The sequence below is a fragment of the Paenibacillus crassostreae genome (assembly GCF_001857945.1).
Classification (GTDB): Bacteria; Bacillota; Bacilli; order Paenibacillales; family Paenibacillaceae; genus Paenibacillus_AQ; species Paenibacillus_AQ crassostreae.
Map to the genome: position 1 here is coordinate 2,710,564 of NZ_CP017770.1, position 461,373 is coordinate 3,171,936.

The 461,373-nt window shown below is 40.7% G+C and carries 371 protein-coding genes, 3 pseudogenes and 2 riboswitches (2 of these 376 cut by a window edge); of the genes and pseudogenes, 288 read left to right on the forward strand and 86 right to left on the reverse strand.

What is annotated here, in order from left to right:
- The 5 genes from LPB68_RS12630 to LPB68_RS12650 all read left to right on the forward strand — a co-directional run.
- Positions 1-258: the 3' end of an ABC transporter ATP-binding protein gene (locus LPB68_RS12630; protein WP_068660656.1), read on the forward strand. It extends 675 nt beyond the left edge of the window; 258 of the gene's 933 nt are visible here — the last part of the coding sequence; the start codon falls outside the window, past its left edge; its stop codon occupies positions 256-258.
- A gap of 11 nt (positions 259-269) precedes the next feature.
- A complete protein-coding gene (locus tag LPB68_RS12635; protein WP_068660654.1) occupies positions 270-1,445 on the forward strand; it encodes an ABC transporter permease in 1,176 nt (391 codons plus the stop codon).
- Complete coding sequence (locus tag LPB68_RS12640; protein ID WP_068660653.1) at positions 1,445-2,545, forward strand: ABC transporter permease; 1,101 nt, start codon at positions 1,445-1,447, stop codon at positions 2,543-2,545. The genes LPB68_RS12635 and LPB68_RS12640 overlap by 1 nt, the downstream gene beginning before the upstream one ends.
- 324 nt (positions 2,546-2,869) lie before the next feature.
- Positions 2,870-4,369 (forward strand): malate dehydrogenase (quinone), encoded by a 1,500-nt coding sequence (gene mqo, locus LPB68_RS12645; protein ID WP_068660979.1) that lies wholly within the window; start codon positions 2,870-2,872, stop codon positions 4,367-4,369.
- Positions 4,370-4,645: 276 nt separating this feature from the next.
- Positions 4,646-5,098, forward strand: a complete 453-nt coding sequence (locus LPB68_RS12650; RefSeq protein WP_068660651.1) for a helix-turn-helix domain-containing protein — start codon at positions 4,646-4,648, stop codon at positions 5,096-5,098.
- A 141-nt stretch (positions 5,099-5,239) separates the two neighbouring features.
- Here LPB68_RS12650 and LPB68_RS12655 read toward each other — a convergent pair whose 3' ends face one another.
- Complete coding sequence (locus LPB68_RS12655) at positions 5,240-6,430, reverse strand: coenzyme F420-0:L-glutamate ligase (RefSeq protein ID WP_068660649.1); 1,191 nt, start codon at positions 6,428-6,430, stop codon at positions 5,240-5,242.
- Between the two features lie 123 nt (positions 6,431-6,553).
- On the opposite strand from LPB68_RS12655, the gene LPB68_RS12660 reads away from it, so the two are divergent.
- The 6 genes from LPB68_RS12660 to LPB68_RS12680 all read left to right on the forward strand — a co-directional run bounded on the left by LPB68_RS12660 (position 6,554) and on the right by LPB68_RS12680 (position 12,915).
- Positions 6,554-7,432 carry a LysR family transcriptional regulator gene (locus LPB68_RS12660; protein ID WP_068660647.1) on the forward strand — a complete coding sequence of 293 codons (879 nt, stop codon included), beginning with the start codon at positions 6,554-6,556 and terminating at the stop codon, positions 7,430-7,432.
- Between the two features lie 93 nt (positions 7,433-7,525).
- Positions 7,526-7,810 carry an alpha/beta-type small acid-soluble spore protein gene (locus LPB68_RS12665; protein WP_068660645.1) on the forward strand — a complete coding sequence of 95 codons (285 nt, stop codon included), beginning with the start codon at positions 7,526-7,528 and terminating at the stop codon, positions 7,808-7,810.
- A 230-nt stretch (positions 7,811-8,040) separates the two neighbouring features.
- Positions 8,041-10,032 carry a beta propeller repeat protein gene (locus LPB68_RS12670; RefSeq protein WP_068660643.1) on the forward strand — a complete coding sequence of 664 codons (1,992 nt, stop codon included), beginning with the start codon at positions 8,041-8,043 and terminating at the stop codon, positions 10,030-10,032.
- 26 nt (positions 10,033-10,058) lie between these two features.
- Positions 10,059-10,187: a stalk domain-containing protein gene (locus LPB68_RS23895; RefSeq protein ID WP_157756228.1), complete on the forward strand. Its 129-nt coding sequence runs from the start codon at positions 10,059-10,061 to the stop codon at positions 10,185-10,187.
- 273 nt (positions 10,188-10,460) lie between these two features.
- Positions 10,461-11,759: a GntP family permease gene (locus LPB68_RS12675; protein WP_068660641.1), complete on the forward strand. Its 1,299-nt coding sequence runs from the start codon at positions 10,461-10,463 to the stop codon at positions 11,757-11,759.
- Positions 11,760-11,778: 19 nt separating this feature from the next.
- On the forward strand, positions 11,779-12,915 hold the full coding sequence (locus LPB68_RS12680; protein ID WP_068660639.1) for a glycerate kinase family protein: 1,137 nt from the start codon (positions 11,779-11,781) through the stop codon (positions 12,913-12,915).
- Positions 12,916-12,956: 41 nt separating this feature from the next.
- Here the strand turns inward: LPB68_RS12680 and LPB68_RS12685 are convergent, their stop codons facing one another.
- Positions 12,957-13,988: a CdaR family transcriptional regulator gene (locus LPB68_RS12685; protein WP_068660637.1), complete on the reverse strand. Its 1,032-nt coding sequence runs from the start codon at positions 13,986-13,988 to the stop codon at positions 12,957-12,959.
- 225 nt (positions 13,989-14,213) lie between these two features.
- Here LPB68_RS12685 and LPB68_RS12690 point away from each other — a divergent pair, with 225 nt between their 5' ends.
- Together LPB68_RS12690 and LPB68_RS23425 are read left to right on the forward strand one after the other, a co-directional pair.
- A complete protein-coding gene (locus LPB68_RS12690) occupies positions 14,214-15,689 on the forward strand; it encodes a protein adenylyltransferase SelO (RefSeq protein WP_068660635.1) in 1,476 nt (491 codons plus the stop codon).
- A gap of 161 nt (positions 15,690-15,850) precedes the next feature.
- Complete coding sequence (locus tag LPB68_RS23425) at positions 15,851-16,966, forward strand: C40 family peptidase (protein WP_068660633.1); 1,116 nt, start codon at positions 15,851-15,853, stop codon at positions 16,964-16,966.
- Between the two features lie 106 nt (positions 16,967-17,072).
- Here LPB68_RS23425 and LPB68_RS12700 read toward each other — a convergent pair whose 3' ends face one another.
- Positions 17,073-17,537 carry a hypothetical protein gene (locus LPB68_RS12700; protein ID WP_068660631.1) on the reverse strand — a complete coding sequence of 155 codons (465 nt, stop codon included), beginning with the start codon at positions 17,535-17,537 and terminating at the stop codon, positions 17,073-17,075.
- Between the two features lie 257 nt (positions 17,538-17,794).
- Here LPB68_RS12700 and LPB68_RS12705 point away from each other — a divergent pair, with 257 nt between their 5' ends.
- Together LPB68_RS12705 and LPB68_RS12710 are read left to right on the forward strand one after the other, a co-directional pair.
- Entirely contained in the window at positions 17,795-18,541 is a 747-nt protein-coding gene (locus LPB68_RS12705; protein WP_068660629.1) for an ABC transporter ATP-binding protein, read from the forward strand.
- Positions 18,538-20,502, forward strand: a complete 1,965-nt coding sequence (locus tag LPB68_RS12710) for an ABC transporter permease (RefSeq protein WP_068660627.1) — start codon at positions 18,538-18,540, stop codon at positions 20,500-20,502. The genes LPB68_RS12705 and LPB68_RS12710 overlap by 4 nt, the downstream gene beginning before the upstream one ends.
- 207 nt (positions 20,503-20,709) lie before the next feature.
- Here LPB68_RS12710 and LPB68_RS12715 read toward each other — a convergent pair whose 3' ends face one another.
- The 3 genes from LPB68_RS12715 to LPB68_RS12725 all read right to left on the reverse strand — a co-directional run bounded on the left by LPB68_RS12715 (position 20,710) and on the right by LPB68_RS12725 (position 23,390).
- Positions 20,710-21,717 carry a sensor histidine kinase gene (locus tag LPB68_RS12715; protein ID WP_068660625.1) on the reverse strand — a complete coding sequence of 336 codons (1,008 nt, stop codon included), beginning with the start codon at positions 21,715-21,717 and terminating at the stop codon, positions 20,710-20,712.
- Positions 21,714-22,385, reverse strand: a complete 672-nt coding sequence (locus LPB68_RS12720) for a response regulator transcription factor (protein WP_068660623.1) — start codon at positions 22,383-22,385, stop codon at positions 21,714-21,716. The genes LPB68_RS12715 and LPB68_RS12720 overlap by 4 nt, the downstream gene beginning before the upstream one ends.
- A 90-nt stretch (positions 22,386-22,475) precedes the next feature.
- On the reverse strand, positions 22,476-23,390 hold the full coding sequence (locus tag LPB68_RS12725; protein WP_068660620.1) for a phosphatidate cytidylyltransferase: 915 nt from the start codon (positions 23,388-23,390) through the stop codon (positions 22,476-22,478).
- A 98-nt stretch (positions 23,391-23,488) separates the two neighbouring features.
- Here LPB68_RS12725 and LPB68_RS12730 point away from each other — a divergent pair, with 98 nt between their 5' ends.
- A complete protein-coding gene (locus tag LPB68_RS12730; protein ID WP_068660618.1) occupies positions 23,489-24,031 on the forward strand; it encodes a hypothetical protein in 543 nt (180 codons plus the stop codon).
- Positions 24,032-24,094: 63 nt separating this feature from the next.
- Here the strand turns inward: LPB68_RS12730 and LPB68_RS12735 are convergent, their stop codons facing one another.
- Together LPB68_RS12735 and LPB68_RS12740 are read right to left on the reverse strand one after the other, a co-directional pair.
- A complete protein-coding gene (locus LPB68_RS12735) occupies positions 24,095-25,375 on the reverse strand; it encodes a sensor histidine kinase (protein WP_068660616.1) in 1,281 nt (426 codons plus the stop codon).
- Positions 25,375-26,052, reverse strand: coding sequence for a response regulator transcription factor (locus tag LPB68_RS12740; protein ID WP_068660614.1), 678 nt, complete (start codon positions 26,050-26,052; stop codon positions 25,375-25,377). Before LPB68_RS12740 ends, LPB68_RS12735 begins: the two co-directional genes overlap by 1 nt.
- A gap of 313 nt (positions 26,053-26,365) precedes the next feature.
- Between LPB68_RS12740 and LPB68_RS12745 the strand changes: the two genes are divergently transcribed.
- From LPB68_RS12745 to LPB68_RS12800, 12 genes are all read left to right on the forward strand, one after another.
- Positions 26,366-27,109: a polyphosphate polymerase domain-containing protein gene (locus LPB68_RS12745; RefSeq protein ID WP_068660612.1), complete on the forward strand. Its 744-nt coding sequence runs from the start codon at positions 26,366-26,368 to the stop codon at positions 27,107-27,109.
- The gene (locus tag LPB68_RS12750) at positions 27,102-27,782 is read left to right on the forward strand and encodes a DUF4956 domain-containing protein (RefSeq protein ID WP_068660609.1); all 681 of its coding nucleotides are present in this window, start codon (positions 27,102-27,104) and stop codon (positions 27,780-27,782) included. The genes LPB68_RS12745 and LPB68_RS12750 overlap by 8 nt, the downstream gene beginning before the upstream one ends.
- Before the next feature lie 23 nt (positions 27,783-27,805).
- The gene (locus LPB68_RS12755) at positions 27,806-29,839 is read left to right on the forward strand and encodes a carbohydrate-binding domain-containing protein (protein WP_068660607.1); all 2,034 of its coding nucleotides are present in this window, start codon (positions 27,806-27,808) and stop codon (positions 29,837-29,839) included.
- 373 nt (positions 29,840-30,212) lie between these two features.
- Positions 30,213-31,769 carry a methyl-accepting chemotaxis protein gene (locus LPB68_RS12760; RefSeq protein ID WP_162274314.1) on the forward strand — a complete coding sequence of 519 codons (1,557 nt, stop codon included), beginning with the start codon at positions 30,213-30,215 and terminating at the stop codon, positions 31,767-31,769.
- Positions 31,770-32,009: 240 nt separating this feature from the next.
- Positions 32,010-32,708, forward strand: a complete 699-nt coding sequence (locus LPB68_RS12765; RefSeq protein ID WP_068660605.1) for a polysaccharide deacetylase family protein — start codon at positions 32,010-32,012, stop codon at positions 32,706-32,708.
- 166 nt (positions 32,709-32,874) lie between these two features.
- Positions 32,875-34,494, forward strand: a complete 1,620-nt coding sequence (locus tag LPB68_RS12770) for a spore germination protein (RefSeq protein WP_068660602.1) — start codon at positions 32,875-32,877, stop codon at positions 34,492-34,494.
- 12 nt (positions 34,495-34,506) lie between these two features.
- Positions 34,507-35,736 (forward strand): Ger(x)C family spore germination protein, encoded by a 1,230-nt coding sequence (locus LPB68_RS12775; protein ID WP_068660600.1) that lies wholly within the window; start codon positions 34,507-34,509, stop codon positions 35,734-35,736.
- A gap of 43 nt (positions 35,737-35,779) precedes the next feature.
- The gene (locus tag LPB68_RS12780) at positions 35,780-36,871 is read left to right on the forward strand and encodes a GerAB/ArcD/ProY family transporter (RefSeq protein ID WP_068660977.1); all 1,092 of its coding nucleotides are present in this window, start codon (positions 35,780-35,782) and stop codon (positions 36,869-36,871) included.
- Between the two features lie 78 nt (positions 36,872-36,949).
- On the forward strand, positions 36,950-37,765 hold the full coding sequence (locus LPB68_RS12785; protein WP_068660598.1) for a MerR family transcriptional regulator: 816 nt from the start codon (positions 36,950-36,952) through the stop codon (positions 37,763-37,765).
- A 273-nt stretch (positions 37,766-38,038) separates the two neighbouring features.
- Positions 38,039-38,380 (forward strand): zinc ribbon domain-containing protein YjdM, encoded by a 342-nt coding sequence (locus LPB68_RS12790; RefSeq protein WP_068660975.1) that lies wholly within the window; start codon positions 38,039-38,041, stop codon positions 38,378-38,380.
- 350 nt (positions 38,381-38,730) lie between these two features.
- Positions 38,731-39,576 carry a VOC family protein gene (locus LPB68_RS12795; protein ID WP_068660596.1) on the forward strand — a complete coding sequence of 282 codons (846 nt, stop codon included), beginning with the start codon at positions 38,731-38,733 and terminating at the stop codon, positions 39,574-39,576.
- A 29-nt stretch (positions 39,577-39,605) separates the two neighbouring features.
- Positions 39,606-40,268, forward strand: coding sequence for a YdeI/OmpD-associated family protein (locus tag LPB68_RS12800; RefSeq protein WP_068660594.1), 663 nt, complete (start codon positions 39,606-39,608; stop codon positions 40,266-40,268).
- Positions 40,269-40,320: 52 nt separating this feature from the next.
- Here LPB68_RS12800 and LPB68_RS12805 read toward each other — a convergent pair whose 3' ends face one another.
- Entirely contained in the window at positions 40,321-41,373 is a 1,053-nt protein-coding gene (locus LPB68_RS12805; protein WP_068660592.1) for a PocR ligand-binding domain-containing protein, read from the reverse strand.
- A gap of 206 nt (positions 41,374-41,579) precedes the next feature.
- On the opposite strand from LPB68_RS12805, the gene LPB68_RS12810 reads away from it, so the two are divergent.
- The 3 genes from LPB68_RS12810 (at position 41,580) to LPB68_RS12820 (ending at position 45,581) form a co-directional block, all read left to right on the forward strand.
- The gene (locus LPB68_RS12810) at positions 41,580-42,713 is read left to right on the forward strand and encodes a glycerol dehydrogenase (RefSeq protein WP_068660590.1); all 1,134 of its coding nucleotides are present in this window, start codon (positions 41,580-41,582) and stop codon (positions 42,711-42,713) included.
- A gap of 5 nt (positions 42,714-42,718) precedes the next feature.
- On the forward strand, positions 42,719-44,479 hold the full coding sequence (dhaK, locus tag LPB68_RS12815; RefSeq protein WP_068660588.1) for a dihydroxyacetone kinase subunit DhaK: 1,761 nt from the start codon (positions 42,719-42,721) through the stop codon (positions 44,477-44,479).
- 379 nt (positions 44,480-44,858) lie between these two features.
- Positions 44,859-45,581 carry a hypothetical protein gene (locus tag LPB68_RS12820; protein WP_068660586.1) on the forward strand — a complete coding sequence of 241 codons (723 nt, stop codon included), beginning with the start codon at positions 44,859-44,861 and terminating at the stop codon, positions 45,579-45,581.
- Between the two features lie 4 nt (positions 45,582-45,585).
- Here the strand turns inward: LPB68_RS12820 and LPB68_RS12825 are convergent, their stop codons facing one another.
- A complete protein-coding gene (locus tag LPB68_RS12825) occupies positions 45,586-47,250 on the reverse strand; it encodes a histidine kinase N-terminal 7TM domain-containing diguanylate cyclase (RefSeq protein ID WP_232510289.1) in 1,665 nt (554 codons plus the stop codon).
- A gap of 157 nt (positions 47,251-47,407) precedes the next feature.
- On the reverse strand, positions 47,408-49,138 hold the full coding sequence (locus LPB68_RS12830) for a putative bifunctional diguanylate cyclase/phosphodiesterase (protein ID WP_068660581.1): 1,731 nt from the start codon (positions 49,136-49,138) through the stop codon (positions 47,408-47,410).
- Positions 49,139-49,614: 476 nt separating this feature from the next.
- Here LPB68_RS12830 and LPB68_RS12835 point away from each other — a divergent pair, with 476 nt between their 5' ends.
- The 4 genes from LPB68_RS12835 (at position 49,615) to LPB68_RS12850 (ending at position 56,063) form a co-directional block, all read left to right on the forward strand.
- Entirely contained in the window at positions 49,615-50,847 is a 1,233-nt protein-coding gene (locus tag LPB68_RS12835; RefSeq protein WP_232510288.1) for a GHKL domain-containing protein, read from the forward strand.
- Between the two features lie 262 nt (positions 50,848-51,109).
- The gene (locus LPB68_RS12840; RefSeq protein ID WP_068660577.1) at positions 51,110-52,087 is read left to right on the forward strand and encodes a ring-cleaving dioxygenase; all 978 of its coding nucleotides are present in this window, start codon (positions 51,110-51,112) and stop codon (positions 52,085-52,087) included.
- 263 nt (positions 52,088-52,350) lie between these two features.
- A complete protein-coding gene (locus LPB68_RS12845) occupies positions 52,351-54,954 on the forward strand; it encodes a family 43 glycosylhydrolase (RefSeq protein WP_068660575.1) in 2,604 nt (867 codons plus the stop codon).
- Between the two features lie 92 nt (positions 54,955-55,046).
- On the forward strand, positions 55,047-56,063 hold the full coding sequence (locus tag LPB68_RS12850) for an SDR family oxidoreductase (RefSeq protein ID WP_068660573.1): 1,017 nt from the start codon (positions 55,047-55,049) through the stop codon (positions 56,061-56,063).
- Positions 56,064-56,255: 192 nt separating this feature from the next.
- Here the strand turns inward: LPB68_RS12850 and LPB68_RS12855 are convergent, their stop codons facing one another.
- The 13 genes from LPB68_RS12855 to LPB68_RS12915 all read right to left on the reverse strand — a co-directional run bounded on the left by LPB68_RS12855 (position 56,256) and on the right by LPB68_RS12915 (position 70,437).
- Complete coding sequence (locus LPB68_RS12855) at positions 56,256-58,628, reverse strand: nitric-oxide reductase large subunit (RefSeq protein WP_068660973.1); 2,373 nt, start codon at positions 58,626-58,628, stop codon at positions 56,256-56,258.
- A gap of 221 nt (positions 58,629-58,849) precedes the next feature.
- Positions 58,850-60,796, reverse strand: a complete 1,947-nt coding sequence (locus LPB68_RS12860; RefSeq protein ID WP_068660571.1) for an FtsX-like permease family protein — start codon at positions 60,794-60,796, stop codon at positions 58,850-58,852.
- Positions 60,786-61,547 carry an ABC transporter ATP-binding protein gene (locus LPB68_RS12865; RefSeq protein WP_068660569.1) on the reverse strand — a complete coding sequence of 254 codons (762 nt, stop codon included), beginning with the start codon at positions 61,545-61,547 and terminating at the stop codon, positions 60,786-60,788. Before LPB68_RS12865 ends, LPB68_RS12860 begins: the two co-directional genes overlap by 11 nt.
- Before the next feature lie 157 nt (positions 61,548-61,704).
- The gene (locus tag LPB68_RS12870; protein ID WP_068660567.1) at positions 61,705-62,457 is read right to left on the reverse strand and encodes an ABC transporter permease; all 753 of its coding nucleotides are present in this window, start codon (positions 62,455-62,457) and stop codon (positions 61,705-61,707) included.
- A 28-nt stretch (positions 62,458-62,485) separates the two neighbouring features.
- Positions 62,486-63,187, reverse strand: a complete 702-nt coding sequence (locus LPB68_RS12875; protein ID WP_198402178.1) for an ABC transporter ATP-binding protein — start codon at positions 63,185-63,187, stop codon at positions 62,486-62,488.
- Between the two features lie 89 nt (positions 63,188-63,276).
- Positions 63,277-63,798: a PadR family transcriptional regulator gene (locus tag LPB68_RS12880; RefSeq protein WP_068660563.1), complete on the reverse strand. Its 522-nt coding sequence runs from the start codon at positions 63,796-63,798 to the stop codon at positions 63,277-63,279.
- Positions 63,799-63,902: 104 nt separating this feature from the next.
- Complete coding sequence (locus LPB68_RS12885; RefSeq protein ID WP_068660561.1) at positions 63,903-64,910, reverse strand: sensor histidine kinase; 1,008 nt, start codon at positions 64,908-64,910, stop codon at positions 63,903-63,905.
- A complete protein-coding gene (locus LPB68_RS12890; protein WP_068660971.1) occupies positions 64,903-65,598 on the reverse strand; it encodes a response regulator transcription factor in 696 nt (231 codons plus the stop codon). Before LPB68_RS12890 ends, LPB68_RS12885 begins: the two co-directional genes overlap by 8 nt.
- Before the next feature lie 74 nt (positions 65,599-65,672).
- Entirely contained in the window at positions 65,673-66,551 is an 879-nt protein-coding gene (gene aguB / locus LPB68_RS12895; RefSeq protein ID WP_068660559.1) for an N-carbamoylputrescine amidase, read from the reverse strand.
- A 38-nt stretch (positions 66,552-66,589) separates the two neighbouring features.
- Entirely contained in the window at positions 66,590-67,612 is a 1,023-nt protein-coding gene (locus tag LPB68_RS12900) for an agmatine deiminase family protein (RefSeq protein WP_068660557.1), read from the reverse strand.
- 249 nt (positions 67,613-67,861) lie between these two features.
- Entirely contained in the window at positions 67,862-68,194 is a 333-nt protein-coding gene (locus tag LPB68_RS12905) for a heme oxygenase (RefSeq protein WP_068660555.1), read from the reverse strand.
- Positions 68,195-68,377: 183 nt separating this feature from the next.
- Positions 68,378-68,971: an NADPH-dependent FMN reductase gene (locus LPB68_RS12910; protein ID WP_068660553.1), complete on the reverse strand. Its 594-nt coding sequence runs from the start codon at positions 68,969-68,971 to the stop codon at positions 68,378-68,380.
- Between the two features lie 467 nt (positions 68,972-69,438).
- Positions 69,439-70,437 carry a DMT family transporter gene (locus LPB68_RS12915; protein WP_068660552.1) on the reverse strand — a complete coding sequence of 333 codons (999 nt, stop codon included), beginning with the start codon at positions 70,435-70,437 and terminating at the stop codon, positions 69,439-69,441.
- A gap of 172 nt (positions 70,438-70,609) precedes the next feature.
- On the opposite strand from LPB68_RS12915, the gene LPB68_RS12920 reads away from it, so the two are divergent.
- The 13 genes from LPB68_RS12920 to LPB68_RS12980 all read left to right on the forward strand — a co-directional run bounded on the left by LPB68_RS12920 (position 70,610) and on the right by LPB68_RS12980 (position 86,198).
- Entirely contained in the window at positions 70,610-71,482 is an 873-nt protein-coding gene (locus tag LPB68_RS12920) for a LysR family transcriptional regulator (RefSeq protein WP_068660550.1), read from the forward strand.
- Positions 71,483-71,503: 21 nt separating this feature from the next.
- Positions 71,504-72,478 (forward strand): aldo/keto reductase, encoded by a 975-nt coding sequence (locus LPB68_RS12925; RefSeq protein ID WP_068660548.1) that lies wholly within the window; start codon positions 71,504-71,506, stop codon positions 72,476-72,478.
- Positions 72,479-72,624: 146 nt separating this feature from the next.
- Positions 72,625-73,326, forward strand: a complete 702-nt coding sequence (locus LPB68_RS12930; RefSeq protein WP_068660545.1) for a histidine phosphatase family protein — start codon at positions 72,625-72,627, stop codon at positions 73,324-73,326.
- A gap of 79 nt (positions 73,327-73,405) precedes the next feature.
- Positions 73,406-74,815 (forward strand): hypothetical protein, encoded by a 1,410-nt coding sequence (locus LPB68_RS12935; protein WP_068660970.1) that lies wholly within the window; start codon positions 73,406-73,408, stop codon positions 74,813-74,815.
- Between the two features lie 86 nt (positions 74,816-74,901).
- On the forward strand, positions 74,902-75,258 hold the full coding sequence (locus LPB68_RS12940; RefSeq protein WP_068660544.1) for a nucleotide excision repair endonuclease: 357 nt from the start codon (positions 74,902-74,904) through the stop codon (positions 75,256-75,258).
- A 267-nt stretch (positions 75,259-75,525) separates the two neighbouring features.
- Positions 75,526-78,441, forward strand: a complete 2,916-nt coding sequence (locus LPB68_RS12945) for a PAS domain S-box protein (RefSeq protein WP_068660542.1) — start codon at positions 75,526-75,528, stop codon at positions 78,439-78,441.
- A gap of 36 nt (positions 78,442-78,477) precedes the next feature.
- On the forward strand, positions 78,478-79,134 hold the full coding sequence (locus LPB68_RS12950; RefSeq protein ID WP_068660540.1) for a response regulator transcription factor: 657 nt from the start codon (positions 78,478-78,480) through the stop codon (positions 79,132-79,134).
- A 258-nt stretch (positions 79,135-79,392) separates the two neighbouring features.
- Positions 79,393-79,755, forward strand: coding sequence for a response regulator (locus LPB68_RS12955; protein WP_068660538.1), 363 nt, complete (start codon positions 79,393-79,395; stop codon positions 79,753-79,755).
- 51 nt (positions 79,756-79,806) lie between these two features.
- Positions 79,807-81,387, forward strand: a complete 1,581-nt coding sequence (locus LPB68_RS12960; protein WP_332455206.1) for a methyl-accepting chemotaxis protein — start codon at positions 79,807-79,809, stop codon at positions 81,385-81,387.
- Between the two features lie 133 nt (positions 81,388-81,520).
- Complete coding sequence (locus tag LPB68_RS12965; protein ID WP_068660534.1) at positions 81,521-81,949, forward strand: chemotaxis protein CheW; 429 nt, start codon at positions 81,521-81,523, stop codon at positions 81,947-81,949.
- A 64-nt stretch (positions 81,950-82,013) separates the two neighbouring features.
- Positions 82,014-84,008, forward strand: coding sequence for a chemotaxis protein CheA (locus tag LPB68_RS12970; protein ID WP_068660532.1), 1,995 nt, complete (start codon positions 82,014-82,016; stop codon positions 84,006-84,008).
- A gap of 13 nt (positions 84,009-84,021) precedes the next feature.
- Positions 84,022-85,110 (forward strand): protein-glutamate methylesterase/protein-glutamine glutaminase, encoded by a 1,089-nt coding sequence (locus LPB68_RS12975; protein ID WP_082865803.1) that lies wholly within the window; start codon positions 84,022-84,024, stop codon positions 85,108-85,110.
- A 35-nt stretch (positions 85,111-85,145) separates the two neighbouring features.
- Positions 85,146-86,198, forward strand: a complete 1,053-nt coding sequence (locus LPB68_RS12980) for an alpha/beta hydrolase (protein WP_068660530.1) — start codon at positions 85,146-85,148, stop codon at positions 86,196-86,198.
- Between the two features lie 203 nt (positions 86,199-86,401).
- On the opposite strand, the gene nagA is transcribed toward LPB68_RS12980, so the two are convergent.
- The 3 genes from nagA to LPB68_RS12995 are packed head-to-tail and all read right to left on the reverse strand — an operon-like array spanning position 86,402 to position 89,179.
- Complete coding sequence (gene nagA, locus LPB68_RS12985; RefSeq protein WP_068660527.1) at positions 86,402-87,577, reverse strand: N-acetylglucosamine-6-phosphate deacetylase; 1,176 nt, start codon at positions 87,575-87,577, stop codon at positions 86,402-86,404.
- A complete protein-coding gene (gene nagB / locus LPB68_RS12990) occupies positions 87,574-88,302 on the reverse strand; it encodes a glucosamine-6-phosphate deaminase (protein WP_068660525.1) in 729 nt (242 codons plus the stop codon). The genes nagA and nagB overlap by 4 nt, the downstream gene beginning before the upstream one ends.
- Position 88,303: 1 nt before the next feature.
- Complete coding sequence (locus LPB68_RS12995; RefSeq protein ID WP_068660523.1) at positions 88,304-89,179, reverse strand: MurR/RpiR family transcriptional regulator; 876 nt, start codon at positions 89,177-89,179, stop codon at positions 88,304-88,306.
- A gap of 258 nt (positions 89,180-89,437) precedes the next feature.
- Between LPB68_RS12995 and LPB68_RS13000 the strand changes: the two genes are divergently transcribed.
- Positions 89,438-90,073: a glycosyltransferase gene (locus LPB68_RS13000; RefSeq protein ID WP_068660968.1), complete on the forward strand. Its 636-nt coding sequence runs from the start codon at positions 89,438-89,440 to the stop codon at positions 90,071-90,073.
- Between the two features lie 73 nt (positions 90,074-90,146).
- Here the strand turns inward: LPB68_RS13000 and LPB68_RS13005 are convergent, their stop codons facing one another.
- Positions 90,147-90,818, reverse strand: a complete 672-nt coding sequence (locus tag LPB68_RS13005) for an S-layer homology domain-containing protein (RefSeq protein ID WP_068660521.1) — start codon at positions 90,816-90,818, stop codon at positions 90,147-90,149.
- A 191-nt stretch (positions 90,819-91,009) separates the two neighbouring features.
- Between LPB68_RS13005 and rlmN the strand changes: the two genes are divergently transcribed.
- Entirely contained in the window at positions 91,010-92,107 is a 1,098-nt protein-coding gene (gene rlmN / locus LPB68_RS13010; RefSeq protein WP_068660520.1) for a dual-specificity RNA methyltransferase RlmN, read from the forward strand.
- Positions 92,108-92,510: 403 nt separating this feature from the next.
- Here rlmN and LPB68_RS13015 read toward each other — a convergent pair whose 3' ends face one another.
- Positions 92,511-94,013: a peptide MFS transporter gene (locus LPB68_RS13015; protein ID WP_068660518.1), complete on the reverse strand. Its 1,503-nt coding sequence runs from the start codon at positions 94,011-94,013 to the stop codon at positions 92,511-92,513.
- 235 nt (positions 94,014-94,248) lie between these two features.
- Here LPB68_RS13015 and LPB68_RS13020 point away from each other — a divergent pair, with 235 nt between their 5' ends.
- The 4 genes from LPB68_RS13020 (at position 94,249) to greA (ending at position 97,911) form a co-directional block, all read left to right on the forward strand.
- The gene (locus tag LPB68_RS13020; protein ID WP_068660517.1) at positions 94,249-95,217 is read left to right on the forward strand and encodes a 2-hydroxyacid dehydrogenase; all 969 of its coding nucleotides are present in this window, start codon (positions 94,249-94,251) and stop codon (positions 95,215-95,217) included.
- A gap of 414 nt (positions 95,218-95,631) precedes the next feature.
- Positions 95,632-96,072 (forward strand): helical membrane plugin domain-containing protein, encoded by a 441-nt coding sequence (locus LPB68_RS13025; RefSeq protein ID WP_068660515.1) that lies wholly within the window; start codon positions 95,632-95,634, stop codon positions 96,070-96,072.
- Positions 96,073-96,113: 41 nt separating this feature from the next.
- The gene (locus LPB68_RS13030; protein WP_068660513.1) at positions 96,114-97,292 is read left to right on the forward strand and encodes an NAD(P)/FAD-dependent oxidoreductase; all 1,179 of its coding nucleotides are present in this window, start codon (positions 96,114-96,116) and stop codon (positions 97,290-97,292) included.
- 139 nt (positions 97,293-97,431) lie between these two features.
- Positions 97,432-97,911 (forward strand): transcription elongation factor GreA, encoded by a 480-nt coding sequence (gene greA, locus LPB68_RS13035; RefSeq protein ID WP_068660512.1) that lies wholly within the window; start codon positions 97,432-97,434, stop codon positions 97,909-97,911.
- A 179-nt stretch (positions 97,912-98,090) separates the two neighbouring features.
- Here the strand turns inward: greA and LPB68_RS13040 are convergent, their stop codons facing one another.
- Positions 98,091-99,248: a glycosyltransferase family 4 protein gene (locus LPB68_RS13040; protein ID WP_068660510.1), complete on the reverse strand. Its 1,158-nt coding sequence runs from the start codon at positions 99,246-99,248 to the stop codon at positions 98,091-98,093.
- 196 nt (positions 99,249-99,444) lie between these two features.
- Entirely contained in the window at positions 99,445-101,127 is a 1,683-nt protein-coding gene (locus LPB68_RS13045; RefSeq protein ID WP_068660508.1) for an ABC transporter substrate-binding protein, read from the reverse strand.
- 163 nt (positions 101,128-101,290) lie between these two features.
- Here LPB68_RS13045 and LPB68_RS13050 point away from each other — a divergent pair, with 163 nt between their 5' ends.
- From LPB68_RS13050 to LPB68_RS13060, 3 genes are all read left to right on the forward strand, one after another.
- Positions 101,291-102,850: a DUF4153 domain-containing protein gene (locus LPB68_RS13050; RefSeq protein ID WP_232510287.1), complete on the forward strand. Its 1,560-nt coding sequence runs from the start codon at positions 101,291-101,293 to the stop codon at positions 102,848-102,850.
- Between the two features lie 361 nt (positions 102,851-103,211).
- The gene (locus LPB68_RS13055) at positions 103,212-104,186 is read left to right on the forward strand and encodes a glycosyl hydrolase (RefSeq protein WP_068660505.1); all 975 of its coding nucleotides are present in this window, start codon (positions 103,212-103,214) and stop codon (positions 104,184-104,186) included.
- Positions 104,187-104,269: 83 nt separating this feature from the next.
- Positions 104,270-106,786, forward strand: coding sequence for a beta-mannosidase (locus tag LPB68_RS13060; protein WP_068660503.1), 2,517 nt, complete (start codon positions 104,270-104,272; stop codon positions 106,784-106,786).
- Positions 106,787-106,857: 71 nt separating this feature from the next.
- Here LPB68_RS13060 and LPB68_RS13065 read toward each other — a convergent pair whose 3' ends face one another.
- Positions 106,858-112,557: a choice-of-anchor I family protein gene (locus LPB68_RS13065; protein WP_082865801.1), complete on the reverse strand. Its 5,700-nt coding sequence runs from the start codon at positions 112,555-112,557 to the stop codon at positions 106,858-106,860.
- A gap of 168 nt (positions 112,558-112,725) precedes the next feature.
- On the opposite strand from LPB68_RS13065, the pseudogene LPB68_RS23945 reads away from it, so the two are divergent.
- From LPB68_RS23945 to LPB68_RS23435, 9 genes and pseudogenes are all read left to right on the forward strand, one after another.
- Positions 112,726-112,929 (forward strand): annotated as a pseudogene (locus LPB68_RS23945) (IS4 family transposase); the annotation flags it as partial.
- A 114-nt stretch (positions 112,930-113,043) separates the two neighbouring features.
- Positions 113,044-114,012: a LacI family DNA-binding transcriptional regulator gene (locus tag LPB68_RS13070; RefSeq protein ID WP_068660501.1), complete on the forward strand. Its 969-nt coding sequence runs from the start codon at positions 113,044-113,046 to the stop codon at positions 114,010-114,012.
- Positions 114,013-114,288: 276 nt separating this feature from the next.
- Entirely contained in the window at positions 114,289-115,206 is a 918-nt protein-coding gene (locus LPB68_RS13075) for an ABC transporter permease (protein WP_418303835.1), read from the forward strand.
- Between the two features lie 13 nt (positions 115,207-115,219).
- On the forward strand, positions 115,220-116,116 hold the full coding sequence (locus LPB68_RS13080; RefSeq protein ID WP_068660500.1) for a carbohydrate ABC transporter permease: 897 nt from the start codon (positions 115,220-115,222) through the stop codon (positions 116,114-116,116).
- A gap of 108 nt (positions 116,117-116,224) precedes the next feature.
- Positions 116,225-117,850 (forward strand): ABC transporter substrate-binding protein, encoded by a 1,626-nt coding sequence (locus LPB68_RS13085; protein ID WP_068660498.1) that lies wholly within the window; start codon positions 116,225-116,227, stop codon positions 117,848-117,850.
- A 28-nt stretch (positions 117,851-117,878) separates the two neighbouring features.
- On the forward strand, positions 117,879-120,347 hold the full coding sequence (locus LPB68_RS22335; protein WP_082865799.1) for a PfkB family carbohydrate kinase: 2,469 nt from the start codon (positions 117,879-117,881) through the stop codon (positions 120,345-120,347).
- Positions 120,344-121,030 (forward strand): LamG domain-containing protein, encoded by a 687-nt coding sequence (locus tag LPB68_RS23430; protein WP_237087892.1) that lies wholly within the window; start codon positions 120,344-120,346, stop codon positions 121,028-121,030. The genes LPB68_RS22335 and LPB68_RS23430 overlap by 4 nt, the downstream gene beginning before the upstream one ends.
- Positions 121,031-121,032: 2 nt before the next feature.
- The gene (locus tag LPB68_RS13095) at positions 121,033-122,622 is read left to right on the forward strand and encodes a glycoside hydrolase family 32 protein (protein WP_232510304.1); all 1,590 of its coding nucleotides are present in this window, start codon (positions 121,033-121,035) and stop codon (positions 122,620-122,622) included.
- 188 nt (positions 122,623-122,810) lie between these two features.
- Entirely contained in the window at positions 122,811-128,447 is a 5,637-nt protein-coding gene (locus tag LPB68_RS23435; RefSeq protein ID WP_082865798.1) for an S-layer homology domain-containing protein, read from the forward strand.
- Positions 128,448-128,544: 97 nt separating this feature from the next.
- On the opposite strand, the gene LPB68_RS13105 is transcribed toward LPB68_RS23435, so the two are convergent.
- Positions 128,545-128,907, reverse strand: coding sequence for a winged helix-turn-helix transcriptional regulator (locus LPB68_RS13105; RefSeq protein ID WP_068660495.1), 363 nt, complete (start codon positions 128,905-128,907; stop codon positions 128,545-128,547).
- Between the two features lie 178 nt (positions 128,908-129,085).
- On the opposite strand from LPB68_RS13105, the gene nfsA reads away from it, so the two are divergent.
- The 3 genes from nfsA to LPB68_RS13120 all read left to right on the forward strand — a co-directional run bounded on the left by nfsA (position 129,086) and on the right by LPB68_RS13120 (position 131,742).
- A complete protein-coding gene (gene nfsA / locus LPB68_RS13110) occupies positions 129,086-129,826 on the forward strand; it encodes an oxygen-insensitive NADPH nitroreductase (RefSeq protein ID WP_068660493.1) in 741 nt (246 codons plus the stop codon).
- An 89-nt stretch (positions 129,827-129,915) separates the two neighbouring features.
- Positions 129,916-130,341: a MarR family winged helix-turn-helix transcriptional regulator gene (locus LPB68_RS13115; RefSeq protein WP_068660491.1), complete on the forward strand. Its 426-nt coding sequence runs from the start codon at positions 129,916-129,918 to the stop codon at positions 130,339-130,341.
- 297 nt (positions 130,342-130,638) lie between these two features.
- The gene (locus LPB68_RS13120; RefSeq protein ID WP_068660489.1) at positions 130,639-131,742 is read left to right on the forward strand and encodes a Gfo/Idh/MocA family protein; all 1,104 of its coding nucleotides are present in this window, start codon (positions 130,639-130,641) and stop codon (positions 131,740-131,742) included.
- Between the two features lie 216 nt (positions 131,743-131,958).
- On the opposite strand, the gene LPB68_RS13125 is transcribed toward LPB68_RS13120, so the two are convergent.
- The gene (locus tag LPB68_RS13125) at positions 131,959-135,534 is read right to left on the reverse strand and encodes a glycosyl hydrolase 115 family protein (RefSeq protein ID WP_068660487.1); all 3,576 of its coding nucleotides are present in this window, start codon (positions 135,532-135,534) and stop codon (positions 131,959-131,961) included.
- A gap of 343 nt (positions 135,535-135,877) precedes the next feature.
- Between LPB68_RS13125 and LPB68_RS13130 the strand changes: the two genes are divergently transcribed.
- The 9 genes from LPB68_RS13130 (at position 135,878) to LPB68_RS13170 (ending at position 149,693) form a co-directional block, all read left to right on the forward strand.
- Positions 135,878-137,470, forward strand: a complete 1,593-nt coding sequence (locus LPB68_RS13130) for a response regulator transcription factor (RefSeq protein ID WP_068660485.1) — start codon at positions 135,878-135,880, stop codon at positions 137,468-137,470.
- A complete protein-coding gene (locus LPB68_RS13135) occupies positions 137,467-139,212 on the forward strand; it encodes a sensor histidine kinase (RefSeq protein WP_068660483.1) in 1,746 nt (581 codons plus the stop codon). Before LPB68_RS13130 ends, LPB68_RS13135 begins: the two co-directional genes overlap by 4 nt.
- Positions 139,213-139,352: 140 nt before the next feature.
- Entirely contained in the window at positions 139,353-141,062 is a 1,710-nt protein-coding gene (locus LPB68_RS13140) for an ABC transporter substrate-binding protein (RefSeq protein WP_068660481.1), read from the forward strand.
- Between the two features lie 312 nt (positions 141,063-141,374).
- Positions 141,375-142,238 (forward strand): ABC transporter permease, encoded by an 864-nt coding sequence (locus LPB68_RS13145; protein ID WP_082865821.1) that lies wholly within the window; start codon positions 141,375-141,377, stop codon positions 142,236-142,238.
- 12 nt (positions 142,239-142,250) lie between these two features.
- The gene (locus tag LPB68_RS13150; protein ID WP_068660479.1) at positions 142,251-143,177 is read left to right on the forward strand and encodes a carbohydrate ABC transporter permease; all 927 of its coding nucleotides are present in this window, start codon (positions 142,251-142,253) and stop codon (positions 143,175-143,177) included.
- A 28-nt stretch (positions 143,178-143,205) separates the two neighbouring features.
- Complete coding sequence (locus tag LPB68_RS13155; protein ID WP_082865797.1) at positions 143,206-144,219, forward strand: endo-1,4-beta-xylanase; 1,014 nt, start codon at positions 143,206-143,208, stop codon at positions 144,217-144,219.
- A 121-nt stretch (positions 144,220-144,340) separates the two neighbouring features.
- Entirely contained in the window at positions 144,341-146,431 is a 2,091-nt protein-coding gene (locus LPB68_RS13160; RefSeq protein ID WP_068660476.1) for an alpha-glucuronidase family glycosyl hydrolase, read from the forward strand.
- 33 nt (positions 146,432-146,464) lie between these two features.
- Positions 146,465-148,069, forward strand: coding sequence for a glycoside hydrolase family 43 protein (locus LPB68_RS13165; protein ID WP_068660474.1), 1,605 nt, complete (start codon positions 146,465-146,467; stop codon positions 148,067-148,069).
- Between the two features lie 175 nt (positions 148,070-148,244).
- The gene (locus LPB68_RS13170) at positions 148,245-149,693 is read left to right on the forward strand and encodes a DEAD/DEAH box helicase (protein WP_068660473.1); all 1,449 of its coding nucleotides are present in this window, start codon (positions 148,245-148,247) and stop codon (positions 149,691-149,693) included.
- Positions 149,694-149,776: 83 nt separating this feature from the next.
- On the opposite strand, the gene LPB68_RS13175 is transcribed toward LPB68_RS13170, so the two are convergent.
- The gene (locus LPB68_RS13175; protein WP_068660471.1) at positions 149,777-150,934 is read right to left on the reverse strand and encodes a serine hydrolase domain-containing protein; all 1,158 of its coding nucleotides are present in this window, start codon (positions 150,932-150,934) and stop codon (positions 149,777-149,779) included.
- Between the two features lie 251 nt (positions 150,935-151,185).
- On the opposite strand from LPB68_RS13175, the gene LPB68_RS13180 reads away from it, so the two are divergent.
- Positions 151,186-152,532 (forward strand): sodium-dependent transporter, encoded by a 1,347-nt coding sequence (locus tag LPB68_RS13180; RefSeq protein WP_068660469.1) that lies wholly within the window; start codon positions 151,186-151,188, stop codon positions 152,530-152,532.
- 139 nt (positions 152,533-152,671) lie between these two features.
- Here the strand turns inward: LPB68_RS13180 and LPB68_RS22340 are convergent.
- From LPB68_RS22340 to LPB68_RS13190, 3 genes and pseudogenes are all read right to left on the reverse strand, one after another.
- A pseudogene (locus LPB68_RS22340) lies at positions 152,672-152,869 on the reverse strand (transposase); the annotation flags it as partial.
- Positions 152,870-153,183: 314 nt separating this feature from the next.
- Positions 153,184-153,750, reverse strand: a complete 567-nt coding sequence (locus LPB68_RS13185) for an NADPH-dependent FMN reductase (protein ID WP_068660467.1) — start codon at positions 153,748-153,750, stop codon at positions 153,184-153,186.
- Between the two features lie 14 nt (positions 153,751-153,764).
- On the reverse strand, positions 153,765-154,820 hold the full coding sequence (locus tag LPB68_RS13190) for an LLM class flavin-dependent oxidoreductase (RefSeq protein WP_068660466.1): 1,056 nt from the start codon (positions 154,818-154,820) through the stop codon (positions 153,765-153,767).
- A 122-nt stretch (positions 154,821-154,942) separates the two neighbouring features.
- Between LPB68_RS13190 and LPB68_RS13195 the strand changes: the two genes are divergently transcribed.
- From LPB68_RS13195 to LPB68_RS13220, 6 genes are all read left to right on the forward strand, one after another.
- Positions 154,943-155,281: a winged helix-turn-helix transcriptional regulator gene (locus LPB68_RS13195; protein ID WP_068660464.1), complete on the forward strand. Its 339-nt coding sequence runs from the start codon at positions 154,943-154,945 to the stop codon at positions 155,279-155,281.
- A 211-nt stretch (positions 155,282-155,492) separates the two neighbouring features.
- A complete protein-coding gene (locus tag LPB68_RS13200) occupies positions 155,493-156,431 on the forward strand; it encodes a ring-cleaving dioxygenase (RefSeq protein ID WP_068660462.1) in 939 nt (312 codons plus the stop codon).
- Between the two features lie 20 nt (positions 156,432-156,451).
- Positions 156,452-157,060 carry a flavin reductase family protein gene (locus LPB68_RS13205; RefSeq protein ID WP_068660460.1) on the forward strand — a complete coding sequence of 203 codons (609 nt, stop codon included), beginning with the start codon at positions 156,452-156,454 and terminating at the stop codon, positions 157,058-157,060.
- A 15-nt stretch (positions 157,061-157,075) separates the two neighbouring features.
- A complete protein-coding gene (locus LPB68_RS13210; protein WP_068660458.1) occupies positions 157,076-157,630 on the forward strand; it encodes a class I SAM-dependent methyltransferase in 555 nt (184 codons plus the stop codon).
- A 189-nt stretch (positions 157,631-157,819) separates the two neighbouring features.
- On the forward strand, positions 157,820-161,143 hold the full coding sequence (locus tag LPB68_RS13215) for an ABC transporter substrate binding protein (protein ID WP_068660457.1): 3,324 nt from the start codon (positions 157,820-157,822) through the stop codon (positions 161,141-161,143).
- Positions 161,144-161,389: 246 nt separating this feature from the next.
- Positions 161,390-162,496 carry an MBL fold metallo-hydrolase gene (locus LPB68_RS13220; protein WP_068660455.1) on the forward strand — a complete coding sequence of 369 codons (1,107 nt, stop codon included), beginning with the start codon at positions 161,390-161,392 and terminating at the stop codon, positions 162,494-162,496.
- Between the two features lie 11 nt (positions 162,497-162,507).
- Here LPB68_RS13220 and LPB68_RS13225 read toward each other — a convergent pair whose 3' ends face one another.
- A complete protein-coding gene (locus tag LPB68_RS13225; RefSeq protein ID WP_232510285.1) occupies positions 162,508-163,461 on the reverse strand; it encodes a TRM11 family SAM-dependent methyltransferase in 954 nt (317 codons plus the stop codon).
- Positions 163,462-163,626: 165 nt separating this feature from the next.
- On the opposite strand from LPB68_RS13225, the gene LPB68_RS13230 reads away from it, so the two are divergent.
- A complete protein-coding gene (locus LPB68_RS13230; protein ID WP_068660453.1) occupies positions 163,627-163,950 on the forward strand; it encodes a hypothetical protein in 324 nt (107 codons plus the stop codon).
- Between the two features lie 127 nt (positions 163,951-164,077).
- Here the strand turns inward: LPB68_RS13230 and LPB68_RS13235 are convergent, their stop codons facing one another.
- Positions 164,078-165,544 (reverse strand): alpha-amylase, encoded by a 1,467-nt coding sequence (locus tag LPB68_RS13235; protein WP_068660451.1) that lies wholly within the window; start codon positions 165,542-165,544, stop codon positions 164,078-164,080.
- Positions 165,545-165,778: 234 nt separating this feature from the next.
- Here LPB68_RS13235 and LPB68_RS13240 point away from each other — a divergent pair, with 234 nt between their 5' ends.
- A complete protein-coding gene (locus LPB68_RS13240; protein ID WP_068660449.1) occupies positions 165,779-166,408 on the forward strand; it encodes a nitroreductase family protein in 630 nt (209 codons plus the stop codon).
- 88 nt (positions 166,409-166,496) lie between these two features.
- On the opposite strand, the gene LPB68_RS13245 is transcribed toward LPB68_RS13240, so the two are convergent.
- The gene (locus LPB68_RS13245; protein WP_068660448.1) at positions 166,497-167,057 is read right to left on the reverse strand and encodes a GbsR/MarR family transcriptional regulator; all 561 of its coding nucleotides are present in this window, start codon (positions 167,055-167,057) and stop codon (positions 166,497-166,499) included.
- 261 nt (positions 167,058-167,318) lie between these two features.
- Here LPB68_RS13245 and LPB68_RS13250 point away from each other — a divergent pair, with 261 nt between their 5' ends.
- The 4 genes from LPB68_RS13250 to LPB68_RS13265 all read left to right on the forward strand — a co-directional run bounded on the left by LPB68_RS13250 (position 167,319) and on the right by LPB68_RS13265 (position 171,210).
- Positions 167,319-168,518: a quaternary amine ABC transporter ATP-binding protein gene (locus LPB68_RS13250; RefSeq protein ID WP_068660446.1), complete on the forward strand. Its 1,200-nt coding sequence runs from the start codon at positions 167,319-167,321 to the stop codon at positions 168,516-168,518.
- On the forward strand, positions 168,515-169,351 hold the full coding sequence (locus tag LPB68_RS13255; RefSeq protein WP_068660444.1) for an ABC transporter permease: 837 nt from the start codon (positions 168,515-168,517) through the stop codon (positions 169,349-169,351). The genes LPB68_RS13250 and LPB68_RS13255 overlap by 4 nt, the downstream gene beginning before the upstream one ends.
- Before the next feature lie 7 nt (positions 169,352-169,358).
- Positions 169,359-170,282 (forward strand): glycine betaine ABC transporter substrate-binding protein, encoded by a 924-nt coding sequence (locus tag LPB68_RS13260; RefSeq protein ID WP_332455205.1) that lies wholly within the window; start codon positions 169,359-169,361, stop codon positions 170,280-170,282.
- Positions 170,283-170,532: 250 nt separating this feature from the next.
- Positions 170,533-171,210 (forward strand): M50 family metallopeptidase, encoded by a 678-nt coding sequence (locus LPB68_RS13265; RefSeq protein WP_068660951.1) that lies wholly within the window; start codon positions 170,533-170,535, stop codon positions 171,208-171,210.
- Positions 171,211-171,309: 99 nt separating this feature from the next.
- Here the strand turns inward: LPB68_RS13265 and LPB68_RS13270 are convergent, their stop codons facing one another.
- On the reverse strand, positions 171,310-172,143 hold the full coding sequence (locus LPB68_RS13270; RefSeq protein ID WP_068660443.1) for a carbohydrate ABC transporter permease: 834 nt from the start codon (positions 172,141-172,143) through the stop codon (positions 171,310-171,312).
- On the reverse strand, positions 172,143-173,030 hold the full coding sequence (locus LPB68_RS13275) for a carbohydrate ABC transporter permease (RefSeq protein ID WP_068660441.1): 888 nt from the start codon (positions 173,028-173,030) through the stop codon (positions 172,143-172,145). Before LPB68_RS13275 ends, LPB68_RS13270 begins: the two co-directional genes overlap by 1 nt.
- A 168-nt stretch (positions 173,031-173,198) precedes the next feature.
- Between LPB68_RS13275 and LPB68_RS13280 the strand changes: the two genes are divergently transcribed.
- The 4 genes from LPB68_RS13280 (at position 173,199) to cysK (ending at position 179,133) form a co-directional block, all read left to right on the forward strand.
- The gene (locus LPB68_RS13280) at positions 173,199-175,022 is read left to right on the forward strand and encodes a cache domain-containing sensor histidine kinase (RefSeq protein WP_068660439.1); all 1,824 of its coding nucleotides are present in this window, start codon (positions 173,199-173,201) and stop codon (positions 175,020-175,022) included.
- Entirely contained in the window at positions 175,015-176,652 is a 1,638-nt protein-coding gene (locus LPB68_RS13285) for a response regulator transcription factor (RefSeq protein ID WP_068660437.1), read from the forward strand. The genes LPB68_RS13280 and LPB68_RS13285 overlap by 8 nt, the downstream gene beginning before the upstream one ends.
- Positions 176,653-176,785: 133 nt before the next feature.
- Positions 176,786-178,099 carry an ABC transporter substrate-binding protein gene (locus LPB68_RS13290; RefSeq protein ID WP_068660435.1) on the forward strand — a complete coding sequence of 438 codons (1,314 nt, stop codon included), beginning with the start codon at positions 176,786-176,788 and terminating at the stop codon, positions 178,097-178,099.
- Between the two features lie 119 nt (positions 178,100-178,218).
- Complete coding sequence (gene cysK / locus LPB68_RS13295) at positions 178,219-179,133, forward strand: cysteine synthase A (RefSeq protein WP_068660434.1); 915 nt, start codon at positions 178,219-178,221, stop codon at positions 179,131-179,133.
- Between the two features lie 79 nt (positions 179,134-179,212).
- Here the strand turns inward: cysK and LPB68_RS13300 are convergent, their stop codons facing one another.
- Positions 179,213-179,464, reverse strand: coding sequence for a YolD-like family protein (locus LPB68_RS13300; protein ID WP_068660432.1), 252 nt, complete (start codon positions 179,462-179,464; stop codon positions 179,213-179,215).
- A gap of 446 nt (positions 179,465-179,910) precedes the next feature.
- Positions 179,911-179,994: riboswitch (cyclic di-GMP riboswitch) on the forward strand.
- Positions 179,995-180,170: 176 nt separating this feature from the next.
- Here LPB68_RS13300 and LPB68_RS13305 point away from each other — a divergent pair.
- Entirely contained in the window at positions 180,171-181,940 is a 1,770-nt protein-coding gene (locus LPB68_RS13305) for a methyl-accepting chemotaxis protein (protein WP_232510284.1), read from the forward strand.
- Between the two features lie 70 nt (positions 181,941-182,010).
- Entirely contained in the window at positions 182,011-185,727 is a 3,717-nt protein-coding gene (locus tag LPB68_RS13310; RefSeq protein WP_068660430.1) for a non-ribosomal peptide synthetase family protein, read from the forward strand.
- A gap of 115 nt (positions 185,728-185,842) precedes the next feature.
- Here LPB68_RS13310 and LPB68_RS13315 read toward each other — a convergent pair whose 3' ends face one another.
- Positions 185,843-186,685, reverse strand: coding sequence for a lipoate--protein ligase family protein (locus tag LPB68_RS13315; RefSeq protein WP_332455203.1), 843 nt, complete (start codon positions 186,683-186,685; stop codon positions 185,843-185,845).
- Between the two features lie 190 nt (positions 186,686-186,875).
- Here LPB68_RS13315 and LPB68_RS13320 point away from each other — a divergent pair, with 190 nt between their 5' ends.
- Positions 186,876-187,877: a glycosyltransferase gene (locus LPB68_RS13320; RefSeq protein WP_068660429.1), complete on the forward strand. Its 1,002-nt coding sequence runs from the start codon at positions 186,876-186,878 to the stop codon at positions 187,875-187,877.
- Here LPB68_RS13320 and LPB68_RS13325 read toward each other — a convergent pair.
- Positions 187,874-190,189, reverse strand: a complete 2,316-nt coding sequence (locus tag LPB68_RS13325; protein WP_068660948.1) for a helix-turn-helix domain-containing protein — start codon at positions 190,187-190,189, stop codon at positions 187,874-187,876. The genes LPB68_RS13320 and LPB68_RS13325 overlap by 4 nt on opposite strands.
- Positions 190,190-190,359: 170 nt before the next feature.
- Between LPB68_RS13325 and LPB68_RS13330 the strand changes: the two genes are divergently transcribed.
- From LPB68_RS13330 to LPB68_RS13355, 6 genes are all read left to right on the forward strand, one after another.
- The gene (locus LPB68_RS13330; protein ID WP_068660427.1) at positions 190,360-191,868 is read left to right on the forward strand and encodes an extracellular solute-binding protein; all 1,509 of its coding nucleotides are present in this window, start codon (positions 190,360-190,362) and stop codon (positions 191,866-191,868) included.
- Between the two features lie 221 nt (positions 191,869-192,089).
- Positions 192,090-193,652: an extracellular solute-binding protein gene (locus LPB68_RS13335; protein ID WP_068660425.1), complete on the forward strand. Its 1,563-nt coding sequence runs from the start codon at positions 192,090-192,092 to the stop codon at positions 193,650-193,652.
- 121 nt (positions 193,653-193,773) lie between these two features.
- Positions 193,774-194,742, forward strand: coding sequence for an ABC transporter permease (locus LPB68_RS13340; protein WP_068660423.1), 969 nt, complete (start codon positions 193,774-193,776; stop codon positions 194,740-194,742).
- A 21-nt stretch (positions 194,743-194,763) separates the two neighbouring features.
- A complete protein-coding gene (locus LPB68_RS13345; RefSeq protein WP_068660422.1) occupies positions 194,764-195,639 on the forward strand; it encodes a carbohydrate ABC transporter permease in 876 nt (291 codons plus the stop codon).
- 78 nt (positions 195,640-195,717) lie between these two features.
- On the forward strand, positions 195,718-196,794 hold the full coding sequence (locus LPB68_RS13350) for a glycoside hydrolase family 88/105 protein (protein WP_418303836.1): 1,077 nt from the start codon (positions 195,718-195,720) through the stop codon (positions 196,792-196,794).
- A gap of 195 nt (positions 196,795-196,989) precedes the next feature.
- Positions 196,990-197,937 carry a 1,4-dihydroxy-2-naphthoate polyprenyltransferase gene (locus tag LPB68_RS13355; RefSeq protein ID WP_068660418.1) on the forward strand — a complete coding sequence of 316 codons (948 nt, stop codon included), beginning with the start codon at positions 196,990-196,992 and terminating at the stop codon, positions 197,935-197,937.
- 88 nt (positions 197,938-198,025) lie between these two features.
- Here the strand turns inward: LPB68_RS13355 and ald are convergent, their stop codons facing one another.
- Positions 198,026-199,153: an alanine dehydrogenase gene (gene ald, locus LPB68_RS13360; RefSeq protein ID WP_068660416.1), complete on the reverse strand. Its 1,128-nt coding sequence runs from the start codon at positions 199,151-199,153 to the stop codon at positions 198,026-198,028.
- A 204-nt stretch (positions 199,154-199,357) separates the two neighbouring features.
- Between ald and LPB68_RS13365 the strand changes: the two genes are divergently transcribed.
- On the forward strand, positions 199,358-199,597 hold the full coding sequence (locus tag LPB68_RS13365) for an aspartyl-phosphate phosphatase Spo0E family protein (RefSeq protein WP_068660414.1): 240 nt from the start codon (positions 199,358-199,360) through the stop codon (positions 199,595-199,597).
- A gap of 92 nt (positions 199,598-199,689) precedes the next feature.
- On the opposite strand, the gene LPB68_RS22345 is transcribed toward LPB68_RS13365, so the two are convergent.
- A complete protein-coding gene (locus LPB68_RS22345; RefSeq protein WP_082865795.1) occupies positions 199,690-199,821 on the reverse strand; it encodes a DUF4023 domain-containing protein in 132 nt (43 codons plus the stop codon).
- A 45-nt stretch (positions 199,822-199,866) separates the two neighbouring features.
- Complete coding sequence (locus LPB68_RS13370) at positions 199,867-200,760, reverse strand: C40 family peptidase (RefSeq protein ID WP_068660412.1); 894 nt, start codon at positions 200,758-200,760, stop codon at positions 199,867-199,869.
- 265 nt (positions 200,761-201,025) lie between these two features.
- Here LPB68_RS13370 and LPB68_RS13375 point away from each other — a divergent pair, with 265 nt between their 5' ends.
- From LPB68_RS13375 to LPB68_RS13390, 4 genes are all read left to right on the forward strand, one after another.
- The gene (locus tag LPB68_RS13375; protein WP_068660410.1) at positions 201,026-201,979 is read left to right on the forward strand and encodes an ABC transporter permease; all 954 of its coding nucleotides are present in this window, start codon (positions 201,026-201,028) and stop codon (positions 201,977-201,979) included.
- Positions 201,976-202,920 carry an iron chelate uptake ABC transporter family permease subunit gene (locus LPB68_RS13380; RefSeq protein WP_068660408.1) on the forward strand — a complete coding sequence of 315 codons (945 nt, stop codon included), beginning with the start codon at positions 201,976-201,978 and terminating at the stop codon, positions 202,918-202,920. Before LPB68_RS13375 ends, LPB68_RS13380 begins: the two co-directional genes overlap by 4 nt.
- The gene (locus LPB68_RS13385) at positions 202,917-203,675 is read left to right on the forward strand and encodes an iron ABC transporter ATP-binding protein (protein ID WP_068660406.1); all 759 of its coding nucleotides are present in this window, start codon (positions 202,917-202,919) and stop codon (positions 203,673-203,675) included. Before LPB68_RS13380 ends, LPB68_RS13385 begins: the two co-directional genes overlap by 4 nt.
- A 156-nt stretch (positions 203,676-203,831) precedes the next feature.
- Positions 203,832-204,839 (forward strand): siderophore ABC transporter substrate-binding protein, encoded by a 1,008-nt coding sequence (locus LPB68_RS13390; RefSeq protein WP_068660404.1) that lies wholly within the window; start codon positions 203,832-203,834, stop codon positions 204,837-204,839.
- A gap of 174 nt (positions 204,840-205,013) precedes the next feature.
- Here the strand turns inward: LPB68_RS13390 and LPB68_RS13395 are convergent, their stop codons facing one another.
- Complete coding sequence (locus LPB68_RS13395; protein ID WP_068660402.1) at positions 205,014-206,111, reverse strand: glycosyltransferase family 4 protein; 1,098 nt, start codon at positions 206,109-206,111, stop codon at positions 205,014-205,016.
- A 196-nt stretch (positions 206,112-206,307) separates the two neighbouring features.
- On the opposite strand from LPB68_RS13395, the gene LPB68_RS13400 reads away from it, so the two are divergent.
- The 3 genes from LPB68_RS13400 to LPB68_RS13410 all read left to right on the forward strand — a co-directional run bounded on the left by LPB68_RS13400 (position 206,308) and on the right by LPB68_RS13410 (position 209,657).
- On the forward strand, positions 206,308-207,048 hold the full coding sequence (locus tag LPB68_RS13400; RefSeq protein ID WP_068660400.1) for a YheC/YheD family protein: 741 nt from the start codon (positions 206,308-206,310) through the stop codon (positions 207,046-207,048).
- Between the two features lie 146 nt (positions 207,049-207,194).
- Positions 207,195-208,820 carry a glycoside hydrolase family 9 protein gene (locus tag LPB68_RS13405; RefSeq protein ID WP_068660398.1) on the forward strand — a complete coding sequence of 542 codons (1,626 nt, stop codon included), beginning with the start codon at positions 207,195-207,197 and terminating at the stop codon, positions 208,818-208,820.
- Between the two features lie 354 nt (positions 208,821-209,174).
- A complete protein-coding gene (locus LPB68_RS13410) occupies positions 209,175-209,657 on the forward strand; it encodes a hypothetical protein (protein WP_068660396.1) in 483 nt (160 codons plus the stop codon).
- Between the two features lie 81 nt (positions 209,658-209,738).
- Here LPB68_RS13410 and LPB68_RS13415 read toward each other — a convergent pair whose 3' ends face one another.
- Complete coding sequence (locus LPB68_RS13415; RefSeq protein ID WP_068660394.1) at positions 209,739-211,433, reverse strand: methyl-accepting chemotaxis protein; 1,695 nt, start codon at positions 211,431-211,433, stop codon at positions 209,739-209,741.
- Positions 211,434-211,740: 307 nt separating this feature from the next.
- Here LPB68_RS13415 and LPB68_RS13420 point away from each other — a divergent pair, with 307 nt between their 5' ends.
- The 4 genes from LPB68_RS13420 to cydC are packed head-to-tail and all read left to right on the forward strand — an operon-like array spanning position 211,741 to position 217,646.
- Positions 211,741-213,141: a cytochrome ubiquinol oxidase subunit I gene (locus LPB68_RS13420; RefSeq protein ID WP_068660392.1), complete on the forward strand. Its 1,401-nt coding sequence runs from the start codon at positions 211,741-211,743 to the stop codon at positions 213,139-213,141.
- Positions 213,128-214,144: a cytochrome d ubiquinol oxidase subunit II gene (cydB, locus tag LPB68_RS13425; RefSeq protein ID WP_068660947.1), complete on the forward strand. Its 1,017-nt coding sequence runs from the start codon at positions 213,128-213,130 to the stop codon at positions 214,142-214,144. The genes LPB68_RS13420 and cydB overlap by 14 nt, the downstream gene beginning before the upstream one ends.
- Entirely contained in the window at positions 214,144-215,874 is a 1,731-nt protein-coding gene (gene cydD / locus LPB68_RS13430) for a thiol reductant ABC exporter subunit CydD (protein ID WP_068660390.1), read from the forward strand. The genes cydB and cydD overlap by 1 nt, the downstream gene beginning before the upstream one ends.
- Positions 215,871-217,646, forward strand: coding sequence for a thiol reductant ABC exporter subunit CydC (cydC, locus tag LPB68_RS13435; RefSeq protein WP_068660388.1), 1,776 nt, complete (start codon positions 215,871-215,873; stop codon positions 217,644-217,646). Before cydD ends, cydC begins: the two co-directional genes overlap by 4 nt.
- Positions 217,647-218,109: 463 nt before the next feature.
- Here the strand turns inward: cydC and fumC are convergent, their stop codons facing one another.
- Complete coding sequence (fumC, locus tag LPB68_RS13440; protein WP_068660386.1) at positions 218,110-219,501, reverse strand: class II fumarate hydratase; 1,392 nt, start codon at positions 219,499-219,501, stop codon at positions 218,110-218,112.
- Positions 219,502-219,821: 320 nt separating this feature from the next.
- Between fumC and LPB68_RS13445 the strand changes: the two genes are divergently transcribed.
- On the forward strand, positions 219,822-220,754 hold the full coding sequence (locus tag LPB68_RS13445) for an alpha/beta hydrolase (protein ID WP_068660384.1): 933 nt from the start codon (positions 219,822-219,824) through the stop codon (positions 220,752-220,754).
- Between the two features lie 84 nt (positions 220,755-220,838).
- Here LPB68_RS13445 and LPB68_RS13450 read toward each other — a convergent pair whose 3' ends face one another.
- From LPB68_RS13450 to LPB68_RS23440, 3 genes are read right to left on the reverse strand one after another with little or no spacing between them, the layout of a single operon-like run.
- Positions 220,839-222,686, reverse strand: a complete 1,848-nt coding sequence (locus LPB68_RS13450) for an ABC transporter ATP-binding protein (RefSeq protein WP_082865794.1) — start codon at positions 222,684-222,686, stop codon at positions 220,839-220,841.
- Positions 222,670-224,427, reverse strand: coding sequence for an ABC transporter ATP-binding protein (locus LPB68_RS13455; protein ID WP_068660382.1), 1,758 nt, complete (start codon positions 224,425-224,427; stop codon positions 222,670-222,672). The genes LPB68_RS13450 and LPB68_RS13455 overlap by 17 nt, the downstream gene beginning before the upstream one ends.
- Complete coding sequence (locus tag LPB68_RS23440) at positions 224,427-224,876, reverse strand: hypothetical protein (RefSeq protein ID WP_232510283.1); 450 nt, start codon at positions 224,874-224,876, stop codon at positions 224,427-224,429. The genes LPB68_RS13455 and LPB68_RS23440 overlap by 1 nt, the downstream gene beginning before the upstream one ends.
- 226 nt (positions 224,877-225,102) lie before the next feature.
- On the opposite strand from LPB68_RS23440, the gene LPB68_RS13465 reads away from it, so the two are divergent.
- Complete coding sequence (locus LPB68_RS13465; RefSeq protein WP_068660380.1) at positions 225,103-226,167, forward strand: LacI family DNA-binding transcriptional regulator; 1,065 nt, start codon at positions 225,103-225,105, stop codon at positions 226,165-226,167.
- Between the two features lie 117 nt (positions 226,168-226,284).
- Here LPB68_RS13465 and LPB68_RS13470 read toward each other — a convergent pair whose 3' ends face one another.
- The 6 genes from LPB68_RS13470 to LPB68_RS13495 form a co-directional block, all read right to left on the reverse strand.
- Positions 226,285-227,037, reverse strand: a complete 753-nt coding sequence (locus tag LPB68_RS13470) for a DUF4184 family protein (protein ID WP_068660378.1) — start codon at positions 227,035-227,037, stop codon at positions 226,285-226,287.
- 182 nt (positions 227,038-227,219) lie between these two features.
- Positions 227,220-228,392 (reverse strand): glycoside hydrolase family 130 protein, encoded by a 1,173-nt coding sequence (locus tag LPB68_RS13475; RefSeq protein WP_068660376.1) that lies wholly within the window; start codon positions 228,390-228,392, stop codon positions 227,220-227,222.
- A 477-nt stretch (positions 228,393-228,869) separates the two neighbouring features.
- On the reverse strand, positions 228,870-230,066 hold the full coding sequence (locus LPB68_RS13480) for an AGE family epimerase/isomerase (RefSeq protein WP_068660374.1): 1,197 nt from the start codon (positions 230,064-230,066) through the stop codon (positions 228,870-228,872).
- A gap of 17 nt (positions 230,067-230,083) precedes the next feature.
- Positions 230,084-231,031: a glycoside hydrolase family 113 gene (locus LPB68_RS13485; protein WP_068660372.1), complete on the reverse strand. Its 948-nt coding sequence runs from the start codon at positions 231,029-231,031 to the stop codon at positions 230,084-230,086.
- Between the two features lie 50 nt (positions 231,032-231,081).
- Positions 231,082-233,547 (reverse strand): beta-mannosidase, encoded by a 2,466-nt coding sequence (locus LPB68_RS13490; RefSeq protein WP_232510282.1) that lies wholly within the window; start codon positions 233,545-233,547, stop codon positions 231,082-231,084.
- A 279-nt stretch (positions 233,548-233,826) separates the two neighbouring features.
- Positions 233,827-235,689, reverse strand: a complete 1,863-nt coding sequence (locus tag LPB68_RS13495) for an LTA synthase family protein (RefSeq protein WP_068660367.1) — start codon at positions 235,687-235,689, stop codon at positions 233,827-233,829.
- A gap of 244 nt (positions 235,690-235,933) precedes the next feature.
- On the opposite strand from LPB68_RS13495, the gene LPB68_RS13500 reads away from it, so the two are divergent.
- Positions 235,934-238,141 carry a methyl-accepting chemotaxis protein gene (locus LPB68_RS13500; RefSeq protein WP_068660365.1) on the forward strand — a complete coding sequence of 736 codons (2,208 nt, stop codon included), beginning with the start codon at positions 235,934-235,936 and terminating at the stop codon, positions 238,139-238,141.
- Between the two features lie 84 nt (positions 238,142-238,225).
- On the opposite strand, the gene gdhA is transcribed toward LPB68_RS13500, so the two are convergent.
- On the reverse strand, positions 238,226-239,605 hold the full coding sequence (gene gdhA, locus LPB68_RS13505) for an NADP-specific glutamate dehydrogenase (RefSeq protein ID WP_068660363.1): 1,380 nt from the start codon (positions 239,603-239,605) through the stop codon (positions 238,226-238,228).
- Positions 239,606-239,886: 281 nt separating this feature from the next.
- Between gdhA and LPB68_RS13510 the strand changes: the two genes are divergently transcribed.
- Positions 239,887-240,867 (forward strand): Gfo/Idh/MocA family protein, encoded by a 981-nt coding sequence (locus LPB68_RS13510; RefSeq protein WP_232510281.1) that lies wholly within the window; start codon positions 239,887-239,889, stop codon positions 240,865-240,867.
- Here LPB68_RS13510 and LPB68_RS13515 read toward each other — a convergent pair.
- Together LPB68_RS13515 and LPB68_RS13520 are read right to left on the reverse strand one after the other, a co-directional pair.
- A complete protein-coding gene (locus tag LPB68_RS13515; RefSeq protein WP_068660939.1) occupies positions 240,864-241,547 on the reverse strand; it encodes a CidB/LrgB family autolysis modulator in 684 nt (227 codons plus the stop codon). The two genes, LPB68_RS13510 and LPB68_RS13515, sit on opposite strands and share 4 nt — an antisense overlap.
- Entirely contained in the window at positions 241,547-241,918 is a 372-nt protein-coding gene (locus LPB68_RS13520) for a CidA/LrgA family protein (protein ID WP_068660361.1), read from the reverse strand. Before LPB68_RS13520 ends, LPB68_RS13515 begins: the two co-directional genes overlap by 1 nt.
- 125 nt (positions 241,919-242,043) lie before the next feature.
- On the opposite strand from LPB68_RS13520, the gene cidR reads away from it, so the two are divergent.
- The 5 genes from cidR (at position 242,044) to LPB68_RS13545 (ending at position 249,102) form a co-directional block, all read left to right on the forward strand.
- Entirely contained in the window at positions 242,044-242,946 is a 903-nt protein-coding gene (gene cidR, locus LPB68_RS13525) for a cidABC operon transcriptional activator CidR (protein ID WP_068660359.1), read from the forward strand.
- Positions 242,947-243,045: 99 nt separating this feature from the next.
- Positions 243,046-243,519: a MarR family winged helix-turn-helix transcriptional regulator gene (locus tag LPB68_RS13530; protein ID WP_068660357.1), complete on the forward strand. Its 474-nt coding sequence runs from the start codon at positions 243,046-243,048 to the stop codon at positions 243,517-243,519.
- A complete protein-coding gene (locus LPB68_RS13535; RefSeq protein ID WP_068660355.1) occupies positions 243,513-245,240 on the forward strand; it encodes an ABC transporter ATP-binding protein in 1,728 nt (575 codons plus the stop codon). Before LPB68_RS13530 ends, LPB68_RS13535 begins: the two co-directional genes overlap by 7 nt.
- On the forward strand, positions 245,237-247,111 hold the full coding sequence (locus LPB68_RS13540) for an ABC transporter ATP-binding protein (protein ID WP_068660353.1): 1,875 nt from the start codon (positions 245,237-245,239) through the stop codon (positions 247,109-247,111). Before LPB68_RS13535 ends, LPB68_RS13540 begins: the two co-directional genes overlap by 4 nt.
- A 269-nt stretch (positions 247,112-247,380) precedes the next feature.
- Positions 247,381-249,102 (forward strand): methyl-accepting chemotaxis protein, encoded by a 1,722-nt coding sequence (locus LPB68_RS13545; protein ID WP_068660351.1) that lies wholly within the window; start codon positions 247,381-247,383, stop codon positions 249,100-249,102.
- Between the two features lie 139 nt (positions 249,103-249,241).
- Here LPB68_RS13545 and LPB68_RS23155 read toward each other — a convergent pair whose 3' ends face one another.
- Both LPB68_RS23155 and LPB68_RS13550 read right to left on the reverse strand, forming a co-directional pair.
- The gene (locus tag LPB68_RS23155) at positions 249,242-249,406 is read right to left on the reverse strand and encodes a hypothetical protein (protein ID WP_198402177.1); all 165 of its coding nucleotides are present in this window, start codon (positions 249,404-249,406) and stop codon (positions 249,242-249,244) included.
- Between the two features lie 197 nt (positions 249,407-249,603).
- Positions 249,604-251,145, reverse strand: coding sequence for an FAD-dependent oxidoreductase (locus tag LPB68_RS13550; protein ID WP_068660349.1), 1,542 nt, complete (start codon positions 251,143-251,145; stop codon positions 249,604-249,606).
- Between the two features lie 246 nt (positions 251,146-251,391).
- On the opposite strand from LPB68_RS13550, the gene LPB68_RS13555 reads away from it, so the two are divergent.
- The 18 genes from LPB68_RS13555 to LPB68_RS13630 all read left to right on the forward strand — a co-directional run bounded on the left by LPB68_RS13555 (position 251,392) and on the right by LPB68_RS13630 (position 269,375).
- The gene (locus LPB68_RS13555) at positions 251,392-252,330 is read left to right on the forward strand and encodes an aldo/keto reductase family protein (RefSeq protein ID WP_068660347.1); all 939 of its coding nucleotides are present in this window, start codon (positions 251,392-251,394) and stop codon (positions 252,328-252,330) included.
- Positions 252,331-252,552: 222 nt separating this feature from the next.
- On the forward strand, positions 252,553-254,370 hold the full coding sequence (locus tag LPB68_RS13560; RefSeq protein WP_068660345.1) for a sensor histidine kinase: 1,818 nt from the start codon (positions 252,553-252,555) through the stop codon (positions 254,368-254,370).
- Complete coding sequence (locus LPB68_RS13565) at positions 254,358-255,491, forward strand: response regulator (RefSeq protein ID WP_068660343.1); 1,134 nt, start codon at positions 254,358-254,360, stop codon at positions 255,489-255,491. The genes LPB68_RS13560 and LPB68_RS13565 overlap by 13 nt, the downstream gene beginning before the upstream one ends.
- 174 nt (positions 255,492-255,665) lie before the next feature.
- Positions 255,666-256,025 carry a response regulator transcription factor gene (locus LPB68_RS13570; protein ID WP_068660341.1) on the forward strand — a complete coding sequence of 120 codons (360 nt, stop codon included), beginning with the start codon at positions 255,666-255,668 and terminating at the stop codon, positions 256,023-256,025.
- Between the two features lie 71 nt (positions 256,026-256,096).
- The gene (locus tag LPB68_RS13575; protein WP_068660339.1) at positions 256,097-256,318 is read left to right on the forward strand and encodes an S-layer homology domain-containing protein; all 222 of its coding nucleotides are present in this window, start codon (positions 256,097-256,099) and stop codon (positions 256,316-256,318) included.
- A gap of 371 nt (positions 256,319-256,689) precedes the next feature.
- Positions 256,690-257,235, forward strand: a complete 546-nt coding sequence (locus LPB68_RS13580; RefSeq protein WP_068660337.1) for a MarR family winged helix-turn-helix transcriptional regulator — start codon at positions 256,690-256,692, stop codon at positions 257,233-257,235.
- Positions 257,236-257,279: 44 nt separating this feature from the next.
- Entirely contained in the window at positions 257,280-258,740 is a 1,461-nt protein-coding gene (locus tag LPB68_RS13585; protein ID WP_068660335.1) for an aryl-sulfate sulfotransferase, read from the forward strand.
- Between the two features lie 52 nt (positions 258,741-258,792).
- Positions 258,793-259,806, forward strand: a complete 1,014-nt coding sequence (locus LPB68_RS13590; protein ID WP_068660333.1) for an ABC transporter substrate-binding protein — start codon at positions 258,793-258,795, stop codon at positions 259,804-259,806.
- Positions 259,807-259,818: 12 nt separating this feature from the next.
- Positions 259,819-260,601 carry an ABC transporter ATP-binding protein gene (locus tag LPB68_RS13595; RefSeq protein ID WP_068660330.1) on the forward strand — a complete coding sequence of 261 codons (783 nt, stop codon included), beginning with the start codon at positions 259,819-259,821 and terminating at the stop codon, positions 260,599-260,601.
- 12 nt (positions 260,602-260,613) lie between these two features.
- A complete protein-coding gene (locus LPB68_RS13600) occupies positions 260,614-261,387 on the forward strand; it encodes an ABC transporter permease (RefSeq protein ID WP_068660328.1) in 774 nt (257 codons plus the stop codon).
- Positions 261,388-261,561: 174 nt separating this feature from the next.
- Entirely contained in the window at positions 261,562-262,536 is a 975-nt protein-coding gene (locus LPB68_RS13605) for a DUF2167 domain-containing protein (RefSeq protein WP_099458714.1), read from the forward strand.
- 249 nt (positions 262,537-262,785) lie between these two features.
- A complete protein-coding gene (locus LPB68_RS13610) occupies positions 262,786-263,637 on the forward strand; it encodes a uroporphyrinogen-III synthase (RefSeq protein ID WP_068660326.1) in 852 nt (283 codons plus the stop codon).
- A 241-nt stretch (positions 263,638-263,878) separates the two neighbouring features.
- Positions 263,879-264,028, forward strand: coding sequence for a hypothetical protein (locus tag LPB68_RS22830; protein WP_157756225.1), 150 nt, complete (start codon positions 263,879-263,881; stop codon positions 264,026-264,028).
- A 74-nt stretch (positions 264,029-264,102) separates the two neighbouring features.
- Positions 264,103-264,252 (forward strand): hypothetical protein, encoded by a 150-nt coding sequence (locus tag LPB68_RS22835; protein WP_157756224.1) that lies wholly within the window; start codon positions 264,103-264,105, stop codon positions 264,250-264,252.
- A 118-nt stretch (positions 264,253-264,370) separates the two neighbouring features.
- Complete coding sequence (locus LPB68_RS13615) at positions 264,371-265,009, forward strand: ThuA domain-containing protein (RefSeq protein WP_068660323.1); 639 nt, start codon at positions 264,371-264,373, stop codon at positions 265,007-265,009.
- 203 nt (positions 265,010-265,212) lie between these two features.
- Positions 265,213-265,530, forward strand: a complete 318-nt coding sequence (locus LPB68_RS13620) for a phasin family protein (RefSeq protein WP_068660321.1) — start codon at positions 265,213-265,215, stop codon at positions 265,528-265,530.
- Positions 265,530-267,200, forward strand: coding sequence for an ABC1 kinase family protein (locus LPB68_RS13625; RefSeq protein WP_068660320.1), 1,671 nt, complete (start codon positions 265,530-265,532; stop codon positions 267,198-267,200). Before LPB68_RS13620 ends, LPB68_RS13625 begins: the two co-directional genes overlap by 1 nt.
- 423 nt (positions 267,201-267,623) lie before the next feature.
- Complete coding sequence (locus LPB68_RS13630) at positions 267,624-269,375, forward strand: DEAD/DEAH box helicase (RefSeq protein WP_071193211.1); 1,752 nt, start codon at positions 267,624-267,626, stop codon at positions 269,373-269,375.
- Positions 269,376-269,748: 373 nt separating this feature from the next.
- Here the strand turns inward: LPB68_RS13630 and LPB68_RS13635 are convergent, their stop codons facing one another.
- Positions 269,749-270,114 (reverse strand): response regulator, encoded by a 366-nt coding sequence (locus LPB68_RS13635; RefSeq protein ID WP_068660316.1) that lies wholly within the window; start codon positions 270,112-270,114, stop codon positions 269,749-269,751.
- A 269-nt stretch (positions 270,115-270,383) separates the two neighbouring features.
- Between LPB68_RS13635 and LPB68_RS13640 the strand changes: the two genes are divergently transcribed.
- Positions 270,384-270,728 (forward strand): DUF3243 family protein, encoded by a 345-nt coding sequence (locus LPB68_RS13640; RefSeq protein WP_068660314.1) that lies wholly within the window; start codon positions 270,384-270,386, stop codon positions 270,726-270,728.
- A gap of 154 nt (positions 270,729-270,882) precedes the next feature.
- On the opposite strand, the gene LPB68_RS13645 is transcribed toward LPB68_RS13640, so the two are convergent.
- Genes LPB68_RS13645 through LPB68_RS13655 form a run of 3 tightly spaced genes read right to left on the reverse strand, consistent with a single transcriptional unit; the run spans position 270,883 to position 274,557 of the window.
- Entirely contained in the window at positions 270,883-271,986 is a 1,104-nt protein-coding gene (locus LPB68_RS13645; protein ID WP_068660312.1) for a Ger(x)C family spore germination protein, read from the reverse strand.
- Positions 271,979-273,058: a GerAB/ArcD/ProY family transporter gene (locus LPB68_RS13650; RefSeq protein ID WP_068660310.1), complete on the reverse strand. Its 1,080-nt coding sequence runs from the start codon at positions 273,056-273,058 to the stop codon at positions 271,979-271,981. Before LPB68_RS13650 ends, LPB68_RS13645 begins: the two co-directional genes overlap by 8 nt.
- Before the next feature lie 11 nt (positions 273,059-273,069).
- Positions 273,070-274,557, reverse strand: coding sequence for a spore germination protein (locus LPB68_RS13655; RefSeq protein ID WP_082865789.1), 1,488 nt, complete (start codon positions 274,555-274,557; stop codon positions 273,070-273,072).
- 215 nt (positions 274,558-274,772) lie between these two features.
- Here LPB68_RS13655 and LPB68_RS13660 point away from each other — a divergent pair, with 215 nt between their 5' ends.
- The 3 genes and pseudogenes from LPB68_RS13660 to LPB68_RS13670 all read left to right on the forward strand — a co-directional run.
- Positions 274,773-275,660, forward strand: a complete 888-nt coding sequence (locus tag LPB68_RS13660; protein WP_068660933.1) for an ABC transporter ATP-binding protein — start codon at positions 274,773-274,775, stop codon at positions 275,658-275,660.
- 173 nt (positions 275,661-275,833) lie between these two features.
- On the forward strand, positions 275,834-276,313 hold the full coding sequence (locus tag LPB68_RS13665; RefSeq protein ID WP_068660308.1) for a glutathione peroxidase: 480 nt from the start codon (positions 275,834-275,836) through the stop codon (positions 276,311-276,313).
- A 182-nt stretch (positions 276,314-276,495) separates the two neighbouring features.
- Positions 276,496-277,793: pseudogene (locus tag LPB68_RS13670) on the forward strand (formate--tetrahydrofolate ligase); the annotation flags it as partial.
- A gap of 46 nt (positions 277,794-277,839) precedes the next feature.
- On the opposite strand, the gene LPB68_RS13675 reads toward LPB68_RS13670, so the two are convergent.
- Both LPB68_RS13675 and LPB68_RS13680 read right to left on the reverse strand, forming a co-directional pair.
- The gene (locus LPB68_RS13675; RefSeq protein ID WP_068660304.1) at positions 277,840-278,382 is read right to left on the reverse strand and encodes a chromate efflux transporter ChrA; all 543 of its coding nucleotides are present in this window, start codon (positions 278,380-278,382) and stop codon (positions 277,840-277,842) included.
- The gene (locus tag LPB68_RS13680) at positions 278,379-278,972 is read right to left on the reverse strand and encodes a chromate efflux transporter ChrB (protein ID WP_257786614.1); all 594 of its coding nucleotides are present in this window, start codon (positions 278,970-278,972) and stop codon (positions 278,379-278,381) included. Before LPB68_RS13680 ends, LPB68_RS13675 begins: the two co-directional genes overlap by 4 nt.
- Before the next feature lie 280 nt (positions 278,973-279,252).
- On the opposite strand from LPB68_RS13680, the gene ggt reads away from it, so the two are divergent.
- From ggt to LPB68_RS13805, 25 genes are all read left to right on the forward strand, one after another.
- Positions 279,253-280,836, forward strand: a complete 1,584-nt coding sequence (gene ggt / locus LPB68_RS13685) for a gamma-glutamyltransferase (RefSeq protein ID WP_068660300.1) — start codon at positions 279,253-279,255, stop codon at positions 280,834-280,836.
- A gap of 60 nt (positions 280,837-280,896) precedes the next feature.
- Positions 280,897-282,117 (forward strand): amidase, encoded by a 1,221-nt coding sequence (locus tag LPB68_RS13690; protein WP_332455210.1) that lies wholly within the window; start codon positions 280,897-280,899, stop codon positions 282,115-282,117.
- 199 nt (positions 282,118-282,316) lie between these two features.
- Positions 282,317-283,891: a PucR family transcriptional regulator gene (locus LPB68_RS13695; protein ID WP_068660298.1), complete on the forward strand. Its 1,575-nt coding sequence runs from the start codon at positions 282,317-282,319 to the stop codon at positions 283,889-283,891.
- An 18-nt stretch (positions 283,892-283,909) separates the two neighbouring features.
- Positions 283,910-284,953: an XdhC family protein gene (locus tag LPB68_RS13700; protein WP_068660296.1), complete on the forward strand. Its 1,044-nt coding sequence runs from the start codon at positions 283,910-283,912 to the stop codon at positions 284,951-284,953.
- The gene (locus tag LPB68_RS13705) at positions 284,889-285,467 is read left to right on the forward strand and encodes an NTP transferase domain-containing protein (RefSeq protein ID WP_082865788.1); all 579 of its coding nucleotides are present in this window, start codon (positions 284,889-284,891) and stop codon (positions 285,465-285,467) included. The genes LPB68_RS13700 and LPB68_RS13705 overlap by 65 nt, the downstream gene beginning before the upstream one ends.
- A 276-nt stretch (positions 285,468-285,743) precedes the next feature.
- Positions 285,744-286,910: a BMP family ABC transporter substrate-binding protein gene (locus tag LPB68_RS13710; RefSeq protein ID WP_068660294.1), complete on the forward strand. Its 1,167-nt coding sequence runs from the start codon at positions 285,744-285,746 to the stop codon at positions 286,908-286,910.
- A 106-nt stretch (positions 286,911-287,016) separates the two neighbouring features.
- On the forward strand, positions 287,017-288,549 hold the full coding sequence (locus LPB68_RS13715; RefSeq protein WP_068660292.1) for an ABC transporter ATP-binding protein: 1,533 nt from the start codon (positions 287,017-287,019) through the stop codon (positions 288,547-288,549).
- Entirely contained in the window at positions 288,546-289,673 is a 1,128-nt protein-coding gene (locus LPB68_RS13720) for an ABC transporter permease (RefSeq protein WP_068660290.1), read from the forward strand. Before LPB68_RS13715 ends, LPB68_RS13720 begins: the two co-directional genes overlap by 4 nt.
- Before the next feature lie 47 nt (positions 289,674-289,720).
- Positions 289,721-290,650: an ABC transporter permease gene (locus LPB68_RS13725; protein ID WP_068660288.1), complete on the forward strand. Its 930-nt coding sequence runs from the start codon at positions 289,721-289,723 to the stop codon at positions 290,648-290,650.
- A 37-nt stretch (positions 290,651-290,687) separates the two neighbouring features.
- Entirely contained in the window at positions 290,688-291,581 is an 894-nt protein-coding gene (locus LPB68_RS13730) for an FAD binding domain-containing protein (protein WP_068660286.1), read from the forward strand.
- A 24-nt stretch (positions 291,582-291,605) separates the two neighbouring features.
- On the forward strand, positions 291,606-293,906 hold the full coding sequence (gene pucD, locus LPB68_RS13735) for a xanthine dehydrogenase subunit D (RefSeq protein WP_068660284.1): 2,301 nt from the start codon (positions 291,606-291,608) through the stop codon (positions 293,904-293,906).
- Positions 293,896-294,399 (forward strand): (2Fe-2S)-binding protein, encoded by a 504-nt coding sequence (locus tag LPB68_RS13740; RefSeq protein WP_068660282.1) that lies wholly within the window; start codon positions 293,896-293,898, stop codon positions 294,397-294,399. Before pucD ends, LPB68_RS13740 begins: the two co-directional genes overlap by 11 nt.
- Positions 294,400-294,405: 6 nt before the next feature.
- A complete protein-coding gene (gene uraD / locus LPB68_RS13745) occupies positions 294,406-294,936 on the forward strand; it encodes a 2-oxo-4-hydroxy-4-carboxy-5-ureidoimidazoline decarboxylase (protein WP_068660280.1) in 531 nt (176 codons plus the stop codon).
- A gap of 41 nt (positions 294,937-294,977) precedes the next feature.
- Positions 294,978-295,937 carry a factor-independent urate hydroxylase gene (gene pucL, locus LPB68_RS13750; RefSeq protein ID WP_068660278.1) on the forward strand — a complete coding sequence of 320 codons (960 nt, stop codon included), beginning with the start codon at positions 294,978-294,980 and terminating at the stop codon, positions 295,935-295,937.
- A complete protein-coding gene (gene uraH / locus LPB68_RS13755; RefSeq protein ID WP_068660276.1) occupies positions 295,934-296,302 on the forward strand; it encodes a hydroxyisourate hydrolase in 369 nt (122 codons plus the stop codon). The genes pucL and uraH overlap by 4 nt, the downstream gene beginning before the upstream one ends.
- Positions 296,303-296,333: 31 nt before the next feature.
- Entirely contained in the window at positions 296,334-297,725 is a 1,392-nt protein-coding gene (gene allB / locus LPB68_RS13760; protein ID WP_068660274.1) for an allantoinase AllB, read from the forward strand.
- The gene (locus LPB68_RS13765; protein ID WP_232510280.1) at positions 297,722-299,038 is read left to right on the forward strand and encodes a M20 family metallo-hydrolase; all 1,317 of its coding nucleotides are present in this window, start codon (positions 297,722-297,724) and stop codon (positions 299,036-299,038) included. The genes allB and LPB68_RS13765 overlap by 4 nt, the downstream gene beginning before the upstream one ends.
- 77 nt (positions 299,039-299,115) lie before the next feature.
- Positions 299,116-300,378 (forward strand): pyridoxal-phosphate-dependent aminotransferase family protein, encoded by a 1,263-nt coding sequence (locus LPB68_RS13770; RefSeq protein WP_068660272.1) that lies wholly within the window; start codon positions 299,116-299,118, stop codon positions 300,376-300,378.
- A 31-nt stretch (positions 300,379-300,409) separates the two neighbouring features.
- Positions 300,410-300,595: a uracil-DNA glycosylase gene (locus LPB68_RS13775; protein ID WP_068660270.1), complete on the forward strand. Its 186-nt coding sequence runs from the start codon at positions 300,410-300,412 to the stop codon at positions 300,593-300,595.
- Between the two features lie 341 nt (positions 300,596-300,936).
- A complete protein-coding gene (locus tag LPB68_RS13780) occupies positions 300,937-302,298 on the forward strand; it encodes an FAD-dependent oxidoreductase (RefSeq protein WP_068660269.1) in 1,362 nt (453 codons plus the stop codon).
- A gap of 343 nt (positions 302,299-302,641) precedes the next feature.
- Positions 302,642-303,502 (forward strand): formate/nitrite transporter family protein, encoded by an 861-nt coding sequence (locus LPB68_RS13785; protein ID WP_068660267.1) that lies wholly within the window; start codon positions 302,642-302,644, stop codon positions 303,500-303,502.
- A gap of 186 nt (positions 303,503-303,688) precedes the next feature.
- Positions 303,689-304,912 carry an MFS transporter gene (locus LPB68_RS13790; protein ID WP_068660265.1) on the forward strand — a complete coding sequence of 408 codons (1,224 nt, stop codon included), beginning with the start codon at positions 303,689-303,691 and terminating at the stop codon, positions 304,910-304,912.
- 35 nt (positions 304,913-304,947) lie between these two features.
- Positions 304,948-305,442 carry a GNAT family N-acetyltransferase gene (locus tag LPB68_RS13795; RefSeq protein WP_068660263.1) on the forward strand — a complete coding sequence of 165 codons (495 nt, stop codon included), beginning with the start codon at positions 304,948-304,950 and terminating at the stop codon, positions 305,440-305,442.
- Between the two features lie 88 nt (positions 305,443-305,530).
- Positions 305,531-306,187, forward strand: coding sequence for an MOSC domain-containing protein (locus LPB68_RS13800; RefSeq protein ID WP_068660261.1), 657 nt, complete (start codon positions 305,531-305,533; stop codon positions 306,185-306,187).
- 89 nt (positions 306,188-306,276) lie between these two features.
- Positions 306,277-307,953 carry a glutamine--tRNA ligase/YqeY domain fusion protein gene (locus LPB68_RS13805; protein WP_068660259.1) on the forward strand — a complete coding sequence of 559 codons (1,677 nt, stop codon included), beginning with the start codon at positions 306,277-306,279 and terminating at the stop codon, positions 307,951-307,953.
- Positions 307,954-308,034: 81 nt separating this feature from the next.
- On the opposite strand, the gene LPB68_RS13810 is transcribed toward LPB68_RS13805, so the two are convergent.
- On the reverse strand, positions 308,035-309,273 hold the full coding sequence (locus tag LPB68_RS13810; RefSeq protein ID WP_099458713.1) for an MFS transporter: 1,239 nt from the start codon (positions 309,271-309,273) through the stop codon (positions 308,035-308,037).
- A gap of 454 nt (positions 309,274-309,727) precedes the next feature.
- Between LPB68_RS13810 and LPB68_RS13815 the strand changes: the two genes are divergently transcribed.
- Complete coding sequence (locus LPB68_RS13815; protein ID WP_068660256.1) at positions 309,728-310,411, forward strand: TorD/DmsD family molecular chaperone; 684 nt, start codon at positions 309,728-309,730, stop codon at positions 310,409-310,411.
- A 67-nt stretch (positions 310,412-310,478) separates the two neighbouring features.
- On the opposite strand, the gene LPB68_RS13820 is transcribed toward LPB68_RS13815, so the two are convergent.
- The 3 genes from LPB68_RS13820 to LPB68_RS13830 all read right to left on the reverse strand — a co-directional run bounded on the left by LPB68_RS13820 (position 310,479) and on the right by LPB68_RS13830 (position 315,673).
- Entirely contained in the window at positions 310,479-311,411 is a 933-nt protein-coding gene (locus LPB68_RS13820) for a 1-phosphofructokinase family hexose kinase (RefSeq protein WP_068660254.1), read from the reverse strand.
- A gap of 227 nt (positions 311,412-311,638) precedes the next feature.
- Positions 311,639-314,707, reverse strand: a complete 3,069-nt coding sequence (locus LPB68_RS13825; RefSeq protein ID WP_068660252.1) for an efflux RND transporter permease subunit — start codon at positions 314,705-314,707, stop codon at positions 311,639-311,641.
- Between the two features lie 57 nt (positions 314,708-314,764).
- Positions 314,765-315,673 carry a TetR/AcrR family transcriptional regulator gene (locus tag LPB68_RS13830; RefSeq protein ID WP_068660250.1) on the reverse strand — a complete coding sequence of 303 codons (909 nt, stop codon included), beginning with the start codon at positions 315,671-315,673 and terminating at the stop codon, positions 314,765-314,767.
- A 210-nt stretch (positions 315,674-315,883) separates the two neighbouring features.
- Between LPB68_RS13830 and cls the strand changes: the two genes are divergently transcribed.
- From cls to LPB68_RS14180, 70 genes are all read left to right on the forward strand, one after another.
- Complete coding sequence (gene cls / locus LPB68_RS13835; RefSeq protein ID WP_068660248.1) at positions 315,884-317,392, forward strand: cardiolipin synthase; 1,509 nt, start codon at positions 315,884-315,886, stop codon at positions 317,390-317,392.
- A 118-nt stretch (positions 317,393-317,510) separates the two neighbouring features.
- Positions 317,511-318,542: a type 2 isopentenyl-diphosphate Delta-isomerase gene (gene fni / locus LPB68_RS13840; RefSeq protein ID WP_082865820.1), complete on the forward strand. Its 1,032-nt coding sequence runs from the start codon at positions 317,511-317,513 to the stop codon at positions 318,540-318,542.
- A 66-nt stretch (positions 318,543-318,608) separates the two neighbouring features.
- Entirely contained in the window at positions 318,609-319,079 is a 471-nt protein-coding gene (locus LPB68_RS13845; protein WP_232510279.1) for a GNAT family N-acetyltransferase, read from the forward strand.
- Between the two features lie 261 nt (positions 319,080-319,340).
- Entirely contained in the window at positions 319,341-319,577 is a 237-nt protein-coding gene (locus tag LPB68_RS13850) for a hypothetical protein (RefSeq protein WP_068660244.1), read from the forward strand.
- 162 nt (positions 319,578-319,739) lie between these two features.
- On the forward strand, positions 319,740-321,596 hold the full coding sequence (locus LPB68_RS13855) for a heparinase II/III domain-containing protein (protein ID WP_068660241.1): 1,857 nt from the start codon (positions 319,740-319,742) through the stop codon (positions 321,594-321,596).
- Positions 321,597-321,728: 132 nt separating this feature from the next.
- On the forward strand, positions 321,729-322,829 hold the full coding sequence (gene ychF, locus LPB68_RS13860; RefSeq protein ID WP_068660240.1) for a redox-regulated ATPase YchF: 1,101 nt from the start codon (positions 321,729-321,731) through the stop codon (positions 322,827-322,829).
- 207 nt (positions 322,830-323,036) lie between these two features.
- On the forward strand, positions 323,037-324,104 hold the full coding sequence (gene prfA / locus LPB68_RS13865) for a peptide chain release factor 1 (protein WP_068660238.1): 1,068 nt from the start codon (positions 323,037-323,039) through the stop codon (positions 324,102-324,104).
- A 25-nt stretch (positions 324,105-324,129) separates the two neighbouring features.
- Positions 324,130-325,005, forward strand: a complete 876-nt coding sequence (prmC, locus tag LPB68_RS13870; protein WP_068660923.1) for a peptide chain release factor N(5)-glutamine methyltransferase — start codon at positions 324,130-324,132, stop codon at positions 325,003-325,005.
- Between the two features lie 177 nt (positions 325,006-325,182).
- The gene (locus LPB68_RS13875; RefSeq protein ID WP_068660236.1) at positions 325,183-326,376 is read left to right on the forward strand and encodes an FtsW/RodA/SpoVE family cell cycle protein; all 1,194 of its coding nucleotides are present in this window, start codon (positions 325,183-325,185) and stop codon (positions 326,374-326,376) included.
- A 170-nt stretch (positions 326,377-326,546) separates the two neighbouring features.
- The gene (spoIIR, locus tag LPB68_RS13880) at positions 326,547-327,224 is read left to right on the forward strand and encodes a stage II sporulation protein R (protein WP_068660921.1); all 678 of its coding nucleotides are present in this window, start codon (positions 326,547-326,549) and stop codon (positions 327,222-327,224) included.
- 175 nt (positions 327,225-327,399) lie between these two features.
- The gene (locus LPB68_RS13885; protein ID WP_068660234.1) at positions 327,400-328,605 is read left to right on the forward strand and encodes an L-threonylcarbamoyladenylate synthase; all 1,206 of its coding nucleotides are present in this window, start codon (positions 327,400-327,402) and stop codon (positions 328,603-328,605) included.
- 69 nt (positions 328,606-328,674) lie between these two features.
- Positions 328,675-329,235, forward strand: coding sequence for a manganese efflux pump MntP (locus tag LPB68_RS13890; RefSeq protein ID WP_068660232.1), 561 nt, complete (start codon positions 328,675-328,677; stop codon positions 329,233-329,235).
- A gap of 536 nt (positions 329,236-329,771) precedes the next feature.
- Complete coding sequence (locus tag LPB68_RS13895) at positions 329,772-330,890, forward strand: NADH-dependent flavin oxidoreductase (RefSeq protein WP_068660230.1); 1,119 nt, start codon at positions 329,772-329,774, stop codon at positions 330,888-330,890.
- 150 nt (positions 330,891-331,040) lie between these two features.
- Entirely contained in the window at positions 331,041-331,622 is a 582-nt protein-coding gene (locus LPB68_RS13900; RefSeq protein ID WP_257786615.1) for a low molecular weight protein arginine phosphatase, read from the forward strand.
- Between the two features lie 53 nt (positions 331,623-331,675).
- A riboswitch (ZMP/ZTP riboswitch) is annotated at positions 331,676-331,757 on the forward strand.
- Between the two features lie 104 nt (positions 331,758-331,861).
- Positions 331,862-332,311, forward strand: a complete 450-nt coding sequence (gene rpiB / locus LPB68_RS13905; protein ID WP_068660228.1) for a ribose 5-phosphate isomerase B — start codon at positions 331,862-331,864, stop codon at positions 332,309-332,311.
- A gap of 19 nt (positions 332,312-332,330) precedes the next feature.
- On the forward strand, positions 332,331-332,939 hold the full coding sequence (locus LPB68_RS13910; protein ID WP_068660226.1) for a TIGR01440 family protein: 609 nt from the start codon (positions 332,331-332,333) through the stop codon (positions 332,937-332,939).
- 110 nt (positions 332,940-333,049) lie between these two features.
- Positions 333,050-334,297 (forward strand): serine hydroxymethyltransferase, encoded by a 1,248-nt coding sequence (locus LPB68_RS13915; RefSeq protein WP_068660224.1) that lies wholly within the window; start codon positions 333,050-333,052, stop codon positions 334,295-334,297.
- 240 nt (positions 334,298-334,537) lie between these two features.
- Positions 334,538-335,173 carry a uracil phosphoribosyltransferase gene (upp, locus tag LPB68_RS13920; protein WP_068660222.1) on the forward strand — a complete coding sequence of 212 codons (636 nt, stop codon included), beginning with the start codon at positions 334,538-334,540 and terminating at the stop codon, positions 335,171-335,173.
- A 19-nt stretch (positions 335,174-335,192) separates the two neighbouring features.
- Complete coding sequence (gene wecB / locus LPB68_RS13925; RefSeq protein ID WP_068660220.1) at positions 335,193-336,350, forward strand: non-hydrolyzing UDP-N-acetylglucosamine 2-epimerase; 1,158 nt, start codon at positions 335,193-335,195, stop codon at positions 336,348-336,350.
- Between the two features lie 171 nt (positions 336,351-336,521).
- A complete protein-coding gene (locus tag LPB68_RS13930; protein WP_068660218.1) occupies positions 336,522-336,755 on the forward strand; it encodes an ATPase F0F1 in 234 nt (77 codons plus the stop codon).
- Entirely contained in the window at positions 336,745-337,125 is a 381-nt protein-coding gene (locus LPB68_RS13935) for an ATP synthase subunit I (RefSeq protein WP_237087893.1), read from the forward strand. Before LPB68_RS13930 ends, LPB68_RS13935 begins: the two co-directional genes overlap by 11 nt.
- Positions 337,126-337,152: 27 nt before the next feature.
- Positions 337,153-337,914, forward strand: coding sequence for a F0F1 ATP synthase subunit A (atpB, locus tag LPB68_RS13940; RefSeq protein WP_068660214.1), 762 nt, complete (start codon positions 337,153-337,155; stop codon positions 337,912-337,914).
- A 98-nt stretch (positions 337,915-338,012) separates the two neighbouring features.
- Positions 338,013-338,225, forward strand: coding sequence for a F0F1 ATP synthase subunit C (atpE, locus tag LPB68_RS13945; protein WP_068660212.1), 213 nt, complete (start codon positions 338,013-338,015; stop codon positions 338,223-338,225).
- Positions 338,226-338,343: 118 nt separating this feature from the next.
- Complete coding sequence (gene atpF, locus LPB68_RS13950) at positions 338,344-338,811, forward strand: F0F1 ATP synthase subunit B (protein WP_418303837.1); 468 nt, start codon at positions 338,344-338,346, stop codon at positions 338,809-338,811.
- Positions 338,808-339,359 carry a F0F1 ATP synthase subunit delta gene (locus tag LPB68_RS13955; protein ID WP_068660207.1) on the forward strand — a complete coding sequence of 184 codons (552 nt, stop codon included), beginning with the start codon at positions 338,808-338,810 and terminating at the stop codon, positions 339,357-339,359. Before atpF ends, LPB68_RS13955 begins: the two co-directional genes overlap by 4 nt.
- An 11-nt stretch (positions 339,360-339,370) precedes the next feature.
- Positions 339,371-340,885: a F0F1 ATP synthase subunit alpha gene (atpA, locus tag LPB68_RS13960; protein ID WP_068660205.1), complete on the forward strand. Its 1,515-nt coding sequence runs from the start codon at positions 339,371-339,373 to the stop codon at positions 340,883-340,885.
- Between the two features lie 132 nt (positions 340,886-341,017).
- Positions 341,018-341,878, forward strand: coding sequence for an ATP synthase F1 subunit gamma (gene atpG, locus LPB68_RS13965; RefSeq protein WP_068660203.1), 861 nt, complete (start codon positions 341,018-341,020; stop codon positions 341,876-341,878).
- Positions 341,879-341,918: 40 nt separating this feature from the next.
- The gene (gene atpD / locus LPB68_RS13970) at positions 341,919-343,319 is read left to right on the forward strand and encodes a F0F1 ATP synthase subunit beta (protein WP_068660201.1); all 1,401 of its coding nucleotides are present in this window, start codon (positions 341,919-341,921) and stop codon (positions 343,317-343,319) included.
- Positions 343,320-343,385: 66 nt separating this feature from the next.
- On the forward strand, positions 343,386-343,802 hold the full coding sequence (locus LPB68_RS13975; RefSeq protein ID WP_068660200.1) for a F0F1 ATP synthase subunit epsilon: 417 nt from the start codon (positions 343,386-343,388) through the stop codon (positions 343,800-343,802).
- Positions 343,803-344,062: 260 nt separating this feature from the next.
- Positions 344,063-344,320: a DUF1146 family protein gene (locus tag LPB68_RS13980; RefSeq protein ID WP_068660198.1), complete on the forward strand. Its 258-nt coding sequence runs from the start codon at positions 344,063-344,065 to the stop codon at positions 344,318-344,320.
- A gap of 369 nt (positions 344,321-344,689) precedes the next feature.
- On the forward strand, positions 344,690-346,042 hold the full coding sequence (murA, locus tag LPB68_RS13985) for a UDP-N-acetylglucosamine 1-carboxyvinyltransferase (RefSeq protein WP_157756237.1): 1,353 nt from the start codon (positions 344,690-344,692) through the stop codon (positions 346,040-346,042).
- Positions 346,043-346,255: 213 nt separating this feature from the next.
- Entirely contained in the window at positions 346,256-347,362 is a 1,107-nt protein-coding gene (gene spoIID / locus LPB68_RS13990) for a stage II sporulation protein D (RefSeq protein ID WP_068660194.1), read from the forward strand.
- Positions 347,363-347,421: 59 nt separating this feature from the next.
- On the forward strand, positions 347,422-348,162 hold the full coding sequence (locus LPB68_RS13995) for a M23 family metallopeptidase (protein WP_068660917.1): 741 nt from the start codon (positions 347,422-347,424) through the stop codon (positions 348,160-348,162).
- 200 nt (positions 348,163-348,362) lie between these two features.
- Positions 348,363-348,650, forward strand: a complete 288-nt coding sequence (gene spoIIID / locus LPB68_RS14000) for a sporulation transcriptional regulator SpoIIID (RefSeq protein ID WP_068660192.1) — start codon at positions 348,363-348,365, stop codon at positions 348,648-348,650.
- Positions 348,651-348,850: 200 nt separating this feature from the next.
- Entirely contained in the window at positions 348,851-349,849 is a 999-nt protein-coding gene (mreB, locus tag LPB68_RS14005) for a rod shape-determining protein (protein WP_068660915.1), read from the forward strand.
- 110 nt (positions 349,850-349,959) lie between these two features.
- The gene (locus LPB68_RS14010) at positions 349,960-350,844 is read left to right on the forward strand and encodes a flagellar hook-basal body protein (RefSeq protein ID WP_068660190.1); all 885 of its coding nucleotides are present in this window, start codon (positions 349,960-349,962) and stop codon (positions 350,842-350,844) included.
- Between the two features lie 136 nt (positions 350,845-350,980).
- Positions 350,981-351,805 (forward strand): flagellar hook-basal body protein, encoded by an 825-nt coding sequence (locus tag LPB68_RS14015; protein ID WP_068658872.1) that lies wholly within the window; start codon positions 350,981-350,983, stop codon positions 351,803-351,805.
- An 11-nt stretch (positions 351,806-351,816) separates the two neighbouring features.
- The gene (locus tag LPB68_RS14020) at positions 351,817-352,020 is read left to right on the forward strand and encodes a DNA-directed RNA polymerase subunit beta (RefSeq protein WP_068658779.1); all 204 of its coding nucleotides are present in this window, start codon (positions 351,817-351,819) and stop codon (positions 352,018-352,020) included.
- A 240-nt stretch (positions 352,021-352,260) separates the two neighbouring features.
- Positions 352,261-352,698, forward strand: coding sequence for a 3-hydroxyacyl-ACP dehydratase FabZ (fabZ, locus tag LPB68_RS14025; RefSeq protein ID WP_068658781.1), 438 nt, complete (start codon positions 352,261-352,263; stop codon positions 352,696-352,698).
- A gap of 63 nt (positions 352,699-352,761) precedes the next feature.
- Positions 352,762-354,480 (forward strand): phospho-sugar mutase, encoded by a 1,719-nt coding sequence (locus LPB68_RS14030; RefSeq protein ID WP_068658783.1) that lies wholly within the window; start codon positions 352,762-352,764, stop codon positions 354,478-354,480.
- A gap of 305 nt (positions 354,481-354,785) precedes the next feature.
- A complete protein-coding gene (locus LPB68_RS14035) occupies positions 354,786-356,798 on the forward strand; it encodes a DUF5693 family protein (protein WP_418303805.1) in 2,013 nt (670 codons plus the stop codon).
- Positions 356,774-357,919: a polysaccharide pyruvyl transferase CsaB gene (csaB, locus tag LPB68_RS14040; protein WP_068658785.1), complete on the forward strand. Its 1,146-nt coding sequence runs from the start codon at positions 356,774-356,776 to the stop codon at positions 357,917-357,919. The genes LPB68_RS14035 and csaB overlap by 25 nt, the downstream gene beginning before the upstream one ends.
- A complete protein-coding gene (locus LPB68_RS14045; protein ID WP_068658787.1) occupies positions 357,912-358,679 on the forward strand; it encodes a WecB/TagA/CpsF family glycosyltransferase in 768 nt (255 codons plus the stop codon). Before csaB ends, LPB68_RS14045 begins: the two co-directional genes overlap by 8 nt.
- A gap of 115 nt (positions 358,680-358,794) precedes the next feature.
- Complete coding sequence (locus tag LPB68_RS14050) at positions 358,795-359,919, forward strand: glycosyltransferase family 4 protein (RefSeq protein WP_068658790.1); 1,125 nt, start codon at positions 358,795-358,797, stop codon at positions 359,917-359,919.
- A gap of 158 nt (positions 359,920-360,077) precedes the next feature.
- Positions 360,078-363,986: an S-layer homology domain-containing protein gene (locus tag LPB68_RS14055; protein WP_068658792.1), complete on the forward strand. Its 3,909-nt coding sequence runs from the start codon at positions 360,078-360,080 to the stop codon at positions 363,984-363,986.
- Positions 363,987-364,123: 137 nt separating this feature from the next.
- Complete coding sequence (locus LPB68_RS14060; RefSeq protein ID WP_068658794.1) at positions 364,124-364,465, forward strand: hypothetical protein; 342 nt, start codon at positions 364,124-364,126, stop codon at positions 364,463-364,465.
- A 412-nt stretch (positions 364,466-364,877) separates the two neighbouring features.
- On the forward strand, positions 364,878-367,742 hold the full coding sequence (locus LPB68_RS14065; RefSeq protein ID WP_068658796.1) for an S-layer homology domain-containing protein: 2,865 nt from the start codon (positions 364,878-364,880) through the stop codon (positions 367,740-367,742).
- A gap of 80 nt (positions 367,743-367,822) precedes the next feature.
- Complete coding sequence (locus LPB68_RS14070; RefSeq protein WP_068658798.1) at positions 367,823-368,353, forward strand: hypothetical protein; 531 nt, start codon at positions 367,823-367,825, stop codon at positions 368,351-368,353.
- A gap of 129 nt (positions 368,354-368,482) precedes the next feature.
- Positions 368,483-368,755, forward strand: a complete 273-nt coding sequence (locus LPB68_RS14075; RefSeq protein ID WP_068658799.1) for an alpha/beta-type small acid-soluble spore protein — start codon at positions 368,483-368,485, stop codon at positions 368,753-368,755.
- Between the two features lie 222 nt (positions 368,756-368,977).
- Complete coding sequence (gene metK, locus LPB68_RS14080) at positions 368,978-370,180, forward strand: methionine adenosyltransferase (protein WP_068658801.1); 1,203 nt, start codon at positions 368,978-368,980, stop codon at positions 370,178-370,180.
- Positions 370,181-370,398: 218 nt separating this feature from the next.
- The gene (locus LPB68_RS14085; protein WP_068658803.1) at positions 370,399-373,116 is read left to right on the forward strand and encodes a stalk domain-containing protein; all 2,718 of its coding nucleotides are present in this window, start codon (positions 370,399-370,401) and stop codon (positions 373,114-373,116) included.
- Positions 373,117-373,172: 56 nt separating this feature from the next.
- A complete protein-coding gene (locus LPB68_RS14090; RefSeq protein ID WP_068658805.1) occupies positions 373,173-374,327 on the forward strand; it encodes a sensor histidine kinase in 1,155 nt (384 codons plus the stop codon).
- A 4-nt stretch (positions 374,328-374,331) separates the two neighbouring features.
- Positions 374,332-375,054 (forward strand): response regulator, encoded by a 723-nt coding sequence (locus LPB68_RS14095; RefSeq protein ID WP_068658807.1) that lies wholly within the window; start codon positions 374,332-374,334, stop codon positions 375,052-375,054.
- A 136-nt stretch (positions 375,055-375,190) separates the two neighbouring features.
- Entirely contained in the window at positions 375,191-375,619 is a 429-nt protein-coding gene (locus LPB68_RS14100) for a glycosyltransferase family 2 protein (protein ID WP_068658808.1), read from the forward strand.
- A 158-nt stretch (positions 375,620-375,777) separates the two neighbouring features.
- Positions 375,778-377,916, forward strand: coding sequence for an ATP-dependent helicase ComFA (locus tag LPB68_RS14105; protein WP_068658810.1), 2,139 nt, complete (start codon positions 375,778-375,780; stop codon positions 377,914-377,916).
- Between the two features lie 492 nt (positions 377,917-378,408).
- Positions 378,409-379,212 carry a ComFC family protein gene (locus tag LPB68_RS14110; protein WP_099458694.1) on the forward strand — a complete coding sequence of 268 codons (804 nt, stop codon included), beginning with the start codon at positions 378,409-378,411 and terminating at the stop codon, positions 379,210-379,212.
- A gap of 323 nt (positions 379,213-379,535) precedes the next feature.
- Positions 379,536-379,943, forward strand: a complete 408-nt coding sequence (locus tag LPB68_RS14115; protein ID WP_068658811.1) for a TIGR03826 family flagellar region protein — start codon at positions 379,536-379,538, stop codon at positions 379,941-379,943.
- Positions 379,944-380,082: 139 nt separating this feature from the next.
- On the forward strand, positions 380,083-380,367 hold the full coding sequence (gene flgM, locus LPB68_RS14120; protein WP_068658812.1) for a flagellar biosynthesis anti-sigma factor FlgM: 285 nt from the start codon (positions 380,083-380,085) through the stop codon (positions 380,365-380,367).
- Positions 380,368-380,376: 9 nt separating this feature from the next.
- The gene (locus LPB68_RS14125) at positions 380,377-380,877 is read left to right on the forward strand and encodes a flagellar protein FlgN (protein ID WP_068658814.1); all 501 of its coding nucleotides are present in this window, start codon (positions 380,377-380,379) and stop codon (positions 380,875-380,877) included.
- Positions 380,878-380,891: 14 nt separating this feature from the next.
- Positions 380,892-382,451, forward strand: a complete 1,560-nt coding sequence (gene flgK / locus LPB68_RS14130) for a flagellar hook-associated protein FlgK (RefSeq protein WP_068658815.1) — start codon at positions 380,892-380,894, stop codon at positions 382,449-382,451.
- 19 nt (positions 382,452-382,470) lie between these two features.
- Positions 382,471-383,379 carry a flagellar hook-associated protein FlgL gene (gene flgL, locus LPB68_RS14135; RefSeq protein ID WP_068658817.1) on the forward strand — a complete coding sequence of 303 codons (909 nt, stop codon included), beginning with the start codon at positions 382,471-382,473 and terminating at the stop codon, positions 383,377-383,379.
- An 85-nt stretch (positions 383,380-383,464) separates the two neighbouring features.
- A complete protein-coding gene (gene fliW / locus LPB68_RS14140) occupies positions 383,465-383,914 on the forward strand; it encodes a flagellar assembly protein FliW (protein WP_068658819.1) in 450 nt (149 codons plus the stop codon).
- Entirely contained in the window at positions 383,914-384,138 is a 225-nt protein-coding gene (csrA, locus tag LPB68_RS14145; protein WP_068658821.1) for a carbon storage regulator CsrA, read from the forward strand. Before fliW ends, csrA begins: the two co-directional genes overlap by 1 nt.
- A 174-nt stretch (positions 384,139-384,312) precedes the next feature.
- A complete protein-coding gene (locus tag LPB68_RS14150; RefSeq protein ID WP_068658823.1) occupies positions 384,313-385,083 on the forward strand; it encodes a flagellin N-terminal helical domain-containing protein in 771 nt (256 codons plus the stop codon).
- Positions 385,084-385,234: 151 nt separating this feature from the next.
- The gene (locus LPB68_RS14155; RefSeq protein WP_082865738.1) at positions 385,235-385,606 is read left to right on the forward strand and encodes a flagellar protein FlaG; all 372 of its coding nucleotides are present in this window, start codon (positions 385,235-385,237) and stop codon (positions 385,604-385,606) included.
- Between the two features lie 15 nt (positions 385,607-385,621).
- Positions 385,622-387,118, forward strand: a complete 1,497-nt coding sequence (gene fliD / locus LPB68_RS14160) for a flagellar filament capping protein FliD (RefSeq protein ID WP_068658825.1) — start codon at positions 385,622-385,624, stop codon at positions 387,116-387,118.
- Between the two features lie 20 nt (positions 387,119-387,138).
- Positions 387,139-387,525 (forward strand): flagellar export chaperone FliS, encoded by a 387-nt coding sequence (fliS, locus tag LPB68_RS14165; RefSeq protein ID WP_068658828.1) that lies wholly within the window; start codon positions 387,139-387,141, stop codon positions 387,523-387,525.
- Complete coding sequence (fliT, locus tag LPB68_RS14170) at positions 387,525-387,863, forward strand: flagellar protein FliT (protein WP_068658830.1); 339 nt, start codon at positions 387,525-387,527, stop codon at positions 387,861-387,863. The genes fliS and fliT overlap by 1 nt, the downstream gene beginning before the upstream one ends.
- 23 nt (positions 387,864-387,886) lie before the next feature.
- Positions 387,887-389,875, forward strand: coding sequence for a glycosyltransferase family 2 protein (locus LPB68_RS14175; protein WP_068658832.1), 1,989 nt, complete (start codon positions 387,887-387,889; stop codon positions 389,873-389,875).
- A complete protein-coding gene (locus LPB68_RS14180) occupies positions 389,872-390,612 on the forward strand; it encodes a glycosyltransferase family 2 protein (RefSeq protein ID WP_068658833.1) in 741 nt (246 codons plus the stop codon). Before LPB68_RS14175 ends, LPB68_RS14180 begins: the two co-directional genes overlap by 4 nt.
- A gap of 144 nt (positions 390,613-390,756) precedes the next feature.
- On the opposite strand, the gene tagD is transcribed toward LPB68_RS14180, so the two are convergent.
- Positions 390,757-391,146, reverse strand: a complete 390-nt coding sequence (tagD, locus tag LPB68_RS14185) for a glycerol-3-phosphate cytidylyltransferase (RefSeq protein WP_068658834.1) — start codon at positions 391,144-391,146, stop codon at positions 390,757-390,759.
- A 12-nt stretch (positions 391,147-391,158) separates the two neighbouring features.
- Positions 391,159-392,658 carry a CDP-glycerol glycerophosphotransferase family protein gene (locus LPB68_RS14190; RefSeq protein ID WP_068658835.1) on the reverse strand — a complete coding sequence of 500 codons (1,500 nt, stop codon included), beginning with the start codon at positions 392,656-392,658 and terminating at the stop codon, positions 391,159-391,161.
- Positions 392,659-392,854: 196 nt separating this feature from the next.
- Here LPB68_RS14190 and LPB68_RS14195 point away from each other — a divergent pair, with 196 nt between their 5' ends.
- From LPB68_RS14195 to argH, 25 genes are all read left to right on the forward strand, one after another.
- Positions 392,855-393,922, forward strand: a complete 1,068-nt coding sequence (locus tag LPB68_RS14195; RefSeq protein WP_082865739.1) for a glycosyltransferase family 2 protein — start codon at positions 392,855-392,857, stop codon at positions 393,920-393,922.
- Between the two features lie 44 nt (positions 393,923-393,966).
- Complete coding sequence (locus tag LPB68_RS14200) at positions 393,967-395,724, forward strand: glycosyltransferase (protein WP_068658837.1); 1,758 nt, start codon at positions 393,967-393,969, stop codon at positions 395,722-395,724.
- Positions 395,725-395,787: 63 nt separating this feature from the next.
- Positions 395,788-397,566 (forward strand): glycosyltransferase, encoded by a 1,779-nt coding sequence (locus LPB68_RS14205; RefSeq protein ID WP_082865740.1) that lies wholly within the window; start codon positions 395,788-395,790, stop codon positions 397,564-397,566.
- Between the two features lie 80 nt (positions 397,567-397,646).
- Positions 397,647-399,752, forward strand: a complete 2,106-nt coding sequence (locus LPB68_RS14210) for a glycosyltransferase (protein ID WP_068658841.1) — start codon at positions 397,647-397,649, stop codon at positions 399,750-399,752.
- 54 nt (positions 399,753-399,806) lie between these two features.
- Positions 399,807-402,629, forward strand: a complete 2,823-nt coding sequence (locus LPB68_RS14215) for a glycosyltransferase (protein ID WP_068658843.1) — start codon at positions 399,807-399,809, stop codon at positions 402,627-402,629.
- Positions 402,626-403,402: a glucose-1-phosphate cytidylyltransferase gene (rfbF, locus tag LPB68_RS14220; protein ID WP_068658845.1), complete on the forward strand. Its 777-nt coding sequence runs from the start codon at positions 402,626-402,628 to the stop codon at positions 403,400-403,402. Before LPB68_RS14215 ends, rfbF begins: the two co-directional genes overlap by 4 nt.
- Positions 403,403-403,436: 34 nt before the next feature.
- Positions 403,437-404,525, forward strand: a complete 1,089-nt coding sequence (locus tag LPB68_RS14225; protein WP_068658847.1) for an NAD-dependent epimerase/dehydratase family protein — start codon at positions 403,437-403,439, stop codon at positions 404,523-404,525.
- Complete coding sequence (locus LPB68_RS14230; RefSeq protein ID WP_068658849.1) at positions 404,519-405,649, forward strand: FkbM family methyltransferase; 1,131 nt, start codon at positions 404,519-404,521, stop codon at positions 405,647-405,649. Before LPB68_RS14225 ends, LPB68_RS14230 begins: the two co-directional genes overlap by 7 nt.
- A 15-nt stretch (positions 405,650-405,664) precedes the next feature.
- A complete protein-coding gene (locus tag LPB68_RS14235) occupies positions 405,665-406,765 on the forward strand; it encodes an FkbM family methyltransferase (RefSeq protein ID WP_068658851.1) in 1,101 nt (366 codons plus the stop codon).
- Between the two features lie 20 nt (positions 406,766-406,785).
- Positions 406,786-407,967 carry a glycosyltransferase gene (locus LPB68_RS14240; protein ID WP_068658852.1) on the forward strand — a complete coding sequence of 394 codons (1,182 nt, stop codon included), beginning with the start codon at positions 406,786-406,788 and terminating at the stop codon, positions 407,965-407,967.
- A 23-nt stretch (positions 407,968-407,990) separates the two neighbouring features.
- Entirely contained in the window at positions 407,991-409,244 is a 1,254-nt protein-coding gene (locus LPB68_RS14245; protein WP_068658853.1) for a UDP-glucose dehydrogenase family protein, read from the forward strand.
- An 11-nt stretch (positions 409,245-409,255) separates the two neighbouring features.
- Positions 409,256-410,551 (forward strand): glycosyltransferase family 2 protein, encoded by a 1,296-nt coding sequence (locus LPB68_RS14250; RefSeq protein ID WP_068658854.1) that lies wholly within the window; start codon positions 409,256-409,258, stop codon positions 410,549-410,551.
- Between the two features lie 44 nt (positions 410,552-410,595).
- On the forward strand, positions 410,596-411,534 hold the full coding sequence (locus LPB68_RS14255; protein WP_232510236.1) for a glycosyltransferase family 2 protein: 939 nt from the start codon (positions 410,596-410,598) through the stop codon (positions 411,532-411,534).
- Between the two features lie 149 nt (positions 411,535-411,683).
- On the forward strand, positions 411,684-411,881 hold the full coding sequence (locus LPB68_RS14260; RefSeq protein ID WP_068658857.1) for a cold shock domain-containing protein: 198 nt from the start codon (positions 411,684-411,686) through the stop codon (positions 411,879-411,881).
- Between the two features lie 222 nt (positions 411,882-412,103).
- Positions 412,104-412,658, forward strand: a complete 555-nt coding sequence (gene hpf / locus LPB68_RS14265; RefSeq protein WP_068658859.1) for a ribosome hibernation-promoting factor, HPF/YfiA family — start codon at positions 412,104-412,106, stop codon at positions 412,656-412,658.
- Positions 412,659-412,974: 316 nt separating this feature from the next.
- Entirely contained in the window at positions 412,975-415,482 is a 2,508-nt protein-coding gene (gene secA, locus LPB68_RS14270) for a preprotein translocase subunit SecA (protein WP_068658861.1), read from the forward strand.
- Positions 415,483-415,675: 193 nt separating this feature from the next.
- Positions 415,676-416,792, forward strand: a protein-coding gene (gene prfB / locus LPB68_RS14275; protein ID WP_232510237.1) for a peptide chain release factor 2 whose coding sequence is annotated in 2 segments (ribosomal slippage) — positions 415,676-415,747 and positions 415,749-416,792 — 1,116 coding nt in all. Because the reading frame shifts where the segments join, the coding sequence is not laid out codon by codon here.
- A gap of 93 nt (positions 416,793-416,885) precedes the next feature.
- Positions 416,886-417,773 (forward strand): YitT family protein, encoded by an 888-nt coding sequence (locus tag LPB68_RS14280; protein WP_068658865.1) that lies wholly within the window; start codon positions 416,886-416,888, stop codon positions 417,771-417,773.
- A gap of 132 nt (positions 417,774-417,905) precedes the next feature.
- Positions 417,906-418,961 carry an N-acetyl-gamma-glutamyl-phosphate reductase gene (argC, locus tag LPB68_RS14285; protein WP_068658867.1) on the forward strand — a complete coding sequence of 352 codons (1,056 nt, stop codon included), beginning with the start codon at positions 417,906-417,908 and terminating at the stop codon, positions 418,959-418,961.
- A gap of 100 nt (positions 418,962-419,061) precedes the next feature.
- On the forward strand, positions 419,062-420,270 hold the full coding sequence (argJ, locus tag LPB68_RS14290; RefSeq protein WP_068658884.1) for a bifunctional glutamate N-acetyltransferase/amino-acid acetyltransferase ArgJ: 1,209 nt from the start codon (positions 419,062-419,064) through the stop codon (positions 420,268-420,270).
- A gap of 83 nt (positions 420,271-420,353) precedes the next feature.
- Entirely contained in the window at positions 420,354-421,175 is an 822-nt protein-coding gene (gene argB, locus LPB68_RS14295; protein WP_068658886.1) for an acetylglutamate kinase, read from the forward strand.
- Between the two features lie 111 nt (positions 421,176-421,286).
- Positions 421,287-422,498, forward strand: coding sequence for an acetylornithine transaminase (locus tag LPB68_RS14300; protein WP_068658870.1), 1,212 nt, complete (start codon positions 421,287-421,289; stop codon positions 422,496-422,498).
- Between the two features lie 396 nt (positions 422,499-422,894).
- A complete protein-coding gene (argF, locus tag LPB68_RS14305) occupies positions 422,895-423,851 on the forward strand; it encodes an ornithine carbamoyltransferase (protein ID WP_068658981.1) in 957 nt (318 codons plus the stop codon).
- An 84-nt stretch (positions 423,852-423,935) separates the two neighbouring features.
- Complete coding sequence (locus tag LPB68_RS14310) at positions 423,936-425,174, forward strand: argininosuccinate synthase (RefSeq protein ID WP_068658983.1); 1,239 nt, start codon at positions 423,936-423,938, stop codon at positions 425,172-425,174.
- Positions 425,175-425,280: 106 nt separating this feature from the next.
- Positions 425,281-426,699 carry an argininosuccinate lyase gene (argH, locus tag LPB68_RS14315; protein ID WP_068658987.1) on the forward strand — a complete coding sequence of 473 codons (1,419 nt, stop codon included), beginning with the start codon at positions 425,281-425,283 and terminating at the stop codon, positions 426,697-426,699.
- Between the two features lie 569 nt (positions 426,700-427,268).
- Here the strand turns inward: argH and LPB68_RS14320 are convergent.
- A complete protein-coding gene (locus LPB68_RS14320) occupies positions 427,269-428,717 on the reverse strand; it encodes a VanW family protein (protein ID WP_068658989.1) in 1,449 nt (482 codons plus the stop codon).
- 215 nt (positions 428,718-428,932) lie between these two features.
- Here LPB68_RS14320 and ftsE point away from each other — a divergent pair, with 215 nt between their 5' ends.
- The 5 genes from ftsE (at position 428,933) to LPB68_RS14345 (ending at position 435,177) form a co-directional block, all read left to right on the forward strand.
- Complete coding sequence (gene ftsE / locus LPB68_RS14325; RefSeq protein ID WP_068658991.1) at positions 428,933-429,619, forward strand: cell division ATP-binding protein FtsE; 687 nt, start codon at positions 428,933-428,935, stop codon at positions 429,617-429,619.
- Positions 429,609-430,523, forward strand: a complete 915-nt coding sequence (gene ftsX, locus LPB68_RS14330; RefSeq protein ID WP_068658993.1) for a permease-like cell division protein FtsX — start codon at positions 429,609-429,611, stop codon at positions 430,521-430,523. Before ftsE ends, ftsX begins: the two co-directional genes overlap by 11 nt.
- 91 nt (positions 430,524-430,614) lie before the next feature.
- Positions 430,615-431,880, forward strand: a complete 1,266-nt coding sequence (locus tag LPB68_RS14335; protein ID WP_068658999.1) for a murein hydrolase activator EnvC family protein — start codon at positions 430,615-430,617, stop codon at positions 431,878-431,880.
- Between the two features lie 119 nt (positions 431,881-431,999).
- Entirely contained in the window at positions 432,000-433,469 is a 1,470-nt protein-coding gene (locus LPB68_RS14340) for a S41 family peptidase (RefSeq protein WP_068658995.1), read from the forward strand.
- 115 nt (positions 433,470-433,584) lie between these two features.
- Complete coding sequence (locus LPB68_RS14345) at positions 433,585-435,177, forward strand: PDZ domain-containing protein (protein WP_068658997.1); 1,593 nt, start codon at positions 433,585-433,587, stop codon at positions 435,175-435,177.
- A 673-nt stretch (positions 435,178-435,850) separates the two neighbouring features.
- Here the strand turns inward: LPB68_RS14345 and LPB68_RS14350 are convergent.
- The 3 genes from LPB68_RS14350 to LPB68_RS14360 form a co-directional block, all read right to left on the reverse strand.
- Positions 435,851-436,330 carry a hypothetical protein gene (locus tag LPB68_RS14350; RefSeq protein WP_232510205.1) on the reverse strand — a complete coding sequence of 160 codons (480 nt, stop codon included), beginning with the start codon at positions 436,328-436,330 and terminating at the stop codon, positions 435,851-435,853.
- Between the two features lie 626 nt (positions 436,331-436,956).
- Positions 436,957-437,646 (reverse strand): response regulator transcription factor, encoded by a 690-nt coding sequence (locus tag LPB68_RS14355; RefSeq protein ID WP_068657522.1) that lies wholly within the window; start codon positions 437,644-437,646, stop codon positions 436,957-436,959.
- 20 nt (positions 437,647-437,666) lie between these two features.
- Positions 437,667-438,824: a sensor histidine kinase gene (locus LPB68_RS14360; protein ID WP_068657520.1), complete on the reverse strand. Its 1,158-nt coding sequence runs from the start codon at positions 438,822-438,824 to the stop codon at positions 437,667-437,669.
- Positions 438,825-439,035: 211 nt separating this feature from the next.
- On the opposite strand from LPB68_RS14360, the gene LPB68_RS14365 reads away from it, so the two are divergent.
- The 3 genes from LPB68_RS14365 to LPB68_RS14375 are packed head-to-tail and all read left to right on the forward strand — an operon-like array spanning position 439,036 to position 442,336.
- The gene (locus tag LPB68_RS14365) at positions 439,036-439,971 is read left to right on the forward strand and encodes an ABC transporter ATP-binding protein (protein ID WP_068657518.1); all 936 of its coding nucleotides are present in this window, start codon (positions 439,036-439,038) and stop codon (positions 439,969-439,971) included.
- A 12-nt stretch (positions 439,972-439,983) separates the two neighbouring features.
- On the forward strand, positions 439,984-441,186 hold the full coding sequence (locus LPB68_RS14370; RefSeq protein ID WP_068657516.1) for an ABC transporter permease: 1,203 nt from the start codon (positions 439,984-439,986) through the stop codon (positions 441,184-441,186).
- A complete protein-coding gene (locus LPB68_RS14375; protein WP_068657514.1) occupies positions 441,179-442,336 on the forward strand; it encodes an ABC transporter permease in 1,158 nt (385 codons plus the stop codon). The genes LPB68_RS14370 and LPB68_RS14375 overlap by 8 nt, the downstream gene beginning before the upstream one ends.
- Before the next feature lie 146 nt (positions 442,337-442,482).
- Here the strand turns inward: LPB68_RS14375 and LPB68_RS14380 are convergent, their stop codons facing one another.
- Entirely contained in the window at positions 442,483-443,310 is an 828-nt protein-coding gene (locus tag LPB68_RS14380) for a flagellar motor protein MotB (RefSeq protein ID WP_068657512.1), read from the reverse strand.
- Complete coding sequence (locus LPB68_RS14385; protein ID WP_068657510.1) at positions 443,294-444,091, reverse strand: flagellar motor protein; 798 nt, start codon at positions 444,089-444,091, stop codon at positions 443,294-443,296. The genes LPB68_RS14380 and LPB68_RS14385 overlap by 17 nt, the downstream gene beginning before the upstream one ends.
- 169 nt (positions 444,092-444,260) lie before the next feature.
- On the opposite strand from LPB68_RS14385, the gene uvrB reads away from it, so the two are divergent.
- The 10 genes from uvrB to LPB68_RS14435 all read left to right on the forward strand — a co-directional run bounded on the left by uvrB (position 444,261) and on the right by LPB68_RS14435 (position 458,356).
- Positions 444,261-446,252, forward strand: coding sequence for an excinuclease ABC subunit UvrB (uvrB, locus tag LPB68_RS14390; protein ID WP_068657508.1), 1,992 nt, complete (start codon positions 444,261-444,263; stop codon positions 446,250-446,252).
- Positions 446,253-446,390: 138 nt separating this feature from the next.
- On the forward strand, positions 446,391-449,252 hold the full coding sequence (uvrA, locus tag LPB68_RS14395; protein ID WP_068657506.1) for an excinuclease ABC subunit UvrA: 2,862 nt from the start codon (positions 446,391-446,393) through the stop codon (positions 449,250-449,252).
- Between the two features lie 286 nt (positions 449,253-449,538).
- On the forward strand, positions 449,539-449,745 hold the full coding sequence (locus tag LPB68_RS14400) for a hypothetical protein (RefSeq protein ID WP_068657504.1): 207 nt from the start codon (positions 449,539-449,541) through the stop codon (positions 449,743-449,745).
- Between the two features lie 278 nt (positions 449,746-450,023).
- Positions 450,024-450,650 carry a helix-turn-helix domain-containing protein gene (locus tag LPB68_RS14405; protein WP_157756184.1) on the forward strand — a complete coding sequence of 209 codons (627 nt, stop codon included), beginning with the start codon at positions 450,024-450,026 and terminating at the stop codon, positions 450,648-450,650.
- Positions 450,640-451,077, forward strand: a complete 438-nt coding sequence (locus tag LPB68_RS14410) for a toxin-antitoxin system TumE family protein (RefSeq protein ID WP_068657502.1) — start codon at positions 450,640-450,642, stop codon at positions 451,075-451,077. The genes LPB68_RS14405 and LPB68_RS14410 overlap by 11 nt, the downstream gene beginning before the upstream one ends.
- Before the next feature lie 201 nt (positions 451,078-451,278).
- On the forward strand, positions 451,279-452,367 hold the full coding sequence (locus LPB68_RS14415; protein WP_068657501.1) for a S1C family serine protease: 1,089 nt from the start codon (positions 451,279-451,281) through the stop codon (positions 452,365-452,367).
- Positions 452,367-454,301 carry a stalk domain-containing protein gene (locus LPB68_RS14420; protein WP_068657500.1) on the forward strand — a complete coding sequence of 645 codons (1,935 nt, stop codon included), beginning with the start codon at positions 452,367-452,369 and terminating at the stop codon, positions 454,299-454,301. The genes LPB68_RS14415 and LPB68_RS14420 overlap by 1 nt, the downstream gene beginning before the upstream one ends.
- A gap of 62 nt (positions 454,302-454,363) precedes the next feature.
- Positions 454,364-454,624 (forward strand): hypothetical protein, encoded by a 261-nt coding sequence (locus LPB68_RS14425; protein WP_157891917.1) that lies wholly within the window; start codon positions 454,364-454,366, stop codon positions 454,622-454,624.
- 699 nt (positions 454,625-455,323) lie between these two features.
- Complete coding sequence (locus LPB68_RS14430; RefSeq protein ID WP_198402147.1) at positions 455,324-457,837, forward strand: U32 family peptidase; 2,514 nt, start codon at positions 455,324-455,326, stop codon at positions 457,835-457,837.
- A gap of 303 nt (positions 457,838-458,140) precedes the next feature.
- Positions 458,141-458,356 (forward strand): hypothetical protein, encoded by a 216-nt coding sequence (locus LPB68_RS14435; protein ID WP_157756183.1) that lies wholly within the window; start codon positions 458,141-458,143, stop codon positions 458,354-458,356.
- Here LPB68_RS14435 and LPB68_RS14440 read toward each other — a convergent pair.
- On the reverse strand, positions 458,353-458,796 hold the full coding sequence (locus tag LPB68_RS14440; RefSeq protein ID WP_068657492.1) for a hypothetical protein: 444 nt from the start codon (positions 458,794-458,796) through the stop codon (positions 458,353-458,355). The two genes, LPB68_RS14435 and LPB68_RS14440, sit on opposite strands and share 4 nt — an antisense overlap.
- A gap of 190 nt (positions 458,797-458,986) precedes the next feature.
- Between LPB68_RS14440 and LPB68_RS14445 the strand changes: the two genes are divergently transcribed.
- Together LPB68_RS14445 and galU are read left to right on the forward strand one after the other, a co-directional pair.
- A complete protein-coding gene (locus LPB68_RS14445; protein WP_068657490.1) occupies positions 458,987-459,244 on the forward strand; it encodes a helix-turn-helix domain-containing protein in 258 nt (85 codons plus the stop codon).
- A gap of 85 nt (positions 459,245-459,329) precedes the next feature.
- Positions 459,330-460,208: a UTP--glucose-1-phosphate uridylyltransferase GalU gene (galU, locus tag LPB68_RS14450; protein WP_068657488.1), complete on the forward strand. Its 879-nt coding sequence runs from the start codon at positions 459,330-459,332 to the stop codon at positions 460,206-460,208.
- 102 nt (positions 460,209-460,310) lie between these two features.
- Here the strand turns inward: galU and LPB68_RS14455 are convergent, their stop codons facing one another.
- A protein-coding gene (locus LPB68_RS14455; RefSeq protein WP_068657485.1) for a Wzy polymerase domain-containing protein crosses the window boundary here: on the reverse strand, positions 460,311-461,373 show its final stretch. 1,403 nt of this gene lie beyond the right edge of the window; only the last 1,063 of its 2,466 coding nucleotides appear in the window; the start codon falls outside the window, past its right edge — the gene reads right to left on this strand; its stop codon occupies positions 460,311-460,313.

The following is a 461,373-nucleotide window of genomic DNA, read 5'->3' on the forward strand; positions in this document are numbered from 1 at the left end:
AGTGAAGATACCATACATGTGCAGCTTAGCAAAACAAGTGATTCATTAATAGAAACTATAAAATCAATGGAATGTGTACGTCGAGTTGATGAGGCTAGTGATGGTATTCGAATCATATCTAAAAAGGGAAGTAACCTCTTAGGTGACTTAGTCCATGCCTCAGAAAAAATAGGCAGCCAGATTACTCACTTCCAAATGGAAGTACCTAGTCTTGAAGATGTATTTCTACATTTGACTGGAAAAACGTTGAGAGATTAGGAGGAATGGGAATGGGTTCTTTTTTCAAAAAAGACGTATTGGTGTTCTGGAGAGATCGTAAAGAGATTCTAATGGCGTTGTTATTACCGATTGTACTTATTGTTGTATTAAACTTTGCCTTTTCTGGTCTATTCAATAAAGATGGAGCTTCTATAAATATAGACGTGGCCATTGTGCAGGAAAATGATGAGTCTATCGGGTTGGAACATAGTCTTGTCCACGATTTGTTTAGTGATCCGGAATTGAAGCAATGGGTTAACGCACAGGAATTAAGTGAAGTGGAAGCAACGGAATTATTGGAGAATGGTGAGTTGGATGCCATCATTAGGGTTCCTGAAGATTTCACGTATGAGAGGCTATCTTCGCAGGTGCTAGGTGAGGAAGCGGGAAGTACATTAACGATTCAAGCAGAGGAGCAATCATTGGAGGTTACTGCACTTCAAGATATCATTGATAATTTCATCAACACCCTTAATTTGCAGTTTGCACTAGGTCAAACAGCTGGGGTTGGAAGAACAGAACCAGAATTGCCGCAAGGGGGAAGAGAAGTCGTAGAAGGGGTTGAGACATATAGTCCTTCACAATATTTTACAATAGCTATTAGTACACTTTTCGCATTGTTTATGGCACAGACGGTGGCGATGAAAACAGTCACAGAGAAGCGAGAACGCGTGTTTAATCGGATTATATTGACGAATAGCCATCCTTTACATTATTTAATGGGAAAAACACTTTCCACCTTTTGGCTGACCTGGGTACAGATGATGATTACATTTACACTTACTCAATTGTTGCTAGATGTGTTTCCTGGGAAATCAGCAGTATTTTGGCTTGGATTAATTCTAATGATCACTGCGTTTGCCTTAACCGTTGCCGGGCTCTCTGCGATATTTACAACAATCACCTTAAACCTAAATGATTTAAATGCAGCAAGTGGACTATTTACACTGATTATTATGGTGTTGGGTGTCCTTGGCGGCAGCTTCTTTCCGATTCAGGGATTTCCGGAGTTGATTCAGAATATTGGAGAATGGATACCGAATGGACTAACACAGACAGCACTGATTGAATGGATTCAGTTCGCTAATCCGCTCGATTTAATTTTACCATGCAGCATCCTTATCGGATATTTCATTGTCTTTATTGTAATGGGTATTTCATTCTTTCCTAGAAGGGGGAGGATCTAATGCTCCCAGTTTTTATGGCACAATGGCTGAAGGATAAGCGGAAACCGTTCACCATTATATTATTTATTGGGCTAAGTATTCTGGCGACGGTTATATTTGGTGATACATCGCAATATACACAGACCTCTGTTGCAATTTTTAGTTCCGGACCCAGCGCTGAGGAAATTGAAGAAAAATGGGTGGATTTATTAAATGATAGTGATGCAATTAAATTTGTGATTACAGAAGAAGGGAAAGCGCGTGAGGAAGTTGCAGAAGGAAGAAGCGATGTGGCAATTCTCTTGTTGGAAAAGGATTATCGCTTAATTACATCATCTAATATGGTTAACATACAACTTGTCGAGCAACAAGTTCATAAAGTATTTGCTCAAGAAGCACAGCTTGCAGCGGCGGCAGGTACAGAGAATACGGCTAAATTAAGAAATGAAGTAGAAATTTATTTGGAAAATCCACCATTAAAGGTTCAAACACAATCACTTAATGGGGGAGAAATTCCGAATCATAATATGGGAATCCAACTCCTATTTGGATTTACTCTATTTATCGTGATGTTTACTATTGGATTTAAAGTGAATGGGATCACTGCGGATAAGGTGAATGGTGTATGGAACCGATTGATCCTCTCACCAGTAAGTAAGACAGCTATGTATGTAGGACATTTGTTTTATAGTTTTTGTGTTGGTTTCTTTCAAATGCTGATTGTTTTTCTCATCTTTGAGTATGTAATGGACTACGACTTAGGTAATTTCCAGATGATACTAACCATAGCTGCTGTGTATACATTAAGTATGGTTAGTTTGGCAATGTTATTTACTGGAATCGCCAAAACACCGGAAAAGTTTAATATGATATTTTCTTCTATTGTTCCGATTATTCCGGTCATCAGTGGAGTATATATGGCGCCAGGTTCAATCAGCAACCCTATCCTTGTGTTTATTGGAGACATTTTCCCATTGTCTCACGCAGTGGATGCGATGTTGGATGTTACTCTGTATAATGCAGGTTGGAGTGACATTGCTTTGTCTTGTTCCATCATGCTATTGATTGGTGTTGTGTGCATGGGTGTAGGAGTCAATTTGGTAGAGCGAAGTAAAAGATGACAATGAAAATAGTAGATCCCGCTTTTGGGGTTCTGCTATTTTCATTTTTTCGGCAATTTCAAGACTTAATTCTAGCAAAAATCTAGATTAAGTCTTGTTTTTTTGTGTTTCCAGGAACTGATGGATGGAGCCCCACTAATTACCGGATTTAAAATTATCAGATAATAGTATATATTTTAATCTATAAGTAATTGTAACGCACCATAATATGGTTATAATTGAGATAGAAAAGGTGTGTTACAGAACGTGCCTTGGCTTGGTGCGATGGCTAATCGGGAGCGCTTACATCCCTTCTGTAAACTTCAGGGTGAGAGGATGGTTATAATGAACAATAGAGAGACTAAATCAGACGTTATCTTAATTGGTGCAGGAATCATGAGTGCGACTTTAGGGACATTTCTGAAAGAATTAGTACCAGAATGGGAAATTAAAGTATTCGAGAAACTTGAAAATGCAGGTGAGGAAAGCACCAACGAATGGAATAATGCAGGAACAGGACATGCGGCATTGTGCGAGCTTAACTACACTGTCGAAAAGCCAGACGGATCTATAGATATTAGCAAAGCTATCCATATTAATGAACAGTTTCAGCTATCCATGCAGTTTTGGTCTTATCTTGTAAACAGCAAACTGATTAGTAATCCACAGGACTTTATTATGCTATTACCTCATATGAGTATGGTACTAGGGGAACAAAATGTAACTTTTTTAAAGAAACGTTTTGAAGCGATGTCAAATAATCCTCTGTTTCAAGGGATGGAATTTTCCGATGATCCTGGGAAACTGATGGAATGGATCCCGCTTATTATACGAGATCGTCTATCGAATGAGCCTATAGCGGCAACAAAAATTAACTCTGGTACGGATGTTAACTTTGGCGCTTTAACGCGATTGTTGTTTGACCACTTAAAGAATAACAATGTTGATATTCATTACAACCATAAAGTTGATAATATGAAACGTAATAGTGATAGTTCGTGGGAATTGAAAATAAGAAACGCCAGCGGTGCCGTCGAACGCCACACTGCTAAATTCGTCTTTATCGGAGGTGGGGGAGGAAGCCTTCATTTACTGCAAAAATCCGGTATCCCTGAAGGGAAACATATTGGTGGATTCCCGGTAAGCGGAATATTTATGGTGTGCAATAATCCAAATGTTGTAGAACAGCATCATGCAAAAGTATATGGCAAAGCTAAGGTGGGAGCACCTCCAATGTCTGTTCCGCATCTTGATACTAGATTTATTGATAATAAAAAATCGTTGCTATTTGGACCGTTTGCCGGCTTCTCACCAAAGTTTCTGAAATCTGGTTCTATGTTTGATTTGATTACTTCTATAAACCCGAGTAATGTTGTAACGATGCTCGCAGGAGGCGCCAAAAACTTGTCTCTGACCAAATACTTGATCGAGCAAGTGATGTTATCGAAAGAGAAGCGCCTAGAAGAGTTACGAGAGTTCATCCCGAGCGCCAAAGGCGAGGATTGGGACTTAGTAGTAGCGGGCCAACGTGTGCAGGTTATCAAAGATACTGAAGCTGGTGGTAAAGGTACACTTCAATTTGGTACGGAAGTTATTTGTGCTGATGATGGCTCGATTGCAGCATTACTTGGTGCTTCTCCAGGTGCTTCTACTGCTGTTCACGTTATGCTTGAGGTACTTGAAAGATGCTTCCCAGAACATATAAAAGAATGGGAACCGAAAATAAAAGAAATGATTCCTTCTTATGGCTTGTCACTTTTGGAGAATCCAGAGCTTCTGCATGAAATTCAAACTTTAATAGCAGAGTCGCTTATGCTAAGTGCAAAAGAATTGGTTTATAGTTAATTCTTTGGATATAGAAAAAATACTAAATGAAAACAATAAAACGTAGAATCTTTGATCTATCTATAGATTGAAGATTCTTTTTTTTTTGAAAAATTGAGCGGGCCAGACAAAGAGATGAGCAAGAAAGGACAGGGCTGGTTTTAGTGGAAATTATCAAATATATGTGGGGAATTTTTAGGTGCAACTAGAGGTTGCACCCTGATGCACTTAGAACTAGCTTTACTTTAACTACATACTTCTTTAATAATGAAATTATATGGAGAGGCGTTGAGAGATATGATTTTTAGTGAACGTTTAAAAAGAGAAAGAGAAAAAAATGGCTGGTCACAAACAGAGCTTGCTGAAAAGATTCATGTTAGTCGCCAGTCAGTTTCCAAATGGGAGACAGGCAAAAACTATCCCAATATTGAGGTAATCATCGATTTGAGTGATTTATTTGGTATTACTATAGATGAACTACTAAGGAGTGATGAAGAGTTGAAAGAGAAAGTAATTCAAGATGGTAAGCAATTAGCATATCCAAAGTGGAAGGTTTTGTTTGATAGTGTGTTTTTATTAGGTACATTTTTATTAGTTTCAAAAATAATCATTATCGCTTTAAATCACTTTGTTGGTACAAATATTCTTATACTAGAAGGTTTACCGAAAGTAGTCACCAATTTTTTACCACTAATTTTAATGGTAATGGGTGGCATTGGCAGTGATCAATTGAAAAATAAATATATTTAATTTTATCTGTAAAATTTTTTGCCTCAATGGAATTCATGGTGTCGATTTTTAAAAGATGTAATTAAAAAGGGATGTCACCTTGATTTAGGAGACATCTCTTTTTGGAATTATAAGAACTTATAAGTTTCACTTGATAAATTTTTATTTCGTATAGTTATCGAAGTAACCTTGGATATAGACAATTGGTGTTCCTTTGTCCCCACTTCCAGAAGTTAAATCTGATAATGAGCCAATGAGGTCCGTTAGTCTACGAGGGGTAGTACCCTGCGCTTCCATTGCACCAACTAGGTCATCACTTTTATTCTGAATATATTGAGAAATGGCTTGTTTCAACTCTTCTCCATCAAGATGAGAGAAGTTGTTATCTGCTAAATATTTCAATTTCACTTCATTAGGTGTACCGTCAAGACCTTGAGTGTAAGCGGGTGATACAACAGGATCCGCAAGCTCCCAAATTTTACCTACTGGATCTTTGAATGCGCCATCGCCATAAATCATGACTTCAACTGTTTTTCCAGTAACTTCTTTAAGTTTTGCTTGAATACCGTCAACTACGGGTTGGCAGTTGTTTGGAAATAATTTTATGCTATCTTCCGTTGCTTTATTGGATCCAAGTAGCCCATAAGCTTCGTTAAAGCCACTACCGTTAATTGACTCTGTAAGGATATCATCGAGTCCGTATACTTTTTCTGCACCATTATTTTTTAGGATCCGTTTTGTACGGAAGCGAGAGTGAATATCACAAGTTAATACATTTTTTGTATAGTCTAAAATTGTTTTAGGATGGTTAGAGAAGACAACCTGGCAAGTTACACCTTCAGCTTCGATTAATTCCTTATAATATCCGATATAGTCAACACCTGTGAATGGATGTTTGATATAACCGAAATGCTCACGGAATTCAGCTTCAGATAAAACATCGGTCCATGGATTTATACCTTTAGCATCCAGTTCATCGATGTCTACAAGGTGGTTACCAACTTCGTCAGAAGGATAACTTAACATTAGGACTACACTCTTTGCCCCTTTGGCAATACCACGTAAGCAATTTGCAAATCGGTTACGACTTAGAATTGGGAAAATAACACCAACTGTTTCATCACCGAATTTTGCCTTTACATCTGATGCAATATCGTCAATTGTCGCATAGTTTCCTTGTGCGCGAGCTACAATTGATTCTGTTACGGTGACAACGTCACGATCCTCGATCGTATAACCTTCATTCTTGGCTGCATTTAATACAGTATTAACAACAATTTCTTCGATGTTATCCCCTTTGTGAATGATTGGACCTCGAAGACCACGAACTACTGTTCCAACTACTCTTTCCAATATAATCGCTCCTATCTATATACAAGTATGAACTAGAAATTAAACACTATAAGTTTACTATACCCCTCTAAAGTGATATAAGTAAAATTAATATTTATAATATCTAATATAAGGAGAGCTTATGTGATTGCGAAATTGGATGTATACCGGATATTTAACATCGTTAGTCAGAATAAAAGTTTTTCTAAAGCTGCACAGGAATTATATATGACACAATCAGCTGTTAGTCAAGCGATCTCGAAGTTGGAGAAAGAATTAGAAATTCAGCTTTTTTATCGAACGCCAAAGGGAATTGTATTAACAAATGAAGGGGAATTGTTAAATGAGCATGTTAACTCTGCCTTAGGGATCATCAATGTTGCGGAAGATAAACTAATAGAAGTAAAAGGATTAAAGACAGGACAATTGCGTATCGGAGTTGGCGATACAATCTCTCGCTATTTTTTATTACCCTATCTGGAAGAGTTTCATCTCAAGTACCCTGGAATTAAATTAAATATACTAAATGGAACAACAACAGAAATCTGTGCTTTTATTAAATCCGGGAAAGCGGATGTTGGGATATGTAATTTACCATTCAATGATGAATATCTTGAAGTCATACCCTGTAAGGAAATTCAAGATATCTTTGTCTGTGGAGAAAAATACAAAACAATAACATCAAAACCAATCAGTTTAGAATCTCTAATGAAAATGCCACTAATATTCCTAGAAAAGAAATCAAATTCACGAATGGTTGTGGAGAATTTCTTGAAAAAGAGAGGTTTACATGTTTCACCTATGTTTGAACTTGGATCACATGATCTACTATTAGAATTTACTAGAATAAACTTAGGTATTTCGTGTGTCATAAAAGAATTCTCGAAAGATTATTTAGAAAGAGGAGATTTATACGAGGTAATGCTAGAAGAGAACATTCCCCCAAGAAGTATTGGGATATGTTATTTAAAAAGTGTTCCGTTATCACGTGCTGCGAAGAAATTTGTAGATAGTATCTATTAAAATGGTAATTAGTGGACCTAACAGTAGGCAGTGGGATGAATATTTGTACCTCTGGGCATGTTATGAAAAAAAACATCAAGGGAGTGCATCAGAATGGCAAGAAGAAAGAGAAGATATGTTGTGCCAGGCGTGGAAGAGGGAATGCAAGCTTTCAAAGCAGATGTAATGAAGCGCGAAGGATATGCCGTTGATCCGAATCGACCTGACGATGTGAAATATGAAGTAGCTAATGAACTTGGCGTACCACTAAAGCAAGGTGACAATGGAGGTCTGACTACTGAATCGGTGGGTCATATCGGCGGTAAAATTGGAGGGACCATGGTTCGGGAAATGATCCGTCTTGCCCAAGAGCAATTAGTGAACAAGGAGCAACCATAAGAATTCTAAGACAGCGAAATCAGCTATCTCATATTCTGCGAACAGTCTAACTAAAGACAAGCGCAACCCTTCAAGGGAGCCCGGTTGTCTCGGTTAGGCTTTTTTGTATTTCCTATTATATGGGTAATATCTTATGCCAATATAATAAAAGCCTTACTTCAGATTGTTACACTAGTGAGATATACTAGGATAGAAATAAGACATCATAAGAAAACAACTAGGAGGACATCATGAAGCTCAAAAAGGCAATAGCAATTATTATTTGTTTTACGTTAGTATGCACTGTTCTAACCGTGCAATCAGAAGTATCTGCGGCATCTTCTTATGAAAGCATTGACTCAATCACATTGAAGGAGTCACCCACCTCTATCGGTGAAGGATGGACGCTAGATTCATCCTATAGTTCCAATCCGCCTTACGCTTATGCAAAAGGGAATGGGGAATATATCGCGGTAGGCCCTTACGGAAGTGTAATGAGGTCAACGGACGGACGGAATTGGAAGGCATTGTCGAAGTTCGGTAATTATCAACTGACAACCATCGCTTGGGATGGAACAAAATATGTTATGTTTGGTGCAAACACGGAGTATGAAAATGCAGCCAATCATGCAACATCGGAGGCTTTTATTTCCACCGATGGGCTACAGTGGAAAAGGGTCAATTTTGACCTGGGTGAAGCGATCCATTATCTTGTCTGGGGCAATAATAAATTTGTTGCTGTAGGTCGAGAACATGTGTTCACATCCAGCGACGGGGAGAATTGGACTCAAACCCTTACACTTGAGGTTCAGTATGGCTCGCATCCGATTCAATATGTGAACGATACATACTTTATTTATGGCTATGAAGAAAAGAAGGTTTACACTTCAAAGGACGGTTTGAAATGGACAGGCAAGGCCCTTGACTCTAAAGCCAGTATCAACGATATGGTATGGGTTAAGGATCATTACTTAGGAGTTGGTAACGGAATTTATACTTCGAAGGATGGGGTAAGTTGGACGAAACAAAGTAAATCACCAGCTAATGTCCGTTTGAGCTCCATTGTAACAAATGGGAAAGTCTATATTACTGTTGGAACTGATGAAAGCAATAAAAATTGGTCTTACACCTCTACCGATGGGGTGACTTGGAAGAAGTATGATCCTTCCAATCTACAAGTGAATATCTATGCTATGTACCCTGTTGATGGCGGATTTGCAGGGATAGGTTCGAATAAGTTGCAAAGCCAAATCGCTGATGGTACTTACGCCATCTATACGAAAGATGGGATTAACTGGAGTTATAAGTTAGCGGGTACATCTATGGGTGGCGACTTCGGTGGGATTGCTACGAATGGTAAAAGAACAGTAGCTGTGGGTCTGCAAGCAAGCATTGTATACACAGACAATGGAGTGAATTGGCATAGTGCTAATCCTTTCACATCTGATGAACGTATAGGTAGAACTAATCTGTTTGATGTTGCATGGGGTGCCAACAAATTTGTAGCCGTTGGTAACGGTGGAGTCTACGTATCCTCTAACGGAATCAGCTGGAAAAAGGCTAAAGTTAGCTTCAGCAGCGAATATGGGAGCTTAAGAGATATATTATGGACAGGGAAGTTTTTTGTTGCATCTGATCAAGTGAATGGAGTATATACTTCTAAGGACGGACTTTCCTGGACTAAAGTAAATAGCGTAAGCGATAATTGGCTTACCTCAATGGTGTGGGATGGAGAACGAGTGATTGCTACATTCCAGGTATATAACAACGGTAATCAGTATACCAAAATTATGCAGACGAAGAATGGAAGAGACTGGTCTATGCTAGCAAAGCTAGATGTAATCGTAGCAGAGCTAGGCTGGAACGGAGAACGTTATATTGCATACTATCCGTATAATTCATCGATAATGTGGATATCGAAGGATGGTAAGCAGTGGAGCAAAGCTAATGTGAATCTAGACGATAACGATAGATTCGAATTTGTTAAGTCTTTTGATGGATACTTCTTTGCTTTCAATGATTCGCTACAAGAGGTGAATGGAGATTATACAACCTATAATGCTTATTACACATCAAAAGATGGCCTTCAGTGGAAGGAGGTTGCTATTCCAGACAAGTATTCAGGCCAAGAAATTTTCGGTAATGAAATGATGTTAGATGGCATTGAAGCATATGGGAAATATATATTCGTAGGTGCATATGGGCAGATAATGTATACAGATGAATTGCAATTAGGGATTTAATTGTTATTCATATAAATGGAGAAGAGTTGACGACTTCGAAGGAACTGGGTAAACCGTATGTACCACTGAAAATTATTGGAGCAGCCCTAGATTACAAAATCGCTTGGGATCCCACAATAAAAAGTGTTACCTTCGCAAAAGAAGGTAATGCTTAAGATATCATATTTGCTACAAAAAAATGCAGCCCCTTGTCAAATTGGGGCTGTATTTTTTACATTTGTTTGTATGCTATTGAACGTATTATGTCAATCATTTTAGCAATATACTTGTGTTAGAAATCCAGTCTTATTTAGTGCATATGCACAATAATATTCATTGAATTATCAATTGTTAAAAGGCCATAATGCAAATATAATGAAAACGTATTCAAGATAAATGGGAGTTGTAAAAATAACAAAACATCATGATCAACCTTAGGAGGGTTTGAAATGGCAGCAATAGAAATTAGCTGGATCGGCGCTTTAGCTGGACTAGCTTTAGCTATCGCATTAATTTTGTTTAAACTGGCACCAACGTATGCATTGATTCTAGGAGCAATTGTCGGTGGATTTATTGGAGGGGCTAATTTCTCAGAGGTAATTAGCATCCTAATTTCCGGAACACAAAGTGTTCAAGGTACCGTTATACGGATTATCGCTGCCGGTGTATTTGCTGGTGTGATGATGGAATCTGGATCAGCGGGAACCATCGCGAAATTTATTGTTGATAAACTCGGTGGAACGAAAGCCATGCTGTCGCTTGCATTGGCTACTATGGTTATCACAGCGGTAGGGGTATTTATTCCAGTAGCCGTATTGATTGTTGCACCAATCGCGTTGTCCGTAGGCCACAAAATGGGATATTCCAAGATTGCCTTGCTGGTGGCTTTATCTGGTGGTGGGAAAGCGGGTAACATCATTTCTCCCAACCCGAATACCATTGCAGCTGCAGGCGGATTTCAACTCGATGTTAACCAAGTGATGATTGGCGGAATGGTTCCTGCTCTTTTCGGATTAGCAGTTGCGGTTATCATTGCATCATTAATTAAGTATAAAGGCACTAAAGTAACGGATCTTGAAGCCGCAGAGTTGGAAAAGAGCAGTATCACGAATCTCCCACCTTTATCTAAAGCTCTAGTAGCTCCGGTAATCGCTATTGTTCTTTTGATGATTAGCCCGGTTGGTTCGATGCTAGGCGTTGATTTCCTCGCAAATCTTAAAATTGACTCTTTGTTTATTCTGCCATTTGCCGGCATAGTTGGCTCCTTGGCATTAGGTAAGACAAAGGAAATAGTGAATTATTGTACAGCCGGTTTAAATCGAATGACACCAACAATTTTGATTATTATTGGTGCAGGTGCCATTGGCGGACTGATTACAGCGTCAACCCTCCCAGCAGAAGTTGTTGCTCTTGTAGAAGCAACAGGCATTTCCGGAGTCTTTCTTGCACCTATAGCTGGCATATTGATGGCAGGAGCGACAGCATCCACTTCAACAGGTGCGATCTTGGCTACGGGCTCATTCTCAACTGCAATATTAAATACAGGGGTTGCCCCACTATCAGCTGCAGTTATGACCCATACCGGTGCTACGGTAATTGACCATTTACCACATGGAACTTACTTCCACGTGACACGTAATGCGATGGGCATGAGCATGAAGGATCGAATGAAGGTTGTCCTGTTTGAAAGTATGGTCGGCATAACGATGGCTATAGTCGCAGTAGTTCTTTTCGGATTTATCTTATAAAAGGAATGGGGAATCATTTATGAGTAAAATATTTATGCTAGCTCCTGATTCGTTTAAAGAAAGCATGACGGCAAAACAAGTATGCGAAGCTATGGAAATGGGTATTAAAAGAGCGATACCAGACGCGGAGTGTATTCATGTCCCTATGGCTGATGGTGGTGAAGGCACCGTCCAGTCATTGATAGATGCAACAGGTGGTACCTTGATACAAAAAGAGGTGACCGGGCCACTTGGCACACCGGTTCTAGCCACCTACGGTATTCTGGGAGATGGCAAAACAGGTGTGATTGAAATGGCATCAGCCAGTGGAATTCATCATGTTACGAAGGAAACCAAAAACCCTTTAATTACGACGACCTTAGGAACGGGTGAATTAATTAAGGATTGTATTGATAGAGGCATTACTGACATCATTCTAGGTATTGGCGGAAGCGCAACGAATGATGGAGGTGCAGGGATGGCTAAAGCGCTGGGGTATAAATTCCTGGATAAACAAGGGAATGAGTTACAACTTGGCGGAGGAAATCTACATGAGTTGGTTAAGATCGATTCTACGGAAGTACTTCCGCAATTAAAAAGTCTTAATATCTTGGTAGCTTCAGATGTAACCAATCCATTGTGTGGAGAACGAGGCGCATCCGTTGTTTTTGGTCCGCAAAAGGGAGCCACTCCTGAGATGGTTACATTGTTGGATGAAAATCTAAGACACTACAGCAATGTTATAAATCAACAGCTTGGAATCGACATTGTGGATGTACCTGGTGCAGGTGGTGCAGGCGGCCTTGGCGGCGGACTAATCGCTTTTACCAACTCTACAATGAAAAAGGGAATTGAAATTGTAATCGAATATACGGGATTGAAAGAAAAACTGCAAAATGTAGATTACTGCTTTACAGGAGAAGGGGGTATCGATTTTCAGACGAAATTCGGTAAAGCACCTTTCGGAGTTGCCCAGGCAGCTAAAAGTGTTAACAGTAATATGAAAGTGATCGCCTTGGCAGGTTATGTGGGCAAAGATATTGAAAGCTTGTACGATGAAGGATTTGATGCGATATTTGGAATTGTTCCCGGAGCAGCAGATATTAATACCCTCCTGGCGCAAGGTAAGGAGAATGTTGCCCGTACATCTGAAAGTATTGCTAGATTGTTAAAATAATCATCAAGAGGGCGTCCCATTAGTCTAATGTGGATGTCCTCTTATTTTATTCGATTAATCAGCATAAAAATGAGTTCTGTGAGCTCTAATATATCTTTGGGATCTTTGCCTGTAATGTTATGAATTTTGTTTAACCTGTAGTTTAAAGTATTCCTGTGGATCATTAGTTTGTTCGCGGTATCATTAGCATTGAGATTACAGTTAAGGTAAAGTTGAAGTGTTTTTATCAATTCCTCATTTTTTTCAAGTAAGAGAGCTAGCCGTTCTAATCTAGTATCATTTTTTAGTAGATTTGCCATATCCACGATGAACTCACATTTCGCATAGTAGATCGTTTTTTCGTTGGAATAAACACCCTTCAGTACACGCATAGCTGATTTGGCCTGTAAAAGTCCGTTAGAAATTGTGTCATTCATATTACTGATGGAGATGAAGGCATCCGGATACTGATTTCCAATGGTTTGTTGCAGGGTCGCTTCAATCTTATCCGTTTCCTGAATGATTATACATAGCGAATATTTGGATATTTTAAAAGAAGATAAGCTATTTGTGAGTTCCTGAGTAATCTCATTAGGAGATTCCACATAAATGACTTGAGATGGCTTAGTTAGCTGAATACCATAGGTTAATGCCTGATTTATTAATTCACTTGTATAGATGGTGTCCGAATTTATAATTAAGTTAAAAAACTCTTGTTTCAAGTTGTTTTTTAAGTTCTCTTTTTCCAATGCGATACTATGATCAATTAATAAAATAACAGCTGACTTTACAAGGTTTCCGAAGGGCCTCGTTTCTCTTACTTCGCCGCTGATTCCGACCACTCCGACAATAATGCCATTCAATTCGATGGGTAAGTTAATACCCTTCTTCACGAACTCCTCATCATTGTTAATCTCTACAGTTTTTCTTTGTTTGATTGCTTTCACCGCACCATGATGTAGCGTACCGATCCTCGTATTATTTCCACTGCCAATAATAATACCTGTGTGATCCATAATATTAATATTATAGGGAATATCCTTCATCATTCTATCAACAATATTTTGGGCCTGATGATGCGTCAACTCATACATAGCTGGATCTCCTTCATAATCATTTCTCAATAGTGTAAGTACCTCAATCAACAGATCACTTGTAAAATTATATCAATAACTATTTTACGGGTCTATGATTATAGCTGAATTGGAGTAGTTATTTATTTCCACCTTTTTGTGTAGTAGGAGTATAATTAGTGAATGAAAGTGTACCCTACAGATAGTAATTATTTTGAATTTAAACAATAAAAGAAAGGATACACGATGACAAACAGAGATGAAATATTAGAAATAGGATGGAATATCGATAATAGTTATGCTCGCCTGCCACAATTGTTCTTTAGTAGTGCTAATCCAACGCCTGTGAAATCACCTAATCTAGTCATATTCAACGAGCAGTTGGCAACATCCATGGGATTGAACGCTAAAGCGCTGCAAAGTGAAGAAGGCGTAGCAGAGTTGGCTGGCAATCGGATTCCCGCTGGGGCCACACCTCTTGCTCAGGCTTATGCAGGTCATCAATTCGCGCATTTCACCATGTTAGGTGATGGTCGAGCTGTACTGTTAGGTGAGCAAATCACTCCTCAAGGTGAGCGGTTTGATGTACAGCTTAAAGGTTCAGGTCCAACGCCATATTCCCGCCGAGGTGATGGCCGAGCAACACTTGGACCGATGTTGCGTGAATACATCATTAGTGAAGCCATGTATGCACTGGGTATTCCGACTACTCGTAGCCTCGCGGTCGTGACAACGGGTGAGTTGGTATTTCGTGAGACTAAATTAGAAGGTGCTGTTCTTACTCGTGTGGCTGCCAGTCATTTGCGGGTAGGTACTTTTGAATATGTCTCACAATGGGGCAGTGAAGAGGATATTCAGGCTTTGGCAGACTATACAATACAACGACATTTTCCAGAACTTATAGAGGTGGAGAATCGTTATCTTTCTCTACTTCATGAAGTCATTAAGCGTCAAGCTATGCTGATTGCTAAATGGCAACTCGTTGGCTTTATTCATGGAGTCATGAATACCGATAATATGGCTATTAGTGGAGAAACGATAGATTATGGTCCTTGTGCATTTATGGATTCATATGATCCTGCAACGGTATTTAGTTCCATTGATCGGGAAGGTCGCTATGCCTATGGAAATCAGCCGTATATTGGTGGTTGGAATCTTGCACGGTTTGCGGATGCTCTAGTGCCATTGCTCCATGAGAATCAACCAGAAGCAGTCGATCTAGCTCAGGGTGCTTTAGAAGAATACGCTAGGCTGTATTATGAAACATGGATGGCGGGGATGAGAGCGAAGCTTGGCATGTATAACGTAGAAGAACAAGATGAGTCTCTTATCAAAGATCTTCTTAGTATAATGCATAAGTATTCTGCGGATTATACCAATACCTTCCTTGCATTAACTTTTAATAAGGTGGAGGATACGGTTCTGTCAGGCACCCCAGAATTCACTTCATGGTATAAGTTATGGCAGGAGAGATTAGACAGACAGCATGAATCAAAAGATACGGTACATCAATTGATGCGAAATAGTAATCCTGCGATTATTCCAAGGAATCATCGGGTAGAAGAAGCGTTAGAAGCCGCTGTAAAAAGTGGAGATTACAGTGTAATGGAGCAGTTACTTGAGGCTCTTGCTAATCCCTATGCTCACTCACCAGAACAGGTTGCTTATGCTACACTACCTGAGGAGTCCGCTTGTTCTTATCGAACTTTTTGTGGAACATGATATAGAATTTATTGGTATTCCATCTGCTATAGGGTATATAACTCTACAGTAGATGGCTTTTTTTTGCACATTAATTTCCAAAGTATATTTCGACCTCATCTTTCTAACTCTATATTGTGGAATCTACAAGATGAGAACTGTATACAAAGGAGAGTAACAATATGAGGGGATTAAGAGTTCGGACTTTAATGGTAGGGCTTATGTGTATTTCGATGTTGGCGTCAGCTTGTGTTAATAATGGAGGACAAGCTGCACAGGAGCAGAACAATCAGAAAACGCAGAAAACACAGAATGCACAGAATAATCAAAATGTGCAGAAATTAAATGTACAACAATCAACTTCTGAGGCAGACACAATCAACAGTGGCTCAGAAACAGCAGCAATACAAATCATAAGTCACAATAAGAATTCTTATGTTCCTTTGGGTGAATTAGTGAACGTGCTTGAATTGAATTCTGAATGGGACGAGGGGACACAAACCTATAGTATTGGTGAGATTGATGTTGTTTACAAAATGAAAGTGAATTCAAAAAATGCGGAAAAAGCAGAAGAAGATGTATTATTAACCCGTGAACCGATCATGGTAAACGATAAACTACTTATTTCATTAGAAGACATTCAGCTGTTCCAAGAATACATGAACTACGATGTTAATGATCAACAACTGATTATTTATCCTAGTTATACTGATGCAAATAAAGATATCAACGATGCCAATCATGATTTAGATTTCAGTGATGACGCTGAGGATCCTGCGGGTGGCAATGATGACTTTGAAGGAAATGCACCGGATATTGAGGGGACAACACCCCAAGATAATGCAGTATGGATTCCTTACACGAATAATGAAAGTGTAACCGTCTTTACTCGTAAGAATGTGAATGCCAATAAATTAATCGCTACAGGAAGAAAATATATGGGAGTAAAATATAAATTTGGTGCGTCGAAATATTCTAAATCGAAAAGGTTCGACTGTTCTTCTTATGTCCAACAACTGTATAGAGCTTATGGAGTTCAATTGCCAAGAACGGCAAGAAATCAAGCGAAGGTTGGAGTTTCTGTAAGCAGAAAAAACCTGAGAAAGGGAGATCTTCTATACTTTTACGTACCAGGAAGATTTAAAACTAATAAAACAGTAGGGCATGTGGGAATTTACATTGGTAATAATAAAATGCTGCATTCCTCACCAAAGCCTAAAAACGGTGTGCAAATTACGAATATTAATAAAGCCTATTGGAAGAGAACATATATAAGTGCAAAACGAGTTATCAAATAAAATGATTTGAAGCGTGAAGGAGTAACACATAAGGATTGCTCCTTCACGTTTTGATTATAAGTGAAATATAGCCTGAATGAATAGAAAAATACATATCACTCTCCAATCACAGCATGAACTTCCATGCCACCACCAGAAGTTTCAGTTGGGCCCAGCAGATCATGACTGACACAGCAATAATGAGAATAAAGAACAGTAGCAATACAAATTTCATTATTCGTATCCGTCTTCCGTCTGGTCGTTGGCGAACTCTACTGGAAGAGTTGGCTGATGGTTTAATCATCAGCCGAATACCAACCACACAGCTGGTAGCTATAATCATAAAAAGCATTAAGGTTGCTACTCGTTCTGCAATAAATGGGATCAAGGCTGTCTCTTCCGGTCCTGGGTTAGTCTCTATAAACCAATCGTAGCTAACAGCAACGGATACAGAAAGAATCAATAACACAAATAATAACTTCCAATACCCGTCGAATAGTTTGAAGTATGGCCCTGGTGGGTTCTTTTTCTGTTCCCGGCGCATACGGCCCGCGGCGTTCCTTCGGTCGATCATCGCTCGTTTGGATTTCATGTCTGCTTGTCTCCTCCCGTCCTGTGTACTTATGAGTACTATCAAGAATAGCACAGTGTGGGCGATCATATCACAAAATCCAAAAATCAATCTATTGTTCAAGTTTAGTAGATAAGATACCTACCGGATTTCCCTCTAGGGAAATGTGGATTGAATCCCGTTAGTGACAAAAATGTCACGTTGTCTCATGTTACTTCTATGGTTGATGATGGAGAATGTGGCTATAGTGGAGTAACAGGAAGGGGTTGGAGAAAGCGATGCAAGCCGTCATTCATACAAAAAATTTATCTAAAAACTATGGCACGACAGCAGTACTGAAGAATATCGATTTGGTGATCCAAGCTGGGGAGCTTACAGCGGTTATGGGACCTTCGGGCTCAGGGAAATCGACACTGATGAATGTGTTGTCTACGATTGACCAATTTTCCAGCGGTGAGGTGTGGCTGGAAGGGAAATCCCTGCTGGATATGAAGAAAAAGTCGCTGCGGCAATTTCGGCAGGAACGTATGGGTTTTATTTTTCAAGACTATAACCTGCTAGATACGTTAACGGTGAAAGAAAATATTCTACTGCCACTTTCATTGCGCAAATTCAAGGTGGAGGAGATGGAAGGGCGACTGCTACCTATTCTGCAGGCGCTCAATATTGAGGATATCCTGCATAAATATCCGAACGAAATATCAGGCGGGCAAAAACAGCGGGCAGCATCGGCGCGGGCCATCATTACGATGCCGGCAATTGTGTTCGCCGATGAGCCGACAGGGGCGCTAGATTCAAGGTCCGCAACGCAATTACTGGAGCAGTTGGTCGGCTTAAACGAAGTCTTCGGTACGACGATTATGCTGGTAACTCATGATATCTATGCCGCGAGCTATTGCCAAAGAGTCATTTTCCTGCGAGATGGGGGTATTGTAAATGAGATCTACGCAGGTGATCAAACCCAAAAGGCGTTCTACGATCGTATTCTAGAAACCCAGAGTCTCATAGGGGGGAAATCGCGATGAGTTTGCTCGATCTAACGATCCGGAACGTAAAGCGTAATTTCCGACTCTATACGATCTATCTCTTCTCTATGATTACGGGTGTCATCATTCAATTTACGTTCTCGTCTCTAATGTATAACCAAGATATCATGGATGCGTTGCAAAATCGTGATATTTTCCAAACGGGTGTGGCCATCGCGTCCGTTGTCGTCTTTATGTTCATCATTTTCTTTATTCTGTATGCCAATTCGTTCTTCATGCGACAACGGAAAAAGGAATTCGGTATGTACCTACTCTACGGATTGAACGAGCGGCAAATTACGATGATGATGTTCTATGAAACAATATTTATAAGCGCGATTTCTCTGGTTACAGGGATACTGCTCGGAGGATTACTGTCCAAGCTTTTCGGAATGCTGCTCATGAATTTAATGCAATATGACCAAGTCATTTCGCTGTCGTTTCCCGCCCAAGCGATGGTTTCCACCGCTGGTTTGTTCCTCTTGCTTGCCATCATCATTAGCGTGCAAAGCTATATTATGGTAAACCGAGTACATCTTACGGAGCTGTTTCATGCGAAGCAAAAGTCAGAAAAGCCTGTAAAGACTTCCGCTTCCATGGCGATTGTTTCTCTGCTTATCCTCGGAATGGCCTTCGCTTTGATCAGCAGTGGGAAGGGTTCGATTTTCTGGCTAGACTATGCAACTTGGAGTATGATTGCTGTGACTATCGGGATTATCGGAGGCACTTTCTTGTTTTTTCGTCAATTCGCAGGTTGGCTTCTACAGTCGGTAAGCCGTCGCAAAAAATACCACGAAGGTAATACTGTGCTTTGGACCTCTTCACTTCGTTTCCAGATCAGGGGTAACACTTTGAATTTAACGTTTATTTCGTTGTTTAGTGCCGCGATTATGATACTGCTGTGCTTCATGACGATTAACTATAAGGTACAGTTCGATGCGGTGGGGAGGAATTTGCCTAATGATATAGCGTTCCAGTCAATGGATAAGGCAACAAACACCCAAATCGATGATTTGATCACACGCTCTAGGCACAAGATTATCTTCCACTTAACGGCAGAGGTTATCGAGGCTTCCCGGGTTACGGACATGCATGTCGCTGTGGATAATCCTGAATATTATACCCCCGGTGTTCTGCTCGTATCGCAGCAAACATACAACGAGCTGATCTCGCATCGGGACGATAAGCAAAACGTGGAATTGCAAGGGAATGAAGCAGTAACCCTTTCACAAGGTTCAGACTTCCCGAAACTGTATGAGCCGGGTGAACAGCCGAGTTTCACGGTTAAGACGGATACTGAAAGGACATTTAAGCTCATCGAGAAAAAGGATTATGCGTATCTGGGCTGGGCTACCGATCCAGCAGAATCAATGATCCTTAAGCCAGCAGTGCTCGCGATTTCAGATGAGGCGTATCAGGAATTGCAGGCTCATGCAAGCCAAAAGTCGTTTGAAATCTATGGGCTTCAGGATGCCAAAAATGCTGAGGTACTTTCGCAGCAGGTGCACGCGATTGTTAAAATGACGCCAGGCGCTTATTATTCTTCGTTCGCCGACGTGTATTCCAAGCAGATCGAAAGCTCGTCACTGATGCTGTTCGCCAGTGGTTTTCTTGCTCTGATCGCGATCTTTGCGCTTGCCAGCGTCATTTACTTTAAGCAATTGCGTGAAGCGACGGATGAAAAGCTGCAATATGCGATTCTGCGCAAAATCGGCGTTGATAATCGGGAAATGAAAAGCGTCATTCGCAAGCAGCTGCTGTTTGTCTTTTTGCCGCCACTAGTGTTGGGAGTATTGCATAGCTGGTTCATTATCAAGTATTACATTCTCGATTCCGTGCAGGACTTCCCCGGGCTTACTGGTGTGGTTTGGGGCATCATGGGCGTTTACTTCTTGATTTACGTGCTGTTCTACATCTCATCTACGAATATTTATTATAAAATCGTAAACGAAAATCATTAGGCGAATATCACTAAAAGTACAACAAAAAGGCAATGATCCATGGTGGTCAATGCCTTTTTTGTTGTCATTTTTTCGAAAAATAAGAAAGTATAAGTTTCACTTGAATCAATTTCATAATCGCAGATGCATCTAAATCGATTTGCGTAATTATGAAATTGATTCTTGATACTCTATTTTTTATATTTCCACAGATACGGAATTCGCCCTTCAAAATGATGGCATTGCCGTTTCTGCTTGCAGCATGCTCAGATAAGGGTCATGGTTCTTTGGAAAGTGGATGGTAAATTCAGTAAAGCTTCCAACTATGGATTTGCAGGAGATGTAGTGCCCCAGCTTCTTCGACAGCTCCTGAGCCAGATATAAACCCATACCTGTGGATTTCATAAATGTGCGCCCGTTGCTACCCGTAAATCCCCGATTGAAAATCCGTGGTAGATCCTTAGAGTCGATGCCGATGCCATTATCGCGTATGATGAGCAGCTTCTCATGCTGTGTGATACGTGTTGCAATTGCTATTCGCCCATGGTCATTTGTATATTTCAAGCTATTCGTCAGCAATTGGTTGACGATAAACAACAGCCATTTGGAATCGCTTTGTACTATGGTGGATTGTACGTCTAATTGAATGCTTATTTTTTTGGAAATGAACGTTTTCGAATGACTTTTGACGACTTCTTTGGCTAGCAGCTCTAAACTGCAGTTCACGATCTCGTAGTCTTGATTAAAGCTGTCGAGCTTAGCGTAGTACAAGGCTTGATCCACATAGTGCTCGATTCGGGTTACCTCTTCCTCCAAGCTTTTGGGATCGACCTCCGTTTGCTGCATTAATCGCAGGATGGCTATGGGCGTCTTAATCTCGTGAAACCAGGAGACGATGAAGTCATAGTAGTCTTTTTGCTTAGCTTGCACTTCGTTCAGAGCACGGATTTGCTGGATCTCCAGCTGTTCAATAGCGTCATGGTAAGCCTCGGCCTCTAGAGACAGTGGCTCGATGTCTTCATCGTGTATGCGGTGGACTGCCTGCACGTTCCTCATATAGCGATGGAGTAAGAAACCTACCAGACAGAGTAAGGCCAGCGTCAGCGCATAGAAGAATGTTCGCCAATGCCACGAGATTTGTGGATCTGTAGCAAACACGGTAATCGTCAGTAGAAATATTAGGGCATACAAGCAAAGGTACGGTCTTTCATACTTGATGAATCGCCAAAATTTCATTCGATAATATACCCCATTCCTTTGCGTGTGACGATGAAATCTTTGAGCCCGAGCAGAGTAACTTTGCGCCGCAGGCGGTTCACGTTGACGGTCAACGTATTGTCATCCATAAATTGCTCGTCATTCCACAACACCTGCATCAGATCGTCCCGGGAAACGATTTTCCCGATATTCCGCATCATAGTTTGTAAAATAATAAATTCGTTCCGAGTCAGCTCTGCCGTCTGCTCGCCATACTGAATGGAAGAATTGGACAGGTGAAAAACAAGCTGCCGGTGGGCGATTTGTAAGCTTTCATCCTGGTAGGTGTAATTACGCCGTAGCAGTGCACTTACTTTGGCCACAAGAACACCCAAGTCGAACGGCTTCTGCACGTAGTCGTCGGCGCCCATATTGATCGCCATGATGACGTCCATATTTTGATTGCGCGAGGACAGGAAAATAATAGGAACCTTGGAAACGGAACGAATCTGCTGGCACCAGTAAAACCCATCGTACATCGGTAAATTCACGTCCATCAGTACCAAGTGTGGCTGAGCTGTTACAAATTCGTCCAATATTTGCTCGAAAGAGAATACCTCGATGACCTCATATTGCCATTTGCGTAACGTATCGGCTACGATTTGTCTAATTTTCTCGTCATCTTCTACGATCATGATTCGAAACAAAGGGATTCCTCCAACTCAAGATGGATTAAGGATAGATTAATTAAACGCAATTCCGCTTTAACTTTTGCCGTTGTATAAGGGAAACATGGCCTACATAAAATCAAAGAAATAACGGATGACGTGGAAAAAGACGGGTGAAGTGTAGGTCAAGCTATCGACCCGGCTTAAGTAACTCATTTTCAAAGCATCGAACTTATCATTATCTCCGATTAACAAATCTCGCTTTAGGACGGAAACCGTCAAGCTACCAAAGAAACCACTTAAGCTAATCAACATGCCGGATAGAAACCCGAAGGTCGGAGTAAGCGGTGTTAAATAGGGATAGATCAGATATGAAACACCTGTAGTGACGACAAAAGCACAAGCGAATCCTTCCCAAGTTAAATGAGGATTTGAGGTGGGGACTATTTTTCTTTTACCGAAATAGAGCGATGCGAGAAAATGTACAACATCATTGAGTTGAGTCAACACTACTAGAAATAACACAAGTTCCGCCCCATACTGAGGCGTAGCAAATTGGAAATAGGCCAGGTGGCTAAGCCCGAAGACCATTAACATCAGCCCCCATTGGGTCGAACTAACACTACGCAGAAATCCACCCGTTCCTTTATTAATCAATCGAGGGAGTGGTAGAAGCAGAAATACATAGACAGGGATAAAAACAATGAACATCCCGTACCACTCGATATAAATCCAGTAAAACTGCAATGGAATAGATAAGTATGCCCACAGAAACAGTCTGCGATCGGCCTTTTTCGTTCTGATCATGGAGAAATACTCCTTCAGTGCGAAAAAGGAGAGGACCATCAGGGAAAGTAGCGAAACGATAGGATTGAAAAGGGTTGCTAAGCAAAAGATGAGGAGCATGCCCCACCAAGTCTTAATTCGGGAACCAAGAGGTGTATAATCTTTATCCGGCTGTACTTTGCCGATTATATAATAAATCAATTGAATGGCTGATAAGCCTGCAAAAATAAGGATCAATGTGAATAGCGAACTGTTCATGATTTAAACACCTACTTATAATAAGATGGAATACCTTTACAGGGATCATATGCTATTATGAAGCAATAGTAAAAACTTGTTAAGGGGAAATTTAGTAAATGAAAGCTGATCAATCGGTCTTTATCTTGTTAACGAATACAGGAACGCTGTTCACGAAGATCATTCAAGGCTACACGAAAGCGCCTTATAATCACGCCTCGATTTCCTTTGACCGGAAACTTTCGGAGATGTATAGCTTCGGAAGAAAGCACCCTAATAACCCTCTGAATGGTGGATTCGTGAAGGAGGATATCAAGACAGGTACGTTCAGCAAATATCCGAATACGACATGCGTCATCTATGAACTTCAAGTAACCGACCGGGAAGTTGAGAAAATGAAGCGGGTCTTGAAGATTTTTATCAGAAGCCGCCAAAAATTCCTCTATAACATCCTCGGTGTAATTGGCATTGCGCTAGAAGAACCGATCGAATTCAGTAACTCCTACTTTTGCTCGCAATTTGTCGCAGACATACTAGAGCGGTCTGGCATTAAGTTATGGAATAAGCTACCTGCACTCGTTACACCTGATGATTTCCGGCAAAGTGACCGGCTACATTTAATCTATGAAGGAAAATTAAGAGAATACCAGCCTGAACTCTGAGTATTCGAAAAGCAGCCCATCCTCTTCATAAGGAATGGGCTGCTTTTGATTCTTGATACTCTCTTATGAAAGGTGAACGTAGAATGTGGTAGACTCTCCGACCACGCTTTTGGCGTAGATTTTCCCTTTATGCTGTTCAATAATGGATTTAGCGATGGCTAGACCCAGGCCGTAACCACCTTGCTTCCGTGCTCTAGAAGTGTCGGTACGGTAGAACCGATCAAAGATTCTTGTTAAATGTTCTGGATCAATGCCTTCACCGGTATTGGTGACCGCTAGCATAATGCCGTTAAGCTGTTTTTTAAGAGAGATAGTGACTGAGCCCTTGGAGTTCGTATACTTCACAGCGTTGTCCACAAGAATCATGACCACCTGTTTGATCTGCTCAAGGTTACCTTGCACACTCAATTGAGGTTCAATGTCATAGTGAAGGGATACATCCTTCTCGAAGATCACGGCTTCCATTGTAAGAATGATATTCTCAACAGCATCGCTCACGTTGAATTCCGTAAAGATCATACGTGCTCTCGAATCATCCATTTGCGTTAAGTATAAAAGATCGTTGGTCAGTCTTGCCATTCTTTCCGTTTCTGATTTGATATAGTGCAGCCACTTGGCTTGCTCTTCTATTGTATCTTGACTATTAGACAAGAGAACATCTGCATTCGTATTAATAATCGTTAGCGGAGTCTTTAATTCATGCGAAGCATCTGCTATAAATTGCTTCTGTTTATCGAAGGCTTCCTTGACGGGTGCGATCGAACGATTAGCGAAGAAACGGCTGATGAAGAATAGAATGATCAACATGACCAATCCTACAACAGTGAATGTATAGATTAAGTTGGTTAGAATATTCTGTTGCGCGGAGATATCAAGGAATACAATCATGTTCCCTAAGTTCGTGTGCTGCATACGAAAGACCCAGTGACTATCATCCAAGCTGAACTGCCCAGAATCCTGATTCATAGATACAGCTTCCTCTAATGCAAGTTCATAGATTTCATCATCCATGGTGAATTGAGAGGTCGTATCTATAAGATTCCACTCTTCATCGGTTAACAACATGAAGGATACGGAACGTTCCATCGGTGCACTTCTGTTATTGCTCATAGGATCATCATTATCCATGAACGGTAAGGGGGATATGCCCTCGTTATCACCTGGTCGATCGAAATATCCTGGCGACTTCTGATAAGATTCCGATATTCTGCGCAGATCCATATCAATATCATTTTGGACATCTCGGTAGGTAATCACATAGATGGAAGCGAAGGCGACAAGCATCATAATCGAGATGGTTACTAGGTTAACAATGAGGAATCGATTCCTAAGCTTATTGAACATTAGGTGGTCACCTCTAATACGTAGCCTACGCCTCTGATCGTGCTAATGCGGACTGTTGAATTTAAGAAGGTCAGTTTTTTTCGTAAAAAAGAAATGTACACTTCCACATTGTTATGTTCAACTTCGGAATCAAATCCCCATAGTTTCTCAATAATCTGCTCTTTAGAGGTTATGGATTGTTTCCTCAATATAAGAAGCTCCAACAATTCACTTTCTTTTAAGTTAATTTTGATTTCCCTTTCACGGACGGAGAGCTTCAAGTTCGCCGTATTCAATTCGATATCCCCGAACTTCAATGCATCCTCAGGAAGAACTTCACCCGTACGTCGTAATGCTGCTCTGATCCTTGCCAACAATATTTCCGATGAAAAAGGTTTGGCGATATAGTCATCGGCTCCATGATCCAGCCCTGTCACCATATCAGGAATCTCCCCCTTAGCTGTAAGTAGGATTACAGGAGTAGACATTCCTTCTTTACGGATTTCCCGCAATACACTGATTCCATCCATTTCCGGCATCATAATGTCGAGCAACAATAGATCATATATACCACTCAGAGCATAATCGAGTCCGGATCTCCCGTCATGGACAGCGTCAACGGAGTAATGATGTTTCTTTAATATCTGGGTTAAAGCTTCAGCTAGGTGAAGTTCATCTTCTACTATTAATATTCTCATAGGAATGCCATCCTCTGCAGTTTGTATATTAGTTACTTAGGTCATTATATCAGGGTTGCCTTTAATGAACCTTAATGAAAGAGAATGGAGATTAGCATTTAAGATTCATTAAAGGTACGGGGATTAAGATACAAATATAAGCAGTCCACATCACATATGAAATATGAGATGAATCAATTTCATAATTACGCAAACCTATTTAGATGTAACTATATATTGACAGAATGAGTCGTTCTGATCAATATACAGTCCTTATTTAAGCTGCATAAGCGATTATGAAATTGATTCAGATTTAGAAAGGATTTGAATCGATATGGCTATTGAAGTATTCAACCGGCACGAGAACAAATACTTACTCGATAGTGAGGCATACCATAAATTATACGACGCATTGCTAGAATATATGGAATTGGACGATCACAATAAGCAGCATGAGTTCTATTCCATAAGTAATCTGTATTATGATACGCCACATCATTCGTTAATTCGAAACAGCCTAGCGAAGCCCAAGTATAAGGAGAAACTTCGCTTGAGAGCTTACGGAGTTCCGAATCAGGATACGAAAGTGTATTTAGAAATTAAGAAAAAAGTGTGCGGTCTGGTCAATAAAAGAAGAACGTCGTTGAAGTTAAATGAGGCTTATGATTTTGTCGCTACTGGAGTAGAGCCGGTATTCAAAGACTATATGAACCAACAGGTCATCCATGAAATTTCCTACTTCCTTAAGCAATATGATTTGGAACCTAAAGTGTATCTATCTTATGAGAGAAAAGCGCTGTTCTGTAAAAATAACCGCGATTTAAGAATCACATTCGATACGAATATTAGATGCAGACGGTATGATCTTAAGCTTGAGAAAGGGGATTATGGCGAACCTCTACTGGAACCCGGCCAATGGTTAATGGAAGTGAAAGCTGAGAATACCATTCCGATGTGGTTATCAAGGATGCTCTCTGAGCACCAACTGTATCGAACAAGCTTCTCCAAGTACGGTAATGAGTATAAAAAAATGCTGAAGAATAACAAAACAGAAAGTGAGCGTGCCTTATATGCTTGATTCTTTATTTTCGACAACGTTAGTGAGTACAGAATTAACTTTTACAACGGCTATTTTAACCATTTTAATCTCAATTATTTTGGGTGCGTTGATTAGTTACACCTATATGAAAACAAATCCAAGTGGATATTCTCAAAGTTTCACATTGACGATGGTATTGTTGCCGGTGATTGTGGCGATTATCATCCTTCTGATCGGTAGCAATGTGGCAAGAGCATTTAGCCTTGCAGGGGCTTTCTCGATCATTCGATTCAGAAGTGCGCCTGGCGATCCGAAAGATATCACCTTCGTCTTGTTTACCATGGCGTCTGGACTTGCTTGTGGAGTTGGTTCGTTCGGTTATGCTGTATTATTCACTATTATTCTATGTGTGCTCATGTTTATCTTGAATCGTACGAACTTCGGCGTAAGGAAAACTGAACAGAAAACACTTAAAGTAACCATCCCAGAGAATTTGGGATACGAGGAAGCCTTTGAAGAAGTATTCACGAAATATAATGTTAAATTCGAGCTTAAAAAGATTCGCACGACTGAGCTCGGTAGCTTATATGAACTGGTCTATGCGGTTACAATCGATCAAGTTACGAATCAAAAGGAACTTCTCGATGCGATTCGCTGTCGTAACGGCAATCTAGATCTCTCTTTAACGATGAGTCCAACCACTGAATATTAAAATGATGAAGGGAATGATAATTTATGAAAGATCTATTAATGGGTAGCAAAGTGGGGTTGGTGCTGTTATGTGCTGTACTTATGTCGGCTTGCAGTACTACATCCACTACAACAACTGCTGTCGAGGATACAGCAACGATATCGACGGTACAGAGTGGGACAGATTCTGGTGCAGAACTAGAGCTAGCTAGTATTAACATATCCGATCTAGTAACATTTGACGAAGAGGATTCCACGAAGGAGTGGAGTACGGACAATTCAACAGCTATTGAACTGAGTGGAAATAATGCGACGATTAGTGGTGCTGGAGCTGAAGCTGTTGATGGATCGGTGAAGATCACAGCAGCAGGAACTTATGTCCTCAGTGGAACGCTTGACGATGGACAAATTGTAGTCAATGTTCAGGATAAAGGGACAGTCCAATTGGTATTGAATGGAGTGAATCTTCATGATAGTGACAGCGCACCCATCTATATCGTAGAAGCAGGCAAAGTAGTTATGACGTTACAAGAAGGCACGGAGAATGTTGTTACGGATGGAGAAACGTATGTGTACGAGGATGCTTCGACAGATGAACCGAATGCGGCTATCTTCAGTAAAGCAGATCTAACAATTAATGGAACGGGTAAACTTTCAGTGACTGCCAACTACAACAATGGAATTACAAGTAAAGATGATCTGAAAATTATGGGTGGAACCATTGAGATTCAGGCTGCGGATGACGGGATGATGGGAAAAGATATGGTTGCTATTCAAGATGGGGAAATAACCATCACTGCTTCTGGAGACGGAATCAAAGCAACCAATGATGAAGATGCCACCAAGGGATTCATTGCTATTACCGCAGGATCATTTGATATTCAAGCAGACAATGATGGTATTCAAGCCGAGACCGCATTACTCATCGATGGTGGTACGTATAACTTAGTGACGGGCGGCGGTAACGCGAACGGTGAAGTGAAGACGGAAAGTATGGGGCAAGGCCCAGGAGGTAGAGGTGGGTTTGAACCCGGTAGTGAGGTGGATCCAACTGCAACAACTATAGAACCTTCTACAGAAACAACAACAGAAACTTCTACAGAAACAGAATCGACTAGTGCGAAAGGCTTGAAAGCTGGAGGAGATATGACAGTTAATAATGGTACCTTTAAGATCGATTCAGCGGATGATGCCATACATGGGAATAGCAATGTGGCTATCAATGGTGGAGATATCGGAATTACTTCTGGCGACGATGGAATTCATGCAGATGCTTTAGTATCGATAGCTGCTGGAAGCATAGATATATCGAAGAGTTATGAAGGGATTGAAGGAGCGAATATTACGATTTCTGACGGCGAAATCCATATTGTCGCCTCTGATGACGGGGTGAATGTAGCGGGTGGTAATGATGGATCCTCTGTGAATGGGTGTCAGGGACAGAATGAGTTCAGTACTTCCGAGAACAACCTACTTACCATCAATGGAGGATATATCACGGTTGATGCGACAGGTGATGGGTTAGATGCGAATGGATCGGTCACGATGAGTGGCGGTACTGTAATTGTGAATGGACCTACTAATAGCGGTAACGGTACCTTGGATTATGATGGTAGCTTCGAGTTGACTGGTGGAACCTTGGTGGCTGCCGGAAGTTCAGGGATGTCTCAAGGACCATCTGACGAATCAAGCCAATACTCTGTTGTTATGAATTTTACAGAGACTCAACAAGCGGGAACGATGGTACAACTGGAAGATAGTGAGGGCAATAACGTCGTGACCTTTGCACCATCCAAGGATTATCAAACGGTTGTGATTAGTTCACCGGATCTGGTGACGGGTGGTTCTTATACCCTCTACTCGGGGGGAACATCAACGGGTAGCGTTGTGGATGGGCTGTATACGGATGGTGAATATGAAGGAGGCACAGAGATTGTTACGTTTGATATTTCAAGTAGTGTAACCTGGTTGAACGAATCAGGTGTAACGACCGGAAATACCAATCAAGGACCAGGTGGAGGTATGAGAGGTACGGGAGGGATGGGTGGAACTAAGCCTGAAGGTGGAAAAGGAGAGTAGTGTTAGTTTGACTTATATCTAGCTGTGATTGCATTAAGGTAAGGGGGATGTATCTCGATGAACATTGAGATGTATCCCCCTTACTTTATTGCTGGACTACAAGATTGAGAACTGGTGAAAAACATATCTCAAAAATAAGAAATAAAAATTATCACCTTTATTTTTACCAAATATATGTTTAAAATTAGATTTGCTTTGCTAACTTCATATTACTAACTAGAAAAAGGTGGTAGTCATCATTAAGAATTTATTCAGATTTAAAAGTATTAGAGGTAGGGTCATATTTGGATTCTCCATTGTCGTAATATTGATGCTTATGTTAGGTGTCTATAACAATATCGAAGTTAATGAGATTAATCAGAATACGGATAATATGAATACTAAAGTGGAATCGATGTTGTTGGATCAAGCTTATGTAGACACAATAGGATATGATCTTATTTTTGGATACCTCGCAGTAGGGGAACCATCATTTATAGAATCTTTTAAAAAATTTACAATTAGTAGCCAAGAACTAAAAGCACAATTTTTGGAGAATACAACGGATGTAGCCATGGTAGAGGATCACTTTGCAAAGGATGCTATATTTAGAACAATCATCATGGAAGACGTCCTTCATGTAGCAGAACAAGGAAACAAAGATTTGGCTATTAAAAATTTGGTTGAAAAGGCAAAACCTATTTCAGATGAGCTTATTGCTACTATGGACCAGTTGGGGCAAAAACATCAAACAGAAGTCTTAGCTCTAGGACAAGATAATATTGCTAAAGGAAATTCAGTAATTATGGCTGGGACTGTTATCACTGTTCTTATGGTCATTCTTAGTATTGTGACATCAGTTATTACCTCAAGCATCATTAGTAAGCCAATTATAAGAGTTATGAAACGTATGAAGTTAGTGGCTGCTGGAGATATCAGTCAGGAGCCGTTGGATGTTCACTCGCAAGATGAAGTGGGTCAACTTATTGTGGCCACAAATGAAATGAACTTTAACATGAAAGATATCTTAACGAAAGTGAATACCGTCTCAGAAACAGTTAGCACTCATAGTGAAGAATTGGCGCAATCTTCTGATGAGGTGAAGAGAGGTTCCGAGCAAGTATCGAAAACGATGCATGAATTAGCTACTGGAGCGGAATCCCAAGCAAGTAGTGCGAGTGATATTTCAGAATTAATGAGTAACTTGATGTCGAAAATTGAAGTCATGAATGAAGATGGTGAACAAGCTAAAGATTCATCATCTGCTGTTTTGGATTTGACTGAAAAAGGTAGCCAATTGATGGATTCGTCAAATAAACAAATGACCAAGATTGATCAAATCGTTCAAGACGCCATTCTGAAAATGCATGGATTGGATGTCCAGTCACAAGAAATATCAAAATTAATACTGGTTATTAAAGAAATTGCGAAACAAACGAATTTATTAGCTTTGAATGCTGCCATTGAAGCAGCTAGAGCTGGTGAACATGGAAGAGGTTTCGGAGTTGTTGCTGGTGAGGTGAAGAAACTCTCTGAACAAGTCGATATTTCTGTTCAAGACATTACGTTCATCGTGGAAAAGATGCAATCGGATACGACTATTGTAGCTGAATCCTTGAAGGGAAGCTACGAAGAAGTGGAAAAAGGAACGAATCAAATTCAAACCACAGTTGAAACATTCGAACAGATTAAAGAATCTGTGAATAACATGGTCCACAATATTAATACGATTTCTATGAATTTAGAAACCATATCTTCAAATAGTGAAGAACTGAATGCGTCCATTACTGAGATTTCAGCGATTACGGAACAGTCTTCTGCCGGAGTTGAAGAAACATCGGCATCCTCTCAACAAATTACTAGTTCGATGGAAGAAGTCGCTCTGAGTTCAAATGAACTTTCTAAGCTTTCCGAACAACTCAATGGGTTAATACGAAGATTTAAAATTTAGCACTAGACTAACTTGTTAACAGACAGTTATCATTTTCTTCACTTATTCTATAGACTGCCCCTAAAGTCATGGCAATGGCTAGGGACAGTCTATTTGTTCAAATATGCATCCTTTAGGTATTCTTTCTGATAAAATCAAGAGGAAAACATGGAAAGTAGGATAACACGATTCATGAAAAAGGGATTGATATATTAGCCTTGAATATGAACTTGAATATGAAATAGTAAAGGAGAGCTTACTATGAGCAAAGCTTACTTAACCATTGATGATGGACCAACAACAATCACACGGCAGATGATCGATTATCTTACTTCTAAGAATATTACACCGATCCTATTTTTCTATGGGCAACAAATGGAGAAACATTTCGAAGAGGGAGTCTATGCCTTACAACAAGGCGCTGTTATTGGTAATCACAGTTATAGCCATCCTTGTTTCAACGATATTACATTTGACGAATGTGTTAGTGAAATTGAACAACAGGAAGAATGGATGACACGGTTACACGAAGTAGCTGGAGTTGAACGCCAATATAAACTATTTCGCTTTCCTTATGGGGCAAAAGGTGGCAAGAACAAAGTATTAATCCAAGACTATTTGCGTGAAAATGGATTTAATCGCATCGATGATCGTGCAGTTGAATTCGACGGGTATAAGAACGAGCAGATGAATCTGGATATTGATGTTTTCTGGACATTTGATTTTGCAGAATATCAACTTCACAACGCTGATGAATTTACATATGAAAGTATTATTGAGCGAATTCACGACTCCAATCCACAGAATGGCGCCGTATTGCTAGAGGAGAATACAAACCACATTATTCTTTTACATGATCATGAGAATACAGAAGCTCTAATCCCTGAATATTATAAAATTCTTATTGATTACGTCATGGAACAAGGCGTTGAATTTGTGAATCCTAAGTTTGTGATATAAGTAGAAATATCCCTTATAAGCCAATGATGACCGCATACGATATTGCGGCAGCATAGGCTTTTTTAAATCGAAAAAATAATAAAATTATACATGAATGTCCTATATTCCATATATTTTCCAGCCAAAAAGTAAATGTTATTGGTTGATCAAGGAAATGAGGGGGGATGTGCTCATGAGTTGGATTAAGAAGGTTATCAAACCCGCAAAAAGTCGTGGACAAGATGCGGTAAGAGCAAAACAATATACGTCAACCGTACCTATAAATATATCATTGTCCCAGACGCTATCTTTCCTGCAATCAAAACTTGGAAACAGCCCGGATTTCATCATACGTGATTTCTCTGAAAAATCTACTGACTCCAATTTTCTTGCTATTTGTTATATTGAAGGGCTGATCGACCAAAAACTCCTCTCGGATCTAATCGAAGCCTTAATTACAGAAATGGATTCTGCAGCTTCCTATATATCTGACGTCCATACAGCAACCGCCTTATTAAAGAAGAAGCTACCTATGGGAAATATACAAATCATCCACTCCGAAGATCAGCTTATTCATGCCATTCTATCCGGAACCGTAATAATTGCCATTGATGGCATCCAATATGCCTTGGCTATCACCATCTCAGGTGGGATCAGACGAGCAATAGAGGAACCCTCATCCCAAACCGTTATTCGAGGTCCTAAAGAGGGATTTACAGAAGAACTTTCAACCAATATTACTCTATTAAGACGGAGGCTAAAGACACCTGACCTAAAGCTGGAGAGTCATATCATCGGTTTACATACGCAAACGAGAGTTACACTGGTCTATATAGAAGGAATTGCGAGACCGGAGGTGATCGCGGAAGTCACGAAGCGACTTCAAGCCATTGATACGGACAGCATCCTCGAAAGTGGGTATATCGAAGAATTTATTCAGGATGAACCCATTACTCCATTTCCGACGATGATTAATACAGAGCGGCCTGATACTGTCGCCGGATGCCTTTTAGATGGACAATTCGCTGTAATGGTTGATGGAACACCTTTTGTTCTCATTGCACCCGTTACCTTTTTTAATTTTTTTCAGTCAAGTGATGATTACTACCAACGATATGATATTTCAACTTTCCTGCGGATGATCCGTATGGTTTCTTTCATAATCGCCCTGTTGCTTCCGTCCATGTATATTGCCGTTACGACTTTTCAACAGGAAATTTTACCCACAACCTTACTTATTACTCTTGCTTCCCAACGGGAAGGGACACCTTTTCCAGCTTTAATGGAAGCTTTAATTATGGAGTTAATCTTTGAAGTTATTCGTGAAGCTGGAGTTCGAATGCCCCGCGTTATCGGTCCAGCCATCTCCATTGTAGGAGCTTTGGTGATTGGTCAAGCAGCAGTGGAAGCTGGTCTAGTCTCGGGTGCGATGGTTATCGTAGTATCCTTCACGGCTATATCGAACTTTGTTATCCCATATTTTAATATGGCATCGGCTGTTCGGCTAATTCGTTTTGCACTTATGCTTCTAGCGGGAACACTCGGTTTATTCGGAATTCTAGCAGGCACCATTCCCATTCTAGTACATCTCGTCTCTCTTAAATCTTTCGGAGTTAATTACATGACACCTTACGCCCCCTTCTATAAATCGAATATGAAGGATTTGCTCATCAGAGCACCGTGGTGGGCGATGAAGACCCGGCCCGATGAAAAATCTGGTACCAACAAGACACGGCAGGCGCCTCATCAATATCCAGACTTTTCAGATCCGGAGGAAAATACAGAAGGGTCAGATACTCAGAAATAAGGAGAGATCATCGTGCATCGATCATGGGTTGTTATTTCCATTATACTTGTTATAGGATTACCACTCACAGGATGTGGCAACCGTATTGAATTGAACGAAATAGGAATCACAACAGCTACTGGCGTGGATGGGAAGCAGGGTGATTGGACCGTGACGTACCAAGTAATCAACCCTTCCGCGATGTCATCTCCCTCAGGTGGAGCTACTGGAGGGGGCGCTAGCCAATCCGTTGTACACACCTTTTCAACACATGGTAAAACAATCAGAGAGGCGAATAATATCAGTAATCTGGAATTTCCGCGCAAGCTGTATTTTGCCCATAACAATATCATCCTTATCGGTAAAAAAGCCGCAGAAGAAGGAGTTGCAGAAATTATTGATGGCTATCTGCGTAACTCTGAATCGCGGGAAACTGTAAAAGTGCTAATTGTCGACGGGTCAGCCCGTGAATTTATGAAAATGCTTGTACCACCGGATAAGGTTCCTGGTCAAACACTAGTAAAGATCTTGGAGGAAGAAAATCGACGGGGATCGTTCTATCCTTCTATATCCATGTATGAATTCGCCTTGAAAATCAGTTCCGAGAGCGGTGCTGCAGGGGTTCCAGAGTTATCCTTATTTGGTACTGAGGGGGAAAAGCTGGAGTCCGTTGATATTTTCAAAAAGACATCAACCCAAGCTAAGCTGATGTTGTCAGCCTTAAGCGTCTTTAAAGGAGACAAGCGAGTAGGAAAATTGAACCAAGCGGAAAGCCTCGGAATTTCATGGCTAACCAATCACATTAACGGCAGCACCTTTTCCTTCGATGATGTGAATAAGGATACAGGAATATCCACTTTCCGGATCCTTAAGGCTAAGGTTAAAATCACACCTGTAAAAGATGCTCAACAATTCTCTATCAAAGTGGAGGCAAACGTTAGCGGAGAATTGGTAGAATCCACTTCACAAGAAAATATTCAAACATCCAAAAGTATGAATACCATGCAACAACAAGTGGAGCAGGTGATCGAGTCACAAATTCTTGAGGGCTGGAAATCGGTACAGAAACTGAAAGTCGACCTGATTGGCGTCGCAGATATGATCTATCGCAAACACCCTAAAATCTGGAGAGAAATAAAAGATTCATGGTCCGAGGAATTGGCAAACATGGATATTGACATAGAGGTCAATGCTGTAATCAAACGACCCGGATTAATTCAAAAATCCTTCAGTAAATTGTTGGGGCCTGAAAAGGATAAATAATAACAGGAACACACAATTTGCTAAAGGAGCTGAAATGAAGCCTATGAGCCAAACTACAAGCCGAGTGTCTGAGTTGATTGTTACCTTATCATTATTCGAGATTGGCAGTACAACCCTATTTATGCTGGGTGGTGAAGCCAAGCAAGATGCTTGGTTAGCCATGTTGATCGGGGCAATAGTTGGCCTATTCCTGCTTCTATTACACCTGTCCATCCATCGACAGGACCCGAGTCTGGATTTGTTTCTGTTATTTCGCCGTTACTTGGGTAAATATTTAGGTACCATCATGAATCTTCTGTTTGTTGGCTACTTCACTTATGAGACTTCGCGGAATTTACGTGATTTAGGTGAAGTGACGGTCATGACTTTATTGAATCAAACATCCCTTTGGATTATTATGTTGGTTACAATTATAGTTATATCCAACACGGTTCGCTATGGCCCCGAAATCTTCTTCTTTGTCTGCATGATTATTTTTCCTGTTATCGTTATTACTTATGTGGTAATCAGTATATTAATACCAGCTACCGGCCTTCTTCACATCGAGTTCTTTCAACCGATTCTTGAGAAGGGGCTGAAGCCGGTCTTAAAGGCAGCCATTCCTGATATTGTCTCTTTTCCCTTCGGACAGACAGTATTATTTCTTGTCTTTTACCCGCTTGCAACGAAAGGAAGAAATCTCTCAAGAGCGGTGATCATCTCCTATTCTCTAACTGCGCTTTTTTTAACAGCTTTTAATCAACTGAATATACTTGTTCTGGGCCCAAAGCTCGCAGCTAATATCACGTTACCGTTTCTAACAACCGTACAATTGATTCAATTACCAGAGGTGCTTGAACGAATGGATGCCTTCTTCACCTTAGTTCTCTTTCTAGGTTTAGGGGTCAAAATGGCAGCATTTTTCAATGGTGCGACGATCGGTATGGAAAGAATTACTGGAATCAGTTCTAAGAAATGGGTACTTCCTTTGGCTGCTCTCATATATGGGCTTGCCTTTATCTCTCCCAACTACATTCATCATATTGAGATCGGCCGCGGTGTTGTGGTCAAATATTGGTGGCCCGTATTCCAATTCGTTCTGCCTTTGTTACTGTATATAGTTATGCTAATTCGAAGAAAGAAGAAGGCAAGCTAAATAAACCCCTTGACTCTCTCACAGTGTCATACTTCATTATATATATGAGCTCAAAATTTACCGGTAGAAAGGATAAATATGATTAGAATAGGTGATTTCTCAAAACTGTCGCGAATTAGTATCCGGATGCTACGACATTATAATGAACTGGGTCTGCTTATTCCAGACCATATTGATGATTTCACAGGGTATCGCTATTACAGTGCGACACAATTGACGATTGCAAACAGAATACAGGTGCTGAAGGGGATGGGGTTTAGTATTCCCACGATTGGACAGATTCTCAGAGAATATGATGATGCGGAGAGTCTACGGAAGTTCCTCTTGATACAATATACCCAAATGAAAGAAGAGGAAGAAGTGATACAGAAAAAGCTGGCGCTTCTTCACAATACTATTCAAAGAATAGGAAAGGATCGTGGAATTATGAACTATGATGTTATTTTAAAAGAAATACCGGAGAGATATGTAGCGAGTCTGAGAGATACTATTCCAGCTTATGATCAGGAAGGCCAGCTTTGGTCACGATTGCAGAAAGAAGCAGGAGATCATCTGCGTATTTCCAATCCATGTTATAGTCTGGCGATCTTCCACGATGAGGGGTATAAGGACAGTGACGTTGATGTCGAAATCCAACTTACCGTTACGGGAGCATATAAAGATACGGAGCATGTGCGGTTCAAAAAAGTGTCCCCGATCACGGTAGCCTCAGCCATGTTTACTGGTAGTTATGCCCTACTCAACGAGGTTAACGTGTCGATAGCGAACTGGATCTCGGATAATGGCTATGAATACGATGGTTCGATGTTTAACATCTACCATGTTGGGCCGGCAACGGAGCCAGATCCCGATCACTGGATTACCGAGGTGTGCTATCCTGTAAAGAATTCTTAATTCAAAGACGAATCCAAATAGGATGTTAAAAAGCAAAAGGTCACTTCTTGTAAGTGATCTTTTGGCTTTATTTAAATTTAAGAAAGTATAAGTTTTACTTGGTACTTTAATTAGGTTATTTGTCATGAAGAGAGGACTATGGCAGAATATAAGCATACTAGAATCAATTTCATAATCGCCTATGCAGCTTAAATAAGAACTATTTAAATGGGTTTGCGTAATTATGAAATTGATTCATTAGAATCAATAATAGCTAGATGGAGGATATGAATGATGAGTGATTTACCCAATTGTCCAAAATGTAATTCGGAATATACATACGAGGATGGGAATCTTCTAATCTGCCCAGAATGTGCGCACGAATGGACTTTAGAATCAGATTCCGAGAATAGTGAAGGACCAAAGATTATCAAAGATGCGAATGGAAATGTCTTAAATGGTGGTGATTCTGTAACGGTAATCAAAGACCTGAAAGTAAAAGGCAGTTCATCTGTTCTGAAAATAGGAACAAAAGTTAAAAACATACGTTTGGTTGATGGCGATCATGATATTGATTGTAAAATTGATGGCTTCGGGGCTATGAAATTGAAATCTGAATTTGTTAAAAAGATTTAATTGGTTGTATGAAGAAACTCGTCTAGTGCTATCTCAGTACCTTACGAGTTTTTCAAAATATAAGAAAGTATAAGTTTTACGCTATACTTTATATCTTATATTTCTCGCTTAAACACTTACCGTCCTTATAAGGACGCCGAAGGCGTTTATACTTGGCTGTTCCAAGCAAGCCACCTGGAGTCGATACGGCATCGACCCTGGGTGTTTTTTTGCATATAAATGTAAATCATAGGGGTTAGTAGAATGTAATAGTTAAGCTTTACATTACTGACGATACAATATATTATATAATTATAGTTACTAACTTTATTTAAGTTAATGTCAAACAAATATAAAAGGATGTGTTATATATGAGTAAATTTCATCAAGAACCAAATGTTTATGTTGGAGAGGTGAATATAAAGGTCAGAGAGTTAGATCGTGCAGTGGCATTTTATGAGAATATCATTGGTTTACGTGTATTGGAAAAGACAGATCATACGGCATCTTTAACGGCTAATGGGAAGACACCTTTAGTTACGCTTGAGCAACCGTCGGATGTCATACCACTTGCTGGGCATCATTCGGGGCTCTATCACTTCGCTCTATTGTTACCAGAGCGTGGGGATCTTGCTGTATTTCTACGCCACTTAGTTGAAACAGGTTACCCGTTTGGTGCTGGCGATCATTATGTGAGCGAGGCATTATATATTTCAGATCCAGACGGGAATGGGATCGAGGTATATTGGGACCGCCCTTCATCGGAATGGAAATGGGAGAATGGTCTAGTAGAAATGGCGACACTTCAGATAGATGCACAAGGAATACTTGCTGAAAGTGATGAGCCATGGAGCGGATTGCCATCGGGCACAATTATGGGACATATCCATCTTCATGTTGGGAACGTGAAGCAGGCGGAGCAATTTTATAATGAAGTACTTGGGTTTAATACCGTGTCGCATTACCCGCAGGCTGCCTTCATGTCTACTGGAGAATACCACCATCACATTGCAATCAACACTTGGCAGGGGGTTGGAGCACCAACTCCGCCGAAGAATATGGTTGGATTGAAATGGTATACCCTGGTATATTCTAATGAAGAAGTAAGACAGAGTGCAGTTGCTAAGCTTGAGCAAGCAGGTGTATCAGTTATCAAAGAGTTAGATGGATATTTAACGAGTGATCCTGCAGGAAATCAGATATTACTAGTTATTTGAGAATATAGTGATACAGGAGATGCCACGTAATGACTAAATCAATAGTAGACAAGCTGAATTTGCAAAAGTATGAACGGGTCGCCGTATTGAATAAACCTGAAGGAACGGACTATCTTGCGGAGTTGTCAGGTTATGATACTACACTCAAAGATGGTGCTTATGATCTCATATTTGCTTTTGTGTTAGATATGGCAAGTATGAAAAAACTGGTTGATCAGGTGATTGAACATCAGTATCTTAACAAACAGGGTTATCTCTTCCTGGCGTATCCCAAGAAGGGAAATAAAGTATACCCTACATTTATTCATCGAGATGACTTGTTATCGGGAATTGGTAGTGATGATAGTGGATATATCGGGATAAGCGATATCAAATTTGCACGCATGGTAGGAATGGATGACGTCTTTACTGTTGTTGGCCTTAAAGAGGATGCGAAGGGTAAAAATAAGACATCTTCGAAATCTAGTCAATGTGTAGATGATTATATTTCCTTCATGCCTAATGTGGAACAAGATTTAGAAGATACGCCAGAGTTACTTAGCTTTTACCGTTCGCTTACTCCAGGGTACCGCAAGGATTGGGCGCGGTATGTCTATAGTGCCAAACAAGAGGGGACCAGAGAAAAGCGACGAGAGGAAATGAAAATGATTCTTCAGGCAGGTTATAAGAGTCGTGACTTATATCTTAAATAAGCCAATTCGTACATGTCTAAATAGCGTATAAATTTACTAATGGGCACCTAATCTAGGTGCCCATTTCATGTTTCTCCCGATAAATACTTCGGTACACTGCTGGAGTTAGACTTTCGAACTTTTTAAAGGTCTTGATGAAATATCCAGCATCACAGAATCCCAGATCATCACTGATTTGATTGATGGATTGTTCCGTTGTCTCCAACAGTTGTTTGGCCCACTCCATTTTGATTCGTGGAGTGAATACGGAGAAATTCTCCCCGGTTTCTTTCATAAATATTCGACTGAAATAACTGGGACTAATGTGGCATAGCTTTGCTAGCTTAGTTAAAGTGATATTCTCATTCTTATGATGATAGATATAATCAAATGCAGGTTGTAGTAACGGGTTAGAAGATCGAACCTCACTAGAGGTAAACCTTTTGATTTGATTGTCAATGAGAGTACTGGAAAGCTCACTCTGCATCGCTTGTATATTTCGATAAGTAAGATCTGTTGAGTTCATTGATTCCGCAAATGGGTGATCTGTGTCGATGGACAGCGTCTTTTTATACAGTTCGATCGTTGCATTCTTATGGATGGCTTCTTCAACGATATAATGACATAGGTGAAACAACATATCAGCGATGGTAGAGACTTCCTCATAGGATAAGATGGGTAGAGAAAGATAATCTTCTTCAAGTGCTTTGAATTTATGATCGGTCTCTGAATTCGAAGGTCGAGATACGATCTGTTCAAGTGCATCCGAATCTGCATCTCGTAGCTTGATTTGTCCAGCCATGACCGCTCCGATGTATTGATTGTCAATAATGATCGGTACCGCAATATCAATGATATTGAAATGACATTTGTAGATATAGGGTTTATCCAATCGTACCGCTTCTAATCCTCCCCTGGCATCGCATTTCTGACAATAGGATGATAGGACGGAATCTTTCCTTACACCTTGGCAGAAGGGCTGACAATAGCTGTGTTTAGTAACAGGAATGCCTTTGTAATCAACAGTAATGATTGCCATCTTGGTCACTAGCGCTAGAGAGTCTTGTAGCTTATGCCATTTCTCTAAATCCATAATATTCTCTAAATGAAATAACGGGTTGCTCATGCCGGTACACTCCCTAAACACGAATAGAAATTACCTCTCCAACATTATACTATAGTAAACCGTTAGAAGGACAAAATTATACTATTCACATGAGAAATAACAAAAAAACACAATCTGAAAGCGCTTGAAATAGCAGTGATCGTCCAATGTTTATGAATTATGTTTAGACTATAATGGAATCATGATATCTAAAGGAGGAATTAATGATGAGAAAAGCTTTTATAAGCCCAACGAAATATGTTCAAGGTGAAGATGAATTATTGAATTTGGGGTACTTTGTAAAAACATTCGGGGACTCTGCTCTTCTCATTGCTCATCCAGATGATGTAAAGCGAGTGAAAGAAAAACTAGAATCTACTATAAATAAGTTTCAAATCACGTTGGTTGAAGGTGGTTTCCACGGGGAATGTTCTCGCGAAGAGGTGCAGAGATTGCAAGAGCTAGCCAAGGAGAAATCCTGTTCATGTACGATTGGATTAGGTGGAGGAAAAGCGATTGATACGGCTAAATGTGTAGCAGAAGGGGAAGCATTAATCATAGTACCGACGATTGCTGCGACCGATGCACCAACAAGTCATTCGGCCGTTATGTATACACCAGAAGGTGAATTTGACGAATATGCCTATTTCAATCAAAGCCCAAGTGTTGTCATGATTGATACAACGGTGATAGCCAACGCTCCTACTAGATTTCTAGTGTCCGGAATGGGAGATGCGCTCTCAACCTATTTTGAAGCAAGAGCTACCTCAAGATCTTACTCTAACGTCAATGCAGGGTTGCCTTGTGGTGTACGTGAGGGCGTATGTGGTGCGGCTAAAGGGACGAACACAGCATTAGTACTTGCTAAGTTCTGCTATGATACGTTGTTGAAAGATGGAATTCAGGCTAAGGTAGCTAGTGATTGCAATTTAGTGACACCAGCACTTGAGAACATTATTGAAGCGAATATTCTTTTATCAGGATTAGGGTTCGAAAGTGGTGGATTAGCAGCAGCTCACGCTATTCATAATGGTTTAACTTCCCTAGAGGGAACACATCATTATTATCATGGGGAAAAAGTAGCTTTTAGCACCATTGCTCAACTTGTGCTTGAGAATGCAGAGCAGGAAGAATTGAATGAAGTATTAGCGTTCTGTGTATCCGTTGGTCTTCCTGTATGTCTGGCCGATATTGGCGTGGATAGTATTTCTTATGAAGAAGCGCTGACCGTAGCTCAGAAGGCTTGTATTCCAGAAGAATCTATTCATTCGATGCCATTCCCGATTACAGAGGAAGCGGTGGCAGCAGCGATCATGGTAGCCGATCAACTGGGTCGAAAATTCAAACAGAGTAAGGACTGAATCCCATGAAGAAAATAATCAATAAGCCCGAAACGCTAGTTAGAGAGATGTGTAACGGTATCGTTCTTGCTCATCCTAATTTAGAGTTTAATAGTAAATATAAGATCATTATGAAAAAAGATATAAATCAAAGTAAAGTAACACTCATTAGTGGTGGGGGAAGTGGACATGAGCCCGCACATGCTGGATTTATTGGAAAGGGAATGTTAGATGTCGCAGTATGTGGCGATGTATTTGCTTCTCCTTCACAAATCCAAGTGTACCAAGCAATTAGATCCTCAGCTAGCAATAAAGGAACGCTATTAATTATTAAAAATTATAGCGGTGATATTATGAACTTCAAGAATGCAGCTCACCTTGCTGGAGAAGACGGTCTTGAAGTAGATTTTGTAAAAGTAGATGATGATATAGCTGTCGAAGATAGTCTCTATACCGTAGGTAATAGAGGCGTTGCAGGAACGATCTTCGTGCATAAAATAGCTGGTGCTGCAGCTGAGTTAGGAATGTCCTTGAGTGAAGTGAAGGAAGTTGCTCAAAAGGCTATAGACAGTACCAAAAGTATCGGTTTCGCCTTCACTTCCTGTACGGTTCCTGCTAAGGGGACGCCAACCTTTGAGTTAGCAGACGATGAAATGGAGTATGGCGTTGGGATCCATGGTGAGCCAGGAATTCGTAGAGAACCCGTAGTTTCAGCTGATGAACTGGCGGATAGAATGGTGAGTGCGTTGTTAAATAATTTACAGATAGATAGTAACGGTGCACAAGAAATTGCCGTATTGATTAATGGGTTCGGAGCAACGCCGTTACAAGAATTGTATCTTCTGAATAACTCAGTCATTCGTGAACTTACTTCTCGACATATCAAGGTATATAAAGTGTTGGTTGGAAATTATATGACCAGTATAGACATGGCAGGAGCATCGCTCTCGATTATGAAATTGGACGATCAGTTAAAATCATTATTATCGGAAGATTGTGAGACGCCTGCGCTAGTGATTCACGGACCATTCGACCCAGTGAGCTATACGGAGGTTGTTATTGAGGAAGATGAACATACATCTGTATCATTCAAATGTGAGACTGACGCTGTATATGCAAAAGTTGATAATAACAAATTCACACTGAACAATATCATCTTCCTCGTGGATAAAATGAGTGAAATCATCATCGAGAATGAGGTTCCATTCTGTGAGTTAGACGCGCATGCTGGAGATGGTGACTTCGGGATGAGTATTGCAAAGGGCTTCAAGCAATTGAAGACCGAATGGCAGGACATTGTAAGTAATCATGCAACGGATATTGGAAGTTTCCTAGATGCTAGTTCGCTCATTATAATGGAACATTGCGGAGGTGCTTCTGGCCCGATCTGGGGATCAGCATTCCGCGCAGCGAGTAAACAGGTTGGAAATCAAACAGAATTGTCTATTGATGAGTTTGCCAAAATGATGAGTGCTGTTGTGAAAGGGATTCAAGATACCGGAGAGAGATCTTTTGGCAGAGGGGCTGTCGTTGGGGACAAGACACTAATTGATGCTCTTGCTCCATATGCTGAATCTTGGGAGAATAGTGCAAGTCACGGTGATGATTTGAAGGTAGCATCTACGAAGGCAGCAGAGGCTGCTGTAGCAGGAGCGAAACAGACCGAAGCAATTGTTGCGCGGATGGGAAGGGCTGGGACTGTAGGTGAGCGAAGTATTGGATACCCAGACGCAGGAGCCTATGCACTCGGGGTTATCTTTACTGAACTATCTCAAGCTATAAAATAAGTCAAAGGCACCCTCTCGGGTGCCTTTGATTTATTTACAGGAAAGTATAAGGTTCACTTAGACCTCTATGTCTTATATTTCGGTAGAGGCGGTTACTCTAAGTCCATAGGAAAAACCTACACTTAATCTAGAAGATAAAGGTGAGTGTAGACAATAGTTGTATAAGGTACAGCTAAAAAAGGGCTATCTCTGAAAAATGCCAAATATCCAGATATTAGATGTACTCTGTGCAATTAAATTGGGTAATAGAGAATATTGGACGAATTTAGATGTACTTTTTACAATTGCTGCTGACGATGTTTCAGAGCCGATCCTTAAAACTAACGCAACTTTTGTAGCGTAAAATACGTTTGTTAGGCAACAGGAGAGGAGTGAAATAATGTACAGAATTAAAAATATAGGATGGGTTGTTATTGGTACGCTTATGTTAATGCTTACTGCATGTGATGAAACACCAGATTCCGCAAATAACTCACAAGTGCAAGAGCAACCACAAGAACAAGCAGAACAACCTACGGACCTGTCAGAACCAACCGAAGAGTTGTCAGAACAACCACAAGACGAGCAAGCGCTAGTCGACCCACAGGAGGGACTTCCACCAACGGCGTTAGAAGCGGCAACAACAGTCATCAAGGCTCTAGAGGCTAACGATATGAGCGCGCTAGCTGATTGGGTACATCCAGAGAAAGGGTTACGATTCTCACCTTATGCGTTCGTTGATGTGAAGACAGATATTCTACTTACTAGAGATGAAATTAAGCATGCTATGGAGGATTCTCAAAAGTATGTATGGCGGTCGTTCCCTGGCAATGGTGATTTAATTGAGATGACATTCGCAGAATACTATAAACGATTTATCTATGATGCAGATTTCATCAAGGATGGCGAGATTGCTATGAACGAAGGGTTAGGAGAAAGCACGACAATTAATAATTTGAAAGACGTTTATCCTAAGGATAGTCATGATTTCGTTGAATATTATATTGACGGGATTGATCCCTCTGTTGAAGGAATGGACTGGCGCAGTCTGCGTCTTGTCTTCGAGAAAATTGGCGATGATCATGCTCTAGTTGGAATTATTCACGATCAATGGACGCCATAAGTCTTTATCCCACAATACTAACAATTTGGTTGCGCCCACTCTCTTTAGCTTGATATAGAGCGTTATCCACCGATTCAAATAGATCACTTAATTTTATATTAGACTTACTGGATTCTATAGGTGTCGAATTATTAATGGATAGCAGCCCCATGCTTATCGTAACTGATACATCGTGAGCAATATCGTCCACGACTACTTTATTGTTCGCGATGGTTGTTTTAAGGCGTTCAGCTATTATATTTGCCCGTATTTGATCCGTATTGGGTAAATAAACGATGAATTCCTCTCCACCATAGCGAGCCAGAATATCGGTGTGACGTAATGTCTTTTTAATCACTTCTACTGTGTCGCATATCACAATATCACCGACTAAATGACCATAGTTATCATTGACTTGTTTGAAGAAGTCAATATCAATAAGGAGTATAGTGAAAGGCACTTGATGTTTCATATTCTCCTTCACTTCTTGTTCTAACTGTTCCGTCAAATAATGACGATTATAGCAACCTGTTAAACTGTCGGTTATAGCCATATGGTTGAGTTTCTGGTTGGTGTGGAACAATTCTTCTTGTATTGTTGTCAATGCTAGATTACGCTCTTGTAGAATTTCATTCTGAAGGTGAGTATCATGGATGAGCTGAAGAATCTCGGTCATATTTTGAAATGTAATAATTCGTCCAACTTTGGAATTATTTACAATGATAGGTGAAACATGAATATGTACGTATCGATTTTCGCTTGGATAGAATAACCCAATTTCTGCTCTTTCTAGTGGTAGATTTCGGTACGTATGTAAGAATGACTCAATTGTGCTTGCTGACTGTTCTGGTGGTAGTAGAGCCTCTATATCGGAACGATCACCAATATGAAAATGAATATAAGGAAGTAACGACTGATTGATTTCAACAACGATCTCATCATCATCGAGAACCAAAATCCCTTGTTCGATAGTATCAATAATATCCTGATGAGCTATAGTCACAATATCCAATACTTTATCACGATGAATGGCAATCACAAAAAAGACAGCGGAGAGCAGAATACCCAGTGATGTGAAACCTGGAATAACAGGTAAGTCTGAAGCCAATACAACATTGAACAGTATGTCCAATAACACCATTGCAGTCAGTATCACAACTCCTTTAAGTACATGCATAACTTGTTTTTTTATACGAGGGGTGTTATTGAATTTTAGTGCTGAATATATGAGATAAACAGAAATACTAATATAGCAAACCAAGACAATAAGAATAACCCAGAATAGTGGTCCGTAGGTTCTTTGAATATATCCATCGTACATGGGAAGGACAAATATCCCAGCAGGGTTAATGATTACACTTATGGCAATGATGAGTATGGGCATATAAAGAAGAATGATTACACTTTTCCGCAGGTATCGCGAATGATCTGTAAGGAAAAAGGTAAAGAGTAACCAGCCTGTAGTTAATAGAGCCAAGTCAATAAATGATAGTTTTACATATAATAATTGCACCGACGGGCTATCCGTTATCTTAATAGCAAACTGATAGAAAGGCCATAACATCATGGTGAAGTGGAATGCTAGATAGATTTTATGTAATTGAGTCATAGTAACAGTAGCAAACACATATATGAATAGTGCTAATAAAAGAATGAATATGATCAAGTCAGTCCATACTACAACCGCCAATTTATTATGTCCTCCCAACTGAAGAGATTGCATCAAGCTATGAACCTAGGTCTAAGAGCCTAGGTTATATTAGTACTATATAATCAGATGTGGAAAAATACAACATAAATAAACAAAACTAAATAGTTATGAGCTACGAAGATAGTAGGGCGTAGGATCAATTGGGGTTTAAGAACTGTATCACGTTTTGTGCTGATAATGGTTTGCTATACAAATAACCTTGAATTTTATCACAGCCTTGTTCTTGTAAGTACTCCAGCTGCATTGTCTGCTCTACACCCTCTGCAATGACACACATATTCATTCTTTTACCGATGATAATAATTTGCTCTATTAAAGCGTCTTGATGTGTTCCCGTCCGAATGGAATCAATAAAGGACTTGTCTATTTTTAAAGTAGATATTGGTAAATTTGTCAGATAACTCAAAGATGAATAACCTGTCCCAAAATCATCAAGTGCAATTTTAATATTGTGTTTCTTTAGTTCATTTAATTTGCTAGTTACAAGATCATAAGATTCAACTAGCACGCTCTCTGTAATCTCTAGCTCCAGATAGGCAGGATCAAGACCACAGGTTTGTATAGTGTCTAGAACAATTTCATTGAAATCAGCTTGCAGTAATTGGATCATCGAAATGTTGATAGACATCGTTAAGTGATGTAATCCAGAATCATGAAGTTTCTTTAGGAAGGTACAGGCCGTGGTTAATACCCAGGTTCCCAAAGGAATAATCAGATGCGAATCTTCGGCTGCTTTGATGAACTTATGAGGGGAGACTTCTCCCAACTCCGGATTGTTCCAACGTAGAAGTGCTTCTAAGCCCGTAATCGTATTCCGTGTCAAATCCATCTGTGGTTGATAATAGAGTTCAAATTCATTGTTCTCCATAGCCATAAATAACTGTTTCTCAAGGTGCATCCTTTCAATGAAAGAATCATTCATGGGGTAATCAAAGACGAGAATGCGGTCCTTACCTGCTTCTTTCGCTTTATGCATAGCAATATCCGCACGTTTTACTAATTCCATAATATTGTTTCCATGTTCTGGGTAGATACTGATACCGATACTAATACTGATATGTAATTGGCTGTTGTCCATCTCGATGGTTTTCTTAAATCCATGCAGAATCTCATGGGCAACTACTTGTACGTCATCTGGATTCTTGATCGAATGTAAAAGAATGATGAATTCATCACCACCAAATCGGTAAACTTCACCCCTTTGTTCTACAATAGAGATAAGTCTCTGACTTGTCTTCACAATCAGGCGATCACCAAATTCATGGCCCATCGTATCATTAATGTATTTAAAATTATCAATATCAATAAACATCAAAGCCACATTAGTATTGGAGAATTCAAGGATCTTATTAGCTCCATTTTCATACAAATCTATTTGGTTAGGTAAACCAGTTAATAAATCGTGATAGGCTAATTGATGCATCTTCTCTTCACTTTTAGTAAGCTTGTGTTGCTGTTCAATCAGTTGATCGTATTGTTGTCTGAGTTCGTCCTCAGTAGCTATGATTTCTTCATATGTAGCTTCGAGATTTTGATAAGCAGACACTCTATCTTTGTATGCGATTCGTAGCTTCTTCTCCATCTTTTGAATACGATTAAGCGTCCCTAGAATTAATCCAAAGATAAGTAATGCTGTCATAAGAATGAATAGCCAATCTTTGAACATATTAATCAATCTGATTAATTCAGAGTCTTGCGTGAAATAAGAAACGATTTTATCGGTTAATAGAATCCATAAGAATCCTATAATGAAATATACACCGGCAATTTTAGAGGACGCCCATACAGGGCTGAATGTTCGTTTATTAATTGGTTCTAATTGGCTGCCCGTATTAGGATTGCTCGCTTTATTCTTTCTTCGTATCACAGGACCACTCCATTTCAAACCTAGTCACTAAATAATATCTAAAAGGTTTTCTACAAAATTATCTAAAATCCTCTATTTATGAGTACTATTCAACAGAATATATGAATTTTTATATTTATCCTTAATAAAATACCTTGTGATGAAGGAGGTCGAGCGCATGCTCGATTTCTTGCAACTCTTCCATTGAAACATTTTGCATTCGTTCAATTAAGCACGATTCGATACGTTGGAAAGCCTCGTTCTTCATCATCTCATTTGTAAATTAAAATGAAAGTGAATATGTGCTACCTTTTGGTTATTAAATGATAAATAGAGGGGATCTCCTTATGAAATATTTAATTGATTCAGCCCTATAATCCGACGATAATAGACATAAGACAAAGGATAAAAGGATTGAGTCAATGAAATACAATTTATATTCAAAAAAGAAAATTTTTTATATTATAATCATTTCTTGTTTTGTGCTAAGTGTCCTTATGAGTGTCAAACTGTTGATTTCATATTATTATATAGGTAAATCGGCGGAAGTCGCACTTGCAAAGCAATATATAGAAATAGCCAGAGATATTGCCGAGAGGCTGGATAAAGACGTATATCAAGAGTTTCTATTAACTAAACAGGATGATGAGAATCGTAAACAAATTAAACAATATTTAGAACAATATTATAATCATATAAATGCACTGTATATATATGTTTTGATGCTTGATGATACAGATATATCTAAAGTAATGGTATCTGCAGTTCCCTCAGGTGTGAAAGACTTGGCAATATCCTCCCCTTGTTCAGTTCCTGCTACTCAAGTAAGTGAAGCAAAGAAGGGCCAGAGCTACTTTACTAATATTATAAAAGATGGGAGCTATGGTTCATACTTATCTGTTGGAGCACCATTTTACAGTGAAGATGGAAAGATACTTGGAGTTATTGCCATTGATATTGATGCTAATGAATTAATGCTAGTGCGGAACCAAGTCCTTAAAAGTAATATTTTTATATTAGTAATTGATGTTTTATTCGCGATTGTATTGTTATTTGTTACATTTAGCTTATACCGTTGGTATAAATTTCAGATGAAGCAGGATTTGAAAGAATCGGAGAAAATGTATATATCTGAACTTAGAAGAGTAACGGATACGATTAAATCAAACAGACATGATATGATTAACCATCTTCAAGTTCTCATCGGATTAATGGATATGCAGCTGTATGATAAAGCGAATGACTATTTAAAACAATTGACGAATGAATCCAGAATTGTGGATATGTCCTTACGTATTAAAAACCCGATTCTGATGGTCTTATTTCAAAGTAAATGGGAACTTGCTCTATCTAAAAATATTCAAATGTACTTTGAGACGGATCAGAACGAATATAGCAGAGTGGAGTCAATGGACTTAGCCAGAATTTTTGCGAATCTCTTGGATAATGCAATTGAAGCGACAGAGACGTATATGGGTGTATTGCCTAAAGAGATTCATGTTGTTTGTAAAACAGTTGGTGAGAAATATTTGTTCGCAGTGGAGAATACGGCTCAACTTGCATCTAAAGAACAAAAGACACTACTGCAAAATAGTTATACTACAAAAGAGAATACACGCCCAGGTAGAGGCAACGGTTTAGGGATTATTAAAAGAACGGTTGAGATATACAAAGGGGATATATATTGTCAGCATAAAAATGATAAATTTTATATTGAGATAAAAATGTAGAGCGGATTATTGATAACCCAATACCACGTCGGTGTTGGGTTTGTTTCAAATATAAGAAAATATAAGTTTCACTTGATACTTTTATCCTTATATTTCCGCTGAAACGGATGCCGTCTTTGAAAAAGGACGGCATTGCCGTTTCTACTTGAAATGGTTTAATAGTATGTTATGTTGACAGCTTCTAATAATCATGATATATTTATCTTAAATTAAAGACTCTCGAATAAATGACAATTTTTAAGATGATATGGAGGATTACAATATGAACGGATTAAAAGGAATACATCATGTTACAGCGATTACAAGTAGTGCAGAGAAAAACTACGAGTTTTTCACAAATGTTCTAGGCATGCGTTTAGTTAAGAAAACAGTGAATCAAGATGATATACAGTCTTATCACCTGTTCTTTGCGGATGATAAGGGGAGTGCAGGGACAGACATGACATTCTTCGACTTTCCAGGGATTCGCAAGGGAACGCATGGTACGGATGAGATTTACAAAACCTCACTTCGTGTACCAAGTGATGCGGCATTGGATTACTGGGTGAAACGTTTTGATCGCCTGGATGTACAACATCACGGCATTCAAGAGTTGTTCGGTAAAAAGGTACTAGGCTTCGTCGATTTTGATGATCAACAATATCAATTGATTTCAGATGAACGGAATGAAGGAGTACCTTCAGGAACACCTTGGCAGAATGGACCAGTTCCATTGGAATTTGCAATTACTGGACTAGGACCAATCTTTGTCCGTATTTCAAACTTTGATTACTTCAAAGAAATGATGGAAAAAGTTCTAATGTTTAAAGAAATTGCTAAGGAAGGATCCAAACATCTATTTGAGGTAGGAGAGGGAGGAAATGGTGCGCAAGTCGTAGTTGATTATAATACGATTCTGCCTAGAGCACAGCAAGGATACGGGACCGTTCATCATACAGCTTTTCGTGTTGAGGATCGTAAGGTATTAGACGAATGGACTGAGCGTCTAGATCAATTCAACTTCTCAACTTCGGGTTATGTCGATCGTCATTTCTTTGAATCATTATACTGCCGGGTTGCTCCACAGATTCTATTCGAATTTGCAACAGATGGTCCAGGGTTTATGGGCGACGAGCCTTATGAAACATTGGGTGAGAAGCTATCCTTACCCCCATTCTTAGAACCTCAACGCGAGCAAATTGAGAGATTAGTTCGCCCAATAAATACGGTGCGGAGTACGCAACAGTATATTAAAGAGTAAATTTATGTGTAGATGAAGGAGCATTCCTAAGTGGGATGCTCTTTTGTCGTTTACTATTTTATTTACATTCGCCATAATTTGGATTACTATTGAAATTAATATATCTATGTATAAATTACATATATATTAACTAATTGTTGTTTGAAATTGAGCTTGAACCAACTTTACGGAAGGAGAGAATGCCTCATTCATTAAAGTGTAAGCGCTTAATTAAGTGAGATATCGTGGTTGGTAGTACACAAAATAAAAAATAGAGGTGTAATATGCTGAGAAAAAGAATAAATAAATTGGCAGTAGGTATACTGTCATTGGTCATAACGACTGCATTAATAACTCCAAGTGTAGGTTTGGCAGATAAGAAACCCTCCTCTGTGGACAATCAAGGCAATAACGAGTTAACGCTCAAAGCAGAAAAAGATAGAGTATCTGTTCACGATCCTTCTATTGTAAAACTAAAGGGTGAATACTATATATTTGGTTCACATATTGAAGCCGCGAAATCAACAGACTTAAAGAATTGGACTAAATTTACGAATGATTACACTACACCCGACAACGTACTATATGGGGATTTATCAAGTAATCTAGCAGGCTCTTTTGCTTGGGCAGGTGAGAATGATTCAGATAGTAAAGGCGGTTTCTCTATATGGGCACCTGATGTGATCTGGAATAAAGATTATATCAATGTAGATGGTAGTAAAGGCGCTTATCTGATTTATTATAGTGCTAGTTCTACTTATATACGTTCCGCGATCGGATATGCAGCATCGAAGAATATAGAAGGTCCATACACTTATGTGGATACAATTGTATATTCCGGATTTACTAGAGAGGATGCTTATGATCCTAATAGTGTAATTAATAAGAAGTATACGAATACCAATATTCAAGAGCTATTGGATAATGGTAAGATCACAGAACCGAATGAACATTGGTTCAATGATGACGGGAGTTACAATAACAGCTTATTTACAAATGCGATAGATGCGAACCTATTTTATGATGAGAATGGCAAACTGTGGATGACTTACGGTTCTTGGTCCGGTGGGATTTTTATTCTAGAAATCGATAAACTCACAGGTAAGGCTATCTATCCTGGAGAGGATGGAACGACGACCGATGGTCGACTTATCGATAGATATTTTGGGACGAAAATTTCTGGAGGATTTACGAAGTCAGGTGAAGGTCCTTATGTCGTATATGATAAAAAGACAGGCTACTATTATTTATATGTAACTAATGCGGGATTGGGAGCTACCGGCGGGTATAATATGAGACAGTATAGATCGACAGAACCAGAGGGTCCTTATGTAGATGCATCAGGAAAAAACGCAGTTTTACCAGACGCCAACACAGCGAATGTTGATTATGGTATTAAACTGATGGGTAATTACAAATTCGGAAATACAACGGTTGGATATCGTTCACCGGGACATAATTCTTCTTTCATCGATTCTAATGGTCAGATGTATCTTGTATATCACACCCGATTCAACGGGGGGACTGAATATCATGAGGTTAGAGTACATCAAATGTTCCAGAATGAAGATAAATGGCCTGTAGTAGTACCTTATGAATATAATGGTGACAAGATTTCTGCAAAGGGATATTCTACGAATGACATTGTGGGTACCTACGAATTCATTAACCATGGTAATTCTAATAATGGATCTGCGATGTTGCCAACCTTAAAGGTACATTTAAATAAAGATTTCAGTGTGAGTGGTGACGTAACAGGTACGTGGAGTATGAAGAAACATACTTATTATATGAATATCGTTATCGATGGCATCACTTATAAAGGGGTGTTCTTCAAACAAAGCGATGAATCCGTCTATGATCTAAAGGTCATGACCTTTAGTGCTATTGGCAGTAACAATCAAAGTATTTGGGGAAGTAAAATCATTGAGAATAATAACCAAGCGGTTCAGTTAGATGCTTATTATTTAGATGCAAATACTGAAATTCCGGAGAGCGTGAAATCAAATATCACATTACCAACCTCAGGTACTAATAATACAAACATATCATGGTCATCCAGCAGAGAAGATGTGCTTAGTAGAACAGGCGAGGTAAAGCGTCTTGGTGAAGATGTAGAAGTTACGTTAACAGCCCGAATCACGAAAGGTAAAGAGGCAATAAGTAAATCATATAAGATTATTGTGTTGGGGATATCTGAGTTTAATGTTACACCGATTTATCAATATGATTTCACAACTACTGTTAATTCAATCGAAATACCCAATAACGGTAGTAAATCGGGAAATGCTACATTAATGGGTTCTGCATCTATTGCGGTAGATGAACAGAGAGGTAATATACTACAAGTAACAAATACGGCTGCTGCTAAGAAGGTGAATTATTTGGCGTTACCAACAGATACCTTCGATAGAATAACATCAGAGGGATATACCGTCTCCATGTGGGTCAATGTAGATAAACAAAATGCAGCTTACTGGGAACATAGTGCATTATTTGAAGCCAATGGCGGAGGACAAGATCTATATCCTGTCACAAGACTTGGTGCCAACTTAATCGCCAGAATTAATTCCAATGGAGCATGGGCTGATGCAGATGCGATTACAAAAGGGTTAACTAGTAATACATGGCATCATGTAACGTATACAATCGATGCAACGGGGATTGTAGTCTATTTAGATGGGCTGATTGTTGGAAAAGTTGACAAGGATGTAGCTGTATCTTTTGAATCTAATTTCCTTGCTAAATTGATTGATGTTCGAGTAGGAAGCGGGAATATATGGGGAGACCAAGATATAGCATCTGCCAAATTTGATAATGTAGCGATATTTAATACAGCATTATCAGAAGCAGAAGTAGATGGACTGTACTATAAGGAGAATTTTTAAGATCACAAACGAAAGATTTGTCATACCGATGAACACATGCTATCTTAAGGAATAGATAGGTACATCATTACAAATCTTTTCGGAGGTGGATTATGAAAGCGCTGTTTATTGGAGGCACAGGAACGATTAGTTCTGCCATTACTAAGCAATTGATAGACTCAGGTTGCGAGCTATATTTATTAAATCGTGGCACTAGAAATGAGGAATTGCCCGCTGGCATAAAGTTCATAACAGCGGATATTCATGATGAGGAGCATGTTGCTAAGCTAATTGAGAACATGGAATTTGATGTCGTAGCTGACTTCATAGCGTTTGAGCAGGCTCAATTGGAAAGAGATGTACGATTATTCAAAGGTAAAACAAAGCAATTCATATTCATTAGTTCGGCTTCTGCATACCAGACACCACTATCTGATTATAGAATTACAGAGGGAACGCCGTTATCCAATCCTTATTGGGAATATTCTAGAAATAAGATTGCCTGTGAAGAGTATTTAATGAAAGAATATCGCGAGAATGGCTTCCCAATAACGATTATAAGACCAAGCCACACCTATGATGAACGTTCCATTCCAATGGGTGTTCATGGAAGTAAAGGTAGTTGGCAAGTGGCGAAGCGGATGCTTGAGGGTAAACCCGTCATTATTCATGGAGATGGGACCTCTTTATGGACGATGACGCATAATACTGATTTTGCAAAAGGTTTTATCGGCCTAATGGGCAATATTCATGCGATAGGAGAATCCGTTCATATCACCTCAGATGAGACGGTTACTTGGAATCAAATATACGAGATCATTGCCGATGCCTTAGGTGTGAAACTCAATGCTGTTCATGTGTCATCCGAATTTCTTGCTGCATGTAGTAAAGAAGATTATAGAGGCGGATTACTTGGAGATAAGGCTAACTCAGTTGTATTCGATAATTCTAAATTAAAGAGACTTGTTCCGGAATTCGTTGCGACTACCCGGTTAGATCAAGGAATTAAGCAGACAGTGGAATACATTCTAGCGCATTCTGAATATCAAATGGAAGATCAGGAGTTTGATGTTTGGTGTGATAAAGTTGTTGGCGCACTGAACACTGCTTTGATCACCATAATGGAATAGAAAGATAATAAGAAGAAGCCTTAGTCCTAAACTATATAGGACTAAGGCTTTTTTAAAAATATAAGAAAGTATAAGTTTTACGCTATACTTTATATCTTATATTTCTCGCTTAAACACTTACCGTCCTTATAAGGACGCCGAAGGCGTTTATGCTTGATTTATTAAATAACCTAAGATATCAGGCTTAATTGACTATTCATGTGAAGGGAGATTCACTTCATTCTCATCATCAAATGTTAAATCCTCAACTGGTAATGACTCATTCTCACCATGTGTTGGCTTCCGTAGATTGAAGAATACTTTAATACAGAAGAACACGAATGCGATAACACCAATTAAGAAGATGGTATCTGGGACGGATCGGAATAATAAGAAATTCTGAACGGTCTCATTACCGAAATATGTTAGTGGATCACGTGATACCCAATAACCATCATCATATGCCATTTTAAATTGGATGAATCCTATAGGTAACAAGGTAACGAACACCATGCCTGCTAATCCTATATTTAATGTCCAGCAGATAAACTTCAGAAGCTTATCATTCCAAGCCTTTGGATTAACGACATTTCTTAAGGCGTATAGAACTAGAGCAATCGCGAACATTCCATATACACCCATCATGGCAGCATGCGCGTGTGCAGGTGTTAATTGCTGACCATGCTCGAAATAGTTGACCGCAGGCAGGTTGATTAAGAATCCTAATACACCGGCACCAACTAGATTCCAAAGCGCAGTAGAAATGAGGAACCAGAAGGTTGATTTGTATGGGAAGTCTACACCACCATCACGCAACATTTTATATTGTTGATACGCATCAAGAATCAATAAAGTTAGCGGTATAATTTCTAGGGCTGAGAAGACAGCACCGATAGCAATCCAGACTTCTGCAGAACCATTATAGTAATAATGATGTCCAATTCCGAGTACACCCGCACCTAAGATAAGGATGATTTGGAAGTACAACGCTTTAATCGTTGAAGACTTCGTTACCAGTTTCATTTGTACTAATAAGAAACCGATCAAGACAACCGCGAATACTTCGAAAATACCTTCAACCCATAGATGGACAATCCACCAACGCCAGTAATCCGACATCGTGTAGCTAGTACCGGGTTGAATTAAGAAAGCGGCGAAGTAGAATAACGGAACACCAATTGCAGCATAGAACACAAGGTGAATAAGTCCACCCCGATCGGGTTCACGTTTCAACGAACTCTTAATCCCTCTAAAGATAATAAATAACCAAAGTAGCATACCAGCGGCAAGTAAATACTGCCAGAAGCGTCCTAACTCTAAGTATTCCCATCCTTGGTGACCAAGTAGGAACCAGAGATTTCCTAAATATCCGTTGATACCTAACCATTCACCGATAAGACTTCCGAACACAATGACTACTAATGCCCAGAATAGAATATCTACTAAAAGTCCTTGGCGTTTAGGCTCACGTCCACCAGCAATTGGAGTTATATAGATACCTACACCTAACCAAGCGGTCGCGATCCAGAAGATTGCCAATTGGAGATGGGCACCCTTTGCGAAGCTAAATGGTAATAAATCAACAATCCATTCCATTCCGAAGAAACCAGTGGGTTCAGTATAATAATGAGCTAAAAATGCTCCAAACATAACTTGAACAAAGAATAGTATCGCTACGACTACGAAAAACTTCACTGATTTTACTTGTGATATTGTGACAGGTATAGCATTTAAATTTATTCTCGGGAAATTATCAGCGGTATAAGACTCTTTCATCTCCAAATGATACCGACGAAATAAAAAGAATACTAATGCCATAACTAAAGATAACACCGTAATACTTACACCACTCCAAAGAACAGAGGAGTAAGTCATCACGTTTCCAGCATCTTCATAGTAAGGCCAGTTATTCGTGTATGAGAATGTTTCACCTGGGCGTTCAGTACTTGATAACCAAGCTGTCCAGAAGAAGAAATCAGATATTTGAGTGATTTGATCGCCTTCAGCTACCCATTTACGGCTTGTTTCAGGCATATGATCTTCTTGGATAAGATTGGCGGGTAATGCCCAGCCATCACCTTCAGTGAATACGATTCGATAAAAGGCTCTAACTTGTTCGACACCATACACTTGAGCATCGGTTAAGACCAGGGTGTCGGTATCATCATTATAGCGATTCTCTCGCAACTCAGTGGTTACCTTGTCACGAATGACCGCTTGTTTGTCTACAGTTAGTTCAGCAAATGAGATCACACCTTCTTGCATTGCATAGAAGTTTTGCATTTCCTCAGTGTAGACTTTCAAGGCTTCAGCAGTATAGTCTGGACCCATGTACGAGCCGTTCCCTAGTACTGTTCCGTAATCCATTAAAGCATATTTTTGGAAAACAGCTTGACCTCCTTGAATGGTGTCCTTTGTCATAATAACTTCACCAGCAGTATCGGTTACAACAGGTCGCGGTGCTTCCGTCTTAAATATCCAATACCCTCCAACTAATAGAACGGTGAAGACAAGTATTAAGGTTGCGATACAGATCGATTTAATAAAACTGTAGGCTGTCTTTTTTGGCTTATTCACTTGATTCATACTAGGCTTCTTAAATTTCACTTCAAACACTCCTTTCAATACTTTATCTCAAACCGGATCATCTCTTTATTTCCTCTCCATTATATGATAATGATTATCAATGAAAATTGATCCAGATCAATTTTTCTGTAATTTCGACATAAATAAGAATTTTTTCACAAAGTATTCCAAAAAAATAACAGCTCCAGAGCATGGTAGCCTGGAGCTGTTGACTTATATGATTATAGAGCTTCTTTAATCACTTTCTTATAATGGAACACGGATAGTATGCCGAAAATCGAGTATAGAGCCGTGTATAGTACCATAACGATTACCATCGGTGTCCAGAGCTCTGTACCAAAGAAGAACCACCCTGATTGGACTGCAAAATAGCTATGGAGAAGACCAACAACTAATGGAATTCCAAAATTGAATATCTGTTTCCTTTGTATTCCTCTGATCAAGTCTCCTTGTGTGAAACCAAGTTTTCGAAGAATGGTATAACTCGCTTTCTCATCTTCACTCTCATCCATCTGTTTAAAGTAGAGAATACAGCCGGATGTAATTAGGAAGGTTAACCCTAAGAAACCTACAATGAACATGATTAGCCCCATATTCTGCTTCTGGTTGTTACTGTATTGAAGCTGAGAAGCATATGAGTTCTTATCGCTAAAGCCGATCTCATGGAAAAGCTCATTAGCTTCTTTGTTTTGAGCAGAATTCTTCAAATCAATTCCGATATATAGAGATGATGTCTCTTGAATAGCCGGATCTAAATCAAGCCTTAATCGTTGGAATACGGCATCATCTACAATAGCCACCGGTAAGCCACCACCTGTGAAATACGATGATAGGACACTTTCTTTCTTTAATCCTATATATTGTTGCGGAATGACTTCATGTTGACCCTTGAATTCAATAGGCCCAGAGTTCTTGAAAGATATAAATTGTTGTAACGCACTACTCTCCCCAGTGAAAAGGGACTCGTCTTCAGACAAGGTTACACCCGTAATAGATTGTTCACTTATGACGGGCATCCTCATTGTGTGAAGGCCGAGCATCGATTTCGCTGCATCTATATCCATGATGGACTCGAGATTAACTTCCACTTGAATGACATCTATGATCTGTTCGGTATATAGAATATTATGACTGTCTAATGCTGCCTTGAATTGCTCGGCACCTTCAATATCGGTAATAGCGAAATCTGAAGGAGAAGCCACTTTCGCTGACATCTCTGCGGAGTAGTAGGAGATATAGGTTAAGCATAATAATCCTATAGCCAGGGCAGATACAGTCGTGATAATGGTTAATATTAAGGCATTGGATTTCATGCGAAACATAATGGATGAAAGGGACAATACCTCATTAATATTTAGGTAACCATTTTTCCTTTTTCGTATGATATTAAAGATAAAACGGACAGATCCTTTGTAGAAAAGATAGGTTCCAATGATGACGGAAGCCAGAATAATGATCATTGCGGAGAATAATTCAGTTATCGTTACGAAATCTCCACCAAACAACTTCGAAGAAATATAATACCCTACAATGATCAATAGGATGCCAGCAATACCGATGCTCATTTCAAGGAAGGAAATCTTTTTCACTGTAACTTCTGTTGTTGATCTCACTCTAAATAAGGATAGAATACTCTGTCTCTTAATAAATGTGTAATTCATCAACATAATGAAGAGATAGATCACAACGAATACAATACATGTTTGGATCAGTGCTTCGAAAGAGAATTGAAGTGTTGCGATCGCTTCTACACCTATAATCTTAAATAAGATCATGATGATTAACTTGGAAACAGAGAATCCTACTAAGATCCCTATGATGATGGAACCGAAATAAAAGATTAAATTCTCAGCCGTAAGGATACGGAAAATCTTGTTTTTGGTCATCCCGATTAATTGGAATAATCCAATTTCTTTACTGCGTCTTTTAATAAAGATAGTATTTGCATACAACAGAAAAATGGAGACAATAGCCACAAGGAGAACGGATGCTGTTTTAATTGCTGCGGCTCCTTTTACAGACCCTTCTGCAGGATCCATAGATGGATCATACTGTAACGTAACAAATGCGAAATAAAGCGCTGCACTAAAGATTAAGGCAAAGACATAGAGATAGTAATTCTTCAGATTTTTCTTCAGACTGCGGAAGATGAGTTGATTAATGCTCATTCTGCACACCACCTAATACACCTTGCGTTTTCATAATGTCTTTAAAGAAGTCCTGTCTCGTTTCTTCCCCTTTATTTAATTGCGTATAGATTTGTCCGTCTTTGATAAAAATGACTCTACTGCAATAGCTAGCTGCTACAGGATCATGAGTCACCATAATGATCGTAGCATTTCTTTTCTGATTGAGTTCGCTCATTTTGTTTAATAAATCGGATGCGGATTTAGAATCAAGTGCCCCTGTAGGTTCATCTGCAAAAATTATACTTGGTTCATGAATAAATGCTCGTGCAGCGGATGTACGCTGTTTTTGACCTCCGGAAATTTCATTGGGGTATTTATCTTTGAGATCGAAAATGCCCAGTTCTGTTGCGACCTCTTTAAATTTCAGATTAGCCTCTTTCTTAGGTGTCTTGGTGATCGATAGTGGTAACAGGATATTTTCCTTCACTGTCAGTGTGTCTAATAGATTATATTCCTGAAAAATAAAGCCTAAATTATTCTTTCGAAATTCAGCCAACTGCTTTTCTTTCATTCCTGAAATTTCAGTTCCTTCAATTTTGATCGTTCCATGACTTATCTTATCAATAGAAGATAGTACATTAAGTAATGTCGTCTTCCCTGATCCTGACGCACCCATAATACTCACGAATTCTCCCTGTTCAATGCTGATATCAAGACCACTCAATACCTCTTGCTTATTGAACTTATTACCGTAGCTTTTATGTAGCTTATTTGCTTCTAAAATAATCAATTGTATACACTCCCTTTTTCACTCGATATCCTTATTATAAAAGAGTCATCCAATCTTATCCTTCGATTGATCGAACAAAACAACGAAGCATGTGACATTGTTGTCACATGCTCACAACCAATTATAAGGACTTTCGGCTATGTCTGGATACAGCGGGTTACAGGCTTTTCAATTTTTTTCCTATGGATATACCCGTATCCCAGCGAAATGTGAGGACAGCAACTAGTAAACAAAGAATGGCGAATCCGATAAGTACTGCAAGGAATATCCAGACATCTTCTGTCGGTCCAGTGGGATGAAGAGCAGCTGACATGGCCTGCACAAAATAGTGGAATGGTTGTAATCTGGCAATGTTTTGTAGCCAATCAGGTGTATTTTGCATGCTGTAAAAGGCTTCGCTCGTAAACAACATAGGGAAACTGAATAAATTAGAGATCATATTCACATTGTTCTCATCTCTAGATACATTCGCCGTAATGAATCCTATGGCTGTAAAGCATATCGTAGCTACAAGCAGAGTCAAGAGCATAAACGCTATTCCCGATAAACTCACTGTAATACCAAAAACAAATACACTTAAAAGAATAATGATGAAGCTCACAAGCATAGTAAGCACGGCCCTAGCACCTGTCATTGAGCAGATGAATGCAGTTGTCGAAAAGGGGGTTACACGAAGTAGTTTGTAAATACCTCTGTTTCGCTGTGCCATAACATTAAATGCAGTGACCATGGTTGCACCAAACAATAAGTTTGTCGTTAGTATTCCCACAACCAACCGTTCCGAATAAGCGGGACTGTCGAAATAAAGTCCTAAGCCGATTAGCAAAGCAATCGGCAACATGATCGTTAAGATCAAGGTGTGAACATCTCTAAAAATTCCAGCAAGCATTGTTTTTAGAATAATGATCATTGGGATGCCCCTTTCAAAGTGAAATATCTTAATCTTCTGTTAATTGGATGTAGAGTTCTTCTAAGCTAGTCACGTTATATTCAGTAAGCAGATCTTCAGGTGTACCCACTGCCTGAACTCGCCCAGCATTAATCATGACCACACGAGTAGCGAGCTTATGGACTTCTTCCATATCATGTGATGTAAAAATAATTGAAGTACCCGTAGCAGTAAGTGATTGTATAAGGTTGCGAACTTCTCGGCGGGCCCGTGGGTCTAACGCGGAGGTTGGTTCATCTAAGAATAGGAGTTGCGGCTTGTGCATAATTGTCATAGCGATGGATAGGCGTTTCTGTTGACCACCGGATAGACGGTCTGCATTGGTTCGGACTACCTCTCTGAGATCGCACTGATCAAGGATAGATAGGATATCATTATTTGTTAAACGAAGACCGTAGAAAGCGGCGAACATCCGCATGTTTTCTAGTGCATTGAATCCTGGGAAGAAAGGTGTGGATTGTAATTGAACACCGATCTGATGAAAAGGGTCTTCTCGCCAATAAGTAACCGATCCTGCATCGGCTTGTTTCAAGCCCAAGATCAAATCAAGGGTCGTTGACTTTCCAGCACCGTTTGGACCAATAATGGCTAATACCTCACCTCTTTCAATGAACAGATCCAGACCGTCTACAACGGCTCGGTTACCAAATTTCTTTACAAGACCGCGTGCGTGAACGACGATTTCCATCATAAGTCATCTCCTTAGCCAACATAGTATATCCAATCTTGGATATTTAGATATAATAAATTCGCCAAAAGATAACGGCGAACATAATTATATTATTCAAGCAAATCAATAATTCGTTTGATATACGTAAGGTCTTGCTCTAATAACGCGATGGCATTATCGAAAGAAGCTTCCCCTAATGCGGACAGACCATAGCTCATCTTCAATTCTTTCCCGCTATGCCATAGAAGAAGCGTTTCTTCAACTTGTTTTAAATTTCGATTCAACAATTCAAGTGCATCTTCCTTGGGGATGGCATCGATCCAGCTTAACCCTAGAGTGAAATCAGATTTGACCGAATGTGGGGATAAGGTTAGTGTTTCCCGTATCAAATTTTGAAATAACTCCTCGCCTTTTTCCGTTATGGCATAAATCTTACGAAGACGTGCACCGGTTCGCTCTTCGCTATCTGTTCGGACTAGACTGTCCCGTTCCATTTTATTTAGGGAATAATATATGGAACCAGATAGTAAATTTGCCCATAAATCCATTCGACTTGTCTGAATGATTTGTTGAATTTCATAACCGTGCATCGGTCGTTGACGAAGGAGAGCAAGAACAATTAGATTAACCATTCAAATCCCTCCATTTTTAAATAGTTAAACGCGGATATCCAACGTTGTTTATTACTAAATTTAGCATAGCTTATATCATAATATGTGTCAACAACACTAATTGACTATGATGCCCCTGTGACCTTTACGAACTCATTCCTCTTGGAAAACGTTAAAGTAAAGGTCGATCCTACTCCGAGTTCTGATTCTACATGGATGTTGATGAGCAATGACTGGGCTGCCTTTTTAGCTAAATATAATCCCATGCCTGTCGCGGCATTGTCTTGATGAATGGTTGTTGATGTGAACCCCTTGTCAAATATGCGTGATTGATCTCTTAGGTCAATCCCACGCCCAGCATCTTTGACGATTAGGATAGTATGATCCATTCGTTGCTCGGTACTGATAATAATATCGGATGGTTCGCTATATTTCACCGCGTTTGTTAAGAGTTGTCTAATGATGAAAGCCAACCATTTGGCGTCACTAAGCACTTCTTGTACATCTAACTGGATGTCAAAGCCAATCCCTTTTTGAATGCACCAGGATTGTAAAGTTTTAATCTCATTAAAAAGGATATCTTTTAAAGCTATATTTTCAATAAATAGGTCATTCTCTATAAACGGGATGCGCCTTTGATGGAGTTGTTGGTCCAGCAGGAGATGAATTCGCAACCATTCATACGTGAGATGGGTTTTCATGGTCTCGTCGTCGATACGATCTATCATCAAATGCATAGCTGTTAAGGGCGTCTTCACTTCATGTATCCAAGATAATAATTCATCCTTTTCTTGCTCTAAAGTCATTAGATTATGCGAAGCAACCCGGTTCAAGAGCTCGGCTTGACTAGTCATACTCTGTTCAATCAAGATCTCAAAGGGGCTTCTAGGAGTGGCTATACTCGTTAAATCAAGATTATTCTCCCGTTCTACTAGACTTCGATAGAATCTCGTTTCGATATTGTAGCGGATGATCAAGAAGAATGTAAAAATGATTGTAGATAGAAAGCTGACATAGAGGATGGACATCACTGGGATCGCCGAATCCATATAAGCGATGAAGTTCAATAGAAATTGTAAGAGAATAAAAAGAATGATCCAACTACGCCGTTCGACGATATATTGTTTAATCATAGGTGGTAGCCTCTTCGATAGCCATGTAACCTTGTCCAACTTTCGTTTCAATAAAGCGTCCTAGGTCGAGCTCATCCAGTTTTTTTCGTAGCCGATTAACATTGACAGTTAGGGTATTGTCGCTGATGAACCGCTGATCATCCCATAAGCTATTCATTAATTCCTCACGGGTGACGATCCTATTCTTCTTCTCAATGAGCAATTTTAGTATGTAAATTTCATTCTTGGTAAGCTCAATTGTTCCAGAATCATGACTGATCAAATTTTTCTCATAATCGATGGTTGCTCCACACCATATTTTGAGTTCAATCGTATCGGTATTGTAATTGTAGACCCGTCTAAGAATCGCTTGAATTTTGGCAATGAGCACGTCGAAGTGAAAAGGCTTCTGAATATAGTCATCTGCACCAAGCTGCATAGACATCACGATATCTGTCGGGTGATCGCGAGAGGATAGGAAGATAATTGGGATATTCGAATGCGATCGAATCATTCTACACCAGTGAAATCCATCGAATTTAGGCAATTGGATATCGATAATAACTAGATCAGGTTTAATATCTGAGAACTGTTCAATGACACGACTGAAATCTGTAATCCCATAGACATCATAAGACCATTGCGATAATCGATCTTTGATCTCAAGAAATAGTGTTGTATCATCTTCAATTAACAAGAGTTTAAACAAAGGGATCACCACACTTTTAGGTTATTGTAAAAGAGACCTCATGGATTGAGGTCCCCTTTATATCTATTTCATATCTATTTTACTTGGGTTGAACCATCGTATGTGGTGATAATCTTGTATAGATCAGGTCTTCGATCGCGGAATACGCCCCATTCTAGACGTTGAATTTCCAATTCATCTAGATCAAATTCTGTAACCAATACCGTTTCATCCTGACGACCAGCTTCTGTAATTTTATTCCCCTGAGGTCCCGCAATAAATGAGGAACCATAGAAGGTAATCTTGAAATCCTCATCGGATTCCACACCCACGCGGTTCGATGCAATAACTGGAATCAGGTTAGCCGCAGCATGTCCGAGCATACAGGTCTGCCAATGATCCTTAGAATCGATGTTACTATCCTGAGGTTCTGAACCGATTGCCGTAGGGTAGAAGAGTAACTCAGCACCCATTAATGCCATACAACGAGCTGCCTCTGGATACCACTGATCCCAACAAATGCCTACGCCAATTTTCCCGTATCGGGTGGACCATACTTGGAATCCTGTATCGCCAGGGTTGAAGTAGAATTTCTCTTCATACCCTGGGCCATCTGGAATATGGCTTTTACGGTAATGTCCTAGCACTACACCGTCTGCATCAATAACTGCTAATGAATTATATCTCGCATAATTTTTTTTCTCATAAAAGCTAATGGGTAACACAACGTTCAATTCCTTAGCTACCTCTTGGAAATGCTTAATCGCTGGGTTGTCCTCAAGCGCTGTTGCATACTGATAATATTCCGATTTCTCCTTCTGGCAGAAGTACGGAGTCTCGAACAATTCTTGCAGGAGAATAATTTGAGCGCCCTGTTGGGCAGCTTCTCGAACTAATGCATCCGCCTTCCGAATGTTATCTTCAATATCCCATGAACAACTCATTTGTGTAGCTGCTACTTTGACTAAACGCATCTATTGTTCCTCCTTGCTGTATTAAAAAGCTTGGTATATTACGGCATCTGTTGCGTTGTACAATGCACATTGCCACCTTCACGGATAATACCCATACCGTCTACGGTGCGTATAGTTCGATCTGGGAATACCATCTTGAGTTTCTCAGCGGCAAGCCGATCTGTTTCTACTGCAGTTCCACCAAAGACAGGCAAAATAATTCCACCATTCACGAAATAAAAGTTCAAATAACTTAAGGTAAGGCGTTGTTCCCCGTGAGCCCGATAAGGGGGCTGTTGGATTGGAATAACTTCAAGCTTCCTACCCTTAGCATCATAAGATTGTTGAAGTATACGTAGATTCTCCTGAGTGATCTCGTAATTCTCATCGGTAGGATCATCGCAGACCTGTAGGATTACTTTCCCCGGTGCAGCGAAACATGCGATATTATCCACATGACCGTCCGTCTCGTCACCACTCAACCCTCTTGTTAGCCAAATAACCTTATCAATATTGAGGAACTGTTTCAGTATGTCCTCAATTTGTTGGCGATTCAAATGTGGATTTCGATTGGGATTAAGTAGGCATTCTTCTGTAGTGATGAGTGTGCCCTCTCCATCGACATGGATCGAACCCCCTTCCATCACTAGAGGTGCATCAAATCTTCTAATAGCAAAATGTTCAAGAATCTGAGGAGCTACTTGATCGTCTAAATCCCAAGGGGAGTATTTTCCACCCCAGGCGTTGAAGCCCCAGTTGATTCCTGCTACTTCACCCTCTTGATTGACAATGAAGGTTGGCCCGTTATCTCTAAGCCAAGCATCATTATGTTCAATACTTAAGCATTGTATTTGATTATTGTCCGAGAACAAGGCTTGTACACCATCCATATCAGATGGATTCACGATCACAGTGATAGGTTCAAATTCAGCAATGGCTTGAATGGTCAGGGTGTATGATTTGCATACTTCTTCATAATTATCAGGGTAACACATTGAATCTTGGACAGGCCAAGAAATGAATGTACGTGAATGTTCGGACCATTCGGGTGGCATTGTATATGATAAGTCTCTTGGATTCATGATTTACCTCGCATCTATTGTGGTGTCTTTATCCCCGTGACTCAGTGGGATGTACAGATCTTATCATATAATAACTTGTTTCCTACCACAACATGAATACTCTGAAGTGTTCTAGGAATATAACGTGATGACAAGTGAGGTTCAGAACATAGGAAAGAGACATTTTCTCATGAAATGTCCCTTTTCAATGTTCAATATATGACTTAGAAGATTATATATAGATATTTAGCCTTTGTAATGAGTTATATATTATTGAGAGATTTCTCTCGTAGTAGCCACTTCATACGTAATCATTTCACTACCCAGGATCGGGGATGCTTTTTTAGCTTCTGCAGAATCTGGTTCTGGACGTTTGTGAGAAGCTTTGAAGGCGTCACTATTTCTCCATGCCATAAAGTCATCTTGCGATTCCCAGTACATATTCACGTTCAACTCATCATATTCTTCTAGATTTTGTGTTAACAACACCTCTACTTTAATAATCCCTTTTGAAGAGTCCAATGGACCTGGTGCGGTAAATCTTGGGGCCATGGCAGCACCCATTCCTTTTGTTACTTTAATTCTATTCGTTACGACGATCATTGCATACCGCTCCTTTGGTTTCATATTTGAATGGATCTAGCTCAATAACTGAGCAGGGATTCTAATATTTATTGTAAAGCTTTATGAAGAGATTGCAAATCTAGGCAGATATGAAGAATACGCAAAAAAAGAGAAGGATCATGGATGATCCTTCTCTTTCATAATACATTGAGATGTTTGCTATTATCTTAAAGTTTTCAATGCACCGCTCCAAGCGATAACTTGATCAAGCATAGCATTCACATTATCAAGATGCAGGTCAGCTGGTTTGAATACAGATCCATTCTCGAAATCTGTGAACAATGATAGTGTTGGATGTACACGAACGTCTGCGATTAGTAACTCACCTAGAATCCCACGTAAATGTTCCGCTGCACGAGCTCCACCAGTGGAACCGTAACTTACGATACCCGCCGCTTTATTGTTCCACTCATCGCGCGCAAAATCCAATGCATTTTTCAAAGCTGCTGTAATGCTGTGATTGTATTCTTGAGTAATGAATACGAATCCGTCAAGGCTAGATAGCTTTGCTGACCAAGCTGCAGCACCTGGACCAGGATCAGCTTCGCCTAGAAATGGTAATTTGAATTCTGCAATATCTACGATTTCATAATTAGCATCCCCACGCTTGTCAGCGATACCTTTCACCCATTCTCCAACTTGTGGACTAACACGTCCTTGACGTGTACTTCCTAGAATAATACCGATGTTTAACTTAGTCATTATATTTTCCTCCTGATTGGTTGATGTACCAAATAATTTATTTAAGATACCCATAACTTGCACCGCCTATAAAATATTGTGTTATTCGAATGATTGGAAAGGATCAGCTCCTTTATCTTGGAATGGTATAGTCCCTATTTATTATTAATTGCTATAACTAGGGATTTCTAATCAACTGCCTCAATAAAATTTTGTAAGAATCAATTTCATAATTATGCAAATCTATTTAATAGGCGATTATGAAACTGATTCATGTAACAAATATGTGAGGGTTGAGGCCATACTTTCCTTAATTCCGTAACAATCCTTAACCATCTTAAATTATGATATTTTGAACATGAGATAATATTAATACACTGATTTCTTTTTGTCAATACCTTTTGAAAGGTTATACCCTTACTTTTTTTTAGAAGAATAAAGATCTTAATAAGATACGCATATTTAATGATAATTAGACTAATTTGAAACAAGTAAGCTGAAATAATCTTTCAAAATATTCATACAAAAAGAAGAACATGCAATTAATGCACGCTCTTCTCCTGATAATTCTCCAGATTCGTTGGTAAAGGGATTCGCCTTTTAGTTGTTATTTTAGCGTTTGCTGAAGCTTTTCGCTCATAAGCATTGTTCCGGATCAGTGCAAAGATAATGATAAGAGTACCACTTATTTCGTACATACTGATATCGTAACCTTGCAGTGCCATTAGAATAAAGGTAGTAATCGGTACGAAATTGATGAACAGAATACCATTTAGTGGAGATAACATTTTGATTCCTGCATTCCAACTTAGCAAAGCAACAAGTCCTGGCAATAATACCATGAATGACATCTCATATTTAACGGACAAAATATCTTGCCATGAGGGTACAGCAATAAGTTGTAAAGCAGAACCAGAAGCTACGAAGATCATGGATACTCCTGTTCCAAGCACGCAGGTTAATGTTGAATAACGTAGAGGGGACCAGTCCTTGAATGAATCTCCGCCCATCGAATATAATACCCATCCAACAACGCCTGTGAAAATGAGGAGCAATGGCAATAGATGTTGACCAGCCATCATGAAGAAAGAAAGTTTACCATTGGTAATGACTAGTAACGCACCAATCAAAGCCATGACGATACTTGTCACCATAAATTTCTGTGGTTTATTTCGGGTGGTGATCCACAAGACGAGAATGGAGATCATTGGCATCAGTACCTCCATGATTGAAGCAGCAACCGTACCGGCATCTCCCATAAGATGTTGTCCAAGGAAGACCAACATATTGTAGACCGTAAAGGCCATTGTTCCATAGAAGAGAAGTGATTTTGCTCTTCCTTCTAAGCGAAAAGCGGCTCGGCCTTCTTTCACCCAGAGCAGAATGACAAGGATGAGGCTGACGATAGAATAACGGATAAGTGAAAAATAAAATGGATTGATATTTTGTAGCGCAATGTGTGCAACGGGAAACATAGCTCCCCATGACATGCTTGCAATCAAGCATAGAATTGATCCTGTAATGATTTGCTTCTTAGCCATGATGATTTCTTCCCCCACTGCCTTCTCTAATTTTTTGTATTGTAAATTTGTACTATTCCTAAATATAAATAATAAAAGAGTGGGATTCATTCGTAAAATGATTGAAAGTGGTTTTTGATATCATTTATAATGATGATAGAAATAGGCCATTGATGAACAGAGGTGAAGTAGGTTGGAGCTTAATGACTTAGCTATTTTTCAAAGTGTTGCCACGCACGGAAGTGTGAGTAAGGCAGCGATAGAGTTAAGCTATGTGCAATCTAATGTAACAGCGAGAATTAAATTGTTGGAGAAGGAGCTTCAGACACCGTTGTTCTACCGGCATAAGCGTGGTATGACCTTGAATACGGAGGGCAAACGACTACTTGAATATTCTAGGGATATTTTATCGAAAGTTAATGAAATGAAGGATGTGTTCAGTCAGGCGAGTGAACCTTCGGGTATTCTTGATATTGGGATTGTGGAGACGGTGAATGCCCTGCCGGTTATTCTATCTACTTATTATCGCAAGTATCCGAATGTGGAATTGTCGTTGCAGGCTGGTGTGACGGAGCAACTCGTGCAGGATGTTATCGATATGAAGCTGGATGGCGCATTCGTGACAGGTCCGATCAGGCATCCTTTAATAGATCAGATCGAGGTGATCAGCGAGAAGCTGGTGCTTGTCTCTAGGAGTAGCTCCTTATCAATGGAAGATATCACAAGAAAGCCGTTGTTACTTTATAAAAAAGGCTGTGGATATCGTGAGAGATTAGAGAGTTGGATGAGAATCGAAGGAATAATCCCTAAGCAAGTGATGGAGTTTGGCACCTTTGGAACGATTATCGGGAGTGTCGCGGCAGGTATTGGAATAACGGTTATTCCTGAATCGTCTGTTACAGATCTGGCAGCCAAGGGTACGGTACATTGTCACCGTTTACCTCAACCGTATCAGAACATTACGACGGTATTTATCCGTCGGAATGATGCCTACCTGACGGGTACTCTACAATCTTTTATCGATGAAATCATTGAGCTAACAAGTCTTAATGTCAGTTCACAATAGTGAGAGAAGGAGTGGAGAAGTATGAAATATCGTCGACTTGGTAATAGTGGACTCGAGGTATCCGCATTAGGATTGGGTACAAATGCATTTGGGAAACGTGCTGATCAAGCCGTGTCCACTCAGATCATCCATCATGCCTTGGACAGTGGTATTAATTTCTTAGATACGGCTAATATCTACGCGGGCTCTGAATCGGAGAGAATCATTGGGGAAGCTCTGAACGGGAAACGCCATGAAGTTGTATTAGCGACAAAGGCGGGTCTAGTGAAAGGGAATGGTCCGAATAGTAGAGGATCTTCACGTGGCCACCTTCAACAAGAATTGGAGGAAAGTCTTAGACGTTTAAGAACGGATTATATTGACTTGTATCAGATTCATACTTTTGACCCCAACACGCCACTAGAAGAAACATTGCGTACTTTAGATGATATGGTTCGTTCTGGAAAAGTTCGTTATATTGGAGCATCTAACTATGTTGCATGGGAATTGATGAAGGCATTAGGGATTAGCGAACTTAAAGGGTTTACACGGTATATTTCTGATCAGGTTAGTTATTCTCTCGCAGATCGAACACCCGAACGGGAGCTTATCCCGATGTGTATAGATCAGGGTGTAAGTATTATTCCTTATTTTCCGCTAGCTGGAGGGATCTTGACGGGCAAATACTTTGCCGCAGATGAGGTGCCCTCAAGCTCTAGAGCAGATACAGACCCTAACTTCAGAAGATTTCTGGATGATCGAACGATTACCCTTGGACAGAATGTTAGTAAGCTAGCAACCGATTGTGGTTATAGTCCTAGTGCGCTTTCCATTGCATGGCTTATGGATCGACCTGCTGTCTCGACAGTTATTGTAGGTGCTACGCGTGTAGATCAACTGGAGGATAACTTGAAAAGTATGGCTATTCCTCTGGATCCCGAAATCACACAAGCATTGGATCAGATGAGTGAGCCATTTCGTTATGGCAAGCGATTCGCCTTCTATCGATTACCATAAGATTGGATATTTCTTAAAATATAAGAAAGTATAAGTTTGACTTCATACTTTATACACTTATATTTCGGCAGAGACGGATACCGTCCTTTAAAGGACGGCGTAGCCGTTTCAGCTTGAGAGAAATAAATAAAGGAGAGTATGTAGATATGCAAATATTTCTTATACGTCACGCCGACCCGGATTATGCTATCGATGATTTAACGGAATTCGGACATCAAGAGGCTGCGGCTTTGGGACAGCGTATGGCTTCCATTGGTCTAGATGAGTTGTATGCTTCACCGCTCGGTAGAGCACAGACCACAGCAAGTTATATTGCCAAGGAAACAGGACTTACGATTCAAATGGAAGCTTGGACGCGTGAATTGGATTGGTCAGGGATTAAGATGGAAGAGGGTATAGGACCAATATGGGATTATCCAGGAGAACAGATTCCTGAGGTGTCCAGTGGAGGACGGATCTGGAGTGACCAGAATGATCATTGGTTGAAGCAAGAGGAATTCAGAATGAGATACAGTGAGTTGCAAGCTTCTTCTGATGAATTCTTGTTGCGACATCATTATCAGAGGGAGAAGGGTCTCTATCGGATCATGGAACCATCTACGAAGAAGATTGCTATGGTATGTCACGGTGGGTTCGGTCTCGCATGGCTTTCACATATGTTACAGATTCCATTGTCATTGGCTTGGTCTTCATTCTGGATAGCTCCAAGTTCAGTGTCAACGATCTTGTTCGAGGAACGAAGCCAGCATTATGCGCTTCCAAGATGCATAGCCTTGGGAGATACCTCCCATCTTTATGCTAATGGGATGAATGCTCGACCGCGTGGATTACTAGGAAATCATATGTAGAACAATCTGAACGCATGCCCATGCCCCCGCATATCATATAGCACCACTACAGGTTTAGGGAGAAGGGTGTGATGTGATGATTGGCATTCAATTGACCGCAATCCACTATGTGTATTTGGCATTTATCGTGTTCATTATGGCGATTTTAATTAAGCGACGGGATACTACGATGATATGTGTAGCGGGAATCTTTGTGCTTGGCCTGCTTGCTACAGAGTCATTAAGTGGATCTGTATCGGGTGTTTTCAATTCATTTATTTATGCTACGAAGGAATTGATGGGCACCATTATGATCATTTCAATTATTGTAGCGATGAGTCAAGTGTTAATTCGTACGGGGATTAATGAGATGATGGTTGCTCCGCTAACCCATTTCTTGCGAACCCCAGGTATAGCTTTTTGGGGAATCGGTCTGATTATGATGGTAACATCGTTCTTCTTTTGGCCGTCGCCTGCTGTGGCATTAATTGGTGCGGTATTACTCCCTGTGGCGATCCGTGTTGGTCTGCCTGCTCTTGGAGCGGCAATGGCGATGAATCTATTTGGTCATGGAATTGCACTCTCGGGTGATTATATTATTCAAGGTGCACCTAAATTAACAGCAGACGCGGCAGGCCTTTCTGTGAACAGTGTCATGACAGCGAGTATACCGCTTGTTATCGTGATGGGGTTGGTGACAACATTTACGGCATTCTGGATGATGCGTAGAGATATGAAGAAGGGGTCATGGAGGGACGGACTTGTATCCGGAAAAAGTGCTGTCTTTACTCAGTCCGTAGACGAAGATAATACTAAAGTGGTCATCGATGTACGTCTTAAAAAAGGGCTAGCGATCGCGATTCCACTCTTATTTCTTATCGATGTAGTAGCTATGTTCCTACTCAAGCTACAGGGTGGAGATGCTACTGCATTAGTAGGTGGAACTGCAATTATCATTCTGATCATGGTGACATTGTTAAGTCATCGTAATCAAGGACTAGAAAAGGTGACTTCGTATTTGATTGAGGGGCTTACTTTTGGATTTAAGGTATTCGGTCCCGTTATACCGATTGCTGCTTTTTTCTATCTAGGCGATGCAGCATTCACGGACCTGTTCGGCAAAGTACTTCCAGAGGCATCACATGGCATCGTGAATGATCTAGGTGTCGCGCTTGCAGGTAATGTTCCTTTAAATGGTGCTGTAGGCGCTATGACATCAACGGTTACTGGAGCCATCACAGGTCTGGATGGATCTGGATTCTCGGGTATTTCCCTTGTAGGGTCGATTGCTCAATTGTTTGCGGTCGCTACACAGTCGAGTGCCGCTACATTAACCGCACTTGGGCAGGTTTCAGCTATATGGGTTGGCGGGGGTACTCTGATACCTTGGGCCTTGATTCCTGCAGCAGCCATCTGCGGTGTAAGTCCGTTCGAGCTTGCAAGACGGAATCTGAAACCTGTACTAATAGGTCTTACGGTTACTACGATTGTAGCGATGTTTCTGGTCTGATCAGAGTATATACAATATAGAACATGGTGTTGGATGAAGAAATGTGATAGTATGTACACCTATATAGAACGAGGAAGTGAGCTAAAGTGATTCTTGTAACCATTCCAACACCGGATGTTTCCATTACGAAACAAGTCGATCCTCAGCTAAGCCATATCTATGGGTTTACGGATTTCATAAAGATTCCTAGAGATATGGGTGGAATATTTATGTTCTACAACGCCAATGAGGAGTTATTATTCGTGGGTAAGGCTAGGAAGCTGAGACCGAGAATAAAGAAACATTTCGAGGATACGACATCCCCGATGAAAATGCATAGAGAAGAAGTAACTAAGATCGATGTTTGCTTGATTGAGGATCCAGTTCATAGGGAAATCTATGAAACCTATATTGTGAATGAGCTGAAGGCCAAATACAATGTAGAGAAAGTGTTATTCAAGTAAAATACGATGTATGGAGAGCAATAAGTATAGTCGATTTTGACAAAACTTATTGCTTTTTGCTTGTCCAAAATAGGATCATTTGTTCATAAATACCATGAGTCATTTCTGAATAAAATGGGTAATAATTCCTTGGAAGAATAAAGGAGTAAATACCCATTTTTTATCATAGTTCATTAGTAGCAGTTAATTAGTAGGATTTACCCATTGGAAGTAATCTGTTAATTTTATGGTAAAGGAAAGTGCGTTATGAAGAAGGTGGACGAAACAATGAATCTTATGAATAGCGAGGATGCAATCACTTGGTCTATAGATATGAACAACAATTTATTATATATCTCGGACGAATATAAGCGATGGTTAGGTTATTCGTATGAGGATTCTTTCAAGAGATCCAATGTGTTACAGGAAATGGTATATGCGGAAGATGTACATAAATTCAATGATCATATGAGTCGCTTACTTTCTGGTCAGACGAGTAGTCTTGAGTATCGCATTCTTATACAATCCAATGAGATTAGATGGGTTCAAAATGTAGGTATTCCTGTTCAGGGTATGAACAATGATATCATCTCAGTGACTGGGGTGATTCTGGATATAACGAAGAGGAAAGTTGGAGAAGAATCCTTGTACAGAAGTGAGCAACGGTATAAATCTCTATTCATATACAACTCAGATGTTGTGTATGAATTGGATCTTAACGGATGTGTTGTAGAAGTCAATCCTGCTGCGGCTCCTATTCTAGAAGAGCAAATAAGTGTAGCTGAAGGGGATATCACCCTCAAGGATATGTTTGAATCGAAGCATGATGAGCTCATCAGTGATTGTTTTGAGAAAACTTTAGAGGGGCAATCTCCTCAGTATTCGTTGACATCTCGCCACAAGAATGGTGAAGTGGCTCACTGGGCGATGAAGAATATACCTATTTATGTAAATCGCCGAGTCGTGGGTGTCTACGTGAATGCGAAAGATGTTACGGTAAATAGGAGAATACAGAAGAAATTTAGTGAAAGTGAAGATCGCTTTCGGAGAATGAAGGAGATGTCTCCGCAGCCGATAATTTCGCATCGGATGGGTGAGATTATAGCGATCAATCCTGCGGGATTGAATCTACTTGGTGCCACTCATTCGAAGGAATTAATAGGTGAATCCATCGACAACTTATTTCATGCCAACAGTAGGCGGGAGAATAGAATTTATGAAAGATATTTCATAGACAATGAATGGAATAGATATGAACAATATAAACTACGACGATTAGATGGCCGGTACATTGAGGTTAAGACGACAAGGGTATATGACAATATCACAGAGACCACGCTATTGTTGATTGAAGATATCACAGAGCGTTTAAGGGTAGAGAGAGAACTGCTAGAAAGCGAGGAACGTTATCGCAGGTTGGTAGAACTGTCCCCAGTTGCAATTGCTGTGTATAGGGATGAGAAAATCACCTATATTAATCCGGCTGGTGCAAAAATGTTGGGTGTTGAGGTCAATCGGAATGTATCTGAGAAGAATATCATGGATTGGATCCATGAAGACTATCGAGAGTATGCTAGAGAGAGAATGGAGTATACGATATTAAATGGATATTGCCTTCCTACGGAATATCAGTTAGTCCGCTCGGATGGCAATGTGATCTTTGTATCTGTGCTGTCAATATATGATACTCAATCATCCTCCTTACATCTGATGTTTGAAGATATTACGGAGAAGAAACAAGTAGAATCGGCGTTGATAGAGAGTGAGGAATTAAATCGTCAGATTTTTAGATTGTCACCTGAAGCGATTGTTCTTCATAAGGATTTTAAGTTTATAAGCTTAAATCTAGCAGCTCTTAAGTTATTCGGGGTTTCGAATGCGAATGAACTGACTGGACAGTCTATATTTGATTGGGTACATCCAGAATATATAGAATTGGTTATGAAGCGCTGGGGTGGAGAGTATGAATCAGACAAGGACTCCGCTCATATTGAGCAAAGAATCATTCAACGTGATGGTAAGATTATTGATGTTGAGGTTATAGCAAGCTCCATTCTTTATAGAGGTGAATTCGTAGGTATATCTATATTTCGTGATATCAGCGATCGAAAAAGGGTGGAAAAGGATAGGCAACGTACGGAGCAAATTATTCGTGAAAGCGAAGAGCGGTATTTCCACTTGCAGACAAGCTTGGACCAGTTCTCTCATGATCTCTTTGCCGTAATGAAAGTCAGTCAATTGGAGCAGAGATTGTTGCAAGAAGTGCAAGAAATATTAGGGGTTACAAATGTTAGATTAGTTAAAGTCAACCATCATGAATATAATGAACATAACTTATGCGAGATTATAGAATCAGAGCTTGGTTACTCTCTTAAAGTTGGTGTAATCGCGGGGAGAGATTATCTGCTATATATAGATGAAAAGCCGGAATCATTAAAGATCACTTCTATAAGAGTATGGCTAGAGACAATTGCACGTTATGTAAGTGTTCTATTGGATAATTTCCTCTCGATTGAGAATATAACAAATGAACTTAAACAGACTACCTCTGAGCAAATTGCTCCAACATGGTTGCTGCGTTTCATGTTCAATTTATCTGAGAATGAGAGGAAGCATCTTGCGCAGGATTTACATGACTCAGCTCTTCAAGAGCAAATTATCTGGTACCGTAAGCTAGATCTTCTTCTGTTGGATAAGCGCATTACAGGTGAATTTCAACAGCAACTCAAGCAAATTTCGGAAGGGTTATTGGATGTTATTTATCAGATCCGTATCACTTGTAATGAACTACGACCTCCTATGTTAAGCAGAAATGGAATTACCTCTTCTCTAGAGGGTTTGTTCGATTTTACACAATTGCGCAGTAATTATAGTATTAATTTCAATGCAACTCATTTCATGCATACATTAAGTGAATCTCAACTTATAGGGGTTTATCGCATTGTTCAAGAACTATTAGCGAATGCTTCTAAGCATTCCTCGGCAACGGAGGTACGTATCCTATTGTCTAGTGTAGGAGATCATATTGCCTTAAAATATGAGGATAACGGGGTTGGAATGGATCTTACTAAAGTAAATTTTTCATATTCAAGGATGGGAATATACGGTATGAGGGAAAGAGTTCGTAGTATGGATGGAACGATAGAATTCCGCCCTTCTGAGCATAATGGATTAGCCATTTCCATATCTATTCCAGCATCTTAGTGTAAAGAGTATTGATAGAATAGAGGAGAAGATATCATGATTCATATTTTGTTGGTTGATGACCATCCGTCTGTCATGGAAGGGACAAAGATGATCCTCGAACTAGAAGGTGATATGCAGGTTAATCTAGCTAACTCGGCCGAAGAAGTACTGGAAATCGTAAATCTACATTCATTTGACGTGATGTTATTCGATTATAATATCGGTGATACCAATGGAATCGATCTGGCAACACGAGTGTTGAGAATAAACCCAGATGCCATTATATTAATTTATACGGGGTATGAATTTAGCAACCACTTTAATCAAATGATTGAGAGAGGCCTAATGGGATACATTCTCAAAACTGCACGTAGAGAGCAATTGGTCACAGCCATTCGTTGTGCCTTAAGGGGAGAAGTTATTCTGCCTATATCATTAGTTAAACATTTGAGAAGAACGACACTGAATGAAACAGAAGAGCATGAAGAGGGTGCAACCTCGACGGTGAGTGATAAGGAATACGAGATATTGAAAGAGATCGCTAAGGGAAAGAGTAACAAGGAAATTGCCCAGACCGTACTCATGAGTCAGAGATCATTGGAATATAGCTTGACTCATTTATTTCAAAAACTAAAAGTCAAATCAAGAATGGAAGCAGCTATAAAAGCTAGGCATATCGGGATCTTAGCAGATTCAGATTTTATTCATTAGTTGCTGTAGGACAATAGTAGTAATAAAAAGAACCGTTCACATCTTGTGATACGGTTCTTTTGTGTAAATATAAGAAAGCATGTTTGTGGGGTAGCGCAACAATCTTGCGGGCTCACGCCAGTTTTTTTCGGTTACCATCATTCACTTAGCGTTTATTATATGTATAGTTCTAAAGGACCTTATTAAGAGAAGTAATATGAGAAAGAAGATATAGACAAAGAGATGAATAGGTAAAAAGTATCAAAAGGGGGAGCTGGAATGGGTAATATTCTTATCGCGGATGATGCTTCATTTATGCGGATGATGTTAAAAGATATCCTCGTAAAAGGTGGACATACCGTCGTAGGGGAAGCGGAGAATGGTAAGGTTGCTATTGAGAAATACAAGAGTTTAAGCCCGGATCTGGTAACGATGGATATAACCATGCCTGTCATGGAGGGAATCGAGGCAGTCAAACACATCAGAGAGATAGATCCACAAGCTAAGATTATTATGTGTTCTGCGATGGGGCAACAGGATATGGTAATTCAAGCGATTCAGGCTGGTGCTCAGGAGTTTATTGTTAAACCATTTCATGGAGAGCGAATTTTGACATCGATAAGTAAAGTTTTGGGAGCATAAATACTATATTACTAGAAAATGGAGTGTTGAAAAGTGAAGTGGTTTTATAATTTGAGAACAACTGTAAAGTTAGTTTCCGCGTTTGTTATTGTATCTATTATATTGGGTATAGTCGGATTATTCGGAATAAATAATTTGAATAAAATGGATGATTCGATTAGTGATATGTATAAGAATCGATTAACTCCTATTGCTGATCTTAGTGCAGTGAGTGATTTACTAGAACAAAATAGAATAAATATACGAGATATAAATACAATGGCTAATACCGAGGCAGAGGCAACAGATTATAAAGATAAAATTCTCAATAATAATAAAGAAGTCGAAGCTACAATTGAAAAATACGAAAAGACAGAATTGAGATCAGAGGAAATAGATATTTTGAAGGGTTTCACCCCCATCTGGCAACGTTATACGACCAACATGGATATAGCAATTGAAAAGAACTTTACCAACATAAGTAACGAGGAGTATACAACGTTCTTACTAACAAGTGATTTAAGTGCAGCGATTGATGAAATGGGAGTGATGCTGGATGAATTGATATCCATCAATCTAATCCAGGCGGAGGGAGCAAGCAAAAACGCAAATGATCTATATATATCTTCGCGATTGATTACGATATCAATTATCGTCGTTGCGTTCTTCATTAGTGTTGGCTTAGGTTATTTGATCTCGCAAATCATAGCACGACCGTTACAACGCATGGTGCATTTACTAGGTAAAGTAGCGCAGGGGGACTTAAGTGAAACCTCGGACATTGATACGAAGGATGAAGTTGGGATTTTGGCTAATTCTGTGAATGAGATGATTCTGAGCTTAAGAAATACGGTAGGTGGAATTTTGTCCTCTGCAGAAACGGTCTCAGCAGCATCGCAACAAATTTCGGCAAGTACAGAGGAAATTGCTAGTGGAAGTACAAGTCAAGCAAATGCTGCCCAAAATATGAGTGAATTATTTCGCGAGTTATCGCTCGCTATTAATTCCGTAGCTCAGGGTGCTGAGGAAGCATCGGAGTTATCTAACAAAACGATGAGTATTGCTCAAGATGGCGGCAAGGTAGTGCAGAAGTCAATCGAAGGAATGAATCTTGTTAATGAACAAATGTCTCGGCTTGAAGAAGACTCCAATAAAATTGGTGAAATAATTGAAGTGATTGACGATATTGCAGAACAGACAAATCTTCTAGCGCTTAACGCTGCGATCGAGGCGGCTCGCGCTGGAGAACAGGGTCGGGGATTCGCTGTTGTAGCAGATGAAGTTAGGAAATTAGCTGAACGAAGCAGTGAGGCAACCAAGCAGATTACAAGAATCATTAAAGGGATGCAAGAGAATACACAACAAAGTGTAAAGGCAGTAGTAGAAGGTGTCGAGTCTTCACACCAATCCGGTGAAGGATTTAAAGATATCCTATCTATGTTGAATGAGACAACATACAAAGTAACGGAAATAGCTGCTGCGAGTGAAGAGCAGGCTGCTCAATCATCAGAGGTTATGCTCTCAATTGAAAGCATATCTGCGGCAACTGAAGAAGTGGCGGCAAGTAGTGGGGAAACAGCTGCAACAGCTAGTTCCTTAGCACAATTAGCAGAAGAATTAAACAGTCTGGTATCCATCTTTAGAATTAAGTAACCTAAGGGAGAGAGTTCCCAGTTCAACATGTGGTTGGATTACATGATGCTAAGTGGGATCTTCCCTGCTCTTCGTTGTGATCCAACTCTTGCTATGTATATCGATTGTTAATATGAGGGGGCTAGGAAGGACCATGCAGATTATGGGTCAGGAACAATATATAGAATTTGCGATTGAGGAAGAAAGGTATGCTATCCCGATTCAGGATATCTTTGAAATTATAAAAATTCAGGACATCACTCAAATTCCTAACGTCACTTCTTATGTAGAAGGGGTTATTAATCTCAGAGGGAAAATTGTACCGGTTATTAGTCTAAGGTCATTTTTTGGTCTTAGAGAAAAGGAAAATTCAAAATTAACTCGCATCATTGTGGTTCATCATCAAGAAGATACTGTAGGAGTTATTGTAGATTGCGTTAATAAAGTAACAACATTCACGGATATTCAACCTCCTCCAGAACGCATCGGTGGTATTGAGGGTTCCTATTTTGTGGGGATTGGTTTAACCGACAACGGAATCGTTGGCGTATTGAAGCTGAATGAAATTTTGCTTCATGATTGAATCAATTTCATAATTACACAAACTAAAGCGATTATGAAATTGATTCGAGAGGAGTGAATAATGGATGCTATCCGAATATAAAGAGGTCTTTCTAGAAGAGCTTGCTGAACAGTTGCAGGTCATGGACGAAGTTATTCTACAACTAGAGCAAGAAGGGGAAAGCGAGCAAATCGTTCAAAACCTATTCCGAGCAGCCCATACATTAAAAGGCTCATCCGCAGCTATGGGTTATGAAGAGATGAAACATTTAACCCATGAAATGGAGCATTTGTTAGACCAAGTGAGAAGTAAGACGCTTCGTGTTACGGGCCCACTGATTGATCTTCTCTTTCAATCTTTGGACGGTCTAAAAGAATTACAGAAGGATATTATGCGAGCCGATGATGCGATAACAGATATATCTGAATGTATTCGTAAACTTCAGGCTTTTGATAAGTCATCGAAGGAAATGAAAGATGTGGAAGTAGAGAGAATGACTAATCTGGAACCTGAGCTCAGCCTGAATACAAAGCTTAAAATGAAAGAGGCCGAGGATCAGGGACTGAAGGTGTATTGGATTCGTATACAGATTTCTCCCGACTGTGATATTAGAGGGGCACGATTCTATGTGATTCACTCAAATTTATGCAATTTGGGTGAGGTTCTCTACTCTATTCCGGATATCGATAAGATTGAAGAACAAGGATCATCCTCTTTAGAAGTTCAATTTCTCTATGCAGGGGAGCAATCCGGGGAGGAACTTCAGGAGATGGTGGCAGCATTAACGGATGTTACCAATGTAAAGTTGGAATCGGTAACAACCGAGACGGAAGGTTCTGTTGCTGAGGAGATAGAGATGCCAGAAATCCACATCGAGAGGGATCATTCGCATAAAGAAATATCTAAAACACCAACCATTCGTGTAAATGTGGATCGCTTGGATCATCTCATGAATCTTGTAGGGGAACTTGTGATTGAACATACCCGAATCGATGAAGTAAAGCGAATACAGAAAAGACAATACTCCGACGATTCTGTAGAACAACTCAGCCAGATTTCTGATCACCTTTACCGGATCATTTCGGATTTACAAGATAGCGTCATGAAAACAAGAATGCTTCCCATCGAGCAATTGTTTAATCGTTTTCCACGTATGATCCGAGATTTAACGCGTATGTTAGGCAAGGATATTGAATTGGCTATCGGTGGTAAGGATACCGAACTAGATCGAACTCTAATTGAAGAGATTGCTGATCCGTTGATTCATTTAATTCGGAATGCGGTAGATCACGGAATTGAATTACCTGAACAGAGAGAGCTATCTGGTAAAGTACGTAAGGGAACTCTACAAATAAGAGCGGCACATGAAGATAATCAAGTTGTTATATATGTAGAGGATGATGGAGCAGGGATAGATCCAGAGAAGATGAAGAATTCTGCAGTAAGTAAGGGGATTGTTTCTCCTGAAGAAGCGGAACTCTTGAGTGATAAAGAGGCGATTAATCTGATCTTCCGGCCCGGATTCTCGACAGCCAGCGTAGTAAGTGATGTATCTGGTCGTGGTGTGGGTATGGATATCGTTAGAAGTCATATTGAGAAGTTGAATGGTCTGATTGATATTGAGACAAAATTGGGACAAGGAACTTGTTTCAAGATCAAATTACCTTTAACGTTAGCTATTATTATCGGTTTACTTGTGAAATTAGATGATCAGACGTTTATTATCCCGATGAGCAATATCGCTGAGATTGTGAGAACATCATACAACGATATTGCAAGGGTTCGAGGACAAGAAGTGATTCTATTACGTAACGAGATCATCCCGATTGTCTGGCTACATGACCGTTTCAACTTATCGAGAAGAAAGCGTAAGAATGGAATTGTTCAATTAGTAATTGTTGGGTCTGCGGAGAAAAGATTAGCGTTGGCTGTAGACGAGTTAATTGGCAATCAAGAAGTTGTGATTAAGTCTCTTGGTTCTTATGTAGGTAAAGTGGATGGTATCGCAGGATCTACGATACTAGGTAATGGGAAAATAGCCTTAATTCTTGAGGTGTCGGGGATTATTAATCAAGGATAGAGGAAGTGATACATTGTCTAAGATAAGGGTACTTGTTGCAGATGATTCGGTGTTTATGCGTAGTTTAATTTCACGATTGATTGCAGAGGATGCAGCACTTGAAGTTATCGGTGTTGCTCGAAATGGAATGGAAGCCATTCGTAAGGTGCGAGAGCTCAAGCCAGATGTTGTGACTATGGACATCGAAATGCCAGAGATGAATGGTCTAGATGCACTGATGAAGATTATGGAACAACGTCCAACCCCTATCATTATGCTCAGTTCGCTAACACAGAAAGGGTCGTCTGCAACAATTACTGCATTGCAGAATGGTGCAGTAGATTTCATATCAAAGCCGTCAGGTTCGGATTCCTTTGATCTATTCAAGGTGAAGAATGATCTGATATCCAAAATCAAGCAAGCTGCACAAATTCCACTTAAAAATCTTATACGAAGTAATATAACGATTCCAAAAGTAGACTTAGCAAGGAAAGGGAAACCGCAGACTGGATTGCCGCAGATCGGAACGACGAGGGGATTCGATCAGATTCTAGCACTAGGTACATCAACAGGTGGACCTAAGGCATTGGAGACTGTGATTACAGCCTTACCTGCAAGTTTCTCATATCCGTTACTAGTCGTTCAGCATATGCCACCCAAGTTCACGAAGTCGTTGGCGGATCGGTTAAATCGCTTATCCGAGGTTCAGGTTGTTGAGGCGGAAGATAACCAACTTGTGTTAGGGGGGACGGTCTATATAGCTCCTGGGGATTACCACATGACCACTGTTCAGAAGAACAAGGAAATCAGAATTAAACTTCATCAGGGTCCAGAGGTGAGCGGGCATCGTCCATCGGTAGATGTGCTGTTTGACTCCATATCTCAATTAAAGAACCACAAACGACACTTTATTATTATGACTGGTATGGGTAGTGATGGAGCGAAGGGGATGTTGTCTGCCAAAGAAGCGGGCGCACAATCAACGATTGTGGAATCGCAAGAGTCCTGCATTGTATATGGTATGCCTAAGTCAGCCATTGCGTTGGGATGTGTAGACTATACGATTCCATTGCATCTGATCACGTCCAAAATATTGAAAGTGACTGGTGCATTGAAGTCATAGCTCGAATAGGTGAGCAAGGAAAGTGGGTTGTTTACATGATCCCTAGTGGAAGTTCCACCATAGAAAAAACAATGATGGTAGGTTTCCTGTTCCCCGATTTCTGGGATAGATGGATGACACATGGAATCCAAAAGAAAACGGTATATGAGTTGCGCCAGAGAATTAATAGTCTTGAAGACTGGATTACAATCATACAAAAGCATGCTAATGATTATGATCAACTGGCAAAGCGTGTTCTGAATCAATATTTATTTAGTGAAGCAGCGTATTACTATCGAATTACGGCTATGAATATGAACCTGATTCAATGGATATTTCCAGAGATAGGATATGAGAAACAACAATGGTATCAGCGCTGTAAGGATATGAATCAGCTTGCAGATGAACTTGAGGTAGATGAGATCAAGAACGTAATCATTCAGGTTGAACGAAATCATTGTTATGGGAGAATGCGTGTCCCTGAACAACCCAGAGGTTGTGTCATCATTGTGAGTCCTATCGATTCTTCTAAGGAAGAGTTTATTACCTTTGAAGAACATTTCGCAAGAAATGGCTTCGCTACGATTAGTTTCGATGGTCCGGGGCAAGGGGAAACCTATATCATTAATCAATTTAAATCAACCTTGCATAGGTGGGGCCTCTTTATGAATGAGGTAATTGATTTTGCTGCCTCAGAGTTTCCCAGAGTTCCTCTTCATTTATTTGGGATTAGCTCAGGTGGCTCTTGGGCAATCCAAGGAAGTAGCCATCCTAAGGTGAGCGGAGCGGCAGTGGTAAGTCCGTTAATTGATCAAGATATAAAGATGCCCGACTATTATAAAGAACGGTTATCGTATATTACCGATAATGATGAGAATACCTCTGTTCCTAACCTTCAAGAATTCAATCAAGTGAGTCCGATTCTCTTTTTTAGTGGAATGAAAGACGATATAGCTAAGACTGATCGTTTATATGATCTATATAACAAACTTCCTTTGGAGAAGCAACTTATAGAATATGAAGATGAAAAACACTACTGTTTTAATAGAATGAGCGATATTTTGGATATTACAGCCGATTGGTATATACAAGATGCCGTTAAAAGATAATGACTAGTTATCTCTTAACGGCATTTTTTGAAATATAAGAAAGTATAAGTTTCACTTGAATCAATTTCATAATCGCCGATGGACCTAAATCGGGTTGCGTAATTATGAAATTGATTCTTAATACTCTATTTCTTATATTTCCGCTGAAACGGGTGCTGTCCTTAAAAAGGACGGCGAGGCCGTTTCTACTTGGATCATTTAGATCACACAATATGTCGACCTTGTATCCATATTTTACGTAGTTCTAGGTGGCTGTCCAATAGGAGGATATCGGCTTGTTTACCAGATTCAAGTGTTCCGATCTGTTGGTCCAGTCCAAGTGAAATTGCAGGGTTCAGACTGGCTACTTGGGAGGCTTCTAATAGAGATAGTCCGACATCAGATATAAGGTAACGAAAACCGCGGATCATCGTTAGTGTACTTCCAGCAAGAGCGCCATCGTCACTCTTGAGTGTGGCAATACCGCCAGTTACTTTTACTGGTAGATCACCCAAGGTATATTCACCATCGCCTAGCCCAGCCGCTGACATAGCATCGGTGATGAGTATCAGATTAGCTGAAGTTTTCAGACGAGCCAGTAGAGATAATACAGCTGGATGTACATGAATGCCATCGGCAATGATTTCTGCAACAATACGGTTGTCACTCATGACAGCACCTGCTACACCAGGATTACGGTGATGAAGAGGTGTCATCGCATTAAAAGTGTGAACCGCTTGTGTAAGTCCTATCTCAACAGCCTCTAACACTTGTTCGTAGGTTGCATCGGTATGACCCAGTGCGGCAGTAATTCCCTTGACTCGAAGCCATGATATAACTTCAAGAGCTCCCTCTCGCTCAGGGGCAAGTGTGAGTTGACGGATGAGACCTGGATATTGATTATCCCATTCTTCTAGCCAGCAAACATTAGGCAAAACGATATGCTCAGCATTCTGAGCCCCAGGCCATTTAGGACTAATGAATGGTCCCTCTAAATGAACTCCCGCTAATTGTGCATAAGGCATGAAGCTTGAGCGGTAGTCCTTCACTACACGTAGCACATTCTCAATATCACCTTTAGTTGCGGTCATTGTTGTGGCGAGCATCGTCGTTGTTCCTTGAGAACTATGGAATTGGGTGATGGCATCCAACGTGTCATGACTACTGTTCATGAAATCATGTCCTGCTCCACCATGAACGTGAACATCTACGAACCCGGGAATGAGTAAACCTTGATCGTCCTCAGTAGCCGTGTGCCATGCTGCATAGGCTTGCGGTAAAGATTGGCGATCGCCAGTATAGACAATGATCCCTTCAGACATAGCAATCACTCCTCGTTCAACCAAGCCTTGGGGCGTTAGTACTTCTCCAAACAGAAGTTGTTCTGAAACATTGTTCATGAGAGCAGTCTCCCTGCTTCTTCATCTAGTAGAACTATAACGTTCGGGTGGCATTGTAATAAGGAAGCAGGGCATTCTGTCGTAATCGGTCCCTGCAGGGCTGCTTTGACGGCTTCTGCTTTATCGGTACCACGTGCAAGTAGGACGATCTGTCGTGCTTTCATGATGCTACCGACACCCATGGTAATTGCCTGCTTGGGTACTTCATCAAGAGATGTGAAGAATCGAGCATTCGCTTCGATAGTTTCTTCTAATAAATCTACGACATGGGTGCCACCAGATAGATTGTCGTCCGGTTCATTGAATCCAATATGTCCATTGCTCCCGATACCCAAAAGTTGTAGGTCGACAGGTCCATTTTGTTCTAGCATGAGGTCGTAGGACTGACATTCAGCTTGCAGATCATCAGCATGACCGTTAGGAATATGAGTTCGTGTAGAGTCTATATCGATATGGTTAAAAAGATGTTGCTTCATAAAGCTATTGTAGCTTTGAGGATGTTCTCCAGGTAAACCTACATATTCATCAAGATTATATGAAGAAGCTTCAGTAAAGCTTACCAGACCTTTCGTATACATATCGGCTAATCTTGCATAGACTCCTAGTGGTGAACTACCTGTGGCCAACCCAAGAATAGCTTTTGGATTACCTTGTATTAGGCTAACAATTAGACTAGCTCCTGTCTGTATGAAATCCTCTTCTTGTTTAAATGTGAATATATTCATTTCATTGTCCTCCTCGCTTTTTGCGATAATGTTGAACATTGATATAGGATTGTTCTAGCTTAGGAACGAAGTCCTCGAATTGTTTACTGAGCATTCCAGTGAATAGAATATCGATAATATGAAGCTGCGAAATACGTGAAGCCATATCTCCCCGTCGCATCCCGTGTTCTAAAGAAGAAGAGAATAGTGGGAGATCAGCGAGCGAAGCCAATGTATTGCTGCCGTAGGAGGTAATGGATATCGTGGTAGCTCCATTATTGCCAGCACAAGTTAATGCATCTATTGTCTCTGGTGTTTCTCCTGAATAGGAGATAGCCAAAGCGACATCGCTCTGACTAAGGGTAGATGCTGAGGTAATCTGCATATGGGAATCGGAGAAAGCAGTGCAATTCACACCAATACGAATTAGCTTTTGATAAAAATCTTGAGCAATGATAGAGGATGTCGCCATCCCGTATAAATCAATTCTGTGTGCCCCGCATAGCAAATCCACGACTTTGTTCAGCTTAGTTAGATCTAATAGAGAAGTTGTATCTCGAATCGACGATATATGATTAGCTTGCATAGCCTCGACTATGAGAGATAATGGATTACCTGCGACGATGTCTTGGTATGCGGAAGAGTGAGACTCTCCTTTTGATCCTACTTGGGCAATTTCAGAAGCAAGATGGACCTTGAAATCGGGGAATCCTTTGAAATGAAACACTTTACAGAATCTGGTGATCGTAGCCGGACTGACCGCACATTGTTCTGCTAAATCGGTGATACCCATATGAACAACTTCGCTAGGAGCGGCTAGGATATGTTGTGCTAATTTATGCTCCAATGGGGAGAGTTTTGATAACTCATGTTGCAGAGTATGTAGGATTGCAGCCATAGAGACACCTCCAGTTCGTATGTTGGTCTTCTAATATATACTATGATGTACAAATAATAATAAAATTATTTTTGTTATTTTTAATTATTATATGAAAAATATTTTCATGCCCATCATATTATAACATCACTTTGGATACAATCGTATTTAATATATTACCCTCCAATGCATGAAATAAGCTAGATAACCCACAATAAGTAAAGGTAATTAATTTATGCGGAAAAAGGAGTAGGTATATTGAAAAGGCTAATTGTAAGTATGATGTTATTCTGTATGATTGCTGTATTAAGCTCAAACTCGATTGAGGCCCAGGCTTCTGAGAATGTTCAGGCTCGTGCACAAAAAGAATGTATAAAGCCGTGGCAGGCGCAGTTAAAAGGGGATCTCAGAAAGCTATGGATCGACCATATGATATGGACGAGAAATTATATAGTAAGTGCAGTAGCAGAATTAGAAGATCAGGAGCAAGTACTGGCAAGATTATTGAAGAATCAGCAGGATATAGGCAATTCAATGAAACCTTATTATGGGGAAGAGGCCGGTAATAAGCTTGGGGAACTGTTGATAGAGCATATTATGATTGCAGGAAAAATTGTAGATGCTGCAAAAGGCGGGAATCAGGCAGAACTTGAAGAGTTTAATAAACAATGGGTTAGAAATTCTGATGATATCGCCCAATTTCTCAGCAGTATTAATCCCAATTGGACGGAAAAAGAATTAAAGAAGTTGTTATATCGACACTTACAACTCATTGCGGATGAACTTACGGCTCGAATCGGGAAAGATTGGAATGCTGAAATCGCTGCTTATGATATGGGTGAGGCTCATATCGTGATGTTCGCAGATGTTCTGGCAGAAGGGATTATTAAACAGTTCCCGAAGCCGCTGAAATAAAATCGTTTTAATATAACTAAAGTCCCTTCCAGGGTAATTCGCGGAAGGGACTTCTTTGATCATATTAATTTTGTTACTCATTAATAACAGGTGCTGGATGTGCCTGCAAATACTCAAGTGCATTATAGATCTGTTCTGTTGCATCAGCCCGCGAAATAACAGCTTGTGGATGGAAGTTCTGTTCGGCATCCAGCTTTACAAGGCCATAGGAAAGTGCGCGTTGAATGGAGCCGCTATATTCAATAGTTAATGCGCTCTCATCACTTACTTTTACAGGAAGAAGATTGATCATGGGTAGGTTACCATGTCTCTCCATAGCTTGAACAAGATGATAAGTAAACTCTTGACGAGTCCATTGTTCATTTGGATCTAGGTCTGTAGGTAAATCAATCTTATTGACGGTAGCTATAATTAATGTGTCCGCATACCATGCATCATTATTAGCTAATGCATAGTAATCCGTAGCTTTAGGATCCTTAGCAAATTTTACAAAATCAAGGTTGAGATCAAAGGTGTTCACAATAAGCTGAATTCCTTGAGCTGCTGTAAGAGGAGCCAAAGGGAAGAACTGATGAGAGGTAACTCCTTGGACAATACCTTTTTCATACAAAGAAATAATCTTCTCTGGCGCATCAACATGGCTTAAATCTGAGAAAGGTTGTGTTGCTGCAAAACTTTGCCCTGCGAGGGTAAATAAGAGTGCAACCGTAGTAGTAAGTGTTATTATTTTAAATTTTGAATTCATAGAATTCACCTCATATCAGTTATTTTGTTAGCTATGCTTATAGACGATATTGGTTAAATAAGGTTGCAGGAAATTGGAGACTGAACCCTCTTGTGTTAATAATCAAAATTTGAGACAATCATAACTAAATGGTTAGCTTCAGCTCCGTAACAATAAGGCAGAATTTTAAAGTGTTGAAAAGAGGATATGAAATGAATAAACAATCCATTTATGGATTAACATTTGAACAACTAACAGAGTGGCTTATAGAATATGGGCATAAAAAATTCCGTGCATCGCAAGTCTGGGACTGGCTTTATCGTAAGCGAGTAATGGATTTCTCGGAAATGACGGATGTGAATAAAGAATGCGTTCAGTTATTAGCAGATCATTTCGTGATCGAGACGTTAACGGAACATGTGAAGCAAGAGTCCAGTGATGGAACGATTAAATTCCTATTCAAATTACAAGATGGGAACCTGATTGAAACGGTGTTGATGAGACAGAAATATGGTCTAGCAGTCTGTGTCACAACCCAAGTAGGATGCAATATCGGATGTAGCTTCTGTGCCAGTGGTTTAATCAAGAAAAGCCGTGACTTAACTAGTGGAGAAATTGTTGAACAAATCATGAAAGCCCAGCAACATTTAGATCATGCACTCCAAGATGAAAAGGTAACTCATGTTGTGGTGATGGGAATTGGTGAACCATTTGATAATTTCGTACATCTAGTCAACTTCCTACAGGTCATTAAGGATCAAAAAGGCCTAGCTATTGGTGCGAAACGGATCACCGTATCTACCAGTGGTCTGCCTGATAAAATCAGAGAATTTACCGATGCTGATCTACAAGTGAACTTAGCAATATCTATACACGCGCCTAATAATGAGCTTCGGACACAGATTATGAAGATTAATCGTGCTTATCCAATTGAGATATTAATGCAGGCGGTAGAGTACTATTTATCGAAGACCAATCGGAGAATTATGTTTGAATACATCCTACTTAAGGATGTCAATGATCATAAAGAACATGCTTTAGAACTTGCTGAACTTATTCATGGTAAAAAAGACCTTATAAGTGTTAACTTAATTCCATATAATCCGGTTGATGAGCATAGTCAATATCAGAGAAGCGATCAAGAAGCAATTCTATCCTTCTATGATACATTGAAGAAGCAAGGTGTTAACTGTACCGTTCGACTTGAGCATGGGGCAGATATTGATGCTGCTTGTGGACAGTTAAGAAGTAAACAAATGAAACAATCGGCAGAAGATATTTCCGATCAAGATCGCTTTGCATTAGGTTGATCAAGGAATTTAAGAAACGGCTGGGCCGTCCTTTAAAGGACAGCCCAGCCGTTTTCTGTTTGTCTATATTAATATTTCACGTTGCCAAAGTGTAAACGATTTTGAACTTCAATTTCCTCACACCAGAGGTGAAATTAAAGTGGCTATCTAGGCTTTATGCCATGATCAGTAATACTTGGTGATAACGGACGAGGCAGACATAGCGAAGGAGACGGAATTGTCTTGTAGAAGCGGAGCGTTCGCCTTTGACTTTGGATTTCACCTGATAAAGGTGTTATACAATCAAGAAATCCAAAGTCAACAGCGATCGTAAAGGCAATCCGTCGCCGTAGCGGTCATACTGCACGCTCCCCTTCTCCAAGTATTACGCTTGGTAGTGAGCCTTTTAGCCATACCTTAAATATCACCGAACACCCTTCATATAACCCTGGATTTTCGGAGCAAGACTGAAGAGAATAATACTAAGTACGATAGCTGCTCCACCAATAATACCGAAGTATAGTATTTCAGTTTCAGGTGAATAGAATTTAACGATCTGTGCATTGATAGCTTGTGCAGCAGCGTTAGACAAGAACCATAAGCTCATGGTCTGTGCAGAGAAAGCGGCTGGTGCTAACTTGGTGGTGACCGAGAGTCCAACAGGTGACAGACATAATTCCCCGATGACGACAATCAAATAACTGAGAACTAGCCATAATGGACTTACTAATGAATCGCTTCCGCCAAAGTAAACAGGTAACAGGATAACAAGAAATGATAGGCCAGCGAATAATAACCCAATTGAGAATTTATTCGCCACCGTTGGTTGACGGGGCCCTAATTTCATCCAAAACCATGCAAATACAGGAGCAAGAACAATGATGAACAATGGATTCAATGATTGGAACCAAGCAGGTGATATTTCAATGCCCGCGAATTGCAACTGTGTACGCTTGTCCGCATAACTGGCAAGGATGGTTGATCCTTGTTCCTGAATAGCCCAGAACATGACAGAAGCTATAAATAGCGGAATATAGGCGATGAGTCGTGAGCGTTCGTCGCCTGATGTTTTGGGGCTACGATACATGACAATAAAGTAACAGGTAGGAATTAGAATTCCTAAAATCCCTACAAGAGTAATAAAGCTTTGAAATGTAAGTAGACCCATTGGGATAGAAATAGCAACCAAGATAGCAATAACAACTACGGCTATTGCAAAGATGGTGAATACTTTTTTCTTTTCTGTTCCGGATAAAGGATTCGCTATAATCGTACCGGCAAGTCCTAGGTTTTTCTTCTTAGTCACAATAAAAATAACCAATCCTAGAAACATACCAACAGCGGCAAGGGAGAATCCTAAGTGGAAGTTGTTGCTCTCTTTACCCATTGCTACTGATCCAACAAGTAGAGGGGCGAGGAATCCACCAAGGTTAATCCCCATATAGAAAATACTAAATCCTGAATCTCGACGATGATCTTCGGGGCTGTATATTTCACCTACAACACTAGATACATTAGGTTTCAGTAAGCCTGTACCGATGACAATCAGAACCATGGAAACAAAGAACATCGCGATACTTCCAGGTATAGCCAGGATAATATGTCCGAACATAATCAATATTCCACCGTAAAAAATGGATTTTGAAGTTCCAAATATTCGATCGGCTAACCATCCGCCAATAATTCCAGACATATACACAAGCGAACCGTAAATAGACATGATTGCTAGTGCAGTGCTTTCTTCAATGCCTAATCCACCCTGTGATAACTCATAATACATATAGTAGACTAGAATGGCTCTCATTCCGTAGTATGAGAATCGCTCCCAGAATTCTGTGAAGAATAATGTAAACAACCCCTTAGGATGTCCGAAAAACCCCTTTTGTGGAACGCTGTCCACAATCCTGTGTCTGTTAAAATCTGTCATGATAATCCTCCTTATTTATGTAAAAACATTATAACATTCAAACTAGGTGAAAAAATACACGAAGTCATGGTTTTTGTATGAACAATATTAATATACCCAATATCTTATAGGTAGAATATTTAGTTTGTTGGAATAAATTACCTCATTAATGTAGGTAGTCCTTTTGCAGATCATTTGCTTTCAATTTCGGAATGATATAATTAAAGAAGGGAGAACATTAAGGAGGAGCGAGAATATGGAAAAGTATAAAGTAGCCATTATGGGTCCGTTGTATCCAGATGCAAGAGCTAGATTAGAAGAGGTTTGTGAAATAAAGTTATGGGATAAGTCGGATCCAATTCCTCGAGATGAATTAGTTGAATGGCTAGCTGATGCGGAAGGTTTCATAAGTAGAGGCGATATTAAAGTGGATAAGGATTTATTGTCGCAAGCACCTCAATTACGCGTAATTGCGCAATCATCCGTTGGATATGACAATATTGATATCAGTGCATGTACGGAACAAGCCATTCCAGTAGGGAATACGCCTGTTGTACTTGTTGAGGCAACAGCTGATTTAACTTTTGGACTAGTGTTATCCTCCGCAAGACGTATTCACGAAGGCTGGAATTATGTTCAAGAAGGGCATTGGACAAGCCGACGCAATATCCCACTAGGCGTTGATTTATTCGGAAAAACTTTAGGGATTGTAGGTATGGGTAATATTGGAGTAGCCGTTGCGAGAAGAGCGCAGGCAAGTGGGATGCAAGTTATTTATCACAATCGATCAATACGAACAGATCAGGAGCAGTTAGCAGCCACTTTTGTTAACTTCGATCAATTGTTGGAGGAATCAGACTTCATCGTAGTTCTAGTTCCGCTTTCAGCAGAAAGCCGCCATTTGTTTGGAAAAGATCAGTTTAAACATATGAAATCGTCAGCGTATTTTATCAATGCATCTCGTGGGCCGGTAGTGGATACAGAAGCTCTCTATGAAGCGTTGGTTAATCAAGATATTGCCTATGCGGCATTAGATGTGGTCAATCCGGAGCCATTCTCTGACCATCCATTGATTCATTTACCTAATGTATTAATTACACCTCATATTGGAAGTGCTACCCTGGAGACAAGAACCCAAATGGGAGAATTAACAGCTGATAATTTACTTGCTGGTCTAGCTAAGCAAACCTTGCCTAAATGTGTAAATGATGAAGTGAATTATTAAAGAATGCATCAGACTCAAGTGATAAATCATAGGATTTACTTTCTTGTTTGTCATCAATTGTGATATTCTATACTTAATGCAATAACGGGTTTATACTTATTGGTTAAGCTTATTCATCTCACTCAAATGGACTTGATGTATGTAATTGGGTTTATTGAGTTATACTGTGATAAATTATTTATTGTTTTAATTTCTCGTGGAATTGATGATTTTAGTGTAAAATAAGAATAAACTTACATTGGCTGTAAAGGTTAGTTTGGTTTTATCTTTGGTTAGTTTTAACCCTTCATTAATGCGATTTCTTTTTTTGAGGAAGCGGATATTGCCTTTTAAGAAAGGTAGTATAACCGTTTTTTCTTAGTGATTGGGTTATATTTATGCAGTATAAATTGTTATTGTAAAGGAGAATTTGATATGTCAGAATCCATTACGCAGACAACGTCTGATGTAGAATCACAAACCGTATCAGCTACACAGGGATCCAATGATCTACTTGAACAACTGTTGAAACCTGAGGTACAGGAATCGCTTACTACATTGATTGAGCAACTACCTAAGTTGACTGAACTAGTAAACGTATTGACGAAATCATATGATTTCGCACATTCTGTTGCAACAGATGATGTATTAAAGAGTGATACTGTAGGAGCCATTCAAGAGATGGTTGGTCCAGTGAAGAAATCGGTGAAGAACATGGCTGTTAATGTTATAGAAGCGAAGGAACGTGCCGAGAAGAGTCAAGAAGTGATCGGAGTATTTGGTTTGTTGAAGATACTTAAAGATCCACAGGCACAGAAGATGTTCCGCTTCGTCAATGCATATCTTCAAGTTAGTGAAGAACGTAGTAAGAAATAACGATTCGGAAATAATAACTTAATAAGAGCGGAGGACACATGATGTCAAAACATATTGTTATATTAGGTGCAGGTTATGGTGGACTTCTAACGGCATTAAGTCTTCGTAAATATATGAGCAAAGCTGAAGCGCAAGTGACGGTTGTAAACCAGACACCAACACATCAAATCATTACAGAATTACATCGACTTGCAGCTGGTAATGTTGCTGAAAAGGCGGTTGCTATGCCGCTGGAGAAGTTATTCAAAGGCAAGGACATTAATTTAAAAATCAGTAAAGTGCAATCTTTCTCAGTGGACAAAAAAGAAATTAAACTTTCTGATGGATCAACCTTGACCTATGATGCTCTTGTTGTCGGATTGGGAAGCCAAACGGCATTTTTCGGTATTCCGGGACTTGAACAAAATAGTATGGTGTTGAAATCAACTGCAGATGCTAACAACATCCATAAGCATATTGAAGATCGTATTCGTGAATTTGCGAAAACTAACAATGAAGCTGATGGAACGATTGTCATTGGTGGTGGCGGACTATCTGGTGTTGAGCTAGTGGGTGAAATCGCTGATGGTATGCCTGAATTAGCTAAAAAACATGGTATAGATCCGAAATTAGTGAAATTATTACTCGTTGAAGCGGGTCCTAAGATTCTTCCTGTATTGCCAGATCATTTGATCGAACGTGCAACGAAGAGTCTGGAATCTCGTGGTGTTCAATTCTTAACAGGTCTTCCTGTAACGAATGTTGAAGGAAATACGATTGATCTAAAAGATGGACAGAAGATTGTTTCTAATACATTTGTATGGACAGGTGGAGTACAAGGTAATCCACTCGTTGGGGAATCAGGTCTTGAAGTGAATCGTGGACGTGCAACCGTTAATAACCATCTTCAATCCGTATCACATCCTGATGTATTCGTTGTGGGTGATAGTGCTATATACATGGATCCTGATGGTCGTCCTAAACCACCAACTGCACAGATTGCTTGGCAAATGGGTGAACTTGTTGGTTACAACTTGTTCGCAATGCTTAATAATAAGTCGATGGAAGAATTCAGTCCGATCGATTCAGGAACACTAGCAAGCTTAGGTCGTAAGGATGCTGTTGCTACGGTTGGAGGTAATAACACTCCACTGAAAGGCCTACCAGCTTCACTTATGAAAGAAGCGAGTAATATTCGTTACTTATCACATATTAAAGCACTTTATAGTTTGGCATATTAACAATTATATAAGTAAGCCAAAGAAATGAGTCACTTTGGCTTACTTTTTGTTTTCTCCTAATATAATCGTAACAGTTTATGAACAAATAAAGTGAATATAGGTTACAATTGAAGAAGAAAGTTAATTAGGAGTTGTGAATATGGCAAAAGAAGAAATAATTTTAACCAAAGATGGATTAGCTAAATTAGAGTCCGAACTAAAAGACCTTAAGACCGTGAAGCGCAAGGAATTAGCGGAGCGTCTTAAATTAGCGATTAGTTATGGTGATCTGAAGGAGAATAGTGAATATCATTCTGCCAAAAACGATCAATCTTTCATGGAGACTCGAATTAAGATATTGGAAAAGATGCTAACAAAAGCAAAGGTCGTCGATTCAACTAACCTAGATTTAAGCGTCGTAAATGTTGGATCTATTGTTATCTTAAATGATATTGAATTTTCCGAGAAGATTGAATATCAAATTGTGGGTCCTGCTGAAGCGGATGTACTGGATAATAAAATTTCCTATGAAAGCCCACTAGGGAAAGAACTAATGGGGAAAAAGCTTGGTGAAGTAATTAGTGTAACCGCACCTATGGGAGTTATAAAGTACGAGTTACTAGAAATAAAAGCACTTTAATCTATTTCTATACTTCCTTCTGTTGATAAAGCCTGACCGATTAATGGTCTAGGTTTTTTTTGTCGTGGTGGCATAATTGAGGGTTCAAATTTCCTTGATCGGTGGATGAATTAGAAACCATGGATTAGAGGAGAGGTCTCTTTGTGTATTTAGGTTTATACGGAATAGAGTTCTATTTATTAAGCCGTGTAAATACTGGAGGTGTTGATTATTCGATGAGAGTCGATGATGTGGGTGTAATTCTCGATTAGGTCATCGAAAATAGCATCCCAAGATCGGGTAAGAGCTACTCGACGTGCTTCAATTCCGAGGGAGGCTAATTTGGCTGGGTTATTGATATAGTGGCTAAGCTCCTTGATAAATGATTCGGGTTGCCGTGGTTCACATAACACCCCTGTGACATCAGGAATTACAATCTCTCTTACCCCACCCGAATTCGCAGCAATGACAGGCAATCCTGAAGCCATAGCTTCAAGCACTACGTTACCGAAGGTTTCGGTGCTAGAAGGGAACACGAAAATATCAGCAGATGCATAGAGCTGTGATAGTTCTTCACCTTGCTTGTAGCCAGTGAAAGTCACATTCGAGGGTACTTGTTCCCGTAGGTCGGTTAAAAGAGGACCATCTCCAACAACAAGCCAATGTACACGTTCCTTTAATGAGTCTGGTAATGTCTGCATCATAGTAGTTAGAATGTCTATATCTTTCTCAGGGGCGATCCGTCCTACATAGAGCAATAAGAAGGGTTCCGTGATTCCGTATTGTTCTCTAATATGGTTGTTACGCTTCTCAGGTGTGAATATCTCACAGTCAACCCCTCTAGACCATAATTTCAAGCGATTGATGCCTTGGTATTGCAAGGTATCCATTGTATCGCGAGACGGAACGAAGGTAGCATCACAGGAGCGATGGAACCATTTGATGAAAGACCAGTATAGAGGGATAATTCCTTTCATTCGATAATACTCAAGGTAACGGTCGAAGTGGGTGTGATAGGAAGTAACATAGGGAATAGAATGATTTTGGGCGTACCGGAGGCCGCATAAACCGAGGTTGAATGGGGTAGCTAAATGGATTAGACTAGGACGAAATCGATCGAGTTCGGTACGTATGGCTAACAGATTGGGTAGGGCAAGTCTGCACTCCGGATAGAGAAAGAATGGGATACTAGTAATGGGGCGTACCGGATCAGCATAAATATCCCGCGGGGCACTTTTAGGTGCAAATACGAGATACTCTATCTCTCGCTGCTCTAAATAGATGGTCAACCTTTGAAGCGTGTTAGACACGCCATTCATTTGTGGAACAAAAGTGTCGGTAAATAAGGCGAGTCGCATATAGCCCCTCCTAAAAGTTTTTTGAGCGCTACATCTAAGAATATGCCTCGAAAAAAACTAGCATCGGAAGCATACGCTAAAAGTTCCATTTTAAAATTATTGTAGCAAGAGTTTAATTGAGGGGGATTAACCAACGGTTAAGAGAATATGAAATGATGAGATATAAGCTTGGCTGATGGATCGTGAAATCATGGTCTTAAATCGGCGGGAACCAAATATGTCTTAGATCGACCCAACCTTGACTATTAAAAGTCACTCCGCGAACGGTAGGGAGATAAGCGGTCTGAACTGGTTTTTCATATAATATATGCAATTGATGTTCTTGAATGAGGCGATTCTCAATCGATTGGAATAATTGGGTACGAACTTGTGGCTCTGATTCGCGTGATACTTGATGGAGTGTTGTTTCGATATCTACCCGAGTATGTGGTTCAACATGATCCGTCATCGTTAAATAGAGGTCGAATAGGCGAAGTTGCTCATCCTGATCACGGATTAAAGAGAAGACAATCAGATCAGATTCCAAACGAATGGAGCCTTTGAACTCCTCGACCGAAGTAGATACAACTTTGCACACATAACCGAAGTTGGCTAGGCTCTCAGCTATAACATGAGCATCTTGGCGATATTGCGGAATCGTGGCAATTTGCAGATGAACAGGTTGTGGATCTATGACTCCTTGAGCAAGATGAATAGGTTCACCACGTAGACAGGATAGCATATGAGCTCTGAGGTTAGGATCGTTTAGGGGTCCCTCTTTTTTGGTGTTACAAGTAATGAATTTCCTTACTGAAGCTCCCGAATGAATCTGGCTCCAAGATGATTCGGCGCCTGATGCGTGATTATGAATAATGTGAAAAGGGGATATCGGTTCTATCTGATCGGAGGATTCTTTCCCCATACTCCAAGGGATTTGGATAATCTCCACGCGATCTAAATGTGCTCTTCCTTGGAAATAATGTGGAAATACCTCCAATACGCACACACTATCATTGAATTCCGTAACTTTAAAAGGTCCTGTCCCGATCGGCCTAACACCGAATCCATGCTCCCCCAATTGATCTAAACCCTGCGGGACAATAGTTGCACGACTTGTACATAAGAAGAATAAGAATAGCTCATGAGGTTCTTTTAACGTAATGCTCACTGTAGTTGGATTGATAGCTCTTACAGATTGGATTTGTTTGATAATAAAGCTATATAACATCCGTTGCGATGTCTCTATTAATCGCTCAAATGTAAATACCACATCTTGAGCAGTCATCAAAGTGCCATGATGGAATAGGACTTCTTTACGTAGGTAGAATGTCCATTGACAGCGACTGGAATCGACCTCCCAAGCATGCGCAATATTCGGAAGAATCTCATGTGTATTATTTGATCTTCGAACGAGACCATCAAATATATGGCTAGAAACAAAGGATTCAGCCAAAAGATTCATGTATAAAGGGTCAACGGTATGAAGCTGCTGACGAATAGGTAGACGAAGGGTATCGATCTGTTTCTCACTCTTAATCTCGGCATGGTGTCCGAAGTAAGTGAGTAACCACTCTTGCAGTCGATCTTGCATCGTGGATGACCTAGCATGGACTCTGATTTGTTCAATGGCATGTCGGAGATCTTGGCGGTTGATCGCCTGCATCATCGATTGAGCAGCGATTTCCTCGGGATCAATTAGGAATTGCAAAGTAGATCGATTCCCGCGTCCACGCTGGGATTGCCAAAGAACCCAACCGTGTTCGGACATTTTACGAATGATTGTAGATGCATTTCGGTGAGTGCATTGAAGTGTGCTTGCTAACTCATCTAAGGTGACTTGAATATCTTCAGATCCTCCATAATGGGAATGCAGACGCAAGAATTGGTTATGTAGCTTCATAAATATGATCCACTCCTAAAATAGGAAGTTTTATAATTATTGTTTCTATTTATCTTCTTATTTTATCATCTACAATTAGGTTTATAAAGAATCAATTTCATAATCGCTATAAATAGATTTGCGTAATTATGAAATTGATTCAAGTAAGAAGTAGGGGGTATTCATGATGATGAATAAGCTTATAACCAGATTAGGGCGGCCACTTGTTGCGCTTATGGGGGCATTTGTTCTAGCGATTGCTCACCAATACCTTTTCTATGACCAGGCTCTAGGGGTATCATATCCGATATTTGTTGGACTTCTATACTTGTATATGTTCTATAATGCAAAGGATCAAAGGACGAAGCCGACATTATTCGGGTGGACGTTATTTGGAGCTATTCTGCTGTTATCGTTAACGTACGTATTATTTCATAATCCATTCTTTCGTGGGCTCAACTTCATTGTAGTTCCTTCATTATTCTTCTTACATATGACGTATACATTTAGTACTAAGAGACCAGCATGGTTTAAGCCGCAGATGATTGTAGACGGATTAGACCATCTTATTGTACAAAGTCTACGTCATGTACCTACTGCATTTAGATTAGTGAAGACTTCAGCAGGAAGTACAATGGGAGAACGTCGCAAAGCTACTATAGGTAAAGTGCTGATGGGTATAGTTATTGCGATGCCATTAATGATCATTGTTATCTCATTATTAACTTCAGCAGATGGTGCATTCGACCAACTACTTTCCGGAATACCTGGATTCCTTAGTCATTTCTCATTCGGGGAGGGGATCTTCAGATTTATCTGGTTATGCGTAGTATGTGTTCTATTGTTCGGATATCTATGGGGATTTATTGACTCTAAAAAATTTGAATGGGGACATAACGAAGCTTCCGATCCATTGCTAAATCGGGCTTCGGATCAACATATAGATCGGGCGACCGTGCATACTGTCCAGTATAGATCTGACCCATTTAAGCTCGAATTAGACCCTATAGTCACAGCTACAGTATTAGTTGCCATCAATATCGTTTATGTGTTGTTTGTTATTGTGCAATTCTCCTATTTGTTTGGTGCAGGGGAAGGGATGTTAACGAGTGGATCTTCTTATGCAGATTATGCAAGAAGCGGGTTCTTCGAACTGATCGCAGTAACGACAATCAATTTTGCTCTATTAATGGGTACGATTATATTTAGTAAGACAGAGCGTAATCTATTACAGAGAATAAACAATATTATGCTATATATATTAGTTACATGTTCTTGTGTCATGCTGTATTCCGCCTTTATCCGACTCGTTCTATATGAACAAGCCTACGGATATACGTATATTCGTTTTCTTGTTCACGCGTTTATGATCTTTCTAGCCGTATTATTGATCATTGCTGGGCTACGCATTCATTTTAAGACCCTTCCATTGGCTAAATTCTATATTGTGTTCGGTATCGTTTCTTATGTGATCCTTAATTACATGGGGATGGATCATATCATTGCTGAGAATAATATAGTGCGCTACCAAGAGAGTGGAGTGCTTGATGAAGAATACTTGCATAGTTTATCTACAGATGCGATCCCAACAATTATTAATTTTAGCCAAGAGGAGCATTCAATCATGGATGAGCATCTAACGGAACAATGGAAAATCTTATCTGAGAAAGATCGGGATTGGGCTTCGTTCAATCTATCTGTATATCGAGCAGAGCGAGCGTTGGAGGATTATTTAGGGACCTAATGAGAGATTGTTGCATACCAAAGAGCAGGTTAAGGTTGTTATCCTTGACCTGCTTTTTTGATTAAAGGTGGGCGAAGGAATCTTGATCTGTAGACTAACTTTCGTCTTCAGAGATGAAATGATAGTGATCTCCTTCTCACTCTTGGGGTCGCATCGCCCGCGTAGTGCATGGAAGTTTTTAAAGGATGGAAATATTAATCACGATTATTTATTGACTTAAAGGAGAAGACGGATTAATCTAACATATATAACAGGAATGCTAACAGAAGTGATAACATCTTATAACAAAATGGTTTGATGGGGCGATTTATTTAACAAGTTGGCTCAGATGACCAAAAATGAATAAAAGGGAGACATCATAATGGATATTGTAAAAAATTCAACACCATGCAACCCTAACGCCTCTGAAGAGGTAAAAGCAGTAATGAAGTATCTCAGTAGTATTTCAGGAAAGGGTATTATCACTGGGCAACACACACAAACAACCGTGCAAAAGGAACTTCGCTACATTGAAGAAGTAACAGGAAAGCTTCCTGCCCTTTGTGGATTTGAACTCCTTGCATATTCACCAAACATTAACTATGAGGACGCTAATGAAGCCTGCTTATTAGAAGTAGAAGAAAATAAGAATACACTTGCTAATGCCTGGGATTGGGTTCTGAACAAAAAGGGATTACTTACACTTACTTGGCACTGGTTCTCGCCTCTTTATGGTAAGGATAAATCGTTCTATGCGGAGCACACCACCTTTGATGCAACCCAAGCAGTTATTGAGGGTACTGATGAATACAAAGCATTAATAGCAGATATGGATGTTATGGCTGGCATTTTACAAGAATTCAGTGATAAAAATATTCCAATCTTATGGCGTCCTTTTCATGAGTCCGAAGGAACATGGTTTTGGTGGGGCGCAAAGGGGCCAGAAGCTGCTAAACAACTTTACAGAATTATGTATGATAGATACACGAATGTGCACAAATTAAATAATTTGATCTGGGTTTGGAATTCACCGTTGGTAGAGGGATATGTAGGTGATGACGTAACAGACGTAATCTCCAGAGATTTGTATCCAGAGAAGCATAATCATACAGATTTGAAAAAGGAATTTGATGAGCTTGTTCAAATTACTCCAACGAATAAAATTGTAGCTCTTGGAGAAATAGGTGTCATTCCTAGTGTATCGCAACTAGCTGAGACAAGAATTCCTTGGACTTGGTATATGACCTGGTCTAATGAATTTGGCTCTTCAGAAGAGTGGAATTCAAAAGAGGAGTTACATAAAGCGTACCACCATGATTACGCGATAACTCTAGACAAACTACCGAAGTTGTTCTGAAAATATACTGAATAGAATGTAGCCCATGGTCGATTCTGCTTGCATGAATTAGTCGTGGGCTATTTTAAAATGGAGGAAAAGGGATGCTACTAGATACAGATTGGAAGTTGAAATGGTTTGATGAAGGGGAATTTCGAGATCTAGAGATTGCTCATCCAGATTATATTGATCACTTTTGGATTTCCACGCAGGTACCAGGTGATGTTCATTCCACATTGATTGCCAAGAATTTGATCGATGATCCTTTTATTGGACATAACGATATCAAATGTCAGTGGATCGAAGAAAAGGTATGGTGGTATCGAACCGTTTTCAAGTGGGACAAAGGCGTGGGGGACAGCGAAAGATGCGAGTTGACGTTCGATGGACTCGATACCTTTGCAACTATTTTTCTGAACGGTATTGAAATCGGTAATACGGAGAATATGTTTATCAGTCACACTTTTGATGTTACCCGTGAGCTTCTTGATGGTAAAAATGTAATCGCTGTCAAATTTGATCCTCTATCTAAGCATATTGCTGAGAAAAAGCCGAATCCAAGTTTTTATTCCAGTTATTCAAAAGAGCGCATATGGGTTCGTAAAGCACAGATGCATTTTGGCTGGGATTGGGGCCCGCGTCTAGTAGCGGTAGGTATTTGGCAACCTGTCCGGTTAGAGCGGATGAAAATTGCGAAATTGGATGATGTGTTTGCACGAACTGCTGAGATAAGTGAAACAACAGCAAAAGTAGATATTAATGTGAAGGTTGAAGCGTTCAAGGGAGAAGATGATTTAGAAGTTGTCATCCGCTTGTCTGATGGTGAAGATGTTCTTGAAGAACGTAAAAGCGTTGTTAGCGAACAGGTGAAACTAACGCTCGAAGTAGAGAACCCGACATTGTGGTGGACTCATGATCTCGGTACGCCTCATTTGTATAAGCTTGAAGTAGAACTCTGGATGGGGAATGAAATTCTAGATGTTTATGCAAGGGATTTCGGAATTCGAACGATTGAAGTAATGCAAAAAGATGCATTGGGCAATAATCGCTTTACCTTTGTATTAAATGGTGTGGAGACGTTCTCAAAGGGTGCGAATTGGATTCCTGTTCACAGCTTTTTTGGTGCATCACCTGATGCAAGGTATCGTCACTTGATTTCATTATCACGTGAATCCAATCTAAACATGCTTCGTGTCTGGGGCGGCGGTATCTATGAAAAAGATGTGTTCTATGAGGAATGTGATCGACAAGGTTTACTCGTATGGCAAGATTTTATGTTCGCTTGTGCACTTTATCCCGATTTCAACAAAAACTTCATGCGCAATGTGAAGGAAGAAATTGAAGCAGTGGTAAAACGCCTGCGTAACTATAGCTGTATGGCAATTTGGTGTGGAAACAACGAAATCGACTGGTGTTATGAGTTTAAATATGTGGATGGTAGCATCGAGCAAACACCTTTTTACGGTGAGAAGATATTTCACGAATTAATGCCCAAGGTTCTAAAGGAGCTTGATCCTACGCGGCTATATTGGCCGAGTTCCCCGTTTGGCGGTAACGACCATAATGACGATAGTGTGGGTGATCGGCATAATTGGCAGGTATGGCATGGCAATGTGTATCCGCGCCAATTTGGCGAGAGAACGATCACGGATTATAGTGCCTCAGGGGTAAGTTTCAAACATTTCAAAAATGATAAGGGATTGTTTATTAGTGAATTCGGTATGCATGCCTCAGCCAGCCGTTATACACTAGAGCGTCATATTCCCGAGGGTCAATTCTATTGGGGTAGTGATGAGATGGAATATCGTAATAAAGATTTCCATCGACCAAAAGGCATCCTGCTCATGGATGGATATACGGGTATACCAACGGATATTGAACAATATATGATGTTCTCTATGCTCACACAGGCAGAAGGGTTGAAATATGGAATTGAACATTATCGACGTAACAAACCTGTGACCAGTGGTGCGATTTATTGGCAGTTAAATGATTGTTGGCCAGGTACGAGCTGGGCAGTCATTGATTACGATTTAATTCCGAAAGCAGCTTATTTCTACTCGAAGAAATTCTTTGCAAATGTATTGCTGACTTTGGATCATGACCCCGGACAGGATTTAAAGATTTGGGCAGTTAATGATCTGCTAGTGCCTTATGAAGATGTTATCGAGCTAGTAGTATATGATTTTGATGGAAATATCATTTATACACATGACTTTATAGTGAACGTTGGAGCTAATGCAGCGAATCAGATAGGGAAATTGAAAGAGCAGGAAGTACTGAACGGCCGACAGGCTAATGATGTTGTTGTTGTACTTCGGTCGAAGCAAAGCAAAGCTGGGGACAACTATTACCACTTGATCGAACAAAAGCATGTCCATTTACTACCAGTGAAGCTCGAAGTAGAGGTAGATGAGAAGCAAGGTGAAGTGAAGATCCGTTCTGATCGCTTTGCGCGATGTGTTCGATTGGAATTGGCGCAAGACATGGTAACGTTCAGTGATAATTATTGCGATCTGCTACCAGGTGCGACGTTGACAGTGAAAATCGGACATCTGGAGAATGCACCAATAAACTGGGATTCACTGCGGATATCGACGTTAAATGATGTTATGCAGTGAGAGGTAAATGAGGAAGGGTGGGGATGCTATTACGCATCCCCACCCTTGTTGACTGTTTGAAATAGTAGATATTAATTTGAGAAGTTAATATTTTTTAACATCCGTTGCAAGATTAATGCAGCTTCAGCGCGTGTTGCTTTGTTTGAAGGGGCGAAAATATTCTTCTCATTGCCCTGTAGAATGCCTTCTTCCACAAGTAGCGCTACTTGTGCGGATGCCCATTGTGGGATGGAGGAGTTATCTGAGAATTTGTTCAATGAAGCATTTGTGTTCGATACAGCAGTTGGATTCACGATTTCAATAGCACGGGCAATCATGACTGCCATCTCTGCTCTGGTGATTGTTGCATTCGGTGCAAACCTGTCGGGTGCAACGCCTTGAACAAGACCCAATTGAGTTGCAGCTTCAATTGTACTAGCATACCATGAATTAGCTGCAACATCGTTGAATGTGGTTATACCTGTACTGGTTGTCAACCCCATACTGCGTGTGAGCAGAGCGGTGAATTCAGCTCTTGTAATATCTTTACTTGGAGCGAACTGATTGTCGTTAACACCATTGACGATCAATTTGGATGCTATTGCTTCAATCTCCTTCTTGGCCCAGTGTCCATCCAGGTCTGTGAAACTCTTCTTGTACTGTATCACAGTATAGACACTATTTCCCGGACGTTTCACCTCGATCGCTTGCATACCATTCAAGCTGGTTATGACATTAGGTACGAATATGAGCTCACCTGTAATATCTAACATGACTGCTGTTGCATTCGTTAGATCTGTCGAGGCAGGTACATGGATGGTCCGCGATACATAGGTAGTACCGAAATTGTTCAACTCTTGCACTTGATTCCCTGTCACAAGAGACACTTTGAATTCCAGTGCAGTACCACTTGTTAATTGTGCACCGATGGAATTTGCCTTGATCTTCAATGCCTCAAGAGATGCATTACTTACAGGGGTTATAGATACACGAACACTTATATTACTCGATGAATCACTGTTAGAAAGATTAAGAATATGCAATGGCAATGAATAGCTAGCATCCCCAGTTTGAATCTGGATCGTCACTTGGCTAGCCTTATGGTTTCCGATATTCAATGCTTTGGCTGGAAGTGTAATTTCCGTTGCGCCACTTAAATGTTGCATATCAATAATGAATTCTACATGATTATTTGCTCCAGCTACAGATAAAGCCTTTGTAAGAGATGCTTGCAGATCTTCTGATTTAACCGTTACTTGATTAACAGTTTGACCAGCCGCATTCGATCCTTGCGTTACCTGCAGTGCATCTTTGGAGAGAGTTCCAATTACTGCAGCTTGCGGCTGAACATTCGATGTTGGAATATTAGCGCCACCATTGTTCGTATCTGCGGATGGAGTGTTAGCATCATCATCGCTTGAACCTGTTGTCTTCGCACGTTCGGTGATACGGCCTTCGACGACTGGTGCAATCGTACCTCCGAGTGATGTGAGGTATTCCATGAAGGTCTCATAGTCTGGATAACCAAGATCTTCATGATATGCTCCATTAGCAATCGCTTGAGCGAATGATGTATAACCGTCACCACCAAGAGCGACGAAACTGTTGGTAGCCATACGATAAGATTTGGTCAGATCAAGAGGTTTATAGCCTGAGTCAGTTTTAATCTCGACATTGTAAACCTTGCTCCCTGCTGCTTGGTTAGGATCCCATTTGAATTTCATACCTGCTACCTGTGGGAATTTACCTGGAAGGTCTGTCAGCTTAGCGCCGCTAATCCCATTTTCTAGCCCAGCAATAATCTCTTGACCTGTAACATCAAGTAGATACAGTGTATTTCCATAAGGCATTACTGTACGGAGCTCACCCATAGTAATCTCTCCAAGATCGATTGGGCCACGAATACCCCCGCCGTTCATAAGGGCAATATCGGCGTTCTTGATAAGATTGGCTTTATACAGCATGGCATCAGCAATGAAATTACCGAGGTTCGTTTCTTTGGAACGGACATCATTGCGTGCACCATTGAGTACAACAGTTGTTCGTCCTATCACTTGCTGTTTAAGTTCTTCAAGAGCTTCATTGTAGGGAGCTAACATGCCTTTAGCAATCTCATCTTCTGGAACTGTGCTGTCTACAGGAATCAGACTACCAGTAAGTTGATCTGCTAAGACAACACCATGTTCATCAAATGCCAGATTAACACGACCGAGGAATTTACTCCATTCGTTCGCTTGTACGATGACCGTTGGTGCATCATGTGCATCTGTTAAGATTTCTGGCGTATCAAGCTTCGTATGGGTATGACCACCGACGATTAGATCGATACCTTCAACGGTCTTGGCTAATTGTTTGTCCCGGTTATAACCTAAGTGGGACAATGCGATGATCACATTTACGTCTTGCGCTTTGATATTAGCCACCGTAGCCATAGCAGAGGTGGCTGCATCATTAAATTGAACATTCTTACCGGGGCTGGAGGTCTCGAATGTATCTTCAGTTGTTAAGCCGAATACACCAACCTTATGTCCGTTCACATCTAGAATAATATATGGATATACACCTGCATTATTAGTTGTCTTAGTCTCGCTTGTTTTGATTGTTTTCGCTACCTTCAGCAATGGGCTGATATTAGCATCAGCACTGAAATCGACATTGGAGGTGAGCAATGGGAATTTTGCTTTGCTGACGAAATCCGCGAGAATCTTAGTTCCAGAATCAAATTCATGATTCCCAAATGTCATGGCGTCGTAGCCAAGATAATTCATAAATTCAAGATCTGCTTGACCTGCCCACTTGGTAAAATATAGATCTCCCGAGAATACGTCACCGGCATCAAGTAAGAGGCTGTTAGCAACTTCATTACGTACTTGCTTGGTCAGTGTTGCACGTCTAGCCACATCAGCCAAGTGAGCATGGGTATCATTCGTATGCATCACAGTTAGGTTCCACGAATGGCTAACCGTCACATCTGCTTCTGCTACACCGTAGCCATCCGCGCTAATCGCCGTAATAACTGCTGTGCCTTCTACCGCACCTGGTGTAACAAATCCATTGCCATCGACAGTTGCAATTGTATTGTTAGAAGTTGTCCAGGTTACTGTATCAGCACCACCGCCTACTGATGTTACAGTAGCATTAAGCTGTGCGGAAGGACCATTTGGTTGTAGCTCTAGTACAGATTTATCCAACGTTACCTTCGTTACGTTCAATTGCAGAACAGCGATTGTTCCGCTAACTTCATTCGCTACTAACAGTAGTGGCAATCCAGTTGGACTGCTACTTGCTGGGATGAATTCCAGGCCTTCCGGTCCGGTGTCCGTTTCTAAACCTTTGGTAAAGTCACGCGGATTGAAATAATTAGCGAACACCGGTTGGCTTGGATCCGTCACATCGTAGGTCATGACACCGCCGATTCGTTCTAGTCCTACGAAGGCGAATACCTTATTCCCAACTTGACCAACCGTAACGTATTCCGGTTCAGGTCCTTTTTTGGCACTTCTGTCATCTATGGCTACCTTGCTGTGGTTTGTATTGAAATAATCCGGTAAACGTTGTGAGGTAATCGTCTCGAAATCATTACCACTGTCGAAGACCTGATTCATGGTGCTTGCGTTCCAGATAGAGAAAGAACGCCCACCGTACATATAAATTCCTTCATTTCCCATGTCGCTTACGACTTCGACTTTATCGTAAGGGGTTTTTCCATTAACGGTTGCATTATTTAGGAAAATGGCTGCTGGTGAGCTAGGGTTTAATCCACCCTTGATAGCTCCAATTTCTGTTGCACTGATTCTTGTTGGAGTATCTGAGTCAGCAGGCCACTCTGTGGCATCTCCCTCATTGGCAGTGAATAGGTATTGAGTTCCATTATAGTTATAGCTTGCGATACCATCTGGCATATACATCCCGAAGAAAGGAACGTTTTCCAGATTAATACTTGCATCCTTCACCAAATCAATGCTGTTCTTAGGATCGTTATAATCCTTGTAACCAAGCCCTTTGACGGAATCCACCTTCTTGCTCACAATGTTCACAACTGCAATTGCATTATTTTCTTGTAGCGCGACATATGCTTTCGATTGGTCATCGTTAAATGTAATATATTCCGGTTCTAGGTCGAAGATAGCATCAGCTTTGGTGCCGCTGCTAGTAATTATTCCAGTCGTCGGATCTGATGCTCCACGAATATGAACGCTATCGTCAATCACTGCCTCATTATCGAATTTTACTTTCGTTGAGACGTCTGTTGTAGTATCAACGATCGTCACACTACCTTCAGGGTCATCAATGCCGTTCCGCGGCTCAGCTTCGTCTGCTGTCAGTAAATACTTACCATCGGAAGTGAATAAGACCATATCTGGTTGCACACCAGTCTCATACGTCTTCAGTAAATTTCCTTCATAATCGAGTACAAGAATCTTACCATTCTTCATATGATCAGCTTCTTGTATGCTTATCGCAACACGTTTGGTCGCAGTGTTAATGTCTACACTAGTCAGATCCCCGTAGACGAAACCATCAACTTCTGATAGCTCTTTAACGAGGATAGACTTTTCCTTCGTGAGTGTTGCACTGTTCGTGAGAGCTACAATATCTACACTGGGTGGATTGCTGGCACCATTAACCAGATACATCTTGCCATTGTCTTTATTGTACTTAACGATTTCAGCCACGCCGCCATCGGCATTGGATTCTCCAACCGTATATTGGCTGATCTTCTCTACACTCAGTTTATCGCTAATTTGCGCCTTACGTACGTTGAGTGTCAGCGTTGTATTAACGACTGCTGGAATGTAGGTGCTGTCGGTTACCGTAATGTTTACCGACGTTGTCTCTTCCGTAGTTGGTACTCCTGTAATGCTACCGTTCAAAGCGTCAATATTTAGACCATTAGGCAGTCCAGTTGCAGCAAAAGTGTAAGGTAGCTTACCGGCATACACAGCCACCGTTACGGAGTAGGTTGAATCAACATAAGCATCGGGAAGAGAAGTAGTAGTGATGCCAAGCGTTTGACCCCACTCACCGTCACCGCTGTAACGAGGTCCTTTGCCATTCAGCGATGCAGCTGAATAGTCAACCGGTTGAAAATCTACTTTATTGTTATCCGTGTCATTGAAATGAACACGGCGAAGTCCGATTTTCTTAGAATTCCCACCGCTTCCTACAGGGAAATCAATCTCATAGCCGTCAATTAGATTTCCATCATCATTCCCAGCAGTGCCCAGCATGTCCACATAACCATTAGCCAGGGGATTGAAAGGATTAGTAGTATTCAATGAGTCCATGTTGCTGGTTAGCACAACCTTTAAGCCTTTGTTATTAATGAAAACTTCTTCATTGTTCGCATCAATCAACTTCTGATCGTATGTAGCAGTCAAGTCAACCATTGGATTACTTGCTCCAGTTGCTTTACCAATAATCAGATAGGAAGAATACGCTTTGATTGTACCGGTGAGATTTAATTGTACCCAAGGTTGGGATATTCCATCTTTTGATGCATATGCGTAATGTAATGACCAGCCTGATAGATTTACATCACGATCCGTCGGATTGTATAACTCTATGAACCCATTAGTGGAATAAGTATCTGGAGCCGTTTTTGTCCCGCCACCATAAACCTGATTAATGATAATATGAGGTGCAGTAACATCGTAGTTGCCAGTAGCGTTATAAGGCGTTCCTGTGATGGTCGCATCCGCCGCCTGGGCTACGCCCCCAGTGAATACTCCGGTAATAAGCATTTGGGATGCTAATAATAATGATAGAACTTTTTTCCCTTTTTGTTTCAAGTGATGATCACTCCCTATTTTTAATATCTCATATATTGTATGAATAAATTGTTAGCGGAAGTGTATTTCTATTCGAGTACTGTGTAAACAGGTAGGGGAATATGCAATTCTAGTAATAATTTTTAATTTCCCGTTAAACTAGTTTTTGTACGAAGCAGGAATAAACGACTGATTAGCTACACTACAATTGTATTCAGCCGCTATTTGGACTTCCAGACCGCACTTCAACAATTCATGGTTTTATTTCTTGAAATGGCTCAAGCCAAGATAAAAAAGAACAAAATGTCTGTTTTTTGTCATCTACATGATTGGATCGCTAGTTTGCCCAGCTATATCATGGGTTTGTTTAATGATGTAAGCTGCGAAAGTTGAATTATTAAACAATAACCTTTGAATTTTAGATATTGAAACGTTTCCAAATTAGATATTGAAACGTTTCCAATTTGGTGTTATTATAGATTTTGTAAGAGATCTCGGAGGTGCTAGATGACAAGCATTAAAGATGTAGCTAACTTAGCTGGCGTCGCTGTGGGAACCGTGTCCAGAGTCATTAACAACTCTGGTGCTGTAAAACCCAATACACGCAGAAAAGTGGAGGAAGCCATACAAGAACTGAATTATTTCCCTAATGAAGTTGCACGAAATTTCAAGATGCAGAAATCTAAGATGGTAGCTTTGTTGCTTCCAAGCATTTGGAATCCTTTCTTTTCTGAATTGGCTTATTACATTGAGGATGAATTGGAACGGGAAGACTTTAAGCTTATGCTATGCAATAGCGGCGGCAAACCCGAAAAGGAACTATATTATCTGGATATGCTTCGGCAAAACAAAGTGGCAGGTATTGTTGGCATAACTTACAATGATATTGAGAATAATATAAGCAACGACATTCCGATGGTAAGTATCGACAGACACTTTAACAAGACAATCACCTGCGTGACTTCGGATAATTATGAGGGAGGACGGCTAGCTTTAAGGGAACTTGTAAAAGCAGGAGCTCGGAAACCAGCTTTTATAGGAAGCGTTACTTCCGTTTTCAGTGAAACTATGAATCGGAGAAAAGGATTCATTCATGAGGCACAAACTATGGGGGTCGATTATGTAATCTACGAGAAGCCGGACCCCATTGAGGATGATAATGCCTTTTTTAACGAGTTCCTAAATGAGCATGGCGATGTGGATGGCATATTTGCTATTACTGATATGTTAGCCGCCAACTATATAGATAGAGCACGAAGGCAGGGCATTCGTGTTCCAGAGGATGTAAAGGTCATCGGTTATGACGGCATTCAGGATAATCCCTATTTTCATCCTATATTATCAACGATCAGGCAGCCAGTGGAAGAGATGGCACGCATGACAATCAGACTACTCTTTAACAAGATCGAAGGCATAACCTTAGATAAGCAAGTATATCGTATTCCTGTTCTATTCAGACAAGGTGAAACTACATGATCCCTTGTGGATCAGAAAACCATCAGCTCATGGGTATGGATTTACCATCTTTCGTTTTTCTCTTCTGAATTGGAAACGTTTCAACTTGGAGTTAAGAACGCTTTATAACGACTGTTATACATTGAAAAACATCAGTTCATTCGGTTGATTCATGGTATAAATCTATCAACTGGTGTTTTTCTTATATTAAATTGGAAACGTTTCAAAATGGTTAATTACTTTTACATGAAAGGGAGTATAAGAGTGAAATCAAGAACTAACGGGGCGGATCATTCCATGATCAAACCAAATCAAAAAAGATGGAGTCGAGTCAAACGTGACTATGAACTGTATCTGTTTTTGCTGCCGATCATAATTCTTTATCTTGTATTTAGGTATTATCCGATGTATGGGGTGCAAATTGCTTTTAAGGATTTTTCACCAAGTCAGGGGATCTGGGGAAGTGAATGGGTAGGATTCCAGCATTTCATAGATTTTTTTAATTCCTATAACTTCTGGCCAATCATTACGAACACGCTTTCACTCAGTTTTCTTTCGTTGTTGTTTGGTTTCCCGGCTCCAATCATCATCGCAATTATGTTGAATCAGATGCTGGGTAAGAAATACAAGAAATTTGTGCAGACAGTGATTTATGCACCGCACTTTATATCTACCGTTGTACTTGTCGGAATGCTTAATATATTTTTGTCTCCAAACAGTGGAATTGTGAATCATGTTATCACCTTGTTCGGAGGAGATCCCATTCTGTTTATGGCCGATGAAGGTTGGTTCCGTCCTTTGTATATATTATCAGGAATTTGGCAAGAAACAGGATTCGCCACCATTATTTACCTCGCTGCTCTTGCCGGGGTCAATCCTGAACTTCATGAAGCTGCAACGGTGGATGGAGCGAGCAAATGGAAGCGTGTATGGTATGTGGATATTCCAAGTATTTTGCCGACGATCGTTATCTTGCTGATTCTCGCACTCGGCAACATTATGAGCATCGGGTTCGAAAAGGCGTTTCTTATGCAAAGTGATTTGAATTATGCGACCTCTAATATTATTCCGACCTATGTGTACGAAATGGGGATTCAGAAGGCTCAATACAGCTTTTCTACGGCAGTCGGTCTGTTTAATTCATTTATCAATGTTATCCTGATTTTCACCGTCAACCGAATCGCTAAAAAGATGACAGAAACCAGTCTGTGGTAAGGAGGAGTTCATTTTGAATCAATTATTGAAAAGAAAGAGCAGAGGAGACGCATGGTTTGACATCATCAACTATATTCTGTTGACCATAATTATGCTGCTCGTATTATTCCCGTTGTACTTTGTACTGATTGCATCATTCAGTGATCCTAATTATATCTACTCAGGTGAGGTCTGGTTGTTTCCGAAAGGCTTCACGTTGGATGGTTATGAGCGGATTTTTGGTGATTCATCCATATGGATAGGATATGCCAATTCGATTTTATACGCGACTCTGGGAACATTAATTGGAGTAGCCGTGACTGTTTTTGCTGCTTACCCGTTAGCTCGTAGAAATTTGGTAGGTAAATCTGCAATTATGTGGTTTTTGCTAGTTACGATGTTTTTTAGTGGGGGGCTGATCCCAACCTATTTGCTGATTAAGGATCTCCATATGCTGAATACGATCTGGGCGCTTGTTATTCCTGGAGCAGGCGGTGTATTCAATGTCATTATCGTAAGAACATTTTTTCAATCGTCTATACCGGACGAAATGTGGGAAGCGGCATCTATTGATGGATGTTCCAACACCAGATTCTTCTGGAGCATCGTCCTGCCTTTGTCCAAGTCCATCCTGGCTGTAATGGTGCTATATCATGTTGTCGGCTTTTGGAATGGTTTCTTCGACGCTTTGATCTATCTGAACGATGAAAGCAAGTATCCGCTACAATTGGTGCTTCGCAACATTCTTGTACAGAATCAGGTCAACTCCGGCATGATGATCGATGTGGAATCCTACGCTGCGAAAATGCGCGTTACAGAACTGATCAAATACGGTGTCATCATGGTATCCAGTCTGCCACTGTTGATTTTGTATCCTTTCCTTCAGAAGTATTTTGTTAAAGGCGTGATGATCGGCTCGATCAAGGGTTGATATTGACATGGAGCTTGAAAGGGGGGATGTGCAGCAGTATTCAGATAATACGGGGAAAGGCAATGTATGACTTTTAGCTTGCGATGAATAAAAGGGAGGTTATGTACAATGAAATCAGTATTCAAAAATGCAGGGATTGTTGTGTTAGCTGGAACGTTTGTGCTTAGCGGTTGTTCGGGAAATGGTAACGGGTCAACAAATCAGGCAAATAGCCCAGATCAAGAGGCAAATTTCAACAAAACCGGTCTTCCGATTGTTAACGAAGCAGTGTCATTAACAATGGTATCTCCGAAAGCTGCATTGGCTCCCGAGTACTCGGAAATGGAAATCTTCAAACGGCTGGAAAAGGATACTAATGTGGAGATCAACTGGGAGAATATCCCTGACACCGATTATGTAGAAAAGAAAAACTTGTTACTCGCTAGCGGAGATTTACCGGATGCATTTTACGGAGCTGGATTTACCGATTACGAGTTAATCAATTACGGTAAAGACGGAACCATTATCCCACTGGAGGATTTAATTGATCAATATGCTCCTAACTTGAAAGCGCTTCTCGAACGTCGACCTGACATCAAATCATCGATTACGGCGCCTGATGGACACATCTATGGGCTACCGTCTTGGGAAGATAATAATCTTGGAACCAACCCCTTCTTTCACGTCATCAATAAAAGCTGGCTTGATAAGCTTGGTCTGAAAATGCCAGAAACACTGGATGAATACACGGAAGCACTACTTGCCTTTAAAACGCAGGATCCGAATGGCAATGGTAAGCAAGATGAAATCCCATTAAGCTTTATGCACATGCAATGGTGTATGGATATTGCAGGAATTTTCGGAGCATTTGGACTTCCGGATAACCTGGAGCATCGAGTAGTTCGCGATGGAAAGGTTATTTTTACCGCTATTCAACCTGAATATAAGGAAGCCTTGAATTATTTCCATGAAAAATGGTATAAGCAGGGACTAATTGATCCAGAATCCTTCACGCAGGACGCAGCACAGTATCTGGCCAAAGGCAAAACGACTGATGAGACGCTGGGATCTTATATCTGGTGGGAAGTCGAAGAGGTTGTCGGGACTGAGCGCGGTAAGGATTATGCTCTATTGTCTCCGCTGAAAGGACCAAATGGAGATCAAACGATTGGACGTTCCAATGGTGGTGGTCCGGGACGTGGGGCCTTTGTAATTACAAAAGAAAATACTAACCCAGATATCACAATGCGTTGGATCGATGAGCAGTATGAACCTTACATGGCCGCTCAAATCCATTGGGGTCCACTGGACATCGTATATGAGAAAGACGAAAATGGGAAATTGGTGAACTTACCGCTTCCTGAGGGAACTTCTGCAGGTGAGTTCCGTCAAAAGGTTGCTCCAGGTTCAGGCGGACCTGGCGTCATTACTTTTGAGGACTTCGGGAAAGTTGTAGATATGGAGCCACGGGCCCAACAGCGCGCTGAGGATTTAGAAGAATATTACAATGCATACATGGAAAAGGAAAACTATCCAAGTATCTTCTTTGAGCCAGAGGAATTAGACAAAATCAATAAGATTGAGCCAGAACTCATTAAATATGTTAACACCCAAAGAGGGAAGTTTATTGTTGATGGCGGCGCAGATGAACAATGGGACAACTATGTGAAGACACTGGAAAAGATGGGCTTAAACGAAATAATGGAGATTTATCAAACTGGACTGGATCGTTATAATGCAAATCTGAAAAAATAAATAACTAGATGATAGGTGGAGAGAAACTGTGCTTGATGTTATTGCTATCGGGGAAGTATTGATAGACTTTACTCCAGCGGGTCGCACAGCTGGGGGAAACGAGCAATTTGAATGCAATCCCGGAGGAGCTCCGGCTAATGTAGCAGCTGCGTTAGCTCGATTAGGAGCCAGCTCAGCATTGATTAGCAAGATTGGGGAGGACCAATTCGGTACATTACTGCATAACACACTACTTAGCAGTGGTGTTGATGTGTCTGACGTTTCTTTTACCAATGAAGCGAGTACAACGTTGGCATTTGTTCATCTAGATGACAAAGGAGACAGGTCCTTCAGTTTCTTTCGAAAGCCGGGAGCGGATACCCTCTTACACTCAAAGGATGTCCCACTCGATCGGATTGAAACTTGCCAGGCTCTACATTTTGGCTCGTTGTCCATGACCCATGAACCGGCTCGTACGGCAACAAAGACGGCAGTTCTTAAGGCAAAGGAAGCAGGAGTGTTGCTCTCATTCGATCCCAATATACGGTTTGCGTTATGGGAGAGCAAGGAGGCAGCAAAGCAGAATATTCTCTGGGGTATGAAGTATGTAGATATTTTGAAAATATCAGAAGAAGAGCTTTTCTTTATTACAGGTACCAGTGATGTGGAGCAGGGATCACTAGAGTTGCAACAACAATTCAGTATCGTGTTGATCGTCGTTACTTTAGCAGAAAAAGGCTGCTACTACCGTCTGGCTGGTCAGGATGGATATGTTCCGGGGTTTCAAGTGAAGACCATCGACACGACCGGAGCCGGGGATGCTTTTCTGGGATGCTTGTTGTATAAGATCCTGGAAACGGGAAGTTCTTTGAATGATCTGACCAGCCAGCAAATCGTTAGCATGCTGACTTTTGCTAATGCCGGCGGGGCGTTAGTAACAACACGAAAGGGGGCTCTTGGATCTATGCCCACAACATATGAGATTAACCAAATGATAGAGTCCAATAAACAGAACAATGATGAGCGTTTCAGACCGGGGTTTCATTTTTCACCTCCATCCCATTGGTTGAATGATCCGAACGGATTAGTATTTTACGAGGGAAGCTATCATCTATTCTATCAGTACCATCCTTACAGCAATAAATGGGGACCGATGCACTGGGGTCATGCAGTAAGTAAGGATCTGGTTCATTGGAAGCATATGCCGATCGCTCTGTTCCCTGATGAACATGGAGCCATATTCTCCGGTTGTTGTGTGGTGGACTGGAACAATAGCAGCGGATTGTTCGAAGGTTCCCATGGATTGATCGCGCTCTTTACCCATGCGGATACATGTCCAGAGTCTGGACAGCCACGCCAGCGGCAGAGTTTGGCTTACAGTCGTGATGCAGGACACACCTGGCACAAATATGAGGGGAATCCTGTCCTCGCTGAGGATGAGCTGCTTGACTTCCGGGACCCGAAGGTATTCTGGCATCCACAAAGCGAGAATTGGATTATGGTTATTGTTGCGGGTGACCATACCCGGTTTTACCGGTCCAAAAATCTGCGTGAATGGTCGTTAACTGGTGAATTCGGTAAAGGAGAGGGTTCGCATGACGGAGTTTGGGAATGCCCTGATCTGTTTGAATTGCCGATTGATGAGACCGGGCGTTCTAAATGGGTACTGATCATAAGCATCGGGGATAATCCCAACTGTCCGGAAGGATCACGTACGCAATATTTTATTGGAGAGTTCGACGGAAATACTTTCATTAATGACAATCCGGCCGACCATATCATGTGGCTGGATTATGGTAGAGACAACTATGCGGGAGTGAGCTGGTCGGATATACCTGAGCAAGACGGACGCCGTGTGATCATCGGGTGGATGAGTAACTGGAAGTATGCCAATGAGACACCTACGGGTTCGTGGAGAGGTGCCATGACTCTACCTCGTGCCTTGTCACTGACTAACAGAAATGGTGGAGTGATTTTGACTCAAATGCCTGTCCGAGAAATAGAACAGCTGCGTAAAGAATCAATGAGCTGGAATGACGTTGCTGTTACGCCAGAGACCCCCTTTATGCAGAAGATGAACGAAGACCTGCTGGAGATTGAAGCAGATATCGATGTTCGGTCCGGTGAAGAGGTTCATATTGGATTGAAATCCTCTGGGCAGAGCGAGATTGTTATTGGATATGACCCTGAACACCAATGGCTATTCATTGACCGTTCCAAATCGGGTGTGACGGATTTTCACCCATCGTTTGCTACCAAGCACGGTGCTGGAATGGTTGCGGTGAATGGAAAGATCAAGCTGCATATCTGGCTGGACCGCAATGCGGTTGAAGTGTATGCGGATAATGGCCTAGTTGTACTGACGGATCAAATTTTCCCTGACGCTCCGATTGAGGAAGTTGGGATAAGCACGCAATCAGGGCAGGTTGTACTGGATTCGCTTCAGATCTATACTCTTAAATCTATTCATATTCCAGCCTGTACAACAGAGCAGACTGCAGGGAGGAATGATGCATGAGCCATACAACGGATGACCGAGGATTAATGATGCATTGGGATTTTGATGAAGGAACCGGAGCAAACGCTCTGGAGAGTGTATCCCAAGTCCGGGATGATATTCAGTACGTATTTAATCAAGCGGAGTTTACCGAACGGTCTGGTCCGCAATGGAGACAGGGAGTAACGGGAAGCGGTCTTCTGTTTGACGGTTACTCAACTGCTATTGCCCATCAGGTCAATAAGGGAGACACGAACAACGCTCCGGAATTTCGATCAGCACTAACTATAGGAGTGTGGGTAGCACCACGCTTTTATGATTGGGGCTATGAAGGTAAGTTGGCTGCCATTGTAAACCGCCACAATATGGAGCGCAAGCAGGGTTATCTGCTTGGCATGTTCCGACACGGCAGCTGGTCCTTCCAAGTTGGGCTCGAAGAAGGGGGCTGGAAGGGAATTTGGTCACCGAATGGCTACGAGCTTCCAAAGAATGAATGGTCTTACGTAAACTGTGTATTCGATGGGAATCAAGGCGAACTCAAGCTGTACTTGAACGGCTGTGAAATTGCTTCGTCTGCCGTGCCTTGCGGTTCACGGCTTGCCGAGGCAGTGGGCACGGATCTGCTCATTGGCAAGAATAATCACAGCAGCCTGTGGGGGAAGTATTCAACCTCCAGATGTATAGCGGTATCATCGATGAACTGAAGATGTATAACCGGGCCTTAAGTGCAGAGGAAGTTGCCGCTTCATATCAGCATGTGCTGGAATCCGCACATGGAGGCGTTAAGCCTCAAGTGCAATATGATGAGATCAAGCTGGATCGGACACCTCTGTTGCTGGATCGGCATAGACCGCAGTATCATGTCAGCCCCCCCGCTCATTGGATGAACGAACCTCATGCGCCGATCTATTTTGACGGGCAATATCATTTGTTCTATCAGCATAACCCGTTAGGGCCGTTCTTTTATCAGATCCATTGGGGACATTGGGTAAGTAAGGATCTAGTGCATTGGCGTGATCTTCCCGTGGCCTTGGCACCTGAAAAGGACCAGCTTGCACCTGACGGGATCTGGTCGGGAAGCGCAACTTATGATGCAGACGGTCTGCCTGTCTTGTTCTTTACGGCGGGTAATGACAGTGTTTCGCCGAATCAGAGCGTGGCACTTGCCCGGAGCACTTATTCCGAGAATGGAGACCCGGATTTGGTTCAATGGGTCAAACATCCGGAACCGCTCATCGTACAGGAGAAGGGAATGGGCGCATTCGGGGATTTCCGCGATCCGTTCGTATGGAAGGACGATGACGGCTGGTATGCTCTAGTTGGATCGGGGATTGAAGGCGAAGGTGGAGCAGCATTAGCATTTGAGTCACAGGATATGCTGAATTGGACGTACAAAGGACCATTTTATCAAGCGGATATTCAGAAATTCCCCTATCTTGGACCTATCTGGGAGCTTCCTGTACTTCTTCCGCTTGGCATCGACAACCAGGGTGAGAACAAGCATCTACTGCTAGTCAGTCCCGTGGGAAAAGGGGCTGATGTCGAAGTATTCTATTGGATAGGACGACTTGATAAACACAATCTTTCGTTCATACCAGATCAAGAGGAGCCGGAACTGATTGACGTCGGTGATTTCCATTTTACCGGCCCAAGCGGAATGGTGGATCCAAAGACTGGCAGAAAGATCATATTTACAATTGCCCAAGGAGACCGGACGTCCGAGCTCGAATATCAATCGGGTTGGGCTCATAACGGCGGCTTGCCGCTAAGCGTATATTTAAGGGGTGACGGACGGCTGGGAATCGAGCCGATTCAGGAACTTCAATCCCTGCGCGGTGCTAAGCAGCTATCGTTCCATGACAAGTCATTGACTGAGGCTAATGTATTGCTAAGGGATGTTCAAGGTGACATGCTTGAAATTCAAGTGGAACTGGAACCGGGTGGTGCCACACAACTCGGAATCAAGGTCCGGTGTACACCGGATGGAGAAGAGGAAACTCTGTTGTATTATGATTTGAATGAAGCTAAACTCTTGGTGGATCGGACAAAAACGACACAACATCCGGGAGAAAAGTGCAGTGGAGTTCAGGGTGGTAAGCTGGATCTGCTAGGGGAGAATCTGAAGCTTCACATCTATTTGGATCGCTCAATGGTCGAAGCCTATGCCAATGGTTTGAAAAGTTTGACGACCCGAGTCTATCCGAGCCGTAAGGACGCCTTGGGGCTAGAGCTCTGGGGAGATGGAGAGCTCGTTGTTAAAACTATGGAAGTATGGAATATGCAGTCCATTTGGTAGAGAAGCGCTTAGGCGCTTCTTATCATATGGATAATGAAACAAACACCTCAAGCAAGTAAACCCTCAATTGAAAGCGCTTTATTATACCTTCCCTCTTACAAAATAAATATGCATCTTGGTAGGTGAGCAATTTCCAAATGAAGTAGCAATGTTTGCATGAATAAGAAATGATGAAGGAGGCTCGTTTCATGATGGAAGCCAAAAAAAGTAAATCATGGATCTCCAGTATGGTTGTATTGGTTATGGCTCTTCAGCTTGTGGCTCCAGGAATCTCGGTATCAGCCGAAGCCAGAGTTGAAGTTGGGGAAGCTTCTATTCCAAAGGCGGACATGGAATTGTCAGTTACGGATGCGGTCTATCAGATTCAGAATCCAGGCTTCGAAACAGGGGATATGTCAGGATGGACGGTTGTCAGAGGCGAAGCGTTCGGTCAGGACAGCGTATCGGATGAATCCACATGGTGGGCGGAACAAATACCGTACAACCAGGAAGACAGTTATCATTTAAACGGCTGGAAGCATGATGAAGCTGCTACAGGTGTTCTTCGATCCACCACCTTCGAGCTGGGCGGTAGCGGCTGGATCAGCTTCAAGCTTGGCGGTGCAAAAAATCCTAACAAGATATATGTAAATGTCGTGGAAGCCAATACGGGGCAAAGTATTGCGAGGTACGGCAACAGCGCATTCGCCGACGTTGGCTTCCCGAATCCCGATCAGGGCTTGCGGCTTGCTAATATGGAGCAGTATAAGGCGGATCTTTCTGAATATATGGGTAAGAAGCTGTATGTGGAGATCGTCGATAATGCAACCTCGGATTGGGGGGTAATATTTGCGGACGCCTTCCTCATGTACCATCCATCCGAACCGGTTAAAGGAATTTTCGCCACGGATATCAAGCCGGATTTCAAACGCTATCAAATCGAAAATCCCAGCTTTGAAACCGGAGATTTAACAGGATGGACGGTAGTGGAAGGCGAAGCGTTTGGTACGAATAGTGTATCGGACGAAACAACCTGGTGGGCAGAACAAATCCCGTACAACCAGGAAGGCATTTATCATTTAAACGGCTGGAAGTATGCTGAAGCCGCGACCGGCGTACTTCGTTCCAGCACCTTCGAGCTTGGAGGAACTGGTTGGATCACCTTCAGACTGGGCGGAGGCAAGCATACGGATCAAGTGTACGTGAGCGTCATTGATGCGGATACGGGAGACTTGATTGCCAGGTACGGAAATACCGAATTTAACGAGTCCGCGTTCCCGGATCCGGCACAGGGATTGAGACTCGCGAACATGGAACAGTATAAAGCCGATCTTTCCAAGTATATCGGAAAGAAACTATATCTAGAGATCGTCGATAATGGGACCGTGGATTGGGGGGTAATATTTGCGGACGCCTTCAACACCTTTAATGAACTTGTACCAGAAGAAGGGGTTATGGCGGATAATATTTTGCCGACCGAAATGCAGAATCCTGGTTTTGAAACCGGAAACTTCGATGCTTGGATCGTTGATGGTAATGCTTTTCAAGTAACCGATGAAGCTCAATCCGGTAAAGAAGGTAACTTTTATGCCAAGTCTTCCTTAGAGGGACAGGGCTCGATTACCTCGGGTATCTTCACGCTTCAAGGAACCGGGACGATTAACTTCACTGTTGTAGGTATCGACAATCCGGAGGACGCCTACGTCGCGCTATATGATGCCAGCACTAACGCGTTGATGAAGAAGACCGATGACATCAGTGCAAATGAGGAAATTTCCTTGAGAATGCAGGAACACTACAATAAGAAGCTTTATATCAAGGTTATCGATCAATCCAATCAAGCCAGTATTTCCGTTGATGCTTTTCAATCTGATGCTGTGGGTAACATATTCTACATGAATTTTGATGAAGGCACAGGCAAGAAGGCATTTGAGGAAGTAAGCAATCTTGAGCACGATGTGAATTATGTATTTAATAGCGCTAGATATATGGCTTCTAAAGACCCAAGATGGACTCCGCGCGGAGTAAAAGGTGGCGCCTTGCTGTTCGATGGTTACTCGAATGATATCGAGATCAATGCAAAGAATACTATTCCAGTACGTGACGCGTTAACGCTTGAAGCTTGGGTCGCGCCGCGCAGCTACGAATGGGGAGACGGAAACAAGCTATCAACAATCGTGAGCCAGTCCAATCAGGATAAAGCGGAAGGCTTCGAGCTTGGCATGTACCGGCACGGCACATGGTCGATGCAGGTCGGAATTGGCGGCAAGTGGATTCAAGTGTGGGTTAAAGATCATCCACTAGAAAAATACAAATGGAATTATGTGGCTGCTACCTTCGACAAGAAGCATGGCATGATTAAATTGTACTTGAACGGTGAGGAAATAGCTTCCCAAGCTACCCCTGTCGATATTCCGATTACACCATCTACCGAAGGTTTGATAATCGGTAAAAATAATAAACCCGTAGAGTTGGCAGGTTTGTTCTCATACAATATGTTCAGCGGACTTATAGATGAAGTAAAACTGCAAAACATAGCCCTTACAAGTCAGGAGATCCTTGCTGAATATGAGAATGTGAAAACTCTTCATGACGGCTCGATTCCAGAAATTCCAAATGGTGATATTGATGAAGACCCAAGTGTGCTTGATGGAGATCAGCACCGTCCCCAGTATCACGCAATGCCACCGCAAAACTGGATGAATGAGGCGCATGCACCGATTTATTATAACGGCAACTACCATTTGTTTTATCAGCATAACCCGCAAGGTCCATACTGGCATCAAATCCATTGGGGACATTGGGTTAGTGACGATATGGTTCACTGGGAAAATGTACGGCCTGCTCTTGCCCCCGAAGCGGGTGACCTTGATCCGGACGGAGCATGGTCAGGCAGTGCAGCGTATGATCGCGATGGCAATCCGGTACTTTTCTATACTGCTGGCAATGACTCCTTGTCACCGAACCAAAGAACCGGGCTGGCAACTCCAGCCGATTTGTCGGATCCCAATTTAGAGCAATGGGTGAAATATTCCAAACCGGTAACGGAGCAGAATGGCAATGGCATCCATAACGAGTTTCGTGATCCATTCGTATGGTACGACGAAGAGGTGGATAAGTGGTATCAGTTAGTGACGTCCGGCCTTCAAGACTTCAGCAGCGGCACAGCTTTGGTGTATGTATCCGACGATATGTACAACTGGGAGTATAAGGGGCCTTTATTTGTTAGTGACAGAAGCCTCTATCCGGAGCTCGGTACGGTATGGGAACTGCCGGTATTACTACCGTTAGGCAAGGATAGTACGGGCAAGCAAAAGTATATTTTTATGGTTAATCCTCATGAAAAGCCGGAGCATGTTGCTCCAGCTAACGATGTGCAAAGAGATGTTGAGGTTTTTTACTGGATTGGAACATGGGACCGCGATAACTTCAAATTTATACCTGATCAGGAGGCACCCTCCAAAATGGATGTAGGCGATGGTTATTTAACCGCAGAGAGCGGTATGGTCACACCTGATGGAAGAACGGTCGTCTACTCCATGGTGCAGAATGTAAGAACACCACAGGCTGAATATCAAGCCGGATGGGCTCATAATCTGGCATTGCCAGTTTCCCTAAGTCTGGATGATCATGATGAATTGCGCATTGAGCCGATTCAAGAATTGCAGAGTCTACGAAGTACTAAACTGGTTGATTTTGCAGACAAAAATCTACAGACTGCCAATCAATTGATCCAAAATGTCAAAGGCGACATGTTGGAGATTGTGATGGAAATTGATCCAGGTGAAGCCCAGAAATTCGGTCTCAAGGTGCGACGCTCCGATAACGGCCAAGAAGCAACACTGATTTACTACGATAAGACAGACGAGACCTTCAACGTGGATCGGACCAAGAGCAGTATTGATCCGGATGTGCGTGTGGATGGTATTCAAGGCGGGTACGTCGATCTTGACGGAGAGAATCTGAAGCTTCATATTTTCCTCGACCGTTCGGTAGTTGAAGCTTTTGCCAATGATAAGAAAAAGCTGACAACTCGCGTCTACGTAGGCCGATACGATTCTTTAGGCTTGAAGATCTGGGCTGACAAAGATATTACGGTCAAGTCGATGGAAGTATGGAATATGAATGCCTTGACGGGTGAACCGGCTACTCCGGTCTATGTTCCAGATAACTGGGACAACTCGGTGTATACCGATATTACGGATCTGCCTAATCATGATTTTGCTACAGGTGATTTAACAGGCTGGATAGCGGAAGGAGATGCCTTCAAGGATGTCCATGTGACCAATGCCCAGCTTTTCTGGGATACGATATATTTCAATCCGTCGCAAAAAATTCCAGGTGGCTATCATTTGTGGGGCTTCAACGAAGCAGCCGGTGGTGACAGCTCAACGGGAACGCTAAAATCACAGAATTTTGTCCTTGGCGGGAACGGTAAGATCAACTTCCTTGTCAGTGGCGGACGTGATATGGATAAGCTGTATGTTGCGCTGGTTCGGGCATCGGACGGCAAGGAGTTATTTAAAGAGATAGCAACCAATTATGAGGAATATCAACGGAAGAATTGGAATGCGTCGCAGTATATCGGTGAAGAGCTTTACATTAAGGTGGTTGACCAATCCACAGGCGGTTTTGGACATATTAACGTCGATGATTTCAACGTACCGGTTAAGGTGCAGAATCCGACCAATCCAAGCTATCCGCCTGCTCCAACCAACCCTGTCAATACGGACAGCCTCGTGAGCAATGGGGTTACCCCAAGCAAACCGAACAGTCAGAACAGCCTGTCATTCGAAATGGCAAAAGGAGAACGGCAGGTGCTGTTTCCGGTTAAAACGGCAGCAAATGATGGCAAGAACGCTTTAAAAATTAAACATAGCGGAGCAGAGATCGAAGTTCCTGCTGAGGTATTAAAGGATTTGGAAGGGCTGGTTACAAGAGACGAACTTGAACGCGCCCAAATCTCCTTTGAAATAGACACATTATCAGCAGATCAGATTAAAGAACTAATGGAACGTGTCGAAAGCAAGAATAAAGCAGACATATCCGCTTTAGGAGAGGTCTATACCTTCAAATTATCTATTCTGAAAGCTGATGGAACGGTACTTCAGCTTGAGAACTTCTCCAAACCAGTCACCATTAGGATGAGTGTAAATGAGAATTCTCGCCATGCTCTGGCTGGGATCTATTACATCGCCGATGACGGCAGCCTGAAGTATGCGGGCGGAACGTATGCAAGCGATATGATCACTGCGGAAGTGAGCCATTTCAGTATGTATTCCATCCTTAACTATGACAAATCGTTTAATGATGTTAATGCATCGTATTGGGCTCATGACGTGATTAAGAAGATGGCTGCGAAACAAATTGTTCTCGGTGTAAGCGACACGGCATTTGCACCAAAGCAAAACGTGACCAGAGCTGAGTTTGTCTCGATTATTAGCCGGGCACTGGGAATAAAGGCCGCGAACACAACTACATTCAAGGATGTTGATCCAACGAAATGGTACGCTTCTTCCATTGCCGCTGCATTCGAAGCGGGAATCATAAACGGTAGAAGCATGGATAAATTCGCACCAGAGGAAACCATAAGCCGTGAAGAAATGGCGGTCGTGATTCTTAATATTTATCAATTCCAGACAGGGCAGAAGGCTCTAGCAGAAGGAAAGAACAATTTTAAAGATGCCGACGCGGTCAGCTCCTGGGCTACAGATGAGGTCTCTGCTGCACAGGAGCTTGGCCTAACTAACGGCCGCGGCAATGAATTATTCATGCCTCAAGGAAAAGTGAATCGTGCAGAAAGTGCACAAATCGTCTCGAAATTGCTCGACAAGATCAATAAATAACTGGCAAAGGGAAAGCCGGGGAAGCATGGCGGTGTTATCGTACGCCGTCACTCCGGCTTTCTCTCTTTTATACCAATGTAAGCATGGGCACTGAAGCTCAAAGAGATTCAGGCTTCTCCCCGTATTCTTTACCGAATTCCTCCATCTTTTTAAGGACGGGCAGCAGTTTGATTCCCTTCTCTGTCAGTGAATATTCTACTCGTGGCGGAACTTCCGGATACACATCACGTTTAATAACTCCATCGTTCTCCAATTCTTTAAGCTGCTTTGTCAGCGAGCCTTGTGATAAGCCTCCCAGGAAATTTTTTATATCGGTATAACGGCGTTTTTCCCCTTCCAAGTACCAGATAATGAAATATTTCCAGCGTCCTGAAAGTACATTTTGGGTAAAGGCTATTGCGTACATATCTCTTTTTTCATCAATAAACTCTTTTTGAAATCCGTCATTACATACTCTCATTGAGATCGCTCCTAGTCTAAAAGTACAAAAACATGTACTATGTTCATTTAAATTGCCCTCTTTGCAAATGAAACGGATGAACTTATGATGGTGTCAAAGCTTCTAACCGAAACAACAACGATATATAGTTAGCAAGCTAATTATTATTGTAACATACCCGGAAGAGGAGACCAATTAAATGAATAATACGCTTGAATTGCTTCACAATCATACCTCCGTTCGTTCTTATACCAATCAACCCCTGACAGAGGAACAACGGGATGCAATCTTTAAGGCGGCGAATCAAACTTCATCTTTCAGCCTTCTACAGGCCGTGTCTATCATTAGAATCACCGATCCGGATCTGCGTAAAAAGGTGATGCAGCTCTGTGTCAATCAGCCTTATATTGAAGAAGCAGCTGAGTTTTGGATTTTCTGCTCTGATTTCAACCGGAATCATCAAATTGCCCCGGATGTTGATATTGAATATATTGAATTTCTTCTGATCGGTTCACTTGATGCCGGGCTGATGGCACAAAATGCGTTAACCGCAGCAGAATCCATGGGACTTGGCGGCGTATTTATAGGTGGGGTTAAAGCTAATATTAACGAGTTATCTGAACTATTGAATTTACCTAAGTATGTGATTCCATTGGTGGGACTATGTATCGGTATTCCGTCTGGAGATAAGCCTGCACTGAAGCCGCGGTTGCCTCAATCCATGGTATTACTTGAAAACCAATATCAGCCACTCGATAAAGAGCAGTTAGCCGTCTATGATGAAGCCATGCTGAAGTATTATGAGAGCCGTCCTGTTAAAGCTCCGTTCACCGTGAAAAAAGTAAAAGGATGGAGTGAGCATATCCAGGATCATCTCCAAAGAAGTATTCTGCCTGAAATGCTGGAGTATTTAAACAAGCAAGGATATGCCAACAAATAAATAGGTCCCTTAAGATATGTGGACACCTTAATTTCACCATGTTATAGTTAGTCCGCTAAATATAATTCGACTGTTAAGGAGATCTATTCATGACAAATGCAGTGGATTGCGATATTCGTCAGTCGTTAGATCGAATTTCTTCCCAAATGCGCCGGGATTATAGTGAATCTCTAAGGGAACTTAACCTGTATGTTGGCCAGGAGAATTTGCTTTACCGGTTGTGGTTAGGCGATGGGATTACACAAATGCAAATATGCGAACATCTGAATTGTGAACCGCCTACGGTAACAAACATGGTTAAGTCACTGGAGCAAAACGGATTTATATACCGTAAACGTGATGAACAAGATGCAAGGGCTATGCGAATTTTTCTAACAGATAAGGGCAAAGAGTTAGAGGAGCCGGTTGATATTAAATGGAGACAGCAGCAAGAAAAATTACTGCATACCATTTTACCGGAAGAGCGCGTACTGTTAAGGCAACTTTTAAAGCAGATGGAGAGTAACTTATTATAAGTTTTCTCTTGTGTATATGTTTAGCATGCTAAACATTAAATATTTCTAATATCGCTTAACAAAGCTAAATATAGAGGCAATGGTTACCTTAGAATAAATATATGGAGAAAAGAAAAGAGATGCAACTAGCACTTCAATATTAACTATCATCCGGTAGTTGCAGGTACCCCCGTACAAGTTGCTGACTTCTTGGAAGAATGGCTTTTGGCCGGTGCTTGTGACGGCTTCTCGATTGTTCCGGTTATATATTTATCATGCTAACATTTCACAAAAATCTCAAATAAGGAGCTGTTTTATATGAGTAAAAAAATTCGTACAGGCATTATAGGTGGGTCAATTAATAACGGATGGGCTAGAGGCACACACATGCCAGCCATTGAGCAACTAAATGAGTTTGAACTTACGGCTGTAGGGACGAGCAATATGGAGAGCGCGAAGAAAAGCGCCGAGGCCTTCAAGGCAACTCACGGCTTTGATAACATGGAGGATTTGGCTCAACATCCCGATGTTGACATGGTAGTCGTCAGTATTAACGTTAAAGAACATTATGATGCAGTAAAAGCGATTGCTCCTGCGGGAAAACCGATTTATTGCGAATGGCCTCTAGGATCAAACACCACTGAAGCACTGGAAATGCAGGAATGGGTGACATCCCGACAATTGCCAAATGCAATAGGATTGCAGGCCAGACAGGCCCCAGCCATCAATTATGTGAAGGATTTATTGGCAGAAGGCTATGTTGGAAAAGTTTTGTCAGCCCATTTAAAGATCTCGATTGATGGAATGGGGGGAGTGGCTGACAAGGCTACTGCATACTTATTCGACAGGAAGATAGGAGGAAACTTGCTCACTATTGTAGGCGGACATAATCTGGATGCATTTACCTACATGCTTGGAGAGTTCAAAGAGCTTTCAGCCGTCACAGTGCAACAATTCCCTGAAGTCGAACTGGTGGATATACAAAAAGTCATTGAAAAAACTACGGATGACCAAATACTGATTTCAGGAAAATTGACCAATGGCGCAGCAGCTAGCGTTCACATCCAAGGGGGAGTAAAGCACCAAACTGGTCTTACGCTTGAAATTTTTGGAGACAAGGGGACGATCGTTCTGAGTGCGCCTGCTTCTATTCAATTTGGATCACATCAATTATGGGGTGCAGGGTCTACTGACAAAGAGCTTCATGAATTAACGATTCCCGATTCGTATTACCGGGTACCGAATTCCCTTAAAAATGATTCAGGTTTTGTACTAAATATAGCTCAGGCTTACAGTAAATTTGCCCAAGATATCCAAGAAGGAACATCCTTAACCCCAAGCTTCGCAGATGCGGTAAAACTTCATCAGTTACTTGATACAGTGGAAAAGGCAGCACAAACGGGTGAGCGTCAGTATCTATAAAAGCTCTTAGGATTTATGTGAAGAAATTACCAAAAAGGGCGATTTTTTGTTTTTCGGTTGAAAAGTTGAAAAAGTACGCTTGAATGAGCACAGAGGGCGGAACGATTTCGGAAGCATACGCTGTCTGCGGAGAATGGTATCATAAGTGACAGTAAAAACGAACAGCAGGCCTAGGATAGTCACTCATAGGTCTGCTGTTGCTTTGTTTTTATAACATTAAAGTGTCCAATCTGATTCATATCCTCTTGTCTGACCATCCATCGTGATGGCAACCTTCAATTTATATACATTACTGTGATCTATTGCAGAAAGGCATAGTTGATGCATCTCTTCTCCGCTCACGGCAATCGTATTGATAAGGCTCGTCTGATCTATTAAAGAGCCATCCTCTGCATACAAAGATACAGTTATGGCATATTGGTGGCTAAAGTAAGAATCCTTATTGATGATTCCGATCTGTGCAATAAGAGGCTTGTGCGGAAGCAAGCTTCCTCTTCGTAACGATGGTCGTACACTTAGAACATCAGGCGAGATTAATCGAAGGACAAGCTCTTTCGGAGCAACACATCCTTCACCCGACAGCACCTCAAGTACATGTTCGCCAGCTTCTAATACAATGCGCTCCGTTGAAAGAGTCCTACTATTATTTCCATCTAAGCCATAACCGATCGGAACAGAAACGTCATGTCCATCGCATTTTAACAAAATGCTAACGGCGCTATTGCTATTCACTTGGTCAGCGGTATCCGCATCATCATCGTATTTGCTATTCCCATTACCATCACTATCGCCATCCCCAGCCAGCAACACTTCATATATTCCTGATTCCTCAACGAATATATCAATACACTCTGCTTCCTCTGCTGGAAGGGAGATTATACCCGGTATAGACACTGGATCGAAGGATGGTTCACTTTCTTGCACCTTCGAATCAGCCTGCTTCCCGCCATAGTAGCTCTCAGGAGGTCCGAGATAACTAGACTCAAGAACACCATGATGGATAACGATCTTCTGTAGTACTACAATCGGGTCAACCATCCATACGGTTAGGGTATGGTATCCTGTTTCGGCGATGTGATGTGTACTAAGCGCTGTGCGGATATTAAGAATGACACTCTTTTCCCAATCCTTCTCATGGAATGACCCATCTGGCATCCGTTGTATAGCATCACATATTTGCACGGGTCCATTGTCGAAGGAGACGCCTATTCGTAACCCCATTCCTGGAACGAAATCATTCGATGGTGCCAACAATAATTCCACTGTTAGCTCGCCTGGCTGAACGACATACACCTGATATTCTACACGTGGGGAAGTAGCTGGTTCTGGTGAATTCGTACAAGATGTCGTCACAGGGAAGACTGCCATCGAGGAGAGGGTACGACCGTAACCAGCGATCCGCTCCCAATCTGCACCATTCGCAGATAGCTTACGACTGTAATGTTCTGCTTCTATTGATATATATCCATTACTTTCGATATGCCCACTGAGCGATTCTCGTGACGGGGTTACAGGATTGGAAATAGACACCTCTATGTTGACTTTGACTTGATATGCACCAATAACTGTAATAGTAGCGGCAATAGCTTCACCCTTTGGAGCGGTCTCCCAATCAATGTCTACCCAAATGCGCCGCTGGTTGTACACTTGTCCTTCCTCTGAGGACACTTTAATCCAAGGCATATTGACTTTAACACTGTATTTAAAGGGTGATGAGCACTTGTTGAAGATGTCAAAATACCTTTTCTCCTGCGTAAACACATCAAATTCAGGCAATTTGCAAAGGTCATCATGGTCATTCGCTGGCCATACATGCACAGATCCTTCCACAGCTATTCCCATCTCTGATCCTTCACGCTCTTCTACACGGCCAACCTCTGGCATGATGTGATGTGGAGGGTGATTCCAATACGTATATCCGATATGCGTCTGGTCCATCATATGATCCCATTTGCCCAGCGATAATCGTTTGTTATAGTCGAAAGTGAGCTCTCGATCTGCTTCGAATAGAAGCTCGACTGCACGTGCTTCTACATTTGCTATAATCCGTCCTTGCTTGGCATAGAGTTTACTTCTCTCAGCACGCATCTGGAGCTCAAGTACCTGAGCTGAAGCCTTCACAGGGAATAATACCAGTTGGAAGAAGGCATCTTGTAAATGCCCAGGAAGCTGCTCGAATAATGCCTCTGCCTTGGTCGTAATATCCCGGAATTCCGAAACAACAATCTCGGCCTCTTTATAGTGAATAGAACTGTAAAGCTCGACTGCATTCAATAACTCCGGTTTTAAGCGCCCGTTATATTTGGTATACCGTTCTATTAAGTCGGTGATTTCATCGGCATATTCCACCCCGAACTGAGCTATTACCCATTGGAGGGTATACGGATGGAAGTTATCCTTCGTGAAATGTTCTATATTCCAAGCCATACGCAGGAAATATTCCAGTGGGAATTCCATAGGCTTCAGGTCACCAACATTAAGAATCCATATGCGATCCGCCCCATATTCATAGGCTTTGTGCATTTGCTCCCATATTTTCTGAATCGGAACAGTGTTGAGCCATTTGTAAGAACGAGGGCCACCCACATAGTCTAAGTGATAATATATACCTGCCCCACCCGAGCGAGTACGTTCTTCCTCTGTGGGTACTCTTCGTAGATTGCCATGATTATCGTCTGACCACAGTAAAGTGATATCATCTGGAACTCTCATCCCATGCTCATAATAATCTTGCACTTCTTTATATAGGGCCCATAGTTGAGGGACCTGCGTTATATCTTTATCCATCTGATTAGCAATGATTTCGCGCTGATCTTCCACAACATGTTGCAGTAATTGAATCTTCTCTTCAAAAGACAAATGCCCGCCCATCGCTTCGTCGCCATCTCCGCGCATACCAAGTGTGACGATGGTCTCAAAGTCGCGACTACGTGCTATGCCTTCCTCCCAGAATCGATACAACACTTCATCATTGATAGAATAATCCCAAGGACCTTGACGATGTTTCTTCCAATCACCATGTGGTCGCAGCATCGGTTCATGATGAGATGTACCGATGACAATTCCATAATAATCAGCTATTTCAGGGTTCAGAGGATCATCCTCATGGAAGGTGTTGTCCCACATCGCGGGCCATAGATAATTTGCTTTAAGACGTAGGAGTAGCTCAAATATGCTCGCATAAAAATCATGATTCAACTCTTGATAGTTGGAACGACCCCATGCCATAAGCGACGGACCTTCATCGTTCAAGAAGATACCGCGATACTTCACCGATGGTGTTCCTTGTTTATAGATACCAGGAATGACATATAGGTTGTTCTGTTGGTTCGGTGGAACATCTGCCCACCAATGCCATGGAGATACGCCAATATTCTCGGAAATATCATAGATACCAAAGATCGTGCCTCTCTTATCGCTTCCAGCGATGACGAGTGCAGATTCTATGCCCGGTTGTGGGTTCATGACCGTCTGAATCACAAAAGACTCCCATTGGTTAGCCACGCCGCAAGTGTCAACTTTCCCATCTGCTATGAGTTGGTCAATGACAGGTGAATGGCCGATGGTTCCGATGATAATTACATGAGCTGTTTCTTCAGAATCAGACAGTTGATTGATGAGTCTCGTCGATTGCTGTGTAATCCGTGTAATATCCTTACATAGATCATGTGCTGCTCGTGTTATACCAGGCTCTTCCGTCGAAGCTACGTAGAGATGAGCAGCCTTCCCTTGGTGAACCATTTGGAAATCATTCTTCTCCATAGATGAACGAATATATTTAGGATGAAACATGAGGCTTCCCCCTCGAGAAAGTAATATAAATTAGGAATTCGGAGTGTTACTAATATAAATAGAAATGGTTTCTATTCGATCATGCTATCATACTTGGATTGCTGCAGGTACCATACAAACTATAGTTAAAACTTTAAAAAGACTATGATTAAATGGATATACTAATATATCAAGTGTAATCCTGTTTCAGGTATTATTGTAATGATAATCTAATTTAGTTCATAATTACATTGACATATGTATGAAGTGAATGAAGAATAAAGTGAGTAATGTAAGGGTTTTCTTTAATTCTGAAATTCTTTATTATTTAGATACGTCATGGAAGTGAAAGGTGGGACTTACAATGTTTAGAGTTATTCTAGTAGATGATGAAATGTATACCCGTAAGGGGTTAATGAAATTGATAGACTGGGAAGCCTGCGGCTTTCAGGTTGTAGGAGAAGCAGATAATGGCGAGGATGCTTTGGAACTGATTAAGGACATTCAACCTGAGTTAGTGATTACGGATATTCGTATGCCTGTGCTTGATGGACTTGAACTAATTCGTAGGGTCACTGAGGAAGGTATAGCGGATCCCATGTTTATTATACTTAGTGGATATGATGATTTCAATTATGCTCAAAAGGCCTTGAGATATGGAGTACATGATTTTATTCTAAAGCCCGTAGACGAAATTGAGTTTGCAGCAACGCTTCAAATATTAAGAGAAAAACTAACGAGTGATCGTGCGAATCGTGATCTGGAGAACAATTTATTGACAGGTGCGATGATAGAGGCGCTTATTCTAGACCATCCTGACGATGCATTCTTAGCTGAATGGGAAGATCGGTTGATGTTGAAGGAAGTAAAAGGTCTATATTATATGTTTGCTGAGATGAACGATACTCATCTTTCTAGTGAAGTGGGAACTTCTCTAAGTCTATCAGGGTTTAAGGAGACACTACAACGGACACTACAACAGATCACAGGAGGAGGACAGCCCTTTTATTTGCATGAGCATCGTAGTCGTATAGGTTTTATTGTCCCAGATAGTATTATAGAAATCTTCCAAGGAGAGGTCCGAGCCTTCGCGGAGACCCTGCTTCAACATCTTAAGAAGGAAACAGAATTGAGAATTTTCCTATATGCCGGATGTAAGGTAGAATGCTTAGCGGACATTCGTGATTCGTATCGAAGTGCCAAGGAAGTACTTCAATACAAATATATGCATGATGACACGGGTATTGTTATACATGAAGGAACGCTGCCAACACTTCAATATATTAGTCTCGATGATGGCGTATATAAGCAACTGGTTGAACAGATTGAGGAGATGGCATTTGATAAGCTAGATCATACGATTAAGATGATGTTCGCTAATTTTCGGGATAAGTGTTATGCACCAGAAGCAGTTAAGATGAATATTCATCAATGCGTCATGATTATCGTAAAAACGATGAATGAAATGGGTGGCGATGAACAAGAGATCTCTACTTTAGATAAGCTGCTGAACTGGAATGACTTAAATCTTTCCCTTAGTGAGCTAAGAAATGTATTTGCGGTATTTGCGGAGGAGAGTGGACAGTATATCGCCGAACTTCGTAAGAAGAAGCACAGTGGTGACATCCAAAAGATACGAGCATATATTGAATCGCACTATCAGGAGAATATCAGTCTTAAATCTATTGCAGCCCAATTCTATGTGAATCCGGTGTATTTAGGGCAATTGTTTAAGAAGACATATGGGGTGTACTTTAACGATTTCTTGCAACAATTAAGAATGAATGAAGCTAAAAGATTGTTACGGCAGACGGATCTGCGGATTTACGAAGTAAGTGAACGGATTGGATTTGGCAATAGCGATTATTTTGTGACCAAATTTGAGAAGATGGAAGGCATGACCCCAAGTGAGTACCGAAACAGCTTAAATAAGGGAGGAGTTCACGAGGATAAATGAAGCTACCTAGTCTGAATAATGTTCGTTTACGAGGTAAAATGTTGATCATTTACTTTCTAGGCGTGTTCGTCCCACTCTTGATTATTAGTTATATATTCTATTATACAACGACGAATAATATGAAACAGCAGCTTATTGATGATATTACCCGTGCGATTGAACAAGTGAAGAATGAATTCGCTAGGGAAGTAGAAGGGACGATGGAGATCTCGTCAGTATTCTATACAGATCATCTATTGAATGAAATTATTGATACAAAATATGAAGTCCCTGCTGATTATGTTGCGGCTTATGACTCTTATTTACGTCGAATTCTAAATGCATATACCCCGGTTTATAATGCGGTGGCAGGGATCACAGTCTACGTGGACAATCCAACATTGCTATTCTCGGGTGGGGTTAATGTGATTGATGCATATGTGAAGGAGAAAGCCTGGTACCAGCAGGTGTTAAATAATCGATTGTCTCAACCTTTAATCATACGGACAGGGGATGATCAGAACCTGGATACATTTAGCGTTGTTCGTAGAATGGATGCTTTTTACTCGCAGAATCAGTTTCACAAAATATTAAAAATTGATATGAAGATGTCATCGATCAGGCAGATCTTTAGCAACCTAAACCTCCAGGGAAGTGTCTACCTTCTGAATGAAAAAGGTGACATCGAGTATACAACGGATCCGGCTGTGAATATCCAGAGTGGTGGGGTATCCTTTGATACCATTACATCGAGTGCAGACATGATTGAATTCCGTACAGAATATACGATGACCAATGACCTGAATGGATGGAGTATCGTTGCGATGGTGTCCAAGGATGATGTATTTAAGGAAGTGCGTCAATCGCGGAGTTTCATTATTCTGGTTACTATCATAAACACATTGCTTCCTACTTTTATTATTATCTGGATTACGAGGTCATTGAATGTACGGATCATCCGTATTTTGAAACATATGAAAAGGGTTAAGAATCAACAGTTCGATACGGTCCCAGAAGATGAATCTCGAGATGAGATTGGTCAACTGACAGAAGAGTTTAATCGGATGACTCTGCAAATTAAGAGTCTTATTAATGATGTGTATGTAACCGACATTCAGAAGAAAGACCTTGAAATTCAACGTCGGCATTCGCAACTAAATGCGCTACAGAGTCAGATTAATCCTCACTTCCTATTTAACGCTCTTGAGACCATTCGGATGCGGAGTGTGATGAAAGACGAGAAGGAAACAGCGCACATAATCCAGAACATGGCCAAGATTTTTCGTAACTCGCTGATCTGGAAACGGGACATGATTACGCTCAAAGAAGAGCTTGACTTTATGCATTGTTTTCTTGAAATCCAGAAATATCGATTCGGTGACAAGCTTAATTATAATATCCGTACAGATGAGAGCGATTATAAATTCCTTATTCCAAAAATGTCTATCGTAACCTTCGTGGAGAATGCCAGTATTCATGGGATTGAACCACTTAAATCAGGAGGGAAAATTGAGGTAGATATTCAACGAATTCGTAATGAGCTTGTTGTTACTATTCGAGATAACGGCGTTGGGATGGAAATGGAGAAGATCGAGCACCTTTATCATTATATTAGGGAAGAGGAAGAGATGGGTGACAGAATTGGTATTCAAAATGTGATCTATCGTCTCAAGCTATATTTTGGGACTCGGTTTGAGTTAATGATCGATAGCCAACCCGGAGTGGGAACACAAATTACATTAAAAATCCCAGTAGAAGAGTAATGAGGTATCTATAGGGGCATCTATAGTTTTCTAAGTATCATCTATAGAATGATGGGTGAGAAATTATGAAAATCTCAATTATAATCAATATGAAAGTGCTTACAAATTAATCAAAAGTTTCGAAGGGGGATTGTCCAAGTATGGGAAAGAAACAGATAGGACTTATTTGTCTTACAGCAGTCATGATGGGATCTATTCTTGCAGGTTGCTCAGGCAACAATGGTAATACGGCCAACAGTGGTAATACGACTGCATCTAATGAACCTGGAGTAGCAACTGAAGAGAAGGTAGATAAAGTCTCATTTTCTTATTTCAATGCGGCGGCAGGTAAGGATGTTAACACTAACGAAACGACAATCGGTAAAATTTACGAAGAGCAGACTGGTGTTAACTGGAAGATGGAGCATCTCGTAGGTGATGAGAATACTAAGATTGGAACATTCATCGCAAGTAATGACTTTCCAGATGTCATCGTACCAGGAGAAACTATTGATAAGCTTGTTGATGCAGGTGCGTTCATCCCTCTTAATGATTTGATCGAGGAACATGGTCAGAACATTAAACGAGTATATGAGCCTTATTTCAACTTAATGAAGGATGAGAATGGTAATATCAACTTCCTACCATTCAGTGCAAACGTAGGCGAGTTTATGCCAGAACCAAATATTACACAAGGTGCATTCTGGATTCAACGTCGGGTGTTGAAAGAAGCTGGATACCCAACAATTAAGACTTATGATCAATATTTGAACTTAATCCGTGACTATGTAGCTAAACATCCAGATGAAGACTTAACTGGTTACTTGGCATTAACATCACAAGATCAGTTCTTCGCATTTACGAATCCGCCAATGCATTTGGCAGGCTATCCGAATGATGGTGGTACTATCATTGATATGGAGACTCACCAAGCAATGGATTATGGAGATGATGTAAATAGCACGAAACGTTATCTTCAAGAATTGAACAAGCTCAACGATGAGGGCATCTTTGATAAGTCATCCTTCGTGGATACGAAAGATCAATATATCGCGAAGCTTGCTTCCGGTAAGGTTCTTGGATTCTTTGACTACAAATGGCAAGCGGCAGATGGGATGAATAGTCTTCGAGAAGCTGCAGTAGCATCAGGTAACCATGATCTAGATTACATGGCGCTTCCTATCGTGTTTGACGAAAACATAAAGGATCAATATATTGACCCGCCATCTTTTGTAAGTAATCGTGGTATCGGTATCACAGTTAGTGCTAAGGACCCAGTTCGTATTATTCAATTCTTCGATAATTTGTTAACTGATGAGAACCAAGTCCTCAATCAATGGGGAATTAAAGGAGAAACGTTTGAAGTTAATGAAGAAGGACGTTTCCACCGTACAGAAGAACAAATCGTAAAAGCTAATGAGAAAGCATTTCAACAATCATTTGGTTTCACCTATTTCAATTATAGCTGGCCGATGTATGGTGGCGGATCATCGTTCCCAGACGGTAACTCTGTAGGGCCAGGAACTCAACCAGAAGTTGCACAAATGTCATATACCGAAGGTGATAAGGAGTTGTTGGAAGCTTACAATATTGAATCCTTCTCACAACTTTTCTCTACACCAGATGAACGTCCATGGTATCCGGCATGGAGCATTCCGATTCCACAAGGATCAGAAGCGCAAGTGTTCGAACAGAAGAGAAATGATTTACAACGCAAATACTTCCCACAACTAGTCCTAGCAGCTCCGGCTGATTTCGAAAAGGTTTGGACTGAATATTACACAGAATTTAACAAGTTAGATGTTAAGGCGTTAGAGGATGTAATTAGTGCTGGAGTAGCCAAAAAAGTAGAAATATTAGCAGGTCAGTAGAACGATTGTAGGAGAGGGGAAGGGCAGTTGTCTAGATATGGTCGACTGCCCTTTCCTTTTTCAAAATATAAGAAAGTATAAGTTTTACGCTATACTTTATGTCTTATATTTCTCGCTTAAACGCGTACCGTCCTTATAAGGACGCCTAAGGCGTTTATGCTTGTTTAACGATTCTACTGAGGATAGAGAGGAGAATATACTGTGAGCAATAGCACTCCAATAGTACCGAATGATTTTCCAACGATAGTTGATGCACCAACAGGGTGGAAGCTTTTCATAAAGAGAATTCGTCAGCAAAAGTCATTGGTATTCATGTCTGTTCCTTTTTTAATTTGGTTATTTATCTTTAAATATGTCCCTCTTTGGGGCTGGACCATTGCTTTCCAAGATTATAAGCCAGCTAAAGGTTTTTCGGATCAGAAATGGGTTGGTCTAGAGCATTTCGGTTTCTTATTTCAAGATAAACATTTCTTATTAGTACTTCGGAATACATTAGCCATGAGCTTTATTAACCTTGTGTTAGGATTTTTTACAGCAATTATTCTAGCATTACTACTTAATGAGCTACGTAAGGTGATGTTTAAAAGAGTTGTACAGACCATCAGTTATCTACCTCACTTTATATCATGGGTAGTTGCTGCCAGTATTATCACTACCGTGCTATCAGCAGACGGAGGAGTTATTAACGAAATACTTATGTGGCTTGGTTTCATTGATGAGCCAATCCTGTGGCTTGGGAAAGGTGAATATTTCTGGGGAATACTCGGTGCTTCGGAAGTCTGGAAGAACGTGGGCTGGAACACCATTATATACTTAACAGCAATAACATCAGTAGATCCATCCCTATATGAAGCAGCTGAGATCGATGGAGCTGGACGCTTCAAACGGATCTGGCATATTACACTACCAGGGATTAAACCCGTTATTGTTATTCTCATGATTATGAATATTGGTAATTTACTTGAATCTGGCTTTGAACCGCAATATTTACTTGGTAACGGGATGAATATCGATTTCTCTGAGAACTTAGATATCTTCGTACTCAAATATGGTATTCAGATGGGTAACTTCTCATTATCTATAGCAGCTGGAATGTTCAAAACCGTCGTCAGCTTCATTCTATTATTCACTGCAAATGGCATCGCGAAAAAATTAGGCGAAGATAGACTGTTCTAGGGAGGATTTATAATGGCAAAAGCAAAGGAATTAAAGGCATACGCGCGTTTCAAATCCCCTGGAGACCGGGTATTTGACACCTTCAATATTATCATGATGTTATTATTGGTCATAGTTACGTTATATCCTTTTATTAATACGCTGGCGGTATCTCTTAACCAAGCGAATGATTCACTTAAAGGTGGCATATATTTATGGCCACGAGAATGGACACTTGAGAATTACAAATATGTTCTTAAAGAATCATCGATTTACCAGGCAACCTTTATATCAGCGATGAGAACGATTATAGGTACGGTACTTTCCGTTCTATGTTGCTCGATGGTAGCCTATACGATTAGCCGTCCGGAATATGTGTTACGGAAGTTTGTATCGCTTGCTTTTATTCTTACGATGTATTTCAACGGTGGACTTATCCCTAACTTCTTACTTACACGTGAACTTGGATTGATTGGAACCTTCTCCGTGTATATTCTTCCGGGATTGATCGGGGTATTCAACGTTATCGTTATCCGTTCCTTTATTGAAGGATTGCCTGAGGGTATTCTAGAATCAGCTCGAATTGACGGAGCTGGGGAATTCACAACGTTTCTACGTGTAGTTCTTCCATTGTGTCTGCCGGTTATTGCAACCGTATCACTCTTTACAGCTGTAGCTCAATGGAATTCATGGTTCGATGTATTCCTCTACAACTCATCATATCCTGAATTAAGTACACTGCAATATGAGCTTATGAAGATATTACAGAACTCAGGTGCATCTATGAACTCTCAGGACTATTCATCAATGTTCTCAACATCAAATGTAGCTAATCAAGTTACACCAACATCTATTCGTGCTACGATGACAATAGTTGCCAGTGTTCCGATCATTATGGTGTATCCATTCTTACAGAAGTATTTTGTTCAAGGGATGACTATTGGTGGCGTGAAAGGCTAATATGTATCGACAGGAGGAGAGACTTTCTATGACGACAGTAGGTAGGCGAAATGAACCGAAGTTAAAAGAGGTATTCGCACAAGACTTCCTGATTGGTGCAGCAGTGAACCCGAAAACGATTATAAGTCAGAAGGAACTACTTGCATACCACTTCAACAGTATTACAGCAGAGAATGAAATGAAGTTTGAGAGTCTGCATCCTGCGGAAGAGACATATACATTCAATCAGGCAGATGAACTAGTGGCATTCGCTAAGAAGAATGAGATGACAATGCGCGGTCATACGTTAGTCTGGCATAATCAAACAAGTGATTGGTTATTCGAAGGTAAGAATGGTCAGGCTGCTGACCGGGATACCGTGCTAGAACGGATCAAGTCACATATCGATACGGTTGTTGGTCGATATAAGAATGATATTTATGCTTGGGATGTTGTGAATGAAGTGATTGAGGATGAGGGCGAGGTACTTCTCCGTAAGTCGAAATGGCTAGATATTGTAGGTCCTGATTTCATTGCAAAGGCTTTTCAATATGCGCATGAAGCGGATCCGAAAGCATTGTTGTTCTATAACGATTACAATGAATCCAATCCGCTCAAGCGAGATAAGATTTATAAGTTGTTGAAATCATTGATTGATCAAGATGTACCGATTCATGGTGTTGGTCTTCAAGCACATTGGAATCTGTATGATCCATCGTTGGATGATATTCGTAGCGCTATTGAGAAGTATGCATCACTAGGTCTGAAATTACAGCTTACGGAGCTTGATGTATCTGTATTCCGTTTCGATGATAAGCGTATAGATCTGACAGTAGCACCGGAAGAGTTATTAGAGCTACAAGCAGAACGATATGAAGGAATGTTCAAGATCCTGAAAGAATATCGTGATGAGATCACCTCGGTAACATTCTGGGGAGCAGCTGATGATTATACATGGTTGGATGATTTCCCAGTGAGAGGACGTAAGAATTGGCCGTTCCTGTTCAATGAGTTGCATCAGCCAAAACCAGCATATAACAGACTTGTAGGACAACATAGTTAAATTGAAGCTTTAATTTATTCATTGTAGTGAAGGACGGCGTAGCCGTATTGATCCGAAATGCCGGTCTTCGTGACCGGCATTTGCTATATAATGATTGCCTACCAAGGAGGAGAAAAATAGTATGGAAAGTACTTTGTACAAGGCGTGGTTACAGTATTCTGAGGTGAAGAATCCGGCTTCACGTGTGACGTATACCAAGCTTCTTGGGAATGTAGTTGTCGGAGTTGAAGCAACAGATGATGTTATGGATGCTGCGATTGAAGAATTAGCCCTAGCATCTGCTACGATGCTAGGGTTGACATCACAAGTGACAACCGAGCCAACGGGAGCATCGTATGTTCGAATTGGCACGGTAACCGATGCCATGGATTGGCTAGAATTGGCTGGAGATCATGAATCATCTGCGTCTATAAAGCAGGACTTAAAGGGGCTTTCAACGGAAGGATTTGTATTACGACAAATCGTAGAGAAGCAAGACAGCTATGTATTGTTAATCGGAGGTTCATCAAAGGGAGTCCTATACGGTGTGTTCCACTTATTGAGACTCATCGCAAAGGGTGTTGAGTTAGAGGGACTAGAGATCAGAGAAGAACCAACGAACCAGCTTCGAATGATCAATCAATGGGATAATGCAGATGGCTCTATTGAGCGAGGATATGCAGGTACATCTATTTTTTATCATAACGGTGAAATTACAGAACATTTAGCAAGAATTAAAGATTACGCAAGGATGTTAGCATCCGTTGGTATTAACAGTATTGCTATCAATAATGTCAACGTACATGAAGTGGAGACACGTTTCATAACGCCTGAACTTTTACCTGATGTAGCAAGAGTAGCAGGAGTATTCCGTGAATACGGTATTTCACTATTCCTAAGTGTGAACTTTGCTGCACCTATGCAAGTGGGAGGACTTACTACGGCCGATCCGCTTGATGAAGGAGTTCGCCTTTGGTGGCGTAATACAACGGATACCATTTATCGGAGTATTCCAGACTTTGGTGGATTCCTTGTGAAGGCTGATTCTGAGCACCGTCCTGGACCGTTCACTTATGACCGTGATCATGCAGATGGGGCAAATGTGCTTGCAGAAGCATTAGAGCCACATGGTGGAATTGTGATCTGGCGTTGCTTCGTATACAACTGTATGCAGGATTGGCGTGATCGTTCGACGGATCGAGCTCGTGCAGCATACGATCATTTTAAACCGTTGGATGGGAAGTTCAAGGATAATGTATTGCTACAAATCAAGAATGGGCCAATGGATTTCCAAGTACGGGAGCCAGCGTCCCCTCTATTCGGAACGATGAAGCAGACTAATCAGATGCTAGAGTTCCAGATTACACAAGAGTATACAGGACAACAGCGTCATGTATGTTATCTCGTGCCACAATGGAAGGAAGTTCTTGATTTCGATACACATGCTAATGGTCAAGGTACGGAGGTCAAGCGAGTTGTAGACGGGTCTGTATTCAGTATGAAATATAGTGGAATCGCTGCGGTATCCAATATCGGTAATGATGAGAACTGGACAGGTCATACCTTGGCTCAAGCGAATCTTTATGGTTATGGACGATTGATCTGGAACCCTGAATGTTCATCTGAAGACATCGCTGAAGAATGGGCTCGACTCACGTTCGGTAATGATGATCAGGTGGTAGGGATTGTATGTGGCATCCTGATGAAATCTTGGCCGATCTATGAGAGTTACACAGCGCCACTTAGTGTCGGTTGGATGGTCACCCCACATTACCATTATGGACCAGATATAGACGGTTACGAATATTCACGCTGGGGAACCTATCACTTTGCTGATCGAGATGGGATTGGGGTCGATCGCACCTTAGCGACTGGAACAGGATATGCGGCTCAGTATTTCCCAGAGAATGCAGCGATGTATGAGTCTATCGAATCATGTCCAGATGAACTGCTTCTATTCTTCCACCATCTGCCGTATAGCCATCAACTAGATTCAGGGAAGACAGTGATCCAACATATCTATGATACTCATTTCGCTGGCGCAGAAGAAGCGAAGCAGTTACAGAAGGCATGGTCTGAATTAGAGGGTAAAGTTGATGCGGAGCGTTACACGCAGGTATCTGAACGATTGGATGAACAAGCGGAGCATGCTCACCATTGGCGAGATGTCATTAATACGTATTTCTATCGTAAATCGGGTGTGTCCGATGCAGCAGGAAGAACGATTTATTAAAGGCATATCGCCAGAATCAGGAGAGGACAAACCATGAGCGTATTGCAAACTTATACGAACCCAGTCTTATCTGGGTTCTATCCAGATCCAAGTGTGATTCGTGTCAATGATGATTATTATTTGGCAGTAAGTTCTTTTGAATATTACCCAGGTCTACCGATCTTTCATAGTCGAGATCTGATTCACTGGGAACAAATAGGCCATGCACTTATACGCAAGAGTCAGCTTGATATGTCTAGCAGACAAAGTTCTCAAGGCATATACGCACCTACACTACGTTATCATGAAGGTGTCTTTTACCTGATTACGACAGATGTCTATGGTATTGGAAACTTCTATATTACGGCAGAGAAACCTGAAGGTCCTTGGTCTGATCCTATCTTGATTCCCTATGGTAATATTGATCCATCTTTATTCTTCGATGATGACGGCAAGGTATATGTAACTGCACAGAATGGTACAGATGTTGAGTCGCATATTATCCAATATGAGATTGATATTAAGACAGGCAAGGCGTTAAGTGAACCTGTTGTTGTTGCGCGAGGTGACGGTGGTGTATGGACTGAAGGACCTCATCTTTATCGAATGAAGGGTTTCTATTATCTGACTTGTGCATGTGGGGGTACGGGCTCAGATCATCGTGCACTCGTATATCGATCTGTGAATCCTTACGGTCCATTTGAAATAATGCCACATCCGATGTTGACTCATAATCAACTTCCGAATCACCCTATTCAGAATCTCGGACATGCTGAGCTTGTTGAAGACGCTGAGGGGAATTGGTGGACGATGTTCCTTGCGGTCCGTCCCGTAGATGGGCAATACAGTGTTCTGGGTCGAGAGACATTCCTTGCGCCAGTAACATGGAGTGAAGATGGTTGGCCGATGGTGGATAATAATGAAGGCACTGTGCAATTTGAAATGACTGTGGTTCGGTCAGATCAGAATGCAGAAGGGAATCTTTTCGATGAGCAGCCATTGCATACATCTCAGGTAGGTGATGCAATTGCGTCTACCTCAGGGTCTGGCTTAACAAGTTGGAGAGATGATTTTGATGAGGAGCAACTGAATCATCGGTGGGCATTCATTCGCACGCTTCAAGCAGAACGAGTATCGCTAAGTGAATCACCGGGGCAACTTACACTTAAGGGTAATAGACATTCCCTCAAGGATGCGGAGCCCTCTCTATTCATCGGTGTACGGCAACAACATCGTTGCATGTCGGTAACGACTGAACTTTGTTTCGCACCGGATGTGGATGGAGAGGAAGCTGGAATCGCTGTACGGTTGAACGAACAAGGACATCTAACGCTGGGTATTCGGATGGCTAATGGAACCCGTGTTCTAACAGCTGCTGCAGTGGATCGGGGGGAAGTCTCGATATTATCAGAGGTACCCGTGACTGGCGAACGGATTTGGTTGCGGATCACGGCTAATGAATGGGAGTATCAACTTAACTATTCTAATGACGGAACTACCTGGTGGAATACTATTGCTCATGCAGCGGCCCATATTGTATCTCCAGAACGAAATGGCGGATTTACAGGTGCTTTAGTTGGCTTATATGCTACGGGAAATGGTGTGGATAGTCAGACTTCAGCTTTCTATGATTACTTCGACTATAAGATTTCAGAGTAATATGTATAAATAGATACCATCCTTGAAAAGGGAAGGTGTCTATTTTTCTATTGCTTCTACCCAAGAAGTTCTGAAATATTTACCTAATTTCGAGTATACTAGAGTATATATGGTAGGCAATTCGTGGAAACCTATATCCATAAGGTAAATAATTTAGAATAGAAGAGGTCAAAACATGAGCAATCAGGAATTTACAGACTATACATTGAGTGAAGAAATAGTACGAGCACTAGATAGCTTAGGATATCATCAACCAACAGAAGTACAACGCGAAGTGATTCCGATGGCTTTAGACAGACAGGATCTTGTCGTGAAATCGCAAACGGGTAGCGGGAAGACGGCATCTTTTGGTATTCCGATTTGTGATATGGTGGATTGGAAAGAGAATAAGCCGCAGGCGTTGATCTTAACCCCTACGCGTGAGTTAGCAGTGCAAGTAACAGAGGATATTACGAATATTGGACGCTTCAAACGAATTAAAGCAACGCCACTTTATGGTAAATCGCCTTATGCGAAACAAACGGCCGAGTTGAAACAGAAAAGTCATGTGGTGGTTGGGACACCTGGTCGTGTGTTAGATCATATTGAAAGAGGAACGTTTGTACTTGATCGTTTAGAATATCTTGTCATCGATGAGGCAGATGAAATGTTGAATATGGGATTCATTCAGCAGGTAGAGTCCATTATTGAGAAGCTACCGAAAGAACGAATGACCATGTTGTTCTCAGCAACGTTACCGAAGGATGTAGAGAAACTTTGTTATAAATATATGAGCAATCCAGTTGTTGTAGAGATTAAAGCTACAGGGATTACGACGGAAACCATCGAGCATTCTTTATATGAAGTGCGAGAATCAGAGAAATTCAGCTTGCTCAAGGATATAACGGTTGTTGAGAATCCAGATAGTTGTATTATATTCTGCCGGACACAAGAGCATGTGAATCAAGTGAGTGAACAATTAACCAATGCTAACTATACTTCTGCCAAAATCCATGGAGGTATGCTCCAAGAGGATCGATTTGAAGTCATGAATGATTTCAGAAGAGGTCAATTCCGCTATCTGGTAGCTACGGATGTTGCTGCGAGAGGGATCGATATTGATAATATCACGCATGTCATTAACTATGATCTACCGATGGAGAAGGAAAGTTATGTACATCGTACAGGAAGAACGGGCCGTGCCGGTAAGAAGGGTAAAGCAATCTCATTCGTCACCCCTTATGAAGAGAAGTTCCTGACTGAAATAGAGGATTATATTGGGTTTGCTATCAATAAGGTGAATCCTCCTTCCAAAGGTGATGTAACGTATAAAATGGCATCTTTTCAGGGGAAAATGGGAATCGAGCCAACTCCGAAACAAGCGAAAAATGAACAATTAAATAAAGAAATTACGAAGCTATATTTCAATGGCGGTAAGAAAAAGAAGATCAGAGCGGTAGACTTCGTTGGTACCATTGCCAAAATTGAAGGCGTGACAGCCGATGATATAGGTATCATTACGATTCAAGATAATGTATCTTATGTTGAAATATTGAATGGTAAGGGCCCGTTAGTTCTTCAAGTGATGAAGGATACGACGATTAAAGGTAAACTGTTGAAGGTTCATATTGCGAATAAGAAGTAGAAGCATATTTAAGAAGGCACTATCCGAAACGTAGAATATTCTACGTTTCGGATGGCGCCTTTTTTTAATAAATATATGAAAGTTTACAATTCCTCAATAGCTGCCAGGACGGCATTATTGATATAATCGGTGTACATATTTTTAAAAGGTTTTTGGAGGTCTCTCTCCACGGTAAAGTGAATGATGGCAATGTCATATACAGGGTCTACAGCAACGAATACGCCCGCCGCACCCCAATGGGAATAGGCTTGTGGAGAGAATAAATCCCCACCGTCTTTCTTGGTACCATTAATGCCCCAACCGTATCCCCAATAGGCTTCTGGAAAAGTCTCATCCCGATATTCTGAAGCTACCCCCGGGATATGGTTCTTAGTCATTTCTATGACAGATATTGGACTTAACACTCGTTGCCCGTTATAGATTCCTTTATTCAAGAACATTTGTGCAAATATACATAAGTCCATGGCTGTTGAATAGATGCCACCTGCAGCTGAGACAGAATTGATACTTGATTCTGTCTCGATCCATTCAGCGCACGGATCGTTAGGGGAACGTTTGACGATGCGATACCTTTCTGCATGAGGTACGTTGAAGAAGGAATCTTTCATACCCAATGGCTCGAAAATGTACTTCTGCACAAATTGCGGGTAGGAGATGCCACTAACCCGACGGATGATCTCACCGAGTAGTTCATAGCCATATCCCCAATAGGACATGACTTCTCCTGGTTTCCTCCAGAGGGGAACTTCGTAACCAAGGTTGAGCCGGGTATGAATATACTCGTCCTGATTCTCATCTCGTGGAGGAATGGATATAGAAGAATGATTCTGGTCAATATAGGTTGAGAGATCTTCATCACGAATCCCTGATGTATGAGTAAGTAGGTGATAGATGCGGATATCTTCTTTACCCTTACCTTTGAATTCTGGAATATAATCCATAACGGGTCTATTCAGCCCGATTACACCTTGCTCGACGAGCATCATGATGCAAGTTGCGGTAAACACTTTTGTAATGGAACACAGAGGAAATAAAGCCAGTTCATCGAGAACAGGCGATACTGGATTTGGTGTTAAATGCCCATAGGCTTGATGAGTAACGATTACGCCTCTTCTTGCCGCTACAATAACCTCTGCAGATGTGATATGATCCACTACCATACTCTCAGCTAATTCGTTAACCAAAGATACTCTAGCTGTAGACATTCCAACTTCCTCGGGTAATCCAGGTTGTAGTTGCATCGAATAGATTCACTCCTTCTAACATCCAATTTAACCCATTTACAATAGTATAATTTAAATATAATTAACAATCAATGAAGTTATTTATATAAATATTAATAATATTAGAAAACTATAATTTGATGAAAAATGGACATAAATAAGACGAGAATCTAGCTATCTATATGATGTTTACTCTAGTACAATATTTAAATTAACTAGAGAACTTAGCGTATGACTAGGTCGAATATTAATAGGGGAGAGTGGGAGATTTGCATATAAACAATATAAATCAATCATCAAGTAAGGATGATCGATTCTCTTCATCTGGATTTATATTTGCTGCTATTGGTAGTGCAGTGGGTCTGGGTAATATGTGGAAATTCCCATATATTACAGGACAATACGGTGGAGCTGCCTTTTTCATATTATTCATTGCTTGTTTGGTTATCGTTGGGTTACCTGTGCTCCTAGCAGAGCTAGCTATCGGTCGAGGTGGACGTGGTAGTGCTTCATCATCATATTATAAACTTAGTGGTAGTAAGGTGTGGAGTGGATTAGGCATGATATCGGTTATTGCACCGTTTATTATCATGTCATTCTACGCTATAGTCGCAGGTTGGACGTTACATTATGCCATGTTATCATTTAGTGGGAAATTGTTCTCGAATTCAGATTTTACCGGACAGTTCAATGGATTTATGTCTGGTTATTATCCAATTGTCTGGCAGATCGTCGTGTTATTGTTGGTTGCTTTTGTTGTTATGAAGGGAGTTTCAGGTGGGATTGAGAAATTTAATAAAGTATTAATCCCAGGGATGCTAGCCCTCTTAGTCATCATCATGGTACGAGCTTTAACACTCCCAGGTGCAGGTTCGGGGGTATCCTTTTTTCTTAGTCCTGACTTCTCGAAATTGAATGAGGAATCGGCACTAGTTGCCTTGGGTCATGCGTTCTTCTCGTTATCCCTTGGTATGGGAACGATGATTACCTACGGCTCTTACGTAAAGAAGAGTCAATCTCTTGGAGCGGGTACCCTTGCTATTGCAGGCGGTGATTTACTTTATGCACTTATAGCTGGGCTGATTATTTTCCCTACGACCTTTGCCTTTGGCATAGATCCAGGTCAGGGGCCTGGGCTTGTGTTTATTGCATTACCAGCTGCATTCTCGGCTATGCCGTTTGGGGCTTTCTTTGGAGGTCTGTTCTTTCTCCTATTAGCGATCGCAGCTTTAACGTCTACAGTATCCTTGTTAGAAGTTCCCGTTGCATTTACGATGGATCGCTTTGGATGGAGTAGAAAGTCATCTGTATGGATTATTATACTAGGTTGTTTCATTCTGGGTGTTCCCGCAGCCTTGTCATTAGGAGTATTACCCGAACTAACGATTGGTGGTAAGGTAGTGTTTGATTGGATGGATTTCTTCGCGTCAAATATATTATTACCGCTGGGTGGATTAATAGTTACTGTATTTGCAGGATATTTCTATAAGGGTGTTGCAGATGAAGCTGGACTCACGGCAGGGTGGTTTCGTATATGGTTATTCTTGTTACGATTCGTAGCTCCAATATTAGTTGTATTTGTGTTCCTGCATACATCTGGACTGATTAAATTTTAAGAGTATATGAACAAATAGGAATAAATACTTTGAGGTGACCAAAATTTTCTCTACAATGAGAAGAGATCAAGGTCACTTTTTTTAAAATATAATAAGGTAAAAGAATTGAGGCTCAACCTCGAAATCAGTGCTTGATTAATTAGTTTAGCCGATTACGATTACGTGTGAAGTAATGACGGCGTTGATAAGCTTTGATACGATTATGACGACCTTCTACGGTTGAATTCGTCCATCGACAACGATGGTAATTGATGATCTCATTTTGCCAATCACGCATCGTTTTCAATCCGCTCTTAACAGCTTCGTGGTCGATCTTATCGCCCTGTTCACACCAACGGACGATGACCGATGTTCTTAATAATTTCAGCAGAGATGGCTACCTTAAAGTGATACGATGTATCGCTATCATCGGAATGTTGACAGAATGAAAGTTTTTGTTAATTTTATTGTTTGATAGGACTTACAACATTACAGGATTAGCGATCTTTTTCAATTTTCAACCTTGGATTATTTCGTCAAGCACTGGTTTTGGTTTTGAATCAAACAAAAATCCCTACTTTATATTGAAAATAGGGATTTTTCTTCGTGTTCAATTATAAGATTTTAAATTAAAGGGCTACGCTACATTTAAGTGTAAAATGTCTGATCAGTTTAAAAATCGTATTCATTCTCTTTGTCTGTACGAATTTTTGCATAGCTTTCTGTTAATACAACCGTATCTTCAACTAATCGTGCAATACGGAAGGAGATATCATCATTAACTATTTCTTTACGATGGAAATCCATTTCTTCTATAAAGACATAAGTTTGAACGATTTGCGCCTTCATATATGATAGAATTGGCTTCAATTGTTGTTCAGCTATTAAGAAATGTTTCGATGAACCAGCTGTAATAACCATGCTGACAATTTTATCTCGTAAGGCATTCACAGGCAGTAAATCAAATAAATTTTTAAGCGTTGCCGGAATAGATGCTTGGAATATAGGTGTACCAATCACAATCGCATCTGCTTCCATTATAGCTTTTGTAATAAGTCTAGTATCACCCTCATACTCTAGATAATTTCGACCATCACTAAATTGAATATCAAAGTCAGCTAAATCTAAAAGTGTCCAGTCTACTTCCGAGTATTTATCCAGCAGTTCTTTTTCAACATAATTCATGGCCGTTCTCGTTTTAGAACCAACTATTGATCCTGAGATTCCAACTATTTTCATAATGTTACCTCCTATTATTTTGCTGTATATTTTTTTAGCGCAGGTAAAATATCATTTCCGATAAACTCTATATTTTTCATTAATTTATCAAATGGTATTCCACCAAAATCCATTTGAGCGATATAACGTTGGTGCCCAAATAGTTCATACTGATAGAGTATCTTTTCAATAATTTGTTGCGGACTACCTACATTCAAGACATCACGATTATCTGCGCCTTGAGCAAATCCACGTTTTGAATAGCCGTGACCATTGATTAACTCCATTCCTAAATTGATATGTGGGTATACTTCTTTTTGAGCTTGTTGTGTTGTCTCAGCTACATAGAAGAATCCAGCTACGGCAACAGGTAACGTTGATGGATCATGTCCGTGTTCTTGGGCTGTTTGTCTATAAGCGTCAACTGAGTATTTAAAGTTAATTGCTGGACCACCTAACATCGCAATTTGCATTGGTACACCAGCAATACCTGCTTTAATAGCACTCGCAGCATGACCACCAACTGCTCTCCATATTGGTAGTGATCCATTTAGCGGTCTTGGTATTATTTTTGCATTCTTTAATGAAGCACGGAATTTTCCACTCCAGTTAATAATTTCTTTTTCATTTATTTTTAATAACAAATCAAATTTTTCTTCATATAATTCTTCATAATCTTTTAAATCATATCCAAGCAAATCAAATAAACCTACACGTGATGCACGACCAGCAATAATTTCTGCACGGCCATTTGAAATCAAGTCGAGTGTTGCAAAATCCTCATACACTCGAACAGGATCTAAAGTACTGATGATTGTCGAAGCACTTGAAAGCTTAATTCTCTCTGTTGCTTGAGCAATTGCTGCTAAAATAACAGAATGTGCTTGAGTTGTAAAATATTCTTGATGACTTTCACCAACACTAAAGAAATGAATTCCTGCTTGCTCTGCTAATTTTGCTAATTCAATAATCTCCTGAATACGTTGTTGCGCAGAAATTCTTTCCCCAGTATGAGGATTGGGAAGATGATCTCCTAGTGTATATAATCCAAATTCGATTCCGTCTTCTTTTTTAATTCGATATTGTTCCATGTTAATTGCCTCACTTTCTTGTTTTCTTTGTTAGTGTTAGTATGAACCTAATGATACTTTTAAAACAGTACGCACTTTAAAGTGTTATAGTGTCGTTTAGGATACTGTAAGGAGATGACGTTTTGGAAAAACAAGCAATGGCATGCAAAGTTGATGAAGCGTTAGAAATTATTGTGGGAAAATGGAAACCGATTATATTACTTCTGTTATTCGAACATAAAGTAATGCGTTTTAATGAACTAAAACGTGCAATTCCTGGCATCACACAGAAAATGCTAACAACGCAATTGCGTGAGTTAGAAGAAGAAGATATCGTACATCGAGAAATTTACCCACAGGTTCCACCAAAAGTAGAATATTCCATTACGGAGTACGGAAAATCTATTGAATCTGTTTTAGAAGTGATGCATGATTGGAGTGTTTTGCATTTAGAACATAAAAAGAAACTACAAAATGAATAAACTTAAAAAAGCTAGTCTATTTGCTAGCTTTTTTCATTTGTTGGTAGGACCCCTAATTCAGCAGAGATGGGTACCCTAAAGCGATACGATGTATCGCTAACATCGAAATGTTGACAGAATGAAAGGTTGTTGTTACTATTATCTCAAAATAAAGATTACTTGATTAAAGATATAATCAGATGTTGATAATATTGAAAAGGGGACTATTATGATGATAAATAAAATGATGGGTATTCATCACATCACTGCGATTGTGGGGCATCCACAGGAAAATGTTGATTTTTATGCAGGTGTTTTAGGATTACGTTTAGTGAAAAAGACAATTAATTTCGATGATCCAGGAACCTATCACCTTTATTTCGGTGATCAGGGAGGGAAACCTGGAACAATCATAACCTTTTTCCCCTGGGCGGGTGCGCGACAAGGTAGAATAGGTGATGGGCAGGTCGGTGTAACCTCTTATGTTGTTCCTGTGGGGGCCATGAAATTTTGGGAAGATCGACTGAAGGAATATCAGGTTTCTACCACTAGGTTGGAACGTTTCGGTGAGCAATATTTAATATTCGATGATCCTCATGGTCTTCATTTAGAAATCGTGGAACGAGAAGAAGGAGCCAAGAATGAGTGGACTTTTGGAAAAGTGACAGCTGATGTTGCTATCAAAGGATTTGGTGGGGCAACGTTATTATCTACTCAACCAGACAAAACAGCTGAATTACTAGAAAAGGTTATGGGACTTGAACTCGTTGGACAAGAAGGAGATCTAATTCGCTTTCGCTCAACAAGTGATATTGGAAATGTAATTGATCTGAAATTAACGTCCAGTGGACGGGGTCAAATGGGTGTCGGTATGGTCCATCATATAGCATGGCGTGCCAAGGATGATGAGGATCAATTGGCTTGGAGAGAACATATCGCTAGTCAGGGATATGGGGTAACACCTGTGAAGGATAGAAATTATTTCAACGCCATATATTTCAAGGAGCAAGGAGATATATTATTCGAAATTGCTACGGACCCACCAGGTTTTGTACATGATGAGTCGCTAGAAACAATGGGTGAACAATTGATGCTACCCTCACAATATGAAGAATATCGCGCAAGACTTGAACAAGAGTTGATTCCGATTGAAGTTCGGGTAATAGATTAACAAAATAAGGAGTGATCATATTGCTAGCGATTGATCCATCTATAATTTCAGAAAGAGATAATTATAAATTGTTGATAGGCAGCATTATTCCACGACCTATCGCATTTGTTACAACCTTGGCTAAAGATGGAACGTTAAATGGAGCACCTTTTAGCTATTTCAATATTGTATCCTCTAATCCGCCACTGATCTCACTATCAATCCAGCGCACTGGCGGGCAGCGAAAAGATACGACACGCAATATTATGGATTTGCAACAATTCGTAATCCATATCGTTGACGAAGATAATGTCGAGAAGATCAATCAGACAGCCGCTAGCCTGCCACCAGATGAAAGTGAAATTACATTGGCGGGGCTTACACCGGTAACTAGTGAAAAGGTTGAAGTACCTGGTATTCAAGAAGCGAAGGTACGATTCGAGTGTGTTCTGGAGCATATCTTAGAATTGGGAGGGACGAACTCCCCCGGTTGTGATCTAATCGTTGGTAGAGTTGTTCAATATCATATCGCAGATGAGATAACGGAGAATGGACGAATTGATCCTCATGGATTAAAGGCAGTAAGTCGCTTGGCAGGAAATAGCTACGCCAAAATTGGTGAAATCTTTGATATTGAACGCCCGAAGTAAGGAGGGAACCCATTCATGGCAGTCACTCTCTATGGAATAGGATCGGGTATACTGGCAGTGGCTGTTCTGATAGCGGTCATATCGATTGTATTGACTAGCTGGAAGAATGGGATTTCACCTATGCCTTCATCCGCCTATGTTAGACGAGCTGTTATAGCTAAGATCAATGAAGTAACAGAACCGGGACTACTTGTAGAAGCAGGTTCAGGTTGGGGAACGCTTGCATTTGATGTATCCAAGAATACGAAGGGTTGGCAGATTGTTGGGATTGAGAATTCATCTATTCCTTTATGGGTATCTAGACTCTTAGTAAGATTTAGCCAACAGAAGAATGTTACTTTTGTTCGTGGCGATCTGTACAATTATCCGTACACGAATGCTAATGTAGTACTTTGTTATTTATACCCTGGGGCGATGAAGAGCTTGAGTAATATTCTCTATGAACAGCTAACTCCAGAGTCGATGGTTATCAGTATATGTTTTGCATTACCTGACTGGCAACCTGACGAGATTATTACATGTAGAGATATGTATCGAACCAAGATTTATGTATACCGAAATAGTGTATGACAGTAGAAAAAGAGGATATCGTTGAATATTTCCATCTGGGTCTAAAGATTCAGATGTTTTTTTTTGTGTATAAGAAGGAAGAACGCTAGAAGTTAACGAATTAGTTGAGGATAGTGCAAGGTTCGACAATTTACGCATCATGATTTTATGATTGCTTATTAAATGGAGACAGATGGAGGAAATCGATTTATGGCTAGACTTAAATGCATAGGCATCAAGATATTTATCGTTCTATTCCTATTGATAAGTATAGCGCCATATACGACTGTATCTGCTACGAATAGAGAGGAAATACCACGGAAGAATATCCTAATCATTAACTCGTATCATAAGGGGTATGCATGGACAGATGATGTGACGAATGCTATTTCAGACACGATGAAGACATCTGAGTTGACAACAGTCCTCTATACGGAATATATGGACTGGAAGCGTGATCCTAGTGAGTCAACTCATGAGCATTTTTATGAAAGAATAAAGGATAAATATAACGGTGTCTCTATTGATATGATTATCGCTAATGATGATGTGGCATTGGATTTCGCAATCCGCCATCGAGAAGAATTACTCGATGATGCACCTATTGTATTTAGCGGAGTCAATCAGACTGGAGTAGATGAAATTATCCAGAATCGTGATAATATCACAGGTATCATTGAAGCGATCGATCCAACGGGTACGATTAATATGGCCCTGGAGATTGATCCATCCATTAAGAATGTATTTGTATTGTTTGATAATTCGGAGAGCGGCATTTCTACGGGGCGACTTGTCTTAGATAAGCTCTATAACATGGGGATTCCAATTTCTGTTTATCCACTTAATAATCTTAGCTATAACCAATTGATGAATAAAGTTGATAAGCTTGATTCAGACAGTATTCTATTGGTAACGACCTATTATAGTGATGCTACCGGTACAACGATGGAGTATGAGCAATTTTACGGCGAATTGAGTGCTAATAGTGCAGTTCCCATGTATAGCATTTATGATTACACTTTAAATCATGGTGCTATCGGTGGGGATATGCTCAGTGGTTATCTTTTAGGTAAGAGTACCGCAGATTTGGCAATTCAAATCCTTCAAGGAGACAATCCTAATGAGATTCCTTTTATAACCGAGAATACAAGTCGAAATGTTGTTGATTATGAACAACTTCAGCGCTTTAACATCCCATTAAGCAAGCTGCCGGATGGTAGCGAAGTGATAAATAAGCCGTTTTCCTTTTATGAAGAGTATAAGGTTCTTGTGATCAGTACCATTAGTGTATTTGTGGTTCTAGTTTTACTGATAGGCAGTCTGATATTTTATATTAAGCAAGTTAAAAAAGTAAAGAAAAAACTGATAGAAAGCAATGAGCGATTTGCCCTTGCTGCCAATGGGTCGGATGCTGTTATTTGGGATGTAGATATGGCAACGGATGAGTATTACTTCCCAGATATATGGTATGAAATATTAGGTTATGAGAAGGGCGAGCTTAATGAGGCTCGTGGGGGATGGATGCGGATCATTCATCCAGATGATATTCTGGGGGAAGTCATGCAGAGAAAGGAACATTTAGAGGGAAGCTCTCAGTATTATTATAATGAATATCGGATGTTGAACAAGTCAGGGAATTATACGTGGTTTCAAGCAAGAGGTAAAGTGATGCGGGATCGCAATGGTGTTAACACACGTTTTGCAGGTTCCATGACAGATATAACAGATCGGAAAGAAGTTGAGCTGGAGCTACAAAAGAGTTATGAGGAGCTAGAAGCAACCTACGAGGAACTCACGGCGTTACAGGATGAACTCACACAGCAATATGATAAGCTAGTTGAAAATCAGGGAATCCTCTCACGGAGTGAAGAAAGGTATCGCCTGATCACAGAAGCTACGAATGATGGAATCTGCGATATTGACTATCTTACGAATGAATACTTTTATTCTCAGCGATGGCGTGAATTGTTGATGGAAGAGGGTAGGATTTCTGAATCTTTGATGGTTACCGATCGGATTCACCCAGATGATCTAAGAATGTATTTGAAGTCGTTAGAAGAACATAAGCTATGTAAAAGTGAATTTTATCAGTGTGAGATTCGTATGATGCAAGCTAATGGTGTGTACAAGTGGTTTCTCGTTAGAGGGAGAGTTCTCTTCGATGCAAATGGAGAAATCTATCGAATGGCAGGCTCTATTACAGACATTGAATTATTGAAACAATCGCAACGAAAATTACATGAACTTGCGTATCATGATGCATTAACAGAGTTGCCAAATCGAGTATCATTAAAAAACGAATTTGGAAGATTTGTTGAGCAGGGTGTAGATATAAAGGCAGCTGTATTATTTATGGATATTGATCATTTCAAGAATATCAATGACTCCATGGGGCATACGTATGGGGATCAATTATTGGTAAAGGTTAGCGAAAGATTGAATAGCTTGTCAGATGGGAATCAGGCGTTCTTCCGTTTTGGTGGTGATGAATTCGTCATACTACTAACTCATATTGAAGGAGATGATGAAGTCATTACATTTACGGAGATCTTAATTCAATCCATTAAGGAACCTTTTGTGCTGTCTGAGAGCCAAGTACATATTTCAGCAAGTATAGGGATTGCTAAATATCCAGAGGACGGGTTAAATATTGAGGATCTCCTGATGAATGCAGATGTGGCTATGTATAAGGCAAAGTCGAATCATTTAGGGGAATATGTCTTTTATAATCAAAAGATGCAGGATTCCTTTAATGAAAGAATGGTGATTGAGAGTCATCTAAGAGATGCTATTACGAACCAAGAATTCTCCCTTCAATATCAACCTCAAGTTAATCTGCATAATGGAGAGACGTATGGATTCGAAGCTTTAATTCGTTGGAATAATCCTGAACTTGGTTTTGTATCGCCATTGACCTTTATTAAGGTGGCTGAAGATTGTCAGCTGATCATCCCTATCGGCGAATGGGCGCTTAGGACGGCATGTGTATTTATTAAAAATATTCACGATCAAGGATATGAAGGATACCGTGTATCTGTCAATATTTCTGTTGTGCAATTGATGCAGGATGCTTTCACAAGCATGGTGTTAACGGTACTAGAAGAGACTGGTCTTAGCCCCGAGTATCTGGAGTTGGAGATCACCGAATCCATTATCATGGAATCTTTAGAGAGAAATATTTCCAAATTACAATTATTAAGAGAGAAAGGAATCGCGATCGCTTTAGACGATTTTGGAACAGGGTATTCTTCCTTAAGTTATTTGCGCCAATTACCCATTACAACCTTGAAAATTGATAAATCATTTATAGATAGTTTTCTAGGTCGAAATGGTGATATATCGATTACAAGTTCTATTATTTCAGTTGGACATGATATGGGATTAGAGGTTGTAGCAGAAGGTGTTGAATTAGAGGAACAATTGTCCTTGTTGAAAGAATTGAAGTGTGATAAGGTTCAGGGGTATTTCATTAGTAAACCTATTCCTTCCAATGAAGTTGTTAATTGGATTGAGAGTCAGGTTATGGGTGATTAGGTCGAATATAAAATTGCTCTACAGGGTTAAGTGGTAGTTGTACATAATTATCAATGAGCGTCCAATGGGCGCTCTTTTTGTAATGGTTAGAGTTAGGGCTATAAATTTTACATACAAAGCGATCACAATTGACTTATTACTACTAGATCATCCATTATACTGATATAGGTGGAACGAATGCGTAAAACAATGATGACTGAGCTATATAATAGCTGATTGAAATGAAGAAAGCTGAGGTGGATGGGCATGGAGGTTGTTGTAATTATATTGTGTAGCCTAATTGTGATTATGGCTTTAGTTTACTGTGTTATGAAATATTACCCTACATTTGGTGGGAATTCCTCTGTACGAATACGTCATAAAGTAAGTCAGCCTGCTAATTACTCTAAAGGTAAGTTCGTCAATCAAATTCCGAATACGGTGGATCGAAGCTTCAAAGGGACAATTTCTATCCTAAGAGATTTTATCAAGGGAAATCCTCAAGGCAAACCTCGTGAGCCATTACCGGTAGAGTCTTTACAACATATAAGAAAGAAAGGGTTACAAGAGGCTCAGATTACATGGTTTGGACATTCGGCATTGTTAGTGGAAGTGAAGGGACTGACATTGCTGTTAGACCCGATGTTAGGAAGGGCACCATCACCATTTCCACTCTTTGGCGGTAAACGATATAGTAAAAAACTACCTATTGAGATCGAAGAATTACCACAAATAGATGCAATTCTGCTATCACATGATCATTATGATCATCTCGATTATGGTTCGATTATGCAATTGAAAGGCAAAGTGAAACACTTCTTTGTCCCACTTGGTGTAGGTGCTCATTTAGAAAGATGGGGCGTAAGCACGGAGAAGATTACAGAGCTTAATTGGTGGGATAAGGTGAGCTTTGAGGGACTCACGTTGGTGAGTACACCTGCAAGGCATTTCTCAGGAAGAAGATTGATGGATAGCGATACCACGTTGTGGTGTTCCTGGGTAATCGATGGGCAATCGACAAGGATCTTTTTCAGTGGTGATTCAGGTTATGGTCCGCATTTCAAGGAAATCGGAGATTTATATGGTCCCTTTGATATTACATTGATGGAATGTGGTCAATATGATGAACGCTGGTCCGGGATTCATATGATGCCCGAACAAACGGTTCAGGCACAGGTTGATGTTAAAGGAAAGCTCATGATTCCCATCCATTGGGGGGCATTCAGCTTGGCATTACATGACTGGACTGATCCCATAGAACGTGCATTGAAAGCTGCTCAAGAGCGGAATGTTGCCATCGCAACACCGAGAATTGGGGAAACGGTATGGATTGGATCATCGAGCTATCCGAAGTCTGTTTGGTGGAAAGACTAGGAAGAGACATGTTATGAACAAACGATGACTTGTCTAGCGAACGATCTTTTGTTAGCGGTACAACGATCCGTAATAACAAACCCAGCCTCTGTTATCATGTCATCGATTGTTTCAATTGTGATCACAATGACTTTATTTGCGATTCGACGAGCATGCCGGAGGAGCGATAACTGTTCCTCTGGCGTTGTTGTCGAGAATAGATTATAAGGCATATCGAGAATAGCTACATCGTAAGATTCATTGATATCGGAGATATCCCCGAAGGTAACTTCGCTAGTGTACCCGAAGTGAGCAATGTTCTGCCTAGCTCCTTGGACAATTTGTGGGTTGATATCACGCCCAACAATGTTGATCCCCATGGAGAGTGCCTCTACCAATACAGTTCCAATACCACAGCAGGGATCTATCGCTTGAACGCCAATCGGATTAGGAACAGCAATGTTAGCGACAGCTCTAGCTAGACGTGTTCCGAGTGCAATGGAATAATTACGAGGCTTCTTCATATGGAGCAACCATACGGCATCATTAGTACGATACTTTCCGAAATACCAGCGTCCACCTAAGGTGACGAACCCGAACACATGATCAGGGTTATGTACATCCGCTTCAGCATCGATATGTAGTCCCAAGTCTCTCTCCATAAGACGTCTATCTTCATAAGGTATTTTATCCTCTTCTGAGAGGTCGTTGATTTTCACGAAAATAACTTTGAATGTCTCCTCATGTAATACGATGTCTTCTACTTGCTTCAGAATATCTGCCATGTTCGCTCCTTCATACATGACCTCAATCTGTTCCTTGATAAAGGGACTGCGATTGGGGTCTATATTTAGATCGCTTTTCATAATGAAAGAGTCGGTTTCTTGTCCGAATAGGGAACGCATTTCTAATCCCCACAAAGAGTGTTCATCTTGGCTAGCTGCAAATGTATATATAAATGTTGGTGTCATTTTATCTGTGTTCAATAACTTCCCATCCTTTTCATTAACGTATCATATCTTCAACCATATCTGTAAAAGCTAATAAAAGCAAAAAAAAGTACGAAATGTGTAGGTGTGGCGTGATAAGATGAGAGGAAGTATTAGGATAATTTTGAAATACAATAGACGATAAGAATGGAGTGCCAACATATGAGTCAAATGGATGTAACAAGAGCTGCACAGTTAATTGAGAAATGGATATCTGTCTATGATATGGACAATGCGAAGGCTTGGGAGCGGGACGAGTATCCCTTTATCAAGGATACATCTAAAGCCATGAAGATTGCGGTTCAAGTGTTACGAGGGAAATCGGCGTTGAAAGGCGCATCTCTGCACGCGGCTGCATCTCAATTATTGGAGTATGTTGATGAATACGGAATGGACAGCCCTGCGGAATGGGAGAAGGAGAATATCCCCTTTGTCAAAGAGGTTCTAGAGGCGATTAACTTTACGGTTGCTGTGCTGAAGAAGTAGAACGGGATGGACAATCACCAAATAGATTCTAAATGTGAGGTATGGATTCCAGTTCAAAGAAAGGCTTGACTTCATATCGTTGCTAAGACACTAGAGATTGTATGGTCTAGTGTCTTTGTTATTAATGTTATCCGTGACTTTCCTTCGGACCTGCCCATACGGAGACACTACCACCCATGACTGGGAAGGTTGCGAAGCCATCTTGTGCAATGGTGATTTCGTCTTTTCTATTCTGGGTATAATCGATCCATTTTGCTCCTGCATGATGTTCTCCTACATACATCCGCTTTTCACCTTGATCGCTGTTAGATATGACAACGGCACATCCTGAACCGGCTATTTCGGGTATGCCTCTACGAACCCAACCAATGGTGTTGGGGTGATCGAAATAATCTTGCTGTTCACCGTAAGCCTTATGGTAACGTGTATAAAGCAATGGGTCGATGGCCATGCGTTTCCCCTGAAGTGGTTCCTTTCCACCAATCCCATAATAGTCACCGTAGAAGACGACAGGAAAACCATCCTTTCTTAGTAATATAAGAGCATACGCACTTTGCTTGAACCAATCTTGGACCCAGGATTCTAGGGATTCATGGGGTTGAGAGTCATGGTTATCAACAAAAGTTACAGCGTTCATGGGATGGGAATGGACAAGTGTATCGTCAAAAATAGTAGCGAGATTATATGACTTCCCACCATGCGATGCAGCTTGCAATTTGTAGTGAAGGGATACGTCGAATAGATCCATCGTATAGTCAATCGTATTCAGAAATTGTTGACATTCTGATAGATTGGAGTTCCAAAATTCACCGACGATATAGAAGTCCTCTCCATGTTCATGGACCATGGCCTTTGCGAATTCTTTAATGAAGTCATGGTTGATATGTTTGATAGCATCTAACCGGTAACCATTACAAGATAATGTTGAAGTGAGCCACTTACCCCATGAGATCATTTCTTCTCTCACTTGAGGGTGATTGTAGTCAATATCCGCGAACATTAAGTAATCATAATTACCAAATTCATGGGCAACATGTTCATTCCAATGTTTGTTCTCACCGATGATGCGGAATACACCACTTCGATTGTTACGGGCATCATAGTCTGTACCGTTGAAATGATCATAGTTCCATTTGAATGAAGAATATTGATTGCCACGCCCTGGAAATGTGAATTTAGTCCATCCTTCAATATCGAAAGGCTTCGATATATCTTGTGTGCGATTGTTGCCAGCTACCTCGATGACTTGAAAGGTCTCCTTTTCATCCGCACCCGCTTTATGATTCATGACGAGATCTACATAAACCAGAAGACCCTGTTCGTGGCAAGATACAATAGCATTAATGAGTTCCTGCTTCGTACCATATTTGGTTCGGATTGCCCCCTTTTGATCGAATTCTCCCAGATCATAGAGATCATAAACGCCATAACCGGTATCGTTGCTGGATAGGGCTTTGGTAACCGGTGGAATCCAGATTGTGGTTATGCCAGCAGCCTTTAACTCCGGCGTAATATCTCTTAGGCGGTTCCAATGGGATCCATCTGCTTCGATATGCCATTCGAAGAACTGCATCATCGTTTGATTGCGTTTCATGATTTGAAATCTCCTTCTAAAAAGTGACATGGGCAAAAGACGTTACTTATGATTAAGTACAATTAGTATCAATAGGATAGAGGTTACCCCAATGGTCATGGTATTTATTCGATCGAATGAAATGAAGTGCATTGATGTAGTGAGAAAACAGGTTGACGAATCCACTATTTTAGAGTATCTTTAATTAAAGATAATTCTAATGAAGGCTTTTTATGAAATTAGGAGGAACAAACAATGAGTGATTTCACTTCAATCGTAAAAGATCGTAGATCTGCCAATAAATTTATCGCAGGTGTGGAGATACCCGATAAAGAGTTGGAAGAAATATTCTCCCTTGTAAAATACGCACCCTCCGCATTTAATCTGCAACAGGCCCATTATGTTGTGGTGAAAGACCCAGAGATCATGGAAAGTATATATTTAGCAGCTAATAAGCAATTTAAAATAAAAACAGCCTCTGCTGTCATTCTAGTCCTAGGGAAGAAGGATGCCTATAAGGACGCAGGAAGAATCAATGAGGGGCTACTTAACTTAGGTATTATGAGTAAACAGGAATATGATGCGACATCAGAAGAAGTGGCTTCGTTCTATGAAGGTAAAGGGGAAACGTTTATTCAAGAAGACGCTATTCGGGGTGCAAGCATATCTGCAATGCTGTTCATGCTAGCTGCGAAGGAAAGAGGTTGGGATACATGCCCGATGACGGCCTACGATCCCAAGGAGATTCGTTCATTATTGAATATTCCAGACACGTATGTATCAGCGTTGATGATCACGATTGGTAAAGAAGATACAAGTAGTCAAAGACCACGTGGATATCGTAAACCAGTAGGTGAGTTTGTTAGTTATAACAAATTTTCATAAGAGTCTCATGATTCGCTCGAAACTATGAATACCGCCCTATATGAAGGACGGTATTTGTGGTTTCTTTGTTATTCGGGTCGATAAATCGTTATTCTTCTACTTTTGGAATCCAGTCATATATTTTCCCAGTTTCTAAAGCATCTATAAAGTGACCTAACCATCTGTAATAATGAACAGCGTGATTCATTTTTTCGATATCCATGTCGACATGGGCAACTACAGCATCTTGATCGCTGTATTCTTCACGTAACTTCTTGATTTCAGCTAACGATTTGTGTAAAGAATTAATATTCATTTCCATTGATTTACGCCATTTGATTGAGAAGTAATCTGTAAAGTTCTGGTGCCAGTCTCTCTCTACCTCATATAGATCCTTTCGAGATCCTTTGCCCCATACCTTATTAATCATTTTGAGATCTACTAATGTACGCATGCCTGTACTCATACTAGTTTTGCTCATGCCCATTTCTTGTCCCATCTGATCTAGTGTAACTGGACCATCATGAAAGTACATATTGCCGTACAAATGACCAATGGACATGGTGACCCCATAAAGATCCATATTCGTTCCTATAGAATCTACAACGCGTTGGCGTGATTTCTCGATCACTTTTATTTGTTCTTCATTTAATCCATCATATGTTGTCATGTTGTACTCTCCCTTAGAATAACGCCTGCTTAAAGCGGAAACAATATCTACAGCATTCATTGTAGAAAAAAGATGTTGAAAAGTAAAGAATGAAGCTATGAAGGATTTGTAAGCTAGACAGAGAATACGGTTGGTAAAGTTCGTATAGTAATAACTGTACGTACGTTACGAAGTGTTTTGCGTTTTGACCCTATATTTCTTGGGGTTTACACTATAAAAGTGCCAAAATTTGTTTCAATGATTAAGAAAGGGGGAGTCATAATGGCAATAATAGAGGTCAAAGGATTGACTAAGGTGTTCGGAAATGATCCGAGAAGAGCTTTCTCCTTAATGGATCAAGGCTGGTCTAAAGAGCGTATTGCAAAGGAAACCAAATTAACTGTAGGTGTGAATCGGGTCAATTTTTCCATAGAACCTGGTGAAATTTTCGTTATTATGGGTCTGTCGGGTAGCGGGAAATCAACGGTAGTTAGATTGTTGAATCGTCTGATTGAGCCGACAGCGGGACAAGTACTTATCCATGGTAAGGACATTGTCCGAATGAGTAAAGAAGAATTGCGGGGAATAAGACGTAAGTCAATAAGTATGATTTTTCAGAAATTTGCATTATTCCCGCATCGCACCATATTAGAGAATGTGGAATATGGACTAGAGGTACAAGGTGTTGGAAAAGAAGAACGACGTACGAAAGCCAAAGAGTCATTAGCTCTAGTTGGATTGGGTGGTCTAGAGGATAAACGTCCAGATGAGTTAAGCGGTGGGATGCAACAGCGAGTTGGTCTTGCACGTGGCTTAGCTAACGACCCGGAGATCTTATTGATGGATGAAGCTTTCAGTGCATTGGATCCCTTGATACGTAAAGATATGCAGGATGAGTTATTAGAGCTACAAGCCAATATGAAGAAGACCATTATTTTTATTACACATGATTTAGATGAGGCATTACGTATTGGGGATCGAATTGCATTGATGAAAGATGGGGCAATCGTGCAGATTGGATCACCAGAGGAAATCTTAATGAGTCCAGCTAATGATTATGTGGAGAGATTCGTGGAGAATGTAGATTTATCCAAAGTACTTACAGCAGCACATGTGATGATTCGCGCAGAAACGATTGCAATGGACCGCGGGCCAAGAGTTGCGTTACAGCTTATGCGTGAGCGAAGTATCTCCAATCTCTATGTTGTAGATAAGACCCGTCAGTTGCTTGGAGTTGTGACAGCGGAGGATGCAGTGACAGCTGTTAGGATGGGACAATCATTAGAGAGTATTATTATTCGTGATACACCGATTGTATCCCCTGATGTACTGCTAGTAGAGTTATTTGACGTTGTGAGTAGCACCAAAATCCCTGTAGCCGTAATTGATGACCGCAAAAGATTAGTGGGTATCGTGATCAGAGGAGCTGTCCTTGCAGCATTGAGTGGGAACAATGAAACGGAAGAAGGTGGTCCTCAATGAATGTACCCAAAATTCCTATTGGTGAATGGGTAGAAGGACTAGAAAGCTGGCTAGAGACTAACTTCGAACCATTTTTTGATTTCGTCAAGCTTGTTGTGGGTAGTGTAGTTAATGGTTTAGCGGATGGATTTAATTTCTTACCTCCACTTGTAATGATTGTGTTATTTACCCTTCTAGCGTTCTGGATTGGCAGAATGAAAATGGGTGTGTTCACACTAATCGGTTTACTTCTTGTTCTTAATCTAGGTTACTGGGAACATACGATGGATACGCTTGCTCTGGTATTAACGGCTTCATTTATTTCGATTGTATTGGGTGTACCGATTGGTATCCTCTGTGCAGGAAATAAGAAAGTCCAGAATGTGATTACACCTGTACTAGATTTCATGCAGACGATGCCTGCATTTGTATATCTATTACCTGCCGTTGCGTTCTTCTCACTAGGTGTTGTACCTGGTGTTGTAGCTTCGGTTATATTCTCTATCCCACCTACGATTCGATTAACGAATTTAGGGATCCGTCAGGTTCCTGAAGATTTAGTAGAGGCAGCAGATGCCTTTGGTTCTACACCGATGCAGAAATTAATTAAAGTTCAACTGCCTATTGCGGTTCCAACGATTATGGCCGGAATTAACCAGACGATTATGTTATCGCTATCAATGGTAGTTATTGCCTCCATGATTGGTGCGCAAGGCGTTGGTGCTGATGTATATAGAGCAGTGACACAAGCGAAAACAGGAGTTGGAACGGAAGCGGGTCTAGCAGTGGTTGTACTAGCCATTATGTTAGATCGAATGACACAAAAATTAGCTAAGAGAAAAAAGAAGGAGTGATTGTAATATGATGAAGAAGAAAATAAATATATTATTAATGGCATTTATAGCGATAACTTTGGTACTTGCAGGTTGTTCTACGAATGGTAATGGAAATGAACCAGCAGGCAACAATGGGAACGCAACAGAAGCTAATAAGGATAAAGAACTCACACTAGCATATGTAGCTTGGGATTCTGAAATTGCCAGTACGAATGTAGTTAAGGAAGTATTGGAAAGTAAATTGAATTACAAAGTTGAAATGCTACAGGTAGATGCTGGGCCTATGTACATAGGTATTGCAGATGGAAGTGCAGATGCGATGGTAGCTGCATGGTTACCAAGTACTCATGGTGAGAACTACTATGAACCGAATAAAGACAAATTCGAGGATCTTGGAGTGAATCTAGACGGAACCAAGAATGGATTGGTCGTACCTAGTTATATGGATATAACATCAATTGAGGATCTAGCGAAAGCGGATGTAGGGGAAACATTGGACCACACCATTACAGGAATTGAACCAGGAGCGGGTATTATGACGCAAGCGGAGACAGCTATCGTAGATTATGGATTAAAAGATTGGAATTTATTAGAGAGTTCTTCGGCCGCAATGGTTAAGGTACTTCAAGATGCTTACGCTAATCAAGAACCTATTGTTGTGACGGGATGGACTCCTCATTGGATGTTCGCTGATATGGATCTGAAATACTTAGATGACTCTAAAGGTATATTTGGTGGAAGTGAGCAGATTCATACACTTGTACGTTTAGGTCTGAAAGAAGATCAACCTGCTGCTTATCAATTCCTAGATCAATTTGAATGGACACCAGCTGATATGGAGATGGTTATGATTGATATTGCTGGAGGAATGACGGAGCAAGAAGCTGCACAGAAATGGATTGCTGCGAATGAAGCAAAAGTGAATGAATGGATTGCTGGAATCGAATAATGAATTCAGTTAGTTGGAATCAATTTCATAATCAGCTATGCAACTTAATAGTTTCATCTGAATAGATATGCGTAATTATGAAATTGATTCTCCTAGGTATATAATAATCAAAGAGCCGTTAATACATGGGAGGATCCCTTGTGTTAGTGGCTCTTTACTTTGAAATATATGAATGAATGTTGAACCTGGTGCTCACTACTATTACAATGAAAGATGAGACTAAAGTGTGGTTGCGGAAAGGGAGCATGCTATGAATAAATGGCTGAAGACAATTGTTATACTGCTCGGCTCGGCCATCTTGACACGCTTTATTCCAATGAGCTATTTGTTCCGAACGATGGATACGATGATTCATGAATTTGCTCATGCGGTAGTAACATTGTTAACATCTGGACGTGTACTATCCATTGAATTGAATGCTGATCATAGTGGTGTGACTTATTCTACAATAACCTCTACATGGAGTGCTGTTCTTACGGGGCTGGCTGGTTATATTATTGCTTCATTTATCGCGCTATTGCTGTTCCATTGGATGAATAAGCGACGTCAGAAGTGGGGATTGGTGATGCTAACGATCATTGCACTACTAATGATTGTATTCTTTGTACATCAGGGATACGGTGTGATCTGGTTGGTTGGGTTCATTATCCTAAATATGATCATGTTGTACTTACCTTCTATGCTGCGGAATATTTACTATGGATTGTTGGCATTCCTAACATTAGAAGAATCTGTACTAGGACCGTTGTTTCTTGTGATTAATTCTCTACTAGGTAAGAGTGCAGGAGATGCTACCAACCTAGCGAAGTGGACACCCGTTCCAGCGGTATTCTGGGCATTGTTATTTTTAGCTATTTCACTTGTTTGCGCACGAATTTCGCTAGGATTATTCTTTCGTAGCTGGAAAAGGTCACAGACTTCCCGATAGAAGATGAGTCGTTATAAATACCCGAAAGCCCTACTTCCTCATTATATGTGAGAGAGTAGGGCTTTGTTTTTTTCAATAAATATTGTTCAGGTTATGTGACTAACCTTTTACAGCCCCAGACACAACACCTTTTACAATGTACTTCTGTAAGAAGATAAACACAATGATCGAAGGCAACACAGCCATCACCATAGCTGTCATCGCATATTGCCAGTCAGATGTATATTGCCCAACGAAGGTATAAGCAGCAAGTGTCAGTGTCTTCGTTGAAGGTGAACCATTGACCATGAGCAATGGGAGCAAGAAATCGTTCCAGATCCACATCACATCGATAATGACAATGGTAGCTGTGACAGGCTTAAGGAGTGGGAAAATGACAGAGAAGAACAATCGAAACCCTGAGGCTCCATCTATAGTTGCACTTTCGTCAATTTCTCTAGGAATTCCTTTCACGAAACCGTGATAAATAAATAGAGCTAGTGGAGCACCAAATCCCCAATAGAGTATGCCAAGCCCCCAGGTACTATTGGAAAGATGTAATTGTTTAGCCACCTGTAACACGGTGAGCATAATGGATTGAAAAGGGATGAGTATTGGAATAATACATAACATGTAAATGAAATTACTCATTCTTGATTTTGTTCTAGCTAGCTTATAGGAACCGATGGAAGCAACAAGTATAATACCTGCTAGTCCTACCACTGTAATAATCAAGTTATTCGTGAATAGTCGTGGATAATTGATGTACTTCCATACGTACGTATAGTTCTCAAGAGTAAACGATTTTGGAAGTGCAATAACGTCAGTCATGACCTCAGAGAAGCTCTTGAACGAGTTGATAATCGTTAGAAATAAAGGATACAAGAACAATAGAGATACGATAACCATTACAATCTCTAAGATTAATCGTTTAGGTGTATGTTTGCTTCTCATTATGCTTCAACCTCCTTACTCTTAAAGAATGCCAGTTGAATGACAGTAATAATCAGCACGGCTACAAAGAGAATCAATGCCTTAGCTGTTCCGTAACCATAGAGGTTATTCTGGAAGGTGTCGCGATAAATGTCATAAGCGATACTATACGTTGTCCCTCCAGGACCGCCCCCTGTTAAGGAGAGAATTACGTCGAAGACCTTGATTGAATTCGTCAATGCCATAAAGACAGAGATTGTAATGGAAGGAGCTAATAATGGAAGTGTGATACTAAAGAACTTTCTGATCGGTCCAGCCCCATCGACGGTAGCGGCCTCCTTCAAATCCTCTGGTACAGATTGTAGCCCAGCGATATATATCACCAAGTAAAATCCGATAGATTGCCATATTGAAACTGCAAGTATAGATACAAAGGCAAGTCCTGGTTCTCCAAGCCAACTGAGATCAAAGATCGCCCATCCCGTACTATCTCCAAGGGATTCGAATCCTTGCATAAAAATGAATTTCCAAATAAAACCGACAATGACTAAACTTAAGATATAAGGGATAAAAAATGCTGTTCGTAACCAAGTAGTACTTCTAAGCTTCATATCCAGAACGAGAGCCAGTAGAATAGCGAGTACATTGACAATAACAATGTAGAGAATCGCATATTTAATAGTAAACAAAGCTGCATTCGTAAAGTTGGTGTCACCACTGAATATTTGTTTGAAATTGTCTAATCCAATAAACGTTGGGTTTTTAGAAATACCGTTCCACTTCATCAACGAGTATCGAATAGTCATTGCAAATGGAATATAGAAAATAGTTATAATACATAAAAGAACAGGAATAGTAAAAGCTCCGAACTCCAGTTTCTCTGTCCACTTTCTTCCAAGTTTCTTCATAACGCACCTCTTTCCCTTCTCTTTGGTCTGAACTATAATCAATACACAATCAGATCTTTTAGGATATATTCATTATAAGATCGGGGTTGGACTTCAAGAATAGAGATATGAAAACAGTTAGGGGTAAAAAAGTGAACTGTATTAGATGGGAAGGTGTATTGGTTTATTATGAGAAAAATTTTGAAAATCCATACTAAATTCACTAACAGAATCTCAAAAAGATTAGTGAATAAGCTTATTTTGCTATTTACGTCGATTATTATACTTATAGTCACATCTCTAACCTTGATCTCTTATCAAATGATTCGGAAGGAGTCTGTGAATAATAGTATCGCGAGTACTAACAATACATTGCTGTTGGTGAATCAGAAGCTGGAGGAATATTTAGAAGGTATCGAACAGCTGTCATTACCTCAGATTCAATATGATGAAATCATGAATGCTATCCAGAATGAAGCAGATGATTACTCGTCGCGAATGTTCTTGGAGGATTATTTGCGAAATTTATTTTTCTCACGGGTGGATATGGAAGCGATTTATTTATATTTGGTGGATGAACATAAATATTATTATATCTCGAGAGAAGCCTATAATATTAGTATAAGAGTCATCGAAGATCCAGATATTATAAATCAGTCTTGGTACAAGCAGTTGATGACGGACAAGCAGAATCAGTTGTTTCAATCCTTCGTTATACCAGACGAAACAGAGGAAATATACCAAGGCAATACGGATTCTACGTTCATGGCATATCACCGTGTATTAAGATCCATTGCATCACGGGAACCTCAAGCGGTAATCTCATTTAGCCTTAACTCATCTACTATGGAGAACATCGTGAAGGATATTCCATTTACCCAAGGAGAACATCTATTGTTGTTAGATACCAACAATAGACCTTTTTATTTAGATGACCTTGGATTTTATGAAGTAACACAGAATGAGGAGTTTATAAATACCACCGCGAATGGTGAAGGAGAACGTATAACTTGGACTGTGGGTGGGAATCGTTATCTTGTTGTATATAATGTTGGAGAGCAAATAGGTTGGAAGCTGATTAAACCAATACCACTCCGAATGCTATATGAAGCTGCGACTACAACACGTAACGTGAGTTACTTTATTGGTTTCTTGTTTTTAATCGTAGCCATTATTCTAGTTACATGGACTGCAAATGCTATCACTAAGCCCTTGAAGAAGCTATCTAGACAAATGGAGCTATTCAGTTCGGGTACATTCGATGCAGTAGCACAAGTACGTGGCCAAGATGAAATTGCTTATTTAAATCGACACTTTAATGACATGGTTAAGCGAACGAATGAGTTGATTAATGAACGCTATAAGATGAAATTAGTGGAGAAAAATGCACTTCTGAGAGCGTTAGAAGCGCAGATTAACCCACATTTTCTTTATAATGCATTGCAAGCAATCTCAACGAAGGCATTAAAGAGTGACCATCTTGATATTGTTGAAATGGTTGATGCATTAGCGCTAACATTGAGATACTGCATCAGTGGTAAAGATATCGTTATAGCAACAGAAGAGCTTAGACATATCGAGAATTATTTATTGATACAGAAGGCAAGGTTCGGAGATAGGATACAAGTGAAGTTTGAATGGGATGAGGATCTGAGAAATTTGCAAATTCCTAAACTATCGGTGCAATCCTTAGTTGAGAATTCCGTTAAACATGCCGTGGAGAAAGTGTCCAATCAAATTTTAATTATCATTCAAGCAAACGTGACTAGTACTCATACGGTTATTAGCGTGAAGGATAATGGACCAGGAATGTCAGTTGAACGATTACAGGAAGTTCTGAGATCCTTCAGTGCAGATGGAGAAGATTGGGGCGAGGAGAATATTGGTCTCAAAAATTTATATTCTCGTCTAAAACTTTTATACGGTGAAGAAGCTGATCTTGAGATAAGGACAGATTCATTAGGAACTGAAATGCACATGTTAATCCCGCTAGGAGGCAACAACAATGTATAACATTCTAATTATTGATGATGAAGAACCTGTACGTGAAGCCATTCGTATTCTCGGAGATTGGGATGGATTGGGAATTAATCAAATTATGGAGGCTACGGATGGGGAGACTGCTCTAGAGATACTGAACGATTGTAAGATTGACATTGCCATTGTGGATATGAAGATGCCTGAGATGGATGGAGTGGAGTTTCTCCAAGTGGTCGAGCAGCAACATCCTGAATTATTAACGATAGTGATTAGTGGTTACAATAATTTTGAATATGCACGTCAAGCCATTCGATCTAAGGTGACCGATTATTTACTGAAGCCAGTAAATCGTGCGGATTTGAGTCAGGCGCTATATAAAGCAGTAGGTCAACTAGAAGCTAAGAGGGAACAAAAGAGCGAGTTCATTGCAAATAATATTAAACTAAATATGTCTTTGCCGAAGTTGAAGGAAAAAATATACCAGTCGCTTATTGATAAAAGCTATAAAAAGTATGCGAATGAGACACTTCTGCCCTTAATAGGGGTGGTTAATCCAGATCATAAATTTGGTGTTGCTGTAATACGTATTCTAAACTTAGAAAGCATAAGAATAAGTCGATTTAAAAGCGATACTAACTTACTCCATTTCGCCGTGGATAATATTATTAGTGAATTGACAGGCAATGATCTTCAGACTTTTAGCTTCTCCAATCCTAAGGAAGAACGCGAGATGATTGCTATATGTACGAAGGATAGTGGGAGTTTGGAGGAATTGTCTTTTCAATTCACATATCTAATGAAGCAAATAGCTTCAAATCTAAAGGATCTATTTGGGATAAAGATCTTGGTTGGTATGGGTAAACCTTGTGGAAATATATTGGATATAGCAGGCTCTTATGAATCGGGGCAAGCTGCAATTCGCACTATTAATTTATTGGATCCTAACGAAGTGGTTATAACTAATTGGGGTCATATAACAGAGACGAGGGACATTCAATCCATCATGGTGAGGATGCCATTTATCTGTAATGCCTTAGAAGCTGGAAATCTGAATCAGGCTCGGAGTTTTATTGAAGAATTTATACAGAAGGTGAAGGGTCTGGGTCATTTTAACCTAGGGGATACTGATCGGATGATCCACGAATTTGTAATTTTACTCAATGATAAAGCAATAGAGTTAGGTGTTTCTTCAGAAAAGCTACCTCGTGGTGGAGTATTCGACTTGAGGAAGGTGGGAATAGTAGCAGACATAGCGGACTTTGAACAGTTTTCATCGTTGCTAATTGAAATTCTCGAATACTATAATGCCGTCATTCGCAAATCTACGTCCACTCATTCGATATTCGATCCCAAGGATATTAAAGACTATATCGACGGTCATTATTTCGAAGATTTCAAAGTATCCTCGTTTACAGAGAAGTATTTTTTGAGTAGAGAATATATTATGAAGCTATTTAAGCAACAATATGGATACGGCATTCATGAATATGTGCAGAAAGTTAGGATGGATAAGGCCAAAGAGCTTCTCCTAGAATCAAACCTAAAGATTCTGGAGATTTCAGAGATGCTAGGTTACAAAGATAAGAACTACTTCAGTAAGGCTTTTCGTAATTATTATTCAATATCACCAACCGAATACCGGATGCAAATATGGCAAGGATAATAGTGAACTTCAGAATATCAAATTACTTTTTTACCCTGATCATTTCACTTATCTACATTACTTATCCCATCCTTTTTCTTTAGAATAGATCTCGAGAGCACAATAGCAAATAAAAGAAGACGGGGGCGTATCTATGATGAAACGATGGTTAGCATTAACGGTTAGTCTTGTGTTAATGGTAGGTCTGCTAGCAGCATGTGGCGGAAATGGCAACAATAAGACGAATACCGATTCACCTAACAATGCAGGAGAAGGGGCTTCATCGGAACCAGTTGAAATTAACATGTTCACCGCTTCTCCAGAATATACGGAAGCATTCAATGCCTATATTGAAGAGTACAAAAAGGTAAAGCCTAACGTAACGATTAATCTAGAAATTATGCAAGCCGACTACAATACTGTACTTAAATCAAGAATTGCTGCAGGTAGTACACCGGATGTATTTCAAACGACAGCTGGTGGAGATATTGATACCTTTGCAGATTATAGTGCTGACTTGACCAACGAGCCTCTTGCTGCAGCAATGACAGATGCTGTACGCAAGAATATGACATCATTAGATGGTAAAGTACTCGGATTTCCTATCAAAGGTAATTTATTCACACTCATTTACAATAAAACATTGTTAAATGATGCAGGAATTACAGAAGTTCCTAAGACAATAGCTGAACTTGAAGATGCCATTATTAAACTTGAAGCTAAAGGGATTACACCATTTGCAAATGCATACAAAGAATGGTGGGTATGGAAACATGTATTCCAGCATTTCGTAAATGCTGCTGCTGAGGATGCAGGTATCACTTCTCAAGAATTGGTGAACAAATTTATTGCAGGTGAAACAACATTTAACGAGTATCCTGTTCTATACGATAGCTTCTTTAAATTTGTTGATCTAACTGTGGAACACGGGACAGATAAGCCACTTGAACGCGACAGCAATGCTCAAATCAGTGACTTTGCTACAGGTGAAGCTGCATTTTTGACAGGTAAAGGTGCATGGGATGAAGAAGCCATTAAGAAGATTAGCCCAGACGCTGAATTCGGTATTATGGGGTATCCAGTAAGTGAGAAGGCTGAACAATCATTGATTATTACAGGATCTGATCAGGCGCTACGTATTTACAAAGATTCAGAAGTAGCAGATGAAACAATAGAATTCTTTAATTGGCTCTATACTTCAGATTATGGTGTATCATGGTTCTCGGAAGTTGCTAAGGTAATTCCTCCGATCAAAGATGCTCCGCTTCCAGAACTTGATATGCCTAAGCAAATGGATGAGATTCTTCAGACGAATAAATCAGGTGATTTAGCAATAAACTATTCCCTAGACACATTCCATCAGAAGTTCGGAGAATTGATGCAAGCCTATATCGGTAAAAGCTCAACGAAAGATCAAACTGTAGATGAAATTCAAAAAGCTTGGATCCAATTCGGTTCAGCTCAATAATAGAATAGAACATATTCATTGCAGAAACGGAACCACCCTAGATAGGATGGTTCCGTTTCTTTTTAATGATATGATCACTAATATGAATATTGAAATACATAAAGGAGATTGAAAAATATATGTCAATTGTACAAAGTGTAGTAGAACTTATAGGACAGACACCGATCGTCCGATTGTATCGTGTGGTTCCCGAAGGAGCGGCAGAAGTATATGTGAAGTTGGAAATGTTCAATCCTTCAGGAAGTGTTAAAGATCGAGCGGCATTTAACCTGATTGACACAGCGGAGAAAAGTGGAAAACTCTCTCCTGGAGGTACTATTATTGAACCTACCAGTGGGAATACAGGGATTGGATTAGCTATGATAGCTGCTGCCAAAGGATATAGAGCTATTCTTGTTATGCCCGATAATATGTCCAAGGAACGAATCAATATTCTAAAAGCTTACGGTGCAGAGGTTGTTCTAACACCTAGTAGTGAAAGAATGCCTGGTGCGATCGCCAAAGCATTGGAACTTAGGGAAGCTATTCCTGGGGGATTCATTCCACAACAATTCGAGAATGCTGCTAATCCAGATATTCATCGTGTCACGACAGCCCCAGAGATATTGGATCAAATGAATAATCAATTGGATGCATTTGTAGCTACTGCAGGCACAGGGGGTACCATTACAGGTACAGGTGAAACGTTGCGCCAGCATCTGCCACACATTTATATCGCTGTGGTAGAACCTCAAGGATCTCCCGTTCTATCGGGTGGACAACCGGGTTCGCATAAATTAGTAGGAACGAGTCCAGGTTTTGTACCGGCCATCCTAAATACAAGTGTATATAATGAGATTATTCAGATTTCAGATGTCGATGCGATTGGGATGATGAAGGATCTAGCTAGACTAGAGGGGATTCTTGTAGGGCCTTCCTCGGGTGCATCTGTGTTCGCGGCGATCCAAGTAGCAAAGAAATTAGGAACAGGCAAACGAGTTGTATGTATAGCTCCTGATACAGGAGAACGTTACCTAAGCATGGAATTATTCTAAAGGTTGGAATATAAGAGAAATGAAAAAAAATCGATAGGGACAATATGATGTATTGTTCTTATCGATTTTTTGATTTTTATTAATCTCTAGGATAGTCCACTTTCATAATGTCTAGAAAGGGTACTCTTATTACTTCTATATCATTCTGGATATGCACTAGTCGAGTTCGTGAATCCAAGGTCATGATGACACCTCTTACCTGTTCTTCTCGTCCCCAAACGGTTAGCATAATTTCACTGTCCTCGTATGTTGCTTCGACCAATTGATTTCCTAGCTCTTCCAATTCAAACTCATCCCGCGTAGGCCTTTTTGCAACTTTTGCCTTAGCCATATACATCCCTCCCTTACACAACAAACAAAGCCCTGTCTCAAGTATAACGTCAATTGCTACCCAAGTCATTGGCAATAGCATCAAGAGGTATGAATGCTGGTTATACCATTACTAATATACTAGAAGACCTAAATGGCACAAGGTGAAATTTAAGCGGGTAGACAAGGGGAGTACTAAGGATGTATAGGTGTTAACAGCAGAAGGATGTAAATACATCATTGGGAGAGTATTGCTGTGATAAAATAGTTCTTCAGGGGCTTAAATGAGATCTTATATAATTTTAAGGTCCTATTTTTTTGTACGTAAATTAGGTGTTTTGATCAATAAATTATATAATTCGACAAAAAAATAGTCGTGTTACATGAAAAAATGATGGATATATTTACAAATTAGTAGTAGAATGAGTCTCATTGTTGTTTATTGTCGAATAAAATTATCGATTTCATATCTTAATAGGGCAAAACTACTGAAAAGTAGTGACGCAAAGCTATAGGGACTAATTCCTAAGGGGAAGTCAGCCAGTTGCAGCAAAATGGATGATCTACAGCTGCTTTGTCAGTTTTTGTGGAACATCCTTTTTTGTTCCATGCCTAATCCAATGCGGACTAATGGATAAGAGAGTGATCGAGATTTTATTGTAAATGTAAAAGGCTAGTAGGAATTACATAATGAAGAGCACCATACTATGAAGACAAAGAGGAGATATATGATGAAGATGCCACAAATATTTAAAGGGATTATTAATAATAAAAGTATTGTCGTCAAAAACATGTTATGGACAAGTTTATTTATTATTTCGTCTGGAATTATATTAATTGCAGCAAGCTATTATATCCAAGGACAGGTTCTAACGAACCAATTGGAGTCGGATTCAAGGAAAATTATGGAAGCCTGGGAGAAAAAGGTTACAATGGAAGAGGCGTCCGAAGCGAAGGCGAATAAAGATCGTCAATCTCCGATCCAGAGAAAAATGGCAGAAGTATTTGCGGAATTGCCTGTTCAACATCCTAACGTAGCTCAAGGGTATTTATTTGGTCCTGAACTAACAAATGGTAATGAAACATCAATCATCGCTTTTTCAGATGAGACCATGGACATGCTTGCACAAGATGGACTAGAACTCGGAGCAATGTACCCGCAACCTGAAATTCATGCAGATGGTGTTAGAGAAATGCTAGAGACCAAAGAAATGGCGTTTACCAAACCGTATGACGATGATTACGGTACATGGGTAACCGTTCTAACTCCATACCAGGATGCCGAAGGTACTATCTATGCCTATATGGGTATAGATGTCGATGCTAGCTTAATTAAGCACGGAAAGCAAGAATTGTTGAAATATACGTCGCTAGCTTTGCTGGTGACCCTACTTGTAATGATAACACTACAATATTTCATTACGAAGCGAACCTTCGCACCGGTGCAACATTTGATCAAGGCGTTGGAGAAATTAAGTAATGGAGATTTCAATGTACAACTTGCAACAAGCAAGGATGAATTGGGTCAAGTAGCGGAGAAATTTAATACGACTGCAGTGAATATTAATCGCTTGGTTACGACGATTAAATCAATATCTATACAATCGGCAGACCAATCCAAAGAATTATTCGCTACGTTGGAAGATAATCAACATATTTCAATGGAGATTACCACGAATATTGAAGAGATATCTGATCAAGCGTCTCAACAAAGTAAGTCAATCATAGAGAGTGTAACTTCACTTGAAGAAATATCATCAGGGGTTAATACGATTGCAGGAAGTACCAATCAGTTGTCTGATACGTCAATGGATATGAGAGATCATTCCGAACAAGGTAGCGAGAATGTTGAACGGGTTATGAAGCAAATGGATGCTATTCATAAATCGGTACTCAACTCAGTGAGTTCGATGGAACAGCTGCAGAAACGTTCGGGACAGATTGGAGATATTGTTCAGGTGATTACTCAGATTGCTACGCAAACACAATTGCTATCTCTAAATGCTAGTATCGAGGCAGCTAGAGCTGGAGAAGAGGGTAGAGGATTCGCGGTTGTTGCGAATGAGGTTAAGAAGCTATCTGAAGAATCAAAAAAATCAGCAGAACAAATAACGGAGTTAATCCGATACATCCAAATGGAGACTCAAGTCGCAGTCGATGCGATCAATGAAGGCGAACATAATGTTGAAGTCGGAATCGAGATTGTTCAAGAAACAGGTAAGTTATTTGCAACGATACAATCGGCTACAGAATCGGTTACAAGTCAAATTCAGGAAGTATCAGCTGCAACAGAAGAAATGGTAGCGGAGACGGAACAAATTACAGCTTCTATTAAACAGCTTGCGGTCATGGCAGAGAGAAATGCCGAAGTCTCGGAAGAGATCAAATCAAGTACCCATGAACAACGTGAATCTTCTAATAAAATTGTGAACACGGCAGAGCATTTGAGTCAAATCTCGACTAAGCTTGAAGAATTAGTTATTCAATTGAAAGTTTAGTATAGACATATCGCATTTGAAGATTGTTTGGGGGTTACCGAACTTATAGAGAGATAATAAGGAGCTGAAGATGTTGAAAGCCATACTAAATAGTGAAACTAAGAAAGATTACTGGGTAAGAGAGCTTCAGACTCCTTTGTCAGCATTAGACATGTATACAGATTTTCCCAAGCATTTGACTTCCAGAGAGGTTCAGAAAACGACATTAAAACTTGAAATAAACTCTGATGAAACGATTAAACTTAAGCATCTAGGTGATATGAGCGTGTGGATGCTTAGTTGTTACTTTGTATTTCTGTACAGAATGACGGGGGAAAGAGATTTAATTGTTGGAGTAAATGATGCAATAGGGAATGTAATACCACTTCGAGTGATATGGGAAGGCGATATTTCATTTCAGCAGCTATGTAACCAAATTACGGAGAAATTAAACACTGCCTATGAGGTTAGTGCCCCATTATCCGAAATTGAACAATTGACAGGGCAATCATCCATTATGAGGACTATCTATGGTGAAGATGATACGGTCAAGGATAGCGATCTAAATTGGATTGTTCGTGAAAATGCCGGCGTATGGATTACTCATATCACCTATCATAAGAACTTATTCAAAGAAAGCACTATTCTTAAATTTTCACGGCACTTCGAGTACATTGTAAAAGCAACGTTAGCCAATAACACGGTTTCCATCGGAAGTATTCCGATCTTAACTGAAGAAGATATGAACGCATATGCTGAGCTCAATAGTACAAACAAAGAATGGTCTGAGATGTTAACGATCCCAGCAATGTTTGCGTCAGCAGTGGAGAAATATTCTAATCATGTTGCGCTTTCCTCGGATGAGGGGAGTCTAACCTACAGTCAATTGGATCGTTTATCGAATCAAGTGGCTCACATGTTGGTGCAAAAGGGTGTTACTAAAGGTGAATTTGTTGCTATCTTCATGGAGAGAAGCATGGATGCCATTGTAAGTATGTTGGGTGTACTAAAGGCTGGAGGGGCGTATATTCCTCTTGATCCGGAGCATCCAGATGATCGGAATTCATACATTATTACAGACACTCAGTCCCACATCGTTATAACCAAAGAGAATTTTACATCGAAATTACAAGAACTGTTAAGTGATAATCATTCGGAAGTGTCTATTTTTTGTCTGGACAAGCAGTTAGATGTGTATCCCGATAGCTCCGTAGATGTCATTCATGATCCTGAAGATATGGCTTATGTTATCTATACATCCGGTTCTACAGGCAAGCCTAAAGGAGCTATGATCGCACATGCTGGCGTTGTGAACCTTGCCTTGGGAACCAAGGAAGATCTCCAGTTTAATGAAGATGATATTATGTTGCAGTATTCTACATTCAGCTTCGATGCATCGGTTTATGACATGTACAGTTCACTGTGTAGCGGAGCTAGGTTGCATATCTTGAATAATGAACAGCGCTTCTCGATAGAATCATTTACCGCAGCTATTGAAGAAGTGAAAGCAACGCGTCTCTGTCTCTTACCAACCGTATTCTTCAATCAATTGTCTGCTCATCTAAGTAAGGAAGATGCATTGAAGTACAGCGTGATCAAGAGTCTCGTTGTGGGTGGTGAGGCGTTATCTGGTGAGTCCGTTCGAGTATTACAGAAGAAGCTGGATAAGAATATTATGATTCAAAACGTGTATGGTCCAACGGAGGTCACAGCATTAACAACGGGCCATATCATTGATTATATCGTCGCAGAAGATGTATCTAGCATTCCTATTGGTAAACCTCTCACAAACTATGAGGTACTGATTGTGAACGAGAATAATCAACCTTGTCCACTGAATGTGATGGGTGAAATGTTGATTAGTTCTGTGGGTATTGCTAAAGGGTATTTGAACTTACAGGAAAAGACGAATGAAGTATTCATCTCGGATCCTATTTATCCGAATTCAGGCAAGCGATATTACCGTTCTGGGGATATGGTTATGCTACAAGAAAACGGAATTCAATACGTGAGTAGAAAAGATTTTCAGGTTAAGATTCGAGGCTATCGAATTGAGATCGGTGAAATTGAAGAAAATCTAATTAAACACGAGAACATCAAAGAAACAGCAATCATTGCTAAGGCAGAAGCAGATGGAACAAAGTATCTGGTTGCCTTCTATACAACGAAGAATGGGGAAGCGATAGCTAAAAGTGAGCTTGTCCAGTATTTGAATAAAAAGGTGCCATCTTATATGGTGCCAAGTCATTTCTACTACCTAGCGGAAATGCCTGTATCGCCTACGGCTAAGATCGACCGTAAACAACTTGCACGTTATGAAGTAGAGGTAACCGTAGAGGAGAACGCCGATTATGTAGCTCCCCGTAATGAATTAGAGCAGACGATCTCCGAAGCGTGGGAGAAGGCGATAAATCGTACTCATATTGGTATACATGATGATTTCTTTGAAGTTGGAGGGCATTCTCTGAAGATTTTAGAGATTCTTGTTATTCTAAAACCACAGTACCCACAATTAAAAATTAATGATTTCTTCGCATTTCCTACCATCGCAAAATTGGCAGAGAGAGTGGTTGACCTACAGAACACGATTGTCATCCAGAACAATATTGCTGACAGTACGGACATGCAAAATCTAGAGGAATTTCCGAAATCGTTCGGAACGCATTCTTCTAGTGACGTAAAGGTATACAGTAATAAACATGTCCTATTAACAGGTGCTACGGGATATTTGGGTTCACATCTTCTATATGAACTAATTCAGAGATCTGAAGCAACCGTGTACTGTTTAGTGCGTTCTTCAGGTAATGATGATCCTTACCAACGTCTTGTAGGAATTATGAAGAATTACTTTGGGGACAGCATCGGTTCGAAGCTTGAAGGTAGAGTTATTGCTATTCAGGGGGATTTGGAGAAAGAAAACCTAGGATTGATTGATGAGGTCGCGGCATTATTACAGGATAAGATTGATTCGATCATCCATTGTGCAGCTGAAGTGAAGCATTTTGGCGATGCTGAGTATTTCGCTAGAGTTAATGTAGAGAGCACGAATCGATTGCTTTCATTCGCTAGAGGGAAAGAACATGTTCGCTTTCACTTTGTGTCTACTCTAGGAATACCAGAAGATTTAGCATTAAGTGACCAATGGAATACGTTTGCTGAGCAGGATGCTTACGATTATTCCGTGAGTATTGAGAATGTATATACCAATAGTAAGCTGGAAGCGGAGAAATTAGTCGTTAGAACTTGCGAAGAGGAAGGCGTTGCGGCAACGGTATATCGTGTCGGGAACCTGTCCTGTCATTCTGAGACGGGCGCATTTCAGAATAACATAAACAATAATGCATTTTATCGAATGCTCAAAGCGATGTTACTTTTGAAAAAAGCTCCTCAGGTCCGTTGGCAAGTTGACTTGACACCGATTAACTATGCGGGACAAGCGATTACCGCGTTAGCTCTAAGTGACGATACCGTAGGTAAGATGTTTCATATTTGTAATCCTGTGCAGATTCCGTATGAAGAGATGATTGAATCCTTCCACAAATACGGATATGATATAACCCTTTTGGACTGGGAACAGTACGAATCATGGCTGTTCGACAGTAGTCAGCCGAAGGAACAGACTGGATTGGAGTTGGCTATGGCCCAGCTTGAAGGAGATGGGGCTAAGAACTCCATTTATAGATTTGCTTGTCCTCAAACAACCGACTATTTACAGAAATTAAATGTAGCGTGTCAAGTACCGGATGAGGGTTTCTTCCAGCGTCTTATTGAACATGCCATTGCGGTTGACTATTTCGATAAACCTTAAAGCAATGAATGTTGCGGTACGGGGCACAACTAAATTAGATTATTGTTTACAAAAACGATGATTACACAGAAGAAGGGCTTCCGAATACGGAAGCCCTTCTTCTGTGCGTGTGTATTTATATATCTATATCATAGCGATGCCGTAATGTGGATGCCATTTCTAGAATATCAGCTGTCGTAGGCAAATAGACGTCTTCTACGTTCGATGAACAATTTAGTGAGATCTGTTGTTCTCGAATGACACGTTTCACAGCTTCGGTAAAATTGGTGATTGGCTCTTTACCCATAGCCGTTAGTTCAACTAGACTTGCCGTACTGCCGTCCGTTACTATTGGATATTGAGAAGAGTCGGCATCAAAGGCTGCACGCTCATAGAAGCCTTGTACAAGTTGTGCTCGATCTTGCCCTGTACCATCAACAATGACAAATGCCTGTACGATATAGGCATGAGCTTGCCTACGTTGGGCAATACCGCAGAATTTGCGCCCTGCGATACTTAAATCGAAGTCACCGGGGCAATAAGCGCCTTGAATTTCTCCTTTATCTACTTGAGAACCTGTATGTAGTAGCGCAGTCTGAATCAGACGATACATCCGTTCAAAATCACGATGGAAATGCATATCTCCTTGACCTTGCTTAGGTATAATTAGTGAGATGTTAACGACACCAAGGTCGAGTGGAACAGCGGCACCACCGGAATTCCTGACACCCACTTGGTATCCTTGAGATGCTACCCACTGTCTTCCTTGATTAGCATGGGGTAAGCGACTATCTCGAAGCCCCATAATAAAAGAATGGGGGTGACGCCATAGGTGACAGATTGCTGGTCCTCCGTTACCTGTATGCTTGCAGAGGATTTCGTCCAATGCAAATGAATAAAGCGGATCAGGATCCGTTAGCTCATTCATTCGATCTAGAATAAGCATATGATCAAGTTCTGAATGGTTCGGTTCGTTCACATCAATAGTCCCCTTTTGGATAGCAATAGATTGATCTTAAGTTGCCTTTATTCTACCATGTCAGTAATCACAGATGTTAAAGGAAAGATTAAGATTGTAACCCTGTTATTAATCTCACTTGTCTTCTGATATATTTGATATTAAGAAGACAAGTAAAAACCTGATATTCAGGAGACAGGATGGTATATTCGTGAAAAAAGTTGGGCTGGTCATGAGGAAGATACAATTTGCGGAGTCTCAAGGGCCGCGTGTTTTTGCGGATCGATTGAAGCAAATAGGTATGGAATTAGGTGTGGATATTGTATTCATCTCCCCTGAACGTCATGTGAGTAGTCATGACTGGATTCCGGGGTATGAACATGAGAAGGGCGACCTAGTCAATTATGATATTGTGCTAGATCAGATCCATGCGCAGCAAATTGATCATGTCATATACACCGTTTCAGGATTTACATATTTGAAAATGTTCATTAAGAATAGCGTACTGTTTCCACATAGTTTTCCAGACCCGGCATTAACAGGATATGAGATGATGAAGCCTTTTTATCAAATGGTGGATAAGGCTGTGGTTCAGACTGAATTCTTGAAACGGGAATTCGCCCGTCATTATGGTGTAACAGATGTAGATGTCATTCCGATTGGATTCAGCGAGAAATTAGCAGAACAACATTTCGATCCCGCTCAAATCATCGATAATCGTATCCTTTGGATTGGCAGAGATGAAGAGAACAGACGGCCCGATCTTGTCTTGGAGTATGCACGTCAGAATCCAGATAAGGATGTTGTGATGGTATTTGGTGGTGAACGGTATAGAGAAAGTATGAAGAAATATAACATACCGCATAACGTGAATCTTCAATTTGCATTATCGCAAAGTGATATATTCACGCTTATGAATTCATCCAAGGTATACTGGAGTTGTTCGAAATTCGACACCTTTGCCATGCCTCTAACCGAAGCATTGGCCATGGGGAAAATTGTCGTTAAGCCTGAACATCCTTGTTATGATCACATTAGCTCGAAGCATGCTTTTTCCGGGAATGAGCAGAATTGGTTCGAGCTTGTTAATATGGCAGCTGCTTCACCCCATAAATTCTCGAACGACAATCGGGACTATGCCTTCGAGAAATTCTCCAGTCATGTGATGAAAGAGGGATATCGTAAATTTTTCGATACATGGCTAAGCCATTAATCCCTCAGTTTCTTAATGTCCCGATATTGACCTGGCGTCATTCCTTCTAATTTGCGGAAAGAACGGATGAAATTCTGGGAGTTATTATATCTTAACTTGGTGGCTATATCCTTTATAGGCATATCCGTTGTTTCCAGCCATTTCTTCGCCATATTGAACCGATACATGGAGAGATACTCGCTGAAGGAATGGTTGGTTTCTTTACGGAAAACGCTGCTTAAATAATTGGCATTATAATGAAGTCGTGATGCACACTCCTCTAAGGTTAGATCCTGATCATAGTCATGTTGGACTATATCGATTATTTTCTCAGATATGTTATGGTATTGTGCATCTTGTCGATCTATGAAGATCTTGATCATAGGATAGATAACCATACTCCAATACCAATCCTCAATCTCAGCCACGATATGTAGATCAATCAATTCCTCGAATAAAGAGCCATTAGCATGATAAATCTGGTTCAAGCTGATCCCTGATTCCTGCATGACAATTAATAGATTATTTAACAGACGTGTCAGAGGAACCTGATATTCCTGTGGCGATAATTCTAGTGAGAAGATACTTCTAAAAAACTGTTTAAGCAATTCCTTAGCTTTATCTGTCTCAGCTAGTTTGATGGCATCGATTAAGTCGTTCTCCGTATGAGTAGGGTAGTTTATATTCAAATAGTGCTTGCCGGAGTTGACGTTCTCATATTGTATGATGATTCCTTTACCCAGTTTGATTCTATGCTTCAAGGCTTCCAATCCTTCTTTGTATGCCAAGGACATTTTGTGAAATGAATGGAAAGGAAGACTTAATCCAATGCTGACCTTCAACCCGAGATAACTATTGATTTCTTGCTGAAGTTGCTCGGTTAATGCATAGAGAGTGCGATGAAATACTTCGGGATTATCATCGGTGCTTCCAATCATAGTAACGATTGTATGATCTATAATGACAGGTGCCAGTCGCTGCGAAGTAGGAATGACTTCCTCGATCATATTATGCACAGCAAAGAGTAGCAGGTTCAGATCGCGTTTCTCATAACGAGTATCTTCACCAAAGTCGACAGACAGCGTCACTACAGCCATCGTGCTCCACTCATGAAGCTGAGTATGATAATCGAATTGCTCCAATTCTTCTAATAACTCTCGTTTTCTAATATTCCCTTGAAAAGCTCTGATTAAGAAAAAAGTACGGACTTGCTGGAGTTGCTGTCGAACTTCTTGTTCTAATTGAGATTTAGACTGAAATAGATGGTGAATCTGTTCTCCAATAACTTGGAATTCATTCGTATGTTTGGCACGGATATCAGTGACACGTTGTCCCATTTGGTTAAGTAGGCGTTCAATGGGTGAATACATACGTCGTGAACCAAGCCAAGCCAGTAATATTGAAAGAATCAACATTAATGCACATACGTACAATGTAAAGGTACCGATCTTATCAGATTGTTTCGTAAGACTATCGATAGATGTGATCGAAAGGTATAACCATCCGTTAAAGTCAGAATGTAGGTATGTAATGGAGTGAGCTTGACCATGAATTTTCGTGGATCGTTGTCCTGAGCTATCAGCACTGGTTAAATCATCTATACCCTGAATCCCACTATCACTTAAAGGATTCCCAATCAGAGAGTGGTCAGGATGAAGTAAGATGATGTTCTGCTCATTGGCGATGATAATACTATCGGATGGTTCAGAATCGGATATGATGAAATCTTGTAAGCGACATGCAGGAATGTTCGCAATGGCTAACCCATACTTTTCTAGATCCGTTGTCGGTAATTTCTTGATAAGACTGATACTATAATCGCAGTTGGTTATGCTCGTATTCTCTTCACTATAGAACCATTTGGATGGATTAAGTGCCCACGATGTGTTCGAAGACATATCCATTAATCCAATCAATTCATTATGATATTCATACTGGTCTAAACGGTATAGACCTGAATTTTTGATCATCCAATTCTGACGTTCGTTCAACAAGATCACATCTTCTAATTTGGTATCAAAGGACTGCATATTTCGAATTTCATTCCTTAAATCATTATACAAAATGAAATCGTTTACATTTATTTGTTTGGTTAATGTTTTTTTCAACATGGATGAGTTAACGACTTGATTCAAAGTATGGTTGACAGTTGTTAACTTATGCTCTACATTGGAATTGATTTGTGAGATGAGTTCCATTTTTCCTTTATTTACACTTTTTTGTATTTCAGTTGAAGAGGTGAAATATGAGAAGGAACCAATAAATATCACGGGAAGAGTACTTAACACAAAGGTGAATATAGTTAGTTTACTTAGGAAACTTAAAGACTTCACACGTTTCAACACCATCAACACCCATCATGAAAAATAGACACAAGTTAATTTTAAAGAGTAGGCAAGGGAAGGACAATAATCATCTATCCTCAGAATAATCATTATCTTAGATTAAGGAACGGTTTACCTAATTATGACCAAATAATGTAACTTCATCAAGGGGGATAAAAATGTTTATTACATATTGGAGTAAAAGATCTATTTATATTTTTTCCTTGCTGATGTTCTCGATTATCTTGATTAGTGCTTGTTCGAATGAAGATGGTTCCAGCCAGACTTCATCGAAGGAGGATGGACGATCTAGCATTTCGATCATGGCACCTCTTCATTTCCCGCATCCACCAACGAATGATATTATTCAGAGGATCGAGGAACTGACAGATACAAAACTGGAGATTGGATGGGTACCTGAGGGTATATATACAGATAAAATGAACACCGCCTTAACGACGAATTCTCTGAAAAAGGTGACCTTTGTCAAGTTTACAGATTATACGTTAGTTAAGAATGAGATCAGGTCTAAAGCCTTTTGGGAGATCGGTCCTTATTTAAAGGAGTTCCCTCACCTCCAAAATCTGAACTCAGTGTATTTGGAGCAATCAGCGGTAGATCAGAAGATCTACGGATTATATACGGAACGCCCCTCATCAAGGCAGGGAATAATCATTCGTGAAGACTGGCTTGATAACCTTCAACTCAATAAACCTAAAACTATCGAAGAGTTATATGAGGTTATGAGGCAATTTACATATAATGACCCGGATCAGAATGGAAGTCATGATACGATTGGCTTAGTAGATCGTAATGATTTAGTATATGGTGTGTTCAAGACACTTAGTTCATATTTCGGTACACCAAACAATTGGAAAATGGAGAACAATCAATTTATTCCTGAATTTGAAACGGCAGAGTACATGAACACGATGAATTTTATGAAGAGATTATATAATGAGAAGATCCTGAACCAAGACTTTGCCCTTACTAGTAAGGAAGTGCAAAGAGATAAGATTATTCGTGGGACTGCGGGTGTTTATATCGGAAGTATGACTGATGTTCAGAGATTATCTAATGAGGTCAAGGACATCAATCCTGAGGCAAGGCTGGGGCTGATTAATCGTATTGAAGGACCTTATGGGTATAAAGTATGGTCAATACCTAATTATAATGGTCTTTATGTCTTCTCCAAGAAGGCTATCAAAACAGAAGAAGAATTGAAGACAATTCTAGGTTTCTTCGATCGAACGATGGATCATGATGTTGTTAATCTTATGATGTATGGATTCGAGGGAAAGCATTATGAAATGAAGGATAACTTAGTCATTCTTCCTGAAGAAACTTCGCAACTTAGGGTAAATGAAGTGAATCCCCTATACACATTGATTATTGCAGGGCTTAGTAATCCTAACATTATGGAGGTAGGCGAGAAGGAATCTATGACAGCCCTTGCAGATCAGCTGAGTAAAGATAATGAACTGTTCTTAGTAGATGACCCAACGATTCATTTAAGTTCACAAACGTATGATGAGAAGAATTTGGAACTATCAATCATCATTGCAGATGCTACATACAATTATATCCTTGGTAATTTAACTGTTGAGGGATTTAAGCAAGAGATCAAAAGATGGAAGCGTAATGGCGGGGAAATGATTATACAGGAGTATAATGCGACGTTGGAATAGATACAGAATTGAATGATAGGTTAAATGTGATCCACTGCGGCTGAAACGCAGTGGATTTTTTTGAAGTTTAAGAAAAAATGTGTATTGATTATCGCGATAATCATTTGAACAGGTGCTGGATGGATTAACCATTTATGAGGTAATGATTGTATTCGTAATCAACAAGCGTGTGTAAAGTGGGAAATGTAAACAATATAAGTTAAATGGAGGTCATAAAGGTTATGAAGAAAAAATCTTTTTCCATGTTGCTTACTGCATTGCTAACATTCAGTGTAGTGCTGTCTGCTTGTTCAGGTGGTAACAACAATAATGGAACAACCGCTCCGGCAGCTTCCAGTAACGAGGGGACGAACACAGTAGTAGCTGAGAAAGAAGCAGAACCAGCTGCACCAACAGAGATTAAAATTATGCTACCTTTGAACACATCGGAGTCACCACCAGACACAATAAAAAATGAAATTGAGAAATTGACCAACACGAAGTTAACTTACCAGTTCTTCCCAGCAGATACGTATGAAGAAAAGTTAAATGCATCATTCGCTACGGGTTCATTGCCGCAAGTGACGTATTTGAAGAATCAGACCACCTTCATTCAGATGAAGGAAGCGATCAAGGATGGGCAGTTCTGGGAAATTGGTCCTTACTTAGAGGAGTTCCCGAATTTGAACAAAATGAAACCAGAAATATTGAATAATACCAAAGTAGAGGGCATGCTTTACAGCCTTTATATCGGTAGACCACTTGCACGCCAAGGAATGATTTATCGCAAAGACTGGGCGGATAAACTTGGATTAAGCGCACCAGCCAATACAGATGAATTGTTTGAAATGGCGAAAGCGTTCACAGAACAAGATCCAGATGGAAATGGACAGAAAGATACTACGGGGATTTCAGATCGAAATGAATTGACATACGGTGCTTTCAAAACAGTCTCTTCATGGTTCGGAACACCAAATGCATGGGCTGAGAAGGATGGCCAACTTGCACCAGAATTTACATTCCAGCAGTATATCGATACGATGGATTTCTTCAAAAAGGCACGTGAGGCTGGCTACATGAACCAAGATTTTGCAGCAACGAGTAAAACGGATGCCGTGAATATGTTTACAAGTGGTAAAGCGGGTCTCTATATCGGAGGATCGATGCAAGATATTGATTCTTTGAACAAAGATTTAATAAAGAATTTCCCAGATGCTGTTCTAGATACGCATAGTATGGTTGCTGGTCCGGATGGAAATTTCGCACAATGGATGATTCCGGGGTATAACAATGTAGTCTTATTCCCGAAATCTGCTGTAAAAGATGAAGCCGAACTTAAGAAAATATTAGCTTTCTTTGATCAAATGATGACACCCGAAATCTCTAACTTAATGTATTGGGGAATTGAAGGTACACACTATACAGTTGAAGACGGTAAAGCTAAACCAGCAGAAGATAAAGAACTGATTGAACGTGAAGTAAAAGGTTATAAGGATAGCGTGATTGGGGAAGCTGAGACCAATGGTATGTATGAAAGCTATAACATTCTACCGGGTAGAATTCATGCAGAACAATTGCTCCTTGAGAACGTTAAGGTAGGTGTAGCAGACCCAACGGCTGCATTAGAATCAGCTACCTTTACGGAACAGGGCGTTGAGCTTCAACAAATTATTACAGATGCGACTTACAAATATATTTATGATCAGATCGATAAGGCTGGCTTCGAGAAAGAGGTTGAAAGCTGGAAGAGTCGTGGTGGGTCTAAAATTATTGAAGAGTTCAACGCTTCATATAAAGCACAATAGACTAGATTGATTGTAGATTGAAATGGAAAAGGCTGTTGATGGGAGTCAACAGCCTCTTCCTATAACAGTAGTTCTGTTGGCGAAATCGTATTTGGATTATAAAGGAGAAAGGAAGAGAATCATGCAGGAAGTAGCCGTCCAGCCCAGTGCAGCTCCTCAACCGCAACGCAAGCGTGGGAAAAATAGCAGTGAGCTTAAAAAGCGACTGTGGAGAAATAAATGGCTTTACGTCATGGTTACACCGGGAATTTTGTATTTTATCATATTCAAATACTTACCTATGTATGGGCTAATTATTTCATTTCAGGATTACAAACCTTACCAAGGAATATCCGGTAGTGATTGGGTAGGAATGGAGCATTTCAATCGCTTATTTACAGAGCCAGATTTCTTAAATATTCTAATGAACACACTGATACTATTCGGACTGAATATCGTCATATATTTTCCGATCCCGATCATACTCGCTTTAATGTTAAATGAACTTAGAGGCACATTTTTCAAGAGATTCTTTCAAACATTGGTCTATTTACCCCATTTCATGTCATGGGTTATCGTCGTCTCCATTTCTTTCGTTATGGTAACGATGGATGGAGGGATTATCAATGAATTACTTGTCTTTTTCGGATTTGAAAAGGTGAACTTCTTACTTAACCCAAGCTGGTTCAGACCTATGTACATTATTCAGGTCATTTGGAGAGAAGCAGGATGGGGTACCATTATTTATCTGGCCTCTATTGCAGCTATTGATCCCGGTCTCTATGAAGCAGCACGTATGGATGGTGCGGGTAGGTTGAAACAAATCTGGCACATTACACTTCCTTCTATTAGAGGCGTTATTATCACATTGTTTATTCTGAAAATTGGTTCCGTACTCGATCTTGGATTTGAACATGTCTACCTACTGCTCAATTCCATGAACCGAGAAGTTGCGGAAATTATTGATACGTATGTCTATACCGCAGGTTTAAGGCAGGGACAATTCAGTTATAGTACAGCGATCGGATTCTTTAAATCTATTATTGGATTAATTATGGTCATGTCAGTGAATAAATTATCCAAGAAAATGGGCGAAGAAGGCGTTTATTGATATGCCGTGGGAGGAATTGAGATGGTAGAAGATAAATCAATCGGTGGCAGAGTCTTTGCTGCCATTAACTTTACATTACTTGCACTTATTGCATTGATTACTGTTCTTCCATTTATGCATGTTGTTGCAGGCTCATTCACAACAAGTGCAGAAATGGCTGCTAATAAATTTGTACTCATTCCGAAAGTATGGAGTCTGGATGCTTATAAATTTATTTTCTCTACGAATACGATTTTTAAAGCAATGGGTGTTTCGATTGGAGTTACAGCTATAGGTACAGTATTCAGTATGTTTGTGACTTCTCTTATGGCTTATGGTCTTTCCAGAAGAGATTTGGATGGTCGTACATTAATTAACTTCCTAGTAGTATTCACGATGTTATTCCATGGTGGCATGATTCCAACATTCTTGGTCGTGAAGGAATTAGGTTTAATTGATAGTTATGCTTCGTTAATTCTTCCGTCAGCTATCAGTGCATTTAATATGATCATCCTCAAGAACTTCTTTCAGAATATACCTGAGGGGCTTGAGGAATCAGCTAAAATTGATGGATGTACCGACTTCGGGATATTGTTTCGAATTGTATTGCCTCTATCCTTACCGGCTATTGCAACAATCTCCTTATTCTATGCGGTAACGTATTGGAATACTTACATGAGTGCCATCCTGTATCTGGATGATAGTGCTAAATGGCCGATCCAGGTGTTATTGAGACAAATTGTCGTCCTCGCTAGCGGTATGGATTATAGTTCAACCTTAGATGCTGCCGTTCCACCACCAGATCAAACGATTAAGATGGCGGTTATCGTCGTGGCGACTATACCTATTTTGCTAGTGTATCCGTTCTTACAGAAACACTTTGCGAAAGGTGCAATGTTAGGATCAATGAAGGGATAAGGAAAAGGCAAGCAGGATTATTCTCATGATGATGGAAGGAGATTTGAAATGACGGATATGAGGTTGCCGGGAACACCGATGAAATGGGCAAAAGTGGCTTGTGATTCTTTAATGAACACGTTCAATGCGGGGGAACTTCCCCCAGCACATCGTTGGCATTATCATCAAGGGGTATTTCTATGCGGTATGGAACTATTATGGGAAAACGTTGGAGATGATCGTTATGTAGAATATATTCAACAATATGTCGATGATCTAGTAGATGAATATGGTAACTTCTATTTTGCTCGGGATGAATTGGATGCTATTCAAGCAGGTCTTCTCCTATTTAATCTTTATGAACGAACAGGCAATCTAAAATATAGTGTTGCGGCTACGAAATTAAGGAACTTGATGCTCACTCTTAATTTAACTTCAGAAGGTGGATTCTGGCACAAGGATAAGTATCCTAATCAAATGTGGTTAGATGGGCTTTACATGGCTGGGGTATTCTCCTTGAAGTATGCCAACGCATTCAATGAACCTAAATTACGGGAAACGGTATTACATCAGGAGCGGTTAATGCGTAAACACATGAGGGACGATCAGACTGGGTTGTTATATCATGCATGGGATGAAAGACGCCGTATGCCATGGGCTAATCCTGAGACGGGATGTTCACCTGAATTCTGGGGGAGATCCTTAGGTTGGTATGGCCTGGCGTTGTCACAATTTCTAGATCTGTTTCCAGAGAGTGATCCAGGATATTCAGAATTATCGTTGGAATTGGGAAAATTCGTACAGGCATTAGTTCGTTATCAGGACAAGGAAAGTGGATTGTGGTATCAAGTTGTTGATAAAGGGGATCAACCAGATAATTGGTTAGAGACTTCGGGTACATGTTTATTCGTCTATACCATCGCCAAAGCAGTCAAACACGGCATTGTAGGCAAGGATTGTCTTGAGGCAGCTAAGAAAGGTTACGAAGGCTTAATTAATGTTCTGGAATGGGATGATCAGGGCGGATTGGTTCTACCGGATATTTGTATCGGAACTTCAGCAGGAGATTATGAGAATTATGTCACTCGACCTACAAGTAAAAATGATCTACATGGGGTAGGGGCATTCGTTATGGCATGTGTGGAGATGGATAGTTTAATCGTGAGTAATCCGTAATAGTAATCAAATCGATGTGGGCTGTCCCAAAAGTCATAAATATGGCTAGGGACGCCCATTTTTTTTGTGTGGTTAATGAGATATCTAACTGTCTAAAATACAAAAAATAAGATATCATCTTTTTAGAGTCAATGGATGTTCTATCAAACGATAGTGTTGGACCATCCATCAGTTGAGACATAAAGGATGATAAATATGACAGTCAAAAGTTTTCTGAGTCTAGTTGAGATTAGAACGAAACTCGCAAGTATGATTCCCTTTTTTCTAGGAAGTATCTATGTCGTGTTTCGTTTTCAACAATTCCAAGTAGCAAATTTCTTATTAATGTTCATATCTTTGATTACATTTGATATGTTTACCACCGTGATGAATAACTATTATGATTTCAAAAAAGCACAGAAAAAAGAAGGTTACGGCTATCAGGAGCATAACGCGATTGTGAAGTTCGGCTTGAGAGAGTCTACAGTTGTAGCGCTGATTATAACCCTTTTTATAACTGCTGTAGGTGCGGGAATGTGGCTAGTAGCTAATACGGGAATAATAGTCTTCATGGTTGGTGGATTATCTTTTTGTGTAGGTATATTATATTCGTTCGGTCCGATCCCGATTTCTAGAATGCCATTAGGTGAGGTGTTCTCGGGGTTGTTTATGGGGTTTGTGATCATCTTTGTGTCCACATTCATTCATGTGGGGGATCAGTTGGTCGTGTTAACCTTGGATCAACAATTGCTAGATGTCCATATTGATATAGTTGAAATATTGCTGATCTTCTTGATCTCAATTCCAGCTATTCTAGGAATCTCCAATATCATGCTAGCTAATAATATATGTGATATTAACGACGATATTGAGAATAAAAGATATACACTTCCTGTATACATTGGTAAAGACTATGCTCTGATTCTATTTCGGTGGATCTACTATGCCTCTTTTCTAGATCTGATCGTATTGCTCTTCTTGAAGGTTAATCCAGTGATTGTCCTGCTTATTCTCTTGACGTTGATCCCATTGAAGAAAAATATTTCCATATTTATGAACAAACAGACGAAGCAGCATACCTTCGGTTTGGCTGTTCAGAATTTCATGATGACCACAACGGCTCGAATTATCGCTTTAAGTGTAGCGGCTCTGATGGGAATTTAATACAACCAATCAAAGAAGGTGATGTAGCTAGCCATGAATAATGGTTTGTGACATCGCCTTCTTTATTCTGAGTAAGAAGTAGATTGAATTAATCGCTGAATTGAGTAAATGCCTTGCTTGCAGGGACATATTCATATCCTAAGTCTCTTGCCACAGCTTCATAAGTAATGAATCCGTTGATAACATTAGCTCCACTTTCAATCTCAACATGAGTGTGGATGAGTTCTTCAATAGGATGGTTCGCAAGTAATAATGCAAATGGTATCGTTGCGTTCGTTAATGCAACCGTTGAAGTTTGTGGTACAGCACCTGGCATATTGGCGACTGCATAGTGTATTACGCCATGCTTCACATAGGTTGGATTATCATGTGTTGTGATATGATCAATAGTCTCCACAATTCCGCCTTGATCGATGGCGACATCGACGATGACAGACCCAGATTTCATCATTTTCACATGGTTTTCAGTAACTAACCGAGGTGCCTTTGCGCCAGGAATTAGGACCGCACCAATCAATAGGTCTGCTTCTGCCACAGATTTGGTGATGTTAGATGTGTTAGATACCAATGTCGTAATCTGATTGCCGAATATGTCATCTAACTGACGTAATCTGGCCAGGCTCAAGTCGATTATGGTGACATCTGCTCCTAACCCAACAGCTAACTTGGCTGCATTAGTTCCAACTACGCCTCCACCAATAATGGCCACCTTTCCACGGGCAACTCCGGGTACACCAGATAAAAGAATGCCTTTGCCTCCATGAGGTCGCTCTAGTAACTGTGCTCCAATCTGAACGGCCATACGTCCTGCCACTTCACTCATAGGAGTAAGTAAGGGGAGCTGGCCATGGGTATTGACAGTCTCATAGGCAATAGCGGTCACACCAGAATCTATCAAAGCTTGAGCAAGTGATGGTTCATTTGCTAGATGAAGATATGTGAATAGAAGTAGCCCTTTTCGGAAGTGATCATACTCACTTTGGAGAGGTTCTTTAACCTTCATAATCATATCTGATCGGTTCCACAATTCAATAGGCTGGTCTACGATAATAGCTCCAGCAGCGGAGTATTCGTGATTAGGAAACCCACTTTCAATACCTGCATGTGCTTCAATATATACAGTATGTCCATGTTGAATAAATTCGGTCACTCCTGCAGGTGTAATAGCGACCCGGTTTTCATTATTTTTAATTTCTTTTGGGATTCCAATTTTCACAATTGATCACCTCATTGGTTTTATGATGTTATTATACAAAGAAATAAAGAAGATGAACCATAAAATTGCTAAATACTGTTTTTGTAGTCACTTTTAAGGGTATATATAAGAAAAGAAGATGAATGAATTATTGTAACTATATAATGGGGTATATTGATAATTTGGTAACCTGTAGTAGCCTATAATGGAACAGGAGTGAGTTCAATGGATATGAGAACGGTACACAAATTAATAGAGAATAGACGTATAGAATTAAATACATTAGCAAGTATCTATGGGATTCGTGACGAGCGAGTGCTGGAGAAGTCGGCACAGCTAGATCGTATTTTAAACGTCTACGTCCGTAAAAAATGCTCTGAAGAGGTGTCGCAACAAATTCTGATTAAGCGGGATGGACTGCGTAATAACGATCAAGAGTACAGAAGAGAATTGCTATTATACTAAGTAGATTATACCTCACTGAGTTTGAAAATGAGTAATTAGAAAGTACAACAGTATCGCCTCCATTGTATAGAAACGATACCGTTATTATGTGTTTATTTAGTTTTGCTATGCTGATTATTAGGGAGCTGTCTATCAGGTGTTCCTTTTCCCTGATGTTCTTTATTACGTTTATCTTTCGCTTGTGTATCATGTATCTTCTCTACAAATTCATGTGTACTATCCATTTGAGATCACCCTCCTTGTTGTTCCTACACATAGTCTTCCCCTTGCTACAGAATGCTACGCATGAAAAGAATAACATCACTCCAGTATCCAGTGTCTAGATTACTTATTTGAACTCCAGGCTCTCCCCAAGTATGAATAAACTTTCCATCTCCAATATAGATTCCCACATGTCCAGGAATGGCGTCACTCTTGAATCGACCTTCAACGGTAAAGAATATTAAATCGCCTGGGTTTAGGTTGTTGCGACTAACCTCCATACCTTCATTACCTTGGCTTCTGGCGAGTCTTGGTAAGTCTCGATTGAATTTACTGAATACATGCTGAGTAAAGGATGAACAATCAAATGTTTTGGATTGCGCATAGGGTTGAGCTCCGAATTCGTAAGGTACGCCTAGATATTTTTTGGCATAAGAAATCAATTTATCAGTATCGACTGTTGTGCTGGTAGCACGTAATGACTTCATTTGAATCTGATTACTTGGAGGTGTTCCAGCATCTTGAAGTGATGAGATTTCTATTCTATGTTCAGGTTGATTCCAATACACAGAGGTTTGAAGTAAGTGTGAGAGGGAACGTAGTGTCATATAAGACTTGCCATTCCGGCGGGTGGGTGCTTCTTGTAATGTTGTGGATGATCCTAAAGCGAGAGCTTGCAGTTGTCCAGGATATACTTCATACATGGGATCGGTGTATCCAAATTGGACGGAGTTCTCGGAATCATGCATACGCAGACCTAATGATTGAACAACTGATTCTAGAGGGACCCAAGTTGTACCTGATGAGGGGTCCGTATACACGTTTTGATCTGAGAATACGGTTGGTTTTCCTTCCGAGGCAGTCTTATTATTTGACGTGTTATTGCAGGATATACACATGCTGATCATTACACTGGTGATGATGAGCTTGAACATAAGTTGGACGGTTGTTCGTTTAAACATTGAGACACACTCCCATACGAATTTTATGACGCCATAGAAGGATGTATCGGTCTATCTTCTGGGGCAGCATACCGTATAATGTGTGCATTTAGATTAATATTATGAATGTTGATGTGATTTATGGAGTTCTTGTTGAATTTTGAATTGACAATTCCCAGTAAGAAAGTATAATTAAATTTAACATTTAAATGATAATGAATATCATTATTGATTGTAATTAAGAAATAACCCCCCCTTTTTTGTGTGGGAAGAGTAAGGAACGATTATGAAAAAGAGATATTTACTAATTATACTAATCATTTTTTCATTCATTTCACTTTTTATTGGTGTAAAGGATATTTCTCCATTGGATCTATTCCACCTCTCAGACAGTCAAATGCAAACCTTAACAGTCAGCCGCTTACCACGTTTAATCAGTATCATTATCGCTGGTATGAGTATGAGTATTGTAGGGTTAATTATGCAACAGTTAACACGTAATAAATTTGTATCTCCAACAACAGCAGGAACGATGGATTCTGCAAGATTTGGTATTCTCGTTGCCATGATGTTATTCACAAACGCGTCTTCTCTTCTAAAAATATCGATAGCCTTTATCTTTGCGCTGATCGGTACTTTCATCTTTATGAAAATACTTGATAAGGTGAAATACAAGGATGCGATTTTCATTCCGCTTGTAGGACTTATGTTCGGGAATGTGGTCGGATCGATTACAACCTTCTTCGCTTATAAGAATGATCTCATTCAGAATATGTCGTCATGGTTACAAGGCGATTTCTCTATGATTCTAAAAGGCCGATATGAGATGCTATATTTAAGTATTCCACTTCTCATCATCGCCTACATATTTGCTAATCGATTCACGATTGCAGGAATGGGGGAGGATTTCGCTAGGAACTTAGGATTGAACTATAAGCAAGTTGTGAATCTTGGACTTATCATAGTAGCAGCGGTGTCTTCTGTTGTCATCCTAACGGTCGGAATGATTCCGTTCCTAGGGCTGATTGTGCCGAATATCGTTGCCATCTATCAAGGGGATCATTTGAAGAAAAGTCTTATGTTCACGGCTTTATTAGGACCAATATTCTTATTGTTCTGTGACATACTAGGAAGATTGATTATATATCCTTATGAAATACCTATTGGAATGACGGTGGGTGTCATCGGGAGTGCAATCTTTATTTACTTACTTATGAGAAGAAAGGCATATGCATCATGAAGGCAAAACTTAGTATTTTATTACTTATTGTTGTGGCACTTATTACCTTATTCCTCTTGTATGAAACAGGTGGTCACTGGGATTACGTCATTCCACGTAGAGCCAAGAAAATTCTAGCTATGATTCTCACGGGAAGTGCTATTGCCTTTGCAACCATTATATTTCAGACCATTACGAACAATCGGATTTTAACACCTAGTATTCTAGGCTTAGATTCACTCTATATGCTATTTCAGACCTTTATTATCTTCGTATTTGGATCAACTACACTGACATCGACAGACCGGAATATTAATTTCATCATTTCAGTAGTACTAATGATTGGCTTCTCAGGTGTTTTCTACAAGTTACTTTTTCGCAAAGAAGGACAGAGCAATATTTACTTTCTCCTGTTGATTGGTATGGTACTAGGAACATTCTTTGGTAGTATATCAACATTTATGGAAGTGCTCATTGATCCGAATGAATTCCTAATGCTACAAGATAAAATGTTTGCTAGCTTCAACAATGTGAATACTGACTTACTGATCATATCGATTGTTGCGATTATAGGAGTGACCTTCTATTTCATGAAATTCACGAAATACCTAGATGTGATTTCTTTAGGAAGAGATCATGCGATTAATTTAGGAGTGAATTATGATTACGTCGTTAAGAGATTATTAGTTGTTGTTGCGATTCTGATGTCTATTGCTACAGCGTTAGTAGGACCCATTACCTTCTTAGGGCTCCTAGTTGTAAATGTAGCTCATCAATTTCTGAAGACATATAAGCATAAGTATTTGATCTTTGGTTCAATTCTTATCAGTATTATTGCGTTAATTGGAGGACAGTTTATTGTCGAGAAGGTATTTACTTTCTCCACCACACTCAGTGTCATTATCAATTTTGTTGGAGGAGTATATTTCATATATCTTCTGTTAAAGGAGAATAAATCGTGATAGAGGTAAAGAATGTTTCTAAACTATATGATGGTAGCCCTGTCGTAGACCAAGTATCCGTTCAGATTCCCAAAGGGTCCATAACCTCCTTTATCGGACCCAACGGAGCAGGAAAAAGTACTCTGCTCTCGATGATCAGTCGCTTGATTACGAAGGATCAAGGGGATGTCCTAATTGATGGACAGGATATCAGCAAGATTAAGAGTAATGATCTAGCTAAGAAAATATCCATTCTGAAGCAATCTAATCATATTAATATTCGGTTGACGATTAAGGAATTGGTGAGCTTCGGTAGGTTTCCTTATTCGCAAGGGAAGCTCACGAAAGAAGATTGGGAATTCGTGAATGAAGCTATTCGCTACATGGAACTCGAAGATATTCAGGATAAGTACCTGGATCAACTCAGCGGTGGCCAGAGTCAAAGGGCATATATAGCAATGGTTATTGCACAGAACACCGATTATATTTTACTCGATGAACCTCTTAATAATCTGGATATGAAGCATTCCGTGCAGATTATGAAAGTGCTAAGAAGAATGGTGAATGAGTTAGGCAAAACAGTCATTATCGTCATCCACGATATCAATTTCGCCTCTGTATATTCAGATTATATCGTAGCTTTGAAGGATGGGAAGATTGTCAGAGAAGGCTCAACACACAACATTATTGATGCTCAAGTACTCTTGGATGTATATGGAATGGATATACATATTGAAGAAATCAATGATAACAAAATTTGTGTATATTTTGCCTAATGTAGGCCCTCAATTCAGAAATTATGATGCGTGAACACCATATGAAAGGCGCCAGTATGGTATTCCCATCAATGATTTTATAGTGAATCATTTTCATAATCGTTTGTATTTATGAAATTGATTCTAGCATAATTATATTATATAGGAGTGATTCAATTGAAGAAGAGTGTGCTAGTAATCATGATGACTGTCATGCTGGCTATAGTGGTAGCCGCATGTGGTTCTAATAATAACAAAGAAGCTAACACTGCAACGAATCAGACGGAAACAGCAACAAATACAACGAATGCAGCAGCACCAGAAGTGGCAGCAGAGAGTAAAGAAATCACTATCAAGCATCAATTGGGCGAAACTGTCGTTACAACAAACCCAGAGAAGGTTGTTGTCTTTGACTTTGGTATTCTAGATTCACTTGATAAGTTAGCTGTTGAAGTTACAGGTGTACCACAAGCGAATATTCCTCCATACCTTTCTAAATATGAAGATACTAAATATACCAACGTGGGAAGTTTGAAAGAGCCAGATTTCGAAGCAATCAATGCACTTAGCCCTGATCTAATCATTATTTCTGGAAGACAGCAGGATGCTTATGAAGAGTTGAATAAAATTGCTCCAACAATTTTCTTAGGCGTAGACAACACAAGATTAGTAGACTCTTTCAAAGAGAATATGAATACATTAGGTCAAGTGTTTAATAAACAAGCAGAAATTGATGAAGAATTAGTAAATGTTGATGCTGCAATCAAAGAGATTCAAGATAAAGCAACAGCAAGTGGCAAGAATTCATTGATTGTGCTTGCCAATGAAGGCAAACTTAGTGCTTATGGGCCTGGTTCAAGATTTGGTATTATTCATGATGTACTAGGATTTACACCAGTGGATGAGAATATCGAGTCATCGACTCACGGACAGACGATAACTTCCGAGTTTATTGCAGAGAAGAATCCGGATTACCTATTCGTAGTAGATAGAGGTAGTGTCGTTGTAGAAGGTGCGGAATCAGCTTCTGCAAAAGATACTGTGGAGAATGAATTGGTACAGAATACCAAGGCATTTAAAGAAGGACATATCGTCTATCTAGATCCGAATTACTGGTATCTATCCGGTGGTGGTCTAGTATCTATGGTTGAAATGATCAATTCGATCGGTGCAGCTATTCAATAAGAATATTAGTTTATTAATCTAGATTGAAGCAGAACCGGCCATGCCGTCCTTATATGAAGGATAGCGTGGCCGGTTTTTTATTAAAATATAAGAAAGTATAAGTTTTACGCTATACATTATATCTTATATTTCTCGCTTAAACACTTACCGTCCTTATAAGGACGCCGAAGGCGTTTATACTTGCAGATTTCTGTATAGAGAAGCTAACTTTGCTGCCGTTCGGCTCCATGTAAAATGTTGTAGGACATCGCTACGACCGTTCGCACCCAACCGTTCTCTGAGGGATTTGTCTGTGGCTAGCTTCAATAAATAACTAGCAAATTGCTGTGGATGGTGGTATTGATCAACCAGGTAGCCATTATGACCGTGTTGTACGATTTCTTGAATACCGCCATTTCTTGAGGCTATGACAGGAATTCCAGAAGCCATGGCTTCAACGTTCACTAGGCCAAAAGCTTCATGCTTCTGTGATGGACAGACGAAACAATCGGCTAACCGGTATATCTTATGAATGGTGCTATGTGGTTTTTTTCCTATAAAAGTAATGGGTACACCCATTCTATAAGCCTGTAGCTTAAGACGTTTCATATAGGCTGAAGTACCACTTCCAGCAATAATGATATGGACGGGGATACTTCTACGTATAAGGGAGGCTGCTTCGATGAGTATGGGAACCCCTTTCCTTGGAATGACTCTTCCGACAAATAGGATGGTAAATGGATGACTCCCTAGATATTTTCTTCTAGTGGTAACCTTCTCCATTTCAGAAGCTACTCGGAAACGGGATATATCCACACCTAGCTCCACCTTCTTAATCTTCTTTGATGAGTCAGGGAAACGCTTCGCTAACTTCTCCTTTAAAGAGCTACTATTGGCGATAATCAGATCGGCCTTTTTTAAGCAGCTTGCAATACCTCTATCTTTAGGTACAAAAGTTAAGGAATGGAGGAAGAGGGTGACAGGGGTGCGAGGGAATGCCTGCTTTATTCGTGCCATATAGTGAGGACGGTTATCGACTTGGATTACGTCGTATTTCCGCCCATTCATATAATGAAGCACGGAAGAGATATATGTCTTCGTGCTCCCAGATGGAACGCGGATGATCACCATATTCCCATTCAGACTCTGGTTCGGTAAAGTGGGCGAACGCTTACTAATAATGGTGACTCGATGGTTTCTAGCGAGTTGTCTAGCAATGGCAAGAATACATATTTCTACAGAACCACTACCGGGAACCGGGATCTGCTCCGGCGCTACGATTAGGATATGCACTGTCTTCCCCCTATCGGTCAAGAATAACCTGTTTGTACTCTTAGAGTATTCATTGTTGTAATAATAGGTAAGGTTTAAATCCCTAATTGAACGAATTATTAAATCAAAACGGTACATATGATCAACCTATACAAATAAGGTTGTAGATGAATAGAATGTATAGACTTTCGGATATAAGCACAGGAAGGGGAAGCGGATGGGTACAATAACTAGCAAGTGGATTAAGACGAATGCGTTATTAGGGAACCAAGCGATTAGTAGGTTCATTCCGTTGACGCTTAGATTAACTAAAAAAAATCTATCAGATATGTTAGCAGCCTACGGTATGGTCTATATTAAGCCGGAACACGGGACTCATGGAAATGGGGTTATTCGTGCTGAGCTGATTAAGGAACGAAACGCTTCATTCCAATACCAGCTTGACGTGAACAAGAAGACATTTCGGAATTACGACTCATTTTATCAATCCTTACGGAAATTGACGAAGAAGAAGAGTTATTTGGTCCAGAGGGGCATTCATTTACTGAAATATAATAAACGTAGATTCGATATACGTGTAATGGTTCAATTAAGTCCGAAGGGAACATGGGAGACAACAGGTATTATAGGAAGAGTAGCACATCCAGAGAAAATAGTTACGAATTATCATAGTGGTGGTAAACTCGTACCCATTGAAAAGTTGTTAGCACCTTATCATTCAGCGCGAACACAGAAGGCCCAAATTGAACAAATGAGTCAACTTGGTGTGATGATCGCGAAGAAGTTACGGCAGAAGCAGAAGAGTATCCATCAGATTGGTGTTGATGTAGGATTAGATCAATCTATGAAGCCATGGATCATTGAGGTGAATACCAGTCCGGACCCTTATATTTTTAAGCAATTGGCAGATCTATCGATCTATCGCAAAATCATGAGATATAGACGTCTGAGAGGATAGTTCGGCTCTAGGATGGATGAAAGAGGGATCCTTAGTTGTATGTATAAGACTGAGGTGCTCTCTTTATTTTTTTTGCTTCTTTAAGGATATACAATTTGTGCTTTCTAAGATATATTAAACGAAAATAAGAAAAGGGAGGTGCTTGAATGGCTAAGGAAGTAGTCCGTAGTATCACCGTTAATCAGATTGGATATTTGACGAACCATAAGAAGATAGCATTATTCAAAGGAAGAGGAGGAACTTTTCGCGTTGTTAATGATCTAACAAAGGAAGTGGTCTTTCAAGGAGAAGCAGCAACCTCTATCAAAGATGAGGCCAGTGGTGTTAACGTCTACTCAGGAGATTTCACACATATAGGAATGCCGGGTCAATATCATATCGAACAAGAGGGTAGAGAACCATCAGGGTCATTCATTATATCGGATACGTCATATCATCAACTTCATAAAGGACTATTGAAAGCGTTCTATTATTTTCGATGTGGTGTGGAGTTAGAAGAATCATTCGCAGGGCCTTGGAAGCATAAGGCTTGTCACGTATCGAAAGGGAAAGTATATGCTCAACCGAATTGCTTATTAGATAGTAGTGGGGGTTGGCATGATGCTGGTGATTACGGTAAATATACAGGACCAGGAGCAAAAGCAGTAGCTGATTTACTATTAGCTTATGAACTGTATCCCGATGCTTTTAGTGAGCCGGTACCCCTACCAGAAAGTGATCGTGTCATGCCAGATGTATTACATGAGTGTCGTGTTGAATTGGAATGGTTATTTAAAATGCAAGATGCTTCAACAGGTGGTGCATTTCATAAATTGACAACACCGCATTTTCCGGCATTAGATGTTATGCCCGAGGAAGATGTAGCAGAGTTATACTTCTCACCGATTTCAAGTGCTGCAACAGGTTGCTTTGCTGGAGTGATGGCCATGGCTGCGCGTATTTATATGCCATTTAACAAAGGTTTTGCCGAGTCTTGTTTACAGGCATCATTAACCGCTTGGAAATGGCTGGAACAGAATCCAGATGTAATTGGATTTAAGAACCCTTCAGAAATTTCAACTGGTGAATATGGTGATGAGCAGGATCTCGACGAACGCTATTGGGCGGCAGCAGAATTATTCCGCACTACGGGTGACGAGTCTTATCAGCGTGTATTTATTACCCTGTCTCAGCAGCCTTTTTCTAAGACGAATCTGGGTTGGGCTGATATGGGTGGCTATGGTACAATTGCATACTTCTTACATGGTGAGCAACAAGGGGTGGAGAGTGTATATAACGCGTTGAAAGGAGAATGGCTACAGGAGGCAGATCGTCTTGTTGAACAGTGTAGTCAGGATGGATATTCCATCTCACTTCGTACGGAGGATTATATATGGGGAAGTAATATGCTAGTTATGAATAATGCGATGCTTCTACTTATTGCATATCATGTACAGAAGGATGCTAAGTACGAGTCATGTGCGTTAGATCATCTTCATTATCTCATGGGGCGAAATGTGTTAGATATTAGCTATGTTACAGGATTCGGAGATCGTTCTGTAATGAATCCACATCATCGTCCATCTGTTGGTGATCATGTGATTCTGCCTGTTCCTGGTATGGTTGTAGGTGGACCGGATCGTGGACTGCATGATGACTATGTTAGAGAACATTTGCAGGGCTTGCCCGCTGCACAATGTTTCGCAGATCATGAGGATAGTTATTCAACGAATGAAGTAACGATATATTGGAATTCTCCAGCAGTATTCGTAGTGTCACATTTTAATGGATAGGATCGGATGGTATATAATGAGTAGTCAAGCCATTTAGGACTAGGTTTGACTATTCATTATAATGTAAACAATATGAATAAAAAGGATATTTATAACATGTATAGAATTAATAGTCTTATAAATCTATAAGAAAAGTGGGTCGATATATAAAGCTATAATAAAGGATATATGAAACTACAAGAGCGATTATAGGTAATACATAAAAGAAGTGAAGCAATATGACCTTCATTTTTAGTTAACTTTATTCAGGTTATTGGGTATGTGGGATCTAGTAGTTTCCTAATTCACCCTTTTGATTAAATGTGAGGGAAGTAGTAAAGTTATATAGATATTAGTTAGGAGGTTCAGGCTATAATGTATTACGAAGACAGCGAGAATTTAACAATTATGACCTATACACTGAATAGCGGTATTAAAGGAACCGTTCCTTTATCCAATAAACAAATTCAAGAATGGATCGAGAGTTATCGATCAAATACTAGATACATTACCACAATCGGTAAAGAGTTCTTCGGTCTTAATCCAGAGCTTGTGGCAGATTTCAAGGTACAGAATCGATTCTCCAACTATGTGGAGGTGATCAGACCTATCTCCATAGGAGATCAAGAGAAGAATGATGAACTTTCGCAAGCTTATGAGGAGAATCTAGTATTCTTTAAAGTAGACTGCAAATGTGGGACAACGTATACAACTTACTCGCAATACTACACAACGAAATGGTTTTGTTCAAAGTGTAAAGAGATTGTATTTATGGACAAGAAGAAGGGTAAGGTTCCCACCGACAAGGGTGAAGCTTGGTATATGACGAATAAATATTTTGTGGAGCGGGAAGCATAGAATTCAAATATATTAAACTATCAAACAGAGGAACAATAGCTTGAGATAATCGGCTATGTTCCTCTTTCTATAGAAGAATGATTATACTTTGAATCGTTCGATAAGAGAATGGAGTTTCTCCGACATTCCTGAAAGAATACTAGCAGAAGAATCAATCTCTTCTAGTGAAGAGAGTTGTTGTTGAGAGGCAGCGGATACAGTTTGTGCACCATCCGACGTTTGATTGGCCACTTCGACGAGGACTTTGGCTGTATCTACAAGGATATTTGCACTTTCTGATAGCTGATGGACTGCAGTAGCAACATATTCATTCTGCGCACTAATGTGAGTAGCCGCAAATTCTATTTGTTCGAAAGAGGATCCTACTTCAGAGATTTGTTTGGTTCTTTCGGTTACTTGTGTGACTGTATTAAGCATACTATCACTAATATTTTCCATGAGGTGCATGGTTGTATTTACAACTGCAGATATTTCTTTCGCAGATTGAGCAGAGTTCTCCGACAATTTCTTTACTGAACTAGCTACAACAGCAAATCCTCGCCCTTCTTCACCTGCACGTGCTGCTTCAATCGCAGCGTTAAGAGCTAGTAGACTAGTTTCTTCGGCCATTCTAGTCATCACATGAAGCATATTTCTTATATCTTGAGAATGATCTTGGAGGCTTTGGATTGTTTGTGATAATTCCTGAATATCTTTATTCATGAGAAGCATCTGAGCCACGGTATCGTTCATTGCTATTCTTCCTATTTGTGCTTTATGCAAATTATCAGAAGCTGAGTGAAGAGCTTGTTCTGTGCTTATAGATATCTCAGCAATAAAATTAGATATTTCAGCTATTTGTTGAGAGCCCACTTCTAGATTTTGTAATTGTTTTTCTGCGCCAGAAGCCATTTGCTCAATAATTATGGTGGTATGTTGTCCTGCTTCTCCAGATTGTTTAGAACTTGCGGATAGTTCTTGCGATGAGGAGGCAACTTGCATGGAGGTATCGTTAACTTCACGGATCAGACTTTGAAGATTAGAAGTCATTATATTAATATCTGTTGCTAGCTTTCCGATCTCGTCTTTACTGTTAATTTTTAATGGTTTCAAGGTTAGATCACCCTTAGCAATTCGGTGAACGTTGGCTGACAGATGAGCTAGTGGATTGATCATTCTCCGAATGATGAGATGAATAATCAGAGCAGCAGCAATGAAAAGAATAGTACCTACAATGAATGGATATTTAAGCGTATCGATTGTACGTTGTTGGATCAACGGGGCGTCAACATTGATCGCTAACAGGCCGACAATCTCCTGATTGGGATCATTATTTTTATATATAGGTCCGTAACCTGTCTTTAGTTGAACATCATCATATGTATATACTTCTGAGTAGGCTGAATGCTTCATACTAAGGATCATTTCTCGAGCATCTTCATCGAAATAGAAGGCATCTCCTGCTTTATAGCCTCTACTTTTTAAATTTGTATCAACAGCCAAAATTTTCCCTTCAAGAGATAGGATGTAAGCTTCCTTAAAAAGATCCTTCTTATGTACGATCCAATCTATGTTTGATTCTACTTCGCTAAGCAAGGTAGCGTCACCTTGGGCAAGTGCTATGATATCTTCGGGATCAACAAGGCCTGAAGTGATGTTGGCACATCCCACGGTTTCTATACCTAATGCCTCATCTACTTGTCTGTATGTAATCTGATAGGCAAAGATGCTAATTGATGCACCTACGATGATGAGTAGGGTAATTAAGGTTAATGTGACCCTTTTAGCCAATCCCATTCTAATGTCCTCCAATATTGTGTAATTTAAAATTAATATTCAATATGAATATAGTGGAAGTAATTATATTAGCTTTTAAATATTTAATCTGTGGTTATTATCACTTATCCCGAGAAAAAAAGAGTTTATTTTTTAATATTGTGTGACAAACTTCACAATCGAGTTCATTTTCGTCTCAAAGTGTGATAAATATCACATGTGCTTTTTGAAGTGTCTGGCACAATGTATGAATGTGATAAATGTCATTAAATAAATTTGCTGATGATGTATTTTGATAACTTAACTATAGGAAGAGGGATTGGAAATCATGGATCCGGTTATGCTTTCACGCATTCAATTTGCGTCGACCACACTGTTTCACTTTATTTTTGTACCATTATCTATTGGATTAGCATTATTGATCGCCATTATGGAAACAATGTATGTTATTAAAGGAAAAGAAGAATACAAGAAGATGGCTAAATTCTGGGCCCATCTGTTTCTCATCAACTTTGCAGTGGGTGTGGTAACAGGTATATTACAAGAGTTTCAGTTCGGGATGAACTGGTCTGACTACTCTAGATTTGTAGGAGATGTATTCGGAGCGCCGCTAGCGGTCGAAGCTTTGCTTGCGTTCTTCTTAGAGTCTACGTTCCTGGGTCTATGGATCTTTGGATGGGATCGCCTATCTAAAAAGCTTCACTTAATGAGCATATGGTTAGTATTTTTTGGTACGCTGATGTCTGCATTTTGGATCATCGTTGCGAATGCCTTTATGCAAGTACCGGTTGGTTATGAGATTAATAATGGTCGAGCCGAGATGAATGATTTCTTTGCTTTGATCACGAACAAGCAACTATTACTGGAGTTCCCACATACGGTACTAGCTGCATTTATGACAGGTGCTTTCTTTGTTGTAGGTGTCAGTGCCTATAAGATGTTAAAACGTAAAGATTATGAATTTTTCAAGAAGTCCTTTATTATAGCGATAATAGTAGGAATGGTTTCTTCAATTGGTGTCGCGCTTGTAGGACATAGTCAAGCTCAGTATCTGGTTGAGACTCAACCGATGAAGATGGCGGCCTCAGAAGCGCTATGGGATACAAGTTCCGATCCAGCGCCTTGGACGGTATTTGCGACTATAGATACGGATAATAAAGAGAACGGTTCAACTTTTCAGATCCCATATTTGCTAAGTTTCTTATCGTATAGCAAGTTCTCGGGTTCATTGGAAGGCATGAACCAGTTACAAGAACAATACGTAGAGGAATATGGCCCTGGGGATTATATTCCACCTGTAAAGACGACTTTCTGGAGCTTTCGGATTATGGTAGGGAGCGGATCTATTCTTATTCTTCTAAGTATGTACGGTGTCTACCTCGTAGCTCGTAAAAAGCTAGATCAAGTCAATAAGTGGTTCTTGCATATCATGGTATGGGCAATTTCATTACCATTTATTGCGAACTGGGCGGGATGGATCATGACAGAGATCGGTCGTCAACCATGGACGGTCTTTGGACTGTTTAAGACAGAGGATAGTGTTTCACCTAATGTATCTGCAGGGCAAATTTTGTTCTCATTAATTTCATTCTCACTTGCATATTTAATATTAGCTATCATCTTAGTTTACCTATTTTTACGTGTGATTAAGAAGGGACCGCATGATTCCGATACTCATAAGGAAGAATCTCACGACCCATTTGATAAGGAGGGTAATTATGTCTCTTAATGAGTTATGGTTCTTGTTGATAGCCGTACTATTCATTGGTTTCTTCTTCTTGGAAGGCTTCGACTTTGGCGTAGGTATGTCAACAAAGCTTCTAGCGAAGAATGATTCTGAGCGTCGCGTATTAATTAATTCGATTGGCCCCTTCTGGGATGCGAATGAAGTATGGTTGATTACTGCAGGGGGTGCGATGTTCGCGGCCTTCCCTCATTGGTATGCTACTTTGTTTAGTGGATTCTACACTGCATTAGTATTTGTTCTATTAGCCTTGATTGGTCGTGGTGTTGCATTTGAATTCAGAGGAAAGGTTCACTCAGAGACTTGGAAGAAAACTTGGGATATTGTTATTTTCTTAGGTAGTTTGCTTCCGCCGCTTCTATTCGGGGTCGTATTCGCTTGTTTAATACAAGGGGTCCCTATTGGCGAAGATATGAATATGAATGCGAGTTTCTCTGATATTGTCAATGGATATACGCTATTGGGAGGTATCACTGTAGTTGTTCTTTGCTTAGTGCATGGACTTATGTTTACTACCTTAAGAGTTATGGGAGATTTGCAGGATCGAGCACGTATGATGGCTAAGAAGCTATTGATTCCTCTAGCTGTTCTATTAGTAGGTTTTGCTGTGATGACGTATTTTGTGACGGATGTATTCGAAGTTCGTGGCACTATTCTTAGTGTAACTGCTGTTGTAGGCGTGATTGTCTACTTCTTAGCCGCATACTTTATTTCACGCAAAAAAGATGGTTGGGCTTTCGGTATGACAGGAGCCGTAATTATCGTATCCTTTGCATCCATATTTATTGGGTTATTCCCACGGGTTATGGTCAGTTCGATCAGTGACACCTTTAGTTTAACGATTACGAACGCTGCATCGGGACAATATTCATTAAAGGTCATGTCCATCGTTGCGCTAACCTTGCTTCCATTTGTTCTAGGGTACCAAATATGGAGCTACTTCGTATTCAATAAAAGAGTTAATGCGAAAGATCATTTGGAATACTGATGGGTCGCGACTTATTAGGTTTCAAAGGAATCAAACCCGTTCTATTGATGGTGGCACTACTGACCTTAGTGCAAAGTATATCCATATTGTGGATGGCCAGAGGGTTGTCGGAAGTTGTCTCCGCACTTTTTGCTGGGGAAGCCCTGCAGAATCAGCATGATGGAATCTTCATGTTTCTGATGGCATTTCTGGTTCGCCATGTCATAAATTTCTTGCAACAAAAAATAACGTACCGCTATGCAGAGCATACCGGTGCGTTATTGCGCAAACAATTAATAGACAAGCTATTTCAACTTGGACCTCGGTTCGCTAAGACAGAGGGAACAGGGAAGCTGGTTACGCTTGTTTTGGATGGAATATCAAAATTTAAGCTCTATTTAGAATTGATCATACCGCGTACGGTAGCAACTGCGATAGTTCCAGTAGTCCTTCTTATATATATATTCACGCAAGATATGACGTCCGGAGTTATTCTCTTAGTTACGATGCCGATTCTAATTGCATTCATGATTCTAATCGGACTTTCTTCGCGTAAGCAAGTAGATGGTCAAATGGAATCTTACCGGAATTTAGCGAATCATTTCGTTGACTCATTACGTGGGCTAGAGACCCTGAAGTATTTAGGTCGAAGCAAGTCACATGAAGGTTCGATAGGCAAAGTTAGTGATAGGTATAGAAAAGCTACAATGAAAACGTTGCGTGTTGCCTTCTTATCTTCGTTCGCATTGGACTTCTTCACGATGTTGTCTGTAGCTTCGGTTGCTGTTAGTCTAGGTCTGCGCTTAATCAACGGTGAAATGATGTTGGTCACAGCTCTAACGATCCTCATTCTAGCACCAGAGTATTTCCTACCCGTACGGATGGTAGGATCAGATTATCATGCTACTTTGAATGGGAAGGAAGCAGGAGAGGCAATCCAAGCTGTAATCGATATGCCAATTGAGAAGGAGGAATTGTCTCTTCCTGAAGGGTTCTCTTATTCTTGGAATACCGATAGCCAACTGTCATTATCACATGTACAGGTACAGCATGAAGCAGAGGGTCCTTATTCCCTGCATGATGCAACCCTACACATTCAAGGAATGAAGAAGATTGGTATTATTGGCGAAAGTGGAGCTGGGAAATCAACGCTAATTGATGTGCTAAGTGGATTTCTACGACCCTCTTCAGGCACCGTAGAGTTGAACGGACAAGCGCTTTCGGCATTAACAGATGTGGCATGGCAGAATCAAATGACATATATCCCCCAGAGTCCCTATTTATTTAGCAGTAGTCTTGCTGATAATGTGCGCTTCTATACGCCTGATGCAAGTCAGGCAGAGGTTGAGGAAGCAGTTAAGAATGCGGGTCTATCTGAGCTTGTGGAGAGTCTACCAGCAGGCGTTGACGAGGTCATTGGTAGTGGTGGTCGTGTCTTGAGTGGTGGCCAAGCTCAGCGGGTAGCGCTCGCACGTGCATTCCTAAGTGATCGACCGGTGATTCTGTTAGATGAACCAACAGCTCATTTGGATATCGAGACGGAATATGAGTTGAAGGAGACGATGCTTTCTCTTTTTAAGGAGAAGTTGGTATTCCTGGCTACACACCGTCTACACTGGATGCCAGACATGGATCAGATTATCGTGATGGATCAAGGTAGAGTAGCAGAAATTGGAACCCATGAGGAGTTAATCGCTTGTAAGGGTGTTTATTATGCGTTAATTACTTCACAGCTGGAGGGTGTGCTATGAAAGGCGAACAATGGCTACGGCCTTATATCACACAATATTTCTGGCGCTTCGTCATTATTGTAGTTTTGGGTGCGCTAACGTTACTAACAGCAAGTAGTTTAATGTTCTCCTCTGGGTATCTGATTTCTAAGTCTGCACTTCGGCCTGAGAATATCTTGATGGTGTACGTGCAGATCGTTATTGTAAGAACTTTTGGTACGAGTAGATCAGTTGTTCACTATGTGGAACGTCTCGTTGGACATGATACGATTCTGAGAATTCTATCAAAAATGCGCGTACAGTTATATCGTATTCTCGAACCGCAAGCGCTATTTATTTCATCAAGATTCCGTACAGGGGATATCCTTGGAGTTCTTGCAGAGGACATCGAGAAATTACAGGATGTGTACCTACGTACGATTTTCCCAAGCTTAGTAGCATTACTGCTATACGCTATATCCATTACGGCATTAGGGCAATTCGATTTGCAATTTGCTCTATATATGGCGTTATATCTCCTTATTCTCATCCTTGTTCTGCCATGGATCTCACTGTGGCTCACGAAGAAGAAGAATCAGCAGTCACAGCATAAGCGTGGTCGATTGTATCAGACTCTAACAGACGCTGTAATAGGCATGAGTGATTGGGTCATTAGTGGTAGACCAGCTCAATTCGTTGAACTCTATGAGAACAATGAAGTAGAAGTAGCGCAAATTGATCGTAAGTTAAGTACATGGGCGAGATGGAGAAATCTGATCGGCCAAACAACGTCGGGGATCGCAGTAGTAGGTGTTTTATATTGGTCAGGTCAACAGTACGCTGATGGATTGATTGCCTCGACGATGATCGCAGCATTTGTACTTGTAATCTTTCCACTGATGGATGCATTTCTTCCGATTTCTGAAGCTATCGAGAAAGTTCCACGTTATCAAGGTTCTTTTGTCCGTTTGGCTGAGATTGAGGATGCGGGAAAAGAGATGAAAGGGACAGATTCCTCGCGGATCGAGAAGATTAGTGAAGAGGTCTTGAATAGGGCTAGAAGTGACGCACATCTTAAGATAGATCATGCTTCATATCGATATGATGACTTAGGAGTATGGTCTTTCCAAGACATTACATTAGATATTCCTCAAGGGAAGAAAATCGCTATTATTGGGCGAAGTGGTGCAGGTAAATCTACGCTATTGAAATTGATTCAAGGCGCTGTTGTTCCTGAAAAGGGTAGTGCAACAATTCATGGGATGGATGCCCATCTATATGATGAACATATCCCTAGCATCATTTCCGTATTAAATCAAAGTCCACATCTATTTGATACAACGGTAACGAATAATATCCGCATGGGTAAATTAGATGCAACGGATGAGGAGATAGCTGAAGTAGCTCGTAAAGTGAAGATGGATCGTCTCATTGAATCACTTCCGGAGGGCTACAAAACGGCTATGCATGAGACAGGGCAACGTTTCTCTGGAGGAGAACGGCAACGGATCGCATTAGCGCGTGTCCTATTGCAAGATACACCTGTTGTCATACTAGATGAACCTACAGTGGGACTTGATCCGCGGACAGAGAATGAGCTGCTCGCTACGATCTTTGAGACGCTTAGAGGGAAATCCCTTGTGTGGGTGACGCATCATCTCGTCGGTGCAGAGCGAATGGATGAGATCATCTTTATGGAGAATGGAAAGATTGAGATGAGAGGTTCACATGTTGAGCTCATGGAGAACTATCCACGCTACCGTAATCTCTATCATTTAGATCGGCCGGAGAGTTTCTTGAAAGCATCAGATTAGCGCTGCGCGGTGGCGTGGCATTACCAATAGAAGAATTATCAGGCAAGCGTAAATGCCGTGGCATCGCCAGTAGTTGTAAATAGTACAATTAAAAGTAGTGCATTCCATACAATACTAATATTAGTTGCATAGAGTACAATTAAATCCGAGGAAATCACCAATTTGCTATCGACCCCTCATTTTAGATGTATGTTATACAACTAATTTTCCACTTACTCTCAAACCCTCCCGAATAGATGTGCTTTATGCAACTAATGGACAGAGGAGGGGGCGGTAGAGGTAGAGTACGTAGAGTATGAGGATCTGAAGATAGATTAGATGGAACTAACGGTAGAATATTTAGATCTGCCGTTAAATGAAAGACCGCCCAGTATATGGTATGCCCTTCCAATTGATAATCATGACTATCAATGGGGGCTTGACCAATGAAACTGGGCGGTCTTTTTTTCAAAAAGAACTTAACCTAATCTGCCTTCGGATGAATCATTTGTTCTGGTCGCACAATCTCATCGAACTGGGCTTCTGTTAATAGATTGCTCCGTAGCGCTGCTTCTTTGAGCGTTAGACCTTCTTTATGGGCTAGCTTAGCTACAGCCGCTGCATTCTCATATCCGATATGCGGATTTAGCGCAGTCACAAGCATCAAGGATTGTTCTAAGTTACGTTGGATAACGGCGTAATTGGGTTCGATCCCAATGGCACAATTATCATTAAATGATCTTATGGCATCTGCCAAAAGTCCTGCCGATTGAAGGAAATTATAGATAATGACAGGCTTGAATACATTCAATTCGAAATTACCTTGGCTTGCTGCAAATCCAATCGCTGCATCATTCCCCATCACTTGGCAGACAACCATTGTTAGGGCTTCACTTTGAGTTGGATTGACTTTACCTGGCATGATGGAACTTCCAGGTTCATTCGCTGGTATAATCAGTTCTCCAATGCCGCATCGTGGACCACTTGCTAACCATCTCACATCGTTGGCAATCTTCATGAGGTCTGTAGCGAGCGCTTTCAATGCACCATGAACATAGACGAGTTCATCATGGCTCGTAAGAGAATGGAACTTATTAGAGGCAGAGGTGAACGTTTTGCCGGTTAGGTTGCTGATTTCCTCTGCGACCATATCCCCGAACTTAGGATGGGCATTAATACCGGTACCTACTGCTGTTCCACCAATAGCTAGTTCACGGACATATTCGACACTACTTCTAATCATACTTTCCGTCTTATCGAGCATGCGATACCAGCCACTTACTTCTTGACCTAAGGTCATAGGTGTGGCGTCCTGCAGATGAGTTCTGCCTATCTTAATAATATCTTGGAATTGTTCACTCTTGAGCAGGAATGTTTCTTTTAATTGAGCAATCGCAGGTAGTAATTGATCTTCTACCGCAATGAGGGCAGCCATATGCATAGCTGTTGGGAATGTATCATTGGAACTTTGTGATTTGTTAACATCATCATTGGGGTGAATGCGAAGTGGACTATCTTTGAGTGCGAGAAGTTGATTGGCACGGTTCGCAATAACTTCGTTGACATTCATGTTAGACTGAGTTCCACTACCTGTTTGCCAGACGGCGAGCGGAAAGTGTTCATCGAGTTGGCCTGCGATAATTTCATCAGCGGCTTCAACGATGGCATTCACTTTAACGGAGTCCATTTTGCCAAGTTTACCATTAGCGATAGCGGCGCTTTTCTTCAAAATAGCAAATACCCGAATCAGATCTAAAGGCATTTTTTCAGTACCAATCTGGAAATTCTCAAAGCTGCGTTGGGTTTGAGCAGCCCATAACTTGTCCGCAGGTACTTTTATTTCCCCAATTGTATCTTTCTCGATTCTGAATTCCATCTGCACGTCGTCCTCCTCTATCATTATCAATCCTACAAGAGCAATATATCATAATTTTAGGGTGAATTGGCAAATCCATTTCATTATGGAATGAAGGAGCTGTAGAATGGACATGATATCCAAAATGATCATTCACATGTGTTATGCTTGTTATGGAGTTGGTGATTGTAGTATTTTAAAATATAAGATATAAAGTATAAGTTTTACGCTATACTTTATATCTTATATTTCTCGCTTAAACACTTACCGTCCTTATAAGGACGCCGAAGGCGTTTATACTTGATAATGATCCATGCTTAAAAAGAGGAGAGAATAGACAAATGAAGACTGCAATTCTCATCATGATGGTTGTCATTGTTATGCTTGCCTTAGTTCTTATCGCCGCCAGCGTATACTTATACAATGTCAGCATATACCGTAGTAAAAAGGATTTCATGAACGTCGATCCTAATTTGCTCAAGACATCTCAGCCATGGGAATCAGCTACGGATTGGTTACAAGAACAACCTATAAGAACAATACAAATTAAATCAGATGATGGTTTGCAATTAGCTGGCCATTATATACCATCCCCTGAGGATAGCAATAAAGTAGTTATTCTAGCCCACGGATATTCAGGTCAGGGTAGAGACATGTCGAACTTCGCTAAATTGTATCAGGAATTAGGTTATCATGTGCTGATGCCAGACGATCGAGGACATGGTCAAAGCGAAGGACATTACATCGGATTCGGTTGGCATGATCGTAAGGACTACCTGAAATGGATTGATTATGTGATCGCAAGCCATGGAGAAGGTTCACAAATTATCCTTCACGGAATCTCAATGGGTGGCGCTACAGTGCTTATGACTAGTGGTGAACCATTACCAGAACAAGTGAAGTGTATTGTATCTGATTGTGCCTATACTTCGGTTAAAGATATCCTAACGTATCAATTAAAAGAGATGTATAAGCTTCCTGCTTTCCCGTTGATTCCATTAACAAGCTTAGTATGCCGATTACGGGCGGGGTATTTCTTCGGTGAAGCTTCCGCATTAGAGCAAGTAAGTCGGACTAAACTTCCAATCCTATTCATTCATGGCAATGAGGACAGGTTCGTACCCTATGATATGGTACACCGCTTATATGAGGCTGCAGGCAGTGAGAAGGAACTATTATCTGTACCCCATGCACAACATGGAAATGCCTTCTTTGCAGATAAAGAGGGTTATGGAAGCAAGTTAACGTCATTTGTGAGTCGATATGTGCTCTGAACAAAAAGAGTGTTTGTACTTTATGGGACTAACCATGAAATACAGACACTCTTTTAAAATATATGAAAGCATAAGGTTCACTCTCTAAATAACTCGTTTGAACTGACCCGAATAAAGTTCATAATAGAACCCTTTGGCAATCAAAAGTTGCTCATGATTACCTCGTTCAATGATTCGACCTCCATGCATGACCAATATCTGATCCGCATCTTGAATGGTGCTTAAGCGATGAGCAATGACGAAGCTGGTTCGACCCTGCATTAGATTCTTCATAGCCTCTTGGATATGCATCTCTGTCCGGGTGTCGACGCTACTGGTTGCTTCATCAAGAATGAGCACCGATGGATTGGCTAGAATTGCTCTAGCAATGGTTAGGAGTTGTCGCTGTCCATGACTGAGATTGCTACCCCCTGCTTGTAATAGCATATCATAGCCATGAGGAAGTCTTGAGATAAAGCCATCTGCATTAGCGAGCTGTGCTGCTGCTTGAACCTCTTCATCGGTAGCATCTAGACGACCGAAGCGGATATTCTCACGAATGCTGCCTGAGAATACATAGGCATCTTGCAGAACCATTCCTAAATTCATGCGAAGGCTATTTTTATCCATTTGACGAATATCTATACCATCGATAGAAATTTGACCTTCATCAATATCATAGAAGCGGGTCAGTAGATTGACGATTGTTGTTTTGCCAGCACCTGTAGGTCCGACAAGCGCGATTTTCTCACCAGGCTTAGCTACAAAAGAAACCTGTTGCAGGATAGGTGAATCCGGTCTGTAATTAAAGGATACGTTATCGAACGTAACATGGCCTTGCAAATCGTTAGAAACGATGACTTCATCATCTTCTGTATATTCCGACTTCAACTCCATAATCTCAAACACGCGTTCAGCTCCAGCAACAGCAGATTGAATAAGATTATATTGATTGGCAAGTTCAGTAATCGGGCGTCCGAATTGCTTAGAATAATTAAGGAAACTAACGATCACGCCAACTGTTGTTAAATCTTTGAAGACCATCCAACCACCAATCGCAGCGATGAGGGCGAAGTTGAGGTTGTTCACAGCATTCATCACAGGACCAACAAGACCAGAGACAATCTGTGCTTTGATACCCATCGTATTTAATTGTTGATTAATGCCTTTGAATCGCTTGATCTCCATCGATTCGCGACGATATAACTTAACGACTTTTTGTCCTTGGATCGTCTCTTCAATGAATCCGTTCAGTTCTCCAAGATGTCTCTGCTGACCTTTGAAATATCGTCGCGTCAAGGTGGCGATCTTACGGGTTGCGAACACGACAAGAGGGATAGTGACTAGACTAACTAAGGTTAGTGGCAGATTCAGGCTTAACATAATGACAAGTGAACCCGAGAGGGTGATCATGCTTGTCAGCAGTTGGATGACACTCTGATTCAATGAATTGGATACATTCTCAATATCATTCGTAGTTCGGCTCATGAGTTCGCCAGTACTATGAGTGTCGAAGAACTTTAAGGGTAACTGTTGGTATTTCTCGAAAAGATCATGTCTAAGATCAAGCACAGTCCGCTGGGATACGCCACTCATGACATAAGATTGTACCCAGGATACGGCGCTTCCAAGAACGTAGATACCTAGCATCAGCAAGCATAGCCATATCAGACCATTATGATCCTTAGGAATGATGTAATCATCGATGGCTTTACCGATTAGGTAAGGGCCAACGAGAGAGATGACTGCACTTAGAAAAGTGGAAATATAGACAAGGATCAATCCTACACGTTGACGTTTCAGATAGGTCCATAGTTTTTTTATCGTGGCGAGCGTATTTTTGGGACGCACCTTTGGAGTTGTTCCTAGTCCTGGGCCTTTTCCAGGCATCCCTATGCCTCCTGCCATTGGTTTAAATGTTGGAGTAGAGTCTCGATTAGTTGACTGGGACATGGGTATCTTCCTCCTTCCATTGTGATCGATAAATATCTTGATATATTGAGCTGTTCTGAAGAAGTTCATCATGTGTACCTTCGCCAGCAATCGTACCGTTATCATCAAGAATAATGATGTGATCAGCATCAATGACGGATGAGATTCGCTGAGCAATGATGATATTCGTTGTATTGTTCATCAATTCTCTGAGCGATTTCTGTATCCGAGATTCCGTTCCTAAATCTACCGCGCTAGTGCTATCGTCTAGAATTAGAATAACAGGCCGAAGGAGTAATGCTCTGGCTATGGATATCCGCTGCTTCTGACCCCCTGATAAGTTGACGCCTTGTTGGCCGAGTATCGTATCATATCCATCTGGCATCTGTTGGATGAAGTCATGCGCTTCAGCTGCTATCGCAGCGGCCTCAATCTCCTCTTGATTAGCATCTGATTTGCCATAGCTAATGTTATCTCTGATCGTACCGGTGAACAGAATGGATTGTTGCATAACCATACCAATATGTGATCTCAAATAATCCAAGGAAATATCTTTAATATTGATTCCATCGATAAGTATACTGCCGCTCGTCGTATCGTATAGTCGAGGGATCAGACTGATCAGTGAAGATTTCCCCGAGCCAGTAGCACCGAGAATAGCTAACGTCTGACCGGATTCAGCATGAAATGATATGTTGTGAAGGACAAGTTCTGCTTGAGCTCTGTCGTAGGCAAAAGATACATTCTTGAACTGAATATATCCATTCGTAATGAGAGCTTCTTTCTTGTTGCTATCCCCTTGAATAGGATCAGTAATCTCAGTTAGGGTATCTAGCACCTCGTTGATACGTGCCGCAGATACCTTTGCACGGGAGACGAAGGGGAGCAGACTGCTAATCATTAGCATAGAGAACAGTAACTGAGTTACATAGTTGATAAAGGCGATTAAATCCCCAGTAGAAAGAGAACCACCTTGGGTTAGTCCTCCGCCATACCACAATACAGCAACCACGCTTACATTTAGAATAAGGGTCATCATAGGCATATTGATAGCCATTAAACGGGCGGCTTTAATAGCAACCCCAGTATATTCTTCATTTGCTGTACCAAAGCGTTTGCCTTCATAATTTGCTCTAACGAAAGCCTTTACGACACGAATACCAGATAGGTTCTCCTGAAGCACACTGTTCACGCCATCGAGCTTAGACTGAACTTTGGTGAACAGAGGGAAGGATTTTCGAATGAGAATAACTAATACGATGAATAGAAGTGGAGTGGCAACAGCAAGAATGAGTGTTAATCTAGGGCTAATCGAAAAAGCCATAATGAAGCTACCAACAAATAGAAGTGGAGAGCGGATGAAGGCTCGCATGATCATTTGTACAAAAGTCTGCATTTGCATGACATCATTGGTTAGTCGAGTAATAAGCGAACCTGTCTCCAGTTGATCAAGGTTGCGGAAGGAGAAGGTCTGCACTTTCTCGAATAAGTTGTTTCGTAGATCTCTTCCGAAGTTCTGAGAAGCAATACTTGAGAATATGGAACAGCCAATACCACCGATGACTCCAATTAAGGCAACACCAATCATGATGAGTCCAGTATGCTGGATATGAGTGAGATCCCGATTGACAATGCCATCATTAATGATGCTTGCCATCAACATCGGTTGTAATAAATCCATCCATACCTCAAGCACCATAAATAGAGGGGCTAGTAGACTAGATACCCAATATGGTTTTAGATATGATTTTAATCTCCACATTACAAATCACCTCGTGGGTGTGTCGGGTCATCGTCACCAGATTCAGCTGCACGCAATTCAAATAAGTGTGTGTATTGTTGAATGATCTCATCGACTGCTTTCAATTCACCACTAATGACTTGTTCAATCGATTTGAATTCTGGCTGTTGCAGCTGTTGCATTAAGGTAGAACGCTTCACCTGTAACTGTTTCAGAAAGACAATAATGCGCCCTCGACGAAAGGTCTTTGCACTGTGGATGTGCTTGTCACCAAGATCTACATGTCGTTTATCTAATGCATATTCTGGAATATTTTGGTGCGAGTTGCGGCTGTTCCTTTTGGAATGACGACCTCCATCATTTTCCGCACGATCGAGATTATTGACTTCTCTTCTTTTACCTTTATGGTGAGAAGGGGTGTCTAAATGCTTCTCGGAACTTGTTCCTTGTGAGGTTGAACGACGACGCATATGTATCCATCCTTTTCGTTGTATTATACGTATACAATTGTATACGAGATCGATATGTATACAAATGTATACATTTAATTAAATGTTGTCAATATGATGTAAATATATAGATGAAGATATATGATCTGGGCAGCTTTATTGTTATAATAAAGTTATGAATTAATGATAACAAACGGGGATTTTTACGAATCTAATAGTTAATAATGATTTGAGGTGGGTTGGAAATATGGCTAAGAAAATCACGATGCAACAGATTGCTGACCATTTAGGTGTGTCTAAATTTGTTGTCTCAAAGGCGTTATCTGGTAAGGGTGGTGTCAATGAAGATACGAAAGAGAGAGTAATTCAGGCGGCATCACAGCTTGGCTACTTCTCTCAGAAGAATGCCTATGTTAAGAAACCAGATCGTAAGATAGCCTACGCGAATGGTAAACAATCTGTTATTGTGCTCATGCCGAATATTCGCTCTCAGACGCGGGAGTCACTTTATTGGGGACGGATTATGGAAGGAATCTCAATGCAATTGGAAGAGGAAGGACTTGGAATGGTCATCATTTCAGAGCAGAGTGTGGACAGCTTTCTAGATATATTAAATCCTAATGGAATTCTAGGTCTGATTGGTGTAGGGCAGATTTCTACGCCTCTATTACTAGAGATCCATCGAATTGGACTTCCTATTGTTCTGGTAGACCATGAGGACCCCTTGATACCGTCAGATACGATATTTGTAAACAATGTAGATGCTATGGCTCGTCTAGCGAACCACTTAATGGAAACAGGGCATCAACAGCTACAGTTCATTGGTAATAACCGATTCTCGAGAAGCTTTAGAGATCGCTTTATTGGTTTCCGCTCCGCGATAGAGGAGAGAGGACTGGAGCTACAAGCAATTGGAGAAGCCATGGAGAATCTGGTGGGGGTTGAGAATAATGAATTTGCAGGTGAGATACGGTCCTGGTTGATTAACTTGAAGAAGAGTAGAACGATGCCAACGGTTCTTGTCTGTGCAAATGATTTCATAGCTCGAACCACCATGAAGTCCTTGATTGAACTCGGTATTGATGTTCCAGGGGAGGTCTCGGTTACTGGATTCGATAATATTGATGTCGGCTACAGTGATATACCACTTCCCACGCTAACTACCGTGCATGTTCCTAAAGAAGCTATGGGGCGTCGTGCCGTAGAGAAGTTGCTTGAACGATTAGCCAAGGTCAACGAGCCTATGGAGAAGATTCTATTATCAGGGGATATCGTATTCCGTGACTCCACAACTGCTGCTAGAGTACAATAGGGATTATCATCTCCATCTATAAAGAAACAGCTCCGTCTCCAAGGAATTGGAACAGAGCTGTTTGGCGATCCATTGAATGCTTCCTATATCGTACTCCATAGTTGTCACTCCTCTTGATTAGAATGTAATTCCCTTAATACGTTCTCGAAATAGTATACTTGCAATGAGTATTCCAAGTATTAACCCTGATATCGAAGAGACGATGATGATCCCTAATATATTTGGGCTTGTAGTTAAGGCTAGCTTTGCAATCATGACGCTTATTGTGATAATACATACACTGGACCAATATAAGATTTTTCTTTTCGAAGGTACTCTTCTAAATGAACTTATGGAGTAGGGAGTATTGATGACAAGCAATAAGATCAATAACAATTGCACCAGCATACCGATGATGGAGAGTGAATATTGCAGTATTTTGTACATTGGAAGATTGAAATAGCTATTCTGAAAAAAGGGGTATCTCATGACAAAATATCCTGAGAGATGAGTAAATGCATCTACGAATAGATGACTGTAGAATCCGATCACAACAGAGATAAGAAATTTTAGCCAATTGAGGGGATCTCGATAGTCAAAAAATTTAAGAAATGTGTATAATCTTATATCGATATTAAAGGTAGAGGGCAAATGGGATACTAGAGTCTTCATAACTCCACTTATTAGCAATATAAAGATTACACTTAATGGAAGGGCTTGTAGTAGTAATCCCAGATGTGTATGGCCAATAGTCTGGTAGGGTTCCAATGCAATGAAATACTCAAAGTCGGGTGACATACTTCCGAGAATAAGTCCGGCTAAATTAATATATCGTGGTTTAATCAATTTGAGTGGAACGATATACAGTGGATGTGCAAATGTAAATGGCAATAGATCACTCCTCGAACTTCTGAATATTGCGCATGCTGATGAACCGCATGGATAGACGAATAGTATACATTCGCTTTTAATATCCATATTCCTTCCAAATATTGATTTCAATAGATGATATATGTCAAAAAGACAGACTGCTCATCAGAGCAATCTGCCTTCGGATAGTATTTCTAATCTATCTATAGATTTAGATTGCGATCCACTAACTCAATCCGTTGCTGTACACAAGCGTAAGAACGGAAAGGATCTTCTGGTGTGTTCATCGCGTAATCAAGTAATTGGTCTACTGTAGTTGTAGCCACATGAAGTCTCGTATCCGAGGAAGCGTAGTAAATGTATACTTCGCCATTATCGAGTGCGATTACACCGTTCGAGAACACCACGTTGGATACATCACCAACACGTTCTTCCCCATCAGGAGCAATGAAATGTCCTCCGGGACGATGCGTAACGACTTGAGGATTCTTAAGATCAGATAAGAAAACATAAAGTACATAACGCAGACCAGCCGCGGTATTTCTAACACCATGAGCAATATGCAACCAGCCCTTATCTGTCTTGATTGGTGCAGGTCCTTGACCATTCTTCACTTCTTTGATGGTATGATAATATCTTTCGTCGATAATGATTTCTTCGTCAATCACAGCATTTTCGATGGAATCAGACACTCCGAAGCCAATACCGCCACCTGATCCTGTATCGATGAACCCGTCTTGTGGACGTGTATAGAAAGCGTATTTACCATCAACAAATTCTGGGTGTAATACGACATTCCGTTGTTGGGCAGAAGCTGTCTTGAGATCTGCTAGACGTTCCCAAGTGATAAGATCCTTCGTACGGGCAATACCACATTGAGCAACGGCGCTGGATAGATCACCTCTAGGTGCATCTGGATCTTTACGTTCTGTGCAGAACAACCCATAAATCCAGCCATCTTCATGCTGTACAAGACGCATATCATAGACATTCACATCGGGAACTTCGGTCTCGGGCAATACAACGGGATGATCCCAGAAACGGAAGCCATCTACGCCATTGTCACTCTCAGCTACAGCGAAGAATGATTTGCGGTCTAGACCCTCCACACGTGCGATTAGATAGAATTTACCATTCAGATGAATAGCACCGGCATTAAATACCCCATTAATTCCGAGGCGCTCCATGAAATATGGATTAGTCGCTGGGTTGAAATCATATTTCCAGATTAGTGGTGAATGATCAGCCGTAAGAACAGGATATTGATATCGATCATAAATGCCATTACCATAAGGAACCTTTTCATTCTTGCGACTAATTAACACCTCATAGCGTTCTGTAAGCTGTTGTTTACGAGCATTAAATAATGAATTCATAAATTATAATCCTCCTGAGATTATCCAAATTGATACTACGGTTGCAAATTACGGTCATATAATTCGAGAAAATAAGAAATTAACATGAGTAGCCAATATATGCATACTACAATAACAAACCAAAACACCATACTATTACTATTTACTCCGTGGTGGCATCGTGGCGCGTACGGTATAACCTAATAGTTGTAAAAAATACATCTATTCCAGAAGAAATGTAAGCATAGGAAAAGTAGTTGTAAATAGTACAGTTAGTTTTGATGAAATCATGCAAAATGCTAAAAATGCTATATTTAGATGTAGTTTGTGCAATTAAAAAAGGCAAAAGATTAATATAGCTAGAATTAGTTGTACTTTTTGCAATTATTGCTGTGTTGACGATGAACAAATCAAAATCGACAGCTAGGCTGGCATACAATCATGCGAATATTTCTATTAGTGAGCGAATTGATATGCTTATGGGCGTTGTGTATTGGCCTACAACCGCTCCAGCATTTCCATACAAGCTCTTCCATTATGATAAGGGCATTTCCAAGGGCTGACTTTGGAATGTTCTAAGTTAGGAACACCTTCACGCGTGACACTCCAAATCCATTCACCATGCTCGTGGTCAACGATATATTTCTGAATGAAAGACCATGAATCTAATGCTGCTTGTTTGTACTTAACGTCATCTGTCATTTGAAAAGCGTTATAGAATCCAACCATCGCCTCTGCTTGTGGCCACCAGTCTTTATCTGTATCTATAAGCCCTTCAGCATTAGCTTCATTCAGAATCCCTCCATCAGGATCGATACCTTCAACATAGGTAGCCTCTGCCATTGCAATGGCAACTATCTTCGTTCGTTCTAGAAGATCGGCATTTCCTAGAACCTCTGCTGCTTCTAACAGAAGCCAGCTACCCTCAATATCATGCCCGTATGAGATATGATCTGATTTCACTTGCCATTCTTCGTTGAAGAATAACTTGAAGTGACTTGTAATGGGATCGACGATATGGTCTAAAGTGACTTCTATAAGTTCTGCTAATTGAACTTTAAGCTCATCTGATGGCCATACACGCAATAGGTTAGTATAAGCCTCCATGACATGGAGATGGGTATTCATCGATTTTTTTTCATTTAAATCCTTATCACTGAGGCTAAGATTATCGGTCACCTTCCAGTCACGCGTATGAGCTTCTAGATATCCTTTATATTGGGGATCGTAGCTGTATTTCTCCAGAAGATGGAACAATTTAATAGCTAATGATAAAGATTCCTCATGCCCAGTAGCTCGATGATATTCTGTCAGGGCATAGATGGCAAATGCCTGGCCATAGACTTGTTTCTTGTCATCCGTAGGTGTCCCCTCGGCAGAGAGCATCCAGAACAACCCACCATATTCAGAATCTAAGAAATGTTCTGTTACATATTCATACGCACGTTCTGCCATTTGCAAGTATTCTGGGTTACGATAGATTCGGTATGCAGCAGAGAAAGTCCAAAGTATCCGGGTATTCAGGACTAAACTTTTCTCAGCACCTTCAATTACATGTAGGTCTGGAGTGATCTCACCAAGGAAACCTCCGTGTTGTTTATCGAGGGTATACTTCATCCAGAATCCCAGAATATTGTCTTTTAATTCGCGCTCAAGGTCAGCTTTCCATGTTGTAACTAAGTTTTCCATATTCATTAGAGCACCACCTATAATTAATTTTTAAGCAATTCATATTGACGGTTGATAATTCCTTCTGCCTTCTTGCCATATGGACAGTAATCATCGTCGCTTGATGCATCCTGTGGATCATAGAGATTTGCTTTCCAATCCCATAACATGAATCCCTGCACCCAATCACGCTTACTGCATTGATCGAACATGACTCGGTAGAATTGAGCTTGTTCCTCCTCGTTCGGATCTCCTTGTAGCGACCAGTCATTAGGTAAATGCTGAGATCCTGTACGACTAGGGCAACCGACCTCCATGAAGAAAAAGGGCTTGTCGTATTGCTGGACGACTTGTTCGATGCGATCTAGCTGCTCTTCCCAAGTGTTGATGGGGTAGTATCCACTAGATGAGATCATATCAACAGCATCCCACCATTTGACCTGATCCTCCTGATATTTATCACAGTTATAAGTGACTATACCGGAATACACTTGTCTAACATCGTGAATGAGTTGACGCCACTGTGTTTCCCGTCGATCAGTTTGTACCATTTCACACCCTACACAGAACATTTCACATCCTAGTTCCTCAGCGATGGCAGCATAATGGAGGATGAATCGAGTGTAGGAGGAGAACCATTCAGACCATTTCGGTTCACAAGGCACATCGATATCAAAAAAGTTAATATGTGCTCTCCACGTACCATCAGCGCAGTTAACGATTGGCTTCAAGCAGACCTGAAGACCTAAGGATTGTGCCTTTTGAATAGCCCAACGTACTTCGGTATCCGTAACAGTAGGTTCATCTTCGAATAGGATTTCAGTAGAATGAGCAGTCTCCTGCAAGGCAGAGAATGCAATCGTAGTCCAATTCACACTTAGAGTACGAACCATTTCCTCCATGGAGTGTTCAGCACTTGGATTATTCCAAGTACCTCGGACACCCGTGAATCCCCATGTCATTCCCCCGATAAATGGATTGAGTGATTTCATATCTATACCTCTTTCTTTAAGTGATATAAAGGGTCGCTCGTAGCATCAACTTAATCAGCCATATCAATGGCGCTACGGATCTGCAGTGCCGATTGAAGAGTCTCTAGAGTAACAGATGGTGCTAATGACGTTTTGTTCAGAGTTATCTTTTTCACATAATCAGGGCATAGGTCGAAGTAATTATCGCTCCATTTAGCATCGAGATCTGTAAATTCTAATTCCACGTATTTCGCAAGTTCATCTGATGTTAACTTCAGTTCGAAAGTAGATTCATCTTCAGACCATTCGGTAGTGATGGTTACCGGATTTAGTATGAAATGTTTAGCAACTGAGAAGAGAAGAACACCTTCACTTACTCGATCGCAAGCTACATTATCGAGACTGTATTCTAAATAAGCGGAACGCATATCATCATCTGTTAGAAGTGAAGTGAAATCGAGTTCAACTACAGATGTAGAACTAAGCGAATTGATTTCAACAGACTGAACTCCTTGAAGATACAGATCCGATGTCGTGCTACGGAGCTTCCAGGATACGTTTCCTGTGAATGAGTTCATCGTTTCGTTGGACACATGTAGTGCGACCTTCTTACCTTCTTCGCAAGCAGAGAGAAGAATTGGAGAGAAGAATCGTTTGGCGAAATAATGAAGAGCTTTCCAACGGCCGTAGTAATCAATACTTGACCAGGAAGCAACCGGCCAACAGTCATTTAGCTGCCAGTAGATCGCACCCATACAACGACCACGATGGCGTCTCCAATGTTCTACCCCGTATTTCATGGCTTCTGCTTGCAATAGCTGAGAGGCATAGACAAGTGAAGAGAAATCTTTAGGATATTTGAAATTCTGAGAAAGATAGTACATGATCTTTCCATTTGCTCCATCATTCTTCTGATGTCTCTCCATGACATAAGAGAAGATGTTACGATCCTCAGGCTCAGTGAAAGTTTCAATCGTCTTTAGGCTTGGGAAAGACTGAAAGCCAAATTCAGAGCAGAATCGGAAGTGGAATGAGCGATATTCAGTGAAAGGCTTCAGACCATGCCACACATCCCAGTAATGGTTATCTCCTCGGTTTGGATCGCTGGGGTTATCAAAACTACCACCAGATGATGGGGAGGAGGACCAATAGAATGTGTTGGGATCATATTGAGCGGCTACGTCTGCGAGAAGGACTTCAAATTGTTTGATGTAATCTTCCTTCATCTTCTCGGTCTTAGGGAATCCCCAGTCAACGATGGCTGATTCAATCTCGTTATTACCACACCAAATACCGAGCGAAGCGTGATGACGCAAGCGACGAATATTATCAATCGCTTCTTGTTTAATGTTTGCTGCGAATTCATCAGTCATATCGTACACAGCACAGGCGAACATGAAATCTTGCCAGACAATAAGTCCGTAACGGTCACAGAGATCATAGAAATTGTGATCTGGGTAAATTCCTCCACCCCAAATACGAATGCAGTTAAAGTTCGCATCGATGCAATCGCGAATAAGAATTTCTGTTTTTTCCTTAGAGGTTCTAGGTAATAGATTATCTTCAGGAATGTAATTTGCACCCATAGCAAATATAGATACACCATTGATCTCGAATTCGAACGTTTCGCCCCAAGTATCAGGTTCTTGTTTAATCCGAATATTCCGTAGCCCAATCGTGTACTTCTGTTCATCGACTTTCATAGCACCATCAAAAAGCTCAATAGCTACTGTATAAAGGGGTTGATTGCCGTACCCATTAGGCCACCAAAGTTGTGGCTGATCGATTGCCATCGTAAAGGACTGAATTCCAGATTCAGCTTGATATCGACTCTGTATCAATTGTCCATCTGGAGTTGTGATGATGACTTCGACGTTTAATTGTTCCGAACTCCATGATTCTAACTCTAGGCGAAGGTCTAATTCGACTTGTTCTTCTGTGTGATGCTGAGTCATATAGACATCTTGAATACGTGCAGTGTTGTGTGCTTTTAGATAAATATCTCTCCAGATACCTGCATCGGGTAATTGTGGACCCCAATCCCAACCATAACTGGAATGAGCTTTACGAATGTGAGGGAAGCCGTCAACAGTTGTCTCAACACCCCATAAATAAGAAGCTTCTTGTTTATGTGCAATATAATCCAACGTATTATGGAAATGAATCTCGATGTCATTCGTTCCTAGTTGGATATAAGGTTTAATGTCAAGAACATAAGTGCGGTGCATGTTATTGGTATTAGCGATAAGGTGACCATTGACATGAATGGAAGTAAGCGTATCCAGTCCTTCGCATATTAACTCTAGGCGATCACTCTGATAAATATCATTTCCTACATCGAAACTGCGGGAATAGCGGTACTCTCGTTGCATAATGTCTTTGCTATTCTTCTCGTTATCACGATAGAAAGGATCAGCAATAATTTCAGCCTCTAGTAAATCGTTATATACGGAACCTGGTACTTGCACTTCAGTTGAAATATGTCCTTCTTCATCTTGTAGTTGCCATAATCCGGTTAGTGTTAGGATTTCCATCATGAAGTCTCCTTTTCTCAACAAATATTATTATTTGTTTTTAATTTGTTATTTAAATTAGCTACTTTATTTATAAGCTTATTTCGCAATAATTTCAAGACTTAATATGGATTACTAACAATATCTATGAATAAATAAGTTAAATTGATGATCTAATAAAAAATATGTTATTAAAATGTTATTTTTTTCAGAGAATGTTTAAGTACAGGAAAAAGATGCCTCTCAGCCATTTATATAGCTGTGGAGACACCTTTATAGACTTAGATATATTGGAACAATAATTTATTCTTGAACGCGATCGGGAAGCTGGCTCACATAGCTGTCGGATAGGTGAAGAAGCTTCAATGCCCGTTCATATTCTGCTTCTGTTGCGCTTATAGAATCTTCACCTTCACCAGCGAATGGGTAATGAGTACCGTCTTCGTATCCATTACCAGGCAGGAATAGGGCACTATCGCTCATAAAAGAACCCGTGGGCAGATAATATCTCTCTGGTAGCAAATTATAGCTTTGATTAAGAAGATCCTGTCCGAAATGAATTTGTTGGTTAAGCGATGCGCCTACTAGGTTGGCTATCGTTGGCATAACGTCAACTTGCCCACCAATCTGCTCTAGAACACGTGATGAAGTGATACCATTGCCACTAATAATAAGGGGAATATTCATCATGTCCGCATAGCTATATTCATGTCCATAGATTTCTTGCAACAGCTCCTCATCATCATTATCAAGAGAATATAAAGGTAAACCTAAATGATCTCCGTAAGTAATAACAAGGCTGTTGTCCCATACGCCATTCTCCTTAAGTTCCTCGATGAATTGGCCTAAAGCATAATCAGCATAATTCTGTGAACGAATATAATCACCAACGAATGTGTCCTCGTAACGTTCTGGTAAAGTCATCTGATATTTATCTTCTGGAATAGTATATGGATGATGAGCTGTCATCGAGATAACTTGAGCATAAAAGGGTTTTTCTTGATCATCCATCTCTTTAAGTTTATCTGCAGTTTTCTCATAGAGTACTTCATCAGAAGATCCGAAGAAAATAACATCTTTATCTTCGAAGAACTCTTGTGCATAATATTTGTCGAACCCAAGCGCAGCATATAGTTCTCTACGATTCCAAAACTCAACATCATTCGTATGAAAGGTTGCAGTCTGATATCCGAATTCTTTCAGCAGTTTGGGGAGGCTCGGTAAATGCTTGTTAGCATAGACTTGAGTTGCTGCCCCGTTAGGTGGAATATAAAAAGAAGTATTAACAACAAATTCTGCATCTGAAGTATTACCTTGACCGACTTGCTGATAAAAATTAGGGAAGTACAAGCTTCCTGCAGCAAGCTTATTCATATTAGGAGTAATTTCATGTCCGTCGATCTTAAGATCGATGAGAAAGTTCTGAAAGGACTCCATTTGAAGGATAATGACGTTTTTCCCTTCAGCCTTCTGCCAGTAAGCAGAGGGTGATGGTAAGGTCACTCCTTTTAACTCATTAATCGATTCTTGTGTAATGTTGCTGCTAGGAATCCAATCTGTATTCTCTTTGGCGAGAATCGTGTAGGTCTCATAACTGAGAATTCCCATCTCTTGAGCTTGAGTGATTTCACTCATACTAGCACGATTAGGAAGGATGTTGAACAAACACACGACCAAGGAGAGGATGAATAAAGCAAATGTACCTTTACTTCTTCCTTTTTTCGCTGTGTGTAACCGCCAAGTTTTAAACTTTTCATTGCGGAGTGCTAGGATGAAGAAGATAATAATGTCCGTAAAAATGAATAAATAATAGGGATCAAGCAATGAAAAAACACTGTTACGAACTGCGGTTACCTGATTCACTTGTTCTAATGCGTGGTAAGTTACGATAACTCCGTAATATTTATAATACATAATGACTGCGAAATATATTGCTGTTATAAGTAGATCGATCAATATATACAGGCTGACTTTTCGTTTGCTCGCGAAGAACTCAACAAGCGTAAACAGCATCCAGATATAGGGTAGTTCGGTAAGAATCAATTTCCACGGAAATGGATCTCCGAAAGTTACTGCCCAAGTTAAATATCCTTTTAGCATTAGTATGATGGTGAATAGAACAAAAGGCGTCTTCAGAATACTTTTCGTTGACGTTGACCAAGACATATGAATAACGTCCTTTCATGGATAATCAATAGATATAGAACTAATAAATGGCCACAGACAATAAATATTATTATGCGCTCGTGGAAGGTGAATGTCAAAAAATAGGTTTGGATATCGCTGTAATTATTTTTTTTAGAATATCGTAATTTAAACATTGTAATATTAGAAAATATTAGGTACAATGACCCAATAAAGAATAATGTTAAATTAGTTAACATTGCCGCGTCATATTGGGGGGATATTTATGTTCGAGTGGTTAGGTTTCAAAACAGGACTACCACTATGGTGGTCGTATCGGTTAAATCAGCATATGAAGAACGATATAGAAGAAATATTCGAAGGCATAGCCTTCACGCGGATGGATATTTTGAAGGACTGGGTTGATGAATATTGGTCACATTTAGAACGGTTACTTGGACAGATGGTGTCTAATGGACTATACGCTGATCATTATAAGGATTCTGGATACCTACTTGATAGTTTATTTGCAGCTTCTAGAAAACGAGGGATAGCCTTTTCAGAAATTTTTCTGCTAGATCAGAATCGAAACGTTACTTTTTCCACGTATTCAAATCATATCGGAATGCAATATAGTGATGATGCTGAGATTACTAAAGCTATCCAACACTCATCGTATGATAAGAAGTGTCTATTAGGTCCCTACGCTGATCCTTTAACATTAGAAATAGGTCCAAGTACCTCAAGGTTTCATGATGAGATGACTCTGCTCTACATAGTGCCTATCGTTGAAAAGGGGGTCTGGAAAGGCGCTCTTTGTGGTCGAGTTCCGAATGATGTCCTTGGTGATCTGATCCAAAGGGAGTCTGGTCATGTGTACCCCGATTCAGGAGACAATTATATATTTATGGCGAAGCCTAACTTGAATAAAGGTATTACTCCTGGGACAGCTTTATCGCGTAGTCGATTTGAAGATGTTACCTTTACACATGGAGATAATCTTAAAGAAGGGATTCATACAGATTTTGGCATGGTTCAAGTACAGCAACATACCGAATTAGAGTTAATTTTTAAAGATCCGGCAACTGGTGAACTACATCCTGGTGTTGCTAATACGATTCGCAATGGAAGCAATCTGTTTGTGGAATTCCCGGGGTATTCGGATTATCGTCATATTCCTGTCATAGGTAAAGGAGTGACTTTTCAGCTTCCTCACTGTCCAGATGTATGGGGTATGATGTGTGAAGGTGATTTGGAAGAAGTTTATCGAATTCGAAGCATAGGCTGGAAGATAAAGAAGATGAATATGATGTCTGCACTATGCTTCGTTGCTCTTAATATTCTCATGTATGTGATTATGTCCAATATGGATTCCGTGGTCTTAGGTGCGACTGTCGTAGGCATTGTAAACATCCTATTGGGCTATACTATCCAATCGATATCAGAAGGAAAGGCGAACAAGCCCATCGTACGTAATATGAGTCGTTTGAACCAATTCGTTCGACTTAACGCAGAGGGAAAAGGGGATTTGACGAAACGTCTACCTATTCAGGAATTCTCTAATGATGAGACCCGAGAGTTGGCAAAATGGATTAACAACATGATTGACTCATTGGAAGGGATCATGCTTAAAGTGAAATATGCTGCTGAGGACGTAATACATAGTCAGGAGCTTCTCAAAGAGTCAACGGCATCTACTGAGAGCTCTACAAATCGAGTAAGTGGGAAAATTTTACTGATGATTCGTGGTATTCGTAGTCAACTAAAGGATATCGATGTAGCTAAGGATGTCTCTCTTCATATGAGTGATACACTTCGCGAGCTTGAACAATCAGCAACAAATCAAATTGCGATAGCTCAAGAAGAAGTAGAGCATATTGGTGACAAGATGCATCAAATTAAATTTAAGGTTGAAGAGAGCAATCGTACCATTCGTGATTTCCTAGATACCACTCAGAATATTAGTAAGGTTCTCCAATCGATTGAAGAAATATCAGCACAGACCCACTTGCTATCGTTGAATGCATCTATTGAAGCGGCTCATGCGGGAGAGCACGGTAGAGGATTCGCTATCGTTGCGGATGAGATCCGAAAGCTAGCGGAATTAACGAATGGATCTACAACACAGATTAAAGACATCATTTCTACGATTAATAGACAAGTCGAAATTGCATTCCAATATATGGGCGAGGGGTCGGAAACAGTCATAGAAGGAAATAATATGGTTGCTAGTGCGAAAGAGATACTAAGTAATGCAAATAGCCATGATACTCAGAAGACGAAAGTCGTGGATGAAGTGGTAGCGTTGATGGAAAAGATTGCTACTGTAAGTATCGATAATCGGAAAATTTCCGCTGATGTGGAACAGACTGTTCAAGATTTACAGACCGACGTGGTTCATGCTCGAAGCACATCAGAGAATGTAGATTCCATTACACAATCGCTTCTTCAAATGGTGAACCAGTTCCAGTTAACAGATCGTACGCAACGATAAATGCATACAAAAAGAGCATCGCGTAATCAGTATAATGGCTGATTACGCGATGCTCTTCACAACATAAGTACATAAAAAGGGTAATTAGATCACACCTTGAGCTAACATGGCATCGGCAACTTTAGTGAATCCAGCAATATTCGCACCCACTACAAGGTTACCAGGATATCCATTGGATTCTGCTGCTTCAGCACAGCTTCTATGAATATCAATCATGATGTCATGCAATTTTTTATCAACTTCTTCAAAGGTCCAAGACAATCTCATACTGTTTTGGGCCATTTCTAGTGCAGAAACGGCTACGCCACCGGCATTAGCTGCTTTTGCAGGTCCGAAGAGAATACCATTCTCAAGGAATACATCGATCGCAGCCAAGGTAGAAGGCATGTTTGCACCTTCCGCCACAGCTTTGACGCCGTTCTTCACGAGCAATCTAGCCGCATCCTCATCAATCTCATTCTGAGTAGCACATGGTAGTGCAATATCACAAGGGATAGACCAGATTCCTTCACAACCTAGGTGATAAGTCGCATTAGGACGTTCTTTAACATATTCACTGATACGTTTTCTTTCTACTTCCTTCAGTCTTTTCACGATTTCATAATCAATTCCATCAGGATCATGAACATATCCATTGGAGTCACTACATGCAACGACTTTTGCACCGAATTGATTTGCTTTTTGAATCGCGTAGATAGCTACATTTCCCGAACCGGATACGACAATCGTACTACCTTCTAATGATTGACCTTGTGCTTGAAGCATTTCGTTTACAAAATATACAGTGCCATAGCCAGTTGCCTCTGGACGTGCTAGACTACCACCATAATGGATCCCTTTACCCGTAAGAACACCGGCTTGATTACCGCCCACGATTCTCTTGTATTGTCCGAACATAAACCCAATCTCTCTGCCTCCAACTCCGATATCTCCAGCAGGCACATCGGTATCTGGACCAATATACTTGTGAAGTTCTGTCATGAAGCTTTGTGTAAATCTCATAACTTCGCCATCGGATTTCTCTTTAGGATCAAAGTCGGATCCACCCTTACCTCCACCGATAGGTTGACCTGTAAGAGAATTCTTAAATATCTGTTCAAAACCTAGAAATTTAATGATGCTTGAGTTAACGGAAGGATGAAAGCGAAGCCCACCTTTGTAAGGGCCAATGGCACTGTTGAACTGTACGCGATAACCACGATTTACTTGAACTTTACCTTGATCGTCTACCCATGGCACACGGAATGTAATTTGTCTTTCTGGTTCCACAAGTCGTTCTAGGATACCTGCATTCATGTACTTAGGTTGTTTAGCTAATGCTGGAACGAGAGAATCCAGTATTTCCTTTACAGCCTGATGAAATTCAAGTTCATGTGGATTACGTTTTTGTACGGTTTCGAAAATTTTATTTACGTATTGTTTTGCAACTGCTTCTGTTGGTTCATTTGTTCGTAAAAAAGTCATGATAAGATCTCTCCTCTAGTAACTCATTTTTCTCTGTATAATAGAGAAATTATACACTTTTTATGAGGCACTTCAACACTTTAACCGGTTAATTGATCATCATAATTTTTTATTGCTGTATGATGGTTTTTTTTATACAGTGAAATGAAACCCATTATTTGTAATTCATTATCAAGAGATCCTCCTGCAAAACTTGTATTCGTATGTTCAGATAGGATACTGTAAGTATTATATAATTATTCATTAATTTCTAATGCTATTTAACGTTGGAGGGAAGAACTATGATGCAACAATTACGAATTGGGATGATTGGAACAGGGTGGTTCTCACAAGTTCATGCAGATAATTTGATTGTGATGGAAGGGCTCAAGCTTCAAGCTATTTGTGGTAGTAGTATAGACAAAGGAAAACAAATGGCTAAACATTATGGAGCAAATGGTTACGGAAATGTGACAGAGATGCTGGAAGCTGAACAGCTTGATGCTGTATATATCTGTGTACCACCAATGGTACATGGGGAAATCGAAGAGCAGTTAATTGAAAGAGGTATTCCATTTCTTGTAGAGAAACCTATTGCAATTAACTCAGAAGTACCTCGCCAATTGCTGCAAAAAATTAAAGATAAATCATTACTGACTTCCGTTGGATATCACTTACGATATAAAGAAACAGTCCATCAAATGAAACAATTACTTAGTGAGCAAATGGTTGGTATGGCTGTGGGACAATGGATGGGTAGTATGCCTGGCGTGTCATGGTGGAGACAACAAGAAGGATCAGGTGGACAATTTATTGAGCAGACAACGCACATTGTTGATATTCTAAGATATTGCCTGGGAGAAGTTGAAGAGGTCTACGCCGTATATGGGAATCGTGTTGCACATGAGCAACATGAAAATGTAAGCGTTGCCGATGTGGGTACAGTAACGTTGAAGCTGATGAATGGTGTGATTGCGAACATCTCTAATACCTGTATTCTTCCAGGTAATGTAGACCAGTCAGGAATCACGTTCTATACAAATGAAGGATTGCTGGACTGGAATAATAACAGATTGAATGTGGTGACATCCAATATTCGTACAGAGTATAGCGATCCAACCAATCCCTATGTGGCAGAAAGTGAAGCATTCATCCATGCCATACGTACGGGTGATTCCTCACGGATCCGTTCGGATTATGAGGATGCTTTCAAGACCCAACTAGTGACTTCTGCCGCATTAGAATCTGCCAACACAGGACTACCAACCAAGATTCAATATTAATATTGTAATAATATTGACATCATGTAAGGTGCCATACCTAAGGTGAACAGAGCTGCCAGAATCATCGAGATGCTGGAGATGGTACCACTTAATTTACTTAGTTCAAATGCTTTGGATGTGCCCATTCCATGTGCGCTTGTTCCGAGTAAGATCCCTCTCGCAACTTCATTATCAATATGAAAAATTTTTAATACAGAAGGACCGATGATCGTTCCAAGAAGTCCTGTGATAATAACAAATACAGCCGTGATATTAGGAACCCCACCTATGACTTCAGATACATTGATGGCAATGGGTGTTGTAATCGAGCGTGGCATAAGGCTAGTTACAAGTGAACTGTTTAGATGCATCCATTTACCAAGAACAACAGATGTGATCATGGCGACGATTGAACCAAACAGTACGCTGGCGATAATCTCGACGGCGTGCTTTTTTAATACTTTGAAATGTTTATACAAAGGAACTGCAAATGCTACGGTTGCGGGTTGGAGTAAATCACTGAGCCATTGACCACCCATGTTGTAGGTTTCGTACGGCACTCCTCCCCATAGTAACAAGAGAACAAGAGCTAATGGTGTAATTAATAATGGGGATAAGAATACTTTTGTCCACTTCTTATAGATGAATTTAGCCGTATAATAAATGGTGAGAGTGAGTATTAGGTATAGTATTCCGGTCATCATGATACGTGTGGCTCCTTTCTCTTAGAAATTCTTTTGGCCATAAGTCCTGTACTGAGCATAACAACAAAAGTACTTATGATGACAACAATCAGAATACGTAAACCGTCACTTTGTAGCATAGGGATATATTTCATGATCCCGACAGCAGCGGGGACGAAGAATAATAGAAGTTCAGCAAGTAACCAATTCGCTCCGATTTCGATCCATTCTAGACGAATAATATGGGTTTCTAAGAGAATGAAGATCACCAAGATACCTAGGATGCTGCCAGGCACTTTCCATTGGAGCCACTCTGTTAATTGATTCATTAGTATGGAGAAGCCCATTAAGGCTGCGACTTGTAGGATCCCTTTGATCATATTTCTCATGTATCTTCACCTCTTTCATTTGATATGAAAATCTTACATCACTTCCTTTCATAGGTAAAATGAATATAATGAATGATTATCATTCCGTTTTGGAATGGTAGTGGTTAGAAAGGAGAGCCACCTACATGGACATAAGACATTTACAATATTTCATGGAAGTAGCCCATCATAAGAGTTTCACCAAGGCCGCAGAATCGCTGTTCATCACTCAGCCTACGATTAGTAAGACAATCAAGAATATTGAAGAGGAGCTTCAGATTGTATTATTTGATCGTTCCAGTAAAAAGATTGAGCTAACGGATGCAGGGAGGATCATGTATGAACAAGGAAGACATATTGTGAAATCCTTTCACAACCTTTCATCCGAACTACAGGATCTTCAGAATTTAAAGAAAGGTCATATTCGAATCGGCTTACCACCTATGGTGGGTTCAAGCTTCTTTCCTGAGGTCATAGGGCAATTCCATAAAGAGTACCCTGACGTAACGATTCAAATCTTCGAAGATGGTGCCAAGAAAGTCGAACTTGATGTTGAAAGTGGGCTACTCGATATTGGGGTAACTGTGTTACCAACGGATGATGAATTGTTTCATTCATTTTCTTTTGTACAAGAGAAGTTAATGTTAATAGTGCACCATACACATGCATTAGCTAATAAACAGGATGTCTCATTGTCAGAGCTAGAAGATGAGTCATTCGTATTATTTAGAGAAGATTTCGCCATGCATGATCGGATTATTAAAGAGTGTGTTCGCTTGGGATTCCAGCCGCATGTTGTTTATGAAAGTTCACAGTGGGATTTAATCAGTGGAATGGTGGCTGCCAATTTAGGGATTGCTCTCTTACCTGAGACGATCTGTCGTGAAGTCGATCATGCCAAAATACAAATTATACCGCTCGTCAATCCAACGATTCCATGGCAACTTGGGATGATTTGGCGTAAAGAACGGTATCAGTCCTTTGCAGCGCAGGAATGGATTCAATTTACACAGCGTATTTTCAGCGGAGATCGGAAAACGATTTACTAAATTTGACTTCATATTTTAGAAGGAATTATAATAGATAGGCTACCTAATTAATTGGTAACCTATCTATTTTTGTGATAAGGGGGATAATAACTTTTTATAATGGATATTTCAATTGCACAAAAGCTATTTGAAGCGATGAAGAGATTCAATAAGGCAGAGTTTAATCACCGCTCAATCAAGGGTGTGCGTCATAGTGAAATGATGCTTATGTTTTATGTGAAAAAGCGAACGGAAGCTAATACAGCAGGATTGAAAGTTTCTGAGATAAGTGAAATGTTGGGAGTGACCTCTCCTACAGTGACTCAGTTGCTGAATTCATTGGAAGTGAAAGACTGGATTGAGCGAACGGTGGATCAGAAAGATCGCAGGGCTGTTCGGGTTAAGCTGAGTATTGAGGGAGAAAGGGTGATCCAGCAGGCTATTGCTGTGACTGAAGCATCTTTTAATGAATTAATTCAATACTTAGGGGAAGAAGAGAGCAATCATTTGGCTGACCTTCTAACCAAGGCTTATCAGTATTTTGAACAGAAAGAAATGGACTTGACGCAGAGTGGGGATGAATCATTATGTTGAAATTATTTAAATATCTAAGCCCCTATAGGCTTCCTATTATACTTGTACTTTTTCTGGTCTTTATTCAATCCTTATCCGACCTGTACTTACCTACAATGATGGCGGATATTGTTGATAAAGGAATCGTAGGTGAAGACATCTCGTATATTTGGACAATCGGTGGCGTTATGCTGTTGATCTCAGGAGTTGGAGCGATTTGTTCCATTGCAGCTAGTTATTATTCTTCAAAAGTAGCGGTGGGCTTCGGTCAGAGATTACGGAGTAAGGTTTTCCGTCATGTGCAGAATTTCTCATTGCAGGAATTCGATAAGATTGGAACAGCATCATTAATTACACGTACGACCAATGATATAAACCAAGTTCAGCAAGTGCTGATCATGTTGCTTCGCATGATGGTTAGTGCTCCCCTGATGTGTATCGGTGGGATTATCATGGCGGTGAATCAAGATGCCAAGCTATCGCTTGTTATTGTGGTTGTTATTCCTATTTTAGTAGGAGCTATTGCCATTATTGCGCTGAAGGGATTACCACTATTTAAAGTGATGCAGGTTAAATTAGATACGTTGAACCGTGTCTTACGTGAGAATCTGACTGGGATGCGAGTGATTCGTTCTTTCAATCGCACAGAGCATGAGACGAAACGATTTAACGACGCTAACGTTGATCTGACTGAAACAGCGATAAAAGTAAATAAAATTATGGCAGCGATGATGCCGGTTATGATGCTGGTCATGAATTTCGCAACGATTGCCATCGTTTGGTTCGGTGGGATTCGTATTAGCGATGGTGAAATGCAAGTGGGTTCATTAATGGCATTCATTCAATATGCGACACAAATTATGTTCTCGCTTATTATGTTGTCGATTATCTTTGTTATGGTTCCACGTGCTTCTGCTTCAGCAGTTCGTATTAATGAAGTATTGGACATGGTTCCGGAGATTAATGATCCTAAGCAGCCGAAGAAAGGTGATCTTGAACAGGGCTTCCTTAAATTCGAAGATGTTACCTACCATTATCCGGGTGCGGAACAACCAGCGATTTCTAATATTTCCTTTGAAGCTCGGCCAGGTGAGACAACCGCGATTATAGGGGGTACTGGTTCAGGTAAGTCAACATTACTTAGTCTGATCCCCCGTTTCTATGATGTAGGAAGTGGAAGGGTATTGATCGATGGCGTGGATGTTCGTGAGCTTACACAAGAACAGTTACGTGCAAAAATTGGTTTCGTACCGCAGAAATCAGTGCTATTCACGGGGACGATTGCGGATAATATACGTTATGGTAAAGAAGATGCTAGTGATGAAGAAATACAACGTGCAGCGGACATAGCACAAGCAACCGATTTTATATCCGAAATGAAAGATGGATTTCAATCTGAGATCGCTCAAGGGGGCGGAAATGTCTCTGGTGGACAGAAACAAAGACTTTCCATTGCACGGGCATTAGTGCGTAAACCAGAGGTCTATGTTTTTGATGATAGTTTCTCAGCACTTGATTTCAAGACGGATTCTAAACTACGTGCAGCTCTAAAAGAAACAACAACGGATGCTACTGTACTATTGGTCGCACAACGAGTGAGTACAGTCATGGATGCGGATCGTATTATTGTATTAGATGATGGTTCGATTGTTGGAATAGGGACACATCGTGAGTTGATGATTACTTGTGATGTCTATCGTGAGATTGTATCCTCACAGCTGTCAGAGGAGGAAAGCGCATGAGTGAGAATCAGAGAGAGCATAAAAAAGCTGGAGGAGGTGGACCTAGACCTGGAGGTGGACATCCTGGGGGTCCACCAGGAGTAGTTATACCTGGCGAGAAGGCCAAAGATTTCAAAGGATCTTTAAAGAGATTAGTTGGTTATCTGAAACCTCGTAGAGTGGTCTTGTTGTTTATTCTATTGATGGCCATTTTGAGTACCTTATTCAGTATCGTAAGTCCGAAGATTCTAGGTAAAGCAACAACTAAATTATTCGAAGGGATCATGGCTGGGACAGCCATCGATTTCGACTATATTACTCAAATTTTACTAACGTTAGCCGGATTATATATCATCAGTGCAGCATTTAGTTATGTACAGCAATATCTAATGGCGGGTGTAGCACAGAAGGTTGTACTCGATATGCGTACTCAGATTAATGGTAAACTGACTCGCTTACCTCTTAAATATTTCGATTCGAAGACACATGGTGAAATTCTGAGTCGGGCTACGAATGATGTTGATAACATTAGTACAACGTTGCAGCAAAGTTTAACTCAACTGATTACCTCAGTTGTGACGATTGTAGGGGTTATCATCATGATGCTGACGATTAGCCCATGGCTGACCCTAATTACAATCGTTACTTTACCGCTTAGTGTATTAGTCGTCAAAGGTGTTGCATCTCGTTCACAGAAATACTTCATGGGCCAACAGAAATCACTAGGTGATCTCAATGGACATGTCGAGGAAATGTATACGGGACACAAGATTGTTAAGGCCTTCGGCCGTGAAGAGCAATCGATGAAGGATTTCGATGAGATCAATGAGGAATTGTACCACTCTGGTTGGAAAGCGCAGTTCCTGTCTGGGATGATTATGCCGTTAATGGGTTTTGTAAGTAATATAGGATATGTGTTGGTGTGTGTAGTTGGAGGGATATTCGTTGCCAATAAATCAATCACAATTGGTGATGTTCAAGCCTTCATTCAATACACAAGACAATTCTCAATGCCTATTGCTCAAACAGCGAATATTGCCAATGTAATTCAGTCCACAATCGCTTCTGCTGAACGTGTATTTGAATTGTTGGATGAAGAAGAGGAAGTACCTGAACTTCAGAATGCAAAGACGATTCCATATCCACAAGGATCTGTCCAATTCGAACATGTGAAGTTTGGATATAAGCAAGATGAACTGCTCATTGAAGATATGAATATCGATGTGAAGCCAGGCGAGACCATTGCAATTGTGGGTCCTACCGGTGCAGGGAAGACGACGCTTATTAATCTGCTTATGCGCTTCTATGAGTTGACTGATGGAGCCATAAAGATTGATGGTGTGAACATTGCGGAGATGAAACGGGGCGATCTTCGTAGTAAGTTCGGTATGGTGCTACAAGATACTTGGCTCTTTAATGGAACAATCAAGGATAATATTGCTTATGGTCGAGAAGATGCAACGGATGAGGAGATCATTAATGCCTCTAAGGCAGCTCATGCAGATCATTTCATTCGTACGCTCCCAGATGGATATCAGACCATTCTGAATGAAGAAGCATCGAATATTTCTCAGGGACAGAAGCAACTATTGACTATAGCTAGAGCTATTCTTGCCAATCCGTCTATTCTAATTCTAGATGAGGCAACTAGTAGCGTTGATACGCGCACGGAGATTCATATACAGAAAGCTATGAATGAATTAATGAAGGGTAGAACCAGCTTCGTCATTGCACATCGTTTATCTACGATACGCGATGCTGATCTAATCCTCGTAATGAATCATGGTAGTGTGATTGAGCAGGGCAACCATATAGAGTTACTCAATCAAGGAGGCTTCTATGCCGACCTATATAACAGCCAATTTTCGCAATCTACGCAGAATGCCGTCTAAATATTAGTATTGTCAAAAAGGAGTACGCACTGGATACCAGTGTCGTACTCCTTTTTGACAATATAAGAAAGTATAAGTTTCACTTAATTTACAACAATATATGACTTTTTTCGCGATTTAATCGATTGAAATGCGTTTATATAGCGTAATTACAACTATAATGTCTAAAAATGTTGACGGTATTGTGAATTTAGGATATATTCCACAAAGATGACTAACCTTTTTTTGGATAATGATCATTGGAATTTAATAAAGGAAGGTAGAGAATAATGAAGAGAAAAATTTGGGGACTACGTTCTAAACTAGTCCTTTTAATGGTTATTTTTATGATTGCTGGAACGACAGTTCTTGGTTACTACAGTATCTTCCATGCAGAGGTTAAGATCCTCGAGACTGCACAATCTAAGCTTTTATCTGATGCTGCTACCGGTATGATGTTACTGGATTATGAGATTCCTGGATATTGGCATGTGAAAGAGGGGGAATTGTACAAAGGAACTGTTCTTATGAATGGTAATCAAGCTTTAATTGATGAGTTAGGAAGAAAGACTGGCGATACGGTGACTCTATTTATGGGAGATACTCGAGTGGCTACGAATGTGACTAAACCAGATGGGAGCCGTGCTACGGGAACTCAAGTATCTGAACAAGTCGCTCAAATCGTACTTACGCAAGGAGAGCAATACATAGGTGAGGCTAATGTTCTAGGTCAAATGAACCAAGCGGTGTACCAACCGATTAAAGATAAGACAGGAGCGGTTATTGGGATCTGGTATGTAGGTGTCCCAGTGGCTCCTTTTGATGAAATTGTAAGTTCTTTCGAGAAGCAAGTTGTGAAGATCGTTTGTATTGAGTTATTGATTGTTACACTCGTGATCTGGTTTATGGTTAGCGCAAGTGTCAAGCCGCTTGAGGAACTGACAGTTATTGCCGATAAGATCGCTAACGGAGACCTTGATGCACCTATCCCTAAGAATAAAAGTAAGGATGAAATTGGACGGTTAACAGTAGCTGTGGGTAGTATGGTGAATCATTTATCAACATTGATTTATGATATACGTGAGAATGTTCACTCTTCTGCGGGTCAGGTTTCGGCATCGACGGAAGAAGTATCGCGTTCTTTGGAACAAATTACACATGACTATGATGGGGTTGTATCAAATACGAAGAGTATGAATGAAAGAGCACAAAAGGGTAGCCGTTTCGTTCACCAATCTACAATGGCAATATCCCAACTAACTGAAATGATTGATAATTCGTATCAACAAGCGAATCATGCGGTGGAGGAATCTCAAGAGACATTAGAAACGGCTACGATGGGTAAAGAGACGGTGCTTACAAGTGTGGTGGCTATGGATGCGATTAGAAGTAGTGCTATTCAGACTCAGGAACAGATTATAGCGCTCAGTGAATATTCAATTGAGATTGAGAACATGGCAAGAAATATATCTGCAATTTCTGAATCAACTAATTTACTAGCACTTAACGCATCAATTGAGGCTGCACGAGCAGGTGAGGCTGGAAGAGGATTTAGCGTTGTTGCGCAAGAGGTTAGACGGTTGGCAGATCAATCAAATAAGGAGACTATGGCTGTATCCCGCATTGTATCTAAGATTACGGAGGCTATTAACCATTCTGCGTTGATGATCGAGCACAGCGTTGAGCAATGCGAACGAGGCACTACGGCAGCAATTACTAGTGGAGAGGCATTGGAACAAATCGTGAAGGCAATGGAAGGTACGGTACACCGCATTAATAGTATTGCTACAGTAACTAATCAACAAGTGGATCAATCGAGGGTTATTTCAGAAGCAGTGAATCAACTTGCTACTGCAGTGGATAACACGTTGCATTCATCACAAGAAGTGTTGGATGCATCTGAGAATATATCGGGTGAAATACAATCGTTGGCTGCCAGCTCTGAGGAAATTAGCGCGATGGCAGCACAATTAGAAACTGCAGTTAGTCAAATCAATATGAAAAAATCATAGTAAAGTAAACCACCACGGTTGGGAAGAACTCTTTTAATAGCGAGAGGTGATCCTAGCACGTGGTGTTTTTTACATTTCTCGTAATGATCGATTCCTTCTTTGTAAATGACGAACTCGGTTCTACATATAAAGCGACGTTTTAACTCTTTTTCGATTCAGTGTCACTATACGCAACTGGCTTAGCTACCCATTCATCTGCTTGCGGTTCAATGTCTACGCCATTTTCCATTTTCTTGATTTCGGCAAGAGAATCTCCATCTTTATTGATTTTATTTCGAACTTGATCCTCATTTTGATGCTCCATTGGTTTCCCTCCTTCTAAATACTTTTCTGCTGGCACTTAGTAAGGTAACCCAATAGGAGATTTATCATGCATGGAATTACTTATTAATGGTGAGTCAGCGTCGGAGGCGGGTGAAACAAAACACAAACAGACCACTCCATCGTTGAATGAGAGTGGTCTGTTTAAATTTCTATAACCTAGATATATTTCATCAAATACTAGCTTAACTTAGTTAAAGGTTTTTGCGCTGGACCCTCGATGACATCCCCATCATATCCGAATCTAGAACCATGACAAGGACAATCCCAAGTGCGTTCGCCTTCGTTCCATTCTACCTCGCAACCCATGTGGGTGCATGTCGTATCCACGAGATGCAGATTTCCGTCGGGGTCGCGGTAGGCTCCTGCTCTTTTTCCATGATGTTTAACGACGGAGCCTGAATCTTTCTCAAGCTCGTCCGCTTGGGTATAGACGATACCAACCTTACCCGTTATTAATTCCTTAGCCACATTGGCATTCTGTACAACGAAATTCTTCACATCTGGATTAGCGTTAAATCGTGAAGGAGAAAAAAGATCGGAATATGGGTTGTCTCTCCCTTGAATTTGATCTGTGATAAGTTTGGCGGCTACAGCGCTTGTTGTCATTCCCCATTTGGCAAAGCCTGTCGCGACATACATCCCCTCCGCTTTCGATGTAATCTGACCGATAAAGGGAACTTTATCGAGCGTAACTAAATCTTGCGTAGACCAACGAAAGGGAATACCTTTATTCCCCAGTACCTTCTCTCCAAATTGCTCCAGATTCTCATAATGCTGATAGGTGCAAATTCCTTGTCCGGTTTTATGGCTCTCTCCACCTACAAGAACGACTTGTTCTCCATTCCATGAAGCAGATCTAAGAGACCGCGTGGGTTCATCGACGCTGATATACATCCCACCTGCAAAAGGAGTCTCTGGTTTCATCGCAACAACATAGGATCGCTCCGCGTACAGCCGTGAGAAGAAGAAACCTCCACCATCGCTAAATGGAAAGTGGGAAGCGGAGACGAGATGTTGACATGTCATATGATGCTCGCCATCAAGGGTAGTGACGGTGAAGGGACGATCTCCCTCTAGTTTGTTACTAACGGTTGTATGTTCATAAATCTTACCACCAGCTTTGATGATGGCTTCTACCAGCGTTTTTAAATATTCTAACGGATGGAATTGTGCTTGTCCCGGGAGTTGAATAGCAGCTTTCATCTGCAGTGGAATCGGCAAGTGCTCTTTCCATAATCCAGGAATAGCTAGTTTCTCATAGGCTTTAAATTCCTTCTGAAGCTTGCCCGCAGATTGTTCACTTTCGGCATATACATAGGCATCTTCTGGTTGCCATTCACATGATATTTGAAGTTCCTTAACCGTTTGGGTAATCCATTGCAGAGCTTCGTTGTTGGCGTGATAGTATTTCGAAGCTTGTGCCTCCCCGAGAGTCTGGATTAATTGGTCATATATTAGGCCATGTTGGGTCGTAATTTTAGCTGTCGTATGCCCTGTGGTTCCTTGTAGAATAGATCCGGCATCTAGCAAAGCAACTTTGTAACCTTCTTTAGACAAAATGTAGGCTGTTGTGATTCCTGTAATTCCAGCGCCAACAATACCTACATCCACGGTGATATCTTCTGTTAGTTGGGGAAAGGTAGGCAATTTGGTTGAGGCTCTCCATAAGGATTCGGGATATTGAGGTAAGGCTTGTGAGGATGGTGAAGGTGTATTCAAATAAGGTACCCCCTAGTTAAGTATTTATTTAGGATTAGTTTGCCTCATTATTTGTAAATTACTACTATCCTTCTAAAATAGACCAGCTATTCTCATAATAAATTCCGATTAGTCACATAAACTCCTTGAACAAGGACGGTATAGCCGGTTCTGCTTGTTTAAATAGAACTTATAAGATTACAATAGTCATGTACGAATGCTAGACCATGTATACAATAATGTAATTCTGGAGGAGGATACACGATCATGGAATATCGGAGACTTGGAGCAAGCGGACTGAAGGTTAGTGAAATAAGCTTGGGAAGTTGGTTGACTTACGGTGGGTATGTGGAACAAGAGAATGCGGTTAAGGCGATTCAGACGGCATATGATGCGGGAGTCAATTTCTTTGACACAGCGAATGTTTATGAACGTGGAGCGGCAGAACAGTTATTAGGTCCTACACTGAAGGCATATCCTCGCGAGTCTTATGTATTGGCTACGAAAGTATATGGCAACATGGGAGATGGACCTAATGATTCAGGATTGTCTCGTAAACATATTATGGAGCAATGTCACGCTAGTCTGAAACGTTTAGACACGGACTATGTAGATATTTACTATTGTCATCGTTTCTCCCCCGACACCCCAATTGAGGAAACCTTACGTGCGTTGGATGACTTAGTGCGCCAAGGCAAAGTACTCTATGTCGGAGTTAGTCAATGGACAGCAGCACAGATGGAAGCGGCGCTAGCCGTAGCAGATCGTTACTTGCTAGACCGAATCGTTGTTAATCAACCCCTATATAATATGTTCGAGCGTGAGATCGAGAAAGAGATTATTCCACTCGGTGAGCAGAAAGGTATCGGTCAAGTCGTATACTCACCATTAGCTCAAGGATTATTGACTGGCAAGTATAGCTCAGCAGGAGCAATTCCAGAGAATAGTCGCGCGGCTAAGCTTGGATGGAATGAAGATAAGATTAGTGATGTTCGCATTGCTAAAGTTCAACAGCTGGAGAAAGTAGCGAACGAGTTAGGCATTAAGGTTGGGCAGTTAGCACTAGCCTGGATATTGCGTCAGGACAATGTATCTAGCGCGCTTGTTGGAGCGAGTCGCCCTGAGCAAGTGGTTCAGAATGTTGAAGCTTCGGGGATTACCTTGTCCGCAGACGTACTTACGCAAATCGAGGGAATACTAGCTTAATGAAAATCATCAACATTAACTAAAAATAAGGCAGTTAAATTGCATGGAAGGTGCATTTTGCCTGCCTATTTTTATGTTTATTTTTAGATCAAGAGATGGAAGCCTCGATACACTTATCTATAATTAGACAATCCAAATGTAGATGAAAAAGGAAAATTCATAAAAATGTCGAATATAGTACTTTTGTATCATACGAGATCAATTTATTCAGGAGTGTACACCATGAGCATAGGTAAGTATTTATTCGCATTATTGCTTGTAGCAACATGTCTTATGCTGTTCATTTCCTATCTTTCATTTAGAAAACGTAAGCTACTCGTAGCCAAATTCAATGCACTAATGATGTTGGCTGCCTCTTTCTATTCCTTCGGTTACGCGTTTGAGATCATAAGCGAAGATATCGAGATTATCAAATTCTGGTTAAGTTTTGAATATATTGGAATCCCCTTTATAACTACGTTTTGGTTGATTCTTGTCATTTATTTTACAGGATATCAAAAGGTACTGAAACGATGGGTATGGCTACTACTTTTTCTCATACCAGTCCTTACGTTTCTATTACAATTAACCAACGATCTGCACTACCTTTTTTATCGAAATATTATGATGGATTATAGTTCTATTATACCGACAGTCGATTCTCTCAAAGGACCTTGGTACTGGGTACATATTTGCTATATATATATTCAAGTCATAGTGGGTATGACTCTATTCGTGATGATGTATCTGAAAGCAGTACCTCTTGTTCGTAAGCAGATCACGGTAATTATCCTTGGAGCTGTAGCCCCATGGATATCCAACTTGGTCTACGTTTTTGGAATTTTTGGGTTACATGTGGATTTGACGCCGTTCGGATTCACCTTGTCCGGTATTTTATATATTTGGGGGATCTATCAGTTTAACCTCCTTAGATTAGCACCTATTGCATTGCAAAAAGTGTATGAAACGATGCAGGATGGGGTTGTCTTCCTTGATTATGACAACAACATTATTAATTATAATGAAGCTGCCCAAGAGGTGTTTGAAGAGTTACATGATATGAAAGGGAATAAGGGTTCAGCTTATCATGTATTCTCTAACTATCCGGAGCTATTGCAGAAAATCATAGTTTTGGAAAATAGTGATATCCAAATTACGATCACGAGAAAAGAAGAAACTAGGTACTACCATTTAAAAGTATCGCTCATTTACGATAAAGGTCAAATTACCCTGGGGAAAATGCTTATTTTTAGTGATATTACGCAATTAATAGATTACCAGGAGAAGCTACAATCCAATGTCAATCAATTGGCGGAGTTGAATGCTTTTAAGGATAAGTTATTTACTGTTGTTGCACATGACATCCGTGATCCGCTTGCTGTACTCGTTAATTTAACAGAAATACTAGATGAGGAGATGAAGACGGTTGGAAGCGAGAATATTGAGATTTTCCAAGAGGTAAGCGGTCAGGTAAGAAATACGTATACGTTAGTTGAAAATCTACTGGATTGGTTCAGGAGCCAAAGTGGGAAGATCATGTTCAATCCATTGGTATGGGATTTATCATCGATTGTACAGCAGTTTATTCATTCCATAACCATACGAAGTGAAATCAAAGAAATTAAGATTACCTTCAAGATCGATGATGAAATCCAGGTATTTGCTGATAAAGAAATACTGAATTTAATATTACGAAATCTGCTTTCCAATGCCATCAAATTTACTGACATAGGCGGGAATATTCATATAGGGGCAATAAAGAAGGGGGATCAGGTCATTATCTCTGTCAGGGATTCAGGTGTGGGAATAGACTCGGTTATCGTGAAATCTCTTTTTCATAAAGCGCTAGATGCTCCATCTCAAGGCACGAAAGGGGAGAAAGGAACAGGATTAGGTCTCTTCCTATCTAGTGAATTTATTCAAATGCATGGTGGTGAAATTTGGGTTGAAAGCATTCAGGGAGAAGGCAGTACATTTTTCTTCTCACTACCGGTGAATGAAGCGGGAAGAAATACGAAATCACGATTGGAACGGGAGTTCGATCTAACATGGAAGTCATAATCATTGATGATGAAAAAGCCATGCATTTGATTATGAGAAAATTCCTTGAGAAAATTCCTCATATCGAAATCATTGGTTCGTTTCAGGATACGGAATCTGCCACCTTGTTTTTACAGGATCATACTGCACAATTGGCATTTGTTGATATAAGTATGCCTAATGAGAGTGGTATGCAATTTGCCAAGAGAATGGCAGAGACGTGCAAGGATCTCCATATTGTGTTTGTAACCTCCCATAAAGAATATGCAATTGATGCATTTGATATCTTCGCATTGGATTATATCGTTAAGCCTATTTCATTTGAACGACTTGAGAAGACGGTGAGAAGGGCGATAGCCATTCATCAATTATCCGAAGCCGCAAAGGATGATCAGAATGCAAATCGTATCTTTATTTATTGTATGGGTGGGTTAGAGCTTCGCAGCGAGCAAGGAGGCGGGATGAAATGGATATCTAGAAAAAGCGCGGAGCTATTCGGATATTTACTTTTTCATCGTGGTAGGATGGTATCGAGAGCAAAAATAACGGAAGATATTTTTGGTGGAATGCCTACAAAAAATGCAGAGACATACCTCAATACGACCATTTATCAATTAAGGAAATCTCTTGAGTCGCACGGATTGAAATCTCTGGTGAAATCTAATATGGATAGTTATGGCATAGATATCACAGATGAGCATATCGATTTTGTTGAATTCGAGGACAAGCTTAAAGATTTTGACGTCATTGACGCTTCAAATCTTGACCAGGCCATCGCAGTGGAGGAGCTTTTTACGGGTGATTTATTCGGGGAGAAGGCTTTTTTGTGGGCCTTGAATGATATAGAGCGATTCTCGAGGATGTATGCCGTATTTGTTAAGAAATTAGCAATGGCTTTGATGAATTATCGTGATCGAGATTCTGTTACAGTAAGACTCCTTCTTAAACTGCTAGCTCGCAATGAATTGGATGAAGAAGTATTTCGATTGCTAATGAAAGCTTATACTTTGCAAAAAGACAAGGGTTCCTTAATCAGACAGTATGGGCAATATGTAAAAATGCTGCGTAAAGAGCTTGGAATTAGCCCATCGCAGGAACTGGTTGTTCTGCATTCTCAATTACTATCAACCCTCAAATCTTGATTAAATAGCACGTGATAAAAATCATATCGTTTTTTGTAAACCCGTGAGGCTAGATGCTGAGCGGGTTTTGACGTTTTTTATCGAAATTCTTTCATTATTCTTTCATTGAGGGAAAGTAGAGTTTAAATACAGGCAAGCATCTGGATAGAAAACATAGGAGGTGAATCTATCTGAATGCTCAAGTTGATGGTTGTTGATGATAATATCTCGGATCTGGAAGCTATTCAACAAATCGTGAACTCCATTTCATTTTTTGAATGGGTAGGAGGATTTGCAAATCCCCATGAAGCCTTATCCGAAATGATGCGGAAGCCGCCAGATATCGTAATCACCACCGTAGAGTTGCCGGAGATGAATGGATTGTCTTTGACCCGTAAGATGCAGGAAGTTCTGCCTTGGGTTCATGTCATTATTGCAGCACGAAACAGTAATTTTGCCACAGAAGCCTACGAGGTCGGAGCAAGGGGTTATCTTATCAAGCCCTTCCGGCAGGAAAGTCTATTGAAGTTGATTGGCAATGTATTTAGCTTCTGAAGTTACTGGAACTTATAAGTTATAAGATAGCGGCCGGACAAGGGAATCAAGTAGCCATTAGCGTAACAGAAATGAAAGTAGATACAGTAGCAACACCAAGCACTACCTTAGCTAAATTCAGTGACAAAGTAGATATAAGTAGCTGGGCACAAGAGGCTGTAACACAATCAGTGGAAGCCAAGATTATTTATGGTATGACTGATAACACGTTCGTCCCAACAGAGTATGCGACCCGTGCTCAAGCAGTAGTTATGCTTAAACGTTTGTTGCAATATACAAGCTTTATCAATTAAACGACTATAAAAATAATAGATTAAAATGCTGAGATTGGTATGATCCCCTTTAAGTAGTCACTCGAATAAAACCTCACTTACTATGAGGAATTGGGTGAACTTGGAGGGGATATTTTTATGGAAATAAAATATGAAGGAAGCGGTTGGTGAATTTCAAGTTTAAAGAACGGAACATGATTTTTTAATCCATACTTTACAGGTGTGATTAATTGGTTATATGATAGTGACAACAATTCAATACTGATTAAATGAACAGTGAAAGTTTATTTCGAGCTGATTGGACCACCAAAGGCTCCCGCACACTTCCCTTAATAGGAATCTGTGCCGGGGGTCTTTTTGTGTTATATGCCGTTAGATTATGGAGGATTCTTATGGAGGACAGTACCTGGGGACGATTGCAAGAAGCCGATTGGCTGTTCCGTAAAATGATTAGAAGATATGTGAAAGAAAGAGACCGCGTTACGGTAGCGGGGATTACATTACCCGGGATGCTGATTCTTCACAAGATCATCAACGAGGGTGAACAGCGACTCGGTGATCTAGCAGAGGAGTTCGATTTCACCTCTGGGGCCATCACCGCACTGAGCGATAAGCTGGAGAAAGCGGGTTATACCGTGCGCAAACGTAAAGAGGATGATAGGCGAACAGTTCTGCTGGATGTCACGGATAAAGGTCGTGAATTATACGACCGTAACGATAACATCGGGGCTCGATGTATAACGCTTCTGTTCGAGGGATTTACAGAGGAAGAGATTGCATTGCAGAGCCGCTTCTATGAGCGGATGGTTAGCAATCTTGAGAAATTCTCAGAGACGCTACTGACACTTGGGAAGCAGAATGCCGAAGTTACTGAGCCTCCTACCCCCGAACAGAAGCGAAGCAGCACACCGAAGAAGAGTAATTACTTAAGCTATTAAAGTGAAGCTTCATTATTTGATATTCCAAAGGAGATATGTAAATTATGGGACATTCAACAGTTTATCCAACAGGCGCTACCGTATATAACCCTGAGAAGGCGTGGAGCGGTTATACCGTATACCAAGCAGGAGATGAAGGCGTAGTATTAATCGATATGAATGGGAAAGAAGTACATCTATGGAAAGGGTTACTTGGGTTTCCGGCTAAAGTATTCCCAGGTGGGTATGTTCTTGGAAGCACAGGAAGGAGAGATCCTAAATTCGGAATTCAAGATAATGTAGATCTTGTACAGGTGGATTGGAATGGGAATATTGTATGGAAATTCAATAGTTATGAGCATATAGAGGACCCCGGTTATGAGCCACTATGGTATGCCCGCCAACATCATGACTACCAGAGAGAGGGTAATCCTGTTGGTTACTATGCACCGGGACTTGAACCCAAAGTTACAAGTGGTAACACACTTATTCTTGCACACAAGAATCTGTTCAACAGTGAAATCTCCGACAAAGAGTTATTGGATGACGCGATCTTAGAAGTAGATTGGGAAGGGAATATCATCTGGGAATGGCTTCCGAGCGAACATTTTGATGAATTGGGCTTCGATGAAGCTGCCAAGAATGTTTTGTTCCGAGATCCAAATACACGCTCCTTCGGCAAACTTGGAGGTGGTGTAGGGGACTGGTTGCATATCAACTCTGCTTCGTATGTGGGCCCTAATAAATTTTATGATGCAGGGGATGAACGGTTCCATCCAGATAATATTATATGGGATGCGCGAGAAGCGAATATTATCGCAATTACGGATAAGAAGACTGGAAAGATTGTTTGGAGAATCGGACCTGATTATTCTCTGCCAGAATTGAAGCATATTGATTGGATTATCGGTCAGCATCATGCTCATATCATTCCAAAAGGCTTGCCTGGAGAAGGTAATTTACTTGTATTTGATAACGGCGGCTGGGGTGGTTATGGACTGCCGAACCCATCATCACCATTTGGGCAAAAGAATGCCCTGCGAGATCATTCACGCATATTGGAGATTAATCCTGTTACGCTGGAGATTGAATGGCAGTACACCGCAGCAGAGGCAGGTTTCTCTGTTCCAACGGATTCCTATAAATTCTATAGTCCCTATATTAGCGCGGCACAGCGGTTGGCAAATGGAAACACCTTAATTACTGAAGGATCTAATGGGAGACTTTTCGAAGTTACGCCAGAGCATGAACTAGTCTGGGAATATATCTCGCCGTATACAGATACAAGAAATACGAACATGGTCTACCGTTCCTATCGTTTGCCCTATGAATGGGTACCACAGTTAGAAGAGCCTGTGGAAATTGCCATTGAGGCAATTGATGTATCCAGTTTCAGATTGCCTGGAGCTGCAACGAAGGGTTCAGATTCTGTTGTGAGCGTGGAAACGACACTGCCATTTGCGGAAGGTGCCGCTTGTGTGGCTACTTCGGGAGAAGGCAGACATCATAAGAGTCAAAGTAAATAGAATAATAAATTTCACAGGTCATAACGAATATAAATCGATGATGAAGAGGTGTATGCTCGTGAGAAAGACATTCCTTAGCTCAGCTATTCTGCTCTTATCCTTATCGTTAGTTATTGTATTATCAGGCTGCAGCTCACAAGGAGATGCAGCGGCATCTGAGACAAAGCTGAAAATAAAAATTGCTGATATAAATACGAATCCAACATTCCGTGTAGCTTTAGAACAAGGCTACTTCGCTAAACATGGCATTGATGCAGAGTTGGTTGATTTCGGAACTCCTGCAGAAGGTGTGAATTCCCTATTCATAAAACAGGTAGATGTAGCCTTCGGTGCGGACTTTCCGTTATTGAATGCAGTCGCAAAGGGCGAATACTCTATCATTGCATCAGCAGGACTGGCAACGGATGAATCAGCTTCAGAATGGAAGCTGTTTGTAAGGGACGATATTCAGAATCCTGAAGATTTGAAAGGAAAGAAACTGAGCTTTATGCGAGGAACCTTTCTTCCGTATTTGTGGGATGAATATCTGAAGGAACATCATGTATCTTTAGATGATGTTGAATTGATCGGTCAGGGCGCATTTGATGAGGCTTATATAGCTTTGAAACAAGGTGATTTGGATGCAGCCTGGTTCGTTGGTTCGGCGCTGATCGATAAGTTCGTTGGCCTCGAAGGTGTGCACGAACTCACGGACATGTCCCAAACAACAGTACGGCTTGGTTCAGGAATTGTAACGTCAGATGAATTTCTTAAGAACAATCCAGAAGGCATAGAGAATTTTCTTGCTGCAGTTGATGAAGCGGCTGTTTATGCTGCTTCTCATGCTGAAGAGGTTGCTGATCTCATGTATAAAGAAGTGAAACAGCCTAAAGAAGCAACACTAAAAGATTTGCCGAAGAATATATGGGAGGTTGGGTTTACACAAGCAGCCTATGACAGCCTTGCAAATCAGAAGAAATACATGGTCGATACTGGATTGATTGAAAATGATTTTGATCTAAATAGTAAGCTAAATCTTGAACCTTTAAAGATAGCCTTGCCGGAGAAAGTTACCTATCAGAAGTAGGAGGTGATTAGCATGAATCTACTTGTTAAGCAGAATACCATTCATATCGAGCAGTTACGTAAAAGCTATACTGAGCCTAATGTAGGTGACGTGCATTACATTCTCAAAGACGTGAATTTGGTCATTAAGGGTGGCGAATTTTTTATTCTACTCGGACCAAGCGGATGCGGAAAGTCGACACTACTCAACATGATTGCAGGATTTATCTCCAAGTCCAGTGGGAATCTACGAGTGAATAATGAAGAAGTGAATAAACCAGGTAGAGATCGTGCGGTTGTTTTCCAGCAAGCAGATTCTTCTTTATTTCCTTGGTTAACGGTACGTCAGAATGTAGAATTCGGCTTACGAATGAAGAAGACACCGAAACAAGAACGACGTGTCATCTCTGATCGGTATATCAAGCTTGTTGGTCTAGTTGGACATGAAGATAAGTATCCGAAGGAACTATCAGGAGGTATGAAACAGCGTGTGCAGTTGGCACGTGTGCTTGCCAACGATCCAGCGATTCTACTCATGGATGAGCCGTTTGGTGCTCTGGATGCAATGACTCGTCGGACGATGCAGAAGGAACTCGTGAGTATTTGGCGTGAAACACATAAGACCGTGATTTTTGTTACCCATGATATACAAGAGGCACTTCTATTGGGAGAACGAATCGGAATTATGTCGGTGGGGCCATCATCGAACATTACGAGTATCTATGATAATCGCTTGTCATATCCAAGAGATGTAGCTTCACAAGAGTTCAACAGCTTGTACAATACCATTCAGGGTCATTTCGAAGAACAGGATTAGGTGAGGTATATGATGAAATGGATAGAGAAGAAATGGGTTTCTGTATCGTTGTTGTGGATTGCTGTACTGTGCATTTGGCAATTAGGGGCCATCGTTTATGGATCTGATGTGATTCCCGGTCCGTGGAATACACTGAAGGGTGGGCAAGAGTTACTTGCGGATGGCACCTTGATGCAATATATCGGTATTAGTTTTTACCGTGTACTGATCGGTTGGGTATTAGGTAGCTTAATTGCAATTCCGATAGGGCTCATTATTGGGAAAGTGTATGTCATTCGTATTTTTGCCGAACCGTTTCTGAACTTTATCCGCTTTATCCCGCCGATTGCTTTTATCACTCTATTTCTAGTGTGGTTCGGCATTGGAGAACAATCCAAGATCGCACTTATTATGTACGCTACCTTTTTCATCGTCATATTGAATGTTTTAACAGGTGTGATGTCGGTGGAGGAGGATAAAATCCGTTCAGCCCGCAGTATGGGAGCGAACGAGTGGCAGATTCTGATACATGTCATCGTTCCAGCAACGGTGCCTTATATTTTTACCGGCGTTCGCCTAGCGATGGGAACCTCTTATATGGCTATTATTGGTGCAGAGATGATCGCATCTAATGAAGGAGTAGGTTACTTGATTTGGAACTCACGATTGTTCTTCCGTACAGATTGGATCTTTGTTGGTCTATTTTGCCTAGGGTGTATGGGTTTTTTCACCGATCGCCTATTCGGTTGGTTCGGGAAGAAGGTGCTCTATAAATATGGTGTGGTTAGTGTAGCAGCGAAAAGGTAACAAAGTCCAATACAAATAATCCCTCATATGGGTATAAGGAATCATTTATTCCATTTACGTTCACTTTTGTAATGGTTTCTCCGATAGTTATTTATTGTAAGTGGCGAAATGTCAACTCATCTGAATGAAGACGCGACATTTCGTCTAGTAAATAACAATTAGGGGAGAAATATTATGGTGACTCATAGGTCTAGAAGAGTTAGAAAAGAACAAAAGGGCTTTAACTTGATGGTGGCTTTCATTCTGGTATTATGTGCAATGATGAGCTTTACAGAGGTTGTAAGTGCAACAAGTGCAGAAAGTACAGAGATTACAGAGAGTACAGAGCTGAATTGGGTTGAGGGTTCAGGTCAGGAAGTGGGTCTCGGATCCATAGCAACGCTTAAGTTACAGACAGGTCTAGTATTCCTTGATAAGGACAATACGTTAGCCCATGAGTTGTCCTACGGTGGGGTGCCAAGCTATAAAGAGATTGGCTCTGTGTATCCAATGGATGAGAATGAAACATGGGCCGTGTTCTTTGATTATGATGAAGTCGGTCATATTGATGATGCTGAGAAGAATGATATCGATGCAGATGCATTACTAAAAAGCTATAAAGAAGGAACAGAAGCAGCTAACAAGGAAACGACAGAGGACAATCACCTGTTCGTGGATGGATGGGATGTTCCTCCAACTTACGATGACAACCTACATAATTTGAAATGGTCATTGCTTGCTCATGATATTAATAACCAACCGCTCATCAATTATAATGTTCGTATATTGACGAGAGAGGGATATATCTCGGCTATACTAGTAACGGACCCTGAGCATATGGATGAAGATCGGAAGTCATTTGAGAATCTCGTATTATCAAATTTTTCAGTAAATACAGGTGAAGGGTATACGGACTTCGATGAATCGACGGATAAGTTAGCTGAAATGGGCCTTACAGGACTTATTGTTGGTGGTGCTGGTGTGGTCGTGGCGAAGAAGGTTGGATTAATTGCCATGCTGGTCGTATTGCTCAAAAAATTTGGAATTATTATAGTTGTAGCTATTGGTGGATTATTCAGATATTTGTTCAAAAAACGTAAGAACAAAGAAACTATGTTGACTCCTGATCGTGATATTGATGCCCCGATAGATTCTGACAATAGACTATAAAGATGTGCAGATGAACCGTTACCGTTGACATCATGTCAGCTGTAGCGGTTTTTTCTACTTGTCTGATCCTCAATTAATCATGAGTGGAAACAACCCCAATTGGCAGGTTAATCGCACTTTGTCCATGAATACTTCCACGAAACAATAAACACACAAGGGTAAAGATGGTATAATCAAACAAAAAATGATGTGTCGGCAATGGTATAGCTTGCTATACTTTCAGTAAAGTAGACGAGGAGAGATGATATTATGGCTCAGAATATGAAGGGGAAAACCGTTGCTATCGCTGCTTCACGTAAAGTTGATGAAATGTCCAAGTTAGTAGAGAATATGGGAGGAACTCCGGTTCATCGCCCTGCACAGGGAACGGTATTTCTAGACGATGAGAAGCTTCGTGAAGGGTTACTCTCATGGATTCAGAACCCTCCGCAATGGGTAATTCTTACTACAGGTATGGGCCTAGAAGCTATATTCAATGTCGCTGAGGATATGGGTGTAGCAGAGAAGTTATTAGATATCCTATCGAAGTCCTCTATAGCGGCGCGAGGGTATAAGACGGTGAATGCTTTGAAGAAGCGTCAATTGTCGCCGATCGTTAGAGATGATGATGGAAGTAGTGCCGGACTGATTCGTTCTTTTCAAACCCATCATCTAAGTGGAGCTAACATCATTCTGCAACTGCATGGTGAATCAGCACCTAAACTTACAAAGTGGCTCCAAGAACAAGGAGCGATAGTAACCCCATTATTACCCTATCGTCATGTACAACCAGAAGAGCAGCATTTAGAACAACTCCTGAATGATATTATACAAGCTAATGTAGATGCTGTTACTTTCACAAGTGCACCTCAATTTCATTTCTTAGTCGAGTATGCTCATAAACAAGATAAGATGAAGGAATTACTCAAGGCATTTGCAGGGCCAGTTGTTGCTGTAGCTGTAGGGAAAGTGACCGCTCAGGTGTTGTTGGAAGAAGGAGTAGAACGTGTTATCGCTCCTGAAGAAGAACGTATGGGGAGTATGATGGTAACGTTAGGTCGTTATTTCGTATCACAAGTCAACAATGAAATTGCCGCATCAGGTGAACCTAACAAACTCTAATAGAGCATAATGTTTTAAAATGGTGCGACTAACATAGTTGTGCCATTTTGTGTTTTTAAAAGGATGAATTCGTTGAGCAAGGGCGCATATCCGGTTCTGCTTGTGGCGTCTGATGTTTTAAAATATTGTAGATTATTTGTTCTATAGATACATAATTTAGTATATCGTGATATGAAAAGGGTTTTTTATACTGTATGTGGAATGCTATAAACAATAGACAGAATGAACAGGAGGAGCGTGCATGTTAAGAACGGCATGTATGACTGGCGCAGACCGAGGTATAGGTCTAAGTCTTGTTCGGGAATTATTACAATATGGAGTTACGGTGTATGATGGCAAATTTCTCAGAGATTTGGATGCTCTGGATCGGTTGAAGGAACAATATCCGTAGACGCTGCATGTGATTGAGTTAGATATCGGATATGAGGATAGTCAAGTGGTCGGAGTAGCTGGTTCGCATACTGCATGTCCAAATCAGCATTGAATATGGAGTCCCAACTGATTCATAATGGTATTAAAGAATTTAGTGGTCAAGTTCTTGTTATTCATCCAGGATGGGTACAGACATATATGCGCAGTAAACGAGATGAAGATGCCTTGTTAACTGTTGAGTAATCAGCCATGCATATTATACAGCTTATTTTAAGAAGCGAGGAATTTAAGGGTGAGCAAGCTGCCTTTGTGGATTATAAGGGTCAGTTCCTTTCCTGGTAACATGAGGAGGAATAAATAAATGAACACAAATATTCAAAAGAAATGTCTGTTACTTGGAGATTACACACATCCTAAATTTCATCCGTTACAAGGGGTGGATGCGCAGATTAGTCATATATTAAACGATGTGATGACAGTTCAATGTAGCGAGAATAAGAATATGCTCCTAACTAGCAATATTAAGCAGTTCGATCTCTGTATTTCCTATCTTGATTTATGGGATGAGAAGGTCTCTCCTAGGCAAACAGCGGATTTGTTGTCTTATGTTAGTCAGGGTGGAGGGCTATTCGTTATCCATAATGGGATATCTCTCGAGGATCGATTCGAACTTGCACAGTTAATAGGTGGGAAATTTAACGGTCATCCACCCTATCAATCTCTATCCTTCCGGGCGACAGGGAATGACCATGTTATAACAGAAGGCATACAACCTTTTGAATTAGAAGAAGAGCCATATCAATTTGAATTTGATCCCTTCACAGAGAAACAAGTTCTATTGGAGTATCAAATGGACGATGAATGGTATCCAGCCGCTTGGAGTCTTACGTATGGACTAGGCCGAGTTACATTCTTGATGCCAGGACATCATGTGCCTACATTTAATCAACCAGAAATACGTCAACTTATTCTTCAAGCAGCACAATGGACAGCCCGTTAGAGCCCATTACGTTCTTAACTTATAATGATATTTTATTCATAGTATAATGAAGATGTAAATAGCCGTAGGGAATGCTTCCGTAGTAGTTTTTTCGAAGTTATTCAAGATGTCTATGCTCAAAAACTTTTAGTGTATGCTTCCGTAGTAGCTTTTTCGAAGTTAGCCAAGATGACTATGCTCAAAAACTTTTAGGAGGTAAACACATGAGTGATCTGTTTAAGAAAGCTATTTCTTTAGGATGGGGTCTCACAGTGGTTAGTAAGGAAAAGGTTGAGAAGGTCGTAGATGATCTTGTAAGCCGAGGTGAGCTTGCTCCTAACGAATCGAAGGCGTTGGTAAATCGCCTTATTGAACGAGGAGAGGAAGAACAAACTCAGTTCAAAACTGTCGTTCATGAGCAAGTAAATCGTATTCTGAAAGAACTTCATGTACCTACAGGTAGTGATGTGACTAGCTTGGAGCAACGGATCGCTGCTTTGGAGAGCAAAATCGCGGAGCTGGAATCACCGAAGGCTGAATAATGGCTATACGAATTAGACATACTGGACGTTATCGAGAAATTGCCATGGCGCTTATACGCCATGGTTTTGGTTATATGGTGGAAGAAATTGAACTGTTTCAGGTCCTTACGCTACCGAGACGGTGGATCACACATGAATCATTGGAGAGTAAATCGTTAGGTGAGAGGATTCGGCATGTGCTTGAAGATTTGGGTCCGACCTTTATTAAATTGGGTCAGCTTGCGAGTACAAGAGCTGATTTGCTTCCAGATTCCCTGATCCAAGAACTTGTCAAACTTCAAGCACAAGTCCCATCTTTCTCATCAGAGACAGCTAAGGGAATTCTAGCTCAAGAATTAGGTACAACGGTAGAAGATGCTTTTTCATGGTTTGAGGATAATCCAGTTGCTGCTGCATCCATTGGACAAGTTCATCTCGGTAAGTTAACAACTGGTGAGGCTGTAGCTGTCAAGATCCAACGACCAGGTGTAATGAAGATGGTTAGCCGCGACCTTGATATTATTAGCGATCTTGCGGTTGTGATTGAGAAACGTTGGGAATGGGCGAGGCAATACCAATTGAAGCGAATTGTGCAAGAGTTATCCAAGTCGATTATGGCAGAGCTGGACTATGCACAGGAAGCCCGAAATGCAGAGAGAATTGCACTGCAATTCCAGAACAACCGTCATATTCACATTCCCCAAATTTATTGGCAATTCACATCATCTCGTGTACTTACTATGGAATATGTGGAAGGGATCATGGTTCGGAACAAGCATGAATTGATTGAAGAAGGATATGATCTGAAGGAAATTGCTGAACGTATCACCAACGGGATGCTACATCAAATATTTATAGAGGGATTCTTTCACGGTGACCCACATCCAGGTAATATTCTAGTCCGCAAGGACGGTAGTATTGCCTTCATCGACTTTGGGATGGTAGGTCGAATTAGTACAGAGATGAAAGAACAGTTATCGTCACTCATTATTGCGCTCATGCGTAAAAATAGTGAAGGTATGGTTCGCGCTATTCTAAAGCTTGGTTTATTCCCGGATGATGGAGAAATATCTGCGTTACGAGCTGATCTATCACGCTTGCAGGAGGAGTATTATGATATCCCTTTCGCGGATATGAGTATGGGAAAAGCTTTGAATGATCTATTCGGAGTTGCTAGACAACATCAGATCATCATCCCTCCAGACTTAACGCTTCTTGGAAAAGCTTTATTGACCATAGAAGGTGTGATTGAGAATATAGATCCCACGCTTAGTATTATTGATATGGCAGAGCCCTTCGGAAAGAAACTTGTGAAGGAACGTTATAGTGCAGAAAAGTTGACCAAGAAGTTGTTCGTGGGATTAGGCAGTCTGTTCGAAGGTGTATTGGATCTTCCTGGACAAGCTCGGCAGTTATCATCGCTAATCAGTAAGGGGAAATTAAAAGTTGAGATAAGTGTACCTGAACTGAGTGCCATGATGCGTCATCTAGATCAGATTAGCAACAGATTATCGATAAGTATTGTTCTGCTGGCATTCAGTATTATTATGGCGGGGCTTATTATTGGCTCAGCTATGAATAACGAAGCTTCGATCTTATGGCAACTGCCTGTGATCGGTATTGCATTCATCATCGCATTGCTCATGGTATTGTGGTTGTTGTATGGTATATTTAAATCAGGGAGGTTCTAGCGTGAAATATATTAGGATATATTTCAGCTGAACCTTTGAATTTCAAGTAGAAATGGCTTTGCTGTCTAATATGACGGTAAAGCCGTTTCTACTTACGTGTTGGCATGTTACAATGGGGTTTAGGTTCAATATAAGACGTGGTTATCAATGTTAAAGAGATAATGTTGTTTATGCGATTTACGTATATACAGCCATACATAACTATCAGAGCAATGGCTGGCATGGAAGTTAATTTTGCTTGAGATAATAGGTAGGTTAAATGATGATCAGATCCTGTATCCACATATTCCTTGCAGAGACGGATATCGTCCGTTAAAGGACGACAAGGTCGGGTTTTCGTATAAAATGATCTGTGTATGTTGTAACTTATAAAGAACGATAACAGCACTGCCAATTAAAAATAAATAGAACGAGGTGAAGGATTTGCCCAATTTTCATGACTTAGGTGTTACAGAAGAGTTAGACAAGCTTATTCGTAATCAAGGTATCACAGAACCAACTCCGGTACAACATGAAGCAATTCCATTATTGTTAGCAGGTCGAGATGTGATTGCTCGTGCGCGCACGGGAACAGGAAAGACATTAGCATTCTTATTACCAATATTAATGAAGATTGATCCCAATCGTCAATTTCCACAAGCGCTAGTCGTAGCTCCAACACGTGAGTTGGCTCTACAGATTACAGAAGAAGCACGGAAGTTAACAAGACACACAGATGTGAAGATTCTTGCGGTCTATGGAGGACAAGATGTTGAGAAACAACTACGTAAGTTAGAAGGTGGAAGACATCTCATCATAGGTACACCTGGCCGGTTATTGGATCATTTAGGGCGCGGAACATTGGATCTTGGTGGCGTAAAAATGCTGGTATTGGATGAAGCAGATCAAATGCTCCATATGGGATTCTTGAACGATGTTGAGACATTGATTCAAGCACTTCCATACCGTCGCCAGACGATGTTATTCTCTGCGACGATGCCAGCTGAGATCAAAAGAATCGCTGGTGCGTACACAACCGATGCCGAAGATATTATCATTAAGGGTGAGAATTCACTTGTTCCACTTGAGAATATTCGTCAGGTCGTTATTGAGTGTTCTGATCGAAACAAGCAGGATGCATTGTTCAATATGATTAATGAATACAACCCTTATCTAGCTCTAGTGTTCTGCCGAACTAAACGTCGTGCGAAGGTTCTTAATATGGCATTACAAGATAAAGGATATAACTCAGATGAGCTCCACGGTGATCTTTCACAAGGAAAAAGAGAAGCCGTAATGCGTAAATTCCGTGAGGCTAAATTACACATTCTTGTTGCAACTGATGTAGCAGCGCGCGGATTGGATGTTGAAGGAATCTCACATGTATTTAACTACGATATTCCGCAAGATGTCGAGAGCTATATTCATCGAATTGGTCGTACAGGTCGCGCAGGTGATAAAGGTCTTGCGATTACATTAGCTGATCCTAAGGATAAGCCGGAAGTACAGCGGATCGAGTTGGAAATCCGTCATAATATTGAAAAGCTACGTTATGAGAATCATGATGGCAAGATTGAATTTAAGAAAGTGAGTACATTCAATTCCTCTAGTAAAAAAACTAAAGGGAGCCGCGATGGTGAGCTGTCTTCCCGCAGTAAGTCTGGTGGTCGCGGAGGTGAAGCACGCGGTGGAAGTAGCCGCGGAGGCGAAGCACGCGGTGGAAGTAGTCGCGGAGGCGAAGCACGCGGAGGAAGTGGCCGCGTAGGTGAAGCACGCGGAGGAAGTAGCCGCGGAAGCGAAGCGCGCGTAGGAAGTAGCCGCGTAGGTGAAGCACGCGGAGGAAGTGGCCGCGGAGGCGAAGCACGCGGTGGAAGTGGCCGCGGAGGCGAAGCACGCGGAGGAAGTAGCCACGGAGGCGAAGCACGCGGAGGAAGTAGCCGCGTAGGTGAAGCACGCGGAGGAAGTAGCCGCGGAAGCGAAGCGCGCGGAGGAAGTAGCCGCGTAGGCGAAGCACGCGTAGGAAGTGGCCGCGTAGGTGAAGCACGCGTAGGAAGTAGCCGCGGAAGCGAAGCACGCGGAGGAAGTAGCCGCGGAGGTGAAGCACGCGGTGGAAGTGCTTATGGTTCTTCGGCAGGACGTTCGTCCAGTAGAGGCCCAAGTGGTGGTGGAAATAAAGGATATTCACGTAAGAAATAAGATAGGTTTCATTAAAGGAGAGGGGGGAGTGATTCCTCCTCTTTTTTGTTTGAACAAATCTTCTAGAGTAGAAAGAAATACAGTCAAACGAGGGAATGAGAACTATTTATGGGATGGGAAATAGTAGTGGTTAACGGTCTTAGTAGGTAGAAATATTGGCGATGGTGTTGTTGGAAGGTATAAATGTTGGTTAGATAGAGGATGTAGAAGAGGTAAAGGTGTTAGTGGAGTTGAGATAGCAGCGGTAGCATTAGTAAGTAAAATTAGTATAAAGGCAATTGCGGTATATTTCTCCAAGAGATGGATCCGGAATGAAGGGCTGTATCCTTCTCCTCTTGGAGGCTAAATCGACTAAGGGTGATGCTACTAATTGTTATTGATCGGTTATGATCTTGTGGATGGCCTCTTTCACTCGGCTTTCCTGAATAGGTTTGACAACAAAATCTTTTGCTCCTGCTCGTATAGCTTCAGTAATCATCGATTGTTGACCCAAGGCAGAACAAATGACGATTTTTGCGGATGGATCGATCTTTATAATTTCTTTAAGTGCAGATACTCCACTCATTCTAGGCATATTGATATCCATAGTGACTAGATCAGGGTGTAGCTCTGAATATTTCAAGATAGCCTCATAGCCATCTTCCGCTTCGGCAATAACCGTATGTCCCATACCTGTAATGATTTCTTTGAGTATCAGTCGCATAAATTGAGAATCGTCAACTACGATAATATTTGCCACACTAGTTCCTCCGTATTATTACATATTGAAGTATTAGATCATTAGATATATATACATATTCTTTATATCGGCACTTTTTACTATTTTATAAAGTTAATGAATGCTCTACTTTAAGATATTGATTCCTTTGTGTTGCAAACTTGTCACAAATCATAGTGTATTACATATGGAATAAGATCTAACAAGATGCAAATGATAATACTAAATGATTCATCTGCTAATGGCTTTGATAACAACTGAATGAGCTAGGAACTCAAAGGAGGCGTACCATGTCAGAACATAATCACGCAGTGAATAAAGAGGGTGTATTGGATGTGGATAAAGTGGATGATGTAATAGATAGGATTAGCGATAGTCGTAAGGATAACATCCTCTCCGATTTTGAATTTTTTCGGAATTACTTAAATACCAGAATTAACCTCGGTAAATCTATTGGACTTAATGATGAGCAATTAGCACTTACAGCTGAGAAAGTTGCTGGTTACTTATCAGAAAATGAAGAACCACGTAACCGGGAGGAGAAGCTTTTACAGGAGCTTTGGAAAGTTGGAACGAAGGCAGAACAGCATAGTTTGTCGCATTTATTAGTGAAGTTGGCTCAATCAACTTCTTAATAGTAAGTGGTGAAGATAAGGCGTGGGCCGTCAGGCCCTACTCTTACATAACAAAGTGGATTTTATAAACTCTGGTACAGACCTCCATCATGGCTCAAAAAGTGAAGGAGGGGATTCTATCGATTTTGGGTGTCTAATCGCCACAGCTTTTGAATTATCGTAGAAATCCATAATCCGTTATCTTTATATGCATATGACATTCGATGTTTACTAGGGGATATTGATCATGCCAATTTAATTTACTCCAATTGCTGTAAGGCATACTATTTCTGACATATGTACCTATGCCGAGACTATCTGCTTTCTTTTCTTGCAGGTATTTTATCACTTGTTGGGCCCTTTGAGTTGTTATTTCAGAGATCTCTTGCTCAAGTTTACGTCTGTCGGCATTATCACTTAGTTTTAATTCGCCGATGTACTCTGTTGCGGAAGCTAGCACATTTACATGGATCATTACTTTCATTTGATTATCATCATAAGTAACGTGAACCTTTTTTTTGCTGCTTATGGCAGTTAACGTAAGGGATTGACTTTCTTGAGTATCATTCGATAAATCAAAGTCGAGTTCACCTTGTTGTAGGTTGCCTCGAAGAAAAGCAAATATCATTAAGTCCTGTGGTTTAATCTTACCCACAACCTTGTCATCTTTAAAAAGGGCAACGCCATCCACACGGATACTTTCCCCGGCATCTTTAATCATGGGAGCAATAGGGTCAATCCCATCATCATAATAATCTCTTGTAAATGTGTATAAAGTGGTATTAGGTATGCTTTGACCCGCTGATTCTTTATGGATAAGGCGATCTATATATTTTCCTGTTGGTGGGAATTGTTTAAAGTTTTTTTCGAGCAAATTTCCAGCATCACCATTGACAATAATTATATTAATTCGATCTCCGATCGAGGGATCTCTCATTAGGGTATCTAGGTTATTCCGCAGACCCTCCTTACTTGCTATTGATTGACCAAATAGAGCGAGCCGTAATTGTCCGCTAACTAATGTAAGACTAGTTTGTTTATTTAAATTAATTCTTCCTCCTTTACTACTTTTAGATTCTGTCTTTAGAAAAATTCTGTTTGTTTTGATATCAGGATTTGAGACAGGAACACTAATTGCACTTTTTAATTGTCCCTCTGAACCTAAATCGTAAGCTACAGAGTGAGTGAATCCTACTTTCTCTAAAATTCGTTGGTCACTGCAACCTGTAAGAAGAATGATTAAGATAAGAATTGAAATGATATTACGGTTATTAATCATGTGTATTACCTCTCATTCTTTGTACAAGTAGAAGAAGAATTAAGATTATCGGGAGCCCGAAGGAGATGACCACTTCCGAATAACCTAAGTAGGTTAACCAGCGATCTATTTCATTTAGAGAATCAGGAATAAAGGAGATAAAGTAGGATATAGACAGGAGAATTAACGCGAGAAACTTATGATTGATTGGAAACATCCTGTAAGTCACTTCCTTGGCAGCCCACCAATACATTCCTGATGTGATAATGATGGAGAACAACATAAAGCCGAATAGTAAATTTTCTGTGCCCTGAAGAAAAGGGAGTTGAATGTAACCTAGAATATTTAAGAGAGGAAACTGAAGGTTCTTCAAATGTGCATGACCATAGAATCCGAAAGCCATAAAAGCGGTATATAAATATGTGATAGTAACCATGATATTGCTGACTTGGGCTGCTTTCATGAGTTTTGTTTGTTTATTGGTGTATGGGAAGAGAAACAGGCATAATTCAAAACCCAAAAAGCTTATTAAAATTGTAAAAAAACCATTTGTTGTAAAAGTTGCCTCGCGGAAAATAAAAGGGGTTAGCCTTGAAAATTCAAAGTCGCTATAAAGATAAAACAGTAATATTATCATCCAAATGATAAGCCAAAAAAAGACGGTCGCTGCCTTGGCTATATTGTATATACTCTTGATGATTAGAAAATAGGCAACCACATCAATCACTAATTTAAATACCATTGGATGTGTCGTTGGGAAAGCATGCATTTTAAATATAAGTACGTATTGCTTGCTAACTAAGCAACCGAGAATAGCAAATATAAAGATTAATGCGAGATAAAGTGGATATATTATGAACTTTGGAATGGACTTCTCTAGGATATCAAGAATGGATTTCCCCTTTCCTAACCGATAGACAGCAGAGATTAAGAAAAGATTTAGTGATACGATAATAGAAACTAGGATTAATGACAGCCACCCATTGGTACCAAAGTGTTGAGCTAAAAGGCGGGGAAGCGTGATAATGATTGCACCTGTTTGTGTCATATAAAGAAGTATAGTTACGTGAAATTGAGATAATTTTTCTTTCATTCAACCCATCCTTACTTTCTTATCTTATTTTTAACCTTATTAAGTGGCTTGCCCTGAGTAGGTCTTTTCTTGAGGAACCTAAAAGGCGCAATAATAAATAAATCCTTCCAGTCACCGGGTTTAAAGGGAGCAATGGGCGTGAGATAAGAAGAATTAAGACTGGTAAGACCACTTAAATGAATCACGATGGCGGAAAGACCGATAGCGATTCCGAAATTCCCCCAAATCCCTGCTAGAAGAATTAGACCAAAGCGGAGAAGACGAATGGAAGCACTCATGACATAGGCAGGAGTAACAAAAGATGCAATAGCAGACGAAGCTACTGCAATGATGAGTATGTTGCTTGTCAGACCTGCTTGCACGGATGCTTGTCCGATCACGATACCACCAACGATACCAATGGTTTGACCGATCTTGGAAGGCAATCGGGCACCGGCCTCACGCAGAAGTTCAATCGTTACTTCCATGAACAATGCTTCAAAGATTGGAGGGAAGGGAACCTTACTCCGTGATTCGACCAGTGTCATAAGTAGATTCTCTGGAATCATTTCGTAATGATATGTTGTCACTGAAACGTATAATGCAGTAAATAACAGCGTAATAATGAGTGCGACGAACCTTAATAAGCGACTTGCGCTGCCAAGTAACCAACGTTGATTATAATCATCAGAAGATGCGAAATACTCAACGAAAGAGGTAGGCGCACTAAATGCCGAAGGGCTACCGTCCACAATTCCAACAATTCTTCCACCAACCAATTTCGATGCCATCGCCTCTGGACGTTCCGAAGTGAGAAATTGTGGGAAAACGGAGTACGGGTCATCATCTATGAATTGAAGTAACATATTCGTATCGAAGACGGAATCGACTTCAATATTGCTTATCCTAGTAATAGCTTCATTAACAAAATCCATATTAGCGATATCTTTGATGTACAGAAGATAGATATTTGTTTTGGTTACCTCCCCTACGGAGAGTTGAATTACTTTCAAATGAGAACTTTTTATTCGTTGACGAATAAGAGATAAATTAATGCCCGCTTGTTCGGTGAAAGCATCATGTGGGCCTGTAATGACCGTTTCCGTTTCGGATGGTTGTACAGTACGAGATTTAAGACCAAAGACATCCACAAGATAAGCATCTTGCCGAAAGAAGGTAGCTACTCGTCCAGATAAAATCCCGATAATCAATTCCTTAGCATCTGTAACTAAGGAATACTGAGATTGCTCTAATAATGTTGGGATATCCTCAAAACTTTGTACGGTTAAAAGGGGATGCATGACTTCTCGATATAGCTTATCTTGATCCACTTGATGACTGAAATATATTAGATCAATCCCAATATCCGGATAATTCCTGTGGGTCAGATCGATACAATCTTGAAACTCAGACAGTATATGCGAAAGAGAAGGTTTTGCGGATGAATCGTCAAGTTTCGGAGTGGAAGGGGCTGAAGTATCTTGTTTCTTGTTCTGCAATATTCGTTTGAAGAAATTCACAAAAGCACACGCTCCTGACTGACTAAAGATAGATATATTTCACTATGCCCGTATAATCGAAACGTTAAACCTTGTGAACATCCTATGAAGGTAGAGGATGAATCCTTTCTGGTGATCTCTGTAGTGGATTAAAAATAATGCTTGACAATGATAATGATTCTCAATATCATGATAATAATAAGAGTAATATATCCTTGGCTGAAGAGGGTGATGAGTTGTTTCGATTAAATACTGTTCAATTGGATATCGCATATGAGCATCGTACGATAGTAGAAGATTTAAATATACAAATACCGGATGGACAAATAACAGCACTAGTTGGAGCGAATGGCTCTGGCAAATCAACTATACTTAAAGCTATGGCTCGGATTATGCAACCTAAGGGTGGTAGTGTTCTGCTAGATGGTAAATCTATTCACAAGCAGTCTACAAGAGAAGTTGCTAAGCAAATGGCTATATTGCCACAAAACCCAACTGCTCCTGAAGGACTCACCGTAACGGAATTAGTATCTTTTGGTCGCTTTCCTTATCAGAAGGGATTCGGTTCTCTTAAGGCAGAAGATAAAGAGATGGTAGAATGGGCTATAGAAGTAACTGGAATGGTTGATTTCCATGATCGTCCTATCGATCAATTATCAGGTGGTCAACGTCAGCGTGCATGGATTGCGATGGCTTTGGCTCAGGATACAGATATTCTATTTCTGGATGAACCAACAACATTTCTAGATATGGCTCACCAATTGGAAGTACTACATCTTCTAGAACATTTGAACCGTACAGCTAAACGTACGATTGTCATGGTTGTACATGATTTGAACCATGCTTCTCGATATGCACAACATATGATTGCTATTAAGCATGGTAAGGCGATAGCAGCGGGCTCACCTGTGGAAGTCATGACAGCAGAAGTGTTGCGTGAAGTATTTGGAATTGAAGCTGATATCGTTGAGGATCCGCGTTCAGGACTTCCACTTTGTCTACCATTTGCATTGGTTGGGCAAGCGATGGCGCTAGACCAAATGAATCGTTCTAAATCTTTAAAGGTGGATTTGCATATAGATGAACAACACAAAGATGAAATTCGTAGAGCGTCAGGTAATTAATCAGAAGCACAGCATAATAGGATATATATTGAGGTTGAGTATCTGAGTTAGTTCAATCATTGCGATGAAGGCTAATTTGGAGACTAGACCTTTTTCCTATATGATGAATAAATAGATTGAAATTGATACTTTAAATTTGGTCTGTTATTATCACGAAAGCGAGGGATCTACCTATGTCAGTGTTTGAATTTACAGCAATGACTCCTGCGAACAAGGAGGAATCTTTAGAGCAATATAAAGGTAAGGTGCTTATTATTGCCAATACAGCTAGCAAGTGTGGATTAACGCCACAGTATGGAGATCTGGAAAAGATTTATAAAGAATACAAAGAACAAGGCTTAGTAATTTTAGGGTTTCCGTGTAATCAATTTGGTGCGCAAGAGCCAGGTACTAGTGAAGAGGCGGAAGATTTCTGCCAAGTAAACTATGGTGTAACTTTCCCGATTTTCGCAAAAGTTGAGGTGAATGGCGAAGGAACACATTCATTATTTCAGTATTTGAAGGAGCAACAATCCGGTGAGGGAGAAGATAGCGCTATCCAATGGAATTTCACTAAATTCTTGGTGAACCGTGAAGGTGAAGTGGTGGGGCGCTTCGAACCGAAGACTTCACCTGAAGTCATGGTTGCGGATATTAAGAAGTTACTCTCATAAGTTCTCCTATATCAATTGTACGTACAAAGAAGAGACCTAACAGGTTTGATTGTTAGGCCTCTTCTTTGTGCATATCCGATTCTGCTTGATAGATTAGGATGAATTGAGATGTTTGATATATTTTTCACAAGGTTTATTCGGGTATAATACTTTGTATATAAAGATGATTATTGGAGGGTTCGACACCTGCTGGTGAAGGAAAAACATTAACTACGATAGGCCTTACACAGGCATTGAATGCGATAGGTGAGACAACGATTGCGGCACTTCGTGAGCCTTCACTGGGTCCGTGTTTGGAATGAAGGGCGGAGCCACAGGAAGTGGTAAAGCGCAGCTTGTTCCGGCAGATGATATCAATCTACATTTCACTGGAGATATTCATGCTGTGACATCAGCACATAATTTACTATCGGCGATGGTTGATAACCATATGTTTCATGGGAATGTATTGCGATTGAATCCAGGACGAATTGTCTGGAAAAGAGTCATGGATATGAATGATCGGAGCCTGCGTCATATTGTGACAGGGTTAGGCAGTGGTAATGGCCATGCAAGAGAAGCGATAATAGCAGCTCAAATAGGTGCGGTGGACGCGATGATTGTCCTGCTTAAGGAAGCGATAAAACCGAATCTCGTACAGACCATAGAGGGTACTCCAGTGATGATTCATGGGGGACCTTTTGCCAATATCGCTCATGGTTGTAGTAGTCTAATTGGAACGCGTTTGGCTTTGAAACTAGCCAAGCTTGTTGTGACAGAAGCTGGTTTCGGGGCGGATCTTGGGGCTGAGAAGTTCTTTGATATCAAATGCCGCCAATCGGGGCTTAGTCCTGTAGCAGCAGTGCTTGTTATTACGGTGAAGGCACTTAAATATAATGGCGGAGTTCCGAACCATGAGTTGAATCTTTCGAATACAGATGCACTTATGTTAGGGCTATCTAATATGGACAGACATATCGAGAACCTTCGCAAATTCGGGGTTCCTGTTATGGTTGCTATTAATCATTACGCAGATGATATCTCTGGTGAAGTAGATCTTGTTAAGGAACGTTGTTGCCAACTTGGGGTTCCTGTAGAAGTCTCAAATGTATGGGCAGAGGGTAGTGAAGGCGGGAAGAAACTTGCAGAGAAGTTGGTTGAGCTTTTGAATCATCAGAAAGCCCATTTTGTACCATTATATGAAGATGAATTGGATATTCGTTCGAAGATTGAAAGGGCGGTTAAGGAGATTTATCGACTTGGGTATGGAAATCTGTCTGTATGTATGGCGAAGACACCGTATTCGTTCTCGGATCAACCTCGACTGTTGGGTGCGCCTAAAGGTTTTAACATCCATGTAACGGATATTTCCTTATCAGCAGGAGCGGGCTTTGTTGTTGTTCAAACAGACAATATTATGACAATGCCGGGACTACCTAAGACACCTGCGGCTGAGCATATTGCTCTAGATGAACAGGGTATCATACATGGATTGTTCTGATGCTGATGAACACAGCTAGATCAAGGAAAGACCATTTCCAATATACCTAAACGGTATATTGGAGTACGAGTCCACCGTAAACAAACGCGGCAAGTATCACTAAAGCGGGATGAATCTTTAAACGCTGTATAGCAAAGAATGCAATTGCGGCTATGATTAGCGTCTGCCAGATTCCGATGGATTCGGCAGGGCTTTTTGCCATTTGCCATGTGAGAACAGCCATCATAACAGCTATAACCGGCTGTACAAGCAAGGTCATTCCTTTTACTACGGTAGAGTGCCGATATTTCTGCATAATCTGAAGCAGTATGATCAATGCGGTGGCGGAAGGGACGATTGTAGCTAGAAGAGTAACGAATATTCCAAGCCATCCGTATACATCATAACCGACATATGCAGCAATCTTGGTAGCGATTGGACCGGGTAGCGCATTGGCAAGTGCTAACATATTAGAGAATTCTTCATCAGTAAGCCAACCATAATGTGGAACAATTTCCTCATACATAAGCGGGATCGAGGCAGGCCCACCACCGTATCCAAGTGCATTGGCCATGAAGAATCCATAAATTAATTGAAGTAAATCTATCATGATGTCTCACCCTCTTTATCTTGTTTACGCTTAACCTTTGCAATAGCCCGATAATGTATCGTTCCATAAGCTAGAAAGAGCACAATAACAATAGCTGGGTGCAGTTGAACAACTTCAAGTAATATCAACGCTAACAGGAAGAAAGATAGACCTAACCACTTACCTAATCCTTTATAGGCTTTTTGAGCAAATTCGTAAGCCATCAGTCCCAGCATCACGGCAATAACAGGCGATACTCCTGCAATCATGCCTGCAACAACTTTAGAGCCACTTAGATAATTTATCGCGGACAAGAGAGCAATCATAGCAATACAACTTGGTAATATATGAGCGAGTACGGAAACGATAGCTCCTCGTACGCCTTTTAATTTATAGCCGAGATAAGCAGCCATTTTGGTTGCAATCGGACCTGGTAAGGCATTTGCAATCGCTAATGTTTCCCCGAATTCATCATCATTCAACCAGTCATATCGCATGACAGCATCATGACGTATGAGTGGAATAACAGAAGGCCCCCCTCCGTAACCAAGAATCCCTGTTTTGAACATAGAAGTTGCTAATTGTATATAGTCATTTTGTGTTGATTTCACATGATACCCTCCTTGGACAAACCTCATCCATTATTACTTATACCATACAATTCGTTTGTAATCATCTATATCATATTCCTTTATATTATATTTCTTTATACCTAACAGGTGGGTAAAGTTTGTGCATCAATCACAAATAACGCTTGGAGAATTTACGTGCTCTGATAATTCATTGACTTGAATTTTATCGTAATGTTAAATGACATTAATTATAACTGTTAACGGGAGTGGATGGTTAATAGTATTCTCATATGGATTATGTCTGAGGGGGAAGGGAAATATGTTAGGGAAACCAGTTATCGGTACAAAAACTATGGTTGTCAGTCCCCATTATCTAGCCTCAGCAGCGGGTGCAAGGATCCTTGAACAGGGTGGCAACGCCTATGATGCTGCTGTCGCTGTGAGTGCTTGTCTAGCAGTAGTATATCCTCATATGACGGGACTAGGTGGTGATGCCTTTTGGTTGACCTACTGTACAGATGAAGGTCAGGTTCGTGCTTATAACGGTAGTGGGAGATCCGCCTATGGTGTCAGTCGTGATAGCTACGAGGGTGAATCCTCAATTCCAAAGCGTGGTATTCGCAGTGCGATTACAGTTCCGGGCATGGTCGATAGTTGGGATGCTATCCTCCAGCAATATGGGCGACTGACTCTATCTGAGGTATTAGTGCCAGCGCTAGAATATGCTTTAGAGGGATTTCCACTATCACCAGATCAATGGAGCAATTGTCATCAGGCTGAAGCATCCTTGATTGCCGAACCATTGGCATCCGCTATATATATTCCTGGTGGAAGAATACCGCATGCCGGTGAAAGATTTGTGCAACTCCAATTGGCCACTACATTACGGAAGATCAGGGAGGGAGGCCGAGATGCCTTTTATAAAGGGGAGATCGCTGCAACGATCTCAGATTATATGTTCAAATCGGGAGGTTTCCTTACCCGAGAGGACTTCGCAGATCACAAAGGAAACTGGGTAGAGCCCATTTCAACAGATTACCAAGGATATACCGTTTATCAGGTACCACCCAATTCACAAGGATTCACGGCACTTATGAGTCTCAATATATTAGAGAATTTTAATTTCAAAGGAATAGAGCATGGTTCTTACGAGTATTTCCACTTACTTGTGGAAGCGCTGAAGCTTAGTTTTCGAGATCGCGATCAAGTACTCACAGACCCTGCATTCAGTCATATTCCCTTGGGTATACTTCTGAACAAAAGTTATTCTGCGAAACTGGCATCAACCATTTCATTTCAGGAAGCATCAAAGATGACAAGTGAGCCCGTTGGACGGGATACTGCATACGCGGCGGTAGTGGATGAAGAAGGGAATGCCGTTTCTTTCATACAAAGTTTGTATTTCGAATTTGGTTCGGGAGTCGTTGCAGGAGATACAGGGATATTACTTCAGAATAGAGGATCCTTCTTCTCATTAGATCCACTAGCGATTAATACGCTGGAGCCGCATAAGCGGACTTTTCACACATTGATGCCTGCTATGGCATGTAAAAACGGGAAGCCTGCGATTTTGTATGGAACACAGGGGGGAGAAGGGCAACCGCAGACCCAGACAATGTTGCTCACACGTATGCTACATTACGGTATGAACCCGCAACAAGCTGTGGAGGAACCGAGATTTGTATGGGGGAGAACTTGGGGAGAACCTACAAATGAACTGAAATTGGAAAGTCGAGTACCTGAATTCATTCGAAGAGAGCTAGCAGCTGCAGGTCATATCGTTCGTACAGTTGGGGCATACGATGGTATTGTTGGGCATGCTCACATGATAGGAATAGATGCGAATGGATTCCGTCAGGGTGGCAGTGATCCTCGGTGTGACGGAGCTGCAATCGGATGGTGAAGAAACAGGGAAATACAAGTTATGAAATGGTATGTGCATGACATTGATAGAGGGGGGGGGATGAAGGTCGTGGATAATCGCTATGGAGCGTTTATAACTCCAGAGTTAAACGTTATGCCAATGAGACGAGGATATTTGGATGGCTTGGTATTTGCAGTAAAAGATGTATTTGCAATTACAGATCACAGATCTTCTGCGGGCAATCCGGATTGGCTACGGTCACATGAAGCATCTTCCTATCACGCGGATGTCGTTACAAAGTTACTACTAGCGGGTGCATCGCTGAGAGGTGTTACTCATACGGATGAACTTATGTATAGTCTTGGGGGAGAGAACTATCATTATGGTACACCCACGAATCCAAGGGCACCTGGGCGAATTCCGGGTGGTTCTTCTAGCGGTTCTGCCGTTGCGGTTGCCTCAGGCGGTGTAGATTTTGCACTGGGGACGGATACGGGAGGATCTATTCGTGTTCCATCTTCTTATTGTGGAGTTTTCGGCTTTCGTCCGACGTATGGAGCTATAGGGATGGATGGAGTCATACCTCTATCACCAAGCTTCGATACCGTAGGCTGGATGGCGGATAAAGCGGAACTGCTTTATAAGGTTGGGAAGGTGCTACTTGAAAGCGGAAATAGTGAGAATGAGAACAGTGTGGTCGTGAGTAGAAGCCAATCGTTCAGGAAGTCAATGGAGCGTATTGTCATACCTACAGATGCTTGGGCTCTTGCAGGGAAGGGAAGTTCAGAAAGTCTATACAACGCTCTTGCAATTCTTCAACAAGATGTAACCAGTACAACGGAGATTGTTGAACTTGCGCCAGAGGGGTTGAAGAAGTGGATGGATGCCTTCCGTGAGTTGCAGGGTGATGAAATATGGACAACGCATGGCGAGTGGATTCAACGAGAACACCCTCAGTTTGGATCTGATATTGCAGAACGTTTCACCTGGGCATCACAACAGCAGGGGAAGGATCATACATCGGCGAGGGCCCTCCGAGCAGAAGTGACATCTCAATTGAGGCGTATGTTGGGGCAGAGTAGTTGTATTGTTATACCAACAGTACCAGAGGCTGCACCATTGTGTGGAGGAGATGATCGACAATTAGAGATGAATCGAAGTGGTGCGATGAAGTTATGCTGCATCGCTGGTCTTGCTGGCTTACCGCAGGTAACTGTCCCTATAACTGGAGAACATGGTCTGCCTTTAGGTCTCTCCATTATCGGGGGACACGGCCAGGACTTACGACTATTGTCATGGATCAAAGAAATTTGGAAATAAGATATGTTTGTAATAAGGACTTTCAGTTCCGCTAGGAGGGGAACTGAAAGTCCTTATTTTTTCAACATTATAGTATGTTATATTTTATTACGTCAATTAAAATATATTATTTATTTCATATATCAAAAGTGATAATTTTTGTATATAATGTCACATAAGATAACATGTAATAAATATAGTTGTAAAAAGGAGGGGTGGTATGCATCTTACAGTTGAAGAAGCGTTATCCATTTATCCTCTATCTGAAGCGAAACTTATAGCTGGATCCAAGGGGAAACATCGAATGATCAAATCGATCAATGTGATGGATGCCCCTGATATTTCAGATTGGATCAAAGAAGGCGAAATGCTACTTACGACAGCATATTTAATAAAGGATAGTTTGAAGGATGCATCAGCATTACTACAGACATTGAACCGGCGAGGGGCCTCAGGATTGGGCATCAAGTTAGGACGATTCTGGGATTCAATTCCGGAAGAGTTGATTATAGAGGCAGAGAAATTAAACTTCCCATTAATCGAATTGCCTTTTCAGTTTACATTCTCCGATCAGATGAACGGTTTGTTCCGAGCAGAACTAATTCGTAAAACAAGTACCATGCAGACAGAGATAGAAAAACAACGGAAGTTGATGCAATTTGCACTTCGTACGAATCGCGTTCAACCGCTCTTTGACTCTATGTCTGAAGTGATGGCTCATCCCATTGCAGTGATTAACGCTCGCGGAGGTATCATCTTCAACAATTCTCAGTTTAATGAAGCGCCACTCCTCATCGGATGGCCTTGGTTAGGTAAGAGCCAACGTGTTCGTATAGGTGAAGGGGTAGGGCTTCGCTTACCACTCATGCAAGGGGAGGAGTGTATAGGATATTTAATCTACTTCGAGATAGATCCACTGATGCTCCCAGTCGAAGAGAATTTATTCATTCAAGGAGCTGAATTGATTTCTTTTCATATCCAATCGGGGTACGAAGATTGTCTGGAACCTGATCTGCAAAGGGAATTCGGAAGCATGGTGAAACGTTGCCTGAATGGGGGGATATCCTGCACAGAACTTGCTCAGGTCGCGGCAAAGTTAGAAATTGAACTGCTTCAATCACCATTTCAGCTACTTCTGACGGAAACATCGACATCGGAGAAATCACAACAGGGAGAATTATTGCGTTTGAAAGATGAGTATATGAAACACTCGTTGCAACAGGAGATGAAAGGGATTCATATCGTTGTAAATGAAGGTTTGCTATCGATATACCCCGTGGATAGACAGAACCCTGAGAACCTTATGATGGTGGTCAAGGAATGCTTTCAGAAGATGGGATTGATAGATGGGGGTAGTCCACGGGCGGCTATCAGTAACCGTAAAACGGAACCGGAAGGTATAAAGGAAGCTTTTGAAGAGGTAAAGAAGTGTTTAAATCGTCCACAGCATTGGGGAATGAATGAGCAAGTGGTACATTATCGCCAACTTGAGATCACATTGATGTTACAGAACGTCCCAACGGATATGATGCGTAAGTTCTGCGATGGTAATCTTGGTGATCTGTTGAGTCGGGAACCAGAGTATGTGCGGGAAATGCTACATACGTTGGAAGTCTATCTTGACAATGATGGCCACATTAATGAGACGGCAAAAAAGTTATTTATCCATCGCAATACAGCAACCTATCGAATTGAGAAGCTTAGTGAGCTTCTGGATGTTGATTTAAAAAAGATAAATGATTTATTACGGTTACGGCTTGTATTTATGTTTCGCAGAATGCTGGATCGAGAATGAAGGAGGGTGAGCGTAGATATGTATGATATCATTTTGCATCTGAAGAACAATGATTCTCCTGCTGTGCTTGCTACTCTAATTGGTGTTGAGGGACACTCCTATCGCAAGGTGGGTGCGGTTATGTTGTTTTTTGAAGAAGGTATGCTGGGAAGTCTTAGTCCTGGATGTCTGGAGAGTGACTTGCAGCTTCGAACTGAAGAAATATGGAAGTCAGGGATGCCGGAAATGGTGGAGTACGACATGCTTTCTTCGGACGATTTATCTTGGGGGGAAGTTATGGGTTGTGGAGGTAGGATTAAAGTGTTGCTTGAACCCGTCCGGGGAGAGTTGAGACAATTACTGGTTAAAGCTTATGCACGAATAGCAAGGGGAGAAATCTTAATTCTACAACGAGAGTCAAACGATCATGGATATTCTTACCGTCTGGTATCAGCGACGACTACATCATCACAAGGTGATCACACTAATTTTAGTACGCTGTTGGAGCCTAAGCCACGGCTTGTTATCTTTGGGGGCAGTCATGATGCGGGTCCAATAGCAGAGCTTGCCGAAAGAGTAGGCTTCAGAATAACTGTTGCTGATTGGCGTGAAGGCAGCTTACACAATAAGTTTCCTGGTGCAGAGAAATTCATCTGTCATCCTATGGAAATGGTTGGTCAGATGGGGATTGGGTGTGAGGATTATGTGCTAATTTGCAGTCATCATTTCCAGAGAGATCGTCAGTTTTTAGAAAGTTTAATACCCGTGAATCCCCACTACATCGGAATTGTTGGTTCTACGACGCGAATTAGTCGGCTTCTGGAAGGAATAGATGCTCCTGCATCGTTGCACGCTCCGGTTGGAATTTCTATTGGTGGGCAAGGCCCGGAAGAAATTGCAGTCAGTATCGTTGCTGAAATGATTCGAGTAAGAAGGTTAGGTTTGGCGAATCTGTCCAAAGGAGTGGAGTTCATTGAATATAGCAGGCATCTATCTGGCAGCGGGACAAAGCAAAAGAATGGGTATTCCCAAAGTCTCTCTGAAGTTGTCGCATGGGATTCACCTTGGGAGTGTCGCGCTTAGAAAGTTTGAATCCTGCAGGCTGGTGTCATTGGTAGTGGTTGTGCGCGTTGGTGATCAGTTGGACTGGTTGCCCCCGAGCTCTCAGCGGCCGTGTGTAAGATGGATAGAGACATGTGTGAATGCTCATTTAGGGATGTCTTATTCCTTGCGTTGTGGGCTTAATTCAGTACGATCAACACAACCAGACGCAGTTATTATTGTGCTTGCCGATCAACCCTTTATTACTGCGAAGCTTGTCAATCACTTAATTGATACATTTGAGAATTCGCCAGAGCTAGATTATGTAGCCAATGCATATGGGGGTGTGATTATGCCACCTGTATTGATCTCGCGAAGACTATTTAATGCTATTCAAAGTTTAGAAGGCGATCAAGGAGCATCTGTTCTCCTACGTTCACCGGAATGTCGAGGAGTAGTTATTGAAGCAGATTCTTCACTTTATTTCATGGACGCGGATACGCGTAAGGATTTCGAGACGATTGTCACTCAATGGACTCTGAATACAGATAGATAAGGCTGAAATAGTTAAAATTAGATTGTATGTTATGTAATGTTACATAAAATAGGTAATAAGGAACCTGAATAAGGCATGATGCACAATAGAACTCTCTTTTTTTATTAAAAAACACAAACGTATGTTATATAAATTTACGTCATCGCCGTACCTCAGTATAGTAGAGATATACTATTGGTAATAGCAGATGAATCCACGGTATGCCTCGTGGAGATGATCAGAGGATTATGTTGACTAAGGGAGTTCAAATTTGTATTGCATTGGAGGAGGAGAACTATGATAAAAAGGGGTCGAAGATTCTCTATCAACATGTTGCTAATGGTTGTTCTAGCGGTTGTAATAACGGGTTGTGGCAGTAACAATGCTATATCAAACAGTACTACAGAGGTAGAAGCTACAAATTCGGGTACATCAACGGGAGAGAATGCGAGTACTACAGAACCGGTTGTAGAAAAACCTAAGGTGGCTTTCGTGTATATAGGTCCTCCGGGTGACGGTGGGTATACCTATCAGCATGACCAAGGTCGTCTCTATATGGAGAAGGAACTTGGAATTACAGCAGACTACGTTGAGAATGTTCCGGAAAGTGCGGATGCTGAACGGATCATAACAGAATTAGCACAATCTCATGATATCGTGTTTACGACAAGTTTTGGATATATGGATTTCACGCTTAATGTAGCTAGTAAGTTTCCGAATGTGAAATTCTTACATGCATCAGGATACAAGACCGCTGAGAACATGGGGACTTATTTCGGTAAGAATTATCAAGCAAGTTATCTTTCCGGTATAGCAGCTGGCACAATGACGAAGAACAATCATCTGGGTTATGTCGGTGCATTTCCGATCAGTGAAGTTATTTATAACCTCAATGCCTTTACGCTTGGTGCGCAAAGTGTGAACTCTGATATTTTTGTCGATGTGGTGTGGACCAATACATGGTATGACCCGACAACAGAACGTCAAGCGGCGATTAGCCTTTTGGATAAGGGTGCAGATGTATTGTTAGCTTATCAAGATTCACCTGCAACCTTACAAGCGGCCGCTGAACGGGATGCCTTTGCTGGAGGTAACGATTCAGATATGAGTCAATATGCACCAGATCATTATTTAACAAATCCAGTGTGGAACTGGGGTCCGTATTATGTAAAAGCTGTGCAATCGGTCATGGATGGAACATGGAGTAATGAACAGTACTCAGGAGATATGGCTGATGGTATGGTTGAACTTGCACCGTTTGGTAATAAGGTTCCAGAAGATGTGAAGGCATTAGTGGAAGAGGCGAAAGCCAAGATCATTAGTGGTGAACTAGAAGTATTCACAGGCCCGTTAACGGATAATCAAGGCACTGTGCAAGTATCAGAGGGTCAGGCGATGACACTTGAAGAAGTGTTGGGAATGAACTGGTTGATTAAAGGTGTAGAAGGCACAATTCCTCAATAAAAAACAAAGATCATAGTATTCGGTACATCTACCATAGGTGGAGTGGGTTCTTACACAGAACCTTCTCCACCTGTACTATAACTAGCGAAGGAAGGAGATGTTCAATATGCTGAACCATACAGTAGAAATGCGGGGAATTGTGAAGAAGTTTGGTTCGGTGATTGCGAGCGATCAAGTCGATTTTTCGGCAAATGCGGGTGAAATTCATGCACTGCTTGGTGAGAATGGAGCAGGAAAGAGTACGGTCATGAGTATGCTGTCTGGTGTGTACAGAGCAGATGAAGGAGAAATTCTCATTCGTGGCACGACTGCGAAAATTCGTTCCCCGAAAGACGCAGCATCACTTGGGGTTGGTATGGTGTTTCAGAACTTCAGACTGGTGCAGAGTCTTACGGCAGTGGAGAATATCGTGCTTGGCGAAAAGTCGTCTTTCTGGCGGGGCAGTCAGTGGATGAAGAAAAAGGTTGAGGAAATTGAGAAGTTGGCGGAGCACTTTGGTCTCGGATTTAAAGTGGATCTACCGATATGGCAGCTGTCTGTTGGAGAGCAACAACGTGTGGAAATTGTGAAGACACTCTATCGAGGCGCGGATATTATTATTTTGGATGAACCAACTTCGGTGCTAACTCCAGGTGAGGCGGATCAGTTATTCAATACGCTTCGTGTCATGAAGAATGAAGGTAAAACGGTTATCATGACAACGCATAAAATGAAAGAAGTTATGGCATCATCGGATTGCATTTCTGTGATGCGTAAAGGAAAAATGATCGCCACATTGGTAACAGCGGATACGGATGAACGGGAGTTAGCTCGATTGATGGTCGGTAGAGAGGTAACGATTAGTCGACAAGAACGAGAAGTCTCAGAGGGGAGTCCATTGCTGGTTGTGAAGAATATTGATGTTGATGCCGATCATGGTCGTAAGGCTTTGGATAACTTATCTCTTACGGTGTGTGAGGGGGAGATAGTTGGAGTCGCAGGTGTAGCTGGCAATGGACAGAAGGAACTTGCAGAAGTATTAACGGGATTGAGGATGTGGAAGAACGGTGAGATTTCTTTTGATGGCAGTACAGTGAAATCGGCATCTGTAAGAGGGGCTATCGATTCAGGTATCTCTCATGTTCCTGAGAATCGGATGAAGAGTGGACTTGCAGGCCGACTTGGTTCCGTCGACAATCTATTATTCAAATCCTATCGTAGCGAGGAACATTCTAAATTTGGTCTGTTGAAGGCAGGAAAGAATCGTTTATGGTCGCAGGGACTTGTGAGTAGATTCAATGTGAAGATACACGGGCTAGATACTCCGGTACAGCATTTGTCTGGTGGGAATCAACAGAAGTTACTATTTGCCAGAGAGATTAGTCATCAGCCCAAGTTGATGGTGGCTGTTCACCCTACTCAAGGGCTCGATGTTGGTGCCACAGCAGGAGTTCATGATCTGTTGATGGGGTTACGAGGCTCAGGTAGTGGTATTCTCCTCATATCGGAGGATCTGGATGAGCTTCTACAGCTATCCGATCGTATCCTTGTTATATATAATGGTTCCATTATTGGAGAAGAAACATATGAAAAGTCAGATCGGGAGACGATCGGATTGTTGATGGCGGGTATTCAAGACAGAGAGGGGAACTTCGTATGAGTCAATCCAACGGAAGCGATGCTGTGGTACTTGATTCGTCACAGCCCAACATCAAGGGCCATACTGGTAAACGGTGGCCATTTCAGCTTGAATATGACTCAAGTCGTACTCGTTCACCTTGGTGGACACCCTTTCTCTCTGTATTCCTAGCCTTGGTGTTATGTTCTATCTTCATTGCTGCTAACGGAATGAATCCCATAACGGTATATGAAAAAATGTTCCGTGGTGCTTTTGGTACCTCTTATGGGTTCACAGAAACGATAGTGAAGGCAATACCTCTACTGCTATGTGGTCTGGGTATTGCTATTGCCTACCGGATATCCATATGGAATATCGGAGCAGAAGGGCAGTTTACCGTTGGAGCCATGGGAGCGACTGCCGTCACGATTTATTTCCCTGGTCTACCCACTTTCTGGTCACTGTTGCTAATGATCCTATTCGGTTTCGCAGCGGGAGCGATCTGGGGATTGATGACGGCTGTGCCAAGGACACATTTCGGAGTGAATGAGCTTATTACTTCATTAATGTTGAATTATGTGGCACTGTTGGCGCTAGATTATGTCGTGTTCGGGCCTTGGAAAGATCCAGAAGGGTTTAACTTCCCAGGCTCATCGATGTTCACTGCTGCACAGTCATTACCTGTCTTGGGGAGCACACGGTTGCATCTTGGTATAGTATTTGGACTCGTCGCTGTATTGATCTATTACTTAATGATTCGCTTCACCCGTTGGGGATACGAACTTCGTTTAATCGGAGCTAATTCGATTGCTGCTCACTACGCAGGTATTCATATCAAGCGACATATTATTATTGTCATGCTGATCAGTGGCGGCTTAGCTGGTATAGCGGGAATGGCAGAGGTATCGGGGGTTACCCATAAATTGATGCAAGGCATATCCCCGGGTTATGGATATACAGCTATTATTGTAGCTTGGCTGGCGAAGTTGAATCCGATCGGGTTAATCGTTACTTCGGTGTTGTTCGGAGGTTTAATCGTTGGTGGATATAGTGTACAGACCATTGGGTTGCCTTCCTCGATCTCGGAAATGTTGCAAGGTTCCATCCTTTTCTTTGTCATTGCTGGAGATATGATTCACCGGTTCCGCGTTCGTCGGAACACATAAATAGAGATGACTACTTTAAGTGGATAGATAAGAGGAGTGTGGTACACATGGATTTCACGACTCAGTTATTAATAGCAGCGATTTCAGCAGGGACACCGCTTCTGTTGGCTACGCTGGGTGGCATATTGAATGAACGTGCCGGAATTATCCAACTTGGTGCTGAGGGACTGATGCTGATGGGTGCGGTCACAATTTGTATGGTATACATCCGGACGGGTAATTTGGCAGTAGCATTACTTGCAACCGTAGCGGTAACGGCGGTTCTAGGTTTACTGCATTCCTTCCTGTGTGTAACGTTACGGGCGAATCAGACGATGTCAGGGTTAGCTATGACTTTGTTTGGAAGTGGGCTCAGTGCTTATATTGGGAAGCCGATCAGCGGTATACCTTTGCCAGGTTCTTCACCTAAATTGCATCTAGGTTGGTTAGAACAGGTCCCTATCTTGGGGAAGGTATTTGGCAATATGGATTATTTAACGTGGTTTAGCTTACTAATGGTTCTGGTTCTGCATCTGCTAATTCACCGTACATCATGGGGTCTTCATTTACGGGCAGTTGGTGATAGCCCTGCTACGGCTGATGTTATGGGAATACGCGTACAGTTGATTCGCTACAGCTATGTGATAGCTGGCGCAATGCTCATTGGTCTTGCGGGTGCAAATATGGTATTGGCCTATGCCCCAACTTGGAATGAAGGGCTCACGGCAGGCCGGGGTTGGATAGCGGTTGGATTGGTTATATTCGCAAGATGGAATCCATTACGTGCATTGTTCTGTGCTTATTTCTTTGGGGCTCTTGATTCCCTTGGGTTCCGGATTCAACTGCTTGGAAGTGGCATACCACCTTATTTTCTCAAAATGATTCCATACATCGTCACGATCCTGGTGCTCATGTATCTGGGATACCGTAATCGCAACAAACCCTCCGGTACGCCAGAGGCGCTGGGTGTTCCATATGTACGAGAACAGCGGTTTTGATATCTGGTAATGGCTGATAGGAAAGGGGATGGGGGATATGGAGGAATTTCGTAATGGGCTGTTGTCACCACCTACTGTATACCAACCACGGGATTTGCGAGAGGCTTGGAATCTGAAGGAACAGTTGGGTGAAGACGTGGTATATATCTCTGGGGGAACCTTGCTTCGAACGCAATGGGAAGCTAGAACGGTCTCTATGCCAAAGTATTTGATTGATCTTCGTAATGTCTCAGGGCTGAAAGAGATCATGAGGAATAATAATTCTCTTTCTATTGGGTCTCAAGTCACATTATCTGAATGTCGGAAGAATGACAGACTGGGTTCAACAGCTCCTGCGGTTCAAGAGGCATTACGTAATATAGCCGCACCATCTATTCGTAATATAGCCACCATTGGGGGTAACATTTCTTCTGGGTATGGTGATATTCTTCCAGCACTACTCGTATACGATACGGAATTGACCTCTTTCGATGGAATGGTGATGTCCCGTGAGCCATTAGCGGATTGGTTGGATAGTCGGTGGAATAACCCTTTTCACAGACATCGAATTCTAACTACGATTGAGATTGTTCCTGTCCCAGAGCGGGAATTGGATATAAGTAGGATTGATATTTTTCAAAAGATAGGTCGTAGAGATGCCTTTACTGCATCGCTCGTCACGATCGCATTGACTGCTAATATGGATGCTGAACAAAAGATCCTTGAGGTACGAATTGCGGCAGGAGGTGGCTCTGGGCAACCGCAAAGATTAAGGGAAGCTGAGAATATACTGTTAGGTCAAGTATTCGAGCAGAGCATGCTGTCATCCGTTTATAAGGCGGTAGTGGATGGATTTGAGACATATAGTGACCCTTTTGCCACAGATAGCTATAAGAAAAAAGCTGCAGGCAATCTTATCGCATCTGAATTGTGGAAAGGATTACCGTTATAGTCAAGCAAGAGGGGGAAGAGGGATATGATCCTCAATAAGGAATCTAGCGGAAGTCGCTGGCGTACGCGACCTGATGGGTTGGATAAGGTATCGGGTAAGTTGCAATATTTAACCGACATGACGGTTGATGGGATGTTAGTGGGTCGTGTGCTCCGTAGCCATCATACCCATGCCCGCATATTGTCGATACGTACTTGGAAGGCTTTAGAAATTCCGGGTGTGCATGCTGTTCTCACTCATGAGGATGTTCCAGGATTGAATGGATTTGGGATTGCACATCCACATCAGCCTGTATTTTGTAGTGATCGTGTGCGCTACACAGGTGATGCGATTGCGGCGATTGCAGCGGATAACGATGAAATTGCTGAATATGCACTGTCCCTTATTGAAGTTGATTATGAGTTATTACCATTACTTGATGATCCAGAAGAAGCGATGAAGATGGATGCTATATTGTTACATGCAGAGGGAAATGTACTTCATCATACGAAATATCGTAAGGGAGAACCTGAAGTCGTATTTAAAGATTGTTGTCATATTGCGGAAGAGACGTACTGGACACCACGACAGATGCACACCTATATGGAAACTGAAGGTGGATTGTTTATACCTGAAGATAACGGTCGACTTACCGTATATTCGGCCACGCAGCATGGACTGATGGATCGTATACAGTTGTCGCGAATTCTGGACATACCACAAGAAGATATACGCGTCATTTCCAGTCCTATTGGAGGTTCCTTTGGGGGCAAAGATGAGCTGAACGTTCAGCCTTATGGAGCTTTATTAGCGTTACGAACACGCCGCCCGGTAAGACTGCATAACTCTCGTGCCGAATCCGTTCGAGCTGGATTGAAGCGTCACCCGATGAAGATCACGATGAGAACAGGTTGTGATGATGAAGGCAAGATTATTGCCCATCAGGTAAGAATTATCTCTGATACGGGTGCATATGCCACATTAGGGGCTGAGGTGTTGAATTTCGCAACCGAGCATGTCATGGGTCCTTATAGAATCGATCATGTAGAAGTAGAGGGTTTTGCTGTTTACACCAATAATGGTGTATCTGGTGAATTCCGCGGATTTGGTGGTAATCAAGCCATTTTTGCATTGGAGGGTCAGATCGATCGACTGGCTGAACAATTACAGATAGACCCATGGGAATTACGACGTCGTAATTTACGAGAATACGGTGACCTCGGCCCATTAGGTCAGGAGATCGCTCAGACCGATGGGGCCTTCCAAGTCTGGGAAGCATTAAGCAACTCGAAACTTATGGATGCCGATGATTCTAGATTGATTTCTAAGGATCAGCATATGAGAAATAATGAGCCATGGATTGTAACGGGAACGGGTGCCGCAATCGCTATGCATGGCGCAGGTCTTGGTTACGGTATTCCCGATCCTGCAGGAGGAAGACTGAAGCTAGCGATCGATGGCAAAATTGAAGCGATCTTCGGGTACGAGGAATTCGGTCAAGGGTTGATTGCTACGATGGAGCAAATGTTAATGGAACAATATGGTTTCGGCGCTGACGATATAAGAATCATCATTGGTGATACAGATGTCGTACCCGATAGTGGGTCATCCACAGCTTCACGGGCAACAAGTATGATGTGGATGGCTTTGAAGCGACTCCATCCGGAATTTACAGCTACATTATTAGAAGCTGCTGCGAGTCTTTCCAATATAGGGATTGAAGGTTTAAGGATTGGTCCTGGTGGCATTTGGAAACTAGATGAAGAGGTGTTAGTATCTTACAGCGAGTTGGCGAGAGGATTGACAGAGCCTATCGTTTGCGAGACGAAATTCAATTACCCGACAACGCCTCATCCAAGAGTAGGAGCTCACTTTCTGTACACGTATTCCGCAATCGCCGTCAGAGTAGAAGTGAATCTTCTGACAGGGCGCGTCCGTATAACCGATCAGTTTCATGTGGTGGCCGCAGGCCCTGTTGCAAACCCACAAGGGTATCTCGGTCAAATTGAGGGTGGGAGTAGTATGGCGGTTGGATTTACCTTATCCGAGGATGCTGTCATGTCAGAGGGGAATTATCTAACCAAGAATTTAGATACCTATTTAGTACCCACGATTATCGATATGAATGGCAAGATCGAAGTGCAAGCGATAGAGGATTTGCCAGATCACGATACCTATGGTCCGCGTGGCATTGGTGAGATCGGTTCGGTTCATTTAGCACCAGCAGTTGCCTCAGCAGTATTCCATGCCGTAGGCAAACGGGTAAGTCGACTGCCAATTGAACCTGAATCGCTGCAAGAAACGCCATTTATTCCACATAAGGCGGTGAAAATCCATGCCGGATAAATCTCTAGCAAGTGGAGATGTACGTAATAATACCTTCACACTGAACTGCTTGATTAATGGTAAGGCTATATCAACTGAAGTTCCAGCCGCTCGTCGTCTCCTCAACGTACTGCGTGAAGATATAGAACTATCGGGGACGAAGCGTGCATGTGAGATGGGACGATGTGGTGCTTGCATGGTTCTGATGGATGGGCATCCAGTTAATGCCTGTCTGACAATGGCTTATCAATGTACAGGAACAGAGATCACAACGATTGAAGGTTTGAGTGAAGTAGGGCTACATCCCGTTCAACAAGCATTTTTGGAGGAAGGTGGATTCCAATGTGGTTATTGTACACCGGGTATGGTTATTTCGGTGGTTGGGTTACTGGGGGAGAATCCACAACCTTCACAAGCAGAAGTGGAAGAAGCTTTATCAGGAAATATTTGTCGTTGTACAGGGTACGGAGGCATCATGCGTGCTGTGAATAAAGCGATTGAGAGAGAGGGATGAGTTAAGATGACAAATTCGATATCATCCGTAACACTTGATGAGGTCAATGGAATGAGTCAGGAAGAGTTTGTACAAAGTCTTGGTGGGATTTTTGAACATTCGCCTTGGGTAGCTGAGCGGGCGTATCGTCATATCCCATTTCGTTCTATTGAGCAACTCCATCAGGTCTTGTTGGAAACGGCGAGGAGTTCCGAACAGAGTCAGATAAAACGATTACTAAGATCCCATCCAGATCTAGCAACAAGAATGGAAGTCACGCCACTGTCTGCAGCTGAACAGCAAGGGGCTGGACTTGATCTGTTGACGGCAGAAGAATTTAATATCCTGACAGATTTGAATACAACGTATATGGAAAAATTTCAATTCCCTTTCATTCTCGCTGTACGTGGTAAGAATAAAGACGATATTATCAACGCTATAACTGAACGTTTGAATCACTCGGAGCAAGAGGAATGGATGCAAGCTTTGATAGAAATTGGGAAGATTACGAAGTTTCGCCTACAAGATTTAATAGTACAAGATAGCACAAAATCATAAGTATATAGATGTATACATTTATTTTAGGGAGAGTGTTAGCCATGCTAGAGCCTATTAACGGACGTACGATGTTTTATGGAAAACACGATGTTCTAACTTATCGTACTTATGCAAAACCACTGTTAGTCTCACCAATTTCGGAGTCTTCCTTCACAGGCTGCGATAACATTATATTCGCTCATAATATTTCATTCGCTGTGACGGGGGAAGCCTTTTTAACATCTTTCTCGCAAGGTGATAACTCGATGGTGGTAGCTACGGATTCCATGAAAAATTTCATTCTACGGAATTCAGCTGATTATACGGGAAGCACAACGGAAGGGTTACTTCAATTATTGAGTAGTCGATTCATGGATAGATATAATCATGTGACATCGATATCCATCACAGCGCACAGGATCCCTTTTGAACAAGTCATGGTTCCATGTAGTGAGGGTCTGAAACAAAGTCAGCTCGTCCTAAGGCACTCTAATAATGAGTCGTATTCCGCTTCACTTACAATGCAACGTGGAGAAGATGAACCAGAGGTAATATCACATGAATGCAACTTGAAGGATCTGCAATTGATAAAAGTTAGTGGAAGCTCGTTCTACGGTTTTGTGCAAGATGAATATACAACATTGCCAGAGAGTTATGATCGACCGCTATATATTTTCTTGAATATTGATTGGACTTACAGCGATGTCCAACATGCGCTTGATGGGGATGCTGGACAATATGTAGCCGTGGAACAGGTAAGGGATATTGCTCATAGTGCTTTTCATGAGCTTAGCAGTCCATCGATTCAATCACTTATATATCAGATTGGGATAAGAGTACTGACGCGTTTTCCGCAATTAGCTACGGTCTCTTTCGAGTCAAACAACCGTACGTGGGAGACGATTGTTGAGCCAACAGAAGGAAAAGGGGGAGTGTTTACAGAACCTCGTCCACCTTACGGATTCCAAGGCTTCTCTGTGAGTCGTGCAGATCTAGCGGAAGCTACAGGGACGTTAGTATGAATGGACGGTTAACGACTCATGTGCTTGATCTGTCAAGAGGGATTCCTGCAGCAGGTGTGGTAGTTCAATTGCGGAAATTAAGTGATGGTGATTACCTATTGTTGTGTCAAGCAGTGACGAACGATGATGGGAGATTGCATGCTCCGCTTCTAGATGGTGTTGGGATGGAAGTAGGGAGGTATGAGTTGCTGTTTGAGGTAGGGGATTATTTTAGGTTAACACAATTGGAAAGTACAAACGGTGGAACGGAGTTATTATTCCTCGAACAGATCCCTATTCGTTTCAATATAGACAACGTTAATGGACATTATCATATTCCGCTCCTAGTAGCCCCGGGAGGTTACAGCACGTATAGAGGTAGTTAGTGGAGATTGGATGACCGGAGGTGAGTACTTCATGAAGAACTCGTATGAACTTGTGATTAAGAATGGTGATGTGGTGTTGCCTGATGAAGTACTCAAGTTGGATATCGGAGTCATTGGAGGGAAAATCGTCGCACTGGGTGAGAATCTTCCAATAGAGCAAGATACGGAAGTCATCCATGCGGCAGGGCATTATGTATTACCGGGTATGATTGATATGCATGTTCACTTTAATGAGCCGGCGATGGGTCATTGGGAAGGATTCCGGAGCGGTTCAGCGTCGCTTGCAGCAGGTGGTTGTACGACGTATGCAGATATGCCACTAAACGGCAATCCGCCTACTGTGAATAAGGAAGCACTCAAGCTTAAAGTTGAAGCTGCTAATGGGAATTCAGCTGTTGACTATGTGCTATGGGGTGGTCTAGTCCCTGACAATCTGGATGACCTTGAGGATTTGTTTGCGGAAGGCGTTATCGGGTTTAAAGCTTTTCTATCCAATCCGGGTGGAGAGGGCGAGGGACGTTTCCGCGAAGTAGATAGCGATACGCTTTATCAAGGAATGCAACGAATTGCATCGTTTGGTGGAATCCTTGCGTTACACGCAGAAAGTGAAGATATTACATCAACGTTATCTACAGATGCTCAGAGAAATGGACGATGTAGCGCGCGTGATTTCGCGGCCACTCGTCCGGCTCATGCGGAGATAGAAGCTGTTGCAAGAGCACTATTATATAGTGAGCTTACAGGTTGTACATTACATTTTGTCCATATCAGTACGGCTGCTGCTGTCGAATTGATTCATGTTGCTAAGCTTCGCGGATTAGACGTTACCGTGGAGACTTGTCCTCATTATTTAATCTTAAATGAAGACCATATGGAAGACCTAGGGCCAGTAGCCAAATGTGCCCCTCCCTTGCGAAGTGAAGAGGAGAAAGAAAAGTTGTGGGCTATGTTGGAACTAGGCAAGATCGATCTTATCGCCTCGGATCACTCTCCTTGTCCAACGGAGTTAAAGATGAATTCTGGTCTGTCATTTGTTGATGCATGGGGTGGTATTTCAGGTGCACAGAGTAGTCTTGAACTGATGTTTCATGAGGGAGTGAACAAGCGTGGGATCCCAGTTACCTTGATTTCAAAATTACTTGCCGAGCTACCAGCGAAACGTTTCGGAATGGCGCATTGCAAAGGATCGATAGCCCTAGGATTGGATGCTGATCTGGTCCTGCTTAACCCGAGTTGTCCTTACATGCTAACTGTAGAAAACTTGCTGTATCGTCATAAACATAGTCCATATATCGGAATGACCTTATCCTGTAAAGTAACTTCTACCCTAAGTAGGGGGAAACTCGTGTACATTGCGGATGATGGTGTGATTGTAGCGGATGGTGGACAACAATTGCAGGTTAGGAAAGGGACGACTGTATGATGGGCACACCTGTGATTCAAGCGCCGGCTCTGGAGATGCTGAAGTTGCTTGATGCTTTAGCGGAATTTAGTGCTCCAGGTACTGGTGTGACTAGGTTACTCTATACGTCTGAATGGCGTCGAGCACAGCTTTTTATACAGGAGAGAATGATTGGGTTCGGACTAGACGTTACAGTTGATCAAGTAGGTAATGTGTATGGAAGGCTCCAGGGAGCTAATCCAGAGGATAAAGTGATTCTTACAGGTTCCCATATCGACACGGTCGTAAATGGTGGTAAATATGATGGAGCATATGGCATAGCGGCCGCAGTTACGGCAATTCATTATTTGCAACAGACCTTTGGACATCCACTTAGAACGCTGGAGGTAGTGTCCTTTTGTGAGGAAGAGGGTAGTCGATTTCCATTAACATTCTGGGGTTCAGGTCATGTTACTGGGATGTATGGAGGTGGGGAAATGGCAACCTGCGTTGATGCTGAGGGCGTATCACTGTTGACTGCCATGACGGATTCAGGATTTGGAGTTGGCTCTATTGAGGATGATCGTGATGAGCACGATAGAGGGACAGTGGGCAATAGGGTAGGAAGTAGGGCAATGGGCTTAGAGGCTGGGGCACGCAGAAGTGATATAGGTGCTTTTGTGGAATTGCATATTGAGCAAGGCATCATTCTCGAGAAGACGGAAACAGAAATTGGCATTGTGCAAGCTATTGTTGGACAAAGACGATATCGGATTAAGGTCAGTGGTGTAGCCAATCATGCGGGTACGACGCCGATGATGATGAGGCTGGATGCACTTGCTGGTTTGGCAGAAATGCTAATCCTCTTGGAGAGCTTAGCTCTAGAGGTGGGTGAGAATCTAGTGGCTACATGCGGTCGGTTGGAAGTGTTTCCGAATACGCCAAATGTCATCCCAGGTGAAGTCGTATTTACGCTTGATATTCGTCATAGCGAAGAAGAGGAACTAGGAGGATTCTGTGACCGTACCCTTTCAGGTTTTCGTGAGACAGCAATCAAGCGTGGACTGGAGATTGTTGTCTCACTAAGCCTCAGCACTCCTCCAGCACCCATGGACATGAAGCTATGTGCAATGTTGGAGAGTACATGTCAGAAGCGGGGAAAATCTTACCGCATGATGGTGAGCGGTGCAGGGCATGATGCCCAGTTATTTGCACCACAATGTGCTACTACGATGATTTTTGTACCGAGTCAAGCAGGCATCAGCCATTCTCCTGAAGAATATTCAACTCCTGAGGCGTTGGCTGCTGGATTAGATGTACTCACAACGATGTTGTATGAGTTGGCATATGTATAGACTGATATCCAAGTTATCCATGTCATGTTGCATTAACAATATTGGTTTAGCGAATGAACCTACAAGGAGAGATGTTCATGAGGCGGTATGTAGATTTGTCACCGTCACAAAGGTGTATTATGACACCGGGACCGGTAGAAGTTGATCCACGTGTACTGCGGGCGATGTCCTTTCCAATTCTGGGGCAATTCGATCCAGAGTTCACATGTATTATGAATGAAACGATGGAAATGTTAAGGGAATTATTCTCTACAGATAATCGATGGGCTTATCCTATAGACGGAACCTCTCGTTCAGGTATTGAAGCGGCGATGGTCAGTCTTATTGCCCCAGGTGATCGTGTCCTAATCCCCATCTACGGTCGCTTCGGGCATCTCTTACATGAGATTGCCGAACGATGTGGGGCAGAGGTATTCGTGATAGAGAAAACATGGGGAAGCGTATTTGAACCGAATGAGGTTATCGCAGCGATAGAGAGATTCACACCTGATGTGGTAGCCATCGTCCATGGGGAGACATCTACAGGTCGTATACAGCCGTTGGCGGAAATTGGGCAGGCCTGTCGTGAGATGGACGTCTTACTTATTGTCGATGCTGTGGCAACGATTGGGGGAGTTCCTGTTGAGACGGATGAATGGATGCTTGACGCTGTTATTGGTGGTACACAGAAATGTCTGTCCATACCATCAGGAATGGCTCCAATCACATATAATGATCGCGCAGAGGCTAAGCTGTTGAGTCGTAAGCAGGTAGAACGTGGATTAAGAACAGGACAAGAATACGCAGAGTCTACGAAGCTATCTTTTATCCGTAGTAATTATTTCGATCTTAGCATGCTTCAAGACTACTGGAGTTCCACACGATTGAATCATCATACCGAGATGACCTCTATGCTATATGCTCTGCGGGAAGGTTTACGATTGACACTTGAAGAGGGATTTGAAGCACGTTTTGCCAGACATATATTGCATGAAAAGGCACTTTTAGCTGGATTGACCGCGATGGGCCTTAAGCTATATGGGGATCCTGACTGTAAGTTGACCGTTGTCACCTGTGTCTTGATTCCGGAAGGTGTAGATGGGGAATCAGTTCGCTCCATGTTACTCAATCGATTCGGGATAGAAATCGCCAGTTCCTTTGGTCCTTTGAAAGGCTTGATCTGGCGTATCGGTACGATGGGATTCAGCTGCCGTGAGAATAATATTCTGAGGCTACTCGGTGCATTTGAAGCTGTACTAATACGGCACGGATTATCGCTACCATGTGGATATGGTGTTCAAGCGGCACTAGATGTATATGAGGCAAATGAGTATAAAAGAAACCAATTTCCCATGGTATAATTGACGTATCTTACACTAATGGAGAATTCAGATGAATGAGAATCAGCGTATCAATTGTATGAAATGTCAGCATTTCTATGTCACATGGGATCGACAATTCCCTAAGGGATGTAGAGCTTATGAGTTTAAAACAGCAATAATGCCCAGTCATGCAGTTTTTGCTTCATCAGGTAAGGCGTGCATGAGTTTTGAACAGAAGGGTAATCCTAGATCATAACGTGACTGATAATTGATGGATACAGTGCGTCTTAATGAAGTACGGTATCTATCCTCGACCAAAGAAGTGGTTGTTAAGAGTGTGGAAATGTCATATTAGGATATGATAATAATCACTGGGGAATTATGCTAGAACTCAAATAACCAGATCTTAATCTGTCTAGAGTAGATGGTTAAGGGCAAGTGTTTAGATGTGACGATTGTGAAAATTTTATCAATACCTATTGCAATGTGAAAAATATCACACTATAATAAGGTTTATCAAGTGAAATTAATCACAGCTGAATTAGCTACAGAAAATATATCAAATTTGGATATCTAAAATTTGGAGGAGGAAATATCATGAAAGTAGTAGTCATAGGTTGTACACATGCAGGAACAGCAGCTATCGTAAATACCGCTCAATTATACCCAGAGGCAGAAATAACCGTTTACGAGCGTAATGATAATATATCCTTCTTGTCGTGTGGGATCGCATTATATGTAGGTGGTGTCGTGAAAGATCCACATGGTCTATTCTATTCTTCCCCAGATCAACTGGCTGCTTTAGGGGTGAATACAAACATGCGGCATGAAGTAACGTCAATTGATACCGATCATAAGAAATTAACCGTGCGTAACTTAGTAAATGGTGAGGAGTTTGAAGATACTTACGATAAATTGATTATGACAACAGGATCATGGCCTATTATTCCGAAGCTTGAAGGAATTGAATTGGATAATATCTTACTTTGCAAAAACTATAACCACTCGAATACGATTATCGAAAAGGCAAGTCATGCTAAACGTATTACGGTTGTCGGCGCAGGTTACATTGGAGTCGAGCTCGTAGAAGCTTTTCAAATGAATGGTAAAGAAGTAACCCTCATAGATGGTGTAGACCGCATATTGAACAAATACCTAGACCCTGAGTTTACTGATGCTATTCAAGAATCTTTTCAGAATAAAGGGATCAAGCTTGCATTGAATCAGACCGTGACTGCCTTCGAAGGAAGTAACGGAGTCGTGAATAAGGTGATTACTACGCATGGAGAATATGAAACAGACTTGGTGATCCTGTGTATTGGATTCCGTCCTAATACAGAGTTGTTGAAGGGCCAAGTAGATATGCTTCCTAACGGTGCGATTATCGTAGACAACTATATGCAGACGAGCAGGAAGGATGTTTTTGCAGCGGGAGATAGTTGTGCGATTCACTATAATCCGACAGGTAAGAAATCTTACATTCCATTAGCGACCAATGCCGTACGGATGGGAACATTAGTTGCGCGCAATTTGGTGGATCAGACGACTCGTTATATGGGAACGCAAGGTACATCAGGTATTAAAATATACGAGGATAATATTGCAGCAACTGGGTTGACGGAATTAGCAGCTATCGATGCAGGATTGCAGGTAGAGACAGTAACAGTGACTGATCGTTATCGCCCTGAATTTATGCCAACATCGGAAGATGTAACTTTGAAGGTTGTATTTGAAAAAGGAACACGTCGCATCTTAGGTGCTCAGTTGATGTCGAAGGTGGAATTGACACAATCGATCAATACGATCTCAGTATGTATTCAGAATCAAATGACGGTTGATGAACTTGGTTTTATCGATTTCTTCTTCCAACCACACTATAATAAGCCTTGGAATTTCTTGAATACGGCTGGGCTACAAGCATTATCTACTACTGCTAAGAAAGAGCCTTCCCACGTGTAAAAGAATATTATATTGTAGCTAACTACAATATAACTTTAATACCAAAATCAGGTCGAGGATAATACCTTGACCTGATTTTTTTAGTGCATTATTCGGTCATGAATATCATCTAATGTATATTTTTAACTATCAATCTCAATAGTAAATAATCAATTCCCTCGATATATTATCCATAACATAGACATTGACCTTATGTTGATTATGAAAATCGAACTATTCTGTGAAAGTTTTCACTTTCGGTCATGTATTGTGATAATTATTACGTTTAGAACGGAAACAAGTACGTTACAATCAGTATAAATAGATTAGATTTTAAACATTATTGGATTAAGGGGATAGGATCATGGCCTATTATAAACCTCAGCAAATTGCTGAAGTGACAGTGGAGAACGGGACGAAGAAGGCCCACAATCGGCTTGATACGGTACTTGTTCTAGGATTCTTAGGGGGCGCATTTATAGCGCTAGGATTTTTACTAGATATTCGTGTTGTAGCAGGAGCACCAGCGGAATGGAGTGGGATCGTAAATCTCCTTGGAGCTTCAGTGTTTCCATTGGGCCTCATTCTCGTGCTTCTAGCGGGTGGTGAATTGCTGACTGGGAATATGATGGCAGTTCCGTTGGCTCGGATTACGAAGAGGATTTCGACGTGGGAAGCATTAAAGAACCTTATATTAATTACATTGAGTAACTTTGCGGGAGCCGTATTCGTTGCCTATTTTTTTGGACATATCGTTGGACTGACGGAATCAGGCGTGTATTTAGATAAAGTAGTGGATATGGCAGGACATAAGTTAGATGCTACATTCCTTCAAGCATTTGTCTCAGGGATTGGATGTAACTGGTTAGTAGCATTAGCGGTATGGCTATCCTATGGTGCAGATAATATGAGTGGCAAAATATTAGGGATCTGGTTCCCAACCATGGCTTTTGTAGCGATTGGATTTCAGCACGTTGTGGCGAATATGTTCCTGATTCCTGCAGCTATTTTCGCCGGTTACTATTCATGGGGAGAATACTTGATCAATTTCGTGCCAGTCTGGCTAGGTAATTTGACAGGAGGTGCAATCTTCGTAGCGCTTGCCTACTGGGTGGCTTATCTACGCGAACCACAGACGAGTTCTGCCACAGCCACAGCAAAAGTTAAGGTGCACACTTCACAGGCAAGAACACTACATGAGCACTTATATAAATCGGAAGGATAAACTCTCTGATAAAGGACGGCATAGCCGTTTCTGCTTGATAAAAAGTAACTGTCGGGTCGACCTAATCCTTTCTTTAAGGAAGAGTCGACCCTTTTTATTTCCTTGATTAATCAGGTTAACTTTGCAGAATTGGGCTTGGAGATTTAAGATAGAAGGAACAACTAGATATTTGGGAGATAATAACGGATGAAGATTTTAGAGAATTACCCGAAAGAAGTTAAGGTATTTCTCTTAGCTAGTTTGATCAATTCTACAGGTAGCTCGCTGATGTGGCCCCTAACAACGATGTTTGTATTCGATGAATTGGGGCGTAATATGGCAGATGCTGGGCTTGTTATTCTCATTCAAGCTGTAGGTGGAATTATAGGACAATTGTTAGGAGGATCACTTTACCATCGGGTAGGTGTTAAGAAGTTAATTGTTGGTTCATTAGCGTTAAATGCGATAGGGTTGTTTGCTCTACCGGTGATAAGTCAGTATTGGTATTTCTATATGGCATTAATGGGGTTTATCGGTTTCTGTAATGCTTTGTCTTTGCCGGCTATTCAGGCATTTATTGGGTTTCGATTTGCGGATCGGCGTGGAGAATTGTTTAATATTATTTATGTGGCTAACAATATTGGCGTAGCTTTAGGAACAGCGCTGAGTGGGTTTCTAGCAGACATATCATATAAACTCACATTTATTGCGAATGGTCTGACTTCGGTTATTTTTGCATTTTTCTTTCTCAATTATTTGAATCGTTTGAATAAAGAGCAGGGAGAAGTACATTTAGACAAAAAAACAACATCAGCAACAGAAGAAAGTGTATGGGGTTTGCTTAGTAATACACGTATATACTTATATTTGGGTTTAGGATCTATGTTCATATTACTAGGCAATTCGATATGGAATTCAGGGGTATCCCCATTTATTATTTCAGAAGGAATTCCAAAGAAAGCGTATGGATTCCTATGGACGTTGAATGGTGTCCTCATCTTCGTAGCTCAACCTATGATCAGTCTATTAAAAAGATGGTTGGCTAGAACATCATCTTCTCAAATGACGATGAGTGCTGTGTTCTATCTGTTAGCATATATAGTGATATTATTAACGCATAATTATACTGGAATGGTATTGGCAATGATCCTAGCGACAATAGGTGAAATGCTTATATCACCTGCTATCCCGTCATTCATTTCTGATCATGCAGGACGGTCTGCACCATTCTACATTGGCCTCTCTGGTGGGGTCGGTGCGGTAGGGAAGGTTATTGGGCCCTACGCAATGGGTGTTTTATATGATGGGGGTGGGCTTGTACCTGTCGCATGGTTAGCCTCAGGCACAGCAGTAATCGGCGTAATCTTCTTCGTTATACATGCCATTCAGAATAGAGCAGACAAATATGGAGAAGAGTCAACGGTAATCTAATATTAGAACAGGATTAGTGAAAAGAGGTGAAAGGAATGGAGATTAACCAACGAACATTGACGATCCGCCTCTCTGAAATGAAAGATGCACAACAGCTTATGGACTTAGATGCTATCGTCTGGGATGATTATAGTTCCCCTGAGCCATTGAATTGGACTTCACGTGAGGATTTCTTACGACATTGCCAACCAGGTTCGCAGTTTGTTGCCTTCGTAGACCATAAACTTTGTGGTTATGTGGGGTTTCGTTATCCTACACTGATCCGCAGTAATCACCATGTGTATGAGATCAATATTGCCGTTCATCCACAGTATCAGCAGGAGAGAATAGGGACAAGACTCATGGAAACGTTGAAAGAGTGGGCGACTGAACAGGGGATCAAGAAGCTAAGCTTACGTGTGCTTTCATCTAATGAGGGAGCATTGAAATTTTATGAAAAATGTGGTTTTGTTAGAGAAGGTCGGCTTATCAAAGAGTTTTATGTGGGCGGACGTTATGTAGATGATATCTTGATGGGTTATTTCTTATAAGAATCAATTTCATTCAAGCAAGAAATATTCTCATCTGACTATATATAATGTAAATGATTGCGGGTCTAATGGAAGGGAGTTCGGTGGAATGGCGAGTGCACTGATTTCGCTCAATGTTGGAAAGCCTATCGCGGTTGAATACCAAGGGAAAGTACTTGAGACAGGTATTTATAAGGAACCGATTCAAGGTGATGTGTTTCTGGGAAAAGAACAAATCGACGGGGATGGTCAGGCAGATTTGGTTAATCATGGTGGTGCAGATAAAGCTGTATGTGTATATCCATACGAACATTATGCTTATTGGGAGAATCAACTCGGAAAATCCCTGCAGTATGCGGCCTTCGGTGAGAACTTGACAGTTACGGGCATGTTAGAGTCTGACGTATGCATTGGAGATGTGTATCAAGTGGGTGATGCAATTCTACAGGTTAGCCAACCTAGATTTCCTTGCTATAAACTATCACAGAAACACGGAGTGGCTGATCTTCCAGTACAATTCCTAAAGACGGGCTATAGTGGATTTTATTTCCGAGTCTTACGAGAAGGTTATCTAAATTCAACTTCACGGATTGATCAATTGGAGTCGCATGCTGCACAAGTCAGTGTAGTTGAAGTCTTGCGTCTTCTTGCCAGCAGTCCTAAAGATAGAGATCCAGAAGTATTGCAACATATGATAAAGCTGGAGGTTCTGTCATCTGTTACAAGACAAAGGTTCCAAAAGTGGCTGGATGAAGGTGCATTTTAATTGAACATTCTTTATTTTACAGGTATATTTGTATGAAGCGATTATGTGCAAGATGAGGCATAAATCTCAAGAATGAAAGGTTGATTACAGTGGAGAACCCAAGTACACCCTCCAATTTTATTAAAAGTATCATTACAGAAGATCTAAATTCCGGCAAGGTGAAGGAAATTGTTACGAGATTTCCACCAGAGCCTAATGGTTATTTACATATCGGACATGCGAAAGCGATCTATATTAACTTTACGTTAGCAGATGAATTCGGCGGGAAGACCAATCTGAGATTCGATGATACCAATCCGATCAAAGAAGATACGGAATATGTAGATTCTATCCAAGAAGATGTGAAATGGCTAGGATATGAATGGGATGAACTACGTTTCGCCTCAGACTATTTCGATGAGATGTATGATCGCGCAGTGTTGTTGATTAAGAAAGGTAAAGCTTTTATCGATGATCTCAATGCCGAACAAATTCGTGAGACGCGAGGCACTTTGACAGAACCGGGTAGTAATAGTCCTTATCGTGATCGTAGTATAGAAGAGAACCTGGAACTATTTGAAGCGATGCTTGCTGGCAAATTTAATGATGGTGAAAAAGTATTGCGTGCCAAAATTGATATGTCATCACCGAATATTAACTTGCGTGATCCAGTTATTTATCGAATTTCTCATACTCATCATCACAATACAGGTGATAAATGGTGTATTTATCCGATGTACGCCTTCGCACATCCACTAGAGGATGCTATTGAGGGGATAACACATTCACTTTGTTCATTGGAATTTGAAGATCAACGTCCCTTCTATGATTGGGTAATAGCAGAATGTGAAATGCCTAATGTTCCGCATCAATATGAATTCGGTCGCTTGAATGTTGGACAGACCTTAACAAGTAAACGTAAGTTAAAGTTATTAGTTGATCAACAACTGGTAGATGGCTGGGACGATCCGCGTATGCCAACAATCTCAGGACTACGTCGTCTAGGTTATACACCTGAAGCGATTCGTAGTTTTATCTACGAGACAGGAATTTCCAAAAGCCAAGGTGTTGTAGATCGCCAAATGATGGAACACTTTGTTCGTGAAGATCTGAAGATAAAGGTTCCTCGTACAATGGCAGTATTGAATCCACTCAAAGTCGTAATAACGAATTACCCTGAGGGACAAACAGAGTTACTTGAAGTAGAGAATAATATTGAGAATCCTGAAATGGGTAATCGCGAAGTTCCTTTCTCTCGGGAAATATATGTTGAGCAAGAGGATTTCATGGAGAATCCACCGAATAAATACTTCCGGTTATTCCCAGGGAATGAAGTCCGACTTAAAAATGCTTACTTCATCAAATGTAATGAAGTCATTAAGGACGAAGATGGTCATGTTGTTGAAATACACTGTACCTATGATCCGGAGACGAAGAGCGGTAGTGGATTTACCGGGCGTAAAGTGAAAGGTACCATTCACTGGATAGAGGCTAATCAAGCGGTTCCTGCTGAATTCCGTTTGTATGAACCACTCATAAAAGATGAAGAAGTAGAAGAGTCTGTTGATGTGACACAAGAGAAGACATTCCTTGATCAGATCAATCCAAATTCAATGGAAATTGTTCACGGATATATTGAACCTGGGATGGTTGATGTAGTTGCTCAGGATAAATTTCAATTCTTCCGTCATGGTTATTTCAACGTAGATTCTAAGTATTCTACAGCAGGACATCCGGTATTTAATCGGATCGTCTCACTCAAGAGTTCATTCCCGATCACGAAATAAACCAATAATGAATATTGAAATACAAATAAACCAGCCCGCATTGAGATAATGTGGGCTGGTTTTATTCAATATATTTCATCATTATAGAGTAGGTTCTTCATCTAGTTCTTGCTCAGGATGCGTATTAGGTAACTCATAACCATGCTTGCGAATAATCCACCACATCTGAGTAAAGCCAGCGGCACCAATGAGTGAGAATATCATACCTGTTGTATACATAGATTCTGCACCGAAGCTTTGGAATAGCCATCCACCGATAAAGGCTCCGAGGACACCAGCAATCCCACTCCATGATAGTGTATATACAGCTTGACCCGTTGCACGATAAGGACGAGGAATCAATAACATCGTTAGTTGGGTTCCAACGTAGAAGAATCCACCGAAGGTAACGCAGTGTAACACTTGAATGGCAGCGACTTCTAATGGGAGTGTAGCTTCAGCCATAAGGAGCCAACGGAGACTGAAGAGTAGACTGACTAAGGCAAGACATCCGAAGAGCCATGTTATTCTACGTTTTACGAAACGGTCAAAGAGCATGAAAAATCCCATTTCAAAAAATGAAGAGAGGAACACTGCCAACCCAATCATCCACTTAGATCCACCGATCTCTGAGATATATAGCGACATAAATGTATTATTCATTGCATTAGGAATAGACACAAGTACACCTAATAGAATAAAGGTGAGAAAATACCTATGAGTTAATATATTGGAAAATCCTCTAAGGTGTAACGTCGGCGTATGAGAAGTACGATGGAGGGGTGGAAGAAATAAAACAGCCCCAATAGCTAGGATAAGCAACAGCGTAAATAAGATGGGTACTCCTGATATACCTGTCAAATCCAGAATTAAACCTGCAACAATAGCGGTGATTGCCCAACCAATAGATCCCCACATACGGAAGGAACCGAATTGATGAGATGTGTCCTGAATATATCCTAGGATTAGACTGTTGCTATGAGAAAATATGGGCGTTTGGAAGAAAAAGAATAAGATCATCATAAAATAAACCATAGGATATGTATTCGCTTGAAAGACAAATTGTAACAGTAACACGGTACCGATCAACATGAGAATAATAATGCGTTTCATGTTATACACACGGTCACCCCAACTTCTCCAGAAGGGATTAGCAAATAGGGAGACAAAAGGGCCAAGCGCCATCAGACTTCCTATTTCCAACTTCGTCATACCCACATCGAGAAGGTATAACTGAAAAAAGCTTGTAAATATAACCATCGAACCATAAATAAAGAAATTAAATAACTTAAGTGACGTTAAGGAAGATTTATGATCTATATATTCTCGCAATAATGACATTCCTTTCGATCAGACGAATGGTCACGCTCTTGTACTTCGCATGATTATCTCTCATTCTATACAAATTTATTCTATGTGTAGGCTAACTATTTAACTTTATCACTTGTTGTAAGTGGTTTCAAACCAGCAAATTTCCATATGACAAAAAAATTACGAAATAGACAAATTTTTTAAAAAAAAGATATGGTAAGCGCTTACAATATGAGTTATAATATATGTAATAGGTAACGATTCCCCCTAGTAATCGTATGCCGAAGGATTTCTCTTTATGATTTTCGTCATTGACGGAAATCATTTTTTTTTGGATGTCAGATTGGTATGTGAAGTTTGTTACATAATTTATTTAATATTTAAGGTATTCTCAATATATAAGAAAGCGCTATCTTTTATAGTTGGGTATTCTTATTAGATCGTAACGTCACTACTCGATGATAATATAGGGGGGTAACACACGATGAACATGACGATGGAACTTAGTAAGGATTCTGAAGAATGCACTTTATGGAAGAAAAGAAGAGGCTGGATGTATCAGTTGCTTATTGATTTTTTGGGAAATTCCCCAAGTCTATCGCTTATTTCTCAATGGCGGCAGCATATGGTTACAAGGGAAGATGTCCTACTGACAGAAGGTGGGCAACGATTAATACATTATTTTTCTAACATTCATCCAAGTCAACTTATTGAAATAAGTGAAGTGGAGAAGAAGGAATATCGGCGCTTATTTGAGGGAACTCAACCGTTATTTCCTTCGTTATGTGAGAGTTCCTATATAAGTAAGGTAAGAGAAAAGCAAGTCGATTGTACTGCAGATATACGTGAGGTGTACGTTCGGTCAGGTATTGCATTCAATAAATTGAGCCATGAGCATGATGATTATATTCTAATTGAGCTTGAATATATGGCTATTCTTGCTGAACGAACATCAGATCATCGAAGAATAAGAATAGCTCAGTTATCATTAATTGATGATCAAATCAAATTCTTAGAGGACCATGTAATGAATTGGGTACCCATTTTTGGTGAAGATTTAATGAATGAGACACACAGTCCGATTTATACAGAAATAGGTAGTATTTTGAGAGACTTTATTACATATGACAGACGCATGTTGCACACATGGAGGGAGAATCTTTCCTAGTCAACATGAATTCAATAACGATTTTTAGGCTGGTTCCTCGAGCGTCAGATGGAGTCAGTTTTTTTATTTATATTTTTTGGACTACAATGTCCCTTTGGATCCGGTCGACATCCTGCATGCTGACCTTGCCGGCCTTCTTGTGTAACGTATTAGCCGTCCCGCAGGCAGCTCCTAATTTGAGGGTGGTGATAATGTCAGCACCTTTGCATAGAGCGCTCACCATTCCCGCAACCATAGAGTCTCCACTTCCAACAGGATTTATTGCGTTCACCTTAGGAATGTGAATCCGATAGAATTCTCCAGCGTACCCAGCCAATGCTCCACGTTCACCTTGTGATACAACTATGAGTCGAGCATCGTCACCGATTAGGGAGGCTATAGCCTGAATGGTAGCATTGTCACCGTCATTCTGGATTCCCATCAATTCAGCCCATTCATGCTCGTTAGGCTTCACAAGGTCAGGTTTCGCATGAAGTGCTTCACGAAGTGATTCTCCATGTGCGTCGAGCCCTACCTTAGCCCCATAATGATGCGATATTTCCGTTAGTTCAGCATAGATAGAGGATGGGCATCCCATTGGAAGGCTACCGCAGAACAACATCCATGTAGATTGTTTAGCGAAGGCTTCAACTTTGCGCCGTAGCATATGTAGATCTGGTTCAATAATTAGGGGTCCCTCTTCAATGAGTTCGGTACTGGTTCCTTGTTGTTGATCGAGAATGGTAATCGCCCGTCTCGATTCACCGTTTGGTAGGATAATGAAATCAGACTGAATATCTTCTGCCTTCAGACCAGCGAGTAGTGCATCTCCCTGATACCCTGCGACATAACCTGTAGCAGTCACTTGATCTCCTAATGTATGCAATACACGAGCTACATTTACACCTTTACCACCTGGAACAGCGAGATATTCTGCTGTCCGATGCTGGTGATTGACTTGGAAATGGGGAATAGTGTATGTAATATCTAAGGCTGCATTCAGAGTGACGGTTGTGATCATAATGTAGAACCCCTTCCATGAGTTTGCTGTAGATAGATTATCGCATATGTAGGTAAACTTCGCATATGGATGTTAGGGCTAGAGCTAAAAGGTTAAAATCAAGAAAAGGACGTATCTCCTTCACTAATAAAGTGAGAGGAATACGTCCTTTTCAAAATATAAGAAAGCATTAAACTTAGGTTATCTTTATCTTAATCTTAATCTTAATCTTAATCTTAATCTTAATCTTAATCTTGAACTTTAGGTTTGCGGAACTTCATCAAGAATTCATATACGATAGGAACGATAACTAACGTTAACAGCGTCGAACTGATTAGACCACCGATAACGGTAATACCGAGTCCACGTGAAATGATTCCTGCACTATCTTCCAATCCAGTAACTAGTGGTACTAATGCACCAATAGTAGCCAATGCAGTCATTAGTATTGGGCGAAGACGAGTCGCTCCTGCTTCAAGAAGTGCTTCACGAGTAGATAAACCTTCACGTTCTTTATGAATAACGCGGTCAATCAGTACAATGGCATTTGTGACAACGATCCCAATGAGCATTAATGCACCCATTAATGAGGACACATTCAACGTTTCATTAGCGAGTAGTAACCCGACAAGTGCACCGATGACTGTAAATGGTAAGGAGAATAGAATTGCGAATGGTGCAAGTCCTCCACCAAAGGTAACAACGAGAACAAAGTACACAACTGCAATCGCTGCTAACATGGCAATTCCTAGTTGCTTGAATGTATCATTGATCTGTTCCGTTGAACCACCGAACTTCACTTCGACACCGTCAGGGAGTTCGATAGCATCTATTTTGTCCTGTAAACTAGTTGAAGCTTTACCAACATCTGCTGTCTTAATATTAGCTGTTACGGAGACAACCATTTTACCATCCGTGCGTGTAATGGAGTTCGGAGAATGTCCTTTTTCCACTTTGGCTACATCTTTGATGGCCACTTCAAATCCAAGTGGGGACATGATTTTTTCATTCGCAATTTCGTTGATCGTTTGATATTCCGAGCTATCGGCTTCGATGTAAACCTTATAGGTTTTGTCATCGACTTCGATCTCTGTTAGAACAGGACGTTCGCGAATAGGGCTTATCTTCATGGCGATCTGACCCGCAGTAAGACCTAGGGAGCTCAGTTTTTCCTGATTAGCCACAATGGTGTACTGATCATAGGAAGTGGATAGACTGGATTTTGCTTTTTCAAAATAGGTCGTATCCTCTTCAACGAATGCTAGAATTTGATCCGATACGGGCTGAATATCTTCTAAGCGATCTCCGAATACACTGACGCTTAATCCACTAGATAACATTCCACCCGTCATATCTAGGGAGGTCCATTCTCCTACAGGGACTTCCTGCTGAAGATCCTCGATGAGTGTTTTCTGAACGTCCTCGAAATTCTCTGTATCGGTATTGTATTCAATATAGAAGAGACCCGAATTAGATGAGCTAGCCCCACCCATAGGATTAGCGCCTCCAATAGAATACTGCATCTTCTCAACCGAAGGTTGGCTAAGGATGAGTTTCTCGGCTTCCAAGGCGACCTTCTCGACAGCCGCTATTTGAGTACCTGGCTCAGGAGAATAAGTCACCATGATGAATTTGTCTTTTTGTTCTGGCATGAAGCTGGTACCAATTAAAGGATATAACAATAGGCTACCAACAAGTAGAAGAACAGCTGAACCAAACGTGATAATTTTATGGGATAAAGTCCAATTTAGAATTTTTTGATAGCCTTTTGCAAGTTTTCCTAGTTCTTCTTTATGAGTAATTCTCTTTGATGAAATCCCTTTCTTGAAGAGGGTATGTGCAAGCATAGGGACGATTGTTATCGCAATAATTAGGGAAGCTAGCAGTGCAAAAACCATCGTTAATGCAAAAGGTAAGAACAATTCTCCGACCATCCCACTTACAAAGGCAAGTGGAAGGAACACTGCGATGGTGACAATTGTGGATGACATGATCGGAAGGAACATTTCTGCTGTCGCCTCACGGATTAATTCACGACCGCGAAGTTTCTCTCCACTGTCAGCTAATCGTCTATAAATATTCTCAATGACGACAATGGAGTCATCGATGACCCGCCCAATGGCTACAGTCATAGCGCCTAATGTCATCATATTTAGCGTAATATCTAATCGCCAAAGGATAAGAAGAGCAGCTAGTAGTGACAAGGGGATGGAGATAATGGATATAATTGTCGAGCGAATGTTACGTAAGAAGATCAGAATGATGACGACAGCAAACAATGCTCCAAATACAGCTTTGCTAAGCATCGTGTTCACCGAATCTTCGATCGGTTCACCTTGATCCAGTAGTGTGATCAGATCAAGACCATTATAATCTTTCTCCAAATCAATGATGCTGTCTTTAACTGCATTCACGACATCAACAGTATTAGCATCATTGTCTTTAACAATGGATATCCCGATCGATTCAGCACCATTGGTACGAGAGATAGACTCTGCTTGACCAATGACTTGAATATTAGCAATCTCACTAAGCTTAACGGTTGGAATACCAGAGTCAGCACCCGCATTCAGAATAACTGGAATCGCAAGGTTCTTCAAATCGTCAAGTTCAATGATATTCCCATCTACGACAACGGCTTTCTCGGAATCCTCTAAGTTATAGAGACCTAGGGGAACACGGAGAGATGATCCTTGAACGATCCCTTGCACCGTATCCTGAGTTAGTCCTAATTGAGCCATTTTGGCCTCATCAAATTTCAATTGAACTTCTTTAACATACTGACCAGATATACTTACAGAAGCTACACCTTCAAGTTTCTCTAATTCAGGTTTAACTTGTTTTTCGATAATACTTGTTAATTCCTCTAAGTCTTTTGCTTGGTTGTTCGAAGCACTCAGGGAAATAACGGGGAATGAATTCATGCTAAATTTGGATATGGTAGGTTTCTGTGCATCCTCGGGTAAAGTGACTTCATTCAGAGCTTCACGGACTGCGGCTGTTGCTTGATCTAAGTCTGTACCGTAATCGAACTCTATTGCCACTGAAGAAGCATTCTCCATGGATGTCGAGGTAATCATCTTGACGTCATCTATGTTACGTAAGCGTTGTTCAAGCGGAAGCGTCACATCTTGTAGAACACCTTCTGGGGCTGCACCAGGGTATATCGCAATTACATTCAAGTAGGGAATACTAATGTTAGGAATGGTTTCTTGCTTCATGGATAGCCCTGCGAATAATCCCGCAGCAGTAACGATAATTGTTAGAATCCAAATGGCAAACTTGTTATTCAAAGAAAAATTAATAATACTCTTCATAAATAAGGTCCTGCCCCTCTCCAAATATATCTAAGTCGAATCAGCTAGTTGATGATTTCACACATTCATCGAATACAATGAAATAATTTCCCTGAGTTCGCTATTTAGTGCTTGCAGTTCTGGTATTTGTTCTAAATTTCCAATCATACCTTGAATCATGACTCTCCGGGGATGACTATCCACAATTTCCTTTTCGAGAATATGTATGGATTCGAAAGCGTCTTTATATACCTGTTGGTCAATTGTGATTGACTTCAGACAATCCTTCATTTCTTTCGTTATTAGAAAAGGATGCCGTTGAATGCTAGATTGCTCTTGAAATTCATCGATCCATGGATACCATAATTCTGTAGGGATTAAGGGTTCGGGCGTTCTTGCTATCATACTTGCAGCAATATCATCTAACAGAGAAATGAGATGAGATGACATCTTCTTGGTGTGAAGTGGAAGACCGGGAATGAATAACATTCGTAAGTTTGAACCAAGTAAACCTCCAAAGAAAAAGACTAAATCCATAGCATAAGGTTCAATTTCAGTTCCATAGATGGACTCCAATTTCAACCTGAACCAGTTTAACATTTTGAAATGATCATCTTGAAGGCAATTTCCAGTACCATTCTTTTTAGTCAGATATGCGCCATCCATGAATTGATATTTCAGAAATTCCCGTAATTCAAGCAAATGATGAAGAAGAGCCTCTAATTGTGCTTCTAGTTGTTCTTTAGGAGTAAGATGAGATTCCTGTTCAAATCGAATGACACTTTCACGAATGAGCTGAAAACAATATGAGTAAATACTTTCTTCCAGCTCTTCTTTCGATTTGAAATGGAGATATAGACTTCCCTTTGACATTTCGCATACTTCAGCAATTTCTTGCATGGAGGTAGAAGCAATCCCCTTGGTAGAGAATAACTGTAGGGCTGTTTTCAGAATAGTTGTTTTTTTGTCCGTTTGTTTTTCAGACAATCGACTTGCACTCCTTTCTAGAACTCTATGGTTCTCATATTGACCAGCTGGTCAGATTATATTATAAAACGAGATACAATACAACGATTGCCACTGTTGGATGAGGTAAAGATGGTTGATTATCAATGGATCGTGTACAATAGTTAAGGGATAAGCATGAATAAGGTAATATTTAACTATCTAATGTAAAGACTAAAGGTGCGTGTATAAATGAGACGAGGATTGCAGGTTATATTAATTTTTGTGTTGGTGTTTGCATTTTATTATTTTGGATTTGGTTTTGTAGGAAAAACGGCAGGGACAATCGTCAGTGTGTTCTCAACCCTAACGATTATTTCACTATGTTTCATGATTTCTATGGAGAATCGAAATCCTTCTACAACGATGTCTTGGATTCTATTGCTTGCATTAGTACCTATCGTGGGACTCATCGTCTACTTCTTATTCGGTCAGAATTTTTTCAACCGTCGTAAGTATGACAAAAAGGCGATTATTGATATGGAGACATACGAGAGATTAGAGAATGAAGAGCTTCGGTTCCATCAGGATTACTCTGGGTTTACGACACGTCAGCAGCAATTATTGAAATTATCTCAGAAGCTTGGGCGATCTCCGATTTCTCACTCAACTGAAACGACTGTACTAACCAATGGTGAGCAGACCTTCTCCAAAATTATTAATGAACTAGAGGCTGCAAAACATCATATACATATGGAGTATTATATTTTTCGAGCAGATGATATCGGGACTAGAATTCAGGAAATACTGATCAAAAAGGCAAAATTAGGTGTGGAGATTAGATTTATGTATGATGCGGTGGGAAGTATACAGATTCCTAAACCATTTTTGAAAGAAATGGTAGATGCAGGAGTGAAAGTAGTTGCCTTTGGCAGTGTGAAGACCAACTTTTTCTCTAGTCGGGTAAATTTCCGTAATCACCGCAAAATTGTTGTAATTGATGGGAATGTAGGTTTTATCGGTGGACTAAACGTGGGGGACGAGTATCTGAGTAGAAGCAAAACCTACGGATTTTGGCGAGATACTCATATGCTAGTAAAAGGTGAAGCTGTGCGAACACTTCAGATCATATTCCTACGGGATTGGCTTTATATGACGGGAGAGCAATTTCTGCAGCAAGAATACTTGTCACCTGTGCTTTCAAGTGAGGGGGACGGTATTGTTCAGATGATTGCTAGTGGTCCAGATAACGAGAGACGTGTACTTCGGAATCTCTTCTTCGCGATGATCACTTCAGCAGAGAAGAGTGTGTGGTTGGCAACACCGTATTTCATTCCAGATGATGATATTTTGACGGCATTAAAGGTTGCGGCTTTATCGGGAATTGATGTGCGAATTCTGTTTCCCGCTAAGCCGGATAAAAAACTCCCATTCTATGCATCACATTCTTACTTTCCGGTTCTATTAGAGACGGGAGTGAAGATTTATGAGTATGAGAAAGGGTTTATTCATTCAAAATTACTGATTGTAGACGGGGAATTAGCGACGATTGGTACAGCTAATATGGACATGCGTAGCCTGAACTTAAATTTTGAAGTGAATGCACTTCTACTAAAGACATGTAGTGTTCAGAAAATGGTGACCGATTTCGAACGTGATCTATTATCGACTAATCAATTGTCCTTAGAACAATTGAAAAGCAAAAAGCTCTGGGAACGAATATTGGAATCCTCTGCAAGATTGATGTCACCATTGTTATAACAGAACGAGGATAAAGGAGGGCTATGAATTGGAAAAGGAAAATAACGTAAAACCAATAGATGGAGAAGCTATATCGCTAGAAAAGGTAGATAGACACGAGAATGGGAATAACTCTCTAATGCCAAAAACACCGACGGGTGAGCGTAAAATAGAACATGTGCGATTATGTCTTGCAGAGGAAGTTGGTGCCAGTGGCATAACAGCTGGATTCGAACAATATCGTTTCCGTCATTCTGCACTTCCAGAGATTAATTATGATGAGGTGAATATTCAAACATCATTCTTAGGAGCTTCATTACGTACACCTCTATTAATAAGTTCAATGACGGGTGGAAGTAAGTCAACAGGGGCAATCAATGCTCGTCTGGCAGAAGTTGCAGAACGTCGGGGATGGGCATTAGGTGTCGGCTCCGTTCGGGCTGCTGTCGAGCAGGAGGATCTAGCGTACACTTTCCACGTTCGAGACAAGGCGCCGAATATTCCGATCATCGCCAATCTAGGTGCGGTGCAGTTGAATTATGGGTTTGGCTCAAAGGATTGCTTGCGTGCTGTGGAGATTGCTGGTGCGGACATGCTGGTACTGCATTTGAATGGGCTTCAGGAAGTATTCCAGCCTGAGGGTAACACGAATTTCGGGGGATTGTTATCAGCCATTAAGCAAGTCTGTCGCGAACTCAGTGTGCCCGTTGGAGTTAAGGAAGTAGGCTGGGGGATCGATGGAGAGACCGCGTCAAGGTTGTATGACGCGGGCGTTTCATTTATAGACGTGGCGGGTGCCGGAGGCACCTCTTGGAGCCAAGTCGAGAAATTCCGCGCCCACGACGAGGTTCGTCGCGTGGCCGCTGAGGCTTTCGCGGGATGGGGGATCCCCACCGTGGAGTGTATCACTGAGGTGCGGGGAGTGTCCCCGCACGGAGGCTTGATCGGCAGCGGAGGGCTGAATAGCGGCGTGGATGCCGCTAAAGCATTGGCACTAGGTGCCGATCTTGTGGGCTTCGGCCGCAGCTTGTTGGCGGCCGCTGTGCAGTCCGAAGAGGCGTTAGACGCCACACTCGCGAGGGTAGAGCTGGAGCTGCGAACAGCGATGTTCGGCATAGGCGTAGCCGATATTTCAGGGCTTCGTTCAACGAAGCGATTAGTGAAGATCTAGCAGATTCGGGGTTTGATAACCTTTTTGTCACATAAGATGAACATGGAATAAAGGGAGATGCTACGTATGGTAACTCTTAGAGGCATGAATGAACAGGAGTATGAAGTATTTGTCCATCAGAGTGCTATAGATTATGCAGAGGATAAAGTAAAAGCGGGAACATGGGTGGCTGAAGAAGCATTACAGTTATCTGTGGAGGAGATGCAACGCTTTTTACCTCAAGGATTGAATACACCAAATACCTACTTGTACGCTGTGGTCGATCCAGTATTGGACATTAAGGTAGGTTATCTGTGGATCCATCTTACGGATGGCCCTCTTGGTAGGTCAGCATTTATTTACGATATTGCCATCCATAAAGATTATCAAGGGAAGGGATACGGTACATCTACGATGTCTGCTTTGGAAGAAGAAGCAAGCCGTCTACGCGTTGATAAGATTTCCCTCCATGTATTCGGACATAATAAGATTGCTTTCGGATTGTATCAGAAGATGGGATATCAAGTGACGGATATAAGCATGTCGAAGCAACTATAATATGATATTGGAACACCATGAGGCTAAGTTGGACTCGTGGTGTTTTTTTACTTTAAGAAATAGTATGAGCATCTTCGGAGGAATTAATGTGTTTTACTGAAATTACTGCACACCTAATTATGGAATAAGGGAAGTAGGTCGTTAAGTAGGCAACACACATAGGGATCTCCACACACTTAAGGCTTGGATAATGGGAGCTACCTTGGCGTATGTTAATGAAGAGTGATCTTCACTCATTCATATTACGGGAGGCGTCCAACGATGAGTAGTAAGAATAAAGATATGCTTCCAATATCGAGAGAAACCGTCGAAGTGGAAGGGGTATATAAGAATGAAGAGGGACGAGAGTTGTACTTGCGTAGAGGGGAAGAATTCCCTGCCGATTTGGTGCTTGGAAATACGGAATGGGAGATGACTGAACTTGCTATTGATGATCATTCCCCAAGCCAACCCATCAAGCATATCATCCCAAAAAGAGATAAGGAAAGCGGGGACTAAGGGACGCACATAACGAATAATAAACGCTCTCCATCGCGGGATTTCACAATTCGAGCGCGGAGGGCGTTTGCTGTCGAGAACTCACAGATTTGGTATACTAGGAGGATGCTAGGATTAGTTGTGATGGTAGGTATAGTACACTTTTTTGAAGGGTGGAAGTAGATGATGAATATGAAGTCATTGCTAGAAGCTTTGCATCATGGAACGGAGAAAGCTTGCGGGCATGGGGTGGAACTACTTTTTCAAGAGGGACGAGATGTGACGACATGGCAAAAAATATCCTCAGATTCTTTCTATGCGGAGATGGTTAGTGAAATACGAGAATTGGGGGATAGGCTTTTACAAGAACCTATGCCACTAATTCCTTTTTCATTATATAAATTGTATGAGACAATTGGGGATCGGGAATCGTTTCAAAATGCTTATTTTGAGAGAAGACGTAGGCTCGATGCCTTTGTGTTTCTATCTTTATTGGACAAGGATGATAAATACATCGTTGCCTTGGAGGATGTCCTCTGGGCGATTTGTGATGAATATACATGGTGCCTACCTGCTCATTTAGGCGGAAGCCTATCGATTGTACTGAATGAAGCTCGTGGGCATCGGGAGACATTGGATTTGTTTGCAGCAGAGACTGCATTTTCTTTGAGTGAAATTATTCATTTGTTAGGATCTCGTTTATCCGAAATTGTAGTGCATCGAGTGATCAAGGAGATTAGAGAGCGGGTACTAGAATCCTATGCCTCTTTAAAATCTGCAAACTGGTGGGAAACGGCAGATATGAACTGGGCGGCAGTCTGTGGGGGAGCCATTGGAGCAACAGCAATGTACCTGATTGAGGAAGATGATACGTTAGCACCGCTACTTGCGCGTATTTTGGATACCATGGAATGTTTCTTGGATGGTTTTGCTGAGGATGGAGCATGTCGAGAAGGTGTTGGGTATTGGGCTTATGGCTTCGGATATTTTGTTTATTTCGCCGCACTGTTGAAGCAAAGAACAATAGGTGAAATCGACTTGCTACATGGTAATGAAAAAGTGAAACAAATCGCGATGTTCCAGCAAAAATGCTATCTAGGACACAATTTTGTCATTAGCTATTCAGATTCCAGTATTACACATGCCTATCAAATCGGTCTAACTCATTATTTGAAGTCACTCTTTGAGGAGGTTGACGTACCCCCATTAAAGTCCCATTCCGGACCGTGGGGAGATCATTGCTTTCGGTTCGCGCATGCGATTCGTAATTTGCTGTGGAGCAGGGAATCCTATGTCACTGAAAAGCTACCATCCGCTTATTATGTATTGGAAGAGGCTCAAATATTCATCCGTCGAAGTGAATGGAATGGGAAGAACGTGGCTTTTTCTATAAAAGGTGGTCATAACGCTGAACCGCATAACCATAATGATGTAGGGAGCTTCATTCTTCACACAGAAGATCAACCTATTTTTGTCGATCCAGGTAATGGTATTTATACGAAAGAATATTTTGGTGATGAGCGCTATTCCCTGATCTACAATGGTTCCCACGGACATTCTGTCCCGATTATTGAAGGTCTCCATCAACAGGAAGGGGAGCAATATGCGGCTCATTGGATTCAGTTTGAACCCTCTGAGGATGGTGATATTGTTGAATTAGATTTAACGAATGCCTATGAGTCAGATAATCTAACATCCTTGACCCGAACCTGCCGATATCATAAGAATACACTTCGAATAGAGGATCAATATAGTTTCGCAAGCACGCCGATCTCCCTAACAGAAAGATTCGTTACTTTTATAGAGCCAGAGCTTAAGATGAATGGTAAAATTATTTTAGATACTGGGAAAGGAATATCGGTGGAGCTTCATTATAATAGCAGTGAATTGGAATATAGCTGTGAGCGGGTAGCATTTCTGCCTGAAACGACAAACCAGTCTTCTTTGTATCTAATTGATCTTAAAGTGAAGGAACTTAACTGTAAGATGAGTGTGAGCGTGAATATAGAAATATGTTCTAATCAAGAGATGACCTTGTGAATAGCCATTACCAGGGCTAGGTAGGGCATAGTCCTTGCTGGGTTAAATGTTCTAATATATAATGGGTAAATCAAGCTATATCGTATCGTAAGATCAAATAGTTAAAAACCTAAAATGGGAGTTGTCATATAAATGGCTTTGAAAGCGGGAATCGTTGGACTACCGAATGTAGGTAAGTCCACATTGTTTAATGCAATCACACAAGCTGGAGCAGAAGCAGCGAATTATCCTTTCTGTACAATCGATCCGAATGTTGGGGTTGTTGAAGTACCTGATGAGCGTTTGGATAAGCTTACCGAATTAGTTGTTCCTGATAAAACAGTACCAACTGCCTTCGAATTCGTTGACATTGCTGGACTTGTTCGTGGTGCGAGTAAGGGTGAAGGTCTAGGAAATAAATTCCTTGCACATATTCGTGAAGTTGATGCCATTGTCCATGTGGTGAGATGTTTTGAAGATGAGAACGTTACCCATGTAGATGGAAAAGTGAATCCAGTTAGTGATATCCAGACGATTAATCTTGAACTCATACTTGCCGATCTTGAAAGTATTGAGAAGAAGATCGACCGTTCGCGTAAGAACATAAAGAATGGTGATAAGAAGGTTGTGCAAGAGGTTGAAGTTCTTGAACGAGTAAAAGAAGCTCTATATAACGATATGCCAGCACGTAGTGTTGAACTTAGTGAAGATGATCTAGCTATTGTACGTGATCTTCATTTGCTAACACTTAAGCCGGTTCTTTATGCAGCTAATCTTAGCGAAGATGGCGTAGCCGATGCAGACACCAATCCGTATGTACAGCAAGTGCGTGATTTTGCAGCAGCAGAGAATGCAGCAGTTGTACCTATTAGTGCTAAGGTAGAAGCCGAAATTGCAGAATTGGAAGGCGAAGACAAGGCGATGTTCCTAGAGGAGCTAGGGTTGGAAGAGTCAGGCCTTAACCGTCTGATCAAAGCAGCTTATAGTCTACTAGGATTGTATACGTATTTCACAGCAGGTGTACAAGAAGTTCGTGCTTGGACGATCCGTAAAGGCATGAAGGCACCTCAAGCAGCAGGTGTTATTCATACAGACTTCGAACGTGGATTTATTCGTGCAGAAGTAGTGGGATATGATGACCTTATCGCTGCAGGTTCTATGAATGGTGCGAAAGAACGCGGACAGCTACGTCTTGAAGGTAAAGAATACATCGTAAAAGATGGCGACGTTATGCATTTCCGTTTCAACGTATAGGAAGTCCTGCCAAGGAAACGGAATAAGCTTGCCAGTCTTGGTAAGCTTATTCGTTATTTCAAGTTTCCATAACTCCACTCCCTCTTTTAAAGATAAGGGATTATTCTGTAAAAATATAATTAAAGATAGTCTAATTTATTTAATTGTGATATAATAAACAGTCGAGAAAATCGTTTGTAGTATTTTAAACAGGAGAGGTGACCCCCAATGTTGGACAAATTACAATCCTTGGCGGACCGCTATGAAAAGCTGAGCGAACTGCTCTGTGATCCTAACGTTGCAAGTGATACTGCAAAGTTGCGGGAATATTCTAAAGAACAATCTGATTTGCAGCCTGCATTCGAGGCTTTTACTGAATATAGAACGGTTATGGAAGAGCTAGATGCTGCCAAAGTGATGCAATCCGAGAAGCTAGATGATGAAATGCGTGAGATGGTTAAGATGGAGATCGATGAATTGTCATCTCGGCATGATGAGCTAGAGAGTCAAATTCGTTTATTACTATTACCGAAAGATCCAAACGATGATAAGAATGTTATTATCGAAATCCGTGGTGCTGCTGGTGGTGACGAAGCGGCTTTGTTTGCTGCTGATTTATTCCGTATGTACACACGCTATGCAGATACACAGGGATGGAAAGTGGATCTAATGGACGTGAATAGTAATGATCTTGGAGGATTTAAAGAAGTTATATTCTCCATCAACGGTCGTGGTGCTTATAGCAAAATGAAGTACGAAAGCGGAGCGCATCGTGTGCAACGCATACCTACTACTGAATCTGGTGGACGGATTCATACGTCAACATCGACGGTAGCCGTACTACCAGAGGCTGAAGAGTTTGAAATTGAAATTCATGATAAAGACATTCGTGTAGATACATTCTGTTCAAGTGGTGCGGGTGGACAATCTGTTAATACAACAAAGTCAGCCGTTCGGGTAACTCATATTCCTACGGGAATTGTGGCAACTTGCCAAGATGGTAAATCACAGAATAAGAATAAGGATCAAGCGCTTAAAGTGCTTCGCACTCGTATCTCAGATATGATGCGCCAAGAAGAAGAAGCGAAGTATGCAGGTGAACGTAAGACTAAAGTGGGTACAGGAGACCGAAGCGAGCGAATTCGTACGTATAACTTCCCACAGAGTCGTGTAACGGATCATCGGATTGGATTGACAGTTCATAAATTGGATCAGATTATGAATGGTGAAATTGAAGATATTATTGCAGCATTAAGCATTGCCGAACAGGCTGAGATGATGGATAAAGGGGAATAATGCTTTGAACAACGACGTTTTTGTCATGACAACAAAGCAAAGTATACGGGAAGCCTTTGCGGAGGCTTCCTCTTTTTTCATGGGTTGCGGTGTGTTGGAGCCGCAACGAAATGCCCAGTTACTATTGGAACATGTGCTGGGCATGTCTGGTACCGCCTATTACATGGCGTTGCCCGATCCTTTCCCTGCAGCAGCGATTGCTGCATGGGAAGATGTGGTCACCCGCAAAGCAGCGGGAGAACCCGCGCAGTACATCATCGGAGAGCAGGAGTTCTACGGCCTGCTCTTTGAGGTGACGCCCGCGGTGTTGATCCCGAGGCCGGAGACCGAGCTGCTGGTCGAGGCCGTCCTGCAGCAGGCCGAGCGGCTATGGCCGGGCTATGCCCAGCCCGCGCCGCTCGTCGCCGCCGATATTGGCACCGGCAGTGGTGCCATTGCTGTGTCGCTGGCGGTGCAAGCTCCTAGCTGGCACGTACACGCCAGCGACATCTCGCCCGCCGCGTTGCGCGTCGCCGAGCGGAATGCAACGCGCCATGCGGCCAGCGTTGCATTTAGAGAAGGCAACCTGCTGGTGCCGTTTGCCGGGATGGGGTTGGACATCTTGGTGTCCAACCCACCGTATATACCGGCTCGCGATATCGCCGGTCTACAGCCCGAGGTGCGCGACTTCGAACCGCGCCTCGCTTTAGATGGAGGTATGGATGGATTGAATCCATACCGCATCATGCTGGAACAGATCGCTTTGCTAGCGACCCCACCACGCCTAATAGGGTTTGAATTAGGCATGGGGCAAGCAGAAGATATAGCCACATTGCTACGTCACACGGGATATTGGAATGAGATTATTACGATTCCAGATTACGCCGGCATAGATCGGCATGTCCTTGGAGTTCGTGTATAAAGCAGTCTATTTATTCGACCCATGAATTAATTTCATAATTGCATAGGTGGTTATAAAATTGATTATCATACAACTTGTTAAGGCATTCCATTGAATTTAGTGCTGTTATTCCTTTACAATAGAACTAAGTGTGCTAGGAGCACATGAGACGGAAAGTCTCAGCACAGGAGGGCTAACATGCTTCGAAAGTTAAAAAAAGTAGATTATGTTGTAGTGCTGGTGCTGGTTGCGCTTATGGGGATCAGTATCTTGTCTTTATATAGTGTGACCAATGGAAGAACTAGTACAGGTTTAGATGGTCATCACATTAAGATGCTAATGTACTATGCGGTTTCCTTTGTAGCTTTTATTGCGATGATCTTGATTGATTACAGACTATTGATTAAATACGCTTGGGTCATTTATTTAGGTGGCTTGGTTTTGCTAGGAGTAGCAAGTCTTATAGGTAAGACCACGAACGGAGCAGAGGGATGGTTGAATATTTTTGGACTGTCGTTACAGCCAGCGGAACTCTTTAAGTTATGCCTAATCCTATTCTTAACGTTTGTTCTTGTTCGAATGGGTAAGAATCAGCTAGCTTTCTGGGGCGATGTTGTACCTCTTTGTATATTGGCCTTCATTCCGTTTGCTATCGTGATTTTACAGAATGACCTCGGGAATTCATTTAGCTACTTTATCATTCTGATAGGGCTTCTGTGGATTGGGAACATCAAATTCACTCATGCGTTGATTGGAATTGCGATTATGATCGGAGCGCTTATTGGAGGGATTCAAGGGTATATTCATTATCATGATGAAATCAAGGTGACTCTAGAATCTATTGATAAAGCTCACTGGGTTGAGAGGTTAGATCCTTGGCTTGTTCCTGAGCGAGCAACGGCGAAAGCGAGCTATCATACAGATAATGCGAAGCTTGCTATTGCATCTGGAGGGATGAGTGGAGAAGGATATATGAAAGGCACATCTGTTCAATCCGAACGTGTACCTTATACGTATTCTGATTCTATTTTCGTACAGATTGCTGAAGAATTTGGATTTGTAGGAGCATCCGTGTTGCTCTTATTATATTTCGTCATGATTCATCGCATGATTCTGATCTCGTTAGAATGCAAGGATCGAGCAGGACCGTATATCATTGTGGGTGTCGTTTCCATGATGTTGTACCAGATTTTTGAGAACATTGGTGCTTTTCTCGGAATTATGCCATTAACTGGTATTACCCTGCCCTTTATTAGTTTTGGAGGGACATCGTTGCTTATTAATATGGCTAGTATAGGGATCGTGATGAGTGTACGTGTTCATGGTCGGGAAGTTGAAGAAGAAATAGTTGTGCAAACCTCAAGTTATCCGAAAGTTGGGGAATTAAATTGAGTAATATGCATCTGCATGAACTCTCCCATTAAAGACGCCGAAAGGCGTTTTTTTGTAGTTTCACAGGTTTAGACTCTATCAGAATCGGACATACTACCATGTATGAATGATAGAGAGGGGTCGCTACTGTGAAATGGAATAGGATCAAGTGGGATGAGAAGACGGGAGACATGTTACGCCTTTTATTTAAGAATACAGCCATTATATTTAGTATGTTATTTATGCTTGTGATGTCTTGGGATGGTCAACGTATAGATGCATCGGTTGCAGAAGGTTCAATTCCGGAAGAGTCGATTCGACTACGTATTCTAGCAAATTCAGATAGTGTGAACGACCAACTTGTCAAAAGAGAAATCAGAGACGCCATCATAGCAGAAATGAATGGTTGGGTGGAGGAACTGGATAATCCGCAAAATCTAGATCAAGCGAGGGAAACGATTCGGAATCACATGGCAGATTTGAATAATTTAGTGGGACAAGAGCTATCTGATCGTGGGATCAGCTATTCCTATCATGTGGAGCTTAGTGTCGTGCCTTTTCCAACGAAATTATACGGAGGTACGGTTTACCCTGCTGGTGAATATGAAGCATTACGAGTTACTCTTGGTGCTGGTAGAGGCCAGAATTGGTGGTGTGTGCTATTCCCACCTCTTTGCTTCATTGATGCAGGGAGTGGAGATGCAATTGCGCAATCCGCTGAAGAATCAGCACAAGTTAAAGAAACAGGTAACTCGGATAATGTGACGGTGAAGCAGGTACCCGCATCTACGGATGAAGCGCCAGAAGTTCGTTTTTTCCTGTGGGATTTATTATCTGGTTTCGTGGATTGGATCAAAGGATTATTCTAATAATCGTAGCGTCATGTAAATAAAAGACATAGCTTGGACGCTGATTTAGTTGCTCAGCCAATATAATTGTGTAAGCTTTCATGCTAAAATGGTAGAACCTCGTAAGCGGAAGTGCTTCAGTCGATGTGGTGGATTCTTATTATAATTAAACTATATAGAAGGCTTGGGATAACCAATGACGCATAATCTAGATAAGGAAGTAAATTGGACAAGTAAAACAACATCTTATTGGAATCTGTATTCTAATACCGATTCTAATTCAAATATACAAGATCAAGTTACTAAACAAGCGATAGAAGAAGCGGCTGGGCTGATCCGTAAGGGTGGTGTCGTAGCTTTTCCAACGGAAACGGTATATGGGTTAGGAGCGGATGCTCGGAACACTACAGCGGTAGAAGCGGTATTCGCTGCAAAAGGACGTCCCTCAGATAATCCACTTATCGTTCATATAGCTGACCGCTCGCAATTAACTGAGCTTATCGCTGATGTTCCTTCTGTTGCACTTACGCTTATGGATGCTTATTGGCCAGGTCCGCTCACGATTGTACTTCCGTTACTACCTAATGTCCTTTCATCCCGGGTTACGGCTGGTTTAGATACAGTAGGTGTACGTATGCCTGATCATCCTATTGCGTTAGCGTTGATTGCCGAAGCAAATTGTCCAGTTGCGGCACCAAGTGCGAATCGTTCGGGGCGACCAAGCCCGACCCTTGCCTCACATGTGGTAGAAGATTTGGATGGTCGGATTGATGGAGTCTTAGACGGGGGACCAGCAGGAGTAGGTCTTGAATCTACTGTTATACGTGTATTTCCGAATGGGGATGTTCAGGTGCTGCGGCCCGGAGGGATTACGATTGAACAGTTGTCTTCTGTGACAGGTGCTAAGGTTATTAGTGTAGGAGGTGCCTTAATAGAAGCTCAATCAGCTGTATCTCCAGATCATCACAATGATATGGGGATACACCAATCTTATGCTGATATGGATAGTTCTGAACCGCCACGTTCTCCAGGAGTGAAGTATGCACACTATGCTCCGCATGGACAACTAACCATTGTTCGAGGATCATCCCCTCAGGCTGTTAGAGATCGGATAATTTCTATGTTGGGAGAATATACATTGGATGGGAACGTAACAGGATTGCTTGCTTTTGACGAACATCTTTCAGGCTACCCTGCGAATTCGGCGAACTATATTATATCACTTGGGTCGTTGGCTACGCCTGCTGAGGCAGCTTATAAGCTGTATGCAGCTTTGCGTTTTTGTGATGAGAAAGGTGTCACTTTTATGTTAGCTGAGGCATGTTCCGAAGAGGGACTTGGTGAGGCGGTAATGAATCGTTTGATTAAGGCAGCAGGAGGACGTGTTCTCGATCTGAGTTAAATTGTATCATGTTTTACATCTTGTCCGCATATGGTTGTACAAAGGTACAAACGATGTGGAGGAGTACATATGTTGGAAGCTTCTGTCCACTGGGGGCAGCTGATTACGATAGGATTGATGGCAGTAGCCTTAGGGATGGATGCTTTGTCGTTGGGCGTAGGAATTGGTATGAGAGGGATTCGCTTGCTACATGTACTGAGAATTAGTTTGTTGATCGGTATTTTCCACATGTTAATGCCTTTGTTGGGGATATTTGCTGGGCATTATATAAGCTCCTTATTGGGACAAGTGACCGGGTATGCTGCGGGAGGATTGTTAGTCGTGCTTGGGGTGCATATGATCATTAATTCCTATCGTAAAGGTACTACCACAATGATAGATTATCATGCATGGGCAGGTATGATTCTCTTTTCATTTAGTGTGAGTATAGACTCTTTTTCGGTAGGAGTATCCTTAGGGATGTTTAAGAGCGAACTTTTGTTGACCGTTCTGATCTTTGGAATCTTTGGTGCACTTATGTCCATGATGGGTCTCCTTCTGGGCAGAAGAGTGAGCGATAAATTAGGCAGCTATGGTGAAGCTATAGGTGGTACAATTTTGCTCGCATTTGGAATCATGTTTATATTATGAGATGGATATTGAAACGATAAAAGATGATGGACGAACTAATTGTTTAAGATATCCTAACGAAAAAAACAGGTGCCTCCCAGCCATTAAAAGCTGATAGACACCTGTTTCTTTATGTTATAGAGGTAAGAGATATAGACCTTAAATTTCTCTATGGTCTTCTGTAAATCTTCGGACATAATTTCAAGTGTTGAGAGGATGATGCGAACTCTTCTGAATGTAGTTAATTGTTTTACTTAGAATCAATTTCATAATTACGCAAACTCACTTAAATGTAACTATATATTGACGGAATAAATCACTCCGTTCAATATATAGTACTTATTTAAGCTACATAGACGATTATGAAATTGATTCTATTTATTACTATTTTTTTTTCTTTGATAAAGAAAGGATTCGGTGGGATATATTAATTAGGAGTTTGAAATCTAGTTATGAGCTCAATCCTTGGTGATTAATCTGACTGATTTGCAAATGATCCTAATTGTAACTATAATAGTTACAGTAATATAAATATATAATGTTGGAGGATTGATCCGATGGATGCTAAGTATAATCCGCTGTTTGAATCATTTACTTTCCGTAGTGGTGTTAAGTTAGAGAACCGTGTTGTGATGGCACCTATGACGAACTGGTCTTCAAATCTAGATGGCACAGTCTCAGATGCTGAGATTGATTACTATAGCCGTAGAGCTGGTGGAGTGGGTTTGGTGATTACGGCATGTACGAATGTCTCCGTGAATGGTCAAGGATTTCATGGAGAGTTCGCAGGTTTCAGTGATGAGATGATTCCTAGCTTGGCTAGATTAGCAACTACGATTAAGGAAAAAGGGTCGAAAGCGGTGTTGCAAATTTTTCATGGTGGAAGGCAATGTCCACCTGAACTCGTAAATGGTGATGTGGTTAGTGCAAGTGCAGTGCCGACAGATGATGGGAAAGTGACACCACGTGCCCTTTCAGATGAGGAAATCCTAGCTATTATTCAAGATTTTAGCGAAGTGACCCGTAGAGCTATTGAAGCTGGTTATGACGGTGTAGAAATTCATGGAGCTAACAATTACTTGATACATCAGTTTTTCTCTGGTTTTACGAATCGCCGCGAAGATCGTTGGGGAGGAAATGTTGAGAATCGTTTGGCATTCCCACTAGCTGTTGTGGACGCTGTTAAGAAAGCGGTGGCGGAATATGCGAAGGGTCCATTCTTAGTAGGTTACCGTTTGTCTCCTGAAGAACCAGAGGATGAGGGTATTACCATGAAAGATACATTCGTATTGCTTGATGCATTAGCCAAGAAAGATCTTGATTATATCCACGTTTCTCTTATGGATTTCTGGTCGGAGCCTAGACGTGGTGTAGAAGGAAAAGGCTTGTCACGCATGGAATTGATTAGAGATCATGTTGGGAAACGTGTTCCGATCATGGGTGTAGGTTCTATCCAGACAGCGGATGATGGCTTGAAAGCTCTTGAGATAGGAATACCACTGATAGCTCTGGGTAGAGAACTTATTGCTGAACCAGATTGGGTGGAGAAGATACAATCAGGCAGAGAAGAAGATATAGCTACAACAGTAAGTAGGGAAGCGCAGGAAGTATTGGTGGTTCCAGATCCATTATGGCAAGCTATAATAGGTAGTCCGGGTTGGTTCCCGGTGGTGTAATGTTGCTATAGTACAATTAAACATAGGACTGTTGAGATACAGCCGTTTCCCCTTCTCTGATATGAGAAGGGGAAACGGCTGTTTAGCATCTCTGGAAGAAAAGATATATAATACAATAATGAAGTTCAGATATGGAGGTGAGCAGACGAGTTGCGAATATTATTTGTATGTACAGGAAATACATGCCGCAGCCCGATGGCGGAAGCTCTGCTTCGAAAGTTAGCTAAGGAACGTGGACTGAAGCTTGAAGTGAGTTCTGCTGGCGTAGCTGCAATGGAGGGTACCCCCATTTCTAGGCATGCGGAAGCAGTATTACGAGATCATAATATTGATGATAAGATCGTCTCGCAACCCTTGAGATTGAGTGTTGTTCAAGCCAGTGATCTGATCCTAACCTTAACGCAAAGTCATAAACAACATGTGCTTCGTTTGTTTCCGGAGGTCGTTGGTAAAATTTATACTTTAAAGGAATATGCTGAAGATGATGAACAAGTTCTACGAGACTTAGCGGAACTGGATAGTCTAGTTGCGACTTTGGCTATGAATAGAGCTTTAGGGAAACCTATGAATGATGGGGAGCATGAAAGATTGATTGAGATTCAGCAAAGAATACCAAGCTTTGATGTGTCAGATCCATTTGGAGGTTCAAGAGAAGATTATGATGTGGCAGCAGCTGAAATTCGCACAGCAATTGATCGTATTGTCGATAAGTTGTTGGGTTTGGGTCATTAGAATATCGTTGCTTTTCATAGTCTTTTGTTTTATTATGAAAAAAGAAGAACAATCGGTTCCGATGTAACTGGCGACGCGGTGGATGAAACCACGATGGAGCATCGGAATATACGGCCGGTCGCCTGGGCACAAGAGCAATTCTACGGAAATCCGTAGACTGCTCTTTTTTCGTCTTTTGGTCAGAAATTAGGTATAATGGTACAAGACAAAAGAGGAATACATGGGAGGTTTTTCATCAGATGAAGATTGCTTTAGGAACAGATCATGGTGGCGTTCGGTTGAAAGAGGATATCGTTAATGTCATTCAGAAGTTAGGACATGAAGTAGTGGACGTAGGGTGTAATTGCACGGATTCCGTTGATTATCCAGATTATGCACTTCCAGTCTGTGATATGGTTACAGCGGGTGAAGTTGATCGAGGTATTCTGGTGTGCGGAACTGGGATTGGCATGAGTATTGCAGCTAATAAAGTGGCTGGTATCCGTTGTGCACTTGTCCATGATGTCTTCTCTGCAAAGGCAACACGAGAACATAATGATACAAATGTGTTGGCTCTTGGAGAACGTGTAATTGGACCAGGATTAGCTAGTGAGATCGTGAAAGAATGGCTTGTAACGGAATTTAGTGGAGAAGAACGTCATGTAAACCGTGTGAATAAGATCAGACTTATTGAAGAACGTAATTTGTAACACTAAAGGGGATTTCATCATGGATCAAGGATTGCAATCAACAGGTGTGTCTCTGAAAGACCAAGTCGCTCAGGTCGTACGGGAAGTTGCAGAATCTGCTCAGTTAGGTCCGGGGAAAATACTAGTTGTGGGTACAAGTACAAGTGAAGTAGTGGGTAGTCATATTGGTACTAGTGGGGCCTTAGAAGTTGCGAATGAATTGCTTCTTGGTATTGAAGAGGTTCGTAAAGAACGGGGATTCTATGTTGTGTATCAATGTTGTGAGCATTTGAATAGATCGCTAGTCATGGAAAGAAAGCTCCTTGAAGACCTTCGCTTAATAGAAGTTGCTGCAGTTCCTTATCCTAAAGCGGGAGGTTCCATGGCTTCTGCTGCATATCGGATGATGCTTGAACCCTGTCTAGCTGAAAGTGTAGAAGCGCACGCTGGAATTGACATTGGCGAGACGATGATTGGGATGCATTTACGGCGTGTCGCCGTTCCTTTTCGCCCAAGCCTTCGAAATATAGGGCAGGCACGAGTAAATGCGGCTTATACCCGTCCGAAGTTGATTGGCGGGGAAAGAGCACATTATCAGTTGGAAGAGACAGTCTCCATACAACACGATGATTCAAATCATTGTGATTAAACATCAAGAAGTAACGCTCAAAAAACTTTAAAGTATATGCTTCCGATGCTAGTTTTTTCGAAGATTATTCACGAAGATTATGCTATAAAAAACTTTTAGGAGGAATAAAAATGGAACAATTACGCAAGGCTGACCCAGATGTATTAGAGGCTATGAACTTAGAACTTAAACGTCAACGTAACAACATTGAACTTATCGCGTCTGAGAATATCGTGAGTGAAGCTGTGATGGAGGCTATGGGATCTGTTTTAACTAACAAATATGCAGAGGGTTACCCAGGTAAAAGATATTATGGCGGTTGTGAACGTGTAGATATCGTAGAGGATATTGCACGTGATCGTGCCAAACAATTGTTTGGAGCAGAGCATGTAAATGTACAACCACACTCTGGAGCTCAAGCGAATATGGCTGTTTATACTGCTGTACTTAATCCTGGAGACACGGTGCTAGGTATGAATCTTGCTCACGGTGGGCATTTAACTCACGGAAGTCCAGTTAATGCATCGGGTCTTTTGTATAACTTTGTTCCATATGGCGTACAGGAGGATTCTTTCCTTATTGATTATGATGAAGTTCGTAAAATTGCTTTTAAACACCGTCCTCGTCTAATTGTTGCTGGTGCAAGTGCCTATCCGCGTACGATTGATTTCGAAGCGTTGGCTTCCATTGCCAATGATGTAGGAGCGTTATTCATGGTCGATATGGCTCATATTGCCGGGCTGGTTGCGGGTGGAGTTCACCCAAGTCCAGTTCCACATGCTCATTTTGTAACTACAACAACTCATAAGACTCTACGTGGTCCACGTGGTGGGATGATTATATGCAAGCAACCTTGGGCACAAGCGATTGATAAAGCGGTATTCCCAGGAACACAAGGTGGTCCTCTAATGCATGTTATCGCATCTAAAGCAGTTGCGCTTAAAGAAGCGTTGGATCCATCTTTCAAAACTTATGCACAGAACGTTGTTAAGAACGCTAAAGTATTGGCAGAGACACTTATTCGTGAAGGCCTGAACATCGTATCTGGTGGTACGGATAACCACTTGCTATTAGTTGACACTCGTAGCGTGAATATTACGGGTAAAGTAGCGGAGAAAGTGTTAGATTCTATTGGGATAACAGTAAATAAGAATGCGATTCCTTTTGATCCTACAAGTCCATTTGTAACGAGTGGTATTCGTATCGGAACTCCAGCTGCAACAACACGTGGCATGGATGAAAAAGCGATGGTTACGATTGGTGAGATCATTGCACTAGCTCTCAAGAATCCAGAGAACGAGGCTATACTAGCCCAAGCGGCTATTAGAGTAACTGCATTGACAGATCAATATCCGCTTTATCCAGAATTGGAATACTAATCTTAGGGTTTGACACTTATACTTTCATATATTTTAAACAAGACGAGCACTAGAAATAATCTAGTGCTCGTTTTATTTTGCTTGATGATATGAAATATGGTTAATTACATCATTCAATTTCGTTTGTTGAGATCAATGTACGTGCAAAGTCTTATCCTAAAATGATATAATAGTTAAGATTTGAACACACTACGGCTATTAAGCTAAATATGAAGACATACGAATATCCAGGAGGACATTATGGGACAAAAAAAATTGGTGATTTGTGATCACCCTTTAATTCAACACAAGCTAACATTCATCCGTGACGTGCAGACGAACACGAAGGATTTCAGAGAGCTTGTTGACGAAGTGGCGACGCTTATGGCATATGAGATTACAAGAGAGATACCTTTAGAGACGGTTACGGTACGTACACCTGTAGCAGAGACACAGAGTCGTGTTATTTCAGGCCGTATGCTAGGTCTTGTGCCTATTCTGCGTGCAGGATTAGGGATGTTAGATGGCGTATTGAAGTTACTACCAGCGGCTAAAGTGGGTCATGTTGGCCTGTTTCGTGATCCAGAAACATTGCAACCGGTTGAATACTATACGAAATTACCAACGGATGTTACTGAACGCGAATTGATTGTAATTGACCCAATGCTGGCAACGGGCGGATCCGCTATTGCAGCAATTGATGTACTGAAGAAACGTGGCTGTACTCAAATTAAGATGATGAATCTAATTGCAGCTCCAGAAGGTGTTAAGGCTGTTCATGATGCTCATCCTGACGTAGATATCTATGTTGCGGCATTGGACGAGCGGTTGGATGAACATGGTTATATTATTCCTGGATTAGGGGATGCTGGAGACCGTCTATACGGTACTAAGTAAGGAAAGGAGGGTTCAATCCATGAAGAAGATTAAAGTGATGACGATATTTGGTGTTCGACCTGAAGCGATCAAGATGGCACCGCTTATTCTTGAAATGCAGAAATACTCTGATGTCATCGAATCTATTGTCTGCGTAACGGCACAACATCGTCAAATGTTAGACCAGGTATTGGAAGTGTTCAAGATTCAGCCTGACTATGATCTGGATGTCATGAAGGAAAGTCAGACATTAAATGAAATTTCCATTCGTGTATTGGCTGGGCTTGAGCCTGTTCTTCGTGAGGCTAAGCCGGATATCGTACTCGTACATGGGGATACTTTGACGACTTTTCTAGCTAGCTATGCGGCTTTCATGCAACAAATTCAAGTAGGACATGTAGAAGCAGGACTAAGAACTTGGAATAAGAAGTCTCCCTTCCCTGAAGAGATGAATCGTCAATTAACAGGGGTTCTTGCCGATCTTCATTTTGCTCCTACAGATTGGTCTGCAAAGAATCTACTTTCAGAAAACAAGTCAAAGTCAAGCGTATATATCACAGGCAATTCGATTACAGATGTGTTTCAATATACTGTACATCCCGAATATAGTCATCCTGTGTTAGACTGGGCCTCTGGTAAAAAATTAATTTTAATGACGGCGCATCGCAGGGAGTCTCAGGGCGAACCGCACCGTCATATTTTTCGTGCGGTTAAACGGATTGCCGACGAATTCGAGGATGTTGCAATTTGTTATCCGGTACATCCGAGTCCAGCGGTGATGGGCCCAGCACATGAGATTCTGGGGAACCATCCACGGATTAAATTGATAGAACCGATGGATGTGGTGGATTTCCATAATTTTTATCCGCATACTCACTTGATATTGACCGATTCTGGAGGGTTACAGGAAGAAGCGCCATCGTTTGGTGTGCCTGTCCTTGTGCTTCGTGACACAACAGAACGGCCGGAAGGAATCGAAGCGGGAACGCTTGAATTGGTGGGTACGGATGAGGAGAAGGTGTATGAACGGACTAAAGATTTGTTAACGAATCAGACGTTGTATGATTCCATGAGTAGGGCCGCCAACCCTTACGGAGATGGAAAGGCTTCGGGAAGAATTGTCAATGCGATACTTCACCATTTCGGATATAATGATGACCGTCCAGAAGAATTTCACAAAACGTTCACAAATGAGTGAAAAAGTGTTATTTTATATTGTATGAATTAGTGTACAGTTGAACTGTATGGTTTACGCGGTTTTCGTGCATAAATCAGGTCATTTTAAGTGGGTTTTCTCGCTTTAACGTGATGAAAACGTTTGATTGACAAAAGATTGAAATATTCAGTAAAATAGGTTGGGATTGAAGCGATGGGAAACCCAAAACGTAATGATAATCCTTGGTTCATGGCGCTATACATAAGTGGAGCCGGAGGCATTCTTGCTACCTATATTCTTGTTGGTTTTTTTGTGAGTAGATGGTTGGTTAAGGTGTGGGAAGGGCCAAGTTATTGGATCGCGATTGGTACGATTTCGGGGCTAGCTTTAGGAACCTTTCAAATTGTCATTTTGATCAAAAAATTTTTGGGGGAGCATGATGGATAATACCATTTCCATTGTAAATACAGTCACCAGATTGTCTTTACTGATGATGTCAGCGTTGCTAGTGGGATGGGCCTTGTACCCGGAATATCGCACAGTCACATCGGGAATGGTCTTAGGAATAGTAGTAGGATTGGTTAATACAAGCCTTCTTTCTTTGAAAGTTCGTAAGTTAGCTGATGCAATCGTAACGCAGAAGAGACAGTTCGGTTTAGGTTTTGTTACGAGACTGTGCTTCTCAATTCTAGCCGTTATGCTTGCAATAAAGATGGATCAATTCTCAATTGAGGCGACCATTGCTGGATTATTCCTACCACAGATTTTGACCATTCCTGTCGCTATATATTTGAGTATAAGAAAGAAGTCATCCTAATTTAGTTGAAAGGAGGAGCACATTTCAATGCATGATATACCGATTATTAATGTGGGGGGACTGAACCTTGATCTCTCTGCCATATTAATGCTCTTGGTAACATCTACGATTGTTTTCGTTCTCGTTAAGCTCTGTGTTAGGAATCTATCGGTAGAAAATCCATCGAAGATTCAGAATTTCATGGAATGGGTTGTAGAGTTTGTCCTTAACTTAATTAGTAGCACCATGGATGTGAAGAAGGGGAGACCCTATTTGTCATTAGGGTTAACATTGATTCTGTTCATTCTAGTAGCTAACTTATTGGGACTACCTTTCGCGATCATTACAGAAACGCATGGTGAAAGAGAGATATTTGGATATGTGATTGAGGCTACTCGCAATATGGGGCCTGATGAACATTCTCATCTCTTATGGTGGAAGTCACCAACGGCAGATATTAACGTTACGGCTGGACTTGCTATAGTGGTCTTTATCCTTATGAATTACCTGGGATTAAAGTTAAACCGGAAGCATTACTTGAAACATTTTCTCCAACCGTTTCCAATTTTCCTTCCGTTGAACATTATTGAGAATCTATCCAAACCGTTTGCGTTAGCACTTCGTTTGTTCGCTAATATTTTTGCAGGTGAGGTACTCATAACGGTTATTCTTAAGCTAAGTTGGGGATCCATTCCGTTTATGGCAGCGTGGCAAGGATTTAGTGTATTCATTGGAGCATTACAAGCATTTATATTCACGATTTTAACCATGGTATACATTGCCCAAATGACGACTCATGAAGAACATTAATTAACTTCAGTGAACTCATTTAGAGTTTTAGATGATATTCGCAGAAGATATTATATTTTTATAAAAACACTAAGAATATTTGAAGGAGGAAATTTATAATGGAATTTTTAGCAGCAGCTATTGCAGTAGGTATGGGAGCACTTGGAGCAGGTCTTGGTAACGGTATGATCGTAAGTAAAACGGTGGAATCTATTGCTCGTCAACCAGAAGCAACTGGCCCACTACAAACAACAATGTTTATCGGTGTTGGTATTGTCGAAGTTGTACCTTTGGCTGCAACAGTTATCGCGTTCTTGATTATGTTCGCTTAATTTAGATGTCAAACGGTTTGGCGGGGAGGGCCGATGTCATCCGCGCCTTCCTTTTGTTTAGAATCGGACTTCGTGTTAACGGAAAGGAGTGACTTCATTGACGATTATTTGGGAAGATATGCTTTGGACTATACTAGCGTTTGCACTTCTGTATTGGTTATTGAACAAATTTGCTTTTGGTAAGCTATTTGATGTGATGGAGAAGCGTCGTATGTTAGTTCAGAAGCAACTTGACGATGCAAAAGAAACACGTGAACAGGCAGTTGAGTATGTAGAGAATCAAAAGGCTGCCCTTCAAGAAGCAAAGAAAGAAGCTTACGATATCGTGGAACTTTCTAAGAAAACAAGTAGCAAGCAAGCTGAACAGATTCTTGAAGAAGCTAACAATGCTGTAGCACGACTCAAATCTGAGGCAGTGCGCGATATTGAAAGTGAGAAGAATAAGGCTGTAGAAGCATTAAGAAGTGAGATTGGTACGATTTCTGTCCAAATCGCGTCTAAATTGCTTGAGAAAGAAGTTCAAGAGGATTCTACGAATGAACAACTCGTGAACCAATACCTCAAAGAGGTAGGGGGCAAATCATGAGTCGCGATACGGTAGTCGCTAAACGGTACGCAAAAGCACTGTTTGAAGTGGCGTCACAGGAGAAAGTAACGCTTGAGGTTGAACAGGATTTGAAGGCACTTGTAGAAGTCATTCAAGGTAATGATGAGATTGAACGTTTCCTCACTACGCCAAACATTTCTGATTCCGATAAATTGAATGCGCTCAATAGAGCACTTCAGGGCAAGCTGTCACAGGCTGTGATAAATACCGTGGAACTACTTGTGAGACGGCGGAGAACTGATATATTTCCTGATCTTTTAGACAGCTATGTCAAACTCAAGGGCGAAAGCCTGGGGATGGCGGATGCCGTTGTATATTCAACATATCCGCTTGATGAGCGCGAGAAAGAAGCAGTAGCGGCTGAATTTGGCCAAGTAGCGCACAAGGTGATTCGTGTAAACAACATGGTCGACAAGAGCCTGCTCGGAGGATTGAAGGTTGTTATCGGAGATACGCTGTATGATGGTAGTTTGTCCGGTAAGCTTGCACGTCTCGAAAAGTCATTTAATGACAAGCATAGTAGATAGGGGTGAAAATATTGAGTATCAAACCAGAAGAAATCAGTACACTTATTAAAAGTCAAATTGAACAATATAAATCTGACATAGAAGTCGCTGAAGTTGGTACTGTCATTCAAGTAAGTGATGGTATTGCGCGCGTACATGGGATTGAGAACGCGATGTCCGGTGAGCTTTTGGAATTCTCCAATGGAGTTGTCGGATTGGTACTCAACTTGGAAGAGAGTAACGTAGGTGTCGTTATTCTAGGTCGTTACACAGAGATTAAAGAAGGTGACCAAGTTAAACGTACAGGTCAAATTATGCAAGTCCCTGTGGGTGAAGCATTACTTGGTCGAGTAGTTAATGCACTTGGAGAACCATTGGATGGTAAAGGTCCGATTGCAGCGACAGAATTCCGTCCGGTAGAGAACAATGCACCAGGTGTTATTGATCGTAAATCGGTTCACGAACCAATGCAAACCGGAATCAAAGCGATTGATGCAATGGTACCGATCGGCCGTGGCCAACGTGAGTTGATCATCGGTGACCGTCAAACGGGTAAAACAGCAATTGCAATCGATACGATTATTAATCAAAAAGGTAATGGCGTGAAATGTATTTATGTTGCGATCGGACAGAAGCAATCTACAGTTGCACAAGTTGTAGAAACACTTCGTCGTCACGGTGCATTGGAATATACAATCGTTGTAACTGCAGCGGCTTCTGAGCCATCACCACTACTGTACATCGCACCTTATGCTGGTTGTGCTATGGGTGAGTACTTCATGTATAAAGGTGAGCATGCGCTCATTATTTATGATGACTTAACGAAACAAGCATCTGCTTATCGTGAGCTTTCATTGTTGCTTCGTCGTCCGCCAGGTCGTGAAGCTTATCCAGGGGATGTTTTCTACCTACATTCTCGTCTATTGGAACGTGCAGCGAAACTTAGTGATGCTCTAGGTGGAGGATCGTTGACGGCATTACCGTTCATCGAGACACAAGCTTCAGATGTATCTGCTTATATTCCTACGAACGTTATTTCCATTACAGATGGACAGATTTTCCTAGAGTCTGAATTGTTCTATTCGGGTCAACGTCCAGCGATTAACGTTGGTATATCTGTATCTCGCGTAGGGGGTTCAGCACAGATCAAGGCGATGAAGAAAGTCGCAGGTGGTTTGAAGCTTGACCTTGCACAATACCGTGAGCTTCAGGCGTTCTCTCAATTCGGTTCAGACTTAGATAAATCAACATTGGCTCGTCTAAATCGTGGTGCGAGATTGATGGAAATTCTTAAGCAAGGTGTCAACCAACCTCTACAAGTTGAACAACAAGTGATTAGCTTGTATTCAGCAGTAAGAGGTCATTTGGATGATATTCCTGTCATCGATATCCGCCGGTTCGAGAAGGAGTTTATTTCCTTTGTTGAAAGTAACCGTCCTGAAATTCTTCAATCGATTCGTGATACGAAGGATTTGGTTGCGGATAATGAAACAGCTTTGAAAGAAGCTATTGAGACATTTAAAAAAGGATTTTCTGTATCGGCATAGACCATAGACCGGGCCGTGAGGCTCGGTATCACTTTTTATACTAGTTACGATGCTAGTTTTGACCTTGTCAAAACTAAGTTAACGCTTACGATGCTAGTTTTGACCTTGTCAAAACTTTAAGGTGGTGAAAACATGGCAAGAGGATTACGTGATATTAAACGTCAGATCAAGAGTGTACAGAGCACCAAGCAAATCACGAAGGCAATGGAAATGGTAGCTGCCGCTAAGCTTAGAAGAGCTCAGGAGAAAGCTACAGCATCCCGACCTTACGCGGATAAGCTTAAAGAAGTGGTGTTCAGTATTGCTTCCAGTTCAAGTGATATCAAGCATCCGATGTTTGAGAAACGTCCAGTGCATAAAACAGGATATTTAGTTATTACTTCCGACCGTGGTCTTGCGGGTGGATATAATGCGAATATTTTGAAAAAAGTGATGGTTACAATAGCTGAGCGTCATCAATCAAAAGATGAATATGAGTTATTTGTTATTGGGCGTAAAGGTCGAGAATATTTCCGTCGCAGAGATCTTCCGGTGGTTGAGGAACTAACGGACTTATCTGACACACCTGTATTTGCAGATATTAAATCTATTGCATATGCTGCGGTTCAACGTTTTGAACAGGGTCATATTGATGAATTGCATATTTGCTATAATCGTTTCATTAATGCGTTAACACAGATTCCTGAGGCGGAACAACTGTTGCCAATGGAAACCGTTAATACGAATTCGGTCACGGCTTCGTATGAATACGAACCTTCTGCAAGTGCTGTTTTAGAAGTGCTTTTGCCGAAATATGCAGAGACACTCATCTTCAGCGCCCTGTTGGACGGGAAAGCTAGTGAATTGGGATCGAAGATGACAGCAATGGGTAGTGCAACTAAGAATGCTACGAAGATAATCGGAGAACTACAGTTGACCTATAACCGTGCTCGCCAAGCGGCAATTACACAGGAAATTTCTGAGATTGTAGCTGGTGCAGACTCACAGTCTTAAGATCGATGTTTGAAGCAAACTTGTAGGAGGGAAACAAAAGATGAATAAAGGACGCGTTGTCAGCATAATGGGTGCGGTTGTCGACATCGAATTTGAAAGAGGTCAACTTCCGGAAATCTACAATGCGATTAAGATTCAGGCAGTCTTACCTAATGGGAGACCAATTGACCTGACTTTAGAAGTATCTAACCATTTGGGTGATAACAGAGTGCGTTGTATCGCGATGTCTAGCACAGATGGTTTGGTTCGTGGAATGGAAGTATTGGATTTAGGTTCAGCAATTACAGTACCGGTAGGTCCTGAAACATTAGGTCGTGTATTTAATGTATTAGGAGAACCTATTGACCAAGCTGGTGAAGTTGTAACTGAATTTAAGAAACCGATCCACCGTGAAGCTCCTAAATATGATGAACTGTCCACACAAGCTGAAATGCTTGAGACAGGGATTAAAGTTATTGACCTTCTAGCTCCATACCAAAAGGGTGGTAAAATCGGACTCTTTGGTGGTGCCGGTGTTGGTAAAACAGTAGCCATTCAAGAATTGATCAACAATATTGCGCAGGAGCATGGTGGTATTTCCGTGTTCGCAGGTGTTGGTGAACGTACACGTGAAGGTAATGACTTGTATCATGAAATGACAGACTCCGGCGTTATTAAGAAAACAGCGATGGTGTTCGGTCAAATGAATGAGCCTCCAGGTGCACGTCTTCGTGTAGCTCTTACTGGACTTACAATGGCTGAACATTTCCGTGATGAAGAAGGTAAAGACGTTCTGTTATTTATTGATAACATATTCCGTTTCACACAAGCAGGTTCCGAAGTTTCGGCATTGCTTGGTCGTATGCCATCTGCGGTTGGATATCAACCAACATTGGCGACAGAAATGGGTCAATTGCAAGAGCGTATTACTTCGACCAAAAAAGGTTCTGTTACTTCTATCCAAGCCATCTACGTACCTGCCGATGACTATACAGATCCAGCACCAGCTACGACATTTGCTCACTTGGATGCGACCACAAACTTGGAACGAAAAATTTCTGAGATGGGTATTTATCCAGCGGTAGATCCACTAGCTTCTAGTTCTCGTATTCTCGCTCCTGAAATTGTAGGTGAAGAACATTACAACGTAGCTCAAGGGGTGAAGCAAATCTTGGCTCGTTACAACGAACTTCAAGATATCATTGCCATCTTGGGTATGGATGAATTGAGCGAGGATGATAAAGTAACTGTAGCTCGTGCACGTAAAATTCAACGTTTCTTGTCTCAACCATTCCACGTGGCTGAGCAGTTCAATGGCTTCCCAGGAAAATATGTTCCTGTTAAGGAAACTATTCGTAGCTTTAAAGAAATTCTTGAAGGTAAGCATGATAATCTTCCTGAAGCGGCATTCCTTTATGTTGGAACCATTGAAGAAGCAGTTGAAAAAGCGAAGTCACTATAAAGTGATCGAGTTATTCTATTGCTTTCGTAGTAGCTATTCTTCGAATAGCTTTGAGGAGGAGAACAAATGAGCACCTTTTTATTGGAAATCATCACACCGGATCATCTAGCCTATTCTGGTGAGGTCGATGGCTTGACTGTTCGTGGAATCGAAGGGGAATTAGGTATTTTGCCAGGTCATATTCCATTCATAACTCCGCTACAGGTAGCGCCGATTAATATTAAAATAGGCAAAGAATACACATCCATTGCAGTGAGTGGGGGATTTGTTGAAGTCCGTAAAGATAAAGTGGTTGTATTAGCAGAAAGTGCGGAATTGGAAACTGAAATTGACGTAGAACGTGCAATTGCTGCGAAAGAACGTGCAGAGCGTCGTATCGGAGCCAAGAAACGCCATCAAGCTGATATTGACTTTGAACGTGCTGAATTAGCATTAAAGAGAGCCATGAATCGGATTAATGTCTACTCCCATCTTCGTAAATAATATAAAAAACAGTCAGCTACTATAGCTTGACTGTTTTTTTGTTCCAGTAATTAGATGTACTCTGTGCAAGTAATAGCAACCCAAAGTGAGTATGGATTTAAATGGACTTTTTACACTTGCTGGTGTTAGTAAATCAAAATAATTTCAAAAAATACAAAATAAAGCGATTACAAAACTGGATTCTTTTTAACAAGGCAAGTATGATAGTAGAGTCGTACAAAAGATTTAACAAATAACCTGAAAGGATAAGGTGATCTGAAGTGAATAGTAGCATATCAGGCACAATTTCTAACGTTGTAAGTGTAGATGGGCTCGTGTCCATTGTCATTTCGCTTATTTGTATATGGTTATCGTGGTGGGCATTACAGAATTTAAAGTTAGACTTATTGATTCGTAACCCACAGGGAGCGCAAGGTAAGTTACTTCAGGTACTTTTGTCCATAGTACTCGGTCGATTTGTTGCAGGTTTTATTCTTGATTATCTAAATTGGAGCCAAATGCTAAAGTATATGTTCTGATGAATTATTACATATCATTATGTCAACAATGTGGGATAAGCCAGATTTTTTCCTTGAACCATTTATGGATAAGTAACATAATGATAACTAGAATAATATTTTATTTTAAATATGAATTAACAATCAGAAACGGCTATGCCGAAATATAAGAAATAGAGTATCAAGAATCAATTTCATAATTACGCAACCCGATTTAGCTGCATCGGCGATTATGAAATTGATTCAAGTGAAACTTATACCTTCTTATATTAAAAAAAAACGCTTGTACAGGTGAAATAATCAATGCTATGATGAAAGCTGGAAAATTAAGAGTGTTTTGAATAAGAGTTAACTTACAAAAGGAAAATTACGGACGCGGAGGGAATCATGATGAGCAAATTTATCGTCCGCGGTGGCAATAGATTGATCGGAAATGTTAAAGTTAGCGGAGCTAAAAATTCAGTTCTTCCGATCATCGCTGCCTCTATACTGGGGGAAACAGGGGTAAGTACGATCTACGATGCCCCTCCCCTTGACGATGTGATTACAATCAGTAAAGTTTTGGAATCACTAGGTGTGAAGGTGAGTTATGACAACGAAACCTTACATGTAAATGCAGAAGAAATAACGACTTGTGAAGCGCCTTATGAGTATGTACGCAAGATGCGTGCTTCTTTTCTTGTGATGGGGCCTTTATTGTCGCGTATGGGCTACACTCGAATTTCTTTGCCTGGTGGCTGTGCCATCGGTACAAGACCAATTGATCAGCATTTGAAAGGATTCGAAGCTTTAGGTGCGGAGATTAGTCTTGGTCAAGGTTTCATTGAAGCTAAAAGTAATGGTAAACTACGTGGAGCCAAGATCTATCTGGATGTTGCAAGCGTAGGAGCCACTGAGAATATTATGATGGCAGCTACTTTGGCAGAGGGTATAACAACAATTGAGAATGCAGCAAAGGAACCTGAAATTGTCGATTTAGCGAATTATTTGAATAGTATGGGTGCCAAAGTTCGCGGTGCCGGTACGGGGATTATTCGTATTGAAGGTGTAGAGAAGTTGCATGGTGTTGAACATACGGTTATTCCTGACCGCGTTGAAGCAGGTACATATATGGTGGCTGCTGCGATTACAGGTGGGGATGTATACGTAGAAGGAGCAATTGCGGATCATCTAGGTCCTGTCATTTCCAAGATGGAAGAGATGGGTGTGAAAATTGAACCAGACGAGAATGGCATTCGTGTTACTGCGAAACATCCACTACGTTCGGTAGATATCAAGACGCTCCCTTATCCAGGATTCCCTACTGATATGCAGTCACAGATGATGGCTTTGTTACTTGTATCTGAAGGTACAAGTGTCGTTACCGAAACTGTGTTTGAGAATCGATTCATGCATGTTGATGAATTCCAGCTTATGAACGCTTTGATTAAAGTTGAAGGGCGTTCTGCAATTGTTACAGGTCGAACCAAACTGAGTGGTGCTAAAGTATGTGCTACGGATCTTCGTGCAGGAGCTGCATTGATCTTACTTGGCCTTGTAGCTGATGGCACTACAGAAGTTAGTGGTGTACACCATATTGAGCGAGGATATGTTCATATCGCTGAGAAGTTATCCGCACTTGGTGCCGATATTTGGCGAATTGACGTAGATGAGCCTGTATTGGAGTCTGTGAAGGAGCAACCTGTTCAACAGAAAGTTAAAGATGAAGTGAAACGATTCTCGACTCAACCTACTTGGGTTTAAGGTATCAGAATCACTTAAGTAGATTAAGAACTTCATAATAATTTAAGCTATGAATAAGACCAAAAGTAAAACCCTATGGGTGGAGCTTTTGGTCTTTTTGTGCACTCTTTCTCTCTCAAATGGTTCTATCAATCCTTCTAATTACATATAAATGAAATAGATAGAGACGAAAAAGGTAGACATTTGAAGAGAGTGAACGGAGGAGTACCATTCATGAGAGAACTGATCCATCAAATGAATATTTCAATGAAACGTTTCAAAGTTGTTCCATGGCGTCGCACTGCCTTGCGAAGGAATTTTTTTCCGGTCATATGGGCGATAGGAGGTTTATTGATGATGGCATTGTTGATTCCTATATTAGTGGTGAGCCTTCACCCTAACCCTACGAGTACGAGCCAACCTCCACTTACAGAAGTAACTGTAGATCAAGCGAGTCCTATCTTAACTACGGTAACTGAGAATGAGGAACCGGAAATTATGGTATCCGTCTATTTATCTGAGAATGAACAAATCGAGACTTTACCGCTTGAAGAATATGTAATAGGTGTTATTGCTGCAGAAATGCCAGCTGATTTCGCCTTTGATGCTATCAAGGCACAGGCTATAGCCGCACGAACCTATATTGCAAGACGACTATTAAATGATGATAAGAGTGGTGTTCCTGTGCAGGGAGCTGATGTAACAGATACGATCTCTCATCAAGCTTATATCTCAAAAGAGAATCTTGAGCACGAATGGAGCAATCAGGGTAAAGCATCAAAGTTAACAACCATACGTCGTGCTGTACAGGAAAGTCGTAATATGATTATGACGTACGATGGAGAGCCAATCACTGCAACTTTTTTCTCAACTAGTAATGGATATACTGAGAATTCAGAGGATTACTGGGAAGAGACGATTCCGTATCTACGTAGTGTATCCAGTCCTTGGGATAAACAAATCGCTCCACATTATAAGGAAACAATTAAGATCAGTAAAAAACAATTTGCCAAACAAATGGGTCTTTCTGCAGATAACTCTCTCATTCAAATTCTCTCAATGACTGAAGGTCATCGAATTAAGGAAATAAATATAGGTGGCGTTACGTTCAGTGGGCGTTCAGTTCGCGAGATGCTAGGATTACGTTCTAGTGAATTTACTTGGGAAGATTCGGGAGAGGATATTGCTATTACAACCTATGGGAATGGGCATGGTGTAGGAATGAGCCAATGGGGAGCGAACGGGATGGCCCAAGCAGGATATACAGCTACTCAAATTCTCAGACACTACTATACAGGAATAGACTTTGAAGAAGTTACTAAACTACTCTCTAAAAAATAATATATAGAGAAGGTATAAAAGAGTTCGTCTCGGTAACAATGGTTACAGAGGTGATCAATATGAATGAACAGAACAAAAATCAAAACCATGAAGAAACTCCTAAACCATTTAAAGGAGCACCGGTGAATCAACCGTCTGCATGGAAGAGGCTGTTGTCGAAACGTTGGGTTTATCCCGCAGCCTACATGGCCGCAGCAGCAATTATATTAACCTTAGTGTGGGTCTATCAGGATGCCAGTCAGAAATCACTTACTACAGACCTCACTACTGTATCGGACAGCACACTCTCTCAGAATGAAGTTGTTGTAGGTATGGAGAAGGAAGAAGCAGAGTCACTTGCAGTGATTGCCAAGGCGGAGAATATGACATGGCCAGTAGCAGATGCTAAAGAAGTTAATGTTGTTAAACCGTTCTATGACCCGAAGGGAACGACCGAGAATCATCAGGAGGCTATGGTTCAATACAATGATATTTCAGTAACGAATAATGGTATTGACCTTGCCCGCGAAGATGACAAAGTGTTTGAAGTCAAAGCCGCACTGGATGGAAAGGTAACACGCGTTGAAGCACATCCATTGATGGGAACCGTTGTGGAAGTTACGCATTCAGGGAATTTAATGACCGTCTATCAAAGTTTAGCTGACGCGAAAGTGAAAGTTGGGGACGAGATCGTTCAAGGGGACACTCTGGCGAGTGCTGGTCGTAGCGAAATGGAAAGTGATCTTGGGAACCATGTGCATTTCGAAGTATATAATAACGGCAACCTAGTCAACCCAGCCGAATTACTTCCACCTAAATAAATTTTCTGAAAAAAAGTAACAGGATAAACAGCAAAAAGGTAAGGATCTCCTTGCCTTTTTGCTGTTTTTTAGATGTGCTGAACATAACATGTCCACAAAATAAATGAGAATAATCAAGCTTGTCAACTCTTGAAACTGTGAATATATAGGCACGCCCCTCATATAATGTACCAAACTATCCACAGTAGGGAGGCGGGGGCGTGCACGATTACATTAAGGAACGGACCATCAAGATTGGACGTTGTATCGTGGAGACTAGGAACACGGTCCGAACCATTGCCAAAGAATTTGGCGTATCGAAGAGTACGGTGCATAAGGATTTAACCGAACGACTGCCAGAGATAAATCCTGAACTGGCGGATCAAGTTAAGCACATTCTCGAATATCACAAATCCATCCGCCATCTTAGGGGAGGCGAAGCCACCAAAATTAAGTATAAAAAAACGAATAATAAAAAAAGAGAAGCAGTAGGTACGGCAAAGTCATAAGATTAAGGAGTTCAACCGACAATTCCCGTTGAATACTTCCCCTGAAGTATGATATGTTAAAAGATGGTATGGGATCGAAAAGTTATAATCGTGGGGTATTCGAGAATAAAGGAATTATGTAGGTTATTGTCGAATGCAAATGGTTAACACATTATACATCTCAATTCACCATAAAATAACACTTTGGGGGCTCTTTCATGATGTTAAGCAAGGATATTGGAATAGATCTCGGCACGGCAAATGTGCTCATTCACGTTAAAGGGAGAGGCGTTGTATTAAACGAACCTTCGGTTGTAGCCATTGAAAGGGATACTAAAAAAGTTCTTGCTGTTGGGGAAGATGCACGTCGTATGATTGGACGTACTCCAGGCAATATTATAGCAATTCGACCGTTACGTGACGGAGTTATTGCTGATTTTGAAGTAACTGAAACGATGCTTAAATATTTCATTAATCGGGTAGGTGGACGTACTTGGTATAGTCATCCTCGTATTCTCATTTGTGCACCGACCAATATAACATCTGTGGAACAGAAATCAATTCGAGAAGCAGCGGAGCATAGTGGTGCTAAGGAAGTATATCTAGAAGAAGAACCCAAGGCGGCAGCGATTGGGGCCGGTATGAATATCTATGAGCCAAGTGGCAACATGGTAGTCGATATCGGTGGCGGAACGACGGATGTTGCAGTTCTTTCGATGGGCGATGTCGTTACCGCTTCTTCACTTAAAGTAGCAGGTGACAAGTTCGATGAATCTATTTCAAAGTACATAAAGAGTAAATATAAATTGCTCATAGGAGAACGTACAGCTGAAGATATTAAACTGAGAATTGGAACAGTAAGACCAGGTGGTATTCAGGCTGAGATGGACATTCGTGGACGGGATATGGTAACGGGACTTCCATTAACGATCACCATTCATTCTAGCGAGGTTCAAGAGGCATTATTAGATCCAATTACAGCTATCGTGATGTCGGCTAAGTCCGTATTAGAACGGACGCCACCAGAATTATCAGCAGATATTATCGACCGCGGTGTAATTCTGACAGGCGGCGGTGCTTTACTGAACGGATTAGATGAACTATTGTCTGATGAATTGCGTGTTCCTGTATTAATAGCGGAAGACCCGATGCACTGCGTAGTAAAAGGAACAGGTATTATGCTTGATAATTTAGATAAAGTAATTAAGAAAAAATTCTAATATGCCGATAAATACTAATAGTAAATAAAAAAAGAGTAAATTTGGTAGATACATTTTATATGGAGATATTTATATAGATGGTAAGATGATAGTGAAAGGGGATTGGACTTATGTTAAGAGGATTGTATACAGCAGCAGCTGGATTGATAACACAACAACGTCGTCATGATACCATAACGCAGAATCTTGCTAACATTAACACGACAGGATATAAGCAGGTGAATTCTGCAGCTCGTTCTTTTCCAGAAGTACTCGTATCTATAACAGGTGGAGATGTAAAGAACGCAGAGCGCTCGATAGGTAAGCTGAATACAGGTGTATTTATGGAAGAAAGTATGTCCATGTTCTTACAAGGAGATGTAACAGTAACTGATAAGACAACTGACTTTGCCCTCGTATCAGATTTGGTAAGTAATGATCCGAATACAGGACAACCTATTGCATTTGATGCGAATGGGCAGTATGTTGATGAAGAAGGGAATACGACATACCAATCGCAAGCTTTCTTCACGGTGCAAGATGCTGAGGGGAATATACGTTATACTCGTGATGGTAATTTCGTAGTGAATGCGGCGGGTCAACTTACTTCGTCTACAGGATTCCTTGTATTAGGTGCAAATAATCAACCGATTACAATCAATGGTTCTGTTGATAACCTTAAAGTGAATGGACAAGGTCAGCTTATTAATGCAACTACAGGTGTGGCTACAGGAGCATCCTTAGCCATTAGTATCGTGAATCAACCTTATCAATTGGTGAGAGAAGGAAACGGTGTATTCCGGATAGATGATATTGAAGCAGCGGGTGTTCGTCTAAGTGAAGCTGGTGATAATATGACAGTTCGTCAAGGATATATCGAACGGTCCAATGTAGACTCCGCTCAATCGATCGTGGATATGAACCTAGCGGCGCGCGCGTATGAAGCGAACCAGAAAGTTGTTCAATATTATGATAGGAGCTTGGAGAAAGCTGTTAACGAAATAGGAAGAGTGTAAAACTAAGCTAATGCTTACGAAGTCAGCTTTACTTCGTAAAGCTCAGAATATGCTTACGAAGCTAGCTTTACTTCGTAAAGCTCAGAATATGCTTACGAAGCTAGCTTTACTTCGTAAAGCTCTTAGGAGGTATAAGATGAACAACTCCATCATTACTGCAATGGTGTCCTTAAATAGTATGCAATCGAGATTGAATGTCATTGCAGATAACATAGCTAACATGGATACGGTGGGATATAAAAGAAAAGAGAGTTCTTTCGAAGATGTACTCACTACAGTACAAAGTCAACATAAAGACTTCGAAAGTGCGGGACGAGCAACACCAATGGGGTATAACGTAGGGTACGGAATTAAACAGGCTGCTATTACGCTGGATTGGGAGCAAGGAACACCGCAGGAGACAGGTCTTCCAACGGATTTGGCGATTGAAGGCAATGGTTTATTCGCTGTACAGAGCAATGGGAATACAGCATATACACGTGATGGTGCTTTTCAATTTGTTCCAGATTCCGAAGTTGATAGCTTGATGGTTCTTGTGAATAATCAAGGTGATAAAGTGCTTAATAGAGAAGGTAATGCCCCGATCACTGTTCCAACAGATGTTAAGGTAGCCATTGATAGTGACGGAAATGTATGGGCCACACAGAACGGAACATCCGAGAGAGAAATAGTTGCTCAGGTACTAGTGGTTCAACTGGAAAAACCAGAAGGGTTAGTTCGAGTAGACGGAAATAAATTTGTTCTGGCTGATGGAGTAACAACAAATATGGCATTTGGAATGTCAACAGTGGCCATTCCAGAGGATGTGTCGATCCACTCAGGGTATTTAGAGAAATCGAATGTGGACTTGACTGTAGAAATGGCAGAGATGGTACAGGTGCAACGAGCATATCAGCTTATGTCTCGGGCGTTAACCTCCAGTGATACTTTGATGAATCTTGCGAATAATTTGCGGGGTTAGATGGAGGTAACATGAGCGAATCTAACAAGTCTGTGAAGAAGACAACACCGACATGGAGAATTGTACTGCGTTACATGATTCCAATCTTTTTACTCATCGCCTTAATTAGCGGAATGGTTGTGGGGTATGTCATCTTGGGGAAACGTAGTATCGAGGAAGTATTTCTGTGGGAGACTTGGAAACACGTATACGATCTAGTTTTTGCCCCTTCGTAAAGGATGAATATACGATATTGGTTACAAAAATGATAAAAACTCCTATTCATTGGGAGTTTTCTTTTTATGTTCGATAACTGTATAATGGTGGTGGGCTATGGACAAAAGGGCCCTCTCCCATAGACAATGATTGCCTCTTAGGAGAAAGCCCCTTATCTGAACCTCCAAATTCTGCAGAAGATGAAGGATATACATAGTATTACCGTAATATAATAAGGTTATTCGAAAGGAGTTTTGTTCGTGTTAAATGTGAATCAAATTCAAGAGATTATCCCCCATAGACCACCATTCCTATTAGTTGATCGTATTATTGAGATGGAAGTAGGTAAACGGGCAGTAGGGATCAAGAATGTAACCATCAATGAACCATTTTTTACAGGCCATTTCCCGGGATATCCTGTAATGCCAGGTGTTCTCATTACTGAAGCGTTGGCTCAAGTGGGAGCTGTTGCTATTTTGAATGTAGAGAGTAATAAAGGGAAGATCGGTTTTCTAGCAGGTCTGGATAATTTCCGGTTCCGTGGCCAAGTTGTTCCAGGAGATACATTGAGATTAGAAGTTGAAATTACACGCTTAAAGGGCAGTATTGGTAAAGGTCATGCTAAGGCTTCTGTGGAGGGTAAAGTTGTAGCAGAAGGTGAAATCATGTTCGCATTATCTGATCCAACAGCATCATAAGATTGATTACAATATTTATATAGGTTAGGTTGAAATTTATTAGAATCGAAGGGAGATTTATTGATGTCTCAATTAACACAGCATTCTATTAATAATATTCAGAAATGGCTACAGGATTCTTATATTGATGAGGATACTAAACAAGAACTTCGTAGTTTAGAGAACGATCCTATGGAGCTTGAAGATCGCTTTTATAAAGACTTGGAGTTTGGTACGGGGGGACTTCGTGGTGTGATCGGTGCAGGTAGTAATCGCATGAATCGTTACACTGTAGGTAAGGCGACACAAGGGTATGCACAATATATACAACAGAGCCATGGACAACAAACGGGTCGACCTTCTGTTGTTATTGCTCATGACTCTCGTCATTTCTCTCCAGAGTTCGCTCTGGAAGCAGCACTAGTATTAGCGGGTAATGGGATTATTGCCAAGCTATTCCCTTCTCTTCGGACGACTCCTCAGCTTTCGTTCAGTGTACGTGATTTGAAAGCAACAGGAGGGATTGTCGTGACTGCAAGTCATAATCCTCCAGAATATAACGGGTACAAAGTATATAATGATCAAGGTGGGCAGCTTATTCCACATGAAGCAGAGCAAGTTATTCATCATATCCAGAATGTTGATTCTTTCTCAGCTGTGAAGAAACTGACTCAGATAGAGGCAGAAGAACAAGGTCTGTTAGTATGGCTTGGAGAAGAAGACGATGATGCATTTGTTCGCACAGTAGCTCTGAATAGCATAAATGCAGATCTAATATGTACATCACTAGGTGATGATTTCCGGATCGTGTATACGCCATTACATGGAACAGGGAATATTCCTGTACGTAAGACGTTGGAATCCATCGGATTTACACATATTCATGTGGTTCCGGAACAAGCACAACCAGATGCTGAATTTTCTACAGTGAAATCACCTAACCCTGAAGAGCGTGAAGCTTTTACATTAGCGATAAAGTTGGGCCAATCATTAGATGCAGACATTCTCATTGGAACAGATCCTGATTGTGACCGAATGGGAGCTGTTGTGAAAGATCGGAATGGTGAATATGTCGTACTCTCTGGTAATCAGTCCGGAGCGATTATGATTCATTATCTATTAAGTCAACTTAAAGAAGCTGGGAAGCTCCCTAATAATGGTGTCGTAGTGAAGACAATCGTAACAAGCGAGATGGGCGCAACGATTGCACGCCATTATGGGGCAGAAGTCGTTAATACGCTAACTGGATTCAAATATATTGGTGAGAAAATGACTCAATATGAAGCATCAGGTCAATATACGTATCTATTCGGTTATGAGGAAAGTTATGGTTACCTCGCGGGGAACTATGCTAGGGATAAAGATGCTGTACTCGCGTCAATGTTGATCGCTGAAGCGGGTGCTTATTATAAAGGCCAAGGTAAAACATTATACGATGTGTTAGAAGGGCTATACGATCAGTTCGGATACTTCCAAGAGAAACTCGAATCTCGTACCTTGAAAGGTAAAGATGGAGTTGCACAAATTCAATCGCTAATGGCAGATTGGCGGACTCAGCCTCCTGTAGAGGTTGGAGGAGTTCGTATAAATGACGTGTTGGATTATTCTTTAGGGCTTGACGATCTTCCTAAGGAGAATGTATTAAAATTCATGCTGGAAGATGGATCATGGTTCTGTCTAAGACCTTCAGGAACAGAACCGAAGATCAAAGTTTATTTTGCAGTTCGTGGTGAGACTCTAAAGGATGCGGATGAACGAATTGCCAAGCTAGTCGAAGTTGTCATGGCACGTGTTGACGCTTAAGCGGTAGTTCAAAAAGTCATCTTTTGATCACGAAGTATAGCAAGGGGCGTATTCGACATCGAATATTGAATTCAGCCGGTCCTTCCGGTGCTCTCGTAGGTACTGCCTACGCTCCGCTCCTCACTCCCTTGCTTTATCCAATCTTCTAAAGCGTTTTGAAAAAACGCAGCATCGTAAGCATAAGCTCGGTGCTGAAAATCTGACTTTTTGAACACGTATTTAAATATAAATAAAGTTTAATGGGATAGGACTCAGGAACATGTCTAGTATTCGTGTTCCTGAGTGAGAATAAGGAGGAAATTGTAGTGCAGAAATGGAAACAGTGGAGTAAGTCATCACGCAAATGGTTGTGGATTCTAGTTATCGTGGGAATCGTGGCTGCTATACCCGTGATATATGACCGTTATCAAACAGAGACATCCGCGAATCAAGTGGAGTTTGTATTCGATTACCGTGACTTAGTGGATATAGCTGCCATACAAGCTCATCCTAATGATTATATCAACGAGCAATTGGACCGGCTGAAAGATGCTGGAGTCAGTACAATGGCTATGTTTGAAAGTACACTCGACGAATTCCAGAAATCACGACGCATTACACTATATAGTAGTATAGATCTCGCTAAGCAAAAGAATGAACTTATTCCGGTAAATGAGAATTTCACATATGTTGTTTTCACGAATGAAGAGAACGCCCGTGAGATATCTCCAATTATCGAGCAGACTTTTCAGATGCTAGAGATCGAAGTGAAACCTTGGACTTATGAGAATCAGACTGGGCTAATGATTGAGACGCCAATGGAGAATGCTGTATTGAAGCCAATGCAATCTGATCCCATTACGTTCAATATGTTGCGTAGCAAAGGGTTCATCATTATGCCACGGTTGGCGGACAGCCTTCCATATGATCCAGATTATATGGAGTCATTGATATCTGATTATGCCTCTGAAGGAGTACAACGTGTTCTATTCGAAGGGGAATCTGTCAAAGGATACAATGACCAAGCGGCCCAGATGAGTTTAAATGCGTTTGCTGAGTTACTGAAAGAACATAACATAGGTATTGCAACCATTGAGAATTTAAAAGCGCCGCAACTTGGATTGAAGCAATTGGCTTATGCTCTTGATTACAATGTCGTACGCTTATATTCTTTAAGTGATGCTGATGCAGCCCTGGATGTTCAGAAGATTGCTGATCGCTTCACTTTGGCTAGCAAAGACCGTAATATCCGCATGTTTTATTTAAATGCTGCTCCAAGTCGTAACGCGACGAAAGCGATGATTACAGATCCAATGGATAATTTAATCCATAGTCTTGTAGATCCTGGTAATGCTATCGATAAAATTGAAAGTAATGGGTTTACAATCGGACCAGCGGAATCTTTTGACGTTGTAGATTCTTCTTATCAACGGATATTTAAATTGATCGTAGTCATTGGTGCTGTGGCGTTTATATCATTAATGATCTCATATTTCTTCCCAATCCTGACCATTTCAGCTTTCATATTAGGGGTTATTGGAAGTGCAGGGCTCATTGTGTTGAAGCCAACGTTGTTTGAACAAGCACTAGCTTTGTTCGTAGCCATCAGTGGGCCAACGATCGCGATGTTGTTAGCAGTTCGTAAAGTTAATGGACTCAACCTTCAAGCGGTAGAAATGAAATTGAGTCGTCGTGTAATGCATGCGATTGTGCTGTATCTGAAGACGGCTATTATTTCCATGAGTGCGATCCCGTTTGTCGTTGCATTGTTAAATAATGTAACTTATCAATTGATGATTGAGCAATTCCGTGGAGTTAGCTTATTGCATTTCGCTCCAATTGCCCTAACGGGTCTGTATATTGTTCTGTATCGTGGTGGCAATTTACGTCAACAACTGGGCAATATCCTACGGAGTAGGATTACCATCTTGGGTGTCATAGTAGTAGGTGTTATCGGTGTGGTAGGTTGGTATTATTTACAACGTACAGGTAATGCTGGGTCGGTATCATCGATTGAATTGACATTCCGTTCACTTATGGAGAATACATTTGGTGTTCGACCACGTAATAAGGAATTCTTGTTGGCTCATCCTATATTCTTACTGGGGATCTTTATGTCGATTAAGTATCGTAATGCCATTTATTTGATGGTGATTGCTGTGATAGGTCAATTATCAATGGTAGATACATTTGCCCATATTCATACACCACTTACGATTTCGCTTGTTCGCAACCTGCTTGGGTTAGGATTAGGACTTATTATTGGTCTTATTGCCATCGTGGCATGGCAGATTATAGAAGGGTGTTGGAAACGATGGTCACCACGCCTCACAAGATAGTCATATCAGGGTATTATGGATATAAGAATAGTGGGGACGAAGCGGTTCTCCAATCGATTCTAACAGCGTTACAAGAACAGGCTACTGAAGCAGGAATACAAATCCAACCTGTGGTTCTCTCGATTGATCCTGAACGGACGTCAGCTACTTATGGGATTGAAGCCGTTCATCGTATGAAGTTAGGGGAAGTGAGACAAGCTATTAAGAGTAGTTGTGGTCTTATTAGTGGCGGTGGAAGTTTGCTTCAGGATGCGACAGGAATGAAGACTATTCCTTATTACCTAGGAATCATTAAGTTAGCCCAATGGATGGGTAAACCTACATTTATTTATTCTCAAGGTGTGGGTCCGGTAAATCACGGATTGTTCTATCCAATGATCAAATCTGTATTTAAGAAATGTGCTTATATCTCAGTTCGTGACCAACAATCGGGTGAATTGCTACAAAAGATGGGGCTAAATGCTAACGTGATTGATGTCGTTCCCGATCCAGTGATGGGGTTACAATTAAGGAATAATGAAATAAGTAATGAAGTAATTAATTATGATCCTATTTCATTGCCGGTAATTGGTATCTCCGTACGGTATTGGGAGCAAGATCGGAAGGAACTTGTGAAGATCGTTGAAGGATTGCAACAGGTGATGTCACACCAACCCCTTCATCTTAGATTTCTACCTTTCCATCTCCCTTCGGATGTGGAAGCATCACAGTTCATGATAGATTTACTTGGCGATACTAGATCTACTGGGAGTCGCGTTAGTCTATGTGCAGATGTTGATCATCCTCAGGACATGCTAAGGGAAATAAGTGAATGTCAGATCGTTATTGCCATGAGGCTACATAGTCTAATCTATGCTGCGAATTCACAGGTACCGATGATCGGAATTTCTTACGATCCGAAGATTGACCATTTTCTGAATAGACTAGATCTTTCAGCTGTAGGCAACACGGCAACACTAAATGCAGGTGATATATCTTCGGAGTTGGAACGTATTTTATTTCATGAAGAGGATTGGCGTAAGGTCCATGCTACACAGATTATCCAATTGAAACAGGAAGCAAAAACTCCTGCTAGAGCAATCGTCGAATATATAGCAAACAAGGTGATGAAACATGGATAAACCTAGATTTCAACAAGTGCCAACGGTACCTATCTTCGGGATAAAAGTATGCAAATGGGGAATGAAGGATACGGTTGCGTATTTAACGGAAGTTGTCATTAAATCTGGAACCCCTCATCAAGTGATAACGGCTAACCCTATTATGGTTATGACTGCCCTAGAGAATTCCTCTTATATGACAATTATGCAGAATGCTGAATTCATCGTTCCTGATGGAACAGGTGTGGTATGGGCAGCGCGTATAGGTGGAGATCCTGTGCAAGAACGTGTTGCAGGCTTTGATCTTTTACATGAATTAATGCGAGTAGGCGAGAACTACCACTGGAGAGTATATTTGATTGGTTCAATGGCAGAAGTAATACAGGAGACCGCACACAGATTAGAACAGCAGTATCCAGGTGTGCATATCGTTGGTTATCGTGACGGCTTCTTCGGTCCGGATGAAGATGAATCAGTCATTGAACAGATTAAAGCAACTACACCAGATATTCTGTTTGTAGCTCGTGATGCGGTAACTCAGGAACCGTGGATTGCGAAATATAAGGACAAGCTGGCTGTTCCATTAATCATGGGAGTTGGAGGTAGCTTTGATGTTATCTCAGGTAAGACCAAACGAGCACCTGTTATTTTTCAAAAACTTGGGTTAGAGTGGTTACATCGCCTCTTGAGTGAACCTAAGAGATATCGAAGAATGCTTGCGTTGCCTCAATTCGTAGTAAAAGTGCTACGCGAGAGAGAGAACGTGACAAAATCTAGCTAAAAAAGGCTAATTGGGCTGTTTTGAGCGTAAAATCGCTGAAATATGGAGTTGGTGTTTATTTTTCGGACGGGGTATAATTCATTCCGTTAGAGAAAATGGAGGTTGAACGGTTATAATGTTAATTATATCTATCATTGCGTTTGTCTTATCCTTAGGATTGGCACTCATATTAACACCTCAAGTGAAGAAGTTCGCCTTTAAAATAGGCGCAATAGATGTTCCAGATGCCCGAAAAGTGCATACGAAGATTATGCCTCGTTTGGGTGGGCTCGCCATTTATGCAGCTTTCATGATAGCACTTCTATTGGCATTGCCGTTCGTAGCGCATGACTTGACGGTGAGGGATACTAATTTCATCAAAGCCTTTCTAATCGGTGGGACGATGATCGTGATGATTGGTGCATTAGATGATCGCTTCCAATTGTCTGCTAAATTGAAGTTTGTTGCACAGATTGCAGCTGCTTGTGTTGTTGTTTTTGGATTTGACATATCGGTTAATGTGGTCAATTTACCTTTTTATAATACGCACTCCGCGTTGGAGTCTTGGATATCAATTCCACTAACGATATTATGGATTGTTGGTGTAACGAATGCGATTAACCTGATTGACGGACTAGATGGACTTGCTGCAGGGGTATCGGGTATTGCCATTGCTACAATCTTAGTGATGTCTTTACTGATGGGTAACATGATGATTGCACTTTTATGTATGATTCTGCTTGGAGCTATTATTGGATTTCTATTCTTTAACTTTCATCCTGCGAAGATATTCATGGGAGATTCAGGGTCGTTATTCTTAGGATTCTGCTTGGCCATGCTATCCTTATTAGGATTCAAGCAAATTGCTGTTGTATCACTAATTACACCATTAATTATAATTGCTGTGCCATTATCAGATACTTTATTTGCAATCATTCGTCGTTGGGTACAGAAGAAGCCTATATTCGCACCGGATAAAGGACATTTACATCATTGCTTAGGTGAACTTGGATTCAGTCATCGCCAAAGTGTACTCATTATTTATGGGATCGCAACTTTCTTCGGTGTGCTAGCCGTCATTCAATCATCAGCTGCTCTCTACGATGCGAACTGGGTCACCTTCGTCGTCATCTGCGTGATGATGTTCCTCCTGCAGATCGGAGCCGAGGTCATTGGTCTCATTGGTAAAACAACCAGACCATTGCTGAATCTACTCGCAAGATTACGGATGAAGGAAAGCGCGGAGAGTAGATCGAAATAGTGTTGGAATCCATATTTTAAAGAATGTACTATATAGAAAAAATGAGAACTATTAACCTGAATTTTAGGTTAATAGTTTTTTTTATGTCAAAGTTATTCAAATTTTTGCTGTTGAGACCGATAAAATAGTTAATATGAACAAAAGGAGAGATATATTACATGCAACGTATCAAAAAGCCATTCATTTGGATGCTATTATTGACGCTGGTCATATCGATTATTCAACCGGGAGGTACTCCTTCTGTATCGGCAGCAGATGCGTCCACCAGTTATTTCACACCAGATGTCGCAGATTTTAAGAATACAGTAGCCCTGACGACGAGTGGTCCGAACATTATTTCAAGAGACAATGTATATCATGTTACTGATTCGGCGATGCCGATTACTGGAACATACAGTAAAGTAACAGGTTCTACATTAGGAGTTAATATTCAACAATTGAATTGGGACCCAATTGGGCTTAAGTGGGTCGAGGATGCAACCCATGTAGCTCCGGGTGTGGTTCAACTTGATGTGGATAGACCGGATAATCGCTTCAAAGCTAACGTTACTTTGTATGCTGGAGTGAATAAGATTACTTTTACGGGATCACAAGGCTTGAACGATCGTTCTGAGACGTTCTATGTTCTGTTTGATGCTGTTCCATATGTTGAGAAACTTTTAGTTCTTGGCGGAGCAGATAAGCTTAATTTAAATGAGGGTGCACAAGTTGTTGTACCTAATAGCGAAATTACATTAGAAGGTAAGGCTCTAAATGCTACTAAGGTAACTATTGCAGTAAATGGTGGGGCTGCACAATCAACATCTTTGCTACAAGATGGTACATTCTTCACACCACAATTACTGCTCAATCCAGGTTTGAATAATTTGAAGTTAGTTGTACAGAATGCTTCGGATACACTTACGTTTAATTATTCTCTCTATTATTACGATGAGAAGAACCCAATCGTAGAATTGTATGTAGTGGGTGCAACTAATAACGCTCAAAGTGTACTTGATGAAAATCCGACTTATACGGAAAATACAACGAGTGCTAAGCTATATGCTCAGATGTTGATTCCTGATAACAATGGTATTGCCTTTGAAGGATCTGCTGGCATAACACTAAACAGCGTCCTTGTTGACCCGGCATTGTTATCGTACCATAAAGGAATCACGATAGATTCTGCGAGTACGTTGACTCCAGTAGTTGGTTCTGAAATTTTCATTCCAGGTATTACACAGAATACTCCATCATATCGTTTGGTTACGTTCAGTATAGATTCTTTTGATTTCAATACAGATATTGCAGATCCTACGATTATTCTAAAAGATCAAACACACAACCTTTCAGTAACTTATGGGACTAAAACGATAAACAAAAAAATTAGCTTTCAATATATGCAAGGACAAACAGTTATTAAAGACTTGAAATATTTGAAGGGTTATGATGAGACAAAACCTGATATTATACCCGCAGGTGAAGCACTTAATGGGGCAAAATTAGATTCTAGTGAATTTTATATCTTGGTGACAACTAATAGTACGCCTACGGATTTCGATTTGATTGCAAATTACTTACCATTGGCAACTCAATCTATTTCAGTGTCATCTTTGGTGAGGGCAGTTTCTAGCACACAATATATTTATAAGATTACAGGGTTCCAAAATGGTAACCAGACTGTGCGCTTCAATTTTGAAGGTTCTAGTTCCTACAAAGATGTTACAATTTCTTTTGCATCAAAAAGCTACATTTATGTCGGAAATCTTTCTGATGGACAGACATATACAATTGATTCAGCTGCAACGAACTTGATTGATGTAGAGGGTCAATATGTTGATTTTGATAATTTGAGTAGTGCATATTTCGTGGCTGAAGTATTTGTTAACGGTACGAAAGTTAAATCCTCTGCGGATAATTGGCTTACTGCAACTGGGAAATTTGATTTTCCACTTACTGTTTCAGCAACTACCGGTCCATTAGTATTCGGAGAAAACCGGATTATATTCACAGGAACAGGAATAGACGTGAATGGACAAACGCGTGAAGTGAAGAAAGAATTACGGATCTATATTGTAGATCAGAATATTTCGGCGGTTACGAACTTCCAACCTGCTGTTGGCAATGATCGCGTGACCTTCCCACCTAGAGACTTCAATTCAACAAATGAACAACTAACCAAAATATTTAATTTAACACCTGATTTTATTTACAACGATAATAAGTATACGACCACCTTAAAAACATATGATCTTGTTTTGAGAGGGAGCGGGGCTATTAAGGCTAACTTGAATATGGGCACTAAGAATATATTATCCGTTGATATCCCAAATAGTACTACTGTTAATGAGACAATCACATTTTCAGATAAAATCTATACCTATGAATTTGCAGGATCTCAGAAAGATTTCATCATGAGAATACATGATCTAGAGACAGATACTTCTGGAACGTATGTTTATACGTTAGAACTTATTAATGAAACGGGTGCTAAGACAAGTCAACGTCTTGAACTGGTAAGAGAAGAGAGTGCTTATCGCTTGATTTCTCCACAACCATCGGTGGGTACTCAGTACGTGGTGAACAAGAACTTCATTCATTTTGACATTGAAGCTGAAGGAGCAACTTCGGTAACTATTGATAAAGAGGAAGCGGTGAAACGTACAGACCTAGGGGAGAATCGTTTCACACTTGACTATGTGGGCTTAAAGCAAGATAAATCCACTGAAATAGATATTATTATTGATCGTAATGGCACAAAAAATACGGATACAATAGAAGTGTTCTATACAGGAACAGTTGCTGTTGATGCACAGTACATGGTTCCAAAAGTTTCTACTAAATATAGTGTGTTTAATAAAGCAATTGAGTTAAGCTTTCCTAAAGGGACAGTTATGCAAAGTACAGATGTTAGAGGGATAAGTAAGTATTATCCTGACACCAAGCTACGCTTTGGTATTGCAGAGCCTACTACTGGAGTAGTGGAACGACGCAACGACTACGGTAATATTATTGGTTTCCCTGGAACAGGGGAAGATAGTGGAACGCCATCATGGAGTATACCAGATGAATTCCTATTGAAATTCGTCGATTCGAGTGGAAAAGCGAAGAATTTCGGAAGTGTATCTGATGTTTATTGGATTAATGGTGGTCTGGGTGAAAAGGGAGACAAGTCATCTTCCGGATATATACCAGCAACCAATGGTTTGGCACCTTATTCTGTTGATGCATTCTTCGGAGATCCAACGATTGCAGCAGAACGTAAAATCACGCCATCTCAACGGGGAACCTTAAAGCTTGCCTATAATTCCAACGTAGTAGATGAAGCAGGATATACGATTACTGTTTTTCGTTATACATCAACTAGACAATGGGAGAATATAGGTGGTGAAGTTGATTCGAAGAAACATACAGTCACTGTACCATTTGATGAGTTTGGTTATTACAAAGTTATGAAGATGAGTCGTGGATACTCTGATGTTACGAATCATTCATGGGCTCGAAATGTTTTGAACGCATTGTATTCTAAGGGATTCATGAATAACCTACGTTTTGAACAGTTTGGAGCAGATGATCAAACTTCGAGAGGTGAGTTCGCTACACTGCTAGTTAAAGGATTAAGTTTACCTTTGAATTATGATAATAATAAAACCTTTACTGATCTTGTCCCTGGAGCAAGTTCAACAACTTGGGATTATGCGCACATTGAGACAGCGACACGTGCAGGTATCGTTACTGGTCTGACAGACGGAGTTTTTGCTCCAGATCAACCGATTACACGTGAACAAGCAGCAGTAATGATTGCAAGAGCATTGAAATTGAAACTTGCAGCGAATGATCAGAAGTTAGCTGATGCAGTTGCTAAATCATTCTTGGATTCGGGTAAAATTGATGCATATGCACTTTCTTCCATTCAAGCTGTTACCAAAGCTGGTATTATGTCAGGATCAGTAGTGAATACAGCAGGTCAGAAGAAAGCATCATATAATTTCAATCCGAAGTCTTATATGACGCGTGCTGAAGCGGCTAAGATAGCGGTAGAGCTTCTGAAGAAAAGTACAGATATTTTCCCGAAAAATCTAAGCTAGTTAATAAAGAGAGTTCTTCTCTTAATGCTATTAAGGGAAGGGCTCTCTTTATTTCCAATTACATATCTTTGTAATTTAAGTCGATTTACGGTACAATGTCTTAGAACTTAATTTTGTCTAGAGGGTGAAGGTTACTTATGAAAGCTATCTATTCTAAAGCTCAGATGGATTATATGAAAGCAAAGACGGTATTTGAGAATAGAGCAAGTGTGCTGGAGAAGAAGATTGAAACAACACGTAAGATTAGAGAGGTTAGTCAGGAAGTGATGGAGGGTCTTGTAGTTGAGACCGGATTCCATGCAGCATATAACGAACTGATCACAGCAGAAAACAACCTCATTCAATGGTCGCATGTCACGATTAAGCATGAGAAGACCTATCGTGATAATAAACAGTCTATTGAACAAATGTATGCAAGTTTGAATGATAGCCCTGAGACAAGAGCCCAAATCATTCAATTGGCAATGAAGATTCGGTAACAAATTGTAATAACTATAATAGAAGCAAAGACGTTAAAAGATGCCGAACGGCATCTTTTTCTTATTTAATGGCATTGATTAAGAGCTTTTTATTGAAAATTCACTGTGTTTTAGGCTATTTGGTAACAAAAATGATTTTTTTTAAAAAAAGGTGCAACTTTTTAGAAACCCGCGCGTCTAAAGTATAGAGTCATTAAGCAAGGGGAACTCGCCATTGATGCCCAAATGAAGAAAATTGTCTATCAATTAGAAAATTTAGCTTTACGGCAACTTGGACCCATTGTATAATACTTAAGGTAGGATTGGATGCTAGTCTATATTTACCAATTTTCGTTTACCAGTTTCTGTGATACCCGTCACAGACATCATTTATATTTATCCGCTCAACTCTAGAAAGGGGGTGCAACGACAAATGAGTAATACGAGCCCACTCAATGAAAATAAAAATAATAATGTTATGTATGCCCAAGGAGGAGAAAAAAAGGTTATGAAGAAAATTTTATCAGTAGCTTTATCTACAGCAATGGCATTCTCAATGTTTGCTTCTGTAGCGTTCGCTGATACTGCGGTATCAACACAAGATAAGTATGATGCATTGAAAGCAAAAGGTATCTTCTCTGGTTACCCAGATGGTACTGCAGGTCTTGAAAATGAAATGACTCGCGCTGAATTCGCGAAAGTACTTACTAAGGTTATGGGATTGAAAGAAGTAACTGACGTTCATTCTTATAATGATGCAGGTTATGATAATGCTAAGAACTGGGCTGCTCCTTATATCGAAGCAGTAACAGCTGCTGGTGTTATGCAAGGTCAAGACTTGACTAAGAAATTGTTCAACCAAAAAGCTAATGTAACTGTTCAAGAATTAGCTGAAGTTCTAGTTAAGGCATTGGATCTTGAAGTTCCTACAACTACAGACAATACTGCAACTGAATGGGCTAAAGGTTCCGTTCAAGCAGCAATCAACGCTGGATTGCTAAGCAAGGATCTTAACTTCCAAGCTAATGCAAAACGTTCATTGTTAGTAGAATCAGCGTTCCTAGCTGAAGCTAAATTGAACCCAGTAGCACCAATTGGTGCAACTAAAGTTGAAACAGCTTCCGCAAATAACTACAAAGAAGTAACTGTAGCATTTGATGGTGCAGTAGACAAAGCTAGTGCAACTAACCCTAATAACTACACAATTACAGGTCTTTCTTTTGATGGTGCTACACTTTCAGAAGATGCTAAATCTGTTAAATTGAGAATTGCTCAAACTTCAGGTATTTTGGATCGTCAAAAAGACTACACTTTGAATGTTAAAGGTGTTAAAGCTTCAGACCTTTCCAAAACAATTTCACAAGAAGTTAAGTTCTCTCCAGTAGATGTTACACTTCCTGAAGTTAAAGAAGTTGTTGGATTGGGAACTAAAGCATTCAAAGTGGTATTCTCTGAGCCAGTTCAACAATCTTCTGTAGTTTCTACTGCAAACTTTAAGATTGATGGAAAAGCAGTATCTGGTTATGTGAAATACACTTACCCGAATGTTGCTATTGTTTCTACAACATTGGAAATTGGCGCTCATACCTTGTCTGTAAGTAATGTTGAAGACTATGCAGGATTCAAAGTTGCTCCTGTAACTAAAGACTTCACAGTAGCTGAAGATAAAGAAGCTCCTGAAATTACAGGTATTGTAACTGATGATTTGAGCAGAGTTGAGATTACATTTAACGAAACTGTTAAATCTGTAAGCAAAATCTACCAAACATCAAGTGGCAGAACTGCTACTTATAAGATCGAAGACAATAAAGTTATCGCTACATTCACAGGTGATCACAAATTAAGTCTTGCTGAAACTACAATTTATGTTGAAGGTGTTACTGATTATAGTGACAACTCTGCAAATCGCTCGGCTAAAGTAACACCAGTATTGGATGTTATCCGTCCAGAAGTTGTTGGTGTAACTGCTGAAGTGTATAAGAACAGCCAAGAATTTACTGTTGAATTTACTGAAGCTGTTTTAGTTACAGATGCTACAAACACTGCTAACTACACTTTGAAAGATAAAGACGGTAAAGTTGTTAAGATCAAAGGATTCAACCAAGATGGTCATCCAGTAACTAAACCTGTAGTTGTATCTACTTCACAAGGTAAACAAGTTAAATTCAGTACTCTTGGATTGCTTGATACTGGAGTATACACTGTAGAAGTTGCTAATGTTCGTGATCAATCTGCTCTAGGAAATGTTATGCTTCCTTACTCTACAACAATTAATCTAGGTGATGTTGCTAAACCAACAATACTAGGAACTTCTTACTATGAAGTGACACATCCTGGTAATGATCGTAATGTAGCTGGTGTAGATATCACAGTTAACTTCAGTAAAGCAATTGCTCTTGATGGAACAGGTACTGCTCTAGATGCTAATAAATATAACTATTCACTTGGCTCTTCAGCTACTGCTGCAACATACTTGCCATTGCCTACTAAGGCAACAGTAACAGCGATCAATGCAGATACTATTCGTATCTCATTACCTGCTAAAGATGGTGGTTACCTAGATGCTTCAGGTATCTTGAATCTACGTGCTGTAAACGTTGCTGATACAAACGGTAACTACATCGCTGGAAACTTGGCTACTGTTGCATTGAATGAGAAGTCTGTTAAAGTAGTTTCACTTAAATCAGCAAAAGCAACAAGTAATGATACTATCGTAGCAGAATTTGACGGTAATCTTGCTTATGTTGATAACAATGACTTTGAAGTAACTGTTACTGGTGGTACTTATTCCGTGAAAGAAGCATCTATTGACGGAGCTAAAGTTACCTTCAAATTAGCTAATGACAAGAAATTTGCTGCTAACGTTGGAGCTGTAACATTGAATGTTAAAGCTGCTCCATATGCTGTTCAATCTGTTAACGCTAATGGATTGAAAGCATTTGGAACTAAGACTATTACTGATTCAGTTAGCCCAACTTATGTTGATAACAGCGTTTTAGTTACAAATGCAGCTGCTGCTAATCAGTACACAGCTACACTTACTTTCGACGAAGCTTTGGTTGTATTTGAAAACCCAACTGCGTTCACTGTGAAAATTGGCGGAAATGATGCTACTGTTAAAACTGTTGTTCGTGATGCTGATACTACGAAAGTAGTTGTAACGTTCGAGTATACTGGAACAGTTACTGGTGAAGCGTTTGAAATTTACTTGAACTCTGACAATACATCTTCGAAATTTATCACAGATACTTTAGGAAATGCAGCTAATGTATTCTCTGAATATAAAGAAAGTCTGTAATAATCACTAAGTGTTGAAAGAAGGCTGTCCCTTAGGGGGCAGCTTTTTTTTGAATATATTAGATGTTATGGAGGAATATTATGAAACCAATTTGGAAGTTATCACTATCTGTCGCTGTATTAGGATGTAGCCTGTGGCTCGGTTCCCTACTCAACAACACAGCCAGCGGTGCTGGCTCTACTACCCAACCCGGAACATCTGACGATCCTGTAGTTACCAAAAGCTATGTGGATCAACAAATTCAAAAAGCATTAGGTGGTGGGTCAACAATTACTACACCATCAACTACAGTGCCTGCACCTTCAACACCAACGGGAAATAGTCCAGCATCTTCAAGCGATACAATAGTGATTGTTGATGTAAAACCAGGTGAAAAGCTTATTGCTTCTGCAGGAGCAGAATTTATCGTTCGTAATGGTAAAGCAATAATGTACAGCCAAGATACAAGTGGTGCAGCAGACTTGACTGAAGGTAAAGATATTGTGAATGGACAAGCTGTTGCGACAAATCATCTGTTATCATTCCCGAGAGATGGTCGCGGTATTATGGTCCAAGATGGACATAAATATGGATTAGTTGTCATGGTACGTGGTAGTTATAGTATTCAATAATTACTGTTCTTTATTCAATAGAACTTATCCCTTATTATTGCCAGTAGTAACAATCTTTTATACGTGTAAGCTCTGACTTATTGCAAATAATACTCTTGTAAGATGATCATACAGGAGGTGTTTATTATAATGGCAAGAAATAATCGGAAAGTTGTCCCCGAAAGTAGACAGATGATTGATCAAATGAAATATGAAATTGCTGCTGAGTTTGGATTGCAGGTAGGCGGTTATAGTACAACAGATGGATTAGATACTGAATTTGGTTCTGATCTGGGGCAAATTGGCGGATATAGCCAACGGGGACGTTCAAGCTGGGGACATCTCACTTCTAGAGAGAATGGTTCCGTAGGTGGCGAGATTACAAAACGGTTAATACAACAAGCTGAGCAGACGCTTATATAATGAAGGCATAATACTATGGATTTATCATTAAAAAGGCCGCAATATAGTTGTAAGAGTATCATTAATGGTCATTCCAATTGATTGACACTGTTTCTCAAATAAGTTATTATGACGAATATGGATTACGTAACGACCTTTTCCAATTGGAAAAGGTTCATTTTTTGAAATTATAAAATATTATAGAACCTATCTTGTTTCTTCTTACTTAAGGGAGGTAAATTCATGTCGATTAAAGGACGTCATTTGTTCACATCAGAGTCCGTTACTGAAGGACATCCAGATAAAATCTGTGACCAGATATCCGATGCAGTATTGGATGCATTCTTGGCGAATGATCCAAATGCTCGTGTTGCTTGTGAAGTAGCAGTAGCAACTGGTCTTGTTCTAGTTATTGGTGAAATAAGTACAAATTCCGAATATGTGGATATTCCATCGATTGTTAGAAACACCATTAAAGAAATTGGTTATACGAATGCCAAATATGGTTTCGATTATAATACAAGTGCAGTTCTAACTTCATTGAATGAGCAATCAGCAGACATTGCGCAAGGGGTTAATGCTGCACTAGAGAATCGTGATCTAGAGCAAATGCATAAGGAAACAGCAGATATCGGTGCGGGTGATCAAGGTCTTATGTTTGGTTTCGCTTCAAATGAGACACCTGAATTGATGCCACTACCCATCGCCTTAGCACATCGAATTGCACGTCGTCTTTCAGAAGTCCGGAAGAATGGTACATTAGAATATTTACGTCCGGATGGTAAAACACAAGTAACGATTGAATACATGGATGATCAACCGGTTCGTGTGGACACAATCGTTGTATCAACGCAACATGCTGAAGAAATAACGTTAGAGCAGATCCAAGCGGATATTAGAGAGCATGTTATCCTCCCGGTTGTTCCAGAAGAATTGCTTGATGCTAGTACGAAATACTTCATTAATCCTACAGGGCGGTTTGTTATTGGTGGCCCTCAAGGAGATGCTGGATTGACTGGGCGTAAGATCATAGTCGATACATACGGTGGGTATGCACGCCATGGTGGTGGAGCATTCTCTGGTAAGGATCCTACGAAGGTAGACCGTTCAGCTGCATATGCAGCTCGTTACGTAGCCAAGAACCTAGTGGCTGCTGGTCTAGCAGATAAATGCGAGATTCAGTTGGCCTATGCTATTGGTGTAGCTACACCAGTCTCAATTAATGTAGATACCTATGGTACAGGGAAAGTAAGTGAGAAGAAGTTAGTTGAACTCATTCAAGAAAACTTCGATCTTCGACCTGCAGGAATCATTCAAATGCTTGATTTACGTCGTCCAATCTATAAACAGACAGCTGCTTATGGACATTTTGGTCGTACGGATTTAGATTTGCCATGGGAACAAGTGGACAAGTCTGAGGCTTTGAAGCTACAAGCTGGAATATAATTAGTTATTGGCATATATATTAGAAGTCGCTGAATTCCTTCAGCGACTTTTTTTGTAGTTCATGTATTACAATATTTCAGATTTCTAAACAAATTAACAGAATTACGTAACTTTTTCCTGTAAAAGCAGTCTATATAAGTATGAGCAAAATTTAAATCTACTAATTGAATAGAGAGATAAGATTATAAACGAGATATGAGATGGGAGACTAACGATCAATGAAAAGGTATTCGCAAGGGAAAAAAGATAGATTGATTACTACTACAGGTAAGAAGTGTGTTATCGTCACCATAGCCGGGTTATTATGGATTGGTCCGGTTGCGGGCAGCGGATTTCCAATATTTAATTCAATTCAAGGGACAGTCGTTAATGCGGCATCGGAATCTGTTAAGAAAATTTCAGAAGAAATTATTACTTATGGCGCTAATCTATATAAATATCAATTCACAACAACGCGTTCTGGCAAACAAGCAACTGCACTTGCTGATGTTATTCGTGTAGATTTACATAATTCAAATGTGAAAATGGATGTTATGAATGGTGTAGATGGTCAATTTACAACGAGACAGAGTACACAAGGTATGGCCAATGAGAATGGAGCAGTAGCTGCAATTAATGGAGACTATTACATTACGAGTGGTCCAGGAGCGCAATGGGCGCCTCTTGGTGGCCAGATTACAGATGGTGTGTTATTGGCGACACCTGGCAATCTGAAAGGTATGTACTCTTTTACCGTGTCTAAGAATGGTACACCTATGATTGATGAATATGCCTTTGAAGGTACGGTAACGGCACAAGATGGTTCATTGTTCCCACTCTCAGGAATTAATAAGACAACGTATTACCCTGAAGGGACAAGTTCACCCTTTAGTCATGTGAATGCGATGTATATGTATACAAGTAATTGGAAATCGTTAGATCGTCCTAGTGATAGTTCAACGACGGCTTCTGAAATTCTTGTACAGAATGGTGTTATTACACAGATATCAATTGGAGCTCCTCTAACGATACCGGTGCCTGAGGATGGGTTTATTCTACGTGCACATGGGACAGCATCCACTTTTGCCAAGGATCACTTTGTAATAGGACAACCATTGACTGTGAATTCCTCGCTCAAGTCAGAGACGTCAGGACAAGTGGTTGATCCTACTAGTCTACAAATGATGATTGGTGGACATACACTTCTAGTGAATGGCGGTAAGGCGTCTGCTTTTACGAGAGATGTTAATAGTATTGGTGGATACCGTGCTCGTACAGCTCTTGGTTACTCGCAGGATGGGCGATATGCTTATCTAGTATCTGTAGAAGATAATGGTGATAGTTCAGGTATGTCACTGTCAGAACTGCAGAAGTTCATGGTGAATATCGGTGTATGGAAAGGGATGAATCTCGATGGTGGGGGCTCCACTACGATGGTAACCCGTCCTTTAGCTGAGAAGAATACTACACTAGCTTTTAACACGGAATATGGGACTACACAGCGAAGCATTGTTAATGCTCTAGGTGTATTTAGTACAGCACCACAGGGGCAATTGAAGGGATTGAAAATTAGCGGTAGCTCTAACTTGTTAATTGGACAAGAGGCTTCCTATACCTTGAAAGGTTATGATACCTACTATAACCCGATTGATGTAGCGCAGATTACTCCATCTTGGACTTCAAGTAACGGTAACGTAGCCATTAGTGGTGGTAAGATCATAGGAGTACAACCGGGTACAACAACCGTTACAGCCATAAGCGGTACAACGAAAGTAAGTACGAAAGTGACCGTTCTAGGAGCTGATGAGCTTTCAAGTTTAACTGCAGGGAATGCTTCAGGTGCACTTATAGCAGGAACGACTCTTTCTATTCCAGTGACGGCTGTTACGAAGAATGGACAAAGTATAGCCATTCCTGCCAGCTCGTTGAAGTGGGAATTCATAGGATTCAAGGGGAAAGTTGAGGGAGATAACCTTACTGTAACTTCTGTTAATGCCAATGCGAAAGTTGGTTATGCTGTTGGACGATACAATGGATTTAGTACGGTTATCGTACTCTCGGAAGCTGGTAGTAATATGTGGGAGAATTTCGAGAATGTCAGTTATCCTGTTGCATTCACTAGTAATGTAGCTCAAGTGGTAGGTTCAGCTGTTGTGACACAAGGAAGTGGAGATCACTCGAATTCCAAAGTTCTAAGTCTACAATATGATATGACCCAGGGAATTGGTAAAATGTATGCTTATGCTCAATTGAATGGTACGACGGGGAAAGCTATTTCTGCTCCTGCGACCTCTATGTCAGTGGATGTCTTAGGAGATAAGAGTCTGAATTGGCTAAGAGCAGAACTAGTAGATCAGAGTGGTAAGACAGTGTATGTGGATTTAGCTAAGGTGATCGATTGGGAAGGCTGGAAGAACCTGAATGTTGATCTAACAAGTCTTAACATTCAATATCCCGCACAATTGAAACGACTTTATGTTGTTAATGTGGAAGAAGGACAAGATGAACGTGCAATGACAGGAGTAGTAGCTTTTGACAATATCCAGTTTACAATTCCTTCATTATCTAGTGAAGCTAGTCTCGCGAAGGCAACAGCAGTGATGACGATTGGTAAGAAGTCTATGAATGTGAACGGTGATACAATAGCCATGGATGTAGCTCCGATTGTTAAAGATAATACAACTTATGTGCCGATTCGATTTGTATTAGATGCCTTTGGCGGTAATGCAAATTGGGATGCTGCTAATCAGAGGATTACGGTTATTCGCGGAGGTAAATTGCTAGATTTGACAGTGAATAAGAAGGAATTTATTCTGAATGGTAAGAGATTTAGCGCAGTTGTAGCGCCTATAGCCACACAGGGAAGAACCTTAGTTCCATTACGTTTAGTATCTGAGCAATTAGGGTTAACCGTGAATTGGAACCAGCAAGCTAAGACCATCACCATTGAATCATAATTATGCTATAATACGGAATAGTTAAGACGGCAGAATTCGAATGGAGAGTAGCTCTAGTGGATTTTCAACCAGATGCGATAGATCGCGTAATTAAGAATGCCATTGAAATGGTAGAGAATAGTAAAAATCAAATATTCGAGATTCTTGAGAGCGCTCGTGAAGAATTGCAGACACTGAACCAAGAGTTTCAGTTTGTGTTGAAAGAAACTTCAGAGACTTTAGAAAAGGTAGATCAACTTGAGTTAAGTTATCGGCGATCTCGTATTCGGCTAACGGAAGTTAGTCGTGACTTTGTTCGCTATAAAGAAGAGGATATAAGACAAGCTTATGAGAAGGCAACCCAACTCCAACTTGATGTGATGATTTACCGCGAGAAAGAGATGTATCTCAAGGCAAGACGTAATGAATTGCAAAAGAGAATCAGAAGTGTGGAGAGTTCATTAGAGCGGGCTGAAAGTATTGGTTCGCAAATGAGTGTTGTCAAAGAGTATTTGTCTGGAGAAATCAGTCAAGTGAGTCGTGTTCTTGAGACAGCCAAGAATCGTCAACTTATTGGGTTGAAGATCATACTAGCTCAGGAAGAAGAACGTAAACGAATTGCGAGAGAGATACATGATGGTCCTGCTCAGCTACTAGCAAATCTTGTTCTTCGTACAGAAATAGTAGAAAGAATGGTAATGAAGCAGGAATTTAAGATGGTAGAAGAAGAAGTAATAGATCTTAAAGGACAGGTACGAGCAAGTCTGGAAGAAATGCGAAAGGTGATATTCAACCTAAGACCTATGACTTTGGATGATTTGGGCCTTGTACCTACACTTCGCAAATATGTGCATGATTTTGAAGGGAAAACCCAAATCCGAACCTTACTTGAAATAAGAGGTAAGGAATGCCGGTTATCCTCAGCGATGGAGGCGGCTATTTATCGTCTTGTACAAGAGGCATTATCTAATGTGAACAAGCATTCTAGAGCTTCTTATGTTGTTGTAGAGATGACATTTCAAGCGCAAATGGTGAAGGTAGTCATCCAAGATAATGGATGTGGGTTTAACCCTATGCAATTAGAAGAGAAGCGGAATGATCATTTTGGGATCATGGGTATGCGTGAAAGAGCTGAACTCCTTGAGGGGAGAATGGAGATCAATTCCAAAGTGAATGAAGGAACGAAGATCATAGTTCATATTCCTACAAACGTAGATAAGAGAGAGGAGTGATAGAATGGATATTCGAGAATTGGGACAAGGATCCATTAAAGTACTCTTGGTGGATGATCATCAATTGTTTCGTGAAGGTCTCAAGCGAATTCTGAATATGGAGGATGATATGGAGGTCATCGGAGAATGCGGTGATGGAATCCAAGTGCTTGAGTTCTGCAATGAGAATAAACCAGATGTTGTACTCATGGATATTAATATGCCTGTGGAGAATGGTGTGGAAGCAACGGAGAAGCTTCGAGAGCTTTTTCCTGACATAAAAGTGATTATTCTATCTATTCATGACGATGAGAGCTATGTATTTGAGACACTTCGCAAAGGTGCTAATGGCTATTTGTTGAAGGATATGGAGGCAGAGTCTCTTATTAATGCGATTCGTTCTGTGAATCAAGGTTATGCCTTTATTCATCCGAAAGTAACCGGGAATCTAATTCAGCAATTACGTCGAATGACGTTTGTTAATGAAGCGGGAGCAATGAGAGAGAGAGTATTGAATGATACTGGTGTAAAATTCGTAGGTGGAGATGATAACCCACTCACACGTCGCGAAGCAGAAGTATTACGATTAATGTCTGAGGGAAAGAGCAACAAGATGATTGCTGAACATCTTTTCATCAGTGAGAAGACTGTTAAGAATCATGTTAGTAGTGTCCTGCAAAAGATGGAAGTAGATGATCGTACACAAGCGGTTATTAATGCTATTAAATACGGTTGGGTGAGACTGTAACAAGGATATGAAGCCGATGGGGAGAAATCCAAATTAGGCCGTTCCACTCTTCATGGGTGTGGGCACTACATTCCTATCTTGTCACCGAGCCTTGTATTTCAGCATATATTGTTGATATACAAGGAGGTGAAGCTCCGTGGTTATGCAATTGATATGGGTTGCTGTCATTTATGGGTTAGCCATAGCTTGGATTCATGGGATGTATCATATAACTCATAAACGTAAGGCAGATCACCGGAAAAATAAGGTTAGCCGTTATATACTAATTACCTGTAACCATGAAAGTCAGGTAGAATGGTATGTGCGGGCGCTGTGGTTGTATGCTTATCTTAGAAATAAGGAAGTTTACTTGCTGGTTATTGATGACGCTTCAAGTGATGAAACGGTGCGGATAGTTCAGCGGATGAGTGATTTCTCAGGGTTAGATCTAACGTTGAGAGTCTGCTCAGGGGACATTGGAGTTGAACTGAGTAATGTTGGCACTCAAGAAGAATTAGAGGAATTTAAATTAATTGATTTGAGAATACCGCAAGAGGCTAGACACATTCCATATGTGCAGGGTTAGTGATGGTGTTGTCTGATGACGGGAGTAATAATATAGGTGTTCGGGTGTGAAGCACACTTTCCGAGAAGAGGATTCCGGAGAAGTGTGTTTTTTTGCGTTCAAAAGGAGATCAAATAATGGTTCCAATAAGAGTTCCAATGTGAGGGAGGAGCAGGGCTGTGAAATTATCCATTTACGCTATTCAAGTTAGGGGAAGTTGGAGGATTAGGGTGTCGCTAGATATAAGAGTGGATATTATATGGTGGGAGAGAACTGTAAATAATACTTCATCCAGGATGGTATTTCTGTCTGAGGAGATCCCGCTAGGATGGGCGATGAAGCTGGAACAGACGAAGTTAACAGATAGGGGAATGGATACATGGCAACTTTCTCAATGGAAGCAGTATATCGATCAGCTTCTTGAAGATGAGATACAAGAGGCGGCGACTCATTCAAAATCAACTAAATCTTATGTACATGAGAACCATATGTGGATATGGGATGCAGGAAGTAAATACGATGCAAGTACTCAAGGGGAAGAATGTAGAGCGCAGCGAGTAGAGAGAGTAGAGAGAGAACAACAGAAGAGCAAATTGAAGATCGAGATGTCATGGGAGAGGTTGGGGGATGGAATAAAGGGGAGGCCGGAGCATGATGGAATGCTGATGCAGGGGATGCTGAATAGACGAATAGCAGGAAATCTAGGGTATGATGGAATGCTACAAGAGTTGCGAGTAGAGGCAGATGTTCTGGCAGTGTCGATGCAAGGACGCTCCTTATTGAAATCGGAAGTAGATGCTTTATTAGCAGAGGTTGCGCCCAACATGGCAGGTGGCTGGTTCGCAGCTGCACAGCTGGCCTATCTTCAGGGCCAGCTTGCCTTCGGCGCAGGCGTTGCACCTGCCGCCTCCTCGCCGCGACGCGGCGCCTTGTGGCTGCATCGCCGCCACAAAACCCTCCGCTGCCAACGTTGCGGCAGCGTCGCCCTTGGCCGCACGGCATGCGCCTCGTGCGGCAGCGCGGCGTGCGCCTATTGCGAGGAATGCCTCGCAATGGGGCGCAGCCGCACTTGTGCGCTGCTGCTTCGCGGAGCAGCGCATCCGGCCGTGCGGGGCACGGCCGGGGGTTCCCCCACCGCGGCCATGGGCCGGTGGGGGCTTAGCGCAGCGCAAAGCGCAGCCGCAGGCGCGGCGCTGCGATTCCTTAATGCTCCCGCCTTCGCAGGAGCTACGCGTCAAGTGCTACGATCACGAGCTGACTCAGCCCATTCGATGAATAAACGTTCGACCGCTGATCAGGTCCAGGATCATACCATGCCAGATCGCTTCCTACTTTGGGCAGTTACGGGAGCGGGTAAAACAGAAATGATTTTCCCATTACTCAACTCCTTATTGCAAGTTGGCGGGAGTGTGCTCGTCGCAACACCACGGAGGGATGTTGTCTTGGAACTCGCTCCTAGATTAGCTAAAGCTTTTCCAGACGTAAAACTTGTTACATTGTATGGAGGAAGCAAGGAACGCTGGAAGCCTGCGGAGTTGACTTTGGCTACAACGCATCAATTAATGCGCTTTTACTATGCTTTTGATCTTGTCATTATCGATGAGATCGATGCGTTCCCATTCCATAATGATCCCATGTTGGCATATGCAGCGCAGTATGCTTGCAAGCCTGATGGCAAGTTCGTGTATCTGTCCGCGACACCTCCACGTGAACTACAGAGGGAGGCGGCTTCCGGAAAAGTACCTCATGCCAAAGTACCTGTGAGATTTCATGGACATCCACTACCTGTTCCTAGCCGACTGAATGTGAAAACTGTAGGTCAATGTTTACAACAGCAACAGATTCCAGAGAAGCTTCTACGTAACTTGAGACAATCCATTCAACGAGGAGCACAATGTTTCCTATTCGTGTCAAGAATTCACCATATCGATCCATTAGTTACACTGTTGCGCCGTGTGTTACCTGAGCTTCACATAGAAGGCACTTCATCCGTAGACCCGAAGCGGGCGGAGAAGGTATTGGGTTTTCGTGATACACAGATTAGATTGTTAATCACAACAACGATTCTAGAGAGGGGGGTTACTGTACCACGAAGCGATGTATTTATTCTTGATGCGAATAGTGAGCTCTTTGATGAAGCATCTCTTATCCAAATGGCTGGACGTGCTGGTAGATCCAAAGATGATCCCGCAGGCAGAGTCTTTCTAGCCTCACCAGAGTGGACGAATTCGCAGAGAAGAGCTGTTTCGCAGATCCAAGGAATGAACCGAATTGCGCAGAAGGGTGGTTACTTAACGAACAAGCACATGAAGGGATAAGCATCATCAGCATAGAATGGCATTTCTGTGGCAAATTGCGCTTGCTTATGAATACTCCCGCCAGAAACCCGCGCTTTCGCTTTGGCTGAAGTGGGGGTTGAAAAGGTAGTAGAAGTAGAAGTGAATTAAAAGTAGAAGGAAAAGAAATGAAGGAGATTAGAGAGAAATAGTTGCATAAAGTACATTTATATTTGAGGGAAAAGTGTAAATTTGGAAATAGTTGCACAAGGTACAGTTAAAAGTTGGATATTCCTGAAAAATTGAGGTCTCGAGGTAATTAGATGTAGGTTATGCAACTAAACTTAGCTCCAGAGTAAAATCGCCGAATCTAGGTGTACTTTATGCAACTATTGTAGGTAGGGCGCATGTTATTTGCTCAAATGTGGATGAGAGGGTGAGTGAGAGGTAAGCTGAAATGGTAATAAAGAGATATTTTGTTTTGTTATGGAGGCTACTTATGAAAAATCATTCTGATCTATCAAGGAGGTAACTATGAACTGGAATAGACTGATGGAGCCATTCCATCGACTACTTGCACCCTCAGTTGTAAATTGCCTCACTTGTGGGAAAATGGTGAGTAGATCCACTTTAAAGGTAGGTGTATGTTTGCATTGTTATGATGCCATCCCGTGGATTAGGGAGCCACGTTGTTCTATTTGTGGAAGGCATATTGGTTGTCCCGATTGTACCCGTACAGGAGGAAAGGAAACATATTTTCAAAGTAATCGAAGTGCGGTAGCCTATAATTCCATGATGCGAGATTGGCTGGGTCAATATAAATATCGAGGGAATGAGAAGTATAGTGAGCTACTCGTGATGATGCTAGAGAAGGCTTTAGTTAACATGAGAAATGAATATAGACAGAATAAAGGAACTGAAACATGGAATATCGATATCATTACCTGTGTCCCTGTAAGTTCAATTCGTCTCGAGGAAAGAGGATTCAATCAAGCTGAAGTGTTAGCCGTTGGGTTAGCCGATAAGATGCATCTTACATATAAAGAATTACTACTACGGGAACGTCACACTAACAAACAAAGCTTCAAGAATCGGAGCGAACGAATTCGTGATATGGAGAATGTATTTAATACTGACAGAGAGATGATGAATAGTGTACATAACATTCTTTTATCACGTCCAAGATCGTTCGCCAATATTCCTTTGCGAATTCTTGTTATCGACGATATCTACACAACAGGAAGTACAATTAATGCATGTGCACGCGTATTGAAGGAGATCGGAGAAAGAATCGGACATCCAGTGGAGGTGTATAGTCTGACTTGGGCACGATCGTGAAATGACACATCTATCAGCGAATCAACTTGGAACAATCAAATCGTACATATCTACAGTAACCCTTCGTCATTTAATTTCTGTGAAAGCGGCTCCTCAAAAATGGGTACGTCAATCTACTAACTAAAACTGTAAGAATTGGCATGAACGTTCTCATGAGGATCGTAGTGGTACATTGCGTATTGTTAGATACTTTGTTACAATAAGTCACTCCATTCCGATGGCCTTCGATCTAAAAAGATAGACGAACCATACTCGGATACGTTATTCTATATATACTAGAATATAAGGTTATATGTATTATATGGAACGGGGAGTGGCGAACAATGAATCTCGGAAATTGTCCGCGTTGCGGAAAACTTTTTGCTATGAATTTTAGAGATATATGTCCGGAATGTACTAAGGCAATCGAAGGTGAGTATCAGCTGTGTTCTGATTTTTTAAGAGATCACAGAGGTGCTACGATGACTGAACTATCCGAGGAGACAGGTGTGGCGATACGACAGATCACTAAGTTCATACGAGAAGGGCGGATCTCCGTTATTGATGCCCCTAATCTTAGTTATCCATGCGAAGTTTGTGGCACTGCCTTTATTCAAGAAGGTAATATGTGTAACTCTTGTAGAACGCGTCTGACGAAGGAATTAAGTAATTCTGTAAAGAATGAGCAGGCAAGAGAAGACAGAGACAATCATAAGGCTGCTTATAGTGCGCTCGATAAATACAAAAAGTAGGAAAAAATAGTGAATTACGTTATGAGCTATTAAATAAGTATCAATGACGACCGATAAACTTAGTAAAGGGTATCGGTTTTTATTAATTTCAACGATTACAAGGATGAACCTTAATAATAAGAATAGGAAGGTGAACGTTATGAAAATTAACGAGACCGGACGAGTGGGAGCCATAAATTCTTATCAGCGCAATATAGAAGCAGGTAGACAGAATGAAGATAAGAAGAGCCGTCGTAAAGATGAAGTAACCATCTCAGCCGAAGCGATGGAAATGCTGCAGGCTACAGAACGTAGTTCGAATTCAGAACGTGCTGGACAAATACAGGATTTGAAGCAACAAGTGACATCGGGTACGTACCAAGTAGATAGCAGCAAGCTTGCTGAGAAGTTACTGCCGTATTTCAAACAAAATTCCGAGAATTAGGTGAATACGATGGCAATAGAACGAATCATTAATGTGTTGAAGGAATTAGATCTCGAGCATCAAAAGTTGATCGAAAGCGGAGAACACAAGAAAAAGGCTATTATTGCTAATGAGATCGATCGCATCATCTCTTTAGTTAACCAGGAATCTAAGATCGTCAAGCAGATAGAGGTTCTTGAGGAAGAACGTTCAACTTCGATAAATCTCTTTTTAAAAGAGAAGGGGATTAAATCAAATTTGAAACTGAATTTAAAAGAACTTTCTAGGCTTGTATTTGAACCAGAAGATAAAAGCCGACTTCATAAGGTTCACTTGCACTTGAACGAGACTTTAAATAAATTAAAAGAACTTAATGATATCAATCAACAACTAATTCAGCAGGCCATATCTTATATAGATTTTTCAATAGAGACATTAAAAGTCTATCCAGAACAAGAAGCATTCTATCAGCATCCGTCTGACAAAAATCATGGATTAAGCAGTCCTGGCGTTTTTGATTCGCGTGCATAATTGAGGAGGAACACATGACATCAACTTTTCATTCAATTGAAACTTCAAAGCGGAGCTTGTTCACCCAAACGGCAGCCTTGAGCACAACAGGCCATAATATAGCAAACGCTAATACAGCAGGGTACTCTCGTCAAGTCGTAAAAATGACGGAATCCATACCTATGGCGCCTTTTGCCTTTTTGCGATCGACAGCTCCGGGTCAATTGGGAACAGGATCTGAGTTCGTATCCATCGAGCGTGTACGTGTATCGTTCTTAGATGATCAATTTCGCAACGAAAGTTCGTCACAGGGGGCATGGGACGTTAAGTTTTCTACATTGGAGAAATTAGAAGCAACACTTAACGAGCCTTCAGATAGTGGTTTAGCTAAGGTTATCAATAATTTCTGGGATGCTTGGTCTGACTTCAGTCAAGACCCACAGGATATCACCAATCGTAAGATTGTAAAGGAAACAACATTGGCCCTTACAGATGCACTTAATCAGATGAGTACTCAGATGAGTGAATTAACGACTGACTTGACGAGTAATTTAGCATTGCAGACTTCAAGTATTAATTCACTGTTAAGTCAAGTGGGTGGCTTGAATGCTAATATTGCGAAAATCGAGGGTCTAGGAGACAATGCTAACGATCTTCGAGATCAACGTGATTATGCTATTGATCAATTATCTAAGCTAGCCAATGTTCAAGTGACACCGTTAGAGAATGGCTACCAAGTCACACTAGCAGGACAAGTTGTAGTTACTGGAGATACGGTAACGGAGATAACACCGGAAACCCTACAAGCGGGTTATGCGGGAGGCACGTTAACGAGTGGAGAGACTTATGGAACGATATACTCCAGAGATGTATACGTAGCGGATTATCAGAATCAGTTGAATCAATTAGTTAATTCATTAGCTAATGGGGATGTTGAGATTACAATTCCAGCGGGATCTATTGTACCCGAAGGGACTATATTAAATGGAATCACTTATAGTAATGCGAACAACAATAGAAAAGTTGCTAGTGACCTAACAGTTACGGTACAAGGTATTAATGGATTGCATAAGCTCGGCTATACTTTGGCAGGAGATTCGCCAGTAGCAGGTGGGGATTTTTTTGTTTCGAAAGATGGTTCAGCTCTTACAGCGGGTAATGTTACATTAAGCCAGCTTATACAGGACGATCCTAACAATATCGCTTCATCTATTCGTACAGATGGTACAGGCACAGATGAAAAGGTCGTTGCCGGTAATAATTCCTTGGCTCTTCTGATGTCGGGACTAAAGAATGGTAAATTTGATTTCGGAACGGCATTCTCCAAACCAGCTACGATTGATGATTACTTTACTTCCATCGTTGGACAGATTGGGGTCGAAAGTAAAGAAGTGGGAAGACAAGTGCAGAATGCTCAATTACTTACAGATCAAGTAGATGCAAGTCGTCAATCTATTAGCGGTGTATCTTTAGATGAGGAAATGAGTAATATGATTAAATTTCAACATGCTTATAGTGCAGCTTCGAGATTCATGACGACTATGGATGAGTTGTTAAATAAATTGATTAATAGTACCGGAGTTGTGGGTCGGTAATTAATAGGGAGGTTGAATGATGTCTATACGTGTTACTTCTGGCATGATGAATTCACAGTTGTTGAATAATCTAAATCGCAACAATTATAATATGAGTAAGTTACAGGAACAAGCATCTACGGGTCGTAAAATAAATAACCCTTCAGATGATCCAGTGGGTGTAACGTACGCACTGCGGTATAGATCTGATCTAGCATCCAATGAACAGTATCAGACGAGTGTCGATTCTGCAATTGGTTGGTTGGATACAACGGATACGATTATGTCACAAGCTGGTGATGTTATGAAACGTGTCAAGGAACTGACTGTCCAAGGTGCGTCAGGTACAGTTCCGCAATCTGGATTAGATGCTATTAATCAAGAAATTAAAGAATTGAAAGGGTACCTAGTTGATATCGGTAATACACAAATAAGGGGGAAATACATATTTAATGGTCAGAAATATGACCAAGCTCCTTATCAGCTTTCCGATACAGTAACTAGTTATGATAAAATTAATGCAGATACAGCTGCTGTTGAATACTCAATTGGTGACGGAGTTAATTTCCGTATGAACACCTCTGGAAGTGACTTTTTTGGAACAAGTGAAGATACGGATAACGTCTTTAAGGTGCTAGATGACCTCTCAGCAGCGTTAGCTAGCGGCGATACTGCTAGTGTTAGTGCTCAGTTGACGAATATTGAATCTAGAACAACGAAAATGCTTTCTTCTCAGACAGAAGTTGGAGCGCGGACGAATAGAGCAGAATTAGTACAGAGTCGGTTAACAGATAATAATTTGAACTTAACGACGTTACAATCAAAAGTTGAAGATGCTGACATTGCAAGTGTGCTGATTCAAGCTACATCGGCCCAGACTATATATGAAGCGGCGCTGAAATCATCGGCATCGATGATGTCCACAAGTCTAATGGATTACATGAGGTAATAAATTGCAGTAATTTGGGAACAAAAGAGCTATGGGTGGTTATTATCCATAGCTCTTTTGTTTCATAACTATGGAGGATTAGAATATGGAGAAATATATAAATGTAGATAAGCATCATATGCAACAAGATTTAAAGATAGTTACTTTTCCTAAAGGCCTGCCTGGATTTGAATTATTGAAGGAGTTTACAGTTCAACAATATGATGAACTATTTAGTGTCTTAATTTCTGTTGACAATCCATCGGTTGCATTTATCGTTGTAAATCCGTTTGATTTCTACCCCAATTATGAATTTGACGTGTCAGATGATCTTCTTGAAGAGATTGAGATTACAAGCCGCGAACAAGTGAATATCAGATGTATTGTGACATGGCATAGTAACCGCAATAAAGTGACATTGAATTTACTAGCACCGATTATTATTAATTCCGAGAAACATAGCGGTAAACAAGTTGTGTTACAGAATGTGTCGTACACTACAAGACAATTATTATGGTCTAATGGCATAGAAGATTCTGAAGGCGGTGAGGATTAATGCTGGTTCTATCACGAAAAAAAGGAGAAAGTATCGTTATTCAGAATGATATTGAAATTACCGTTCTTTCTGTTGAAGCGGATACTGTAAAATTAGGGATTTCGGCACCTAAAACAATCGATATTTATCGTAAGGAAATCTTTGAAGCGATCCAGCAAAATAATCTAGGGGCTGCAATAGATGTGAATCAACTCCAGAAGCTCATGGATAATTTATCTGATTAAAAAGGATATCTGTAGGAATGAAAAAAGTTTTTAATAATTCTTAAATAGCTATAAACAATTAGTCATGCACCGTCGATATATATATTAAGGCGACAATCTTCAGGGCGGCCGACCTGTGAAGACGCTAATACCACATGGATGTGGGAACAAACCATTTCAGGGAGGAAATATATAATGATTATTAATCACAACGTACCAGCTTTGAACACACACCGTAACATGGGTCTTAACACTTCTGCAACAAGCAAGAACATGGAGAAATTGTCTTCCGGTCTACGTATTAACCGTGCAGCTGACGATGCTGCTGGTCTATCGATCTCCGAATCCATGCGCGGTCAAATCCGTGGTCTTGAGCAAGCTCAACGTAATACTCAAGATGGTATCTCATTCGTACAAACAGCTGAAGGTTCAATGAACGAAGTATCTTCTATGTTGACTCGTATGAAAGAATTGAATGTACAGAAGACAAGTGGAACTTATAGCTCCAATGACAAGACTAACATCAATGCAGAGCTTTCTGAGCTAGGTGCTCAAATTGATAATATCATGACTCAAACTACATTCAATGGTATCAGTATTACTAAAGGTGCTACGATCACAGTTAATGATAAAGCTACTGGATCTATTTCAATCGGTAGTATTTCGACTACTAATTTTAGTACATTGGGATCATCAAGTTCATTGAGTAAAATTGAAACGGCAATCAATAGCGTATCGACAGAACGCGCTAAACTTGGTGCTGTACAAAACCGTTTGGAATACACTTCAAACAACTTAGGTACAGTAGTAGAGAACTTAACAGCTGCTGAATCACGTATTCGTGATACTGATATGGCTAAGGAAATGGTTGCTCTTTCTAAGAACAACATCTTGTTGCAAGCATCTCAATCGATGTTGGCACAAGCAAATTCAGCTCCACAAGGTATTCTATCTGTACTTCGTTAATATTCGTTTTCTTTTTCAAAGAGACCTTGAAATTCAAGGTCTCTTTTCTTTTATTTATTCTTCATAAATCGTCATCATTTTCCGATATATATAGTAACTAACCCGAGACGAACAAGATGATTACCCAAATACATATAAGGAGGAGCAATCTATGGATAATAGAATAATGTCAGGGAATCCCATTGTGATGGGAAATAGAAATGTCTCATCAACTAAGAGTAGTAATGAAGATGTCGTAGTTTCTCCAGTAGCAAGTAGTAGTGAGCCAGCAAAGGTAAGTGTCAGCCTATCAGGTGAAAATGAAAAGCAGATCGTTCAGCAATTAGAGAAGGTTATAGAGGCTGTACAGGGCCCAGAGAAATCATTTGAGATCTCCGTTCACAAGGATACAAATGCAATTATGGTTAAAGTATTCAATAAGCAAACGGGTGATCTAATTCGTGAGATCCCATCGGAGAAGATTCTAGATGTTGCAGCAAACATGATGAAATTAAACGGGCTTATTGTTGATGATAAAGTATAACAAGGAGGAATTGAAATGGTAGTAAGAATTAGTGGACTAGCATCAGGCATGGATGTTGATGCAATGGTTAAAACTTTAATGACAGCGGCGAAGTATCCGTTGAATAATTTGAATCAGCAGAAGCAGATAACGGAATGGAAACGCGAGGGATACCGTCAAGTAAGTACCACATTAGTTAGTCTGAATGAGAAGTTGTCAACATTCAATCTCAGTAGTTCAATTAATGCGAAGAAGGCTACAGTTACCGGTGCTTCTAATATAACTGCAACAACGACAGGAGCGGCTACGAACTCGGTTTTGAATGTAAGTGTGGGTAGTTTAGCATCTGCGTCGTCTGTTGTATCAACTACAGCTTCAGCTAAACCTGGTGCAACTAAGATTTCTGAACTTTACTCTGGGACGGAAACTAATATTAAGATAGGCAACGGCACAATTGAATTCAAATCAGATGAAACAATTGATTCTCTGGTTAGTAAAATTAACAATGATAAGACGACAGGTGTTACTGCTGTATATGACCAGACATCTGGTCAAATGTCCTTAACTAGTAGTACGACTGGCGATTCTGGGATTACAGTTTCAGGAGGACTTCTAACTAGTATTGGAATAACGACGGCTGCTGTGAAAAATGGAAGCGACGCAAAAGTAACCATTAACGGGATAGTAACAACACAATCCTCAAACACTTTCACTGTCAATGGAGTCACAATTTCAATAAATGGTGCTACTCCCGCTGGTCAGACATCGCAAATCCAAGTGTCTCAGGATACAGACAAGATGTTTGATACGATTAAATCCTTTGTTGACTCTTACAATGCAACCCTATCCACTCTGAATGGCAAGACATCAGAGGAACGTTATAGAACATATACTCCGTTAACGACAGAGCAGAAGGCAGATATGACCGAAGATGAGGTTAAGCTTTGGGAAACAAAAGCAAAGAGTGGTATGCTGAAAAGTGATTCTATTATAGATAAAACGCTCAGTGACATGAGAGCTGATCTTATTGGTAATGTGACTTTACCCGAAATGGTGTTGAATTCAAAAGGAGAATTAGTAAATAAAACAATCAACATCACACAAATAGGAATCACTACCGGAAGTTATAGCGAGAAGGGTAAGCTAATCCTCGACGAAACCAAGCTTAGAGCGGCACTTGCAGAAAATCCTGAAGATGTATATGCATTATTCGGGCAAACAGACAATTCATCGACAACTAAATCTACTGAAAATGATGGTATTTTTAATAGAGTAAAGAAAATTAATAATGTGGCTTTGACTTCATTGTACGATAAAGCAGGGACATCCAAATACAGTAGTGACTTAACAACAGCATTCCTTGTGAATAGCCAAATGGGTGATCAGTTAAGAAACTTTGATACGCGTATAACAGAAGTGAATAGACGCTTAACATTGTTGGAAACACGTTATTACAAACAATTTTCAGCCATGGAAACTGCAATTAACAAGTTTAATAGTACGTCGGGCAGTTTAACTAGTATGCTATCTTAAGATAAGGGAGAGAAATAATTTTGATAACATCACCTCACCAAAGGTATCAACAAACCCAACTACACACTGCGCCACCTAGCCAACTTCTGCTGATGCTTTATGATGGTGCAATTCGTTTTGTGAGAATGGGTATCTCGGGGATTGAGGAAGGAAACTTTGAAAAAACAAATACAAATTTGTGCAAAGCTCAGGCTGTTATTCATGAATTGACAGCTGCCTTAAATTTCGATTATCCGATCGCTAAGAACCTATCTCAGGTCTATGAATATATGATTCATCAATTGATCAATGCTAATATGAAAAAAAATAAAAAGCCTGCTGAAGAGGTTCTTTCATATTTATTAGACTTACGTGAGGCATGGGATACGGCAAGTAAGTCGTTAAATGCTAACGTGGATAATGTCTGATGAATATTATTAATGAGCAGGTCTCTGAATTAGAAGAACTAACTACGACATTAATTCAACGAATTGAGCAAGTGGATTATGAAGAATTTGTTACGTTCTCTGAGCGAAGAGAACAACTTGTTCATCAGTTGGAAATGAGTCAGGGGGATCTTACCAGTGAAGATAAACAACGTCTACGGAAAATAATCGAATCTGATGAAGTTATACTTTCAACTATGAATGCTTTGAAACAGCAAGCCAGTGAGTGGTTACTGAATCAAGGAGCAGTCAAAGAACAAAAGAATGCCTACGATTCGGGGTACACTGTAGAGAGTATGTTTATCGATCATAAGAAATAATTTATAAGGTTGGGGTTGTTGTAATGAAGCGACTTAGCGTATGTATGATTGTGAGAGACGAAGAGAAGCTATTACCCCGCTGTTTAGATAGCGTAACGAGGTTAGCCGATGAGATTATTATTGTCGATACGGGTTCTACAGATCGAACTAAAGAAATAGCTACCCAATATAATGCGAAGTTGTTTGATTTCTCATGGTCCAATGATTTTGCAGCCGCTCGTAATGAGTCGATCCTCCATGCATCAGGAAAATGGATATTAGTACTTGATGCGGATGAATACTTGGCAGAAGATGATTATGACAAGTGGAATGAGTTCTTAAATAAAGAGAAGCCAGTAGAGCATCTTGCTTATACACTTCCCGTGATTAATTTTACTGGTGATAAAGAATATCAAGATGAGATTACGACATCACCTGTAACTCGATTATTTCCTAACTTTAAAGGAATTTACTTTGAACGTCCGATTCATGAGCAACTAACGCGAGCTCAACTTGGAGAACTTTATCATAAAAGTATCGCTCTGAATATTTATCATACAGGTTATCAGATTCAGCGAGTGACTGAGAAGAATAAACATGAGCGTAATATGTCAATCTTTAACGAGATGAAGAAACACGATAATATGAGTGATTATGATTGGTTTACACTGGGCAATCAGTATCGCTATGCGAAGAATGAGGAAGAGGCCATTCGTTGTTATGAACTGGCATTGCAGGAAACAAACCTAAATTCAGCTTGGTATCCTCACTGTTTAGTTGGACTTATAAGTCTATATTTCACACAGAAGCGATTGGATCTGGTTGATAAATATACGAATAATCAACTATCTAAATTTTCTAATTATGCTGACTATCATACAATTAAGGGCATTCAGTATGAAACGATGGGATTCTTCGAGCAGGCTATGTCCTGCTACCTTGAAGCGATTAATGTTGCGGAGCAAAGGGCAAGTATGGATCAGGAAATTTGGCTCGTTGAACCATCGTATAGCTTTGAGACTCCAGTGTTGAGACTAGTGGAATTATACTTCCAGTTAAATGACAATCAGCAGGCTATATATTGGTTATCTAAATTACTACAGAAAAATAATAAAAATCCACAAGTGCTGTTAAAGCTGGTAGAGTGGCTTTGTCAGAATGACACTCCAGATTCAGTGATCAGCTTGTTGAACAAGATATATGATATACGTGATAAAGCTGATTGTAATCTGTTATTTAAAGTATCGCTTGTTCTTGGACAGGTAGAATTGGTTCGTTATTATTTAGAATCTATAGGATCGTTGGATCATCTCAGTTCGTTGGATCAAATGCGTCTCGCTGTTATAACGGATAATAAAGAGATGTGGTTGGAAATATCTCTTTCGAATCAGGAGCTTGATATAGACAACCAACTACAGTTGTGGGTTCAAGCCGCTGTTGGTGCAATACACTGGAATAACCACTTAAAACTTATACAAGTGGTTGATGAGCTTCAGAATGATGAGGTCCCTATATTGACTACAATCATCGTTGCAATGATATTAGAAGAGAATCTTCCAGATGAGCAAGTCTTAAAGAGTCATGCAAGCTCGTTATTTCTTGTAGCGAAACAACTATTCTTAATCAAAGATTTCGAGAAATTCGATCAATTTATAAATGTCATGAGATCATCTGAATTGATCAATCAGTTGGCTAATTACTTCTATAAATTGAATCTAACGGAGATGGCATTGAATTATTACTCAATTCTACTGTCGGAACAGCAACTGGATTTCACAAGCTTGGTGAATTTGGGAAGGTATCATGTTAATCAACATTATTACGAGGATGCTGCGGGATTTTTCGGTGAAGCCGTAATGCTAGAGCCTAAGACTAAAAATCTATATTATTCATTAATACGATATGCTAATAAGGAAAGAAAATCCCAATATATAACAAAATTTAGTGCGGAATTTCCACAATTCGTTGATATAATATTTGTACGAGATTTCATTAATCAAGAGAAGAAACAAATAAAGGGTGGCCATTTATGAGTGTTTCTGCAGCAATGATCATCAAGAATTCAGAACGATGTGTTTCAAGGTGCTTGGATAGTATTTTAACTGCTGTAGATGAAATTATTGTTGTAGATACAGGTTCAACAGATCGTTCTATTCAAATTGTAGAGTCTTATGTGCAGAAATACGACCATGTGAAGTTGTTTCATTTCGAATGGGTTAATGACTTTTCAGCTGCACGAAATTATTCACTAGACCAAGTGAGCAATGAATGGGTATTTATTGTTGATTCTGATGATGTATTACCATTGGAGGATCACCATAAAATTAGATCTTACGTGGATTCAATGAATTCTATAGGTCAAAAATGCGTTTATGATATTATCTATGATAATACGGTTGCTGGGGAAATTGTGGAGGTTATCCCTGTGGGATATGTTCGTCTATTCCCTAGTAATTTACGGTATAAGGATATGATTCATGAACAAATAACATTTGGTGATATACCTAGAATTCAAAGTGATATTCATTTATTGCATGATGGATACGATATCAATTTGGTTGATATTAAAGCTAAAAAAAAGCGAAATATTGAACTATTAATAAAAAATTTAGGTGAGGACAATGATAATGCTAGATTATGGTTACATCTAGGTAGAGAAATGAGTGTTATTGATAAGGAAAAAGCAACTCGCTATTTAAATATTGCTCAATCTAAAGCAAACAATCCTGAATTACTCAACTTGATCATCAAAGAGAAAAACAGTCTGTGATTTTTGAAATTGTCGTTTGCTGTTATTCTAAAACATTATTTTTAGCGTAAACAAAAAAACGTTCCTTTTAGTGAAATGGAAGTATCAACAACCATTTCCTATAGAGCGTTTTTTTGTGTACTCAATATTTCGTGAACCAAGGATTTATTTCTGATTAAGCTCTGTTTTGATTGAAGTCGTAGATATATCAGGTGTTCTTTCAAGGTACACTACTTGGCAAAAGGGTTTTAATTCGTCAAACTTACCAGCCCAGTCATCCCCCATGACAAACACATCAATATTTAATTGCTCTATGTCAATCTGTTTTTGCTCCCAGTGTTGTTCAGGTATCACTTCATCCACATATTTAATAGCTTCAAGCATCATTTTACGCTTTTCGTAAGAGAAGTAAGCTTTCTTTTCTTTAATAGAATTGAAATCATCTGTTGAAAGAGCAACGGTTAGATGATCGCCAAATTCTTTGGCGCGTTGAAGCAAGAGTATATGGCCATAATGGAGCAAGTCAAATGTTCCGTAAGTGATTACCTTTTTCATAGAATATCCTCCTTACCTCGTAGTGTTTAATGAAGCAAGTTTATCATTCAATAAGGCCGTCATATCAGGACGTGAGCTTTGTCTTAAAGATTCTTGATAATGTTGAACCGCAAGCTTTAGATCTCCAATCATTTCATATACATAACCCAGGTTGTACAGAAGGTCTTCATCCCAAGGGTAGTGCTGGTGTCCTGCCTGGAAGGATTTGATTGCTTCTTGTGGATCGTTATTTAACAAATGCAACATGCCATTCATAGAGAAGATATCAGGATCAGGTGAGTTGCTTTCCAGGTATTGTTGAATAGCTTCATTTGCTTGTGCGAGATGTCCCTGCTCGATAATTTCTTGGATTTTATGCTTAATTTGTTGTTGTAGTTCACGATGTTGCAATGATATTTCACGTCTGTGGTAGATTTCATCGTTATTTTCCTGAATATATCGATCTATTACTTCCCAAATTCTTATAGAAGAGTGCTGATCCTGATATTTGTGGGTTAGATTAAGAATTGTTTTTCTATCGTGACTATACCACGTAGGTTCCTCCAAATATTGAGCGATTGTATCTTGTAGCTCTAGTTGTGTATCGATCTTAGGTCCTGGTGTCCAGAAGTCGTATGGCTCAAACAATAAACCGCGATTCGCTCTATAATCGTCTAAGTCTGTAGGTAAGAATATCACTGGGCGATCTAACAGTAGATAGTCGATATACACGGATGAATAATCAGTAAGTAACATATCTGCTGAACCAAGTACATCATAGAGGTCCATACCTGCTTTTTCTAAATGTTTGTCGTTCAAGGTATAGATACGCTGTGTAGAGAGCTCCTGTAATTCATTAGCGAAATAATTTTCCTCAAAAGGGTGAAGCTTGATGATCAGCGTGATGTTATTCAGCTGCAAGAACTCCAAGAGTTGACTCTTATTGAAGTCGGAAAGTCCGAAGAGATTACTAAAGTTCTTTCCACCTTCTTTTTTATCTGGAGTAATAATAGAATTCCGGAATGTAGGCATGAAGAAAATAACCGTCTCCGCAGCATCCTTCCATTGGGGAAGTACTTTCGTTAAATTATCTCTGCTGTTCCCTGCAAATAGAGCATCATTTCTAGGGACACCGGTGATGTGATATTGATGTATACGTGCACCGTTACAAGCATTCATTGCCGTATTGTATAACGTAGAATAAGACATAATCATATCTACATTAGACCAATAATTTCGAATATGTTCATCTGATGCTTCTTCTTGTTTATCCATCTTGGCCATACCCTTGAGAGGGAAGCCATGCCACAGCTCAATATTCACCTTGTCATTTCTAGGAACGTGTTCACCGTGGGTTGTTATATAAACATCACTATGATTCAGATTGCGATTATATCGTGCTTCAAGCGGTGAAAGTAGCTCAATCTCATATTTTCTTCTCAGTTCTTCGTTGGCAGCATGATAAAGGTAATAATTATTTGAGCCGGAAGAAGATGTATGGAACATCGTAATTTTAATTTTATCAGTAGTCATGCGAGATCCTTTCATAATACGGGTTTTAATCTTTATATATTTATTATATCGGTTAAATGAGTGAATGAATAAAGGGGAATATACTTAGTACGGTATTGGGAAAAGATTCAAACTGTATATTTTAGTAGAAAGCTTTAGTAATTCGACAAAATAGCCGATATTAATATTAAAAGTTATCAAAAGGGGTATTAATATTATGAAACAAACGCTATCCCTAGTCATGATTGTCAAAAATGAAGAGAGCACACTGGAACGTTGTTTGAGTAGCATTGTATCCTCTGTCAATGAAGTTGTAATTGTAGATACAGGATCAACCGATAGTACCAAACAAATTGCATTAAAATATGGAGCATTGATATTTGATTACCAATGGAATGGTGATTTCGCGGAAGCGAGAAATTTTGCATTATCGAAGTCCACAAGTCAGTGGAATCTTGTATTGGACGCGGATGAGTACATTTCTAATAATTGTGGAAACGTTATACAACAATTCATAAAAGGTGAACCTGCAATAGGAAGAGTAAAGATAGTGGATAAGTTTATGGGATCCGATGGGATTAGTTTTGAACAAAACTATATTTCCAGACTGTTACCCTCTTCTTGTCGGTACATGGGGAGAATACACGAACAAGTGGTGTCGAATCTTCCGCGTATTATTGTAGATGTTGAAGTACAACATGACGGTTACTTTCAACAGAAAAAGTCGGATCGAAATATACCAATTCTCAAACAAGAGATTACAGATAATCCGAATAACCCATATTACCATTATCAAATCGCTAAAGAATATCGTGGATTAGAAAATCATGAGGATAGCTACCTTCATTTAAAGAAGGCTTATTCATTAATAACCCATAAAGAAGGATATGCACCGAGCCTAATAGTTAATTTTATGTATGCGATTATGTCCTCAGGTCATTTGTCAGATGGTTTAGTAGTTATTGAGAACGAAGAAGAATTTCTTAAGAGTTTTGCGGATTTCCAGTTTGTATCAGGCCTATATTTGTTAGAATTGATTCTCAGTAACCCCGATCAGTATGGTAAGCTACTTCCTTATATCGAACGTTTTTACTTATGTGCTATAGAAATTGGAGAAACGGGCCTAGAAGGCAGTGTTATAGGTACCGGAAGTTTTGCAGCACATCATAATTTGGGTGTGTTCTACGAAGTGGTTGGAAATATTCAAAAGGCAAAAGAGCAATATGTGAAGGCAACTGCATATGATTATAAACCTTCGCTTGATAGATTAATTAATTTAGGATAATAGTGGGTACGATATTAAATCATACATAGGAAGTGGGTAATTTAATGAAAAGGACAAGTATAATTATATTAACATATAACAAACTTGAATTTACTCTCGATTGCATTCAAAGTATCAGAGATTTCACTGAGTCAGGAACCTACGAAATCATAGTTGTGGATAATAACTCAACGGATGGGACACGTGAGTGGTTGTCGGAACAAAATGACATCATTACAGTATTCAATAATGAGAATGTAGGTTTCCCGAAAGGTTGTAACCAGGGCATGGAGATAGCAAGTGGTGACACTATATTGCTACTGAACAATGATGTGATTGTAACAGAATATTGGTTGGAAAATATGCTACTAGGGTTATATAGTTCAGATGAAGTGGGAGCTGTGGGACCTGTTAGTAACGAATGTCCATATTATCAGAGTATTGAAGTTAACTATAAAACGATAGATGATATGCAGAATTTTGCCAAACAATTTAATGCTCATAATCCGAGTAAATGGGAACAACGACTTAAGTTAATTGCCTTTTGTATGCTTATCAAACGGGAAGTCGTTAATCAAATTGGTTTTTTAGATGAAATTTTTACACCAGGCAATTTTGAAGACGATGATTATTCCTTTCGCATCATGCAGGCTGGTTATAAGCTTTTATTATGTAAAGATACTTTTGTTCATCATCATGGGCATGCAACTTTTGATGAGAATACTTCTGAATTTCATCAAATTATGCAAAATAGTGCTAGGGTATTTAAGGAAAAGTGGGGATTTGATTCAAGATATTCCACTTACATCAGAAGCGATGTCGTTAATTTAATGGACACTCATGAGCCTAGCGAGAATATAAAAGTTTTAGAAATTGGTTGTGCTTGTGGTGGGACCCTTCTTGAAATAAAAAATCGATATAAAAACGCAGATCTGTATGGTATTGAACTGAATGAAAACTCCGCAGAGATTGCCTCGCTATTTGCTAATGTAAGTGCTTCTAATGTTGAACATCAGCTAGAGTTTGATCCTGATTTTTTTGATTATATCATTCTTCCTGATGTGTTGGAACACTTGAATGATCCCTGGTCAGTACTGGAAAACTTGAAGAAGTATCTTAAGCAGAATGGAAAGGTTCTAGCAAGTATACCTAATGTTATGCATTATACTGTTCTGCGTGATACTTTATTGGGTCGTTGGAATTATACAGATGCGGGTCTACTAGACCGGACCCATTTAAGGTTTTTTACATTATATGAAATTGAACAAATGTTTAAAGGCGCTGGATTTATTGATATGAGTTACAACGGTAAAATACTTGCCATTCCGAAGGAAGATGAAGAATGGATTTCAAAGTTAATTAGTGTAGGTAGTTCGAGGTTAGAATATCAATATAAGGTTTATCAATATATGGTTAAAGCTGTGAAGAATGACCCGATACATGAAGTAGGTCAAATATTGAGTGTTATTGGTAAAGCTCTTGATCGGGAAGTTGATATAGAGAGAGTCATAAGCCTATTAAAAGAAGATACAATCTCATATGAAGAGATTATTAAGTCCATTGAATTATTTTCAAAGAATAAACCGGAAGCTTACAACTATGTAGCTATTAAATTGTATGGAGAAGGATTATTTGATGGGGTTATCCCACTATTATCCAAGTCATTATCTATAGATACAGATCACAAGGATTCATTATACAATATGGGATTTATCCTTTATGAAGCTAACGAAATAGAATTGGCCTTAAGTTATCTAGAAAGAATAGGTGACAAAGATAGTGGTACACTCGAATTAATAGATAAGATTATGTCGGTACGCTAGTATTCCCGTTCTCTATTAATGAAAGAAATAAATATTTTAAATAAGGGGTTGGAGAAAGCGGATATGTCGAAACGTAATCAGTATGAACAAACAAGAACTAATATAATAATTCTGACGTATAACAAACTCGAATATACACAAACATGTATAGAGAGTATTAGAAGATATACAGAACGTGGTACCTATCAGATCATAATAGTAGATAACTGTTCGACGGATGGAACAAGAGAGTGGTTAGCTGATCAGACAGACATATTAACGATATTTAATGAAGAGAATGTGGGCTTTCCTAAAGGGTGTAATCAAGGGATAGAATTAACATCCTCAGGTGATATTCTGTTACTGAATAATGATGTGCTTGTTACAGAAAACTGGCTAGCCCTCTTACAGGAGTGTCTTCACAGTTCGCCAGATATTGGTGCTGTAGGTCCTACCCATAATGGTGAAGTATCTGTGAATTATAATACGGCAGATGAGCTTTGGGATTTTGCAAGATCATATAATAGTAACGATTCATCTAAATGGGAGAAAAGACTAAAATTAATAGGGTTTGCTATGCTAATTAAGCGTAATGTGGTTGAAGATATTGGTCTGTTAGATGAGCGGTTTAGTCCTGGTAATTGTGAGGATACTGATTATAGTTTTCGCATAATCCAGAACGGGAAAAAAATCATATTCTGTAATAATGTATTTATTCATCATTATGGTTCTGTCTCCTTTGGTGAAATGAAAGAGACATACACAGTATTGCTAGAAGAAAACCGTAAAAAGTTTGTCGATAAATGGGGTTTCCATTCATATTTAGATTCAGCAACCAGACATGATCTGATATCTCTAATTGATGATAGAGATCATTCTGAACAATTCTCTGTCTTGGATGTAGGATGTGGCTGTGGGGCTACATTGTTGCAACTTCGGAATTTATATCCGGAGGCAAAACTATATGGAGTTGAGCGTAATCCCCAAGCAGCTGCAATTGCTGCAGAAATTGCCAACGTTACAACAGCGGATGTAGAAAAACTACTGTATTATCCAGAACAATATTTCGATTATATTTTTTTAGGTTCTGTTTTAGAAGAGTTAATGAATCCGTTGGAGACCTTAATCAAATTAAGAAAATATTTGAAAATAGATGGGCAAATTATTGCTAGTATTTCTAATGTAATGCATTACAACGTAATACACTCTTTGTTAGATGGTAACTGGACCTATAGTAATACTGGTCCGCTAAGTCATAATAATCTACGTTTTTTCACACTATCTGAGAGTGTGAAGTTATTTAATTCTTCTGGATTCAAGAGCATACAATACTTCCCTGTAACTAGGAAAGTAATTAACGAAATGGAAGAATGGGTTAATAATATTGCAAGGGCTACTTCTGTTCTGGAGAAGGAGCAAATGCTTGCTACTCATTATTTATTTAAAGTGAATAATTCTAGTGAGTATTTATTTGAACGAAGATTAATTGAGATAAGTAATGGAATAGATAATGAAGAAAATTTGTCTTATATCCTAGAAGGTATGGAGAATAACGAAATTAATATTACCATTCTAGTGAGCGCTATTTCAAATATGAAAGTTGATAAGCAAGGACTTTTCAATTATCTCGCACGTGCTTTTTATCGTCATGGATTATTTGATGATATCATTCCGTTGTTGAATGCATCTCTTGAAATTGATAACACTCACCAACTGACATTGTTTAACTTTGCTTATATACTTCATCAGGTTGGAGCGGATCAGGAGGCATTAACGTTCTTAAATATGATGAATGAGAAAGATAGTGAATCTGAGCTCTTATTAGCAAGTATCAATAGTAATTTGAATATATCGCGAGTCTGATGGGCAAGGAAAATTATTCGTTATTTTGAAATATATTTCATCAGAAAATGTTGGTAATTCGATACTAAAGGGGTCTATAAATGGAACATACAAGTATTATCCTGTATTGCAATAGCGAGATATCATATATAGAAGAATGTATCAATAGCATCCGGTCATTCACGGAACCTGGTACTTATGAGATTATAGCAATTGTGAACTCCAACGCTAGTGAAGAATCTATAGATTGGTTTACTGAGCAGACGGATATCGTAATATCTTCTTGCAAAGATAATGCCAAGTTGCAAGAAGCGTGGAACGGAGTCATCCACATTTCCAGAGGCGATCAAATCGTATTCTTACATTCTAATACAGTCGTTACGGAGAACTGGTTGACGAATTTAATGCAATGTTTGTTTGTGTCAGAAGATATAGCGGTTGTTGGCCCATTAACAAATTATTTCACAGGTGATAATCAGATGATTGATGCTGATTATTCTACAATGAATGATTTACTGATATTTGCAAATGAACAGTATCGAAATGGACTAGTGAATGGATTTTTTGAGAAAAAACTAGTTATTTCTGACTTCTGTTTTTTAATAAAAAGGTCAGCCTTGAACAAGGTAGGGCCCTTAGATGAAGAGTTGGAACCGAAATCTTTCATGAAAGATTATTGTTTGCGTCTACTTGAAGCGGGTTATAAAAGTGCGTTATGTAAAAGTGTGTATGTTCACCATTACAGTCAGTTACAAGAAAATAATAGTGGAGCACCATTATTTTATGATAAATGGTCCTTCGATCCACAATCAACTCTTCCAGCAATGGACTTGCTTGCTCAGTTGAAACCAAAGGGACAAACACAGCGGATTTTGATGGTTGGCTGCGGGTGTGGCTCGTCACTTATGAAATTATCAAATCTATATCCTGAGGCAGAAGTTTATGGGATTGAAACGGATGATGTTCAGAGGTACCTAGCTAGTCTAGTGGGAGATGTAGGCCTGGGTTCATTTTCTGAACAACTTAGTCGATTTGAAAGAAGAAGTTTTGATCATATTCTAGTGACACCGCAATTCTTTGAAGCCAGTCATCCACTTAAGTCTTTGAAATTAATGCTTGATTATTTACATGAAGATGGCGAATTTATTATTGAACTAGCGAATAATCGTTCTTGTGAAGCATTTAGGATCCTTTTTTCGGAAGAGGTTACGAGTAAGCATTACGGACTTCAGCCAAGCCTATCCGATATATCAATATTTATTGAGAATAATAGTTTTTATCAACCAACTGTAGCAACTTTTGAAAAGCCCTTAGATGATAGAGATATTGCGCTGTTTAATCAAACCAAATCATTAATGAGTCCTGTGGTACAGCAACAATTTCACATTTCTAAGTTTATTATGGTAGCTAGACGATTGCCCGAGACTTCGTTGCTCCATACGTTATTTAACGATTTGATTACTGCATATACTGAAGAAAAATTAGAACGTATTTTGCAATATTATCCAAGTCCTAATGTGAAGGCAATAGAAATCTACAATGGTCCGGCTATTCCATTACTTAATCTTTTGGCAATTGAGAGTCTTGAACGAAAAAAATATGATGATGCCCTATTATATTTGAACAAAGCCTATGAGCTTGAACCGATGGATTCAAGTACGCTATTCAATTTAGGAACTCTAACTTATGTACTTGGTGATACAGAAGATTCTCTTCGTTGGTTGAAGCAAGTGCATGACAAAAACGAAGAGGTACAACAATGGATTATTAAAATGGAAGTAGAGATCTCTCAGAAATCTGAAGATTTAAAACTACTAAAGTTGCTATTACTTAGAGTTGAATATAACGTGGAACGGGAAAATAATATTACAGAAATATCAGAACGATTACGTAACAAGATAGTAAGGGTAGAGGATGTATTGAGTATTGTGGAGGATGACATCATAGACAAAAGTAATACATTAAATCTTGTCGCGGTCCACTGCTATCAGAAAGACCAATCCGAACCAGCAGTGACTTTACTAAATAAATCACTAGAATATGATCCGGATTTTGAACCTACGATTCTTCACCTTGCTTTTGTTCATATCCAAAACGGAAATTTGGATAGGGCTTATCACTATTTGAAATCTGCCAATAAGCAAACTCCGGCAATTTATGAATGGCTTCAGAAAGTTAAACATTCTCTTGACGAAGGGGTACAATGATTAGAACTGTTTGCATAGTTGATAAGGACATTTCTAATATGAAAGGTGACTAAGATGGCGATAGATGATATTAGAGTTAGTGTGATTATGCCAATGTATAATGTTCAGGAGTATATTGCAGAATCTATTGAATCAGTTTTAATGCAGTCGATGGGTGACTTTGAATTAATAATTATTGACGATAATTCTTTAGACCAAAGCTATGAGATTGCATCTGCATATGCAAAACAAGACAAACGGATCATTTTGCTGAAACAGGAAATTGTAAAAGGGCCATCTGCAGCAAGGAATCATGGATTGCAATGGGCTAAAGGGAAATATATTTTCTTTATTGATGCAGATGATTTAATTACCCAAAATGCTTTGGAATTGTTAATGGAGACTGCGGTAAGAGAACAAGCTGATTTGGTCGTCGGACACCATGAGATGTTTAACAGTCAAATGAAAGAACTAGCTTGGATATTTGGTAACTTTCCTCGCTTGAAGGAAAAGGGACATAAGGATATCGTTACCCACCCTGAGTTGTTTCAAATTCCATATTGTTGGGGGAAGCTTTTCAAGAAAGATTTATTGAAGGATAACAGTTTCCCTGAAAATATTAATTTTGGCGAAGACCAAGTGTTTATAACACGGGCTTATTTGAAGGCAGAGAAGATATATTTATTAGATTTAGTGCTGTATCACTACAGAAAAAGAGAAGGACAGATTACACAGCCTACTCACTTTGTGCCAGAGAATTACTTATCAGATATTATTCAGGTGTTTAAATTGGTGGAGAAACAATTCCAGAATTGGGATGGAAATGATCATACCAGGAATGAACTTTATGCATATTATCTTGACAGCTATTTATTTCGAAATTTATTCAGCTTTTTAGCAAACGGCTTGCTTAGTGATCATGTTCCTACGCAATTATCGGTCTTGCGACAATATCAAGAATGGCTTCATTCGATGGAACCGGATATTTTTATTCGTATTAGTGACGGTCTGAAAGATATCAACGTCAGAATCGGAAAAATGAAATCTATTTTTGATGAAGAGGTACAAGAAGTTTGTGAGGGATTGGTTAAGCTTGTTAAAATTAAGATGCCAGACCACAGTAATTGTAATTCTCTTCAAGCGATCTCAAGTGGAATTCCGATAATAACAATACAGACAGTGGCCTATAATGTTGAGAAGTATATAAGGGAATGTGCTGAGAGTGTGTTGAATCAGACGTTTACCAACTTTGAATGGTTAGTCATCGACAATGGCTCTACTGATAAGACTGGAGAAATACTAAAGGAATATGCACTAAAAGATAGCAGAATAAAATTATTTAAAAGTGAAAGAAATAGCATTATAAATAATGAAGATTTGCATCCGGAGTTTGTTGAATCTATCAATAATCTTCAATCAAAATATTGGTGTGTACTGGATAGTGATGATTATCTTCATGTTGATTTTTTAAAAGAACTTTATAGTACTGCAGAAAAATATAATGCCGATATAGCTGTGGCGGGAACTGAAAAGTTTTATGAGGGCGATGTCCAACCGCGAGAGACACGTCGGTGCCCAGATTTATATGCAGAAGATATTAGTCAATTGGGAGATGTGTTTCCTGAAATCTATTTTATGTTCAGCGTTGAATGGGGAAAGTTGGTAAAGGTCTCCTTGTTGATGGAACTATTGGAGTATAGACGGAACCATTCCAAAATGCTGAAGCATGCCGATGATACATTGTTTTCTATGGAAATGTTGAGGTTCACCAATTCTGTAGTAGGAGTTAATAAAACTCTTCACCATTATAGAATTAGACAAAATTCGTATTACCATTCACAAATTGATAAGGATCGTTACCTTGATTATGTTCTGATTTATCAGAACATGAAGGAACTCTTAGAAGGCTGGAATAAACTGAGTGAGAGAAATTTTAATTTTATTGTAGAGAAAATGTTTTTTTCAATACAAGTTTGTTTAGAGATTACATCTAAATCAGAAAGTGTCCACATAGAAGATAAGCTCAAGGGTATAGAGTTGATTTTAACTAATGAGGTTTTAGTTGAAGTGTTTACAGAGAAAAATCTACTCTCTCACTTATTTTCGATAGTAGAAAAGGCGATGGACTTAATAATTGGAAAATATAAAAACGAACCATTACCAATTTTATTAACAAACTATGTGTATAGATTATTTACAGCAATTCAAATGGTTAATTCTAGTGAGGGGAATAAACAAAATGCATTTTTACTATATATGTCATCTATATGTGATAAAAATAATACAACTTGCTTTGGAGTAATGTTCTTATACCCCTTTTTGTCGAGTGTAAGGAATAATTACTTTTTACATCTTGAAAAAAACAATATCCATAGCCAATTCTTGGCATCAAATGCACTCATCCTAAGAGAAATTGTTAATTCCCGGTTCGATAAAGCAATAGAGTTATGCGATGAGAAAGTGGGGAATCCGGATTATGACTTGTTAAAAGAAGAACTCAAACAATTAAGTCCACAGATAGAAATAGAGGTAATAGAAAAGATGAATTCACATATTTCTGAACTTATTGATAACAATAATTATGACGAAGCTATTGATCTTTTATTTAATGTTCTTGAGGTTTGTCCCTTAAATAGGAAAGCTTTACTGTATAAGTTGCAGCTATTAATGGAGAACGATGATTTAATCACAGCAGTTGAAACAGCAGAGGTGTTAAAAGTTTTTTATTCTGACGATTGTGATGTTTTAGTTATAGTGGCTCGCACCTTAGAGGGAGCGGGACTAAAACAACAAGCAAGGGAAATATGGTATGAAGCTTTGGATATCTGTGTTGATAATACAAAAAGAATGGAAATAGCAAGAGAACTTCAGAGTAATATGGGAGATGGTAAACTGTGAAAGTTGTGATTTTAGCTGGTGGATATGGTACTAGAATAAGCGAAGAAAGTCATTTAAAACCAAAACCGATGATTGAAATTGGTGACAAACCAATCTTGTGGCATATTATGAAAAATTATAGTTATTATGGATACAATGATTTTGTGATTTGTTTGGGATATAAAGGCTATATAATAAAAGAGTTTTTTGCTGATTACTATCTTCATGCCTCAGATGTTACCTTCGACTTCGCTAATGAAAATCTTTTTACAATTCATAATAATGTCTCTGAGCCATGGCGTGTAACTCTGGTAGATACAGGACTGGACACTATGACAGGGGGGAGAATTAAAAGAATTAAAAAGTATGTCAGTGACGAACGATTTATGTTGACATATGGTGATGGGGTCTCTGATATTAATATTAGTGATTTGGAGAATTACCATATACAAAAAGGTGGATTTGTTACAATGACAGCTATTCAACCAGGTGGTCGGTTCGGTGTACTAGATATTGAGGAGGGAACGAATCGAGTTGAACGATTTGCAGAAAAATCCAAGGAAGACGGAGGTTGGATTAATGGCGGTTTTATGGTGATTGAACCTGATATCTTTGATTATATTGATGATGACAATACTGTATTTGAAAGTAATACATTAACTAAAGTAGCCAACGAGGGCAAATTGGATGCTTATAAGCATTATGGTTTTTGGCAGTGTATGGATACTCAACGCGACAAAGGTATTTTGGAGAATCTCTGGAGAGCAGGGAATGCCCCATGGAAGATATGGTAATAGTTTGTATCAAATATAATAGAGGTGAAATCTCATGCAAATATCTATGATAACTCAACAAGATATGAAGTTAATATATGACAACTTAACTCCATTTGATAAATCCCAATTGAACGGCAGAACGATATTGGTTACAGGTTTTGCTGGATCATTAGGGTATTCACTGATTCACTTTTTTGCGATATATGGAGAACAACTCGGAATTAAGAAGGTATATGGAATAGATAATTATATGTTCGGACATCCAAGATGGGTTCAACGTATCTTAGGTAATACATTATTTGATCTTCGCGAAATGGATATAGTCACATGTGATCTCAATTTTGCAGAACAAGCAGATCTAATTTTCCATATGGCTTCTCTTGCATCTCCGGTGTTTTACAGGAAACATCCAATTGAAACTATAGATGCAGATGTAGCTGGACTTCGTAGATTATTGGATTATTATAAAAATAAGAAGTTGAAAGGCTTGTTATTCTATTCCAGTAGTGAAGGGTATGGAGATCCTCATCCTTCCCAAATTCCCACACCAGAAAGTTATTGGGGGAACGTCAATACTGTTGGACCTAGAGCATGCTACGATGAGTCTAAGCGTTTTGGGGAAACACTGTGCTATAATTTCGCTCGTGAATTTAATATGCCGATTACAGTGGTACGTCCATTCAACAACTACGGTCCAGGAATGCGAATTAATGACCAAAGGGTTGTAGCTGATTTTGCTAAGGCAGTGATGAATCAGGAAAATATAATCATTTATTCTGATGGTAAACCAACGAGGACATTTGATTATATAGCTGATGCAACAATCGGCTATATTAAATGTGCGCTTTATGGAAGATTTGAGGTATTTAATATTGGTTCTAATTATCCTGAAATTACCATCCTAGAATTAGCACAGTTATATCAAAGTATAGGAAAAAAACAATTCAACTATAATGAAAATATAATATTCAAAGAACATAGTGATAAAGAATATTTGGTTGATAATCCTAATCGACGATGTCCAGATATAACAAAGGCGCAAGAATTGCTTCAATATAAGCCTCAAATCCACATTGAAACAGGAATTGAACGTTATTTAGAATATTTAAAAAACAGTGATAGGGATGAATATGAATGGTAGAGGGAACGTTGCAAGAGTTGCTGACCAGGGAGCAAAATCCGTTGGAATTACTTCTGAAAAAATCGTCTATTATATTGAAGGATAAAGATAAGAAAATTGTGCTTTTCGGTGCAGGTAACGTTGGAAAATTTTATTTACAATGGTTTAGAAAATATGGATTAGACGATAGGTTATATTTTTGTGACAATAACCCTCAAAAGTGGGGAGAGATTTATAATAATATCCCCATCATAAGTCCTAATGAATTAAAAGAAGGGATATCTGAAAGTTATATTATAATTACTTCGTTAGATTATGGGGATGACATTTTCCTTCAGTTAACAAACAACGGACTTGGAGGAAACTTAGTAGATTCATTAGCACATAAGTTAATAAAGGATCTCTTTTCTTTTTCGAATTATGAAGATTATTATAACGTAATTAAGGATAATCTCAGTGGATTCGAGGAAGTGTTCAGGAGTCTTTCTGACTCTTTATCTAAAGAAGTGTTTATGGAAAGACTAAATTACTGTATCACTATGGATCCAAAATATCTTATTCATCTGAAAAGTGATAGTCCTCAATACTTTGAATCTGGGATCATTAGTCTTTCAAAAAATGAAGTGTTTATCGATGGAGGAGCTTTTATTGGTGATACTGCAGAAGAGTTTATTAAACAGACAAAAGGTGAGTTTATAAAAATATACTCATTTGAACCGGAGGAAACTAAACACAAGGAATTCCTAACTAGAACTTCAAATTCAAGTAATGTTGAACTTGTACCTTATGGCCTTTGGAGCTGTAAGGATGAACTTCAATTTGAGGCAAAAGATAGCACGGACAGTGGATTAAGCGAATTTGGGAATGTGAAAGTCCCAGTAATCTCTATTGATGAATTTCTTGATGGAAAACCAACTACTTTTATAAAAATGGATATAGAAGGGTCGGAGTATGAAGCTCTATTAGGAGCAGAAATGACAATAAAGAAATTTAAGCCGAAGCTTGCGATTTGTGTGTATCATAATCTGTTAGATGTTATTGAAATCCCAAAATATCTGAAGAAAATTGTACCTGAGTACAAGTTATATTTTCGACATTATGGGAACGATGGAACCGAGACTATTTGTTATGCAGTAGTAGATTGAGGGGTTGATAAAAAAATGGAAAATGAATTTTCGCTAGATATGTTAGTCAAGGAACCAACTGACGTTAGGCTATTGAAAGAATTAAACACGTTAAGACCAATTGATAAACCAATTATTTTGTTTGGTGCAGGTTCATGGGGTATTTATTATTTAAATACAATCAAAAAATATTTTAGCAAAATTTTATTTTGTGATAATAACCCCGAAAAATGGGGGACTACATTAGAAGGGTTTCCTGTTATCAGTTTTGATGAGTTGAAGAATATCTATAGTAATAGTTTCATAACCATTACATCGTTAGACTTTTATGATCAAATTCTTGAACAATTAGAAGAAAACCATTTGCAAGAACGTATCTTGATATCGTTAGAGGGCTTTATAGATCCAGATTTTAATGATTATTTTAATACCGTAAAGAATAATGAACACCAATTCAAAAAGGCTTATGATATTCTTTCTGATGATAAGTCCAAACAAATTTTTTGTGATAGGATTAATTGTTGTATCACCGCTGATAAGAAATATCTGATTCCATTGCGGAGTACATCGCCCCAGTACTTTGAGTCTGAAATTATTTCACTAACAGATGAGGAAATATTTATCGATGGTGGGGCGTATATAGGAGATACGGTGGAGATCTTTCTAAAACAAACAAATGAGATTTTTAAAAAGATATACTCCTTTGAACCCGAAAAAACAAAGCATGAGGAATTTTTGCGGAAATTCTCGGGGTATCATAATATTGAACTATATCCGCATGGGCTTTGGAGTGAAAGGGGAGTTTTGCGATTTAATGCTGTAGATGACGGTTCCAGCGGGGTAAATAAGGATGGGGATACAGATATCACAGTAGTATCTATTGATGATGTACTTAATGGAAAACCAGTGACGTATATAAAAATGGATATAGAGGGAGCAGAACTCGAGGCACTAAAAGGGGCTCAAAACACTATAAAAAGGCATAAGCCAAAGTTGGCTATATGTATTTATCACAAACCCTTGGATTTAGTGGAAATACCATTGTTTATAAAACAACTTGTTCCTGAATACAAAATCTATATAAGGCATTACAACATCAATATATTCGAAACTGTGTGTTATGCGGTAGTAGAGTAGAATAAGGGAGTGATTGATACATGAATAGATCTCCTCAACGAGTTGCTTTTATTAACGGAGTACCAGTTGGTAAGGGGGGGATAGAAAAAGCAATTATGGATGTCTATAATGGTATAGATCAACAACAACTCCAAATAGATTTTATTGTGAGAAAACCTCAGAAAGGATACTACCATGATGAAATTGAATCTTCTGGTGGTGAAATTATCAATATATTTGAAAATAAGAAGCATAAAGGAAATAAGAAGTGGAACGTACTCATGGACATATATTCTGTATTCAGTTTTTATAAGAATTTGAAATCAAGAAACTGCTATAGGGTTGTTCATATTGCTCACCCTCTATTAGATGGCTTTTTAATAATAGCAGCAAAGCTAGCGGGTGTTCCAGTACGGATAGTACACAGCAATAATACAGGTATTGACGATTACACCAAAACGGGAATTACAACAAAAATTACAAGGAAATTAAGAAGATATGTGTGTAATCGGTTTGCTACCCATATATGGGGATGTTCGGAAGCTGCTTGTGAGTATTTATTTGATAAGAAAATTTTACAGGATCCACGTACAGAAATTGTCCCATATCCTGTTGTTATAAAGGATTTTAAAGATATAAAAATTGATAAAATAGAAGCTAGAGAAAAATTAGGAGTACCAACTTCTACGATTAATTATGTGAATGTTGGCAGATACGCTACCCAAAAAAACCAAATTTTCCTGCTAGATTTTTTTGTTGAAATGTTAAGAATACGAAGCGATCTACACCTTATGTTAACTGGCCCGGGTCCACTCGAAGATCAGATTAGGCAACGTATAAAAGATCTGAATTTAGAAAGTCATGTTACTATGCTGGATAGTGATAGTTATATTCCAGTTGTCTTAAAAGCATCGGATTATTTTTTGCTTCCTTCGATATACGAGGGATTTGGTATCGTATTGATAGAAGCACAGGCTTTAGGGATTCCATGTTTTGTCTCTGATGCATGTCAGCCTGAACCCAATGAAGGGCTAGTGGATTATATACCTCTAAATAAAGGTGCTTTATATTGGGCCGAGTATATAGTTTCTCAGATTGGTTTAATCGATAAAAGAGAAGTGGATTTATCAAATTTATTAAAATATGATGTATCAAATGTAGCGCCACGTATGCAGAGAGTTTATTTAGAGGGTATCAAATATTCAGATGCTTCAACAAACTAAATTGAAAAAGTGTGGTTAATAAAATGAATTATAAGATAACAGTATTTGGACTCGGCTTCGTTGGACTTACTACAGCTCTAGCATTTGCAGAAAAGGGCCATAAAACTTATGGAATTGATGTGAATCAAGATAGATTGAATATGATTAAATCTGGTAAACTTCCTTTTGTTGAGCCAGGACTGGATGATGCGCTTCTTAGACACATTAATAATAATTTTGAAATTACTAATGAGGCAAAAGCTGCTGTAATCGAAAGTGATTTCATATTTTTATGTGTTGGAACACCTGCTGGAGAGAATGGTGAAGCAGATTTAAGGTACATTTATTCAGCGATTGATATGTTCTCTTCTCTATTAAATAATGACAAGTATCGAACGATAGTAATAAAATCAACTATACCGCCTTCCACGACTTCAGAACGGATAATTCCTTACTTAAAGAGTAAAGAGTTAAACCCAGGAGATTTATTCAGTATTGCTAATAATCCTGAATTTTTGCGAGAAGGAAAATGCTGGGATGATATGATCAATGCGGATCGTATTGTTTGTGGAGTTTCCGATTCTCGAGGAGAAGATATGCTACGATCACTATACAGCAGATTTGAAGCACCCTTTTTTGCTGTTTCTTTAAATACCGGTGAATTTATTAAATATTTATCTAATTCACTTCTTGCCACAATGATTAGTTATGCAAATGAAATGTCAAAAATTGCAGATGTTATTGGCGATATTGAGCTTAAGGATGCTTTTGAGATTTTACATCTGGATCGTCGTTGGGGTGGTGCTTCTATGGCTTCTTATGTTTATCCAGGTTGTGGCTATGGTGGATATTGCCTTCCCAAGGATACTCAAGCATTATATGCTAAGTCATTATCTAAAGGATATGAACCTGGGATTCTCAAGAATGTAATTGAAGTAAACAGTGCAATGCCTCAATTTATGGCAGATAAGATTATGTTGAATGCACAAGCTTCTGATAATATAGGAATTTTAGGCTTGTCTTTCAAACCCGGTTCAGATGATGTCAGAGATAGCTCTGCAGCAAAAATAATCAAATTATTATTGGCTTCTGGATATAAAAAAATATATAGCTTTGATCCTATAGCGAATAAAGGTTTTGCAGAAGAGTATGATCTAGACATAACGTATTGTAGTACGAAGGAAAATTTATGTGAAATTGCAGATGTGCTTGTTTTAGTTACAGCATGGGATGAATTTGCCGGCATAAAAACAGAGTACCCCTTGAAAAGAATGATTGATTGTAGATATTACTTGTGAGGTGTTGAATTTTGCCATTATTAAGCATTGTAATACCTGTCTACAATGTAGAAAACTATATCGATGAATGCCTTGAGAGCATACTTAATCAAACCTTCTATGATTGGGAGGTCTGGTTAGTTGACAATGCCTCAACTGACAAAAGTGGAGAAATATGTAATGATTATGCCGGTAGATATACGAATATAAAAGTAATCCATCTCGAAGTAAATTTACTACCAGCAGGAGCAAGGAATGTAGGTTTACAGGCTGCAAAGGGCGAATATGTACACTTTTGTGATAGTGATGATCATTATATAGAAGGTAGCTTCTCGCGAATTGCTACGTTGTTAAAGAGTAATTCACCAACGGTACTTATGGGGAAATTTATATGTGAACCTGAAAAAGGTGCCTATGTAACTACTGATGTTCAACTGGATTGGGAAGTATTCAAACGAAGTGATGCAAACGGTATAGCAGAATATTTTCTTAGATTGCCAAACTTGCTGTGCACTCCTTGGAGAATGATTGTGAAAAGGGAATTTTTAATATCAAATAATCTTACGTTTCCGGAGGGATACCATTCAGAAGATGAGGAATGGGTTCCAAAGGTTATATGTAGTGCTGAAAGTTTTGATTTATTAACGGAACCCTTTTACTGTTATCGGCCTAGAGCGCAAGGGTCTATTACTTCAGTTAAAACTTATCATAATAGCAAGTCACATCTAGTAGTTGCTTTGAATCTACTTCGCTTTTCAGAACAGAATCAATACGAGGACTCTCGAAAGGATCTTATCTACTCAAGGGTTAGATTTCTGATTGGATTATTTTCTACACGCTGTGATACTTTGAATAGAGAACAAATTCTTGAATTAGCTGATATCATGGAACAAAGTTTAAAATCTCTGCCTATAAATAGTGATTTGTTACAACGTAATGGACTTTGGGATTTTATCAATCATTATGGTGCATATGTAGGGATTAGTCTTTATCGAATTTTTGTAATTGAAAATACGATTCAACTAGTTCATGGGCAAGAAAGTAAGGATATATATATATTCCCTACAGGATATAATGGTGAGGCAACCGCACGTATTTTAAGAAATGCAGGTTATAGTGTAAAGGGATTCTTAGATAATAGTGATACAAAAAATGGACACATAATAGAAGGTCTACCTGTATGTCTTCCAAATAGTATGAAAGATAAAAAAATAGAGGATATATTTGTGGTGGTATCTATTCAACAGGAAAGAACAGGTACGATATTAATGAACCAGCTTCGAGATATCGGACTCAACGATAATCAATTTACAAGAAGAATTTATTAAGTCTGTCGCCCTTATATAAAACAAGAATAGATGGGATGAGTAGAGTGAGTAAATCACAGAAGATTAGCGTTATTATGACCACATATAATCGCAGTTACTTTTTGCCACAAGCTATAGAGGGTATACTTTCTCAAACATTCGATGATTTTGAATTCATACTAGTTAATAATGGTTCAACTGATGAAAGTGCTGAGATTTGTCGGAAATATGCTGAAATAGACCATAGGATCAAAATTATAGAAATTTTTGAAAACAAGGGTGCATCTAGTGGTAAAAATAAAGGCATCGCAGCAGCTACTAGTGAATATATAACAATTGTTGATGACGACGACTATTGTGAACCAGGGATGCTTGAGTTTTTATGGAATTTATCTCAAAAGTATTCTGCCGATATATCCATGTGCGGTAGCTGGAATAATATTGAGGGTGAACTAGAACCATACTTTATCTTTGATGAACTTCTTGTTCTTGATCGAGTTGAGGGTCTTAATGAACTTTTATTAAGAGAAAAATATAATGTCGCGCCACCCACAAAATTGTTCAGAAAAATTTTATTTGAGGGAATTCAATTTCAAGATAATGTATTAGTGGATGATATTCATATCATCTATAAAGTATTTGCTAATGCGGACGTTGTGGTTGCCCATGGGAAACCACTTTATATTTTCAGAAAGCATGAAGGCAATATGACAAGTTTTATTCAAACAAACAAAATTCCTCCTGCCCTTTTGAGTGAGTATTTATCAGCTTTTTGTGAACGAACTGAGTATTTATCTAAGAAAGTACCCGATATTGCTCCTAGAGCGAAATACTCTGAGCTGTCATATATGATTTCGATGTGCGATAAGCTTTCCAATTCTACAGAATGTGTAGAATTATTTAATTCTATGAAAATGATATTAAGAAAAAATTATAATGAGCTAATGAGCAGTTTGTTTACAACAGATAGAGAAAAATCAATTCTTAGAGACTTACTGGCATAGTGAATTCCTACGGAAGCTACTCTGAATGGATTGGTAAAATTCGAGGTTTTTATTCGGTATTACAATTGACAATCCTTACCTTAAGGTGATATATTCAGAAAGTAAGCGCTTGCTTAATCCATCTTTAAAAACGAAGGGAATGTTTATTTATGCAAGGTAAAGTGAAATGGTTTAACGCAGAAAAAGGTTATGGTTTCTTGGAAACAACTGAAGGTGGCGATGTATTCGTACATTTCTCCGCAATTCAAACAGACGGTTTCAAATCTTTGGATGAAGGTCAAGAAGTTGAATTCGATGTTGTAGATGGCGCTCGCGGACCGCAAGCAGCTAATGTAGTTAAATTATAATCCATCCGGCAGTGGGCCGACCTATATAATGGTTTGGTGGTAGCAATTATAGTGAATTAACAAGGTTCCTGAAACTCTTCAGGGCCTTTTTTTAATATTCTCTGGTTCGTGAGGCTACGTATTGGTTAAGAATCTGAATACTGGTTATTCGCCAAATAACCTTTTTACTTAGCGTTAACAAATGTGATATAATGGTTATGCAAAGCAAAGGAGGAGTGCCTTATGAATTTCAGTATTCGAGGTCAACAAATTGAAGTGACAGATGCTTTGAGGGAGTATGTTGATAAAAAGTTCAGCAGACTTACGAAGTATTTCGATGCACCCCTTATGTCAGATGGAAATGTTACCTTAGGTGTTACTCGAGGATTACACAGGGTAGAGGTTACCATCCCGTTGCCGGGCGTCTTGCTTCGCGCAGAAGATCGTAGTGATGATATGTATTCATCCATCGACGCTGTCGTGGACAAGCTTGAACGTCAGATTCGCAAGTACAAGACGAAGCTTAACCGTAAGTTCCGTCAAGATGGAAGTCTCAAGACACTATTCAGCGATGTGTCGGGTGCAGCAGGCTCGATTGTAAATGGTGAAATAGAAGATGAGTTGGAAGTCGTACGTACGAAGCGGTTTTTCCTTAAACCCATGGATGTTGAAGAAGCTATTCTTCAAATGAATATGGTAGGCCATAATTTCTTTGTATTCTCAAATATTGATAACCAAGCAGTGAATGTCGTGTACAAGCGTAATGATGGTAAGTATGGTTTAATCGAGCAAGATTAATTAGACTTAATTCAATTCATTTAACAGTTCACAGTCGGAAAAGTTCATCTATTGGTAAATTTTATTAAAAGAGTCCTATCCGTGCAACGGATAGGACTCTTTCTGCGTATATACTATAGATCATGAACAAAGTGAAACAGACTTTTGTGTATTTAGATCTCTTTTAAATGTAAAGAAGAGACAACCTTTGTTGCGGCATTCGTTGCAAACTGATACAATTTATGCAAACCAATCATTTACGGAATCAATTTCATTATTAACCCTTGGAGTGTGTGAAGTTGGTTCTACCATCTGTTTTGAACGAAAGGGGTTAACCATGTTAGGACTTGTAAAGAAAATCTTCGGCGACACCAACGAACGTGATGTCAAACGTCTCATGAAGACGGTCGAACTAATCAACCAAATGGAACCAGAATTTATTGCTCTCTCGGACGAACAATTGAAGGCGAAGACGGATGAATTCCGTGATCGCATTGCCAAAGGTGAAACGATAGACGAGATTCTGCCGGAAGCTTTCGCAACGGTTCGTGAAGCTGCTAAGCGTACACTGAACATGCGCCACTTCGATGTACAATTAATTGGAGGTATGGCACTTCATGAGGGCAGAATATCCGAGATGAAGACCGGTGAAGGTAAGACTCTAGTAGGAACTCTTCCAGTCTATTTGAATGCACTGTTGGGTCAAGGTATTCATGTGGTCACAGTTAATGATTATTTGGCACAACGGGATAGCCAGCAGATGGGACTTATATATGAATTTCTTGGAATGACGGTCGGGGTTAACCTGAACGGCATGGACCATGCGGATAAACAATTGGCTTATGCATGTGATATTACTTATGGTACGAACAATGAGTTCGGATTCGATTATTTGCGTGATAATATGGTGTTATATAAAGAACAAATGGTACAACGTCCATTGTATTTCTGCGTGATTGATGAAGTCGATTCAATCCTTGTAGATGAAGCGCGTACGCCGTTAATTATTTCTGGACAAGCTGAGAAGTCGACGGAGCTGTATTACGCAGCAGATCGCTTTGTGAAGCGCCTTACAGCCGAAGAGGACTTTAACGTTGATATTAAAGTGAAGTCCGTTGCTCTTACAGAAAAAGGGGCAGGCATTGCAGAGAAAGCTTTCGGTATCGAGAATCTATACGATCACGCTAATGTGACGTTGAATCACCATATCGTACAAGCTTTAAAAGCAAATGTGATCATGCGTCTTGATGTGGACTATGTTGTTGCAGAAGAAGAAATCATGATCGTAGATGAATTTACAGGTCGCCTAATGCAGGGGCGTCGTTATAGTGACGGCTTGCATCAAGCCATTGAAGCGAAGGAAGGCCTGGAAGTACAGAACGAGAGCATGACCTTGGCTACAATTACGTTCCAGAACTATTTCCGGATGTATCGTAAGCTTGCAGGGATGACAGGTACGGCGAAGACTGAGGAAGAAGAATTTAAGAAGATTTATGGCTTAGAAGTTCTTCAAGTTCCAACGAATAAACCAAACCAACGTCAAGATATGCCTGATATCGTCTATAAGAGCGAGAAGGGTAAGTTCACAGCTGTAGTTGAGGAAATTGTTGAGAGACATAAGAAGAACCAACCGGTATTGGTCGGTACGATCTCGATCGAGAATTCAGAGCTTGTCTCTGAGATGTTGAAGCGTAAAGGCGTGAAGCATCGCGTTCTTAATGCGAAATACCATGCTGAAGAAGCGGAAATTGTATCACAAGCTGGACAATCAGGTATAGTAACAATCGCTACAAATATGGCTGGACGGGGAACGGACATCATTCTTGGTGATGGTGTGTCAGAAGTCGGTGGACTGCATATTATTGGTACAGAACGTCATGAATCTCGTCGTATTGATAATCAGCTACGTGGACGGGCAGGACGTCAGGGTGACCCTGGATCAACGCAATTCTACTTGTCTTTGGGCGATGAATTAATGAAACGTTTCGGAGCTGATAATGTTCTGAATATGATGGATCGTCTTGGATTCGAAGAAGATCAACCGATTGAGAGCAAGATGATTACGCGCGCAGTTGAATCTGCTCAGAAGCGTGTAGAAGGTAACAACTTCGATGCGCGGAAGAACGTACTACAATATGATGACGTGATGAATCAACAACGAGAGATTATTTATAAGCAACGTCGTGAAATTCTCGAATCAGAGAATATTAAGAACGTTGTTATGGAAATGATCAAGAACGTGATTGATCGTGTGGTTACTGCACATTGTATTGATGACATTCCTGAGAATTGGGAACTACAAGAAGTTGCAGATTACGTAAATAGTAAGCTTCTAGATGAAGGAAGAGTTACACGTGATGATCTATGGGCTAAAGAGATCGAAGACATGGTTGAGTATATCTTCCAACTGGTTGAGACGAAATACAATGATCGTGAAGAGCGTATTGGTTCTGAACTCGTACGTGAATTCGAGAAAGTTATCGTACTTCGCTCTGTAGATAGTAAATGGATGAATCATATTGATGCGATGGATCAGCTCCGTCAAGGGATTCATTTACGCGCTTATGGCGGTACAGATCCGTTACGCGAATATCAATTTGAAGGCTTCGAAATGTTTAATGATATGACTGCTAATATTCAGGAAGAAGTAGCAACATACATTATGAAGGCACAGATTGAAGGTAATCAGGAACGGCAAGCGGTTGTTGATGAGAAGAAAGTATCAACCAATGGTGAACCAGCTGAGAAGAATCCGGTGCACGTGGGTGAGCAAATCGGTCGTAACGATCCATGCCCATGTGGTAGCGGTAAGAAATATAAACAGTGTCATGGTCAATCATCATAAAATGGAATAAGATGTTCAGGAAATAAATGAAGAACAGTACGAGTGCGATGACTCCCTTAATTCTAGGAGGTTCGGATGTGGCGATCATTCTCGGCAAGGGATTGGTTACGCTACTAAAGAGCCTTCTGCTGAATTGAGGGATTTTGTAATCATGAGGTGCTGTTCTATTTAATGAAGAGGTGACGAGAATATTATGATCGATCCAAGTATAAGACATGATCTACGAGAAATGAGCACGAAACTAACCAATCTTAGGGGGTCTCTTTGACTTAGATCTTAAGCAAGAGATGATCGCCAACTACGAAGAGAAGATGTCTGCACCTGATTTCTGGGATGATAGCGAGAAGGCGCAGAGCTTAATTGCTGAACTCAACGGTGTGCGATCTTCCATAGATGAATATGCTAAGCTGCAGAGTGAATTCGATGATATCGAAATGATGGCAGAATTGGTAGCTGAAGAGGAAGAAGAATCCTTATTCACAGAGATTGTGGAGAATACTCGTAATCTACAAAAGAAGTTGGATGATTTCGAACTAGGACTACTATTAAGCGAACCTTATGACAAGATGAATGCTATTTTAGAGCTTCATCCTGGTGCAGGGGGGACGGAGTCGCAGGATTGGGGCGAGATGCTTCTCAGAATGTATACGCGTTGGGCAGATAAGCGTGGGTTCAAAGTAGAGACGATGGACTATCTTGCAGGAGATGAAGCAGGTATTAAGAGTGTGACCTTGTTGATCAAGGGTTATAATGCTTATGGTTATCTAAAAGCAGAGAAGGGTGTTCATCGACTTGTGCGTATATCGCCTTTTGATTCTTCCGGTAGACGCCATACGTCATTCGTCTCCTGTGATGTTGTGCCAGAGATTACTGAGGATGCTGAAGTGGAGATCCGTACAGAAGATCTGAAGATTGATACCTTCCGAGCGACAGGAGCTGGGGGACAGCATATCAATACGACGGATTCAGCTGTACGTATCACACATATTCCAACAGGTGTTGTGGTGGCTAGTCAGGCTGAGCGTTCTCAGATCAAGAACCGTGCTTGGGCAATGACTGCCCTTCGTTCTAAATTGGTAGAGCGTAAGCTTGAAGAACAGCGCAAAGAATTGGCAGAGATTCGTGGGGAACATTCAGATATTGCTTGGGGAAGTCAGATTCGCTCCTATGTGTTCCATCCGTATAGTATGGTGAAAGATCATCGTACATCGGTTGAGACAGGTAATGTCGGTGCTGTGATGGATGGAGATGTTGATATGTTCATCGATGGGTTCCTACGTAGTCAACTGAAAGTAGCAGAAAGTGAATAACGAATTTGAGATTCCTACATGCTAAAACATGTAGGGATTTTTTTGGAATAAATTTTTTTGGAGTAAAAGAGTTTGAGAGGAGAACAACATAGAATGACTGAATTGTCGAGTAAACGTAAATCGAAAGGTTGGATCCCCATGAATGGTCCGGCAAGGCATATATTTGACACGTTGTGCATAGTTATAGGTTCTTTTATCATTGCGGTAGGATTCAATTTATTCTTTCTACCTAATGGGATTGCATCGGGAGGAGTATCTGGACTTTCAGTTCTGGCTGAGGTATGGCTTGGTTGGGAGCCAGCTTTTACGCAATGGGCTTTTAATATACCCTTATTTGGATTAGGTTTTATAATCCTAGGTCGGAATTATGGTATTCGTTCATTACTTGGGAGTGTTATATTGCCACTATTTGTATGGATGTCGAAGGATTGGCCGATTCCAACAGCTAACCCGTTGTTAGGATCTATTTATGGTGGGATCTTTGTTGGTCTTGGGATTGGTCTCGTATTCCGGGGTCGAGGATCTACAGGGGGATTAACAATCCTAGCACAAGTAATCCAGAAGATTAGTGGACTTAGTTTCTCCTTATGTGTGGTGTTAATGGATGCTACAGTTATTATTCTGGCTGCTTTTGTGTTGTCTATGGAGCAGGCGTTATATGCACTTGTAGGTCTGTATGTCACAGGTAAGGTGATAGATGTAGTAGAACTGGGATTTAACTATACTAAGGTCGCTTATATTATTTCTGATTATACAGAGGAGATCACCAAAGCTATTCTTCTGGATCTAGATCGTGGATTAACGAAGCTGAATGCGCAAGGTGGATTTACAGGAGATGATCGCACAGTACTGATGGTGGTTGTGGGGCAGAGTGAAGTGACGCGATTGAAGACGCTGGTTCAAACGGTAGATCGGGATGCTTTTGTAATCATAACGAATGCCCATGAAGTTCTTGGGGAAGGATTCACGCGACAAGTGTAGAATGCAAAAAAAGAAGGATATTTTTTCAAAAGGATAGTTATAAGTTGTTGTATTTATATTAACTCGCATGTATAATAATACATACTTATTAATGACGATGATTCGTGTGGAAGAGAGAGGGGAAACGGGATAATGGCAGTGGATTCTATGGTAAGAGTTGCGATTATTGGTTCAACAGGGTATGGCGGAGTCGAATTAATTCGCTTATTACAGGCACATCCAAGAGTGAATATTACTTCTGTTATTTCGTCATCAAGTGCGGGAGTCCCTATATCAAAAGGTTTTCCACATCTAACAAATATAGTCGAGCAAGACTTGGACGATTTAGATATAGAAATTATTGCGCGGAATGCTGATGTTGTATTTACTGCGACACCTTCAGGGGTGAGTACACCACTAGTTCCTAAGCTTCTACAAGCTGGGCTTAAGGTTATCGATTTGTCTGGTGATTTCCGTATTAAGGATGGCGAGGTATACGAACAATGGTATAAACATCCCGCGGCAGATTCCGCTTATGTCGAGCAGGCGGTATACGGGCTTAGTGAAGTGTATGGCGATGAGGTGTTGGGTGTGGACTTTGTATCTAATCCTGGTTGTTTCCCGACAGCGACACTACTTGGGTTAATTCCTGCAGTGGAGGCAGGTTGGATTGATACGTCAAGTATTATTATTGATGCGAAGTCTGGTGTTTCTGGAGCCGGTCGAGGCTTAAGTCTAACTGCTCATTATGCAGAGATTAACGAGAATCTGAGAGCTTATAAAGTAAATAGACATCAGCATATTCCTGAAATTGAGCAGGTGCTTAGTGACGTAAAGGGTGAGCAGGTTACGGTGACGTTTACGACGCATTTGGTACCGATGACCCGTGGGATTATGAGCACAATGTATGCGAAGGTGACTGGAGAACATACGCAGGAAGAGTTCGTGGAATTATATCGCGAGTATTATAAAGGACGATCTTTTGTCAGAGTTAGAGATAACGGTGTATGGCCAGCGACGAAGGAAGTATCAGGATCCAACTATTGCGATATGGGATTCCAACTGGATGATAGAACGGGAAGAATTACGATCATTTCTGTGATTGATAATATTGTAAAAGGCGCTTCAGGCCAAGCAATTCAAAATTTGAACCTGATGATGGGATGGGAGGAGAATCTCGGCTTAGGTTACACGCCAGTGTATCCATAAGGTGAGAAACATAATTATGGGACATGACAATAAGTTGAGTGGACAAACGATGGAACATCATATCGAGTTGAGTGAGAATACTGCGGGACATAGTGACTATATGGTTGTTGATGGTGGCTCCATAATCACGCCAAAAGGGTTCAGTGCAGGTGGATTACACTGCGGGTTGAAGAAGACGGAGCGCCATGATATCGGCGCTATTGTATGCGAGGTGGTGGCCACAGCTGCGGCTGTGTACACCACCAGCGTGTTCCAAGCGGCACCGTTGAAGGTGACGCGCGAGAGTCTTGTCGATGGCAAGCTACGCGCCATCGTGGTCAACAGCGGCAACGCCAACGCTTGCACCGGGCAGCAAGGCGAAGCTGATGCCTATGCTATGCGGGCGGAGATGGCTCGCCAGCTCGGCGTGGCGGAGAAGGATGTAGCCGTAGCGTCGACAGGCGTGATCGGCGAGTTACTCAAGATGGACTGCGTGCAGTCAGGTATCGAGGCTTTGCCATTACGACTTCGCCAAGACGAAGGAGGCGCGGAGGACTTCACACAAGCCATCCTCACCACGGATTTGGTGAAGAAGGAGGCTTGTGTATCTGTTGTAGTAGACGGCAAGGATGTGATTATTGCCGGGGCGGCGAAGGGGTCAGGGATGATTCATCCGAATATGGCCACGATGCTAGCTTTTATGACGACTGATGCGAATATTGATCAAGCGGCTCTGCAGCAATTGATGCGTCAAGCGACGGATCTTACGTTCAATATGATCACCGTAGACGGTGATACAAGTACGAATGATATGCTTGTTTCCATGGCGAGTGGACTTGCGGGAAATCAAGCGCTGGATTCATCCCATCCGGATTGGGCTGCTTTTGCTAAGGCATTTACTTATGTATGTCAGAAGTTAGCGATGGCGATTGCCCGTGATGGCGAAGGGGCTACAAGACTTGTAGAAGTCGTGGTACACGGAGCAGTTAGTGACCATTCAGCAAGAGTTATTGCTAAGACGGTAGTAGGTTCGAGTCTTGTGAAGACTGCGGTATTCGGTGCGGATGCCAACTGGGGACGGATCATCGCCGCTGTAGGTCGTGCAGGCGAACCTGTGAACCCCGATCAAGTGGATGTCCAACTGGGAGCTATTTCAGTGCTCGAAGGTTCTCGACCCGTTGCTTTTGATGAAGAAGCCGCATTAGTCTATTTAAAAGGGGATACGGTACGTATATTTGTTGACTTACATGGTGGTGAAGGGCAAGCGACCGCATGGGGATGCGATTTAACATATGATTATGTGCGCATTAATGCCGCATATCGAACTTGATAGATGGATATAAGGATTATGTATGTATTGGAGGAGACTGACGAATGGGAGAGAATTCGGAAGGTCAGGTTCATGTGAAAGTGATGGAAAAGGAGAAGCTTCGTGTCTCCAACAGAGGCCAAGGAAGCTTTGTAATGAAATGCGGTGGAAGTACGCTTGCAGCATTGCCTGATTCTTTTTTCGATGATCTAAGACAATTGCAAGAGAGCGGGATCCAGCCTGTTATCGTTCACGGTGGTGGCCCAGCGATCTCAGATAATCTTGCGAAGCTGGGAATTGAGACTGAGTTCGTTAATGGATTGCGGAAGACGACGGAGGATGTCCTTGATGTCGTTGAGATGGTGCTATCAGGCAGTATTAATAAGCAGATCGTTCGACGTATTCAGAAAGTGGGAGGCCGTGCATGGGGACTCTCAGGTGTGGACGGTTCTCTGATTCAAGCGAAGCCTGTTGATAATAGTTCAAAGGTAGGTTTTGTAGGTGAAGTTACACATGTGGAAGCGGGTATGATTCAAGGCATACAGGACTTGGGCTACATTCCAGTGATCGCACCGATTGGTGTGGATCAGTCAGGACAACGATACAACATTAACGCGGATACTGCGGCAGGAGCTGTGGCTTCACATCTAGGTGTGAGTCGGATGGTTGTTGTAACAGACGTTCCTGGAATTATGCAGACTGTGGATGGTCAGAAAGTAGTCCTACCAGCTGTAACAGTGCAACATATTCATGAAATGATCGCTACAGGTGAGATCTACGGTGGGATGATTCCGAAAGTACGTGCAGCTATGAGTTGTATTCATGGAGATGTGCAAGAGGTCGTCATTGTCGATGGTAGTGAACCGAAAGTGCTCAGTCGTGTTATGCAAGGTGAGATTATCGGAACTCGAATTGCTCGGGAATAGAGAACGATGTTAAATATCATATATGAATCAATTTCAGAATCGCCTTGCGTAATTATGAAATTGATTCATGATGAAATATTAATGATATGAATAGATGGGAGTGAAAATTTGATGGGAAAAATAGTGAATCAGAATAACGAATCAAAGAGTGCTTTATTTCCAACCTATGCTCGGTATCCAATTAGCTTAGTCAAAGGACAGGGAAGTTGGCTGTGGGATGATCAAGGTAATAAATATCTCGATTTCATGAGTGGATTAGCAGTAACTAATCTAGGTCATGCGCCGGAAAAGGTGAAAGAGAAACTTAAAGAGCAGCTCGATGAATTATGGCATGTATCCAACCTATTCCAGATTCCTAATCAGGAGAAGGCAGCAACCTTAATGACTACTATTTCAAGTGGCGATGCGGTTTTCTTTTGTAACAGTGGGGCTGAGGCGAATGAAGCGGCTATTAAGCTGGCTCGTCGTTATCACCAAAAGGTTAAAGGAACGGACAGACATGAAGTCATTACATTCAATCAATCTTTTCATGGTCGTACATTAGCTACACTGACTGCAACGGGCCAGGATAAGGTGAAGGACGGATTTTTACCACTTCCAGCTGGATTTAAAACTGTACCATTGCACGATCTAGATGCGCTAAAGGCTGCAATTACAGATCAAACAGCGGCAATTATGATGGAAATGGTACTAGCTGAAGGTGGCGTACTGGTTGCTCAAGCGGAGTTCGTGAAGGCTGTCGCTGAATTATGTAAGCAAGAAGGCTTGCTCCTCATTATCGATGAGGTTCAGACAGGAATGGGCCGTACGGGGAAATGGTTCGCTCATGAACATTATGGTATTGAACCGGATATTTTCACAGTTGCCAAAGGAATTGCGAGTGGATTCCCAGCAGGAGCTATGCTAGGCAAAGAATACTTGCGTGAAGCTTTTACTCCAGGTAGCCATGCTACTACATTTGGTGGAACACCACTTGCAACGGCTGCCATCATTGCTACGATTGAGACGATGAAGGAAGATGGTATTCCTGAACGTGTTGCGAAGATGAGTGAATATTTATTTGCTAAATTGAATGAGAATCTGAAGGATAACCCTTTTATCAAAGAGATTCGTGGATTAGGTTTGCTAGTCGGAATCGAGTGTGTGGAGCCGATAGCTAGCATTATTCTAGAAGGTCAACAACGTGGACTACTTTTTGTAAATGCAGGACCCAATGTTATTCGTCTGTTGCCGAACCTTAATGTGACGGAGCAGGAGATTGATCAAGCTATGAGCATTCTGGCTGACCTCATTCAAGAGCATACAAATGTGAAAACAGTATAGTATCTAAATAGAGTAAGTGTGGTTGAGTAACCAGGGTTTGGAGTCAAAGCTGATTAGTTGTAGAGAGTACAGTTAATTAGGCGTTTAGGCTGAGTTAGAGTGAAATAGTTGCATAAAGTACAGTTAATATCGGAGATTTTAGAGCAAATGAGGATTGGCGAGAAATTAAGTGTACTTTTTACACCTAATATTCGATTATTAGGTGTTTTGCTGAAATTAAGTGTACTTTATACACTTATTCCGGCTCGGCTCGGCTCGGCTCGGCTCGGCTCGGCTCGGCTCGGCTCGGCCCTGCACTTGCCCCACTCCCCTGCCTCAGCTCTTTCCTTTCCACCGAGCAACTAACCCAGCAATACATGTGACATCAATCAGAATGATGAATGGAGGCTACAGATCATGACGCAGATTGGACAGAAACAAGATATCGATTTAAAAGGTCGTGATTTCATCGAGCTGGATGACTTCACAACAGAGGAAATCCAATATTTACTCGATTTGGCTATTGAAATTAAGAGCAAGCAAAAGAACGGCGAAGTTTACCAGCCGCTTAAAGGCAAAACCATTGGACTTATTTTTGAGAAATCCTCGACACGTACACGGGTATCTTTTGAAGTAGGAGCATTTCAATTAGGAGCGCATGCGCTCTTTTTAAGTAAGAATGATATTCAACTGGGACGTGGGGAGATCATAAGCGATACAGCACAGGTATTGTCACGTTACTTGGATGGCATGATGATTCGTACCTTTGGACATGAGAACGTGATTGATCTTGCTCGTTATGCTACTGTTCCTGTTATCAATGGACTGAGCGATCTTGCGCATCCTTGTCAGGTTCTGGCTGACTATCAGACGGTGTATGAGCATAAAGGGAAGCTACAAGGGTTGAAACTTGCTTATATTGGTGATGGCAATAACATGGCACATTCGTTGATGATCGGTGGTGCTAAGTTAGGTGTACACGTATCAGTAGCAACGCCAGAGGGTTATGAACCGGATGTAACTGTTGTCCAAGAGTGTCTAGAGATTGCTCGTGAGACAGGTGCACAAATCGTCGTGACACGTAGTCCGCAAGAAGCCGTGAAAGATGCGGATGTAATCTATACAGATGTGTGGGCGAGTATGGGCTTTGAAGAGGAACAGAAAGTACGAGAGGCGGCTTTTAAAGACTATCAAGTGGATGAGAAACTTGCTGAAGGCGCGAAGAGTGACTATCTCTTTATGCACTGCCTACCTGCACATCGTGGTGAAGAAGTGAGCGAAGGTGTGATCGATGGAAGTCATTCTGTTATTTTTGATCAAGCAGAGAATCGTCTTCATGCACAAAAGGCTTTAATGGCCGCTTTGATGGGATAATAGATTCGTAGTATGATAATGGTTATTATAGAACGTAGCGTTATTCAACATTAATAAAGATTCATGGAAAGGAAGTTATCTCGCATGGCAAAAGAAAAGATTGTACTTGCCTACTCCGGAGGATTGGATACATCCATCATTCTGAAGTGGCTTAAGGAAACATATGATGCCGAAATTATTGCCTTCACGGCAGATGTTGGTCAAAAGGAAGAGTTAGACGGGTTGGAGGAAAAAGCTCTCGCTACAGGTGCTTCCAAAGTATATATCGATGATTTGCGCGATGAATTCGCGAATGACTTCATTTATCCGATGTTCCAATCAGGTGCTTTATATGAAGGTCAGTATTTACTAGGAACGAGTATTGCTCGTCCTCTAATCGCTAAGCGCATGGTGGATATCGCACGGGCTGAAGGCGCAACGATGATTGCTCACGGAGCTACAGGTAAAGGGAATGACCAAGTTCGTTTTGAACTAGGGGTTGCAGCTCTTGCACCAGATATTAAGGTGATCGCACCATGGCGTCTGGAAGAATTCCGTAATGATTTCCCTGGGCGTGCGGAGATGATTGCTTTTGCTGAGAAACATGATATTCCAGTTACAGCTTCCGCGGCGAAGTCCTATTCAATGGATCGTAACTTGCTACATATTAGCTATGAGAGTGGCGTGCTTGAAGATCCTTGGTTCGATCCAAGTGCTCCTGAGAACAAAGACATGTTCTTGCTAAGTGTATCTCCAGAGGATGCACCGGATGAAGCAGAATACCTAGAACTTGAGTTCGAACAAGGGAACTGTGTGGCTCTGAATGGTAAGAAGTTTAGCCCACTGCAGGTCATGGAAAAACTGAATGTGCTTGGTGGTAAACACGGGATCGGTCGCGTGGATATGGTAGAGAACCGTTTTGTCGGAATGAAGAGCCGTGGAGTATATGAGACACCGGGTGGAACGATCTTGTTCACAGCTCATCGCAAAATGGAGTCAATTACGATGGACCGCGAAGTCATGAATCTACGTGATAGCTTAATTACTCGTTATGCGACACTTGTCTACAATGGCTTCTGGTTCGCACCAGAACGTCTGGCTCTGCAAGCACTCGTGAAGGAAAGTCAGAACAATGTGACGGGTACAGTACGCGTTAAGTTGTATAAAGGAAATATAATTGGAGCAGGTGTGAAGAGTCCTGTTAGCTTATATAATCCAGATATTGCGACAATGGAAGCTGATCCATCACAAGCTTATGATCAAGGGGATGCAACAGGATTCATAAATCTTAATGCCTTGCGTCTTAAAGTGGCTTCAGGTGTTCAACAGCAGAATAATAAATAGGATATGATATATTATAAATTTAGCTAAAAGCCAGCAAGATGCCGTTCCTTGTCCGTTCGTTGAGAGAAGGAGCGGCTCTCTGCTGTCAACAGAAGGAGGACATATCATGAGCAAATTATGGGGAGGGCGCTTCACGAAGCAAACCAACCATCTGGTAGAAGAATATACAGCTTCCATCGGCTTCGACAAGGCACTTGCAGAGGAAGATATTCAAGGTAGCTTGGCCCACGTAACGATGTTAGGGAAATGTGGAATCGTACCTGAGGAAGATGCGGAGACGATTCGCCAAGGATTGAAGAAGGTTCTAGACAAAATTCGTTCCGGTGAAATCGTGTACTCTGTCTCCGACGAGGATATCCATATGAATATCGAGAAGAATCTCCTCGATGAGATTGGACCTGTAGGCGGTAAGCTTCATACTGGACGTAGCCGTAATGATCAAGTGGCAACGGACATGCACTTATATTTACGTAAACGTGTTGTCGCTCTGACAGCGATGGTACAGGAAGTTCAATCTGCATTGATCACTCAGGCAAAAGACAACCTCGACACCATCGTCCCAGGTTACACGCATCTGCAACGGGCACAACCGATCCTATTTGCCCATCATTTGATGGCTTATGTATCCATGTTCGGACGTGATGCGGAACGTTTAATGGACAGCTATAAGCGGATCAATATTTTACCATTAGGTGCAGGTGCTCTTGCGGGTACGACTTTCCCGATTGATCGTCATTTCGTAGCTGAGCAACTTGGATTCGATGGTGTATATGAGAATAGTCTGGATGCCGTAAGCGATCGTGATTTTATTGTGGAATTTCTAGCGAATGCTTCACTGATCATGACACATCTATCTCGCCTTAGTGAGGAATTAGTGTTGTGGAGTAGCACAGAGTTTGGTTTTGTGGAACTTGATGATGCTTTCTGCACAGGTAGTAGCATTATGCCACAGAAGAAGAACCCGGATGTACCTGAATTAGTACGTGGTAAGACAGGGCGTGTGTACGGGAACCTGATGGGACTGCTCACGGTATTGAAATCATTGCCATTGGCCTATAACAAGGATATGCAGGAAGACAAGGAAGGCATGTTCGATACGGTCGCTACACTCGAAGGTGCCCTTCAATTATTTGCTCCCATGATCGCAACGATGAAAGTAAATAAAGGTCGGATGCGTGAAGCTGTTAATAAGGACTTCTCGAATGCTACCGACATTGCTGATTTTCTTGTAGGTAAAGGATTACCCTTCCGTCAAGCGCATGAAGTGATTGGTAAGACCGTTCTTTATTGCATCCAAAATAATAAGTATTTACTAGATCTAACATTGGACGAGTTCCGTGGCTTCTCAGAACTATTCGATGAACGAATCTATGATGTACTTCAACCGGAAGCCGTTGTGAATGCCCGTAATGTTTACGGCGGAACGGCAACAGTACAAGTGGCAGCAGCGATCGAACGTAGTGAGGTCAAGCTTCAGACTGCGAAGAAGTGGGTTGAAGAGCATGATGAGGAGTCACAAGGCTAGTAGCATACAATCATGAGTCTGTAAAGGAAACCCATGGAGCTCATGATGCTTATGAAGCCATGGTTTCACACTTAATAGCTAATAGAAGAACCTCCAATTCCACGGTTTAACAGTGGTTTTGGAGGTTCTTTTACTTTGAGGAGAATGCATATCCACTGTGCGGATATGCATTTGAACGCTAGTGCAACTCAGTTTTTATCTACACAAGCACCTATCTATTAGAACCGAAGTATCAATACACACATGTAGTTAATCCCATTTCATATGGGTATGAAGGATCAACACCCTACGACCGGAATGAAGTGGTTACTGGCGAGTGGAGAATAGCTGCAGTAAGTACATTTATTTCGAGTGAAAAGTAGGTTTAGAGAGAAGTAACTGTAAAAAGTACAACTAAATTTCAAAAATTAGTGGAAATTAAGGAATTCACTATTATTAGTTGTACGTTTTACAACTAAAGTTAGCCACGAATGCTAATAGAAGAAATAAGGTGTAGGTTATACAACTAGTCAGTGTCGGTGGGGACTGCAGGGGATTGGACGTTATTAGATGTACGTCCAACCCCAAACTCAAAAGTTCGGACCGCTCACACCATCCTCAATAATTTGCTTCTTCTCGGGGGCAATGGGTGTTCCTATATCCTTATCATTTTTAGGATGAACACTAATAAGCCGTTTTTGTGGAAGATAGGTGTCTCGTGAGATACGTTTCTTTCCTTTGACGATACCATCCACTTTTTTGATCTGATAAGTATCTACAACGTATCCAATGGTTCCATGCTGAAGAATCTCCTGTGCACCGACGGGGAGGGTCGCATTACGAACATATTTGTTAGAAGGTGTAAGTGTCTCAACAACAACCGATTCTATATCATACCGAACATTAGTAGGAAAGGTGCCGAAGAATTTAATGGTGAGTGTCCTGCCTTGAACGTTAGCTTGGATTAGTAGGTGTTTACCTGTATTATTCTTGAAGCGAAAATTGATCGATCCTGTAGCAAAGGTCGCATCCTGGCCTTTTGGCAAATAACTAACCGGCATCGAATGGCTTCTACGTTCAACGATATCCAAGCCTAATCGAATGGCCGCACTATATATCGTACTAGACACTTGGCAGATTCCTCCTCCTATACCGGGGACGAACTTTCCATTTAGTATAACAGGCGCTTCACGGAACCCGTACTGTTTCTCTGCTAAAGCGATCACTTGGCCATAATCGAATACATCTCCCGGCTTCAAGATCATGCCATTCGTAGCTTGTGCTGCTGAATTCACATTGAACACTCTGCCCTCAGCGCTAGATCTCAAATAAGTAGAGAATTCCATAATCTTGCGCTCAATGCCCTCTTTTTTTAAATCTTCAATATCAATCTCGGGGCGTTCTAATCTAAAAGGAAGTTCTAATACTAGCGGGTCTTCATTTGGAGGCTCTAACACTTCAAAATCTCGTGGGATTAAATCGACCATTCGAGTCTCTATGATATTCCAATCTAAACGATTGGCTGAAATCCCAGGTGTATACACTACTTGATCACTTGAGTTGATACGACGGGAAGCGTTAACGAATTTACCGAACTTCTCTTGTTCCCATGCCGCATTATACACAGACTTCATTAAAGCTGGGTCCCAATGAGATGTGATCGAATAGTTACGCTCGAAATTCCACCGGTAAGATAAGCGCTGTAACCAGTTACCTTTTTGTAATTGAATGATGGATTGACGGAAATGTTCTGCCTCATATTGTACACCCGCCTCCGCGAGAGTCCATTGAGAGTGTACGACAGAGTCACTGGGATTGTTCACTGTGATATGGAGGGGGATCTTTTCCAAACGCTGCATGCGCTCATCAAGTTCCTCCAATACAGTATCTGTGTTCAATCCACCGACAGACCATCCTGATACAATAGTACCCTTAGGAATAGTGTCATGATGTAAATAAAAAAATATAAAACTAAATAGAGTGAATCCACCCAAGACACTTCCGATAACTATGATTAGACGTGCTTGAAATTTGTTCATATGTTCTCAACCTTCTTTCTTATTAGCCACAATGAAAGCTTGTTTATTCCATATATATAACTATATGTTTGAGAATAGAGATAATTTCAGGTACTCAAAGGGTAACAGATTTGTTACAATATATAATAGTGATGATTTCTAGTGGTTTTTAAAGGAATTAGATGGAAAGTGTCGAAATGTTATTTGGCTGATACTGGGAATTGGGAAGTGATAATGTGATTGAAATGCAAGATGTATGGAAGACGTATAAGAATGGTGCAAATGCCTTACAGGGTGTATCCGTAAAGATTGATCGCAACGAGTTTGTGTATGTTGTAGGTCCTTCAGGTGCAGGTAAATCGACATTTATGAAGCTTATTTATAGAGAAGAAGTTCCAACTAAGGGTCAAATTTCAGTGAATGGTTTTAATATTGGTAAGCTGAAACAACGTAAAATCCCTTACGTTCGGAGAAACATAGGTGTTATATTTCAAGATTTCCGACTGCTACCTCGTATGACAGCTTATGAGAATGTTGCATTTGCTATGGAATGTATCGAAACTCCCAAACGAGTGATCAAGAAGCGGGTTATGGAAGTGTTGGATTTAGTTGGACTGAAGAATAAAGCAGGACGTGAACCAGATCAATTGTCTGGTGGTGAACAACAACGGATCGCTATTGCAAGAGCCATCGTTAATAACCCTGCTGTTATTATTGCGGACGAGCCTACAGGTAATTTAGATCCCGAGACATCATGGGGTATTATGCAACTACTGGATGAGATTAATTTCCGAGGAACTACAATTGTTATGGCTACGCATAACAAGGATATCGTGAACAGTATGCGTAAACGCGTTATCGCGATTGAGCATGGTAACATCGTGAGAGACCAGATGAGAGGAGAATATGGATATGAATTTTAACACCTTCTTGCGGCATCTGCGAGAAGGATGCAAGAACGTATTCCGTAATGGATGGATGTCGATAGCTTCTATAACTTCCATTGTAGTATCTCTTTTTGTTCTAGGTGTATTTATCTTATTGGTTGTGAATGTCAATCAATTGGCAGATGACGTTGATAGTACGGTTGAGATTCGAACGTATTTGAACCTCGATGTAGATGAGAAGATGCGAGAAACGATCAATACAGAGATTGGCCTAATGCCTGAAGTGAGCAAGGTAACCTTCATATCGAAAGAACAAGGGTTACTAGAATTCAGTGAGGGATTGGGAGAAGACGGTAAGGCTCTACTCGAGGGATTCGATAATGATAATAATCCGCTACCAGATACACTGGTCGTTGAAGTCATAGAAGCAAAAACGGTTCCACAAGTTGCAGATAAGATTAGCGCATTGAATGAGGTTCATCCAGAATCTCCAATAATGAAGGTCAATTATGGTGAGGGCGCTGTCGAGAAGTTATTCAAGATCACACGTGCGGTACGTAATATTGGGTTTATCTTCGTTGCAGTTCTCGGGGTGATGTCCATGTTCCTTATATCTAACACGATTAGAGTTACAATTCTAGCTCGCCGTCGGGAGATTGGTATTCAGAAATTAGTAGGAGCGACGAACTCATTCATTCGCTGGCCCTTTTTTATAGAAGGTGCATTAATTGGTGGGATTGGATCGTTAGCGACGGTTGGTATTCTCATATTAGGTTATGACCAATTGATCCAAGCAATAAGTAAGGATATTACCTTGGGGCTGACTTTAGTTCCATTGGCTGATATTTGGTTACTGATAAGTACACTTTTGCTTGCTATTGGTATTTTGATTGGAATCTGGGGAAGTACCGTCTCCATTCGTAAATTTTTGAAAGTATAGCTAAGAATAGAACACACTCACCTGATGGCATCCGTGGATAACATAGGAAACGAACGTTATGGAATTTTGGGTAAAGGATGGGGAATCCAAATTGAAGAAGATAAATCTTATATTGATTGTACTTTTGGCAGCAGCCATGATCTTTCAACCTACGAATAGTACAGCAGCGAAGAAATCAGTGCGCGATATTGAAAAAGAATTGAAGATCTTGCAGGAACAGGCCCAGCAGACTAGGAAAGAGCAACAGGCAGCAGCCTTTAAAGGTGAAGAGGCAGAACATTATAAAGAAAAAACGATTGAATATTTGCAGACTGTATTAGATCAGATTGATACCGTTACGAATAAGCTAGCTGATATTTCAGCACAAATTGAAGAGACAAAGAATAGCTTGACGCTAGCTGCAACAGAAATGGTTGCTGCTGAAGAGCGTATTGCATCTCGTGAAGTCATGCTAGAGTCTCGTGTACGATTGATGTATACCGATGGTAGCGTTTCTTATTTAGAAGTGCTAATGGCATCTAGTAGCTTTAGTGACTTCCTCATGAGAGCTGATTCACTTAAGATGATTGTGGATCAGGATCAGAATTTACTTGTGGAACATAAGAAGGACAAGGAAACTGTGGTTGAGAAGGAGAAGGAATTAGAACTGCAATATGCTAAGGCTGAGACTCTCTATGCGGAAATGGAGGCTCAGAAGAGTATACTAGATGAGAAGGAAGCGGAGAAGAAGGTTCTCATTGCTCATTATGATGAGGAAATTCAGGAATCCAATGAGCTAAATGTAGAGCAGGAACAAGAACTCATAGCTCTTGCTAGTGAAAGATCTACCTTATTACAACAGAAGAACAAATTGGTAGCAGAAGAAGCAGCAAGGGTTAAAGCGGCGAAAGCAGCAGCTGCTAAGCGTGCAGCTGCAGCGAAATCTTCTGGTTCGTCTAGCTCTGGAACCTACAGCGGTAATGGAGGTCCATTGTTGATGCCAGTAGGTAGCGCTCGTATTTCTTCTTATTATGGTAAACGAACACATCCCGTTACAGGGGAAGTAGGAAAAATGCATAATGGCGTTGATTTCGCCGTAGGGCAAGGAACAACGATTGAAGCAGCTGAATCTGGCACAGTTATATTGTCAGAGTGGTACAGTGGCTATGGTAATGCTGTTATTATAGATCATGGTGGTGGCATGTGGACGTTATACGGACATATCCGTAATGGTGGGCTCAAAGTTAGTGTTGGTGACAGTGTAACCCGTGGTCAGAAAATTGCAGAGTCAGGCAACACAGGCCGAAGTACGGGACCTCATTTACATTTTGAAGTACGTATTAATGGGAGTGCTGTCGACCCAATGCCTTATTTGTAACGCTGTAAATTATGACGATCTGACGTAAATATTCCAGCCCTTTCGAACATATACTAAGAGGGATACAGTAAGAATATGGAGAGCGTTAGATTGATAAGAAGAAGGCGGTGAACTCAACTTTGTTAAAGAAACGTACGGCGATACTTATGATGGTCATCTCCTTGATTGTTGGAAGCCTATTGACGATGTTCCTAACGGGATCCAACAGCATAGCTGGACAAGCTTCGAGTGGAGAAGGATTGCTCGCTAGTATAACTAGTGGAGGATTGAAGGCAGAGGAGACACGGAAGATCGGAGCAGCAATTGATCTGATTGAAGGTAATTACTATAAGGATATTGAACGTAGCGCCTTGGTTGACGGGGCTATTAACGGTATGATGGAGGCCTTGTCTGATCCATATTCTACGTATATGGGACAGGAAACAGCACAACAATTTGAAGAGTCCATTGAAGGCTCCTTCAGCGGTATTGGTGCAGAGGTCTCGATGGAGGATGGCAATGTTGTTGTAGTCTCTCCAATTAAGGGGTCACCTGCAGAGAAGGCGGGAATTCGATCCAAGGACATTCTGCTCTCTGTGAATGGTGAATCTTTGGCTGGTCTAGAACTGAATGCAGCTGTTGCAAAAATTCGAGGTGTCAAAGGTTCTACAGCATCGATTGAAGTCAAACGTAATGGTGTAGCTGAACCTATTAAATATGCTATTGTCCGTGATGATGTTGCACTAGAGACAGTCAATGCATCCCTACGTAAAGATGGGATTGGAATGATTGAAATTACCCAGTTCTCTTTAAATACAGCAGAACGATTCAAGGAAGAACTGACTAATCTAGAGAAGCAAGGGATGAAGGGGTTAGTGATCGATGTCCGTAACAACCCTGGAGGTGTTCTTTCAGTCGTTATTGATATTACACAACAATTCGTACCTAAAGGTGAATTGATTGTTCAAGTGGAAGATAAGAATGGGAAACGTGAGAAGAGTTTCTCCAAGGGATCAAGCAAATCTTATCCGATTACATTGTTGATGAATAAGGGGAGTGCGAGTGCTTCGGAGATTTTAGCAGGAGCGCTTCAACAATCTGCTGATGTCGTTCTAGTTGGTGAGAACTCCTTCGGTAAGGGAACGGTTCAGACGAGTTTCGATCGACAATTAGGTGATGGTAGCTTACTCAAAATCACGATTGCGAAGTGGCTTACACCTGATGGTACTTGGATTCACGAAGAAGGTATCAAACCGGATATTGCGGTCTCTCAACCGGATTACTTCATGGTTGCACCAATTAACAAAGAGAAGACCCTACAATTCAACAAGAATAGTGACGATGTTAAAAGCGCACAAGTTATGTTGGATGGACTTGGTTACAAACCAGGACGTGTCGATGGATATTTTGATGTAGGTACTCAGAAAGCTGTGAAGACCTTCCAGACTAGCCAGAAGATTAAGGCTAATGGAATCATCGATTCTAAGACAGCGGAAGCCTTGGAAAAGGTTCTTATTGAACACATACAAGATCCTCTAAATGATACGCAACTGAAACAAGGTATTGCGGAGGTACAGAAGGAAATAAAGGCAATGGCGTCGAAGAAGTAAGAAGGCTGAACGTTAGCCTTCTTTTTTTTGTGAGAAGTATGATTGCTAGAAATTATCTTAGATATAATAACAGTTAAGTTAGTTGTGTTAGATTACAGAGGAGTGTGACCAGATCTTGGATGTAGCTTTAGAATTGTTATGGAATGTGACAGACGCTCTAGTACAGCTGTTGACTCAGCCCTTTTATTATATATCCATCCTGTTTATCCTCGTATTCTATCGTCAACAGATGTTGATGGAACGGAAGTTATTCCACGTACGGCTTCATAGTTGGGGTCTGCAAGCGTGGCGCACGGTGATAGGCGGTCTGGCTGCTGGTATCGGTGTATCAATTGTAATGGCATTCGTAGGGTTTTCTTTGACGCAAGAAGCTATTATTTGTATATGGGTTGTAACATTAATGTTGTTATTGATAGGTGTACGCTATTTATGTTTGGCTTATACGGTTGGTGTGCTAGGAGTTCTACAGTTTATCTTGGGCTTCTTTCCGAATTGGCAACCAGATTCACTTATTGGGACAACAACAGATACCGTACGGGCGCTTGATATACCAGCTCTGGTTATTTTAGTAGGTATTCTTCATTTGGTTGAAGCAATTCTGGTGAAGAGACAAAGTACATCGCTTGCGATGCCACTATTCATAGAAAGTAAACGTGGCAAGCTAGTGGGAGGATTTCAGATGCAGTTCTTCTGGCCACTACCGCTGTTTCTAATGATTCCAGCACAGACTGCGGGCAATTTATTATCATGGACACCCCTTCTAGGGGGAGAGGGTTGGGCTAGTGGATTCAGTATGTTGGCACTACCTGTTATGATCGGATTTAGTGACTTGACTCAGAGTATGCTACCACAGAATAAGGCTAAGATAACCTTCAAGAGACTTCTATTCTACAGTGTGATACTTCTTCTCATAGGTCTACTATCGGTATGGTGGAGTCCATTGATGATTGTTGCAGCACTGGCATGCTTCTTGTTACATATGGGTATGGAATGGATGAGTCGTATCGAAGAGCAGCATCAGCATTCGCTGTTTGTTCATGCTACTCAAGGTTTACGAGTACTTTCTGTAGTGCCTAAGAGCCCAGCAGATGAACTTGGCATTGTACCCGGTGAAACGGTCCTGAAAGTGAATGGTGTCCTTCTTCACTCGCAAGAACAACTACATCGTGCCTTACGTATGAATGCAGCATTCTGCAAATTAGAAATATTGAACTTGGCTGGCGAGAGTAAGTTCCTGCAACGTCCCATGTATGCGGGTGATCACCATCAATTAGGTGTTATTCTAGCGCCAGATCAGGATGTCAGTGATGTAGCTAGATTGAATCCAGCCAACATCTATTTAATTATTGGAATGAAACTAAACACTCGGAAACGATCCATATTGAGAGGACACGATAGTGCTTTAGTGAATGTAGGTACAGGTGCAGGAGTGAGAACAGACACACGTGTAGAAGCGGATACGAGTACAAGAACCGGTTCAAATATGAGTACGCTCTCAGTGCTTCCGCAAGATACTACTCTTGCGATAGTCGAAACAGCAGCAACGCAGACAGATGAAATAAAGGCAGAGTTACGCGACGAGATTAAGGCAGAAACAATGAAAGTAACTTCAACCCATGGATCAGATGTTGCCAAGGTGAAAGCAACCCTAAAGGATGCGGAGGCTACTAACACGGATGAAGTAATAAAATATCCGTGGGATCGCTGACTAGTAAATGCTATAGGGAGAGACTGATTCTGTTGAATCAGTCTCTTTTATTGAAATATAAGAAAGTATAAGTTTTACGCTATACATTATATCTTATATTTCTCGCTTAAACACTTACCGTCCTTATAAGGACGGTAAGTGTTTATACTTGTGTGCACGTTAACGCGTTGGAGTACACATAAGCACAATTGAGTAAATAAGCATAATCAAGCTACTGAATGAAGTAGAGAGGCGAATATGTGGTGTACGGACAAATAGTTGCATGAAGTACACTTAATTCAACGAAAAGTTAGTAGATTGAGAATTAGTTGTAAAGACTACAGTTAAAATTAGGAAATATACAGATATTTAACATTTATTGGATATTAAATGCACTTTATGCAACTAGATCTCGCAAAGGAGAAAATCGGGTGAATTTAGATGTACTTTATGCAATTAAATGACAGTGTGCTCCCAATCCAGACTACTAGGTTAATCTATGAACTCCCAAGCGCCACGTCGTAATTCGTAGCGATGGATGCGTTTACCATTTCCCGCTACGATTGGATGGAGCCAACCTTTGGAACATAATGATTGAAGTATTTTTACGGCGGTTCGGTAGTTGATATTGAAATGAAGGGCAACTTTCTTTGGACTAATTAGCGTAGGTTTGGATAACGCAAATCGAAGTACTTCATTCTCGGATAGTGTTGAGTGTTGTTCGATTATTTGGTTGTTCTAGCACTAGATAGTGATTTAGTAACATTTGCAGTAAGTTTCTACAAAGTTCTGGGCGATCACAGACATCATCATACGCGAACGATTTCACACGATAACCTGTGCATTGTAAGAACAATTCGCGGTTTAGCTCGTTACAATACTTTTGTCGATCCATATCACGGACATGAGGTCCATACCCTTTGATCTCAATAATAAATTTTAATTGTCCTCTCAGATAGGCGAAATCACCGTAATAGGATCGTCCTCTCCAATCCGCAACTTCAAATTCTGGATGTAATCCATCAAAATTTTCATATACAGGCCACCAAATATTTTTTAAAAATAATACCTCGCCATGACTGTGACCTCGTTCAAGACGCCCTCTTCTCTCGCCCGATCGGAGATCTAGATGTTGCTTAATAAATAACTGATGTTCGTCCTCAAAGTTCTTCATTTCCATACAACTCCTTTGTCGATGGTTGAGCGGTAGCGTTGATTAGGCAACATAGCGCATACAAAAAAACGCCCCACACATCATTAGATGGTAGGACGTTCTTCGTCACTAGTATATCAGAATTATAGCAGTATAATTCTATTCGCACTAGAGGTCCGTTTAACCTCCAAATAGGATTATAGGGGAGCACGGACGAATGAGAATCGGACAGAAATTGTGATAAGAGAAATAGAGAGATTTATATATTTATAAATGTGGAAATGAAGGAATGGAGAGTCATCTACGATGGATCATAAGAAAGAAAATCTCGGAGAGTCATGTGAAATTATCATATTCACAGCGTCGATAGTATAATAGCTGCATAAAGTACAATTAATTTGAAGAAAAACTAGTGTAGAGAAAGTTAGTTGTATAAGTTACAGTTAAAATCAGTTAAATCGTGAGATTTTAACATTCCTCGGCTATTAAGTGTACTAAATGCAACTAAATTACGTAGAGGAGGAAATTGGGTAAATTTAGATGTACTTTATACATCTAAATGGCGATGTTACTCTATACGGGTAGATGTTACTCCTATATCGCTGTTTATTTATGGAACTTATCCGGGTCTGTATCAATATCGATGATCACGACGTCTGCGCTTTAAGATAGTGAATGACGATCTGAGTACGGTCTCGTAGTTGTAACTTTCCAAGGATCTCCGTAATATAATTTTTAACCGTACCTTCACTCAGGAAACATGCCTGGGCAATTTCCTTATTGGATAGTCCTTCTGAAATATGATGGACGATCGTGATCTCCATAGGGGTCAGGCTGAATTTGGTTAGCAAAATTTCATCTCTTTGAGTTTGAGAATTCGGTAAGTCAATCTGCGTTCGAGTCTCTAAATTCACCGAATGACGCAAGAATCCTGTAAGCTTACGCGCGACATCGGGATGAATGAGAATATCACCATTGTGAACGGTCTTGATCCCCTGGGTAATTCGATCAGGTGCGATGTTCTTAAGTAAATATCCACTAGCACCATTCTCCAACGCTTGAATGATAAATTCATCATCATCAAATGTAGTCAGCATCAATACTCTAGAGTTCGGAAAGAGTTTCTTTATCTGTTTTGTTCCCTCTACGCCATCGCATACAGGCATCCGAATATCCATGAGTACGACATCTACGTGTAACCCGGAACTCATTAAAGCTACAGCATCCGCACCGTTAGCTGCACAACCAACCACCTTAATTTTCGAATCCATAGCGATAAGCACCTTTAGGCTCTCGCGAATAAATTCATCATCATCGACAATTAATAATGAAATCATGTTGATTCCCCCTTGATTATCTAAATGATATCGTTTCTCGCATACACGGGTAGACGTGTCACAACGGTATATGGATATTCCCACTGAATATCTACGGTCCCCCCAATTAACTGAGTCCTTTCCTCCATGCCACTGAGACCCATTCCTAGCTGTCTACTGTTTGGATCGGGAATTCCTTCAATTGGACCATTGTTACTAACAAACATACATAATTCATCATTCCCATATTGTATGAACACCTCGACGGATGTAGCCTCGCCATGTCTTATGGCGTTCGTAAGTGCTTCTTGGACATTCTTGTATAACACAATTTGTATACTTGGATACAAAGGGATGGGAGTGCCTTCGATCATAAGCTTCGTATGTATCCCTGTTTCTCGACCTATATTTTCAAGAAGTCGATCAATAGCATACTCATCTTTTAATGAGGTAGTGGGACGCATTCTTTTTACTGTATTGCGCATGTCATCCATACTCCCAGATACTTGATCTCGAACTTGAAGCATTATCTCGTATCCACGTGGAAAATCGGTGGGGATGATTTGAATGGCGGCCTCCATCATCATTTTGACACGGATCAGACGGTGACCTATATCGTCATGTAATTGCCTAGATATTCGCTCGCGTTCTTTCGATTGTGCTGCAGCCTCCACTTGATGACTGAACTCGACAAGTCGTTTGCGTGTTTCATCAAGCTCATAATGCTTCTTACGAAGTTCATCATAGAGATGTATGGTCTTGTTACGACTACCCGTGGCACTTTGCAATAAGGATAACAATATCGCTGTTAGAAGAAAGGTGAAGTTCATAGAGATTATTGAAAAGGAAGAATCATGTTGAAAAGCAAGATTAAGTAGAAGAAGATGAATTCCATAAGTTAGTATACGTATAAGTAAGCGAGATGGCGAAAAAGAATAGGCAAAAAGAGAAGATAGCGATAGATATAACATCAGTTGACCATATATAGTGCATAACCAGGCAGATAATACGATTTCTATGTAAATGATGAGGTTTTTAATTGCAAGGTTAGGAATAGATCTTTCTAGCGCCACAAGACTCAGGTATAGGAGGATATGCAATGTGTATTGCCCATTATTTACATAGTGATAGAGAAACATTGAGGCGAATCCTATCAAGATAATGATGGAGAAGCGAATAAATGAGAGATAAAAGCTCAAGAGAACGACATCCTTCATTAGAAATATAAAAAGTGATTTAATGGTTCTAGTTATAACGATATTCCAAGATGTTCCTATTATAGCATAGGAGCGGATTGCTGAAATAGGTGACTTTTGTCATCGATTGTTTATGACCTTTAGTACCTCTGAATGGAATGAAGGACTCGTATAATAATGGAAAAGGACAATTCAGATCTGGAGGACGATAGCCATGGCATTTGTAGAAATGAAGGGTGTTGTGAAGCGTTACGGAGATAAAATATCGGTGGATCATTTGGATCTAAGCATTCGTGAAGGAGAGATATTTGGTCTATTAGGTCCGAATGGGGCAGGGAAGAGCACAACCATAAATATGATGAGTGGCCTTATGAAGTTAGATCAAGGGAATATTGTTGTGGACGGAATTTCCGTAAAAGATCATCCCTTGGATGTGAAAAGGAGAATTGGTTTAGTCCCTCAGGAATTGGCGTTGTATGAAACGATGTCCGCAGCAGATAATGTTACTTTCTTCGGAAAACTGTATGGATTACGTGGAAAACTTCTAAAGGTCCGGGTGGAGGAGGCTTTAGAGTTTGTGGGATTAAGTGATCGCGCGAAGGAAAAGCCAACCACTTACTCAGGAGGTATGAAAAGAAGGCTGAATATTGCGTGTTCAATTATGCACCATCCTAAGTTAATCATTATGGATGAGCCAACGGTAGGTATTGATCCGCAATCACGAAATCATATTCTTGAATCTGTACGCACATTGAATGCAATGGGATCTACAATCATTTATACAAGTCATTATATGGAAGAGGTGGCGGCGATCAGCGATCGAGTCGCTATTATGGAGCAAGGGCATGTAATCGCCTGTGGTACACAGCAGGAATTACGTGAACGTGTCGCCAGTCATGAGAAAATTGTAATTAAGACATCACAGATATCAGAAGCAGTAATTGATGAACTGAAGCTGCATCCTAGAATTTCCAAGGTTTTAGCGAGTGACGATATGATTGAGCTGTATGTGGTATCTTCTCAACAGGAGTTACAAGATATCTTGTTCATCTGTGCTAAACACAATGTCATGATCCAATCTTTGGCTTGTGAAGAACCGAATCTGGAGACACTTTTTCTAAATCTTACAGGACGTAAGTTACGTGATTAGGGGGCGTCTGGAATGAGTATATGGACGATTGCTTGGTATGAATTACAAAGAATGTTCCGTTCAAAGTCAGTCGTAATAAATTTATTCTTACTGCCATTGATACTTATATTCATATTAGGCGCAGCACTTTCGAGTTTCTTCTACAGTGATGATGAAGAGTTTCAAGCCGATTTGGTTAGGGTAGCTATGGTGAGCAATAAGAGCGTTGAAAATGGTGTATCTGCAAAATTAGAAGCGTATTTGAACAGTGAAAACATGGAAGAATTGATTGATTTACGACAAGTAGATACAAGAGAAGTAGCAGAGAAAAAAATACGCGCAAGAGAAGTGGATTACGCTGTCATTGTACCTCCTGATTTCGAATCTCAAGTGATGAGTGGAAATATCGCAAAGTTAGAGTTGATTCTCGGCAATAAAGTGGAGAGTAATCTTGTTGCGGGGATGGTTTTTGATACTTTTTTAGAAGAAATGAATAATGGTTTAGCGGTGGCATCTGTTATGGGCAATGTCCAATTGGAGCAAGAGAGTGAACCTACGAGCATCAGTGTAGATTCTAATTCGGGTAAAGACGCACCATCTTATGTTACTGTAGGTAACCTGAACGGTTCAGGAATGGCATACTCTGCATCCCAGTATTATGCTGGTGCGATGATGATTATGTTTCTATTATATGCGGGTGGCACGGCTAGCACGAGTCTATTTGACGAAAAGAGTAATCATACCTTGTATCGGCTTCAGTCACTACCTATATCAACTGCTCAAATTTTTTTAGGTAAAATATTGGGGAATAGCATCGTAGCGGTCATTCAGGCAACGATTATTATTACGGTATCCTCTTTTTTATATGGCGTTGAATGGGGTAACCAACCGCTGTTCCTAGCATTGGTCTGTCTGTTATTAATTATTGCATCGATGGCGATTGCCGCATTGGTGACATTGATGGTTAAAAGTAGTTCAAGTGCCGATACGCTAATGCAAGTCATTATTATAGTGATGACCTTCTTAAGTGGTGGGTTTACACCGATTCCTGTGGATTTGATAGGCGTTATTGGGAAACTGACCGTTAGTTATTGGGGAATGGAAAGTCTGCTACAGATGATGCTACATTCAGATCCTATAGATATTGTGCAGAGTATAGGTATGCTAGCGGGGATGTGTCTGGTTCTAGTGATAGTCACAACTGGTGTATATCGAAAGGTGGGATATCGTGAATAGCTTAATGATTGCATGGAACATGATTAAGAGAACGGTTGGAACCAAAAAGGGGATTCTTTTCTTTATTGTTCTTCCTTGTATCATTGTCTCGCTGACTGTAGCACTTATGGGTCAGAGTAATAATTCGGAAGTGAGGATTCCTTATTCGAATGAAGATGTTGGTACAGCAGGTCAATATATAATTGATGTATTATCAAGGAACGCCGATTATGTGCTAGAGTTGAAGAGTAGTAAAGAGGAAGTTAGAGATATGATTATGGGGAGGCAGAGATCGGTAGGTCTATCTATACCTGCTGAATTTACAGAACAACTTCTTAGCGGAAATGAACCTCAAATCGCGATGTATCAACTTACAGGGAATGAGGCTTCATATATTGTTAAGCTGAGTTTAGATCGTATTGTAGGTGGGATGGCTCAAACCGCCGGGATCATCAGTAATTTCAATCCAGATAACGCTACTTCTGTGGAGGTTTTTGCTAAGAGTATAGAGGAAATGGGTAACCAAAGGATTCAATCTGAGAGAACGGACTATAATCTATACGCCAAGCCGGGTCTTAGTAATGTGACTGGCTTCACCATTATGTTCATGATGGGATTAGTGTCGAGCATCGTTAAAATCATTATTGATGACCGTAGAAATAGAACGATCGCACGCATATATAGTGCCCCTGTAAGATCATATGAGATTGCGCTTGGACACATACTAGGAAGTCTATTCGTTGGAATCATTCAAATTATTATTGTACTTATCTTTAGTCGGTATGTATTGAAGTATGATTATGATATTCCGTTCTTAACACACTTTTTAATATTAGGGCTTTTCATGCTAGTATCTATGGGAATTGCAAGTACGGTAGCCGGGATGGTCCGAAATCCAACGAATGCAGGTATGTTAAATGCCATGATCATTACGCCAACGTGCATGTTAGGAGGATGTTTTTGGCCCCTATCTATCATGCCGGAATATTTGCAAAAGGTAGCTAATTTTATTCCGCAGAAGTGGGCTATTGAGGCTGTGGATCGCGTAGCTTCAGGAGATCAGTTGGTTGATATTTGGCTACCTCTTTCTATTCTAGGACTCATGGCGATCATTCTGTTGGCCATTGGATCAGTGATCCTACGACCTAGTGATACTAAAGTTAGTGCGTAAGAATGGATGAGAACATAAGAATAGAAATAGAGTACCCCCCTACAAGATATTGCAGGGGGGTACTTGTGCTTGAAATATGATAGTGAAATAATGTGATTTATGCAGAATAGTTTAAAGTCCACACTCTAGTATTCCATCAAATTTATTTATTCCTCCTGCAATTGACGCAGAACGATGAGTTCAACCCGACGATTACTTTGGCGGCCTTGTCCTGACGTATTATCGCCAACAGGGCGAGTATCGGCATAGCCAGCATATTGGAACCCATCAGCAGTCAGCTTCTCATGTTCAAGGAAATATCGCAGAATCGATAGAGCACGTTCACCAGATAACTCCCAGTTATCTTTGTAGTTAGAGGCATATTTGATCGGCATGTTGTCGGTGTGACCCTCGATGCTTACCGTCGTACCAATATCTCTAAAAAGACTGGCGAGTTTAGATAATACGGGAGCTGAAGCAGGTTTGAGATCCGCTCGTCCTGTATCGAACACGAACTGGTCACTAAGTGTAATAGAGATACCCTGAGGCTTATCTGCCACAAAAATTTGATCCTGTAGCTCATTATCAGTGACATATTGTGTAATGACGGACATTAAACCTTGCAATTCTTGTTCCTGTGCTCGAAAGGCTAACTCACGTTCAGTTAAAGGCTGGGATTCAGTAGTATCCTCCCCCTGAGGATTGCCCTCTTGCTCCTGAGTTGGTTCCTTGGTTACGTCTTCCTGATCAGCAGTCCCTGTTAATCCAGAACCTTGTTCGAGAATTGAGTTACCTGATTTGAAACTGAGTTGAAGGGATTCAGTAACTCCTTCATATTTACTTGCATCAAGAGTACTCATGGCATACATCATGACAAAAAAGATAAGTAGCAATGTAATCAAATCTGCATATGTGATTAGCCAACGATCTCGAGAACTAGGTTCAGCAGATCCAATTCCCTTTCGCCGCTGTGCGCGTCTACTTAAATGTCTCATTATACCCTCCCTTTGGAAATACAGGGGAACGGAAGTAGTCTTCTGGTTCGAGTGAACTTATCTTTTTGCGTACAATTTGAGGGTGGTCTCCGTTCTGAATGGAGAGAATTCCCTGAAGAAGAAGCTCCATATTCTGAATTTTATCTTCACTCCGCGATTTAATTTTGGATGCGATGGGTAAAAAGATAAGATTAGCACTGGCGACTCCATACAGTGTTGCGATAAAAGCCACAGCTATGGAAGGTCCTAGTTGTGTGGGTTCAGAAAGGCTTCCAAGGACATGAATCAGTCCCATAACTGTACCAACAATTCCCATGGTAGGTGCATAGCCACCAGCGGATTCGAATATTTTGGCGTACCCAGTATGCTTCAATTCGGTTCGATCCATCTCAATTTCAAGAATTTGTTTAATAATATCCGGATCCGTCCCGTCTACGACCATTTGTATACCTTCACGTAGGAATATATCCGGATGATCTTGAGATTTCTGTTCAAGGGCTAATACACCATTCCGTCTTGAGGTTGTGGACATATCAACAACATCCTCTATAAGTTGCTCGATGTTGCTCTCTGGTCGAACAAAAGCATAACGAATTGCATCTGGTATACTTTTCAGCTTGGATGCTGGGAAACTAATGGCAACAGCAGCGAATGTCCCGCCAAATACGATCAGGGCCGCTGTCATATGGAATAACCCAGATAATTGTCCCCCTTCCCATAGAAAGCCTCCAATAAGTGCAGCTAGTCCAGCGAGAATACCTAATATTGTTACAATTTCCATAATTATGAGTCTCCCCGATCTTATAGTTAAAATTTGCATAGATAATCTGATCCGAGTATAATAAATGGGAACAAATATTCTTATCGAAAATATATTTCCTGTTAATATAATTATCGGGAAATCTCGACATATACTTTACTATTTTAGATGAAAAGGGTGGTATTGGGCAATGAGCGATATTGTGATAGACAACAAACCGTTTGAACTGGTATCGGAATATACCCCACAAGGTGACCAGCCTACAGCCATAACGGAATTGGTGGAAGGGATCTCACAGGGAAAGAGAGAGCAGACATTACTTGGTGCAACAGGTACGGGGAAGACATTCACCATTGCACAGATGATCTCTAAAGTGAATCGTCCTACCTTAATCATTGCACATAATAAAACATTGGCTGCTCAGTTGGCAGCAGAGTTCAAGGAGTTTTTTCCCAATAATTCGGTTGATTACTTCGTTAGTTATTACGATTATTTCCAGCCTGAAGCCTATATACCTTCGACGGATACGTATATCGAGAAAGATTCAAGTATTAATGAAGAAATTGATAAACTTCGACATTCCGCGACGAGCTCATTGTTCGAACGGCGTGATGTCATCATTGTTGCGAGTGTATCCTGTATATACGGTCTCGGATCTCCACGGGAGTACTCTGATTTGTTACTATCGTTACGTGTGGGGATGGAGAAACCACGCAATGAGATTCTAAGTCGTCTTGTCGATATTCAATATCAGCGTAATGATCTGAATTTTGTACGTGGAACTTTTCGGGTACGCGGTGATGTAATTGAAATTTTTCCAGCTTCGAATGGGGAACGAGCGGTTCGTGTTGAACTATTCGGTGATGAAATTGAGAAAATTACGGAGATTGACGTATTGACTGGAGAATTAGTTGGTGTCAGGGATCATATTGCAATCTTTCCTGCATCACACTTTGTTACGAAGGAAGAGACGATGAAGGTTGCACTAGTCAACATTGAGCGCGAACTTGAAGAACGTCTAGAGGTATTGAGGGATCAAGGCAAGCTATTAGAGGCGCAACGATTAGAGCAACGAACGCGATATGATATCGAAATGATGAATGAAGTCGGCTTTTGTTCAGGGATAGAGAACTATTCAGGTCCTTTAACCTTTCGTGAAGCGGGTGCTACACCATATACCTTAATGGATTATTTTCCTGAAGATATGCTGGTTGTTATAGATGAGTCTCACGTTACATTGCCGCAGATTCGTGGGATGTATAATGGAGATAGAGCACGTAAGACGATGCTGGTAGATCATGGATTTCGACTTCCTTCAGCACTTGATAACCGTCCATTACGGTTCGAGGAATTCGAGGGGAAAGTCAATCAGATTGTCTATGTATCGGCTACGCCAGGTCCATTGGAACTTGAGCGCTGCGAGATCATGGTACAACAAATTATTCGACCTACGGGACTTCTGGATCCAATCATTGATGTCCGCCCAACCAAGGGACAGATTGATAATCTAATTGAGGAGATAAATATCCGTATTGCACGTGACGAGAGAGTACTTGTAACGACACTGACGAAGAAGATGTCGGAGGATCTGACAGATTATTTGAAGGAAATCGGCATTAAGGTAAGGTATCTACATTCCGATATTAAGACCTTAGAGCGCTTGGCCATACTTCGAGATTTACGACTTGGAGTATTCCATGTGTTAATTGGGATTAACTTGTTGCGAGAAGGACTAGATCTACCAGAAGTGTCGCTTGTGGCTATTCTGGATGCGGACAAGGAAGGATTCCTTCGGTCTGAGCGTTCTCTAATTCAGACCAGTGGCCGGGCGGCGCGTAACTCTGAAGGATATGTCATCATGTATGGAGACAAGATCACAGATTCAATGAAGAAGGCAATCGATGAAACGGCACGCCGACGCGAGATTCAGAACGCATTTAATGAGAAGCATGGTATCACACCGCAGACCATTCGTAAGAAAGTTCGTGATGTGATCGAAGCGACGAAAGTGGCTGAATCGAAATCGGATTATCTCACAGGGGATGTAACGAAGTTAACGAAGAAAGACCGTCAGAATGTGATGCAGAGACTTGAAGCGGAGATGAAGGAAGCGGCGAAGAACCTCCAGTTCGAACGAGCAGCAGAGTTGCGAGATGCTTTATTAGAATTAAAATCGGAGTAAGTAAAAGCGATACGAAGTATCGCTAACAACGGAAGCATAGACGTTAGCGATACTTTGTATCGCTAACAACGGAAGCATAAACCTAAGCGATACTGCGTATCGCTACTTACATAGTGAGAATTTAAGGAGATGATGTATATGGCAATAGAGAATATTGTTATAAAAGGTGCGAGAGTGAATAATCTTAAGAATATAGATATCACAATTCCGAGAGACCGGTTTGTCGTACTCACAGGTCTGAGTGGCTCAGGGAAGTCTTCCTTAGCATTTGATACGATTTATGCAGAAGGACAACGTCGGTATGTCGAATCACTTTCTGCATATGCGCGTCAATTCCTGGGTCAAATGGAGAAACCTGATGTGGATTCTATAGAGGGGCTATCACCAGCGATATCGATTGATCAGAAGACAACGAGTCGTAACCCGCGCTCAACTGTAGGAACAGTGACAGAGATCTATGATTATCTGCGCTTGCTATATGCACGTGTTGGGCATCCTCATTGTCCAACACATGGAATCGAGATTACGTCACAGACTGTGGAACAGATGGTGGATCGAATTATGCAGTATCCAGAGAAGACAAAGGTGCAGTTACTTGCACCTGTGATCACTGGACGCAAAGGCGAACACAAGAGTGTATTTACGGATATTGGCAAGCAAGGATTTGTACGCGTTAGAGTAGACGGTGAACTTCGTGAACTATCTGAAGAAATCGAGCTTGAGAAGAATAAGAAGCATACGATTGAAGTCGTAGTGGATCGAATTGTCGTCAAGCCGGATGTGGAATCTCGCTTAGCCGATTCAATAGAGATAGCATTGAAAATATCCGATGGACAGCTATTAGTAGATGTTATGGGTGAGGAAGAACTACGGTTCAGTTCGAACTTTGCCTGTTCAATTTGTGGCTTTAGTATGGATGAGCTGTCTCCACGGATGTTCTCTTTCAACAGTCCATTCGGAGCTTGTCCTGATTGTGATGGATTAGGTGCGAAGATGATCGTGGATCAGGATTTACTCATTCCTGATATGAGTAAATCTATAGAAGATGGCGCATTCTTAGCTTGGACGGGGAGTACATCGAATTATTATCCGCAATTTCTGAAATCGGTGTGCGAACATTTCAACATTCCACAGAATGTTCCAGTAAGTGAACTAACGACAGAACAAATGGATAAGTTATTGCATGGGACAGGAGATCAGAAGATTCGCTTCAAATATGAGAATGACTTCGGGCAACGTAAAGAAGCTATGGTCGTGTTTGAAGGTATCATTCCGAATCTAGAACGTCGCTATCGCGAGACAGCCTCCGATGGTATTCGTGATTTTATAGAAGGTTTCATGAGCGCTAAGCCTTGCGAGGGCTGTAAAGGTAAACGTTTGAAGAAAGAAATCTTGGCGGTGACGGTCGATACTCATAATATCGCGTATGTAACGAGTCTCTCCATCGGTGAGGCTATGAAGTTGTTCGATAATCTTAAACTGAGTGAGAAGGAGACCACGATTGCGAATATGATCTTGAAAGAGATTAATAGCAGACTGGGTTTCCTGGCCAATGTGGGTCTAGAATACTTATCTTTAAGCCGTGCTGCTGGAACGTTATCAGGTGGTGAAGCACAACGTATTCGTCTTGCGACGCAGATCGGTTCAAGCTTAATGGGTGTTCTTTATATTCTTGATGAACCAAGCATAGGTCTACATCAACGTGACAATGAACGTCTGATTGAGACACTGGTGCATATGCGAGATATGGGTAATACGCTTATCGTTGTGGAACATGATGAAGATACGATGATGGCGGCGGACTATCTCATTGATATTGGCCCAGGTGCTGGGATCCATGGTGGACAAGTGATAGCTGAAGGAACCCCACAAGAAATCATGGAGCATCCCGACTCCTTAACAGGACAGTACCTCAGTGGACGAAAATTCATTCCAGTGAATACGAAGCGACGTAAGCCAGAGGATCGTTGGATCGAGATTAAAGGTGCCAAAGAGAACAACCTGAAGAACCTTAATGTGAAGATTCCTTTAGGCGTGTTTACGGCAGTAACTGGAGTGTCAGGTTCTGGGAAGTCTACACTGATAAACGAAATACTATATAAGAGGCTAGCCCGCGATTTGAACAGAGCTGTGAAGGTTCGCCCTGGTCAACATAAAGAAATCCTTGGATTAGAGCATTTGGATAAAGTGATTGATATCGATCAATCTCCGATTGGTCGCACACCGCGATCTAACCCAGCTACCTATACCGGGGTCTTCGATGATATTCGCGATATTTATTCTCAGACGAATGAAGCAAAAATCCGTGGTTACAAGAAAGGCCGATTCAGCTTTAACGTGAAGGGCGGTCGGTGTGAGGCTTGTCGTGGGGATGGGATTCTTAAGATTGAAATGCATTTCCTACCCGACGTCTATGTCCCTTGTGAGGTATGTAAGGGAAATCGCTATAATCGTGAAACCTTAGAAGTGAAGTATAAGGGTAAAAGTATTGCAGAAGTGTTAGCGATGACGATTGAAGATGCAACTGAGTTCTTTGTAAATGTTCCGCGTATTCATCGTAAACTACAGACGCTACTTGATGTAGGTCTAGGCTATGTGCTTATGGGACAACCTGCAACGACACTCTCTGGCGGTGAAGCACAACGTGTGAAGTTAGCTTCTGAGCTGTACCGTCGTAGTACAGGTAAGACGATGTATATTCTAGATGAACCTACTACTGGATTACATGTTGACGATATATCTCGTTTATTAACCGTACTCCATCGGCTAGTAGATTCAGGGGAATCGGTGCTAGTTATTGAACATAATCTGGATGTCATCAAGACCGCGGACTACATCATTGATCTTGGTCCAGAAGGTGGGAGTGGTGGTGGAACAATTATAGCTACAGGTACACCAGAGCAGATTATTAAAGTAGAACAATCGTATACAGGTAGATATTTGAAGCCAGTATTAGAACGTGATACAGCACGTAGTGAATCGTTAAGTATTCCTATTTAGAGATAGTACTTAAACTAATAAGATGAACAATATTAAGGCATGGCGTACAGACAATCATAGTTTGTGCGCCACTTTTTTTGTGAGATGGAATGATTACCAATCAAGGTACTGAGGATCATATTACGTGATTAAGCACAGTATTATGGGTCAATCAATGAAATAAGTCATAGAAAAATACGAAAATTCCATTTTTTTTACTGAGAGGGCTTGCATAAGATTAGTTAGCAGGATAACATATGTATAGATAAGTCAATTGTGTGAAGTTACATAGAGGAGGTACAAATGTATGCTGTTGGCAGAGGCTGCTGAGACTGTATCCAAATTCCATGTGTTCGATATATTTATGATTTTGTTCACAGTACTCATCTTCATTGGCGTTGTTCGTTTAGTAACTCAACCTAATAAGAATCTATTTGCTATTGGATTTAGTGTAGTCAGTTTATTGGTATTCCTATACTCAGATTACGCTATGGTATTAGGTTGGCTTAGTTAAGAACGCGAGGTTTAGTTAGGGTATCGAGAGACATGGAAAGTGTAACGAAAGATTAGACAAGAATGAGATTAGAGAAAGACACCTTATTGTGGATTGAGTTGTGACCCTTAACGGCGTCATAGTTCAGTTGCAGGGATAGGGTGTTTTTTTGTATGCTGAATAAAAGAATACATATGTGGTAATAGGAAATACTCGTGCATAGTATATTGAAGATCAAGTTTAACTTTAGTTGAAGTTTAGGTTTAAGTTTGTTAGAGTGGGGGATAGAGGTGATGTTCATGTCTACGAAACAAGAGCGACAATTAGTTATTGAAAAAAGTGAAAAGATATTAGATTGTACAATTAAGCAACTCGATTTAGAATTCTATCACGCATTCAGTAATGTGCTACATGATTATATTATGGTAACTAACCCTAGTAAGAATATAGACAAGAAGATGGTCCTTAGTGAATTAATCTTTATGATGGCTGAAGATATAAACCGTGCTGAGCCACTGAAATCCTATACTACAGGAGAACTGGCCCGTATATTTGGTGTTTCGGTGCAAGCCATCAATAAATGGATAGATGAAGGAAGGTTTCTTGGATATAAGCGAATGGGTGGCAATCGTCATAATCGAATCCCCGATTCTCTTTCTTACACAACTAGAACTGGGGAAGTGATATCTATCCGAGAGGTTGCTGCGATGTATAATACTCACAATCAATCACAGGATGTTACGGGAGTCAACCCTCAGGAGCATCGGGATGCGGTGATAGACGAAATCACACGATTTATGAGGAAATACGGCGGTACATATGAAATGACACTTGGAACTAAGGGGGAAAGGACGGTTCCAGAGGATCGTGATTCATCAATTTGGATTGCACTCCTTGATGAGTTGAGGGATATCAATGAGGCGTAAGGATGAGGAACTATATGGTACGAATTTTGAATTTCTAAAATTATCTTTTCCTGACCTTATTGATTCGATAGAGGATGGCTTTTTTGGCTATGACCCTAGCAAGGGACCGTTTGTACGTAAAACCATAAAGTTCGTGGACGGAACTTTCATGACAGCATTTGAATTGATTGAAATGGGAACAGGGAAGAAAAGGAAATATCAGTATGATTGGGAATATCAGTGTGGGAAGATGTGGAAGTGGCATAACGAGCCTCATAATGAAAAGCAGCATCAAACTGTAAGCGAACCTGACCATATGCACCATAGACCGATTGGAATGGATGAAGAACGGCGCTATCCGAATTATGGACATCATGATCTTTATACGATTATGGAAACCGTATTTATACTAATGGAAGTTGAAAATCAAAAGGACAAGCGCAGATGAGACCTGTGCTTGTCCTTTTGATTTAAAAATATCCAAAATATAGGTCTTATAGCGATTGTTCAAGCTAAAATAGTATGGTACATTGGGGCTACTTCTCACATACAAGAATATAATAATATAGCAACTTAGATAGTGAACTTCTTGAAGAAAGATCGATAGATCAATAGAGAGAGATTATAGAGAGGATTAGGTGATTACATAATGGATAAGGTGGGGAAGGGCAGTGCGATTATACTGCTATGTAGCCTTATGATAGTGAGTGGTATGGGTACGGTGCAGGCGAAACAGCAGGGCACAACGACAAGCACCAAAGTGAGTTCCACAGCAACAAATACGTCCAAAGTAAGTGCGGATCCGATACCGCAGATTGTAAAAGATATCTCGCCATCGGTAGTGGGAATTATCGGTAAAGGTGCACTGGGGCAGGGTAACAGTAACTCTGATCGTTATAATCTAGTACATGGTACAGGTGTCATTGTTCGAGCTAATGGCTGGATTGTGACCAATGCACATGTCGTTAGTGGAGTTACGAATACGATGGTGGTTACTTCGAATGGTAAGAGTTATCCAATACAGAAAGTATTCATAGACGAGACTAGTGATCTGGCCGTTGTGAAGATTGCAGCCAATGGTCTAACGCCAGCTAAATTTACGAAATCACTGCTAGATACAGAAGTAGGTGAGAAAGTGATTGCGATTGGTACGCCAGTATCTTTCTCATTACGAAATTCAGCTACAGTGGGTGTTGTGAGTGGGATGAATCGTGGTGTGAATGCGGCCTATCGTTTGATCCAAAGTGATACAGCGATCAACCCAGGGAATAGTGGGGGTCCACTCGTTAATATGAAAGGCGAGGTATTAGGAATTAATACGATGAAATTTGCCGCTGTAGGGGTTGAAAATATGGGATTCTCCATACCCTCTGACACCGTTCAATATGTGATTAACCAGTTGATGACCTATGGTGAAGTGAAGCGTCCAAGCCTTGGACTTTCTTTGGAAGAGAGTTGGTCAGCGATTGTAGGACTTCCAACAGATGAACCATTGACGGTGACGAAAGTGCTAACGCCTGAAGCTGAAGCAGCGGGTATCCAGGAAGATGATTTACTTTATAGTATTAACGGAATCAAGGTAACGAATAACGTGGATATCAATGAGCTATTCAAAACCTACGCCCCCAGTCAGACTGTTAAGCTATTGATGCAGAGTGATGGGGATATTGTGATCCGTCGATTGGTGCTTAGTCGCCAAGGATTATTTCTGAACAGTGAGAGCGAGGTGGAGATATAATGCTACAGCTGAATAATGCTCTTTGGCAAAAGAAGCAACAATTACTCCGACAGTGGATATGCGGTGCTTTGTGTCTAATTCTACTACTTACTGGATCACCCTTGGTCTTGGCAGATTCAGGCGATACATTAGAATTAAAAATGAAAGTAGGTAGTACAATTGCCATTATTAATGGGCAACAAGTGGAGATTGCAAAACCTTACATAGATCATACAACAACGATGGTTCCACTCGGCGTGTTCAAGAAGGCTTTTGGAAGCACAGTTACTCTTGAGAATTCTGATGAGATCAAGATAAGCTATGGAAAGCATACCGTGAGGTTGACGATCGATAGTCAGGTCGCATGGATTAATGGGAAAAAGGTGAACCTTGATGCTGTACCTACGATGAAGTCAGATACATTAATGGTACCTCTCAGTATTGTAGCTCAAGGATTGGGTGCATCTTTGAAGAATAGTCCAACAGGAGAAATAACGGTTAGTCTCATTTCGGAGGAAAATTCAATTGAAGTTGTGGAACTGAACCTTGATAGCGATCTTGGAAAAACAAAGATTGGTAACAGTTTCTATGACTGGTCAATGAACTACCCATCTGGACTGATCGTAGGCTCGAGTGGGAGTTATGAGAGTATCGCCACTTTTAATGATGCGGAAGATAGCTACTATTTAGAAGTTCATGCCAATCAGCAAGAAATAGAGCTTGAGGCTGAGGATATTTTGCGACAATTGGTCGCAGACGCTAAGGCTGCGGGTGAAGTCGTATTAGACCGCGAATCGTTCTCTCAGGAACTGGTACCGTACGCTCGTATTGTGACGAAGGATTATGACGGAATGATCTGGGAGACTCGTGCCTATTATGATATCAATGACGAGCAATTATATTCATTATATTTTGCGGATTTTCAAGCGGTTAATTATCGAGATGTGAGTAAATACACGGCCTTCTTAGATTCCTTCAGAACAACATATAACACGCAAGATCGTTCAATGAGAGATTTATCGAGTGTCGTTAATGGATTGCGGAACAGCTATAACGAAGATTATGGTATTTCTCTAGATGTCCCTGCTGAGTGGTATATGGATGTTGAGAATATGTATTATGCGGATGAAGAAGGTAGTTATCTTTCCATTCAAGTGTCTACGGCGCCGAAAGCATCAAGCCTGGAGTTATGGAGCGAGCAAATAAAGAGTTGGTTGAGTGAAACGTTTGTCCCAGCATCGTATAAGATTGCAGGAACATCTCATATCAATGTAGCGGGAAATGAAGCGCTTGTTCTTGAAGTGCATACTAATTATGGCGACGGTTGGAATAAGGAATATAAAGTGATGCTAGAGCAGGATGGGTTTCGCTATTATTTCGATTATAGTGTTCCACATAACCAGACGGATGGATTGAATAAGTTCAAAGAGATCATGAACTCTATTGCCATAGAGTATGAAGTGGTGTCGGAGACATTTGGGAGAATGGAGGAAGATACTCTCCTGATTGATAAAACAAAAGTGATCAAGAAGGGTTCAAAAACTTACCAGTACAAAGTAAATATTCCGCAGTTCTGGGTTCCTAGTGCAGATCAGTTCGAGACATCTTTCGTAGAATATCAATTCACAGGTGGACGGTTCACGATTGAGACAGAGTTGGATACATCTGTTGAGGAAGTAGTCAAAGAATGGACTAACATCTATAATGATGTGGCTAAGAATAAGGATGCTGTCATCAGTCGAACCATTGAAGATACGACGTTCGCTGGCGTATCTGCGAAATTGTTCAAGGTTCATCAAGTGATGAATGATATCCCGTTCCATGTGAACCTATATGTATTCAATCATGAGGGTTTAACTTACACCATTACAACTACGCTGAATGATGCCAATGCGACGGAGCTCCATAAGAGTGCATTAGAGAATACACTGAAGTCTTTTGTATTGACGAAGTAGAGGGATAAAGGACTATGAGGAGAGTTGGAATGTATGCACCTATAAATAAGGAGTTGATGGGTATGCCGAAAACTACGCGAAAAGGCGAGTCAGTAGCTCGCCACGGATATAGGAGAAAAGCTATATCCAGAAACCCTCTTTTTTACGAGAGTGGCGTGATGATTATCCCTCCACCTCCAGAAGATCGGGAACAAATAAGAGCTGACATGAAGAGAGTTCGTCAGGAATTACGTGACTCTATCGGACAGGAAGCTTACGATAAACGAATGCAAGAAGCTAAAGATTTCTTTAAAAGCATAACAGGTGAAGAGGTCCGCTCATAACGAGCGGGCTTTTGTTTTGTTATAGGCAAGGTTAGTTGAGTATGGCGGCTGGTGGTGAGTAGCGATGATGAGGAAGATGTAGGTTGGTCGAGTTAATGACAGGAGAAGAAGTGAAGAGTAGAGAGTAGAGAGTAGAAGGAAATACGAAGTGTAGATTAGGAGAGGTTGAGGTAGGTGATGAGAAAGGTAAATGGAGAGGGCTCTGAAGGGATCATGGGGTTTAAGGTGTCTGAGAGGTCAGAAGGGTCTGAGTAACAATTAGGTGTAAAAACTACAGTTAATTATGGGAGAATGGACAGTTGGGGGAAAGTAGTTGTAAAAAGTACAGTTAATATAGTGAAAATAGCGAAAATTCGTGGAAATGTAAAATTAGATGTACTCTATACAACTAAATGTAGAGCTTGAGTAGAATGGAAGATTTTAAATGTAGTTTATACAACTAAATGTGCCGACCAAGTGAAATGACTGATCTCTGCCTCTGCCAATGGAATTGGCAGGTTCCATTTTGAAATGAATGGGAAAGGTAGAAGGTTGATGTGATTTTTGCTACAATAAATAAGTTAAAGAGTTATTAGGTGTTAATGTGTTGAGGTTGAAGGTTATTTCGTAGGTTATCTCGTTAGAAATTCATGTGCGTAGCACGCGATAATTAAGAAGTTCACCGGCACTTAGCTGGTTTGGGAGGATATAATATACATGATGAAGCAAGGAATACGCAGAGGAGACGTTGAGTTACTGGCGCCTGCAGGGGATTGGGATTGTATGAGAGCGGCGGTGGCGAATGGAGCTGACGCGATCTTTTTTGGAGTAGAGAAGTTTAATGCACGGGCTCGTGCGAATAATTTCCGGATGGCAGAGTTGCCGGAGATTATGGCTTTTCTGCATAGCTATGGAGTTAAAGGGTTCCTAACATTTAATATCCTCGTATTCGAGAATGAAATGGAGGATGCGAAGGAGCTTATTGATGCTTGTGTAGATGCAGGTGTAGATGCGGTGATCGTTCAAGATCTAGGTCTAGTGAAAATGATTCGTGAAATCTCGCCGGATTTCCCAATTCACGGATCCACACAGATGACGATTACTTCGCCAGAAGCGGTTGAATTTACGAAGCCTTGGGCGTTGGAACGTGTTGTATTAGGACGGGAGAACAATCTGAAGCAGATTAAGAAGATTGGTGAGCAAGCGAAGCTACCGATGGAAGTATTTGTGCATGGAGCACTTTGTGTATCTTATTCGGGACAGTGTCTAACTTCAGAAATGTGGGGTGGACGTTCAGCGAATCGTGGGGAATGTGCACAGGCTTGTCGTCTACCGTATGACCTAATGGTTGATGGTGTGCAGAAGCCGATGGGGGACATCGCATATTTGTTATCCCCGAAGGATCTAGCCGCGATAGATATTATGCCGGAATTGATCGAAGCGGGTGTAACGTCTTTTAAAATTGAAGGACGTCTGAAGACGCCTGAATATGTAGCGAATGTGGTTAGTAAGTATCGCAAAGCGATTGATCGATATTTCGAAGGCGATTCTACACCACCGAGTAAGGAAGAAATGCGTGAGCTTGAGCAAAGCTTCTCGCGTGGTCTCACCCATGGGTTCTTGGACGGGACGAACAATAAAAAGCTTGTTGAAGGTAGTTATCCTAAGAGTCGTGGTGTATATCTAGGGCGCGTGGAACAGATTTTGCGTGATGGTGTTGTCTGCCGTATCGATGCACCATTGAAGCGGGGCGATGGTATTGTATTCGACGCTGGAGACCCGACGAAGAAGGAAGAAGGCGGACGCGTCTACGATATCCGTCGTAAAGGTGTGAAGATCGAAGGTGAAGCTGGAGAAGGCTGGATCATCGATATCGTACCTGGACGGAACGATGTTAATTTGCAAAGATTGCATGTAGGGGATCGGATCTGGAAAACAAATGATCCTGCACTAGACAAACGTCTGCGTCAGACGTTTGAGACGGAGAAGCCTTATCGGGTATTCCCCGTTCATGTCAAGGTTGTAGGTCATGTTGGCGGATTGCTGACGACATGGTGGACAGATGTGCAGAAGGGCACGACGGTTCGCGTGGACTCTGAGATGGAATTGGAAGCGGCGCAGAAGCGTCCAATGGACTATGCTCTGCTGGAAGAACAATTCGGCCGTCTAGGCGGGACGGTATTCCAGCTTGAGCAGTTGGACGTCGAGCTGCAAGGCGACGTCATCGTGCCTATGCGCGAGCTGAACAGCATCCGCCGCCATGCGGTGGAGTTGCTCGCTGGCGAGCGTCCGAAGCCGCCCGTATACGTGAAACGGGCGGTCGAGGTGTACGGCGACGCGGCGCAAAGCGCATCGCAGCCGGTGGCGCGTGGTGAAGCGGAGCTCACCGCGCTGTGCCGCAGCCTGCCGCAGGTGCAGGCTGCTCTCGAAGCAGGCGTAGGAATGATCTACGCTGACTTCGAGTTCATTAAGCAGTTCCCGGCAGCGGTGGAAGCTGTGCGTGCAGCTGGAGCGAAGATTGCGCTGGCAACGCCGCGTATTCATATGCCTGGGGAGAACGGCTACCATAACAACATCCTGCGTTTACAGCCGGATGCGGTATTAGTACGTAACACTGGGGCGCTATACTTCTATCTGCGTCACCGTCAAGAACATCCAGAAGAACAACATCCACAGATCATCGGAGACTTTTCATTAAATATCGCTAACCACAAGGCAGCGGATCTCTTCATCGAAGCTGGTTGTGATATGATCACACCATCCTATGACCTGAACATTCAACAAATGGTGGACATGCTTGGACGTTCCAATACATCGAAGATGGAGATTGTTATCCATCAGCATCTACCAATGTTCCATACTGAGCATTGTGTCTATTGCACCTTCTTAAGTGAAGGTACAGACTTTACGAATTGTGGTCGTCCTTGTGAGGAGCATCATATATCCCTCCAAGATCGCATCGGGATGTCTCATCCTGTACGTGTAGATGAAGGATGTCGCAATACCGTATACAATGCCATTGAACAATCGGGTGCAGAGTATTTGGCTAACTTCATGGAATTTGGCGTATCGAGTTATCGCGTAGAGTTCTTGGAAGAAACTCCTGAACAAGTAGGCGAGGTTATTGACCTTTACAAGCGTGCCTTACGTGGTGAGATCAGCGGTACCCAAGTATGGCGTACACTGAAAGCAACCAATCAACTAGGTGTAACCAGAGGTCAATTGGTGAAATAGTCAGGAACATAGGTGTTGTTTAGATTTTAATATAGGTTGATTCATCTTCTGAATGGGGTGAATCAACCTTTTTGCTGATTATAAAGATAGAACTACTCAGGAGAAGTCTTAAGGGCAGCAACTATATCTTCATGAGTAATCACTTATCTAACTAGGTCAATTTGGTGTCATCGGTCGGTGATAGGAGTAATAGGAAGTAGGAGCATCAATTAGTTGCAGAAACTACAGTTACTTATAGAAGAAATACAGAATAGAAAAAAGTAGTTGTACAAAGTACAGCTAATACGGTGAATATGATGGAAAATGGAGGAGTCCTTGATTTTAGATGTATGTATTGCAACTAAAAGTATCGCAAGAGGAATATGGGGGGAATTAGTTGTACTAAATGCAGCTAATGCTGGAGGTATGGGTACTGTTGGTGATGCAGCTACTGCTGGCAGTACTGGTAGTACTGACGATAGCATAATAAAACTGATGACTCAGTTAGTGCCTACAACATGTAGGTTCTGTATGTTTTAGAGAACGATATAGCTTGTATCATGGCAGCCTATTTTCTCAGATAAGTAACATAATATGTCTTCTATTCTAGTTATGATGTTAATAACATGCTGGTTCTCCATCTTCAGCGTGGTCAATATATAGGACTGACTCGTTATATAATGGATTTTATTCAAGAATAATTCTGTATCCAAATCAATGATATGATGATCTGATACAAAGGAAAGTAGCTCATCGAAGGTAATATTATTCTTCCATGTTTCCTGACTACCCTGACATAAATAAACGGCCTTGAGCATCGCCTTCACCGACAAATACCCCGAGATCAGACATGGTTGATTCATTCCGCCTTTCAATAATAGTAAGCTCGTATCCATATAGGAATTAGAAAGTTCACAGTAACTTCTGATTTTAAAAGAAAGAGTTGCCTTGAATTCAAAGTGGTTGGGAATATATTGCATTAGAATCACCTTCTTATTGTAAATTATAAACGGAAGTGTAACCCACTACTTACAGAGCTGATTATAGTATTTATTATTTCTTTCAGTATCAATATACTATCACTTTGTAATTTTGTTGGCAATAGCCTACAGAAAATCAATACCCTTACAACATATGATGTCTCTAACTAACAAATAAGGGGATATTAACTTGTCAGATAAAAATGAGAGATTATTAGAACTCCTCGCTTTTGGAAGAGCTCTTCGGAAAATTCGTAAAGAAAACAAATTAACGCAAGACGAACTAAGTTTATATTCTCGTGTTGATCGATCTTATATTAGTGAATTAGAGAACGGGGGAAAGGCACCTTCGTTACTAACGATTATCTCGCTAGCCAAAGCATTACAAGTCAAACCATCCCTTCTCATCGAGAGATTCGAGATAGAGCTGGAAGATTCCGTTCAATAGATTCGTATTCGATTCTCTGTTACAATCATGGTAGTATTTATCGTTAATCTATCTTTAAGATTCTGCTAGACTAGGAGATCAATACATGAAAATCCGTAAAGCCATCATTCCAGCAGCTGGATTAGGAACTCGCTTTCTACCTGCAACCAAGGCGATGCCGAAGGAAATGTTACCGATTGTGGACAAACCTACCATCCAATATATAGTGGAAGAGGCAGTTGCCTCTGGAATTGAAGATATTATTATTGTTACTGGGAAAGGCAAACGTGCGATTGAGGATCATTTTGACTATTCATTCGAATTGGAGCACAATCTTACACAGAAGTTGAAATGGGATCTCCTCAACGAAGTCCGAAAGTCTTCCGAAATGGCGGATATTCACTATATTCGGCAGAAGGAACCCAAAGGGTTAGGCCATGCGATCTGGTGTGCGCGTAAGTTCATTGGTGACGAACCTTTTGCTGTTCTGCTAGGCGACGATATCGTAGAAGCAGAAGTGCCTTGTCTTAAACAAATGATCGCTGTGTATGAGCAATATCAATCTTCGATTGTAGGTGTGCAGCCTGTTCCATGGGACGAAGTATCCCGTTATGGCATTGTAGATGGTTCACAATTGGATGAACGAATATATCAAGCGAATCGATTGGTGGAGAAACCAAAACAGGAAGTAGCACCATCTAACTTGGCGATTATGGGGCGCTATATTCTGACCCCGCAGATTTTTGATCTACTTGGTGAACAACATGAGGGTGTGAATGGTGAAATTCAACTAACTGATGCAATTTCCCGTCTAGGTGAGCTGGAGAGAATATTGGCATACCATTTTGAAGGACAACGACATGATGTTGGAGAGAAACTAGGGTTTATTGAAACAACGATCCACTACGCCTTACAGCATCAGGAGCTAAGAGAAGATCTTCTTAAGTATATGAAACAGATGATTCATGATATTGAGCATTCATAATATTAAATACCTAGATAAAGAAGACGACCCCAGCTGGGGTCGTCTTCTTTACATTAGATCGGATTTGAATACCGAATAGATTCAAGGTCGCAAACGTTAAGTTTAAGAAATACTCTGTACAATCGCTTCAATCTGTTCTGTCTCCGTAGGATCAATCTGGATTAAGCGGTCTAATACTGCTTGGTCATTCAATCCTTGTTTCATTAGAGCAGCCACATACCAACGTGCAATTTCTCGGTTCGTTGGATCAGTTAAATCTTCGATTAGTCCGAGCTTAAATGTCTCAATAGACTCAGCTGGCTGATTAAGTAGAAGCTGCATTTTACCTGTGTTGAGAATCATGGAAGGAGTATTAGCGAAAGCACGCCCAGACAATTGACCTTCAGGTAGAGTGGCGAGATGTACCAGTCCTGATTGAATCTTGTTGAAAGCTTCTATACCAGCTGTGAAATACTTATCTCTTAAAGTTAAATCTTGCATACCGTGAGCTGCATAACCTAATTCATGTGCTTGTGAGATAATTCGTTCATACCACTCGATATCCCAATTGAAGTTCTCAGAATTAGCTACTAATAGGTCGAATGCTTGCTCTTGTTCACCTTTTAATTGATGAAGTGTGATTAGGCGATTGATCATATATTTGTTATAGGGTTCATCTTTAAGTCCTTCAGTAATGACATTGTAAGCAGCATCATAGAACTCTTCACTCTGGTTCTGTGAATATACTTCTTGATAAAGAGAAGATAATAACAGCACTGAGTCTGGATGGTTTTTCCGTAAGCTAAGGTCTTTATCGAGTGGAGCTTTAATTTCTTCATAAGAAGAACTTGTCTGTGATAATTCACTAGCCTCAATACTAGCACTGCTAGCTTGGATATATCGGAATGACGTGAATAATACAACGATGGCACAAATCCCCAGGACTAGGCTGTATAGAGCACTTACACCGCTTCCCCTGAAGCGTAGTTTCTGAATACGAAGGGACTTATTCTCCATGACAGAAGCCATTCCTCCAAGCCCTAGATACACGATAATACCAATAAACACGTAACTCATATTAAAGTCGAGCAGACTATGCAATAGAATAGATAGTACTAGAATGAGATACAAGAAATGAGACTCTCTCTCTTCCTCGCTCTCGGTGATATAATGACGAATATATTTA

Coding starts and splice junctions, on each gene's coding strand:
- LPB68_RS12685 (WP_068660637.1), bottom strand. CDS start 13,988: ATGTATGAGTTGACGCATCATCAGGCCCAAAATATTGTTGATAGAATG.
- atpE (WP_068660212.1), top strand. CDS start 338,013: ATGGAATTTTTAGCAGCAGCTATTGCAGTAGGTATGGGAGCACTTGGA.
- LPB68_RS14260 (WP_068658857.1), top strand. CDS start 411,684: ATGCAAGGTAAAGTGAAATGGTTTAACGCAGAAAAAGGTTATGGTTTC.
- LPB68_RS12855 (WP_068660973.1), bottom strand. CDS start 58,628: ATGAATCAAGTGAATAAGCCAAAAAAGACAGCCTACAGTTTTATTAAA.
- nagA (WP_068660527.1), bottom strand. CDS start 87,577: ATGAACAATGTTTCAGAACAACTTCTGTTTGGAGAAGTACTAACGCCC.
- LPB68_RS14280 (WP_068658865.1), top strand. CDS start 416,886: ATGACTGAATTGTCGAGTAAACGTAAATCGAAAGGTTGGATCCCCATG.
- LPB68_RS13500 (WP_068660365.1), top strand. CDS start 235,934: ATGTTCGAGTGGTTAGGTTTCAAAACAGGACTACCACTATGGTGGTCG.
- LPB68_RS14050 (WP_068658790.1), top strand. CDS start 358,795: ATGTTAATTATATCTATCATTGCGTTTGTCTTATCCTTAGGATTGGCA.
- LPB68_RS14045 (WP_068658787.1), top strand. CDS start 357,912: ATGGATAAACCTAGATTTCAACAAGTGCCAACGGTACCTATCTTCGGG.
- LPB68_RS13060 (WP_068660503.1), top strand. CDS start 104,270: ATGCTACTAGATACAGATTGGAAGTTGAAATGGTTTGATGAAGGGGAA.
- LPB68_RS14310 (WP_068658983.1), top strand. CDS start 423,936: ATGGCAAAAGAAAAGATTGTACTTGCCTACTCCGGAGGATTGGATACA.
- LPB68_RS13540 (WP_068660353.1), top strand. CDS start 245,237: ATGAGTGAGAATCAGAGAGAGCATAAAAAAGCTGGAGGAGGTGGACCT.
- fliW (WP_068658819.1), top strand. CDS start 383,465: ATGGAGAAATATATAAATGTAGATAAGCATCATATGCAACAAGATTTA.
- LPB68_RS14230 (WP_068658849.1), top strand. CDS start 404,519: ATGGTAGAGGGAACGTTGCAAGAGTTGCTGACCAGGGAGCAAAATCCG.
- LPB68_RS12915 (WP_068660552.1), bottom strand. CDS start 70,437: ATGGCTAAGAAGCAAATCATTACAGGATCAATTCTATGCTTGATTGCA.
- fni (WP_082865820.1), top strand. CDS start 317,511: ATGCCAAAAACACCGACGGGTGAGCGTAAAATAGAACATGTGCGATTA.
- galU (WP_068657488.1), top strand. CDS start 459,330: ATGAAAATCCGTAAAGCCATCATTCCAGCAGCTGGATTAGGAACTCGC.
- LPB68_RS12955 (WP_068660538.1), top strand. CDS start 79,393: ATGGGTAATATTCTTATCGCGGATGATGCTTCATTTATGCGGATGATG.
- LPB68_RS13070 (WP_068660501.1), top strand. CDS start 113,044: ATGACAAGCATTAAAGATGTAGCTAACTTAGCTGGCGTCGCTGTGGGA.
- LPB68_RS13515 (WP_068660939.1), bottom strand. CDS start 241,547: ATGACCGGAATACTATACCTAATACTCACTCTCACCATTTATTATACG.
- LPB68_RS13570 (WP_068660341.1), top strand. CDS start 255,666: ATGCTCAAGTTGATGGTTGTTGATGATAATATCTCGGATCTGGAAGCT.
- LPB68_RS13305 (WP_232510284.1), top strand. CDS start 180,171: ATGATGAAGATGCCACAAATATTTAAAGGGATTATTAATAATAAAAGT.
- LPB68_RS13150 (WP_068660479.1), top strand. CDS start 142,251: ATGGCAAAAGCAAAGGAATTAAAGGCATACGCGCGTTTCAAATCCCCT.
- LPB68_RS14300 (WP_068658870.1), top strand. CDS start 421,287: ATGGGAAAAATAGTGAATCAGAATAACGAATCAAAGAGTGCTTTATTT.
- LPB68_RS13220 (WP_068660455.1), top strand. CDS start 161,390: ATGGAGGTTGTTGTAATTATATTGTGTAGCCTAATTGTGATTATGGCT.
- LPB68_RS13775 (WP_068660270.1), top strand. CDS start 300,410: ATGAATGAGAATCAGCGTATCAATTGTATGAAATGTCAGCATTTCTAT.
- LPB68_RS12970 (WP_068660532.1), top strand. CDS start 82,014: ATGCTATCCGAATATAAAGAGGTCTTTCTAGAAGAGCTTGCTGAACAG.
- csrA (WP_068658821.1), top strand. CDS start 383,914: ATGCTGGTTCTATCACGAAAAAAAGGAGAAAGTATCGTTATTCAGAAT.
- LPB68_RS12835 (WP_232510288.1), top strand. CDS start 49,615: ATGAGTGTCAAACTGTTGATTTCATATTATTATATAGGTAAATCGGCG.
- LPB68_RS13455 (WP_068660382.1), bottom strand. CDS start 224,427: ATGTGGAGATTAAAATCATATCTAAAACCATATTGGGTATCTAGTCTA.
- LPB68_RS13605 (WP_099458714.1), top strand. CDS start 261,562: ATGGTGACTCATAGGTCTAGAAGAGTTAGAAAAGAACAAAAGGGCTTT.
- LPB68_RS13910 (WP_068660226.1), top strand. CDS start 332,331: ATGGATCAAGGATTGCAATCAACAGGTGTGTCTCTGAAAGACCAAGTC.
- LPB68_RS12995 (WP_068660523.1), bottom strand. CDS start 89,179: ATGGCTGCAATCCTACATACTCTGCAACATGAGTTATCAAAACTCTCC.
- LPB68_RS13340 (WP_068660423.1), top strand. CDS start 193,774: ATGCAGGAAGTAGCCGTCCAGCCCAGTGCAGCTCCTCAACCGCAACGC.
- LPB68_RS13130 (WP_068660485.1), top strand. CDS start 135,878: ATGTTTAGAGTTATTCTAGTAGATGATGAAATGTATACCCGTAAGGGG.
- LPB68_RS13585 (WP_068660335.1), top strand. CDS start 257,280: ATGGGACATTCAACAGTTTATCCAACAGGCGCTACCGTATATAACCCT.
- LPB68_RS13365 (WP_068660414.1), top strand. CDS start 199,358: ATGGATATGAGAACGGTACACAAATTAATAGAGAATAGACGTATAGAA.
- LPB68_RS13850 (WP_068660244.1), top strand. CDS start 319,341: ATGAGTAGTAAGAATAAAGATATGCTTCCAATATCGAGAGAAACCGTC.
- LPB68_RS13285 (WP_068660437.1), top strand. CDS start 175,015: ATGTATAACATTCTAATTATTGATGATGAAGAACCTGTACGTGAAGCC.
- spoIIR (WP_068660921.1), top strand. CDS start 326,547: ATGTTACGCCTTTTATTTAAGAATACAGCCATTATATTTAGTATGTTA.
- LPB68_RS14215 (WP_068658843.1), top strand. CDS start 399,807: ATGGCGATAGATGATATTAGAGTTAGTGTGATTATGCCAATGTATAAT.
- LPB68_RS13185 (WP_068660467.1), bottom strand. CDS start 153,750: ATGAAAATAGTTGGAATCTCAGGATCAATAGTTGGTTCTAAAACGAGA.
- LPB68_RS14425 (WP_157891917.1), top strand. CDS start 454,364: ATGCCGAAAACTACGCGAAAAGGCGAGTCAGTAGCTCGCCACGGATAT.
- LPB68_RS13600 (WP_068660328.1), top strand. CDS start 260,614: ATGAAATGGATAGAGAAGAAATGGGTTTCTGTATCGTTGTTGTGGATT.
- LPB68_RS12785 (WP_068660598.1), top strand. CDS start 36,950: ATGATTAGAATAGGTGATTTCTCAAAACTGTCGCGAATTAGTATCCGG.
- LPB68_RS13040 (WP_068660510.1), bottom strand. CDS start 99,248: ATGCGACTCGCCTTATTTACCGACACTTTTGTTCCACAAATGAATGGC.
- uvrA (WP_068657506.1), top strand. CDS start 446,391: ATGGCAATAGAGAATATTGTTATAAAAGGTGCGAGAGTGAATAATCTT.
- LPB68_RS13975 (WP_068660200.1), top strand. CDS start 343,386: ATGAGCACCTTTTTATTGGAAATCATCACACCGGATCATCTAGCCTAT.
- LPB68_RS12780 (WP_068660977.1), top strand. CDS start 35,780: ATGAGCCAAACTACAAGCCGAGTGTCTGAGTTGATTGTTACCTTATCA.
- LPB68_RS14380 (WP_068657512.1), bottom strand. CDS start 443,310: ATGAGACATTTAAGTAGACGCGCACAGCGGCGAAAGGGAATTGGATCT.
- LPB68_RS12765 (WP_068660605.1), top strand. CDS start 32,010: ATGAGCAAAGCTTACTTAACCATTGATGATGGACCAACAACAATCACA.
- LPB68_RS12840 (WP_068660577.1), top strand. CDS start 51,110: ATGAACGGATTAAAAGGAATACATCATGTTACAGCGATTACAAGTAGT.
- LPB68_RS13535 (WP_068660355.1), top strand. CDS start 243,513: ATGTTGAAATTATTTAAATATCTAAGCCCCTATAGGCTTCCTATTATA.
- LPB68_RS14110 (WP_099458694.1), top strand. CDS start 378,409: ATGAACTGGAATAGACTGATGGAGCCATTCCATCGACTACTTGCACCC.
- LPB68_RS13255 (WP_068660444.1), top strand. CDS start 168,515: ATGAATGTACCCAAAATTCCTATTGGTGAATGGGTAGAAGGACTAGAA.
- LPB68_RS12705 (WP_068660629.1), top strand. CDS start 17,795: ATGCAAGCCGTCATTCATACAAAAAATTTATCTAAAAACTATGGCACG.
- LPB68_RS13410 (WP_068660396.1), top strand. CDS start 209,175: ATGTATTACGAAGACAGCGAGAATTTAACAATTATGACCTATACACTG.
- LPB68_RS12725 (WP_068660620.1), bottom strand. CDS start 23,390: ATGAACAGTTCGCTATTCACATTGATCCTTATTTTTGCAGGCTTATCA.
- LPB68_RS13125 (WP_068660487.1), bottom strand. CDS start 135,534: ATGTTTCATCCTAAATATATTCGTTCATCTATGGAGAAGAATGATTTC.
- ychF (WP_068660240.1), top strand. CDS start 321,729: ATGGCTTTGAAAGCGGGAATCGTTGGACTACCGAATGTAGGTAAGTCC.
- LPB68_RS13825 (WP_068660252.1), bottom strand. CDS start 314,707: ATGAAGAGTATTATTAATTTTTCTTTGAATAACAAGTTTGCCATTTGG.
- LPB68_RS12650 (WP_068660651.1), top strand. CDS start 4,646: ATGATTTTTAGTGAACGTTTAAAAAGAGAAAGAGAAAAAAATGGCTGG.
- LPB68_RS12910 (WP_068660553.1), bottom strand. CDS start 68,971: ATGGGTATCTTAAATAAATTATTTGGTACATCAACCAATCAGGAGGAA.
- LPB68_RS13230 (WP_068660453.1), top strand. CDS start 163,627: ATGAGTCAAATGGATGTAACAAGAGCTGCACAGTTAATTGAGAAATGG.
- LPB68_RS13330 (WP_068660427.1), top strand. CDS start 190,360: ATGTTTATTACATATTGGAGTAAAAGATCTATTTATATTTTTTCCTTG.
- nfsA (WP_068660493.1), top strand. CDS start 129,086: ATGAATAATACGCTTGAATTGCTTCACAATCATACCTCCGTTCGTTCT.
- LPB68_RS12640 (WP_068660653.1), top strand. CDS start 1,445: ATGCTCCCAGTTTTTATGGCACAATGGCTGAAGGATAAGCGGAAACCG.
- LPB68_RS13335 (WP_068660425.1), top strand. CDS start 192,090: ATGAAGAAAAAATCTTTTTCCATGTTGCTTACTGCATTGCTAACATTC.
- LPB68_RS13260 (WP_332455205.1), top strand. CDS start 169,359: ATGATGAAGAAGAAAATAAATATATTATTAATGGCATTTATAGCGATA.
- LPB68_RS13590 (WP_068660333.1), top strand. CDS start 258,793: ATGCTCGTGAGAAAGACATTCCTTAGCTCAGCTATTCTGCTCTTATCC.
- atpB (WP_068660214.1), top strand. CDS start 337,153: ATGCATGATATACCGATTATTAATGTGGGGGGACTGAACCTTGATCTC.
- cidR (WP_068660359.1), top strand. CDS start 242,044: ATGGACATAAGACATTTACAATATTTCATGGAAGTAGCCCATCATAAG.
- atpF (WP_418303837.1), top strand. CDS start 338,344: ATGCTTTGGACTATACTAGCGTTTGCACTTCTGTATTGGTTATTGAAC.
- argH (WP_068658987.1), top strand. CDS start 425,281: ATGAGCAAATTATGGGGAGGGCGCTTCACGAAGCAAACCAACCATCTG.
- mqo (WP_068660979.1), top strand. CDS start 2,870: ATGAACAATAGAGAGACTAAATCAGACGTTATCTTAATTGGTGCAGGA.
- LPB68_RS13085 (WP_068660498.1), top strand. CDS start 116,225: ATGAAATCAGTATTCAAAAATGCAGGGATTGTTGTGTTAGCTGGAACG.
- dhaK (WP_068660588.1), top strand. CDS start 42,719: ATGAAGAAAATAATCAATAAGCCCGAAACGCTAGTTAGAGAGATGTGT.
- LPB68_RS13490 (WP_232510282.1), bottom strand. CDS start 233,547: ATGATGGAAATCCTAACACTAACCGGATTATGGCAACTACAAGATGAA.
- LPB68_RS13650 (WP_068660310.1), bottom strand. CDS start 273,058: ATGAAAGAAAAATTATCTCAATTTCACGTAACTATACTTCTTTATATG.
- mreB (WP_068660915.1), top strand. CDS start 348,851: ATGTTAAGCAAGGATATTGGAATAGATCTCGGCACGGCAAATGTGCTC.
- LPB68_RS14415 (WP_068657501.1), top strand. CDS start 451,279: ATGGATAAGGTGGGGAAGGGCAGTGCGATTATACTGCTATGTAGCCTT.
- LPB68_RS13615 (WP_068660323.1), top strand. CDS start 264,371: ATGAACACAAATATTCAAAAGAAATGTCTGTTACTTGGAGATTACACA.
- LPB68_RS13055 (WP_068660505.1), top strand. CDS start 103,212: ATGGATATTGTAAAAAATTCAACACCATGCAACCCTAACGCCTCTGAA.
- LPB68_RS14240 (WP_068658852.1), top strand. CDS start 406,786: ATGAATAGATCTCCTCAACGAGTTGCTTTTATTAACGGAGTACCAGTT.
- LPB68_RS13705 (WP_082865788.1), top strand. CDS start 284,889: ATGGGTATTCCCAAAGTCTCTCTGAAGTTGTCGCATGGGATTCACCTT.
- uraD (WP_068660280.1), top strand. CDS start 294,406: ATGACAAATTCGATATCATCCGTAACACTTGATGAGGTCAATGGAATG.
- LPB68_RS14435 (WP_157756183.1), top strand. CDS start 458,141: ATGGAGGAGTCCTTGATTTTAGATGTATGTATTGCAACTAAAAGTATC.
- LPB68_RS14355 (WP_068657522.1), bottom strand. CDS start 437,646: ATGATTTCATTATTAATTGTCGATGATGATGAATTTATTCGCGAGAGC.
- LPB68_RS14015 (WP_068658872.1), top strand. CDS start 350,981: ATGAACAACTCCATCATTACTGCAATGGTGTCCTTAAATAGTATGCAA.
- LPB68_RS14065 (WP_068658796.1), top strand. CDS start 364,878: ATGAGTAATACGAGCCCACTCAATGAAAATAAAAATAATAATGTTATG.
- LPB68_RS14385 (WP_068657510.1), bottom strand. CDS start 444,091: ATGGAAATTGTAACAATATTAGGTATTCTCGCTGGACTAGCTGCACTT.
- LPB68_RS13450 (WP_082865794.1), bottom strand. CDS start 222,686: ATGTCCCAGTCAACTAATCGAGACTCTACTCCAACATTTAAACCAATG.
- LPB68_RS14420 (WP_068657500.1), top strand. CDS start 452,367: ATGCTACAGCTGAATAATGCTCTTTGGCAAAAGAAGCAACAATTACTC.
- LPB68_RS12750 (WP_068660609.1), top strand. CDS start 27,102: ATGCTTGATTCTTTATTTTCGACAACGTTAGTGAGTACAGAATTAACT.
- LPB68_RS13810 (WP_099458713.1), bottom strand. CDS start 309,273: ATGTCATTATTGCGAGAATATATAGATCATAAATCTTCCTTAACGTCA.
- ggt (WP_068660300.1), top strand. CDS start 279,253: ATGTTAGGGAAACCAGTTATCGGTACAAAAACTATGGTTGTCAGTCCC.
- LPB68_RS13800 (WP_068660261.1), top strand. CDS start 305,531: ATGGCGAGTGCACTGATTTCGCTCAATGTTGGAAAGCCTATCGCGGTT.
- LPB68_RS13310 (WP_068660430.1), top strand. CDS start 182,011: ATGTTGAAAGCCATACTAAATAGTGAAACTAAGAAAGATTACTGGGTA.
- fliT (WP_068658830.1), top strand. CDS start 387,525: ATGAATATTATTAATGAGCAGGTCTCTGAATTAGAAGAACTAACTACG.
- LPB68_RS22345 (WP_082865795.1), bottom strand. CDS start 199,821: ATGGATAGTACACATGAATTTGTAGAGAAGATACATGATACACAAGCG.
- LPB68_RS12710 (WP_068660627.1), top strand. CDS start 18,538: ATGAGTTTGCTCGATCTAACGATCCGGAACGTAAAGCGTAATTTCCGA.
- LPB68_RS14410 (WP_068657502.1), top strand. CDS start 450,640: ATGAGGCGTAAGGATGAGGAACTATATGGTACGAATTTTGAATTTCTA.
- LPB68_RS14075 (WP_068658799.1), top strand. CDS start 368,483: ATGGCAAGAAATAATCGGAAAGTTGTCCCCGAAAGTAGACAGATGATT.
- LPB68_RS12735 (WP_068660616.1), bottom strand. CDS start 25,375: ATGTTCAATAAGCTTAGGAATCGATTCCTCATTGTTAACCTAGTAACC.
- LPB68_RS13675 (WP_068660304.1), bottom strand. CDS start 278,382: ATGATAGATTTACTTCAATTAATTTATGGATTCTTCATGGCCAATGCA.
- LPB68_RS13795 (WP_068660263.1), top strand. CDS start 304,948: ATGGAGATTAACCAACGAACATTGACGATCCGCCTCTCTGAAATGAAA.
- LPB68_RS13770 (WP_068660272.1), top strand. CDS start 299,116: ATGAGGCGGTATGTAGATTTGTCACCGTCACAAAGGTGTATTATGACA.
- LPB68_RS12810 (WP_068660590.1), top strand. CDS start 41,580: ATGAGAAAAGCTTTTATAAGCCCAACGAAATATGTTCAAGGTGAAGAT.
- LPB68_RS23430 (WP_237087892.1), top strand. CDS start 120,344: ATGAGCCATACAACGGATGACCGAGGATTAATGATGCATTGGGATTTT.
- LPB68_RS13885 (WP_068660234.1), top strand. CDS start 327,400: ATGACGCATAATCTAGATAAGGAAGTAAATTGGACAAGTAAAACAACA.
- LPB68_RS12980 (WP_068660530.1), top strand. CDS start 85,146: ATGATCCCTAGTGGAAGTTCCACCATAGAAAAAACAATGATGGTAGGT.
- LPB68_RS14085 (WP_068658803.1), top strand. CDS start 370,399: ATGAAAAGGTATTCGCAAGGGAAAAAAGATAGATTGATTACTACTACA.
- cysK (WP_068660434.1), top strand. CDS start 178,219: ATGTCAATTGTACAAAGTGTAGTAGAACTTATAGGACAGACACCGATC.
- cydD (WP_068660390.1), top strand. CDS start 214,144: ATGGGTCGCGACTTATTAGGTTTCAAAGGAATCAAACCCGTTCTATTG.
- LPB68_RS14350 (WP_232510205.1), bottom strand. CDS start 436,330: ATGAAGAACTTTGAGGACGAACATCAGTTATTTATTAAGCAACATCTA.
- LPB68_RS13620 (WP_068660321.1), top strand. CDS start 265,213: ATGAGTGATCTGTTTAAGAAAGCTATTTCTTTAGGATGGGGTCTCACA.
- allB (WP_068660274.1), top strand. CDS start 296,334: ATGAAGAACTCGTATGAACTTGTGATTAAGAATGGTGATGTGGTGTTG.
- LPB68_RS13780 (WP_068660269.1), top strand. CDS start 300,937: ATGAAAGTAGTAGTCATAGGTTGTACACATGCAGGAACAGCAGCTATC.
- LPB68_RS14400 (WP_068657504.1), top strand. CDS start 449,539: ATGCTGTTGGCAGAGGCTGCTGAGACTGTATCCAAATTCCATGTGTTC.
- LPB68_RS13000 (WP_068660968.1), top strand. CDS start 89,438: ATGATGTTATTCTGTATGATTGCTGTATTAAGCTCAAACTCGATTGAG.
- LPB68_RS14225 (WP_068658847.1), top strand. CDS start 403,437: ATGCAAATATCTATGATAACTCAACAAGATATGAAGTTAATATATGAC.
- LPB68_RS12760 (WP_162274314.1), top strand. CDS start 30,213: ATGAATACTAAAGTGGAATCGATGTTGTTGGATCAAGCTTATGTAGAC.
- LPB68_RS13995 (WP_068660917.1), top strand. CDS start 347,422: ATGAATGAACAGAACAAAAATCAAAACCATGAAGAAACTCCTAAACCA.
- uraH (WP_068660276.1), top strand. CDS start 295,934: ATGAATGGACGGTTAACGACTCATGTGCTTGATCTGTCAAGAGGGATT.
- argJ (WP_068658884.1), top strand. CDS start 419,062: ATGGTTGTTGATGGTGGCTCCATAATCACGCCAAAAGGGTTCAGTGCA.
- LPB68_RS12755 (WP_068660607.1), top strand. CDS start 27,806: ATGAAAGATCTATTAATGGGTAGCAAAGTGGGGTTGGTGCTGTTATGT.
- LPB68_RS12850 (WP_068660573.1), top strand. CDS start 55,047: ATGAAAGCGCTGTTTATTGGAGGCACAGGAACGATTAGTTCTGCCATT.
- argC (WP_068658867.1), top strand. CDS start 417,906: ATGGCAGTGGATTCTATGGTAAGAGTTGCGATTATTGGTTCAACAGGG.
- LPB68_RS13200 (WP_068660462.1), top strand. CDS start 155,493: ATGATAAATAAAATGATGGGTATTCATCACATCACTGCGATTGTGGGG.
- LPB68_RS12805 (WP_068660592.1), bottom strand. CDS start 41,373: ATGAGCAACCCGTTATTTCATTTAGAGAATATTATGGATTTAGAGAAA.
- fliD (WP_068658825.1), top strand. CDS start 385,622: ATGGTAGTAAGAATTAGTGGACTAGCATCAGGCATGGATGTTGATGCA.
- csaB (WP_068658785.1), top strand. CDS start 356,774: ATGGTCACCACGCCTCACAAGATAGTCATATCAGGGTATTATGGATAT.
- LPB68_RS13475 (WP_068660376.1), bottom strand. CDS start 228,392: ATGAATTCATTATTTAATGCTCGTAAACAACAGCTTACAGAACGCTAT.
- LPB68_RS14070 (WP_068658798.1), top strand. CDS start 367,823: ATGAAACCAATTTGGAAGTTATCACTATCTGTCGCTGTATTAGGATGT.
- wecB (WP_068660220.1), top strand. CDS start 335,193: ATGAAGAAGATTAAAGTGATGACGATATTTGGTGTTCGACCTGAAGCG.
- LPB68_RS14155 (WP_082865738.1), top strand. CDS start 385,235: ATGGATAATAGAATAATGTCAGGGAATCCCATTGTGATGGGAAATAGA.
- LPB68_RS14320 (WP_068658989.1), bottom strand. CDS start 428,717: ATGAACAAATTTCAAGCACGTCTAATCATAGTTATCGGAAGTGTCTTG.
- LPB68_RS14205 (WP_082865740.1), top strand. CDS start 395,788: ATGTCGAAACGTAATCAGTATGAACAAACAAGAACTAATATAATAATT.
- LPB68_RS13375 (WP_068660410.1), top strand. CDS start 201,026: ATGAAAAAGAGATATTTACTAATTATACTAATCATTTTTTCATTCATT.
- LPB68_RS13545 (WP_068660351.1), top strand. CDS start 247,381: ATGAAGAGAAAAATTTGGGGACTACGTTCTAAACTAGTCCTTTTAATG.
- LPB68_RS13890 (WP_068660232.1), top strand. CDS start 328,675: ATGTTGGAAGCTTCTGTCCACTGGGGGCAGCTGATTACGATAGGATTG.
- LPB68_RS13140 (WP_068660481.1), top strand. CDS start 139,353: ATGGGAAAGAAACAGATAGGACTTATTTGTCTTACAGCAGTCATGATG.
- LPB68_RS12740 (WP_068660614.1), bottom strand. CDS start 26,052: ATGAGAATATTAATAGTAGAAGATGAACTTCACCTAGCTGAAGCTTTA.
- LPB68_RS13265 (WP_068660951.1), top strand. CDS start 170,533: ATGAATAAATGGCTGAAGACAATTGTTATACTGCTCGGCTCGGCCATC.
- LPB68_RS12965 (WP_068660534.1), top strand. CDS start 81,521: ATGCAGATTATGGGTCAGGAACAATATATAGAATTTGCGATTGAGGAA.
- LPB68_RS13235 (WP_068660451.1), bottom strand. CDS start 165,544: ATGAAACGCAATCAAACGATGATGCAGTTCTTCGAATGGCATATCGAA.
- LPB68_RS13465 (WP_068660380.1), top strand. CDS start 225,103: ATGGCTAAGAAAATCACGATGCAACAGATTGCTGACCATTTAGGTGTG.
- upp (WP_068660222.1), top strand. CDS start 334,538: ATGGGACAAAAAAAATTGGTGATTTGTGATCACCCTTTAATTCAACAC.
- LPB68_RS12730 (WP_068660618.1), top strand. CDS start 23,489: ATGAAAGCTGATCAATCGGTCTTTATCTTGTTAACGAATACAGGAACG.
- LPB68_RS13370 (WP_068660412.1), bottom strand. CDS start 200,760: ATGTTTAAACGAACAACCGTCCAACTTATGTTCAAGCTCATCATCACC.
- LPB68_RS14175 (WP_068658832.1), top strand. CDS start 387,887: ATGAAGCGACTTAGCGTATGTATGATTGTGAGAGACGAAGAGAAGCTA.
- LPB68_RS13725 (WP_068660288.1), top strand. CDS start 289,721: ATGGATTTCACGACTCAGTTATTAATAGCAGCGATTTCAGCAGGGACA.
- LPB68_RS12885 (WP_068660561.1), bottom strand. CDS start 64,910: ATGATTAAACAATATATCGTCGAACGGCGTAGTTGGATCATTCTTTTT.
- LPB68_RS22830 (WP_157756225.1), top strand. CDS start 263,879: ATGTTAAGAACGGCATGTATGACTGGCGCAGACCGAGGTATAGGTCTA.
- LPB68_RS12680 (WP_068660639.1), top strand. CDS start 11,779: ATGAGTAAAATATTTATGCTAGCTCCTGATTCGTTTAAAGAAAGCATG.
- LPB68_RS13765 (WP_232510280.1), top strand. CDS start 297,722: ATGATGGGCACACCTGTGATTCAAGCGCCGGCTCTGGAGATGCTGAAG.
- LPB68_RS12675 (WP_068660641.1), top strand. CDS start 10,461: ATGGCAGCAATAGAAATTAGCTGGATCGGCGCTTTAGCTGGACTAGCT.
- LPB68_RS14195 (WP_082865739.1), top strand. CDS start 392,855: ATGAAACAAACGCTATCCCTAGTCATGATTGTCAAAAATGAAGAGAGC.
- LPB68_RS13575 (WP_068660339.1), top strand. CDS start 256,097: ATGAAAGTAGATACAGTAGCAACACCAAGCACTACCTTAGCTAAATTC.
- LPB68_RS13175 (WP_068660471.1), bottom strand. CDS start 150,934: ATGCAACTACAACCTGGATTACCCGAGGAAGTTGGAATGTCTACAGCT.
- LPB68_RS13290 (WP_068660435.1), top strand. CDS start 176,786: ATGATGAAACGATGGTTAGCATTAACGGTTAGTCTTGTGTTAATGGTA.
- cls (WP_068660248.1), top strand. CDS start 315,884: ATGAGACGAGGATTGCAGGTTATATTAATTTTTGTGTTGGTGTTTGCA.
- LPB68_RS13785 (WP_068660267.1), top strand. CDS start 302,642: ATGGCCTATTATAAACCTCAGCAAATTGCTGAAGTGACAGTGGAGAAC.
- LPB68_RS13345 (WP_068660422.1), top strand. CDS start 194,764: ATGGTAGAAGATAAATCAATCGGTGGCAGAGTCTTTGCTGCCATTAAC.
- uvrB (WP_068657508.1), top strand. CDS start 444,261: ATGAGCGATATTGTGATAGACAACAAACCGTTTGAACTGGTATCGGAA.
- LPB68_RS13485 (WP_068660372.1), bottom strand. CDS start 231,031: ATGAAATCACTCAATCCATTTATCGGGGGAATGACATGGGGATTCACG.
- aguB (WP_068660559.1), bottom strand. CDS start 66,551: ATGCGTTTAGTCAAAGTAGCAGCTACACAAATGAGTTGTTCATGGGAT.
- LPB68_RS13380 (WP_068660408.1), top strand. CDS start 201,976: ATGAAGGCAAAACTTAGTATTTTATTACTTATTGTTGTGGCACTTATT.
- LPB68_RS12950 (WP_068660540.1), top strand. CDS start 78,478: ATGATTCATATTTTGTTGGTTGATGACCATCCGTCTGTCATGGAAGGG.
- LPB68_RS13480 (WP_068660374.1), bottom strand. CDS start 230,066: ATGAATATGGAAAACTTAGTTACAACATGGAAAGCTGACCTTGAGCGC.
- prfA (WP_068660238.1), top strand. CDS start 323,037: ATGTTGGACAAATTACAATCCTTGGCGGACCGCTATGAAAAGCTGAGC.
- LPB68_RS14150 (WP_068658823.1), top strand. CDS start 384,313: ATGATTATTAATCACAACGTACCAGCTTTGAACACACACCGTAACATG.
- LPB68_RS12700 (WP_068660631.1), bottom strand. CDS start 17,537: ATGAAATCCAAACGAGCGATGATCGACCGAAGGAACGCCGCGGGCCGT.
- LPB68_RS14245 (WP_068658853.1), top strand. CDS start 407,991: ATGAATTATAAGATAACAGTATTTGGACTCGGCTTCGTTGGACTTACT.
- LPB68_RS12870 (WP_068660567.1), bottom strand. CDS start 62,457: ATGATCATTATTCTAAAAACAATGCTTGCTGGAATTTTTAGAGATGTT.
- flgL (WP_068658817.1), top strand. CDS start 382,471: ATGTCTATACGTGTTACTTCTGGCATGATGAATTCACAGTTGTTGAAT.
- LPB68_RS13170 (WP_068660473.1), top strand. CDS start 148,245: ATGAGCAATCAGGAATTTACAGACTATACATTGAGTGAAGAAATAGTA.
- LPB68_RS13625 (WP_068660320.1), top strand. CDS start 265,530: ATGGCTATACGAATTAGACATACTGGACGTTATCGAGAAATTGCCATG.
- greA (WP_068660512.1), top strand. CDS start 97,432: ATGGCAAAAGAAGAAATAATTTTAACCAAAGATGGATTAGCTAAATTA.
- LPB68_RS14370 (WP_068657516.1), top strand. CDS start 439,984: ATGAGTATATGGACGATTGCTTGGTATGAATTACAAAGAATGTTCCGT.
- ftsX (WP_068658993.1), top strand. CDS start 429,609: ATGAATTTTAACACCTTCTTGCGGCATCTGCGAGAAGGATGCAAGAAC.
- LPB68_RS13400 (WP_068660400.1), top strand. CDS start 206,308: ATGGGTACAATAACTAGCAAGTGGATTAAGACGAATGCGTTATTAGGG.
- LPB68_RS13135 (WP_068660483.1), top strand. CDS start 137,467: ATGAAGCTACCTAGTCTGAATAATGTTCGTTTACGAGGTAAAATGTTG.
- LPB68_RS13695 (WP_068660298.1), top strand. CDS start 282,317: ATGCATCTTACAGTTGAAGAAGCGTTATCCATTTATCCTCTATCTGAA.
- LPB68_RS13720 (WP_068660290.1), top strand. CDS start 288,546: ATGAGTCAATCCAACGGAAGCGATGCTGTGGTACTTGATTCGTCACAG.
- LPB68_RS13420 (WP_068660392.1), top strand. CDS start 211,741: ATGGATCCGGTTATGCTTTCACGCATTCAATTTGCGTCGACCACACTG.
- LPB68_RS13845 (WP_232510279.1), top strand. CDS start 318,609: ATGGTAACTCTTAGAGGCATGAATGAACAGGAGTATGAAGTATTTGTC.
- LPB68_RS12745 (WP_068660612.1), top strand. CDS start 26,366: ATGGCTATTGAAGTATTCAACCGGCACGAGAACAAATACTTACTCGAT.
- LPB68_RS14180 (WP_068658833.1), top strand. CDS start 389,872: ATGAGTGTTTCTGCAGCAATGATCATCAAGAATTCAGAACGATGTGTT.
- LPB68_RS13115 (WP_068660491.1), top strand. CDS start 129,916: ATGACAAATGCAGTGGATTGCGATATTCGTCAGTCGTTAGATCGAATT.
- LPB68_RS14440 (WP_068657492.1), bottom strand. CDS start 458,796: ATGCAATATATTCCCAACCACTTTGAATTCAAGGCAACTCTTTCTTTT.
- argB (WP_068658886.1), top strand. CDS start 420,354: ATGGAAAAGGAGAAGCTTCGTGTCTCCAACAGAGGCCAAGGAAGCTTT.
- murA (WP_157756237.1), top strand. CDS start 344,690: ATGAGCAAATTTATCGTCCGCGGTGGCAATAGATTGATCGGAAATGTT.
- LPB68_RS13160 (WP_068660476.1), top strand. CDS start 144,341: ATGGAAAGTACTTTGTACAAGGCGTGGTTACAGTATTCTGAGGTGAAG.
- LPB68_RS12930 (WP_068660545.1), top strand. CDS start 72,625: ATGCAAATATTTCTTATACGTCACGCCGACCCGGATTATGCTATCGAT.
- pucL (WP_068660278.1), top strand. CDS start 294,978: ATGCTAGAGCCTATTAACGGACGTACGATGTTTTATGGAAAACACGAT.
- LPB68_RS13855 (WP_068660241.1), top strand. CDS start 319,740: ATGATGAATATGAAGTCATTGCTAGAAGCTTTGCATCATGGAACGGAG.
- LPB68_RS12715 (WP_068660625.1), bottom strand. CDS start 21,717: ATGAAATTTTGGCGATTCATCAAGTATGAAAGACCGTACCTTTGCTTG.
- LPB68_RS13790 (WP_068660265.1), top strand. CDS start 303,689: ATGAAGATTTTAGAGAATTACCCGAAAGAAGTTAAGGTATTTCTCTTA.
- LPB68_RS13030 (WP_068660513.1), top strand. CDS start 96,114: ATGTCAAAACATATTGTTATATTAGGTGCAGGTTATGGTGGACTTCTA.
- LPB68_RS13930 (WP_068660218.1), top strand. CDS start 336,522: ATGGGAAACCCAAAACGTAATGATAATCCTTGGTTCATGGCGCTATAC.
- LPB68_RS13250 (WP_068660446.1), top strand. CDS start 167,319: ATGGCAATAATAGAGGTCAAAGGATTGACTAAGGTGTTCGGAAATGAT.
- LPB68_RS13215 (WP_068660457.1), top strand. CDS start 157,820: ATGGCTAGACTTAAATGCATAGGCATCAAGATATTTATCGTTCTATTC.
- LPB68_RS12860 (WP_068660571.1), bottom strand. CDS start 60,796: ATGAGCATTAATCAACTCATCTTCCGCAGTCTGAAGAAAAATCTGAAG.
- LPB68_RS13275 (WP_068660441.1), bottom strand. CDS start 173,030: ATGAAGAAACTTGGAAGAAAGTGGACAGAGAAACTGGAGTTCGGAGCT.
- LPB68_RS13875 (WP_068660236.1), top strand. CDS start 325,183: ATGCTTCGAAAGTTAAAAAAAGTAGATTATGTTGTAGTGCTGGTGCTG.
- LPB68_RS23155 (WP_198402177.1), bottom strand. CDS start 249,406: ATGGAGCATCAAAATGAGGATCAAGTTCGAAATAAAATCAATAAAGAT.
- LPB68_RS13565 (WP_068660343.1), top strand. CDS start 254,358: ATGGAAGTCATAATCATTGATGATGAAAAAGCCATGCATTTGATTATG.
- LPB68_RS14060 (WP_068658794.1), top strand. CDS start 364,124: ATGAAAGCTATCTATTCTAAAGCTCAGATGGATTATATGAAAGCAAAG.
- fumC (WP_068660386.1), bottom strand. CDS start 219,501: ATGGAATTCAGAATCGAGAAAGATACAATTGGGGAAATAAAAGTACCT.
- LPB68_RS14125 (WP_068658814.1), top strand. CDS start 380,377: ATGGCAATAGAACGAATCATTAATGTGTTGAAGGAATTAGATCTCGAG.
- LPB68_RS13005 (WP_068660521.1), bottom strand. CDS start 90,818: ATGAATTCAAAATTTAAAATAATAACACTTACTACTACGGTTGCACTC.
- LPB68_RS13280 (WP_068660439.1), top strand. CDS start 173,199: ATGAGAAAAATTTTGAAAATCCATACTAAATTCACTAACAGAATCTCA.
- LPB68_RS14055 (WP_068658792.1), top strand. CDS start 360,078: ATGCAACGTATCAAAAAGCCATTCATTTGGATGCTATTATTGACGCTG.
- LPB68_RS23440 (WP_232510283.1), bottom strand. CDS start 224,876: ATGCGTCGTCGTTCAACCTCACAAGGAACAAGTTCCGAGAAGCATTTA.
- LPB68_RS13025 (WP_068660515.1), top strand. CDS start 95,632: ATGTCAGAATCCATTACGCAGACAACGTCTGATGTAGAATCACAAACC.
- LPB68_RS13045 (WP_068660508.1), bottom strand. CDS start 101,127: ATGAAGCTACATAACCAATTCTTGCGTCTGCATTCCCATTATGGAGGA.
- LPB68_RS14190 (WP_068658835.1), bottom strand. CDS start 392,658: ATGACTACTGATAAAATTAAAATTACGATGTTCCATACATCTTCTTCC.
- LPB68_RS12665 (WP_068660645.1), top strand. CDS start 7,526: ATGGCAAGAAGAAAGAGAAGATATGTTGTGCCAGGCGTGGAAGAGGGA.
- LPB68_RS14010 (WP_068660190.1), top strand. CDS start 349,960: ATGTTAAGAGGATTGTATACAGCAGCAGCTGGATTGATAACACAACAA.
- LPB68_RS13155 (WP_082865797.1), top strand. CDS start 143,206: ATGACGACAGTAGGTAGGCGAAATGAACCGAAGTTAAAAGAGGTATTC.
- LPB68_RS13050 (WP_232510287.1), top strand. CDS start 101,291: ATGATGATGAATAAGCTTATAACCAGATTAGGGCGGCCACTTGTTGCG.
- LPB68_RS13690 (WP_332455210.1), top strand. CDS start 280,897: ATGAAGGTCGTGGATAATCGCTATGGAGCGTTTATAACTCCAGAGTTA.
- pucD (WP_068660284.1), top strand. CDS start 291,606: ATGATCCTCAATAAGGAATCTAGCGGAAGTCGCTGGCGTACGCGACCT.
- LPB68_RS13700 (WP_068660296.1), top strand. CDS start 283,910: ATGTATGATATCATTTTGCATCTGAAGAACAATGATTCTCCTGCTGTG.
- gdhA (WP_068660363.1), bottom strand. CDS start 239,605: ATGACTTTTTTACGAACAAATGAACCAACAGAAGCAGTTGCAAAACAA.
- hpf (WP_068658859.1), top strand. CDS start 412,104: ATGAATTTCAGTATTCGAGGTCAACAAATTGAAGTGACAGATGCTTTG.
- LPB68_RS13415 (WP_068660394.1), bottom strand. CDS start 211,433: ATGGGATTGGCTAAAAGGGTCACATTAACCTTAATTACCCTACTCATC.
- LPB68_RS13495 (WP_068660367.1), bottom strand. CDS start 235,689: ATGTCTTGGTCAACGTCAACGAAAAGTATTCTGAAGACGCCTTTTGTT.
- LPB68_RS13015 (WP_068660518.1), bottom strand. CDS start 94,013: ATGACAGATTTTAACAGACACAGGATTGTGGACAGCGTTCCACAAAAG.
- LPB68_RS22835 (WP_157756224.1), top strand. CDS start 264,103: ATGTCCAAATCAGCATTGAATATGGAGTCCCAACTGATTCATAATGGT.
- flgM (WP_068658812.1), top strand. CDS start 380,083: ATGAAAATTAACGAGACCGGACGAGTGGGAGCCATAAATTCTTATCAG.
- LPB68_RS13120 (WP_068660489.1), top strand. CDS start 130,639: ATGAGTAAAAAAATTCGTACAGGCATTATAGGTGGGTCAATTAATAAC.
- argF (WP_068658981.1), top strand. CDS start 422,895: ATGACGCAGATTGGACAGAAACAAGATATCGATTTAAAAGGTCGTGAT.
- LPB68_RS12670 (WP_068660643.1), top strand. CDS start 8,041: ATGAAGCTCAAAAAGGCAATAGCAATTATTATTTGTTTTACGTTAGTA.
- LPB68_RS14210 (WP_068658841.1), top strand. CDS start 397,647: ATGGAACATACAAGTATTATCCTGTATTGCAATAGCGAGATATCATAT.
- LPB68_RS23435 (WP_082865798.1), top strand. CDS start 122,811: ATGATGGAAGCCAAAAAAAGTAAATCATGGATCTCCAGTATGGTTGTA.
- LPB68_RS13580 (WP_068660337.1), top strand. CDS start 256,690: ATGGAGGACAGTACCTGGGGACGATTGCAAGAAGCCGATTGGCTGTTC.
- secA (WP_068658861.1), top strand. CDS start 412,975: ATGTTAGGACTTGTAAAGAAAATCTTCGGCGACACCAACGAACGTGAT.
- LPB68_RS13190 (WP_068660466.1), bottom strand. CDS start 154,820: ATGGAACAATATCGAATTAAAAAAGAAGACGGAATCGAATTTGGATTA.
- tagD (WP_068658834.1), bottom strand. CDS start 391,146: ATGAAAAAGGTAATCACTTACGGAACATTTGACTTGCTCCATTATGGC.
- LPB68_RS13895 (WP_068660230.1), top strand. CDS start 329,772: ATGGATGCTAAGTATAATCCGCTGTTTGAATCATTTACTTTCCGTAGT.
- LPB68_RS13075 (WP_418303835.1), top strand. CDS start 114,289: ATGATCAAACCAAATCAAAAAAGATGGAGTCGAGTCAAACGTGACTAT.
- nagB (WP_068660525.1), bottom strand. CDS start 88,302: ATGAATATATTCACATTTAAACAAGAAGAGGATTTCATACAGACAGGA.
- LPB68_RS13935 (WP_237087893.1), top strand. CDS start 336,745: ATGATGGATAATACCATTTCCATTGTAAATACAGTCACCAGATTGTCT.
- LPB68_RS12875 (WP_198402178.1), bottom strand. CDS start 63,187: ATGATGGAAATCGTCGTTCACGCACGCGGTCTTGTAAAGAAATTTGGT.
- atpD (WP_068660201.1), top strand. CDS start 341,919: ATGAATAAAGGACGCGTTGTCAGCATAATGGGTGCGGTTGTCGACATC.
- LPB68_RS14365 (WP_068657518.1), top strand. CDS start 439,036: ATGGCATTTGTAGAAATGAAGGGTGTTGTGAAGCGTTACGGAGATAAA.
- LPB68_RS13020 (WP_068660517.1), top strand. CDS start 94,249: ATGGAAAAGTATAAAGTAGCCATTATGGGTCCGTTGTATCCAGATGCA.
- LPB68_RS12790 (WP_068660975.1), top strand. CDS start 38,039: ATGAGTGATTTACCCAATTGTCCAAAATGTAATTCGGAATATACATAC.
- LPB68_RS13350 (WP_418303836.1), top strand. CDS start 195,718: ATGAAATGGGCAAAAGTGGCTTGTGATTCTTTAATGAACACGTTCAAT.
- LPB68_RS12800 (WP_068660594.1), top strand. CDS start 39,606: ATGACTAAATCAATAGTAGACAAGCTGAATTTGCAAAAGTATGAACGG.
- LPB68_RS12795 (WP_068660596.1), top strand. CDS start 38,731: ATGAGTAAATTTCATCAAGAACCAAATGTTTATGTTGGAGAGGTGAAT.
- rpiB (WP_068660228.1), top strand. CDS start 331,862: ATGAAGATTGCTTTAGGAACAGATCATGGTGGCGTTCGGTTGAAAGAG.
- LPB68_RS13710 (WP_068660294.1), top strand. CDS start 285,744: ATGATAAAAAGGGGTCGAAGATTCTCTATCAACATGTTGCTAATGGTT.
- LPB68_RS12690 (WP_068660635.1), top strand. CDS start 14,214: ATGACAAACAGAGATGAAATATTAGAAATAGGATGGAATATCGATAAT.
- LPB68_RS12905 (WP_068660555.1), bottom strand. CDS start 68,194: ATGATCGTCGTAACGAATAGAATTAAAGTAACAAAAGGAATGGGTGCT.
- metK (WP_068658801.1), top strand. CDS start 368,978: ATGTCGATTAAAGGACGTCATTTGTTCACATCAGAGTCCGTTACTGAA.
- LPB68_RS12925 (WP_068660548.1), top strand. CDS start 71,504: ATGAAATATCGTCGACTTGGTAATAGTGGACTCGAGGTATCCGCATTA.
- LPB68_RS14115 (WP_068658811.1), top strand. CDS start 379,536: ATGAATCTCGGAAATTGTCCGCGTTGCGGAAAACTTTTTGCTATGAAT.
- LPB68_RS14200 (WP_068658837.1), top strand. CDS start 393,967: ATGAAAAGGACAAGTATAATTATATTAACATATAACAAACTTGAATTT.
- LPB68_RS13740 (WP_068660282.1), top strand. CDS start 293,896: ATGCCGGATAAATCTCTAGCAAGTGGAGATGTACGTAATAATACCTTC.
- LPB68_RS13245 (WP_068660448.1), bottom strand. CDS start 167,057: ATGACAACATATGATGGATTAAATGAAGAACAAATAAAAGTGATCGAG.
- LPB68_RS12635 (WP_068660654.1), top strand. CDS start 270: ATGGGTTCTTTTTTCAAAAAAGACGTATTGGTGTTCTGGAGAGATCGT.
- prmC (WP_068660923.1), top strand. CDS start 324,130: ATGACAACAAAGCAAAGTATACGGGAAGCCTTTGCGGAGGCTTCCTCT.
- spoIID (WP_068660194.1), top strand. CDS start 346,256: ATGAGAGAACTGATCCATCAAATGAATATTTCAATGAAACGTTTCAAA.
- LPB68_RS14030 (WP_068658783.1), top strand. CDS start 352,762: ATGTCTCAATTAACACAGCATTCTATTAATAATATTCAGAAATGGCTA.
- LPB68_RS13095 (WP_232510304.1), top strand. CDS start 121,033: ATGTATAACCGGGCCTTAAGTGCAGAGGAAGTTGCCGCTTCATATCAG.
- LPB68_RS12880 (WP_068660563.1), bottom strand. CDS start 63,798: ATGGTTAATCTAATTGTTCTTGCTCTCCTTCGTCAACGACCGATGCAC.
- LPB68_RS13560 (WP_068660345.1), top strand. CDS start 252,553: ATGAGCATAGGTAAGTATTTATTCGCATTATTGCTTGTAGCAACATGT.
- LPB68_RS13730 (WP_068660286.1), top strand. CDS start 290,688: ATGGAGGAATTTCGTAATGGGCTGTTGTCACCACCTACTGTATACCAA.
- LPB68_RS13530 (WP_068660357.1), top strand. CDS start 243,046: ATGGATATTTCAATTGCACAAAAGCTATTTGAAGCGATGAAGAGATTC.
- LPB68_RS13105 (WP_068660495.1), bottom strand. CDS start 128,907: ATGAGAGTATGTAATGACGGATTTCAAAAAGAGTTTATTGATGAAAAA.
- atpG (WP_068660203.1), top strand. CDS start 341,018: ATGGCAAGAGGATTACGTGATATTAAACGTCAGATCAAGAGTGTACAG.
- LPB68_RS13645 (WP_068660312.1), bottom strand. CDS start 271,986: ATGATTAATAACCGTAATATCATTTCAATTCTTATCTTAATCATTCTT.
- LPB68_RS13520 (WP_068660361.1), bottom strand. CDS start 241,918: ATGAGAAATATGATCAAAGGGATCCTACAAGTCGCAGCCTTAATGGGC.
- LPB68_RS13955 (WP_068660207.1), top strand. CDS start 338,808: ATGAGTCGCGATACGGTAGTCGCTAAACGGTACGCAAAAGCACTGTTT.
- LPB68_RS13355 (WP_068660418.1), top strand. CDS start 196,990: ATGACAGTCAAAAGTTTTCTGAGTCTAGTTGAGATTAGAACGAAACTC.
- LPB68_RS13715 (WP_068660292.1), top strand. CDS start 287,017: ATGCTGAACCATACAGTAGAAATGCGGGGAATTGTGAAGAAGTTTGGT.
- LPB68_RS14405 (WP_157756184.1), top strand. CDS start 450,024: ATGTCTACGAAACAAGAGCGACAATTAGTTATTGAAAAAAGTGAAAAG.
- LPB68_RS12845 (WP_068660575.1), top strand. CDS start 52,351: ATGCTGAGAAAAAGAATAAATAAATTGGCAGTAGGTATACTGTCATTG.
- LPB68_RS14020 (WP_068658779.1), top strand. CDS start 351,817: ATGAGCGAATCTAACAAGTCTGTGAAGAAGACAACACCGACATGGAGA.
- LPB68_RS13915 (WP_068660224.1), top strand. CDS start 333,050: ATGGAACAATTACGCAAGGCTGACCCAGATGTATTAGAGGCTATGAAC.
- LPB68_RS14430 (WP_198402147.1), top strand. CDS start 455,324: ATGAAGCAAGGAATACGCAGAGGAGACGTTGAGTTACTGGCGCCTGCA.
- LPB68_RS14235 (WP_068658851.1), top strand. CDS start 405,665: ATGGAAAATGAATTTTCGCTAGATATGTTAGTCAAGGAACCAACTGAC.
- LPB68_RS13555 (WP_068660347.1), top strand. CDS start 251,392: ATGGAATATCGGAGACTTGGAGCAAGCGGACTGAAGGTTAGTGAAATA.
- cydC (WP_068660388.1), top strand. CDS start 215,871: ATGAAAGGCGAACAATGGCTACGGCCTTATATCACACAATATTTCTGG.
- LPB68_RS12945 (WP_068660542.1), top strand. CDS start 75,526: ATGAATCTTATGAATAGCGAGGATGCAATCACTTGGTCTATAGATATG.
- LPB68_RS14095 (WP_068658807.1), top strand. CDS start 374,332: ATGGATATTCGAGAATTGGGACAAGGATCCATTAAAGTACTCTTGGTG.
- LPB68_RS12900 (WP_068660557.1), bottom strand. CDS start 67,612: ATGAATCCAAGAGACTTATCATATACAATGCCACCCGAATGGTCCGAA.
- LPB68_RS13640 (WP_068660314.1), top strand. CDS start 270,384: ATGTCAGAACATAATCACGCAGTGAATAAAGAGGGTGTATTGGATGTG.
- LPB68_RS23425 (WP_068660633.1), top strand. CDS start 15,851: ATGAGGGGATTAAGAGTTCGGACTTTAATGGTAGGGCTTATGTGTATT.
- LPB68_RS13240 (WP_068660449.1), top strand. CDS start 165,779: ATGAGTGATTTCACTTCAATCGTAAAAGATCGTAGATCTGCCAATAAA.
- LPB68_RS13595 (WP_068660330.1), top strand. CDS start 259,819: ATGAATCTACTTGTTAAGCAGAATACCATTCATATCGAGCAGTTACGT.
- LPB68_RS13445 (WP_068660384.1), top strand. CDS start 219,822: ATGAAGACTGCAATTCTCATCATGATGGTTGTCATTGTTATGCTTGCC.
- LPB68_RS13165 (WP_068660474.1), top strand. CDS start 146,465: ATGAGCGTATTGCAAACTTATACGAACCCAGTCTTATCTGGGTTCTAT.
- LPB68_RS13270 (WP_068660443.1), bottom strand. CDS start 172,143: ATGAGAAGCAAACATACACCTAAACGATTAATCTTAGAGATTGTAATG.
- LPB68_RS13610 (WP_068660326.1), top strand. CDS start 262,786: ATGGCTCAGAATATGAAGGGGAAAACCGTTGCTATCGCTGCTTCACGT.
- LPB68_RS13300 (WP_068660432.1), bottom strand. CDS start 179,464: ATGGCTAAGGCAAAAGTTGCAAAAAGGCCTACGCGGGATGAGTTTGAA.
- LPB68_RS13145 (WP_082865821.1), top strand. CDS start 141,375: ATGTCTGTTCCTTTTTTAATTTGGTTATTTATCTTTAAATATGTCCCT.
- flgK (WP_068658815.1), top strand. CDS start 380,892: ATGACATCAACTTTTCATTCAATTGAAACTTCAAAGCGGAGCTTGTTC.
- LPB68_RS13510 (WP_232510281.1), top strand. CDS start 239,887: ATGATGCAACAATTACGAATTGGGATGATTGGAACAGGGTGGTTCTCA.
- LPB68_RS13815 (WP_068660256.1), top strand. CDS start 309,728: ATGAACATGACGATGGAACTTAGTAAGGATTCTGAAGAATGCACTTTA.
- LPB68_RS13210 (WP_068660458.1), top strand. CDS start 157,076: ATGGCAGTCACTCTCTATGGAATAGGATCGGGTATACTGGCAGTGGCT.
- rlmN (WP_068660520.1), top strand. CDS start 91,010: ATGAATAAACAATCCATTTATGGATTAACATTTGAACAACTAACAGAG.
- LPB68_RS12820 (WP_068660586.1), top strand. CDS start 44,859: ATGTACAGAATTAAAAATATAGGATGGGTTGTTATTGGTACGCTTATG.
- LPB68_RS13820 (WP_068660254.1), bottom strand. CDS start 311,411: ATGATCACAACCGTCACTCTGAATGCAGCCTTAGATATTACATACACT.
- LPB68_RS13665 (WP_068660308.1), top strand. CDS start 275,834: ATGTCAGTGTTTGAATTTACAGCAATGACTCCTGCGAACAAGGAGGAA.
- LPB68_RS13405 (WP_068660398.1), top strand. CDS start 207,195: ATGGCTAAGGAAGTAGTCCGTAGTATCACCGTTAATCAGATTGGATAT.